The organism is Devosia sp. XGJD_8, from assembly GCF_046614475.1.
Lineage (GTDB): Bacteria > Pseudomonadota > Alphaproteobacteria > Rhizobiales > Devosiaceae > Devosia.
The window spans coordinates 621,636-1,069,382 of record NZ_JBKJHF010000001.1 but is presented as its reverse complement, the minus strand read 5'-3'; the positions used below and the strand labels follow the sequence as shown (position 1 = coordinate 1,069,382).

The window sequence follows — 447,747 nt, the reverse complement described above, 5'->3', positions numbered from 1 at the left end:
GTGAAAATAGAAGTTCACCGTATCGAGGCGGAAGCCGTCGACGCCCCGCTCCAGCCAGAAGCGCATATCGCCCAGCAGGGCCTCCTGCACGTCCGGATTGTGGAAGTTGAGGTCGGGCTGGGAGACCAGGAAATTGTGCAGGTAATACTGCATGCGCCGGCTGTCCCACTGCCAGGCCGAGCCACCGAAAATGGAGAGCCAGTTATTGGGCGGCGTGCCATCGGGCTTGGGATCGGCCCAGACATACCAATCGGCGCGAGCATTGGTGCGGTTCTGGCGGGATTCGGCGAACCAGGCATGCTTGTCGGACGAGTGGGAGATTACCTGGTCGATGATGACCTTGAGCCCCAGCGAGTGGGCCTTCTGCACCAGGCGGTCGAAATCCTCGAGCGTGCCGAAGCTGGGATCGATGCCGCGATAGTCGGATACGTCGTAGCCGAAATCCTTCATCGGCGAGGTGAAGACCGGCGACAGCCAGATGGCGTCGACGCCCAGGTCGGCGACATAATCGAGACGGCTGGTAATGCCCACCAGATCGCCGATGCCGTCGCCGTTCTGGTCCTGGAAGGAGCGCGGATAGATCTGGTAGATCACCGCGCCGCGCCACCAATCCTTGTCGATGGCGTGCTCCTCGGCAATCCTGGGCTCGGTCATCAGCGTAATGGCGGTCATGGGTGCTTCCCTCGTGGGCTGACCGCCACTTAACCTCGCGACTATGATCGAGGCAAGGCAGCCTCAGCGCGTATTGTGCAGCATGCCCTGGAAGGCGCGATAGCTGGATTTGGGCGTGCGCTGCTGGGTTTCGTAGTCGACATGCACGATGCCGAAACGCTTGTTGTAGCCCTCGGCCCATTCGTAATTGTCGAGCAGCGACCAGGCAAAATAGCCGCGCACATCGGCGCCCGCGGCGCGGGCGGACAGCACGGCCTTGAGGTGATCCTCGTAATATTTCACGCGGCGCGGATCATCGCTCCCCTCGACCTCTGCCATGCCGTTCTCGGTCACGTAGAGCGGCAGACTGGTGTAGTCGCTGGAGACGCGGACCAGCAGGTCGCTGAGGCCCTTGGGGTAGATTTCCCAGCCGATATCGGTCTTTTCCAGCGGTCCCTTGACCTGTTCGATCGGATTGCCGGGGGTCTCGGAGGACTTGTAGATGCCACGCGTGTAGTAGTTGATGCCCAGCCAGTCGAGCGGACGGGAAACGACGGCCATGTCGTCCCGATAGCCGGCGGGCAGATGCTCACCGAGCCAGTTGGTGACCACCTCGGGATATTGGCCCTTGAGCACGCCGCCCAGATACCAGCGGTTGAACAGGGCATCGCCCATATCCATTGCCGCAAGATCTTCCGGCTTGTCGGACGCGGCTTCGGACTTTTCCAGATTGAGCACGATGCCGAGGTTCTTCGCGCCATTGGCGCGCAGCGCATCGATGGCCGTGCCGTGGGCAAACAGCACGTGGTGCATGGCACGCGCGGCAGCGCGCATGTCGCGGTAGCCGGGGGCATGAATGCCCAGATAGTGGCTGAGGAAGGCGACGCACCATGGCTCGTTGATAGTGGCGGTGGCGGTGAGACGGTCCCCGAATTTCTGCGCAATCAGCGCCGCGTAGTCGCCGAACCAGCCGGCGATGTCGCGGTTCATCCAGCCGCCCCTGTCCTGCAGGGCCGAGGGCAGGTCCCAGTGATAGAGCGTCGCATAGGGCTTGATGCCGCGTTCGAGCATGCCGTCGACGAGGCGGTCGTAGAAGTCGATGCCCGCCTGATTGACGGCGCCGGTGCCCTCGGGGATCAGCCGCGGCCAGGCGAAGGAAAAGCGATAGCCGTCAAAGCCGCCGTCGCGGATCAGATCGAGGTCCTGCGGCCAGAGCTCGTAGTGGTTGCAGGCCCTAATGCCCGTATCGCCATTGTGGACATTGCCGGGGGTGGCCGAAAAACTGTCCCAGATGGACGGGCCGCGGCCATCGCGCTGGCCACCCTCGATCTGGTAGGCGGCAGTGGCCACGCCAAAGGTGAAATCCGGACCGAAGTCCTTGCGGTCGATCGAGAACATGGAGGCTCCTCTGGCCGGCATTTGCCGTGTTTAGGCAAGCCAGATAGCCGATGATCGGGGTTTATGCAATCGATTGCAGAGAGGGGTTGGCGCGGCTCAGCGGTACCACTTGTCGGCCGCGGCCTTGGCCTTGGCGTCGGCTGCCACGCGACTCTGGATGATCCGCGCCATCAGCTGGGACTGATCTGCGCTGTTCTGTGCCGCGGCGTTGGCGAGCGTGTAGCGCAGGGTGTCGGACTTGGCCAGGGTGTTCTGGGCAGCGGCCCGCCGGGCCTCCGATCGGGCTTCGGCCAATGCCGCAGCGTCCGCGCGCTTGGCGCGCTGGAGCATGATCGAGTCGTAGGCGCTGACTTTTTGAATGATGGCCATGGGTGCGATAGTGCGGCCCGGGGCTTAACAGGTCATTAACGCGGCGGTGGTGCGCCCTGCGCCAGGATGGTTCGGGCTATGGCGCGATAGGCCGCGGCTTCGGGGCCCTCCGGTGCAGCGACCATGGGCGGCGTGCCGGCGTCGGACCCCTCGCGGATTGACATGACCAGTGGAATGGCGCCGAGGAAGGGGATGCCGAGGTCGGCAGCGGCACGCTCGGCGCCTCCGGAACCGAAGATGTCGTAGCGCGTACCGGTATCGGGCGCGATGAAGTAGCTCATGTTTTCGACGAGACCGAGGATCGGCACACCGAAGCGGGGCAGCATGTCGATGGCCTTCTTCGCATCGATCAGCGCCAGGTCCTGCGGGGTGGAGACGATCACCACGCCGTAGATCTCGGCCTGCTGGAACAGGGAGATGTGGATGTCGCCGGTGCCGGGCGGCAGGTCGATGACAAGGCAATCGAGCTCGCCCCAGGCGGTTTCGCGCAGCAGCTGGCGCAGGGCCGAAGTGGCCATCGGGCCGCGCCAGACCACGGCCTGATCCTTGACCAGCATGGAGCCGATCGACATGGCCTTGAGCCCGAAGGCCTCGTGCGGGGAAAAGATCCCGTCGTCGCGAATGGCTGGCTGGCCCTCGAGGCCGAGCAGTTTGGGAATGGAGGGACCATAGAGGTCGGCATCGAGGATGCCGATGCGAAGTCCCTCGGCCTGCAGCGCCAGGGCGATATTGACGGCGGTGGTGGACTTGCCGACGCCGCCCTTGCCGGAGCCGACCGCGATGATGCGCGCGATGCCGGGCACGGGCGTCTTGCCGGCGGGTACCGGCTTGCCATGGGAAAAGGTGGGGCCGGCCTTGGGCGGCGCCTTGCCGCCGGTGAGCGAGACCATGACCTTGCGTGTGCCGGCGATCTTCTGTGCAACCGCGGCGGCCTCTTCGCGCGCCGGGCCAAAGGCGGCCTCCATGCCGGGGGCCACCGCGATGGCGAAGGCGACGGCGCCGGAGGTGACGATGATGTCTGAGAGGCCGGCATAGGTCGCCAGATCGCCGCCGCCGGGGATTTCGACGGCAGCTAGCGCGGACCTGATGGATGCGGCGAGTTCGGTATCGGCCATGGGAACCTCGTTACGCCGGGTGCCTCCCCTCTCCCCTTGAGGGAGAGGGTGGATCGGCCGCAGGCCGCGACGGGTGAGGGGTTTATGGCCGCCGCTGCCATTCGAGCACAGCTCTCCTGGCCTTCTCGTCTCAAATCGCTCCACCGGAGCGATTTGCCCTGCCGGACTTCTCGAAGCCCCTCATCCGCCCTTACGGGGCACCTTCTCCCTCAAAGGGAGAAGGAAAAGAACGAAAGACTACAGGATCGACTGACCCGTTGCCTTCCAGTCCTTGAGGAAGCCGTCGATGCCCGAATTGGTCAGCGGGTGGTTGGCCAGCTTGCGGATCACGTCGGGCGGGATGGTGGCGACATCGGCCCCGGCCAGCGCGACCTGGGTCACGTGGTTGGGCGAACGGATCGAGGCGGCCAGGATCTCGGTTTCGAAGGCGTAGTTGTCGTAGATCTGGCGGATATTCTCGATCAGCTCGACGCCATCGAGGTTGATGTCATCGAGACGGCCGAGGAAGGGCGAAATGTAGGTCGCGCCGACCTTGGCCGCGAGCAGCGCCTGGTTGGCCGAGAAGCAGAGCGTGACATTGGTCTTGATGCCGCGATCCTTGAAGGTCTTGGTCGCCTTGAGGCCGGCAAGGGTCAGCGGCAGCTTGACCACGACGTTCTCGGCCAGTGCGGCCAGCACGGTGCCCTCGGCGATCATGCCGTCATATTCGAGCGAAGCGACTTCGGCGGAAACCGGGCCGGGAACGATCGAGCAGATCTCCTTGACGACTTCCTTGAAGTCGCGGCCGGACTTGGCGATCAGAGACGGATTGGTGGTCACGCCATCGAGGAGACCCGTTTCGTAGAGTTCCTTGATGTCCTTGATTTCTGCAGTATCGACGAAGAACTTCATGGTTCCCTCCTGAAAATGTGTTCTGCCGTGGCCGGTTAGCCAAGGTGTAGCACGGCAAGACCTTGCCGCAAGCCGAATTGAAGTGGCGCTATTTGATTGCCGCGAGCATCGCTTCGGCCAGGTCGCCGACGCGATCTTCGGGGATGCCGGCGACATTGATGCGACTGTCACCAATCATATAGATGCCGTTGTTGGCCTTAAGATGTTCAACGACCGAATTTTCGAGGCCCAGCAGCGAAAACATGCCGCGATGGGCGGCGATGAAGTCGAAATCCTTGGAATTCGACCGCTGCCTGATGGCTTCGCTCAGCTTTTCGCGCAGGCGGATCATGCGGCCGCGCATGGCATTGAGCTCGGCTTCCCACTCGGCGCGCAGCTCGGCATCCTCAAGGATGGTGCGGATGATCTCGGCGCCATGATCGGGCGGCTGGCTATAGGCCCCGCGGATGATGTTGAGCAGCTGCGACTGGGCGATATCGGCCTGGGCAGCGTCGCGGGCGATGAGGATGGCGGCGCCGACGCGTTCGCGATAGAGGCCGAAATTCTTGCTGCCGGAAAAGGCGATCAGCGCTTCGGGCACCGAAGAGATGACCTTGCGGGTGCCGTAGGCATCTTCCACCAGGCCATCGCCGAAGCCGAGATAGGCCAGGTCGATGAAAGGCAGCGCGCCGGTACGAGCAAGGCTCGCGGCAACCTGGTCCCACTGCTCGGGCGTCAGGTTGGCGCCGGTCGGGTTGTGGCAGCAGCCATGCAGCAACACGACGTCGTCCTTGCCCAGCTTGTCGAGCGCAGCCAGCATCTCGGCAAACTTCACGCCGCGCGTTTCAGTATCGAAATAGGGATAGGTCTTGACCACGAGGCCGGAATTTTCGGCGATCGGGTTGTGGTTGGGCCAGGTCGGATCGGAGACCCAGACGGTGGCGCCGGGCCGCGCGCGGTTGACCAGCTGCATCAGCACCCAGAGCGAGCCGGTGCCGCCCGGGGCTTGGGCGATGCGGACGCGGGAGCGGTCGACACTATCGCCCAAAGCCAGGTCGAGCACGGCGGCGCCATAACCCTTGTTGCCGGCGATGCCGAGGTAAGTCTTGGTCTTGCCTGCCGCAAGGATCTTCTGCTCGGCCTTCTTGACCGATGTCATGATGGGGGTGGTGCCCTGCTCGTCCTTGTAGACGCCGACGCCGAGGTCGATCTTGGTGGGACGCGGATCAGCCGCGTATTCGCCCATGAGCGCCAGGATCTTGTCGCCGGGGGCCTTGGTCAGGGTCTCGAACATGTCTGGGGTCGTTCCGGTGGGAGGCGGGGTTGTTATAGGCGGCGGCGGATTTTTTGCAATCTCTGTGAGGACCTCACCTGAGGCCTCCGTCAGTCTCGTTTGAGCCCGGCTTTGTCCAGTTCCACCAGCAATTGCGGAATGATCTCAAACAGATCGCCGATCAGCGCCACGTCGGCCAGTTTGACCAGTGGGGCTTCGGGATCGGCATTGATGGCAACGATCTTCTTGGCGCCCTGGATGCCGGCGAGGTGCTGGAGGGCGCCGGAAATGCCGATGGCGATGTAGAGATCGGGGGCGATGATCTTGCCGGTCTGGCCAACCTGCCAGTCATTGGGGGCGTAGCCGGCATCCACCGCCGCGCGGGTGGCGCCGATGGCGGCACCGAGCTTCTTGGCAAGCTGTTCGATGAGCTGGAAGTTCTCGGCGGATCCGAGCGCCACGCCGCCACCGACGACAATCTGGGCCGTCGCAAGATCGGGTGTGTCGCTTTCGGTGCGGTGCGCGGCAATCAGCCGGGCTACGGAAGCCGCCGTATTTTCGATGAGTTCGATGGGCGCGTCATTGCCGCCGGCGGCGGCGCGGAAGGCCGAGGCGCGGATGGTGAGGACATGCCGGGCCTGGCCATCGCTGACGGTCTGGACGGCATTGCCGGCATAGATGGGGCGCTCGAAGCGGGTGGGACCGAGGATTTTGACGACGTCGGTGACGGGCATCAGGTCGAGTTTGGCGGCGACACGCGGCATGCGATCCTTGCCCACACTGCCGGCCGACTGGACGATAAAGTGGTAGGGCTCGGCCAGCGCGGCGATGAGAGATGCGTCCGCGTCGGATGACGAGGCGCCGTTGGCCACCAGCACCCGGGTCACACCGGCAATCCTGGCAGCCTCGGCCGCGACGGCATCGATGTCCTGGCCGATGACCAGCAGATCGATGGGACCCAGCTCGCTGACCGCGTGAATGACGCGGGCGGTGGCTGGCGAAAGGGCGCCGAGATCGTGATCGGCAACAACCAGGACGCTCATCACAGGGCCTCCATCTGCGACACTTCAGTGGCGATATAGGCGGCCAGTTCGGTCGCCGATGCCACGCTCCTTCCCGCTGCACGCTCGGCCGGCGGGGAGACCTTCTCGATGGTGAGACGCGGCGTCAGGTCGACGCCGAATTCGGCCACGGGGCGGACGGCGAGGGGCTTGCTGCGCGCCTTCATCACCATGGGCAGAGCCGCATTGCGCGGGGTGTTGAGGCGCAGGTCGGCGGTGACGATAGCCGGGAGCGGAATGGCGATGGTCTCGCGGCCGGAATCGATCTCGCGGGTGACTTCGATCCCCTGCCCGACCACCTTGATCTCCGAGGCAAAGGTCGCCTGCGGGCGATCGGTCAGCGCGGCCAGCATCTGGCCGACGTGGTTGCTGTCGTCATCGACGGCCTGCTTGCCGAGCAGGACGATGTCGGGATTTTCCTCGGCGACCACCTTGGCCAGCAGCTTGGCGATGGCAAGGGTTTCGAGCTCCGCATCGGTCTCGATCAGAATGCCGCGATGGGCGCCCATGGCGAGGGCGGTGAGGATGACGTCGTTGGATGCCTTGGGACCGATGGAGACGATGACGATCTCGTCGCCATGGCCGGCCTCGGACAGCTGCACGGCCGCCTCGACGGCATGCTTGCAGAAGGGGTTCATCGACATGCGGACCCCACTGGTCTCGACGCCAGTGCCATCGGGACGAACCCGGATGCGAACGTTGTGATCGACGACGCGCTTGATGGCGACCAGGATTTTCATGGGCAGCTCCGGCAAGGTGCCGGTGTCATTACAAAATTGGCCAGCACGGGCAAGCCGCGCGGGGGGAAATTTGGGCTAGCGGCGGGAGGATTGTTGGAAAAGGGTGCTGGCGCCTTCACATCTCCCTCAAGGGAAGAGGGGAAGACGACAAATCCATGCTAGTGTTGACGCAGCCGATTGGGACAGCGACACTGACCCAGAATTGACCGCTTCGGACCAGATATGCCCGTCATCAACCGCATTGCCGAGTTTCACCAGGAGATCGCCGGCTGGCGACAGGATTTTCACGCGCATCCGGAGATCCTCTACGAGGTGGAGCGGACGGCCGGGGTGGTGGAGCAGAAGCTGCGGGAGTTCGGCTGCGACGAGGTAGTGACCGGGATCGGGCGCACGGGCGTCGTCGGCATCATCCACGGGCGGACCAACACGAGCGGACGGACCATCGGGCTGCGGGCCGATATGGATGCGCTGCCGGTCACCGAAAAGACCGGCAAGGACTATGCCTCGACCGTACCGGGCAAGATGCATGCCTGCGGGCATGACGGGCACACAGCCATGCTGCTGGGGGCCGCGAAATATCTCGCCGAAACGCGTAATTTTGACGGCCGCATCGCGCTGATCTTCCAGCCGGCGGAAGAGGGCGGCGCCGGCGGCAAGGCCATGCTGAATGATGGCCTGGTCGAGCGCTTCGCCATCGACGAATTCTACGGCATGCACAACTGGCCGGGCATGCCGGCCGGGCATTTCGGTATTCGCGCCGGCGGCATCATGGCGGCCACAGACCGCTTCTATATCGACATTGTGGGCAAGGGCGGCCATGCGGCACGGCCGCAAACTACGATCGACCCGATCATGGTGGCGGCCAACATGATCGTGGCGCTGCAGTCCATCGTATCGCGCAATGTGGACCCGCTGGCCAATGCCGTGCTGTCGGTGACCATGGTGGAGGCCGGCGAGGCAGACAATGTGATTTCCCAGACCGCCAAGATCACCGGGACGGTGCGGACGCTTGACCTTGCCGTGCAGGACCAGATCGAGCAGCGGCTGGCCGAGTTCGTGCCGCAGTTTGCCGCCAGCTTTGGCGCCCAGGCGACGGTGCGCTATGCAAGGGGTTATCCGGTGACGGTCAATTCGCCGGAGCAGACCGAGTTTGCGGCCCAGGTTGCCGGCGACGTGGTCGGACCCGGCCACGTCGACACCGACGCCCCGCCCTCGATGGGCGGAGAGGATTTTTCCTTCATGCTGGAAGAGCGCCCCGGCGCCTATATTTTCCTCGGCAATGGCGACAGCTCCGAGCTCCATACCGATACTTATGATTTCAATGACGAGGTGATCCCCGTTGGCGTGACCTATTGGGTGCGGCTGGCGGAAACGGCATTGCCGGTGGAGTGACACCGCGCCACGACCCGTGGTTCGACAGGCTCACCATGAGGTCTACTGATGACCTCGATTTTTGAGTAGACCTCATCCTGAGCCTGCCGAAGGACGAGGTCGTGGCGAGAGATTTGATGACCGACGCCGCCCCATCCGTGTTTTCAAAACTCCTCCCCACTCTCCTCACCCTGGTCCTCTCCGCCACTGGTGGGTGGATCGCCACGCTGCTGGCCGTGCCGGCAAGCTGGATGGTGGGCGGGGTGCTGGCGGTGACGGCGGGGGCAATGATGGGGTTTCCGATCGCCATGCCGGACCGGCTGCGCGATCTGGCATTCCTGCTGATCGGCATGTCGATGGGCGCCAGCGTGGCGCCGGACAGCCTGCAGCTGATCGCCAGTTGGCCGGTCAGCATCGCGGCGCTTGCCATTGAACTCGTGCTGATCATCGCCGCGACCGGCTGGATGCTGGCGCGGTTCTTCAAGCTGGATACCGGGACCGCCTATCTCAGCTCGTTTCCCGGCCATCTGTCATTCGTGATGGGCATTGCCTCGGCCGGCGTGGGCGATGCGCGGCAGATCGTCATCATCCAGGTGATCCGCATCCTGATGCTGACCATCTGCGTGCCGATCGGCACCCTGTTCCTGCCCATCGACCACTTCGCCCCACCCGTGGCGACGGAATTTCTTGGCCTGTGGCAGTTGCTGGCGCTGGCGGCGGGTTGCCTTGCGGTAGGGCTGGTCTTCATCAAGCTCAAGGTGCCGGCTGGTCTGGTGCTGGGGTCAATGGCGGCGGCCACGCTGGCCAAGCTGGGCGGGCTCTATGTGGAAGCCATGCCGGTGCCGCTGACGACGATCACGTTCATCCTGACCGGGGCGCTGATCGGCTCGCGCTTTGCCGGAATTTCACGCGCGGAGTTTGCCACCGCCGCCAAAGGCGGTTTGATTGCCACCTCCATGACGGTGGGGATCGTGACGGTGATCGCCTATGGCGTGAGCCTGCTGGTGGACATGCCATTTGGCCAGATCTGGCTGGGGCTGGCGCCGGGCGCACTGGAAGGCATGGGCGCGCTGGGCATTGCGCTCGGCTATGATACGGCATTCATAGCCGCCCATCACGTCATCCGGCTCTTGTTGTTGAGCTTTGCGATTCCCATTGTTGTAGTGCTGATCCGCAGGCGCGGGCTCGCCACAATTGGGCGCCAAGGATAGAATCGAACTAGGAGATTTTGCATGAAAAAGTCCATTGCCCTGGGCCTGGCCCTGTCGGCCCTGCTGGCCGCACCCACGCTTGCCGCCCCGCTCTGCACCGGGACCTTCAGCCTGTCGCGCGAGTGGTACAGCGAGGCCGACATCAACGAATACAATCAGGACATGCTGCGCTCGAAGGGCGTCAATGTTGTCCGCACCGAGATCTGGGGCGGCTGCATCCGCGCCTTCGTGCTCCAGCCTGATGGCAGCGAGCAGATGGAATTCTACGAGCCGACCAACTTCCGCCGCGTGGAGTAGAGCGGCTAGCCGGTGAAGCTCACCCGAAGCGCCTTGCCTGCGGGCAGGCGCAGGAAGGCATAGCCATTGGCGCCGAGCTTGATTGCGTTGCCCGCCAGCGCTGCATTGGTGGAGACATGCTCCAGCTCGGCACCGCTGGGCACGCCACCCAGCGTGATGGTGTGGTCGTCGGCTGAAAGGTTGAAGATGCAGAGCATGGCGTCTTCGCCCTCACCGCGCCGGAAGGCCAGAATGGGCTCGGCGGTCTTGTAGAAGGTGATATCGCCGGTCTGCAGCATGGGCTGGCTTTTGCGCCAGGCCAGGATGGTTCGGTAGAAGGCCAGGGTGGAATTGGCGTCAGCATTCTGGCTGGCGACATTGAGTATCGACTGGGCGGGCTTGACCGGCAGCCAGGGTTTTCCGGTGGTAAATCCATTGGGGGCTTCGCCCTCGTCCCAGGGCATGGGGGTGCGGCAACCATCGCGGCCCTTGTCCTCGGGCCAGAAGCGGATACCCCGCGGGTCGGTCAATTCCTCGAACAGCAGGTCGGTTTCGGGCAGGCCCAGTTCCTCGCCCTGATAGAGGCAGACCGAACCCTTGAGCGAGAGCACAAGGGCGGCGGCCTGGCGGGCGAGGTCGCCGGCCGAGCGGCTGTGCTTGGCCCAGCGCGTGACATGGCGCGGCACGTCGTGGTTGGAAAAGCTCCAGCAGGGCCAGCCATCGGGACCGGCCTTGAAGAACTGCTCGATACACTTGCGGAAATGGGCGGCGGTGAAGTCATTACCCAGGAAGTCGAAGCCGTAGCACATATGCAGCGTATCGCCGCCGGAGGTGTATTCGGCCATCAGCTGCACGGATTTGTGGCTGTCGCCGACTTCACCCACCGAGGTGGCGCCGGGGAATTCGTCGAGCAGCGCGCGCACCCGCTTGAGGAAAGCCAGGTTTTCCGGCTGGCTCTTGGAGAATTTGTGCTCCTGCATGTCATAGGGATTGACCGCATAGGCCAGGTGCTCGTTCTTGAGCTTGTTGGCCGGATTGGAGCGCAGCTTCTTGTCGTGGAAGTAGTAATTGACGGTGTCGAGGCGGAAGCCGTCGATGCCGCGCTCGAGCCAGAAGCGCATGATGTCGAGCACGGCCTGCTGCACGTCGGGATTGTGGAAGTTGAGATCGGGCTGGCTGGCGAGGAAATTGTGCAGATAATACTGCCCGCGGGTGGGGTTCCATTCCCAGGCGCGACCCCCGAAGACGGCGGGCCAGTTGTTGGGCGGCGAACCATCGGGCAGCGGATCGGCCCAGACATACCAGTCGGCCTTGGCATTGGTGCGGTTGAGGCGCGACTCGGCGAACCAGGGATGCTGGTCCGAGGTATGGCTCACGACCTGGTCCATGATGACCTTGAGGCCGCGGGCATGGGCCTGGGCGACGAGGCTGTCAAAATCCTGCAGTGAGCCGAACAGGCGATCGACCTCGCGATAATCGGAAACGTCGTAGCCCATGTCGTCCTGGGGCGACTGGGTGATCGGGGACAGCCAGATGCAGTCCACCCCGAGGCCGGCAATGTGGTCGAGCCGCCGGATGATGCCGGGCAGATCGCCCACGCCATCACCATTGCTGTCCTGAAACGAGCGCGGATAGACCTGATAGATTACTCCGCCGCGCCACCATTCAGTCATTGCCGTCTCCACTGTTGCCGCCGGACGCTATCGGGTCCGGGCATGGAAGGGAATCCGCGGCGATGCAGGAAAGGCATGCGCGCTGTCGAATTCGGTCGAGTCCGCTCGTCGTGTGGGCAACAGGCAACAGGAGGACATCCATGACACATCTATTGCGTGCGGCGGACCGGCCCCCAAGCGCGAGCCGAACGATCCGGTTCGAAGGCGCCGCCTACGGGACCGGTATCTCGTTTTTCGCGGTGGACAACGAACCAGGGCAAGGGCCGGGCCTGCATGTTCACCCCTACCCCGAGACCTGGATCGTCAATTCGGGCCGGGCGCGGATCGTGGCGGGCGACGAGACCTACGAGGTCGGGCCGAACGACATCGCCGTCGTGCCAGGCGGGGTGCCGCACAAGTTCACCAATATCGGCGATGGCCGGCTGGTGATCTTCTGCGTGCACGCGGCCGGAACGATGGTCCAGGAGGACTTGGAGTAGCTACTTGGCCGCCAGAAGGATTGGGTCAACCTCGATGAGACGAAGCCCCGTCACCATGTCGGCTGTGCCAAGCTTGTATTTGAGGAAGTGCGGCGTCTGGATGTGAGTCTGATAGGCGGCCTGGGAAGCATAGACTTCCAGGATGCGAATGTTATGCGGCGCATCCCTGTGCGCCACGGCATGGAGCATGAGAACGCCTGGCTCACGCTCGACCGAGGCAGCGATTTCCTCAGCGAGCAATAGGTTATAGGCATCCAGCTGATCTGGATGGACCTCTATCTCCGCGATGCGGACCATGCGCTCGTCGCCCATCACACCACCGCGCTGATCAGCGGCTCGCCAGCGAAGTGGGCTTCCAGATTGGCCACCAGGAGGGCACCCATGGCGTCGCGGGTCTGTACCGTGGCGCTGCCCTGGTGGGGGCTGAGGACCACGTTGTCGAGAGCGAGGAAGCCAGAGGGGACCTGCGGTTCCTTTTCGAAGACGTCGAGCGCGGCGCCACCGAGGCCGCCGCTCTGCAGCAGTTCCAGCATGGCGGGTTCATCGACCAGGGTCCCGCGGGCAACGTTGACGAGCATGCCCTTGGGACCAAGTGCTTCGAGCACTTCTCGCGAGACGATGCGTTCGGTGCCCTTGCCACCGGGCGCGATGATCACCAGCCAGTCGCTGTCGCGGGCCATGTCGACCAGGTTGTCGTAGTAGATATGCGGCTCGGTGGGCTGGCGCTTGCGGCCGTAATAGACGACGCGCATCTTCATGGCCTGGGCGCGGGTGGCGATTTCCTTGCCAATGCGGCCAAGGCCGAGAATGCCGACGGTCTTGCCGGTGAGTTCGGAAAACAGCGGCATGTTGCCGGCAGGCCATTTGCCCTGGCGGACATATTGGTCGGCCTGCGGGATGCGGCGCGCCAGGGCGATCATCAGGCCGATGGTGAGTTCGGCCACGGCGTCGTTGAGCACATTGGGCGTGTTGGTGACGCGGATATTTCGGGCCTTGGCGGCCTTGGTGTCGATATTGTCGTAGCCGACGCCGAAGCTGGCGATGATTTCGAGATTGGGCAGCGCATCCATCAGATCGGCCTGAACGCCCGAGCCGGCATGGGCACGGATGCGGGCGCCATTGGCGGCGAGCCAAGCCTTTGGGTCGGCCTGTTCGTGCAGCTTGTGGACCGTATAGCGCTCGGCCAGGGCCGCTTCGCAGCTCGCCAACAGCTTGCCGGTTTGAAGAATTTCGATGGCCATGGGGAACTCGCGGGACGGAATGGGGTTGGCCACAGATAGCGTCCTCTACCATTCAAGTCGACCCGCATCCGCCATTCGGGCATGTCCGCATGAGCTTCCTGCCAAAAATCGCTCCCCCGGAGCGATTTTGCCCTCGGGGCAGGCTCGAAGCTGGACGGGGGCTCACAAATGTGTAGCAATGTGAAGGCGATGGGACGAGCCGTATTACCATTCGGAGCATAATGGGCGACACAACGCCGTTTGACGAAATGTACAATGCGGACGGTAGCGTCCGTGAACCTTATCGGGCTCTGGCCCAGTGGCTCGAGGAGCAGCCGGACAAGGCGCTGACGCTGATGCAGTCGGATGCCGAAGCCATCTTCCGCAAGCTCGGCATCACCTTCGCCGTCTATGGCTCGGAGGAAGGCACCGAGAAGGTCATTCCCTTCGACGTCATTCCCCGCATCATCGCGGCGCAGGAATGGCGCAAGCTCGCCAAGGGCATCGAACAGCGGGTCAAGGCGCTCAACGCCTTCCTCTACGACATCTATCACCGCCAGGAGATCCTCAAGGCCGGGCGGATTCCGGAAAAGCTGATCCTGCAGAATTCGGCCTTCTGCCCCGAAATGATGGGGCTGGAGCCGGCCAAGGGGGTCTATGCCCACATCATCGGCGTGGACATCGTCCGGGTCGGAGCCGACGAATTCTACGTGCTGGAAGACAATCTGCGCACGCCCTCGGGGGTCAGCTACATGCTGGAGGACCGCGAGGCGATGATGATGCTGGCGCCGGACCTGTTCCAGCGCACCAAGGTCGCGCCGGTCGAGAACTATCCGGAAAACCTGCGACGGACGCTCGAAAGCGTGTCGCCTGCGGGCGCCGGCAGTTCGCCCAATATCGTCGTGCTGACGCCGGGCATCTATAACTCGGCCTATTTCGAGCATTCGTTCCTGGCCGACCAGATGGGCGCGACGCTGTGCGAGGGGCCCGATCTCTTCGTCGATGGCGGCAAGGTCTATATGCGGACCACGACCGGGCCGAAACGGGTCGACGTGATCTACCGGCGCATCGACGACGACTATCTCGATCCGCTGACCTTCCGCCCCGATTCCATGCTGGGCGTGCCGGGCCTGTTCAACGCCTACCGCGCCGGCAATGTGACCCTGGTCAACGCACCGGGCACCGGCATTGCCGACGACAAGGCGGTCTATACGTATGTGCCGGAAATCGTCGAATTCTATCTCGGCGAAAAGGCCCTGCTGCAGAATGTGCCGACCTATAACTGCACCAACGACGAGGAGCGCAACTGGGTTCTGGCCAATATTGCCGACCTGGTGGTCAAGGAAGTGCACGGCTCGGGCGGCTACGGCATGATGGTGGGGCCGACCTCGAACAAGGCCATGCACAACGAATTCCGCAAGAAGATCGAGGCGCGGCCGGACAATTACATCGTGCAGCCGACGCTGGCCCTCTCAACCTGCCCCACCTACGTTAATGCCGGCATCGCGCCGCGCCACGTGGACCTGCGTCCCTATGTGCTGGTGGGCGACGAGGTGCGCATCACGCCCGGCGGGCTGACGCGCGTCGCGCTCAAGAAAGGCTCGCTGGTGGTCAATTCGAGCCAGGGCGGCGGCACGAAGGATACGTGGGTGCTGGAAGATTGAGTATGCTCGGACGCACCGCACAAAACCTCTACTGGCTCAGCCGCTATGTCGAGCGGGCCGAGAACATGGCCCGGCTGCTCGAAGTGGGCTACCGCATGAGCCTGACCAGCCGCCGCGAAGGCGGCTCGTCGGAACACCTGATCTCGATGATGCAGGCCGCCGAGGTGGACGAGGACTTCGCCAAGAAGGACCGGCCGGCCGATGTCGACACGGTCGCCCACTTCATGATGTTCGACCCGACCAATCCCAGCTCGGTCTATACGTGCCTGCAGGCTGCGCGCACCAATGCGCGAACGGTGCGCACCGCCATTACCAGCGACATGTGGGAAACGCTCAACAGCGCCTGGCTCGAATTCAGCCAGATCAGGCCGCGCGACGTGCGCGGGGCCAAGCTGCTGGAGCTGCTGGAATGGGTCAAGCATCTCAGCCACGAATTCCGCGGGGCGCTGCTGGGCACCATCTTGCGGGACGATGGCTTTGCCTTCCTGCAGGCGGGCAATTTCGTCGAGCGGGCCGACAATACGGCGCGTATCCTCGACATGAAATATTACGTGCTGCTGCCGCGCGCCAAGATGGTGGGCGGCGATCTCGACATCCAGCAATGGACGCTGATTCTGCGCGCCGCTTCGGCCCATCGCAGCTACCGGCACGTCTATCATGACCGGTACAAGGCGCATAACATCGCCGACTTCCTGATCCTGCGTCCGGAAATGCCGCGCTCGCTGATCTACTGCGCCCGGTTCATCGAGAGCCAGGTGGAGACGCTGGCCCAGTTCTACGGCAAGAAGCAGGTCTGCGACGATGCTGCCCAGCAATTGCGGGCCATGGTCGAAGGCACGACAATGGACACGATCTTCGCGCATGGCCTGCACGAATTCCTGACCGAGTTCATGGCGCGGAACAACCGCGTCTCCGACAGCCTGTCGGAGAGCTACAACTTCTACTGAGCCCCGGAAGAGTAACGGTCCATGCGCATTGCCATTCACCACCAGATGAGCGTCACGCCGCCCACGGGCTCGGCGCATGCCGTGCTGCAACTGCTGATGACGCCGCTCAGCGGGCCGACACAGAAGGTCGAGAGCTGGAGCCTCGACATGGCGGGGATCGGCGAGGCCGGCCGCTTTACCGACGCCTTCGGCAATAGTGCGCATCTGGTCAACCAGAACAAGCCGGAAGGCGCGTTGCTGATCACCGCCAAGGGCGTTGTCGAAACGACGGACCGGCATGGCGTGCTGGGGCGGGTGGGCGGCGAGCCGGTGCCCGCGCTCTACAAGCGCATGACGGCGCTGACCCGGGCGTCGGTGACGCTCTATGGCAAGTATCGCGGCAGCAAGGACAGCCGGATCGACATCCTGCATGCGCTGATGGCGCGGGTGGGCGAGACGCTGGGCATGGCCGAAACGGCGGACACCCAGACGCAGATGGCGGCCGATGGGTCACAGTCGCAAAGCCAGAGCCAGGGTGGCGGCGTGGTTCCCGCCCTGCCCCCGGCCAGCGACTATGCGCATGCCTTTATCGGGGCGGCCCGGGGCCTGGACATTCCGGCACGCTATGTCACGGGCTATCTGGTGGATGCCGAGGACGGCCAGGCCGCGTTCCATGCCTGGGCGGAAGCCTATGACGAGGCGCTGGGCTGGATCGGTTTTGACCCCCTGCTGCAACTGTGCCCGACCGACCGGCATGTGCGGCTTGCCGCAGGATTGGACGCGCATGGCGCGCAGCCCGTGCGCATGGTGCCGGCCGGCGATGGGGTGACGACCGTGGCAATCAGCGCGACAGAGGCTCGATAAGCGCGGGCCATTCGGCGAGGAAGGCGTCCCGTGCACGCAGGCCACCGCTCACCGACTGGCGGGTTTTATCCTGGTCCAGCCGCACGAAGACGAGCGCCTCTTCGCCCTTGCGGGCCAGACCGACATACCAGCCCCAGCCGCGTGCCCTGTCGAAGCTGCCATCCGCCCGCCGGGGGAAGGCAGAGCCGGTCTTGCCGATCACCTGCCAGCCGTCCGACGTCTGACGCTGCTGCATGATCGACATGGTCGTCTCGATCGCGTGCGGAGACACGGGCAACCGGCCAGTGACAAAACGGAACATGAAGGTGAGCTGCTGGCGCGGGGTGAGCTTTAGCGACGAACTTATCCAACTCCGCTCCAGGCCGTTATCGGCCCCGGGGTCGCCGGAGAAATCGGCATTGCCGTAGCCGAAGTCACGGGCATAGTCGCCCAGCGTTCCGGCGCCTAGCTCCCTGGCGACGACCTGCGAATACCAAACGACGGAATATTCCATCCAGCGCTGCGGATCAGTGACCTGCCGCCAGGCAGGCCCACCCCAATCGGCATAGCCTTCGACAAATGGCAGGGCAGGATGGTGCGCATCGGTCAGGAGGCCCGAGTCAAAGCCCATGAGGGCGAGCGGAACCTTGAAGGTGGAAGCGGGCGTGGTCGGCGTATCGCAGCCCGGGCCGGACTCGATCAGCACCGAACCGGTATGCGCATCGGCAATCAGGGTGCAGAGGGTCGCGGCCTGCGCAGGCGGGCAAGCAAGGCATGCGAAAAGGATGGTCAGAAGACGCAGCATGGACAGCCCATATGACGACAACGCCAGGTCCTTGGCCGACCGCAGCGGCTATTTCATGGTCTTGGTGGGGGTGACCTTGCTATTCTGCTTGGTGACCAGCAGCTGGTTGAGGCGCATGCGATCGGCGTCGACCACTTCGAATGTATAGCCGCCGGCCTCGACCCGGTCGCCCTTGCGGGCGGCGCGGCGCAGGCGGTGGACGATGAAGCCACCAATGGTTTCATAGGCGCCTTCGGTCTGCAGATGCTTGATGCCCAGCGCCTGGGCGACCTCGACCAGCGGGGTGACGCCATCGATGAGGTAGCTATTGTCCTCGCGGCGCAGGATGGGCTTTTCCTCGAAGGGATTGACCAGGCCCTGAACCAGGGCAGCCATCAGATCCTTGAAGGTGACGATGCCCACGACATAGGCATATTCGCTGACCACCAGGGCAAAGCCGGTATTCTGGGCCTGGAACTCGGCCATGACCTCCCAGACATTGAGGGAGTCCGGCACCGAGAGCACGTCGCGGCGCGTTTCGGCAAAATCGAAGGAACTCGAATGCTCGAAGGCGGCGGCCAGGGCATCCTCGGCGCGGACGCAGCCGATGACATTGTCCAGCCCGCCATCGCACAGAGGATAGCGCGAAAACGGGGACTGGTGCACCTTTTCGCGCTGCACCTCGACCGGGTCGCGGATGTCGAGATAGACGATATCGTCGCGCACCGTCATCACCGAGGTAACGCTGCGCAATTCGAGCGCCAGCACATTCTTGATCAGTTGGTGCTCGTTCTTCATCAGCGCGCCCGAGGCTTCGCCGCCGGCCAGGATCATGCGGAAATCCTCGCTGGTCACTTCGTCATTGCGATCGGGCTTGAGGCGCAGCAGCGCAATCAGCCAGTCGGACAAGGTGCTGAACACCCAGACCAGGGGCTTGAGCACGCGCACCTGGATTTCGAGAAAGCCGCCTACGAACAGCGCCGCGCGCTCGGGCATCATCATGGCAATGCGCTTGGGAGTGAGGTCGGCGAGGAGAATGAACAGCGTCGTCACGACGACGAAGGACAGCAGGCCGCCAACGGCGACGGCGGTTTCGAGCGGCATGACGCGCGCCAGCACCGTGGCGAAATGGGGCGTGAGGAATTCGGAGCCGACGATACCGGCCAGGATGGAGACGGCATTGGTGCTGATCTGCAGGGCGGTGATGACGCTGCCGGCGCTGGCCCGCAGCTTGATGAAGCGCAGGGCGCGGACGTCACCCTGCTCGGCCAGGGCGCGAATGCGGATTTCCCGCGCCGCGGCAAAGGCGATTTCCGCCAGGGCGATCAGGATGCCGATCGAGATCAGCAGGGCGAGCAGCAGCAGTCCGAGCAATGCGTTCATGGGCACTCTATAGACCGCAAAGGCGGCGCCGACCTATAGGGTCAGAATATAAAGCCAGCCCGAAATGGTGACGGCCGAGGCGATCGTGGCGATCAGGATGGTATTGGCGGCGACGCTGACGCTGCGATTGTAGTAGGTGGCGAAGACATAGACATTGACGCCGGCCGGCATGGCAGAGAGCAAGATGCCGTAGCGGGCGATGTCCATGGGCACGCGCAACACCCAGATCATCAGCACATAGGCGATGGCGGGGTGAACGATCAGCTTGATGGCTGAAGCCACCAGCGCCTGCTTCCAGTTGTCGGAAAGCTTGAATTCGTTGAGAGCGCCGCCAATGCCGAACAGCGCCGCGGGGACCACGGCGGAGCTCATCATCACAAGGAAGGCCTCGGCGGGCTCGATCAGCTGCAGGCCGGAGAAATAACCGATCATGCCGGCGGCAATGCCCCAGATCAGCGGATTGGACGCCACGCGCCGTACGGCAACGACCAGGGTCTTGCCGAGCGGAGCGCCATCCCGGCGCATGAGCTCCATGGTGACCATGCCGACGGTCAGCAGGATGGCGCCATGCACGCCGATGATGGACAGCGTGACCGGCAGGGCATCGGCCCCATAGGCGCGCTGCATGATGGGCAGGCCGATCAGCACGGTATTGGTGAAGGTGCCGGAAAAGCCGACCGAAACCGCCTCGCCCGGCGTGTTGCCGAACAGCTTGAGCGCAATGACGATGCCGATGGCAAAGCAGATGAGCGCGCCCAGGTAGAATGGCCCGAGAATGGCCGGATTGAACGCGGCGCTGAAATCGCTGGTGACGAGCGAATAGAACAGCAGGCAGGGCGTCGCGAAATTGTTCACGAAGGCGATCAGGCTCTTGATGCCCTCGGCAGGATAGAGCCGGAATCGCACGGCGCCATAGCCGAGCGCCATCAGCGCGAAGACAGGTGCGATAACCGTGAGGATGGCGAGCATGGCCGGGGCTTCCGTGGCCGGAGAGACCCCCTGCCTAGCCGCCGGATGCGGCGGGGTCAATGTCCATCTTGTATGGTAGATTGGACGTGAGGTACGCCGTCAGCAAACGAAACTCTTTTGCTTCCAAAACGAAATCAAACCGCGTACAAACGAAAGCAGCAACAGGGGGCCCTGACATGGCTGGCAGCGACAGCGTCGACATTTTCGTCATTGGCGGCGGGATCAACGGCGCCAGCGTGGCGCGTGACGCCGTGGGCCGCGGCTATACGGTTGCGCTGGCGGAGATGAACGACCTGGCCTCGGGCACGTCATCGGCCGCCACCAAGCTGGTGCATGGCGGGTTGCGCTACCTCGAGCATTATGAATTCCGCCTGGTGCAGGAAGCGCTGTCGGAGCGCGAAGTGCTGTGGGCGGAGGCGCCCCATATCATCAAGCCGCTGCGGTTCGTGCTGCCGCATCACAAGGGGCTGCGGCCCGCCATGGTGCTGCGGGCGGGCTTGGCCATGTATGACTATATGGGCGGGCGCCGGCTGTTGCCGCCCACCAAGACGCTGGACCTGACCCGGCACGAGACGGGCAAGCCGCTCAAGCCGGGCTATCGGCTGGGCTTTGAATATTCCGACTGCTGGGTCGATGACGCGCGCTTTGTGGTGCTCAATGCCCGCGACGCAGCGGACAAGGGCGCGGCCATCCATGTGCGCACAAGGGTGACGAGCGTCCGTCGGGACCAGAATGGCTGGATGGTGGAGCTTGATGGCGAAGCGGGCCGGCAGAGCGTGCGGGCCAGGCTCGTGGTCAATGCAGCCGGTCCCTGGGTGGACGATGTCATCACCGGCGCGATGGGCAAGAATGGCGCGCATAACGTACGCCTGGTCAAGGGCAGTCATATCGTGGTGCGCAAGCTCTATGACCACGACCGCTGTTACATCTTACAGAATGCGGACGGGCGCATCATCTTCGCCATTCCCTATGAGGACGACTTCACCCTGATCGGCACGACCGACGAGGACTATACCGGCGACCCCAAGGACGTGAAGATTTCCGACGGGGAGACCGACTACCTGCTCAGCGCCGCGAGCGAGTATTTCGCCAGCCCGGTGACGCGCGACCAGATCCACTGGACCTATTCGGGCGTGCGCCCACTATTCGATGATGGCGCCAGCGCGGCGCAGGAGGCAACGCGCGACTATGTGCTCAAGGTGGATGGCGATGCCGCAACGGGCGCGGCCATCAATGTCTTTGGCGGCAAGCTGACCACATCGCGCCGGCTGGCGGAATCGGTGCTCCAGAAGATCGAGGAACTGCTCGGCAAGAAGGGTGCGCCCTGGACCAAGACGAGCCGGCTGCCCGGTGGGGAGTTCGAGCCGCTGGCCTTCGACGCCGAACTGCGCCGGCTCGGCATGGAGCATGCCGGCATGCCGCAGAGCCTGCTGCGGCGGCTGATGCGGCTCTATGGGACGAAATCGCGCACAGTGCTGGGCGACGCGAAGGTCGTCGACGATCTGGGCCAGAATTTCGGAGCCGAGCTCTATGCGGCCGAGGTCGATTACCTGGTTGCCAATGAATGGGCGCGGACGGCACAAGATGTGCTGTGGCGGCGCACCAAGCTCGGGCTGCGCGTGAGCACGGAAGAAGCCGCAAGGCTCGAGGATTACCTGGCCCAACGCGGCTGAACCGGAGGGGACGCATGAGCGGTTACATTCTGGCCATCGACCAGGGCACGACGTCGAGCCGGGCCATTGTGTTCGGCAAGGACCGGACCATTGCCGGGCTGGGGCAGAAGGAATTCACCCAGATCTTCCCTCAGGATGGCTGGGTCGAGCACGACCCCGAGGAAATCTGGGAGTCTGTTGTCTGGGCGGTCAAGACCGCGCTCAAGGATGCCAAGGTCGAGGCCAAGGATATTGCCGCGATCGGCATTACCAATCAGCGCGAGACCACGCTGATCTGGGACCGGGTCACGGGCAAGGCCATCCACAATGCCATCGTCTGGCAGGACCGGCGCACGGCGGCCTATTGCGCCAAGCTGAAAAAGGCGGGACACGAGAAGCTGGTGACCCGCAAGACCGGGCTGTTGCTCGATCCCTATTTCAGCGGCACCAAGGTTAGGTGGCTGCTCGACAATGTGAAGGGCGCGCGCAAGCGGGCCGAAAAGGGCGAACTGGCCTTCGGCACGGTGGACAGCTTCCTGATCTGGCGGCTGACCGGTGGCAAGGTGCATGCGACGGACGCGACCAATGCGGGCCGGACCCTGCTGTTCGACATTGCGAAGAATAGCTGGGACAAGGGACTGCTCGCGCTGTTCGACGTTCCGGCTGCGCTGTTGCCGGAGGTCAAGGACTGCGCCGACGATTTCGGGGTGACCGACCCGGCCTTGTTCGGAGCGCCAATCCCCATCCTGGGGGTAGCAGGTGACCAGCATGCAGCAAGCATAGGGCAAGCATGCTTCAAGCCAGGGATGCTGAAATCCACCTATGGGACGGGGTGTTTTGCCCTGCTGAATACCGGTTCGGACATGGTGCGATCACGCAACCGGCTGCTGACCACCATCGCCTATCGGCTCGATGGCAAGACCACCTATGCCCTTGAAGGTTCTATCTTTATTGCCGGCGCCGCCGTGCAGTGGATCCGCGACGGACTGAAGCTGGTCAAGCATGCCAGCGAGACCGGCCCCCTGGCGCGCACCGCCGATCCCAGCCAGCACGTCTACATGGTCCCCGCCTTCGTCGGCCTCGGCGCCCCCTGGTGGGATGCCGAGGCGCGGGGCGCAATCTATGGTCTGACGCGCAATTCGGGGCCGGCCGAGATCGCGCGGGCAGCGCTGGAGGCGGTCTGCTACCAGACCCGCGACCTGCTCGATGCCATGCGCAAGGACTGGAAAGGCGGCGGCGACACCGTGCTTCGCGTGGACGGCGGCATGGTGGCGTCAGACTGGACCATGCAATTCCTGGCCGACATTCTCGATGCGCCAGTGGATCGGCCGGTGATCCTCGAGACGACGGCGCTGGGGGCGGCATGGCTGGCAGGTTCGAAGGCCGGGATGTGGCCGGGCATGAAGGATTTTGCCGAGAGCTGGGCGCGCGATGCGCAATTCAAACCCAGGATGGAGGCCGCCGAGCGGAAGACCAAGATCAAGGGCTGGGACATAGCGGTGCGACGGACGCTGACGCAATGAGCCAGAGAAAGCGCTAGACCATCCACGCCTCGAAGCTACCGCCGGCAATCATAGCCCAATAGAGCTTGCCGCCCGGCCCGCGCGCCGCAGCGAGGCCGAATTCGGTAAACTTGTGATTAAGCAACGTGCCGCGGTGGCCGGACGAGGCCATCCAGCCCTCGATGGCGCCCTGCAGGCTGGTATAACCCTTGGCGACGTTTTCGCCCACGGCGCCGAGGTAACCTGCTGCAGTGACCCGCTCGCGCAGGGTGACGCCGAGATCATGACTCAACGTGTTCTTCTGCGCCATGAGACGCGCCTGCGAGCGGGCGGCAGCTTCGAGGAGGTCATTGTAGCGCCAGGGCGGAGCACCATTGGCCCGGCGCACGGCATTGATGGCTGTCAGGATTTCTTCGTCACTGAGCGTTTCCGGCGTACTGGCCGCCGATTTCGGCAGGACAGGAATGGTCGCGGAACAGGCGGCAAGCGTGGCGGTCGCGGCCAGCAGGATGAAGCCGCGACGGGTCGTGGTGTTCAGCATCAGTGGGTCCATGAAGGTTTCAGCCCTGATCATAGGCACTGAGCAGATGGGGCAGCACGGCCAGATCGGTGGTGATGGGACTGCCGGCCGCCAGATCCCAACAGGCGCTCAGCGCCGAATGGGCCGCAGCATAACCCAAAACTCGCTTGCGATTGAAGCCCAGCCGGGTTTCGAAGGCATCTGCCAAGGCATTGATGCGTTTCGGACTTGCGGCGAGCTGGATCGCGCCATGCGGATTGCGAAACACATTGGCGACTTCATAGAGCGGATCGCCAATCAGGCCCTTGGGATCGATGGCCAGCCAGCCGCGATCGGATGACAGGATATTGTCGTGGTGCAAATCGCCATGCAGCGGCAATTGCGCGCTCGGCCGGTCAAACAGCTTCAGTGCTATGCCGCTGGAACGGGCATAGAGGTCGCGCGCCGTATGCGGCCAGGCGCGCACATTGGTGTCGAACAGGGCCTGGAAGCGCTGGCGCAAGGGCTGCAGGTCATCGGGTGCGCCATCGCGGGGGCGATGGAGATTGGCGACGGTGGTGCAGATGGCAATGGTCGCCTCGTCGTCGTGACCGGCCCGCGCAGCATCGCCCAAGGTGCCGCCATCGAGCCATTCCATGAAGATGGTATTGCCGTGAATGTCGAAGATGGTTGCCGCGCCCTCCCCGCCATACCACTGCATCAGCCTTGCGCCCCGGCCCTCTTCTTCGGCGGCGAGGGGTTTCAATATCTTGATGGCACCGTAGTTGCGGCCATTCTGTTCGACGCGGAAAATCCAGCTACGCGGCGACTCGGCCACCGGCGTCGACTTGGTCAGGGACCAACGGATCATGGCGCGGCTGAGCGCGGTTTCGACAGGCGACTGATTCATGATGGCATTAGAGCAGAAGGCGCGGGCGGATTCGACCAGTAGCCGCATATGGCCGGTAAACTTGCTGAAATCGAGGCGGTAACCTGCCGGTAAGGCTGACAGTTGGCGGAATGGCAACCCTAACGGCAGGAAGGGCTGGCCGGGCAAGGCTTCGTTACCCTTGCGGGCGCAGCATGTCCGGACGCGAAACGAGGACCTGCAGGGGAGGACCTTACGATGACGCATCAACCTTTTGACGACCGGCGCGAACCGGCGCGGCTTTCCGACATCATCGCCGCCGACGAGGCGCATCCGACTTTCGGCCGCCAAGTGATGAACGGACTCGGGGGCCTGCTTGTCTTGATGATCACCGGTGTGGTGGTCGTGCTGCTAGTGCTGTGGAAGTCACCCTGAGCGCGTTCTGCCCCTCCCACGACAGGAGAGGGGCGAAGCGCGTCTACTTGATCTTGTAGGCGTCCTTGGCCGCCTGGTAGCTGAGGTGCCTGGCGATATCGCGGGCAGTCGACCTGGTGATGCGGTTCTCGCCCACCCAGCGACCGAGAAAGCCGCAAACCTCGCGCCGCCAGACGTCATGGCGGGCGGGAATGGATAGCAGGGCGCGGGTATCGTCGTTGAAGCCGGCAAGGTTGTAGAAGCCGGCAGTCTCCACAACCTGATCAAGATAGCGGCGGATGCCCTGCGGGCTGTCATGGAACCACCAGGGCGGGCCGATCATCAGGCTGGGCCAGTAGCCGGCCATGGGTGCCAGTTCGCGGGCATAGGTGGTTTCGTCGAGAACGAACATGATGAGGCGCAGGTTCGGCTCGTTCCCACAGCGGGATAGCAGGGCCTTTAGGCCATTCACATAATCGGTGGAGCCGGGAATGTCGGCGCCCAGATCCGTGCCGCGCTCGGCAAAGAGCAGCGGGTCGGTGTTGCGGCGCGACCCGGCATGCAGCTGCATCACCATGCCGTCTTCGACCGACAATAGCGCCATTTCGGTCATCATCTGGGCGCGGAACAGCTCGGCGTCGGCGGCGTCGTGCCTGCCGGCCAGCACCTTGTCGAGCAGAGCCTGCTTTTCGGGGGCGGACAGGTCGGCTGTGTTGGCGGTGGGGACGCCATGATCGGTGGCGACGGCGCCGAAGCGACGGAAGTATTCGCGCCGGTTCCGGTGGGCATTGATCAGGCCCGACCAGGTCGTGATGTTCTCGCCGGTGATCTCACCGAATTTCTGCAGGTTTTCGACAATTGCAGGACGGCTGGGGTCGGTGACGTCGTCGGGCCGATAGGTGGTGCGCACACGGCCGATGGTGCCATTGGCCTCCATTTTCTGGTGATGGACCAGCGGATCGAGCGCGAATTCGGTGGTGGCAATGACTTCCACCCGAGCGCTGTCGAGCAGGGCGTGGGGCAGCAGCGCCGGCGTGGCCAGAGCCGCGTCTATCGTGTCGTAGATGGCATCGGCCGTGGCGGTGGACAACTCGTCCTTGATGCCGAAGGCCCAATCGAGTGAATGGTCGATCCAGGTCTTGGACGGGGTGCCGGCGAAGAGATGGTAATTGGCTGCGAACAGGCGCCAGGCCGCCCTGCCCTCGGCGACGGGCTTGCCATCCTTGCGCGGCACGCCCAGGTCGTCATAGCTCAGGCCACGGCTGCGGAGCATGCGCAGAACGTAATGGTCCGGCGTGAGGAACAAAGCTGCCGGATCGGAGAAACGAGCGTTGTTAGCAAACCATGCCGGGTCGGTATGTCCATGCGGGCAAATCAGCGGCAGGTCAGCGACCTCGGGATAGAGTTCGCGCGCGATAGACTGGGCTGGCTCGGAAGCAGGGAACAGGCGGTCTGGGTGAAGGTGGGTCATGGATGGGTTTTGCCATGATCCGCGTGGTAGATCAATCATCTTCCATACAAGATAGCGTCGCGTTGGATTTTATGTAAATTAACCGCGATTGACGGATCGCATTTCGCCGAACCTGCACCCGGGACTAGTCTCGTCGGGAGGGCGAGAAACAGCGCAGAGCGGCTGCCCAGGGTTACATCCGGTTTGGTGCCGGCAAACCGAGGGGACGTTGAAAATGGCGCATCTCGATACGCACGAATCCGCAGACATCCTGAGGGCGGCACGTCGCCGCGCCCGTCAGTCGGGCTATCTGCAGCACGTCCAGCTCATGTTGCTTGCTGCGGGCCTCGCGGCTTTCGGCATCGTGGCGGTGGCTGCCGCAATGATGAGCACTCTCCTTTAGACACAGGGCCCTCCAGACCTTAGTGTGACGCCGGGGAGAACACCGGCCGCCTATGCGAATCCTGCTCGTTGAAGACAATGAAGATCTGGGCGAGGCGATCGAGAAGCGCCTGCGCAGCGCCGGCCATTCGGTGGAATGGGTGCGCGACGGCAATGACGTGGTTTCGGCTGCCGAGGGCGACGATTTCGACGCGGTGGCGCTCGACCTGATGCTGCCCAACCGCGATGGCATCGGACTGATCGCCGACCTGCGCAAGCGCAAGTTCAACGCGCCGATCCTGGTCATCACCGCGCGCTCGGAAATCGACGACAAGGTCAGCCTGCTCGACCTTGGCGCTGACGACTACCTGGTCAAGCCGTTCGACCTGCGCGAACTCGAGGCGCGGTTGCGAGCCCTGATCCGCCGAACCGGCGGGCAGACGACAAGCACTCTGGGCGTAGGCAATCTCGAGATGGACCTGGCCGGGCTCAATGCCAGTGTCGCGGGAAAATCGCTCGAACTGGGGCGCCGCGAGTTCCGGCTGCTCGAAATCCTCGTCACCAATGCCGGAAAGGTCGTGCCCAAGGAGCGGCTGATGAACCAGCTGTTCAATTTCGACGAGGCCGTGTCGGTCAACGCGCTGGAGTTGCATATCTCGCGCCTCCGAAAGAAGCTGGAAGCCGCCAATATCGAAATCGGCACGGTGCGCGGGGTGGGCTACGTCGTGCGGGCGCCGCATGCCCACTAAGTCCTTTTCCATCCAGCGACGCATTGTGACGCTGGCACTGGCCCTGCTACTGACGGCGGCAGTGGTGCTGATCGTGTTCATCCGCGACTATGCTGAGCGGGCATCCGACCGGGCCTTCGACCGGTTACTGGCCGCTTCTGCACTAACCATAGCCGGCGCCGTGCAGGTTGAGGATGACACGGTGATCGTGGAGTTGCCCTTTGCCTCATTCGGCATGTTTTCGGGCCAGGACAGGGTGTTTTACGCGGTGGAGGACCCGAGCGGGCGCGCCGTTACCGGCTACGAGGATCTGTCCGCAGACCTGCCGGAGATGAACTCGGCGGGACCGGTCTTCATCGATACTTCCTATCGTGGGGAACTGGTGCGGGTGGCCAGCGTGGGACGGCTCACGTCATCGGGCAGCGACACCGACTGGGTGACCATCCATGTGGCGGAAACGCAGAACGAGCGCGAGGCATTGTCGGCCGAAATCCTGGGCAATGCCATCGTGCCGGTCGTGGCGCTGACGCTGCTGGGCGTGGCGCTGGTGTGGTTCGGGATCGGGCGCATGTTTGCGCCGCTTTATCAGCTGGAGCGCGAGTTGCGGGCCCGCGCGCCAGATGATCTGTCGCCGCTGGACGTCCCGGTGCCGGTCGAGGTGAGCCACCTGGTCTCGGCGCTTAATGCTTTCATGGCACGCCTGGGCAGTGCAATGGACCGGGTGACGGGCCTCGTCGCAGAGGCAGCCCATGAGGTACGGACGCCCCTCGCCTCGCTGCGGGCGCAGGCGGAGGTGGCGATGGACGAGCAGGACCCCGAGGCGCTGCGGCGGCGGGTCGGACGCATCCACCAGGGCGCCATCCAGGCCAGCCAGTTGGTGAGCCAGTTGTTGATGGAAGCCACCATCTCGCACCGCCTGGAGAACCAGGAGACCGACACGACCGCCTTTGGCGCGGTGGTGGAGGACGTGCGCCAGCGACTTGATCCGGACCAGGCCCGCCGGCTCGTGGTAGACTTGGCCGAAGCGGTGGCCGCCGCACCAATCCGCGGCGACCGCGTGGCGCTGCGTGAAATGGTGCGCAATGTCGTGGACAATGCGCTGGTCTATTCGGATGGGCTGGTCGAAATCGGCGGGCACGTCGGCGAGGGTATGATGACGATGTCGGTCAGCGATCGGGGACCGGGCATTGCCGATGCGGAGAAGCCTCTGGTGCTGGAGCGGTTCAAGCGCGGCGCCGCCAGCGGCAGCAAGGTCGGGTCGGGGCTGGGGCTATCCATCGTCAAGCGCGTGGCGGAGGCGCATCGCGGAGCGTTGCGTCTGGCCGACCGGCCGGACGGGGGCCTCGTGGTCGAGATCGACCTGCCGCTGGTGGGCCGCACGCGCCAGGTGGAGCAGCTGCGCAAGGCGCTGGGGAGCCTTTCGGCGGTGGTACTGTGCCTGCTGCTGATGGCGCCTCAAGATGCGCAAGCAGCATCCTCAACCTATCCGGCGCCCGATGGCAGTACAGGGACGGTGCTGACTATTGTCGGCACCACGGATACGCCACTGTTCGCCGATTTCGTGACGGGGTTCCAAGCGGTGCGGCCTGACGTCACCGTGGAATATGATGAGCAGGACTCCCTGCCCATGTATGAGAACTTCCTGTCCGGCGCGATGGCGCCGCCGGACCTGTTGATCAGTTCGGCGGCGGACCTGCAGATCAAGCTGGCCAATGACGGCCACGCCATGGCCTATGACAGCCCATGGCTCGGCGGGCTGCCGGACTGGGCCCATTGGCGCAACGAGGTGTTCGGTTTCACGTTCGAGCCGGCAGTCATCATCTACAACCCCGACCGCATCACTGCCGCGGAGGTGCCGCGCACTCACCTGACCCTGGCGGAGATGCTGGAAACGCAGAGTGAGCGGTTCAGGGGCGCCATTGCGACCTATGACATTGCTGAAAGCGGCGTTGGTTACCTGCTGGCCTCGCAGGACCAGTTGATCTCGTCCAATTTCTGGCGGCTTGCGGCAGCGTTCGGGCGCGTGGATGCGCGGTTCAGTGGGTCGAGTCCCGCCATTCTCAACGGGGTCGCCGATGGCTCCCTCGCATTGGGGTACAATGTGTTGGGCTCCTATGCCTTTGCGCGCAAGGCGGCGGGCGCCAATATCGAAATCGTCGTGCCGGACGACTATGTATTGGTGCTCACGCGCGCCATGCTGATCCCCCGCGAGGCGCCCTACCCCGATCTGGCCCGGGCGTTTGTGGACTTTGCCCTGTCGCCAGTTGGACAGGCCATCGCGGCGGGCCCGACGGCGCTCGGGTCTGTCGTGACCGGCGCCAAGGGAGACTGGACCAGCGAGGCCATTGCGGCGCGTGGGCGCGGCGTGATCCAGCCCATTCCGCTGGGGCCAGCCCTGCTGGTGTCGCTCGATCAGCAGCGGCGCAAGCGCTTTCTCGACAGCTGGGGCGAGATCGCCTCGCCTAAGCCATGAGAGCCATGCACTGATCGCATGATTAGGACTTTGGTCTCACAGTTTTGGGCGATATTGATCGTTTATGTGACGATGCGCCGCCCACCTGCACAGAGCGCATGGCTGGATTGTGGTATCGGGCCTAGTAGAAGTGCAGCAATGAGCCCATCTACCAACTCATGAAAGCGACCCGGCAATTCGGTTGGGTCTTGAGAGGAACTGGCAAATGAGCACCCCCCGCAAATCCCTGTTTGCGACCCTTAGCACCTTCGTCGAAGTGTTCGGCAGCGCTGCTGCCGTCTCGAACGCGGTGGAGGGCGGGCGCGCTCCTCAGGCCAAGCACCTCCGGACCCTGGGCATCGATCCTGGCGCTTTCCGTTCGATCGGCAAGCTCTAAGTCTCCCTGGCGCAGCGCTCCCCTCCCTGGGCGCAGCGCTGAGCGGTCGATCTGGCGTGAGAAAGCCCGGATGCCCTGAATGGGCGTCCGGGCTTTTACTTTGTCTGCGCGGTTTAGAGGTTCAATCCTCGTCGCTGGCCAGCTGCCCCAGGACCTGGCCCTTGCCGCGCAGGCGGAACCAGAGCGGAACCAGCACCGCTGCCGCGGCCAGGACATAGAGCGTGATGGCGATCGGCGACTGGAACAGCACGAGAGGATCGCCCTGGCTGATGGCGAGGGCGCGGCGCAATTGCTGTTCGGCCATGGGCCCGAGGATCAGGCCGACCACGACGGGCGCAATGGGATAGCCGAAGCGGCGCAGCAGGTAACCCAATATGCCGAAGGCGAGCAGCAGCATCAGCTCGAACGAGAACCGGACACCGAAGAGGTTTCCCGACATCGCGCCGTTTGCCCCGAGCGTGCCCAGAGTAGCGAAGACCAGGATGCCGCCATAGAGCCAAGGCTTGGGAATGGTCAGCAGCTTCACCCAGAGGCCGATCAGCGGCAGGTTGAGCACGATCAGCATGAAGTTGGCGACGAGAAGGCTGGCAATCAGCGCCCAGACGAGGCTCGCATTGTTGACGAAGAGCAGCGGGCCAGGCTGCAGGCCGAATTGCTGGAAGCCAGCCAGCATGATTGCTGCGGTCGCGGTAGTGGGCAGGCCCAGCGTCAGCAGCGGCACCAGAGTGCCGGCGGCCGAGGCGTTGTTAGCAGCCTCGGGACCCGCCACGCCTTCAATGGCGCCATGGCCGAATTCCTCGGGCTTCTTGGCGAAGGTCTTTTCGGTGCTGTAGGAGAGGAAGCTGGCCACATCGGCGCCGCCGGCCGGCATGGCGCCGATCGGAAAGCCCACGGCGGTGCCGCGCAGCCAGGGCAACCAGGACCGCTTCCAATCCTCCTTCGTCATCCAGACCGAACCTTTGACGGACAGGACCTCATCCTTCACCTGGTTGCGGTCGGCGGCCATTTTGAGGGTTTCGCCGATGGCGAAAAGCGCCACGGCCAGCGTGGTGACCTCAATACCGTCGAGCAGATCCGGGATGGCGAAGGACATGCGGGCCTGGCCGGTCTGCAGGTCGATACCGATAATGCCCAGGCCAAGGCCGATGAACAGCGCCGTGAGCCCGCGCAGCGCGCTGTCGCCGAACGCCGCCGACACGGTGATGAAGGCCAGGACCATCAGTGCGAAATATTCCGCCGGACCGAAGGCCAGGGCGAACTTGACCACCCAGGGGGCGACAAAGGCCAGCGCCAGCGTGGCGATGAGACCGGCAACGAAGGAGCCGATTGCCGCCGTGGCAAGCGCGGGACCACCGCGGCCCTTGCGGGCCATCTTGTTGCCTTCGAGGGCCGTGACGATCGAGGCGCTTTCACCGGGCGTATTGAGCAGGATCGAGGTGGTCGAGCCGCCATACATGCCGCCATAGTAGATGCCGGCGAACATGATGAGCGAGCCAGCTGGATCGAGCTTGTAGGTGACAGGCAGCAGCAGCGCGACCGTCAGGGCCGGGCCGATGCCGGGCAGCACGCCAACGGCCGTACCGAGGGTGACGCCGATCAGGGCGTAGAGGAGGTTCTGCCACTGCATTGCAGCGACGAGGCCCTGGGCGAGAAGTCCGAAAGTATCCATGGCGGCAGCTTCCGATCAGGGAATCAGGCGTTCGAGAGGACCGGAGGGCAGCGAGAGCTGCAGGCCCTTGGCGAAGGCAAACCAGACGAGGAAGGCAAACACCGCCCCGATGGGAATGGTCTGCCACAGCGGACCACGGCCGAAGGCCTTGGCCGTGAAGGCGAACAATACGCCCGTCGCAATGGAAAAGCCGGCAGTGGACAGCAGCAGGAGCTGGGCTATCAAGCCACCCACGATCCACATGATGGGACGGATGTTGTCATCCTCGCGCGCCGGAAAACCATGGCGCAGCGCCGAGACGACCGTACCGAGGGAGAGCAGGATGAGCCCTCCCGCGATGATATAGGGGAAGACCGTGGGGCCAACGCGCGCTTGGATGGGTGGTACGCGCATCTGGCTGGTCTGCCAGATGATGATGGCGGCGATGGCGGCGAGTATGGCCGCTATGACAAGCGCCGCCCCATCGGGGCGGCGCGAGAGATTGGGTTCGCCAGTGCTCACTGCACCAGCCCGATGTCTTTCAGGATGGCAGCAGTCGCCTCGGTGTCGGCGGCAAGCTGGGCAGTGAACTCGTCACCGGCGAGATAGGTGTTGACCCAGCCCTTGGTTTCGAGCGTTGCCTGCCAGGCGGCCGAGTTCACCATCTTCTCGATATCGGCGGTGATGGCGGCCTTCTGCTCGTCGGTGATGCCGGGAGCGGCAGCAACCATGCGCCAGTTCTGCAGCGCCATGTCGACGCCGGCTTCCTGCAGGGTCGGGGCATCGACACCGGGGATGCGGGTGTCGCTGGACACGGCCAGCAGGCGGAGTTCGCCGGCAGCGATCTGGCCGGAGAATTCGGAATAGCCCGAAATGCCAACGGTGACCTGGCCGCCGAGCAGAGCAGCAAGTGCCTCGCCACCGCCCGAATAGGCGATGTAGTTGACGGTGGTGGGGTCGACGCCCACGGTCTTGGCAATGAGGCCAGCCGTGATGTGGTCGGCGCCGCCGGCAGAACCGCCAGCCCAGGCAACCGAGCCCGGATCAGCCTTGAGCTTGGCAATCAGGTCATCCATGGTCTGCAGCTCGGAAGCAGCGGGAACCACGATGACCACGGCCTCGCCGGTGAGGCGGGCGATCGGGGTGACCTGGTCAAGGGTAACGGGCGAAGCATTGGTGAGAATGGCGCCCACCATCACATAGCCACCCACGATCAGCGCGTCGGGGTTTCCGGCAGACTGATTGACGAACTGGGCCAGGCCTATGGTGCCACCGGCGCCGGGAACGTTGGTGACCTGCACATTGCCCGAAATGCCCTCGGCCTGCAGGGCCTCCTGCATGGAGCGGGCAGTCTGGTCCCAACCGCCGCCAGGGGCAGCGGGGGCCATGATGGTGTAGTCAGCAGCAAAAGCGGGAACAGCCATAGCGCCGGAAATCAGCGCGGCCAAAAGCAGCTTGTTCATAAGTCCTCCCATGTCATATCCGGAACGTCTCTGCGTTCGTGAGCTGGGACAATAGGGCCTGTCCCTGTCACCGTCCTGTCACCACGGCGCGCGCGCCGTGCGACTTTGGTTCAGTTGGATATTTCGGCACCAGAGTGCGCCAGCATGGCCACAATTGCAACGGCAACGGCGCGTCGCGTCAGGCCGAGTAGCGCTCCAGCACGGGGTCATCGGTCGTCTGCGCAAACAGGGTAAGCAGCTGGGTCGTATCCTCGAACGAACAGGCCCGAGAGAAGAGATAGCCCTGCCCCATCGTGCAGCCCAGTTCGCAAAGCATGCTGGCCTGTGCCGTGGTCTCGATGCCCTCGGCCACAAGACGCATATCCAGCTTGCGCGCAATATCGATGAGCGAGCCGACAACGACATCGCTGGCCCGGTCGATGCCCAGCCGGGCCACGAAGGAACGGTCGATCTTGATGATGTCGACCGGAAAGCTGAGCAGATGGGTGAGCGAGGCAAAGCCGGTACCGAAATCGTCGAGGGCGACGCGCAGGCCGCGCTGGCGCAAGGCACTGACGGCCTTTGGCACCATCTGGTCGCCGCCGGCCATATAGACCGATTCATTGACCTCGAGAATCAGGTGCTTGAGCGGCACGCCGGCGCGACCGAAGGTATCGACGATGCGCGACTCCAGATCGCCGCGCTGGAAATCGCCCGTGGTGACATTGATGCCGACATGCTGGAAAGGAATGCCCATATCGAGCCAGTGACGGATGTCAGCCGCAATCCGGGTCAGCATCTGGCCGGTCAGCTGCCAGGCGATGCGCGGATCGGCCAGGGCAGCGTGGAATTCCCCGGCCGAGGCGATGCGGCCATCCGGCAGGCGCATCCGGGCCAGGGCCTCAATCCCCACGACTTCGGCGGTATCAAGCCGCACGATGGGCTGATAGTGCGGAAGGATGCGGCCCTCGCCCATGGCCTGGTCGACATTGCGCACCATGGTGGCCCGTTCCAGCATGGAGGTGCGCAGGCCCGGCACGAAGCGTACGTAACCGCCGCGGCGGGTTTCCTTGGCGTGATAGAGGGCGAAATCGGCATTCTGGCTCAGCGAGGCTTCGTCGACGCCATCGGGCCCGTACAGGGCGCCGCCAATGGTGATATGGGGGTCGATGGTCTGGTCACCCACCTCGATCAGCCCGCGTACCGCGCCCAGCATCCGCGTCGCGGCATCCTTGAGTGCGTCATCGGAATGACAATCGGCCACCAGCACGGCAAACTCGTCGCCGCCGAGGCGGCAGGCAGTCAATCCGGTGTGGCAGCCCGCTATGCGCTCGGCCACGGTGCGGATCAACATGTCGCCAAAGACGTGTCCGACCGTATCGTTGACCAGCTTGAGATGGTCGATATCGACCAGAAGCAGGCCGAACGGCTCATCCATGTGAATGGCACGGCTCAGCAGTTCGTTGAAATGGCCCCGGTTGGGCAGGCCGGTTAGCGCATCGAAATAGGCCAGGCGATGGTTGCGCTGGTTGGCCTGGTCGTGCGCGATGGCGATGGTGCAGAGATGCACACAGGTCTGCACGATGCTGTGCTCCAGGGCATCGGGCCCCCGGTTGGTGCGATAGTAGAAGGCAAAAGTCGCGACAACCTTGCCGACATGATCGCAAATGGGACTAGACCAGCAGGCACGCAGGCCGAGCGGTTCGGTGAGCGCGCGGTAGCCGTCCCAGAGGGGATCGGTGGCAATATCGGTGACGATGACTGCTTCGTTGCGAAATGCCGCGGTGCCGCAGGAGCCGACACCGGGACCGATGGCGACCCCTTCCAGGGCGCTCGAATAGCTCAGTGGCAGGCTTGGCGCAGCCAGGGGATGCAGGATGCCCTCAGCATCGACTGTCAGTATGGAACAGATGGCGCCGGGCGCCAGAGCCTGGGCGCGGCGGCACAGAAGATCGGCAACCACCACCAGCGGTTCGCCACAGGCAACCGCTTCCAGCACATCCGTCTGGAGCTGCAATAGCAGAGCGCTATCCGTGACCATCAAACCACCTCACACCCTGTGGCAGCATAGTGCGAGCACGTGAAGCCGGCGTTCCGAAGATCGCTGGAATTGCCGCTGACGCGGCAATGCCTCGTTAAGGCAAAGGACCGTCCGGCAGACGGATTCGTATGGGGAAAAATGGTGCCCGGGACCGGAATCGAACCAGTGACACGCGGATTTTCAATCCGCTGCTCTACCAACTGAGCTACCCGGGCAATGGGGCGGAAAGGTCCGCCCGGCGACAAGCCACGGGCCTTATAGGTGATGGGTTTTGCCCGTGCAAGCGGGAAAAGGGCATGTGGAAAAGGAGTTTGCAGCAGGCAGCTGACGGACGGCTATACGCGCAAGATAAAACAGGCGCCCTCACCCGGCGCGGCGCGCCGACCTCTCCCCCAGAGGGAGAGGTGAAGGCTAGATATTATCGTCTTCGTCGTAGTCGGGGATAACATTGTCGCCGTCACCGGTTTCCGGCTCGTCGTCGCGCGCGGGGATGACGTAGCTGCCGGTCAGCCAGCGGTTGAGGTCGACATCGGCACAGCGCTTGGAGCAGAAGGGCTTGAAGGCCTCGACGCTCGGCTTGCCGCAGATCGGGCATTTCCGTTCGGCGGCCATCAGACGCCCGACAGGGTGGACTGATTGAGCCAGTTGAAATGCACCGGATAGCCCTCGCCGGCGAGAAGCTGGGCGGTTTCCATCAGCGGCAGGCCGACCACGCCGGTATAGGAGCCGGACAGCTTGACCACGAAGGCGCCGGCAATGCCCTGGATGGCGTAGCCGCCGGCCTTGTCGCGCCATTCGGCACTGGCCAGATAGGCTTCCATCTCGCGGGTGGAGAGGCGCTTGAAGCGGATGCGGGTCTCGACCAGGCGCTGGCGCTTGGCGCCGGAGGGCGTCAGCACGGTCAGCGCGGTATAGACGCGGTGGGCGCGACCGGAGAGCAGGCGGAGGCATTCGGACGCCTCTTCCATGGTCTCGGCCTTGGGCAGGATGCGCCGGCCCACCGCAACCACCGTATCGGCGGCAAGCACCAGCGCACCACTGCCGAAGCCGGCGGAGCGCGCCTTGTGCTGGGCGGTCAGCGCCTTGAGATCGGCCAGGCGGATGGCCAGCTTGCGCGGCAGTTCGCCCTTTTCGGGCGTCTCATCGACATGGGCCGGCACCAGATGTTCGGGCTCGATGCCGATCTGGTTGAGCAGAGCGAGCCGGCGCGGCGAGGCGGAGGCCAGGATCAGGTCCGGACGGCTGGCCATCTCTGGAGCCCTATTTGAAACGGTAGGTGATGCGGCCCTTGGTCAGGTCATATGGCGTCATTTCGCACAGGACCTTGTCGCCAGCCAGGACGCGGATGCGATTCTTGCGCATGCGGCCGGCGGTGTGAGCAATGATCTCGTGCTCGTTCTCCAACTTGACGCGGAACGTCGCATTGGGAAGCAATTCAGTCACCACGCCCGGAAATTCGAGCACTTCTTCCTTCGCCATACTGTCTCCTGAAGGACCCATGGGGCATTGATTTGCCGGCCGGGGGTCGGAAATTGGCCGGAACCTACTTCAATTCAATGGATTTGTGAACCACCGGAAACCAGCGGCTCAAGGCGCTCGCGCACCCGCTTCCTGAGGCTGTCGCGCAACTCGCGATAAGCGCTCAGCACGACCTCGCGGCTGCCCTCCACCAGGGACGGATCGGCCACCTGCCAGGATTCGACGGCACCGGCCTCCAGACCCTTGCGGGCCACGGCTTCCAGGGCGTCGTCGGAAAGGGTGATGACCAGATCGAAGCGGTTGGCAACGAGCTCGTCCAGGATATGGGGCGTGTGCACGCTCATATCAATACCGATCTCTTCCATCACCTCATGCACGAACTGGTCGGCCTTGCCGCCATTGACCCCGACCGAGCGGGCAATGATGCGGCCGGGAAAGGCCTGGCGGGCCAGAGCCGCGGCGATGGGCGAGCGCACCGAATTCATCGAGCAGACGAAAAGCACGGTGGGAAGCTCGCTCTTGCTCTCGTCGATGCGGCTTGCATAGGGCTGGACGGCGCAGATCAGCGTGAAGAGGCGCCGGGCGGTGTTGAGATCGATGATCAGCTTGTTTTCGAGCCGGGTGCGCAGCAGTTCAGCCGCTTCGTTGTGCATGCCGCGGCGGGCCATGTCGACGGTTTCGATCTGGAACGGCTGGGCGGAGCGGATGGCTTCGTAATAGGCGTCGCGGATGCGGAAATAGTCGCGGATGAGTCGGCGGAACGGGGTCAGCGACAGGTAATGCGCGGCAATGGGCTGGAAGGTCTCGGGATGCCGCACGTCGAGCACGATGGAATTGCCGACGATGGACATATGCAGCGCGAAGGGCCCCTTGGCGGCGACGCGGGCCGGACGGAAGCTGTTGTCCTCGAGCAGGTCATAGATGGCGATGCGCCATTCATGCACCTCGTCGGGATTGATCGAGGTGATGGTATTGGGGTCGAGCGTGACGGTGACCAGGCGATCGGTGTCGGTGGGCTTGGCCTGGCTTTCCATCGAAATGCTCAACGGTTGAGCCTTATGGAAATCGAGCGGCCATGGCCGTCGAGGGCTTCGATTTCGGCAAGCGTCACCGCAGCCTCGCTGAGCGCAGCAAGTGAGGAGGGATCGCAGCCGAGGATGGACGTGCGCTTCATGAAATCGAGCACGCCGAGGCCGGAGGCGAAGCGGGCCGAGCGGGCGGTGGGCAGCACGTGGTTGGAGCCGCCGACATAGTCGCCGATGGCTTCGGGCGTGTGGTGTCCGAGGAAGATTGCGCCGGCATGGCGGATGGCACCCAGCAGCGACTGCGGATCGTCGATGGCCAGTTCGACATGCTCGGAAGCGATGCGATTGGCCAGCGTCGCGGCCTCGGCGAGCGAGGCGACGGTGATGACGGCGCCGAATTCATCCCAGCCCTGGCGGGCGATATCCTGCTTGGGGAGCATGGAAAGCTGGCGATCGACCTCGGCCTCCACGGCGTCGGCGAGGCGAGGCTCGGTGGTGACCAGGATGGACTGGGCCCCGGAGCCATGCTCGGCCTGGGCGATGAGATCGGCGGCGACCCAGGCAGGATTGGCCGAACCGTCGGCGATGACGAGCACTTCCGACGGCCCGGCGATCATGTCGATGCCGACCTGGCCGAAGACCTGGCGCTTGGCCGCGGCGACATAGGCATTGCCGGGACCCATGATCTTGTCGACCCGGGGGATGGTGGCGGTGCCATAGGCGAGCGCGGCCACGGCCTGGGCGCCGCCGATGCGGTAGATCTCGGTGACGCCGGCGATCTGGGCGGCGAGCAGGATGGCGGAACTGATCTGGCCGTTGGGCGTGGGCACGACCATGGCGATGCGCTCGACCCCGGCGACCTTGGCGGGCACGGCATTCATCAGCACGGAAGATGGATAGGAGGCGAGGCCCCCCGGCACATAGATGCCGGCGGCATCGACCGGAGTCCAGCGCGTGCCCAGGGTCACGCCCAGATGATCGGTATAGATGTGATCAACCGGCTTCTGCTTTTCGTGGTGGGCGCGAATGCGGTCATGCGCCGTCTGCAGCGCCGAGCGCACCTCGTCGGTGACGCGTGCGGCGGCTGCGTCGATCTCGGCCTCGGTGATGCGCAGGGTCTGAGCGGTGACGCCCGAGCGATCGAACTTGTTGGTCAATTCGACCAGAGCGACGTCGCCACGCGCCCGGACATCGGCAATGATGCCGGCGACCGTGTCGTTCACGTCCTGGCTGGACTCGCGCTTGCCAGCGAGCAGATCCTGGAATCGCTGCTCGAAATCGGAGTCGGCGCTATCGAGGCGGATGGGCATGGATATCCTAGTCCAGAGCGTGGGCGGGCTTGGCGGAGGCTGCCCAGGTGGCGCCCAGGTCGGAGAGCCTGGCCTCGAGGCATTCGACGCCGAGGCGCACGGTGCCGCCACCGGCAAAGCTCAGCTCGACAATGCCGGCCGGCCCATCGATGGGCTTGAAGGTGATGGCCAGCAATTCGAGCACGCCTTCGGGGGCAGATGGATCGAAGCCGTTGGTGACGACGGACTGCACGGCATCGAAATGCAGCGCCGCGCGCTTGCGCACGCCCTTGTCGCGGCGACCCTGGCCGGATTCCCAATCGAAGCGGTTCATCAGCAGCGCGAAGCGGCGATCGCCGCGCGCATAGCCCATATCGGCGACGCGCACGACGGCGTCCTGCACATGGGTAGAGATGACTTCGAGGTCTTCGGTATCAAGCGCGAGAAGTTTCAGGTCGGTCATAGCTGGTCGGCCCTTGGCAATGGAATGACCGTATCTGGTCAACCCAACCCCGATCTACAAGCTTGGCGGCATGGGGGCAATGCGGGCGGGGAGAAAAGGACGTGCGCAAGCGCCGCCTGGATCGCGGTTATCGAGAGAGACGGGCCCCGAGGCGGATGCCGCCTCTGGAAATATAAAAATGAGACGACATTCGCCTCGGGGCGCCGGTTTTTGGAACAGTCCCGGTTATCGCGCAGCATGATCGCTCGCCATGCTGCGGCCGGATCTCGAACCTGCGCGAGAGGCAAAACCCACGCCCGGCCCACCCCGCCACTGTTCGCCTGCAGGCCGCCCATGCGGAGTGATGGACCTATTCTAGTCGAGCCGGCTGGCGCGGGGACAAGTTGGGGATGAAGCTCGAAATCTCCAGCAAACTCGGTCGTCACCCTCAGGCTTGACCTGAGGGGACTGCACTTTACCGACGCTCGGCAAGTGAAGAGCCCTCGGGTCGAGCCCGAGGGTGACGATCTGTGGGTGGGCGAGACAGTGCGCCGAACGAGGCTTCGCCTCCACATCCGTTCAGCAGAGCGCAGCACCCCTTAAGCTGCGCTCTGCTGAACGCGTCGGGGGCCACTCTCCCGCAAGGGGAGAGGGGGAGCTGCGGTGGGTGGACCGGGCATCATGCCCCGGCACGACTCGATGCCCCTCCTCCAACCCACGCAGTACAGTCTTGCAACTGACTGACTGGTCAGTTATTAATGGGACAGAGTGGAGCTGCGTGATGTCCGATATGTCCAAGAAATTCCGGCGACGGGCCGAGGCGCGACCGGATGAGGTGCTGGATGCGGCGCTGGCAGTGTTCGTAGAGAAGGGGTTCGCGGCTGCCCGGGTGGAGGACGTGGCCAGGCGCGCCGGCGTCTCCAAGGGAACGGTCTATCTCTATTTCCCATCCAAGGAAGCGCTGATCGAGGGGATCGTGCGGCGGGCGGTGGCGCCGATTGCGTTGCGGGCGCTGCCGGACCTCGAGACATTCGACGGCGATCCGCGCATGCCGATCACCATGCTTATGATGATCCTGGTCGAGCAACTGGGCCAGCCCGACAAGATCGCCGTGCCCAAGCTGATCCTGCGCGAGGTGATGAGCTTTCCCGCCATCGCAACCTTCTATCGCCAGGAGGTGCTCGACAAGGTCATTCCCGCCTTGACCGGGCTGATCCGGCGCGGGGTGGAGACGGGCAAGCTGCGGCCCGTCGACCCCGAGCTGACCGTGCGCTCGATCATCGGACCGCTGCTGGCCCATATGGCGCTGGGCGAACTCTTCGGCATCAAGCCCGAGGGCGAGGGACTGTCGCTCGACCGGCTGGTCGCCAACCATCTGGATATCCTGTTTCACGGCCTCAGCGCCGCGCCAGAGGAGGCCAGGCCATGAACGAGTTTTTTGCCGGCATGCTGGGGGCGATCCTGTCCATGCTGCCGGGCGGGGCTGCCGAGGATGCGGGGTATCCGGGGTATCTCGAGGCCGACTATGTCTATGTCGCGCCGGTGAGTGCCGGGCGCATATCCGGGATCGCCATAGAAGAGGGGCAGACCGTTGCGGCCGGGGAGCTGCTGTTTGCGCTCGAGGATGGCCAGCATCAGGCGCTGCTGGAGGCGGCCGAGGCGCGGGTGGCATCGGCGCGGGCAACGCTGGAAAACCTCGTGACCGGCAGCCGCACACAGGAGATCGACGTGATCCGCGCCTCCCTGGGCAAGGCGCAATCGGACCTGGCACTGGCGGAGGCGAACCTGGTCCGCAGCGAGAAGCTGCTAGCGGCGGGCGCCGTGCCGGCGGTACGCGTCGAGCAGGACCGGGCAGCGCTGGCCGCGGCGCAGGCGCAGGTGCAGCAGCTGACCGCGCAGGTGGGCGTGGCGGAACTGCCGGCGCGCAATGCCCAGCAGGTCGCGGCGGAGGCAAACCTGACCGCAGCGGAGGCCGACGCCAGGCGGGCGGCACTCGACCTGGGGGACCGGCGCATGCTGGCGCCGACGGCCGGCGTGGTGGACCGGCTGTTCTATTCCGCCGGCGAAATGGCGGCGGCGGGCGCGCCGGTCGTGTCGATCATGCCCGCCGTGGCGCTCAAGGCGCGGTTCTTCGTGCCGGAGCCGGAGCGGGCGGCATTGGCGGTGGGCGCGACAGTGGCGGTAAGCTGCGATGGCTGCACCGCGATGACGGCGCGGATCACCTATCTGGCGCGGGAGCCGCAGACCACGCCGCCGGTGATCTATTCGCGGGAGGAAAGAGGGCGGCTGGTCTATCTGGTGGAGGCGGAGCTGGATGCGTCCGGCACGCTGCAGCCGGGGCAACCGGTGACGGTGACGCGGTGAACGGGCAGCAGGCCATCGACGTGCGCGGGCTGACCAAGAGCTTTGGCGACAAGCTGGTGGTGGACCACTTCGATATTTCCGTGCCGCGTGGCGCCATCTACGGGTTTCTGGGACCGAACGGCTCGGGCAAGACCACGACGATCCGCATGCTGTGCGGACTGCTGTTGCCCGATGCGGGCGAAGGCACGTGCCTGGGGTTCGACGTGCGCAGGCAGGCGCAGTCGATCAAGACCCAGGTCGGCTACATGACGCAGAAGTTCAGCCTCTACGAAGACCTTTCCATCCGCGAAAATCTCGATTTCGTGGCGCGCATGTATGGCGTGAGGGACCGAAAGACGCGGGTGAGTTCGGCGCTGGCCGATCTCGGGCTCGCCGACCGGGCGGGACAATTGGCCGGCACGCTTTCGGGCGGGTGGAAACAGCGGCTGGCACTGGCGGCCTGCCTGATCCACGACCCGCAACTGCTGCTGCTCGACGAGCCGACAGCGGGCGTCGATCCCAAGGCGCGGCGCGACTTCTGGGACGAGATCCGGCGGCTGAGCAAAGCCGGCGTCACCGTGCTGGTTTCGACCCATTATATGGACGAGGCCGTACAGTGCGATTTCATCACCTATATCGCCTATGGCAAGAAGCTGATCGACGGGCCATCGGCTGACATTCCAGGAATGGTCGGACTGACAACGTGGCGGGCCGAAGGGCCGGAGCTGGCGACACTGGAAGCCGAGATCGCGGGCCAGCCGGGGGTGGCGCAGATTGCCCGGTTCGGCTCGACGCTGCATGTGTCGGGGGTCGATGCGGCGGCGCTGGAAGCAACGGTGCGCCGTTTCGAGGCGCGCGGTATCCATCGCTGGAGCCTGCAGCCGGCGGGACTGGAAGAAGCCTTCATCTACCTGATGACGGGGGCGCGGGACAATTTCTCGCGCGATGCGGCATGAGGCTGTTCTCGTTTTCCCGCTTCCTGGCCGTGCTGATGAAGGAATTCATCCAGATGCGGCGCGACCGCGTCACCTTTGCCATGATGATCGGCCTGCCCATCGTGCAGCTGATGCTGTTCGGCTTTGCCATCAATGCCGATCCGCGCAACCTGCCGACGCTGGTGGAGCTCAACGATGACGGGCCAATCGTGCGGTCGGTGCTGGCCGGGATGGAGACCTCGGGCTATTTCGACTTTCGCGGCGTGGTGCATGGCCCTGACGCCGGCGAAGATGCCCTGCGACAGGGGACGGCCAATTTCGTCGTGGTCATCCCCGCCGATTTCGAACGCGATGTGGTGCGGGGCCTGCGGCCGGACATTCTGGTGGCGGCGGATGCGGCGGACCCGTCGGCGGTGGGCGGGGCGGCGGCGGCGCTGAGCGGGATCGTGGCCGGGGCGATGGCGCAGACGCTGACCGGGCCGCTGGCGGCGGCGGGGCCCTCCCCTGCCCCGTTCGGCGTCATCGTGCACCGGGCCTATAATCCAGAGGGGCGGACCTCAACCAATATCGTGCCGGGCCTCCTGGCCATCATCCTCTCCATGACTATGGTGATGATCACGGCCGTCGCCATCGTCAAGGAACGCGAGCGCGGCACGATGGAGATGCTGATCGCCACGCCGGTGCGGCCATTCGAGGTCATGCTGGGCAAGATCCTGCCCTATGTGCTGGTGGGCTATGTGCAGACCGCGGTGTTCCTGGTGGCGGCGTTCGTCGTGTTCGGCGTGCCGTTCGAGGGCACGTTCACGGCCTTCTTTATCGGCTTCAACCTGTTCATCCTGGGCAATCTGGCGCTGGGCTTCCTGATCTCGACCCTGGCGCGCAACCAGATGCAGGCGATGCAGCTGAGCTTTTTCACCATCCTGCCGTCGATCCTGCTGTCGGGCTTCATGTTCCCGTTTGCCGGCATGCCGGGCTGGGCGCAGGGCCTGGGCATGGCGGTGCCCGCGACGCATTTCATCGCCCTGGTGCGCATGGTGATGCTGAAGGGGGCCGATAGCGGCGATCTGGGCGCGAAATTCACCGCGCTCGGGGTGATCGTGCTCGTCATCTCGCTGGCGGCGATGCTGCGGTACCGGCAGACGCTGGATTAGGTGGGGGATCGCAGAAGAACCCCACCTATCCTCCCCCTGAAGAAGGGGGAGGGACCGATCCAGTTTGTGGCGCGATCCAGCCAAAGCCACCGAGAGATCCCTCCCCCTTGTTCAGGGGGAGGTTAGGTGGGGTGTCTAGCCGGCGACGCGTTCGATCTCTGCGCCGCAGCGGCTCAGCTTGTCTTCGAGACGCTCGAAACCGCGATCGAGGTGATAGATGCGGTTGACGATGGTCTCGCCCTTGGCGGCAAGGCCGGCAATGACCAGCGACACCGAGGCGCGCAGGTCGGTGGCCATGACCTGGGCACCCTTGAGCTGGGGCTTGCCGCGCACGGTGGCCATCTGGCCATCGACCGTGATGTCGGCGCCGAAGCGGACCAGTTCGGCCACATGCATGTAGCGGTTTTCGAAGATGGTCTCGCGGATATGGCTGGTGCCAGAGCTCATGGTCATCAGGGCCATGAACTGGGCCTGCAGATCGGTGGGGAAGCCGGGGAACGGATCGGTCTCGACGTCGACAGACTGAATGCCATTGCCATTGCGATGGACGCGCAGGCCACGGGGCTCGACAGTGAGGTCGACACCGGTCATGGCCAGGATATCGAGGGCGGACTGCAGATGCTCGGGCCGCGCGCCCTTGAGCAGCACATTGCCCCCGGTCATGGCGGCCGCCATGGCAAAGGTGCCGGTCTCGATGCGGTCGGGAATGACGTCGACCGTGGCGCCATGCAGGCGCTCCACACCCTCGATGGTGAGGGTGCGCGTGCCGATGCCGGAAATCTTTGCGCCCATTGCTACGAGGCATTCGGCGACATTGGTGATTTCGGGTTCCTGGGCCGCGTTTTCGAGCACCGTGGTGCCGCGGGCCAGGCTTGCCGCCATCAGCAGCGTGTGGGTGGCGCCGACCGAAACCTTGGGGAACCTGATATGGGCGCCGACGAGGCCACCCTTGGGGGCCTTGGCGACGACATAGCCATCATCGATATCAATCTCGGCGCCCAGTTCCTTGAGGCCATAGAGGAAGAGATCGACCGGGCGGGTGCCGATGGCGCAGCCGCCGGGCAGCGAGACGCGGGCCTCATGGCAGCGGGCCAGCAGCGGGCCGATGACCCAGAAGCTGGCGCGCATCTTGGACACCAGCTCATAAGGCGCGGTGGTGTCGACAATATCGGCGGCCAGGAAGGTCATGCGCTGGCCCACGCCCTCCTCCTCGCCGCGGCGGCGGCCATGCACGGCAATGTCGACGCCGTGGTTTTCGAGGATGCGCTCGAGCTGCTTGACGTCGGCGAGGCGCGGCACATTCTGCAGCACCAGCGGCTCATCGGTGAGCAGGGAGGCGATCATCAGCGGCAGGGCGGCATTCTTGGCGCCCGAAATCGGGATCTCGCCGTTGAGTTCATTGCCGCCGATCAAACGGATACGGTCCATAGTCTTGTCCTATATGGCGGGCGTAACGCCCTTGCTACCTGGGAATGGAGGTAGGCCAAGTCCTAGTTGCCACGTAAGCCAGACTCGCCGTTCTCAGAAATGGCTGGAGACCCTGGGGAGGCCGCCAGTAGTACAGTATCATCGCCTGAAACTGGTTTACGGTTTATTGACCGTATCGGTTCCAGGGGCTGGCTGGGGCTCAGGGGCCTGACGCTCCGAATCGGCGCGTGCCTTGGCCTGACCCTTCCGGCGCTTGAGGTTCTCGCGGAGCTTTGCGGCCAATCTTTGCTCACGCAGCGCAGCTTGTTCGGTTTTGCTCATGGTGCGAGAAGAATCGTGTTTGCCTCCAAGCCGGTGATAGGCGTTTTTTAGCCTTGCGTCGAGCCAGACCCTATGGCAGTAGAGCCCCCGTCGCGCCGGGCATCCCGGCCGCGCACGAAAACATAGCGGACGCGCTCCCCCAGCCTAGAAGTGGTTTGCCACTTTCTTGCCGAGCGCTCCAGATGCTGCCGTAGCTCAGTGGTAGAGCACCCCCTTGGTAAGGGGGAGGCCGACAGTTCAATCCTGTCCGGCAGCACCATTCCATCTCTTTGATGGCATTAAACAATTTGGATTTTCTGGACTTTTCGAGGTCGCCTTTGGTACTCAAGGGTGGTTCTCATGGTCTTGTCTATGCCTTCCCCATACAAGCATCCCAGCACTGGCGTTTACTGGCTCAAGCAGCGCGTCCCAGCTCGACTGTTGGCTGTTGCCAAAGGCAAATCGGTCACCGTCACGGTGGATGGAATGCCCTGCACAGTGAAACTGGGCGACTACATCAAGGTATCGCTGCGTACCAAGACCATTGCAGAGGCCAAGCAACGGGCCAATGAAGCTGAGGCTGAATTCAACCGCATCTGGCTAAGTTTTGAGAACGGTCCCGTAAAACTTACCCTTAAGCAGATCACCGCTCTGGCCGGGGAGATGTACCACGCTATCTCGGCGGCATTGGAAGACGACCCCGGAGAAGCCGCCCTATGGGCACAGAGAAGGCGCGAGCGGGCAGAAGTGGGCGCAAAGCTCAAGGTATCGCCAGCAGCAGCCCTAATGATCAGACCACCCTCTCTAGAGGCGCGCCTTGGCTCGTGGGTCGACGGGGCGCTGAAGCAACATCACTTGACGGTAACTCCCGAGACCTACCAGCGGCTACTGGTGGAGTTTGACCGGGCAGTTGGCGATGTAGCCACCTTGTTAGAACGCCGCAGCAGGGGCGACTACTCCCCAGACGCTGTCGCACAGCGGTTTCCGCCAGTGGAGATTGAGCAACGGGTAGCCGCGCCAAAGGCAGCAAAGGCGGTCGGTGGCGACGACCCCACCACGCTGACGGGATTGCTTGCGCACAAGCAACGAACTCAGTCCAAGAAGGATGACACTTTCGATAAGTACCGCGGATGTTTGAAAAACTTTATCGCCTTCGTTGGACACGAGGAGGTCGGGCGCATCACGAAGGATGACGTACGGCGGTGGCGAGATGCGTTGATCAAGCGGGGTTTGGCCAAGAAGACAATAAATGACCAGTACCTCACTAGCCTTAAGGTCGCCTTGAACCACGGAGTGAAGGAATTTGACCTTCCCACAAACGTGGCGGCAAACATACGGGACGAAAGAGACGCCCCTGCCCCTACCGGCTCGAAGGGATACAGTGCTGAGCAGGCCAAAACCATTCTTCAGGCTACGTTCCGAGGTTCTTCAAAGAACCTCGAAATCCCTTACCAACGAGCCCTTTTCTGGGTGCCTTGGATTTGCGCCTACACCGGACTACGGGTGACCGAGGTTACGCAGTTTCGCGGCAGACACCTACGTGAAGAGAACGGCATTCCATATCTGCTGATCACACCTGACGACGGCAGTACGAAGGGGAAAAATGCTTGGACAACCGGCATCCACGCTCACCTCATCGAACTAGGCTTGCTGGACATGTTCAGGGCAATTGGCGATGGCCCCGCATTTTACACCCCCTATCCTGAGGGAACGGACCTGAAATCTTTGTCTAACCACAGGGCAAAGAGCGCAGGCGACAAGATCGCCGATTGGGTTACAGACGAGTTAGGCATTGCTGCGCCAGGCGACAGGCCGAGCCATGCTTGGCGTCACGCATTCACTACGCTGAGCCGTACTTACAAAATGGACAAGGAGGCCCGCGATTACATGTTGGGGAGCCGGTCCCAGACAGATGCGCGTGAAGGCTATGGCGACTGGTCACCCGAAGTTGTGGATGCCGAAATCAACAAGCTGCCTCGCTTTGACGTGGAAGCCAGCGACTGGAGGCCGTCGCTTGAGTTGGTCCCCCCAAGGCCGCTGAAAAGCGATTTGCCGCCTCGTCGGCCTCTGAGAGTGCGAAAGTTACGAGCGAAGAGCGCTTAGGCGGCGCGCTTTGATCAAATAACCACCTGCTGGCCTTCGGAGGTTTGTGGGGCTAAGTCGCCGGCCTCACGATTACCCCCACCATAAGGAACAATTACCACCACCATAGGCCGGGAGGCCGTGGGGAGACCAGAGAGGGAGAATGACCATGACCACCATGACCATCCATCCTCCTCAGTCCCCTCGGAGAGAACCCCAAGAGCCATGAAGCTGAAGTGCAACTGAAATGGCTCGAGCAGGAAGTGGTGTCTCTTGGTTGTCCCCCGTGGCCATCACAACCCTCTTGACTACACCTCGGAGTGCCTCCTTGGGCGGTGCTGAGAGGACCGGGATGTTTCTGGGAAAAAATCTGAGGGGTCAAATAGAATAACGGTTCCTGGCCCTTCCCCCCGGTGGGGGGCATCAGCGCCCGGTGATGTCGGTCGTCTATGACCTGGCACAATTTAGAAGTCTCGAGACACTCTAACCAGCTCAGCCCGTACGCTCCCATCATACCGTGCGGGGAAGACGTGAGAGAAGATGTGGAGAGCACATATGCCGGTCTGCACCGCGCTGCGGAGAATGCCGTCCAACAGTGGTCCGTCCCCACTGAGCAGCGAGTACTGCAGCTCTCCACCACCCCTCAGTGACCCGGCCACCATGTTCGTAAGCACAGCCTGTTCATTGGGGTGGGCACCGAAGTCAATTGCCCGTTCATAAAGCTGACCATAGTCGCTCGCTACTTTTGGGTCTTTGGCTTTAATCGCCGCCCGGACCAAACCTTGCTTGAAGAGATCTCTAACCTCCTGAGCGGCTGATTTGGTCTCGCTTCGCCTCAGCCAGACCTCTGCTAGCTTCTCATCTCCATGCACATACATGGCGTAGGCAGCGCTCTCTAGGCAGGAGCGCATTACCGCAAAGGCATCAGTTGGGGATGCCAGTCCTAGCGTCACCATCGACCTGTACGCGCTGAAGCAGCGCATGAAGAGCAAGGCGGGGACCAATTCCTTCATGCGAGATAGGCTGAGCCCTCGCTGCACCTTCAGAAATATTTGGTCCACCTCATCTAGGCGCCTGCAGATGATGTTCTTGTTGGCGAAGGTGGCTAGGGCGTTGCTCCAGCTGTCCTCAATGAAACTGAATAACTCAGCCTCTTCCCAACCAGGGGGTCTGCCCTTGTTCAGATTGTTGACCATAACGCGCTCCCCCCTAGCGTTGTCTCCGAAGTGCCCGTCCGCGGCAATCCAAGTAGGATTTTACAGGCACAACGACCGTTGACGTTTGATAATTCGCTTAATATGGTCGGGCTCATCGAGGGATTGAGCCATGAAGAAGTACGTAATCTACACTCGTGTTAGCACGGACGAGCAGGGCAAGAGCGGTCTGGGTCTTGCGGCTCAAGAGCGCGACATCGAGCTGTTCCTGACCAGTTTCTCCAAGATGCCCTACGAGGTCATCGGCAGATTTCAGGACGTGCTATCGGGTCGCTCCGATGATCGCCCACAGCTTACTCGGGCGCTGAAGCTGGCGCGATCTACTGGTGCCGAGCTGCTGGTTGCCAAGCTCGACCGCCTGAGCCGCAAGGTGTCGTTTATAGCTGCTTTGATGGATGACAAGGCTGTCAGGCTCCGGGTGGCCTCAATGCCCTTCGCTGACAAGTTCCAACTGCATATCTACGCGGCGCTGGCGGAACAGGAGCGAACCTTCATCTCAGAACGGACTAAGGCAGCACTGAAGGTGGCCAAGGCCAACGGCAAGCATCTTGGTGGCCTCAGGGACAAGACCATGAAGAGGAACGCTGCCGTGCAGGCGAAGGCCAACAGTGAAGCAGAGAAGGTGATGAAGGTAATCGGGCCGTTACGTCAGTCGGGGGCAACCCTCGCCAGCATCGCTGCCACGCTGAACGAGACGGGCATCCCGACCTCAAGGGGGGGGACTTGGACACCTACCCAGGTTTCGCGGGTGTTGGAGCGGGCTGCTTGAGGCGGGTATATAAGGCATTTTCGTCGGAGGGCATACGGCGGGTGCCGGAGAAATTGTGTTGCGGCGCATATGTCCAGACGCTGCCCCTCACTCCAGCGGTGGCTCGGGAACTTCTATGAAAACGCCCCTGCTATCCATCTCTACAGTAATCCCGTGGAGCAAAAGGCCGTCAGATGCCCGCGGGACGTATAAGCTGACGCGGGCTGCCACTCTGATTTCGCGTCCGCCCTCGTTCACAGGCCAAGTCAGCACCCATGCTTTTGACCATGCGGGAACGGTTTCTGAGCCTACACGCTGACGAAGCAGGCCGATAAAGGCGTCAATGTTATCTCGCGGTAACCCCATGGCTGAGAACCAACCATGCAATTGGGCAGGCTGATGGACCTGATACTCCCATTCAGTCCAAATGCCTCCGCCCTCCACGTAGTCGATTGAGCTAACTTTCGCCATCGACGGGGCGTTGGTGGCCGCGCTGATCTCAGGGGTTGCGACCACTTCAGGCGCTGGGACTGCTTGCACTGGCGCGGAGGCGTCCGCGACTGCTCTCCGATTTATTCCCAGGCTCTGAGCGTCATCACTTGTGTAAATCTTCATGGATTGAGGAGGAGTGCGGAGCATTTCCAGAAGTACGCGATCTGGCACTCCGAAGGTGGATAGATTGTCCAGTATGTCCGCGACAGCCACCTGCGTAGAGTAGTCGTCTGGAATGGTTCCGGAAACTTGGTGAACCCCTAGTTCCCCAAGAACTACCCGCTCGTCGCCCGCGAAGAAGATGAAAGCGCAAGCCGAATAGCAGCCATCTGCTTCAGGTACATACGTCTTGAAGCCAAGGAGGGCCACCTCCTGAGCTATCAATAGGGCTGCTGTTACGTCTCCACCATTACTGGCCAGCGCCAGAGTTTCAACGGTTGGGTATTCTCGCATGAGACGGCGGAAGTCCAGAGGTGCGTTCTGGTCGATCGTCCCCACCAAAACCGCTGTGGTTGGGTTTACGGTATCAATCAGAAAAGGGCCGAAGTTCTCAACCTCCGCCAAGGCAGTAGACGCGGATAACAGCAAAGCGGCTGATGTGACCAATGACTTTCGGACGAGCATAACGGTTCTCCACGGACGTCAGCGTACCATAAAGCAGGAGCAAGGCTCTCTTCATAAGCCAACCGCCAGCTGGTCCTGTCCTGTCCTGTTTCGAGGGGCGGGACTTGGACTAAGTGTCGAGGGTGCTTGGACCGAGCTGGTTGTGACGAACGAAAATAGATGTCTAGGCTTCTCTTGGCGGGCGGGGACAGCAGCCACAATAATATGTTTTTCTTGTCCGCTCATTGATCGTAGATCAATGGCCTGCGGGGAGATTACGCCCGTAACCTCTCCACAGAAACTGTTGCCCTCTGCAGGCAAGCGGTGTCACTGTGTCGGTCTTCTAGGGGCGCGCGACCGGTGAGTGAGGAGCATCCAATGCTCCCGTTCGACCCTATCCAAGTTGGCGAAAAGGCTGGCAGAGGAGGCGCCTGAGGGCTTTGCGACAGTCTAGGCTGAGGGGGTTCCGGGTTGTTCTGTGAGCGTTCTGAGTGGGGCTGTCTATTGTTTTTCGTCGTGAATGGGAGGCGCGGACTTGTCGGATGAGGGTGAAGCAACGTTCGTGTCTGGGGCCCGCCTGGACCACCTCTACACCTATCACTTCAAGAATGGTGAGGGGAAATACTTCAACATCCTCACCACGGAAGAGGGAGACACCGCACTGGAGTATGAGGAGCCGGACCACATCCGAAACCGCCTCAAACTCACCCTCACCTTCATCAAACAGAGTTCGAGGATAAAAGAGGTCACCCTGAAGCGTTTTAAGTTCCACAAGAATGAGGGCTGGGTGGAGCAACCTCACGGCCCTGGGGAACCCTTTAAACTCACTCACTTCTCCTTTGAAAAGCTGGCCCAGCTCCTTGCGATGCTCTCCGAATTGGATTTGGCCAACATTAATGAGCGCCGGGTTCAGCTCATGGAAGGGCAAGGCGCGGGCATCAGCGCGGAGGTCGGCAAGACCCTTCGTACCCTTCTCATCCAGCCTGATGGTCAGAGGATTGTGGAGGAGCTGGTCAAGAGCGGCCTTATCACGTCCCATGACATCGTCAACCTTGGCTACCGAAAGCAGCAGCTCGCACTCTTCGAGAGGCTGCTACGCTCGCCTAGCGCAGTTGAGGACTACGCCCGATCCAACGAGGTGCGGTTGGACCAGCCCGAAAAAGCTTGGCAGCACTTCTTCAAGCAGAACGAATGGATTTTCGGCTATGGCCTAGACTACCGCTTCCTTGGCATTCTCCAGGATGAGGCGGAAGTTGGGACGCCGGACCTCAGCGGAGCTAATTCCCCCACCACAGACTTCCTTGCTGCGAGCAAACACTTCACAATGCTAGTGGAGTTGAAACTCCCGGGCACCATATTGTTCAGCTCTAGGCGGAACAGGTCTGGAGCGTGGAAGCTGTCCACCGACCTCTATGATGCGGTGTCCCAAATCCTGGAACAGAAGGCGAGTTGGCAGGTGCGTAGCGCGATGTCAGCAGTGACCCGCGATGGCAATCACATCCATCAATTGACGGCTGACCCCAAGGCGCTGTTGATCATCGGTGACGACGCGGCGTTTAAGGCGACTACCGAGCGGGAGACGCAGCTCAAACTGCGAACCTTCGAGCTGTTCCGCAGAGACACGCGCAACGTAGAAATTGTGACATTCTCAGAGCTTTACGAGCGAGCCAGCTTTATCGTGGCGAAAGCCGATGCACAGTGATCAAGGGCTATCAGGAACGCCTTGGCCGTAGGTCGCAAGCCCACGGCGATTGCAAAGCACTCCAACGTGGCTCGATCTGCCGTCTACCGAGTGATGGGTGAAGAGCGGTCGTAGCATTTGGGAGCGGGCTATGAACCGATCCTTATAAGGAAGGTGTCTATTGTTTCTATCGCGGGAGGCGCTCTGAGACGCCCAACCACTGATAGCTACACCGGCCTTGTCCTTAAAGAAGCTTTGTCCCTATGCAATACGCCTTCAATATCGGCCAGCCGCACAAATTCCCCCAGCAGCGCAGTTGGAAAAATGCTGTGACCGCCCCCGAGGGAGCCTGTGGCCATCTGAACTAGTCCTGTACGGAGGCATGCGGTGCCGTAAGCGTCAGACGTCTTGGTGTCCATTCCCTCCGATGCTTCCAGCGCCTCTTGCGCTATAGCCCATGCGCCGAGCTTGTTCACACCGGGGCCTTTAAAGACGGTCCACTCCCGAAATAGCGTGGCAAGCACTATGATTTCTTCCCGCCGCAGGCTGGCGATTAGGTCGGCCCATCGCAAAAACTGGTCAGCATAGAGGTCGCCCCCCCGCGCCTGCCCTGACGCGGTAGCAGCCATCAGCCGTAAGTTGAGCCTCGCGGTCCCCTCAACTGCTGACCGCATGTACCGAAAGGTGACCGCCGCCACATCTTCTGCAGGCACATCATCAAGTGTTCTTGTCCCTCTCGAAAGCTCATCGGTCAAAATGTCCCTCGCGGCAGCGACACGCTGACTAAGAAGGTTTCGCCAAGCCACACTCCCAACAGCTCCTGTGGTTCCAGCAATCGGCAGGCCGTACGAGCTCATCACGTCTACGAAGACGGCATTGATTATGTCGAAAACCACTTGAACCCTTTACAATCGGAGAAGCCGATGGCCTCTTGTTGAATGTCGTCTTTGGGGCCACCACACTGAACTAAATCGCGGAAAATCTATAGAACGACCAGGTAATGTTTTATGCCTTGCTGGCATCGCATCTGTATAAAAATGCGCAGCCAAACCAATTGAGGGTACATTTGTGGTTCATATTCTCTCTGGCCAGCGAAGGTCCGAGTTTCTTTCGGGTAGCTGTATCGCTCGGTTTGAAATGTGCATGACGGACGATTTGAGCAAACCCACGCTCTACATCAAATCAAACATAATAGATCTATATTTTGTGTCGGAGAGTAGCTCAGCTTCGTTAGACCTTATCCCAACTGAAAGTGGGAATATTGTTTATGTGATTGGAATTGACGAAAAGGCGGACTTTCCATTTTATCTGTTCTCTGCTGTTGAGATAATGAGCGAAAAGACTGCGTTGTCGCTGGTTCTTTCGGGGGCAGAGTTCGACATTATCCTCTTCAATGATTATGCTTTGGAAATTGCGCGGACCACCGGACGATACAATGGCAAGGGCGAGGCGGGCGAACTGCTAACAAGCTTTGTGCCTCAGGGCCCTGACTATGCCGGGACTTCATTAGACGAAATCACACAAGCCGTATCTAAGTTCAGCGATGATCGGACCACCGGCTTCTCACCAAACGTCATCTTTTCGGAATTCCAGAGTGACGCGCGATCTAGTGTGATTTCGGGTCTTGGCAATGTGATGCATGTGGCGGGCTTTAGCGGTGCTACGGAAGTGCATGAGATGCTTCCACAGATTGTTGGCGATCATACATTGCTGCACTTTGTGCATTCGCCGGAAGTCGCGATATCCGAGAGTAACAAACGAGAGTTCGCTGATGCCATTATTGTTGGAGATGGCGCAGCACTATCCATCCAAGCGAAGTGCTTCGACTTCGACGGGGAGGTGCCTCCAACCAGCCGAGCGAACGCCGAGAAGCGTATGAGGAAGAATGTAACAAAAGCAATTTCTCAAACAAGGGGCTCCTCAAGGATGGTCCGAGAGGGTAGGGCGTTGTTCGCGAAAGAAGTGCCACTCAAGATATCCAATGACGCCGCATTCATGTTTTGCATCTTTGTCCCATGTCTTGATCTGATCTATGGAGAGTTGAACGACGAATTGGCTGAATTAGGTGAGCAGCTGAGTTTGTATGGGCAGCACCTTGTGGTTCTTGATCCCATGCAGTTTTTAAGGACGCTGCAGGCCGCTGGCCCCGTCTCTGAGAGTCTAGGAACCACCCCAGAAGAGACGTTCTTTCATCTTCTTGGACGGAATAGCCAACAGGCGGCATCAGAGAGAAATTACACCCGTCCCATCCTATACCGTTGGTGAATTCGTATAGTATAGTTCAAATTCTTCCACTATAGAAGTAGTGGCGCGAAAACCGGGGAATACATGAAGGTCGATCTACCGAGCTGGTCTGTACGCAATCCACTGGGAACTATAGCGCTGTTTATCAGCTTGATCTATGGCGTTTGCGCCCTTCTACTTGGCGCTTCTATCAGTTCCCTAGAACCGCAAAATCAGACCATTCTAGTTCTCTTCATCGCGCTGTTCCCGGTTTTGATTCTGGGGGTATTCGCGTGGCTTGTATCAGTTCATCACAAGAAGCTTTACGGCCCAGGTGACTATCGCACAGACGAGAGCTTCCTACAGGCGGCCCAGTCAAGCTCGCCAGAGCAAGTCGGTAGCAAGCTCCAAGAAGAAATTGCCGTTGAAATGGATGGCGCTCTGGTTGAGCTTCCGCCAGGAGGCCAGCCGGAAATCAACGACCCGGCTGTCGTAGAGCCGTCGGGAGCTGCGCCCAGCCCCTCCCCGGCCGAAGAAAAATCGCCAAGTGTCGAAGTCCGGCGAACAAATGCTGACTTGGTTAGGCGGGCATACTTCGCGGAGAGCCTTGCGCTTCAGGAGTTGCAGCGGAAGTACGATGCAACAATCAAGCGGAATGTAAGCTTCTCAACACCTTCAGGATCACTGCGGTTAGACGGCATTATCTCTACTCAGAGTGGCGAGCTAGGGGTCGAAATCACTCTGTTGCGGTCAGGCATGTCAATCAATGCCAGACTACGCAAGACCGCAGATTACATTCGCCGGGTGCAAACCTTGCTTCCCTCGATGCGTATGCTTGTCGTCTTGATGACTGATGATGAAGGTCTCAGCTCGGATCGCGCATTGTTTGCCGCACGTACGGCTATGGGCGAGCTGTCAAACGTGGAATTCGTTGTCTTCGACCTGTTCGATCTAAGCCGGAAGTACGGACTTACGCTTGACGTTCAGAGTGAGACCGGATCGACGCAGAATGGTTGACCATCGCTACAACGGTTTCAGGTGCGCTCACTAAGTAGGCGCAGTGGCCAACTCAAGTCCAAGGGAGGTTGTTGACGCAGGTACTCGCTATTGGTACTCAGACTGCATCTAGCGGCCTCTGAAGCCCCAGGAAATCTGGCGTTTATGCTGGTCGATGGCAGAGTTCAATCCTGTCCGGCAGCACCAGTTTTCTTCATTGATTTCCAGAACGGTGTGATTGCAAGCGCGCGTGATGCACGCGGTGTGTCTGCTGGTCGTTTCCGGAACCCTTCCAGGTGTGTTCGACCTTGCCCCTGAGCGGATCAGCCGCCGAAGGCCAAGGGCACGTCGAAGGTCCAGTTGGAACGGTTGGCCTGGGGCGGGATGGGCGGGAATGGTGCGGCGCGGGTGACGGTGGTGAGGCCGGCCTGGTCGACGGCCGCATTGCCAGAGGATCGGCCGATGCTGATGCCCGAGACCTGGCCATTGGCCAGCACGGTGAACCGCACCACGACCTCGCCCCGGGAGCTGCTATTGCTGCGCAGCGCGCGACGCAGCCGGCCCAGCACTTCGCTGGGATAGCGGGCAACTTCGGCATCGCCGCCATTGCCGGCGCCGGCCTGCTGTGCGGCGCCGCCTGCCGCAGCTATCGCATCAGCATTGCTGGCGCCGCCATTGCCGGACTGGCTGGGCTGCGGTGCGGGGACGCGTGGCTTGGGCTGGGCCGGTGCCGGGGCGGGGCTGGAATGGGTTGGCTGGCTCGGCCGTTGGAAGCTGAGTGTTTTCGGCACCGGTGCGGTCTTGAGGTCCGCGCTGCTGACCGGCGCAAGGGTCGGGGCGGGCGTTGCTGCGACTGCCTGGCTTGTCTGGGCGCTGAGGGCGGTTGAGCTCAGTTCGGCGAGCTCAACGGTCGGGTTAGCCATGAGGGGCTCAGGCGCGTCAGGTTCGACGGGATCGACCGGGCCCGGTTCGACGGGGTCACTCCGCAGGGGCTGCTGGGCGGCCGGCTGCACGGGCGCAACCGTCTCCGGTTCGAGCGATTCGATCGGTGCTGCGCGTGCGGCAGATCCGGAGGAGACCAGATTGACCGTTGAATGGCTTTGTACCAGTTCGGTGGCATTGGCCGAGACGTTCGAGAGGGTGACGATGCTGACGCTCACCGCCTCCGCGGCAGGCGCGTCGTCCGGCTCGGACCAGGCAAAGCCGATGAGCGCCAGGCCGATTACGGCGGCATGCACCAGCGCCGAGCCAGGGAGAGCCCACTGCATTACTCGGCCTGCTTGCGTTCGGTGATCAGCCCGATCTGGCCGTAGCCGGCCGCGGAGAGCGCGCCCATGACCTCCATGATGGCGCCATAGGCGGCTGTCGCGTCGCCGCGCACATAGAGCCGCTCATCGGTTCCGTCGACGGCCAGGGCCGCGACGGCCGGTACGAGCGTTAGGAGTGTCACCGGTTCGCTGTCGATGGAAATGGCGCCGTCCGGCGTCACCGTCACGGTGATGGGCTTGCGCTCCAGCGGCATGGCCTGCGCCTGGGTCTGCGGCAGGTCGACCGGCACGCCCATGGTCATGAGCGGCGCGGCAACCATGAACACAACGAGCAGGACCAGCATCACGTCCACCATCGGCGTCACGTTGATGTCGCTGATCGCCGCATTGCGGGCACGGCCGCGCCGCCTGCCGCCCTTGGCTCCGCCCGCCGACATGCCCATCAAAGGGTTTTCCCGGCGTCCAGCTGCCGCGACAGCAGCGCCACGAGCCTGTCCGCGAAGGCTTCCAGCCGCCCGATCAGCTCGCCGGCATCGGCATTGAGCTTGTTGTAGGCGATCACCGCGGGAATGGCCGCCAGAAGACCCAGCGCCGTGGCCAGCAGGGCCTCGGCAATGCCGGGCGCCACCACGGCGAGGCTGGTATTTTCGGCAGAGGCAATGGCGGTGAAGGCATTCATGATGCCCCAGACGGTGCCGAACAGGCCGACAAAGGGTCCGGCGCTGCCGATGGTGGCGAGGAAGGCCAGCCGCTTTTCCAGTTCGGCGCTTTGCTCGGTGACCGCCAGGTCGAGCGCGATCTCGAGCCGGCTCTGCAGGCCACCTGCCGTTGCCGCGTGCTGGGCATGGCTCTTGTCCCATTCTTCCATCGCGGCGAGGAAGACTGCCGAAAGGCCGCTGGCATCCTTACCCGCATAGTCGCTGCGCAGCTCGGCAAGCGGCCGACCGGAGGCGAAGGCGCGGTCGAAGGCGGCCATGTCGCGGCGGGCCCTGGCATAGGTCGAGATGCGGTTGGCGATGATGGCCCAGCACCAGACCGAGGCCAGCAGCAGCCCCAGCATGACCGACTTGACCACCCAGTCCGCCTGCATGAAGAGGGCGATCATGGAGAAGCTGTGTTCCTGGACCGCCATGCTAGACTCCGAAATCGACGTCGAGACGTGTGCTGGTCTCAAGCGCGTCAAGACAGATGGTGGGCGGGGTGATGGCGCCCTCGCAGGCGGTAATGTCATTGACCAGCAGGCGGCCGAGGCCGTCGCATTGCAGGCCGGCGAGCTCGAACTGCAGCACCTTGGTCTTGTCCGCGCTCAGGTCCTTGAAATCGAGGGTGACGATGCGATCGATGGTCCCGGCTGCATCGAACAAGGCCAGCTCAACGGCGGCGCGATCCAGCTGGCCGCCCAGGCGGTTGGTGGCGAGGAAGGTCACCCGGCATCCTGCCTCGGCAGGCTGGAGGGCATTGAGTTCGAGCACCAGGGACGCGGGGGCAGAGGCCGGCGCCTGGGCAAGAGCGGGTGAACAGAGCAGGAGCGCCAGGGTCGCGGCGAAGGGGCGTAGGGGCATCAGGCAACCTTGATGTTGAGATCGGACGCATGCCTGCGGCCGACGGATTGGGGCAGGACAAATGGCCGGCCGGCCGGCGGCGCCACGCCGACGCGCAGGGGACAGTCGAACACTTCGGAGATCAGCTGGTCTGTCAGCACTGTGCCGGGCGCGCCGAACCCCGCCACGCGCCCGTCGCGCAGGGCCAGGATGGTATCGGCATACATCGCCGCCAGGTTGAGATCGTGCAGGATGGCGATGACCCCGCCGCCGGCATCGGCATAGCGGCGGGCGACATCCATGATCATCAGCTGGTGCTTGACGTCGAGGCTGGACACCGGCTCGTCGAGAAAGAGGTAGCGCGGCACGCCATCGAGCACCGGGATCCACACCTGGCAGAGCACGCGGGCCAGTTGCACGCGCTGCTGTTCGCCGCCCGAGATCTCGCCATAATAGCGCCCGCCAAAGCCGGCGAGGTCAACCGCGGCCAGGGCCATGTCGGGCAGTTGCCGGACCATGCCAAGCGGCAGGCCGGACCGTCCGGCCGTCAACCCCAGCGCAACGACTTCGCGCACGGTGAAGGGGAATGGCAGACTGCTGGCCTGGGGCAAGACTGCCCGCCATGTCGCGGCCTGCACCGGACTGATCGAAGCCAGGTCGTGGCCATTGAGGCTGACCGTTCCGTCATAGGCATAGTCCCGGCAGAGCGCCTTCATCAGCGTCGACTTGCCCGAGCCATTGGGCCCGATGACCGCCGTCACGGCACCTGGCGGCGCTGAAAAGGAGACGTCGTGCAGGATCTGGCGATGGCCCAGGCTGACGGAAAGCGCATGCACATCAATCATGACGTCACCAGGCGAAGGCCGCGCGCTTGCGCAGCAGGATCCAGAGGAAGAAGGGTCCGCCGAAAGCGGCGGTGATGATGCCGATCGGCAGCTCGGCCGGGGCAACGATCAGCCGGCTCACCGCGTCGGCCAGCAGCAGGAAGGACGCTCCCAGGAGGGCCGTGGCCGGCAGCAGGTAGCGATGGTCGGGGCCGATCACCAGACGCAGCAGGTGCGGCACGACGATGCCGACAAAGCCAATGCCGCCGCTCACCGCCACCGATGCGCCGGTCGCGCCGGCAACGGCCAGGATGGTGAGAAGCTTGAAGCGTTGCACCGGTACGCCAAGGTGGGCCGCTGTGGCTTCGCCCAGCGTCAGCGCATTGAGCCCCTTGCTGAGGAAAGCCGCGGCGATGAGCGAGATGGTGATGATGGGACCCGAGGCCGCGATCTTGGTCCAGTTGGCGCCCGAGAGCGAGCCCAGACCCCAGAACGTCAGGTCGCGCAACTGGCTGTCGGTGGCGACATAGACCAGGACGCCGGTGATCGCGCCGGCCAGTGCGGCGATGGCGATGCCGGCCAGCAGCATGGTGGCAATCGCGGTTTGCCCGCTGCGGGTGGCGACGCGATAGAGGATGAAGGTGGTCGCAAGGCCGCCGAGGAAGGAGGCGATCTGCAGGGCGTAAATGCCCAGGAAGGCGGTGAGCGGGGCGAGCATGGTGGTGCCCAGCACGATGATGCTGACCGCGCCCAGCCCGGCGCCCGCCGAAACGCCAACCAGACCCGGATCGGCCAGCGGATTGCGGAACAGGCCCTGCATGAGCAGGCCCGAAACCGCCAAAGCCGCGCCGACCATGGCCCCGAGCACCATGCGCGGCAAGCGGATATTGTAGATGACGGCGTGATCGCGCAGCACCTGCTCGGCGTGGTCCGGCACAAGGCCGAACCATCCGCCGATAATGGTCCAGGCCGAGGCGCCGGAAGCGCCGGTGGTCATGGACAGGAGCATCATCGCCAGCAGCAGGATGGCAAGAAGGAGGATGGCGACGCGGCCAAGCGCGCTGCGGTCGCCATCAGGGCGATCCGCTGTCAGGCTGGTCCGGGACATGGTCATTGCATTCGCCATCCCAGGCTCCTTACGGCGCGCCGTAGAGGAGGTTGAACAGCTCGCCTGCCGCAGCGGCCGTGCGCGGACCGAAGCCGAGCAGATAGCCGCCATCGAGGCGATGGAAGGCCCCGTTCTTGCCGGCCGGCGTGAGCGCAATAGCGGGGTTGGCCTTGAGTTCGGCGTCGCTGGCGGCGTGGTCGCCGCCGCGGTCCATCATCAGGATGACGTCGGGCGCGGCGTCGATAATCGCTTCCTCGGTCAGCGCCTTGTAGCCGGAATATTCGTCGATGGCGTTGACCCCGCCGGCCAGCGCGATGATGCCATCGGCGGCCGTATCGCTGCCCGACGCCTGGATCTTGCCGCCCTCGGCCGACAGGATGAAGAGGATGCGCTTGGGTTCGGTCACCGTCTGCCGGCGCGCGGCAAGGTCAGAAAATTGCTGCTCGGTGTCCTGGGCAAGGGCCTCGGCCTTGTCGTCGGCACCCAGCGCCTGGCCGACCGCGCGGATCTTGAGCAGGACGCCGTCTGCCGAATAGCTCTCCGGCACGGTCTGATATTCAACGCCAGCCTGGCTCAGCACGTCGAGTGCTTCGGGCGGGCCACTGCCCTCGATCACCAGCAGGGCGGACGGGCTGACGGACAAGACGCCTTCGGGCGCCAGCTGGCGCATATAGCCGACATCGGGAAGGGCAAGGGCCGCCTCGGGATAGAGGGCCGTCTGGTCGCGGGCAACCAGCCTGCCCTCTTCGCCAAGGGCGAAGATGATCTCGGTGAGGGAGCCGCCGATGGAGACAAGGCGCGAGGTATCGGCAAATTCATGCAGTTCCTGGGCTGCGACATTGGGCAGGCCAAGGCCGAGAGCCAGGACAGCGGCGCCGATGAAGCGGAAAGACGAAAGGGTGTTCATGTCAGGCCTCATGCGGCGTTGGACTGGTTATGCAGGGGCAATTGCTCGACGGCAGTGCGCCAGCCGGCGCGCTCGTCGGAGCCTTCCTGGCGTTTGCCGAAGAACTGGATGATCAGCTCGCGATTGCCGTCATAGACCTCCACCGAGGTGACGTGCCCGTCGCTGGTCGGCTTGCGCACGGCCCAGACCGAGGCGATGTGATCTAGCCGCAGATGGAGGTGGAAGGTGTCGTCCATCACGTTGAGCCAGGGGCCCATCGGCTTGATGTTGGTGACCGGACCGGCATGGATCTGGATGCAGCCGTGATTGCCGACAAAGGCCATGATCGGCAGGTCAGTCCCCGCGACGGCGGCGAACATCTGTTCCACGGCCTTGGCGTCGAGCTGCCAGGCCAGGTCCTCGCCGACCATCTCGATCGCGGTGAGGCGATGCAGATTGAGCTTCCTGAGCATGCCGAAGAACTGATGCGTATCCGTCAGGGCCTGCCAGCGCTCGCGCAATGCAGCGACGCCGGCCGGCTCGCCCGGTTCGGCAACGGGTGGCTGGGGCGTCACAGTGATGGCGTCGACCTGCTCGGGATGGCGCAGATTGGTGACCAGCACCGACCAGGCCTCAAGATTGGTGGCGGGGCGGGCATGCACCTTGTGCACCGCATGGCCCTGGGCGTCGAAGAACTGCAGCGAGCGCCGCACCGCACCATCCTCGCCGGGCTTTTCCACGGCAAAGCCAAAGGCCCATTTTGAGGGGAAGATGCGCAGGTCGACCTGCTCGCCCAGCACCATCGATGCCATGGGGCCGATCACCACCTTCTCATAGGGGCCGATCTTTTCGTGCACCGCACTCTCGTTGCGGGTCAGCGCCATCACTTCGCCAACCGCCGTCAGACCATTGAGCAAGATGTCGAGATCGGGCTTGAGCCGGATGGCGCTGCGCCCGACTTCGGCGGCGACCAGTTCGCCCTCGGAAATGGCATGGATACGGGCGAAATCCCGCTCGCGCATTTCGGGATGCAGAGCCCGCAGGCTTCGGATTTCGGCAGGAGTCTTGGCAGCGTTGACGGTCAATTTCGAACCTATTTGGTCAGGATGAGCTTGTCTTGGCGGGTGATTCTGAGGCGGTACTGCACGCCGTTGTGCCGGATGAAAACCTCGCTCTGGCCATCGAACAGTTCGTCGCTGCCGATGGTTCTGGGCTGGCCATTCTCGCGATCGCCAGCTGGCGGCTCTGCGGCGGCTTGCATAAATAGTCCTTTTATATCAATTGCGTAGCGCCATTCCGGATCACAGCCGGGCGACACCATAAAACTTGACTTTCTTAGCCATGTTATTTACTCGACGCAATAGGTGATCGAAAGAGTCATATTAAAAGACGCGATCACGGCAAGCCAGCTCCCCGCCAGCCAGCCTTCAAGAAACCGACAACTGGAGTTTGACATGGGGCTGGTACGATCGCGTGCCGCGGCACTGCTGTGCGGCGTGGCGCTGGGGATGATTGGTGTGCAGGGGGCTGCCGCGCAATCGAATGCGAATTTGACCAATGTGACGCTGCTGGAGCGTCTGGTAATCGGGGCCGGTGCCGCCAAGGTGGCGCTCAATACGCCACAGGCCGTGACCGTGGTCGACCAGGCGGACATTGACCAGAAGCAGGCCAGTTCAACGGGCGAGATCTTCGAGGATACTCCCGGCGTCACCATGATCGGCTCCGAGCGCACGCTCGGCGAGTCGTTCAATATCCGCGGCATCGGCTCGGCCGAAACCTCGGGCGACGAAGCGCGCATCATCATCACGGTCGATGGCGCCAAGAAATTCTACGAGCAGTACCGCATGGGTTCATTCTTCTCGGACCCCGAACTCTACAAACAGGTTGAAGTCCTGCGCGGTCCGGCATCCTCGACGCTGTACGGCTCGGGGGCCTTTGGCGGCGTCATCAACTTCACCACCAAGGATGCCTCCGACTTCATCCAGGACGGGCAGACGGGTGCCCTGCGGGTCAAGGGGAGCTACAGCTCCAATGGCAATGGGGCGCTGGTCTCGGCCATTCTGGCGCATCGTATCAACGAGACATTCGAAGTGCTTGCGACCGGCAATTTCCGCCGCTCGGCCCTGCAGGATCTGGCTGCCGGCGGCACCCTGCCCGGCTCGGAATTTGCGGCATGGTCGGGCCTTGTCAAAGGCACCATGCATCTGGATGCCGAGCAGGTGGTTCGCCTGTCCTACCAGCGCTGGAATACCGACCAGGACAAGCAGGACTATGCCCAGACAGGCACGATTCCGCTGAACAATCCGCAGAATTTCGGCCAGATCGACCGCGCCGTGGACGATCAGACCGTCGTGCTGAGCTATGAGAACCCGGCTTCGGATAACGAGATGCTCGACCTCAAGGTCCAGCTCTCCTATTCCGACACCAGCGTGCAGCAGCGCAACCCGACCAGCCCGTTCCTGGGCAGCATCGGCGCCGCCGATTACGGCTACCAGACCGTGCAGCTCAACGCGGCCAATACCTCTGAATTCTCGGGCGACAACTGGGTCAACTACCTGACCTATGGCGTGCAGGCGAGCAACCAGAACCGCGTTGCGGCGCCGGTCGGCGGCGGCGTTATCACCACCCACCCGGAAGGCACATCCACCAATGTCGGCGGGTTCGCGCAGAGCGAGCATACGATCGACGAGCGGTTCACGGTCATTGCCGGCGCGCGCGTCGACTATTCCTATCTCAACCCGAGCCAGTCACTGGCCACCACGACGCCGAATGGGCAGGCAGCCTTCTCGCCCAAGCTCGCCGCGCTCTACAAGTTCAACGACAATTTCAACGTCTTTGGCTCCGTGGCGCATACCGAGCGCCTGCCGACGCTGGACGAAATGTTCCAGTATTCGGGGACCCGCTCGGCCAACCTGAGCCTGCGGAAGGAAGCCTCGGACAATTACGAAGTTGGGTTCGGCCTGCAGAGCTATGACCTGCTCACCGCCGGTGATCGCGCCGGGTTCAAGGCCACGGGCTTCTACAACAACATCACCGACGGCATCCGCTCGAACCCGGTCACGGCCAATGCGCCCTATTTCGTCAATATCGCGGGCATGCGGCTTTGGGGGCTGGAACTCGAGGGCTCCTATGAGTCCGACCATGTGTTCGGGCGTCTCGCCTATACGCTGACACGCGGCGAATATAGCCAGACCTTCCTGGGTGCGGGCGGGTCGGCCGCCACCAATGCCAGCAATACGCGCCTGGCTGGCGATCCCCTCGACTCCCTGCCGCAGGACAAGGTCGTCCTGACCCTGGGAGGCCGCCTGCCCGAGCATGACTTCGAATATGGCACCAAGGTCACCCTGGCGGCCAACCCGATCGTCGCTGCGGCCACGGTTCCCGCCACGCCCATGCCGGGCGGCTGGGCCTCGGTCGACGTCTTTGCCAGCTGGAAGCCGCAGTCCGGCGCGTTCAAGGGGACCGAGGCGCAGTTCTCCATCGAGAACATTTTCAACGCCGACTACCGCGAGAACCTCTCGATGGACCGCTCGAAGGGCCGCACCTTCAAGCTGACCCTGGCCAAGCAGTTCGACTACTAGGAGCAAACCTGCCGGCAGCCCCACGGGCTGCCGGCCCGTATGGTGTCGTCATCGGCGGCACGGAGGACCAGCACTCGGCACGACACACCTATCCCGGAAGACGCGCGACGCCTGAGGCAATCTGGAAGGGGTAGGAATGGGTGGTCTTGTCCCAGATGATGGGTTTGCCGGTGGCCTTGTGCCGCGCGAAGATAGCCGCGGCGCGCAGGGTGGCGAAGAAGTTCAACAGGTTCGACACGATCATGCGAGGCCCGGCCATGAGCCCCTGCCAGATGCCGTAAATCCGGGTGGTGAAGAGGGTGCGTTGCACCAGCCGGTTGCCGAGCAGAATGAGATTTACCCAGAGCAGCGTGCGGTACAGGTCGGACCCGAGCAGGGCATAGGGCGGCCGCTCGGCCTGGGGCAGGAACTGGAAGAGGCCATGGCCGACAAGCAGGCTGAACATGGCAAAATAGGCCAGGATCGCGGCGGGAGCAGTGATCAGCCCCTTGCGATCGCGCAGGAAGAAGTATTTGGCGCCGAGATTTCCCTCCCAGCCGTGCTGCGTCCAGCCCTGGAAGGCGATGCCCAATAGCCAGCGCGCCCGCTGCCGATAGGCCGCGCGGAAATCCTCGGGGAAGAACTCGCGGGTGGCGACCGGCATGCTGCGCCGGGTGATTTCGGGCATGCCGTCCGGCCCCACTGCCTCGACGACCAGGGATATGGGGAGGCGCACGAAGATTTCCCGCATGCCCATCTTGGCCAGCCGGAAGGCGATGTCGTAATCCTCGGTCAGGCTGGTGGTGGAAAAGACTTCGCCGGCCCGCTCCTGGCGCAGGGCGTCAATGGCGCGATGGGAAAAGCAGGCGGAGACGCCGGCGCAGGGCACCACGCCGGTCATGCTTTCGCGCACGACCAGGTCCTTGGAGTGCCATTCTGCGAACTCGTCCATATAGGTGCCGGCCACGAGCTCGTGCAAGCCGCGCGGGAACGAAAAGACCGGCAACTGGATCAGGTCCATGCGGTCGAGCAGGTAGTTGAAAAGCTTGAGCTCGTAGGGGTGGATCACGTCCTCGCTGTCATGCAGCGCGATGCCGAGAAAGGGCGTTCCGATCCGGCGTTCATGGGCGAGGATGTCGGCCAGTACCACGTTGAGGCAATCGGCCTTGCTGGTGGGCCCATCGCGCGGCACGACCGACATCGAGACATTGGGGAAGCGCGCCATCGCCGAACGGACTTCGGCAATGGTCTCGGCATCGTTGCGGTAGACACCGACGAAGAAGTGGTAGTTCGAATAGCGGATCAGCGTGTTGGAGGTGGTGAGCATGGCCAGGATGACCTCGCTCTCCTTCCAGGCCGGCACCATGATGGCGATGGGGCGCTCCAGCTTGGCATCGAGCGTTTCGGCCTTGAGGCGCGGAAAGCGCGCGTGGATCCAGAACCAGCGGTAGAAGCTCCTCAGCCAATACCAGAGGTCGATCAACAGGTCGTCGAGGCTGGTGAGCAGGATCAGCACCGTGAGCCCCACCGCCAGCATTTCGACGACGCCCTGATACGTGGCCAGGGCCAGCAGCAGATCGGTCATCTGGAGGCCTGGTCATCGAAAAAGCGCTTGAGCAGCGCCCGCGCCAGCACCACCAGGGCGATCACCATCATCCCGACCAGGCTCCAGAACACGCCGTCTATGCGCAGCACATCGACAAGGCCGCGCGAGACATCGCGGGCGCGCTGGAGAATGGAGGGACCGCTATCGGTGGGCGAATCCTGCCAGATGACGCCTTCCGGACCGACGAGCGCTGCGCCGCCATTGCCCAGGAAAATGCCCGCCGGATCCGGCAAGGGCTGGCCTTCGAGCACGCGGATATCGAGCCGCTGCCGGTCGGCGTTGGCGAGGAGGCTGGCCAGGGGCTGGTCGGTCGACAGCGTCAGCTCAGGCTGGCCCATGGGCAGGACGAGGCCGTCGACGCCTGCAGCAGCGATGGAGAGGACCGGGCCGGTTGGCGTGGCCGCTTCGCCAAACGCCACGTCGACGGGGGCCGCGCCGACGCCGAGTCCGCTCAGCACACGCGACGCCAGGGTCAGGTAGGCAAGCCCGCCCTCATCGCTTGCCGCCTCGGGCAGAACCAGTGTGCCACCCTGGCGCAATGCTCCGGCCACGACGGCAAAGCCACCGCTGGCGCGACCGTCATAGTCGATGCCGGTGCCGGCCAGCAGTTGCACGGCCTGGCCGGGATTGGGGCCGGGGCAATAGCCCTCGGCCTGGGCCCGATCCACCGTCACATCCAGCCGGTTGGACAGCCGCAGCAGTTCGCCCGGCAGCGTGGCGGTCAGGGTATTTTCCCCGATCTTTGCCCGGCTCGCCGTGATCAGCTGGCCATTGAGATAAAGGGTGATCACCGGATTGGCGTCGGACCAGTCCGGGGCCACCGTCAGGCGAAGCCGGACCTGGCTGGCACGGCGGCCAGTGCCGTCGAGCATGGGAAAATCGAGACCCAGCGCACCGGTCTGCACGACGCGCAGCGGCCCTGGCAGGGTGGGAAAGGCCCAGAAGCCATCGGCGCCGGCGCTGGGCGGAGCGACCGCGCTGGTCGCCTGCAGCGCCTCGCCGGACAAGGCCGCAGGCACAGCCTGCCAAAGCCGGGCGAAAGCAACGATATCGGCATTTTCCGGCACGAGGATGCGCAGCCGGCCAGGCTCGTGTGCAAGCCGGATCGCCCCGTCAGCGCTCGGCGCCGTCAGGGACAGGCCCACCGTGGCGTCGGACGCCTCGGTGAAGCTGGCGCGATAGCCCCCGCTGGCGAGCAGGGCCCCGAGTTTCAGCACCGCCGCGCTTGCGTCCGGCGTCAGCGGCGAAGCCACCTCAACCTCCGCCAGCCCGGGCAGCAGCGCCAGCGCATCGCGCAGGGTGGTGACCGCTGCAAGATCGATGTCATAGGCAATGGTGGTTTCCGGCAGGACCTGCAGCGTGTCGGCCGGATCGAAATGGTCGGCGCAGAATTCGGCATGGGCAATCAGATCGGCCCGAAAGCGCAGGTCGAGCGCCGGCGCCTGAAATGATCCGCCCTGATTGACCATGGTGTCCAGCTGCAGGATCTGCGCACGCGGATCCTCATCGAGCCGCAGGGCATCGACTGGCTGGCCATTGACCATGATGACGACGCTACCGCGCTGCAGGTTCGGCGCCACCAGCTGTGCCTTCATGCCAATGCGCAGATTGGTGATGGCTGTCCCGGTCGGGAGCGGCAGATAGAGGCTCGACGCCTGGCGCCCGGACAGCAGGAAGCCCTCGGCAAAGCCGCGCTCCGCCAGCGTCGTCTCCACGGTGACGGTCTCGGCGATTGCCGGGCCGACCATGACGAGCAACGCCAGGACAGGCAACAGGGACTTACGCATGGATGTACTCCTGGCGCTACGGGGTAGCGCCTAACGATCTTTTACGGGAACGACGCGCTGGCGGATCGCCGCGACAATTCGTTCTGCCGCTGTTCCGTCCCCATAGGGAAAAACCGGCCTTGCCATAGCCGCATAGGCGACCGGATTTGTGGCAAGTTTCCCGATGGCCTGCAGGATACGGCTCCGGTCCGTGCCCACCAGCTCGACAGCGCCGCTGGCTATGGCCTCGGGCCGCTCGGTAACATCGCGCAATACCAGGACCGGCTTGCCAAGGGCCGGCGCCTCCTCCTGTAGCCCGCCGCTATCGGTGACGACTATCCAGCTGGCCTGCATGGCTGCCACCAGCTGTGGGTAGGCCAGCGGCTGGGTCAAAACGATGCGCTCATGCCCACCAAGCAGCCGATGCGCCAATGCCAGGGTGTTGGGGTTGGGATGGACCGGAAAGTAGAGGCCGATATCGGGATATTGCTCGACAACGGCGCGGAGGGCGGCGAAGGCCTCCTCCATCTGCGAACCAAAGCTCTCGCGGCGATGCGCCGTCACCAGGATGGGGCGCGGCACATCGAGAAAATCGGCCGGAAGCCGAGGCTTCTGCGCCGCGGTGGCGAGCAGGGCATCGATGACCGTATTGCCCGAGAGCAGGATATCGGCATCGGATATGCCCTCGGCCAGCAAGTTCTGCGCTGCTCCCTGCGTCGGCGCGCAGTGAAGGCGGGCGCCAAGCGCCGCCACGCGACGGTTGAATTCCTCGGGAAAGGGAGCGCGCAGGTCGCCCGTGCGCAGCCCGGCCTCCACATGCACGAAGGGCAGCTTCCGATAGAAGGACACGAGGGAGGCCGCCATTACCGTGGTCGTATCGCCCTGGGCGATGACGCAGGCGGGGTCGAGGCCCTCCAGCAGCGCATCGAGGCGATCCATGGCCTGGGACGCGACTTCGAGGATCGAGCCCCGATTGCGGTCGATGGCGATGTGATGGTCCGCCACGAGGCCGAAATCGGCCATGGCCCGGTCAAGCAGTTCGGCATGCTGGCCGATGCTGACGATGAATGGCCTTGCCCAGTCGCTTTCCCCCAGGCGCGCGATCACCGCGGCCATCTTGATGACTTCTGGCCGCGTGCCGACGACGCAGATGCAGATTGCCCTGTCGGTCATCATCGCCCGGCCCTCCGCGCCATGAGGAGGAAGGCCAGCACAATGCCGACGACCATGCCCACCACCGCGCCGGCGGCGCCGCCAAAATAGGCGCCGGCCAGGCTCAGCAGCGTGGTCGCAACAAAACTGGCAAGGAGCGCCAAAATGGCCAGAAGCATGATTGATTGGTCCGTTCGCTTCGCTGTTCGGACATGGATTGGTCGCCAAAACCATCAACCCCAACCGAGCAAACGCCCGGGACGGGGGAAAGTCTTGGGGCAAAACGCCCTGCGATTAACAATGTCTTGCTGGGTCCGCTAAAATGCCGGCTCGCGTTTCAAAGCCGACGAAGCTTTTGCGCGTCATGGTCGCTCCGATCAAGCGAGGCGATCATGGCTGTGGAACACATTTGCGTATCGACGCTGCAGCCGACCGCCGACTCGGCGCCGGTTGTCCTGTGCAAGGGCCGCGTGCTTTCCACGGCCGAAATATTGGGACTTGCCGCCGAGCCACCGCAGGCCCGCCGCGCCCTGCCCCTGGTACTCTCCGCCTGGATCGGCCTGCTGCTGGTCGTTTCCGACCCCCTGGCGGGCATCGCAACGCTGTTTGCCGCACCCTTGCTGCTGGCCTATATCAACCGGCGCCAGCAGGCCTGAACGGCCTGCCCCCTAGCGTTCGGCCGACTGGCGGGTCCGGGCGAGTTCGATCAGGCCGCGAACCTGCTTGGAGAGTTGCGGACCGGTGAGCTGGTCCACGGCATAACCTTCGCCACGCACGACCTTCTTGATTTCGCCAAAGCTGGCGAACCGGCCTGATTTGGCCAGTTCGAATGTGCGTTCAAGGGCGGTCTTATTCTGATCCATCTCGGCTTCCGTCGTCGGGTAATGCTTTGCGGAGAACCCTAGGCGCGGGCTTTCGACTTCCTGACCGGCTTGGCGGACACATCCGGCTTGCGGCCCAGTCCGTTGGACTTGGCGAGTGCGGACCGCGTTGCCGCGTAGTTCGGCGCGACCATCGGGTAGTCCTTGGGCAGGCCCCAACGGGCGCGGTACTCATCGGGCGTCATGCCCAGAACGCTCAAATGCCGTTTCAGCGACTTGAACTTCTTGCCGTCTTCCAGGCAGACAATGTAGTCCGGGGTCACTGACTTCCTGATCGACACGGCCGGGGTCAACTCCTCGACCACGGCGGCGACGCCGTTGGCAGAGAGGGACTGCAGCGCCCGATGCGTATCGGCGATCAGGGCGGGCAGGTCGGCGGGCGAAATGGGGTTGCTGGAGACATAGGCGGAGACGATTTCGGTGACCTGTGCGAGCAGGTCGGCGTCCAGTGCGTCGCGTTCAGCAGGGCTCGTCATTGTCAGGTTTTCCTCTCAGAACTCTTTGGCGGTTCTGTCATGTCTCGGGATCTACTGAATAGCTTGACGCGGCCTGCTTAGCTAGGGCTGCTCCGCAAAAGGAAAGACCGGCGTCCCCGAGGGGGGCGCCGGCTGGCAGTATCACTTGGTGATGAAATGCCGGGGAGCTGACTAGATCCAGTAGGGCGCGACACCGTAGTGGTCGTAGACGCGACGACCGTTCTCTGCCGTCCAGTAATCCTCGTCGTGCTCGTAGTCGTACTTCGGAGCGCCTTCCAGCTGCTCCTTGGTGACGTCGACACGGTAGCCGCCCAGGCTCTCGTCGTAGTTGAGCTTGGACCAGGGCAGCGGGTAGTGGTCTTCACCGATGCCGAGGAAGCCGCCAAAGCTCAGCACGGCATAGGAAACCTTGCCGCTGCGCTTTTCGACCAGAAGGCGTTCGACCGAACCGATATGCTCGCCGCGCGGGTCATAAACCTTGGTGCCTTCGACCTTATCGGAGGCGATGAGGTCGTGGGTTTCCTTGACGTCGGCATCGCGGTTGCGAATGTCATCGTAAGCCATTTCGAACTCCTCTGTGGTTGCGTGTGACAGGTCAACGTGCCCGCGGCGCCTGCGGTTCCGGCTGAAAAAAATGTGATCGGACCGTGGTGCGAGACGGGGGAACGGAACCCCGCGGCTTGGCAAAGCATTGGTTTGTCGGGGGTCACCAGACCCATTGAAGGAGACGCGAGATGATCTTTGACAGCCTCCGCGACCGCATGGGCGGCAATGACAAAATCACTCCCATGGCCATCGCTCACAACAGCCTGTTTACCGCCCGGGAAAAGCTCGACCTGCTGCACCAGCTCAAGTCGGACGTGACTGGGGCGAGCCAGGAAGGCAAGGACCTCGGTTTTGATGCCGAAGAGATCGACCTCGCCATCGCCGAAGTGCGCCAGGGCGTGCAGGATGGCGTGGGCGGGGACACCGTGATCAAGGGAGACTTCTGATGGCTACCGCCCCCAAGCAACCGCAGCCCACCGTGGCCAGCGTGGATCACCTGGTCGACGAAAACGGCTCACGCATCGACGTGCCGGATGGTTCGGCGATCAAGGTGGCAGGCGAGCATGAAGCCACAGTGGCCGCGACGGGACCAACCAATTGGTGGCTCTATGGCGTGCTCGGCCTCGCCATAGTCATCGCACTGCTGTTTCTCATGCAGATGTTCAATGGCGCACCGGGTAGCGATGTCCAACCGGGAACGCCCTCTGCCGAGCCGGTGGTGGAACCGGTGGCTCCGACGTCCTGACAAACAAAGCGCGGCCCTCGAGCCGCGCTTTTCGATTCTGACGACAGCGAGGATCAGCCGTTGATGGGCGCGATCTGGATTTCGACGCGGCGGTTCTGGGCGCGGCCGGCTTCGGTGGCGTTGCTGGCGATGGGGGAGGTCTCACCTTTGCCTTCGATATAGAAGCGGCGCTGGTCGATGCCCTGGTTGGCCAGGATGGTCGCAACCGAAACGGCGCGGCGCTGGCTGAGGCTCAGGTTATAGGCATCGTCGCCCTGGCTGTCGGTGTGGCCATAGACATCGACGATGGACTTGTCGAACTTCTTCAGCACGAGCGCCACCGAGACCAGGGTCTGGTTGAAGGCCGGCTGCACCGTCGACTGGTCGGTGGCGAAGGTGATGTTGGACGGCATGTTGAGGATGATGTTCTGGCCGACGCGGGTGACCGAGACGCCGGTGCCCTGCAACTGGGCGCGCAGTTCGGCTTCCTGCTGGTCCATATAGGAGCCGATGGCCGCGCCGGTGAGGCCGCCGACACCAGCGCCGATCAACGCGCCGACGCGCGGATCGCCACCCACGGCAGCGCCAACCAGGGCACCGGCAACGGCGCCGCCGCCCGTGCCGATCAGCGCACCGCCGGCAGTATTGGAGAGCTGGGACTGGCCCGTATAAGGATTGGTGGTGGTGCAGGCGGTGAGCGCCAGGGTCGCGGCGAGCGCAACCAGAATCTTCGACTTCATTATTATCCCCCTGAAGGATTCGGAAAGTGGCCTGTGGTGACCACTGAATACGGCAGGATGGTGGTGAAGCAAAGAGCCTGAACGCCAGATGAACGTGCCAAGCAACCGATCAGGTACTGGCCCAGCCGCCATCGACGAGGAATTGCTGGGCCGAGATCATGGCGCTGTCTTCAGCGGCCAGGAACAGAGCCATGCGGGCGACGTCGTCGGGATAGACATGGCTGGCGAGCGCCTGGGCGTCGACGATCTGCTGGAGCGTCGTCTCATCGAGCCAGAGCGCCAGCTGGCGCTCGGTCAGGATGGCGCCGGGCACCAGCGAATTGACGCGAATGCCCGACCGGCCCAGTTCACGGGCCATGGCGCGGGTCAGCCCGTGCATCGCCGCCTTGGCGGTCTCGTAGACCGGCAGGGACGGCGTCAGGATCATCCAGCTGATTGAGCCGGTATTGATGATGGAGCCACGCCTGGCCCGGACCATGCCTGGGGCGACGGCCTGGATGGCGAAGAAGGCGTGGCGCAGATTGACCGCCATCCGGTCGTCCCAATAGGCGGGCGTGACCTCGCTCCAGTCATGGCGCTGGTCATGCGCGGCGTTGTTGACCAGCACCAGAGCATCGCCATGTGCCTCGGCAAAGCCGGCAATGGCGGCCTGGTAGGCCTCGATGTCGGTGATATCGCAAGGGGTGAACCGCACGGTGTGGCCGGCAGCGGTCAGTTCCCCGGCGAGCTTATCGCCCGCAGCAACGGCGATGTCGACAAAGCCGACCCTGGCGCCCTGGGCGGCGAAATTGCGCACCAGGCTTTCGCCAATGCCCGAAGCGCCGCCGGAGATGATCACCGGCGTGCCGGCGAGACTGGGATAGCGAGCAAACTCTGTCATGGACCCTCCGTGATGGGTGGTAGCGCAGGCGCGACTGCCCGACAAGCGGGTGGTCCCTGCCCGTGCCGGAGCTGCATTTGCGGCTTCAGGGCGACTGAAGCATTGGCAGAAGGGGCCCGACACTTTAGAATGAGTCTCAAGTTGCCGGGCCTGCGCCTTGCGCCAAAGTGTCCTGGCAGCATGCCGGCGCGCGTCGAATTGACCTATGTCAATGACATGAGCGCCTACCTAGTTATGGCTTGTTGCCGAGCGGTTCGCCCGGGGGCGGCGAGGCAAGAAGGACGTTTCCGATGGATTATCGCGGCATATTCGAAGATGCAGTCGATACGTTGCGCGCGGAAAAGCGCTATCGCGTCTTTGCCGATCTTGAGCGCATTGCAGGGCAATTCCCGCGCGCCATCTATCGCGACGATTCCGACAACCAGCGCGAACTGACCATCTGGTGCTCCAATGACTATCTGGGCATGGGCCAGCACCCCAAGGTGATCGGCGCCATGCAGGAGACGGCCGGCAAGCTCGGCGTCGGCTCGGGCGGCACGCGCAATATTTCAGGCACCAACCGGCCGCTGGTCGAGCTGGAGCGGTCGCTGGCCGACCTGCACCGCAAGGAAGCGGCGCTGGTCTTCACCTCGGGCTTCGTTTCCAACGAGGCGGCCATTGCCACCATTGCGCGCCTGCTGCCCGACTGCATCATCTTCTCGGACCAGCTCAACCACGCCTCCATGATCCAGGGCGTGCGCCAGTCCGGCATGCAGAAGCAGATCTTCCGCCATAACGATGTGGCGCATTTGCGCGAATTGCTGGCGGCCACCGACCGCAAGCGGCCCAAGCTGATCTGCTTTGAATCGGTCTATTCGATGGATGGCGACGTGGCCCCCATCAAGGAAATCTGCGACCTGGCCGAGGAATTCGGCGCGCTGACCTATATCGATGAAGTTCATGCGGTGGGCATGTATGGCCCGCGCGGCGGCGGCATTGCCGAGCGCGACGGCCTGATGGACCGGATCGACATTGTCGAAGGCACGCTGGCCAAGGGCTTTGGGACGATGGGCGGCTATATCGCCGCCAACAAGGCGATCGTGGATGCGGTGCGCTCCTACGCTCCAGAATTCATCTTCACCACCTCCCTGCCCCCGGCGCTTTGCGCGGCGGCCCGCGCCTCGATCGAGCACCTCAAGGACTCGACGCATGAACGCGTGATGCACCAGCGCCAGGCGCGCCTGACGAAGGCGATCCTGGCCGATGCCGGCCTGCCGGTCATGGAGACCGATACCCATATCGTGCCGCTGATCGTAGGCGACGCGCGCCAGTGCAAGGCGGCCAGCGACATGCTGCTCGAAAAGCACAACATCTACATCCAGCCGATCAACTACCCGACCGTGCCCAAGGGCACCGAGCGCCTGCGCATCACGCCGACGCCGCTGCATACCGACGAGATGATCTTTGCACTGCGCCACGCACTGGTCAGCGTCTGGACGAGCCTCGAGCTGCCGCGCGAGGCGGCCGACGCCAAGATCACCGCCAGCAAGCTGACGAGCGGCGATCTGACCCTGCCCACCACCGGGGGTTGATCAAAGTCAAAGTGCGCCGCCCTTTTGGGGCGCATGGTCTGCTGGCAGTGTCAGGAGGCTCCCATGACGATCTTGATCGTTTACGACAGCGTTTTCGGCAATACCGCGACGCTGGCCAAGGCGATGGCCAGCGAACTTGAAACCACCCATAGCGTGCGTCTGGCCGCCGTGGGTACGGCGACCAACGTCAGCCTGGACGGCGTCGACCTGCTGATTGTCGGTTCTCCAACGCGCGGCTTCCGCCCCACCCCCAACATGCAGAACTTCCTCGACGGTTACGCCGATGCCACGTTGGGCCCGCTGGCCGCGGCGGCCTTCGATACGCGCCTTGATCTCGAGACCATCCACCCGGCACCGCTGCGCTGGGTCGTCGAAGTGGGCGGCTATGCCAGCGACGTGCTGCAGCGCATGCTGGCCGCCAAGGGATGTGTACTGGCTGGCGAACCCGCCGGCTTCCTCGTCGGCGGGACCGAAGGTCCGCTCAGGGACGGAGAGGTGGAGCGCGCACGGGCATGGGCGCGCTCGCTGGTCAAGGCCGGCTAGGAAAACCAATGGTTCCGCGTTCGGCTCGGCCTCCCGACATTTCGAGATAGGACAGGCACATGATCGTCAGCTGGCGGCGAATTGCGACCTGCTGGGACGCCGGCAGATTGCGTTCAAAGACGTTTCGGACCGTCCCGAAGATCACCGACAGCAGTGTGACGTTGACCAGATCAAGATTAGCATAGACCGCGTCGGGGGCACTTTTCAGCATGGCGATGGTTGCCGCGTCCATGCGCCTGGCGAAGGCCTCGATCAGGGCTTCGTTGTCGAGTTCGACAGCGGACCGGTAGAGCGCGCGCGTCACGTCGCTGCGCTCGGTCTTGGCCTCCCAATAGGCGGTGACCAGCGCCTCAACCATGGCTTTCGTCGGGGCTCCATGTTGGGCCTGGCAGGCCGCTTCCACGCGCTCAGCCACCAAATCGAGATACCGCTCGTTCAGCGCATAGAGCAGCGCCTGCTTGTGCGGAAAATACTGGTACATGGTGCCCACCGATACGCCGGCGCGCTCGGCCACGCGCGTTGTCGTCAGCCGATGGATCCCCTCCCGCAGCAAAACCTGAATGGTCGCTTCGAAAATCGCCTCGACCGTCGTGGCGGACCGTGCCTGGCGCGGCTTCTTGCGGGCGGTCAGGTGCCTGGGCGGCGTCGCGTCCATATGCGAATCCCGAAAACGAATGATCCTTCATATATTGAAAGCATCAATTCGGCGAATATCCGAGGAAAATCAATGACGGATTTGAAGAAGGTCGCGCTTGTCACCGGGGCAAACAAAGGCATCGGCTTGGAAATTGCCCGCCAATTGGCCGAGGCCGACATTGCGGTGATAATGGGTGCGCGAAACCTGCAACGCGGCCGGCATGCCGCCCGCGATCTGGAACAGGCCGGGCTGGCCGTCGAGGCGATCGAAATCGACCTCACCAATGAGGCGACCATAGCTGCGGCAGTTGAAACGATAGCCGCCAAGTATGGCCGGCTCGACATTCTCGTGAACAATGCCGGGATCGTGGATGCCGAAGATGGTCCGCCTTCCCTTGGCTCAACCGCTGCAGCGCGCAGGCAAATGGAAACCAACTTCCTCGGCACCCTGGCCGTGACGCAGGCCATGCTGCCCTTGCTGCGCCGCTCGACGACGGGTCGCATCGTGAACCTTGCAACTACCTTGGGCTCGCTTGCGATCAATGGCGACCCGACCTCGCCTTACTACGAGGCCCGGCTGATCGGATACAATGCGTCCAAAGCCGCGCTCAACATGCTGACAGTCCAGCTGGCGGCGGAACTCAGGGACACGCCCATCGTCGTGAACTCGGTGGCTCCGGGCTATGTCCAGACCGACCTGACAGGCGGCAACGGCTTCATGACGCCGGCCGAAGGGGCACGCCTTCCGGTCGCCTATGCCCTGCTCGGCCCCGATGCCATTTCCGGCAGCTTTGTCGAGCCGCAGGGCAAGGTCCCCTGGTAGACTTCACCACCATGCGGGTAGAAGCAGCATCTGCCCGCATGGTCCGCTTCAGGCGAACTTGCCGTAACCTCAAAGACGGGATGGCGATCCTGCTCCCGTACAAGTGCCGCCGGAACAGACTGGTGCCAGTTCACGTGCGGCGCAGGGACTAGATGGTCAGGCCGAAGGCAATTGAGGTTCCGCTCGAGCGCGCACTGTCAATCAGCCGCCTGGCTGCTCGATGCCGTCCGGAAGCCCGCTGAAGACCTCGAGGATCACGCCCAATTCGCGCTCAGTGTCGAGGTATTGGACCTCGACCTCACTGAAGGTGCCGCTCAGGATCGGGGTCCTGCCGCGTTTGAGCTGATCATCGACCACCCTATGATAGTCCGGCGTTGCCACCGCGATATGATGCACGCCGCCGACGCCGCCACGACGGCCCAGGAACTGGCCGAAAAGATCGTCGTCCCGGACGGGCTGTATCAGTTCCCACATCACGCTCCCCACCATGGTGACCGCAATCTTGGACTTCCATTCAAGCGGCTGGCCATGCAGGCGAACGTTCTCGGTGTTTTCGGACCCCACCTCCATCACCTGCCACCCGCCGATGCCGTAGATGTCTTCGTAGCTGCGGACGGCCGCCTCCACGTCGGGCACAACGATGCCGATCTGCATGGTCTTATTGAAAGCGGCGGTCTTCTTGCGTGAGGGCATTGGCGGATTCCAGTTCGAGATAACTTGCACAATGCAAGCATGTTTACTTGCGACCTGCAAGCGAAAATGCTAGTGACCCTACATGACTGATGGACCATCACCCCGCCGCTCAACCTGCCCGATCAATGCTGCGCTCGAAGTGCTCGGCGACCGCTGGTCGCTGCTGATTGTGCGCGATATGCTGTTCGGGGGCGCCCGGACCTACAAGGACTTCCTCGCCTCGCAGGAGAGGATTGCCACAAATGTGCTGGCCAACCGCCTGACCAAGCTCCAGGGGGTCGGCATCATCGTCGGCGAGCGCGACCCACAGGACGGCCGCAGCATGCTTTACCGCCTGACGGCCAAAGGGGTGGACCTGGTGCCCGTCCTGATGGAGCTCAGCACATGGGGCACGCGGCATGAGGATGGTCAGCCCCCGAACGGCCTTCTCGACGCCTGGAGAACAGACCGCGAAGGCTTCATGAAGAACATCAGGATTGCGGCCACAGGCAACTGAAACGACCGCGCGCTGCTGTGGGATGGCCGCCTTCAGGCCGGCCCCAAGCGGGTTGAAACACCTGCGGCCCGGCCGTTCCTCACCCGGTCAGCACGATCCGCATCAGGTCCGCCGTATTGCGCGCCCCCAGCTTTCTCCATGACGCGGGCGCGGTGGACTTCGATGGTGCGGGGGGAAATACCGAGTTCGCGGCCGGCTTCCTTGTTGGACTGGCCATTGGTGATCAGCTCGAGCACCTGCCGCTCGCGCGGGGTGAGCTGGGCGAAGCCGCGCACTTCGACGGGACGGCGCCCGCCCTGCACCGGCCGCAGATGGATATCGAGCCGCAGCGCGTCGCGGATCACCGTCAGCAGGTGCTCGGTGTCGATCGGCTTGGTGATGACGTCCGACGCGCCCAGCTTCATGGCGGTGACCGTGGCGGCGACCTGCAGGGTTTCGGCGAGCATGAAAACGGGCGTGCCGGTGCGCATGGCTTTGACGCTGCGCAGCAGCGCCAGACCGCTCTCATCGCCCAAGGCGAGGTTGATGAGGACGACATCGGGCCGTCGCCGTTGCAGATTGACGATGAAATGTTCCGCGTTCAGCGAGAAGGACGTCTGGAAGCCCTCGAGGCGGAACAGCACGCTCAGGGCCTCGCAGGTGGCTGGGTCCCCATCCACGATGTGGATCAGCCGGCCTCGATTGAGAAAGGAATGATAGTAGATCTCGTCGCTCATATTGCCCCCGTCCAGCTGGCAAGTTTCGCTTACGTCGCACCCTTTCGCCTGACGAACCCGCACCCCCTCGCAGTGCTGCCGATGGCAGCCTCGCCAGCGACGCCCCCAGGTGAATCGCCAAGGTAGTTTGCGATAAGTGTTCTTGCCGTCCGATAAGGAATATACGTAGGATGAACTACCTAGGTAATAGGGATATTTACCTAGGTATTCTATGTCAACGGATTTTTATCCTGCGACCCATGCGGCCGCGCGGGCGGTCAGCGCGGGTTGGCGCGCAGGGCGTCGCGGATTTCGGTGAGCAGCACTTCTTCCTTGCTGGGGGCAGGCGTCTGGGCGACGGGTTCCTTGGCGGCCTCGCGCTTGAGCGAGTTGATGCCCTTGACCACCATGAACAGCACGAAGGCGATGATGGTGAACTTGACCACGGCATTGATGAAGAGGCCGACATTGAGCGTGGAGACGCCCGCTTCCTTGGCGGCGGCCACCGAGGGCACAGCCACATTGTCGGGGTTGGACAGGACAACGAACAGGTTCGAGAAGTCCACGCCGCCGATGATCAGGCCGATCAGGGGCATGAAGATATCATCGACGATCGAGGACACGATCGCGCCGAAGGCGGCGCCGATAATCACGCCGATGGCGAGATCGATCATGTTGCCCTTGATGGCGAAGTCCCGAAATTCCTTGAACATTGCGTATCCCTCCAGCTTGGCGCCAGCCCATTGCCCCGACGCATAGAGCAAAAGACTCCCTCAGTCGGCAGACAAATGCAATGGGCCCAGAGTAGGTCTTGCGCAGCTTTCATGGCGGGCCGATAGTCCCGCCGCGCCCAGAGATGCAGGACCGCAGAAAATGCCCGCCCACGAGACCGCGGCTGCCACCAGCCTCAGGCATGCGATCGACTACATTCCGCAAGGCATTGCGGTGTTCGATGCCGCGCTGCGCCTCGTGACCTCGAACAGCCGCTATAACACTCTGCTGGTGCTGCCCGACGAACTGGTGAAGCCGGGCACGCCGCTCTTCGACATCGCACTGTTTCTGGGAGACCGTGGCGACTTTGGCAGCGGCGATGCGGCGCGGCTGGCGATCGAACGAATCAACCTGCTGACAGCTTCGCCGACCACCGTGACGCAGCGGCTGGGCAATGCCGGCCAGACCCTGGAATTCCACTCGAGCCGCCTGCCCAATGGCGGCCTCGTCATCAGCTTTTCCGATGTCACCGCCCGGGTGCGCGCCGAGCGCGAACTGGAGCTGGTGAACCAGTCGCTGGAGGAGCGGGTGGCGGAGCGGACGTCGGCGCTGACCCGGGTCAATGCCGAGCTTGAAAGCGCGCGTGCCAAGGCGGATGCAGCCAATCACGACAAGACGCGGTTCCTCGCGGCCGCCAGCCACGACCTGCTGCAGCCGCTCAATGCGGCGAGGCTCTATACGTCCACGCTGATCGAGCGGGCCAAATCGACCGGACTGGCGGACCTCGCCAATTCCATCGAGGCGTCGCTGACAGCCGTGGAAGACATTATGGGCGCCCTGCTCGATATTTCGCGCATCGACAGCGGCGCGCTCAAGCCTGTGCCGGCGCCGGTGGCGGGGCGGGACATCCTCAAGAAGATCGAGGTGGAATTCGGCCCCATGGCACGCGAGCGCAGCATCTCGCTGCGCATCGTGGCGACCGATGCGACGGTGATGGTGGACCGCTCGCTGGTGGGGCGCATCGTGCAGAACCTGGTCTCCAACGCGATCAAATATACCCAGCCGGGGGGCAAGGTGCTGGTCGGCTTCCGGCGGCGGGGCGGCCGCATGCGGCTCGACGTGATCGACACCGGGATCGGCTTCAACAAGGACCAGCACCGGCTGCTGTTTGCCGAATTTTCGCGGCTGGAACGCGGCGCACGCATGGCGCAGGGGCTGGGGCTGGGGCTTTCCATCGTGCAGCGCCTCGTGACGGCGCTGGGGCTGGTGCTTGAACTCGACAGCAGAGAAGGGCGCGGCTCGCGCTTTTCGCTGTTCCTGCCGGCAACGCGCACCATCAAGGCCGTGCCCGAAGCCAATCCGGCGCCGGCCGAAACCAGCTTCGGCACGCAGGGCCTCAAGATCCTCTGCGTAGACAATGAGGCGGCCATCCTCGAGGCGATGGAGGGGCTGCTGCGCCATTGGGGATGCGATGTGCGCAGCGCGCTCTCGCTCAAGCAGATCGACCGCGAAAGGCTGCTGGAAGGCTGGTATCCGGACCTAGTACTGATGGACTATCACCTCGACCAGACCTCGGGCCTCGATGCCATCGAATGGCTCCGGCACAATGTGGGCGGGCACCTGCCGGCGGCGCTGGTGACGGCGGACCGCAGCCCGGCGGTGCGGGCCCTGGCCGAGGAGCGCGGCATTGCCGTGGTCACCAAGCCGGTCAAGCCGGCGGCACTGCGCGCGGCGATCAGCGGGCTGGCCAACCAGAGCCGCAGCCCAGCCAAGCGCGCCGGCTAGGCCAGGAAACGTCATTTGAACGCGCGGCGATGTCGAATCCGCCCCTTCCCGTTCGATGAGAGTCCGGTACAACCAAAACCGGAGGATCCGACATGAAATATCTCTGCCTCGTCTGCTTCGACAGCACCCTGCCCGACACGCTGCCACCCGGCGAATGGGCGCAACTGGTCAAGGATTCGGCGGAATACGACCTGGAGCTGCAGCGGCGGGGCCATTTCATCACGGCCGAGGCGCTGATGTCGCCCACCAGCGCCACAACGGTGCGGATGCGCCAGGGCAAGATGAGCGCTACCGACGGGCCTTTCGCCGAGCTCAAGGAACAGGTGGCCGGCTTCATCCTGATCGAGGCGGCGGACCTCAACGAGGCCATGCGCATCGGCGCCAATATCCCGCTGGCCCGGATCGGCTGCGTGGAAGTGCGGCCGGTGATGAGCATCCAAGGTTGAACGAAGCGGGTCGGGCCATCGAGGCGGTCTATCGCGCCGAGGCGCCGCGCGTGCTGGCCACGCTCATTCGCCTGCTGGGTGGGTTCGACCGCGCCGAGGAGGCGCTGCACGATGCCTGGCTCGCCGCGCTCGCCAGCTGGCCAGAGCGGGGGATACCAACCAATCCGCGGGCCTGGCTGGTCTCGGCGGGGCGCTTCAAGGCCATTGACCGCATCCGGCGCGACGCCCGTTTCGATCGGGCTGCCGACCAGCTGGCCCAGCAGATCGAACTGGAGGCCCTGCCTGATGACTCGGATGTCCCGGCCATTGCCGATGACCAGCTGCGACTGGTCTTCACCTGCTGCCACCCGGCGCTGTCGCCGGATGCGCAGGTGGCGCTGACGCTGCGCGAGATCTGTGGGCTGACGACCGAGGAGATCGCCGCGGCCTATCTCACCAGCCCGGTGACGATCGCGCAGCGCATCGTGCGGGCCAAGGCCAAGATCCGCGATGCGGGCATCCCCTATGTGGTGCCGGGGCCTGATGAACTTGCCGAGCGCATCGAGGCGGTGCTGCAGGTGATCTATCTCGTCTTCAACGAGGGGTACCTGGCCAGTTCGGGCGCCTGCGCGCTGCGCACCGACCTCTGTGCGGAAGCCATCCGGCTGGCGCGCCTGCTCGGCACGCTGATCGAGGAGCCCGAGGTGACGGGGCTTCTGGCCCTGATGCTGCTGCATGACGCGCGGCGCGCGGCGCGCGTGGTCGGCGGGGAGATCGTGCCGCTCGACGAGCAGGACCGCGCGCTGTGGAACCAGGCCCAGATCGCCGAGGGCCAGGCCCTGGTGCGCCAGGTGCTGGGCGGGCGGTTCAGTCTTTACTCGATCCAGGCGGCGATCGCGGCGGCCCATGGCAGCGCGGGCAGCGACTGGCCGCTGATCGTGACCTTCTATGACATGCTGATGCGGGTCGACCCGTCACCGATCGTCGAACTCAATCGCGCCGTGGCTATTGCCATGCGCGATGGGGCTGAGGCGGGGCTGAAACTGGTGGATGGGCTCGAACCGGCCTTGGGCGACTATCGCCTCTGGCATGCCGCCCGGGCCGACCTGCTGCGCCGTCTGGACCGGACCGCAGAGGCGCGCTCGGCCTATGAGGCGGCCCTGGCGCTGACCACGCAGCCGGCAGAGCAACGGTTCATTGCGCGAAGGCTGCGGGAATTGACCGCCCCGGGCTAGGCCGCTGCAGTGAAAAGGCCGGCCCGGCGCCGTTCCAGCGCCCACCAGTAGATGGCGCCGCGCGCCACGAACCAGCAATGCAGGGCCGCCCACAGACCCCAATTGCCCAGCAAGGGCTGCAGTGCCAGCGCAGCAGCAAGAAACACCACAAGCGACGCGACCATGCCATTGCGCATTGTGGTGTTCAGCGTGGTGCCGATCAGGATGCCGTCATAGACGAAGGCGGGCATGAAGGTGACGGTGCAGAGCGCGGCAATCGGCAGATAGGTCATGGCATAGGCCTGCACCTCGGCATTGGTCGTCATCAGCCCGATGACGAAGGGGCCCGCGGCATACCAGGCCAGCCCCAGCGTCACCGTCAGGATCAGCCCCCAGAAGAAGCTCAGCCCATAGGCCTGGTCGAAGGCCGGCCGCCAGTTGGCGCCCACCGCCTTGCCCGTCAACTGCTCGGCCGCCTGGGCGATGCCATCGAGAAAGAAGGCTACGGTCATCAGCAGGGTGAGCAACACGGCATTGGCCGCAAGAGCCACCTCGCCCATGCGCGAGCCTTGGGCGGCGAACCAGGCATAGGCGCCCATCAGCGCGATGGAGCGGATCATCAGGTCGCGGCTGAGCCCGAACATGCGGCGGAGCGCCGTGGCGTCGCGCAGTTCGCCGGGGGCAATCCTGCCCAGCACGGCCTTGAGCCCGCCATAGTGGCGCAGCAGCAGGGCGAGGCCCACCATGGCGGCGACGATCTGGCCCAGCACGGTGCCGGCCGCGGCGCCGGCCACGCCCCAGCCCAGCAGATAGACGAAGGCGATGCTGGCGGCGATGTTGATGCCGTGCAGCAGAAGCTGCAGCGCCATGCCGGTAGTGGCCGCGGCGCGGCCATAGAACCAGCCCAGCAGGGCATAGTTGATCAGCGAAAACGGCGCCGACCAGATGCGCATGAAGAAATAGTCCGCCAGCGCGGCCGCGGCGCCCGAGCCGGGCGCCAGCAATGTCGTCGCCAGCCAGAGCATGGGCCAGGCCAGGGCGATCATCACCGCGCCAATGCCGACGCCCAGCAGGATGGCCCGGACGACATGCAGCAGGCCATCGCGCGGGTCCCTGGCGCCGACCGACTGGGCGACCAGCCCGGCCGTGCCGATGCGCAGGAAATAGGCCAGCGAGAAGATAATGTCGAAGACCAGCGCGCCCAGCACCAGCCCACCCAGGAGGCCCGCATCGCCGAGCCGGCCGATGACGGTGATATCGACAATGCCCACCAGCGGTTCGGTGATGAAGGCGAGCGAGGCAGGCAGCGCTATCTTCCACACATCGGCATGACGCACGGTGAAAGGATGCTGGGGGCGGGGCTGGGCGGACATGGGGACTCAGGTCGGAGTAGTTACGGGACCCTAATCCAGCCGGCGATCGCGGGGAAAGTGGGAATTCGCCTACGCCCCTTCGGGGCACCTTGTCCCTCAAGGGGAGAAGGAAGAGGCTACCCCGCCACATCCATCTCGATCACCATATCGGCGCGATCCTGCGACTGGGAGACCAGATCGTAATTGGGCAGGTCGTTGCGCTCGATATGGGCGCGGTTGCGCTCTTCGGTGAAGAGCCCCTCCTCCCCATGGCGCCGCAGCAGGCGCACCTTGACGATGTCGCGCGGCACGTCGATGAACACGGCGTAGTCCAGCGCCGCCTTGACCCCGGCCCATGGGCCTTCGGTGAGCAGCAGGTAATTGCCCTCGACGATCAGGATGCGCACCTCGGGCTGCACGGTAAAGGCGTGCTCGACGGTATCCTCGATCTTGCGGGAATAGAGGGGGCCGCTGACCGGCTCCTTCGCCGCCTTGAGGTGATGGAGGAAGCTGAGGAACTCGGCGCCCTCGAAGGTATGCGGGGCGCCCTTGTAGTCGACCTGGCCCATGGCTTCGAGCTTGGCATGCTTCATATGGAAGCCATCCATGGGCACCAGCGCGGCGCTGCCGGGATGGGTGGCGTTGAGCATGGTCACCAGTTCGGCAGCCAGGGTCGATTTTCCGGTGCCCGGGCCACCGGCCAGGCCGATGGCAATCCGGTGCCCCTGCGCATCGCTGACCATGTCCAGAATATGCGGGACGAGCCGCGACAGGGCCTGGGACGGGGTGAGACGAAGGCGTTCGGGCGCCATCAGCGGCTCTTGGAAAGGCGCAGCACTAGCCATACCGGCACGACGATGGCGGCACCGGTGAGGATATAGCCGCCGATATTGCGGAAGAGACCCGCGCCGTCGCGCAGCGCTTCGCGCACCAGGTCGATGGCGCCCCGCACCACGCCCTCCACATTGACGCCGAAGACGCTCATGGAAAAGCCGACCAGCAGCGACACGAAGGCCAGCTTGATCAGGACATTGACCGGATGGCCGCCGAAGAAGCGCTCGACGGGGGAACGCGGCGTCTCGGTCTGGGGTTGATCGCTCATGGCAGGTCGCCCTGTTTGTGGTGGTTGGGGGATCATATAGGGTGGAATGTGATTTGCAGAAGGTGTGAGTTGGCAAGTTTGTGGTCGTTCCGAACCCCCACCCGGCCTCCCCCTGACAGGGGGAGGAGCTGCATCGAGGCATTGGCACGATCAGGTGCGTCGCACCGGACGGGTTCCTCCCCCTGTCAGGGGGAGGTTAGGTGGGGGTGCCGTTGACTACGCCCCTCCCCGCCATCATCACCGACTGGTTTGCCCGCAAGGGCTGGGCGCCGCGGCAGCACCAGCTCGACGTACTGGAGAGCTGGCAGGCGGGCGCCTCGGCGCTGCTGATCGCCCCGACCGGCGCCGGCAAGACGCTGGCGGGGTTCCTGCCGACGCTGACCGACCTGGTGGACGGCAAGTTCGCCGGCCTCCACACCCTCTATATCTCCCCGCTCAAGGCGCTGGCGGTGGACGTGCAGCGCAATCTCAATGCGCCCATCCTGGAGATGGGCCTCAAGATCACGGCCGAGACGCGGACCGGCGATACGCCGGCAAGCAAGCGGGCCCGGCAGCGGGCCAAGCCGCCGCATATCCTTTTGACCACGCCGGAACAGCTCTGCCTTCTCATCAGCCATCCGCATGCCGAGCTGTTCTTCGGCTCGCTCCGCCGCATCGTCCTCGACGAACTGCATGCGCTGGTGACCTCCAAGCGCGGGGAATTGCTGTCCCTGGCCCTGGCGCGGATTGCCCTTCTGGCGCCGGAGGTGCAGATCACGGCGCTGAGTGCCACCGTGGCGCGGCCGGACCTGCTGCGCGACTGGATCGCCCAGCCGGTGCCGAAGCGGGCGACGCATCTGCTCACCGCGTCGGGCGGCGCACCGCCCGTGCTGGCGATCCTCGAGACCGAAGAGCGCCTGCCCTGGGCCGGGCATTCGGCCAATTATGCGCATCGCGAGCTCTACGAGACCATCAAGCGACACAAGACGACGCTGCTCTTCGTCAATACGCGCAGCCAGGCCGAAATGCTGTTCCAGGGGCTGTGGGCGGTCAACGACGACATGCTGCCCATTGCCCTGCATCACGGCTCGCTCTCTGTGGAACAGAGGCGCAAGGTGGAGGGCGCCATGGTGGCGGGCAGTCTCAAGGCCGTGGTCTGCACCTCGACGCTCGACCTGGGTATCGACTGGGGCGATGTGGACCTCGTGGTGCAGGTGGGCGCACCCAAGGGGTCCTCGCGCATGCTGCAGCGCATCGGCCGCGCCAATCACCGGCTCGACGAGCCGTCCAAGGCGCTGCTGGTGCCGTCCAACCGCTTCGAAGTGCTCGAATGCGAGGCGGCGCTGGAGGCCGTGGCGGAAAGCCATCAGGACAGCGAGGATCCGGTCTCGGGCGGCTATGACGTGCTGGCCCAGCATATCCTGGGCATGGCCTGTGCGGCGCCGTTTGCGGCCGACGATCTCTATGACGAGGTTCGCCACGCCTGGCCCTATCGCGACCTGCCCCGGAGCCAGTTCGACCGGGTGCTCGAATTCGTCGCGACCGGCGGCTATGCGCTCAAGGCCTATGAGCGCTATGCGCGGCTCAAGCCAACCGAGGATGGCAAGTGGCGCGTGGCCAATCCGCAGGTGGCGCAACAATACCGGCTCAATATCGGCACCATCATCGAGGAGCCGATGGTACGGGTGCGGCTGATCCGCTCGCGCGGGCTCAAGAAGGGGCAGAGCAACAGCCCGGTGGGCGCCGGCGGCCGGGTGCTGGGCGAGATGGAAGAGTATTTCTTCGGCACGCTGCTGGTGGGCGACACTTTCATGTTCGGCGGCGAGATCGTGGCCTTCGAAGGCATGCGCGACAACGAGGCCTTCGTCTCCCGGGCGCAGGCGACCAATCCCAAGATCCCCTCCTATATGGGTGGCAAGTTTCCGCTATCGACCTATCTGGCCGAGCGGGTGCGCAAGATGCTGGATACGCCGGCCAGCTGGAGCGTTCTGCCCGACCAGGTCAGTGACTGGCTGCGCCTGCAGCGCGATATCTCGGTGCTGCCCGGGCGCGATAGCCTCCTGGTCGAGACCTTTCCCCGCGGCGCGCAGAACTACCTGGTCTGCTATCCATTCGAAGGCCGGCTGGCGCACCAGACGCTGGGCATGCTGCTCACCCGGCGGCTGGAGCGGGCACGAGCCCGGCCGCTCGGCTTCGTGGCCTCCGAATATGCCCTGGCCATCTGGGGCCTGGGTGACCTGTCGGCGCTGATCCGCACCGGGCGGCTATCGCTGGACGAGCTGTTCTCGGAGGACATGCTGGGCGACGATCTTGAAGCCTGGCTCGATGAATCGGCGCTGATGAAGCGCACCTTTCGCAACTGCGCCATCATTGCCGGGCTGATCGAGCGGCGCCATCCGGGCAAGGAAAAGACCGGACGGCAGATCACCATGAGTTCAGACCTGATCTATGACGTGCTCTACCAGCACGAGCCGGACCACATCCTGATCCAGGCGACACGGCGCGATGCGGCGCGGGGCCTCCTCGATATCGAGCGGCTGGGCGACATGCTGCGCCGTATTCGCGGCCATGTGGTGCACAAGCCGCTGTCGCGCATCTCGCCGCTGGCCGTGCCGGTCATGCTCGATATCGGCAGGGAACCCATTTTCGGAGAAGGCCGCGAATCGGCTATGGCTGATGCTGCAGATGAACTGATGCGCGAGGCCATGAGCGGTCCCGCGGGGTAGATCGCTCCGGTAGGCAAAGTTGAGCCAAGTCCTATATCAAGCCGAGATCACGGAGACGCCGATCTTGCGCTTTGCCGGCCAGAATTTCGAACCCCTGCCCTCCGGCGCGCTCTATTGGCACGCCCAGCAGACGCTGCTGGTCGCCGATCTGCACCTGGAAAAGATGAGCAGCTTTGCCCGGCGCGGGCAGATGCTGCCGCCCTATGACACGGGCATGACCCTGGCCCGGCTGGAAGCCGATATCCGCCGGACCGGCGCGCAGCGGCTGGTATCGCTGGGCGACAGCTTCCACCGCGACGAGGGCACGACGACGCTGAGCGAGGTGGATCGGGCGCGGCTCGACAACATGACCGGACTTGCCGAATGGCTCTGGCTTTCGGGCAATCACGACCCGCGGCCCCATGCGCTGGGCGGGCAATGCCTGAGCCAGGTCGAGCTGGGCGGGCTGATGCTGACCCACGAGCCGCAGCGTGGCGTGACGGGTCTCGTGGCGGGACACCTCCACCCGGCGGCGCATATCCATATCGAGGGGCGCTCGACGCGGCGGCCGTGCTTCGTGCATGACAACCGGCTGCTCATCCTGCCGGCCTATGGCGCCTCGACGGGGTCGATCAATATCCTGTCGCCGGCCTTCTTCGGGCTGTTCCACTGGCCGGGGCTGGAAGTGACCATGCTGGGCAAGGACCGCACCTATCCGGTCAGTCCAAAGCGGCTGGTGCGCGGCTAGCGCTTGAAGATCACGCCGCCGAGCCAGCCGGTGAACAGCGCCAGGATGACGCAGACCAGGCCGTAGAGCAGCGGCTGCTGCACGGCCGAGAGCGCCAGGAAGCGCTCGAAGCCGATCTTGCGCACGGCAAAACCCTCGGACTTGCGGGCGATGATTTCGCCATTCTGGAAGACATAGGTCAGGGCCAGATAGGGCCCGGGCGGGGCGTTGCTGGGCAGGGTCAGGCGCGCCGAATAGAAATTGTCGGCAAGGAAGCTGACACCATTCTCCTGCACGCCGAACAGGCCTTCCTCGGTCATCAGACGCACCAGCTGGCGGCCGAAGATGGCGCTCTTCCACCAGTCGCTGCTATTGGCCACCAGGGTATGCGCCTCGGGCAGGATATAATTGGTGGTCAGCGTGGTGATATCGGTGATGTCGGCCAGCCGCCCACTCGAGAGCACATGGAAATAGCTCGGGAAGTTGGAGAACTCGACCTGCCCGGTATTGATCCAGACGCCGAAATTGTTGGTCTTCTGCCGCGCAACGCGGTTCTGGGTCGGCCCCAGCACGACAACGACGACGTGGAATGGCCCGGTGACGAATTTTTCCTCGGCGCCGGCATCGGGGACGATGGAGCCGAAGAAGTTCATCCGCTCGCCGTCAAAGCTCGAGGTGATCTCGATGGTCTCGTTGGAGACCTGCGAGATCAGCCGCGCGCCGTGGGCCGGGACCAGCAAAGTGCAGGCAAGAAGCAAGCAAAGGGCAAGAAATCTCACTGGCTGCCCCCCAACACGGCCATGGTGAAGGGGTCGGCGGGTGTCAGCACCAGCGACAGGCCGAAGCGGATTGCCACGGCCAGAACCAGCAGCGCCAAGAGGCCCCGCAACTGCTCGCCGCGCAGATATTTGCCAGCCGAGGCGCCGAACTGGGCGCCGGCCGTGCCACCCACCATGAGGCAGAAGGCGAGCAGGATATCGACGCTCTGGCTCTGGACGGCATGCAGCACGGTTGTCGCCGCCATCATCGCCACCACCTGCGCCAGCGAGGTGCCGATGACGACATTGCCGGGCACACGCAGCAGATAGACCAGTGCCGGCACCATGATAAAGCCGCCGCCAATACCCAGTAGCGAGCCCACAAAGCCGATGAACAGACCAATGATCAGCACCGGCAGGACGCTGATATAGAGCCGCGACTTCTTGAACCGGACCCGCATGGGCAGGCCGTGAATCCAGTTGTGCTGATTGGGCAGGCGCTCGCGCACCACGATGCCCTTGCGCTGCTTGAGAATGGAGCGGGTGGACTCGATCAGCATCAGCACGCCGACGAAGCCGAGCAGCACGAGAAAGCCAAGGGAAATGACCAGATCGAGCTGGCCGGCATCGCGCAGCAGGGCAAAGGCGGCGACGCCGCCAAAGGCACCGATGACGCCCGACAGCACGAGATAGAGCGCCAGATGCAGGTCGATGGCGCCGCGTCGATAATGCGCAAGGGCGCCGGAGGTGGAGGCGGCCACGACCTGACCGGTGACGGATGCCACGGCCACGGGTGCAGGAACGCCGGAAAAGATCAGCAATGGCGTCAGCAGGAAGCCGCCACCAACGCCGAACAATCCGGACAGAAAGCCGACCGCCCCTCCGATCCCCACGAGAAAGAAGAGGTTCACCGACATTTCAGCGATCGGCAGATAGACCTGCAAGACCGGATCCGTTCAAGAAAACACTTTAGACCGCACGAGCTTACAGGATCGTACGTCAACAATAGGTCAAAGGCTCCCGCCCGAAGGCGGGAACCTTGATAATTGGGCTTTAGGACCGCGCCCCAGCGGTGTCAAACGACAGTTTGGTGTCAGACCGGCTGGCTGCCGAGGACAGCCAGGAGGCGTGGATTGATGGCGCCGCTCTCGGTCATGCCGGTGCTGCGCTCGAAGGCCTTGATGGCTTCGGCCGTCTTGGGACCGGCCAGGCCGTCGGGCACGCCCACATCGAAACCGAGCTTGGTGAGGGCCATCTGCACCTTGGCCACGACATCCTTGGTGGTGATGACCTCACCCGGGTCGAAAGTGGTGGACCATGTGCCCAGCGGGGCGAAATTGGCGGCCAGGTCGAGCGGTTCGGCTTTCCACGCCGCGATTTCATCGGCAATGCGTCCGACGGCCTCGGCGCTCAGCGACTTGGCAATGTCGTCGCGGGCTTCGCTGGCATCGGCATCGCCATTGCGGGCAGCGAGGGAGAACCACTTGTAGGACTGCTCGAAATCCTGCTGCACGCCCAGGCCGCGGGCATAGAGCATGCCGAGGTTGAACTGGCTGTCGGTCATGCCGCGCGCGGCAGCCTGTGCGAACCACTCGGCCGCCGTCTCGAACTCCTGCTCGCCGAGCAGGCCACCGGCATAGAGCGCTGCCAGGTTATGCATGGCCATGCGGTTGCCGGCCTCGGCGCCGCGCTGGTACCAGAGCTTGGCGATCTCGATGTCCTTGTCGACGCCCTGTCCGGCTTCATAGAGATTGCCCAGGCGATACTGGGCCGGCACGAAGCCCTGGGCGGCCGAGCGTTCATACCACTTTGCAGCTTCGACATAGTCCTGGGGGACAGCGCGCCCCTCGGTGAAGATAGCGCCGATTTCGAACTGGGCGCGCGGGTCACCATTGGCGGCTGCCTGGCGCAGCTCCAGCGGGCCGATGGTTTCGGCCGGCATTTCAAAGGTTTCGGCACTGCCCGCCTCGGCGACGGGAATGCTGCCGGTGGTTTCCGGCGCCGTCTCGGTGGGGAGATCGAGCGGCACGGCTTCTGTCGGGGTCGCCGATGTTGCCAGGAGGGTCCGGGGCATTGGCGTCGTGGCGACCGGCTTGGTGAAGCTCATGGCCTCGCCCGGATTGATCGAGCCGGTGGCAGTGCTGTCGATCATGTCGATGACGCGCGGCTCGGGCCGCACGAAGGACACATCGTCGGACGTGGCATCCATGACGGGCTCGACCGGCGCCGGCTGCGGGGCGTCGGTTTCCATGCGCTGGATAACCAGGTTGAGCGCCAGCATGGAGACAGCCACAAGCGTCGCCGCCAGCAGGAGCGGACGGCGATGGCGGGTCAGAAAGCTCTGCTGCGGGGCGGCGGCTTCCTCATTCTCCGGTCCGAAAACCGGCGCCACGGCGGGCGCTTCGGACTTGGCGGGCTTCTTTTCCTTGACCGGCTTGGCCGGTTTTTCCGGCTTGCCCTTGGCGACCGGTGCCGCTGCCGTCTCGTCGGCAGGCGCCACGGCGGGCTGGCTGGGCATGACGCGGGCAAGAGCCCGGCCGATCAGCGAGTTGCTGCCGGCGGCAGCAGGTGCCGAAGCATCCTGGCGCGCGCGCTGGGCCCGGCGTGCGGCAGCAACGAATGTGCTGGTGCCGTTCTGGCTGGGAGGCGCCTCGGGCACTGGCGGCGCGACAGGTGCCGTTGGCACGAAGGGATCAGGCCCGGTCTTGGCAAAGCTCGACTGTGGCGGGGGCGGACGCTCGGCGGTACCCGGATCAAAGACCGGACGCGAGGGCGCCCTGGATTCGACAGCGGCCGGCGTGGCCTGAATACTGGCCTTGGCGTCGAGCGCAGCCCGAACCGGGCCACTGTCCTTGAAGCCGGGATCAATCAGCGGCGCATCATCCACCGGATTGACCGGCATGCGATCGCTCTTGGCCGGGGAGCGTGGTCCGGAGAGAGCCGTCAGCATGGCATCAAACCGGCTGCGCTCTTCGTCGGAGGTTTCTTCGGCTGGTGCCGATGCAGCAATGGCGGCGGTGGAGCGGGCCGGGGCTACCGGGTCGGCAGCGCTATTGCGACCCGCCAAGGCGGCTTCGAGCCGTGTCAGGCGTTCGGCGGTGTCCTTGCCGGCGGTGTTGAACAGGGCGGCCATGCGCTTTTCGAGTGCGCCGAGGCTTTCGTCGCTGATGTCGCCACCGGCCCGCGCTGGCGGGGTCGACTTGGCGACGGCTTTCGACGTCCGCTCGGCCACCATGGCGGCAAGCGCCTCGTAATCCGGTGTCTTGCCGGCCGACTTGATCAGGCCGGTCAGCCGGTCTTCGATGCTCTTGAGGCTATCGGGACCGAACATGGCTACCGGCGCCGGCGCCTTGCGGGTCACCGCATCGCTGGTGCGCTCGGCAACCAGGGTCGCCATGGCTTCCAGATCAGCGGGGTCCGACTGGGTGGAATAGAGCTTGGCCAGGCCGTTGAGCTGGGCGCCGGCCTCATCCATGCGCTGCATGAGCTGCTTGAGCTGGTTCTCGACCTGGACGGTGTCGCCCGGCGCCATGCGGTCGGACAGCGCCTCGATCTGGCTCTCGATGCGCAGGAAGCGCGGCTCCATGCCGGCCATGACCGCATCGCGCAGTGCTGCAATATCCTGCTTGAGGCCGGCCACATCGCCATTGGATGCGTCGAGGCTGCCAATGCGCGACGACAAGGCGTCGACCTTGGCCACCAGCGTATCGGGCGCCGCCTCGCGGTCGCGCATCATCCGGGTAAAGGCCGCCATTTCCGAGGTCAGGCGCTCGAACTCACCCGACGACAGGGTGACGTTCTTTTCGATGGAGTCGATGCGGTCATAGACGTTGCGAACGCTCTTTTCGATGGCGTGCATGGCCGGAGCCAGCCCGTCGCCCTTCCGGGCGTCACGCGAAATCTCGCGCTCCATCTGCTCGGCCTGCAGTTCGGCCAGCTTGCCGACAGTGGTCGACACATCGTCAAGACGCTGGTTGATCGCAGAAAGGTCCACCCTGGAGCCCTCCTCGATCAGGACGGCAAGCGCGCCGATCTGGGACTCCAGCCGCTTGACCTGCCCGGTTTCGCCCACGGCGCCGGCCAGCAGTTCAACCACATGGGTCAGCTGCTCGACCTGGCTGGCAACCTCGTTGACGCTGCCATTGCTGGCGCGCTGGGAGCGCAGTTCTTCTTCGAGATGCCCCAGCCGGCCCGACAGGCCGCTGACCAGGGAGCTCAGCTGGCGGAATTCGGGCATGTCACGCGGGCGGCGGCCGAGCGCGGCGGCCGGCGCCGAGACTTGGCGGGCGCGGATTTCGGCGATGGCGCTGCTCAGCGGGTCCTGTTCATCGTCCAGCGCAGCTTCGTCGCGCTCGCTGAAGCGGTCCACCGCCCGCTTGACGGTGCGCAGCGCCTCGCGGCGACGCACGGCGGGCTCGGGGCCCACGACCTGGTCGCGCAGGTTGCGAACGCGGCGGGTAATGCCGGTCAGTTCCGGTTCGGATTGCTCGACGCGGGAATAGCGCCCCTCGACCTGATCGAGCAGGGCGACGAGTTCACCCCGCAGGGCCTGCCACTCACCCGGCTGCGGCTCGTCGGCCGGGTCGGACATATCCGGGTTTGCGTAGGCGCGGGCCATTGTCAGTCCCTGTCATAAAAGGCGGACCCCTCGCGATTCAACACGAAGGTATGACGGTTACTCTTGGGAAAACATGGTAAAGAACCCGTTAAGTATTGCCGCAATATGCAAGAGCAAAGGGCCCGCTGACCTGATTGTGTGGGCATGAGGCGGTCGAATCGGGGGCTCACGTTCCCGGGACCGCGCCACGAGGAGCCGCACGTCACATGACCCGCCGCCGCATCATCATCGTCGACGATCATCCGCTGTTCCGCGCGGCCCTGCGACAGACACTGGCGGGCGGAGACGCCACGGTGAGCGTCGAGGAAGCAGGCGATCTCGCCAGCCTCAGCGCGGCTCTCGACGCGGACCGGGACTGTGACCTGGTCCTGCTCGATCTCAACATGCCCGGCGTCAGGGGCTTTTCGGGGCTGCTGCTGCTGCGCGCGCAATATCCCGATATCCCGGTGATGATCATCTCGGCCGTCGAGGACAGTACCGTGGTGCGCCGGGCGTTCGAGCTGGGCGCGGCCGGCTACCTTCACAAATCGGTGGGCCCGACGGAAATCCGCCGCGCCATCGAGATGGTGCTTTCCGGAGAGGTCTTCGTGCCCGAGGGCACGACGCTGGGCGGCGACGATGACCATACCGCGCTGATGCGGCGCCTGTCGACGCTGACGCCACAGCAGGTCCGCGTGCTGATGATGCTCAGCGACGGGCTGATGAACAAGCAGATCGCCTATGAGCTCTCGATTTCCGAGGCGACAGTGAAGGCCCATGTCTCGGCCATCCTGCAGAAGCTCGATGTCGACAGCCGCACCCAGGCGGTTATCGCGGCGGCGCGCATCGAGGATGGCCAGTTCGAGGCGCTGTTCTCGACCGGCGCGGAAAAGTCCTAGCCGATCTTGCCGTGTCCCGCGGCCCAGTCGTCGGTGTCCTGGCCCACCAGTTGCGCGATATTGGTCTTGCCCTGGGCGCGTACGGCGGCGACCAGCCCCCGCTTGAGGCGATCGAGCAGGTCGAGCCCGCCGAACACCATGGCCGAATAGAGCTGGATGGCGTTGGCGCCCGCCTGGATCTTGGCCAGCGCCGTTTGCGGTGAGTGGATGCCGCCGACGCCGATGATGGGCAGGGCCCCGACGCGCTGGCGCATCTGCGCTAAGCGCTGCGTTGAAAGGTCGAACAGCGGCTTGCCCGACAGGCCGCCGGTTTCGTCTGCGTTTTCGAGGCCGGCGACCGCATCGCGGGTGATCGTCGTGTTGGAGATGATCAGGCCATCGAGATCGGTGGACAGCACGACAGCGGCAATGGTGTCGAGCGCGGCCTCATCGAGATCGGGCGCGATCTTGAGGAAGACGGGCACCCGCGTCTTGGCCTTGGCGCGGCCGGCCAGGACCTCGCCCAGCAGGCGGCGCAGGGCCTCGTCGGCCTGAAGATTGCGCAGGCCCGGCGTATTGGGCGAGGAGACATTGACCGTCAGATAATCGGCCAGGTCGGCAAAGCGGTTGACCCCCAGCACGTAGTCGGCGACGAAGTCCGAACTGTCCTTGTTGGCACCGATATTGACCCCGAGGGCCGCCGGCACGCGTTGCCCCTTCAGCCGGTCAAAGACGGCGTCATGCCCCTCATTGTTGAAACCCATGCGGTTGATGACGCCCTCTGCCGCAGCGATGCGGAACAGGCGGGGCTTTGGATTGCCGACCTGCGGACGCGGGGTCACGGTGCCGATCTCGACCATGCCGAAGCCCATGAGCGCCAGTGGCCGCGCCACTTCGGCATTCTTGTCAAAGCCGGCAGCCATGCCGATCGGATTGGCAAGCTCCAGGCCGCAGAGCGTGGTCCGCAATTCTGCCCCGTCGGCGTGGGACTGCTCGGGGGCCAGGCCCAGGCGAAGGGCAGCGATGGTCGCGCCATGGGCGGTTTCGGGGTCCATCTTGAGCAGGGCTTCGCGCGTGAGGCCCGACAGCGCCGGGATACGCAGCAGCGGAGAGAGCGCGGAGAAGATCATCGGACGGCCTCGGGCAGGGTACAGGCGCCATCGGCGGCAACGCTGAGCGGCGCCTCCCAGGCGATGGCGGCGATCGGGAGCGGCCCGCCATAGAGGTGGGGAAAGAGCGCACCACCGCGAGACGGCTCCCACACCAGCCGTTCGCCCAGATCGGCACAGCGCACGGCAAGCAGCACCAGTCCATCCTGGCCGGCGAAATGCAGCCGGAGCGTCTCGCGCAGCTGTTCGGCGGTGGAGAAATGCATATAGCCATCGAGTGCGTCGATCGGCATGCCGGCAAACTGCCCGACGCCGCGGGCGGGACCGAAGGCGGCTTCGGTGGCGATCTTGTAGACAAATTGCGGGTTGCTCATGCGCGCGAACCTAATGGCGCCGCGACGGCGCTGCAACAGGCCTTGCGGCAGATATGCACGCAGCAGAAGGCCGGCATTTGCCTAGATGCAGGCGGATGCCAGGAGGGTCGGGCCGAAGGTAACGGCGGTGGCGGCCAGGGCCGCGATGGTGGCCCCGATGCCGATGCGGTCAAACGACGTCGCAGCAGCGCCGCGCCGGCGCAGCAAAGCTAGCTGAACCAGCAGTGCGCCAGCCAGGGCAGCAAGAGACATAACGTAGCCGACCACGAGCGCGGTCCGGTGTGCAGCGGGCGCCCAGCCGAAGTAGCAGCCCAGATACTGCATGGCATAGAGCAGGATGAAGGCCAGCGCCCACAGCGTGAAGCCGGCCAGCAATGGCCACAGGTGGCGGATCATGCGGCGCCGCCCGATCTGGCGAGGAGCACCATCAGGGCCCAGGCCGGCAGCAGTGCCAGCGCGGCATAGTCGGTCCATAGCACCGAGAGGCGCAGGTCCGTCGCCCGGACCGCCGATACAAAGCCCTCGCGCCAGCGCCATGCGGCATGCGCCATGATCAGCATGGCGATGCCGGCGTGGATGGCACAGTAGGCGTAGAGCGCAAAGCGCAAGGCCAGGTTGGCATGCGTGGTGGCATCGCCCAGCAGGACCATGCCGGTCACGCAGGCCAGCGCGGTAAGGCCAGCCAGCGCCGCGCCGCCAAGCAGCCATCGATAGGGAGAGTCGCCCGCCTGATTGAGCCGGCGCGCCCGGCGCGCCAGAACGCTGGCGCCGAAGGCCGTGGCGAGGCCGATGGCCGGGAGCCAGTTGGTCGCCGGTGCCGGGCCGTCCCAGCCTGGGGCGACGACGGCCAGGTAGAGCGCGCCGAACAGGAGCGACGCATAAAGGGTCGCGTCGGCCGCGACGGCGGCCCGCGATGCCCACCAGGTGACATTGTCCTCCACCTCGCCATCGGCGGGCACGGCTTCACCCTGCCCGATGTCGATCGGTCCCATATTGCGCCTTGCGCCGAGCGCGCGCGGCCAGAGCAGGAACAGGGCGATGACCCCGACGGCCGCGGGGGGCACGATCCAATAGATCTTGAACAGCAGGCCGAGAAAGAACACACCCGTGGCCAGCGCGGTCCAGAGCGGCAGGAAGGATCGCTGCGGCAGGATGATGACCTGGTCGGGCATTCCGGTCATCATGTCGACGCCCAGCGTTTCCTGGCGGTCGGCGCGGGCAAAGCCGAGATAACCCTCGCCCGCCGCTAGGGACCGCGCCAGGACATCGGGATCGAGCTGGTCGGCACGCTGGGTGACGGCGGGAAGCGCCGCGAAATTATAATCGGGCGGCGGGGTAGGCATGGCCCATTCCAGGGTGCTGGCGCGCCATGGATTTTGGGCGCCACGGCGGCCAAAGCGGAACTGCATGATGATGTCGACCAGGACCAGGGCAAAGCCCATGGTCATCAGGAAGCCGCCGACCGAGGACAGGAGATTGAGCCAGTCCCAGCCCCAGTTGGAGGGATAGGTGGAAATGCGGCGCGGCATGCCCATCAGCCCCGTCAGGTGCATCAGGAAGAAGGTCAGGTTGAAACCGATGAGGATCAGCCAGAAGGCGGGGATCGAGAGGCGATAGACGCTGGTTCGCCCGGTGAAATGGGGAAGCCAATAATAGAGCGCCGCCAGCATGGGAAAAACGAAGCCCCCTACCAGGACATAGTGCAGATGGGCCACCACGAAGTAGCTGTCATGCGCCTGCGTGTTGAACGGCACCATGGCCAGCATGACGCCGGTCAGCCCGCCGCAGACAAAGACGATGAAGAAGCCGATGACATAGAGCATCGGCACGTCGAACTTCGTCCGGCCGGAGGCGAGCGTGCCGATCCAGGCGAAGATCTGCACGGCAGTGGGTATGGCCACCAGCGCGCTTGCGGCGGAGAAGAAGGCCAGCGCCAGGTGGGGAATGCCCACGGTGAACATGTGATGCACCCAGAGGCCGAAGCTGAGGAAGGCCATGGCCACGATGGCGATGATGATGGCGTTGTAGGCGATCAACGGGCGCCGCGCGAATGTGGGAATGATCGTCGAGAGCACCCCGGCGGCGGGCAGGAAGATGATGTAGACCTCGGGGTGACCGAACAGCCAGAACAGGTGCTGCCAGAGCAGCGGATCGCCGCCGCGCGTCGGGTCGAAATAGGGGAGATCGAAGGCCCGCTCCATTTCGAGCAGGATCGAACCCAGGATCAAGGGCGGGAAGCCGATGAGCATCATGGTGGCGGTAACCAGCATGTACCAGCCGAAGATCGGCATGCGGGTCAGCGACATGCCGGGCGCGCGCATCTTGAGGATGGTGACGATGATCTCGACCGCCGCGGTGATGGCGGAAATCTCGACAAAGGTGATGCCGAGCAGCCAGACATCGGCATTGATGCCGGGCGTATAGGTACCCGACGAGAGGGGCGTATACATGAACCAGCCGGCATTGGGCGCATAGCCCAGCAGCATGGCCACGATCAGGATCATGCCGCCGAAGAGGTAGCACCAGAAGCCGTAGGCCGTCATGCGCGGGAAGGCCAGATCGCGCGCGCCCAGCATCTTGGGCAGCATATAGATGGCGAGGCCCTCGAACATCGGTATGGCAAAGAGGAACATCATCACCGTGCCATGCATGGTGAAGATCTGGTTGTAGAGTTCGGGCCCGATGAAGGCGCTGCCGGATGTGGCCAATTGCGCGCGGATCAGCATGGCCAGCACGCCGCCGATGGTGAAGAACACCAGAGCCAGCATCATGAAGCGCTTGCCCAGGATCGTATGGTTCACGGCGGACAGACGCCCCCAACCGGGGGGCGTTGCCCAGATCCTGGTCAGGGCCTTGTGCAGGGCGACGGGCGAAATTGGATCCTGACTCACTGTACGCCTCCGATGGCGGTGGCGTAGTCGGCGGGGCTGTGGGCCTCGACCACAAAGCCCATGGTTTCGTGCCCTTCTCCGCAATATTCGGCGCAGATGCCCCGGTAGACGCCGGGCTCATCGGCCTGCAGGCGGATGACATTGGTGTGGCCGGGAATGGCGTCGATCTTGCCGCCGAGGCGTGGCACCCAGAAGGCGTGGATGACGTCGGCGGCGGTTACGACGATGTCGACGGGCTCGCCGGCGGGGAGGTGAAGGGTTTCGGTTGTCGGGGCGCCCGGGGTTTCGGGATAGCTGAACTGCCATTGCCAGCGGCTGGCATGGGCTTCGATCCGCATGGGCTGCACGCCGCCCGGCTTGGGCAGCAATTGCTCGCCCAGCAGCAGCGCCGCGATCAGCAAGGCGATCAGGATCGGCACCGGCATGATGAGACCACCGCCGATGATCCAGTGAATCGGCTTGATCGAGGCAATCATGGCCGGGCGCAGAAAGCTCAGGGCCAACAGGGCCATGACCAGGGCGAAGAGGACCAGCGCGCCCCAGAACATCACCCACCACAGGGTGGCAATATCGGCAGCGGCGGGGCCGGCGGGATCGAGCGTCGACAAGGGACTTGCGCAACCTGCGAGCGCCAGCGGCGTTGCTGCCAAAGCAGCAAAACGCAGGATACGGGGGCAGACTTGGCCAAGATGGACACCGAAGAAACCGAAATCGCGGCGGAAGAGGCCCCGCCCGAGGCCACCAGCGACCATCCCAATCCCGGCATCCGCGCCGTTGCGGACCAGGATATCGGCTCGGCCATCGCTGTTGCGGGTCACCCCATTCACGCCATGCTGGTGCATTTCCCCATCGCGCTGGTGATCTGCACGCTGGGTATCGACGGCATATACTGGCTGACCGGCGATCCGTTCTGGTTGCGGGTCGGACTGTGGTCGACGGGCTTCGCCTTTGCCTTTGGCGTGCTCGCCTCGATAGCCGGTACCGCCGAGCTGCTCGCCGTGCCGGGCATAAGGGTGCGCGTGGCGAGCTGGAACCACGCCATCGCCGCCATGACCCTGCTGGCTGTCGCCGGCGCCAACTGGGGCCTGCGGCTCAATTATCCCGATGCCGTGCTGCCGCACGGATTGCTGCTGTCGCTGCTCGCGGCCGTGCTGACGGCGCTGGCGGGTTGGCATGGTGGCAAGCTGGTTTTCGATCACGGGGTGGGCCTCATCATCTCGACCAAGCACTGAAGCCCAGCATTTCGCCGAGGGCGCCGGGCGCAAAGAACGCCGCGATCCAGGTGGCGGCGTGCCATTCGGGCTTGCCGAGCACCATCACCAGGATGGCGGCGATGACGCCCGTGGTCAGCCCCGTCACCGCAACGAAGCGCCACCAGGGATAGGCCTGCCCCGGCTCGAACAGCCGCAGGATAACGAGGCCGCTCATGACATGGATGATGACCATGGCGGCGACCAGGGCGAGCTTGACGGAAAACCAGGGTTCGAAGGTTGCCTGCAAGAAAATCAGCAGCATGCCTGAAGCAATCGCCAGGAAAGCTGCCGGCGAAACCAGGCTGACATAGAAGAAGCGGGTGAAATTATGCAGGCGATGGAGCGCGTTGCCGCCCAGCCGGCGCCGCTGCAGATAGAGAAACGGCAGGCACAAGAGACCCCCGGACCAGGCCGCTATGGCGATAATGTGAAGGAATTTGAGGAGGATAACGCTCACGCCCGGCGCGCCTCGCTGTGCCGCAGCCAGGCCGAGAGGCGCAGGACGGCCACAAGCAGGTAGGGCAGGCTTGCCGGTACCCACATGATGAGCCCGGCCAATTGCTGATCGGTATGGGCGTCGAGGCCGAAGGGTAGTGTGGTGGTAAAATGGGGCCAGTAGAGCGGCTGACCCGAAAACACCAGCAGCGCACCGAGCAGGCCCATCTGCACCGTGACCGCGACGAGAGCCGCGATGGCACGTGCCGGAGACGCGAGCAGGACGGCACCCCAGAACAGCGTGGCGCTCAGCAGTAGGCTGGCCTGCATAACCCAATAGATTGGGGTGCTGGTCAGAGCCAGGGCGTAGGCATCCAGCGCGTGCCAGAGCCAGAAGACGACGGTATGCAACAGCAGCAAGGGCGTCAGCAGGCGGCTCAGCACTGCCGCATTGGCTGCAGTCATGCGGCCCACCAGAGCCCAGGCCAGCAAGGGCGCTGCGACCGCCACCAGCAGGACATGATGCACCACCCGGGCGGAGAACAGCGCAACTGTCAGCGCGCAGAGCGGGCTGATGAAAATGACCGCCAATACCGCCATCCCGGCAAGGAAGCTGGCGCGATCGCGCGCCGATCGTGGCTGGGCAAGGAGAAATAGGCCCATGCCGACCACCATGGCGACCATGAGCAATGGATCGAGATTCCACCGCCCCCAGAGATCATCCGGAAGCGGCGGCGGGCCGCAATAGCTCATGATAGGCAGTGACGCTGGCATATGGATCCTGACGCTGGAACCGGACTAAGGCGTGTCGCCTGCAGGCAAGGCATAGGCGATGAAGTAATCGCCGATAGGGGTCTCCATGAAGTCATGCCCACCAGCATTGATGACGACGATCTGCCGACCCTCGGCTTCATAGGTCATGGGCGTGGCCTGGCCACCGGCTGGGAGTGTCACCTGCCAGACTTCCTCGCCGGTCTCGATATCGATGGCGCGGAAGATGTCGTCGGTGGCGGCACCGATGAAGAACAGGCCCGAGGCGGTGATTACGCCACCACCATTATTGGGCGTGCCGATATCGACTGGCAGCATGGAGGGAATGCCGAAAGGTCCATTCTTGCGGGCGGACCCGAAGGGACGATCCCACAGCACTTCACGGGTGTTGAGATCGATGGCGGCAATCCCGCCATAGGGCGGCTGCTTGCAGAGCAGGCCGGTAAAGGGCACGCGCCAGCCGGCATTCACACGGATGCCATAGGGCGAGAGGGCCTGCGGGCTGATGCTGCCATGCGAGCCGCCACCGGCATCCGGATCGTAGTTCGGATCGGTGATCGGCAGGATGCCGAGTTCGTCCACTTCCTCGCGCGGCACGAGCTGGTTGTAATTGGGCATGTTGTTGTAGTTGGCGATCATGATGCCTTTTTCGGGATCGATCGCCACGCCGCCCCAATCGGTCCCGCCATTATATCCTGGGAACTGGATCCAGGGCTGGTCGACGGTGGGCGGCGTGTAGACGCCGTCATAGCTTGCCTGGCGGAACTGAATGCGGCACCACAACTGGTCGAGCGGCGTTGCGCCCCACATATCCGCCTCGGTCAGGTCGGGCTTGAGCAGGTTGGGGAAGTCGGTGACGTAAGGCTGGGTGGGCGACAGGCGCTCCGGCTCGACGCCGCCCTGGGGCGCAGGACGTTCTTCGATATTGACCAATGGCTCACCGGTCTCGCGGTTGAGGATGTAGAACTGAGCCTGCTTGGACGGCATGACAATGGCCGGCACGGGACCGTCTGCTGTTGGAAAATCCACCAGTGTCCCCTGCCCGCCCAGATCATAGTCCCAGATATCGTAGTGCACGGTCTGATAGTGCCAAGCGACCTCGCCCGTCTCGACATCAAGGGCGACGATGGCTGTGGAATAGGTATTCTCCGCCTCGGAGCGGTCGCCGCCCCAATAATCGACTGCGGAGTTGCCCATGGGCAGGTAGACCATGCCGAGTTCATCATCGCCAGAAGCAATGGTCCAGACGTTGGGCGTGCCGGGTGTGTAGATCTCGCCTTCCGGCGGCAGGCCGGTTTCACCCGGGCGGCCCATGTCCCAGGCCCATTCAAGCTCACCGGTGACGACGTTAAAGCCGCGGATGACACCCGAGGGCGCCTCGCGGGTCTGGCCGTCGCTGACCTGGCTGCCCACGACGAGCACGTCGCGCACCAGGGTAGGTGGCGATGTCGGCGCATAAAAGCCCGGGGCGGTATCGCCGATGCCCTCGAGCAGGTTGACGATGCCGGCATTGCCGAAATCGGCGCAAGGCTGACCGGTTTCGGTATCGAGCGCGATCATGCGGGCGTCGTGGGTCAGGTTGACCACCCGGCTGGCGCAAAGGTCGGTTGCCGCAGCCGTGGTGTCTTCGAAATAGACCAGGCCGCGGCAGGAGGCATTGTAGCCAATCGCATCGACGGGGGTCTGCGGATCATAGGTCCAGAATTCTGCGCCTGTCGCTGCATCAAGCGCGCTGATCTTGTTGAGCGCCGAGCACAGATACAGGCGGTCACCGACCTTGACGGGGGTGTTCTGGTTGCCGAAGGGCTCGTCGTTTTCCGGCAGGTCTCCGGTACGGAATTCCCAGATCTGCTCGAGCTGCCCGACATTCTCGGGCGTGATTTCGTTCAGCGGCGAATAGCGCGTGGCGGCATGGTCGCCACCATAGGCGGGCCAGTCAGCGCCGGTTTCGAGCGTGGCATAGTTGACCGGCGCTGGTGTGGGGATAACCGGCGTGGCCGTATCCTCCGCGGGCACGACCGGCGCAGGTGACTCGACTGCCGCAGGAGGCGCAACATCTGCTGCAGGAGGCGCAACTTCCTGCGCAAAGATTGTCTGGTCACGCACCGAGGTCAGCACCATGACCGAAGCGCCGACGGCCAGAACACCGACCGCGGCAGCCGCGAAAGCACCGCGCGAAACGCCGAAACGCCCTCGCAAAGCGGGAATTGTGGCAAGCACGAGCAACAGAATGATCGTCGGCGCGACAAGGCGCGGCACCTGTGCCCAGGCATTGAGCCCGGATTCCCACAGCGCCCATATCAGGGTGCCGATGAAAGTGGCCAGGTAGACCCACACGCCGGTAATGGAGTGGCGAAACAGGAAATAGGCCGAAACCAGGAGACCAATCCCGGCAAGGGCATAATACCAGGAGCCGCCAAGGGAAATCAGCCACAGCCCACCTCCCAGGATCGGCAGACCAAAGATTGCCATGACAATCGCCACGGCAATGGTGGCCCAATAGCCAAATCCACGGTGCGAGTTGGGCATGCGGGGGCTCCTGACGTTTCGGGGGACAATGATTCCTAACGCCAAGGTTTCGCCATGGTTCCGGCGAGCAGAAATCGGATGCCCAGGCCAGGGATGGCGGCTCTTTACAAGGCGAAAGAGCAGCGCTAGTACTAGGACTTAATTCCGGCAATAAGATATATTTCCTGCATCAGGACTGCTGCCATGCTGTCACACAGAGCCATCTGGGACGGGATCGACGCTCTCGCGCGTCGCCATGGCCACTCGGTTTCCGCACTGGCCAAGCTTGCTGGCCTCGACGCGACCGCATTCAACGTGTCCAAGCGCATCAGCAAGGATGGCCGCGAGCGCTGGCCCTCGACCGAAAGCATCTCCAAGATACTGGAGGCAACCGGGGAGAGCTTTGATTCCTTCCTCACCGGCAGCGGCGCCTTCCTGCAGGTCAATGACAACCTGCCCAACCGCACCGTGCCGCTGCTTGGCCTCGCCCAGGCGGGTACGGGTGGATTCTTCGACAGCGCGGGGTTTCCGGCGGGCCAGGGCTGGGACGAGATCGACCTGCCCTCGCCCGGCGAGGGGGGCATCTATGCCCTCGAGGTGCAGGGCGATTCTATGGAACCGCTCTATCGCGAGGGCGATCGCATCGTCGTCTCGCCCACCGAGCAGGTACGCCGCGGTGACCGCGTGGTGGTGAAGTCACGCGAGGGCGAGGTCATGGCCAAGATCCTGTTCCGCCAGACGGGCAAGCAGATCGAGCTGCATTCGCTCAACCCGGCCTATGCGCCGCGCATCTTCGATCTGGCGGATATCGAGTGGATCGCGCGGATCATCTGGGCCAGCCAGTGACCGTCATCGCCCGCGCCACTCTCGCTGACGCGGAGACCTGGGCAATGCTGCGCCAGGCACTGTGGCCCTCTGGCGGAGATACCGGCACACACGCGGACGACATTGCTCGCCTGCTGGCCGATCCCGGTGACACTGTGAACCTGATCGCCCGCGACGAGGCAGGCGATGCCGTCGGCTTTGCCGAGGCAAGCCTGCGGCACGATTATGTAAACGGCACCGAGAGCTCGCCGGTGGCATTTCTCGAAGGCATCTATGTTGAGCCGGCATTTCGCCGAACCGGCGTGGCTCGGCAACTGGTCCAAGCCGTGGAGGACTGGGCGAAACTGGCAGGCTGCAGCGAGTTGGCGTCCGACACGGACATTGCCAACGTCGCCAGCCAGCACCTGCATAACGCGCTCGGCTTCAGCGAAACCCAGCGCGTGGTCTATTTCCGCAAGCTGCTCGGCGGCTAGGCCTGAGCCAGCATCTTGCCCGCCAAGGCATCGGCGATGAGCTGGCGAGTGTTGTCGATGCCGTAGAGCGCGGCAAAGGAGCCGAAGCGAGGGCCGCGCTCCTGACCGATCAAAACCTGATAGAGCATCTGGAAGAACTCACCAGAAACACCCGGGCCACCCGTGGGGCTTTTTTTCGTGAGATCCTGGTAGCGCTCGATATTGCGTGCCACGTCGAGCGCCGCGTTCTGAATGGTTTCGTTGTCCGCGTCTGCCGGAAGCTTGGCGAAAGACGCCGACAGGGCCTCGAGTGCGGCGCGTTCGACATCGTCGGGAGCCCGATAGCTCTTCTTCACGAAATCGCGGAAGTAGCGCATGGCATAGCCGACCAGAGCGTCCAGGTGCGGATGAGTCTTGGCCGATACGCCAGGCGCATAGGCAGAGATATAGCCCCACATGACTTCGGGGGTCTCGGGATTGGATGCCGTGGCCAGATTCAGCAGCAGTGCGAATGTGACCGGCATATCGACCTTGGGCACATTGCCATAGTGGACATGGAAGGCCGGGTTTTCGAGGCGCCCGGCGACGTCCTGCCTCTCATAGGCGGCGACATGGGCGGCATATTCATCTACGGCACGTGGAATGACATCGAAGTGCAGGCGCTTGGCGACGCGCGGCTTCTGGAACATGTACAGGCCAAGGCTTTCCGTGGGCGCATAGGTCAGCCACTCATCGATGGTCAGGCCATTACCCTTGGACTTGGAGATCTTCTGGCCCTCGGAGTCGAGGAACAGCTCATAGACATAGTGCTCGGGCGCCTTGCCGCCGAGAATTTCGCAGATGCGGTCATAGATCGGCGCATTGGTCTGATGGTCCTTGCCGAACATTTCGAAATCGACGCCCAGTGCCGCCCAGCGCATGCCAAAATCTGGCTTCCACTGCATCTTCACGTGGCCACCGGTCACCGGCACGGTGGTGTCGCGACCATCCTCGTCCTCGAAGGTGACCATGCCGTTGACGGCATCGACTTCCTTCATCGGCACGTAGAGGACGCGGCCGGAAATCGGAGAGATCGGCAGGAAGGGCGAATAGGTTGCCTGACGCTCGGCGCCCAGCGTCGGCAGCATGACCTTCATGATGTCGTCATAGCGCTCGGCAGCACGGCGCAGGACGGCGTCGAACTTGCCGGAGCGATAGTATTCGGTGGCGCTGGCGAATTCGTAGTCGAAGCCGAACGTGTCGAGGAAGCGGCGCAGCATGGCGTTGTTGTGGTCGCCGAAACTGTTGAATTCATTGGTCCACGGGTCGGGCACCGAGGTCAGCGGCTTCTGCAGATGCGGCTCCATGGCCTCCTTGGAGGGCACGTTGTCGGGAATCTTGCGCATGCCGTCGAGATCGTCGGAGAAGCAGATCAGCCGGGTGGGTATCTGGTCGCGTGTCAGCAGGCGGAAGGCAGTGCGCACCATGGTGGTGCGAGCCACTTCGCCAAACGTGCCGATGTGAGGCAGGCCAGATGGGCCGTAGCCGGTCTCGAACAGGGCCTCGCCCTTGCCCGATTTCTCGATGCGCGCGACCAGTTTGCGGGCCTCCTCAAACGGCCAGGCACGGGCAGTCTGGGATGCGTCGAAAAACGCGGGGTCGAGAACGGGCAACGGGGCGGGCGACAAGGTGTGGCCTTTCAGGATGGAGGAGTGCCGGGCTGTGTTGCATCCAAAGGCGCCTGCGTCAACGTGGGCGTGCGCAGCAGCGCAATGTCGCAGGCGCTTGCCAACGCATCGCGGGGCGCCTAGCTATCGATGCAAAGCCAGACCGGGAAAGCCTGATGCCCAATACCGCTCATGACGCTCTCATCCATCTGATGATCGTTGCCGCCTCGTCCGACAGTGCCATGACGGAAAAGGAACTGGTGCGCATCCAGTCGCTGATCGGCCGGTTGCCAGTGTTCGAGGGCTTTGACAAGAACCGGCTGGCCGCTGTCGCCAATGCCTGCGCCGACAAGCTCAACGGCCCTGGCGGCCTTGACCAGGTGATGGATGATGCCATCGCCGTCTTGCCCAAGAAGCTGCAGGATACCGCCTATGCGGTCGCCGTGGAGATCGCCTCGGTCGATCTCTATCTCGAGCAGGAGGAACTGCGATTCCTCGAAATGCTGCGCGACAAGCTCGATCTCGACCGGCTGACCACGGCTGCAATCGAGGCGGCTGCGCGGGCCCGCCACCGGCGCATGCCGGCCTAGTAGAAGCCGACGGGGAACCAGCGCAGGTAGAGTTCGTCCAGCGCGCCATTGTCCTGCAGCTTGATCAGCGCCCAATCGATGGCGTGACGTACCGCGTCATTGCCGGCGGGGACGGCAACAGCCAGCCCTTCGCCGAAAAGCTGCGGACGGAAATAGGGTTCGCCGGCAAAGCCGCAGCAGTTCAGGTTCTCGTTGAGCCAGAACGAGGCGCGCATGGCGTCGCCGAAAAACACCTCGGCATTGCCCTCCCGCAGCGCCACGAGCGCGTCAATTTCGCTGTCAAAGCGCCGGATCGTCGCTTCGGGAAGATAGCGGGTGAGGAAGGTCTCGTGCGTGCTGCCGCTCCGGACGGCGACGCTTCGACCGGCCAGAGCATTGGCGTCGAAGCTGGCGATATCGGCGGCGCGGGCCACAAACCTGCCCGGCAGCGCCAGGTAGGTCGAGGAAAAATCAAACTGCGCGCCCGCTTCCTCGGACATGGCAAGGCCGGCAATCAGCGCATCGCCCTGATTGTCGGCCAAAGCGCTGGCGGCCTGTTCCCAGGGCCAGGCCTGGATAGTGCAGGCGACATTGACCTCGGCGCAGATGCGTTTGGCCAGATCGACATTGAAGCCGATCAGCTCGCCACCGGTATCCCGGAAGTTGAAGGGCGGAAAATCGGCCGTGGTGAGGAAGCGAATGGCCGGCACCGGACTTAGGCTGGGCGGGATTTCACGGGCCGTTGGGTCCGTATGGTGGGGCAGCGATTGCGCGGCGGCGGGCATGGCGAGGAGAGCAAGGGCGAGGGCGATGAGTGAGCGGCCCCACCCCCTCCCGGCCTCCCCCATCGAGGGGGAGGTGTGGTTCAGCATTCGTGGCACGATCCAGCCAAACGCACGAAGCCGCACCTCCCCCTTGATGGGGGAGGCTGGGAGGGGGTGCGTCACGGGTAGGATGTGCATCGCCGGCCTAAACCTGATCCAAGCCATACATCAGGTCGGCAATCAGATCGTCGCTGGCTTCAAGGCCAACCGACAGCCGCAGCAGGCCGGGGGTGACGCCCGTCTCCAGCCGCACATCTTCGGTCAGGCGCTGATGGGTGGTGGTGCGCGGATGGGTGATGATGGACTTGGCGTCGCCCAGATTGTTGGAGATGAGGATCACGGCCAGCGAGTCCGACAGTGTGAACGCCGCCTCCTGCCCGCCCTTGACTTCAAACGCCAGCAGGGTCGAACCGCGGACCATCTGTGCCTTGGCCAGGTCATATTGCGGGTGGCTCGGGTGATGCGGATAGATCACCTTTTCCACCTTGGGATGACCAGCCAGGGCGTCGGCCACCTTGGCGGCGCTGTCCGTCATCTGGCGTACGCGCAGCGGCAGCGTTTCGAGCCCCTTGACCAGGACCCAGGCGTTGAAGGCACTGAGCGTTGCGCCGGTCTGGCGCAGGAAGGTGTGGACGTCGCCCTCGATCAGCGTCTTGCTGCCCAGGACGATGCCGCCCAGCACCCTGCCCTGCCCGTCGATATGCTTGGTGGCCGAATAGGTGACGAGGTCGGCGCCTAGCAGCAGCGGCTTCTGCCAGAGTGCTGTCGCGAAGACGTTGTCGACGATCAGCACGGCGCCATGGGCATGGGCGATATCAGCCACGGCCTTGATATCGACCAGCTCCAAGGTTGGATTGGTCGGCGTCTCGATGAAGACAACCTTGGTATTGGGCTGCATGGCCCGGGCGAAGTTCTCCGGGTCGCGGCCATCGACAAGCGTCGAGCTGACGCCCCAGCGCGGCATGAAGTCCTCGATGACGAAGCGACAGCCGCCGAACAGTGCACGGCTGGCCACGATATGGTCGCCGGCCCGTACCTGGCTCATGACCGCATTGGTCACCGCCGCCATGCCGGAGGCAAAGCCGCGTGCGGCTTCGGCGCCTTCGAGCAGCGCCATGCGGTTCTGGAACATGTCGACGGTGGGGTTGGCAAAGCGCGAGTAGTTGTGTGCCCCGGGGATCTCCCCCTTGAACAGCCGCTCGGCATGGTCCGAGGTCGGATAGCTGTAACCGGAGGACAGGAACAGCGCCTCGCTGGTCTCATTGAACTCCGAGCGCATCGAGCCGCCATGAACCAGCTGGGTATCGGGCGACCAGGCGGTCGGGTTGCTCAGGGGGTTGTTGGCCTTTGACATCGTCACGCTTTCAAACAAAAAACCGGCACGCATACAGGCGGCCGGTTCCCAAACGGTCTTTAGCAATTTGTTTTAAGTGGCTGCAAGCGACCGGCCAAATCACCACTGGGTTGTGATCTAAGGCCAATTGCCAGTTGGCGTCAATTGCCGGGGTTGCTAGGGAACTGCAGGGATAGGAAGCGCACAGCATGGACAAGCAACAGGACTGGCCGCAGGGCGTGTTTCCGGCACGGTTGATCGAGCTGCTGCACAAGCAGGGCGCGATCGGCACGGCGCGGCCGTTCGAGGCCGACCAGGTGCAGCCGGCCAGCCTCGACCTGCGGCTGGGCGATGTCGCCTTTCGCGTGCGCTCCAGCTTCCTGCCCGGCCCCAGCCATTCGGTGGCCGAGCGCATCGAGGCGCTCAAGCTGCACGAGATCGACCTGACCAAGGGCGCCGTGCTTGAGCGCGGCTGCGTTTACCTCGTGCCGCTGCAGGAAAGTCTCGACCTGCCGGACGCGGTCAGCGCCTCTGCCAATCCAAAGAGTTCAACGGGCCGGCTGGATGTCTTTACCCGCGTCATCGGCGACCGGGCGCGTGGCTTCGACCAGATGCCGGCCGGCTACAAGGGACCGCTTTACCTCGAGGTCAGCCCCCGCACCTTCCCCGTCCTGGTACGGACCGGTTCCCGCCTGTCGCAAATGCGCTTCCGCTGCGGTGACAACCGGCTGACAGTGGCCGAGCATCAGGAGCTGCATGCCAGCGACACACTGGTCTTTGACAATGACGTACCGGTTGGTGAAGGCGTCGCCCTCTCGATCGACCTCAAGGGCGCGGGCCGGAACGGGTTGATCGGCTTCCGCTCTCGCCGCCACACGGCGGTGGTGGACGTCGACAAGAAGGCCGCCCTCGATGTGCTGGATTTCTGGGACCCGCTGGTCAATCGCGGCCGCGAGGAACTGATCCTCGACCCCGACGAATTCTACATCCTTGTCAGCGACGAGGCGGTGCATGTGCCGCCAACGCACGCCGCCGAAATGGTGCCGTTCGATCCCCTCGTGGGCGAGTTCCGCGTCCACTATGCCGGCTTCTTCGATCCAGGCTTCGGACATTCGTCAGCCGGGGGTACGGGCAGCCGCGCGGTACTCGAGGTGCGCAGCCGGGAGGTGCCGTTCCTGCTCGGCCACGGCCAGACCATCGGCCGGCTCATCTATGAGCGGCTGGCGGAAAAGCCGGACCGTCTTTATGGCTCGGCGCTGGGGTCGAACTATCAGGCGCAGACCCTCAAGCTCTCCAAGCACTTCAAGCCCTATTCGGGTTAGTCCCCCTAGAAGAAGATGTCGTCGTCATCGGCCTCGGTTGCTGGCGCTTGCTGTGCTTGTGGCGGTTCGGCGAGGTCGCGCCCGAACATCTGCTCATGAATGCGCCGTTCGGCGTCCATCGTATAACGGGCCCTGTGGGCGGAGAGGGCGTCAACAATGGCGCCGGATGGCGCTGCCGTCGCGGGAGCAGGACATGCGGCCACCAGCTGCATTTCAAGGTCGCGCATGCTCTCGGAGATGGCCGCCTGGCTGGTGAAGGTCTCGGCCGCCACGCCAAGCAGCTCGATGACATGGGGACCATCGCGATTGAGCGTGCCTAGCGCATCGGCAAGCGCCTTGTCGACCCCCTGCAGCAGGACCAGCGAGGCACTCGCCTCCTGCTCGAGCTGGCCAACGCGGCCAGCCGTGTCGCCATTGGCGGCCGCACCGAAGGACTGGGCGAGCCCTGCCGCTTCGTGCAGGCCGGCCATGGCCGCCTCGGCGGCGGCCACCGTTTCGCCGGTCAGTTCGCGCAGCTGGCGGGCGATGACATTGAGCGCCGCACCGCGCGGCCCGAGTTGGGCACACTTGACGGCGGCGTTGAGGCTAACCAGGCGCATATTGGCCTCGATCTCCTGCACGGCCTCAACATGGCTCAGCAAGACGCCCACCGTGCCCAGCACAGCCGTTGCAACCTGCTCGAGCTTGCCGCGCTCGGCCTCACAATCGCGCAGCACCCGTGCCGCATGACGAACGGCCTCGCTTAGCGTCGCCAGCGACGAATCCCCGCCGTCGCCCTTGCCGTAGGTGGCACGGCTCTGCGTCATGATCGCCCCGGCATCGGCCGCCAGGTCGCGCAGCGCGGCGCCGGCCTCGGCAACATCGCCTTCAAAGGCGTCGGCAGCAGCGGATAGCTGCTTGACCTGCAATCCGCCGAACGCGGCGAGAGCCACGTTCTCTTCATCCGTGGAAAGGGCACCGCCGTCGATAAGATCGCACAGTGCGTCCAGGCCACTCTCGACATGCTCGATGCGTTGCCTTGTGGCATCGCCCACCTGCAGGGCCATGACAGCGCCGGCAATGCGGCCGACGATCTGGCGGGTCACACGACCGGTCTCGGATGCCCCGTCGACGGAGACCGCCCGCTGGCGCGCGAGATCTGCAAGCGCGGCATCCATGCCGGCGGCGAGCTCGCTCAGGGTATCCGCATGGGCATTCTCGAACTGGCCCCGCTGGCGCGCTGCGTGACCGACCTCGTCGGTCAGGCGGCGATAGGCGGTCGTGAAGGCCTGAATGGTCGAGGTAGCGGTTTCGGAAAGCTTGGCGATATCGGTGGTGAAGACGTCGAAATCGTCACCATCGCCCACCACGCTGGCGGCGACCACGCGCGCATTGATGGCGACGATGCCCATCATCTTGACGGTGCGGCGCAGCTCGGAAATCGGATGCTCGGCTGCTGCAACCACGGTAACGAGGCGTGCAAGGTCGGCCTGCTCGGTCGCAAACATGCTCGATATGGTCTTGGCCTGGTGGCCGACCTCGGCAAGGCGGGTGGAGGCCTCCTGGAGTTCCGGGCTCTGCAGCTCGGCTGGCAGGGCCTCGAAGACCTTGGTGACGCGGTTGAGCATGGCCGCACCCTCGGCAAGGCGAGCGCCCACGGCGAGGAAGGTGGATTCGATCTGCTCGCGCGGCGCGGCAAGCGCCTGGCAAAGGCCGCGCAGGGTCGTGGCGTCCGCCGTCGCTTGAGATTGCGCAATAGCCCGTGCCGTCATGTCATGGTTCCCGTGCGAAGCGCGGTGCGCCCGTAGGTTTCGATCTCGCTGGCCACGCGCGCGAGTGGCACCACCTTGGCGGCCGCGCCGCGCTGGATGGCTTCCTTGGGCATGCCAAAGACCACGCTGCTATCTTCGTCCTGGGCCAGGGTGTAGCTGCCGGCCTGCCGCATTTCGAGCAGACCGCGTGCGCCGTCATCGCCCATGCCAGTCAGGATGATGCCCATGGCGTTGCGGCCGGCCACCTGGGAGGCCGAGCGGAACAGCACGTCCACCGATGGCCGGTGCCGCGCCACATGGGGGCCGTCGACGATATTGACGGTGTAGCGGCTGCCGGTACGGTGCAGCACCATATGCTGGTTGCCGGGCGCGATGAGAACCCGACCGGCCTGTACGACATCCCCATCGGCGGCTTCCCTCACCTCGACGGCACAGATGCCGTTGAGGCGCCGCGCAAAGGCATTGGTGAACTTCTCCGGCATGTGCTGGACGATGACGATGCCTGGACTGCTGATCGACAGCTTTTCGAGCACTTCGCGCAGTGCCTCGGTGCCGCCGGTGGACGCGCCGATGCAGATGATCGGGTCGGTGTCGGGCTGCTTGGCGCGCACCGAGGCGGCACGCGCATCCGAATGGGGCGGAATGATTGCATCGGCGGTGAGCTTGGCTTCGATATTCATCGCCGGCGGTGGCGGCTTGTGCACGCCGCGGAACTTGGCATGCGCGGCAGCCTTGGCGGCATCGCAGATGCGCATGCGCGATTCCTGCAGGAACTGCGTCGTATCGACCCGCGGCTTGGCCACCACATCGACAGCGCCGGCCTCCAGCGCCTGCATCAGTGTTTCGGAGCCGGCCTCGGCAAGGCTCGAACAGATGACCACAGGGATCGGCCGCTGGCTCATGATCTTGCCCAGGAAGGTCAGGCCATCCATGCGGGGCAATTCGATGTCGAGGAACATGACATCGGGCACTTCCTGGCGGATGCGCTCGACCGCGACATAGGGGTCGGCTGCCGTCGCCATGACCTCGAGGTCCGGATCGGCGCCGATGATTTCGCTCAGCGTCATCCGGACCGATGCGCTGTCGTCGACGATGAGCACGCGGATCTTGCGGCGGGTGTCAGTCATGGCAGCACTTTCAGGGCTTCTGGAACACTGCGGGGGCCACCTGACGCATGGTCACCGCAGTGCCGATCATGGATTCGGAATGCCCAAGAATGAGATAACCGCCGGGGCGAAGATGCTCGACCAAGCGTATGATCACCTTTTCCTGGTCGGCCTTGTCGAAATAGATCAGCACGTTGCGCAGGAAGATGACGTCCACATCCCGATCGAAGGGATAGCTGGCATCCATGAGGTTGAGGCGCGCAAACTGCACGAGACGGCGCAGCTCGGGCACGATCCTGACCTCCGGCCGGGCGCCGGGCTTGCGCGCATGCATCAGGTAGCGCTGCTGCTTGGCCGGCGGCACGGGGGCGACCAGCTCGGTGGGATAGACGGCGCGCTCGCCCTGTTCGAGCACAGAGGTCGAAATATCAGTCCCCAGGATGGCAAAGCGGAAATCGTGGCGCTGCGCCACGAGGTCGGCCAGCACCATGGCCAGGGTATAGGCCTCGGCGCCTGTGGAACTGGCCGCGCTCCAGATCTTGAGCAGGGGCTGGCGCTCGGAGCGGCGCAGCTCAAGCAAGGCCGGCACCAGGCGCTGCTCGAGCACCTCGAAATGCTCGGGTTCGCGGAAGAAATCGGTCTTGTTGGTGGTGACGGCGTTGATGAGATGGGGCCGCTCGGCGCGCAGCCCGTCACCCTGGAACAGGTAGGCGCTATAGGCTTCGAGCCCGGACAGGCCAAGGGCGCGCACGCGCTTGCGCAGGCGGCCTTCGATCATCAGGCGCTTGGCGGGCGGCAGCTTGATGCCCACTTCGCCGCCGATCAGGTCGGCAATGCGCTTGAAATCACGCAGCGAGAGATGGTCATCGTCAACGGCCTCGACGCGCGCGACGGCCTGGCGGATGGATTGAGGCAAGGTCTGGTCTCCGGCCGGAAAGGGGCACGCGATCGGGAGTGATCGCGTGCCGGAGGTTGTCAGGCGGCCTGTGTCACCGTCTCGACATCGCCGAGCAGACGCTCGAGATCGAGGACGGTCACGAAGCTGCCATTGCGGCGGCCGAGGCCGGCAATGCAGCGACCGGACCAGGTTCCCCCGACCGCCGGTGGCGGGTCGAGTTCAGCCTCGTCGAGCACGGTCACCTCGAACACCCGGTCGGCCCGCAGGCCAAGCCGGTGATCGCCCTGCGGGCCGCTCAGGGCCAGCACGATGATCCTGGTATTCTCGGTATCGGCTGCCGCTGGCAGGCCGAGCGTCAGGCGCAGGTCCACCACGGGGATGCCCTGCCCGCGCACGTCGATCATGCCGAGCAGGGTGTCAGGCGCCTGGGGCAGCCGGGCGATCGGCCGCATGTCCAGAATTTCCTGCACCTTGTCGACGGGTGCTGCGAAGAGTTCCTCCGCAACACCCAACGTCACGTATTGGGCGCGTTCCGCCATGATCCCGCCTCAGGCCGCGCCGCGGCGGCTGAATTCGCCGTCGAGATCGTCGTGGCCGTCATCGAGATCGAGATCGAAACCGCCGCCGTTGCTGGACTTGGCGGCCCGGCGTGGTGCGATGTGGGGCGCGCTGGCCATGATCGCCTCACGCAGGTCCTTGCTGGATGCCTGAGACCGAGCCGGAGCGGCAACCTTGTCGGCGTGCTCCGCGCGGCCGTCGATGCGGAAGTAGCTGATCGCGGCCTGCAGCTGTTCGGCCTGGCTGGCCAGCTCTTCGGAGGTCGCCGACATTTCTTCGGCGGCCGAGGTGTTCTGCTGGGTCACCTTGTCGAGCTGCTGGATGGCCGTGTTGATCTGGGCGGCACCGGCATTCTGCTCGCGGCTGCCGGCGGAGATTTCTTCCACCAGTTCAGCCGTGCGCTGGATGTCGGGGACCAGCTTGCCGAGCATTTCGCCGGCCGACTGGGCTGCCTTGACGGTGGTGCCGGAGAGCGTCGAGATTTCGGCGGCGGCAGCCTGGCTGCGTTCGGCGAGCTTGCGCACTTCGGAAGCCACGACCGCAAAGCCCCGGCCATGTTCGCCGGCACGGGCGGCTTCCACCGCGGCGTTGAGGGCGAGCAGATCGGTCTGGCGGGCAATTTCCTGCACCACCATGATCTTTTCGGCAATCGTCTGCATGGCGGTGACGGCGTTGTTCACTGCTTCGCCGGAGGCGATGGCATCGGCCGCCGACTGACGGGCGATCTTTTCGGTCTGGCTGGCGTTGTCGGCACTCTGCTTGATGGTGGAGGCCATTTCTTCCATCGAGGCGGAAGCCTCTTCGGTCGAGGAAGCCTGCTCGGTGGCACCCTGGCTGAGCTGTTCGGCAGTGGCCGACATTTCCTGGCTGCCGGCCGCAACATTGCGGGTGGCCGAGGTCACTTCGCTCACCACTTCGCGCAACTTGCGGGTCATGCCGTTGAGTGCCTTGATCAGATCGCCGACCTCGTCGTCGCCCTTGACGTCCGCAGTGGCGCTGAGATTGCCGTCGGCAACTTCGTTGGCGAGGCGAACGGCGCTGGACAGAGCGCGGGAGATCGAGATGACGATCCAGACCGCGGCAACGAGAGCGATGAGGGCGGAGCCGATCAGGAGGCCGATCAGCAACAGCTTCGAGGTTTCGTAGAGGGCTTGCGCTTCGACGCTGGTTTGCGCCATGACGGCTTCATTGCGGTCGATCATGCCCTGGAGGATGGTATTGGCATCGCGGCGCAGCAAACTGGCTGTTTCCAGTTCCTGCATGGCGAAGAAGTCGCCATTCTCGACGCTGACGGCCACTGCCTTGTTCATGGCCGCGACCATGTTGTCATAGGCAGTCTTGGCAGCATTGAAGAGGCCCATATCGGCCACTGGCATGGCGCGTTGCATGTCGGGAATGCGAGCGGCATTGGCCTCGACACCGGCGAGATAGTCCGCGTGCCACGTTTCCTGCAGCGCCCGATCCTGGGACGCGGCCAACAGCACGTTCCGCTGCTGGCGGAACATGTCGGTGCCGGTGACGAACATGTCCGTCGCAGCCTGATATGCGGGGAATGCCGTGAGATCGCCAGCATCGACCTTTCGCTGCAGCGAGGCGCGGAGCGCCGCCATGGTTTCCTCAAATACGCCCAGGGTTCCGCTGCCTTCACTGCGGCTGATCGCCAGGGCGGTGGCATCGGAATTCTTCAGGGTGAGTTCGGTGGCGAGGTTCGTGGCAGTCCACAGTTCATCGAGCTTGGCGCTGAAAGCGGGGAGCTGCTCGCGGATCGTTGCATCCTGCACATTGGCGTCCAGTGCGGCGAGGCCGTTGACCAGCTCGTCATAGTCCTCGCGGATTGAAGCGATGTATTCGTCCTTGATCACAGGGTCGGTCGTGAGAATCTGGGCGCGAATACGCGAGCCGAGGCTTTCCAGGCTCGTCTGCATTTCGGCCGATGTCACCAGGTTTGCCGAGCGGACATTGACGATGGTTTCCAGCTCGGTGTTGAGCGAACCCAGGTTCTGCAGGGCAACGAACATGCTGCCTGCTGAAAGGGCCACGACGACGCCGAACACCGCCGCCAGTTTAGTCTTGATAGTAAGTCTCACGATGCAGACCTTTCTTCTGATGCTGCGGGGGACGCCGTTCTGGCACCCTGAGTTTCGAAAATTCGCCCCAGATCGGGGATGATGATGAAGCCGCCATTGCGCTTGCCGATGCCGCGAATGAATTCGGGCCGCCAGCGCATGCCCACCTTGGGGGCCTCTTCAATGGAGGCGGCCTCGATGTCGGTGACGTCGTGGACCTTGTCGGCGAGGATGCCGGCAATGGTCGGCTCGCCGTCGATGTCGATTTCCATCACGACGATGCGGGTATCCTGGTTGGGTTCGGGACGATCCATGCCGAACATGACGCGCAGGTCGGCCAGCGGCACGACGCGGCCGCGGACATTGATCAGCCCGCCCACGAATTCGGGGGCATTGGGCACTTCGGTGATCGGCACCAGGTCAAGAATTTCCCGCACGCTGCCCGCCTCGACGGCGAACAGTTCGTCCTGCAGGCGCAGAGTAAGGGCTTTCATGGGCGCGTGCTGAGTGGCGGTCATGCTGCCCTCCCCTGGTCGACATAGGATTGGCCGAAGGCGACCAGGTGGGTCGTGTCGAGAATGAGCGCCACCGTACCGTCACCGAGAATGGTCGCCCCGGAGAAGGACTTGATCGAGGAGTGCAGCTTGGAGAGCTGCTTGATGACCGTCTGGTTGTTGCCGATGATCTGATCGACCACGAGGCCCACCCGGCCCTCGCCGGATGAGACGATCACCACCTTCTGGTGCGGTTCGATCGGTGCCTTGGTGCCGAACACTTCGCGCAGGCGCAGGAAGGGTACGAGGCTGCCGCGGATATCGAGGAAGTTGCGGCCGCGGGCATTGGCCTCGACGCCTTCGGGCAGTTCGACGCATTCCTCCACCGCTGCCAGCGGGATGGTGTAGCGGCCATTGCCGACGCGCACGAGCATGCCGTCGATGATGGCAAGGGTCAGCGGCAGCCGCAGCGTCATGGTGGAGCCCTGCCCCGGCGTCGTCGCCACATCGATGCTGCCGCGCAGGCCATCAATGGTGCGCTTGACCACATCCATGCCGACGCCGCGGCCGGAGAGCGACGTCACTTCCTTGGCCGTGGAGAAGCCGGGGGCGAAGATCATCTGCCAGAGGTCCTGGTCGGCGATCTTGGTATCGGCGGCTAGCAGCCCGGCTTCCTCCGCCTTGGCGCGGATGCGCTCGGCATTGAGGCCGGCGCCGTCATCGCTGACCGAAATGGCCACTTCCGCTCCGGCATAGACGGCCGAAAGACGCACGGTGCCCTTGGCCGCCTTGCCGCTGGCAACACGCTTTTCGGCGACTTCCAGGCCATGGTCCACCGAATTGCGGATCAGGTGGACCAGCGGATCGGCGAGGCGCTCGATCATGGTCTTGTCGAGTTCGGTATCTTCACCGCTGGTGATGAATTCGATGTCCTTGCCGAGATCGCGCGACAGGTCATGCACCAGCCGGCGGAAGCGGCTGAACAGGGTGCCGATCGGCACCATGCGAATGCCCATCGTGGTATCGCGCAGGCCGGAGCTGAGCCGTTCGAGTTCCTCGGCTATAGTCTTGAGATTGCCGTCGCTGCTCATGGCGGCGATCTGGGTCAGCCGGGCCTGGGCGATGACCAGCTCGCCCACGCGATCCATGAGCTCATCGAGGCGCTCCGCGTCGACGCGCATGGACGAGGAGGCTGCGGCAACCGCCGGCACATCCTTGTCGTTTTCCTTTGCTGCCTTTGCGGCCTTGGCCGACTTGCGGGCGGGCGCGGGAGCCGCCGCCGCTTCCTGCGCAACCGAAGCCGCAGCGACTTCCGGCGCCGCGACAGGAGTTTCGATCACTGGCTCGGCAGCGTCCTCGGCCAGCGGCTCGACCGACAGTTCCATGCCGTCGCGCAGGAACAGGAAGACGTCGTCAATGGCCTCGCGCGGGTCATCGGCGACCAGATCGACCTGCCAGCCGATATAGGGCACCTCTGGATCGATGACATCGAGCGGCGGAATGGTGTCGGTCAGCGCCACCACCGTGCAGGGCCCGATGGCCCGGATCTCTTCGAGCAACAGCAGCGGATTGGTGCCATAGACCAGGGAGTCGCCCGGCAGGCGGAAACGGACGCGCCAGCGGCGCGAGCCCTCCGCTGCCGGTGCTGCGGCCGCTGCAGGTTCTGCTGGCGGGAAAGGCGCGGCGGCGGCAATCGCCGCGTGATCCGCGCCGGCAATGACCGCGTGCAGCGCATCGAGAATGGCGTCCCCGCCGGCAGGGAGCGCATCGGGCTGTTCGATCAGCTTGTGGATATGGTCCTTGGCGTCGAGCGCGACCGCGATCAGGGCCGGCGTGGCCGGGGTCTGGCCTTTGCGCACCTGGTCGAAGGCCGTCTCGAACTCATGCACGAAAGTGGCGACGGCGGTGAAGCCGAACATGGCGCCCGAGCCCTTGATGGTATGGAGGGCGCGGAAGGTGGAGTTGATCAGGTCATCATTGGCAGGGTTCTGCTCCAGATCGAGCAGGCCCAGCTCAAGCTGCTCGAGCAGTTCCCGCGCTTCCTGGCGGAAGGTTTCGGTGGGGTCGGGAAGACTCATGCACCTGTGACCTTCTTGATAACGGACAGCAGCTGCTCCTGCTTGAAGGGTTTGACGATCCAGCCGGTGGCGCCGGCTTCCTTGGCCTCGCGCTTGAGGTCTTCATCGGACTCGGTGGTCAGCAGGATGATCGGCACTCCCTTGCTGGAGGGGTGCTGACGATATTTGCGGATGAACTCGATGCCGTTCATCACGGGCATGTTCAGGTCGGTGATGACAGCATGCACGGTCTGCCCGGTGGCCTTGTCATAGCCGTCCGCACCGTTGATGGCTTCGATGACGTCGAGGCCGGCGGCCGACAGCGTCATCATCACCATCTGCCGGATGGAAGCGGAATCGTCGATGGTGAGGATGGTCTTGGTCATGCGGCCTTGCCCTTGGCTTGTCGTGTGGAGGGAATCCAGAAATCGCCGTCAGGCGTCAGCGGCCGGCCATCGGCATCAAGGCAACCGGTCGCAACGAGCAGCTCGCGCAGCGCGCCCACAGGCGGCGCGGCGAGAGTCAGCGACTTGCGGGATGCCGATGCCTGCTTTCGCGCGGCCAGCAGCAGCTGGATGGTGGTGATATCGGCGGTTTCGATCGCCTCGGTGGCAACCGCAACGCTATCGTGGCTGGCCAGGGCCTGGCGCAACTTGCCGGCGATATCCGGGGCGGCGCGCAGACCGGCATCGCCGGAAATTTGGATGATGTGGACGCTGTTGCTGGTCATGGCCATGACCGAGCCGGGAAAAACAAATGGCAATGCATAACGTTGACTACCGCTAGATGGGCTAGAACGCGGCCGGAAACGGAGTGTGTAAACAGTTTCCTAAGACGCGGTCGGACGCTTTTGTTAACTTATACTTCGCGCACCGTATTCCCATCCGATGCATTTCATAATCTAAACGAAGTTGATTAAAGCAGTATTACTGAGTTTGACTTCGTTTCGTTAACTATACATTTGTCACGACACTCAAGTATTTGATCGTGGTCACTGAATCTTTCTTGGGATCCCGCAAGCGACGCGGGAATCTAGATTCAACGATGCTGAGTCCTCGATTCGGCCACCCGAGTCGGAACGGAGTCATGATTCAAATAATACTTGAGAAAAGCCGCAGTATTCCAACCCCGACATCGCCAGACGGCGGCGCGATCTCTTGGCGCCTGTCTGCATCGGCCAGTATTGCGGCAGCCCAAGCGTGACGAGGCGACTGGGGCAACCATCGCGACGGTTTCGCGCTGATGAATGCTTACCAGCGGCAGCAGCCTGCCCATCGCCTCAGGCGAGGGCGGCTATTGCAGGAAGGGGTGGCAGGGGTGCTGGCTAGAGGGCAATCGCCCGTTCGGTCGCCGCGCCCATGATGTCCTCGATCTCGGGCCATTTGGCGCAGAACGCATCCACACAGGCGGGATCGAAATGGGTGCCGCTGCAGGCGACGATCTCGGCATAGGCCTTTTCGATGGGCCAAGCCTGCTTGTAGGGGCGCTCCGAGCAGAGCGCGTCAAAGACATCGGCGATGGCGACAACGCGCGCTTCCACCGGAATATCGGCGCCCGACAGCCGGTCGGGGTAACCCGCGCCGTCCCACCGTTCGTGATGGCTCTGGGCAATGAGCTCGGCGGTCCGGATCAGCTCCGAAGACCCGCCCTCGAGAATGCGCGCACCGATGGTCACGTGCTCGCGCATGATCTTGAATTCCTCCGGCGTCAGCTTGCCGGGCTTGCCCAGGATGGCGTCGGCGATGCCGATCTTGCCGATATCGTGCAGCGGAGCCGCCAGGTAAATGGTGCGGCAGCGTTCCGGGCTCAGCCCGATGCCGGCCGCAATGAGCTGGCTGATCTGGGCTACGCGGGAGACATGCCCGCCGGTGTCACCGTCACGATATTCAATGGCCCTTGCCAGCCGCCAGATGATCTCTTCCTCGCGCGCCAACAGATGGGCGGTGGCGCGTTCCACCTCGCGCGACAGCCAGCTGGCGCGATCGGCTAGCTCGACCTGGGCGGCGCGCAGGGTCAGCAGGTTGGCGACGCGCGCCTGCAATTCAGTCGGGTCGAAGGGCTTGTTGACGAAGTCGGTCGCGCCAGCGCGGATGGCCTCGATCCGGGTGTTCCGATCCATGTCCGAGGTGACCATGATGATGGGCACGAGGCGGTAGGAGTCACGGGCGCGGAGCGCGTTAGTGAACTGGACCCCGTCCATCTCCGGCATGATATGATCGACCAGCACCAAGTCATATTGCGTCTCGGCACTGCGTTCGAGCGCCTCGAACGGGTGCATGCAGCCATCGATCTCGGCATTGGTGGCGGCCTTGACGATCGAACCGATCATGGCAAGGCTCGATCGGCTATCGTCGACAATCAGCACGCGCATATCCGCCCCCGGATTTTGCGCAAGCTTAGTGCAGCAGCCGTTATGCGACTGTTAATTGCCACGGCTGCCATGGTCAGGGCGCCAAACGTCGCCGTCATCGAGCCGACTAGGCAAGCTCAAGGCAGCGGCGTAGGGTCAGTGCCAATGGCCTCGAAGGAGAGGACAATGGCGCAGATCAGCTCGAGATTATCGCAGCGCGCTTTGGCCGCCGACAAGTCCTTTGCAGCAGTTGCCGACTTCTACTTCAATTCGCGGTACGGCAAGCAGCGCGGGGACGGCGGCATCGCGGACTTTACCTTTGGCAATCCTCACGAAATGCCCCTGCGCGGCCTTGTCACTGCTTTGACACGCGCGGCGGAGCCCAAAGACAAGAATTGGTATGCCTACAAGTCCAGCGAACCGGAGCCGCAGGCATTCCTGGCGGAGCGGCTGAGCCTCGAACTCGGCCTGCCCTTCGAACCAGAGGATTTCGCCCTGACGGCGGGCGCCTTTGCTGCCATTTCGCTGGCTTTCCGTGTCCTCCTGGATGCAGGCGATGAGGCAATCTATTGTGAGCCCGCCTGGTTCTGCTACGAGCCGATGCTGCATCTGGCAGACGCAGTTCCGGTGAAGGTGGACCTGAAGGGCGATAGCTTTGACCTGGACATCGCGGCAATCGAGGCGGCGGTAACGCCCCGAACGCGCCTCGTCATTATCAATTCACCGCATAACCCCACGGGGCGGATCTACAGCGCCGAACTGCTCAAGGATTTGGCGGAGATGCTTGAGCGTCAGTCCTTGCGGATCAATCGACGCATATACCTGCTTTCCGATGAGCCTTACCGCAGGCTCCGCTTCGACAACGCCCCGTTTGTCAGCGCCGCGCAACTCTACCCATGGACCCTGATCGACTATAGCTATGGCAAGGTATTGCTCGCGCCTGGGCAACGGCTTGGATATCTGGCGATTTCGCCATTGATGCCAACCGCTGAACGCCATCAGTTGCGGGCGGTGATGTTCACAAGCCAGATGGCGCTTGGCTGGTGTTTTCCCAACGCGATCATGCAGCATGCGATCCGCGATCTTGAGGATCTCAGTATCGATCTTGCTGCGTTGCACAAACGAAGGAACGCCCTCGTGCAGGAGCTTCAGGGCTCCGGATGCCAGGTTACCAATCCAGAGGGCACGTTCTATCTCTGGGGCCGGTGGCCGGGAGATCCGGAACGACTGTGGAATGGCTTGGCGGACAAGAACGTCTTCGTCATGCCCGGCGCGATCCTCGGGGCGCCAGACTGCTTCCGCATCAGCCTGACGGCTTCCGATGCCATGGTGGAGAAAGCTCTGCCAGTCTTCCATGAGGTTCTGCGCTCGATGGTCTGACCCTATGGGCGGGAGCCGTGGTGCCGCACAAATCCGCCCCGGCTATGCCACGCGCACCGACCCGCCTTGACGCCCCGGCCGATTTCACGCATCTAGGGGCCGCAGGCGGGTGTAGCTCAATGGTAGAGCAGAAGCTTCCCAAGCTTACGACGAGGGTTCGATTCCCTTCACCCGCTCCAGCTCCCGATCAGCATAAATCATCAATGCTTCTGGCATAGCTTGTCTGCGCGTTCATCGCTCGGACAGGCAGAGTCATGCTGGCAGGACAGAGTGCAGGTAGCGATCGGAGCCTAGCGGCGCTGCTTGCCGCTCAAACGCTCAGTTCATTCAATCACAGCATGCTGCGGTCGGCACTGCTCACGCTCGTGTCATTTCGCGGGCTGACGGCGTTTGGCCTGACGCCCGAGGCCACGATCGCGGTCAGCACCCTGGCCATCGTGCTCCCCTATATTTTTCTCTCCCTACCTGCCGGCCGCATGGCCGACCGTTTCGCCAGGGCCAGCGTGGTCCGGGCCACAATGGCGCTGGATGTCCTGGTTCTGACCCTCGGCGCCGCAGCGCTCGGCATGGGCGATGGAGCCCTCTTGCTCGTGGCGCTGCTGCTCGGCGGGATCCAGGCAGCCCTGCTCGGACCAGCGAAATATGCCATCCTGCCCGATATCTCCAGGCCCGGCGCCCTCATCTCCAGCAATGGCTGGATGAGCGCCAGCAACACGCTGGCCATCCTGCTCGGCATGGTGCTGGGCAATCTGCTGGTGCTGGATGCTGCCGGGGTTCGTGCCCTGATCATTGGCGGCGTTGTTCTCGCAGCCATTGGCTGCGCACTGAGCCTGATGATCCGAGGCGAGGCGGCCAAGGACGCCGCGCTGCCGCTCGGCCCTGCCACCTTGCTGGCCGACTACCGGGCCCTGGCAGCCAGGCTGCGAGCGACACCCCTTATCATCTGGCCGATGATCGGCAGCTGCTGGTTCTGGTTCCAGGGGACGATCTGGACCGCCCTCATGCCGCTCTACGTGGCGCAGGCCGGCCAGCCGGCCCATCACGTGTCCTTCATGCTGCTGGCGTCGAGTGCCGGGGTGGCCCTGGGCGCGCTCTGTGCCAGCCGGCTGGTCAGCCGCTTCCAGCCTGGCGCGCTGTCACTGGTCCTGTTGCCGCTCATCGTCCTGCCTGGCCTCGATTTCTGGCTGATGGCCGTCACGCCGGGGGCGCAGGCCACGCCTCGCGCAGCTTTTGACCTCTTCGTACTGGCCATGGGGTCGGGCTTTTACCTGGTGCCACTCACGGCGGCCATCCAGCGGCTGACGCCGGTCCAGGAGCGGGCACGCTTCATCGGCATCAGTCATACGCTGAGCGGGCTTTCCATGTGTGCGGCAGGCCTGGTCATCCTGCTCTACCCGGCGATTGGCCTGTCGGTGACGGACATCTATGCCCTGGTCGCGCTGTCGACAGGTATCGTCGCCGCGCTTTCCCTGTTCCAGACGCTGGGCCCGTTCAGGCGCGCCTCCGTCGGCCAGCCGGCCCAATGAGGATGCTCTAGCCGCGGCGACCTTTGGCCGAGGGCATGAGGAAGGCGCAGGCGGCATCGATAACGGCCAGCTTGACCGCCTGGGCCTCGATCATCTCGCGGACGAAGCCCGCTGAGACCCACATGGCGTCCTGTCGCTCGGTCCAGCCCATGCTGCCCATGGCTTCAGCCTCGCGAAGCTTGCGGGCAAGGTGCGTGCGAGACAGCTTTATCCAGCCCGATATCTCGGCGATCGAACCGATCGAGGTGGCATAGCGCGTGCCGTCGGCGCTGATCTCGCCCAGGCTGGTGATCAGCCAGTCCATGATGACGCCGCCATTGTTGAGCCAGGTGAATAGCGAGAAAGTGCGCTGCGGCTCGCGGATGGCGGCATTGGTCAGCAGACCCGCGGCGATGCCGGTCTGCAAGCGTGCAAAAGCGTCTTCGGCGGCTCCATAGGCCGCAATCCGCGCGCCACCATCGAGACGATCGAGGGTGAGTAGGTGGATGGCGGCCCAGCTCTGGAACATCTGGAGCGCCTCGGCGGCAACCAGGATCGGCCTGGACCGACGGTCGGCAGGGTTGGTGGTGGAAACCGCGTAGCCGTAGTGCAGCATTTCCTTGATGAACGCGTCGGCGGTGTTGCGGCTGGCAATCCGGTGGGTAGCCACTTCATCGAGAAATCGCGACAGGGTCATGCTGGGCATGCCAGGTGCGCCCTCCCTCAGGCAGAGCGCGACGGCCGCATGGGCCAGCAGCCACCGCTGGTGGGTGGCAAATACCGATGAAAGTCTCGGATTGGTGTGAAATGCCTGCAGCAGTGCTGCGGACTGCTGCTGGATTATGGGCAGTATCAGCGGGTTACCGGCAATGTCTTCAGTCGTCAGGGCCATGAGCCGTTCAAATCTTCCGGGCGGAACACTGCTCCGCCGCGACCACAAAGGGCTGAGAAAAACAGACCTCAGCGCCAATACATAAATACCCCCAAATATAGTCAGGGTTGGGGACTGTGCATCAATCCTGCGGCACGACATTATACAAGCAGAGATTTCGATCGGCCTCCCCGAGAGAAACAAAACCAGTTAAAATTGCGTCAATATATGCAGATAATCAGTTTCTCTACCCAAGGCATTGCGCCGGAACAGCGCTTTGACCATTGGCGCGAAGTGCGCGCGAAGTCCTTGTTCGGCGTTACTCTGGACTTGCCGCCAGAGCGCCGCCGCGGTTTCAATGGTCTGTTCAGCGTGCGCGCAGTCGGCGGCGCTTTTGCTTCGGAGCTCCGGGCCTCAGCTTATGTGGTCCAGCGGAGCGAAGACGACATTGCCCGCGTTGCGGGCAACAGCCTCTGCATCAGCCATCAGATCAAGGGGCCGGGCATGCTGAGCCTTCCGGGAGACCGGGGCGACCACGTCAGCAATGACAACATGCTGATCGGCCATTCCGACCTGCCCTATTCAGCGATACCGGACACGGAAGACGACTTCCATTGCCGGATGCTGCGCATTCCGTTCAGCGATGACCTGACGCTTGGCCAGTCCGCACGGGGCATGTTTACCGCCAGGCTCCCCGACAGTTCGCGGTTCCTGCGGCCCCTTCGGGCACTGTTCGATGCATTGACGTCGGGGGGCGACAGGCTTGCCGATCCAGCCCGCGACGTCATCCATGTCGGCCGGCTTGCCATGGCGGCAAGGGGACAACTTGCCGCCGGAATGCCCGAAGTGCGGGCTGCGCTTCGTTCGGGTTTCCTGCGGGCCGCACTGCAGATCATGGAGCGGGAGAAGCGCCGGCCGGACCTGACGCCCGCCATGGTGGCGGCGGCGCTCGGCATTTCCCGGCGCCAGCTCTACGTACTGTTCGAGGTCAGCGACGCCTCGTTCGCCCGCGTCCTGGGGGGCCTGCGCATCGCGGAGGCGCGCCGGCTCCTGCTGGAGCGCCCGGATTTGTCAGTAACCCAGACTGCCTTCGCCTGCGGCTTCGATAGCCTGGCCACGTTCTATCGGATCTTCGGCAACACCTATGGCGTGACGCCCACTGAGCTTCGCTTGATGGAGCAAGGCCGGCATCCGCCGGCAACGGCACGATCCGCCGCGGCCTGAACGGCCCTGCCCCGCGCGCAGACTGCACGCAATGAGAAGACTCGCCACCTTTGGCGTCTGTACAACCCGCAAACGCTGGCCCGGCCGGCGACAGTAAATGTGTTGAGGTGTGATGGAAACGGATCAGGATATGGACGCAGACCGCAGCCAGGAAGCCCGGCCCGACCAGCATGAAGGAGGGGGGGAGAGTGCTGGCGCATCAGCCGACGCCTCCGCCGCTGAGGGCAAGCGCCAGCGCCTTTTTGGGCCCCATGCGGACGAGCCGGGCTATGTGCGCCCGCCCGTCTTCGGGCGCCGCGTCCGCATGGCGTCGCATGCAGCGATGCATCGGGGATGGCTGCGCGATCTCTACAACGAGCTGCGAGTGGTTTTTTCAGACCCCGTCTCGCCGCAGGAGGGTCCGCCGCTGGCGTTTCTCGATGCGGACAAGCCGGTCATCCAGCTCGGCGATGACGTCACCATCGGGGTCGATGACGCCAAGGGCACATTCGTCTTCCAGCGAACACAGGATATGCGATTGGTCGATACCATCACCACCTCGGACGGCGACCGGGTAACCGATTTCGTTGTCGCCTATCTGGCGCGTATCGAGGATGCGTCGCTCGGCGGACTGGCCCATGTCGAAAAGAGCGTCGGCCGAACCATCGAGGACGTCGAACGGGCGCTCATCCTCGCGACCTTGCGCCATTGCGGCGGGAATCGGACGCTGGCGGCCGGCATGCTCGGCATTTCGCGCCGCATGCTGCGCGCCAAGCTGCAATCGTACTGGGCGAGCCTGCTGACGGAGACCCGCCCACAGTAGCACCGGTATCGGTTGTGCTGTCGGCAGCGAGAGAAGAGCAAATGATCCTTGGAGACGTTCTGACGGCAGCCCGCCGCGTTGCGACGGGGCCGAGCCATGGCGAGCGGCCTGCATCAGGCACGTCTGCGCCGTCCAGAGATCTGGCGGCTGAGATGCGGGCGGGTCTGGGCAGGGGAGAGTTCTTCCTGGTCTTCCAGCCCCAGATCGACCTGCTCAGCCAGCAGATCACCGGCGTTGAAGCCCTGGTGCGCTGGCAACATCCCCGCAATCGCATCTTGCTGCCCAGCCAGTTCATCCCCGTCGCCGAGCAATCCGGCCTGATCGTGCCCCTTGGCAACCAGATGCTCCGTCTGGCGTGTCTCGAGGCGTCGCGGTGGCGATCCGGGCCGCTGGCTGGCGTCAAGATCTCGGTAAGCGGGTATCCCCTGCAGGTCCGGCACGAAGGCTTCATTCAGCACATTGCCAGCACGCTGCACCAGACCGCTCTTCCCACGGAGCGGCTCGTTATCCAGCTGCCCGAGGGCGCTATCGCCCATCCCGGGCACGCGAACTTCTCGGTCCTGAAGCGGCTTAGGCAACGGGGGGTCAAGCTGGCCATCACCGGCTTTGGAACCGGGTTTTCCTGCCTCGCCTATCTGCCGCAGGTGCCTGTCAGTTCGCTCAAGATCGACAGTTCCTTCCTCAGCGACATTCCCGGCAATACACGAAACGAAGCGGTCACGCGGACCATTGTCGAGCTGGGACGCACCTTGAAGTTGCGGCTGGTGGCCGAAGGCGTCGAAACCGAGGCGCAGGCCGATTTCCTGCGCGCCATCGGGTGCGACGCGGCACAGGGACCGCTCTATGCCCCGCCACAGACGGCGAGCAATCTCAGCGAATGGGTCCAGGCATGGCCGCGTGGCAAGGGGGCAGTTCCTCGCGCAGTCCAGCCAGGGTCGCAGCAGCCCCTGCCGGGCGCCTAGAGCTGTGGCAACGCCTTAAACACGCTGGCTTCATCGAGGGCGATGACCTGCTCCACCGCTGCCATTGCAGCCTCCGCATCGGCATCGCCAATGGCCGCCACCAGCCGCGACAGGGCTTCGTAGGAACTTCGCAAGTAGCTCGTGGCATCCGTGCTGGCGCATTGCCGCAGCGCCAAAGCGAGCGTCAGTTCAACGATGCCGGTCACCGAGCGCAACAGGGCATTTCCCGAGGTTTCGGCCACCGTGCGATGGATTTCGAGTGCAGCTATGCCGTGGTTCTCGAGATCTCCGGCAGCCGAATCCATCTGGTGCAGCCAGTATTTCATCACGCGGATGTTTTCCGCGGTCCTGCGCTGGGCGGCCAGCGCCGTGGCCCGCGCCTCCAGCGCGCGGCGCACATCGAACAGGCTCTCGTAGAAGCGCCGGTCGGGTTTGGCGTAGAAGTGCCAGGACAGCACCTGGGGATCAAAGAAGCTCCAGCGGCTGGTGGGCGAGACGCGCGTGCCGACCTTTGGCCGCGCCTCGACCAGGCCCTTGGCCTCCAGGGTCTTGAGCGCCTCGCGCAGCACGGTGCGCGACACGCCGTAGGTTTCCATCATCACGGCGTCGCTGGCCAGGATCGAGCCGACCGGGAACTTGCCCGTGACGATGGCATGGCCGATCTCGTTGATGACGAAGGTATGGAAATTCCGTGCAGCGGGTCGCCCGGAAAGCGAGCGAATAAGGCTGCCTGCTTCGATCATGCTAGAACCAGTCGACGTTCAGCTCAGGATGAGCCGGGGGCGGTGGGCTTTTGGGGCCGAACCGCGGCGTACCTTTGCATAGGCGAGGACCGGAGGCGCAGAAAACAGGCATTTGCAGGCCAACCTCAGGACAGTGTCGACTGGTTCTACGATTTTTCGGGCGATTCTTCGCCCGGCGCGGAGGCCGCAAATATGATGCGCTGCAGAACGATGAACAAGAACAGCAGCACGCCGATCACGATCTTGGTCCACCAGCTCGACAGCGTGCCGTCGAAGATGATGTAGGTCTGGACGAGGCCCAGCAGCATGACGCCGACAAAGGTGCCCAGCACGAAGCCATAGCCGCCGGTCAGCAGCGTGCCGCCGATGACAACGGCGCTGATGGCGTCGAGTTCGACACCGACCGCCGCCAGCGGATAGCCGGCCGAGGTGTAGAGCGAAAAGACGATTCCCGCCAAGGCCGCCAAGACGCTCGACAGCATATAGATCTGCACCGTGGTGCGCGCCACCGGCACGCCCATGAGCAGCGCCGAGACCGGATTGCCACCAAGGGCATAGACGTAGGAGCCGAAGCGGGTGCGGTGGGCAAGCAAGGCGCCCAGCAGGAAGACGGCGACCATCAGCAGGCCAATGGAGCTCAGCCGTCCCCCGCCCGGCAGGCGGATGATGAGCTCGGAGACGGTGCGGTAGAATTCGTGGTTGATCGGCACCGAATCCTGGGTGATCACCGAGGCGCCACCACGAGCCAGGAACATGCCGGCCAGCGTCACGATAAAGCTGGGCACCTGCAGATAGTGGATGGTCAGCCCCATGGCGGCACCAAAGAGGGCGGCCACGCCCAGGGCAATGGCGAATGCTGCCAGCGGATGGAAGCCAAGCCAAGAGATGAGCACCGCGACAAGCACGCCGGTAAAGCCGATCACCGCCCCGACCGAAAGGTCGATGCCGCCCGAGATGATGACGAAGGTCATGCCCACGGCGGCGATGCCGAGGAAGGCATTGTCGGTGAGGAAATTGCCCAGCACCCGGGTCGAGAGCATGCCGGGAAACTGCGCAACGCTCAGGGCATAGGCGATGAGGAAGATGACGGCGGTGGCCGCAAGCGGGCGAAGACTGCGTTTCATCGGGAGGCCGCCTGCTTGGGGTCGCGTTTGAAGAAGCCGAGGGCCGAGCCGACGAGCGGGGATTGCAGCATCAGGATCAGGATGATCATGCCGGCCTTGACGATGAGGTTGAATTCCGGCCGAAAGCCGGAAACCAGGATGCCGGTATTCATGGCCTGGATGATCAGCGCGCCGACCACGGCCAGGGGAATGGAAAACTTGCCGCCCAGCAGCGAGGTGCCGCCGATCACCACGGCCAGGATGGCATCGAGTTCGAGCCAGAGACCGGAATTGTTGGCGTCGGCGCCGCGGATGTCGGCTGCCACGACAATGCCCGCGATCGCGGCGCAGAAGCCGCTCAGCGCATAGACCAGCATCAGCAGCATGCGGCTATGGATGCCGGCGAGCGATGCCGCTGCCCGGTTGACGCCGATGGCCTGGATGAACAGCCCTATGGCGGTGCGCCGCACCAGCAAGGTCACCAGGATCATCAGCGCCAGCGCAATCACCGCCGCCATGGGAAAGCCCAGGAAAGAGCCGGTGCCGATGAAGATCAGCGCGGGATCGTTGAAGGTGACGATGGAGCCTTCGGTGATCAGCTGGGCAATGCCGCGCCCGGCCACCATCAGTACCAGAGTGGCGACGATGGGCTGGATATCGAGCACGGCGACCAGGAAGCCGTTCCACAGGCCGCAGAGCAGGCCGACGGACAGCGCGGCGACCACGGCGATGGGGGTAGGATACCCCGCTACCACCATGGTCGCCGCCACCGCGCCGCAAACTGCCATGATGGCGCCGACCGAAAGGTCGACGCCCTTGGTGGCGATGACCCCGGTCATGCCGATGGCCAGGATCGCCACCGGCGCGCCGCGATTGATCACGTCGATCAGGCTGCCGAACAGGCGGCCGTCCTGCCAGGAAACGCGGAAGAAATTGGGAAACAGCAGCCAGTTGATCAGCAGCACGGCGACCAGCGCCAGCAATTGCGGATTGGCGAGACGCTCGAGATGGAGCCGCTTCATGCGACGGCCTCGTCACTGTGGTTGGCGATCGCCTGGACGATCACGCCGGGGTTGATGTTCTTGCCGCGCAGTTCGGCGACCATTTCGCGGTCGCGCATCACCACGATGCGGGAGCTGTAGGCCACGACCTCGTCAAGCTCGGAGGAGATGACCAGCATGGCCATGCCCTCATCGCGCAGCCGGTTGATGGTGCGGACGATTTCGGCATGGGCGCCGACATCGATGCCGCGCGTTGGTTCATCAAGAATAAGGAAGGCGGGATCGGTGGCCAGCCAGCGCGACAGGATGACCTTCTGCTGATTGCCGCCCGAAAGCAGCTTGACCGGCATGTCGAGCGACGCGGCGCGGATATCCATGGCCTCGCCGAACTTGCCGGCGATCTCGAGCTGTTCGTCGCGATTGAGCGCCTTGAACCAGCCCAGCTTGCCCTGCAGGGCGATGACGATGTTCTCGCGTACCGACAGGTCGCCAAGGATGCCCTCCGCCTTGCGGTCTTCGGGGCAGAAGCCGAAGCCGTGCTTGATGGCGTCGGTGGTGCGGCGAATGGCGGTCGGCTTGCCATTGATGCTGACTGTGCCCTGGTCGGCCGGGTCGGCGCCGAACATGATGCGCGCCACCTCGGTGCGGCCCGAGCCGAGCAGGCCGGCGACACCGACGACTTCGCCCTTGTGGATGGTCAGGTCGAATGGCGCGACGCTGCGCTTGCGGCCAAAACCCTTGAATTCGAGCAGCACCTCGTCCGGCGTCTCGCTCGGCTCGACATCGGTGGCGCCGGAAAAGGCGATGTCCTTGCCCAGCATCAGGCGCACCACATCGGTGCGGCTGAGCGCATCGAGCGGGCGGGTATCGATCAACCTGCCATTGCGCAGCACGGTCACACGGTCGGAAATGGCAAAGACCTGATCGAGGAAATGGGTGATGAAGATGATGGCCAGGCCCCTGGCCTTGAGCCCGCGCACCACTTCGAACAGGCGCTCGACCTCGTTGCGATCCAGGCTTGCCGTGGGTTCGTCGAGGATCAGCACCTTGCCCGACAGCTGCACGGCCCGGGCGATGGCGACGATCTGCTGAACGGCGACCGAATGCATCCCCAGTTCGCTCGCCGGATCGATATGCAGGTCATAATTGGCCAGCAGCGTGCGGGCATCCGCCTCCATCTTGCGGAAGTCGACAAAGCCGAAGCGCAGGGGCTGGTGGCCCAGGAACAGGTTCTCGGCGACCGAACGGTTGGGCAGGAGGTTGACCTCCTGATAGACCGTGCCGATGCCAAAGGTCTGGGCGTGGAGGGGATTGTCGAGCGACACGGCAGCGTCATCGACATGGATGCTGCCGCCATCGGGCTGGTAGGCGCCGGTCAGTATCTTGATCAGGGTGGATTTGCCCGCGCCATTCTCGCCGAGCAGCGCGTGGACCTCGCCGGCCCGCAACCCGAAATCGACCTTGTCGAGAGCGACATGGTTGCCGAATATCTTCGTGACGCTGCGCGCTTCGAGCACGTATTGGCCGTCGGCCATGCCAGTCTCCCCCAAGTGCTCGCGCCGCCGTTCCGGCATTGTCGCGACAGATCGGTTCCGCCGGCGTACCGGCGGAACCATCATTGTTGTGCGATTAGTAGCCCAGACCCTTGCGGGTGTCATACTCGACCTGCGGATTGTCCGCAGGCGTATAGAGCTTGGACTCGGTGATGATGAACTTCTCGGGCGCGGTGCCGTCGGCGAGATAGGCCGAGAGGGCTTCGAAGGCCGGGCCGGCCATGTTGGGGGTCAGTTCAACCGTCGCATTGGCCTCACCGGCTGCCATGGCGGCGAAAATGTCCGGCACGGCGTCGATCGAGACCACCTTGATGTCGGTACCGGGCTTGAGGCCGGCATCCTTGATCGCCTGGATGGCGCCAACGGCCATGTCGTCATTGTGGGCATAGACTGCGCAGATGTCAGCGCCGCCGTTTTCGGCCTTGATGAAGCCTTCCATGACTTCCTTGCCCTTGGCGCGGGTGAAGTCACCGGTCTGGCTGCGGGCAAGGACGATATTGGCGTGGCCGGCAATCGCTTCCTCGAAGCCCTGCTTGCGGTTGATGGCGGGGGTGGAGCCGACGGTGCCCTGCAGTTCGACGACCTTGCAGTCGGCATCGCCCACTTCGGCAACCAGCCATTCACCGGCAACGCGGCCTTCCTTGACCTGGTCGGAAGCGACCGACGTCAGGTAGAGATCTTCGGGCGCATCGACGCCGCGGTCGAGCAGGATCACCGGAATTTCGGCTTCCTTGGCTTCGGTCAGCACGTCTTCCCAGCCAGTGGCAACCACGGGCGCTACCAGGATGGCGTCAACGCCCTGGGCGATGAAGCCGCGGATAGCCTTGATCTGGTTTTCCTGCTTCTGCTGGGCATCGGCAAACTTGAGGTCGATGCCAAGCGCTTCGGCCTGCTGCTTGGTCACCGAGGTCTCGGCGGCGCGCCAGCCGGATTCCGAACCAATCTGGCTGAAGCCGATGGTGAGACCCTTGAGATTGTCCTGGGCGATGCTGACCGAGGTCAAAGCAGTAGCGAGGCTTGCCGCGATGGCAAGCTTGGAAATGATGGTCACGATGTCCTCCCAAATGTGGTCGTCGCGGCGTGTTCACCTGCGGCGATGGGAGGACGCTATATAAAGTACTATTATATGTAAATAGGGAAAAGTATGACTAAAGCGGGTCGCGAAAAGACACGACAATCTCCTGAAAAATAAAACGTTTTTGGCCTAGCTGTTTCGGAGCGCCGTGCTGTTGCGAACCGCGACCCGCGGCTGCACCACGAAGTGCTCCGCCGTTTTTCGACCCGCGATACGCTCCAGCATGAGGCGCGCGGCATTGCGGCCGATCTCCCGCCCGGATTGATCAATGCTGGTGAGGTCGTTCTGCGTATAGGCGCAGGGCGGTGAATTGTCGTAGCCGATGACGCCAATGTCCTCCGGCACGCGCAGGCCGAGCGCGCGTACCGCACTCAGCACTTCAAGCGCGTAATAGTCGGCCCAGCCGAAAATGGCGTCGGGTGGATTGGGGCCTTCCAGCAGCATGCGTACCGTGGCCGTCACGTCGTCGATGTCGTCGGCAGCAGCGGCGATGCGGATGGCGCTGTCATCGAAACCGGCGGCGCGCATGCCGGAGACGAACCCCGCCTCGCGGCGCTGCGACACGTCGGCCTGCCCCAGGTCGGCCCGGCGCAGGGTGATCATGGCGGGGCGCTTGTAGCCCTGGGCGATCAGATGCTCGACCACAAGGGTGCCGCCGCGTTCGTCGTCGTTATTGGCCGAGTCGAACAGCGTCGCCTGCGGGGCATGATGGCCGATCACGGTAATGGCGGCCTGCCGCGCGGTCGCCTCGACCTCGGCATCCGTCATCCGCTGTCCGATCATGATCAGTCCGTCCATCTGGCGGTCGACCATGGCATGGACGATGGCTTTCTCCATGCTGGTGGAACCGTGGCCGATGCCGAAGAAGGGCACATATTGCGTGCCCGCCAGGCCGTCATCGATGCCGTCGATGACCTGGGGGAAGAACGGATTCTTCACGTCGGCGAGCAGCACGCCGATCGTATAGGTCTGGCCACGCATGGCGCGTGCCGCGGTGTGCGGGCGATAGTCCAGCTTGGCGATGGAGGCGCGGACCTTGGCTTCCATAACGTCGCTGACGCCATAGGCATCGCGCAACACCTTGGAAACGGCCGCGACAGAAACGCCTGCATCCTCAGCCACTTCGCGAATGGTAACGCGACCATTCCTGCCGCTTGATGCCGGTCTATCCATGGTCTGAACGCTCTCCTGCCGCCGGCAAAGGCCGGTTTTTCCGCCCCTTTTGCCGGGCATTTTCCCCTTATCACACCGACTGCAAAAATTTGCCATTGCCAAGCGTGCGATTTTGTAGAACGATAAACGTAGAACATTCTACAGACGGATGCGAGCACCAAGTTCGACACCCGCGGGACGAGTTGAGGAGATCGGCGTGAACGACGCAATGGCACCGTCTGCATCGGCGCAGGGCAATGTAACTTTGCGCAACTGGACGGCGCAGATGGTTCGGCCCCTGGCCGATCAGGGCGTCGGGACGCCGGCCAGTTTCGTCGCCAAGTCCTTCACGCTGGGCGCCGTGGGCGGCAGCGAAGTGCTCGATATCTCGGCCCTGGGCCTTTATCGCTGCTTCATCAACGGCAAGCGGGTCGGCAATGACCTGCTGACGCCGGGCTGGACCAGTTACGATGTGCGGCTGAGCTACCAGACCTATTCCGTTGGCGAGCTGCTGGTGGCGGGGGAGAACCGCATCGAGATCTGGCTGGCCGATGGCTGGCTGCGCTCGCAGATGATGTGGGGCAAGGCGCCGATCTTCAACACTTGGGGCAGCGAGATTGCCGCCATAGCCGAGCTGCGCAGCGCGCCAGGCGACAGGACGCCCGTGCTGGTGACCGATGCCAGCTGGCAGAGCGGCACCCTGCCCATCCGCAAGTCGGGCATCTATTTCGGCGAGATCTTCGACGCCCGCATCGTGCCCACCGTGTCAGCCGGCACGGCCGCCATCGCCTTCGACACGGCGCGCCTCATCGCGCATGAAACCACGCCGGTGCGTGAACTGTCGCCGCTGCCGGTGGTCAAGAGCTGGACCGATGCCGAAGGCTGTACGGTCTATGACTTCGGACAGAATATCGGCGGCTATGTCGCCTTCGACGTGCGCGGGGACGCCGGCGCAAAAGTGACGGTGGAGCATGCCGAAGTGCTCGACCAGGATGGCCAGTTCTACAATGGCAATTTCCGCACCGCCGAGGCGCGGCTGGAATACAGTCTGGCCGGCCATGGCACGGAACACTATCGGCCTTATTTCACCTTCCAGGGCTTCCGCTATGCCCGCGTCACCATCGATGGCGAGGCAAAGCTGGGCAGCATTGTCTCGGTGCCGATCAGCTCGGTGACCGAGGTCAAGGCCGGCTTCACGTCAGGCAATGCGCTGGTCAACCGGCTGGTGCTCAATACAATCTGGTCGCAGCGCGGCAACTTCATCGAAGTGCCCACCGATTGTCCGCAGCGCGACGAACGCCTGGGCTGGACCGGTGATGCGCAGGTCTTTGCCGGCACGGCGTGCTATTTCGCGGACACGCACAGCTTCTTCCAGAAGTGGATGCGCGACCTGATGGCCGACCAGCGCGCCGATGGCGCGGTGCCCCATGTCGTGCCCGACCCCACCAAGCTCAACCCGACGGATTACCCCGGCTTTTACGGCAGCACCGGCTGGGGCGACGCTGTCGCCATCGTGCCGTGGCAGCTCTACCTGCACTATGGCGACGCGGCCTTCCTCAAGGAAACGCTGCCTGCCATGGTCAGGTGGGTCGATTTCGTCTGGTCGATCAGCGATGGCCCGATCGTGTCGCCGCCGCGCGAATGGGGGGCCCGTGGCTTCTCCTTCGGCGACTGGCTGCAGCCGGGCGGCCCCTCCGCCAAGCCGCTGCCCACCATCGGCGACGACGCGGCCGCGACCATTTATCTCTTCATCACCGCCACGCTGGTCGCCCGCATCGCCCGCATTGTCGGCAATGCCGACGTCGCCTCGCGTCTCGAAACCATGGCCGCCAAGGTCAAGGCCGCCTTTGCCGATGAGTTCGTCACCGCCTCCGGTCGGCTCGCCTATGACGACCAGACCTCCTATGCGCTGGCCTTCCTGCACGACCTGATCCCGGCCGACAGACAGGAAGCGGCCAGGCGCTATTTCAAGGCCACCATCGCGCGCGCCGATGGCCGCATCGGCACCGGCTTTATCGGTACACCCGCCTTGCTGCCGGCGCTGGTCAAGATTGGTGAAATCGGTCTGGCGACAGATGTGTTCCTGCAGGAGGAAGTCCCCGGCTGGCTCTACCAGGTCAAGATGGGTGCCACGACCATCTGGGAGCGCTGGGACGCCATCCAGCCGGACGGCTCGATCTACAATCCGCAGATGAATTCCTACAATCACTACGCCTATGGCGCGGTGTGCCAGTGGCTGCTCGAGGGCGTGGCCGGATTCCGGCCGGACGAGACCGATCCGGGCTTTGTCACCGTGGTGTTCGAGCCGATGATCATCGCCGAACTGTCCCCCGTCAAGGCGCATCACGACAGCCCCAGGGGCCTGATCCGCGCCGAGTGGACGGTGGATGGCGACAAGGTCAGCTACATGGTCGAGGTTCCGGCCGGCGCGCGCGGCCTGCTGCGACTGTCGCCCGACTATCGCAACGTCCAGGTGGATGGCGAAGCCTGGGACGGCAAGGGCGACCGACCCCTCGCCGCCGGCCAGCACGCCATTGCCTTCACCTACACCCCGAAGCCGCGGCCAACGCGGACCGGGCTGAGCATCAACGCCCGCACGCCCTGAGCCAACAGGCGGCAGCACGAACTGCCCGCATGGTGCGGGCATAATGGGAGAGACAGACCAATGACCAAGACTTCACGCAGGACCGCGCTGGCCGGCTTGTCCGCCGGGCTCATGCTGGTAACGGCCCTCAGCGGCAGCGCCTTTGCGCAGAGCATCAACCTCACCTACCTCATCCCGAGTGGCGCCGACGGCGTGGCCGTGGCCGAGGAACTGGTCAAGAGCTTTGAAGCCGCCAATCCCGATATCAATATCGACATCGAAACCCGTCCCGGCGGTTCCGAAGGCGACAATCTCGTCAAGACGCGCCTCGCCACCGGCTCGATGGCCGACATTTTCCGCTACAATTCGGGCTCGCTATTCCAGGCCATCAATCCCCAGCAGTTCCTGGTCGATCTGACCAATGAACCCTGGCAGGCCGACGTGCAGGCCTCGTTCAAGCAGGTGGTGACGGCGCCGGACGGCACCGTGCGCGGCGCGCCGATGGGCGCTGCCATGGGCGGCGGCATCTATTACAACCGCGCCATCTATGAAGAACTCGGGCTCACCGTCCCCACGACCTGGGCCGAATTCATGGCCAATAACGAAAAGATCAAGGCCGCAGGCAAGGTCGCCGTGATCCAGACCTATGCCGACACCTGGACCAGCCAGCTCTTCGTGCTGGCGGACTATTACAATGTCAGCGCCAAGGACCCCAACTTCGCCAGCCGCTATACGGCCAACGAAGCCAAGTTCGCCACCGAGCCGGCTGCCCTGCGCGGCTTTGAAAAGCTGCAGGAAACCTTCGAGGCCGGCTACTTCAACGAGGATTTCGGCGCCGCCAAATATGACGACGGCATCCGCATGGTCGCCGCCGGCGAAGGTGCCCACTATCCGATGCTGACCTTTGCCACCACGGCCATCGCCGCGGCCTATCCCGACATGATCGGCAATGTCGGCTTCTTCGCCCAGCCGGGTGACGAGGCAGGCATGAACGGGCTTACGGTATGGATGCCCGATGGCATCTATATTCCCCAGACCACGTCCAATCTCGACGCCGCCAAGAAGTTCGTTGCCTTCGTCGCCAGCGTCGAGGGCTGCGAGGCGCAGACCCGTGCGGGCGGCGCGTCCGGGCCATACCTGGTCAATGGCTGCACCCTGCCCGATGACGTTCCCCCGGCCGTGAGCGACATGCTGCCCTACTTCGCCGAAGGCGGGCAGAATGGTCCGGCGCTCGAATTCCTCTCGCCCATCAAGGGGCCGGCGCTCGAGCAGATCACCGTGGAAGTGGGCTCCGGCATCCGCCCGGCAGCCGATGGCGCGGCACTCTACGACGAGGACGTGCGCAAGCAGGCCCAGCAGCTCGGCCTTCCCGGCTGGTAAACCCTTGCACATGAGGCGGTTCCGGGTGCCTGGTCTCACCCGGAGCCGCCGTTCCTGAGGAGTCGCCCATGTCAGTCATGACGCAAACCGGTACGGCCGGTGCCGGTGCCGCCGCCCCCGTGCCGGTGCTGAAGCGACCCTCGCCCTATCCGGGCTGGTTCTTCCTGCCGGCCGCCATCATCTATGGCCTGCTGTTCCTGCTGCCCACCGTGGCTTCGCTTTATTTCAGCCTCACCCGCTGGACGCTGTTCAACTCTACCTTCATCGGACTCGACAATTTCGCCCAGTTCCTGCGCGAACCGTTCCTGATCAAGGGGCTGATCAATACCGTCATCTATGCCGTGGTCACCTCGGGGCTCAAGGTCGTGCTTGGCCTGCTGCTGGCCGTGCTGCTCACCAGCCAGATCGCCGCCCGCGGCTATCTGCGTTCGGTGGTGTTCTTCCCCGTGCTGGTGTCCACCGTCGGCGTCGGCATCACCTTTACCGTGCTGATGCACCCCACCAATGGCATGATCAACGAAGGCCTAGCCATGCTGGGCATCAAGGGTCCGGGCTGGCTGACCAATCCGAGCCTGGCGCTCTATTCGGTGGCGCTGGTCGATGTGTGGAAGGGCGTTGGGCTCGCCACCGTCATCTACATTGCCGGCATCGTCGCCATCCCCAAGGACTATTACGAAGCCGCCCGCATCGATGGGGCGACCAAGCTGCAGAACTTCTTCTACGTCACCCTGCCCTTGTGCCGGCCGGCCACCGTCACGGTCATCATCCTGAGCTTCATCGGAGGCCTGCGGACCTTCGATCTGATCTGGGCGATGACGCGGGGCGGACCGGGCTTTGCCTCAGACACCGTCGCCTCGGTGATCTACAAGCAGTATCAGGCGGGCTTTTACGGCCTCAGCACGGCCGGCAATGTGGTACTATTCGCGCTCATCGCCGTCCTGGTCGTGCCGCTCACCATGCTGCTCAACCGCCGGGAGGGACACGAATGAGCCTCGTCCGCAAATACGGGCTGAGCGTCCTCGCCATCCTCGTCTCCTCCGTGGTGTTCCTCATTCCCTTCGCCTTCATCATCATGATGGCGTTCAAGGATCGGACGCAGGCCCAGCTGCTCGACTTCTCCTGGCCGCAGGGATTTCACCTCTGGACCAACATCGTCGAGGTGGTGACCACCCGCAACTGGATGCTGCTCACCGCCTTCATAAACTCGTCCATCCTCACCGTGGCGAGCGTCACGCTGCTGGTGATCTTCGCGGCCATGGTCGGCTTCGTGCTGCAGCGGCGCAAGACGCGGTTCAATGGCCTGATCGAGTTCTTCATCCTGGCCGGCCTGATGATCCCGCCGGCCGTCGTCCCCACCATCTGGCTGCTGCAAGGCATCGGCCTCTTCGGCAAGCTGCATGGCCTGATCCTGGTCGAGGTGGCCTATGGGCTGCCCTTCTCTATCCTGCTCTATCGCGCCTTTATCGCCACCATTCCCCGCGAACTGGACGAGGCGGCCATCATCGACGGCGCGCGGCCGTTCGATGTGTTCTTCCGGGTCATCCTGCCACTGCTCTGGCCGGTGACCGTCACCAATATCGTGGTGCAGTCGGTTGCCATCTTCAATGACTTCACCAACCCGCTCTACTATCTGCCGGGCAATGCCAATGCGACGGTGCAGCTGACGCTCTACAATTTCCAGAGCCAGTTCAACACGTCCTACAACCTGCTCTTCACCAATATCGCGCTCATCACCATTCCGCCGCTGGTCGTCTTCCTGTTCTTCAACCGGCAGATCGTGGCGGGGATGACCGCTGGCGCCGTCAAAGGATAACCCGCATGGCCGGACTGGAACTGAAATCGCTCCACAAGAGCTACGGCAATGTCGAGGTGATCAAGGGCGTCGACCTCACGGTCGAGCACGGCGAATTCGTCGTCTTCGTCGGTCCCTCGGGCTGCGGCAAGTCCACCCTGCTGCGCATGATTGCCGGGCTCGAGGATATTACCGGAGGCGAGCTCTGGATCGGGGATGTGCTCTGCAACGGGGTCGAACCGCGCGACCGCGGCATCGCCATGGTGTTCCAGAACTACGCGCTCTATCCGCACATGACCGTCTACGACAATGTCGGCTTCGGGCTGAAGCTGGCCAAGACGCCCAAGGATGTGCGCGACGCCAAGATCCGCGAGGCCGCGCGCATCCTGCAGATGGAACACCTGCTCGAGCGCAAACCGAGCCAGCTGTCCGGCGGCCAGCGCCAGCGCGTGGCCATCGGCCGGGCCATCGTGCGCAAGCCGGAGGTCTTCCTGTTCGACGAACCGCTGAGCAATCTCGACGCCGCCTTGCGGGTGGAAACCCGCATGGAAATCGCCAAGCTCCACCACGATCTGGGCGCGACCATGATCTATGTGACCCACGATCAGGTCGAGGCCATGACGCTGGCCGACAAGATCGTGGTGCTCAATGCCGGCGTGGTGCAGCAGGTCGGCGCGCCGATCGAGCTCTACCAGCGCCCGGCCAATCTCTTCGTCGCCGGCTTCATCGGCTCGCCCAAGATGAACTTTGTCAATGTCACCGTGGAAGCGGTCAGCGCGGGCCGCGTGGCCGTGGCAGGCAAGGATATGGCCTCGATCGCCATCCCAGCGCGCACCGATGGCCTCAAGCCCGGGGACACGGTGACCCTGGGCATTCGCCCGCATGATCTCAGCGAAGAGAGCGGCGGCGCCATTGTCGGCCGGGTGGCGCTGGTCGAGCGGCTCGGCAACGAGACCATCATCAGCATGCAGTTGCCGTCCGGGGCGTCGTGGCTCGTGGTGCTCGATGGTGACCACAATCTCAGTATCGGCCAGAATCTGGCGCTGAGCTTTGAGCCCGATCGGGCCGTCATCTTCGATGCGGACGGCACCGCCCGGCATCCCGACCTGGACTGACCGCATAGGTCCTGTGACATTGCCAGAGCTTGCGCTGGCGGGCCGCCAATGCTTTACGGACGCGTTCGCCGCGCCTCCCGCCCGGCATTGTCCGCAGGATCGCGCAGCGCATGATACGTCTCGAAAGCATCGGCAAGCAAAACGGCAAGCAGATTGTCTTCATCGACGCATCGGCCACGCTGCTCAAGGGCGAGAAGATTGGTCTGGTCGGTCCCAATGGCGCCGGCAAGACCACCCTGTTCCGCATGATCACCGGCGAAGAGCAGCCCGATGAGGGCCAGGTCTCGGTCGATCGCGGCACCACGATCGGCTATTTCAGCCAGGATGTCGGCGAGATGGCCGGCCGCAGCGTCGTCGCCGAAGTCATGGACGGGGCCGGCCCGGTTTCGGCGCTGATCACCGAGATGCGCGCGCTGGAAGCCGATATGGGCGATCCGGACAAGGCCGACGCGATGGATGCCATCATCGAGCGCTATGGCGAGGTGCAGCACCAGTTCGAAGAGCTCGACGGCTATTCGCTGGATGGCCGCGCCCGCGAGGTGCTGGACGGCCTGGGCTTTTCCCAGGAGATGATGGATGGCGATGTCGGTGCGCTGTCGGGTGGCTGGAAGATGCGCGTGGCCCTGGCCCGCATCCTGCTCATGCGCCCCGACGCGCTGCTGCTCGACGAGCCGAGCAACCATCTCGATCTCGAAAGCCTGATCTGGCTGGAAGCGTTCCTGCAGAACTATTCCGGCGCCCTGTTCATGACCAGCCACGACCGCGAGTTCATGAACCGCATCTGCACCAAGATCGTCGAGATCGACGCCGGTTCGCTGACCACCTATTCGGGCAATTACGAATTCTACCAGAGCCAGCGCGCCATTGCCGAAAAGAACCAGCAGGCCCAGTTCGAGCGCCAGCAGGCCATGCTCGCCAAGGAGCTGGACTTCATCGCCCGCTTCAAGGCCCGCGCGTCGCACGCCGCGCAGGTCCAGAGCCGGGTGAAGAAGCTCGACAAGATCGACCGGGTCGAGCCGCCCAAGCGCCGCCAGACCGTCGATTTCGAATTCCGCCCCGCGCCGCGTTCGGGCGAGGATGTCGCCCTGCTCAAGGGCGTCTCCAAGAGCTATGGCAGCCGCTCCATCTATGACGGGCTGGACTTCCATGTCCGCCGCAAGGAGCGCTGGTGCATCATGGGCGTCAACGGTGCCGGCAAGTCTACCCTGCTCAAGCTGGTGACCGGCACGGCCGATCCTGACACCGGCACGGTGTCACGCGGACCCTCGGTCAAGATGGCCTATTTCGCCCAGCACGCCATGGATGTGCTCGAGGGCGACCTGACGGTGTTCCAGCAGCTGGAAAGCTCCTTCCCGCAAGCCGGGCAGGCGCCGTTGCGCGCCCTGGCCGGCGCCTTCGGCTTTTCCGGCGACGAGATCGAAAAGAAGTGTCGTGTCCTCTCGGGTGGCGAGAAGGCGCGCCTCGTCATGGCGATGATGCTGTTCGATCCGCCGAACTTCCTCGTGCTCGACGAGCCGACCAACCATCTCGACATCGCCACCAAGGAAATGCTGATCACCGCCCTCAGCCAGTATGAGGGCACCATGCTGTTCGTCAGCCATGATCGCCATTTCCTCGCCGCGCTCTCCAACCGCGTGCTGGAGCTGACCCCGGACGGCGTGCGCACCTATGGTGGCGGCTATACGGAATATGTGCAGAGCACCGGCCAGGAAGCGCCCGGCCTGCGCAGCTAACCGGTCAGTCCATGCGACCGCCGCCTTGCGGCCCGTGGCTGGTGCGGCGACTTGAACCAGTAGAAGGGACGCAGGACGAGTTCGCGCACGGCGCGGACCGTGGCAAAGCCGATCAACATCCAATAAAGCGGCAGCCAGAACTGCTGGGGCGCCAGTTCCAGCAGGCGCAGGCGGTAGAGGCCGAGGGCGGTCAGGGCCAGTGTGCTGCCATAGCCGAGCCCCAGCACGGCCAGGTAGAACACCGTGCCCGTCGAGCCATCGACAAGCTCGGCGCCCAGCAATGCCCGCACCAGCACCGACAGCAGGAAGGCGCAGTGCAGGATGGGCGCGACGATCATCCCCAGCACCAGCATTTCGAAGGCGAGGAAAGCCGGCAGTCCCATTTCCTTCAGCAGTCGCCCGGGATTGCGGTTGTGCACGATGAAGGTCTGCATCCAGCCTTTCATCCAGCGCGTCCTCTGCCCGAGCCATGGCAACAGGCGGGTGGGCGCTGCCTCGCGGGTTTGCGACGGCAGGACCGCGACCCGCAGCCGGCGCCGCGCCAGCCTGATGCCCAGATCGGCATCCTCGGTGACGTTAAAGGCGTCCCAGCCGCCCAGTTCACGCAGGGCGCGCAGGCGGAAGTGGTTGGAGGTGCCGCCCAGGGGAATGGGCAGGCGCCAGCGGGCCAGCGCGGGCAGCAAGACGCAGAACAGCCCCGCATATTCGCCGGCAAACTGCGCCGTCAGCCAGTTGTGCCTGCCATTGTCGATGACGAGATGGGCCTGCAGGCAGACGATATCGGGCGCGTCCCGGAAGCGCACCGCGGCCTGCCAGAGCTGGTTGCGGTCGGGAATGTCCTCGGCGTCGAACACCACGACATGCTGTCCCCAGCAGAGCGGCAGCGCGAAATCGAGCGCCTTGGGCTTGGTATGGGGCATGGCGTCGGGCACCGGCACCAGCGAGAAGCGCGGATCGCCCAGGCGCTGTTCCACGGCGGCGATCGTGCCGGACGAGCGGGCTTCGACCACGAATTTGATGTCCAGTCGCTCCGCCGGATAGTCGAGGGCCTCCATTGCGGCAAACAGCTGCGGCACCATGGCCGCCTCGTTGCGCAGCGGGATCAGCACCGAATAGACCGGCAGCTCCTCGTCGGGCGGGCGGTCAAGCTTCGGCTCCGGCGGCAGCGGCTCGAGCACGGCCGCCAGCCGGAGCGCCGCGGGCACGACCAGAACGATCAGAACCACTGGCAGCAGCAGCAATTGGGCAAAATGCGGCGCGGCCAGCACCATGCCCAGCAGCAGCACCAGCGCGACGGCAAAGCCGTAGCGGGCGAGGCCCGTCAGCTCCAGTTGCGCCGAGGCATAGGGCCAGCGCCGCGCCAGGTTCTGTCGCGCCGCATCGATCAGCGCCGGCGACGCGACGGCCGTCAGATGGTCGCGCAGCGCCTGTTCGGGCACGAGGCAGATCAGGTGCGACAGGCGTGGCGTGGTCGCCAGCCGGTGCTTGAGGCGGATGATGCCGCCAAAGTCGGGGGCGGCGAACGCCACTTCCCTATCCAGCAGCGCTACCCTGAAGATGCGGATCTCGGCCAGGGCTTCGAGGCGGGCAGGTTCGGCGCTGCCGACAAGGCCCCGGGGCACGCGATCGAAATAGCCATATCCTGCCCAGCGGGCGGCGCGCTTCATGATGGTGGCGGGCCTGAGGCCCAGGGCCGTGGCGCAATAGAGCAGAACATCCACTTCGCGCTCGAGCGCTTTCTCCAGCACCTCCCGGGCCATCGTTCCGTCCGGATCGTCCCTGGCCAATATCGCCTTGATCAGGTCCAGGGCATCCGACATGGGGCCGTGCCGTGCTCAGTATCGCGACGGAAGAGGCAGTGCCGGCCCCGTGCGGCCGGTGGGCGCCAGGTCGAGCAGGCCCAGCGCCGGCTGGCCGGTGCTGCGCCGGACATTGGCCAGGGCCTCTTCGCTGACCTCGATCCAGGCCGCCACCGTGGGCTTGCCATCGATGATGGCCGGCGCGCCAAGCGGGGTGATGCGCCAGCCCAGGCTGACGCCATGCTCCAGCATGTAGATGGTGGAGACGAAGGTGATGAAGGCATAGCCCTCGAGCAGGGCATATTCCATCACCGCGCAGAAAAGGGCTGCAGACTCCGGTGCGCGCCGCCTGCCCTCACGTCGATCGGGTCGCACATAGAAGCGATTCCAATCAGCCCCAAGCGAGGGAGAGGCGGGGAGATTACCTTGCACAAGTCCGGCAAAGACTGTCTGCAGCAAGTTCGGTTTTTCGAGTGGGGTGAAGCGGGATCCGCCGACCAGCTCATCGCCATCGGTGAGCAGCAGGTGGGTCGCGTCGTCCGTATCGAAGTCATCGACATCGCGCTGGTCGGGACGACGGATCGCCTCCCACCCTTGCATGTCGACGAAAATGGTATGTCTCAGGCGGTAGTTTCGCTCCAGCAGGTCAATAGAACAGCGCTCGACCGGCGCGCGGACGACGTGCACCTTCATCGCTGCCCCCAGCCGCTTGATGACGCCGCGCAATAAGGCACGTCCCTCAAGCAGGGCGATATTGGTAAAAATCACAATGAACCTGTCGTCGCCTCCTCCGTGGAGAATGCGGGGGCAACCAGGCGGGACGGGCCTCTAGAGCGAAATCAGCTTGTGGCGGATCGCCTCGACGACGGTATGGACGCGGTTGTTGGTACCCAGCCGTTTCTGGGCATTCTCGCAGTGCTGGTTCACCGTGCGCTGGCTGAGGCCGGTAATGTCGGCGATCTCCGAAGCGGTCTTGCCCGCCGCCACCCATTTGAGCACCTCGCCCTCGCGGCTGGTGATGGCGCGCTTGATGGAGCGGTCGCTGCGGCTGCTGTTGAGAAAGCGCAGCTGCCCATGCGCATAGAGCGCCAGCATGTGCAGTTCCAGCCGAGCCTTGTCGTCGATCTGCGTAGCGTCCCCCACCAGGGATACGACGCCCTGCATGCCCCCCTCCATGTGGATGGGGACGCAGAACCCATCGGCCATGCCGAAATCGCGCGCCTCGTCCATCACCCGGCGCGCCGGCAGGTCGGCCTCGTGGTCATAGGGCGCCTCGGACCAGTCGAATGGCAGGGTGGTCGAGAAGCAGCGCCTCGCCACGGGATCGAGATGGACATAGCCCAGGCCCGTATAGCGCTCGTACCACTCGTCTGACCAACCAGACAGCAGCACGAACGGGCGCACATCCATGCCACGGTCCGGCAGCCCCGAGATGATGAAGCTCTCGAAGCCATAATTGCCAATGGCCCTATACATGATCTCGCATATGCCAGAGCTGTCCTGCTGCTCCTGAAGCTTTGCGATTGTCGTCATAAGGTCGGCGTTCACCTGCATCCCCCCGCCCGGATCCTTACAATACTGTAAGTATTGGGCGTGTTTGCTTGGATATGCAAGTGGACCCGTAAAGGATTGAGCGCAATGAAAAACGGCCACCCGTCAGGTGGCCGTCATCATCATTGTCTGCGCGGGCAGTTCAGTGCTTTGGGTCGAACTGGTGCGGGTTGAAGTGGTAGGCTGTCGAGCAGAACTCGCAGACCACTTCGATCTCCCCATCCACCGCCATTTCCTCGCGGTCCTCGGCGGTGAAGCTGGTAGCCAGCATGTCCTCGATGCGCTCGGCCGAGCAGGAGCAGCGCTCCACCATGGGCAGGGGCGTGAACACGCGGACGCCGGTCTCGTGGTAGAGCCGGAACAGCAGCCGCTCGGAGCTCAGATCGGGGTCGGCCAGCTCCAGGTCATCGATGGTGGACATCAGCGAGCGCGCCTCGTTCCAGCCGTCGGCCTCCTCGAAATCGGGGTCCGCCGTCTCCGGATTGTCGAAATTGCCATCGCCGGGCAGGTCGGGCATGTGCGACATGCCGTGCTCGGGCAGGTGCTGGATCAGCACGCCGCCGGCCCGCCAGTGCGGACGATGGTCACCCTTCTTGGTGAACTCGGCCACGGCCATGCGCACCTGGGTGGGGATCTGCTCGGACTGCATGAAATAGGTATGCGCCACCTCTTCCAGCGAATGGCCGTCCAGCCCGACAATGCCCTGGTAGCGTTCAGTATGCGGCCCCTGGTCGATGGTCATGGCCAGGTGCCCCTTGCCGAGCAGTTCGCCAGGGCGGGTGCGGCCCTCTTCGGCCGCCTTGACCAGCGCGTCATGGTCGAAGCGCGCATAGCCGCGCAGCCCGTCCGGCGCGTCGAAATCGACCACCAGCAGGTTGACCGGACCATCGGTCTGGGTCTGCATGATGAAGCGTCCCTCGAATTTGAGGGAGGAACCGATCAGGGCGGCCAGCACCACGGCCTCGCCCAGCAGCCGTGCGACCGGGGCGGGATAGTTGTGGCGGGTCAAGATGGTGTCGAGCGCTTCACCCAGCCTTACGCTGCGGCCGCGGGTATCGAGCTTTTCGAGCGTGAACGGCACGACGGAATCGTCGCCGCTTTCCGGCCGGTCGAGCCCGAAGGCGCTCATCAGGTTCTCGGTCATGGTCGTCGTATCCGTCGTCATTGTGGTCACGTGACTTTCAGGTCGGCTCGGCCAGACACGGAAATACCAGCAGACCTCATCCTGAGCCTGTCGAAGGACGAGGGCGTGGCACTATGGCGACACGACCCTCGTGGTTCGACAGGCTCACCATGAGGTCTACTCATGAATCCGGTCAATGTCCGGGGCTAATTTACCTCTGCCCCGAAGGCCCAGCACAGGATGGCTTTTTGGGCGTGCAGGCGGTTTTCGGCCTCGTCCCACACAACCGACTGCGGACCGTCGATCACCTCGTCGGTCACCTCATCGCCGCGATGGGCGGGCAGGTCATGCATGAACAGGGCGTTCTTGTCCGCCAAGGCCATCAAATTGGTGTTGACCTGGTAGGGTTTCAAGACCCGGCGGCGTTCGGCGATGTCGACGTCGCCCATCGACACCCAGGTGTCGGTGATGACGAGGTCGGCGCCTTCGACGGCCTCGCGCGGATCTTGTATCAGCTTGACGAAGTCCCCTGCCCGCTTGATGTCGTCCATCAGGTCCTTTTCCGGGCTATATTCCTCGGGCGTGGCGATGGTCAGGTGGCATTCGAACAGCTCGGCCGCATTCACCCAGGAATGCAGCACATTGTTGCTGTCGCCGACCCAGGCGACCTTGGCGCCCTTGATGTTGCCGCGATGCTCTTCGAAGGTCATGAGGTCAGCCATGATCTGGCAGGGATGGGCGCGCCGGGTCAGCCCGTTGATCACCGGGACGGTGGCGGCCTCGGCCAGGTCGAGCAGGTCGGCATGGCTGAGGATGCGGATCATGATGGCATCGACATAGCGGCTGAGCACGCGGGCCGTATCGGCCAGGGTCTCTTCCCGGCTCAGCTGCATTTCCTGCCCGGACAGCATGATGGTCTCGCCGCCCAGCTGGCGCATGCCGACATCGAAGCTGACGCGCGTGCGGGTCGACTGGCGCTCGAAGATCATGGCCAGGACCTTGTCCTTGAGCGGCTGGGGCCGATCGCCCTGCTTGAGGCGGGACTTGAGCGAGCCGGCGGCATCGAGCATGCCGCGCAGTTCGGGGTAGGTGAAATCGTCGATGGAAAGAAAATGCCGTGGGGTGCCGGTCGAGGTCATGGGCCGGGTTCCTTTGTGACGCTATGAGTGTTCAAGGCATGCGGGTCGTCGCCCTCCCCCATCAGAGAGGAGGAAACAGACCGCGTCGTCGCCGACCAAAGTAGCGGACACTCAAGTCCATCTCAGCCAACCGCCGGAACCGACGCCGTCTCGGCTTCGATGGCGTCAAAGGCGGCGGCCAGCTTGTCCATGGCCTCCTCGATCTCGGCCTCGGTGACGATCAGCGGCGGGATCAGCCGCAGCACATTGTCCCCGGCCCCGATGGCCAGCATGCGGTGGTCGTCGCGCAGCCGGGCGACGAAGTCGCGCACCGGCGGGGTGATCTTGATGCCGGCGAGCAGGCCCTTGCCACGCAGTTCCAGCACATAGTCCGGATAGCGCTGCGCCAGCTGCTGCAGGTGCCAGGCCAGTTTCTGGCCCATCTGGTTGACATGGTCGATGAAGCCCGGCGCCAGGATTCGGTCAAGCACGGCATTGCCGACGGCGGAAGCCAGCGGATTGCCGCCATAGGTCGAGCCATGCGTGCCGGGCACCATGGACGCCGCCACATCGCCCTTGGCCAGGCACGCCCCGAGCGGGAAGCCGCCCCCAATGGCCTTGGCCACCGCGACGATGTCGGGCGTGATGCCGCTCCATTCAAAGGCAAAGAAGCGTCCGGTCCGGCCATAGCCGCACTGCACTTCGTCGAGCACCAGCAGCATGCCGTGCTCGTCGCACAGCTGGCGGAGCCCCTGCATGAATTCGGGGGTCATGGCGGTCACGCCGCCCTCGCCCTGCACGGTCTCGATCAGGATGGCGCAGGTCTGCGGCCCGATCAGCGCCTTGACGGCATCGAGATCGCCCGGCGCGGTATGCTTGAAGCCCGGCATCGGGGGCCCGAAGCCCTCGAGATAGCTCGGATTGCCGCCGGCCGCGATGGTGCCCAGGGTGCGGCCATGGAACGAGCCAAAAAAGGCGATGATCTCGTAGCGATCGACTTCGCCCTTTGCCCAGAAATAGTGCCGCGCCGTCTTGATGGCGCATTCCAGCGCCTCGGCGCCCGAATTGGTGAAGAAGACCGAATCCGCGAAGGTGGCGTCCACCAGCCGCTGGCCCAGCCGTTCCTGCTCGGGAATGGTGAAGACATTGGAGGTATGCCAAACCTTGTCGGCGGCGCTCTTGAGCGCGCTGACGATATGGGCGTCGCCATGGCCGAGGGCGTTGACCGCGATGCCGGAATGGAAATCGAGATAATCTCGGCCATGCTGGTCATACAGGCGCATGCCCTCGCCCCGCTCAAAAGCGAGCTCGGAGCGGGCATAGGTGCCGTATAGCGCAGACATGGTCATTTCCTTCTTTGCATGGGTTGAAACAGCGGCTCGTGGCAGGCGTGACAATAGCGCCACAAAAACCAAAAACGCGCTCGTTGCGCAGCGCGTTTCCGCGTCAGAGTTAGGCCATTTTTGTCAGATAAGTCAATGATTGTGCCCCAAGTGCCTGATTTGACTCAGGGATCGTTAGGACAATTTTAACTGGTGATTTCACGGGGAAACTCTTCCCCGACTCTTGATCCGGATTCCTCCGATGGCGTAAACTCAACGTCATTGGGAACACGATATCTCGTGTGGCGGACCCACTCAACATACGACGCCTAGCGTTTGGTGGCTGCAATATTCATTTGGCAGCGCAATGAAGGATTCTGTTTTGACGATGGTTTCAGGAGCACAACCGGCGGGCTGGACTGATGAGCGCGTCGAGACTTTGAAGAAGCTCTGGATGGAAGGTCTCAGTGCCAGCCAGATCGCCGGCGAGCTCGGCGAAGGGGTTACCCGCAATGCCGTGATCGGCAAGGTGCACCGGCTCAAGCTGTCGGCCCGCGCCAAGCCAACCAATTCCACGCCGCGCGCCCGTCCGGCAGCGCGGCCGGCACCCCGCCGCGTCGCCAGCCCTTCGGCCGGCATGTCGAACATGAGCAGCAATGTGGGCAAGCCGCGTCCTGCCATGTCGCGGCCGCAGTCGATGGGCGCGACGGCACTGGCGCATAATCCGGATATGGAAACCCAGCTCTATGTGGCCCCCGCCGTGGCCGAGCTGTTCATTCCCGAGGACAAGCGCCTCAGCCTGCTGCAGCTCACCGAAGCCACCTGCAAGTGGCCGATCGGCGATCCGCTCCACAAGGATTTCTACTTCTGCGGCCAGCACAGCCTCGAAAGTGGCCCCTATTGCGAGTTCCACTCGCGCCGGGCGTATCACCAGGTCGACAAGAAGCGCCGCTGAGGCCAAATTCACGGAATGACAATGGGGCGCCCGCGAGGCGCCCTTTTTGTTTGGATCCAGAGGCAGTTACCGACCGAGCGCCGCTCTGCATCGCCGAACGGCCCCTCTCCCCTTGTCTCAGTCGCCCACGAGTGGAGCGAAACCTCCCCTTGATGGGGAGGCAGGAGGGGGTGCCAGAGCCCCGATATCCGGGCTACCCCCCGTGATCCCCAAAGGAGGGCGCGTGTCGACCGCGAAATCCTGCCCAGTCCGGTGTCATCCCATGATCAGGGTGGGTGTGACGACCGGATTTGCAGGGGTTTTTGGCTCCCACACAAACTTATCCCCCTCCGCCTGGCCTGCTGCATAATCACCTCATCTACCCGCCAGAGCGCGATCATGACGAGTGATGAGCGGGCTAGACTGCCGGGGAGCATGGGTCGCCAGGCTCCCGCATGTATGCTGACCACCGGCCTCGCGCCGTCCCGCAGGGCAAGGCCATGCGAGCTCCGCTCGAATGGCACGAACCCAGAGCGGGAACGGAAGCGATAAAATCCGAAAGGGCGGCCGCTCGATGCGTGTGTGAAAAATCCCGGCGTGATGGCGAGGCGTCTGTCTCACTATCCAAACTAACCTTCGAGGCAGTCGCCTCGCCATCACGGCTCACTCGGTGAGCAGAGCGAACCCACACGACAACCGCGGTGCAGGCGGCGCTTTGGCACGTCCCTAGGGCAGGAACACATCCACCCGCAGGCCTTCGCCTGGCTTGCTCTTGATGGAGAGCTGGCCGCGATGGCGCGTGACGATGTGCTTGACGATGGCCAGTCCGAGGCCCGTGCCCTTCTTCTTGCGGCTGGCATCGGCGTCGATGCGGTAGAAGCGCTCGGTCAGCCGCGGCACATGCTCGGGCTCGACGCCGGGGCCGTGATCGATCACCGTTACCAGATGCGGCAGGCCCGGGCGGCCCGAAGGCGCCAGGCTCACCTCGACGAACTTGCCGCCGGCGCCATATTTGATGGCATTGTCCATGAGATTTTCGAACACTTCATAGAGCTGGCCGCGATCGCCCATCGTCGTGCTCGGGCCCTCGAACAGGCTCAGCCGGATCTCGACGTCTGCCGCCTTGGCCTGCATCATCAGGCCCTCGCGGACCTCGCGGAGCAAGGCGGCCAGGTCGATGCTGCCGGTAGGGCGCACATGCTGGTGCATCTCGATGCGGGACAGGCTCAGCAGGTCGTCGATCAGCTTGCTCATGCGCTCGGCCTGCCCGCGCATGATGCCGAGAAACTTCTCCCGTGCCGCGGCATCCTTGGCGGCCGGTCCCAGCAGCGTATCGATGAAGCCCAGCAGGGAGGCCAGCGGGGTGCGCAATTCGTGGCTGGCATTGGCGATGAAGTCGGATCGCAGCGCGTCGACCCGCTTGAGCTCGGTCAGGCTCTGGAAGGTGACAACGAGCTGGCGGTTCTCGTCCTCAAGCCAGTCCCGGCCCGGCCGGCGCAGGGGGGAGACCACGACCTTGTCCCAGGTCTCGGAGGGCACCGTCTCGTGCAGCTCGATGCTGCGCACGCTGCCCCCGCGCATGGCGGCATCGATGGCCCCCACCAGCTGCGGATTGCGCAGCGAGAAGGTGATGGGATTGCCCGCAACCACGGCTGGGAACTGCCGGCCCGCTGCCGCATTGGCATGCAGCACCACGGAGCGGCGATCCAGCACGAGGCAGGGATCAGCCAGCGCATCGGCAAAGGCGAAGACCGCGTCAGGGTCGGCCGACACCTGGGGCTGCGGCAGCTCGACGGTCCGGGTCACCGTTATCCGTCCGGCGGGCAGCATGGCGACGCCGGCCACCACGACAGCAAAACTGACAAGGGCCGCAACGATGCCGATCTCGCCGAACAGCACCAGGGCCGCGAAGACACCCGCTATTCCGGCCAGCAGGCCGCCTTGCGCCACGACGCGGGCGCGCGCCACGGTCAGCGGCGACATGGGCTCGTGGAACTGGGGCTCGTCCATGTTTTGTTTCTGAGAATCAGTCAGTTGCAGCGCCTCTTGCGCGCAAGGGCGCCTTCATAGCACGGTGAACATGACAACGGAGCGACACGCAATGACCGATCCTCTCGACGGCTTCGACCTCGAAAATCCCGAACTGCCCAAGGCGGTCAAGAAGCACGCCATGACCTCCGGGGGTTATCCTTACGAGGATAAGCTGGATAAGGACATCTATGAAACCCGGATGTATCAGCTGCAGCTGCAGCTGGTGCTGCTGCAGGCGCATCTGGCCACGTCGGGCGAGCGCGTCATGATCGTATTCGAAGGGCGCGATGCCGCCGGCAAGGGCGGCACCATCAAGACCTATCTGGAAAATCTCAATCCGCGCTACAACCTGATCGCCGCCCTGCCCAAGCCGAACGACCGCGAACGCACGCAATGGTATTTCCAGCGCTATGTCGACTGGCTGCCGGCGGCCGGGGAAACCGTGCTGTTCGACCGCTCCTGGTATAACCGGGCCGGCGTCGAGCCGGTCATGGGCTTTTCCACGCCCGAACAGACCGAGCATTTTCTCGAGGAAGCGCCCGAGTTTGAGAAGCGCATCACCAATGACGGCATCCACCTGTACAAGTTCTGGCTGTCGATCGGGCGCGAAATGCAGCTCAAGCGCTTCCATGACCGGCGGCACGATCCGCTGAAGATCTGGAAGCTGTCGCCGATCGATCTCGAAGCGCTGGCGCGCTGGGATGCCTATACGGCGGCGCGCGACGAAATGCTCAGGCGCACCGACTGCGTCCATGCTCCCTGGACAGTGGTCCGCACCAATGACAAGCGCCGCGGCCGCATCAACCTGATCCAGTCGGTGCTGCATCGCATGGATTTCCCCGGCAAGGATGTTGGGGCGATCGGCGAAATCGACCGCAACATCACCCTCAGCGCCCAGGCATTCCTCAAACTGGACAAGACGGACTGAGCGCCTACTTGCCCTCGATCGAGCCCATGCGCTTGCTGGCTGTCGGCCAGCTCAGCTCGGTCGTCCGCGCAATGACGGCCTCGACCAGGGTGAAGAGCGAGCCATTGGCGTCCCAGGTACGGCCCATCTCGGTGCGGCAGGGCAGGACCAGCTTGGCAAAGCGCGCCACCGGGCTCATCCACTCGTCGGTGATGAGCACGATCTGGGCCCGCCGCGCCGTCAGTTCGGTCGCTACATCCAGGAGGCTGGCATCATATCGGCGCACGTCGAAGATGATGGCCAGGTCACCCGGCCTGACATCGATCAGTTGGTCCGCCCGTGTCGCCGGCCGGCCGTCGAGCCGGCGCACGCCCTGGCGGATCAGCCGCAGGTGGGCCTCCATATAGCCGGCGAGGAAATCGGTAAAGCGGCCGCCGGCGAGATAGCAGCTGCCCTTGTTTTCGGCGAGCCGGGCGCAGACTGCCTCGAATTCGGAGGCCGGGATGAGCGCGGCGGAACTGCGGAGATTGTCCACTTCCTGGGTCACGAAGCGATCGAGAAAATTGCTGTCCCCCCGCTCCTGCGCGGCGCCAGAATGGCTGCGTTGCAGGGGCGATTTGGAGCGTTCCTCCAGTTCCTCGCGCAGGGCGCGCTGGAAGTCGGGATAGGATTTGTAGCCGAGCTGGGAAACGAAGCGCAGCACGGTGGCCGAGCTGGCTCCCGCCTGCTGGGCGAATTCGGCGACGGGCGCCAGGCCCAACGTCGGATAGGAGCCAAGCAGCCCGCGCGCCGCGCGTTTCTCGGCTGCCGTCAGCCGGTGAATCGCTTCATGGATGCGCCCCGCAACCGACTTTCCCTCCATGCGCCCCTCTGATTTCAGGAATTCAGGATTGACAGTTCTTCTAAGTATGAAACTACTGATACAGAAGTTAATCGACAATGCGTAGGGCTAAGTGGACGTTAGCGGGCAAAAAGCGGTGCTGGTTTCCAATGCGCGGGGGCGTTCGCCCTTCGTCATCGTCTGCGACCACGCCAGCAACCGCATTCCCGCAAAATATGGCGATCTGGGCCTGACGCCCAGCCAGCGGTTGACCCACATCGCCTGGGACCCCGGCGCGCTCGCCGTCAGCCATGCGCTCTCGGATCTGCTCGATGCGCCCCTGGTACAATCGACGGTGTCGCGCCTCATCATAGACTGCAATCGCGAGCTCGATGCCCCCGACCTGATCTGGACGCTGTCGGAATCCACGCATATCGCGGCCAACGAAAACCTCGATCCAGCCGAACGGCAATACCGGATCGACCATTTTCACCGCCCCTATCACGCCTCGATCGAGACCCTGCTGGAAGCCCGGCGACATGCGGGTCGCGAGACCATCCTGGTCTGCATGCACTCCTTCACGCCGGTCTATAACGGCGTCGCCCGGCCCTGGCCGATCGGGCTGATCCATGGCGTTGACACGGGCTATACCAAGGCGCTGTTCGACGCGCTCAAAGCCGAGGACCCGAGCCTCAATGTGGGCTGGAACGAGCCCTATGCCGCCCTGAATGGCGTGACGCTGACGCTGGAAAAGCATGGCGACGGGCGGGGGCTCGATGCCACCATGATCGAAATCCGCAACGACGAAATTCTCGAACCCGCCGGGGTGACCCTATGGTCGACCCGGCTGGCCCGTTGCCTCGAAGCGGCGCGCCAGGCGCGCAAAGGGGCAATGGCAGTCTAGATCTATTCGTGGGCTCATTTTCAGGGGGACGTGACTATGGCTGAGACGAGAAAGGTCGGCAGTGTCGCATATGCGACACGCGACCAGAACTACTTCGCAAAGCGCGGGCTGATCCGGCACGCCAATGTCTGGCATTTGTGGGCGCTGGGGGTCGGCGCCGTCATCTCGGGACATTTCTCCGGCTGGAATGGCGGGCTGCTGCAGGGCGGCTGGGGCGGGATGTTCATCGCCACCGTCATTATCGGCATCATGTATCTGGGCCTGACCTTCGCCATCGCCGAGATGAGCCCGGCCTTGCCCCATACCGGCGCCGCCTATTCCTTCGCCCGCACCGCCATGGGGCCATGGGGCGGGTTCCTGACGGGTCTGGCCGAGAATGTCGAATATGTGCTCACCCCGGCGGTGATCGTCTTCTTCATCGGCTCCTATCTCACCGGCATTTTCGAGACGCCGGACAGCTTCCAGCCGGTCTGGTGGGTGCTGGCCTATATCGCCTTTGTCGGGCTCAATGTCTGGGGCGTGGCGCTCAGCTTCCGCGTGACGCTGATCGTGACCCTGCTGGCGCTGGCGTGCCTGCTGGTGTTCTGGGTCTCGGCCATTCCCAACATGGATTTCTCGCGCTGGGCGCTCAATATCGGTGAAGGCGGCGTCGAACTGGCCGAAGGCAATGGCCCCTTCCTGCCCAACGGCATCATGGGCGTCTTCTTCGCCCTGCCCTTCGCCGTCTGGCTGTTCCTTGCCATCGAGCAACTGCCGCTGGCGGCTGAGGAATCCATGGATCCCAAGCGTGACATGCCGCGCGGCATCATCGCCGGCTTCCTGACGCTGGTGGTTTCGGCGCTGGCCATCCTGACACTCAACCCATCGGTGGTCGGCATCGGCTCCTTCGCGCTGGGTTCGTCCGGCGAGCCGCTGCTGGATGGCTTCCGGGCCATCTATGGCGATGGCATTGCCAAGGGCCTGGCGCTGGTGGCGGTGCTGGGGCTGATCGCCTCGTTCCACACCATCATCTTCGCCCAGGGGCGGCAGATCTTCTCGCTGAGCCGTGCCGGCTATTTCCCGACCTTCCTGTCGGTGACCCATGACACGCGCAAGACCCCGCATGTCGCCATGGTCGCCGGTGCCCTCCTGGGCCTGGCCGTCATCATGTCGGTCTGGTTCCTGGCCGGCGAGGAAAACCGGGGCTCGGTGATCGGGTTCACCCTGCTCAACATGGCCGTGTTCGGCGCCATGCTCAGCTACATCATGCAGGGCCTAAGCTTCATCCTGCTGCGGCAGAACCAGCCGAATATGGAGCGGCCTTTCCGCAATCCGTTCGGCATTCCCGGCGCGGCCCTCACGGTTATCATCGCCGCTATCACCATCTACTTCCAGGTGACGGGCGACGCTGCCTATCGTGCCGGGATCATCGGCGTGGCGATCTGGTTTGCGGTGTTCATCGCCTACTTCGCCATCGTCGGCCGGCACAAGCTGATCCTGTCGCCCGAGGAAGAGTTCGCGCTCGAGCACAAGGCGTAATGCGCATCGGGGTCGCGCTCAGGCGCGGCCCCACCGGTCTGAACAAGGAGCCGCCGCAATGTCCTATACCCTTGCCGAACTGCGCAAAGACGTCGCTGCGGGCAGCATCGACACCGTGCTTGTCGCCTTTCCCGACATGCAGGGGCGGATGATCGGCAAGCGCTTGCAGGCGGAATACTTCCTTGAGACCGCCAATGACGAGACGCATGGCTGCGACTATCTGCTGGCCGACGATATCGACATGGAGCCGGTGCCCGGCTACGAGGCGGCCAATTGGGGCAAGGGCTATGGCGATTTCGTCATGAAGCCCGATCTGAAAACGCTGATGAAGGCCACCTGGCTCGAGGGTACGGCGATCGTGCTCTGCGATCTGTCCGATCACCACCACCACGAGCCCATTCCGCACAGCCCGCGCGCCATTCTCAAGGGGCAGATCGAACGCCTCGCCGCCATGGGCTACACGGCCAATGCCGCGACAGAGCTCGAATTCTATCTGTTCGACGACGATTACCGCACGATCAGTCAGAAGGGCTACCGCACCGCCCAGACGGCGGGTGACTACATCCAGGACTACAATATCTTCCAGACCACCAAGGAAGAGGGCGTAATGCGCGCCCTGCGCAAACACCTCCAGGCCTCCGGCATTCCCGTGGAATCCTCAAAGGGCGAATGGGGCCCGGGCCAGGAAGAGATCAACGTCAAATATGCCGATGCGCTTACCATGGCCGACCGCCATGTGGTGCTCAAGAATGCCACCAAGGAAATCGCCTGGGCGCAGGGCAAGGCCGTGACCTTCATGGCCAAGTGGGACTATACTCTCGCCGGGTCCTCCAGCCACATCCACATGTCGCTGGCCGACAAGGCCGGCAAGCCGCTTTTCGTTGATGCCGGGGACGAGCGGGGCATGAGCGAGCTCATGAAGCAGTTCATGGCCGGGCAGCTCGCCTATGCCCGCGACATCACCTATTTCCTGGCGCCCTATATCAACAGCTACAAGCGCTTCCAGGCCGGCACCTTCGCCCCCACCAAGGCAATCTGGTCGCCGGATAACCGCACCGCCGGCTTCCGCCTCTGCGGCGAGCATTCCAAGTCCATCCGTGTCGAGTGCCGCATGGGCGGCGCCGACCTCAACCCCTATCTGGCCATTGCGGCTTTGATCGCCGCCGGCATCAAAGGCATCGAGGACAAGCTCGACCTGGAACCGGCTTTTGTCGGCGACGCCTATATCAGCGAACAGCTGCGCGAGATCCCAAAGACACTGCGCGATGCCACCGACTGGCTTCGGCGCTCGACCATGCTCAAGGCTGCCTTCGGCGAGCAGGTCATCAGCCACTATGTACATACGGCAGAGTGGGAGCAGTTCGAATATGACCGGCGCGTCACCGACTGGGAGCTCAAGCGCGGCTTCGAGCGGAGCTAAGTCTCCTTGTCGCCACAGAAGGCTACACATACTCGATGTCACCCTGGCCTAGAGGCCGGGATGACATCGTGGGTTGCACGAGTTCGGAACACATGACTGACACTGTAAAAATCATCTCCCCCATCGACGGCAGCGTCTATGCCGAGCGTCCGCTCGCCAGCGCGACCGAAATCGACTCCGCTGTCGTCAGGGCCAAGGCCGCCCGGCGCGCCTGGGGCGAGGTCACCATTCCCGAGCGGCAGAAGATTCTCAGCCATTTCGTGGATGCCCTGCTGCTGATGAATGACGAGATCGTGCCCGAGCTGGCTTGGCAGATGGGCCGTCCCATCCGCTTTGGCGGCGAGAAGCGCGGCGTGGAAGAACGCAGCCGCTACATGATCGCGCTGGCCGCCGAGGCGCTGGCGCCATCGATCAAGCCCGAAAAAGACGGCTTCACCCGCTACATCACCCGAGAGCCGCTGGGCACGGTGATGGTGATCGCGCCGTGGAACTACCCCTTCCTCACCGCGGTCAATTCCATCGTGCCGGGGTTGATGGCCGGCAACGCCATCATGCTCAAGCATGCCAGCCAGACCCTGCTGGCCGGCGAGCGTTTTGCCATGGCCGCAGAAAGCGCCGGATTGCCGGCAGGCCTGTTCCAGAACCTCGTGCTTGGTCACGCCGATACCGAAAAGCTCATCGCTTCGGGCGCCATCGACCACATCAATTTCACCGGCTCGGTCGAGGGTGGCCGCCGCATCGAGAAGGCCGCCGCCGGCACCTTTGCCACGCTCGGCCTTGAACTGGGCGGCAAGGACCCCGCCTATGTCCGCGCGGATGCCAATCTGGACAATGCGGTCGAGAACCTTGTCGATGGCTCGTTCTTCAATTCGGGCCAAAGCTGCTGCGGCGTCGAGCGCATCTACGTGCACGAGACCGTCTACGACACCTTCGTCAACCGCTTCATCGAAAACGCCAAGGGCTGGACGCTGGGCAACCCGCTCGATTCGAATACCATTGTCGGCCCCATGGCGCGCGGCAATTTCGCCGATCATGTGCGCCAGCAGACCGAAGAAGCCCTGCGCGGCGGCGCCACACGCCACCTCAATACCAGGCACGATCTCGACAAGCCCGGGTCGCCCTATCTGGCGCCCGAGGTGCTGACCAACGTCAACCACCAGATGAGCGTCATGCGCGAGGAGAGCTTTGGCCCGGTTGTCGGCATCATGAAGGTGGCCGACGACGCCGAGGCCATCACGCTGATGAATGACAGCCCCTATGGTCTCACCGCCTCGATCTGGACCGAAGACCTGGATGCAGCTGCCAAGCTGGGCGCCAGCATCGAGACCGGCACGGTCTTTGCCAATCGCTGCGACTATCTCGATCCGGCTCTGGTCTGGACCGGGGTCAAGGACACCGGCAAGGGCGGCGCATTGAGCGAGATCGGCTATGCCAACCTGACACAGCCCAAGAGCTATCACCTGAAGCGGGTATGACCTCATGACCAAAGCCAACTGGAATTACCCAACTGCGATCAAGTTCGGTCCCGGCCGCATCGCCGAACTCCCCGAGGCGCTGAAGGCCGCCGGCATTGCGCGGCCGCTGCTGGTCACCGATGCCGGGCTGGTCAACCTGCCAGTCACGCAGAAGACCATCCAGATCCTCAAGGATGCTGGCATCCCCGTCGGCGTCTTTGCCGATGTGAAGCCCAATCCCGTTTCGGCCAATGTGGAGGCCGGCATCAAGGTGCTGCGCGAGGGCGGCCATGACGGCGTCATCGCCTTTGGCGGCGGCTCGGGGCTCGATGTCGGCAAGGTCATTGCCTTCATGGCCGGACAGACCCGCCCGATGTGGGATTTTGAGGATATCGGCGACTGGTGGACCCGCGCCGATCCCAAGGGCATTTTCCCCATCGTCGCCGTTCCGACCACGGCCGGCACCGGCTCGGAAGTCGGCCGCGCCGGCGTCATCACTGATGAAACGACCCATACCAAGAAGGTCATCTTCCACCCGCTGATGATGCCCAAGGTGGTGATCGCCGACCCTGAACTGACCGTCGGCATGCCCAGGTTAATCACTGTCGGCACCGGCATGGATGCGCTGGCCCATTGCCTCGAAGCCTATTGCGCCCCGGGCTATCACCCGCTGGCCGACGGCATCGCCGTCGAAGGCATCCGCCTCGTCTTCGAAAACCTGCCCAAGGTCTATGCCGACCCCAACGACGTGGACGCCCGCGGCCACATGATGAGCGCCGCCGCCATGGGCGCCACCGCCTTCCAAAAGGGCCTCGGCGCCATCCATGCGCTCAGCCATCCGGTCGGCGCGCTCTATGACACCCACCACGGCATGACCAATGCCGTGTTCATGCCCTATGTGCTCGCAGTCAACCACGCGGCCATCGAAGCCCGCATCGCGCGCCTCGCTGCCTATCTGGGCCTGGCCCCCAGCTTCGAGGCCTTCCAGCACGCCGTCCTCGCCTTGCGCCTCCGCCTCGACGTGCCGCACACGCTGGCGGAGTTCAAGGTGGATGGGACCAGGCGCGAGCTGATCGGCGACATGGCGATCGTCGATCCCACCGCAGGTGGCAATCCGCTCGAACTTACCAAGGCCCGCGCATTGGAGATCTTTGACAGGGCGATGGAAGGGCGGGTTTAGAACCCAGAGTGCTCAGTCTACACCCTCCCCTTGCAGGGGGTGTAGACTGCAGGCTCAGCCCACCACCTCCGCCACCGTTTCCTTCACGCCGACCTCGAAGAGGCTGTCGAGATGGGTCGCCACCGTCTCGCCAAAAGCCTGGTTTTCGGCCAAATCGGTTCCGAAGACTTCCGTAAGCCCGGCCAGCCCGACATAGAGCGCCTCAGCATCATCGCCGGCATCGGCGGCAATCGCCATCATGCGCATGGCCAGCGGATCGCGGACATCGATGGTCTCGCCCTTTTCGTCGATCCCCGTGACGTAGCGCATCCACGCCGCCACGCCGAGCCCGAGGCGTTCGAACGGCTCGCCCGCCTTGAGCCGGTCGCGGATGGTGCCGAGCAGGCGCTGCGGCAGTTTCTGGCTGCCATCCATGGCGATCTGCCAGGTGCGATGCTGCAGCGCCGGATTGCGGAAGCGGTCGAGCAGCTGGTCGCGATAGGCGCCAAGGTCGACGCCCGGCATATCCAGAGTCGGCATGGCCTCCTCGGTCATCAAGCCGTGGATCAGCTTGACGAAATCGGGATCGCCCATGACGTCGGAGATGAACTCATAGCCGGCCAGGTAGCCCAGATAGGCCATGGTCGAATGGCTGCCATTGAGCATGCGCAGCTTCATGCGCTCGAAAGGCTCGACATCCTCGACCAGTTGCGCTCCCGCCTTTTCAAAGGCCGGACGTCCCTCGGGGAAGTGGTCCTCGATGACCCATTGGGTAAACGGCTCGGTCATGATCGGCCAGGCATCCTCCGCGCCGATCAGCCCGGCGACCATTGCCCGGTCGGCGTCGGTGGTCGAGGGAACGATGCGATCCACCATGGTGCCGGGGAAGGCAACCTGGGCGACCCACTCGCCGAGGGCTGCGTCGCGCAGGGCGGCGAATTTGGTGACGATGCGCTTCACCGTCGCGCCATTGGACGGGAGATTATCGCAGCTCATCACCGCGAATGGCGCAATGCCCGCCGCCATGCGCCGGGCCAGCGCCTCGACCAGCATGCCCGGGGCCGATTTCGGCGCGGCGTGATTGGCCAGGTCATGGACGATATCGGGGTGGCGCTGGTCCAGCTCACCCGTCGCCGGATCATGGCAATAGCCCTTTTCGGTGACGGTCAGCGAGACGATGCGGATCTGGGGGCTCGCCATCAGCGCCAGCAGGTCCTCGCGCTCGGTATTGGCATCGAGCACCTTTAGGATCGAACCGATGATGCGCGGATGCGTCCCTGCTGCGTCGCGGATGGCAACGGTATAGAGCCCATCCTGGGGCTCCAGCGCTTCCTTGGTATCAGGCCGGCGCAGGCTGGCGCCGACAATGCCCCAGGCAGGATTGTCCTTGAGCAGATCGTCGACATAGACCGCCATATGCGCCCGGTGAAAGGCGCCGATCCCCAGATGCACGATACCGGGGGTGACCTTGCTGCGATCATAGTCGGGCACGCGCACCCCGGCTGGGGCATTGGCGAGGATGGCGGCGCTGAGGCGCGTCATGGACGTCTCCGGGGTAAAATCAGCTGCACCATAGTGCCTTCTCATCTTGTATGGAAGATACTGGCTTGCGGGTTCTTGGGCTTTACCGGCATAAGCCTCAGGCACGCAAGGGAGGAGCAGGGTTTGGCACAGCAGCGCTTCGTCAGCATCGGGGAATGCATGATCGAAATGAGCGGTGGTGAAGATCGCCAATACCGCCTCGGTTATGCCGGCGATACCCTCAACACCGCCTGGTATATGCGCGCCTTGCTCGGCAAGGACTGGTCGGTGGACTATTTCACAGGCCTAGGTGAGGACAAGTATTCCGCCGATATCCGCGCCTTCCTCGACAGCAATGATATCGGCACCGGTCATATCCGCACCGTGTCCGGCCGGCGCCCGGGCCTTTACCTGATCCACCAGGAAAAGGGCGACCGCCACTTCACCTATTGGCGCGATACCTCCGCCGCCAAGCTGCTCGCCGATGACAAGGAGGCAATGGCCAAGGCGCTCGACGGCGCCAGCATGGTCTATTTCTCCGGCATCACCCTCGCCATCCTGGCGCCGCGCGCGCGTGGCCGCCTGCTCGGCGCTATCGTCAAGGCGCGCGATGCGGGCGCCCGGATAGTCTTCGACACCAATATCCGCCCTGCCCTCTGGACCAGCCCGCGTGTCATGACCGCCGTGCTGACGGCCGCCGCCACCATGTGCGATGTCGTCTTGCCCACCCATGGCGACGAAGCATCCCTGTTTGGCGACAAGTCGGTCGAGGACACGGCCGATAGGTATCTGGAGCTGGGTGTCGAGGAGGTGGTGGTCAAGGACGGCGCAGGCGAAGCGCTGATCGCCACCGCCAGCGAACGCGTCCGCGTTGCGCCGAAACCGGGCGCCACGGTGGTCGACGCCACCGGTGCGGGCGACAGCTTCAATGGCGCTTACCTCTCCGCCCGGCTGGCCGGCAAGTCACTGCGGGAGGCGGCCGAGGACGCGCATCGCGTGGCCGCGGTCGTCATCGGGCAGAAGGGCGCGCTGGTCGACCCCAAGCTGGTGCAGTAGGCACGCCACCTGCCCATCGTGGAGTGTCAGAAGCCACGGTTTCCGGCCTCTTCCATATAGGCGACCTCCGCCGCTGTGCTGTCCCGTCCCAGTGCCTTGTTGCGGAACGGATAGCGGCCGAAGCGCATGATGCAGTCGTGATGCTTGGCGGCAAAGTCGAGGCCCTTCTCGTCGCCCAGCGCCTTGTGCAGGCGCATGGACTCGGCCTGGATGACCCGGGACTCCGAATGCATGAATGGCAGCAGGATGAACATCCGCTCATCGGTAGACATCGCCAGGTCGAGCCCCTGTGCGATCATCTCCTGCGCCAGCACCAGGGCCATTCTGTCCTGGGCAAAGGCCAGGGGCGAACCGCGATGCAGTTGCCTGGAGAACTGGTCGAGCACGATGATCTCGGCGAGGCGTCCTTTCGGCGTGGCTCGCCATTGCCACGCCTCGCCCTGGGCGACGCGCAGATGCGTCTCGGCGAACTGTTCCGCAAGTTCAGCGTCGAACTCGGCCTTGCCCCCGAACCAGTCGTCCCTGCCATGTTCAACGAACCAGAACCGGATGACGTCTTCGGCTGTGCGCATGTGGCTTCTCCTAGATCGTGATGATCGCCTTGATCAGACCGCTTCGGTTATGCGCCCATATCGGCAGGTTGACCGGAACATCTTCAAAGCTCGTCGCATGAGTGGCCAGGCGGTCGGTTGGTACGCTGCCATTGCGGATTGACGCCATGACATGGTCGAAATCCTCTCGCGTCGCATTGCGTGACGCGCGGATGGTGAGCTCGCGCCGGTGAATTTCGGGGTCTTCCCAAGAGAGGGTGCCCTTGACCACGCCGACCAGGGTCAGCGACCCGCCATTGCGGCAATAGCCGACGGCCTGGTTCATCGCAGGGATGGCGCCTGTAGCGTCGAACACCGCGTCGAACCCGGTGCCCATCGCGGCCTTGAAGGCGGCGCCAACGCGCTCGTCCAGTGTCGCAGCGCCAAAACCGAAGCTGCGCGCGGAGGCTAGCTTGTCGGCTGCAGCATCGAGAATGGTCACCTCCGCACCCGCGATGCGGGCGAAGAAGGCGACGCCAAGCCCGATGGGTCCGCCGCCGACAACCAGCACGCGCCAGCCGGGCTTGAGCTCGGTGCGCCGCACGGCATGGGCGCCGATGGCGAGGAATTCCACCATGGCCGCGTCGCGCAGGCTCAGGCCCTCGGCCTTGTAGAGATTGGCTTCGGGCATGACGAGCTCTTCGGTCATGCCACCATCGCCATGCACGCCGATCACGGTCAGCGTCTCGCAACAGTTGGTCTTTCCCTCGCGGCAGGCAGGGCACTGATAGCAGGGCAGATAGGGGTTGATGACCACGGGGTCGCCGTCCGCAAGCCCAGCGGCACCATTGGCGTCGAGCACCACGCCACTCAGTTCGTGGCCCATGATGCGGGGATATTTCAGGAAGGGGTGCTTGCCTTCGTAGATGTGATAATCGGTGCCGCAAATGCCGATATGGCGGATACCGACGCGGACCCAGCCCGCCTTCAGGTCAGGCCGCTCGACCTCGAGCAGCCGCAATTCGCCGGGTGTCTCACAACGTATGGCGCGCATGCGAAAGTCCTCCCTCTATCACAGCGGGAGGACTAACATGTTAGCTTCCGGTTAGGAAGGCACCCGTCTCATGACCATGAGACGGGCAAGCTTACTTCAGCAAGACCCTGATGCGGTTGCCGAACGGGTCTTCGGTTTCGATACCACCGTCGACCGGCGAGACCGGTGCCTTGGCGGTAGCCAGCCGTAGCTTGACGCCCTCGAGTGTAGCCGCGTCGGGCACGACAATGGTGAACCAGCGCAGGCCGGCTGCGCCTGCCGAGGATAGCCCGGCATTGGGGCCGGACCAGATGTTGAAGGCGATCGTATGCGGCATGTAGTCGAGCCCCACATCGCCCATGCCGAAGGAATGGATCATCAGGAAGCCGGCAAAGCCGATGACGTCGCGATAGAAATCCATCGCCGGTCCCAGGTCGTTCACATGCACATGCACGTGGCCGATGCGGGTTCCGGCCGGCATGCGTGCAGCCAGAACCGGGTTTGGCCCCAGTTCTGCCAGCAGCCCATCAAGGTCGATCGGGTCGCGGCCCGAATGCGGCTTGCCCTCGGCGGTCACCGCATAGGTCTGGCCGTTGTCGGGGTCGCCCAGCGTGCCGCGCCAGGGCGTTTCGAAGGTGATCTCGATGCCGTTGCCGTCAAGGTCCCAGAGATAGATCGCTTCGCTCACCAGGTGATCGGTCGGCGAGATCCGGACATTGCGCTGCAGAGCGCGCACGGCCATCTGCGCCAGGTCGACGCGGTTGGGCACATGGATGGCGACGTGATAGAGCCCGATGGTCCGCGGCACGACCGGACGCACCGCGCCGGTTTCGAGCACGATCAGCGGCTTGCCGCCAGCCCCCAGCGTCACTTCGTTGCCGGCTTCGGCGATGAGTTCGAGGCCCACGACATCCTGCCAGATGGCCAGTGCCTTGGCCCGGTCGGTGACGGCAATATGGGCCGGCCCCAGCGCCGTGTTCAGCGGTAGGATGGGCTTGGACTTAACATTGGTCTGCACGGATGCATCGATCATGGCGAGGCTCCTGAATTTGGTGTTGGTCAGCATATAGGCCCGGCGGGGTCGTGCGACCATCGGCACTGCGGCGAAGGCATTGTTCGCCAAAGCCGGGGCAATGACTCAGTGCATGGTCGCGGTTGACGCATATGAGCCATGCGACATGCCCCGGGAGCGGGCAGTTTCACCCAAACTTAAGCAGTTTCGCAGATGAGTGTTGCACTGTCTGAAGGCTGATCGGCCAGGACACCACTCGGGCATCAGGGTCGCACTGCCATGAATTTTCGCAATATTCCAATCCTGCAAAAGCTGGTTCTCACGGTGCTGCTGATGGGTGTGGTCGCCACCGCCATCGCCGCCATCGGCTGGCGCGAGCTGGGTTCGCTGCGCGATGTCATGGACCGGGTTGGCGCCAAGGAAGTGGCGGCGCGCGAAGCCATGGATATGCGCATGGACGTGATCGCCATCAGCCGCATGACCTACCAGCTGGTGCTGAACCCGGCCGGCGTCGCGGACTTCGTGACCCAGGCCGACCGGCGCATGTCCGAGATGAAGGGGCGCTTCCCAATCATCGAAGCTGCCGCCGATGAAACCGAACTGGGCCAGCTCGAAGCCGTCAAGCCGGTGATGGACGCCTATTTCGGCAAGATCAACGATATGCTGAAGGTCGCCGCAGCTCAGCCCTTCGATCAGGCCGCGCTTGATGCCGCCCTGGCCGAGGCCCTCGCCGCCCAGTTGGTCGTCACCGATACGATCAAGCTCTACAGCACCTATTCGGGCGAGCTGATGGCCAGCATGCGCGACGCCGCTGAAACCTCGGCCTTCAACGCCATGCTGACCCTGGCCATCTCGGCCGGCGCCGGTATTGTCGTCGGGCTGGGTGTCAGCCTGCTCGTGGGCCGCCGCACCATCGTCAATCCGGTGCGCGACCTCACCCACACTATGATCGAACTGGCAGATGGCAAGCTCGACGTCACCATCTCCAACTCCGATGCCAAGGACGAGATCGGCGCCATGGCCCGGGCTGTCGAGGTGTTCCGCCAGAACGGCAAGCGCGTCGCCGCGCTCAATGCCGAGGAAGCCGCGCGCAATCTCTCCATCGTCGAGCGCGCCGACATGATGGCCCTGCTGCAGGCCGAGCTCGGCTCGGTGATGCGGGCCGCCAGCGCCGGCGACTTCGCCCAGCGCGTGCCCACCGATTTCAGCGACGATGAGCTCAACGGCCTCGCCGCCAGCGTCAATGGCCTGGTCGAAACGGTCGACCGGGGCCTGGCCGAAACCGGCACCGTACTTTCCGCCATCGCCAATACCGACCTGACGCAGCGTGTGACCGGCCAGTATCAGGGGGCCTTCGGCGCTCTCCAGGACAATACAAATGCGGTGGCGGAAAAGCTGGCCGACATTGTCGCCCAGCTCAAGGGCACCTCGCGGTCGCTGAAGACGGCCACCAGCGAAATCCTGGCCGGGGCCAACGATCTGTCCGAGCGCACCACCCGCCAGGCTGCCACCATCGAGGAAACCTCGGCCGCCATGGAGCAGCTGGCCGGCACGGTGCTCGAAAATGCCAAGCGCGCGCAGGATGCCAATGGCAATGCGACCCGCGTCACGGCAACGGCCGAAATGAGCGGCGAGGTCATGGCCCAGGCGACCGGCGCCATGGAGCGCATCACCACCTCCTCGTCCAAGATTTCCAACATCATCGGCCTCATCGACGACATCGCCTTCCAGACCAACCTCCTGGCGCTCAACGCCTCCGTTGAAGCGGCCCGCGCGGGCGATGCCGGCAAGGGCTTTGCGGTGGTGGCCGTGGAAGTGCGGCGCCTGGCGCAGTCGGCAGCCAGCGCTTCCGCCGACGTCAAGGTGCTGATCGAACAGAGCGCCAAGGAAGTCAGCGACGGCAGCCGCCTCGTCGCCGACGCCGCCGAACGCATCAACGGCATGCTCGAAGGCGTCCGCTCCAGCTCGACGCTGATGGAAGGCATTTCCCGTGACAGCCAGGAGCAGTCCACCGGCATTACCGAGGTCAGCATCGCCGTCCGCCAGATGGACGAGATGACCCAGCACAATGCGGCGCTGGTCGAAGAAATGAACGCCGCCATCGAGCAGACCGAGAACCAGGCGACCCAGCTCGACGCCATTGTCGACATCTTCAAGGTGAGCGACGCCGGCCCGGTCCGGCGCAGCATGGCCCGCGCGGCCTGATATCACTGCACCAGAATGCAAGACGCCGGGGCTCACACCCCGGCGTTTTCGTTTCAGGCCACCAGCCCCTTGGTCAGCTCCAGCGCCTGGCGCTCGAACAGCCGGCGATAGATGCCGCCGTTGAGGCGGATGAGCGCCTCATGCGTGCCCTCTTCGACGATCCGGCCCTTGTCGAACACCAAGAGGCGATCGAGGGCGCGAACGGTCGAGAGCCGGTGCGCGATGACCAGCGTGGTGCGGCCCACCATGAGCCGTTCCATGGCCTGCTGGATCTGCACCTCGCTTTCGCTGTCGAGGCTCGACGTCGCCTCGTCCAGGATCAACACCCGCGCATCGGCAAGGAACGCCCGGGCGATGGCGACACGCTGGCGCTCGCCACCCGACAGCTTCACCCCGCGCTCGCCGACCAGGGTTTCGTAGCCCTTGGGCAGGTCGAGGATGAAGTCATGCGCATTGGCCTGTTGGGCCGCCAGCTCGATCTCGGCGCGTGTGGCGTCGGGGCGGGCATAGGCGATGTTCTCGGCCAGCGTGCGGTGGAACAGGATGGGCTCCTGCTGCACGATGGCGATCTGCCCGCGCAGGCTGGCCTGTTTCACCTCGGCGATGTTCTGCCCGTCGATGCGGATGGCGCCATCCTTCACGTCGTAGAGACGCTGGATCAGCTTGACGAACGTCGTCTTGCCCGAGCCTGAATGGCCGACCAGCCCGACGCGCTCGCCCGGCGCGATATGCACCGAGAAGTCGCGATAGAGTGGCGTCGGATGGGCGCCATACTGGAAGGTCACATGGTCGAAAGCGATCTCGCCCTTGCCGATGGCAATGGCCTTCGCGCCCGGCTTGTCGTCGATGCCCAGCGGCGTCCGGTCGAGCGCCACCAGCTCTTCCATGTCGTTGACCGCGCGCTGCAGGTTGCGGATGTGCTGACCCACGTCCCGCAGATAGCCCTGCAGCACGAAGAACATGGCGAGCACGAAGGTGATATCGCCCGGCGTCGCCAGGCCGCGCTGCCACATCAGCAGGCCCGTACCCAGGATGCCGGCCTGCATGGTGACCATCATGAAGCCCTGGATGGTGCCGCTCAGCGTGCCGCGCTTCCAGGTGCGGCGGGTGCGGATGTCCCATTTGCCCAGCACATGGCGCAGCCGCTGCTCTTCCCGGTCCTCGGCGCCGAAGGCCTTGACCACGGAGTTGCAGCTCACCGCATCCGCCAGAGCGCCGCCAAGCCGGGTGTCCCAGGCGTTGGCAAGGCTGGCTGCCGGCGAGACGAAGCCCATGGACAGAGCCACCGTGACGCCGATGTAGATCACCGAGCCGAGGCCCACGACGAGACCCATGACCGGCCAGTAGGAGCCCAGGATGACCGTGGCGCCGACCAGCATGACGATGGATGGCAACAGCGCGATCAGCAGCACGTCGTTGAGCGAGTCGAGCGCCCACATGCCCCGGGTGATCTTGCGCACCGTGGAGCCGGCAAAGCTGTTGGCATGCCAGTCGGTCGAGAAGCGCTGCACCCGGTGAAAGCCGTTATTGACGATGTCGGCCATCATCCGCAGCGTCAGCCGGATAATGCCCTGGAAGATGAACCAGCGCAGCACGACGCTGGCAAGGCCAAGCCCCACCACGATGGCAAAGGCGCGCAAAGCCGCATCGGCGCCAGAAGCGGTGCCGCCGGCAATGGCGTCGACGATCTGGCCGGAAAAGACCGGCACCATGACCTCGGCCAGAGTGCTGGTGATGACCAGGACGCAGATCAGCGCGATCAGACCCGGACGGCCCGACCAGTGACGGAAGGTGAAGCCGAGCACGTTGCGATAAGCATCGGCGCGGAAGTCGAGTTTCTTGCGACTCATAATGGCAGCCCGGTCCCGTTCTCCGGCGACCGGCCCTCAAAAGCAGGGAATGAAAGGCACAGCCGGAACGGGAGACGAAATGATCCCGTCAGATCAATTGGGCTGTGATGAGAAAAACCGCGAGCGGCGGGCCTCTACGGCGGGCCGCGGATGGCAACGACCTAACGTCGATTGTCGCCGAGGGGGAGTTCGAAGAATGTCACTGCCATACAACGCCTCCCTGGTTCGAGATCTGAAGCGGTAGACGTTTTGTAGCGAAACGGTTCGGGCTTGCCAACGGGGTAATTTGCAACGTCCCAATAGGTGATGCGGAAATGCAACGATGCGATGCTGAGAGGCTCTGTCGCCCTGCGCAGCCTCAGGCCGGCGAAAACACGGTCACGGCGCTTGGTCGAATGACAAAATGCGCCGGCGTCTGGGTCACGATATCGCCGTCCGTATTGATGGCCATCGGCTCCTTCGTCCGGATATCGAACTCCGTGCTCTTGGCGGTGCGGACCTCGTCCCACGCCCCGTGTTCGCCCCGGCGGAAGGCGCCCAGCATCAGCCCGAACTTCCAGACATTCTTGAGTTCCAGGCTGTAGAGATCGAGATGCCCATCCTCGATGGTGGCATCGGCATGGATCACCGTGCCGCCACCATAGTGCACACCGTTGCCCACTGCGATCTGCAGCGTCTTGACGCTGGCCCTGCCCGTGTCGCTGATGATCTCGGCCCGGAAGGGCTGCGCCTTCAGCAACACCTTGAGCGCAGCCAGAGCATAGCCCAGTTTGCCCCAGCGCCGCTTGGCCTCCGGCGTCAGGCCCCTGGCCAGGTCGACGGAGAGGCCCAGGCTCGCGACGTTGAAAAAGGGATGCCCGTTGACCTCGCCGAGGTCCACCCGGCTGGTATGACCGGCCAGGATGACATCCGCGGCCTTGAGCAGATCGTCGGGAATGGCCAGCGTCCTGGCCAGGTCATTGGCCGTTCCCATCGGCATGATGCCCATGGGAAGGCCGGTTTCCAGCACACCCTTGGCAGCGGAGTTGATTGTGCCGTCGCCGCCGCAGACGATGACCAGGTCCGCCTCGTGGCGGCGCCGGGCGATATCCGCCGATACCTCATCGGGCGAATTGAACCGCTCGATCACCGCATCAATCCCGCCCGCGTGCAACCGCGCGACGACGGGATCAAGCGCTGCGGTGCCCCGGCGCGAGTTCGGATTGACGAGCATCAGTGCACGGCGGCGGGTGGGCAGGGCTGACATGGAGATCCGGCGTTTGTGGCCTCCCGAGATGGCCTGCCCCAGCCAATGACGCAAGCCCCAGCCGGATTACCATTTGGTCAGGTATGGTCGGCCTTGCGGTAAACCTCGATGCCCCGCGTTGCCATTTGCGCATAGGCCAGGCCGGCCATGAATACCCCGAACAGCGACAAGACGGCAATGATGACCAGATGCAGGTTGGCAGCCATTTCTCAGCTCCTGTGATGACTGCCGGAGCATTGCCACGCTGGGCAAATTCACCCTTGATTCAGGTCAAGATATTTTCCGATTTGGCCGGGTGGCGCTCGCCTCATGCCGGGTCTAGGGTTCACCCAACCGATTCAGAACAGAGGCATTCGCCCCAATGACTATCGATCCCGTCAAGCTCGACAAGCTCGCCCAGGTTGCCATCAAGGTGGGCTTGCAGCTCGCCGAGGGCCAGGACCTGATCATGACCGCGCCGATGACGGCGGCGCCCCTGGTCCGCCGCATCACCGAGCATGCCTACAAGGCCGGCGCGGGTCTCGTCACCACCATCTATTCCGACGAGGAAGCCACCCTCGCCCGCTACAAGCATGCCAATAGCGCCAGTTTCGACAAGGCCGCCGGCTGGCTCTATTCGGGCATGGCCGAAGCATTCAAGAACAATGCGGCGCGCCTCGCCATTGCCGGGGACAATCCGATGATGCTGGCCGGCCAGGACCCCGACAAGGTGACCCGCGCCATGCGGGCCAATTCGGCCGCCTACAAGCCGGCGCTCCAGCTCATCACCGGCTTCGATATCAACTGGAACATCGTCTCCTATCCAAGCGCCGCCTGGGCCAAGCTGGTCTTTCCCGATGACAGCGAGGAAGAAGCCGTCACCAAGCTGGCCGACGCCATCTTCAAGGCGTCCCGCGTCGATCAGGACGATCCCATCGCCGCCTGGGCGGAGCACAATGCCAATCTCAAGAAGCGCTGGACCTGGCTCAACGGCAAGTCCTTTGCCTCCCTCAAATATACCGGTCCGGGCACGGATCTGACCGTCGGTCTTGCTGATGGCCACCGCTGGAAAGGCGGCGCCTCGGAAGCCAAGAATGGCATTACCTGCAATCCCAACATCCCAACCGAGGAAGTCTTCACCACGCCGCACAAGCTGCGCGTCGAAGGCTATGTCGCCGGCACCAAGCCGCTCAGCCACAATGGCGCGCTAATCGAGGACATGCAGGCGCGTTTCGAAGGCGGCCGGCTTGTCGAGTTCAAGGCCTCCAAGAACCAGGACCTGTTCAACAAGGTGCTCGATACCGACGAAGGTGGCCGCCGCCTCGGCGAAGTGGCGCTGGTGCCCCATTCCTCGCCCATCTCGGCGTCAGGCATCCTGTTCTTCAACACGCTCTACGACGAAAACGCCTCCTGCCATATCGCGCAGGGTCAGTGCTATTCGGATTGCTTCGTGGGCGGCAAGGATCTCAGCCAGGCGCAGATTTCCGCGCAGGGCGGCAATACATCCAACATCCACATCGACTGGATGATCGGCTCGGACAAGATCGACATTGACGGCGTGCATGCCGATGGCAGCACCGAGCCGGTGATGCGCGGCGGCGAGTGGGCGAACTGAGCACCATGACCATGATCAATTCGCTCAGCGATCTCGCCGATGCCTTCAATGCCGGCCACGATGGCGGCCCACTTATCGACAGCGTGCCGGACAGCCTGACTCCTGCGGATATGGCTGCCGTCTATGCGCTGCAGGACACGGTGATCAGCCGGCTCGGCCCGGTTGGCGGCTGGAAGATCATGGCCGGCGGCCAGGGGGAACCCGTCTGCGCGCCGATCCCGGCCAACCGCTATTTCGACAATGGCGCCAGCATCGATTCCACGCGCTATCGCTTCGTCTTTCCGGAGGTCGAAGTGGCGGTGAAGCTTGGGCAGGACCTGCCTGCGGATGCCGACGCCGCCGCGGTTGAAGCGGCCATTGCGAGCCTGCATCCGGTGCTCGAGATGATCGGCAGCCCCTTTGTCGACCGCGACGCCATCCATGCCAATGTCAAGCTGGGCGACCTGCAGAGCAACGGCGCCGTCGTGGTCGGGCCGGCCTTCGACCCGGGCATCAAGGCCGAACTGGCCACCCTGCCGGTGAGCCTGCTGTTCGACGGTGTCGAGGCCAAGACCACGTCCACCGGCGCCAGCTGGACGGCCATCGTCGACGCCGTCATCTGGCTCGCCCGCCACGCCACCACCCGCGGCCTGCCGCTCAAGGCCGGCCAGGTGATCATCACCGGGTCGCGCGTCCTCGCCCCGCATGGCAAGGCCTCCAGCATCGAAGGCAGGATGGGCGACTGGGGCAGTGTCACCGCCCGGATGACGTATTGAGCGTTACCCCCCGCCTAACCTTCCCCTGACAGGGGAGGTGGTGGGGGGCGCTACCCCCGAAATTCATTCGCCGCGATCGACTCCGGCTTCATCTGGATCGAGAACCCCGGCTGCCGAGGCGGCATATAGGCTGCGTTGCGGATCTCGCAGGGCTCAAGGAAGTGTTCGTGCAGGTGGTCGACATATTCGATCACCCGGCCCTGCTTGGTGCCCGATACGACCAGATAGTCGATCATGCTGAGATGCTGCACATATTCGCAGAGGCCGACGCCGCCGGCATGCGGCCAGACCGGCAGGCCATACTTGGCCGCCATCAGCAGCACGCTCAGCACTTCGTTGAGGCCGCCGATCCGGCAGGCATCGATCTGGACGATGTCGATCGCCCCATCCTTGATGAACTGCTTGAACAGGATCCGGTTCTGGCACATCTCGCCGGTCGCCACCTTGACCGGGGCGATGGACTGGCGGATCGCCCGGTGGCCCGAGACGTCATCGGGGCTGGTCGGCTCCTCAATGAAATAGGGGTTGAAGCGGCTCAGCGCCTTGACCCAGTCGATGGCCTGGTCGACCTCCCAGACCTGGTTGGCGTCTATCATCAGGAACCGGTCGGGCCCCATGATCGTGCGGACAATCTCGAGCCGGCGGATGTCATCATCGAGGTCGCGGCCGACCTTCATCTTGATGTGCTGGAAACCCTGCGCCACCGCCTCGCTGGCAAGCCGCGTCAGCTTCTCGTTGGAATAGCCCAGCCACCCCGCCGAGGTGGTGTAGCACTGGTAGCCCTCGGCCCGGAGCGTGGCCATACGATCGGCTTTGCCTGCCTCAGCCTTGCGGAAAATGGCCAGCGCCTCGTCGGGCGTGATGGCGTCGGTGAGGTAGCGGAAATCGATGATGGAGACGAGCTGCTCGGGCGTCATGTCGGCGACGAACTGCCAGACCGGCTTGCCAGCGATCTTGGCCAGCAGGTCCCAGACGGCATTGACCACGGCCCCGGTCGCCAGATGCATGGCGCCCTTGTCCGGGCCGATCCAGCGCAGCTGGCTGTCGCCGGTCACATGCCGCCAGAAGCGGCCGGGATTTTCGGCGATCCAGTCCAGCTCGAGCCCGAGGACGCGGCTCTCCAGCGCGCGAATGGCCGCCACGACAACCTCGTTGCCGCGCCCGATAGTGAAGGTCAGCCCATGTCCCTCATGCGCCCCGTCGGTGCCCAGGATCACATAGGCGGCCGAGTAGTCGGGGTCCGGATTCATCGCGTCGGATCCATCGAGCGAGGCCGAGGTGGGAAAGCGCAGGTCGTGGGTCGAAAGGGAGGTGATCTTGGTCATGAAGATTCCGGAAGGTCAGGCCGTCCAGCCGCCGTCGATGATGTGGATTTGACCCGTCGTATAGGTCGCGCCGGCGAGATAGACGGCGAGGTCCGCCACTTCCTCGGGCCGGGCAATGCGGCCGATCGGCTGGCGCGCGATGAAGGCCTTTTTCGCCGCTTCGAAATCGCCCGTGGCGTGCCAGCGCTCATGCAGGCTTGGACTGTCCACCGTGCCGGGGCAGATCGCGTTCACCCGGATGCCCTGCGTGGTATAGTCGCCGGCAATGGACTTGGTGAGGCCGATCACCGCCGCCTTGGAGATGGTATAGGCCGCCCGGTTCGGCACGCCTTTGATCGAAGAGGCCACCGTCGCCATGTTGATGATGGCGCCGTCCCGGCGCTCCAGCATCTGCGGCAGCACGGCCTGAACCGTGCGGATCTGCGCCTTCACATTGAGGTCCAGCGCGAAGTCGAGATCCTGGTCGCTCATCTCCAGCACAGTGCCGTTATGGACCACGCCGGCGCAGTTGAAGAGCACGTCGATACGGCCGATCTCGGCCACGGCCTGCCTGACCGCCTCGGCCGAGAGCACGTCGAGCAGCCGCGTGGTGACGCCGGCCACGCCATCCAGTTCGGCCAGCTTGGCCGCGTTGATGTCAGTGGCGATCACTGTGCAGCCGGCAGCGACAAAGGCGTCGACCGAGGCCCGGCCGATGCCCTGGGCGGCGGCGGTGATGAGGACGATTTTACCGGTGAGATCGGCCATGGTTCTGCTTCCTACTGGATGGTGGACCGGCTGCCCTCGACCGCCAGGCGATCGATCGCAGCAAAGTCCCATTCAATGCCCAAGCCCGGCGCGTCGGAGGGGCGGGCACGGCCCTGTTCCATGCGCATGCGCTCGGTGGTGAGCTCATCGAGCTGGGGGATATACTCCACCCAGCGCGCATTGGGCACTGCGGCGCAGAGGCTGACATGCAGTTCCATGAGGAAATGCGGGCAGACCGCCACGTTGAAAGCCTCGGCCATATGCGCCACCTTGAGCCAGGGCGTGATGCCGCCGATGCGGCCGACATCCACCTGGATGACGCTGGCGGCATGGCGCTGCAGGTATTCCCGGAAATGGCTGACCGAATAGAGGCTCTCGCCCACCGCAATGGGCAGGCTGGTATGCTGGCTCAGCCGTTCGTGCCCGGAAATATCGTCGGCCGGCAGCGGCTCCTCGAGCCAGCCGATATCGAGCGGCTCATAGGCGCGGGCGCGGCGGATGGCTTCGTCCACGGCAAAGGCCTGGTTGGCGTCGGTGAAGATCTCGAAGCCCGGGCCGACCGCCTCGCGGACCGCGGCGATGCGCGCGACGTCCTCATGGATGGGCCGCCCCACCTTGAGCTTGCAGCCGCCGAAGCCCTCTTGCTTGGCCCGCAACGCATCCTCGACCAGCGCAGACTGTTCCAGATGCAGCCAGCCGCCTTCGGTGGTGTAGAGCGGCACATCCTTCTGCGCGCCGCCGGCCAGCCTGTGCAGCGGCAGGCCGAGCTTGCGGCATTTGAGATCCCATAGTGCCGTATCGATCGCCGCCATGGCGATGGCCGTGATGGCGCCGACCGTGGTCGCGTGCGTCAGGAACAGCAGGTCGCGCCAGATGGCTTCGATATCATAGGCATCGCGCCCGATGACGGCCGGTGCCAGCGTGCGCTGCAGCAGCGCCATGACCGAATGCCCACCCGTGCCGATCGTATAGCTGTAGCCGGTGCCGACCACACCATCGGCATCGGTGATGCGCACGATCGGCGTTTCCTGGCTGACAAAGCTCTGGATCGCATCGACCCGCTTCACCTTGGGCTTGAGGTCGACCATGAGGAGGTCGACGCGGACTATGCGGGCCATGACAATGCCCCCTCATCCGCCCTTCGGGCACCTTCTCCCACAAGGGGAGAAGGGGGATCCGGTAGCTGGGCAAGAGTGGAGCTCCCCTTCTCCCCCCGTGGGAGAAGGTGGCGCGTAGCGCCGGATGAGGGGGTCTTTCGCAGAAGCACGATATTCATGCCCGCACACTCCGCCCGGACGCCTTGTCGAATACATGCAGCCGCGTCAGGTCGAGGGTGAAGTCCAGCTCTTCCCCCGGATGCACGACGCGCGGATTGAGCATCTTGCCCTGCACATCCATGCCGCCCAGCGAAACATAGAGAATGGTCTCGGTGCCCAGCGGCTCGGCAATGGCCACGACGCGACGCAGTGTCAGTGCGCCGGCATCGCCATGCAGCGAATGACCCTTGGGGGCAAAGCTCTCCGGACGGAAGCCGAGCACGATCTGCTGTCCCTCGCGGACATTGCAGCCGGCGGGCAAGGGAACTTCCACGCCATCGTCCAGCACCGCCTTGTAGCCCGTCACGCTGGCATCGAGCAGGTTCATTGGCGGCGAGCCGATGAAGCCGGCGACGAAGACATTGACGGGGTGCTCGAACACCTCGCTGGGCGTGCCGATCTGCTCGATATTGCCATCGCGCATGATGACGATACGGTCGGCCAGGGTCATGGCCTCGACCTGGTCGTGGGTGACGTAGATCACCGTGGTCTGCACCCGCTGGTGCAGCTTCTTGATCTCGACGCGCATCTGTCCGCGCAGCTTGGCGTCAAGGTTGGAGAGCGGTTCGTCGAACAGGAATACATCGGGGTTGCGCACGATGGCGCGGCCCATGGCGACACGCTGGCGCTGGCCGCCCGAGAGGTTGGCCGGCAGGCGGTCCATATAGGGGCCCAGACCCAGGATCTCGGCCGCCTCGTCGACGCGCGTCTTGATCTCGGTCTCGGGCATATTGGCGATCTTGAGCCCGAAGCCGAGATTGTCGCGGACCGTCATATGCGGATAGAGCGCGTAGCTCTGGAACACCATGGAGATGTTGCGGGCCCGTGGCGGCAGGTCGTTGACCACCCGGTCACCAATTGAAATCGTGCCACCGGTGATCTCCTCCAGTCCGGCGATCATGCGCAGGGTGGTGGACTTGCCGCAGCCCGAGGGGCCGACCAGCACGACGAATTCGTTATGGGCGATCTCGAGGTCGATGCCGTGCACCGTCTCCAGCTTGCCGTAGCTCTTGCTGACTTTTTCGAGGCGTACCTGTGCCATCGGATCTTCCTATTTGACGCCGCCGAAGGTGAGACCGGCAATCAGGTGCTTTTGCACGATGAAGGTCAAAACCAGCGCGGGGATGATGATGAGCACCGCCATGGCGCTCATGCCGGTCCAGTCCACGGTGAACTGGGCGGTAAAATCCATGAGCCCAACCGGCATGGTCTTGCTCGCCGTGGTGCGGGTGAGCTGGCTGGCCAGCGCATATTCGTTCCAGCTGGTGAGGAAGGCGAAGATCGCCGCCGAGGCCAGCCCCGAGCGGGCCAGCGGGAATTCGATCTTCCAGAAGGCCTGCCAGGGCGTGCAGCCATCGATCTGGGCAGCTTCGCTCAGATCGACGGGGATCTGCCGGAAAAAGCCATCGGTCAGCCAGATGGTGAAGGGGATGTTGATGGCCATATAGACCACGATCAGCCCGAAGCTCGTGTCGATGATCCCCAGCCGCGCCCAGATGATGAAGAGCGGCAGGCTCAGCGCCACGCCAGGCACGGTGCGGCTCAGCATGAAGGCCAGGAACAGGGTGGCCTTGCCCTTGAAGCGGTAGCGGGCAAAGGCATAGCCACCCGCCATGCCGATGACGACGGCAACCAGCGTCGAAGTGATCGAGATCACCAGCGAGTTGACGAAATACTGTGCCACCGGCAGGCCCTGCTGCGCCGAGCTCAGCCCGAACAGACGGGCGAAATTGTCCAGCGTCGGGTTCTGCGGGATCCACACTGCCGGCCGCGCCAGCACTTCGATATTGGGCCGGAACGCCGTCAGCACGACCCATAGGCCCGGCACGCAGAGGATGGCCATGGCGACGAAGACGCCAAAGCGGATCAGCCAACGCTGCCAGGGTTTCTCGATGCTCAGCCGGCTCATTGTGCGCCTCCCATGAAGGTGCGCGCCGCGGTGAGCTTGCGGTAGAAATAGAAGGTGAAGACGATCGAGAGGATGATCGACACATAGCCCATGGCATTGGCCGCGCCCATCTGGCTGTTCTGGTAGCCGGTGCGCGTCATCAGCGTCCAGATCAGCTCGGTGCGGCCGGCCGGGCCGCCATTGGTCATGATGCGGATCATGTCATAGGCGCGAGCCACATCGAGGCTGCGGATGGTCATGGCGATGTAGACGAAGGGCATGAGGAAGGGCAGCGTGATGTGGCGGAAGACCTGCCAGGGGTTGCAACCATCGACCTTTGCCGCCTCGATCGGCTCCTTTGGCAGGGCCATGAGGCCTGCGAGCAGCAGGATGGCGAAGATCGATGTCGACATCCAGACTTCGGCAAACATGATGGAGAAATTGGCCAGGGTGCCATCCACCAGCCAGGGAATGGGCTGGGTGATCAGACCCAGGTCGAACAGGGCATTGTTCACCAGCCCGATCGAGTCATTGAAGATATACTTGAACTGGAAGCCGACGAGGATCGGCGAGAACATCATGGGAAACATCATGATGGTCCTCAAAGCCCGCTGCCCGTAGGTGATCTTGTTGACCAAGAGGGCAAGGCCCAGCCCCAGCATCATCTCGACGTTGAGCGTGATGGTGACGAAGAGGAAGGTGCGGCCGAAGGCCCACCAGAACTCATCATTGCCAAGCAGTCGCTGATAATTGCGCAGCCCGACAAAGTTGTAGAGCGTGTCCGGCCGGGTCAGGTTGTAGCTGGTGAAGCTGGTCCAGAACGAGACGAGCAGCGGCAGGAGCACCACCGCAAGGATGACGATCATGGCCGGCATGAGCAGCAGATAGGGCACGGCGCGCGGCGAGCGGAAAGAGGCGGTGATGCCTTCGCTCAGCGTTGGCCGCTGCAGAACTTGGACGTCGGTAGCCACTAAGGACCCCCACCCTTGATCCCTCCCCGCAAGGGGGAGGGAGTCGACTGAAACTATCCTGCCCGGATCACGCAAGCCAATGCTCTTGCCCTCCCTCCGTCTTGTGGGGAGGGTGGCCCCCGAAGGGGGTCGGGTGGGGGTGCCGCCGCATCACCTGCGGCGGCGGCGGTGTGCCTAAAGGATGCCCGCATCCTCAAGGATCACGCGGGCATCGTCGGCCGCCTGGTCCAGGGCTTCCTGCGGGGTCTTTTCACCCACGATCGCGGCCTGCAGCTGCGGCCAGAGCACGTTCGACACCTCGATCCACTGCGGGATCAATGGCGGCGTGCGGGCATCGGCAAGGCTGGCTTCCCAGATCGGGAACATCTCGGCCAGCGCGGTCTTGCCGTTCTCGTTGAAGTATTGCACGACCTCGCCGAAGGTGGCCGAACGGGTCGGCAGATTGCCGGCCTGGGCTTCCATCATGGCGCTTTCGTCATTGGTCAGGAACACGGCGAGCGAAACAGCGGCTTCCTTGTTGTCGCAGGCTTCCGTCACCGAGAAGGAATGCGAGCCGGACCAGCCGCCGCGCACGCCGGCCGAGCCGACTGGGGACACGGCAAAGCCGAGCACGTCCGAGATCTTGGACGCGGCGGGATCGCTGTAGAAGCCGGCAAAGCCGGGCCAGTCGAGATCGACGGCCAGCTGGCCCGCCGCCATGGCCTGGCCGATATCGTCCCAGGTATAGTTGACAGTGCCGGCCGGCACGGCGCCGGCATCATAGATGTCCTTGAACCACTGCAGGGCCGCCACGCCTTCGGGGGAATTGAAGATCGGGTTCCAGTTCTCGTCGAACAGGTCGCCGCCATTGGCGCGCAGGATTTCCATGAAGCGGCCAGACATGCCTTCGTCCTTGCCGGCAAACGCGGTGCCGTAGAGGTTCGGGGGATCGGCAAAGAATATGATCTGCTGCTTGAGCTCGTCAAAGGTCTTGGGCGGAGCCAGGTCGGTACCGAACTCGGCCTTGTAGGCCTCCATCTTGGCCGGATCCTCATAGAGGTCCTTGCGATAATAGAGATTGGACACGTCGGTGACGCGCGGCAGCTGCACGAGGCGCCCATCGACCATGGCGGAGGCCAGGGTCCCCGGCACGTATTTGGCCAGTTCCTCACCCGGGATCATGCTGGTCAGGTCGATATAGAGGTCGCCATACTGTGGGGCGAAGCTGGTGTGGTTCGAACCAAGACACCAGGTGATCTGGCCAGTGGCGATATCCTGCTTGATCTCGCGATCGAGATCGAAGTGGTTCTTGGACGAGACGATCTCGACCTTGGCACCGGTCAGCGCCTCCCATTCGGGAATGCGGGTATAGAGCTTCTCGTACTGCGTGCCGCCGATCAGCTTCACCTGCAGGGTGTAACCAGGGAACGAGCCGTAATCGAATTCCTGTGCCGCGACCGAACCCACCAGGGCAGTCAACGCGCAAGAGGCCAGGAGCGCCCTGGCCAAAAACTTGGTTGCCATTTTTTCCTCCACGGACTTTTCGGAGCAGCCCCGTTTGGAGCTTGATCATCCATATGTGAAAAGTCTATTCGTAGGTAAGCATAAACCTGAATGGCTCGTCAACCGGGGTGGTGGGGTTGGGATGGTGCAAGCATGCTGGTGGCGGGGTGGGGTTGGTGGGGTGGTTGGAAAACTGCAGGAAAAGCGCATGAAAACTGCAAGCATGCTGCTAGCGTAGGGCGCGCATGCTGGTGATTGCTGCGAGGGGAATGACGGTGACGATGGAAGAGGACGATCGCTATCGCGCGCCGGCGCTGGACAAGGGGCTCGACATTATCGAGCTCCTGGCATCCACGGCGGACGGGCTGAGCCAGGCGGAAATCGCCAAGGCGCTGGACCGCACGCCCAACGAAATCTACCGCATGCTCGATCGGCTGGTGCGCCGCAACTATGTCCGCCGCACCCCGGAAGACCGCTACGAAATCACCCTCAAGCTGTTCGAACTGGGCCATGCCAGGCCGCCCATGCACCGCATGATCAGCCAGGCCATGCCGGTGCTGCGCAACTTCGCGCTCAAGGCCGAACAGGCAGTGCATCTGGTGGTGCAGGACCGCAATATCCTGGTGGTGATCGCCCAGGTCGATGGCCCCGGCTACTGGAATGTCTCGATCCGCGTCGGCAGCCGCATCAGCCTCGTCAATACTGGCTCGGGCCATGTTTTCCTGGCCTTTGCCAGCCCCGAGGAGCGGCTGCTGATGCTCGAGGAGCAGGATATGGGGAGCCCGGAAAAGATGCCCAAGGGCCTCGAGGCCCGCCTCGAAGGCGTGCGCGAGCAGGGCTATGAAATGATGCCGAGCGCCCAGGTTTCGGGGGTTTCCAACCTCTCGGTGCCGATCTTCGGGCCACTCGGCTCGGTCATCGCCGTGCTCACCTGCCCTTATACCCAGCGCCTCGACAAGCTTGACGCCCCCAATATGCCGAGCGTGCTCAGGCTGTTGCAGCGGGCCGGCCAGGAAATTTCACAGCGCTCGCCAGAAGGCGCCTGACCACCGGAGGAAAGCCGCATGCGCATTCTCGATACCCATCTGCACCTGATCTATCCGGACAGGTTTTCCTATCCCTGGCTCTCGAGCTATCCGACCCTCAACCGGCCCTGGCACATTGCCGACTATTTCGCCGAGGCGGTGCCGCTGGGGATCGAATCGGCGCTGCATATGGAGGTCGATACCGCCGAGGCGGACATGCTGGCCGAGAGCGAATTCGTCCTCACCCTGCCCCGCATTGCCGGCGCCATCGCCGCCTGTCGCCCGGAAAACATGGCTTTTGTCGACCAGATCGAACGGCTGAGCGAGCATGCCCATATCAAGGGCGTGCGCCGGATCCTGCACCAGGCGCCGGATGATCTCAGCCAGTCGGACCTGTTTGTCGAGAATATCCGCCACCTGCCCGATTACGACCTGAGCTTTGACCTCTGCGTGCGCGCCGACCAGTTGCCAATCGGCCAGATGCTGGTCGAACGCGCGCCGGACGTGACCTTCATCCTCGACCATTGCGGGGTGCCCGATGTGACCGGGGCGGGCCTTGATCCGTGGCGCGACAATATCCGCCGCATCGCCAAACTGCCCAATCTCAACGCCAAGATTTCCGGCATCGTCGCCTATTCCGGCCCCGATTGGACCGTCGAAACCATCCGGCCCTATATCGAACACCTGATCGAATGCTTCGGCTGGGACCGCGTGGTGTGGGGGAGCGATCATCCGGTGGTGACACTGACGGGCAGCCTGACCCGCTGGGTCGAGGCGACGCACGCGATCATCAGCGGCGCCAGCGAAGATGAGAAGGCGCGGCTACTGCATCGCAATGCGGAGCGGATTTACAAGGTTTGACAGAGATTTAGAGAGGCACCCCCACCTAGCCTCCCCCTGAAGGGGGAGGAACCTGGCCGGTGTTTTGGGCAAGATCGAGCCCCACACTGGATCGGCCCCTCCCCTGTCAGGGGGAGGATGGGTGGGGGTAACGAACCAGGGAGTACCTGCCATGCAACGATACGGTGCCGTGATCGGCCTCAAGCCCGAGCAGATTGCCGAATACAAGCGCGTCCATGCCGCCGTCTGGCCGGATGTGCTGCGGCAGATCAAGGCGAGCAATATTGCCAACTACTCGATCTTCCTGCGCGAGCCGGAGAACCTGCTGTTTGCCTATTACGAATATACCGGCAGCGACCACGATGCCGACATGGCCCGCATGGCCGCCGATCCGCGCACGCAGGAATGGTGGGCGGTCTGCATGCCCATGCAATCGCCCCTCGCCACCCGTAAGGACGGCGAATGGTGGGCTGGCACGGAAGAAGTTTTCCACCTCGACTAGGCTGACAGCAGAGGGGCGGATGCTGCAAGCCTGCTGACGGAATGCTGCAAGCATGCTGGCGGTTTGCCTGCTTTCGGTCACAAGCCTGACCGGTGAATGAACGGCGCGCCGTTGGATTTTCAACGCCTTGCCGACGGCGCCCCTTGCCTCAATCGCTCGTCTGTGAAAAGATTATTCACATAAGAATGACGCGAATGCGGTGTGATGGAGGAAGGCAGCGTGCCCCTAGAGGTGAGCAGTTTGCGGCAAAGCTGGCCGCAGCCGGCCAGGCCGCGCCCGATCGTCATCATCGGGGCGGGCGGCATCGTCAATGACGCCCATCTGCCCGCCTATCGGCTGGCCGGCTTTCCGGTGGCGGGCGTATTCGACATCGATGCGGACAAGGCGCGTTCCCTGGCGGCCAAATGGGACATTCCCGCCTTCGTCACGCTCGAAGAAGCGATTGCCACTCCTGGCGCCGTCTATGATCTTGCCCTGCCGCCGGCGGCGCATCTGAGCGTGCTGCCGACGCTGCCGGATGGCGCCGCGGTGCTGCTGCAGAAGCCGATGGGCCGGGACCTGGGCGAAGCCAGCGCGATTCTCAAGCTGTGCCGCGAGAAGAAGCTGGTGGCGGCGGTGAATTTCCAGCTGCGCTTTTCGGCCATGATGCTCGCCGTCGGCGATGCGCTGGAGCGGGGGTGGCTGGGCAAGCTGATCGATACCGAGGTGCACCTGAACCTCGTGACGCCCTGGCATCTCTTTCCCTTTCTCAAGGGCATGCCGCGCGTCGAGATCGCGGTGCATTCCATCCACTATCTCGACCTGATCCGGGCCTTTCTCGGCAATCCGACCGGGGTGCATGCCCGCACGATGGGGCATCCTGCAACCTACCTGGCCCAGACGCGCACCAGCGCCCTGATCGATTTCGACGATGGCGTGCGCACGACGCTGTCGATCAACCACAATCACGATTTCGGCCGGCAGTTCCAGGATGCCAGCTTCCGCTTCGAGGGCAGCGACGGCGCTGCCATGGTCAAGCTCGGGCTGCTGCTCAACTATCCCGAAGGCGAGCCCGATGAGCTGTGGATCGCCAAGAAGGGTGAGCCCTGGCAGCAGGTCGCACTCACGGGCAGCTGGTTTCCGCATGCCTTCATCGGGACGATGAGCAACCTGCAGCGCTTTGCGGCGGGCGAGGACACAGTGCTGGTAACCTCGGTGGAGGACGCCTGGCACACGATGGCACTGGTCGAGGCGGCGTTCGTGTCGGCGAACCGGCCCGCAACGTCGCTGGAGAGGAAGCCATGAACCGGTTCATCGCGGCTCCCACCACCCCACCCTCGATCCCTCCCCATCAAGGGGAGGGAGGCGCCAGCTCAACGGCCCATGTTCATCGTCTCCCTCTCCCTTGTGGGGAGGGATCAAGGGTGGGGGACGGCTGGCCCGGATGCGGGCTGCAATCTGATCCATTCGGGCCAAACGACACCCCCTCCCAGCCTCCCCCATCAAGGGGGAGGTGCAGGCCAGTGGTGGGGAAGACATCATGAGCACAATCGGTACATCTTCGACCAATCCCAAGACCATGCCGGAGGACCATGCCGCGATCCCGGTGTGGAACAGCGAGAACTGGTTCTATGAGGATTGGGAAGTGGGGCACAGGATCCGCTCGCTGCGCCGCACCATTTCGGAAGGCGAGAGCATGGCCTTCAATGCGCTGGTGACCGACATGCACCCCTACGTGGCCGACGAGATCTTCGCGGCCACCGAAGGGCAGTTCGGCAAGAGGCTGGTGGCCGGGGCCTTCGTCTTTTCGGCGGGGCTGGGGCTGGTGGCCACGAACTGCATCAATGCGTTCAGCTATGGCTATGACAAGCTGCGCTTCATCAAGCCGACCTTTATCGGCGACACGATCTACACCATCCGCACCAATCTCGAGAAACGCCCGAAATACGAGAAGCTCGGACTGTGCCGGGCGTCCTATGAAGTGTTCAAGGGCGAAGGCGAGCTGGTGCTGTATTGCGAGCATATCCAGACGGTGAAGTATCGCCGGCCGGACGATTTTGCGGAGCTCATCGATGCACGGTGAACTGCGCCACAGCCTCCTCCCTGTGGAGCGAGACGGGGTGGGGATCGGCCTGCGTCCAGCAGATTCCCACGAGCCCCACCCCGGACTGTTCCGCGGCGGACGGGTGGACAGAAGCAACTCCTGCCACGGAGCGATCCCCGCGGAAGCGGAGACCTCCGTTTCCTCCATAACACAAACAGAGGTTCCCGCTATCGCGGGAATGACCCGGTGGGTTCATGACTGACAATAGCACTCCCCTGCTCGACGGCCTCGTCGTCGTCGACCTGTGCCAGTTTCTCTCGGGGCCCTATGCCAGCCTGCGGCTGCAGGACCTGGGGGCGCGGGTGATCAAGATCGAGCGGCCGGATGGCGGAGACCTCAGCCGCAGGCTCTATCTCAGCGATACCGAGATCGGCGGGGATTCAACGATCTTCCACGCCATCAACCGATCCAAGGAAAGCCTGGCGCTCGACCTCAAGAATCCGGATGACGTGGCCGCCCTGCGCAAGCTTTTGACCAAGGCGGACGTGGTGCTGCAGAATTTTCGCCCCGGGGTAATCGAACGGCTGGGGCTGGACTACGAGGCGGTCAAGGCGATCAATTCGGGCATCGTCTATGCCTCGATCACCGGCTATGGCAGCGAGGGCCCCTGGGTCGACCGGCCGGGCCAGGACCTCTTGGCACAGGCCCGCTCGGGCGTGATGTGGCTCAATGGCGACCATGACCAGGGGCCGGTGCCGTTTGGCCTCGCCATTGCCGACATGCTGGCCGGCGCCGCCATTGCACAGGGCGTGCTGGCGGCCCTGGTGCGGCGCGGCCTCTCCGGCCAGGGCGCGCATATCGAAACAAGCCTGCTCGAAGTGCTGGTGGACTTCCAGTTCGAAGTGCTGACCACCCATCTCAATGACGGCAGGCGCGTGCCCAAGCGCAGTGAATTCCGCTCGGCGCATGCCTATCTCTCGGCGCCCTATGGGGTCTATCCGACGGCTGATGGCTATATCGCCATTGCGATGACGCCGCTGCCCAGGCTGGAAAGCCTGCTCGGGCTGGCGGAACTGGCGCAGTTCGCCGACCCCAAGAGCTGGTTTGCCCAGCGCGACGCGATCAAGCGCATCCTTGCCGAGAAGCTGGCGAGCCAGCCGACCGCGCATTGGCTGGCCATACTCGAGCCGGCCGATATCTGGTGTGCCAAGGTGCTGGACTGGGCCGAACTGATGGCCAGCGAGGGCTTCCGCGCGCTGGACATGCTGCAGACCGTGACGCGCGAGGACAATGTTTCGATCACCACCACCCGCTCCCCATTGCGGGTGAACGGGGTGCGCGCCCGTACCCAGCGGGCGGCGCCGCTGGTGGGCGAGCAGAGCGCGAAGATCCGCGCGGAGTTCGGACTTTGACTGTCGGTCCTTTGATTTTCGTGCGGTCGAACCGCCAGACCGGAGGCCACCTTGGCTGACCGCATTCATTTGAAGGGCATGACGTGGCGGCATCCGCGGGGCTATGACCCGATGGTGGCCACCTCGGCGCGCTGGCTGGCCGAAACCGGTGTCACCATCGCGTGGGACCAGAGGAGCCTGCAGGATTTCGAGACCTTTCCGGTCGAGGAACTGGCCCGGGAATATGACCTGATCGTCATCGATCACCCCCATGTCGGCCAGATCACCAAGGAGGGGTGCCTGGCGCCGCTCGATGTGGCCGGGCGGATGGCCGAGCGCGGCGAGATGGCTGCGCACAGCGTAGGCCAGTCCTATCCAAGCTATTTCTATGCCGGGCACCAATGGGCCTTTCCCATCGACGCGGCGGCGCAGGTGCAGGTCTATCGCCCGGACCTCCTGCCCGAGCCGGTCAGCACATGGGCGGAGGCTGCGGCATTGGCGCAGGCGGGCCGCGTCATCCTGCCGATGCGGGCGCCGCATTCACTGATGAGCTTTTTTACGCTGGCGGCGAATCTCGGCACGCCCTGCAGCCATGACGGACCCGAGCTGATCGGCATGGCGGCGGGCGTGCGCGTGATCGAGACACTGCGGCAGGTGAGCACGCATATCGACAAAGAGCAGTTCGAGATGGACCCGATTGCTGCCTCGGAGCTGATGGCCAGCACCGAACGGTTTGCGCTGATGCCGCTCGGCTATGGCTATCTCAGCTATGCCCTGGCGGGCTTTCGGCCCCGGCGGCTGAAATTTGCCGATATTCCGGCCGCAGGCACACGAGGGCCGGTGGGCTCGGCGATTGGCGGCACGGGGATTGCGGTCTCGGCCTTTTCAGCCAATCGCGACGCGGCCATCGACTATGCCTATTGGGTGGCGAGCGCCGAGATCCAGAAGACGCTCTATGCCGAGGCGGGCGGGCAGGTCGGGCACGGACTGGCCTGGGAGGACGACGTCGTCAATGCGCCGGTCGACGGGTTCTATCGCGATACGCGGGCAACGCTCGAGGGCGGGTGGCTCAGGCCGCGCCATGACGGCTACATGGATTTCCAGGATGCCGCCGCGCAACGGCTCAACCAGGGCTTGCTGGCCAGCGAGGATGCCGGCCGGATCGTGACGGAACTCAACGCCCTGTTCAAGGAGAGCTTCTGATGGAGCGACCACGCCATTTCGAGGATTATGTGCTGGGCGAGGTGCGCAAGACCTATGGCCGCACCATAACCGAGACCGACTTCGTGGTGCATGCCGGCCATACCGGGGATTTCTTCCCGCACCACATGGATGCCGAGGCGATGAAGGACAGCCCCTGGGGGCAGCGCATCGCCCATGGCACGATGACCTTTGCCATCGGCATTGGCCTGACCGCCAGCGAGATCAATCCGCTGGCCTTTTCCTATGGCTATGAACGGCTGCGCTTTCCCAAGCCGGTGTTCATCGGCGACACGATCCATACCGAGCTGACCATTACCGGGCTCGAGCCGGACGCCAAAAGGAGCGACCACGGGCGGATCACCGAGCAGGTGCGCGTGCTGAACCAGCGCGGCGAAACCGTGCTCGCCTGCGACCATATCTACCTGGCGCAACGGCGAAGCCAGCCGGTTTGAGCGATAATACCGGTTGAATCCAACCCCTTGGCATGGAAGGCTCGCCAGCAAAATGGAGAGCCTCATCATGGCCCAGATCGCCGCCGACCGTATCGCCGTTTCCACCTGGTCACTGCACCGCCTGCTCGGCATGACCTATCCGCATGACCTGACGACCAATGAGATCGGGCCGATGCAGGAGACCTATGGCGAGGGCGAGGAATCGCTGCTGGGCCTGCCCTCCGTGCTGGCCAATCACGGTTACCACCGGCTCGAAATCGTATCGTTCCACCTGCGCAGCCGCGACCCGATCTATCTGGCCGAACTGCGCGACCAGCTCAAGATTGCCAATGTGCGGCTGCAGACGCTGCTGATCGATGCCGGCGATATCAGCCATCCCGAGCATGGCGCGCGCGACCAGAAGTGGATCGCCGGCTGGATCGAGATCGCCAACGAGCTGGGGGCGGAAAATGCCCGTATCATCGCCGGCAAGCAGAAGCCGACGCGCGATGCGCTCGACCGCTCGGTCAAGGCGCTGACGGCGCTGGCGGACGGCAATGCGGGGTCGCCGGTGCGGCTGGTGACCGAGAACTGGTTCGACCTGCTGGCCGAGCCGGCACATGTGCATTTCCTGCTCGACAAGCTGGATGGGCGGATCGGGCTGCTGGGCGATTTCGGCAACTGGGGCGGGCCGAACAAGTATAGCGATCTCAAGTCGATCTTCGGGCGGGCCGAGCTGTGCCATGCCAAGGCCAGCTTCATCGATGGGGACCTCGACGAAGCCGATTACGGCGCCTGCGTCAGGCTGGCCGAGGAGGCCGGCTACAAGGGGCCCTATACGCTGATCTTCGACAGCGAGATTCCGGGGGAATGGCACGGGCTGGCCACCGAGCGCGATTTCATCACGGCGCTGGATGTATGAGGCGATCTAAGCCAGATCTTAAGGGAGTGTGACATAGGCTGGGCCGATGCCCACTCGCACGCCAAAATCGCTGGCCGCGCCGCTGGTCCGCTTCGAGCGGATCGGCTCGATGCTGGCGCGCATCGTGGACAATGCGGCCGTCGGCATGCTGGTCAGCGACATGGAGGGAAGGCTGCTCTATGCCAACCGCGCGCTGGGGGCCATGCTGGGGCACAGCGCCGAGGCGGGGCTGGGCATTCTCGACCTGGTGCATGAGGAAGACCGGCCCACGGCGCCGCTGCGCCTGATGCGGCTGATGCGGGGCGAGGCGGACGAATATCGCGGCGAGTGCCGCTTCCGCCATGCCGATGGGCAGCCGCTCTGGGTGATGGTCGCCGCCTCGGTCTTGCGCGACGAGCGGAGCGGGGAGCGGAAATACCTCGTCGTCCAGGTCACCAATATCGAGCTGCAGAAGAAGGCCGAGGAGGCGCTGGCCTATTCGGAGAGCCGGTGGAACTTTGCGCTGGAAAGCGCGCGCCAGGGCGTGTGGGACCACGATATCCGCACCGACAGCATGTTTTATTCGCGCATGTGGCGCATCATGCGCGGCATTCCGCCGGACGAAGAGGTGGATGGCGACCAGCAGAAATGGATGGCCCGTATCCATCCCGATGACCTGCAGCATGTGATGGACAATGTCGAGCGGCAGGACATGGGCGCGGCGGATTTCGACGCGCTGGAATATCGCGAGCGGACGCGGGACGGCAGCTACATCTGGATCCTGAGCCGCGGCAAGCCGGTGGAATGGGACGACGAGGGCAATCCGGTGCGCACGCTGGGCACCGATACGGACATTACCCGGCTCAAGACCATCGAGCAGGAACTGGCGGCGGAGAAGGAACGCCTGCGGGTCACGCTCGACTCCATTGCGGACGGCATGATCTCGACCGACGAGGCCGGCCGGGTCGTGCTGATGAATCCGGCAGCGGAACTCTTGACCGGCTACCGCTCGGGCGAGGCAATCGGCCAGCCGGTGGAGGCCATTTTCGCGGTGCGCGACGGGACCACGAACGAGCGGCAGGACTGTCCGGTCGCCGCCAGTATCGCCCGGGGCATGCCGGTCCAGCTCGATGACGACGTTATCCTGGTGGCCAAGAGCGGCTCCGAGCGCGACATTCGCTGTACGGCAGCGCCGGTGCGCAGCACGGCGGGCAGGGTCAGCGGCGCTGTGCTGGTGTTCCAGGACGTGACGCAGAGCCGGGCCATGCAGCGTGAGCTGGCGCATTCGGCCACACATGACGACCTGACGGGCCTGCCCAACCGCCCCGCCTTCGAGCGGGCGCTGAACTCGGCCATCGCGGCCGCGCGCCATGGCCGGCACCATTGCCTGCTCTATATCGACCTCGACCGCTTCAAGCCGGTCAACGACAATGCCGGACACGCCGCGGGCGACGCGCTGCTCAAGCAGGTGGCGCAGACCATTCGCGGCTCCTGCCGCAGCCATGACGTGGCCGCGCGGATCGGGGGCGACGAATTTGCCGTGCTGCTGGCGGACTGCCCCGTCGAGGGCGGGCAGCGCATTGCCGACAAGATCGTGCGCGCCATCGCGGCATTGGCCTTCAGCTGGGCGGGCCGCACCTATCATATCGGCGCCAGCATCGGGATGACCGTGGTCACCGAGGTGCCTGCCTCGCCGCTGGGCTTCATGGGCGAGGCCGACGCGGCCTGCTATGCCGCCAAGGCGCGCGGGCGCGGGATAGCCGTGGCATTCGGGGATATCTGAGGCCCCCCACCCAGCCTCCCCCTGGGAGGGGGAGGGGCCGTTCGGTGCGTGGGCGACATTGCGGCCCGGCGGGTTACTCCAGCGGCTTGAGGTCGGCCAGGAGGGTCGGGAGCAGCTCGGTCACGGTGGGGTGGATGTGCATGGTGTGCATCATGGTGGTGTAGGGCGTGCCGGCGGCCATGAGCTGCAGCAGGGACTGGACGACCTCGTCTCCGCCTATGCCCAGGATGGCGGCGCCAAGGATCTGCCTGCTCTCGGCATCGACCAGGACTTTCATCAGGCCCTGGGTCTCGCCGCGCTCCTTGGCGCGACTGACCCGGGACATGGGCATGATGGCCATCAGGGCCTTGCGGCCTGACTTGCGGACTTCGGTTTCTCTCATGCCGATGCGGCCCAAGGGCGGATCGATGAAGAGGCCATAGACCGGCACGCGGCCATGGATGGAGCGCTTGCCGCCATCGACGACATTGTCGGCGACAATCTCGAAATCATTGTAGGAGGTGTGGGTGAAGGCGCCGCGGCCATTGATGTCGCCCATGGCCCAGATGCCCTTGACCTTGGTGCGCAGGTGATCATCGACCGGGATATAGCCGCGCTCATCGGTTGCGATGCCGGCGGCGGCGAGGTTGAGGTCGGCCGTATTGGGCTTGCGGCCCATGGCCAGCAGGAGATGGCTGCCTTCCACCGAGGCACGGCGTTCGCCCGATTTGAGCGAGAGCAGCACGCCATGGCCGGCGCGGGCGACGGCCTCGATCGTGGTGTTGAAGAGGAAGGTCACGCCTTCGGCCTCGAGGATGGACCGGATGGCGGCGGAGATATCGGCATCCTCGCGCGAGGCGGGACGGGCGCCGCGCTCGATGACGGTGACCTTGGCGCCGAAGCGGGCATACATCTGGGCGAATTCGAGCCCGATATAGCTGGCGCCGGCAATGATCAGATGCCCCGGCAGGGTATCGAGGTTCATCATCGAGGTATTGGTGAGGTAGCTGACCTCATTCAGCCCCGGCCAGTCCGGCACGCTGGCGGCGGCGCCGCTATTGATGAAGATCTGCGGCGCGGTGAGTACCCGCTTGCCGACGCTGACCTCGCTGGGCGAGACGAAACTGCCCGAACCCTTGATATATTCGAGCGTCTTGAGGCCGCCCAGCCATTCGGTGAGGCTCTTGACCGAGGCGCCCACCACGGCATCCTTGCGGGCCTTGACCGCCTTCATGTCGACGGTGACGGGCCCCTTGACCACGACACCGAAGGCGCCGGCCTGGCGCGCTGCCCAGGCGGCGCGTGCGCTGGCCACCAGCGTCTTGGTGGGCGTGCAGCCATCGTTGACGCAGGTCCCGCCCAGATGCTCGCGCTCGATCAGCGCGACCTTCCTGCCCGCCCCGGCAAGCCTGGCGGCGAGGAAAGGCCCGGATTGGCCGGCCCCGATAATGATGGCATCGAATTTCTCTGACATGGTTTTGCACCCCCAAATCGCCGCCAAGTTTATGGCGGGGCCGGTGATGGCGCCAGTGGATTGGCTTATGCCCACAGGCGATCGCCACCGGCTGGTTAACGCCCATGCCGGCCGGATGGTCACATGACGGCGCAACACAATTGACTCCGTGCCCCTCCCCGCTATGGTCCGCTCCGCATTCACCCAAGGAAATCTTCCATGTCCTACGCCGATCTCGCCAAGACCATCGATTACGCCTTCGAGGCCCGCGCCGAGATCCGCTTCGACACAAAAGGTCCGGTGCGCGAGGCCGTGGAAGAGGCGCTGCGCCTGCTCGACACGGGCGAAGCGCGCGTGGCCGAGAAGATCGACGGCGCCTGGCAGGTCAACCAGTGGCTCAAGAAGGCCGTGCTGCTCAATTTCCGGCTCAACGACAACCACCTGATCGAAGGCGCACCGGGCGGTTCGCACTATTGGGACAAGGTGGCGACCAAGTTCGAGGGCTGGAGCGAGAACACATTCCGCGAAGCCGGCTTCCGCGCCGTTCCGGGCGCCGTGGTGCGCAGCCCGGCCTTTATCGGGCGCAACGTCGTCTTGATGCCCAGCTTCGTCAATGTGGGCGCCTATGTCGACGAGGGCACAATGGTGGACACTTGGGTCACCGTCGGCTCCTGCGCGCAGATCGGCAAGAATGTGCATATTTCGGGCGGCGTGGGCATTGGCGGCGTGCTTGAGCCGCTGCAGGCCGGCCCGGTGATCATCGAGGACAACTGCTTTATCGGCGCGCGCTCGGAAGTGGTCGAGGGCGTGGTGGTGGGCGAAGGCTCGGTGATCTCGATGGGCGTGTTCATCGGGGCATCGACCAAGATCGTCGACCGCAATACCGGGGAAATCCATATCGGCAAGGTGCCGCCCTATTCGGTGGTCGTGTCGGGCTCCCTCCCCGGCAAGCCGCTGCCGAACGGCAATCCTGGCCCGAACCTCTACTGCGCCGTGATCGTCAAGACCGTGGACGCGCAGACGCGCAGCAAGACGGGCATCAACGACCTGCTGCGCGACTGAGCCGGACTGGCGGGAAACCCGCGAGTCACCTAAGGTATCGGCGTGCCGGATGGGTCCCGGCACGTTTGATTTCCGAGGGGGAAAATCATGGACAAACTCAAAGTACTCTACACCACCACCGACGGGCGCCTGTCGCGCAAGGAGTGGTGGATCGGCGTCGTCGGCCTGATCATTGCCAGCATCGTGCTCAGCATCATCCTGGGGATGGTGGGGCTGGGCGGCGCATCGGGCTGGGGGCAGCTGATCGCCTATGTGATCCTGTTCTATCCGGGCTGGTGCATCGGCATCAAACGCCGGCAGGACCGCGACAACAATGCCACCGACTTCAAGGTACTGATGGGGCTGTCGGGCCTGCTGACACTGCTGCAGGCCTTCGGCATCGGCATCACCATGACCGACATGGGCAATGGCATCGTGATGCCGACGCCCGACATGTGGATGTCGGTGCTCTATCTGCTGCTGGGCATATTCGGCATCTACATGCTGGTGCAGCTCGGCTTCCTGCGGGGCACGCCGGGCCCCAACAGCTATGGGCCCGATCCGCTGGGCTATGCCGCTGCATGATCGACAAGGACGGGATTGCTCGTGACCAATGAACGACCGGACGATCCCGTCCGACTGCTCAAGCGCCTCATTGCCTGCGCTTCGGTGACACCCGAGCAGGCGGGGGCCCTGGACCTGCTCGATGGCGCGCTGAGCGCCATCGGCTTCACGGTGACGCGGCTGCGCTTCGAGGGCGACGGCTCATATCCGGTGGACAACCTCTTCGCCATTCGCGGCACGGCTGGCCGCCGGCTGCTGTTTGCCGGGCATACGGACGTGGTGCCGCCGGGCGAGCTGGCCAACTGGACGGCCGATCCCTTCATGCCGCGCGAAGCCGACGGCAAGCTTTACGGGCGCGGCGCTGCCGACATGAAATCGGGCATTGCGGCCTTCGTTGCCGCGGCCGCCACTATTCCGGCCGAGGCCGGCACGGTGATGCTGGCCATTACCAATGACGAGGAAGCCGACGCCATCAACGGCACCGACAAGCTGATGGCCTGGGCACAGGAACAGCAGCACCATTTCGACTTTGCCATTGTGGGGGAGCCGAGTTCGGCGAGCCTTTTGGGCGACAGCATCAAGATCGGGCGGCGCGGTTCGCTGTCGGGTACCATCACGGTGACCGGATCACAGGGGCATGTGGCCTATCCCGAAAAGGCCAACAACCCCCTGCCCGCGCTGGCGCGGATCGTGACGGCGCTGGACAGCCAGATCGATACCGGCACCGAGCATTTTCCGGCGAGCAATCTCGAAGTCACCTCGATCGATGTCGGCAATGCCATTTCCAATGTCATTCCGGCTTCCGGGACGATCCGCTTCAATATCCGCTACAATGATCTGTGGACGCCCGAGACGCTGGCCGACTGGGTGCGCAAGCGCATTGCCGGCGTGGACGCGGGCGACGCCCGGGTGGACTTCGCGGTTGCCGGAGCGCCATCGCGCTCCTTCCTGTCGCCGCTGAGCGGGGATGTCGACACGCTGGCCGACGCCATTGCCGCGACCACCGGCCGCCGGCCGGGGCTGTCGACCGGGGGCGGCACGTCGGATGCGCGCTTCATCGCGCAATATGGGCCGGTGGTGGAATGTGGCCTCGTGGGTTCCAGCATGCACAAGGCGGATGAGCATATTGCCATTGCCGACCTGATCGGGCTGACCGAGATCTATCGCGGCTTCATGGTGCGGTTCTTCGGAGAAAAAGCATGAAGCTCTGGGCCGCGCTATCCAATGCCATTGCCGGCTGGATGATGATCCTGCGCGGGGAGAACGACTGGCGGCAACGGTTTTCGCTAACGACGCCCGGGCTGACCACCGCGCTGATCGTCTTCGTCTTCGCAGCGTTCCTGGCAGTCGCCGTGGCATCGATGAGCATCGGCATGCCCAGCCTTGGCGGCGTGCTCACCGCCATGTTCGTGCTGGCACTGCCGGTGACCTCGCTGGTGGTGACCCTGCTGGGCACGCGCCTGATGCTCAAGAGCAGCGAGCCGGTCTATGACATGTTGGTGCCCGGCATCTATGCCGCCACGGCCTTCCTCATCATCGAAGGGCTGCTGGCGATGATCGGCGGACCGGTCGTGCTGCTGAGCTGGCTGGGACTGGCCTATCTGCTGTTTGCGCTGGCGCGTGCTGCAAGCGGCTGGACGATCGGCGTTTCAGCCGGTTTTGCAGTTTTGACGGTCGTGCTGCTTGTCGCGATGCGCGTAGCGCTCTACATGCTGAGCACGCAAGCCGGTTCACCCCTTTAAGCATCGAGACCAGCCATTGGCCCAACCGACCACGACTTTCCTCGATGAACTGGTGGCCGCTGCACGCGGGTGCTTTGCCCTCGTCATCGGCAACCGGCAGGCCTCCACCTATTTCGATTTCCGCCAGACCGGGCTTGTCGGCTCATTCATTGCGCTGGTGATCGGGCTGGCCGTGCAGGCCTTCGGCCCGCAGCTGCTGGGAAACCCGGCGCCGTCCGGCGTGGCCAGCACGGTGGTGATCCTGGGCGCGCTGGTGGTCGGCATCCAGTTCGGCGTCGCCTATGTGGTGCTGCGCCAGTTCGGCCGCAGCGACGGCTTCGTGCCCTTCGTGGTGGTGCAGAACTGGGCGACCATGTTCCAGGGCATAATCGCCGTGGCGATGATCGCGATCTTCGGCGAGCCCATTGCCATGGAGCCGGGCGGGGAAATGGCCCAACTCACGACGGGCAGCATTCCCTTCGTGGCGCTGGGCATTGCGGCCTTTGCGATTTCCATCAATATCGCCCGCCTGATACTGACGCTGCGCCCGCTGCATGTCGCGCTGTTCGTCATTGCCCAGCTGACCACGGCCTTCGTGATGCAGCCGCTATTGGGCGCGCTGCTCTGAGCCTCTGCTAATAATCGACACGCGTCAGATAGAGACCGGCTGACGGGGCCATGGCGCCGCAGCGCCGGCGATCGCGTGCATCGAGCGCGGCGCGGAACTCGGCCGGGCTCCACTTGCCCTCACCCACCATCTTGAGCGAGCCCACCATGGAGCGCACCTGATGATGCAGGAAGCTGCGAGCGCTGGCCGTGATAACGATATGATCAAGCTCGCGCCGCACCGCGAAGGCGTCGAGCGTGCGCAGGGGCGACTTGGCCTGGCATTCGGCCGAGCGGAAGGTGGTGAAATCATGCGTGCCCAGGATCAGCCCGGCGGCATGGTCCATGGCATCGGCATCGAGCGGCATGGGCAGGTGCCAGACATGATTGCGCTCGATGACCGGCGGCGCGCGGCGATTGAGGATGCGATATTCGTAGTGGCGCGCCCTGGCGGAGAAGCGCGCCTCGAAGCTGTCGTCCACTGCGTCGGCGGCGATGATGGCGACCGGCTGGGGGCGCAGGTGATAATTCAGCGCCTCGCGGATGCGGAACGGGTCCCAGCTCTTGCCCAGGTCGAAATGGGCGACCTGGCCGAGGGCATGCACGCCCGCATCGGTGCGGCCGGCGGCCTGGGTGGTGACGGTTTCGCCCGACATGGCGGCGATGGCCTCCTCGAGCGCCTGCTGCACGCTGGGGCGATCGGGCTGGCGCTGCCAGCCGGAGAAGGGGGTTCCGTCATATTCGATGGTGAGGCGGTAGCGCGGCATCTAGCGCACGGTCGGCGGCAAGGCCCCTGCCCCGCGCAGGAAGGTGGCGGCGTCCATGGCGCCCTTGCCCTCGCGCTGCAGCTGGGTGAGGCGGATGGCGCCGGAGCCGCAGGCGATGGTGAGGCCATCGAGCAGGGTGCCGGGCGCGCCGGAGCCCTGAGCCAGGGTGGAGCGCAGGGCCTTGATGCGGACGGGCTTGCCGGCCAGCTCGAGCTCGAACCAGGCGCCGGGGAAAGGCGCGAGGCCGCGGATGTGGTTATGCACTTCGGCGGCGGGGCGGGACCAATCGATGCGGGCCTCGGCCTTTTCGATCTTCTTGGCGTAGATGGCGCCGGTTTCGGGCTGGGGCGTGAAATCGAGGCTGCCGCGTTCGAGGGCGGCGAGGGCGCGGCCCATGAGGTCGGCGCCGGTGCGCATCATGGTGTCGTGCAGCTCGCCCGCCGTCATGTCCGGGCCGATGGGCATGACCTCGCCGATGGCGACGGGGCCGGTATCGAGGCCCTCGTCCATCTGCATGACCATGACGCCGGTCTGGGTGTCGCCGGCCATGATGGCGCGCTGGATGGGGGCGGCGCCGCGCCAGCGTGGCAGCAGGGACCCATGCAGGTTGAGGCAGCCGAGGGTCGGCGCCTCGAGGATGGGCCTGGGCAGGAGCAGGCCATAGGCGACGACGATGGCGACGTCGGCCTGGTGGCTGGCAAAGACGATCTGCTCGGCCTCGCCCTTGAGCGAGCGCGGGGTGAAGACCGGAATGCCGAAGCCTTCGGCCGCCAGGTGGACGGGCGACTTGCGCTCCTCCTGGCCGCGGCCGGCGGGCTTGGGCGCACGGGTATAGACCGCGACGACCTCATGGCCGGACGAGACGATCTCGGTCAGCGTCGGGACGGAAAAATCGGGCGTGCCCATGAAGACGACGCGCATTGGCAGGGCTCTCTTCTTCCTAGGTCTCTGGAATTCGTGCCATTCGGCCATAGGCCTCCTGGCCTAGTCGCCTCAAATCGCTCCACCGGAGCGATTTGCCCTGTGGGACGGCGCCTAGCCCGCCGCCCGCTTGGCGGCCTTGTCGAATTTCTTGATGACGCGGTCGCGCTTGAGGCGGCTCAGATAGTCGATATAGAGCACGCCATCGAGGTGATCGAGCTCGTGCTGGATGCAGACGGCGAGCTTGCCTTCGGCCTGCCGGACCACTTCATTGCCATCGAGATCGGTGTATTTCACGGTGACCTCGTTGGGGCGCTCGACCTCGTAATAGAGCTCGGGGATGGAGAGGCACCCTTCTTCGGTGACCTGCATCTGCTCGCCGAAATGGGTGATCTCGGGATTGACCAGCACCATGGGCTCGGGGGTCTCGCCCTCGGGGGCCAGGTCCATCACCACGATGCGCTTCATCACGCCGATCTGGGGCGCGGCCAGGCCGATGCCGGGGGCATCATACATGGTGTCGAGCATGTCCTTGGCCAGCGCCTTGATCTCGTCGTCGATCTCGATGATGGGATCGGTGACGGCTCGCAGGCGCGCATCGGGAATGACAAGAATGGGGCGGATGGCCATGGGTAGAGGTCCGGCGGAAAGGGATTTGCCTTTCGATATGGTATTTGTCGCGCTGCGGTCAACTCTTGTGGCCCCTGCACAAGAGAACATTCTGCGAACAGACGAATCGCGGTAAGAAACGCGGATGGATAATGTGCTCTTTGTCATCGGCGATTTCCCCGTAACGCAGGCCATGGCGCTGATCGGCGGCGTGACGCTGGCCGCCCTGCTGCTGGTGGTGGTGACGATCGCCGTGATGCGCGCCAGTGCCAACCGCGCGGCCGAGGCCGGGGCGCAGCTGGTGGCGCAGCTGCGCGAGGGCTTTGTTGCCCAGCTGGGCGAGCGCGACCGGCGCATCCAGGAGCTGGACCACCAGGTGCGCGTCGAGCGGGAGCGCGGCAGCGAGCAGGTGGAGCGGCTGCAGGAAAGGAATTCCGAGCTATTGGCCGAGGTTTCGGCCTTGCGGGCGCGGATGGCCGAACAGGTGGCGCAGGCCCAGGCCAGCGAGGCGCGGTTCCTCGCCGCCCGGCAGCAGATGACCGACGAGTTCAAGGCCATTGCCGGGGACGTGCTGAAGAACCAGAGCGAGACCTTCACCAAGCAGAACCGCGAGCAGGTCGATACGCTGCTCAAGCCGCTGCAGGAGAAGATCGGCGAATTTCACGTCGGGCTGATCAAGGACCGGGCGACGATGGGCGAACAGATCCGCGCGCTGCTGGAAAGCAATGTGCAGATCACCACCGAGGCCAATAACCTGACGCGGGCGCTGAAGGGCAATTCGCAGACGCAGGGCGCCTGGGGCGAGATGATCCTCTCGACCATCCTCGAACGAAGCGGCCTGCGCGAGGGCGACCAATATGTGACGCAGCAGAGCCATGCCGGCGAAGCTGGCGCGCGCCTGCGCACGGATGTCGAAGTGCTGATGCCCAATGACGACCGGCTGGTGATCGATTCCAAGGTCTCGTTGACGGCTTTCGAGGCCTATACCAATTGCGAGGACGAGACACGGGCTGTGCACCTGCAGGCCCATGTTACCTCGGTCAGGGCCCATATCCGCACGCTGGGCGAGAAGGCCTATCAGCGGCATGCGCGCAGCAGCCTCGACTATGTGATGATGTTCGTGCCGATCGAGGCGGCGCTGGCCACGGCGATGCAGGCCGATGCCAAGCTTTTCGAATATGGCATGAGCCAGGGCGTGATGTTGACCACGCCGACGACGCTGATGACCGTGCTGCGCACGGTGCGCAACGTCTGGGATATCGAAAAGCGCCATCGCAATGCCGACGAAATCGCCGAGCGGGCGGGCGCGCTCTACGAAAAGGTCGCCGGCTTCCTCGCCAGCATGGACAAGCTCGACGGGCAGCTTGACAAGGCGCGGCAGAGCTTTGACGAGGCCAAGGGGCAGCTATCGAGCGGCCGGGGCAATGTGCTGCGGCAGGTGGAAATGCTGCGCGAGCTTGGCGCCAAGACCAATCGCAGCCTGCCCTCGGGCTGGGATGGCGGCAGCGATGAGATGCCCACTTTGCGCATTGTGGGCAAGGATGAACCGGGCGACCTCGCCTAGGGACGTTCACGTTCGAGGCCCTGGATCGAACCAGTTGGCTGCCGCCGCGTTGATCCCGTGCTCATCCAGCAAGGGAGGCGAGAATGGCGCAGCATCACGACCACCGTGGCACAATGGTGCCGCAGGATACCAATTTCGACAATGCCGACCAGCCGGGCATTGCCCAGCCCTATACCCAGAGCGAAGTCGAAGAACTGCTCTATGGCGATGACCGCCCGGCCAGCGAGCGCCTGGCGCGCCTGCGCGAACTGCGGGACGAAAGCGCCATCCGCGAAAGCGGAGACTGGGGCGGGCAGGATCCGGCCGCCATGCTGGACGAACTCGACCGCGCCATCGACGAGCTCAGCGCGATGATTGCCAATGGCGATGACGGGGAGGCCTATGCGGGCCTGGCCACCAATTTCGACAATGACCCGGCCGACCGGCTCGATGCCCTGTCGCCCGACGACGAGGACGGGCGCCACGCCATCGAGGGCGATGACGAGGTGCTGGACGAGGAAGACGAGGCGGCCCTGCTGGAGGAGCCGCAATGGGATGGCGGCGACGAGTTCCGCACCGACAAGGACTTCCACTAGCGATTTCAATTTGACGTTATGCCCATGGGCGCGCCACGCGGCGCGCCCTATCGTCCTCAGCCTGAAGCGGAGGAAACGATAGATGACGGAGCATAATGGCGACGACCGTCCGGCGATCACGCAGGACATGATCAACCTCTTTGACGAATATACCCACCTCTCGCTCGACCGCCGGGCCTTCATGGACAATCTGGCGAAGCTCGCCGGTTCCATGACAGCGGCCACGGCCGCAGCAGCGCTGATGGCCTCCAATGTGCAGGCGCAGGGGCTGACGTCCGAGACGGACGCCAATCTCACTATTTCCGACGTGACCTATCCAGGCGCCCAGGGCGAGATGAAGGGATACCTCGTCGTCCCCGCGAGTGGCGGACCGCATGGCGCCGTGATCGTGGTGCACGAGAACCGGGGCCTCAATGCCCATATCAAGGATGTTGCCCGGCGTGTCGCGCTGGAGGGCTTCGTGGCGCTGGCGCCAGACTTTCTCTCCGACGCCGGCGGAACACCAGCCGATGAAGAAGCGGCGCGGGCAATGTTCGGGGACCTGTCGGCAGCCGATGTTGCCGCCAATGGCGTGGCCACCATCGCCTATCTCCAGTCCCTGCCCAATGTGACCGGCAAGGTGGGCGCCATGGGCTTTTGCTGGGGTGGCGGCACGGTCAACAACCTGGCGGTGGCATCGCCCGACCTGGCGGCGGCCGTGGCCTATTATGGCGGCCAGCCTGCAGCGGAGGGCGTGCCCCAGATCCGGGCCCGGCTGATGCTGCATTATGCCGGGCTGGACGACCGGATCAATGCCGGCATTCCCGCATTCGAAGACGCGCTGAAGGCGGCAGGCACAGACTACCAACTCTTCATGTATGACGGGGTGAACCACGCCTTCAACAACGAGACCAGTGCGGCCCGCTATGACAAGGCGGCGGCAGACCTGGCCTGGTCGCGCACCATCGCGCTGTTCCGGGAAACGCTGTCCGGCTAGATCTCGGTACGGGCCCTGAGGGCCTGGCTGAGGGTGCCTTCGTCGAGATAATCGAGCTCGCCGCCCACGGGGACGCCGTGGGCGAGACGGGTGACCTTGGCGCCGGAACCGGCCAGGCGGTCAGTAATGTAATGGGCGGTTGTCTGCCCCTCCACGGTGGCGTTGACGGCCAGCACCACTTCCTTGAACTGGGGCGCACGCGCCAGCAGGGAATCGACGGAAATATCGTCGGGGCCGACGCCATCGAGCGGCGAGAGGACGCCGCCCAGGACATGGTATTTGACGGGGCCGACGCCGGCACGCTCGAGCGCCCAGAGATCGGCAACGTCTTCCACCACGATGAGCATGCCGCTGTCGCGGCGCGGGTCGGCGCAGATGGAACAGGGGCTCATGGTGTCGATATTGCCGCAGACCTCGCAGGTGCGGACGGCCACGACAGCGCGGTCGAGCGCTGCCGAGAGCGGGATCATCAGCTGATCCTTCTTCTTGACCAGGTGCAGCACGGCGCGGCGAGCCGAACGTGGTCCAAGTCCCGGCAGGCGCGCCAGGAGCTGGATCAGCTGTTCAATTTCCGGTCCGCCGGAGGCCATGTTTCTTCTTCTCAATGAATGGCCATTCGAGCACAGCTCTCATGGCCTTCTCACCTCAAATCGCTCCGCCGGAGCGATTTGTCCGGGACGGTTCGAAGCTAGAACGGGAACTTCATGCCCGGCGGGATGGGGAGCCCAGCCGTGACTTCGGCCATCTTCTTCTGCATTTCGGCTTCGGACTTGGCCTTGGCGTCGGCATGCGCGGCGATGATCAGGTCTTCGAGGACCTCGACATCGTCTTCCTTGAACAGGGACGGGTCGATCTTGACGCCCTTGAGGTCGCCCTTGCCGCTGAGCGACACGGTGACCATGCCGCCGCCGGAGCGGCCTTCGACCACGAGATTGGCAAGCTCGGCCTGCATGGCCTCCATCTTGCCCTTCATCTCGCCTGCGGCCTTCATCATACCCATGATGTCTTTCATTCGTCGTCCTCTTCGGGTGGGGGCGGGGGCGCCTCGGGCAGCGCGGCAGTGGCGTCGTCGCGCACCGTCACATTGACCACCTTGGCGCCAGGAAATGTTTCGAGAATGGCCTTCACCAGCGGGTCTTCGTGCGCCGCCTGCTGAGCGGCCTGCTGACGCTGCGCCGCTTCCTGGCGCATGGTCATGCCCTCGGGCGGCTTGCTGGAGACGGTGATCAGCCAGCGCTGGCCCGTCCAGAGCTGGAGGCGCGCGGACAGGGTGGCGATCATGCCCGGATCGGCGCCATCGGCAAGAGCGACCTCGATACGGCCCTGCTCGAAGGAAATCGGCCGCATCTGCCCCTCAAGGGCCAGCTTGACCAGAACGTCGCGCTTGGCGGCGGCCAGGGCAATGAGTTCCTTGTAGCTGGCGACCGTGGCGAGGGCCGACTGCGGCTGGGGCGTGGATGGCTGGGCGGCGACTGCCTCGGTCATCACCGGCCGGGGCGCTTCGACGCGCATGGCTGAGGCGCCACCACCACCATTGGATGGCCCGCGCGCGATCGGCGCGCTGGGCGGCAGGCCGGGCGCCGGAGCAGGCTGGTTGGACAGCCGGGCGATCAGGTCATCAGGGCTGGGCAGGTCGGCGGCATAGGCCAGGCGGATCAGCGCCATTTCGGCGGCCTGCAGGCCATTATTGGCGCGGGCGACCTCATCATGGCCCTTGAACAGGATCTGCCAGGCGCGGGTAAGCGCGCGCATGGGCAATTTGCCGGCCAGCTCGGCGCCGCGCCGGCGTTCGTCGGGCGTCAGCGAGACGTCCTCGGCAGCGGCAGGGACAACCTTGATGCGGGTCACCAGATGGGTGAAATCGGCCAGGTCGGCAACCAGGGTCTGCGGGTCGGCCCCCATGTCATAGAGGGCGCGCATGGTTTCGATGGCCGGGCCGATCTGGCCGCCCATCAGTTCCTCGAAGAGATCGATGATGCGGGCGCGATCGCCGAGGCCCAGCATGGCCTTGACCGTGGCGGCGGTGACCGTGCCATTGCCATGGGCGATGGCCTGATCGAGCAGGGAGAGGTTGTCTCGGGCAGAGCCTTCACCGGCGCGGACAATCATGGCCAGCGCCTCGGGCTCGAAGGAAATGCCTTCCTGCCCCAGGATGGATTCGAGATAGGCCGTCATGATCTCGGGCGTGATGCGACGCAGGTCGAAGCGCATGCAGCGGCTCAGGATCGTCACCGGCACCTTACGGATCTCGGTGGTGGCGAAGATGAACTTCACATAGGGCGGCGGCTCTTCGAGCGTCTTGAGCAGCCCGTTGAAGGCGGCCGTCGAGAGCATGTGCACTTCGTCGATGACATAGACTTTGTAGGGCGCCGAGGAGGGCGCGTATTTCACCGAGTCGATGATCTCGCGGATATCGTTGATGCCGGTATTGCTGGCGGCATCCATCTCGATGACGTCGACATGACGACCCTCGATTATGGCGCGGCAATGCTCGCCCTCGACGCTCAGATCAAGCGTGGGATGGGGGCCGGAGGCATCTTCATAGTTGAAGGCGCGGGCGAGGATGCGGGCGGTGGTGGTCTTGCCTACGCCGCGCACGCCCGTGAGGATAAAGGCGTGGTGGATGCGGTTCTGCGCGAAGGCATTGCCCAGCGTCTGCACCATGGCATCCTGGCCGACCAGGGTGGTGAAATCGCGCGGCCGGTATTTGCGGGCGAGGACGAGATAGGGCGAGGTCGGTGCGTCAGCCATCGAGCCCTTCTGTCGCTTGCGTGGTGGGGAATCTGCCTGAGATCATGTTCCGACCTTAAGGCAATGGCGCCCATCCGCAAAAGCCTCAAGCCGTCTCGCGGAGTGTCGAATGCCAACTGTGAACAGATTAAGTAGGAGGCTGGCAACGACCCGTGAAGGTCTCGTTGGGGCTGCTTCCTTCCGGACCTGACCCGGTTGGCGAGGAACACGTCCGCGCCAACCTCCCGAAGCGCTATATGCGAAGAAAATGGGGCGAGCGCAAGGCCTCAGGGGGCAAACTCGTCGGCATAGGCCACCCAGCCGCGGACGGCGAAGCCGAGATAGAACAGGCTTACATCGGAAAACCCCGCCTGGCGAAGCAGGGCCTCATCCTCCTCGGGTGATACGAAGGAGAGCTTTTCGATCATGGCCTGGCGCGAGGGCTCCAGCTGGGCCGGTGAGGTGCCGTCGGGCGAGCCATAGGCGATATGGCGGCCGATCCACAGGGATCGTTCGGGTTCGGTCCGGGGCACGCTGATATGGGCGGCGACAAAGGGGGCGCCGGGCCGGAGGCGGCGGCGAATCTGGCTCAGGGTGTCGAGGCGCTGGTCGCGCGGCACGAAATGCAGCGTCAGCAGGCAGGTGGCGGCATCGAAGGGGCCATCGGGGGCGATGTCGATATAGCCCTCATGGAGCGAAATGCGGTCGAGATGGGCAGAGGCGGTTTCCCTGGCCAGAGCCAGCATGGCGGGGGATGGGTCGACGCCATCGAAGGTCCAGCCGGCATGGGCATCGGCGAGGGCCCGGAGCTCGAGGCCGCCACCGGCGCCCAGCACCAGGACCCGGCCTTGCGGCGGCATGCGTTCGGCCAGCAGCAGCGCGGTCATGCGGAGGAGGCCTGCATAGCCGGGGACCTTGCGCGGCGTGCCTTCGGCATAGGAAGCGGCAGCCTGTTCGGTGAAGACGGATGACATGCGGGAGACCTTTTCGCAGTTATTGTAACTTACAATGTTACATGAGTGTTCCCCGGTCAAGCTGCATCCCCGCCCCCGCGTAAACCATAAGTCCAAATCGGGCCGGACGGCCGGCACTGGCCGCGTTAAGGTTTCGTCAACCATAGGCGGGAGGTTGCCATGCGTGTTCCATCCATCGGACTGCCGCTCGACGAACGCCGGATCGTGCGCGAAGGCTACCGGCTGGCGGAGCGGATGCTGGCGGGCTACGAAGACCCGCCGGGGCCGGTCGCGATTATCGGCAAGTGGCTGGCGCAGCTGCGCGTGATGGTGCTGGCGCGACTGAGCGCCTAGCGTTCCGGCAGGTGCGGCCGTGGAGGATGCACCAGTGTCACCAGCACCACCGAGATCAGCATCAGCAGGTACCAGGAGCCGAGCTTGCTCCAGCTGACCATGGACCAGCCATCGGCCTGATCGGGATAGATCCAGGCGCGCGACCAGGTGCCGATATTCTCGGCAATCCAGATGAACAGCGCGACCAGCAGGAAGGCCAGCAGCATCGGCATGCGGTGGCGGAAGCGGAACACCCGGTAGTGCATGATGGCGGGCCAATAGAGCAGCGCAACGCCGGCAAAGAGCAGCCAGCGGAAGTCCATGATGAAATGGTGGCTGAAGAAATTGACATAGATGGCCAGGGCCAGCAGCGCCGTCATCCAGACCGGGGGATAGCGGCTGAAGGTGATGTCGAAAATGCGCTGGATGCGGGCCATGTAGGAGCCGACACAGGCATACATGAAGCCGGAAAACAGCGGCACGCCGCCCAGACGGAAGATCGCTTCTTCGGGATAGATCCATGAGCCGGCGGCGGTCTTGAACAGTTCCATGCCGGTGCCGACGAGGTGGAAGATCAGGATGACCTTGGCCTCGCTGAGCGTTTCCAGACGGAAGGCCAGCATGGCGGCCTGGATGAGCAGGGCGGCGATGAACCAGGCATCGTAGCGGGCAAGGCCAAGATCGGGCCACCAAAGGCCGGTCAGCAGAATCATGGCCAGCATCAGCCCGCCAAACAGGCATGCCCAGGCCTGTTTGAGGCCGAAGACCACGAACTCGACCAGGCCGTCGGCAAGACGTCCGCGCGGCAGGCGTTGCAGCACCAGATGCGCCAGCGCATCGATGCGCGCCTCCAAACTCGTGAACTGGTTCAAGCGCCCCGCCCTTGCTCCGCCGGCCCGGTGTGGTTATGCCCTGTTGAAAATCTCCGAATTGTGGCGGCCCCGCCGCTTCGGAGCCGACCATCGGAGAAGCCGGCATATGGCCAGACGTCGCCCCACATCGTTGCGCACCTCGGTTGAGGATGTCGCCGCCTCCAAACGGGCGCCGCAGACGCCGCAGACCCAGTCCGCAGCGTTCCGGCTGGCCTTTGCCGACGACGAGTTCATGACCTCGGAAGATACCCGCGGCATCAGGTTCCAGCTCGAATATCTCAAGCCCGAATTCCGCCTGCGCGAGCGCGGCATCAATTCGACCGTGGTGCTGTTCGGCGGCGCGCGCATTCCGGCACCGGGGCAACCCGCCTGGGCGGCGAAGAACGAAGTGCAGAAGAAGAACCTCGAAGCGGCGTCGCACTATTATGATGAAGCGCGGCGCTTCGCCCAGCTTGCCTCATTCACCTCCAAGGCACTCGACTTCAAGGACTATGTGGTGGTGACCGGGGGCGGGCCGGGCGTGATGGAGGCGGGCAATCGTGGCGCGGCCGATGTGGGCGCACCCTCGATCGGGCTCAATATCGTCTTGCCGCATGAGCAGGCGCCCAATCTCTATGTGACGCCGGAGCTCAGCTTCAACTTTCACTATTTCGCTACCCGCAAGATCCACTTCCTGATGCGGGCCAAGGCGGTGGCGGTATTTCCGGGCGGCTTCGGCACGCTTGACGAGTTCTTCGAGACGCTGACCCTGATCCAGACCGGGCGCATGGATCGCGTACCGCTGCTGCTGTTCGGGGCGGCGTTCTGGAGCAAGGTGATCAATTTCGAGGCGCTGGCCGAGGCCGGCACCATCGCCCCGGACGACACCAAGCTGTTCCACGTGGTCGATACCGCCCAGCAGGGCTGGGACGTGATACGGCAGTTCTACAACCTGCCTGCCGTCGATGAAGTGCTGCGGGGGGACTGAGTCCCTCGCCCTGCCCTAGCTGTTATCGGCGGCGGGATAGACGCCCAGCACGCGGAAATAGTCGGTGAAGAAGCCGAGTTCCTCGAAGGCATGCTGCACGCCGATGTCGGAGGGATGGCCCTCGATGTCGGCATAGAACTGGGTGGCCGTGAAGGCGCCGCCGACCATGTAGCTTTCCAGCTTGGTCATGTTGATGCCGTTGGTGGCAAAGCCGCCCATGGCCTTGTAGAGCGCGGCCGGAACGTTGCGCACGCGGAAGACAAAGGTGGTCTTGACCTTGCCATTGCCGGCCGGTGCTTCCTTCTGGTCGCGCGAGAGCACGAGGAAGCGCGTCGTATTGTGCGCAGCATCCTCAATGTTGGAGGCGAGCACGGTCAGGCCATAGATTTCGGCGGCGAACCTGGAAGCAATAGCGGCCACCGACTTGTCGGCCTTCTGCGCCACTTCGCGGGCCGAGCCGGCCGTATCGACCGCATTGATGGTGCGGAAGCCGTGATCGGCGATGAACTTGCGGCACTGGCCCAGGGCAACCGACAGCGACTGGACCGCCTTGATGTCGTCCAGGGTAGCGCCGGGCACGCCCAGCAGGTTCATCTCGACGCGCAGGAAGGTCTCGCCAATGATGTAGAGACCGCTTTCGGGCAGCAGGTGGTGGATGTCGGTGATGCGCCCATAGAGCGAGTTTTCGACCGGCACGACGGCGAAATCGGCGCGGCCGGACTGCACGGCATTGATGGTCTCCTCGAAGGTGACGCAGCCGATCGCCTCTTCGCCGGGGAAGAAATTGGTGGCGGCGGCATGGCTGAAGGCGCCGGGTTCACCCTGGAAAGCGATCTTCTTGGTCATCGAGGAGGTCCGTGTCTGGTAGGCGAGAGGCTTTTGAACCCGGCGGGATGCGGAGTCAATTCAACCGCTCCAATGAGCAACGCACTGGCGGCGGCGGCAGTGCCATTCGAGCAAAGCTCTCATGGCCTTCTCGCCTAAAATTGCCCCACCGGAGCAATTTTGCCCTGCGGGCCGGCTCGAAGTGTCGCAGGACCGCTTTGCACGGTTGCGCAGCGCGGGCCTTTGCGACTATCTTCCGCGCGCGCCGAGCCCCTCGTTGAGGCGATTTTCCCTTGGGATATCGAAAGTTGGGCCGCGTTCGACTATCGTCCACAGGGGATGGACTGGCAGAGAGACCAAATGGATTCGTTCGAGCTTAACAAGATCATGGGCGCCGTGCTGGGCACGCTGTTGTTCGTTATGGGCGCCGGCTTTGTCGCTGAAGCCATCTACCATCCCATTGAAGGCCGCGGCCCGGGCTATGCCCTGCCGGAGCCCGAAGTTGCCGAGGGCGGCGAAGCGGTCGAAGCTGCGCCGGAAGTGCCGCTGGGCGTGCTGCTGGCCAGTGCTAGCGCCGAGCGCGGCGCTGCGGCGGCCCGCAAGTGCCAGTCGTGCCACAATTTCGGCGAGGGCGAACCCAACAAGCAGGGACCGGGCCTCTATGACGTCGTGGGTCGCCTCGAGGGCAGCCACGAGGGCTTTGCCTATTCGGATGCCCTCATGGCCCACAATGCCGCCGGGGATGTCTGGAGCTACGAGAATCTCAACGCCTTCCTGATCAAGCCGAGCGACTATGCGCCCGGCACCAAGATGAACTTCGCCGGTATCCGCACCGCCGAAGAGCGCGCCGACATCCTGGCCTATCTGCAGACGCTGTCGGCCAGCCCGGTGCCGTTCCCGGCCGCCGACGTGGCCCCGACCGAACCTGTCGCCGGCGCCGAGCCGTCCGAGGCCGCACCGACCGATGCTGCCGCAACGCCGCAGCCCGACGCGACCGCGCCGGCCGATCCGGCTGCTGCCAGCCCCAATGATGCCGCCGAGTCGGCTGCTCCTGCCGAGGTCGTGGACACCCCGACCACCACGCAGAGCGAAAGCCCGGTCCAGGGTACGGCAACCGGCAGCGGCTCGCCCGCTGGCACGAGCAGCGAGAACCCGACCGAGCCAGCGCCGCCGGGGCAGTAGGTCCGGCTGGTTCCTGCAATTATTCAGGCCGCGCCCGTCAAACGGCGCGGCTTTTTTCTGGGAGGTTCGCATGCTGCTGTTGCATTTGTCCGACGTCAACGAGGCGAGCTGGGCCGAAAAGCTCGCGGCAGCGCTGGCGCCCTACCCGGTGGTGCGGCGCGGCGACGATTTCGACCCGGCCGATGTGCGCTATGTGTTTGTCTGGAAGCCCAAGCCGGATGCCTTCGAGGGGCTGACGGGGCTCAAGGCCATGCTGTCGCTTGGCGCCGGGGTGGACGCGCTGCTCAAGCATCCCAGCCTGCCGGACGTGCCGATCGTGCGGTTTGTCGATGCCGATCTCAGCCAGCGCATGAGTGACTATGTGGTGGCCCATGTCACCATGCATCACCGTCTCTATACGCGCTTCCGTGCCGACCAGAAGGCGCGGCGCTGGACCCAGCTCTATCCGCCCGCCGCATCGGAAACCAGCGTCGGGATCATGGGCATGGGCGTGTTGGGGCAGGATGCGGTGAGCCGCCTCAAGCCGCTGGGCTTTGCCCTGCGCAGCTGGAGCCGGACGCCAAAGGCGATCGAGGGCGTCGAGGGGTTCGCCGGAGACGAGCAGTTCGACACATTCCTGGCTGGCACCGACATTCTGGTGAACCTGCTGCCGCTGACGCCGGAGACGACCGGCATTCTCAACTATGACACCTTTGGCAAGCTGCGGCGCGGCCAGCTGGATGGCGGGCCGGTCATCGTCAACGCAGCGCGGGGCGGGCATCAGCGCGAGGCCGATATCGCGCGGGCGCTGGCGGACGGGACGCTGGGCGCGGCAAGTCTTGATGTGTTCGAGACCGAGCCACTGCCCGCCAGCAGCCCGCTCTGGGACATCGAGAACTGCTACATCACGCCCCATATCGCGGCGATCTCCAACGAAAAGTCGGGCGTGAGCTATTTCTCCCAGATCATCCGCGAGCATGAGGCGGGCAAGCCGCTGGTCAATGTGGTGGATCGCGGCAGGGGATATTGAGGGGAGCTTATGCGGCTCCTGCATTGCCCGCCGGAAGGTCCCCTCACCGGGCGATGCGCGCCGACCTCTCCCAAGGGAGAGGAAAAAGGTCACAGCTCCAGCGACCAGTATTGACCGTTGAGATCGACGCCGAAGGAATGGTGCGGTTCTTCCCGCTCCAAGGTGAAGCCAGCGCCCTGATAGATGCGGCGGGCCGAGACGAGGCAATCCTGGGTCCACAGGATGACGCGCTGGTAGCCTGACGCGCGCGAGAAGCGGACGGCTTCCTCGACAAGGCGCTTGCCGATGCCCATGCCGCGAAAGGCCGGCTCGACATAGAGCATGCGGAGCTGGGCCGTGCTGGCTGCGTCCTCGGCTGCGGGGATGATATAGACGGAGCCGGCGATCTCGCCCCCCTGCTCTGCCACCCATAGCGACTTGGGCGGATTGGCCGGCGCGGCCTCGTAGTCGCTATAGAGGCGCGCGATCAGCGCCTCGAATTCGCCGTTCCAGCCCTGTTCGAGATGGTAGAGCAGGCCCTGGCGATGGATCAGCCAGCCGAGCTCGCCGATGCGGTGGGGGCGCAGGATCAGCGGCTCGTCACCCGGCTCGCCCAACAGCGCCTCGATACGCCGCATGGCCCCGACGAGATCGCGCCGCCCGAACTCGTCCAGCGGTTCAAGCAGGCTGGTTGCAGCAGCGGCATCACTCATTTCGTTGAAGCGGCGGAAAAGTTCGTCGCCTTCGGGCGTCAGGGCCAGCGGGACCAGACGTTTGTCGCCGCTGCGCGGCAGCGTGGCGACAATGCCCTGATCCATCAGCCGCCAGACCAGGCGGCTCATCTGGCCGCGATCCATCTCAAGCGCATGGGCGATGAGCGCGGCGGTGGAGCTGCCATGCCTGCCAAGCTCGTAGATCACGCGCGCCTCGGCCAGGCTATAGGGGCTTTCATGCATGCCCTCTTCGAGCAGGCCGATGACCTTGGTGTAGAAGCGATTGAAGGCGCGAACCTGCGCAATATCGGCGGGGCTGACAGGCATGGACCGGCTCCGATTGATCGTTGACACAATCAACCGGTTAGTTGTCAGAGTCAACTATGCCGGGTAACGCCGCTTCAGCACACCATAGATGGCGCGAATGCCCTGATCGGTGCCGCCATGGCTGCGACCGGGCCGCGCTTCGGGTGCCCAGCCATAGATATCGAGATGGGCCCAGGTCGTGGCCTCGCTGACGAAGCGGCGCAGGAACAGGGCGGCTGTCACCGAGCCGGCGAAGCCCCCGCTGCCGGCGTTGTTCACATCGGCAATCTTGGAATTCATCATGGCGTCATAGGGCGACCACAGCGGCATCTGCCACAGCGGATCGTCGGATGCGGCACCCTTGTCCATCAGCTCACGCGCCAGGGCATCGTCCGTTGAATAGAGCGGGGGCAGATCGGGGCCCAGCGCGACACGGGCTGCGCCTGTGAGGGTCGCCAGATCGATCAGCAGATCGGGATGTTCCTCATCGGCCAGCGCCAGCGCATCGGCCAGGATCAGGCGGCCCTCGGCATCGGTATTGCCAATCTCGACGGTGATGCCCTTGCGCGACTTGAGCACGTCACCGGGGCGGAAAGCCGCGCCGGCAATGGCGTTTTCGACCACCGGGATCAGCACGCGCAGCCGAACGCGCAGCCTGGCCGAGACGATGGCATGAGCCAGGCCGAGCACATTGGCGGCGCCGCCCATATCCTTCTTCATGATCAGCATGCCGGCCGGATTCTTGATGTCGAGCCCGCCGGTATCGAAGGTGACGCCCTTGCCGACCAGCGTCACCTTGGGATCGCGCGCATTGCCCCAGGAGAGATCGATGAGACGCGGCGCCTGGGTGCTGGCGCGGCCGACGGCGTGGATCATGGGGAAGTTGGCGCGCAGCAATTCATCGCCGGCAATGACCTTGATCTTCATCTTGCGTGCCGCGGCAAAGCCACGGATCTCGGCTTCGAAAGCGTCGGGCCCGAGATCGTTGGGCGGCGTGTTGATCAGGTCGCGCGCCAGGACGGCTGCCTCGACCAGCCGATCGACCTCGGCCGCGTCGGCGCGGCCCGGGCCGGCCAGCTCGGGGGCAGGCTTGCCCTCGCGGTAGCGATCATAGCGATAGGCGCCGAGGCGGAAGCCGATTGCGGCCAGCGTCGGATCGCCATAGGCGCCTTCCAGCCGGTAGCGGCCCGCGGCCAGGGCCGCGCCGGCAAGGCCGGTGACCAGGGCGGGCCGATTGGCCGGCTTGCCCAGACCGAAGAGATAGGCCGCCAGGCCGCCATCCGCCTCGGGCAGCGCCAAGAGGCGCCCGCGCTGGCCGGTAAAGCCATTGGCTGCGGCCCAGGCGCCGTGCATGGGCGGCAGCTCGGCGGCCGCAAGGCTCCCCTCTTCGACGCAGATGACGGGGATGATGGAAGCCTTGGCCATGACGAACTCCAGGGTGTGCTGACCGCTCTTGTAGCGGGCCGGGCCGGGGGCGGCAACGCTGCCAATCGGGCCACTTTAACGGGGCGTTAGGGTTAATGACCTATTGAAATAAGGAGGGTGCCGCCGGGCCCGAGGAGTTGCACGTGACGTCGCTGGACCGCTTTTTCAGACCAATGCGGATGCTGCTGCTGGCCGGCGTGGCCGTGGTGGCGCTCGGCGCCTGTGCCTCCAATCGCGGCATGTCGGCGACCGACTATTCCGGCCTGCCCGCGGGACAGAGCCACCAGACTCTCGCCGAGCTGACCGCCCGGTACAAGGCCAACCCCAAGGACAAGGGCGTCGCCATCCACTACGCCGCCGCCCTGCGCGCAGTGGGCCAGAGCAAGCAGGCCGTGGCGGTTCTGGAAATCAGCGTCAGCCACTACCCGCAGGATGCCGATATTGCCGTCGCCTATGCCAAGGCGCTGACCGCCGACGGCCGGTTCGAGCAATCGCTGCAGGTGCTGGACAATGTCATCCGGCCCGAAGCGCCGGACTGGAATGCCCTCCTCGTCAAGGGCGCGACGCTCGACCAGCTCGGCCGCAACCAGGAAGCGCGGGCGCTCTATGCCCAGGCACTGGTCTATGCCCCGGGCGAGGCCTCGATCGAGGCCAATATCGGCCTCTCCTATGCCATGACCAACGAATTGCCCGCCGCCGAACAGCATCTGCGCCGGGCCGTGCAGATGCGCGGCGCCACCAGCCGCGTGCGCCAGAACCTGGCTCTGGTCATTGGCCTGCAGGGCCGGTTCGAGGAATGCCGCGCCATCTACGCCGCCGAACTGCCCCCCGAACAGGTCGAAAGCAACATGGCCTATGTGCGGGCGCTGCTGACCCAGCAGAACCGCTGGGACATGATCGAAAAGAGCTGAGCGTTCCTTCGCCGGTAGAAGCAAAAATCCCCGCGCGAGCGGGGATTTTGCGTTTCTGCAGGTGCCTTTGGGCGTGATCAGCCGGCGCCGCCATTGGCCATGACGCTGCCGACCGGGCCGCTGAAGACCTTGATCATGGCGGGGGACAGGATGACGATGAACAGCACGGGCAGGAAGAACAGGATCAGCGGCACGGTGAGCTTGGGCGGCAGGGACGCGGCTTTCTTCTCGGCCTCCATCATGCGCTGCTCGCGGCCTTCCTCGGCCATGACGCGCAGCGCCTGGCCGACAGAGGTGCCGTAGCGGTCGGCCTGGATCAGGGCCGTCATTACCGACTTGACGCCATCGAGACCGGTGCGGCGGCCCAGATTGTCATAGGCGCGGCCGCGATCTTCGAGGAAGGCGAGTTCGGCCGTGGTCAGGGTCAGTTCCTCGGCCAGTTCGGGGCTCTGCTGGCCGATTTCCCGCGCGACGCGCTTGAAGGCATGCTCCATCGACATGCCGGATTCCACGCAGAGCAGCATCAGGTCGAGGCAATCGGGCCAGGCGCGCCGGATCGAGGCCTGCCGCTTGGTGGTGGTGTTCTTGAGCAACACATTGGGCAGGTAAGCCCCAACCAGCGCGGCACCGATGGCATAGGTGAGGTTGAGATAAAGCGGGCGGCCACCGGGGGCCAGCACCAGCACATAGAAGGTCACCAGCAGGAAGATGGCGATCGGCGCGGCCATGCGCATGAAGAGGAATGTGGTCAGGTGCCCCTGCCCGCGAAAGCCGGCCATGGCGAGCTTGTCGACGGTGGCATCATCCTGGAACGCCTTCTTGAGATCGAAGCGGTCCACCACGGTCTTCATATAGGTCTTGGTTTCGCTGGCGCGCCTGATGCCGCGGCTCTCGGAGCCGCCATTGCCGCGCAAGCGTGCCATTTCCTCGGCGCGCATCTTCTCGCGTTCCAGCGCAACGCGCTTGATGCGATCGCGCATCTCGGACTTGACGATGAAGCTGGAGCCGAAGGTGAAAACGACGGCGGCGGCCGAGACGGCGGCCAGCACGGAGATGAGGAATTCCCGCTGGGTCAGAAGCGCGACGAAGTCCATGCTGGCTCCTCCCGGTCAGTAGTTGAACTGGATCATGCGGTTCATCACGAAGATGCCCGCCACCAGCATGATGATCCCCACGCCCAGCCAGATCTGCCCGATAGGGGTGAAGAAGAGCGGGCCCAGATAGGCCGGGGACACCAGGCTCACCAGCGTGCCCACCACGAAGGGGAGCGAGCCGATGATGCCGGCGGAGGCCTTGGCCTCGGCCGACATGGCCTTGATCTTCTGCTTCATCTTCTTGCGGTTGCGCAGCACCTTGGCGAGGTTGCTCAGGGCTTCGCTGAGATTGCCGCCGGCCTGCTGCTGCACGGTGATGACGACGACGAAGAAATTGACCTCGGGCAGCGGCACGCGATCGAGCAGCACGCCCACCGCCTCGGTCATCGACATGCCGAAGGCCTGCTGGTCGAGCACGCGGCCGAATTCGGACTTCACCGGCTCCTTGGCATCCTTGGCCACGACGCGGATGGAATCGTTGAGCGGCAGACCGGTCTTGACGCCACGCACGATGGCTTCGACGGCGTTGGGCAACTCGTCGAGAAAGCGGTCCTGATATTTCTTGCGCTTGCGGCTGACATACATGCGCGGCAGCAGGTATCCCGCCGCCACGGCAAAGACCGGCGCGAGATAGATCGGCACCTGGACCAGCACGAGGATGACGAACACCACGATGCCGAAAATGATGCTGTTGCGGATGAAGACGGCCGGCTTGATGGTCATGCCGGCCTGAAACAGCAGCTGCGGCAGGGAGACGCGCTTCTTGGCGTTGAGCGCATCGGTCTGCGACTTGAGCGCCTGCTGCACGCTCTTGCGACGCTCCTCGCGGCTGCGGGCAGCATCGACCTCGAGCCGGTTGACGCGGATGTCGCCCTGCAGCGCCTTGCGGCGCTTGTCGGCCCGACCGCTACCCATGGCCGAAGGCACGAGGGCAAAGCCCGCGGCACCGACGGTGATCATGGCCAGGATGACGAGAAGGATCGTGGTCATTTACGAATCCAGCAGCTGGTGCTGCTCGGTATTGGACTTTTCGAGCGCTTCGACGAGGTTGGCTTCTTCGTTGAAATAACGGGCGCGCTCGGCAAATTGCGGCTTGGTGATGCCGGTGGAGCGGTGCTTGCCCATCAGCATGCCGTTGGCGTCTTCGCCCATGATGTCATAGACGAAGATGTCCTGGGTCACGATGACATCGCCTTCCATGCCGAGGATCTCGGTAATGTGGGTGATGCGGCGCGAGCCGTCGCGCAGGCGGGCGGCCTGCACCACGACGTCGATCGACGAGGTGATCATTTCGCGGATGGTGCGGCTGGGCAGCGAATAGCCGCCCATGGTGATCATGGATTCAAGACGCGACAGCGCCTCGCGCGGGCTGTTGGCGTGGAGCGTGCCCATGGATCCGTCGTGGCCCGTATTCATGGCCTGGAGCAGGTCGAAGCTTTCCGGGCCGCGGACTTCGCCGACGATGATGCGTTCGGGGCGCATGCGCAGGCAGTTCTTGATGAGATCGCGCATGGTGATCTCGCCCTCGCCCTCGAGGTTGGGCGGGCGGGTTTCGAGACGGACCACATGCGGCTGCTGCAGCTGCAATTCGGCCGAGTCCTCGCAGGTGATGACGCGCTCGTCCTTCTCGATGAAGGCGGTCAGGCAGTTGAGCAGCGTCGTCTTGCCCGAACCGGTACCGCCCGAGATCAGCACATTGGCGCGGACACGGCCCAGGATGCGCAGCACTTCGGCGCCTTCGGGCGAAATGGAATTGTATTTGACCAGCTGCTGGAGGGTCAGCTTGTCCTTCTTGAACTTGCGGATGGTGAGCGCGGCGCCATCGATGGCCAGCGGCGGGGCGATGACATTGACGCGGGAGCCGTCGGGCAGGCGGGCGTCGCAGATGGGCGAGCTTTCATCGACGCGGCGGCCGACCTGGCTGACGATGCGCTGGCAGACATTCATGAGGTGGGCATCGTCGCGGAAGCGCACATTGGTGAGGCGCACCTTGCCGGCGACTTCGATGTAGCATTTCTGCGACCCGTTCACCATGATGTCGGCAATGTCGTCGCGGGCCAGCAGCGGCTCGAGCGGACCATAGCCCAGCACGTCGTTGCAGATGTCCTCGAGCAGGTCTTCCTGCTCGGAGATGGACATGATGATCGACTTGAGCGCGATGATTTCGGCGACGATGTCGCGGATTTCCTCGCGCGCTGCGTCCTGATCCATGGTCGCGAGCTGGCTGAGGTCGATGGAATCGATCAGCGCGTTGAAAATGGCCGATTTGGTGTGAAAGTATTCCTTGTCACGCGCCGCGTCGGCAGGGGCGCGGACATCGACCACGTCCTCATTGCGGATACGGGAGGCCATGCCGTCGCTGTCGCTGGCGCGGCGGGCCTGCGCGGGCGGCTCGGCGCGCGCAACGCTGGGAACCGGACGCGCGACTTCGCCGACGCCCGGAGTGTTGCCGCCAAAAGATACGCGCTTGCCAAACATTGTCGTCCTACCGTTCTAGAGGGCGCGACGTTCCAACCGGAACGGCCCTCAGGCCCGCTTCTTGAGGAACGAGGGCAGTTTCATCAGGCCCGATGACCTGCCCCCGGCATGTGTCGCCTGGCGCCCGGTCACATGCAGGCTGACCGCGCGATAGACATCGTTGATCTTGTGGTTGGCAGCGACCTCGGCGATCATCTGCCCGTTGTTGGCGGCGGTGCCGAAGAGGGCCGCATCGAAGGGCACCTGGCCGAGCAGCTGGCATTCGACCGAGCTGGCAAATTCGGCGGCGTCGATTTCGGGCCGGCGCGGCATGCCCACCTTGTTGAGGACGAGGCACGGCGCCGTTTCGGTGGGCCGCAGCGCACGGATCGTATCGGCCAGGTTCTTGGCATTGCGCAGATTGGCGAGATCAGGCTCGGCCACGATCACCACTTCGTCCACGGTCGCCAGCGTGTGCCGGATCCAGGCATTCCAGCCATGGGGAATGTCCAGCACGACCATGGGCATGGTGTTCTGGCAGAGCTCGAGTATCTGCTCGAACTCGCGCTCTTCGAAGTCATACGTGCGGTCGAGCGTGACGGGCGCGGTCAGCAGGTTGATATGGGTTGCCGCCTTGCTCATCAGGCGGTCGAGCATGGTCTGGTCGACCTTCTGGTTGGCCGAGAGAGCGTCGGCCAGGCCATGGGGCGGATCCTGATTGAAATTGAGGCCCACCGTGCCGAAGGCGAGGTCCATGTCGAGGATCAGGCTATCCTGGCGCAGCATGGTGGCGATGGCCCAGGCGACATTATGCGCGACAGTCGATCCGCCGGCGCCACCCTTGGCCGAGACAAAGCCGATGGTGCGCCCGATGGGGGCCGAATTTTCCGAGGCGAAGAGATCAGTGATGGCGCTGACGATCTGCTGGGCGGTGGCCGGCAGGACCACATATTCGGAAATGCCGGAACGGATCAGCTCGCGATAGAGCAGCACATCGTTGACATGGCCGAGCACGACAACGCGGGTCGAGGCATCGCAGACTTCGGCGAGGCGCTCGAGCGCCGCGGGGATTTCCTCGGGCGCCAGCGTGGTCTCGACGATGATGAGATTGGGCGTGGGATTGGACTTGTAGGTCTCCACGGCGCCATCGATGCCGCCATTGTGGGTGGTGAGGGCCACCTTGGACATGCGGCGATCGTGAATGGCGCTTTCCACCAGCTGGGCGGTCTGGGAATGCTCGCAGAAGGCCTGGATGGTGATGCGCGGAATCAGGCGCGCGCCGGCGGCGATCTCGGCTGCCGGCTCTTCGGCCTTGCTGGGTTCCGATGACAGGAAACTCATGACACAAACTCTCCTTGACGCCCGACCTCAGTCGAGGACGAAGCCAACCGAACCACTGAAGCTGCCGCGCATCTCGCCGGTCTGGCCGACGCCATACATGTTCTCCAGCCGGCCGAGGAATATGCCCTCGGCATCGCTGGCCACGGTGGTGCGATCGGTCGGCACCGGGATGGAATTGGCCGGGCTGGGGCCAACCAGATAGGGGGTGACGAGGATCACCAGCTCGGTCTGGTCGGTGCGATAGTCGCGCGAGCGGAACAGTGCGCCCAGGATTGGGATATCCCCAAGCCAGGGGAACTGGTCGATCTGCGTGCTGGTGCGCTCCTCAAGCAGGCCACCGATGGACAGCGTCGTGCCACTGGGCAGTTCGACAGAGGTGCTGGCCTCGCGCTTGGTGATCGACATATCGGCCTGCGGTTCGGAGACCGAGGTTTCGACCTTCAGCCCAATGCTGCCATTGGACTTGACCACCGGCGTGAAGGCCAGCTCCACGCCATAGGGCTTGAACTCGATCTTGCGGACCAGGCCGCCGGTATCGTCTTCGTCGAAGGTGACATAGGGCATTTCGCCGCCTGCCAGGAACGTCGCGGCTTCGCCCGAAATGGCGGTCAGCGTGGGCTGGGCAAGCACGCGCAGTGCACCATTCTGTTCCAGCGCCCGGATGGCGGCGTTGACATTGGCGGCATTGTTGCTGAAGCCGGCATTGGCCCCATGGGGGATTTCGCCATCCTTCATGATGTTGGTGAAGTTCAACAGGTTGGTCGTGCCCACATTGAAGGCGGCGGCCAGATTGATGCCGAACTGCTTGGCGATCGAGCGCTTCACTTCCGACACGGTGACCTGCAGCATGACTTGCTGGGCGCCCGAGACGTCGAGAATGTTGGCCACATTATCCGCGCCACCCGCAAACTGCACGGCAACCTGGGTGGCGCGCTCGCGATCTTCACCCGAAAGCACATTGCCCGTCAGCACGACGCGGTTGACCTCGCCCAGCGTTACTGACTCTACCCGGATATTGGAGCCTGGAATGATGCGCGCCAGCGCGATCTGCAGGGCGTTGCCAACCTGGGAAGGCTCCTCGATGACCTTGACATCAAGCACGGCAATGGTGCGGCCACTATCGTCGAGGAAGAAGATGTTGGTGTCGCCGCCGGTAATGCCCTGGATGATGGCCCGGGTGCGAGTGCGCATGATGGCTGCGGCGACACCTGGCTGGCTTACAATCACCTCTGCGGCGCCCGCCGGCAGATCGATGAGCGCAGTCTTGTTGATTTCGACCTCGAACTTGCGCGTGGCGCCGTAGGCTGCCGGGGAGATCGAGATATGCGTTTCCTGGGCCGTTGCCGTGCCGATGGCGGGCACGGCGAAGAGGCCGAGGAGGAGCAGCGGGGCAGCCAGGACGGCGGCGCGGCGGCGGAGCGTGGGAAGGAACTGGTTCATGATCATCTCCGCCCTAACGGGGCACCGCCTGGGGATCGATTGCGACAGGAGGCTGTGTCTGCTCGCTCGGCGCCTGCGGCTCGGGAAGCACTGCGGGGACCACCGCGCCCATCTGCGGCGCTGCGAGGCTGACCGTGTTGCCGGTCATGACGGACTGTTCCTTGCCGAAGCGGATGAGCCGCACGGTCTGGTTTGAACTGGGGGTATCGGCAACGGTGCCGCGCTTGAAATCGACCACCGAGCGCAGGGTGAGGCTCAGCTGCCCCATGGTGGAGGCATTGATGAGGGTTTCGGCCTGGCCCGGGTCGAGCTCGAGCGTGGCAATGGTGGAGCTGTCGAACACGGTGGGCGTGGGCGCGGGGCTATTGGGGTCTTCCTGTCCGCCCGTCGTGCCCATCTCACCCAGCCGGTGGCCGATGGCGAGGACACGCACATTGGAGAGGATGGCCTCGGACTGCTGGCCCGCTTCCGTCTGGGTGGTCAGCAGGACATCGACATGATCATTGGGGACGATGAAGCCGCCGGCGCTCGAGCTGGGTGTGACACCCACCGAAACGCCGCGCATGCCCTCGGCCAGCACGGCCGAGAGATAGCCCTGATCGGTGCGGACAAGCTTGGCCTCGCGGATCGGCTCGCCGGGGAAGAACTCGAAGCGGGCAATGGAATCGGTCAATTGCGTGGGCGCGTCGGGCATAGCTGAGATGGTGACATATTCGGGGCGCACGGCGCCCTGCGGCCAATCCTGCCATTCCAGCACGACCGGGCTCAGCCGCTCACCCATGCCGATGGGCGCCTTGGCCACCAGGATCTGGGTCTTTTCCTCCTGCACGACCTCAGTGGTCACCACCTGCTGCGGCGCAGGGCTGCCGCCGCGCGTCACCAGAAAGGCCGCCAGTCCGCCGGCGACAAGCGCCACAAGCAACAGGATGATACGCGCCGGCTTCATGACTCACTCCGGTTGTACGCGGGCGCAACGGGCCCAATTCCAACAGGGTGAACTGTGACCGCAAAGGGTCAAAGTTTGGTTAACCGGAGCTTTTCGAATGCGGTTAACAATATGTGAACTTTGGACTTTTGCCCGAGCAGAGAACAAACGTGCTCAAGCCGACGCCAGGGTCGGGCGGAACTTGCGCGTTTCTTGGCCATGACTGATCAGGCGGTGAGGCGCTCGAATATGGTCGAGTTGGTGTAGGTGAGCAGGCCCGCCAGGGCCAGGGCGATGCCATAGGGCACGCCGGATTTGCGGTCATGCAGCCGCTCGAGCCAGCGGAAGCGGGCAAGGAATGGAGTGAGCGGCACGTTGCGCAAGGCAAGGATGAGCAGGGTGAGCACGCCACCCAGCAGGGCCGCATAGACGAGGTAGGGCAGAGTCAGCCCGAAGCCGAGCCAGAGCGTGGTCGCGGCAGCCAGTTTGGCGTCGCCGCCGCCGATCCAGCGCAGGGCGAAGAGCACGAAGCCGACGGCCAGCACGACAAGGGCGCAGGTCACATGCATGGCAAATTGCTGCAGCGGCAGGTTGATGGAAATGGCCACGACACAGAAGCCGACGACCAGCAGCAGGACCAGCTTGTTGGAAATGCGCATGGTCAGCAGGTCGGAGGATGCCGCAAATGCCATGCCGAGCGGAAACAGAAGCATTGCAAGTGTGGACATGATGGATCTCCCGCCGGCGCAACCGGTGCGCTGAGATTGCCCAGCGGCGGTTAAGAAAGCTCAAATAAAAAGGGGGGAGTGCGAGCACTCCCCCCTTCGATCTGCACGTCGAAATTCTATCAGGTCGGAACGGTCACGTTCAGGCGGCCAGCGATGCCGTTGAACAGCGCACCGAGGTTGGTACCGAGAGCAGATGCGGCAAGGATGATGCCGACGGAGATCAGAGCGGCGATGAGGCCGTATTCAATTGCGGTCGCGCCAGACTCGTCCTGCGCGAAACGTGCGAAGATGTTCATTCCCAGGCTCCATTTTTCTACGTCACCAAGTGACGCCATCGTTCGACACGTCACACATCGAACAGTGACCGAGGCTAGAGGGGAGTCCTTGAGATTGCGTTAATCGAAAGACCTCATCCGGCGTAACGCAGATCCGATTTCCTTATGTTAATCAGAGGGTTAACGAGATACATGGCATTTTATCCAAGTCATCCCGAACCCGATATACTGCAAGGCAGGCAGTCATTGCTACCGACGTCGTGAGATGCGGGCATCACGTCCGCAAGATACTGCTATATATTCGGGGCATACTTGCAGAATAGCGCTGTGACCGCATGCACAGCGTTTGCCAATTATAAACCATTCGCGCGGAAAATGGCGGTGTCGAGTATCAGTACCGCCGGAACCGCCATGCGCCCCATGTTTGCCGCCGTCTTCGCATTCAGCCTGTCGCTGGCATCAAGCCTCGCCCCCGCCCCGGTCGTGGCGCAGGACGGCGCGCCGATCAATGTCAATGTCAACATGGCCCGCATCCTGCGCATCAATGCATCGGCTGCGACCGTGATTGTCGGCAATCCCGGCATTGCGGACGTCACCATCCAGGATCCGCAGACGCTGATCCTGACCGGCAAGAGCTTTGGCCAGACCAACCTCATCGTGCTCGACAGCGCCGGTAACCCGATCGCCGATACGCTGATCGAAGTGGTGCAGATGCAGGCCGGCGTAGTGACGGTCTATCAGGGGCAGGCGCGCACCAGCCTTGCCTGCGCCCCGGTCTGCCAGTCCGTCATCATGATGGGCGACGATCCCGCCTTCTCGTCGCAGGCGGTGGCCTCGTCCCAGCTGGTACAGCAGCTCGCCAACTGACGTTGACCATCGGTTAACCCTAGCCGCAAGCGCCCGGCGCAGCGGCCCGGATACTAACCATCGGTTAGCCACGCGGGTCTAGGTTCGCTTCGTTGCAACCAGGCGTGGATAATGGCGACCAATCTTGTCTCGCTGATCGGACGAGCCTTGCTGCCCAAGCGGCGGCGCGGCTTCGCGCGCGACGAGCGCGGTGTCACCGCCGTTGAATTCGGTCTGCTGGCCGTTCCCTTCTTCTCCATTGTCGGCGCCATCCTCGAGACCTCGATCGTCTTCCTGTCGGGCCAGATCCTCGAAAGCGCCGTGCATGATGTGAGCCGGCTGATCCGCACCGGCCAGGCCCAGGCCGCCAATGTCACCGAGGCCAGCTTCAAGGCAACCATCTGCGGCCGGCTGTACGGGCTCTTCGCGGACTGCGAGGAAGAGCTGTTCGTCGAGGTGCAGGTGCTCAACAACTTCAATGCGACCAGCATCACGCCGCCCGTCGACTGGACTGCCGACGAGGAAGAGAATTGGACGCGCACGCCAGTTTATGCGCCAGGCCAGGGGTCGAACATTGTCCTGGTGCAGGTCTACTACAAATGGCCTGTGGTTCTGGGCCTGGGCGACGTCTCCATGGCGAACCTGCCCGGGAATAAAAGGCTGCTCGGCGCAGCCGCGGTTTTCCGCAACGAGCCCTTTTCATGAGAATGGCCTGGCACGGTCTGGTACAGCGCCTGCGGCTGTTGCGGGTGGGCGAAGCAGGGACGGCGGCCGTCGAGTTCGCCCTGATCCTGCCGATCATGCTGCTGGTCTATATCGGCTCTGTGGAGGCCAGCGCGGTGATTTCGATGGATCGCCGCGTGCAATCGGTGGCGGGTACGCTGGGTGACCTCGTTGCCCGGGCCGACACCAATATCTCCGCGGCCACGCTGACCGACTATTTCCGCGCCGCCGGCGGGATCATGACACCCTACCCGGCCGATGGGCTGGGCCAGGTGGTGACACAGCTGGACGTGGATGACGACGGCACCGCGACCGTCGTCTGGTCCCGGCAATATGTGGACGGGACCTATGGCGTGGGGACCGACTACCTGCCGGGGGATACCTATGAGTTGGCAGAGGCCATGCAGACCATAGCGGCAGGGAACTTCCTCATCGTGGCGGAGGCGACGAACACGTACCTGCCGATGTATGGCTTTGCCTTCGACCAGCCGATCCGCCTCTATCGCGAGAACTTCTTCATGCCCCGCTTCGGCGGCAGCATCTCCGTGAACTAGGCCTTTCCCGGCTTACGGCAGCAGCCTCTCCCGCTTGCGCGGCTCACGGACGCATGCCACAAGCCAGCAACCTTTCACTCTCCGGCGGTAGACGATGAACGATACGCTTGTCCCTGTGTTCGACCTTGGCGGCGTGTTCGTCGACTGGAACCCGATGTACCTGTTCCGCAAGCTCTTCGAGAGCGAGGAGGACGCACAGTGGTTCCAGGACGAAATCTGCACGCTGGCCTGGAATCTCGAATTCGACGCTGGCGAGATCTATTCCGAGGGTGTCGCCAAGCTGATCACCCGCTTCCCCAAATACTGGCGCGAAATCCAGGCCTATGACCTGCGCTGGAAGGAAACGCTGGGCGGCTTCATCGAGGGCACGATCGACATTCACAACGAGCTGATCGAGCAGGACATCCCGACCTTTGCCATCACCAACTTCTCCTGGGAGAAGTGGGTGAGCTGCCTGCCTGAATGGCCCTTCCTCGAAAAGTTCGATGGGGTGATCGTTTCAGGGCTCGAGGGGCTGGTGAAGCCGGATCCGCGACTCTATCGGGTGTTCTGCGAACGCTATGGCATTGCCGCCGAGAACTGCGTCTTCATCGATGACAGCGAGCAGAATATCGTGGCGGCCCGCAAGTTCGGCATGCATGGCATCCACTTCCAGGATCCGGTGATGCTGCGCAAGGAACTGATCGCACTGGGGCTTCCGCTCAAGGCGAAGTAAGCCCCGGCCCAATACGATCGTCACCCTCCGGCTTGACCCGGGGGTCTGCCGCCTAGCGGAAGCGCCCGCCCTTCTGGATGACTTCGATCTTGTAGCCGTCCGGGTCGGTGGCGAAGAAGAAGCGGGCGACCAGCACCTCGCCGTTCCTGAAGTCGACCAGCTGGCCCGCGGTAAAGCCTTCGGCGGTCAACCGGGCATGCTCGGCATCGACGTCGTCGACCACGACGGCGAGGTGGCCATAGCCGTTGCCCAGCTCATATGGCTCGGCGCGTCCCTTGTTGATGGTCAGCTCCAACTCAAAGCCGACCTCGTCGCCGGCCAGGTAGACGAGGGTAAAAGTCTCGAAGTCGAGGCGATCAACGACCGAAAGGCCAAAGGCCTTCTGATAGAAGCCGACGGAACGGGCTTCGTCGACGACGCGGATCATTGTGTGAACAAGTTTCGCCATTCGCGTGGGCCTTTACCTGGTGCCGTACATGCGGTCGCCCGCATCGCCGAGGCCGGGGACGATGTAGCCCTTCTCGTTGAGGTGGCTGTCGATCGAGGCGGTGAAGACCGGCACGTCGGGATGGGCGGCGGTAAAGTTGGCGATGCCTTCGGGCGCCGCCAGCAGGCAGAGGAAGCGGATATTGTTGGCGCCGCGCTCCTTGAGCTTCTCGATCGCCGCCGTGGCCGAGTTACCGGTGGCCAGCATCGGGTCGACCACGATGATCAGGCGATCCTCGAGGTTGGACGGCGCCTTGAAGTAGTATTCAACCGGCTCCAGCGTTTCGTGATCGCGATAGATGCCGATATGGGCGACGCGCGCGGCGGGGACCAGGTCGAGCATGCCGTCGAGCAGGCCATTGCCGGCGCGCAGGATGGACGCAAAGACCAGCTTCTTGCCTTTGATGGCGGGGCTGTCCATCTGCGACATCGGTGTCTCGATCGGGATCATTTCCAGCTCGAGATCGCGGGTCACCTCGTAGCACATCAGATGCGCAATCTCGCGCAGCAGGCGGCGGAAACCGGCGATGGAGGTCTCCCTGTTGCGCATGATGGTCAGCTTGTGCTGGATCAGCGGGTGATCGATGACCGTGACATTGCCGACCTTGGTGCTCATGGGAACCGCCTGACGCGTTAGAGAAAACTCTTGCCGTGGCGGCCGGGCGCGAGGCCGAGCCAGTGGGCAATACTCTCACCTATATCAGCGAAGGTGGGGCGAATGCCAATCTCGCCTTGTGACAGGCTTGGGGAAAAGACCAGGATCGGCACCTGTTCGCGCGTGTGATCGCTGCCCGGCCAGGTTGGATCATTGCCATGGTCGGCCGTCAGCACCAGAAGATCGTCGTGCCGCAGCTTGGCGATGAGTTCGGGCAGCCGGGAATCAAAATATTCGAGCGCAGCGGCATAGCCGGGCACGTCACGGCGGTGGCCATATTCGCTGTCGAAATCGACGAAGTTGGTCATGACGAAGGCGTTGTCGGCGGCCATTTCCATGGCATCCAGCGTCTTGTCGAAGAGCTGGGCGAGGCCGGTGCCCTTGATCTTGTGGGTCACGCCGTGACCGGCATAGATGTCGGAAATCTTGCCGATGGCATAGACTTGGTTGCCGGCCTGCTTGTTGCGATCGAGCAGGGTCGGCTCGGGCGGCGAGATGGCAAAGTCGCGCCGATTGCCGGTGCGCTTGAAGCTGGCGACATCCTCGCCCACGAAGGGGCGGGCGATGACGCGGCCGATCATCAGCGGCGAGGTCAGTTCGAAGGCGATCTGGCAGATCTCGTAGAGGCGCTCGAGCCCGAAATGGCTCTCATGCGCGGCAATCTGGAAGACGCTATCGATCGAGGTGTAGCAGATTGGCTTGCCGGTGCGGATGCTCTCCTCGCCCAGTTCGGCGATGATGGTGGTGCCCGAGGCATGCTTGTCGCCCAGGATGCCGGGGAGCTTGGCGCGCTTGATGAATTCGGCAATCAGGTCGGGCGGAAAGGTCGGCTCGGTCTGGGGGAAATAGCCCCATTCGAAGGGCACCGGTACGCCGGCGATTTCCCAATGGCCGGATGGGGTATCCTTGCCCTTGCTGACTTCGCGGCCGACGCCAAAGCGCCCGCCCTTTGCCGTGGCCGAGAGACCGGGCGGCAGGGTGCCGGTCGAGAGCTGGATGGCGGCGCCGATGCCCAGGGCATCGAGATTGGGGACGTTGAGCAAGCCCGAACGCAAGCCATCGCGGTCTGCCTTGCCGGCCGCTGCGTGCTCGGCGATATGGCCGAAGGTATTGGAGCCGACATCGCCATAGGCGTCAGCGTCCGGCGCGCCGCCAATGCCGACGCTGTCGAGAATGCAGAGTATGGCACGGGGCATGGGATGGTCCTCAGGCGGTCGGGTCAATGGTATCGGCGATAAGCGGAAAGGCCGGACCGGCGTCACCAAGGCGATAGGCCGCCTTGAGGCGGGCTTCCGCGTCGGCTGCCGAGGCCTCGTCGCGGGCATGGATGCGGGCTATCGGGGTCTGGCCATCGACCTGGGCACCGATGCCGCGCAGGTGATCAAAGCCGACGGTGTGATCGATGGTGTCGGTAGGCGTGGCCCGACCGCCGCCAAGCGCCACCACCGCCATGCCGACGCCGCGCGTATCGATCGCGGCGACGGTGCCTTGGCCGATGGCAAAGACGTCGCGGACGATCGGGGCGGGCGCCAGATAGGCGTCGACGCGCTCGACAAAATCTCCAGGCCCGCCCAGGGCGTGCACCATGGTGGAAAACCGTTCGGTGGCGCGGCCGCTATCGAGCGCGGCGACGGCGAGCATGCGGCCGGCGTCACGCGTCGTGGCCTTGCCCGTCATGAACACCAGTTCGGCACAAAGCGACAGCGTCACCTCGCGCACGCGCCAGTCCTGATGGGCGCCGGTGAGGAAATCGACGGCGTTGCGGACTTCCAGGCCATTGCCGGCGGCACTGGCCAGCGGCTCGTTCATGTCGGTGATCAGCGCCGCGGTCTTGAGGCCGGCGCCATTGGCCACTTCGACGAGGCTTTTCGCCAGATCGCGCGACTTTTCCAGCGTCGGCATGAAGGCGCCCGAGCCGGTCTTGACGTCGAGGATCAGCGCGCCGAGCCCGGCGGCCAGCTTCTTGGAGAGGATCGAGGCGGTGATCAGCGAAATGGATTCCACCGTGCCGGTCACGTCGCGGATGGCGTAGAGCGTCTTGTCGGCGGGCGCGAGATCGGCGGTCTGGCCGATGATGGCGCAGCCGGCCTGGCGAACGACCTGGCGGAACAGCGCATTGTCGGGGCTGGTCTGGTAGCCGGGTATGGCATCGAACTTGTCCAGCGTGCCGCCGGTATGGCCAAGGCCGCGGCCGGAAATCATCGGCACATAGATGCCGATGGCGGCCAGGATCGGCGCCAGCATCAGGCTGACATTGTCGCCGACGCCGCCGGTGGAATGCTTGTCCGCCACGGGGCCATCGAGATCGGACCAATCGAGCACGGTGCCGCTATCGCGCATGGCCACGGTCAGCGCCACGCGCTCGGGCATGGTCATGTCCTGGAAATAGACCGCCATGGCGAAGGCGGCTGCCTGGGCATGGGAGACGGTGCCCTTGGCAAAGCCGGCGATGAACTGGGCGATGTCGTCCGCGGCCAGCGTTTCGCCATTGCGCTTCTTGAGGATGACTTCTTGGGGGAGGAAGACCATTGATTGGCTCTCTTGTTTGGGGATACCCCCACCTAACCTCCCCCTGTCATGGGGAGGGACAGATTGAGTTTGGGGCACGATCGCACCTCACCCACCGCGCGGATTCCTCCCCCTTTTCAGGGGGAGGTTAGGTGGGGGTTCGCCGAGCTTACGCCCCGTAGGGAATCCACACATTCTTGACCTGGGTGGCCTTGCCGAGGAAATAGTCCCCTTCGAAGCGCCGGTCGGACAGGTCGTAGTTGAGCCCCCGGCTGGTCCAGGTCTGCTTGAGATTGGTGATGGAGGCTTTCTCCACCATGGTCGAGGCATCGGCGCTGCCGGCGAACCACAGGGCATCGACGCCGTCGTGTTCGGCCAGCGTTTTGGCCAGCGAGACACTGTCGCCGGTGACGATGTTGATGACGCCCGATGGCACGTCCGAAGTTTCGATCACCTGGTAGAGGTCGGTAACCGAGAGCGGGGACGTGCCGGAGGGCACGAGAACGACCGTATTACCCATGGCCAGTGCCGGGGCAATCAGCGCGACTGAACCCAGCAGCGGCAGGGCGGCGGGGGCAACCACGCCCATGACGCCGAGCGGTTCGACCATAGCGGCGGCTACGGCGCGCAGGGGCGGATTGTGCACCGCGCCATCATATTTGTCGGCCCAGCCGGCAAAGGCGAAGAGACGCTCCACGGCGAGCGCAACCTCCCCTGCCCCGTCATCACCGGTCTGCGCCTTGATGCGGGCAGCGAATTCGGCGCGGCGATAGTCGAGGTTTTCGGCGAGGAAGTAGAGAATCTGGGCGCGGGTATGCGCGGCCGTGGTGGACCAGGCCAGGGCCCCGCGCGCCGCTTCCACGGCGTTGCGGATATCCTTGCGATTGCCGTCGCCAACCTCGCCGACCAGCTTGCCGGCGGGGTCACGCACGGGGCGGGAATAGCCGCTGTCGGGGCGGGCCTGCTTGCCGCCGATATACATCTTGGCGGTCTGATCGAGATGGGTGGCGTCGAGCGGATTGTCATCCTTGGCGGGTGCGGCCTTGGCGACGGGCGCTGCCTTGAGCGTCTTCTCCCAGCCCGGCTTGAGATAGGCGCCCATGCCCTCCCGGCCGCCTTCACGGCCGAAGCCACTTTCCTTGTAGCCGCCGAAACCGACTGCAGCGTCGAAATTGTTGGTGCCGTTGATCCAGACCACGCCGGCCTTGAGCTTGGGGGCGATGTCGAGGGCGAGATTGATATTCTCGCTCCAGACGGTGGCAGCCAGGCCGTATTTGGTATTGTTGGCCAGGGCCACGGCTTCTTCCGGCGTGCGGAAGCTCATGGCGACCAGGACGGGCCCGAAGATCTCCTCGGCCACCAGGGTATTGGCGGGCGAGACATTGGTGACCAGGGTGGGTTTGAGGAAGCAGCCGCCGCCCGGCAGATCGCCGTCGGGTTCATAAATGATGGCGCCTTCCTTGGTGCCGCGCTTCATCAGGTCGCGAATGCGTTCCACCTGCACCTGGGCAACCAGCGCGCCGATATCGATGGACTTGTCGAGCGGATCGCCGACGCGAAGCGTGGACATGCGCTTCTTGAGCTTGGTGATGAAGCGGGTCTCGATGCTCTCCTGCACGAGCAGCCGCGAGCCGGCGCAGCAGACCTGGCCCTGGTTGAACCAGATGGCATCGACCAGGCCCTCGATGGCGCTGTCGATGTCGGCGTCTTCGAAGACGATGTAGGGGCTCTTGCCACCCAGCTCGAGGCTTAGCCCCTTGCCGGTGCCGGCGGTGGCAGCGCGGATGATCTTGCCGACTTCGGTCGAGCCGGTGAAGGCGATCTTGTCGATATCGGGATGGTTGACGATGGCAGCGCCGGTATCCCCCTCGCCGGTGACGATATTGACCACGCCCTTGGGCAGGCCGGCACGATCGCAGATCTCGGCGAAGAGCAGCGCGGTCAGCGAGGTGAATTCGGCGGGCTTCAGGACCACGGTGTTGCCGGCGGCCAAAGCGGGCGCGATCTTCCAGGCCAGCATCAGCAGCGGGAAGTTCCAAGGGATGATCTGGCCGCAGACGCCGTAAGGGACGGCATCGGGGAATTCGCGGGAGAGGTGCTGGGCCCAGCCGGCGTGATGGTAGAAATGGCGGGCGACGAGCGGGATATCGACATCTCGGCTTTCGCGGATCGGCTTGCCGTTATCGAGGGTTTCGAGCACGGCGAAGAGCCGGCTGTGCTTCTGGATGGCGCGGGCGATAGCATAGAGATACTTGCCGCGCTCATAGCCGGAGAGTGTGCTCCAGGGCTTGAAGGCGGCCCGGGCGGCCGCCACTGCCGCATTCACATCCTCGGCCGTGCCGTCGGTGACCTGGGCCAGACTTTCGCCATTGGCCGGGTTCCTGGAGGCGAAGGTCTTGCCGGGCTTGGTCCATTCGCCATCGATGAAATGGCCGAACTTGCGGCCATGGCTGTCGAGCCAGGCCATGGCCTGTTCGGGGCCCTCGGGGGCCGGGCCGTAATCGAGGGTCTGGAAGATTTGCGCGATCTTGTTCATGTCATTCTCCTCGGTGCGGCGTTACGCACCCCCCTCATCCCCCCTTCGGGCACCTTCTCCCACGAGGGGAGAAGGCAACGGAGCCGAGAGTCTTCAGTCGGAACCCCTTCTCCCCTCGTGGGAGAAGGTGGCGCGTAGCGCCGGATGAGGGGGCCAGAAGCCCACCTCCGAAACTCACACCATCGGCTGGCGATAGTCCGCCGCGTAGTGCCCGGTCAGGCCGTGTTCCAGCTGCCGTTCGATATCGGTCAGCAGGGAGCTCGCCCCGAAGCGGAACAGGTGGGGCTGCAGCCAGTGGGTGCCCAGCTCTTCCTTCATCAGCGCCATATAGTTGAGCGCGTCCTTGGTGTGGGCGATGCCGCCGGCAGGCTTGTAGCCGATCTCGATGCCGGTCTCTTCGGCGAACCAGCGGATCATGCGGATCATGGTCAGCGAGGTGACGAGGTTGGCATTGACCTTTTCCTTGCCGGTCGAGGTCTTGATGAAGTCGGCGCCGGCCATCATGCAGACCAGGCTCGCCTTGGCGATGTTGGACTGGGTGGCCAGCTCGCCCGTGCCCAGGATGGTCTTGATATGGGCGTCGCCGCAGGCCTTGCGGAAGGCCTTGATCTGGTCGTAGAGCGCCTGCCAGTCGCCGCGCAGCACCATGCCGCGCTCGATGACGATGTCGATTTCCTTGGCCCCGTCGGCCACCGACATCTCGATTTCCCGCAGCTTGGTCTCGATGGGCGCGAGGCCATGCGGGAAGGCGGTGGAGACGGCAGCGACCGGAATGCCGGTGCCTTCGAGCGCGTTGACCGCGGTCTTGACGAAGCTGTGGTAGACGCAGACCGCGCCGGGCAGGATGCGGAGGTTGCCGACTTCGAGCTTGTCGAGAATATCCTGGCGCAGCGGGTGCCGCGCCTTGGCGCAGAGGCGTTCGACGCGCCCCTCGGTATCGTCGGAATTGAGCGTGGTCAGGTCGATCAGCGTGATGGCCTTGAGCAGCCAGGCGAGCTGATAGTCCTTCTTGACGGTGCGGCGGGCACCGATCGAGCCGGCGCGGCGCTCCAGCGCCGAGCGGTTCATGCGCACGCGTTCGACCCAGTCGAGATCGAGCGGGAAACCGGGATTGCGCCTATGGGGCGTGTGGGTCTCTTTGTTGTCTACGACACGTAGGTTCATAGCTCCTCCACCAGCGCGGGAATGAGCCTTTTCAGCTTCTCCGCGCCCTGTACGGCCATGGTTTTGGTATGCTCATGGCTGATGTTTTCGGTCGAAAGGCCCGCGCCCATATTGGTGATGGACGAGCAGGCCCAGACCTTCATCCCCAGGAAACGCCCCAGGATGACTTCCGGTGCCGTCGACATGCCGACGGCATTGGCACCCAGACGGATTGCCATCTGGATTTCGGCAATGGTTTCGAAGCTGGGCCCCGAATACCAGAGATAGATGCCCTCCCCGAGCCGGATATCCATGCGCTCGGCCAGGCCCTGCGCCTTGGCGCGCAGGTCCGGGGCATAGCAGTTGACCATGTTGACAAAGCGCCGGTCGGTGGGCTCGCCGATCAGCGGGTTCATGCCGGCATAGTTGATGTGATCGGAAATCAGCATCAGATCGCCGGGGCGGAAACGCTCGTCAAGCGAGCCGGCCGAATTGGTCAGCAGCAGGGTCGAGGCGCCGAGTTCGGCCATGGCTTCGAGGGCCGCGCGCATGGCGGCGGCATTGCCGTGTTCGTAATAGTGCTCGCGGCCAGTGAGGATGGCGATGCGCTTGCCGCCCATGCTGCCGATCAGCAGGTCCCGGCCATGGCCGGAGACGCCGCCGCCGGGAAAACCCTTCAGCTCGGAATAGGGAATGGTGACCTTGTCAGCCAGCAGCTCCCCGATGGCCGAAAGTCCCGAGCCGAGCACAAGGGCAGCGGCGATGGGCTCCTTGCCGGCAATCTTCTGGATGGTTTTGGCTGCCTTGCTCATTTGGGCAGATACTCCGGGCCGAAGCTATGCGGCAGCAATTGATCGAGCGTGCAGATGAGGGGCTCGCCATCGACGCCGTGGGAAATGACTTCCACCGTGAGATCGGCGAATTCGCGGATGCGCTGGCGGCAGCCGCCGCAGGGCGTGACCGGGGCCGCGCCGGGGCCGGTTACATAGATGCGGGTAATGCGCTTGGCCCCACCGGCAATCATGGCGGCGATGGCAGAGGCCTCGGCGCAATTGCCCTGGGGATAGGCGGCATTCTCGATATTGCAGCCCGAATAGATCTTGCCGTCATCGGCCAGGATCGCGGCTCCCACCGAGAAGCGGGAATAAGGCGCATAGGCCTTGGCGCGAATGGCTTCGGCGGCCTTGAACAAGGCCTGGTCGGTCGGTGTCTTGGTCATACGGTCCTTGCGCCAGCGTCGCCGCTAGCGCTCCTTGGTATAGGGCACGCCGCCGGCCTTGGGGCCCACGGCCTTGCCGATGAAACCGGCGAGCAGAACGACGGTCAGCACATAGGGCAGCGCCTGGATGGCCTGGACCGGGATCTGCACGCCGAGAATGTCGGTATTCTGCAGCCGGATTTGCAGCGCATCGAGGAAGCCGAACAGCAGGCAGGTCAGCATGGCCGGCACCGGCTTCCACTTGGCAAAGATCAGTGCGGCCAGCGCAATGAAGCCCTTGCCGGCTGTCATGTTGTTGCCGAAGCCCGAGCCCTGCGCGATGGAGAAGAAGGCGCCTGCCAGCCCGCAGAGCAGGCCGGTGATCAGCACAGCCTGGTAGCGCAGCCGGGTGACCGAGATGCCCGCCGTGTCCACAGCCTTGGGGTTTTCACCCACCGCGCGAAGCCGCAGGCCGAAGCGGGTGCGGTACAGCACGAACCAGGTCACCGGCACGGCGAGGAAGGCCACATAGACCAGCAGATTATGCCCGGAGATGAGGTCGGCATAGATGGGGCCGATGATCGGAACGCCCGACAGTTCGTTGGCGAAGGGCAGCGTCAGGTTCTGGAAACGGCCGCCGGGAGCCAGCTGTGGGGTGCGGCCGCCCTGGGCAAACCACTGGATGCCCAGGAAGGTGGTCAGGCCCGCGGCCAGCATGTTGATGGCGACACCGGCGATGAGCTGGTTGCCCTTGAGGGTAATGGCAGCGGCACCCTGCACCGCGGCGGTGGTGATGGAGACCGCGACACCGGCCAGCAGGCCAAGCCAGACATTGCCCGTTACGGCTGCAACAGCGGCGGCGCCAAAGGCAGCGGCCAGCATCTTGCCCTCGAGGCCGATATCGAACACGCCGGCCCGCTCGGAATAGAGGCCGGCGAGGCAGGCCAGCAGCAGGGGTGTCGAAAGCCGGAGGGTAGCGTCAAGGGTCGATAGAATGAGCGCGAGATCCATGGCTCAGCTCTCCGACTTGGCGACGTTGCGCGCTTCCGCCTCGGCCTTCTGGGCCGGGGAGAACAGCATGAAGGCGCGCTGCAGACCGGGACGGAACATGCCCTCCATGGCGCCGGTGAAGAGGATGACCAGGGCCTGGATGACGACGACCATTTCCTTGGAGAGACCAGGGATCACATATTGCAGCTCGTTGCCGCCCTGATAGAGCGCGCCGAACAGCAATGCGGCAAACAGGATGCCGATGGGATGGTTACGACCCATGAGGGCCACGGCGATGCCCACAAAGCCGGCATCGGCGACATAATCGAGCACCAGCCGGTACTGAACGCCCACGATCTGGTTGACGGCCACCATGCCGGCCAGGGCGCCCGACAGGGTCATCACGATCATGATGGTGCGCGAATTCGAAATGCCGGCATAGGTGGTGGCGGTCGGATTGTGGCCCAGCGCACGCATGGTGTAGCCGAAGCGGGTGTGCCAGACGAGCACATAGACACCCACCAGGCACAGCAGCGCCAGCAGCAGGGTGAAGTTCACGTCGGTATTGCGGAACCACGGGATGAAGGTGCCCAGCTTGGGCATGCGGCCCGCCGGGTCGATCATGGCCGATTCAGGCGCCAAAACGCCCGCGGGCTTGAGCACGTTGACCACCATGTAGACCATGATCGCCGCGGCGATGAAGTTGAACATGATGGTGGTGATGACGACGTGGCTGCCCCGCTTGGCCTGCAGCCAGCCGGGGATGAAGGCCCAGAAGCCGCCCACGGCGGCGCCGGCCAGGATGGCGATCGGGAAGGTGACCCACCAGGGCAGGAACTGCAGCGGCAGCGCCACGAGGATCACGCCGAGGCCGGCAATATAGGCCTGGCCATTGCCGCCGATATTGAACAGCCCGGCATGGGCGGCCACGGCCACGGCAAGTCCGGTGAAGATGAAGTTGGTCGAGTAGTAGAGCGTATAGCCGATATTGTAGCCGCTGCCGAAGGCACCGCCGACAATGGCTTCGAGCGCGGCCAGCGGATTCTGGCCGATGGCCAGCACGACCAGGCCGGAGATCACGAAGGCCAGGACCAGGTTGATGATCGGCAGGAGCAGGATGTCCGCCCAGCGCGGCAGGGGTCGCAAAGCGCTCATTTGGTCTTTCCTTCGGCCACTGCCGGCGCCGCGGCCGTCTTGTCGCTGATGCCGGCCATCATCAGGCCGAGCTCGCCCTCGGTGGCGGTGGCCGGATCGGCCTCGCCGACGATGTGGCCGTCGAACATCACGAGGATGCGGTCGGCCAGCGAGCGGATTTCATCGAGTTCCACCGAGACGAGCAGGATGGCCTTGCCCGCGTCGCGCATCTTGATGATCTGGTTATGGATGAATTCGATGGCGCCGATATCGACGCCACGGGTCGGCTGCCCGACGATCAGCACGTCGGGATTGCTCGACATTTCACGGGCCAGCACGATCTTCTGCTGGTTGCCACCGGAGAAGTTGGCGGTCTTGAGCCGCTCATTGGCCGGACGGATGTCGAACTGCTCGATGCGTTGACGCGCGATGGCGCGCGCCGCGTCGATGTCGAGGATCCAGCCCTTGCCGTAGGCGTCGTCGCCCTGGTAGCCGAGAATGGCGTTTTCCCACTCCTCGAAGGCGGTGACCAGGCCCATGCGCTGGCGGTCTTCGGGGACATGGGCCAGTCCGGCCTCGCGCGCCCGATGGGCGCCGTCATCGCCTTCCAGCGACAGCGGGTGGCCCTTGAGACGGACGGTGCCGCTCGACTGGTCGCGCATGCCCGAAACCGATTCCAGCAATTCGCTCTGCCCATTGCCGGCGACGCCGGCAATGCCGACGATCTCACCGCTGCGGACGGTGAAGCTCACATCCTTGACGCGGGTAATGCCCAGGTCGTCCTTGACGACGAGGTTCTCGACCGACAGGAACACTTCGCCCGGCGTGGCCGGGCCCTTCTCGACGCGCAGCAGCACGCGGCGGCCGACCATGAGTTCGGCGATCTCGCCCGGATTGGTGTCGGCGGTCTTGAGGGTGGCGACCATTTCGCCCTGGCGCATGACCGACACATAGTCGGTAATGGCCATGATCTCGCGCAGCTTGTGGGTGATCAGGATGATGGTCTTGCCCTGGTCGCGCAGCTCGTTGAGCACGCGGAACAGGTCGTCGGCCTCGGATGGGGTCAACACCCCGGTGGGCTCATCGAGGATCAACACCTCGGCGCCGCGATAGAGGGCTTTGAGAATTTCGACGCGCTGCTGGGTGCCGACGGACACATCCTCGATGATGGCATCGGGATCGACGTCGAGCCGGTATTCCTTGGCGAGGCGCACCAGTTCCTTGCGCGCACGGGTGAGGCTCGGGCCCAGCAGGGCATTGTCCTCGACGCCCAGGACGACGTTTTCGAGGATGGAGAAATTGTCGACCAGCATGAAATGCTGATGCACCATGCCGATGCCGAGTGCCAGGGCGTGGCGGGAATCGGTGATGGCATGGGGGGTGCCGTCGACGCGGATTTCGCCCGAGTCGGCGGTGTAGAAGCCATAAAGGATCGACATCAGCGTCGACTTGCCGGCGCCGTTTTCGCCGACAATGCCATGCACGCTGCCGCGGCGAATGGCGAGGTCGATATCCTTGTTGGCGTGGACCGGGCCAAAGCTCTTGTTGATCTTGATGAGCTCGATGGCGAATTCGGAAGCAGCAGCGGCCCCGGAGGGCCGCTGCGCAGAACTGTTACCCGTATGGGTGTCGGATGCCACGATAGAACTCAGACGCCCGGGCAGGTGGAATCGACGGTGTAATCGTGCACCGTGATCGCGCCGGACTGGATCTGTGCGCTCAGCTCGTCGACCTTGGCCTTGGTGTCGGCATCGACCAGCGCTTCGTTGTGCTCGTCCAGCGCATAGCCAACGCCGTCCTCGGCGAGACCGAGCACCGAGATGCCGGGCTTGAAGGTCGCGTCATCGCCAGCTTCCTTGAAGGCAACGGTGACAGCGACGTCAACGCGCTTGAGCATCGAGGTCAGCACCGAACCGGGATGGAGGTAGTTCTGGTTGCTGTCCACGCCGATGGAGAACTTGCCAGCGTCGGCAGCGGCCTGCAGCACGCCGAGGCCCGAGCCGCCAGCAGCGGCAAAGACCACGTCGGCGCCTGCGTCAAACTGCGCCTTGGTGAGTTCGCCGGCGGTGACCGGGTCGTTCCAGGCGGCCGGGGTGGTGCCGGTGTAGTTTTCGATCAGCTTGATGTCCGGGTTGGCAGCCTTGGCGCCCTGGGCATAGCCGCAATAGAATTTGTGGATGATCGGCACGTCCATGCCGCCCACGAAACCGACCGTGCCGGTTTCCGACTTCAGCGCCGCCAGGGCGCCGACGAGGAAGGAGCCGGTATGCTCGTCGAAGATGATCGACTGAACGTTGGGCTGGTCGACAACGGCGTCGATGACGACGAAGTTGGTGTCAGGGAATTCGGCCGCGACGGTGCCGAGAGCGGTGCCCCAGGAGAAGCCGGCCATCACGATGGGATTGGCACCCTGGCTGGCAAAGCGGCGGAGCGCCTGTTCGCGCTGGGCGTCGTTCTGCAGTTCAAGGTCGATATAGGTGCCGCCGGTCTCGGCCTTCCAGGCCTCGGCGCCGTTATAGGCCGCTTCGTTGAAGGACTTGTCGAACTTGCCGCCGAGATCATAGATGATCGCGGGGTCAGCGAAGGCAGCACCGGTCAGAACCGCGCTCAGCGCGACGCCGCCTGCGATGGCCTTGGTGATGGTTGAAAATTTCATTGAGTACGTCTCCCTGTCTCGCACTGGAGCGTTGGCGCTTGACGCCAACGGACAATCTCCGTGCGCTAACAAGGGATACAATCGTGCAAACGAAGCGCCTGCAAGAGGGAATCGCGGAAATTTTTCCGAATGGTCAAATTTTGGCCGGCATGCTTACCGGCGCGCCAGCCCCTGCCCGCGGCAAGGGCAGAGCTCACCAGTGGGCGAGGATGCCTTCGAATATCTGCCCCAGGTCGGCATCGGCATAGAGCACGGCCAGGATGGCCAGCGAAGCAATGGCAAAGAGGGCGACGGTGTCACGGGTGCGGCTGGTCATCGGTATTTGTTTCAAACTGGAGGAGTGGCGGTGACACTCTCCTAACCCAGGACCGGGCCGCCGATTGTGATGCTTTGAGGGCAGATGGCGGCGTGGTTAAGCCGGGGTTAAGGCTCGACCGGGTCGACACCGAGCGGCGTCACCTTTGCCCCCATGGCGGCGCCGAACCGCTCGAAGAAGCCGTCGATGACCTTCTGGGCCGAATTGCCGATAATGGCCTTGCCCAGCTTCATGACCTGGCCCGACGCGCCACCATTGGCGGCAAAGACCAGCATGGTGTCGTCACCGCTATCGGACAGCACGATATCGGCCGAACCCTCCGCCATGCCCAACAGGCCGCCCTTGCCCCGGCCCGCCAGGGTATAGCGCTCGGCCGGGACGATGTCGGAGAGAGCAAGCTCGCCCTTGAAGACGGGATGGACCACGCCGAGATTGACCTTGATCTCGAGGTCGAGCGTGGTTTCGCCGGACCAGGCGATCTTGTGGCAGCCCGGGATGGCGGCCTTGAGCGCCTCGGTATCGTTGAGCGCGGCCCAGACGGCGACGCGCGGCGCGGCGATGATGTAGCGGCCACCAAAATCCATCAGCAGACACCCCGTCCGCGCCGGCGTGGCACCGCCGTATTACCGCCTTGTTGCCACTTGAAAGAAAGCCCTGCCATTACTGTGCCATCCCGCTCTTTACGTGCGGCTTTTTCGCACCAATATGGTCTAAATAGTTGCCCCGGCACCGTGATGCAATTGTCATGGGACCGGGCAGCAGCGATCTATAGCGCGAGTAAGCGCATTCCGCCGGTTCGGCATCTGATTACGGGGAGCGAATGAATGGCCAATGAAGTGAGCACAGCACCGGCAACCGCAACGACGAGCGTTGTCGCCGAAAAGCCGCTGCAGTACCTGGACAAGGCCGTCAATGCGATCCGCGACCTGGGCATCTGGCCCGAACAGCAGGGCGAGCAGCCGATCACCGGCCTGCTCAGCCAGATCACCGAGCTCGACGAAACCCGGGTGGTGCTGATCGGCCGGACGCTGAGCCAGGCCAGCGCCTTCAACGAAGTGGTGCGCGAGCAGATCGCCGCCATGAAGATCGGCGAGCGCTACGAAGACATCACCAAGGGCTTTGACTCCATCCGCGACGATGCCAAGGGCATGGTCGACCAGCTGGCCGACAACAAGCTCGACATGCTCGAGCGCGCCAGCAATGTCTGGATGAAGGTCAGCCGCGGCGATATTGCCACCCGCTTCAACAAGATCCGCGACATCTACCTGTCGGTTTCGGCCGACACCAAGGACCAGATCGATCGCGAGCATACCATTCTCGAGGCCTATCGCGATTTCCGCGGCGCGCTGAAGCAGGCCGAAGTGATGGCGCTCGAAGTGCTGCACACGGCCGAGCAGCGCCTCGAAGCCAAGAAGAATACGCTCAATGCCGCATCGACCGCCGTGTCGGGTTATGCCGGCAGCGTCCCGGCGGACCGGGCGCGCCTCGAAATGGATCGCGACGAGAAGCTGCGCGAGATGCAGAACGAGGAAAAGCGCTACCAGATCGCCAAGGATCTCTCGGACAACCTGACCATTTCCTACAATACGTCGGAAGTGGTGATGGCGCGCCTGATGCAGACGACCAATGCCAAGGAGCGGGTCTATCAGCAGTCGATCTCGTTCTTCTCGACCAACGAGACGGTGCTGACCGCCCTTTCCGCGTCGTTTACCGGCATGTTCGGCCTGCACGAATCCACCGAAACGCTCAATGCCATGAAGGAAGGGATGAGCAAGAGCCTCGAAACCCTGTCCGAAATCGGCGACCGCGTGACCGAAGAAGCCGTCCGCGCCGGCTACGGCCCGACCGTACGTGCCGATGCGGTCAAGAAGCTGGTGGATTCGGTGGTCAACTTCCAGGAGAAGAGCCGCACCATCATCAACGAGATGCGCATCGCCTCGACCAAGAATTCGGCCGAGATCCGCGATGCCGTGGAAGATGGCAAGCGGCGCCTGGCAGCCCTGGCTGCCGACGGCAACGCCTTGCTGCTCGAAACCAGGAACTGAGGACGCCGTAACCACGGGTGAACGCCAACAATGAGTGACGTGACAGCGAAGCCCGCTGCGCCCCTGGATGAAGTCATGCTGGCGATGGACGTGGTCGACACGCTCCGCCACCGGCAGGACCTGGCCGTGCGTGAGCTGGGCACGGATGCAAAGGAAAAGCAGCTGCTCGACAAGCTGCGCGACATCTATCACCACCAGGGCATCGAGGTTCCCGACCATATCCTGCGCGAAGGCGTCGCGGCGCTGCAGGAAAGCCGCTTCGTCTATGATCCGCCCAAGCCGGGTTTCGGCACGAGTCTGGCCAGGCTCTATGTGACCCGCAAGAGCTGGGGCAAGCCGGTGGGTGCCGTGCTGGCCGCCGTGCTGCTGCTGGGCGTGGGCTATTTCGGCGTCTGGCAGCCCTATCAGCACGGCCAGGCCGAACAGGCGCGGATCGAGCTGGCGGAAGGCCTGCCGGCCCAGATGGACGCGCTCTACCAGACCATATTCGAGGAAACCAAGGTGCAGCAGGCCGTGGCCGATGCCGAGGCGCTGCGCAGCCGGGGCAAGACCTTTGCCGCCGAAGGCAATCGCGAAGGCGCCGAGCAGGTGGTGGCAGACCTGACCGCCCTGCGCGACCAGCTGCGCCAGGAATATACGCTGCGCGTGGTCAACCGGTCGGGCGTGCAGTCGGGCTTCTGGACCATTCCCGAGATCAATACGGCGGCGACCAATTACTACATCGTGGTCGAGGCACTCGACAGTGAAGGCAATGTGCTGAGCCTGCCCGTCCTCAATGAGGAAAATGGGGAAGTCGAGGTGGTCAGCCACTGGGGCGTGCGCGTGCCCGAGAATGTCTATGACGGCGTGGCCGCGGACAAGCTTGACGACGGCATCATCCAGATCAATGAAGTCGGCCGGAAATCGGATGGCTTCCTTGAGGTCGAATATAACCTGCCGGTCCTCGGCGGCGCAGTGACGCGGTGGTAGAGCAATGAGCATCCGCGGACCCGAAGCCCTGGCCAGCCTCGACGAGGCCATGCGCGACATCCGTCGCGAGGAAGAGGAAATCTCCAAGCGCCTCGCACGCTCGGCCGAAAAGCTGGGCAAGATTCGCGAGAATGAGACAGAGCTGTTTCGCCAGCTGGCGCAGCTGCGGCTCGATCCTGCGGTGCAGGGCGAACTGGACGGCGCCTTGTCTTCCGCCGAAACCCGGGCGCGCGAGCAGCTCAAGGCCCATGCCAAGAATCTGGGCAAGGCCGAGAAGGACGTCGCGGAAAGCGATGCCTTGCTGACCCGGCTGACGGGTGAGCGGGCCGCCGCGCTCAAGGTCTATGAGGGGCACCAGGCCGAGCTCAAGGCGCTGGGCAGCCGGCTGGGAGCGTCGATCGCGCGCGATCCGGTCTTTGCCGCCAAGCGGCAGCAGGCGAGCGAACTGGCAGAGATTGCCGGCCAGTCCATGCGCAAGACCGAACAGGCCGAGCGGGACCGCGAGGAAAAGGGCAAGCCCTACCGCGACGATGCGCTGTTCATGTATCTGTGGGAGGCCGGCTATGGCACGGCCAGCTACCGGGCCAACAACCTGATCCGCTATTTGGACGGACTGGTCGCCAATCTCGTCAGCTTCCACAAGACGCGGCCCAACTTCGCCATGCTGAACGAAATTCCGCTGCGGCTGCGCGAGCATGCCGAGCGGCAGATCGAAAATGCCCGGCAGGCCGAGGCCGAGGTCGATGCGCTGGAGACGGCGGCCATCGACAATGCCGGCGGCAAGCCGATCCGCGAGGCCATGGAGGCGGCGCAAAAGCAGATCGACGCGTTCGACGCGGAGATCGTGGCGGCCGAAGACCAGCGCGACGAGGCCGCCAAGGCACTGGGCCTATTGTCCCAGGGCGGCGACTCCGCCTTCGAAGATGCGCTGGCCGGTTTGGCAAAGGCGCTCGGCCGTGAAGATATCCAGACGCTGCTGGCCGAGGCGCGCCGCACCCGCACCGGGCAGGACGACACCATCGTCGCCCAGATCGACGACGCACGGGCCCGCGCCAAGGAAGAAGAAAACGAAACGCGCGAGCAGAACGACCGGCTCAAGACGCTGGCGGCCCGCCGGCGTGAACTGGAAGATATCCAGTGGGAGTTCAAGAAGCAGCGGTTCGATGATCCCCGCTCGAGCTTCCGCGACGACAAGCTGGTGGGCGATGTGCTCAACGACTTCCTGCGCGGCGGCATTTCGGCGGCCTCCTATTGGGAGCAGTGGCGGCGCAGCCAGAACTGGACCGCGGGGACCTCGGACTGGGGCGGCGGCGTGGGCCTGCCCAATAACGGACGGCAGCGCTCCAACTCGCCCTGGCCCGAAGGCGGCGGCAGCACGATGAACTGGCCCGATTCCAGTTTTGGCGGCGGCAGCAAGCCCAAGAGCAAGGGCGGCTTTGGTGGCGGCTGGGGCGGCGGTTCTGGCAGCGGCGGCGGCTTTTCCCGCCCGCGCACCGGCTCGGTCGGCACGCGCAAGCATGGCGGCTTCAAGACCGGCGGCGGGTTCTAGCCTGGTCTCAGTGGGCGGGCGGCTGCGCCATCAATTCCCAGACATTGCCTTCGCTATCCTCGAAATAGGCTGAGTAGCCCCATTCCGATTGCGTGCCCTCGGTGATGATGGCGCCACCGGCGATCAGCACCTTGCGCAGGATATCGTCCACTTCGGCCGGGCTGGCGGCCTGGTGGCTCAGCACGAAGCCGGGCGTGCCGGCGATGGCGACGTCCTTGCCCGCTGTCTGGGCGATCTGCTCGCGCGGGAACAGCACGAAGGAAAAATCATCGTCGAAGAAGAAGGCGACATGGTCCTCCCCTGCCCCGATCTGCTCCTCGGCAATGTCGAACAGGGCGCGATAGAAGGCAAAGGCCCGCTCCAGGTCGTCGACGCCGATGGTGATGATGGAGATCGATGGCTTCACGGGGCTCTTCCTCTTTTGTCGCAACCTAGCGACGAAGCGGCCGGAGGTCATCCCCTCCGGCCGCGCAATCGTGGGGTCAGTGCGCATGCTCGGCAGTGGGCGCGTCGGCGGCCGTCGCCTCGACCGGCAGCAGCACCTCGACCGAACCGGCCTTTTCGAAGGTCAGCGTCACGGCGACGGTCTCCCCTTCGACAAAGGCCTGCTTGAGGCCCATGAACATGATGTGGAAGCCGCCAGGCGCCAGCACCACAGTTTCCCCGGCCGGGATTTCCAGCCCGTCGACGAGCTGGCGCATCTTCATGACATCGCCGTCCATCGCCATTTCGTGGATCTGGGTATCGCCGGCAACGGTGGAGGTGGCCGAGATCAGGCGGTCGGCTTCGGTGCCGGTATTCTCGATGGTCAAGAAGCCTCCGCCCACCGGGGCACCGGGCAGGGTGGCGCGGGTAAAGGGCAGCGAGATGTTGATGGGGCCCAGATGGACAACGCCATTGTGGGCAAAGGCGGGGGTGGCGACGAGAATGGCGGCCGCGAGGGCGGCGCGAAGCAGACGGAGCATGATGGAATTCCGGTTTTTGAAAGGTCTGGATGGCCATGTGGCCGGGAGGTTCAGACCTGAACCGGAGGGGCGCGTGGTCCGCTGGGGGAAGCGAGCAGAGCCGGCATGAAGGCCGGCAGGGTGAGCAGGACCGGCACGGCCAGCGCGACACGGTCGAGGCCGGCCGACAGGACCGCCGGCGTCGGCAGCACGAACTCGGTCTTTGCCACGCCCGTCGCCGGGCACTTGCTGACCGTGGCGTCGGTGTCGCCATCCATGGCGCCGGCGGGCGTACAGAGCACCCAGCCGGTATCCAGCGCGGTATAGCCCAGCGCTTCGAAGGCGCGCTGGCTGGCGCGTGCCTCGTGGATCGGCGCCAGCACCGTCAGCAGATAGATGGCCAGCACGGCCAGGGCCGTCCCGATCTCTCTGCTCATGGTGCGCATTGTGGGCATGGCGCAATCCTTAGGCGTGATCGCGGCGCTGCTCAATGGCCGTTTTGTCGCGGATGTTTGATCGGCGTCAAGGAATCAGCTGCTGGGCACATAGGTCTCGCTGCACAGCGCGATGAAGCTCTTCATCGCCGCCGAGAGCGGGCTGGTCCTGCGGCGGGCCACCAGCAACTGGCGCAGGGCCCAGGGCTCGGCCAGCGGCGCACAGACCAGGTCGGTGCCCGCCAGCAGGTGCAGGCTGGTCGAGCGCAGGAAGCCGATGCCAAAGCCGGCTTCCACCATGCGCACCAGCGCCGGAAAGCTCTCGACCCGCACCGTCTCGACCAGCGGCTTGCCGGCCTTGCGGGCCGCCTCGCCCACGAGGCGGTCGAGCGAGCCGGCCTGGTGGATGCCGACGATCGGATGCTCGATGACGCTGGCAAAGTCGATGTCCCTGCGCGGATCGAGCCGGGTGGCCAGGGCATGGTCGGGCGGCGCCAGCACCCAGACGCGATCATCCTCGAAGGCCTTGATCTCGAAGCGGGTGAAATCATAATTGTCCGAGACGATGGCGATATCGGCCCTGCCCTCGTCCAGCGCCAGCAGCGCCTTGGCCGCCCCCATTTCCTGGATATCGAGCGCGATACCGGCATGCTTGGCCGAATAGCGCGCGAGCAGTTCCGGCAGGCGCCCGGTCAGCGCCGAACTGGTACAGGCCAGCCGCAGGCTGCCGCGCAGGCCGCTGCCGAAATCGGCCATGACGGCGTCAAGATCGGCGATGGCGCGCAGCACGGTGCGGCACCCCTCGGCATAGGCTTCGCCGGCACTGGTCAGCTTCACGCCCTGGGCCGAGCGATCGAACAGCACGACGCCGAGCCGGCTTTCGAGATCGGAAACGCGCCGGCTGACGGCGGAGGAGGCTATACCCTCCCGCTCGGCGGCGCGGCCGATCGAGCCGGTCTCGGCCAATAGCAGAATGAGGCGCGCCGTGACGCTGTCGAAGGGTGCCATGTCCTCTCCCGGGATCATCGGCACCATAGCAATCAAAAGCCGAATGCCAAGGAAATGCCGCGCGCCAGATAGTAAAATCCGATGGCGGTGACGATGAGCCGCGTCCAGGCCTTGAAATTGGCATCGGTCAGGCGCTGCAGCACCCAGTGGCCGGCACTTGTGCCCAGTATGGCGAAGGGCGCCGCCAGCGCGATGATGCCCCAGTCGAGCGCGGTGAGCATCAAAGTGGCATGCCAATAGAAGGCGATCTTGCCGGCATGGTTGACCACCTGGGCCGCCGCCTTGGTGGCAATGATGGTGCGCCGGTCCATTGGCGTGCGGATGAAGAACATGTCGATGGTGGGTCCGGCCGCCCCGACCGCCAGGTTGATGCCGCCGCCGAGCAGGCCGCAGATGAAGGCGTGATGGGGCTTGCTGGCATCGAGCGACAGCCAGGACTGGGGAATCCACAGCAGCACCGGCATCACGCCGAGCACGATGCAGACCGTCGCCAGGTCGGGCGTATAGCGCAGGATGAAAAGGATGATGCCGGCCGTCACCAGCCCCAGCGTCATGATGGCCAGCACGCGCCAATCGATATAGGCGCGTGACATCCAGGCGCGCGAGCCATTGGCGATGAGCTGGATGGCGCCCTGCACGGCGATGGCGGTGCCGACCGGCAGGATCAGCAGCAGGATGCCGAGCAGGACAAGCCCGCCGGCCATGCCGAAAATGCCCGATAGCATGGAGGTACAGAACACCGCCAGCAGCAGGACGGCGGCAAGCCAGAGACTCATGCGTGTTTCCCCAAATCAACCGTTGATGCGCCGGGAGGGACCGCAGCGCTAGGCCGGATTGAGCATGGGGGCTTGCTCTCTTCACCCCTCCCTGGGGGAGCGGTGAAGGGGCCTATTCCAGCAGCGCGGGGAAATAGTCGCTCGCGGTGGGCGCCAGCAGCTGGGGAATGTCGGCGAGGCTGACCGTCAGCAGGTCCTCGGTGCAGGCGTGAATGACATGGGGCAGGCCTTCGAGCGTGAAGACGACCTTGTCGCCCGGGGCAAAGCGCAGGCCCAGATTGGTGGTGATCAGCTCGTCCATGTCGCATTCCCCGGCAAAGCCGGCTTCGCCGGGGGCATAATTGGCCAGCACATAGTCGATGAGGTTCTGGCCGGCGGCCCAGGTGTAGAGCTCGGGCGCCTCCAGCGCGGCCGCCTGATCGACCACCGCCTCGTAGTCGCCGATCCTGGCCGTGGCCACCCAGTCCTTGAACACCTTGCCCAAGGCCAGTTCCTGGCCGGTCCGGACGTCTATGTTGAAGCTGTTGAAGTGGTTGTCGGGATGGGCGCCGCCGCACCAGGTGCTGCCGGATTCGGTCCAGCCGAGCACGGTCGGCGACAGATAGGCCAGCGCGATATTTTCGCCATCGAAATCACCCAGCGAGCCACCATCCATGCTGATGCCGTAGCTGGAATAGCTGAACCCCGCATAGGCGGTGTTGAGGCAGGAAAAGGCGGCCAGGTTGATGGTGGCGTGGCGTTCGGCGAGGGCTCGGTTGACAGTCTCCGGCGAACTGCCATCGGCAAGGGCCACGATACGCGGAAAGGCAAAGACTGTGCGCGGATCGCTGACAAAGCGGAAGCTCGAGCCATCGAGCTGCTGCACCGGGCCTTCGGTCAGCGCCACATCCATCTTGGCGAAATCATAGGGAAAGGCTGTCGCCGTAAAGGGCGCGTCATTGGCATAGATCTGCATGAAGGCACTGTCGGCCAGGCCCATCGGGCTGGCTTCAGTGCCGGCCGGCAGGGTGCGGTGACCGATTTCGGTCAGGGTGACATCGAGTGTCTTGCCGGGCTTGTCCGCGGGTGCCCAGCTGCCACTCAGCCGGCTGCCATCGGCGGAGATATCGAGCGACCACAGCCCGCCGATCGGGGGCTCGGTGACGGCGCCATCGGCATCGAAGATGCAGGTTGTTTCGCTGCAGGGCGCTTCCTCGGCCAGCTCGATCCTGTCGATGCCATCCCGATTGTGCAGCGGAATGTCGCCGCCCACCCGCAGATAGCTATAGCGCCCCGTCATCATGCCTTCCGCCGGATCGGTCAGCTCGACAATGATGTCGCTGCGCCCCAGCGTGCCCTTGTAGGTGATGGCGTCGAGGGCCAGTACGGGCGTGGTGGTGAACAGGATGGCGGCAAGAACGGCCAAACGCATGAATGTGGTCTCCCCTTTGCGCCTGATCTAGCAGGCCGTGCTGAACACGTGCTGAACGGGAAACTACCCCCACCCACCCTCCCCCTGGAAGGGGGAGGAGCTGCGCGGCGGTGGGGCACGATCGAGCCACAAACACGATCTGTCCCTCCCCCTCCCAGGGGGAGGTTAGGTGGGGGTTCGCCTGTTGCTCACGTGCTCGCGGCGCGAGCATTGGCCTGGGCCACCAGCTCGTCGGGGATATCGTCGAAGCTGGCATAGTTCATGTTGTAGAGCTTGGCGTAGAGGCCGTTCTTTTCCATCAGCTGGTCGTGATTGCCGGTCTCGATCAACTCGCCATTCTGCAGCACGATGATGCGGTCGGCGCCGCGGATGGTGGCCAGCCGGTGGGCAATCACCATGCCGGTACGGCCCTTGAGCAGGGTCAGCAGCGCCTTCTGGATCTGCCGCTCGGTATAGGAGTCGATATTGGCCGTGGCCTCGTCGAGCACGAGGATCTTGGCGTCGGCCACCAGCGCCCGGGCAAAGCTCAGCAATTGCCGCTGCCCCAGCGACAGGTTGGAGCCGCGCTGTTCGAGAATGCTGTCATAGCCCTCGGGCAGGCGGGTGATGAAATCATGCGCGCCCACCGCCTTGGCCGCGGCGATGACGTCGTCGAGCGTGGCCGAGGTCTTGTTGTAGCGGATATTGTCGAAGACGCTGCCGGTGAAGAGGAACGGCTCCTGCAGCACCATGGCGACCTGCTCGCCCAGCGATTCCTGGGTCACGTCGCGCACGTCGTGGCCACCCACCAGCACTGCGCCGGAGCTCACCTCGTAGAAGCGATGGACCAGCGACATGGCCGAGGTCTTGCCCGAGCCGGTCGGGCCGACGAGGGCAACCGTCTCGCCCGGATTGACCTTGAAGCTGACATTTTTGAGCACCGGGCGGTCAGCGGCATAGCCGAAAACCACATCCTTGAACTCGACCGAGCCATCCATGTCGCGGGTCAGGGTCACGGCGTCGGGCTTGTCGTTGATCGAGGTCGGCACGTCGAGCACTTCGGTGATGCGGCGGCCCGAGGTCATGGCGCGCTGCATGATCGAATATTGCATGGTCAGCGAGCGGATGGGGTCGAAGAAGCGCTGGATATAGAAGATGAACGCCACGATGACGCCGATCTCGAGGCTCCCATTGAGCACCAGCGAGCCGCCGACCACGACCACGATGGCCATGGCGACGCCGGTGAGGCTGTCGACGATCGGCACCATGACCTGGGCGAAGCGCGAGCCGGTGAGCTGGGTCTGGAGATTGTTGAAGGCCTTGTCGTCATAGAGGTCGAAGTTGACCTTCTGGCGATCGAGGTTCTGCACGGTGCGCACGCCATTGATGCCCTCGGCCATGGCGCCGGCGGTGATCGAATTGGTCTCATGCGCCGCCCAGAAGGCGCGCTTGGCCGGCGGCAGCCAGAAAATGCGCACGATGAACAGGATGGGCATGGTGGAAAGCGTCAGCAGGCCCAGCCGGAAATCGAGCGTCAGCAGGACCACGACAATGCCGACCAGCAGCACCATGTCGCCGACCGACAGCACCGAGGTCTCGAGGAATTCCTGCATCGAATTGACGTCGCCCTGCAGCCGGCTCATCAGGCGGCCGACTTCGGTCTTGTCCATGAAGCTCAGCGATACGCGCTGCAGCTGGTTGAACATGGCGCGCCGCATGTCGAACAGCACATTCTCGGCCACCTGCCCGACCTGGCTTTCCTGGATCCAGGAGGCGGCGTAGTTGATGACAACCGCCACTGCAAAGGCACCGACGGCCCAGGCCAGGTTGGTCGAATTGCCGCCCTGGGTCATGCCGCTATCGATGGCGCGGCCGATGATCAGGGGAATGGCGAGCTGGGTGGCGGTGAAGACCAGCACGGCCAGCACCGACAGATAGATGCGCAGGCGATAGGGGCGCACGAAGGCCCAGATGCGCCGCACGGTCCTGGGGTCATAGGCCTTGCCGAAGATCTCCTCTTCGATGCGATGCGACCCCACGCTGGCGCGGGGCGGGCGCTGGCCCGGAAAGGCGGCAACTTCGCGGTCTTCTTCGTCGACGGCGCTCATTGGGCGGCGCTCCCGATCTCGATGTCGATATCCTCGGTGGGGCGGGTCTGCAGGTCGTAGAGCGCGCGATAGCGGCCGCCCAGCGCCAGCAATTCCTCGTGGCTGCCCTGCTCGATGATCTTGCCCTCTTCGAGGAAGAGGATGGTATCGGCATGCAGCAGCGAGCTCAGCCGGTGGCTGATGACCAGGGTCACGCGATTGCTGGCATAGCGGCGGATGGCGCTGCGGATACGGTGTTCGGTACCCGCATCGATGGCAGCGGTGGAATCATCGAACACCATGACGGCGGGCTTGAGCACGAGGCTGCGCGCAATCGACAGGCGCTGGCGCTGGCCGCCCGACAGCGATACGCCGCGCTCGCCCACCACCGTGTCATAACCGGCCGGCAGGCCCATGATGTAATTGTGCAGCTGGGCGCTTTCGGCGGCCTTTTCGATCTTGGTTTCCTTGGACCAGGGATCGCCATAGGCGATGTTGTTCTCGATCGTGGTGGTGAAGAGGAAACTGTCCTGCTGCACCACGCCGACGGCCCGGCGCAGTGACTGCAGGCTGACCTTGCTGACATCCTGGCCATCGATGGTGATGCGGCCGCCGCTGACGTCGTAGAAGCGCGGGATCAGGTGGGCGAGCGTCGACTTGCCGCTGCCTGGGGCGCCGACAATGCCGATGGTCTGGCCGGCTTTGGCCTCGAAGCTGACGCCATCGAGCGTCGGATGGGTGGCGCCGGGATAGGTGAAGTGGACGTCTTCAAAACGCAGGGTGCCCTCGCTCACCTTGAGGTCGGGCACGCCGGGCGCATCGGCGATGGCCAAGGGTTCATCGAGAAAGGCGAAGAAGCGTTCGCCGCAGGTGGAGGCGCGGGCAAAGGAATTGACCATGAGGCCAAGCTGGCGCACCGGCATCTGCAGGATGGTCATGAAGGTGAGAAAGCTGGCCAGCGTGCCCACGCTCATCTCGCCGGCGATGACCTTGTTGCCGCCCACCCAGAGCACCAGCCCCATGGCGGCGAAGAAGGAAAAGGTCATCGCGCTGGTATTGCGCACGCGGATATTGACGCGATCATGCGCCAGGGCCAGGGCATCCTTTGATGCCGCGTCGAACTTGGCCAGCTCGAAATCCTGCCCCGAAAAGGCGCGGACGACGCGGATGCCGCCGAGGTTTTCTTCCATCACCCGGGTCAGGGCCGAGAGCTTCTGCTGCAGCGTTACCCAGGTTGCGCGCAGGGTCAGCTGCGCCACCGAGGAGCGCCAGGCGACGAAGGGCACGAAGCTCAGCGCGAGGAGGCCCAGCACGAGATCGGTGGTGAGCAGCATATAGGCGCCGACCCCGATCAGCACCGAGAGCAGCACCATGCGCACTTGGCCGGTGGCAAAGAACATGCGCACGCCGTCGAGATCGAGCAGGCCCATGGTGATCAGGTCGCCGGTATGGACCTTGTCATGGTAGGAATAGGAGAGGCGCTGCACCTTGTCGTAGAAGGCCAGCCGCAGCTCATAGCCGACATGGTGGCCCACCGATTCCGAATAGTAGTTCTGGATCAGGGTGAAAAAGCCGCGCGCCACCGAGACGCCCAGCAGGGTCATGGCGCTCCAGAACAAAGCCTGTTCGGCACCGGCGGCACCGGCCTGCAGAATGCCCTGGGCCTGGTCGACCGAATAGCCGAGCAGCCGCGGAATCAGCAATTGCAGCACCGAGGCGATGATGGTCGCGCCGATGGCGGCGGCGGCCTGCCAGGGGTGACGAAGCGATAAAAGGGTGATCCGCAGCAGCGGTCCCTGGCCCTTTCCGGCCTGGGCGGCGGCCACATGCGCCTGTGCGTCGCCGCGTGAATGGACGCGGCCAGCCTTATCGGTGGTCAAGGAAGTATCCAGACTTCAATAAATGTGTGGGTCCGAGCGGGCGAGGAGCCAACCGTGGCCCGGGCTCGGACAAATCAAACTCGCGCGACTAATCAACGCCCGTTCGCCCTACCATTCAAGGTTGAATCTGAGCAAAAAACGCAAAGAATAACGTTCTTATGACGCCCCGGCGCTACTGCGGCGCGTTGAGCTCGGGATAGATCACGGCCGAACATTGCCGGTTCTGCGCATCGAGCAGGGCCTGCTCGCCCGCCGTCACCATGCCGGTTTCAATGGCGTTCCAGAGCCCGTTGGTCTCGACGCCTTCCAGCCCGCATTGGCAATAGGTGGTGCAAAGACCCGGTGCCGTGCCACCCGCCTCGCAGGTCGACTGGCACGAGCGCAGGAAATCGGCGCTGCGCATGGCGACCTGCGGCTGGAACACGAGCGAGGCGGGATAGACCAGGCCCAAGAGGATCGGCTGGTGCACCAGATAGATCAAAAGGCTCCAACGCCCGAGCCAGGCGAGGACGCGCGGCAGCCTCCCGGTCGGCGCGATGGCGGCCAGGCGCGGCGCCCAGGCCGAGGCCAGCACCAGGCGCGTGGCGATCACACCCAGTAGCACGACGCCGAACCAGGGGAAGACCGGCACGAGATCATTGGTCGGCGGCGGCACCTGCCAGAAGCCGATCCAGGACCAGGCCTTCTCGTTGAACAGTGCATCGGAATAGACCAGCGGCAGCGCGATGACCACGGCGGCGACCCCGATGGACAGCCAGAGCGGGGTGCGCACAAAGGCCAGGCCCATCAGGCTGAACAGGGCAATGGCATGCAGCACGCCGAAATAGACAAAGCTCTGCGGGAAGGCGAAGTACGTCGCGACGGTGATGGCCACGGCGCCAAGGACGACAAAGACCCAGCGTTTCCAGAAGCTGCGCCAGCGTATGGCCTGGCCATGCCCCAGCACCAGCCCGACGCCGACCAGGAACAAGAAAACCGCCAGTATGCTGCGCGCAATCAGCACCCATGCCGGGTCATAGCCCACATCCGCCGCGATGAAGCGGAAGTAGCTGAGGTCCCAGCACAGGTGATAGGCCACCATGGCAATGATGGCGACGCCGCGGGCGATGTCGACAATGGCAAAGCGCGGACGACCCACGGTTTCACTCATCGCAATCCCCCTCATCCGCCCTTCGGGCACCTTCTCCCACGAGGAGAGAAGGGGGTTCGGTGGATGGCCAAAGAGTGGAACTCCCCCTCTCCCCTCGTGGGAGAGGGTGGATCGGCCGCAGGCCGAGACGGGTGAGGGGGCACGTCATCACCCCGCCACCCTCGCCACCACGGCGAGGAAATCCTCGCCATAGCGATCCAGCTTGGCCTGGCCCACGCCGGGCAGGTTGAGCATGTCATGCGGGTGCCGTGGTACTGCGAGTGCCATGGCGCGCAGGGTGGCGTCGTGGAAGATCACATAGGGCGGCACGCCCTGGGCCTTGGCGATGCGCGTGCGCTCCTCGCGCAGGGCCTCGAACAGCGGCAGGGCATGGGGCGGAATGCTGGCGGCGCGCTCGAGCTGGCGGCGGACCTCGACGGTCTTTTTGGGCCGGTCCTTGCGCAGTGTCACAATGCGCTCGCGCTTGAACACGGCGCGGGCGCCCTCGCCCAGGGTCAGCGCGCCATGATTGGCATGGTCGACCACGATCAGCCCCGCAGCGGTCAATTGCCGGATCACCGATTGCCAGACCTTGGCATCGAGATCGGCCCCCTGCCCGAACACGGCCTGGTTCTGGTGCCCGAAGCGCTCGACCTTTTCGGTGGCCTTGCCCATCAGCACGTCGATGACATGGGCGGCGCCAAAGCGCATGCCGGTGCGATAGATCGCCGCCAGCGCCTTGATGGCCGCTTCCGTGCCGTCCCATGATTCAACGGGCGACCGGCAGGTATCGCAGTTGCCGCAATTGCCGGGATGGGCCTCGCCGAAATGGTTGAGGATGGCCTTGCGCCGGCACTCGGCGGTCTCGCAGACGCCGAGCAGCGCGTTGAGCTTGCCGTGTTCGACCCGCTTGATCTCGTCGGGCGCATTGCCCTCGTCGATCATGCGCCGGCGCTGCACCACATCGGCCATACCATAGCTCATCCAGGCATCGGCGGGCTGGCCGTCGCGCCCGGCGCGGCCGGTCTCCTGGTAATAGGCCTCGATCGAAGCCGGCAGGTCCATATGCGCCACATAGCGCACGTCGGGCTTGTCGATGCCCATGCCGAAGGCCACCGTCGCCACCATGCAGATGTTTTCCTCCTTGAGGAAAGCATCCTGGTTGGCATTGCGCCGTTCGGCCGTAAGGCCGGCATGATAGGGCAGAGCCGGAATGCCCTTGCCGCTCAGCCACTCGGCGGTGTCCTCCACCTTGGCGCGGCTCAGGCAATAGACGATGCCTGAGCTGCCCTTGTGGGCCGCGAGAAAGGCCAGCAATTGCTCGCGTGCCTTGTCCCGCTCGACGATGGAATAGGAAATATTGGGCCGGTCGAAGCTGGTGGTGAAGACCACCGCAGCGTCCAGCCCCAGCCGCTCGATGATGTCGTCGCGCGTGGTCGGATCGGCCGTCGCGGTCAGCGCGATGCGCGGCACGCCGGGAAAGAGTTCGGTGAGCTTGCTGAGCTCGCGATATTCGGGGCGGAAATCGTGGCCCCACTGGCTCACGCAATGGGCCTCGTCGATGGCAAAGAGCGCGATATCGATGCCCGAGAGCATATTGGCAAAGCCGGGCGTCGCCACCCGCTCGGGCGCCACATAGAGCAGGTCCAGCTCGCCCCGCCGCAACTGGCCGCGCACTTCGGCGGACTCTTCGGCCGTCAGCGATGAGTTCAGCGCAGCCGCCGCGACACCGGCCTGGCGGAGGGCCTCGACCTGGTCGCGCATCAAGGCGATCAGCGGCGAGATGACAATGCCGACGCCTGGCCGGCAGATGGCCGGTATCTGGTAGCACATGGATTTGCCGGCGCCGGTGGGGAACAGCACCACCGCATCGCCGCCGCCAACCAGGTGATCGACGACCTCGGCCTGCTGGCCGCGGAAGCTCTTGTGGCCGAAAACGTCGCGCAGCACCGCAAGCGGATCGCGCGGCATGGCCGGCGCGCCGCTGCTGAACAGATTCCATGCCGATTCAAGCGTGCTCACCCCGCCCTTGGATCACAGGGGCGGGGTGAGCCGCAAGGCGGCACAAATCACGTGTCGGCGCTATCCACCGACGATCTCGCCGCCATTGGGGTGCAGGACCTGTCCCGAAAGGTAGGAGCTTTCGTCACAGGCGAGGAACAGGTGGCAGGTGGCCACTTCATTGGGCTGGCCGGCTCGCTTCATCGGCTGGGTCGAACCGAATTCGGCAACCTTTTCGGCGTCGAATGTCGCCGGAATGAGGGGCGTCCAGATCGGGCCCGGCGCCACGGCATTCACGCGAATTCCCTTGTCGGCCAGGTTGGCTGACAGCGCCCGCGTGAAGGCGACAATGGCGCCCTTGGTGGAGGAATAGTCGAGCAGCGTGGGCGAGCCGCGATAGGCGGTAACCGATGTCGTGTTGACGATCGAGGCGCCCTTGCCCAGATGCGGCATGGCCGCCTGCGTCAGGTAGAAATAGCCAAAGAGGTTGGTCTGGAAGGTCTGCTGGAGCTGTTCGGCGGAGATGTCGGTGATCTCCTCCTGCGGATGCTGCTCGGCCGCGTTGTTGACCAGCACGTCGAGCTTGCCGAACTGCTCGATGACCTTGCCCACGACATTGTCGCAGAACGCCTTCTCGCCGATATCGCCGCGGATCAGCAGCGCTTCGCGGCCCTCCGCCTTGACGGCATCGGCGGTGATCTTGGCGTCCTCGGTCTCCTCGAGATAGACCAGCGCCACCTCCGCACCCTCGCGGGCAAACAGCACGGCGCAGGCCCGGCCGATGCCGCTGTCGCCACCGGTTATGATGGCGACCTTGCCGTCCAGCCTGCCATTGCCAGGAAATTTCGGCATGTATTCCGGCTTGGGATGCATCTCGGTTTCCCGGCCCGGCTGATGGTCCTGCTCTTGGGGTGGATTGATCTTCTTGGCGGCGGACTCGGCCATCTTGCGGCTCCTCATGCACGTGGTTGTCTGGCGCTGGTTGCCAGAGAGCAAAGGGTGAGGCCGGAACGGGTGGGATAAGGGCTCGGCTGCCATTTCGTTGGCCGGACGGGAAACCGGAAAAACCTGTCCGTTCCCTATGCCACCATGTCCGGTTGACGCATCCCGGCCTCGTGTAGAGCCAATCGCTGGGGGGAGGGATTGGTTCCTTCACCTTTCTTCGCCTCCCCATGAAAGGGCGACGTCAGCGCAAGGGCTTGCTCAGAAAAGGCGAGCCGCGCCGCACGAAGCGCCAGGGAGTCTCGGCACCCTTGGTGATGCCAATGCGCGGGCCAGTCGCGATGTCGTGGCTTGCCTCCGCCGGCAGCAGCTCGAACGGCGGCGCATCGAGCGCCAGGCCGTTCTGGCCGATATCGATGCCCAGCGCCTGGCACAGCTTGCCGGGGCCCGAACACAGCTGGCGCTCGGCGACGCCGCCGCGGCGCTCATGCATGAGCTCGACGCCGTGCATGGGCTCCAGCGCCCGGATCAGCACGGCACTGCCGGGCTGGCAGACAAAGTTGAGGCACCAGTGAATGCCGTAGATCTTGTAGACATAGGCATGGCCGGGCGGCCCGAACATGGCCTGGTTACGCAGGGTAGGCCCGTTGAAGCTGTGCGAGGCGGGATCGGCCTCGTCATAAGCCTCGACCTCGACCAGCGGGCCACCGGCACCATTGACGAGCAGGGTCACGCCGATGAGATCACGCGCGACATAGGCGACGGGGCGGTTGAAGAAGGCGGGAGGAATGGTTGTCATTTGTCCATGCCCCGCCCCTGGAGGGCTCGATATCCAGAAACGAGAGTGGAGCGGCACCTCCCCCTTGATGGGGGAGGCTGGGAGGGGGTGCCGGTTGGCCCGAATATCGGGGCCAAACCACCCCCACCCTTAATCCCTCCCCACAAGGGGGAGGGTGTCGACTGAGCTATCGTGGACACGTCAGTTCCCTACATCACGAGGGCCTGAGCCACAGCCGCCAAACCAACCGCGTCACGTCAATCCACCCGGCCCCGCGCATCCACCGTCACCGTTTCCACCACTGCATCCTTGCTGATCAGCGTCACCCTGTCGAACAGGTTGCTGACCACGCAGGCATGGTTGGGAATGATGCGGAGCTTGTCGCCGATCCTGGGCTTGCTGGCGCAATTGCTGAGATCAATCGTGCCATGCTCCTCGCTCAATCCCACGATCACCGCTTCGGGATAGGCCTCGATCAGCCCGAAGCCGGTCAGGCCCAGCGTGTCGCTGGTCAGCGCCTTGGAGCCGGCGTCGATGATGGCGCGGTTCGCGGTGGGGCGGCTCACCACCGTGGCCAGTACGGTCAGCGCGCAATCGTCGAAGGTGCCGACGCCCTTGGCCACCTGGTAGCGGTCCATATAGATATAGGTGCCCGGCCGATGCTCGGTGGCGGCGGTCACCTCATGGGCGCGCCAGATATCGGGCGTGCCGCCATTGGAGACGATCTCGGGCACAAGGCCCGCCGATGTCAGTGCCAGCTTGGCGGCCGCCAGCCAGGCGGCATTGGCCTCGACCTGGCCGGCAGCCGGATAGGTCATCAGCCCGCCAAAGCGCAGGCCCGGCGACTTGGCGATTTTCTCGGCCAGCGCCCAGGCCTGGGCCGGCGTCTGTACACCGCAGCGGCCCATGCCGGTATCGCATTCCACCAGCACAGTCAGGGGCACCGGCGCGGTGGCGAAGGTGGCGGAAAGGCCGTCGACGGTTTCGGGACTGTCGGCGGTGACGCTGATATGCACGCGCTCATGCAGCGCCTTCAGGCGGGCCAGCTTGGCGGCGCCGATGATATTGTAGGGCAGGAAGATTTCGGAAATGCCGGCATCGGCGAAGACTTCCGCCTCGCCCAGCTTCTGCACCGTGATGCCGACGGCGCCCAACTCCATGGCGCGCCTGGCGAAGCGCGGCAGCTTGTGGGTCTTGATATGCGGGCGCAGCTTGAGGCCATGCTTGTCGGCATAGGCCTGCACGCGCTGCAGATTGGCTTCGACACGATCGATGTCGATCAGCACGGCAGGCGTATCGAGTGCGGCGATATCGGTCATTTGGCCCTCAGCACGTCGTCGACAAAGCGCAGATTGCCGGCGGTCAGCCCCGCATCGACCGGCAATACAGTACCGGTAATACCCGAGGATGCATCGGAACAATAGAAGACGGCTGCATTGGCCACCTCGGATGGCAGCACCATGCGGCCGAGCGGATAGTGCGGCAGCACGTTGTCGAGCAGGGTCGGATCGGCTTCCAGCCGATGATCCCAGGCCGGGGTGCGCACCGAGCCGGGGCAGATGACATTGGCCCGCACCCCCTGCCCGCCGCGTTCCACGGCGATGGCCTTGGCATAGGCGACGAGCCCCGCCTTGGCCGCCGAATAGGCCGGATTGCCATAGTGGCCCAGCGCATTGACCGAGGAGATGAAGACCAGGCTCCCCTTGCCGCGCCGGGCCATGGCGGCGACGATGGGGTCGGTCATGGCATAGGCGCCGGAGAGGTTGATGGCGAGTTCGGAGGCCCAGACCTCGTCGTCGAGATGATCGAGGATTTCCGCCCGGGTGAAGCCGGCATTGGAGACCACCGCATCGGGCGCGCCGAACGCCGCCAGGTGCCGCTCGACGGCCGCCCTCGTGCCCTTGGGGTCGGCCTGGTCGAAGAGGATTTTTCCTGTCAGATCAAGGCCTTCAAGCATTCCGGGCTCGCGGTCGGCACCGATGACTGCGGCCCCCGCCTCGCGAAAACTCCGCACCAGCGACTGGCCGATGCCGCCACCGGCGCCGGAGATGAGCACGGTCTTGCCGTCGAGGCGGAAGGGCGAGGTCATGTCAGGGATCCTTGTAGGCGACGCATTCGATTTCGACCTTGCAGTCGACCATCATGTGGCTCTGGACGGCGGCGCGGGCGGGTGGGTTGTCGCCGAAGTAGCTCTTGTAGACGGCGTTGAAGCTCCAGAAGTCACGGGGGTCGTCGAGCCAGACGCCGCAGCGGACGACATGCTCGAGGCCATAGCCCGCCTCTTCGAGAATTGCGATGAGATTTCTTATGGTTAGGTGGGTCTGGTCGACGATGCCGCCATTGATGATCTCGCCATCCTTCATGGCGACCTGGCCCGACACGAAGAGGAAACCACCGGCCTCGACGGCGCGGGCGAAGGGCAGGTTCTGGCCACCAGCACCGGATTTCTCCGCTCCGTAACGCTTGATCGGCATTGGCATACTCCTGTGGTGATTTTGAAAGCCAGTTTCGTCAATTGGCACTTTACCGTGCCCAAAACGCCTTTTCGTCAGCAAATTGCGGTCGGAAATGTAAATTTCTTACGTGATCGACCGACCAAGCCTATGCTAGCCTGATCAGGCTGCGCTTGCAGCATGCTGCCGCTTTTCGTGTCATTTGCTGCGAGATTTCTCGTGCGTGTCTTTACCGCTGCCCTCGCCACCGAGACCAATACCTTTTCGCCCATCGCCATCGACAAGCGCGCCTTCGAGGCGTCGCTCTATGCCAAGCCCGGCGAGCACCCCGCGACGCCGACACTCTGCACCGCGCCGATCACGGTCGGCCGCGAGGTCTGTGCGCAGGAGGGCTGGACGCTGATCGAGGGCAGTGCGAGCTGGGCCGATCCGGCGGGCCTGGTCGCCCGCACCACGTTCGAGGAATTGCGCGACGAAATCCTCGACCAGCTGCGCGCGGCGCTGCCGGTCGACGGGGTGGTGCTGGGCCTCCATGGCGCGATGGTGGCGCAAGGCTATGACGACCCCGAGGGGGATTTCCTGTCGCGCGTCCGCGACATCGTCGGGCCGGATGTGTTGGTCTGTGCCGAGCTCGACCCGCATAGCCACCTCACCGCCCGGCGCGTGGCGGCGGCCGACTTCTTCGTGGTGTTCAAGGAATTTCCCCATACCGACTTCGTCGACCGGGCGCGGGACCTGTGGGCCATCGCTGTGCGGACGCTGAAACAGGAGATCACCCCGGTCATGTCGGTATTCGACTGCCGGATGATCGATGTGTTCCCCACCTCCAAGCAGCCGATGCGGGGCTTTGTCGACAAGCTCTATGCCCTCGAAAAGTCCGAGCCGGGCCTGCTGTCGCTATCGGTCATCCACGGCTTCATGGCCGGAGACGTGCCGGAAATGGGCACCAGGGTGATCGCCGTCACCGATGGCGACGCCGCAAAGGGCGCGGCTTTGGCCGAGACGCTGGGGCGCGAGCTCTTTGCCATGCGCGGCACCTTCATGGTCAGCCAGGTGGACGAGACGGTCGCGGTCGATGCCGCCCTTGCCGCGCCGCGGGGGCCGGTCGTAATCGCCGATGTCTGGGACAATCCCGGCGGCGGCACGGCGGGCGATGCCACGGTGATCCTGGCCGAACTGATCGCGCGCGGCGTGACCGATGTCGCGGTCGGCACGATCTGGGATCCGATCGCGGTGCAGATCTGTTTCGCGGCCGGCGAAGGGGCGGAGATTCCGCTGCGCTTCGGCGCCAAATCGGCGCCCTTCACGGGCAATCCCATCGACAAGCGCGTGACAGTCCAGCGCCTCGTCCGCAATGCCGAAATGCGCTTCGGCGACAGCTTCGCTCCCTTTGGCGATGCGGCATGGATCAGCTTTGACGGGATCGACGTGATCCTCAACTCGACCCGGGCGCAGAGCTTTGATCCGTCGCTGTTTTCGGCCATGGGGATCGACCCGAAATCGCGGAAAATCCTGCTTATCAAGTCGACCAACCACTTCTACGACAGCTTTTCCAGGATTGCCTCCGAGATCGTCTATTGCTCGGCGGGCAAGCCCTATCCGAACCGGCCGGCCGAGACCGACTACCGCAAGGCGCGGCGGGATATCTGGCCGATGGTGGAGGATCCCTGGGGCTAGAACAGGCTGACCTTTTCGCCGGCGCGCAGGCGGTCGGCGATGGCCTTGCATTCCGGGGCGAGTTCGGCGTAATTGGCCTCAATGCAGGCCTGCATGGCCTCGCCATAGGCCACCCCGTCACACCAGATTTCGGCATCGTCGCCGCATGATTGCGACAGCTCCCAGACGGAGACGGCCATGGCCTGCCCGGTGGTGAGCAGCATGATGGTGGCGAGGTAGAGGCTTTTGCGCATGTCGATTTTCCGAGCGGCTCCGGGCCGCTGGATGACTACGCATGGCGGAGTGAATTGGCTCACCCCGCGCCGAGTTTGCGGCGCCTTCGTGCCATGCGGGCTCAACACCCCCACCTAACCTCCCCCTGAAGGGGGAGGGACAGATCGTGTTCGTGGCTGATCTTGCCCCACCGCCGGGCAGCTCCTCCCCCTTCCAGGGGGAGGCTGGGTGGGGGTCTTCTTACTCCGCAGCCCAATTCCCATACATGATGGGCATGGTGCCCACGAGCGCCTTGAAGCGGTCCCAGCTCTTGCGCTCGGGCAAGGTCCAGCCGGCTTCGGCAATGGCCGAGAGGCGCGGGAAGACCAGGCGATCGAAGATGGCGCGGTCGGTCATGCTCTCGCTCCAGATGCAGGCCTGGATGCCGAGCAGGTGCTTGAGGCCCTGTTCGGAGAAGCCGGCGCGGGCCTCGAATTCGTAGGTTTCCTGCGGGCCGGACCAGCCGGCCCAGCCGGCGCCGGGCTCGGCCCAGGCGACGCCATTGGCCATGTCGAGATAATAGCGCTGGCCGGGGGAGACGACGATGTCATAGCCCCGCTCGGCCAAAGCGGCGTTGATCTCGACATTGCGCCAGCCGATGACGAAGGCCTTGTCCTTGTCGACGGCATCGCCATGCGCGGCCTCTTCCCAGCCGCCGGTAATGGCGCCCTTGGACGCAATGTAATCATGCACGCGGCGGATGAAGGCGGCCTGGATCAGCGCGGTGGGCGAGCCCTCGATCTCGTCGGCGCCGTGATGGTTGCCGAGCTGGTTATACTGCGCCTCGTGCTTCTTGCGCATTTCCGGGCCGGAGAGCTTTTCGATCATGTCGAGCGCCAGCGGCGAGCCGGACCAGGCCGCCAGCGGCACTTCATCGGCGCCGAGATGGAAGATGCCGGCGGGGAACAGCTCGAGCACTTCGTCGACAATGGTCTCGACGAATTTGTAGACCGGCTCATAGGCCGGGTTGAGGCTGTTGTTGGGGAAGCCCTGGACCGACTGGTATTCCCCGGTCTCGGCCGGATCGCGCAGTTCCGGCAGGGCCTGCAGGGCCGCATAGAAGTGGCCGGGCATGTCGATCTCGGGGATCACGGCGACGGCGAGGCTATCGGCCAAGGCGACGATCTGGCGGATGACGGGCTTGGAATAGTAACCCCCGGTCGGCTGCGGGCCGGAGCCGAGCAGCGGCGGCAGGGCCTTGCCATGACCGCGCCAGGCGCCGACCTCGGTCAGGGCGGGATAGGCGTCGATCTCGACGCGCCAGGCCTCATCCTCGCTCAGGTGCCAGTGGAACTTGTTGAGCTTGTTCCAGGCCATGAGCTTGATCAGCCGGCTGACTTCGGCGCCGGTATAGAACTGGCGCGCCACATCGAGATGGCAGCCGCGATAGGCAAAGCCCGGCTCGTCGGCAATGGTGCCGCCGGTGGGGAAAACGAAGGTCTGCGGATGCTGTTTGGCGCCGCGCAGGATGTGGCCCAGCGTCACGAGACCATAGAACATGCCCTGCCGGGTCGTGGCCTCGACAATGGCTGCGTCCTCGGCGAAATGAACCTCATAGGCTTCGGCACCGAGGCCATCCTTGTAGCGGATGGTGACCGGCATGCCGGCCTCGGAGGCGGGGCGAACAATGGCCTCGACAGCAAAGAGATCATCGACCAGGCCGGCAAAGGCCGCGGCGGCGCGGCCCGCATCGGTGCCCTCGGGCTTGAGGTCGAGGCCGGGCGGGGCAATGCGGGCGCCGGTGGTGGCGACCGATTTGGGCCAGGGAATGATCGATACGGCGACCGGCGCCTTGGCCGGAACCGGGAATTTGGCCGCGCCCTTGAGCAGGGGCGAATTGTGCCCCTTGGCCTGGGTCGGGGTGGTGGCCAGCGTCACGATGGTACCGTCGGCCAGCACGACATAGGCGGCATTGGCGCCGTCGCTCCAGTGGCGCAGGCCATAGGACAGGCCGCGGGCGGTGGACGTCCAGGTCTCGCCCGGCTGCAGCACGAAGCCGTCGGGCGGCGCGATCAGCGTGTGGTTGGAGAGGCGCTTGAGCAGCTTGCCGTTTTCGAGCGTCGCATGCGGATCGATGCGGGCCGGTCCGGAAAAGCCGAGCTGGAAACCGCTGACCGGGGCATCGCCCGTATTGGTCAGCTCGATGCCATAGCCAAGCGGGGCGTCATCCTTGGCAGGAGTCCAGGTGGTGACGAGGGAGAAGGACGTGGTCATGAAAGCTCCGGCAAAGACAAGTTGTGAGTGGCATACCCCCACCTAACCTCCCCCTGGTGGGGGGGGAGGAACTGATCGCGTGTTGGGCGAGATCACGCGCCAACCACAATGCTGTCCCTCCCCCTTCTTCAGGGGGAGGCTAGGTGGGGGTCTTTTCGAGTACGCGGAACATCAATCCCCCAAGGGCTGGGCGTCGTCGCCGTCGCGGTTGACGACGAGCTGGTGCTTGATGCGGCGCATGGAGGCCACGGCGGAGGGGCCGAGGCGGGTAGCCACCGTCTGGGCGAGGACGTCGACGGTCGCGAGAAAGGCGTAGCGGCCCGGGGTCGGCCGCAGGATGTCGGTGTTCTCGTGCCAGTTGACCGGCAGCAGGATGTCGGACTGCGCCGAGACCATGGAGGCCGAGCGGGTGATGACGATGCGCGTCAGGCCATATTCCCCCGCCACGGTCAGCGTCTTGGCGAGCTGGGCATTGTTGCCCGAGAGCGAGAAGGCGACGATGACGGTGCCCGGCGGGGCGGCGGCGGCCCGCATCATCTGCAGCTGATGATCGTCGGTGGAGGCGACCTTGAGACCGAGGCGGAACAGCCGGGTTTCGATTTCCCCCGCCATCATGGAGGAGGCGCCGCCCGAGCCGAAGGCCAGCACGAAGCTCGATTTGACGAGGCTTTCGGCGGCCCGCTCGACGGCGGCGAAATCGAGATGGTCGAAGGTCTCGTAGATGATGGACTGGATGCCGTTGACGACGCCCTGGGCGATCTCGTGGACGCTGGACGGACCGGTGGCGGGTGCGAAATAGCGCTGGCCGACGAAGCGCGACTGCGCCAGCCGCACCTTGAAATCGGCATAGCTGTCACAGCCCAGGCGCCGGCAGAAGCGGGTGACGGTGGGCGGGGAAACCTCGGCATGGGAGGCCAGGTCGACAATGCTCATCTTGAGCACGCTGTCGACATCGGCCAGCACGATTTCAGTCAGAGCGCGTTCGGAACGGGTAAACTCGTTCTTCTCGGTCTGCAGCAGCCCGACGATGTCCAGCATGGCCCCTCCTCAGGCGGTCCTACGGCGCTAGTAGACCGCCAGACCGGCCTGGTCAAAGAGGTGGACCTGCTCGGTGGCGAAGCCGATCTTGAGCGGGGTGCCCTCGGGAACGTCCGGATCGCCCTCGAAGAGGCCGATGAAGTTCTCGCCGCCCGGCAGGGTGGCATAGGTCACGGTGTGGATGCCCAGATGCTCGACGATATTGGGCGTGACGGTGAGAGCGAAATCGCCCTCGCCCAGGCGCAGGTGCTCGGGGCGGATGCCGACGGTGACCGATTGCCCGGCAACGGACCGCGACTGCCGCGGCAGCGCGATCGTGCCCAGGGCGCCCAGATCCACCGTGACGGTGGTGCCATCGGCAGCCGTCACCTTGCCACCGATGAAGTTCATCTTGGGCGAACCGATGAAGCCGGCAACGAAGAGATTGTCGGGACGGTGATAGAGATCGAGGGGGGAACCGACCTGGGAAATGGTGCCGGCATCGAGCACCACGATCTTGTCGGCCATGGTCATGGCCTCGACCTGGTCATGGGTGACGTAGATCATGGTGGAGCCCAGGCGCTTGTGCAGCTCCATGAGCTCGATGCGCATTTCCGAGCGCAAGGCGGCGTCGAGATTGGACAGCGGCTCGTCGAAGAGGAAAATCTTGGGCTGGCGCACGATGGCGCGGCCGATGGCGACGCGCTGACGCTGGCCGCCGGAGAGCTGGCCGGGGCGGTGCTGCAGGCGGGACTCAAGCTGGAGCACCTTGGCGGCAGCGCCGACGCGCTCGTCGACCTGGGCCTGGGGCAGCCGCTCGACGCGCAGCGGGAAGGCAATGTTTTCGTAGACGCTCATATGGGGATAGAGCGCGTAGGACTGGAAGACCATGGCGATGCCGCGCTGGACGGGAGGCAGGTCGTTGACGACCCTGCCGCCGATCTCGATCTCGCCGCTGCTGACATCCTCGAGGCCGGCAATCATGCGGAGCAGGGTGGACTTGCCGCAGCCGGAGGGGCCGACAAAGACCACGAATTCACCCTCGGTCACCTCCAGGTCGATGCCCTTGATGATGCGGGCTTCGTTGAAGCTCTTTTCGAGGTGCTTGAGGCTGAGCTGAGACATGGCGGTTCTCTCCGGGCGGCGGGACCAATCCCGCGGGCGGGGTCAAGGGGCGCCGCCGCCCTGGTGCGGGCGGCGGCGAGGTCGGAGGACGACCTTACTTGTACTGCTCGAGTTCGCCGGCAGCCTTGGTGAGGGCTTCCTGCGGCTCGGCGGCGCCGGTCACGACGGACTGGACCATTTCGATCATCACGTTCTGCAGGCCGATATAGTCGGTCAGCAGCGGCTCGGGACCACCGAATTCGATACCGTCGAGGAAGGGCTTCCAGTACGGGGTTTCGGCAACCAGCTCATCGGAGTGGATCGGACGGAGCGGGGTCAGGCCCTGGGCCATTTCAGCATCCCACTGGCGTTCGCCATCGGTGATGAACTTGGCAAGGCTGGTGGCCTGCTCTTCAACGCCGGTGCCCTTGAAGATGGCCAGCGAGTCGGTGATCAGCAGCGTGCCGGGACCCTTGGCATCGGGGCCGAGCGGAAGCGGGGCGACACCCCAGTTCATGCCGGCTTCTTCAGCGCGCAGGGCAGCACCGACGCTGGCTTCGATCATGGCAACGCCACCGTCGAGCCAGATGGCGCGGACTTCGTTCTGCTCATAGGCGGTCGGGCCTTCTTCGGAATAGGGCACGATGTCCTTGAGAGCCGTGAGGGCGGCCAGAACCTGCGGGCTGTCCATGACGATATTGCCATCGGCATCGATGATCAGGCCGTCATTGGTGTAAACCCAATGGAGGAACTGGTGCATGGTGTTGTCGAAGGTCTTGGCGACAAGGCCATAGCCGGCCGCATCGGTGTTCTCGGTGATCTGCTTGGCGAAAGCGATCTTTTCTTCCCAGGTGGCGGGGGGAACTTCGGGGTCGAGGCCAGCGGCTTCGAACAGGTCCTTGTTCCAGAACAGCGCCTTGGTCGAGAAAGCCACCGGCACGCCCCACTGGGTGCCGTCGAAGGTGACGGTCTCGGGGACGAAGTTGTAATAGGACGCCTTTTCCTCGTCGGTCATCGGCACGGGAACGATCAGGTCGTTCTGGGCGAACTGCTTGAGGGTGCGCGAGCCGACATAGGCCAGCGAGACCGGCGTGCCGGCAGCGGCGAGCGTGGTCACCTTGTCCTGGCACTGGCCCCAGCCGACGACTTCGGGAGCGACCTTGAAGCCGGGATTGGCGGCTTCCCATTCGGCAAAGTATTCCGCATAGCCGGCGGTCAGCTCGTCACCGCAGTTGATGAAGGTGATTTCCTTGACGTCCTGGGCCAGGGCGGCCGGCGCTGCGCTGGCCAGGGCCAGCAGCGACACGGCAAAAAGTCCGGTAGTTTTTATCACGTTTAGTCTCCCTTGGTGTGCGACCCGATCGGGTGCGCTTCTCCGGGCTGGGGCTGGCTGGCCCCGTGCCCAAAATCCTACTGCTTGATTGCCCCGGCCGTGAGCCCGGCCACGAGGTAACGTTGCAGGAATACGATGACGACCATGACCGGCAGCACGCCCACGAAACTGGCGGCCATCAGCTCGTTCCAGATCACCTCCTGCTTGCCGAAGAAGGCGAAGAGCCCGATCGGCAGCGGCATGAATTCGGATTTGGAATTGAAGGTCAGGGCGAAGATGAACTGCTGCGCATAGGCGCCAATGAAGGTCATGATGGCGACCACGACAATGCCCGGCATGGCCAGCGGCAGGATGACCCGGCGCAGGGTATAGAGGCGGGATGCGCCATCGACCCAGGCGGCCTCGTCGAGTTCCTTGGGGATGCGGATCATATAGGTGCGCAGAAGCCAGATGGACGAGGGAATGAGGAAGGCGGCGCCGGGGACGATCATGGCCCAATAGGTGTTGAGCAGGCCCAGGCTCCGCATCAGGCGGAACAGCGGGATGAGCAGCACGGCGCCCGAGAACATGTTGACCGCGAGGAACCCGCCCAGCATGAGGCCGGCGCCATTGAACTGGAAGCGGGCGAAGGCATAGGCGGCGGGGACCACGACGATGACTACGACAATGGTCACGATCGAGGAGATGAAGAAGGAATTGAAGATATAGAGGCCCAGCAGGGGCACGCTGTCCCACATGCGGAAATAGGCGTCGAAGGAGCCATTGCTGGGCCAGAAGCTGTAGGGCGTCGAGAACAGCAGTGCGAGCGGCTTGAGCGAAACGAGGAAGCCTTCGATGAAGGGCGCCAGCACGAAGAACAGGAACACGGCCAGCCCGGCATAAAGGCCGAGCGCCTCGTACCAGCGATAGCGGTCGATCATCGGCTTGGTGCTGCGCAGCTTGAACTTGGGCCGGACGATGGCCGGGCTGTCAACGGCTGCCACTTCGGTGGTGCGGGCGACGTCGCTCATTTGGCTTCTCCCTGCGAAAGTTTGCGCACGGCGCGGAAGTAAACGATGCAGAAGATCGAGACGAAGATGCAGATGACCACGGCGCGGGCGGCGCCTTCGCCATATTTGCGGCTGCCCATGGCGGTCTTGTAGGTGTCGATGATCATCGTGGTGGTGGAGCCCGAGGGCCCGCCCTGGGTCAGGATCCAGATGATGTCGAAAGAATTGAAGGTGGCGATGAGCGAGAGCAGGCTCATGGTCAGCACCGCCGGGATCATCAGCGGCAGGGTGATGCGGCGGAAGCGGTAGAAGCGCCCTGCCCCGTCGGTCCAGGCGGCCTCGTGCAGGTCGCGCGGAATGGACTGCATGGCGGCCAGGAAATAGATGGTGACCATGGGCACGCCGATCCACACGTCGGTGACGATGGTGGCCCAGAAGGCGGTGTCGCCATAGGCCAGCCAGGCGACCGGGCGATCTATGACGCCAAAATTCTGCAACAGGCCGGAAATCATCCCGAACTGGCCGTTATACATCCAGCCCCACATGAAGATGCCGATGGCCATGGGCACGACCCAGGGCGGCATGATCAGGATGCGGAACAGCGTCTGGCCGGGAATGGCGGCATTGAGCAGCACGGCGCCGCACATGCCGATCACCATCTTCATGCCGACCGAGAGCATGGTCCAGATGAAGGTGCGGATGATCACCTCGGTGAAATTGCCGGCGGTAAAGATGCGCAGGTAGTTGGCCCAGCCGACGAAATCGTAGTCGGGGCGCAGTGAGGCATTGGTGAAGGAGAGGATGAAGGTGTCGACCAGCGGATAGGCGACGATGATCAGGATATAGATCAATGCCGGGGCCAGCAGGGCCAGGGCGAACATTACGGCGCTACGGCTGCTGGTCATGGGCCTATCCCTCAGTTCGCTCGCCCGAGGGCGGCGTCGAATTGCTGCCAGATCGGGGTCATGTCGATGACGGATCGGGTCCGCATGGCCTGATCCATGGTGAGGGCCAGAAGGCCCGCCTCGAGAGCGTCGGTCACCGATACGGGGAGCGGCACGCCTTCGAGCATATGCTTGAGAATATCCTCGGCCATCTGCTCGTCAGCGCCATAGTGCTGGCTGAGGCCGCTAGTCTTGTAGGTGGTGTCGACCAGGCGATCGGAGGTGCGGCTGTCGGTGACGCGCAGGAAATTGCGGATGAAGTCACCCTCGGCCATGCCCTTGGCGCCCATCACGGCAAAGCGGCGGAAATCGTCGGGGACATTGAGATTGGTGTGAAAGCTCAGCGCGGCGCCGTTTTCGTACTGCACCATCGCCGTCTGGAAATCGATGATGTCGCCGTCGCTGTCGAAGACCTTGTCGCTGCCCATCCAGCCGGCCGGCTTGCGATGGTAGACTTCCATGTCGTTGATGCCGAGATTTTGCGGCGCATTGGCCGGCACGAAGGTGCGTCGGCCGCCAAAGCTCGACACATATTGCGGCCGGCAGCCCATGACCCCGTTATAGAGATCGAGGTCGTGGCAGCACTTTTCCAGCATGAAGCTGCCCGAATAGCGCTCGTAGCGGCGCCAGTCGCGCATGAAGAAGGCGCCGTGATAGGGCGGGATATGCTCGGAGGCCTCGATGGAGGTGACGTCGCCGAGCAGGCCATCGGCCTGGGCCTGCCGCAGGTCAACATAGAGCGGGGCATAGCGCAGCACGAGGCCCACCATGACATTGTCGGAGCCATACTGGGCGATGAGCCGGGCCAGTTCCATGGTCTCGTCGACCGTGGTCACCACCGGCTTTTCGGTGAAGATCTTCTTGCCGCGTTCCAGACCAATGCGGATGTGCTCGAGATGGAGATGGTTGGGCGAGCCCACCATCAGCAGATCGAGCTCCTCGCTGTCGAGCATGGCCTCGAGCGAGCCGTAGGACTTGCCGACCGATACGCCGTGCTCGGTGGCATAGGGCAGGCCGGCGGGAGCGGGATCGACATAGCCGGCAATCGTGAAGTCGGGCCTGGCCAGGGAGAAGACCCGAGCCAGATATCCCAGACGATAACCAAGGCCGATAATGCCGACGCGCATGCTGTCCATACCCTGCTGAAGATCGCCAATCTCTTTCGGATTGGTCGGGAATTCTGTAAACGATTTTCAAGACTAGGATCGTTCCGAAAGCAATGTCAACACGAATCCGGCTCACATTCAATACCAATTTAAACCACCCGCCGACTTTGCCCAAAGCAGCGCCATTTTGCCGAATATCTGGGCGTTTGTATCGTGTTCGATGCCAGCTCGGGTGTGGACAAACTCTCCGGAAACGGGCAGCATGTTCAGATTGGTATTCATCTGGGCTCCACTGGTTGGTTTCATCCAGATGTCACCAATGAAAATATGAAACACAATTGGCGCAGGGCCGATAGCGGCGCCGCGCCGCCGCCCTGCGAACCGCGAGAGCCCTGATGAGCAGCACCAATCCCTTCCCCAACGATCCCGACCGCAGCGCCATCTGGACCATGCTGGTGGAGCGCGACATCGCCGCCTTCGTCGCCGCCGACTGGTCGATGGTCGACGGCGATTTCGTCAAGGAGGGGTTCCTGGGCATCAATGGCAAGAAGTCGGGCAATCCCGATGACTGGCGCATCAGCTTTCCCACGCTCGAGGCCTATCGTGACGACTGGATCCGCCAGGCGCAGGAAAGCCGGAAACTGGTCTATGCCGAAGACGTGCTGACCGGCATCCACCGCGCCACCAGCCTCACCGAGATCGAGATCAATGGCGACATCGCCATCGCACATAAGAAGTTCGACGGTTCGATCGCGCTGGCCGATGGCGGCAAGGACGTCCTCAACTGGCAGACGCTCTACTTCTGCCGCAAGGTCGATGGGGTGTGGAAGCTGACCGGCTTTGCAGGATATCTGCCCTATCCGATGGCGAAGTGAGTGGAGCTTATCCCCTCTCCCTCAGAGGGAGAGGGACGACCTGACGCGTTCAGCGGAAGGTCAGGGTCAGGGGTGCCGCGCCACCCCATGCTTTGAGCGTTCGGATAGCGCGGCACCCCTCATCCGCCCTTCGGGCACCTTCTCCCTCAAGGGGAGAAGGGAACGACTGAAGCAACCGAGACCAGACGAATGTCCATGTTCACTCCCCAGCGCCTGACCATGCTGATCTTCTTCCTGCAGCCGATTGCCTTCGGGTCGTGGCTGCCGCGCATTCCCGAGGTGCAGCAGGCCCTTGGGCTGGGGCCGGCCGGGCTGGCGCTGGCCTTGCTCGGCCTGCCCTGCGGGACCTTGCTGACCCTGCCCTTTGCCGGGCCGCTGGTGGGGCGGATCGGGCCGCGCACGGCGATCCTGGTCGGCATGGTGCTCTATTCCATCGCCACCAGCCTCCCGGCCCTGGCGCCCAGTCCGGCGCTGCTCTTCGTGGCGTTGATGCTGGCAGGGTCGTCGCTGTCCTTCGTCGAACTCGGCCTCAACGTGCAGGCGGACCTGGTGGAGAAAGCCACCGGCGCGACGATCATGACGACGTCGCATGGCTTCTGGTCGGTGGGCATCATGGTGGGGAGCCTCCTCGGCTCGGGGCTCGCGGCGCTGCAGCTTGACGCGCGCTGGGCCATTGCACTGGTTGCCGGTGCGGTGCTGCCGCTGGCCCTGCTGGTGGCCAATCGCCTGCCGGTGATTGCTGCCGAAGCGCCGCGCGGGCAAGAGCAGCGCTCGGTCTGGGCCCTGCCGAGCTGGGCGCTGCTGGGCATCTGCTTTTTCGTCTTCGGCATCACCATGACCGAGGGCGCCATGGCCGACTGGTCGGCGATCTTCCTGCGCGATGCGCTGGGGGCGGAAGGCGGCGTGGTGGGTCTTGGCTATGCCGTCTTTGCCTTCATGGTCGCGGCGGGCCGCTTTGGCGGCGACAGCCTCAAGCGGCGCTTCGGCGCCGTAACGACCGCGCGCATCTGCGGGAGCCTGGCGCTGGCCGGGGCGGCCCTGCTCTATATCGCCCCCAATACGGCGGTGGCGCTTGTGGGCTTCGGCATTATCGGGCTCGGGGTATCGGTGGGCTTTCCGCTGGCGGTGACCGCCGCTGCCAGCCTCACCGACCGCACGGCCTCGGCCAATGTCGCCATTCTCAGTTTCGTTGCCCTGCTGGGCTTTCTCGTGGGCCCGCCGGTCATCGGCTTTGTCGCCGAACATGCCGATATGCGGCTCGCCATTGCCTGCCTCGTGCCGGTGCTGCTGGTCAGCCTGATGCTGACCGGACGGCTGGCGACCGCAAAGCCACGCTGTTCCGCCAATCCTGAAGCCGAAATTCCCGGAGTGCTCTGATGCGCATCGCTGTTGCCGGGCTGCATACTGAATGCAGCACCTATAATCCCGTCCTCGCCCGCGAGGCCGATTTCCGCGTGCTGCGCGGGCCGAGCATGCTCAAGGATGCCTATTTTGATTTCCTGACGCATTTCCCGGCCGAGTTCATCACCGTGCTGCATGCCCGCGCCATTGCCGGCGGGCCAGTGGAGGGCGCGCTCTATGCGCGCTGGAAGGCGGAGATCCTCGATGGCATCCGCGCCGCCTTGCCGCTCGGTGGGGTTTACCTCGCCATGCACGGGGCCATGTTCGTCGAGGGCCTGTTCGATGCGGAAGGCGATTTCATCGCCGCGGTGCGCGACCTGGTCGGCCCGGACGTGCTGATCGCCGCCAGCTATGACCTGCATGGCAATGTCAGCCAGCAGATCATCGACAGCCTCGACATCTTTTCCACCTATCGCACGGCGCCCCATATCGACGTGCCGGATACGATGCGCCGCGCCGTGACCATGCTGGTGCGGGCGCTGACCACCGGGCAACGCCCGGTGGTGGCCTGGGCGCCGGTGCCGGTACTGCTGCCGGGCGAGCGGACCAGTACGCAGGACGAACCGGCGCGGACATTCTATACCCAGCTGAGCCGTGTCGAAGACCCGACCGGCATCTGGGATGCCTCGTTCCAGGTGGGCTATGTCTGGGCCGACGAGCCCCGTTCTACCGCCTGCGCCGTCATCACCGGCACCGACCGCGCGGCGATGACCGAGGCGGGGCGGCATCTGGCGCAGAACTACTGGGATATCCGCGAGGGCTTCGTCTTTGGCACAAAGACCGGCTCGATCGCGGACTGCGTCAACTGGGCGAGGACGGCCGGGAGCGGGCCGGCCGTGCTGGCGGAATCGGGGGACAATCCGACCGGCGGCGGCGTGGGTGACCGGGCCGAAGTGCTGGCAGAGCTGATGGCGCGCGACGCGCAGGGCGTGGTGTTTGCCGGCATTGCCGACAAGCCGGCGACGGACGCAGCATATGCGGCAGGCGTCGGCCAGTCGATCGATATCAGCATTGGCGCGACGCTCGATCCGTCGAGCAAGCCGGTGCAGGCCACGGCCGAAGTGGTGTTCCTACTCGAAACCGAAGATGCGCGGCTGCGCGAGGCCGTGGTGCGCATCGGCGGCATTGATCTGGTGCTGACGGCGCGGCGCCGGCCGTTCCACAATATCGCCGACTTCACCCGGCTCGGGCTCGATCCGCGCAAGGCGAAGATCGTCGTGGTCAAGTCGGGCTATCTGTCGCCCGACCTGGGTCCCATCGCCAATCCAAGCCTGATGGCGCTGTCGCCGGGCGTGGTCGACCAGTTCGTCGAGCGGCTCGAGCGCAGGCACAAGTCGATCCCGCAATTTCCGTTCGACAAGGACTTCGCCTTCACGCCCGAAGTGCGCTGGAGCAAGCGGGCGGGGTAGTTCGCCTCGGATCATCCGAGCCGAGCTTCTGCGGCCCGCCACTTGGGCATATCCCTCGAGGCCTTCTCGCCTAAAATCGCTCCACCGGAGGGATTTTGCCTCCGGCCGGTTCGAAGTAACCAAACGCAGCCCTCTGCGTTCGGCAATGAACCAAGCATCGGAGAGCAGAATGGAATTTGCAGGCAAGGTGGCGCTGGTGACTGGCGCGGGATCGGGCATTGGCAAGGCGACGGCATTGCGACTGGCGGCGGGCGGCGCAAGCATCGTGGCGATCAGCCGGACGCTCAAGGAGGTCGAGCAGACACGCGACGAGATCATCGCCGCAGGCGGCAAGGCGCTGGCGCTGGATGCCGATGTGGCCGACGAGGCGGAAATGCGCCACGTCATCGAGCAGACCATGGCCGATTATGGCCGGCTCGATATCGTCGTCGCCAATGCCGGCATCAACGGCATGTGGGCGCCGATCGACGAATTGACCCCCGATGAATGGGACACGACCATGCAGGTCAACCTGCGTGGCACCTATATGACGCTCCATCTCAGCGTGCCGCATCTGCGCAAGGCGGGCGGCGCGATCATCATCGTCTCCTCGATCAATGGCAACCGCACCTTCACCACGGCCGGCGCCACCGCCTATTCGGCGACCAAGGCGGCGCAGGTGGCCATGGCGCAGCAATTGGCGCTGGAACTGGGCAAGCATGGCATCAGGGTCAATGCGGTCTGCCCCGGCGCCATCGACACCGAGATTTCGGACAATACCAAGAAGCGCAATGTGGACTCCGTGCGCGTACCGGTCCAATGGCCGGAGGGCGACATTCCGATCACCGGCGGCAAGCCGGGCAGCAGCGCGGACGTTGCCGACGTCATCGCCTTCCTCGCCTCCGATGCCGCCCGGCATGTGACGGGCGTGCCCATCTATATCGATGGCGGGCAGTCGCTGCTGCGCTAGCCGGTGATCTCCAGCACGACCCGGAAGGCGACGGTACCCTCCCACCACATGGGGAAATTGGTGCCCCATTTGTTGTTGTAGAGGTTGAAGCGCAGGCCGGCGCGGTAGTCGGGAATGGCGGGCTGGAACGGGATGAAGGGCGCTGCGGCCGGCGCCACGAGCGCCGCGTCGAGCGGAGTCGCGGTGAGCTGGCTGTCGCCCAGCTTTGCGCGCACGGCCGCGACGGCCTGCAGCTGGCCGCCCCCGCGCCGGACGATGTTGTCGCCATCATGCCAGAGGCCCAGCTTGTGCAATTGCCAGGCCTCGGCGCCGGCCGGGGTGAGGGTCAGGAAGCCGGCCTCGGGCATGCGGTTGGCGGGCTTGTCGCGCAGCACCAGGGTGAGCTGGACGCGCTGTGCATCAAGTCCGGTTATGGCCAGTTCCGCCCGCGCGGGGGCGCCGAGCTGGTCGCGGGCGATGGTTGGCAGTGCGCCGATGGCGATGCGGCCGGCGGGGTCGATGCCGAGATGGCTTGGGGTGAAGGCCTCGGTCCGGGCGGTGCGGGCCTGGGCCAGTCCCGGCTTGTCGTGGTCGAGAATCGCCCATTCGTCGCGGTGCTGCAGGTAGCTGTCGAGATGGCGCTGCAGTTCGGTCCAGTCATAGCTCTCATGCCGGTAGCCGAGCAGCGACCCGGTGGCGCCGTCAATGGTCTGGCCGCCGGGCGCGGTGAGGCGGACGATGTCGCCGCTGGCGGCGTCGAGTTCGGCGGTCCAGCCATTGTCGCGCAGGGTCGTGCCGGGCATGGGCGCGGCCGGGGCGGCCGGGGTGAGTTCGGCCAGCGCGGCGTCCGCCGCCTGGCGGTCGGCGGGGGCCAGGGCTTCGAGCGCGGTCGAGATATAGAACCGCTGTTCGGCCCAGGACTGTTCGGCATAGGCAAAGCGATAGTCGCTGCGGCGGGCGGCCTCGAAATCGGGGCGGTCCCAGGCGGTCTCGTCGCGCAGATAGGTCTTGATGTCGACGCCCCAGGTGTGTTCGGCCACCATGGTGAGGCCGCGCCCGAAGGCCTGGCGCTCCGGCGTCAGCCTATCCAAGCCGTCATAGAGCCGCTGCAGGGCGCGGAAACGGGCCAGCTTGAGCGGGTCGCTGGCAGTGCCGTGGATCCAGCTGTCGCCGATCTCCTGGCTCACCACCGGAAACTGCGCACGGCGCGCCCACATTTCGGCGCCGAAGGCATCGAGGGTCGAGGCGACGATGTCGGCCCTGGGCTGGGCATGGCGCAGCGCCCGCAAGGCTTCGACGGTCTGGCCGACGCTCTGGGGGCCGATATTGTCGTTGGTATGGGCAAAGCTCAGGCCCAGGTCGGGGCCGGCGGGAAAGTCGGTCGCACCATAGGAGGCCTGGTACATGACGACGAGTTCGGAGCCGTCCGGCGCCTGCCAGCGGAAGATGGGCGGCACATCGGGGACCGGGCTGGCGGTATTGACGCCCAGATGCAGGAAGCGGATGCCGGCCTCGGCCATGAGCGGCACCATGCCCAGGGTGTGGCCGGGCACGTCCGTCATCTTGGCGGCGATGGTGGTCTTGCCGAAGCGCCGGTCGAGCTCCTGCGCATAGCTCAGGCCGGCGCGGAATAATGCAGGCGACAGCAGCTCGGTATGGGTGGTGAAGGGCAGCGCGTGCCAGGCGATCAACCCGCGTTCGATGGCCCGCTCCAGCCGCGAGACGCGCGCGGCATCCTGGCTGTTGAGATGGTCCCAGATCAGCCAGGCGCCGGTGGTCCAGATGAAGGCGGGACGGTCCGGGTTCTCGGCAAAGAAATGCTCGCCCGTGGCGATGGCCTGGGGGATGAACTGGTCATGATATTGCCGGCGCACCCGCGCCGCATGGTCGGTGAAGCCGATGTCGAGATGTGTCTTGAAGACCAGGTGAATGCGCTTGTCGGTCATGGAAGGTCCGGTCAGCCCACCGTGCCGCGCACGACGAGCCTGGTTTGCAGGGTTTCCTGCAGCGCGGGCGCAGCGGGATTGTTGAGCCGCCGCAGGATCAGCCGGACCAGGGCGCGCACGCGCTCCTCGAGGTCGAACTTGACGGTGGTGAGGTTGTAGCTTTTCCAGTGCGACTGGGCGATGTCGTCGAAGCCGACGACCTTGACGTCCTCGGGGACGCGCAGGCCCAACTCGTGCCGCAGCGCGTCGAGCACGCCGAAGGCGCCGACGTCGTTGGCGGCAAAGATGGCATCCGCCCCCTGCCCGATGCGGAACAGGTCCAGCGTGGCGGCATAGGCCATGTCATAGCTGTAGTCGCTGGGGGCGATGACCGGCGGCGGCAGGCCGCGCTCGGCCATTACCGTGCGCAGCATCTGCTCGCGGGCGGTATTGGCGCGTGACTTGCCCAGGCCCGAAACATAGGCGATGCGCTGCGCGCCATAGCCCTGCAACAGCGCCACCGCCTGCTCGATGCCGGCGCGCTGCAGCACGTTGAGCCGGTCATGCAGCGGCCCGGCTTCCGCGTCGTCGGTTTCCCCGGGATAGGGATAGTGCACATAGATCGGCACGGCCCGATCGAGAAAGCGCGCCAGCGTCGTCGGCTTGACGTTCTCGACGAAGGCGATCACCGAATCCGGATTGAAGCCGCGCATATAGGCGAGCAGCTTTTCGTCCATGCTGTAGTCGGTGCGCGTCTTGAACAGCAGGGTGGCGAAACCCTCGTTCTGCAAGGCCGTGGTCAGGGCGTCGATTTCCTGGCTTTCCCAGTGGCTGCAGACATCGGGCACGATGACACCCACGAGGTGCGATCGACCGCTGACCAAAGCGCGGGCAGCGCGGTCGGGGGTGTAATTCAGCTCCTGGGCGATGCGCAGGATGAGGTCGCGCTTTTCGGGCTTGAGCGAGGTGTGGGGGTTGAAGGCGCGCGATACCGCCACGCGCGAGACATTGGCGCGCCGGGCCACCATCTCCGCGGTGGCGCGTCCGCGGGTCATGCCGCTGTCATCGCTCAACTGCCCCTCCCGTCACCGCTGCGTGTGAAATCGTGTTCAAATCTCTGACCCCGAGCCAGCAAACTGTCAAGCCGCCGCTTTGGCCAAACTGTCCACCAAATCCGCCGATTTGTCATAGAAACGTTGCAGAAGGCTGGCAAAGCTGGCGCGCATTTTCAGTGCAGACCGTCCGTCGCGAATTCTCCGCATTGACGGAAAGTGAAAACGTGTTCATTCTTTGATGGCTACTCCCCGCCCGGGGAGGCCAAAGCCGGCTACCGGAGAATTCGGAGCCATACCATGGGAGGAATTTTGCGATGAGCAATCGTCTGCGCAGCCTTGCGCTCAGCCTGATCGGCGCCACGGCCTTTGTCGGCCCCGCTTTCGCCGTCGACCTGGACATTACCTGCCGCTGCGTCATCGGCGGGGTCAATAGCGGCACGGCCGAGTGGATCGAGAACAGCGTCATCCCGGCTTTCGAAGCCGCCAATCCCGACATCAACGTCAATCTCAACCAGTTCGGCGGCGAAGACGCCCAGCTCACCCAGCAGCTGGCGCTCGACTTCTCCACTGGCGCCGGTCCCGACGTCACCGCCTTTGACGGCTTCCTGATCCCCAGCTTCGTGGAAGGCGGGCTGCTCAAGCCGCTCGACGAAGTTGCCGGCCCCGAAGTCAATGACTGGTCCGGCTGGGCCGCGCTGTCGGATGGCTCCAAGGCCCTGATGCAGTATCAGGACAAGTATTATGGCATCCCGCTGGGCACCGACGTGCGCATGATCCATACGCGCAAGGATATCCTGGCCGAAGCCGGCATCGACGCCGACACCTGGCAGCCCACCTCGTGGGAAGAGATTCTCGATGCCGCCCGCGCCATCAAGAAGATCAAGCCGGACAGCTTCCCGATCCAGCTCAATGCCGGCGTCGCCATGGGCGAAGCCACCACCATGCAAGGCTATTGGCTGGCGCTGCTGGGCACGGGCGAGACCGTCATGGACGAGAACGGCAAGTATATCGTCTCGAGCCAGGGCATTCTCGACACGCTCAACCTCTACAAGACCATCTATGTCGACGAGCAGCTTGGCGACCAGCGCGCGCAGCTGCTGGCCGATGGCCGCAACCGCTCCTTCGCCAATTTCCGCGATGGCGTGACGGCCCTGCTGTTCGAGGGTGACTATTTCTATCGTTCGGTGACGCCGGAAGGCTCCGAATTCGCCGTGGCCAACCGCGACGAAGTCATGGGCTGGGCCAAGGTGCCGGCCAAGCAGCCCGGCGCCGGCATTCGCGGCCAGGATTTCGTCACCATTTCGGGCGGCACGGGCTTCGTGCTCAATCCGGCGACCGATGCACCCAAGGAAGCCTGGGCCCTGCTCTCGTTCATGAACGAGCCCGAGATGCAGAATGCCTTCCAGGCGATCCAGCCGCGCATCACCGCCCGCACGGATATCGAAATCCCCAACAGCCCGTTCCTGACCGAAACCAGCCAGACCCTTCTGCCGCTGACCACCGCCCGTCCCAATGACGAGAATTACAATGTCGTCTCGGCGGAAATCCAGCGCATGACGGAAGCCGTGGTTTCGGGCGAGCTGTCGCCGGAAGAGGCCATGGCCCAGTACAAGGCCTCGGTCATCGGCATTGTCGGCGAAGAGAACACCGTCAGCCTGCTGTAACGTCCCAGTCCTGCGCCGGCGCCCCCGGGTGCCGGCGCATCCTTTCACCACCGGCCGGGCAGAAGGCCCCTCCGACTCTCTCCCCGAGGGAGCGGTGGGAGTGCTGGCCTCGACCGTCCTTCACCTCTCCCTCTGGGGGAGAGGTCGGCGCGCAGCGCCGGGTGAGGGGGCCTTGCCGCAAGGGGGGCAGATTGCGCTCATTGAGGGTTAGAAGAACACCATGACGACCGAGCCCATCATCGAGACCAAACCCAAGCGCAGGGTCAAGAATTTTGCCCTCCTGTCCAACCGGGCGGGCGCAATGTTTCTGACGCCGGCGGGCCTGTTGGTCTCGGTCTTCGTCATCGTGCCCTTCTTCTGGGTCATTTTCGTTTCCTTCACCAACCGGACGCTGCTGGGCAGTACGGCGCTCAATCCCGAATTTGTCGGGCTGGCCAATTATTTCGCGCTGTTCGATGGCTCCAATTTCTTCCAGCGCGGGCAGTTCGGCTTCTCGCTGATCCTGACCACGCAATTCGTGCTGGCTTCGGCCCTGCTCGGCCAGGCCCTGCTGGGGCTGTTGCTGGCCTGGCTGATCCAGACCGTGCCGCCCGCCGTCAAGCGGCTGACCGAGACCTTTGTCATCGCCGCCTGGATCCTGCCCGAAGTGGTGATCGGCTTTGCCTGGTTCGCCTTTCTCGATCGCGACCAGGGAACGCTCAATGCCCTGCTCGGCACAGTGGGCCTGCCGCCAGGCGATTTCCTGCTGCAGCAACCGTTCTGGGTCATCGTGGTGTTCAACACCTGGCGCGGCGCGGCCTTCTCGATGATGCTGTTCAGTTCGGCCTTTTCGTCGATCCCGCCCAGCTATTTCCAGGCCGCCGACGTGGCCGGCGCCTCGTCATGGCAGAAGTTCAAGGATATCGGCCTGCCGCTGATCCGCGGGCATATCGTCACCGACCTCATCCTGATCACCATGTGGACGTTCAACACCTTCACGCCCTTCCTGCTCACCAATGGCGGGCCGAGCTACCGCACGGAACTGGTGTCGATCTACAATTACCGCGTCGCCTTCAACGACTTCCAGTTCGGCAAGGGTGCGGCCGTGGGCGTCATCATGATGCTGATCAACCTCGCCTTTGCGCTGATCTATCTCAGCATCGGCCGCAAGAAAAAGGTGCGATGACCATGAAGCTCACCCTGCCCGCCTTCATCGGCCGCATCGCCTTCTCGGCCCTGGCCGCGCTGATCGGCGCCGCCTTCGCCCTGCCGCTGCTGTGGTTCCTGTTCGCCCCGTTCAATGCGCGGGCAGAGCTGGGGCTGGCCATTCCCGACCCGTGGACGCTGTCCAATTTCGTCACCGTCTTCGGCAACAGCTTTGCCGTGCAGGCGCTGTGGAACAGCCTCATCCAGTCGGTGGGCGGGGTGATCCTGGTCGGTGCCGCGGCAACGCTGGCGGCCTATGCGCTGTCGCGCTCGTCGCTGCCGGGCAAGGGCGCTGTCACCTATATCCTGCTGCTGTTTTCCTCGGTCGTGTCGGGGTCGGCGGCCATGGTGCCGATCTTTCTCATCGTCTCCGCCGCCGGGCTGATCGACACCCATCTTGCGGTCATCCTGACCTTTGCCGGCGGGCTGCTGCCCACCGCCATGTTCATCCTGCGCGACTTCATCGATTCCATCCCCAAATCCTACGAGGAAAGCGCCATGGTCGCCGGCGCCTCGCCCGTCCAGGCCTTCTTCGACGTGGCCCTGCCGGTGATCCGGCCCGGCATCGTCGTCGTGGTGGTCTGGGGTTTCGTCAACATCTGGGGGAGCTTTCTCATCCCCTTCATCCTCTTGCGCAGCGACGACCAGATGCCGGCATCGGTGGCCATCTACTCCTTCTATTCGGAGGCGGGCACGCCCATCGTGACCCTCTTGGCCGCCTATTCGCTCATCTACTCGCTTCCCGTCATCGCCCTTTATCTCTTCGTCAGCTGGAAGTTCGGCTTCCGGTTCTTTGGCGGCATCAAGGCCTAATCCAGTCATGGCATCAGTCGAATTCAGCAACGTCACCAAGATCTTCGGCAACTTCAACGCCGTGTCGGATGTGAGTTTTTCCATTGGCGATGGCGAGTTCGTCTGCCTGCTCGGCCCCTCGGGCTGCGGCAAGACCACGAGCCTGCGCATGATAGCGGGGCTCGAAACGCCGACCTCGGGCAAGGTGCTGATCGGTGGCGAGGACGTGACCCACTACCATCCCAAGGATCGCCAGATTTCCATGGTGTTCCAGGATTATGCGCTCTATCCGCATATGAACCTGGCCGACAATATTGCCTATCCGCTCAAGGTGCGCGGCAAGTCGGTGACCGAGCGGCACGGCCGCGCCAAGGAAGTCGCCGACGTGCTCAAGATCGGCCATCTCCTCGACCGCCTGCCCAGCCAGATTTCGGGCGGACAGCAGCAGCGCACCTCGCTGGCGCGGGCCCTGGTCTATCCGAGCCAGGTCTATCTCTTCGACGAGCCGCTCTCCAATCTCGACGCCAAGCTGCGGCTCGAAGCGCGCGGCTTTCTCAACCACCTGCAGCGCGACATGGGCATGACGGCCGTCTATGTGACCCATGACCAGGCGGAGGCCATGGCGCTGGCCACCCGCATCGCGGTGATGGACCAGGGCAAGATCGTGCAATATGCCTCGCCCATAGAAATCTATCGCCGGCCGGCCACCACCTTCGTCGCCAGTTTCGTCGGCAACCCGCCGATGAACCTGGTGCCGGTCGAGGCCGTGCAGGGCGATGGGCAGCTGCGCCCGTCCGCCGATGGGCTGGTGCTGGGGGGCCTTGCCATGTCGTCGGGCATCGGCACGGCGCTGGGCGCCGGCAAGTCACTGACGCTGGGCATACGGCCCGAGCATCTGGCGATTGCCGAGCCGGGCGCCGCCAACACCATTTCGGGCAAGCTCTTCGCCAATGAGAATATGGGCCCTGAAAGCCTCGTCACCATCGAGCGCCCCGACGGTTCGCGCGTCACCGCCCGCATCTTCACCGATGACCATATCGCGCTGGACCAGGCGGTGACGCTGAGCTTTTCGAGCGAGCATGTGCATCTGTTCGACGGCGCGGGGAACCGCATTCCGGCCGATGGGGAAACGCCCCTTTCGTCCCTCTCCCCTTGAGGGAGAGGGTGGATCGCGCGAAGCGCGAGACGGGTGAGGGGTGCCGGCCTCACAGACAGCACTCGGATGGGAAGGCACCCCTCATCCGCCCCTGCGGGGCACCTTCTCCCTCAAGGGGAGAAGGAAGAAAGGGCAAATCCACCAATGACCACCATAACCGCCCGCATCACCCGCGCCGACCAGGCCGCCAATCCCTATTTCTACGTGCCTTTCGACGTGCCCGAAGGCACGACGCGGATCGATGTCACCCTCGCCTACCCAAAGGCCGAGGACTGCGTCATTGACCTGGGCGCCTTTGATCCGCGCGACACGGGTTATCCGACCCGTGAGGGCTTTCGCGGCTGGAGCGGGGGGGCGCGCGACCGCTTCTTCATCGCCACCGACGATGCGACACCCGGCTATGTGCATGGCGTGATCCAGCCGGGACGCTGGACGGTGATCCTGGGGCTCTACAGGGTTCCCGAAGCGGGCACCGATGTCAGCGTCACCATCGCGCTCGATACGGCGCCGCGCGCACTGGAGCCGCAGCCGGAACGGCGCTTACCGGTGCGCCGGCAGGCAGGCTGGTATCGCGGCGACCTGCACTGCCACACCTTTCATTCCGACGCCAAGGGCTCGCCCGAATTGCTGCATGCGGCGGCACGGCAGGCCGGCCTCGATTTCCTCGCCATTGCCGACCACAACACCACCACGCAGCGCCGCTATTTCCACCCCCAGTCTTCGCCCGAACTGGTCTTCGTGCGCGCCATGGAGGTGACCACGGCCGAGGGGCACGCCAACGTCTATGGCGTGGATGACTGGATCGATTTCCGCATGACACGCCGGGCCGATGCCCACACGCTGGCGCGACTGGTGCATGAGAGGGGCGGGCTGCTCTCGATCAACCACGACAAGCCGCCGATTGCCTGGGAATATGAACTGCCCGAGGCGGATTGCCAGGAAGTCTGGCAGAGCACCTGGATGGCCTGGAACTGGATCGCGCTGGAGCGCTGGCAGCAGCGCCTCGTGTCGGGGCTGCGCCTGTCGGCCATTGGCGGCTCGGATTATCACCAGCCGGCGCAGCTGATGCCGGAGGGGCCGCTGGTGCTGGCGCGGCCGACCACAGTCTTGTGGCTGCCCGAACTCTCGGAAGACGCGATCCTTGCCGCCATGAAGGCCGGCCAGGGCTATGTCACCGAAAGCCCCACCGGCCCGGCGCTGGTGATGACAGTGGATGGCCAGCCCATGGGCTCGAGTGTCGCGGCACCGCGCCTGGCGCGCGTCGAGATCAGGGGCGCCAAGGGCGACCGGCTGGTCTGGATCGATGCCAGCGGCAATATCGGCACGGCGCTGATCGCGGCCGACGAATGGTCGCATGACTTCGCGCTTGGCCATGCCAAGGGCTTTATCCGCGCCGAAATCGTGGCCGAGGCCAGCCGTGAGCGGCTGGGAGCCGAATTCCTCGCCTTGATCGAAGGACGCGAGCTGCCCTGGCAGTTGCGGGGCGTCAACCTGGCCGACCAGGCGATCCGTCGCGCCCTCGGCAATCCCGTCTATATCGAGGGCTGAGCCATGCTGATCGCCAATGCGCCCTGCTCCTGGGGTGTCGCCTATCCCACCGGCAATGCCGTCACCTGGCAGCGCTATCTCGATGAAGTGGCCGAGGCCGGCTATCGCGGCACCGAGCTCGGTCCTTTCGGCTTCCTGCCCAAGGATCCGGCCGTGCTGCAGGATGAGCTGGCCAGGCGCGACCTGGTGATGATCGGGGCCACCCATGTCCACACCCTGGGCGACGCGACCTCCGGCCCCGTCCTGATGCAGACGCTGGGCGAGCTGGCGCCCCTGCTGGTATCGCTCGGCGCGCGGCACCTCGTAATCATGGATGAGAGCAATTTCTATCCCAGGGGCCAGGAAGGCGTGCTCGACGCCGCGGGCTGGGCCGGGCTGACGCGCATGGTGCGCGACGTCCAGGCTTTGGTCGAGGGCGAGCATGGGCTCAAGCTCAGCTTTCATCCCCATATCGGCACCGCCGTCGAGCGCGAAAGCCAGATCGACCGATTGCTGGACGAGACGGACATCGATCTCTGCTTCGACACCGGCCACCATGCCTTCTGGGACCAGGACCCGCTGGCCTATATGAAACGCGTCTTTCCCCGCATCGCCTATATGCATCTCAAGAATGTCGATGGCGCGGTGCGCCAGCGCGTGCTCGACGGGCAGCTTTCGATCGCGGAGTCCTATGGCGCGGGCGTCATGTGCCCCCTGCCCGATGGCGTGGTCGATATCAGGGCGGTCATGCAGCTGCTCGCCGATCGCGGCTTTAGCGGCCCGATCGTGGTCGAGCAGGACGTGGCGAAAAATGCCGCCGAAACGCCGCTGCAGCTGGCAGCCCGGAACCTCGCCTATATGCAGGTTATCGCCGGCTGATCCTGTTCATTCACCGGTCAGGGTCGCGGCGAAAACGTGGCGGCGAGGCCATCCAGGGACCAAGGTCTGATGGCGTCAGCGACCAACGTCCTCGGCAAACTGATGCATTGGTCTGAATAATGGCGGGACCTATGTGAATAGTGAGAGGAGGCCTTTCCAGTCTAGAAATAGTATTCATGATCTGGAATGACAGGATAGACCGATGAAACGCCCCTTTGTGGTCAGCACCGAGAATCCTGTCGAACAGCAGCCTGACGCCTCCGGCGCGGGCAGCCTCATGACCGAAAAATTCGGTCCACCCGCCCATATCCGCCGCTTTTCGCGCGGCGACACGATCTGGGAGCCGGGCCTGGCGGCTATTGTCGGCTATATTGTCAAGGGGACAGTAAAGCTCGTCACCTGCCTGCCAGACGGACGCACCAACATTGTCAGCATTATCGAAGCACCCGGCTTTATTGGTCGCATCTTCGGCGTAACCACCGAGTTTACAATCGAAGCCGCCACCGACGTCGTCGTCGCCTGCTTCGATCCTGCCACCTTCGAGGCCCGCCTCGCCGAAAGCCAGGAGCTGGAACACTTCATCCACATGCAAAACCTCTATCAACTCGACGAGGCGCATGAACGCATCATCGTCCTGGCCTGCCAGAGCATTGCCGAGCGCATGGCCACCTTCATGGCGCTGCGCCTCGTGACAGAGGAAGTGCGAGGGGGCGGAATGCGCGACGATGTGGTGCGTGTGCTGCTCAACCGGCGCGACTTCGCGGCCTATCTGGGGACGACAGTCGAGACCGTCAGCCGGACTATCCAGGCGCTGGTCCGGCGCGGGACGATCAGCATCATCGACAATGCCACATTCCGGGTCTTGCGGCGCAGCGACCTGTTCCGGGTCGCCCGGCAGGACGAACATGACCTGGTTGAAATGGTCCGCAGCCGCGGCCCCCATGCGCGCGAGCTTGTCGCCTATTCGCAGCCGGCCGTGCGGTCGGCGCCTCGCCGCGCTTCGCATGCCTTGCAGGTCGCGGCCGAGTAAAGCCCGGCCCCTGCAGCATGCATCTTCAAGTTTTCTGGTGCCAAGACCAAGCATGGGCACGGGTTGCAGCCCGCGACGCGTGCCCTCTTGTCGGAGCGGGCCTAACGCCGCGCTGCGGTCTCGCTATCCTGGTTCTGGCGGGCGGCGATGACGACTTCCACCCGGTTGCGCGCCTTGAGCTTGGCCATCAGCCCCGTCATGTAGTGCTTGACCGTCTTCTCGCTGATGCGCAATTCGGCAGCGATCTCGCGATTGGTGCGGGCCTGCATGAGATGGCCGACAATCTGCTGCTCGCGGACGTTGAGCTTGATCGCCTCGTTCAGGGCCTGCTTCCGGGCCCGGTCGCGCAGGCCATTCATCACCTGGCTGGCATATTCCCGGGTCACGAACATCTGGCCGGACATGACCATGTCGATCGCTTCGAACAGTTCCGAAGACGGACTGCCCTTGAGCACAAACCCGGTGGCGCCGGCATCGAGCGCCTTCAATGCAGAGTCGATACTGCAATAGGCGGTGAATACGACAACCTTGGTTTGCGGCGCGGTGGCCACGATCTGGGCAATGGTGCGAAACACGTCGCCCGGCATGCTCAGATCCATGACGATCACGTCGGGCGCGAGGGTCTTGACCAGCTCCATGCTGGCGTCGGCACAGTCGGCCTGACCGATGATCTTGTGACGGGCGCTGCTCGAGAACAGCGAGATCATGCCCGCGAGCAAGACAGGATGGTCGTCGGCCACTGCTAGGGTAATTAAGCTATTCTGGTTCATCAGCAAAATCGCCTTGGCGCCTGCCTGATTTCAATTCCCCGACTATACTTGGTAATTAACGAACGGTAAATTCCATTGTCAGGAAAATGAGGGTTGTGATTAACGCGCGGATGGAACAACGACGAATGGATATACAATAAAACATGACAGCACTGCTTACGCTTCCGGCCTATCCCGTCTATGTGGATTGAGCCCCCGCTCCCAGCCGGCATTCCCCAGGTGACTACCAAGGCAGTCTCCAAGTCCACCAGTGTGCGCCGGTGCAGGCCTATGCGTCAGGTCGAAAGGTCCGACGACCTGTGGGGATTAAAGTCGACGGCATTTCCAGACCTTCGGACGCCGAAAAACTGGACTTTCGACCAGTCTCTGCAGCCAGAACCGGAGAACAGCCCATTCCATTGGCCCGCCTGAGTATTTTCAGCCCCAGTTCTCCCCTGCGAGACGCAAATGGTGCGTTGCCCTTGGTCTGTTCGAATGATTAGCTGGCTGTACATAGGGAGGGCGCCAGAAAGCCTCCGCGGGCCGTGCGCTGGGACATCGGGATGATCGACTTGCTCGGTCGTCGGAAAGAATGGGAGCAGCGCTGGGACGGGCTTGGCCTGTCCCAGAAGTTTGTGGCCGCCGGCGCGGCCTTCACCGTCGCGGCGATGCTGCTGTGCGGCCTCATTACTACGACAGTGATGACCGATAACATCGTGCAGCGCCGTGGCGCGGCGATCGCTATCGGCACCAGCTATATCATTTCATCAGCCGTGCCAGACCTGGACCAGGGTGCACTGGATGATACGGCGCGCGAGCGGCTCGACGCGCTGATGGCCGATGAGGTCTTCGCCACCCAGTTCCCCTATCTGGACCTGTGGCTGCCCGATGGGACCATCATCTATTCCAACAGCCCCGGCGCTACGGGCCGCCAGATGGCCCTGCCCGCGCCGGTGAGCAAGGCCATGGCGGGTGACGTCGTGGTGGAATTCTCCGACATCGATTCACCCGACCATCTGCAGCGCGGCTTCGCAGACGACTTCGTCGAAGTCTATTTCCCGATCCGTGACAAGGAGACGGGCGAGGTTGCGGCCGTGGCCGAGCTGCGCGAAATTACCCGCCCGCTGGAAGAGGCATTGTGGACCCTGACCATTGCGACCTGGGCGACCGTGGCGGTCGTGTCCATTGTCGTAATGCTGGGCCTGTTCGGCATCGTTGCCGAGGGGAGCCGCACGATCGAGCGCCAGCAGCGCACCTTGTCCAAGCGCCTGAAACTGACGCATGCACGCTCTGCCCACCTGCGTCAGCTCAAGGAAGATGCGGTTCGCGCCTCGCGCAGCGTCACGGAACTGACCGATCTCCACCTGAGGACGGTTGGAACCGATCTTCATGACGGGCCGGCTCAGACGATCAGCTTTGCGATGCTGAAGCTGGAGCAGGTCCGTCGCGCGTCGAAGGCGGTGGAGCGCAGTTCGGCCGTCGCGGAAGTCGAGGATGCCCTGTCGGGTGCCCTCAGGGAAATTCGCGCCATTGCGATGGATTTCGTGCTGCCGGACATTGCCGATCTCAACCTGCTGCAAGTGATCGAGCACGCCGTGAGCCAGCATATGCGGCGCACGGGGCTCACCGTTTCCGTGGACACAAGGGTCGAACCGGTTCATGTTGAGCCCGAGGTCGCGATCTGCGTATTCCGCTTTATCCAGGAGGGCCTCAACAACGCCTTTCATCATGGCCTGCCCGAGGGGCAGACGGCAGTAGCCTCTTTGCAAGGGGGGGTGCTCAAGCTATCGATCAGCAACTATTACATTCCAGGCGAGCGCTCGACACACGCGAACCACCAGGGCCTCGGGCTCTACGGATTGCGGGCACGCGTGCAGAGCGTCGGCGGCAGCTTCACATTCGTGCAAGAAAACGGCCAGACACGACTGGAAATGTGGCTGCGCGGCGTCACCGCTGGTGGCCGAGATGACTACTGAACCGATCAGGGTTGTCGTCGTCGACGACCATCCCATGTTCCGTGCAGGGTTGATTCAGGCGATCACCACGGAAGGTGAGTTCACCGTTGTTGGCGAGGGGAGCAGTGCGGCCGAGGCCGTGGAGCTGGTGCGCAGCCTCCGGCCCAATGTGTTGCTGCTCGATTCCCGGATGTCTGACAGCGGCATCGAGCGGATCGGGGAAATCCTGGCCGTCTACCCCGAGCTCAGGATTGTCATGGTCACAGCCTCCGGCGACGAAGGCGACGTCGCCAGGGCGCTTGACGCCGGGGTATCGGGATATGTGCTCAAGGGCACGACGGCCACAGAGATGTGCAAGATCCTGCGGTCCATCGTGGCGGGGGAGAACTATATCGCGCCCGACCTGATGAAGGGGCTCTGGGGCGCACTCAAGACCAGGACCCGGCAGGCCGAAGACGACGCCAAACTCTCAAAGCGCGAGGCGGAAGTCCTGCAGCTGCTGGCGCGCGGGATGAACAACCGGGAAATCGGGTTGAAGCTGGACGTGACCGAGAAGACGGTGAAATTTCATCTCTCGAACGTCTTTGCCAAGCTGCATGTGCGCAACCGGGTCGAGGCCAGCATCATTGCCCGCCGGATCTGGCCGGAGCTGACCGGCAAGGACTAGGTCAGCAGGTTCCACATGGCGTAGCCGGTGATGAGAACCACCAGCCAAACGGCCAGTGCCAGCCCAAGGATAACCCAGCCGCGCGGCACCTGCCGGGGTGGCTCGGTTGTCAGGGGAAGGGCTTCCGTCGTCCTGGGCATTTCAGGGTCGCCGTCATGTTTGGTCATCTGGGTGCAGGCTAGATGGATCATCGGAGCGCTTCATCAGACCAAGGTCTGATGGTTATCCAGGCCAAGGCCGTGATGTGCGCTCCGAGCGTCAAGGGCCTCAACCTGCCTTGGCGGCGTTCTGACGCGCAGATTTCTGGGGTCTCGTGCGGGGCCGGACCAGCATCGCGATCGGCGGACGCGCATCGGCGGTTTCGGTATTGCTGGCCAGCTGGCGTTCGAGCTGGTGTGTGCGTTGCGCCAGCACTTCATACTGGGCGGCGATCAGGCTCTCGGCCAGCGTTGCCTTGCGCAGCTTCGCGGCCTGTTCCTGAATGACCCGAGCCCGGTTCGACGTAACGGCGCCTACCATCAGGCCGGCCAGCATCCAGCACAGGGCATCCGCCCAGACATAGCCAAAATAGGCCGCGTAGGACATGTCGATGGGACGGGCCGGCCAGCCATCGATATGGGACAGACCGATGGCCGCCAGCGCGGAAAGGATGCCGCCCAGTATCCCATACTGCGCGCTGAGCAGGACCACCGCGAACAGGAAGGGGTGGACCGGCCAGTCGGCAAAGGGGACGGCGCCGACATAGTCGAGCAGCGTCAGCCCGACCAGGAGCACGGCCCCCTCGGCAAGCGCCAGGCTATTGGACCGGCTGGGCAACAATTGCTGCGGGGAGGTCGGGCCGGAGAAGTGCCTGGAAACGAGAGAACTATCGTGATGCATGAAATCCTCGCATGAAAATGAGTGCCGCGATTATCCGGCAACAGCCGGATTGTTGACCACGAAGGTCAGTCGATTGAGCCCGCCCAGGGTGCGCCGCATGGCGGCATAGGCGAGCGTTCCGCTGACCATGGAGGCCACCACGTAGCCCATGCCCAGCAGGTCGGGATTGGTCAGCATGACGGCCGTCAACCCCGTATTGAGGGCGAAGAAGAGCACCTGCAGCCAGAGATAGGCCTTGCCGTACTGGACGAAGAGGATGACGCCGCAGCTGGCCTGGAACAGGAAGTGGAAGGCAGCTCCGACCAGGGCCAGACGCAGCACCGAAACGGCGTCGTAGGGCAGGCCCAGCAGGTTGGCGAGGAACGGCGCGGCAATGGCCAGGGCCGCGCTGATAGCCAGCTGCATCAGGAAAGCCGAGAATACCGCATCGACCGTGTCACGCATCAGCGTGCGGCGCTGCTCGTCAATCTGGCGCAAGGTGCCACCGGAATGCACGATGTCACGATAGTGGCGGTAGCTGTCGAAGAAGGTGGTCTCAAGCCACACGACGAAGACCGACATGACGGGCACGATGGAAATATAGGCCATGAACATCGGGCTGTCGTAGCGCGCCGCATAGAGCAGCCCCTCGCCCACGGACGTGGCTTCGCTGGACTGCCAGACGACCAGCTTGTCGGCCCAGACGGCCAGGGCGCTGCAGACACCCGCGACGATGAAGGTCGCCGAAGTCGGCCGGATCGTGGTCAGCGTCGACAGCAATTCGTGGAACGGCGTCAGGCGGCCTGGGAAGGTGCGCAGGATGAGGAAATTGAGAATGCAGAAGGCTATGCAGAGGCCGAGGCTGAAGCCGAGCAGCATGCCGCCCGGGCCGTGGCCGAGTGCCGCCGAGGCGCCGCCGAAGAAGATTGAGCAGGTCAGGCCCAGAGCGAAGGCCGACGTCACCGCCGGATACTGCTTGATGGCCGCGACAAAGGCCATGGCCAGCCAGAGATGGGACACCTGAACCACGCAGACCATGGCCGCCAGCCCCAAGGCGAGCGGCAGCTTGACAAGGCCAAAGAAGACGATGGCCCCACCCACGACTGCCAGGACGGTGGTGACGAAGAGCGCGGCCAGATAGATGCCCTGCACATCCTGGAACCGGCGCTGGAACAGGATGCGCGACACGCGCAGGGTCGCGTCGAGCGAAATGGGCGCCGTGATCACCAGCGACAAGGCGAAGCTGTAGATCACCAGCACGCCGAAGATCTTGAGATCGAGGGGCGAGAGGATGGGCTGGCCCAGATAATGCAGCAGGGCCAGGCCGACCATGATCACGATCCAGGGGCCCGATGAGATCAGGATGGCGTGGCCGCCGGCCAATGAGCGCGAGGCCAGGCTATCCTGGCTGCTCAGCTTCCTGAGCGCAAAACCTATCCCGGCCATTTATGCCACCACCTTGATCTGCGGCGCGAAATTGCGCGCATAGAGTGCACGATATGCGTCGGCCACGACCTCCGAACGGTACTGTTCGCGGACGCGGCGCTGCAGGCGATCGCCATAGGCGCGCAGGCGCTTGGGATCCTCGAGCAGCATGGCGATGGCCTGGGCAATCTCTTCGCTGGCGCCCACCGGGGCAACGACGCCGCCGGGGCCGATGGCGCTGTATTCGTTGGGTCGGCCTTCCAGGATTTCGCGGCAGGCGCCCACATCCGTAGCGACGCAGGGCACGCCGGCGGCGCCGGCCTCGAGAATGACGAGCGGCAGCGCCTCGCTGATGCTGGTCAGCACCAGAACGTCAATTCGCCCCAGATAGTCGGAAACCTTGACCGGCCCGGTGAAGGAGACGGTGTCGGCGAGTTGCCGCCGATTGACCTCGGCCACGCATTCCTGGGCATATTCGGGCTCCTCATCCATCGGGCCGATGACCAGGGCCTGCAGGTCGGGGAAGCGATCGCGCAGGCGTTCGGCCACGTCGATGAAGGTCTGCACATCCTTGATGGACGTCACCCGCCCGATAAAGGCGATGGTGGGCCGCTCATGCGCCTCCTGCTTGACCTGGCCGTAGCGCTCGATATCGACGCCATTGGGAATGACGCTCAGCTTTTCCGGCTCGGCCCCCAGCGCATACTGGAAGGTCTGGTTGGCTTCATAGAGGGCGGTGATCTCGGTGGCCGCGCCGTAGGCGAGGTGCGCGAAGCTCTCGAAGGCACGCGCCCAGAGCTCGCGGATGTCCTTGCGGTCATCGGACAGGTCGAGGCCGTTGTCGATGCTGTTGGCGATCCAGTCCGCCATCAGGATCTCGATGCGGCGTTCATTGGAATAAATGCCGTGCTCGGTGATGAGCGAGGCGCGGCCGGTTTCGATGGCGGCGCGCGCGCCGATCAGGCCGGCATAGCCGGTCGAGACCGCGTGGTAGATCCGCGCCTGCGGGAGCGGACAGGTCAGGACGCGGAAGAGGCCGCCGACCAGCGTGCGCCAGGCCCAGAAATAGCCCAGGAATGCCGCATGCGGCATGGAGCCATAATGGTGGCACATGGTCTGCCAGGCTTCGGGCGAGTTGAGTAGCGTGTCGAGGCACACCCGGTGCCGCCCGCTGCCAAGCAGGCCCATCAACTCGCGCAGGTCCCGGGGGCTGCCTTCATTGAGGATCTGCCCGAGCAGGGAGGCCATATGCTCGGGGGTGACCGAGGGCCAGGTTCGCGTCGTGCCGAGGTGGTTGTCGTCGAGCAGCACATGCTCGATCGAGACCAGATTGTCCGGGCGGGCGTAGCGGGGCTCGGTCTGCGGCGCGCTGGGCAGGATTGCCAGGACAGAGAAGGTCCGTTCGGGCTGCGAGCGAATGAGCCAGTCGATCCATGTGGACACGCCACCGGCGACATAGGGGTAGCATCCCTCGGCGATCAGGCAAACATCCGCCATGTTCTCGGGTCTGCTCGGAAGTTGAATGCTGTCGTCGCGCCACATGATGGATACTCCACTACTTCGGGATCAGATATTGCGCGGGGTGGCTGGCAAGCCGGAGAGGCCCGGGCCGGACAGACCCATCTTCCTGCGGCGGGCGCGGGCCCTGGTATAGGCAGCCACCGCGGCGGCCTGGACGCGGACGCGCTGATCGGCGCTGCGCAGGGCAAGGGCCAGGGCGACTTCGACGAACTTTTCGTCATCCTCGATGGCGAGATAGGCGAGCAGCGCCTGCTTCTCCTGCATCGTGCCCGAGCTGAGCAGCGCGTCATAAGGGCGGGGCAGGCGCGAGCGCTGCTGCACCAGGCGGCCATCGATGATCAGGTCAACCAGGGTGACTGCGGGAGCCTCCTTGGGCGCCATGGTGTTGTACCAGCTCTCCAGCGCATCGGCCTTGGGCCGCCAGGCCAGCTGCTCACCCAACAGGGCTGCCGCGCCGCCGATGGGACCGCCGGCAAAGGTCAGCAGGGTAAAGGTCTGCAGGGCGCCCGTTTCGATCTGCGAGCGCTCGAGCAGCAGGACCAGCACAGTGAGGGAGGCGATAATGCCGACATGGCCCAGTGCCAGGGTCTCCCAGCCGTGGCCGGTCGCGGCGTGGGCGATCAGCAAGACTTCAGCGATGATCGTGCCGATCTTCAAGAGAAGCATTGCCACGTCATTGCCGCTGCGCCCTAGGGCGAAATCGGAAACCGGGGCCTTTATGGTCATATGCTCGTTCATTTCTTGGCTCCCTAGCAGGCACCAGCCAATCTACTGGCCTTTCCCAGACGATATGGGGCGTGTTGAGCCACTGCATTGATGGTCATCAATGCTGCGCAGGCAGACTTGCTCTATCCATGCAGCAGCGCAGCTTGCCGATTGTCGGCACTGCTTTGGCGGAAAACATGCTCATCAGCGAACTCCTCACCCCCCGGGCCGCCCGCGCGCACATGTCGCCGCTCCTGAGTGCGTCCGCACTCCTGCACCTGGCGGTCGCCATGTCTGCCGGTCCGGCATTGGCAGCACCCCGCATGGGTATCGAGACCGTGCGCAGCTGGGGCTACCAGTTGCAGCAGGTCGATCCCGCGGCGATTGCGGCGACGCCTTATGATCTTGTGGTGATCGACTATGCGCGGGACGGAACGGCGGCAGGCGCGTTCGAGCCGGCCAGGGTGGCGCAGATGCAGCGCAAGCCGGACGGCCAGCGACGGATCGTGCTCGCCTATCTCAGCATCGGTGAAGCCGAGGACTACCGCTTCTATTGGCAGAGGGACTGGAGCGTGAGCCCGCCGGACTGGCTGGGTGCCGAAAACCCGGACTGGCCGGGCAATTATGCGGTCAATTACTGGGACGAGGCCTGGCAGGCGCTCATCCTGGGCGCCCCGGGGGCCTATCTCGATGCCATCATCGCCAGCGGCTTCGATGGCGTCTATCTCGACCGGATCGATGCTTTCGACGTTCCCGCCCCCGGGGTCTCCCGGGCGCAGCGCATGCAGCTGATGTCCGACTTCGTGGTCCGGATCGCCAGCTATGCGCGCCAGTACCGGCCCGGCTTCATCGTCGTGGGCCAGAATGGCGAGGAACTGCTGGACGAGCCGAACTATGCGTCGACAATTGACGCCGTCGCCAAGGAAGACCTGTTTTTCGGTCTCGCCGGCGACGGAAAAACCAACAGCAATGCCGAACTCCGCGCCAGCCTCCGCCCGCTGGTGCGCTTTCAGACAACCGGCAAGCCGGTCCTGCTGGTCGAGTATCTCGACACGCCCCAATCCATTGCGCTGGCGCGCCAGAAGGCCGCCGCTCTGGGCGCACCCCTCTTCATTGGCGACCGGGAGCTCGACGATGTCGACACACGCTGAAACCATGGTCCGAAATCCGGCTGCCCTGAGCCCGGCCACGACCGACAGGCCCGACCGGACGCTCGCGGCCATCGTGGTGCTGGCGGGGCTGGCCCTGGCCGGCACGCTCGCGCTACTGCCGAGCTCGGAGGAGAAGGCGGCGGGCCTGTTCGAAGAAGAGCGCTATGACGAGGCGATCACGCTGCTTGTCTCGCTGGAAGACCAGCGGGCGCTCAATGCCTATGAAGACTTCATGCTGTTCAAGCTCTACGTGCTCACCAAGCAGCCAGACATGGCCGCTGCCTTGCTGGAGCAGGAGGGCGAACTGCAGTTCGAGCGCATCTGGGCGCTGGAACAGCTGGCCGCGCTCTATCGCGAAGGTCGCGACTATGCCGGCGAAGCCACCGTGCTGCGTCGCCTCTATGACGCCAGCCCGAGCGATGCGGCCTTCCAGCGCCTGCGTGCGCTCTATCGCCTGACCGGCAATGTGGAAGGCGAAGCGTCGCTGCTGCAGGGCGCCATTGCCGCCGGACAGGCGGGAAGCCCCCATGCGGAGCGGCTCTCCTATCTGCAATCACTCCCGCAGGCGGGCGGCAGCTCGGCGCTGTGGACCGTAGCGTCGGGCGAGGTCACCAGCATCGAGGCGCCCGGAATCCGGATCGTCGCGGTGACGGACCTCGCTGCGCCCCAGACTTCCTCTGTCGAATAGGAACCCCAAATGGCCATCGCTCTGGACGGAACATTACTCGACTGGACCAATCTGGATCGGCTGGAAACCGCCGCCACCATTGTCGCCGGCTACGAGCTGTATGGCCGCCTGGAGGGCGACACATTCTACTTCGCGCTGCGCTCGGCGCAGCCGATCGGGCCCACATCCACGCTCTGGCTCAACACCGACGCCAATGTCGCGAGCGGCTATCAGGTCTGGGGCTTTGCCGCCGGAGCGGAGTTCAACGTCAACTTCGGAGCCGACGGGGTCCCACGGCTCTATAGCGGCGCCGACGGCCAGACGCTGGTCGGCGATCTGAGCTACGCCCTCAGCGCCGACAGCATGGTGCTTGAGATCGCCCTGCCCAAGGCACTGCTCGGCGCCAGCGTGTCGAGCGTCGGGATCATGGCGGACATCAACAACTCGGTGTTCCTGCCCTCCGACTACACCTTTGCCGCTTATACTATCGTGACGCCAGGGCCGTTCGACGGCCTGCTGACCGAATGGACCGCCGAGCAGCGCCTCGATACGCCGGAGACGGGCGTCGCCGGCTACGAGATGTATGGCAAGGTTATCGATGAGAGCTTCGTCTTCGGCCTGAGTAGCGCCGTGCCAATCGGGCCCAACACCACATTCTGGCTCAATACAGATGGCGACATCGCCACCGGCCACCAGATCTTCGGCTGGGCAGGCGGCGCCGAGTTCAACGTCAATATCGGGGCCGACGGCATTGCGCGGCTCTACAGCGGTGCCGATGGCGGCACCCTGGTGGGCGATATCGACTACAAGATCGCTCCCGGCGGGCTCAGCATGGAGTTTGCCGTTCCCAAGGCGCTGCTTGGCGCCTCGGTCAATTCGGTGGTGCTGCTGGCCGATATCAACAATAGCGTATTCCTGCCCCCCAGCTACGCGGCGGGGGGCTATGTGCTGACCGAGCCGGTGGTTGTCCCTCCGGGCCCATATGACGGCCTACTGACCGAATGGACGGCCGAGCAGCGCCTCGATACGCCGGAGACCAGGGTCACCGGCTATGCGCTTTATGGCAAGGTTGTCGACGACAGCTTCGTCTTCGGCCTTGGCAGCGCGGCGCCGATCGGCCCCAACACAACGTTCTGGCTCAATACCGACGGCAACGTTGCTACGGGCTATCAGATCTTCGGGTTTACCGGCGGCGCCGAATACAACGTCAATATCGGCGCTGACGGCGTGGCGCGGCTCTATAGCGGAGCGGCCGGCGAAACGCTGGTGGGCACAATAGACTATGCGATCGCCCCGGATGGGCTGAGCATGGAATTTGCCGTCCCCAGGGCCCTGCTGGGCGCCAGTGTCACCGCAGTGACGCTTCTGGCCGATGTGAATGACGGCGTCTTCCTGCCCCCCGCCTATGCCAATGGCGGCTATGTCCTGGTCGACCCGGCGTCGATACCGGTGGGGCCCTATGACGGGTTGCTGACCGAATGGACCCAGGAGCAGCGCCTCGACAATGCGACGAATGGCGTTGCGGGCTACGAACTCTATGGCACTCTGGACGGGGACAGTTTCGTCTTTGCGCTCAAGAGCGCGGTCGCCATCGGACAGGGCACAACCTTCTGGCTCGATACCGACACCAATGCCGCCACCGGGTACCAGATTTTTGGCTTCACCGGCGGCGCCGAGTTCAACGTCAATATCGGCGCCGACGGCGTGGCGCGGCTCCATAGCGGTGCCGATGGGCAGACGCTTGTCGGCGAAATCGATCATAAGGTCGCACCGGATGGCATGAGCATGGAATTTGCAGTGCCCCGCAGCCTCATCGGCGCCTCGGTGACGGCAATCACCCTGCTGGCGGATGTGAACAATTCCGTCTTCCTGCCATCCACCTATGCCAATGGCGGCTACACAATTGTGGATCCGGCGTCCGTTCCACCCAGCCAGTTTGACGGGCTGCTGACCGAGTGGACGGCGAGCCAGCGGCTCGAGACGCCCATGAACACCATCGATGGCTACGAATTCTATGGCCAGTATGCCGATGGCAGCTTCAATTTCGGCTTCAAGAGCGCCGTCGCCATCGGGCCAAACACCACGTTCTGGCTCAATACCGATGGCAATGCGGCCACCGGGACACAGGTGTTCGGCTTTGCCGGGGGCGCCGAATTCAACGTCAATATCGGGGCGGACGGCGTCGCGCGGCTCTATAGTGGCGGCGCTGGCCAGACCCTGGTCGGCACGATCGACTACATGCTGGCGCCCGATGGCATGAGCATCGAATTTGCTGTGCCCAAGGCACTGATCGGGGCTTCGGTCTCCAGCATCAGCATCCTGGCCGATGTGAATGATGGCGTCTTCCTGCCGTCCAACTACCAGCAGCCGGCCTATACGGTTTACGACCCGGCATCCCTGCCCGCGGCGACGGAAACCGGCAACAAGGTCGCCATCGTCTTCTCCCAGACGACAGCCAACAACTACTTCAGCCAGATGGCCTATTCGCAACTGGTGATGGCGGCGCAGAGCCAGGCCATGGCGGCCGGCATTCCATTCGACCTGATCGGGGAGAGCGACCTCACGGACCTCTCCAAGCTGGTCAACTATGACGCGATCATCTTCCCCTCGTTCCGCAATGTGCCGGCAGACTATGCGGCCATCCAGGACGTGCTGACCAAGCTGGTCTACCAGTATGACGTGTCACTGATCGCGGCTGGCGATTTCATGACCAATGACGCGGCCAATGCCAGCCTGCCCAACAATGCCTATGAGCGCATGCAGACCCTGTTCGGGATCAACCGCACCGGGGGCGCTTCGGGCACGGTCGAAATCCAGGCGACCGATGCCGGTCATGCGATGACCGAAGGCTATGCCAACGGTTCGACCATCCATACCTATACCAATGCGGCCACATCGTATTTCTCCGCGGCCAATCCGAATGCAGCTTCGGTTAGCGTCATCGCCGAACAGGTGGTCAATGGCGTCACCACCGGCGCGGTGCTCGGCACGGTGACCGGCGGCCGCAATGTGCATTTCGCCACCGACGCCCTGCTGGGCGACGTGAACCTGCTGGGCCAGGCCATCGACTGGGTCAACGAGGAAGCCGGCGGCCCGACCGTATCGCTGCACATGACGCGCAATACGTCGCTGTTCGCGTCGCGCAACGACATGGACCAGTCTCAGGAAACCTACGATGTGGACGGCGGCATCTACGACGCCATGCTGCCCATCCTGCAGCAGTGGAAGACCGACTACAATTTCGTCGGCTCCTACTACATTAATGTGGGGCTCTATTCGCCCGACCAGGAAACCAACTGGTTGATCTCCAACCAGTATTACCAGGCCATGCTGGCCATGGGCAACGAGATCGGCTCGCATTCCTACAGCCACCCGTCCGACACAAACCTGCTGCTGCCCGATGTGGTGACGCAGGAACTGCTCGACCAGCGCATCGCGCAATATGCGCAGCTGCTCGACAATCCGGCGGCCTGCTTCTGCCCCTATTGCGCGCGGTATGATGCCGATCAGGCCGTGATCGACGCGCTGGCGCAGATGAGCGTGGGGCAGATCAATGCCACCCTGCAGGCGGCGCTGACCTCGACCAATCCCGGCGGGCTCGACCCGGTGTCCAAGGCCATTCTGGAGGCTTCGTACCGGTTCCAGTTCGAAACCTCGCGTCACGCCATCGAGGATGGCATCGGATCGCCCGTGGTGGGCGCCGCCGTGCCCGGCATGCCGGAAAACCTGGAGACGGCGCGCGCCATCATCCAGTTCTACGATTACCTGAGCGGCGGCGCTTCCATGCTCGGCGCCGGCTATCCGGGCGCCATCGGCTATCTGTCGCCCAGTGACACGGGCGGGGTCTATATTGCCCCCAACATGTCGTTCGACTTCACCCTGATGGGGTGGCTGGGGCTCAATGTCGAGCAGGCCGAGGCCAAATGGGCCGCCGAATGGGCTCAGCTCAATGCCAATTCGGACATGCCCATCGTGGTCTGGCCCTGGCATGACTATGGTGTCACCGCCTGGCCGCTCGATGCCGGCCAGTCCTCGCCCTATACCGAGGCGATGTTCACCAATTTCATCGCCACCGCCCATGCGGCAGGCACGGAATTCGTGACGCTGGCCGACCTGGCCGCGCGCATCAAGGCCTTCGAACGCACCGATTTCGGCTTCAGCGTGAATGGTGACGTCATCACCATGCACGCCGCGCCACAGACCGGCCAGCTGGGGACCTTTGCCTTCAACCTGGATGACCTGGGCGGCAAGACCATCAGCTCGGTCACCAACTGGTACGCCTATGACGCGGACAGCGTCTTCCTTGATGCCGATGGCGGCAGCTTCGAGGTGCAGCTCGGCACCAGCGCGGCGGATGTGACGCATATCACCTCGATCGGATCCCGCGCCCAGCTGCTGACGCTGAGCGGCAATGGCACCGAACTCGATTTCACCATTGCGGGCGAAGGCCGGGTCGTCATCGACGTCAAGCAGTCTGCAGGCATGTCCTATCAGGTGACCGGCGCCACCATCGTGAGCCAGGTCGGCGACCTGTTGACGCTGGATCTGGGCGGCATCGGCACCCATGTGGTGGCGCTGCGGCAGGTGGGGACCAATCTGGCGCCCACCGACATCGTGCTGAGCAACCAGGTCGCCGTGCCGGAAAACACGACGGACCGGTTCAAGGTGGCCGACCTTCTCGTGATCGACCCGGACACCGATCCGCTGCTGCGCAACAATGTGGTGAGCGTCTCGGATCCGCGCTTCGAGATCGATACGACGACGGGCGCGCTCTATCTCAAGGCTGGCCAGGTGCTGGATTTCGAGGCCACGCCCGAGATCGTGCTCTCGCTCACGGCGGCAGATGGGACGGTAAGCTATTCCAAGTCGGTCACGCTGGCGCTGGGCGATGTCAACGAGGCACCCAGCGATATCGTCGTCACCAATCAGGTGGGCGTGGCAGAAAACAACCTGCTGCGCACCAAGGTCGCGGACCTGGCTGTACTCGATCCCGACCTGGCGCCCGCCTTCCGCAACAATGCGGTGACTGTCTCCGATGCCCGCTTCGAGATCGACGCGCCCACCGGCGCGCTTTACCTCAAGGCAGGCCAGGCGCTCGACTATGAGGCCGGTTCGACCATCGCCATGACGCTGACGGCGAGTGACGGGACGCTCAACGTCGCCAAGACACTGACGCTCAGCGTGCTCAATGCCAACGACCTGCCGACGGGCGCACCAACCATAACCGGCGCGGCCATCGAGAATGTCATCCTCAGTGCCAGCGCGGCGCTGGTCAGCGATCCGGATGGGCTGGGGAGCTTCTCGTACCAGTGGCAGCGCGGCAGCGGCTCTGTCTTCACCAACATTGCCGGGGCGACGGCGGCGACCTATCGGCTGGTGCAGGCCGATGCCGACCAGCTCGTGCGCGTCGTGGTGAGCTATGTGGATGGCGGCGGCACGACCGAAACGGTTGTCTCGACGGCCACCAGCCAGGTGGTCGATGTGCTGGCGACGACGACCCTGACGCCGCTCATGGCCAATACGTCGCGCATGATCACGGCTGCCGAGCTTGTCGGCTCGGGGCTTAGCGGTGATTTCAGCATCACCACGCTGACGGCGTCCATCGGCACGCTGGCGGCAGATGGCGCCGGCCAGTGGACCTATACGCCCCCGGCCAACAACCAATCGGCCGTTACCTTCGCCTATACTGCCACAGCGGGCAGCAAGCTGGCACAGGGCAGCTCCACCATGGACCTGTTGCCATCCAATGTGATCATGGGGACGGCGGGCGCAGACAATCTGACCTCCCGCAGCACCGCCAACACCTATCAGGGGCTGGCTGGCAACGACACGATATCGGCCGGTGGCGGCAATGACGTCATCTATGGCGGTGAGGGCAGCGACACAGCCCTGGGCGGGGGTGGCGCAGACATCTTCATGGCCACCCTGAACGATGGCAATGACAGCTATACCGGCAATGCCGGCGTCGATACCTATGATCTCTCGCTCACCACTGCGGGCGCCACAGTCAACCTGACCGCCGGCACCGCCACGAGCAGCCAGACCGGCTCGGACACGCTCAACACCATCGAGAATGTCATCGGCAGCACGGGCAATGACGTCATCACCGGCTCATCGGGCGCCAATGTGCTCAATGGCGGCGATGGCGATGACATCCTCCAGGGATTGGCGGGTGCCGACACCCTGCTCGGCGGCGCGGGCAATGACCGCATCACCGGTGGCGCCGGGCGTGATGTGATGACCGGCGGGCCTGGCGACGATACTTTCTACTTCAACCTGGTGTCCGAGATGGGCAGGACCACTACCAGCCGCGATGTCATCACCGACTTCACTCCCGGCGAGGATGTCATGAATTTTGCTGCCATCGACGCCAACACGCTGCTGCCAGGTGACAATGCCTTCACCTTCCTGGCGACGCAGGGCGCGGCCTTTACCGGGGCGCGTGGGCAGCTGCGCTGGCTGCAGGAGGACCCTGCCGGAACTGCCAGCGACAAGACCATCGTGATGGGGGACATCAACGGGGATCGTGTCGCCGATTTCCATGTGGAACTTACCGGGCTGATCACGCTCACCAATGATGATTTCATCCTTTGACTCCCCGCCGGTAGCGCACACGCTGCCATGGCGCAAATGCCCTGCCTCGGCAGGGCATTTGTCTGTGCGCAGGTCCTCTTGCATTGACTGCCATCAATGCCGGTGACCGGCGTCTGCCCTAGCCTCATCGGAGAACAGTCGGGAGACTCATCATGTGCGGCATCGTGGGAATTGCGGGGCGGGAACAGGTTGTCGATCGGCTGATCGGCGCCCTGGCGCGGCTTGAATATCGGGGCTATGACAGCGCCGGAATCGCCACGCTGGACCATGGTGAAATCCAGCGCCGCCGCGCGCCCGGCAAGCTGGTCAACCTCACCGAGAAGCTGACCCTTTCCCCCTTGATGGGCGTGACCGGGATCGGCCACACCCGCTGGGCGACCCATGGCGCGCCGACCGAGCTCAATGCCCACCCCCATGCCACGCCGCGCGTCGCGGTGGTCCATAACGGCATCATCGAGAACTATCGCTCATTGCTGGTGGAGCTGGCAGCCGATGGCTACCTGCCCGTCACCCAGACCGACAGCGAGGTGGTGGCGATGATGGCGACGCGCTGGCTCGACCTGGGCCTGTCGCCGGTGGCCGCCGTGCAGGCTACCGTCAGCCGGCTGGAGGGCGCCTTTGCCCTGCTGTTCCTGTTCCATGGCGAAGAGGGCCTGATCGTGGCGGCACGCCAGGGTTCGCCCCTGGCGATCGGCCATGGCGATGGGGAGATGTTCCTGGGTTCGGACGCCCTGGCGCTCTCGCTGTTCACCGACAAGGTGACCTATCTCGACGATGGCGACTGGGCCGTGGTGACGCCGCAAAAGGCCTCGATCCGCACGCGCGATGGCATGGTGGCCAGCCGCATGCTGCATCACAGCAACGCTTCCTCCAGCATCGTGGAGAAAGGCCCCTATCGCCATTTCATGGCCAAGGAAATCCATGAGCAACCCGACGCCGTCTCGCGCGTCATCGGACAGTTCATCGATCGGGCTACCGACACGCTCGCCGTGCACCAGCCGCTGGCCTTTGACTTTGCCAAGCTCAGCCGCATGACGGTCTCGGCCTGCGGCACCGCCTATCTGGCAGGTGCGGTGGGGCGGTACTGGTTCGAGCGCCATGCCCGGCTGCCGGTCGATATCGACGTGGGGTCCGAGTTCCGCTACCGGCAGCCGCCGCTGCAGCCGGACGGGCTGGCCCTCTTCATCTCGCAATCGGGCGAGACCGCCGACACCCTTGCCGCCTTGCGCTATTGCGCTGCCAATGGGCAGCACATAGCCAGCGTGGTCAATGTCGCGGAATCGACCATTGCGCGCGAATCCGGATCGGTCTTCCCCCTGCTCTGCGGCCCCGAGATCGGCGTCGCGTCGACCAAGGCGCTGACTGCGCAGCTGGCGACCCTGGCGTGCCTGGCCGTGGTCGCCGGGCGGGCGCGTGGAGCGCTCGACGATGCCGCCCTGGCCGAACTGGTCGGCGCGCTGGTGTCGCTGCCCGGGGCGCTGGCCAAGGCCCTGATGGTCGAGGAGGATATCGCCGAGATCGCCCGAGGCCTCAGCAAGGCCAGCGATGTGCTGTTCCTTGGTCGCGGCTCGCTCTATCCGATCGCGCTGGAAGGCGCGCTCAAGCTCAAGGAAATCTCCTATATCCACGCCGAGGGCTATGCCGCCGGCGAACTCAAGCACGGCCCCATCGCGCTAGTCGACGAGACTGTGCCCGTGGTGGTGATCGCGCCGTCGGACGAGCTGACCGAGAAAACCATCTCCAACATGCAGGAAGTGTGTGCCCGCGGCGGGCGGATCATCCTCATCACCGACGCGCAGGGCGCGGCCACGCATGGGGCGATGGCGCAGCAGACGATCATCATGCCACAGGTGCATCCCTTCGTGGCGCCGATCATTGCCGCGGTTGCCGTCCAGCTCCTGGCCTATCACGCGGCCGTGCATCTGGGGGCCGATGTCGACCAGCCCCGCAACCTGGCGAAGTCGGTTACGGTGGAGTAGCCGCGACGGCCCGGCATCGGTTGGTTCGCTAGGTGCGCTGGCCCACGAGCATGCGGGACCAGACCACCAGGCCGGCATCGAGCGTCACGACGACGGCACGACAGTTCTCGTAGAGAGCGGGTGTGCGGTAGATCAGGCTTTCGGCCTGCATGATTGCCGACGGCACGGAGGGGGCCGAGAAGCTCGTCGAGTGGCGAACGACTCCAAGTGGCTCCGTATCGGTCCCACCGGAACCGGCTTCGAGCTTAAAAAATGTCATTCCAAGTCCCAGTGCGCACCCCATCGTGACCTTATGGCCTGGGTCGGGCGATGCCCAAACACGCCTGCGTCATCGATAGACCACGTCTGTGGCGCAGGCGATAGCCCGCCGGCCGCGTCATACCATGGCCGCATTGGCGCCCGCCTTCGCGCAGGCCATTATATCGACGGAACGGGCAGGCACGGACAACGGGTCTTGATGGCAGGTGGCGCGACGGATACCACGTGCCCTGCCGAAACGTGGTCAGGCCAGACCACCCAGCCGGTGCTCGGAACTGTTGCCAGGGGTCAAGCCCCTGGGCGCACCAAATCAGGGAATCTTATGTCTGTTCAGACTGGCACCAAGCGACTGACGACACGTGACATCCAGGCATTGAAGCAACGCGGCGAGAAGATCGCCATGCTCACAGCCTATGACCATGTCACGGCGAGCCTGCTCGACCAGTCGGGGATCGATATCCTGCTTGTGGGCGACAGCCTGGGCAATGTCGTGCTGGGATATGAAACCACCCTCCCCGTGACCCTTGCCGACATGATCCGTCACGCGGCCGCGGTGCAAAGGGGTAGCACAAGGGCAATCGTGGTCTGCGACCTGCCTTTCGGCACGGCGACCGACCCCGAAACGGCGTTGCGCAGCGCGGTTGCGGTGCTGCAGGAAACCGGCTGCCAGGCCGTCAAGATCGAAGGCGGCGCTGCGGCCGTGCCCACTGTTGCCAGGCTGGTGGGACAGGGCATTGCCGTGATGGCCCATATCGGGCTGACGCCGCAGGCGGTGCACCAGCTCGGTGGCTATTATCGGCACGGCAAGACCGATGCCGAGGCGCGCATCCTGATCGAAGCGGCACAGGCCCTGCAGGCGGCGGGGGCCTTTGCCATTGTGCTGGAAATGGTCGTGCCCGAACTGGCCACCGAGATCACCGGGCTCCTCGACATCCCGACGATCGGGATCGGTTCGGGCCCCGGTTGCGCGGGACAGGTGCTGGTGATCAACGACCTTATCGGCCTCGGCATCCAGCCGGCACCGAGCTTTGCCAAGCCCAAGGCGGACGTCGCCGCGATTGTCCGCGACGCTGTGACCGCCTATATCGCCGATGTCAAAAGCCCTTCCGAGGAGCCACCCCTTGTCTGAACACTGGTTGCTGCTCGACATCGGCAATACCCATACCGTTGCCGGCATCTTTCGCGCGGAAGGCGGGCCGGTCGCCGAGATGCGCTTTCGCACCGATCCGCATTGCACCGCCGACGAGTATCGCATGCTGCTGCGGCAATTGTTTCAGGACCCGCTGGGCCGCAGCGTCTGGGACGTGGTGGATCGGGTGATCCTTTCCACAGTGGTGCCGGCGCTGGAGCGCGTGGTGGCCCAGGCCTGCGGCGACCTCTCCTGCCTCTTCGTCAATGCCGGCCTGGCGCGCGATTTTGAACTGGACCTGCCGCACCCAGAACAGCTGGGCGCGGACCGGCTGTGCAATGTCGCCGGTGCGCTGCAGCGAGCGGCAGCGCCGCTGCTGATCGTCGATGCGGGCACGGCGACCACCTTTTGCCTCGTGGACCCCGTGCGCGGCTATATAGGGGGAGCGATCGTTCCGGGTCTCGAAACCAGCTGGCGGGCGCTGCAGGGTCGTGCGGCCAAGCTCTTTGCCGTCGAGCTGATCCGTCCGGACAATGCCGTGGGCAACACCACCGAAACGCAAATCCAGAGTGGCGTGCTGCAGGGCTATGAGGCGCTGATCGAGGGCATGGCCGACCGGCTGCTGCGGGATGCGGGCTTTGCCCAGGCGACCCTGGTGGCGACGGGCGGCTGCTCGCGCCTGATCCGGCTCTCCGAGCGTTTCCGCCTTGAGCCCGACCTCACGCTTCTGGGTCTCTTCCGCTATGGACAGCTCAATGACAAGTAACATCCTCATCGCCGTGACGGGCAGCATCTCGGCCTACAAGATGGCCGATGTGGTGTCGGAGCTGACCAAGCGGGGCCATCAGGTGCAGTGCGTGCTGACGGCCAGTGCGCAGCAATTCGTCACCCCGCTGGTGCTGGAAACGCTGAGTGGCCGGCCGGTCAAATCGGACCTGTTCGGGGCAGACATTTCGGGCACCGAGCATATCGACCTGGCGCGATGGGCCGACATCGTGGTCGTCGCTCCAGCCACAGCCAATGTGCTGGCCAAGCTCGCACTGGGCTTGGCCGACGACCTGCTGACCACCATTGCCCTGGCGACGACGGCGCCGCTGCTGATCGCGCCGGCAATGAACACTGTGATGTGGGAGCATCCCGCTACCCAGGGGCATCTGGAGACACTGCGGCAACGCGGCGCCGCCATTGTGGATCCAGCCGCGGGGACACTGGCCTGCGGCGAGGTCGGCGTGGGAAAACTGGCGCCGGTGCCGGGCATTGTCGCGGCAATCGAAGCCGGCCTGGTCCAGCCAAGCAGCGACCTGGCCGATCTCACCGTCCTGATCACCGCCGGCCCGACCACCAGCCCGATCGACGCGGTCCGCTACATTACCAACCATTCGACGGGCCGCATGGGCGCGGCCATGGCCGAGGAAGCCATGCGGCGGGGCGCCCGGGTGCGCTATGTGCTCGGCGTGGACAAGGGCGTGGTCCGCCCCGTGGCGCCGAGGGGCACAGCCGAGCGCCTGACGCTGGTCGAGGTGCGCACGGCCGAGGAGATGGCCGAAGCGGCGCTGGCCTTCCTGCCGGAAGTGGGCGGCGTGATCGCCACCGCGGCGGTGCTGGACTATCGTATGGCAGCGCCCTCCGCCAGCAAGCTCAAGCGCGCCGCCGCGGACACGGTGCTGGATATGGTGCCGTCGGTCGACGTGCTCGGTGCCTTGCGGCAGGCCGCGACCAGGCAGTGGTTTTTCGGCTTTGCTGCGGAAACGGACAACATCGAGGCCAATGCCAGCAGCAAGCTCGAGAGCAAGAAGCTCGACTATCTGTTCGCCAATCCGGTGGCCCGAACCGGGGAGACGACATCGACGGGGTTTTCCGTCCCAACCAATGGCGGCATCCTGCTTCGGGCCGGAAGAGACGCCGTGTCGCTGCCGGTGATGAGCAAGACTGACCTCGCGAAGCGCCTTTGGGACCTGATCGCATGACCATCATTTTGCGGACCATTGCCGAGCTGCGCGCCTGGCGGGACCAGGTGCCGCCGGACCAGAAGGTCGCGCTCGTGCCGACCATGGGCGCGCTGCATGCCGGCCATATGAGCCTGATGGGCCTGGCGCGGGACCGCGCCGAGGTGAGCATTGCCAGCATTTTCGTCAATCCGCTGCAGTTCGGGCCGAGCGAGGACCTCAGCAAATATCCGCGCCCGGTCGAAGCTGACATTGCCCTCCTGGAGGGCGCTGGGATCGACGCAGTCTTCCTGCCGCCTGTGGCCGAGCTTTATCCCGAGGATGCATCCACCTTTGTGGTCGAGGAGAGCGTGTCGCTACCGCTCTGCGGCGCCGTTCGGCCCGGCCATTTCCGCGGCGTCGCCACCGTGGTGTTGAAGCTGTTCAACATCGTGACCCCGGATATTGCCGTCTTCGGGCAGAAGGACGCGCAGCAATGCGTGGTGATCGAGCGCATGGTGCGCGATCTCAACCTGCGGATCGATATTGTCCGCGGCCCTATCGTGCGGGAGCCGGACGGCCTGGCGCTGAGCTCGCGCAATATCTACCTCGATGCGGCGGACCGCCGGGCAGCGCCGGCCATTTTCGCCAGCCTCGAAGCCGCGCGCCTTGCCTTTGAGGCCGGCGAGAGAAACGCCGAAACGCTGGCAGGTATCGGGCGGGCGGTGCTGGCTGCCGAGCCGTGGCTCAAGCTGCAATACTGGGAGGTCCGCCATCCGGAGAGCCTTGCTGCCATAGAGACGATCGGGCCAGCCGGCGCGCTATTCGCTGTTGCGGCGCATCTGGGCACCACACGGCTCATCGACAACTACCTGGCGCGACCTGCAGAATAGGCGGCGAGGGGAAGGCCCGGGAGGGATCGTGATGCGGATCGCCATCCAGACATTGGGCACGCGCGGCGACGTCCAGCCCTATATCGCCTTGGCAATAGGCCTCGTCCGCCGAGGCCACGACGTGCAGATCGCGGCTCCCGTGCAGTTCGAGAGCTTGGTCGGGGCGCATGCCATACCGTTTATCGGCCTTCCCGGCGAGTTCCTCGCCCTGATGGACACCGAAGAGGGCAAGGCTGCTATCGGCGGCGGCCAGGGCTTCAGTGCAGGTCTCAAGCTGCTTAAATATATGCGGCCATTGATGGATCAGCTGCTTGAAGCGGAGACGGCCGCAGTCAGGTCATTCGGCCCCGACCTGATCCTGCATCACCCAAAGTCCCTTGCCGCCCCGCATCTGGCGACGGCGCTCGGGGTGCCCGGCATCCTTGCGTCACCCCTGCCCGGCTTCACGCCAACATCGGCGTTTCCGAGCCCTCTCCTGCCCTTCAATTCCCTGGGCCCCCTCAACAAGGTCAGTCACCTGCTGGCCACCAGGGGAGGCGAGCTGCTGTTTGCCAAGGAGCTGCGCGCGTGGCGACATCGGACGCTCGGCCTGCGGGCGCGTCCCAACAATCCGGTCGGGACGCTCTATGCCTATAGCCCCGAGGTCATCCCGGTCCCGAACGACTGGGGCGATGACGTCCTGGTCTCGGGCTATTGGTTCCTTGATGGCGAAGACTGGGCGCCCGATGCCGCGCTCGCCGAATTCCTCGCTTCTGGCGACAAGCCGATCTATGTCGGATTTGGCAGCGTGCCCGGCATCGACCCCGAGGCGATGACGGCACTGGTCGCCGAAGCCCTGGCCAGGACCGGCAAGCGCGGACTGCTGGCGACCGGCGGCGGAGCGCTCGGCGGCCAGGCCCTGCCGGCACATATGCACCGCATTGCCGCGGCGCCGCATGACCGCCTGCTGCCGCTGGTCGCCGCGGCAATCCACCATGGCGGCGCCGGCACCACGGGTGCCGCGCTGCGCGCCGGCCTGCCGACGACAATCGTTCCGTTCTTTGGCGACCAGCCGTTTTGGGGGCGGCGGATCGAACAGCTTGGCGTGGGGCCGCGTCCGCTGGACCGCAAGAGCCTGTCGGCCGACGCGCTTGCGGATGCCATCAGGGCAATGGACGCGCCAGAGATGCGAAGACGTGCGGGTGAGCTCGGTGCAGCGATCCGTCAGGAAAATGGCATAGAAGCCGCCATCCGCTTCATTGAGGCCCGGGCTGGCGCGGCCAAGCAGCCCTAGCGGCTATTCGGCGACTATCTTCCTGGTGACAACAGGCGGCGGCGGGCCGACCGAGGCACGCTCGACCAGGGGACATTCGAGCTTGGTGATGGGATAGCGCTTGGATTCGCTGGGATCGGCCGCGAGCTGTTCCACGGCCCACATGCCCATGGCCCGGTGCGGCAGGATGGAGGTGGTCAGGGGTGGATTGATGTGGCGGGCGATTTCCTCATCGTCGTAACCGACGACGGAGATGTCCTCGGGGATGGACAGGCCGGCCTCCTTGAGCGCCTCGTAGCAGCCGATGGCTGTGCGGTCATTCTGGCAGAAAATGGCGGTGGGCCGGTTCGGCAGGGCCAGCAACTGCACTGTGGCCCGGTAGCCAGCCCCAGCGGACCAGTCGCCCTCCACCACCAGTTCGGGGTCGAAGGGGATATCGGCCGTGGCCAGCGCGCGACGATAGCCCTTGAGCCGGTGCTGCGCCGCCTCCATCCATGGCTCGCCCGTGATGGTGGCGATGCGGCGGTGGCCGTGGTCGATGAGATGGCGGGTCGACATCTGGCCGCCCGCGATCTCGCTGGGCACCACGGCCGGAAAGGCATGATCGGCGGTGTAGCAGTTGAGCAGCACAACCGGGATGTCCAGCTCGGACAGATAGGCCGGCGCCACGATCTCGCGGGTGAAGATGGCCATGTAGATCAGGGCCGATACGCCGGGGCCCGTCAGCGCCCGGAGCGTCCTCGGCTCCATTTCGGCGTCGCACAGGGTCTGCGCCACGAGCACGACATTGCCGGCATTCCAGGAGGCCTGGCGCACGCCTTCGATCGCCACGACGGCCTCGGGGCTGGTGGCCAGCTGGTCAACCGCAAAGCCGATAATGCCGTCTATCGGTTGAACCCGGGCCGCCGGGCCGGCAGCACGGACGGGAAAAGTGGGCGAAACATAGCCCAAAGTGCGCGCGGCCTCGATGACGCGGTCCCGTGTCTGCTGCGACAGTTTCATGCCGGCCGTGCGATTGAGGACGAAGGATACGGTGGCCTGCGAGCAACCTGCGGCCTTGGCAACATCGGTCATCGTAACGCGCCGGCGCTGTTCCTTGCCGCCATTGCGGGTGCTGTTCGCCGAAGCCCTGCCAGCCATGTTCTACGCGTCTTTCAATCAAGTCTTCTTTTTGCGCGCCAATTGCTGCGGGCCATCAGCAGATTCGCGCCAGGAACAGCATGTGGGTGCAATGGGTTGCACGCAAGGGGTGAGTGGTGGACGCATCGAAACGCGTCCACCTGTCGCGGGAGGAAATCAGGGAGCGCAGATGCCCGGATCTTCCAGCGTGCACAGGTCGAGACCGGTGAACTTGGGATCCTCCACCGTGCCGCCATCGATCAGTTCGATCAGGATGTCGGGCGCCTCATTGCCCATCTGGTAGGGCCGCTGTCCGATCTGGAAATGGCTCCGGCCTTCGTTGAAGGCCTGAACCTGCGGCGGCAGGGTGTCGCCGGCAATGATGATGAGGTCCTTGCTCTTGAGACGATCCATGACCTGGTCGGTATTCTGCGCATAGGCCTGCGGGCCGAACTGCGCCCAGCCGCCCACCAGAATGAAGGCCGTCAGGTCCGGATTGGCGGTGAAGACGTCAGCCATCTGCTGATTGGCCGTCGGAATGTCGTCATTGGTGAAGACCGGGCAGCCATCGATTTCCGTCCAGCCATTGGTATCGGCAAGGCGCTCGATGCCCTTGCTGCCGGCAATGGTGTCGCGGAAGCCGGCGGCGCGTTCGTTGATATTGGCCGCAGCCACATTGCCCAGCTGCAGGCAGACCGTGCCCCCTTCCGGCTTGAGCTTCATCAGCTCATTGGCCATGCCGACACCCATGTCGTAGTTGTTGGTGCCGAAGTAGGTCTTGCGCAGGTCCGCATCGGCCGGCAGCAGATCGGCATCCACGGTGATGATCGGCATGGCCGGCGCCGCGCTGCGCAGCATATTGGCCATGGCCGGAGCATTGGACGGCGAGATGGCAATGCCGGCCACGCCGCGGCTGATCAGATCCTGCACGATCTGGACTTCGCCAGCCTCATCCGAGCTCAGGGCCGGCCCGGTATAGAGGCATTCATATTCGCTATCGGGGTTGGCTGCGTTCCAGTCGGCACAGCCCTGCCCCATGACCGTGAAGAACGGGTTGTCCAACCCCTTCACCACGACGGCCAGGATCTTCTTGTCCTGGGCATAGGCGCTGCCGGAAAGCGCCCCAACGATGGCAAGTCCGGCCAAGGCAAGCATAGTCTTCTTCATAGTGTCCTCCCTATGTGACTTTGTCCGTTATCGGACCCCGGTTGGTTCAGCCGACGTACCAGACCTTGCGCGGATCATCCGCGGCCCTTTGGTAGGCGTAGGCTGCATCAACAAGACCTATGGCGTCGTAGGCTGGCTCCCAGTGCAGCGCGTGACGCGCCTTGCTGTTGTCGAGCCAGTTGGAATGGAAAGGCGTTTCGATCCGCACGCTCTGCAGGCCGCGGCTGCGCGCCAGGTGGGCGGCGACGAGGCCATAATCGAGCGGCCGGTTCATCGCGATGTTGAACAATTGCTGATGCGCGGCCGGATTGCCCAGCGCCGCCAGCATGGCCTCGACTAGATCGGTGACGTGGATGAAGCTGCGCTTCAGCGGCTGGCCCGTGGCGTCAAGCAGCAGCGGAATCTTGCCTTCCCGCGCATGGGCGGCCTGCTGGTCGGCCGGTATCACATCGCTCCAGGCCGGCCCGCCGAACTGGTCATCGCCAAAGCTCAGCACATGGCGGAAGTCGTCCTTTTCCATGATCCAGGGCGCGCGCAGACAGCAGCCGTTGATGCCGTACTGGATGTAATACTGCTCGAGCATCACCTCCTCGAGCACCTTGGACAGGGCATAGACACCCGGATAGGGCCGCCGGGGCGAGGCCTCCGTGATCGGCGCATCATAGGCGACCGAGATGTGGCCGACCGTGCAGTCGCCCCCGATCAGCATGAACTGCTCGGCCGTCGCGCTGGTTCGAAACGCCTCGAGGAGCCAGAACATGCCCTTGACCGAAACGTCCATCGCCTGCTGGGGGTCCTCCTTGACCGTGGCCATGTGGATGACGTGGGTCACCCCGGCCATGGCCGCCTCGACTGTGGCGCGGTCGGCGATCGAGCCCTTGACGCTCTCCACCCGTTCGTGGGGCGCGAGCGACCGGTTGTGACAAAGGGCGCGAATACGGGCCGCCGCCCAGCGCGGCTCCGCCAGAATGCGTTGCAGCAGGACCTGGCCGACCTTCCCGGTTGCCCCGGTAACAAGCAAAAGCATATCGCCCCTCCACCAACTAATACTAATTAGCGAAATCGTGCGCCGTCAACGTGGAAAAGCCGGACCCAGAGGCCGGCGAAAGCGTCAGCAGTGCTGACGGAATGCAAGATTTCCCGGCCTTTCAGCCTGACGCCCTCCAATGCCGGGCATTGACGATGCCCGGCCCGACTGCCAATATATTGATTACTAATAGAATGCAGGCAAACCTGCAGCGATCACGAGGAGGCGCGCCGCATGGCGGTTCTGGAACTTGAGGGCATTTCCAAACACTATGGTGCGATCACCGCGCTGACCGACATCTCGCTGACGCTGGGGGCCGGCGAGGTTGTGGGGCTGGTCGGCGACAATGGCGCGGGCAAGACCACGCTGGTCAAGATCATCGCCGGCAACTTCCATCCCAGCGAAGGCCAGATCCGCCTCAACGGTCAGGTCGTCGAACTGCACGGCCCCAAGGATGCGCGTTCCAAGGGGATCGAGATCGTCTATCAGGACCTGGCACTGGCCGACAATCTGACGGCAGCGGCCAATATCTTCCTGGGGCGCGAACTGACTTCGGTCGCCAAGACTCCGGCCCATGCGGAACTCCCCTGGTACAGGCGCCGCAAGTGGTGGCAGTTCCTGGTTCCGGAAATTCTCGACTACCAGGCAATGTATCGGCGCTCTGCCGAACTGTTCGCCGAGCTGAAATCGGAGACGCGCCCACGCGATCTGGTGCGGCGCATGTCAGGCGGCCAGCGGCAGGCTGTCGCCATCGCCCGCACCCGCCTGTCCAATCCGCGTATCGTGCTGATGGACGAGCCGACCGCCGCCATCAGTGTGCGGCAGGTGGCGGAGGTGCTCAACCTGATCCGCCGCCTGCGCGAGCAGGGCATGGCGGTCATCCTCATCAGCCACCGCATCCCCGACATCTTCGCGGTCTGCGACCGGCTTTTGGTGCTGCGTCGCGGCCAGATGGTGGCCGACAAGCGCGTCGCCGACAGCTCGCCGCAAGAGGTGACCGGGCTGATCACCGGCGCCATCGAGCGCGCGTAGAGGACCCGCCCATGAGTGCCGATATCTCCCTGCAGAAGGCCATCGATCAGCAGACCCATACCAGCTTCCTGTCCTGGCTGGTCAGCCGGCAAATCTTCTGGGTCCTGCTCGCCGCGGTGCTGGCGGTCATCGCCATGTCGCTGATGACCAAGACCTTTGCCACGCCCAACAACCTCTTCAACGTCACCCGGAACTTCGCCTTTGTCGCCATTGTCGCGATCGGCATGACGGCCGTGATCATCACCGGCGGGATCGACCTGTCGGTGGGGTCGACGGTGCTCATCTCGGCCATGACGACGACTGTCATCATGCATGCCGGATTTCCCATAACGCTCGCCTTTCCGGCCGCGATTGGCGCCTCGCTGCTGGTCGGCGCCATCAACGGCTCACTGATTGCCCTGGCGGGCATGCCGCCCTTTGTGGTGACATTAGGCATGATGTCGATTGCGCGCAGCATCGGCATGGTGATGTCCAACAATGCGCTGATCTATGAGTTCGGCCCGGACCAAGCGATCCTGTTCGCCATTGGCGGCGGCTCGGTGAACCTGCTCGGACTACCCATTCCAAACCCGGTGCTGGTCATGATTGCGCTGGGCATGGTGACGGCCTTCATGCTGCGCTGGATGCGCTGGGGCCGCTACCTCTACGCCATTGGCGGCAACGAACGCGCCGCGATCCTGACTGGTGTGCCGGTCAAGGCCGTCAAGGTCTCGGTCTACATGTTCGCCTCGTTCTGCGCCGGCATTACCGGTTTTCTCGAAGCGGGCTGGCTGGGATCGGTCACCACAGGTCTCGGCACCGGCATGGAGCTGACGGTGATCGCGGCCACCGTGATCGGCGGCGCCAACCTGGCCGGCGGCAGCGGCACGGCGCTCGGCGCGATCGTGGGCGCGGCACTCATCGAGATCATCCGCAACAGCCTCACCCTTCTGGGCATCAGCACGTTCTGGCAGGGCACCTTTGTGGGCGGATTCATTGTGCTGGCGGTCGCCTTTGACCGGCTGCGCAACAAGGATATCGGGGAATAACAGGAGACCTGAAATCAGGCTTCCTATTTACTAATATTTATAAATTGGCATATCATCGATTTTGACCAGGCTCGCAGTCACCGGGAGGAGGTGGCTGCAGAAAAGGCCGGGTTGAATGCTGATCGTGAGCAAGGCTGTGCAGACCGCACGGCGAGGGAGGACGGACTATGAGACGGACTATGACTTTTGCTGCCGTACTGGCAGCTGGTTTGACGCTGGGCGTTGCCGCGCAGGCCCAGGACAAGCAGCAGCTCGCCTTTGTGGTGAATGCCGCATCGGACTTCTGGAAACTGGCCGAGGCGGGGGTCAACAAGGCCCAGGAAGAGCTGCCCAATTACGAGGTGCAGTTCCGCTACCCGGCACAAGGCACCGCAGCGCTGCAGAATGCGCTGATGGACGACCTCGTCGCTGGCGGCACCGACGCGATCATGATCTCGTCGGCCGATCCGGCCAATTCGATCGATGCGTTCAACCGCATCGCCGCCCAGGTGCCCCTGTTCACCACCGACAGCGATGCGCCGCAGAGCGACCGGATCGCCTATCTGGGATCGTCCAACACGCTGGCCGGCGTGCAGGCTGGCGAAGAGATGGTCAAGGCCCTGCCCGATGGCGGCAAATGCATGGGCTTTGTGGGCTTCCTGGGCGCCGACAACGCCAAGGAGCGCATTGCGGGCTTCAAGCAGGCCATTGAAGGCCACAATATCGAGCTGGTCGACGTCCGTGGCGACGACGTGGACTTTGCCCGGGCCCGCACCAATGTCGATGATGTGCTCGTCGCCAATCCGGATATCACCTGCATGGTGGGGTTCTATTCCTATAACCCGCCCAAGATCTATGAGGCGCTGCAGGCGGCCGGCAAGCTCGGCCAGATCACCGTGGTTGCCTTCGACGAGGACCCCGTCACGCTTGGCGCGGTGCGCGAGGGAAGCTTTGCCGCGACCGTGGTGCAGCAGCCCTATGAGTGGGGCTACCAGGGCATGAAGCTGATGGCGGCCTATCTGGAAGGCGACAAGTCCGGCGTGCCGGAGGACGGCATCATCATCGTGCCGACCAAGGTGGTGAATGCCGAGAATGTCGATGCGTTCGAGGCGGACCTCAAGGCCAAGATCGGCGGCTGAGCCGTCCATCGAACCACCGGCGGCGTGGCCTTGGTGCCGCGCCGCCGCGTCATTAGCCTCGGACCTGTCCATGACCCTGAGCCATCCTGCTACCGGCGCCCCTGCCCCGGCTGCTGCCCATGCGGCCGAGCCATTCCTGCGGCTCAGCAAGGTGCGCAAATCCTATCCCGGCGTGCTGGCCCTCGACGGGCTCGACCTTGAGGTGCGGCCGGGCGAAGTCATCGGCCTGGTTGGTGAAAACGGCGCCGGCAAGTCGACGCTGATGAAGATACTGGGCGGCATCACCGCACCCGATAGCGGCAGTATCGAAGTGGATGGCCGGCCCTATGCGGCGCTGACGGTGGGCGGTTCGCTGCGTGCCGGCATCGCCTTCGTGCATCAGGAACTCAATCTGTTCGACAATCTCGATGTGGCAGCCAATGTGTTTATCGGCCGCGAACCGCGCCGCTTCGGCCTGCTCAACCTGGTCGATACCGCGCGGCAGCGCGCAGCCGTGCAGCCGCTGCTCGACCAGCTCGGCGCCAATTTCTCGCCGGATACGCCGGTTTCGAGGCTGTCGCTGGCGCAGCAGCAACTTGTGGAGATCGCCAAGGCCCTGTCGCAGGATGCGCGGCTGGTGATCCTGGATGAACCGACCTCCAGCCTTCCCATTGCCGAGACGGACCGGCTGCTGGCCGTCATCGACCGGTTGCGGGCCCAGGGCATAGCCGTGATCTTCGTGTCGCACCGGCTTGGGGAAATCGAGCGCGCCTGCGATCGCGTGGTGGTGCTGCGCGACGGGCGGCTGGTCGGCAAGCTGGCCAGGAGTGAGATCAGCCACGATCGACTGGTCAAACTGATGATCGGGCGCCAGCTCAAGGTCGCCTATGCCCCGCCCAAGGCCGAGCGTGGGCCGATCGTGCTGGCGGCACGGGACCTGCGCACGGCGGCCTATCCGCAGCGTGCGGTCAGTCTCGACCTGCATGCTGGCGAGATCCTGGGGCTGGCGGGGCTGGTGGGTTCGGGCCGTACCGAGCTGGCCCGCGCGCTGTTCGGCATCGACCCGATCTATGGCGGCACGCTGGTACGCGACGGCGAACCCATCCGCATTTCGGGGGCCAATGACGCGGTCAGGCACGGCATCTTCCTCGTACCCGAGGACCGCAAGGGCAGCGGCATCCTGCTCGACCTGTCGGTAGCCCAGAATATCAGCCTGCCCAATCTGGCTGCCTACGCCGTTGGCACACTGGTGTCGGCGGAGCGCGAAGGGCGCCGCGCCGAGCAGAGCCGAACCGAACTGGCGATCAAGGCACCGACCGTCGCTACCCGCACGGGCTCGCTGTCGGGCGGCAACCAGCAGAAGGTCGTGCTGGCCAAATGGCTCGCCATGGCGCCACGCGTCATCATTTTCGATGAGCCGACGCGCGGCATCGATATCGGCGCCAAGTCAGAGATCTACCGCCTGATGCGGGCTTTGGCCGATTCCGGGGTCGCCGTGCTGATGATCTCAAGCGACATGGAAGAAGTGATCGGCGTCTCCGACCGGATAGCCGTGATGCACGAGGGAGGGATTTCCGGCATGCTGGAGCGCCATCAATTCAGTGAAGAAAACGTACTGCTGCTGGCCGTGGGCGAGGCTTTTGGCACGCGGAGGCCGCTGCCATGAGCAAGAAGGACCTTGGCCTTCTGGTATTGATCCTGGTGGTGGCGGCGGGCGTCTACCTGCGCAATCCGCTGTTCCTGTCGCCCAACAATATCTCCAACACGGCCAACCTGATCGGCCTGTTCGGCCTGTTTTCCATCGCGCAGGGCTTTGTCATCATCACCGGCGGCATCGATCTGTCGTCCGGCTCGATGATTGCGCTGCTGGGCGTGCTCTTTGTCGATCTTGTGGGCAACAAGGGCGTGCCCTGGCCGATCGCCCTGCTGATCGTGCTCCTTCTGGGCATCCTGCTGGGGCTGGCCCATGCCGTGCTGATCACCCGGCTCAAGATGCCGCCATTCGTGGTGACGCTGTGTGGCCTCTTGATCTATCGCGGGGTGGCGCGCGGCTATACCGGCGACGCGACCGCCGGCTTTCCCTTTGGCAGCACCTATCCAGGGCTCGATTTCTTCACCGCCCGTGTCTATGGCGTGCCCACCTCGATCCTGGTGCTGATCGTGGTGGCCGTCGTGGCCTGGGTGGTCCTGCACCGCTCGGTCTTCGGCCGCTATCTGTTCGCGGTGGGCAAGAATGAGGAAGCAGCACGGTTTTCGGGCATAAGGACCGATCTGGTCATCGGGGCCGCCTATGTGATCTGCGCGGCGCTGACCGCGCTCTCGGCCGTGTTCTTTGCCATGTATACACGATCGGTTTCGCCATCCTCGCAAGCCAATTTCTATGAGCTCTACGCCATTGCGGCGGCCGTGCTGGGCGGCTTTTCCCTGCGCGGCGGCGAGGGGTCGATCATCGGCGTGGTGCTGGGCGCCATCCTGCTGCAGATCCTGCAGAACCTAGTCAACCTGCTCGGCATCCCCTCCTCGCTCAATTTCGCGGTGATGGGCACGGTGATCCTGATCGGCGTGCTGGTCGACCAGCAATTAAGCGTCTATCGCGCCCACCGCCGGCTCGTGGAAGCGGCGCGCGAGGCTGCCGACTAGCGCATGAAAAAGGGCGGCACACCGGCCGCCCTTTTGCTTGGGAGGCGTCTTGGTTACGTCATTCACCACGGTAGGTCTGGTGGCAGGTCCCGCATGCCTGGCCGATCTGTTCGACGGCAGCCATATAGGCCGCATTGTCCCCGGCCGTTGCGGCATCGAGCGCGGTCTGGGCGGCGGCGGCGCCGCTCTCGGCAATCGCGGTGAAGGCCTCGAAGTCTTCCCAGATGGCGGGCAGTGCGCGGCTCTTGTCGACAATCGAGCCTTCGGGAAACAGGCTGGGGATGGTCTGGAAATTGGAGACCATGGTGGTCATGGCTGCGATGGCGGGTTCACCGGTCAGCTCGGCGGCGCCGCGCATGGTCGCACCATTGGATTTCATCAATTCAACGCGTGCCGCGTAGGCCTCCTCAGCGCTCATCGGCGCCGCGGCGTCCTGCGCGATGGCAAGGCCGGCGCCGAGCGCGGCAAGGCTGCAGATTACCAGCGAAACTGTCTTCAGGCCCATGACATCCTCCTCTTCATTTCCCGTTCAGGGATGTGTCGCAAAAACGCACTTTCCGCGTCAAAATGACGCGGCAATGAAGGCAAAGTCATGACCGACCTCCGGCATCACGCGATGCGACCGAGCCAGAGCACGGACAACCCGGCCGCCAGCAGGGCGAGCAGCGCCCCAAGGCCGGCAAAGATGAAGGCAATTTCGGTAAGCTTTTTCTCCGCGACAAGCCGCGTGGAGAGCGATGAATAGACCTCCGCCAAAGCCTCCGACGACTGCGCCTCGAAATATTCTGCATCGGTTGTATCAGCGATGGTCTGGAGGGTCGTGGCGTCAAGCATGGCCCGCATGGAGCGGCCACCGAAATCCACCACGTCGCCAGAGGTCGAGCCGAAGCCGACGGTATAGACCCGCACGCCATAATCGGCCGCGAGGCGGCCTGCGGCCACCGGATCGGGACCGGTGGTCGTCGCGCCATCGGTCAGCAGGATGACCACGGCGCTCTGGTAGGAACCCGGCTCGACCGGCACATGGGTGGAGGCCTCCGGCCCGGGGTCATCAAGGGAGCGACCTTGCGGGCTCAGCGCGCCAGCACGGCTGCGCGCCCCGAGCTGATCGCGGGGATCAGCATTGTCGCCAAGATCGAAGGTCTCGTCGGGAAAGATGGTGGCCAGCGCGGTGAGGACGCCGGCGCCCACGGCCGTGCCCCGGCGCAGGTCGAAACCGTTGATCGCGGCGGTCAGAAGCTCTCGGTCCAGGGTTGGCGCCTGCATCAGCATGGCCGCCGAAGCGAAGGCTACGATGCCAATTTCGACGTCGGCGGGTTGCTGGGCGATAAAGGTCTTGGCGGCCTCCTGTGCCGCAACGATGCGTGACGGCGCGACATCGCCTGCCCGCATGGAGCCTGAAACATCCATCGCCAGGATGACCGTCGCGCGGGAGCTTGCCAGGGTGATGACAGCTGCGGGCCGGGCAACGGCGGCGATGAGGACGCCAATGGCCAGCAGCAGCAAGGCCGGCGGCAGGTGTCGACGCCAGCCGATGCCCCGGCCGAGAGCCTGACGGACCAGCGGCAGGTTGGCATAGCGCAGCGACAGGCGCTTCCTCCGCCGCTGCATCCACAGATAGGCCAGCACCAGTGCAGGCAGGATCAGCAGCAGCCAGAGCATCTCGATCCATAGAAAGGTCATGCTGGTACTCCCGGAGAGGTGCCGCCCGCGCTCGCCTTGCGCATGCCGGAAAACCGCAGGATGGCGTCGAGCAGGTCGTCGTCGGTGGACAGTTCCAGCGCGTCGACCCCGGCCTGAGAAAACTCCCCGATGACCTCTTCCCTCCATTGCCCGGCGAGGGATGCAAAGCGCTGCCGGAAGCCTGCGTCGGTGGTGTCGACAAAGACCTGATCACCCGTTTCAGCGTCCTCGAAGGCCAGCAGTCCGATATCGGGCAGCGCCAGTTCGAGCGGATCGACCAAGCGCACGGCGACCGTCTCATGCCGCCGGCTCAACATCGATAGCGGACCTTGCCAGCCCGGCTGCGACACGAAATCGGACACGACAAAAACTACCGAACGTCGCTTGAGTGCTGCGCCGGCGTGCCGGAAGAATGAGCCGAGGTCTGTCGAGGGCGCCCGCAGGCGCCGCGGATGGGCGAGGATCTTATCCATGACATGCATCACATGGCGGCGACCGCCACGTGCGGGAATGCGGTGCTCATCGACGCCATCGAAGAGGATGGCCCCGACCTTGTTGCCATGATGGGTGAAGAGGCGCGACATCACGCCGACAAACTCGGTCAGGACCTGCCGCTTGTCCTTTTCCCCGGAGCCGAAATCCACCGAAGGGCTGAGATCGAGCAGGAACCAGGCGGTGACATCCCGATCTTCGTTGTAGATGCGCACATGGGGCACCTGGGTGCGCGCGGTGACGTTCCAGTCGATATGACGCACATCGTCATGGGCCTGGTATTCGCGCAGGTCGGCAAAATCGAGCCCGCTGCCGCGGAACAGGGTGCGGTAATCCCCTTGCAGGAGGCCGTCCAGTCGGCGGACCACCGTCCATTCCAGCCGCCGCAGCAGCGCCTCAGCCTGCCGTGGCGACGCGGACATGGGCTTGCAGGGGTTGTTCCGGTGCCGGGACGGCGCGGAGGATCTGGCTGATGATGTGGTCGGCTCCGAGAGATTCCGAGAGGGCTTCGTAGGATAGCGAGATGCGGTGGCGCATGACGTCGGGAGCGACATCGATCACGTCCTGCGGCAGCACGTAGTCACGTCCGCGCAGGAACGCCAGAGCGCGCCCGGCCTCGATCATGTTGATGCTGGCACGCGGGCTCGCGCCATAGGTGATCAGGCGCGGCAGGTCTTTCAGGCCGACCAGGTCTGGATTGCGCGTGGCGGCGACCAGGCGCACGGCAAACTGGATCAGCGTGGGATCGACATAGAGCTCGCGCGACCGCGCCTGGAGACTGACAAGCTGCTCGGTCGTTGCCACCCGCGCCACAGCCTGCATTACGCCGGTAACGCGCGAGACGATGACGAACTCTTCCTCCTCGGATGGGTAGCCGACCAGCACCTTCATCATGAAGCGATCGACCTGCGCCTCCGGAAGCGGATAGGTGCCCTCGGTTTCGATCGGGTTCTGGGTCGCCATCACCACGAACGGGTCGGGCACGCGATGGCTTTCCCCGGCAATGGTGACCTGGCGTTCCTGCATCACCTCGAGCAGCGCGCTTTGCACTTTTGCGGGTGCGCGGTTGATCTCGTCAGCCAGCAGCAGGTTGCAGAAGACTGGCCCCAGGGCCGTGGTGAATTCGCCGGTCTTCTGGTTGTAGATGCGTGTGCCCACCAGGTCGGACGGGACCAGGTCGGGCGTGAACTGGATGCGCTTGAACGACCCCTGTACGGCATGGGCCAGCGTATTGACGGTCAGCGTCTTGGCCAGGCCTGGCACGCCTTCAACCAGCAGGTGGCCCTTGGCCAGCAGCGCGATCAGGACCCGTTCAAGGAAATGGTCCTGCCCGACGACCACCTTCTTCACCTCATAGAGCACCTGCTCCATGAGCGAGGCGACGGCGGGGGCGTCTGATGGGTCGGCCATGATCCTGTTCCATTCTGCTGGGGCTAGAGGGGAGACTCTTCGACGGCGCCGCCGGCTTCCTCCATCGTCACGGCAAAGGCGATGCCGGCGAAGGTGCGGAGACCGGAAGGATTGAGAATGGCGGTGACGATGCCCACGACCTCGCCGTCTGCATTGACCAGCGGACCGCCGGAATTGCCGGGATTGGCGGCGGCATCGAACTGGATGAGATTGCGCATGGTGGCCTCGCCCTCGCGCTCCAGCACGCGGAGCAGGCCGGAGACGACGCCGGCCGACGCCGAGGGACCGATACCGAAGGGAAAGCCGACGGCCACCACCTCGTCGCCCGGTCGCAGGCTGCCGCTGGCGCCAAGTGTTGCCGGCAGCAGGTCATCGGGCAGGATGCTTGGCCGGATGATGGCCAGATCGAGATCGGGCCTGGCACCCACGATCACCGCATCGGCTTCGGTGCCGTCGAAGAACTGCACCCGCAGCTTCCGCGCCGCGCGCGCCACATGCAGGTTGGTGAGAATGGTGCCACTGTCATCGATGACGACGCCGGTACCCACCGCCGTGAACCGTTCATGAAAATCTTCTTCGAGCGCACCGGATTCGGGCAGTTCGACGGCCGGAGGTTGGCCATCACCAGGAGCGGAATCGGGCGTTTTGGCCTCGGGGTCATAACCGCTAACCCGCACGACCGACGGAATGACCGCGGCATAGGCAAGGGATGCAACCGAAGGGGGGCGCCCACGCTCATCGAGGGCGAAATTGACAGCTTCGTTGATCTCGAACTGGGTCAGGTTCTGGGCGGGCGCACTGAAGAGCTGAAAGAGCCCAACCAGTGTCAGGGTGATGGCTACGGATGCGGCGACCAGCATCTTGCCCTGGTGGCTGCCGTAGAGCGCATGCCAACGCTCCCGCAGGGACGGCACAGCCGCTGCCGCTGCCACAACCGGGGCAAGCGGCCAGCCGACCGCGGCCGGCTGTGCGTCCGTCTTTGGCCGCACCGTGGTTGAACCGCTATAGACTGGACGCCGCTTCACACTGGGGCCCTCTCCTTGCTGAACGCGGCGTGCCATGCCGTGTCCCGCAGATGTCAGTGGAGCCGGCCTCGAACTCCGGCTTGCCCTGGTCTGGCACTTGCTCATAACGCGGCCGGAACTGCCGCCTGGTACGCCGGCATACCTGTTGCCGGCGCGGCGGCCGTGCCGCGTGGGCAAGTGGCGCGCGCCGTGGGCGCCGCCCTGAGGAAACTGGATTTTGGCACACTGGCGGGCGACTTGGGAGTGTTACAACCAACCGTGATAGGTGGAGATAGATGTTTCATCTCAATAGCTTATCCAGGGTAGACTCTTGATCCGCAGGGAAACTGTGGGCGTTTTCACGGCATGGCGACCGCGTTCGATCAGCCTGCATCGAGAGCGCACCGGCGGGTCGCTGTGCGAGGCGCCTGATGGTCGACGGCGACCCCAAAAATATGATAAGGGCTGTCTTGTTTGTTTGAAGTGCAACGGGTAGAGCACGACCCGTCCGCCATTCTTCAACGCCCAGGAACTCCATTCATGCATGTCGCAAGGTCCATATGCGCTCTTTCGGGCCTCATGATCGCCGTTGCCCTGTCGGCCCTTCCGGCCGGCGCAGCCCCCACCACATACCCCCTGACCCTCAACAATTGCGGCGTCGACGTCACCTTCGAGAAGGCACCTGAGCGCGCGATCGCCCTGGGTCAGAACAGTGCCGAGATCATGCTGCTGCTGGGCCTTGAAGGCCGTATGGCGGGCACCGCATTCTGGCCGAGCCAGGTTCTGCCCGAGCTCGCCGCGGCCAATGAACAGGTCAAGCTGCTGACCGTGGAATCGCCGAGCCTCGAGGCCATTCTCGCCGAGCGCCCCGATTTCGTCGCCGCCCAGTTGCTCAACCTGCTGGGACCGGAGAGCAAGATCGCCAAGCGCGAGGACTTCGCCAATCTGGGCATTCCCAGCTATGTCTCCCCCGGCGTCTGTGCCACCAGTCACGATGCTGGCGACGTGCATGGCGCGCGCGCCAGCCTGTGGAACATGGACCTGCTCTACCAGGAGATCGACGAGCTTTCGCAGATCTTCGACGTGGCCGATCGGGGCCAGCAGGTGATTGCCGAGTTCAAGGCGCGCGAGGCGGCGTTGCGGGAGCGCGTCGGCGGCGAGAGCCAGGACCTGTCCTTTGTCTTCTGGTTCTCGAGCCCCTCGCCTGCCGACGACGCCTATCTCGGCGGCAAGAACGGCGCCTCCGGCTTCATCGCGGACCTGCTGGGCGGCCACAATGTGATGCAGACCGAGGTGGAATGGCCGACGGTGAGCTGGGAAGGCATCATTGCCACCAATCCCGGCGTCATCGTCATCGCCGATCTCGACCGCAATCGCTGGGAACTCGACAAGCCCGAAGCCAAGATCGAATTCCTCAAGACTGACCCGGCCGTCAGCCAGCTCGAGGCGGTCAGGAACGGCCGCATCGTCATCATGGATGGCCAGGCCATGAACCCGACCATCCGCACCATCTATGGCGCCGAGCAGGTTGCCGACCAGCTGGAAGCGCTCGGTCTCTTCAAGTGACGGGACTGCAACGACATTTTGGGGAACAGGCCGGCCTCGGCCTGTTCCTTTTGCTTTCGGCCATCCTGCTTCTGCTCGCCATCGGCGCCGGCACGGGCATTGGCGAAATGGCCATTCCACTCGATACGACCTTTTTTGCCGTCACCAATCGGCTGGGCTGGTCGGCCGTGGCCGTCGATCCGATCCACCAAAGCGTCATCTGGGACTACCGGCTGAGCCGCTCGCTTGTTGCTGCCTGTTGTGGCGCCGGTCTCGCGCTCTGCGGCGCGATCCTGCAGTCGCTGCTCCGCAATGCCCTGGCCGAACCCTATGTGCTGGGCGTGTCAGCCGGCGCCTCGACAGGCGCGGTCAGCATCATCGTCCTGGGGCTTGGCGCCGGTTCGATCACGATCTCGGCCGGCGCCTTTGTCGGGGCTTTCGCATCCTTTGCCTTTGTCGCCCTGCTGTCCAATGGCGCCCGCGGCGGTGCGGGCAAGACCATTCTGGCCGGGGTTGCCGCCTCCCAGCTCTTCAATGCGCTCACCTCCTATATCGTCAGCACCTCGGCCAATGCCCAGCAGGCGCGCGATGTCATGTTCTGGCTGCTCGGCAGCTTTGGCGGCGTGCGCTGGCCTGAATTCCAGCTGGTGCTTGTCGTCGTCCTGATCGGCTTCGGCGTCTGCTTCTATTTTGCGCGGGCGCTCGATGCCTTCGCCTTTGGCGATGATGCCGCCGCTTCGCTGGGCATTCCCGTAGGCGTGGTCCGCCTCATCCTGTTTGGCGTGACGGCCTTGATGACGGCCACCATCGTTTCCATCGTCGGCTCGATCGGATTTGTCGGCCTCGTCGTGCCCCATGCCGCACGCTTCATTGTCGGCCCGTCACATGCCCGGCTGCTGCCCACCTGCGTGGTTGCCGGCGGCATATTCATGGTGCTGGCCGATATCGTCTCGCGCGTGGTCCTGCCGCAGCAGGTGCTGCCCATCGGCGTGGTGACGGCGCTGGTCGGCGTGCCGTTCTTCTCCATCATCCTCTACCGGACGCAGCGCGCCCAATGACCATCGCGGCAGAAAACCTCACCTGGAAAGTCGGCAGCACGGTCATTGTCGACAATGTCTCGCTCAAGGCGGAGCCGGGCAAGATGCTCGGCCTGCTCGGCCCCAATGGATCGGGCAAGTCATCGCTCTTGCGCCTCCTGGCGGGCCTGCGCCGCGCCCATGCCGGCCGGGTGACGCTCGACGGTATCGATCTGCGGCAGATCAAGCGGAGTGCCATGGCCCGGCGTGTCGCGCTGGTGGAGCAACATTCCTCGACCGAGTCCAACGTGAAGGTACGCGATGTGGTCAAGCTGGGCCGCATCCCGCACCTGCCGCCATTCGGCGGCTGGAACCGTGCCGACGACGAGGCCGTCGATGCAGCCCTCGGACGTGTCGGGATGACCGAGCGGCGGGATCAATATTGGCAGAGCCTGTCGGGCGGTGAGCGCCAGCGCGTCCACATCGCCCGGGCCCTGGCGCAGACGCCTGTTGAGATGCTGCTCGACGAGCCGACCAACCATCTCGATATCCAGCACCAGATCGAGCTGCTGCGTCTGGTTTCGGCGCTCTCGCTCACCAGCATCGTCGCCATGCATGACCTCAACCACGCCGCCATGTTCTGCGACCACGTCGTCGTCATGCAACAGGGCCGCATAGTGGCCTATGGCACGCCCGTGGAGGTCCTGACCGAGAAACTGCTGCGAGAGGTGTTCCGTGTCGCGGCGCGGGTCGAGCCGTCACCCCATCATGGCAGGCCCCACATCCACTATCTGCTTTAAGCGCGGGCGGCCTGCGCCACGCCTCAACTCGCTGCCGGATAGGCGAATGGCAGGGACGGACCTGTCGGCTCGTCAACCAGGAAAGTAGACTCGACCAGCTTGATCAAATCGGCCGCCGACCACATGACCTGCCGAATGGAGACGCGATTGTCTGCCGAGGCGATCGCCGCTCTAGCGCCTAGTCCGATGGGCAGGATGGCGTGCCCGCTCTGACCGGCGGCGACGAGCGCCGAGGTAATATCCTTGCGCTGGTCGCCGACATACCAGACCACATCCGAGCGGGTTATCGGGCGGCCGATCGAACCGAGCGCCGCAAGGATTGGCTCGGCAGATGGCTTGCCCTGCCGGACGTCCTCCCGAAAGATGCAGGTCGAGAAGTACTGCCGCAGGTCGAACGCATCCAGCACGTCCTGCCCATAGCCCTTGCCCAGGCCATTGCTCACCATGCCCATGGGGATGCCGTTGGCGCGAAGCAGGTCGAGCACGGATCGCATAGCCTCGCAGGGCTGCAGCATGGCCTCGACCGATTTGCGGCGCAGTCTGTGCATGGTCCGATGGACGACGAGCGAAGATGAATTCTGCCGTGTCGCCAACTGGCTTCGCCGCATCAGGCGAAAGCGCGCAGCCAGTCGCCCGCTGCCGTGCGAAAGATCATCCAGGAACTCCAGCATCTGGAGCACTCGAGGATTCGTGTGATGGACCAGAGTTCCGTCCAGATCGAACAGAACAATGGTCGGACGCGCTGGATTCTGCCCCAGAACCTGCCCTCCAAGCACTTGCGATAGCGGACCGTCGATTACTTTAGCCCCGCTGGCAACCAAAAAATCGGTGAACGATGGCGCTGCTCGCCCCAAGCTGCTTCACAGAAGCCTTCAGGGCCAGCTGCCGGTCAGCGGGTCAGTCGGCAATTCCGGCCCTGCGGATGGAGCCACGCAGAACTGTCGGCATGGGCAGCATGGTGCCGGTAGTCGCTTGCGGATCCAGCAGGCGTTGCACGGCTGCGCGTCCCATCGCCTCGTGCGGCAGCGCTATCGTCGTCAGGCCGGGCCGCAGGTAGGACGCCAATTCGTCATTGTCGAATGACACCAGGGCGACATCGTCTGGAATGGCAAGCGCGGCCTCGGCCAGGGCCTGGTAGGCACCAAAGGCCAGCCGGTCGTTGAGGCACAGAATGGCGCCGGGCTTCTGCCTTTTCAGAAGGGCGCGGGTCAGTTCGTAGCCCTGATCCGGCTCCCAGTTCCAGCAGCTGAGCTCGGCGATGAATGCCAGCCCGCGGGCGGCCATCTCGTCGCGTATGCCGGCAAAGCGGCGCGAGATGCTCTCGGAGCGAAACAGGCCCGCTTCTTCCTCGGCATTGTGCCCGAGAAGCACGACGTCTTCCGTGTTCCCCGCTTCTGCCAGCAGCCGCACGGCTTCACGCCCGCCTTCATACTCGTCCGGCAGGACGGAGACAGGAAAGCGTGCACTGGTGCCGTTGAGCATGACGACCGGAATTGAAATGGCGATGTCGGGAACAAAGACCTCGCGGGCGCGCATCGCCGCGAAGATCAACCCGTCGACCTGGCGGTCGAGAGCGGCCTCCACGGCCTCGATCTCGCGCGCCGGTTCCCCGCCCGTTTCCAGCACCAGCATGACATGCTTGGCTTCCTCGGCCGCAGCAAGAGCGCCCCGGATCAGCCCGCTGGCGAAGCGGGTCGTTGCCACATAGTCGGAGATGAAGGCGATCGAGCGGGACTTGTCAGTCCGCAGGGAACGGGCCGCGACATTGGGCCGATAGCCCAGGCTGGCCGCTGCTGCGTGAACCTTGGCATGGGCATCGGCAGAAAGGCGCGTGTCCGGACGGCCTGTCAGGATCATGGACGCAGCCGTGGTTGATAGACCCGCAAGGCGGGCCACATCGGCCAATGTTACGCGCTTCTTCTGCAAGCGTTGCTGCCCCCTCGTCCCGTCCCTGCTGACGCCAGCATCAATTCTGGATAGCCACGCGGCGACCGCTTGACAACCGGCGAGCAGAGCGGCATTTGCTAAATGGTTTTAGCAGGGGATGTGGATGGGTTTCAACCTACCTGAGCACTGGGTCTGGGATTTTTGGCTGGCAGACGATGGCGAACGTCACCACCTGTTCTACCTGCATGCGCCCAAATCCCTTGGCAATCCAGATCTGCGGCACCGCAATGCCCGCATTGGACATGCCACATCCACTGACCTGCGCGAGTGGACCGACCACGGACTTGCCTTCGACGCCGGCGCGTCCGGCAGCTTCGACGGCTCGGCGACCTGGACCGGCAGTGTTGTCCGTGACCGCAATGGCCTGTGGCGCATGTTCTATACGGGGTCGCGGTTCCTGTCCCCCGACACGGCCGCCAATATCGAAACCATCGGTGTCGCAATATCGGCCGATCTGTTCACCTGGACCAAGCAGCCGGGACCGATCTGCGTTGCCGATCCGCAATGGTACGAGACGCTGGGCACATCGTCGTGGCCCGAAGAGGCGTGGCGCGATCCCTGGGTGTTCTGGAAGCAGGCCGACCAGCTCTGGCACATGCTGATTACGGCCCGCGGCAAGGATGGCACCGAGCCCGATCGCGGCGTCATGGCCCATGCAACCTCCCCCGACCTGAAGGAATGGACGGCAGGCGCGCCCCTGAGCGAGACGGGTTCGGGCTTTGCCCATCTCGAAGTGTTCCAGGTGGTCAAGGTCGATGGCCGCAACCACCTCGTCTTCTGCTGCGATACAGCCAAGTTGACAGGCACGCGGAACGGACAGGTTGGCGGCGTATGGAGCCTGCCGGTGGGAGACATGCCTGGCCCGGTCGATTTCCGGCAGGCCAGGTTGCTGGTGGATGAACGCCTCTATGCCGGCCGCATTGCCTCCGACCGGGATGGCGCGCCGTATCTGCTGGCATTCAACAATGTCAGCAATGCCGGCGTGTTCATGGGCGGCATCAGCGACCCCATGCGCGTGGTGACCGGCGAGGACGGCTATCTGGCCCTGGAGGCGGGACAATGAGCATTGCCATGAACGGAACGGTTGCCCCTGGCTTCGAGCCGGTCGTCCAGGCCTTCGAGCAGGCCTTCGAAGGTCATCCGGCCATGGGCGCGGGGCTCCACGTGGTCAAGGATGGGGAGAGCGTGATCAACCTCTGGGCCGGCGTCGCCGATGCGCGCACCGGTCGCCCCTGGACCGAGCAGACACCGTCAGTAGTCTTCTCCTGCACCAAGGGTCTTGTCTCGATCATGGCAGCCCGCCTGGTCCAGGAAGGCCGCCTTGACTATGACGCGCCGGTCGCCGGCTACTGGCCCGAGTTCGCCGCTGCCGGAAAGGGCCAGGTCACGGTCGGTCAGGCATTGGCCCATCAGGCCGGGCTGTCGGCACCGCGCGCCGATCTGACCGAGGACGATATCGTTGACTGGGACCGCGTCGTGACAGCATTGGCCGAGCAGGAACCGCTCTGGCCGCTGGGAACAGGCTATGCCTACCACGCCCTCACCCATGGCTGGGTAGTTGGCGAAATCATACGCCGGGTGACAGGCCAGTCGGTCGGCAGCTATTTCCGCGGTCTCATTGCCGATCCCCTGGGCGTCAATGCCTGGATCGGCCTGCCTGCCGATCGGGCTGACGAGGCAGCACACCTGCAGGTCAGCGACCCTTTGTCAGCCCTTTGGGCAGAGGAGGCGGCCAAGCCCGCTCCCAACTGGCCCTACAAGGCCATGACCCTGGGTACGGCCCTGCCCGCAGACCTCGTCTCAGCAGATGAGGGCTTCAACAAGCAGCGCATTCGCGCGGCCGAAATTCCCGGCGCCGGAGGCATTGCCACGGCCGAGGCGCTGGCGACCATATGGTCTGCCACGGTCACTCCGACCCGTGGCGTCAGGCTCATCGATGACGGGGTCATTGCGCGGGCCACGCGCACGCAGAGCCAGGGCGTTTCGGTATTCGGCGGCGCCCCCCCCTATTCCCGCTGGGGCTATGGCTTCCAGCTTGATTCCGCGGCGCGGCGCTATCTCGCCGAGGGCAATTTCGGACATGACGGCGCGGGGGGGCAGGTTGGCTTTGCCGATCCCGAGCGCCGGATCGGTTTCGGCTTCGTCACCAACTGGATGATGGGACCGGAAGACCAGCGTGCCACGCAGATTCTCGACGCGCTGCGGCCGCTGGTATAATCGCCGCGCAGGCGGATGCGGGAGATATTGACAGCTCTTGGCGTCCATGCGCTAAATCCATTTAGCAGGCGGAAACATCCGCTGCAGATCTGACCTGGAGGAGGTTTTCGTGAGAACCCATTCTCGCCGTGCACTTCGTATCGCGCTGACCCTGTCCACCACCGCGGCCATTGCGGGCACGGCTCTCGCCGCGCCAAGCTGCGGTACCGACCCGGTGGTCCTCAATTCCTATTTCGAAACCGGCTTTCCGCTGCCAAGCCGGCTGGCCGAAGAGTTCACCAAGCAGTTCCCCAATGTCACATTCGATATTCGGGAAGACCAGTTCGCCAACATGATGGAGAATTCCCCGCGCATCCTGTCGGAAGACAATGCGCCGGACCTGGTTCGCCTGCCGTCACTGACGGACCTGGTGGCAAATGACCTGCTGCTCAACCTCGACAGCTACTTCACCGAATTCGGCTGGGACAAGTTTCCCGCCGGCCAGCTGGTGCAGCTGCGTGTGGAAGAAGGCGGCCGCCCGCGCGGCACCGGCTCGCTCTATGCCATGGGCCTCAACTATTCGATGACCGGCGTGTTCTATAACAAGGAACTGGCCGCCCAGCTCGGCATGACCGAGCCGCCGAAGACCCTGGCCGAACTCGACGCCCTGTTGGCCAAGGCCAAGGAAGCGGGCATCCAGCCGATCATGCAGTGGAACAAGGGCACCGCTGGCCTTGCCTTCCCCCTGCAGAACCTGATGGGCGCCTATGGCGCACCCGAGCCGATCAATGACTGGATCTTCCAGAAGGACGGCGCCACCATCAACACGCCGGAAAACCTGGAAGCCGCCGAACATCTCGATGGCTGGATCAAGGCGGGCTACTTCCCGTCCGACGCCAATGCGATCGAGTATTTCCAGATGATGAGCCGCTTCATTGGCGGTGAGGGCCTGTTCATGTTCAACGGCGACTGGGAATCGGGCAATCTCGATACCATTGCCGCCGACAAGTTCGGCTTCTTCATCATGCCGAGCGAAGAGGATGGCGGCCGCCATGCCACCATGTCCGCGCCGCTGACCTTCGGCATTTCCGCCAAGGCGGCCAATGCCGACTGCGCCGCCTTTTTCCTCGATTGGGTCGCGACCAATGAAGAGGCCCGCAAGATCAACGTCGCCGTGGGTGGCTCAAACCCGGGCGGCCCGACCGACCTGGCCATGCCGGCCGTTACCCCTGGCTCGGTGACCGAGGCGTCGCTGGCTGCCGGCCAGACGCTGGCCGAGGACAATGGCGCGATGGACTTCATCGCCAATGCCACGGGCGCTATCTTTGCCGCCGGCTGGACGCCGGAACTGCAGAAGATGGTTGGCGGCCAGCAGACCGCTGCCGGGCTCCTGGAAGCCGTGCAGGAAGAGTACGAGACCCAGCTCTCCCGTTGATCGGGGCTGAGCGAAGACAGGCCGGAATGAACCATGACTGAAACCGTGACGTCCGTTCCGGGCGCTCCTGACCAGACCAAGCGGCTCCCCCCATCGCGGGGGAGCCGCAAGGCCACCATGACAGCCGTGCTGTTCATTGCGCCGGCGGCAATCGCCTACGCCGCCTTCGTGCTCGTGCCGCTGGCCATGAGCTTTTACTATTCCTTCCTGCGCTGGGACGGCATTGGCGAGGCCCGCTTTCACGGCCTGACCAATTACATCACCGTCCTGACCGACAGCGATCTGCTGCAGATCATCGGCAATGCGTTCCAGCTTGTGCTGTATTTCACCATCATCCCCGTCGGTCTGGGCCTCGCCGTTGCCTCGGCCATTCGCGGGCAGATGGCCGGCCGCTTCGGCACGGTCACCCGCACGGTGCTGTTCCTGCCCCAGGTCATTCCGCTGGTGGCCGCCGGCATCGCATGGAGCTGGATGTTTGCCTCCACCGGTCTCGTCAACCAGACGCTCAAGACCATCGGCCTTTCGAGCTGGGCGCGCGGCTGGCTGGGCGATTTCGTCTGGGCGCTGCCGGCCGTCGGCGTCATCGGCGCCTGGGTGCTGCTGGGTCTTTGCACCATGCTGCTGGTCACCGGCATCACCAAGATCGATGCCAGCCTCTATGAGGCGGCCCGCCTCGACGGTGCGCGGCCCTGGCATGAATTCCGCTACATCACCCTGCCCGGCCTGCGCCAGGAGATCGGCGTCTGCATCACCGTGACCGTCATCGCGGCGCTGGCGAGCTTTGACATCGTCTATATCTCGACCCAGGGCGGCCCCGGCATCACCACGACCGTGCCGGGCCTTGAAATCTATCGCCTGGCCTTTGCGCATCGACAGGTGGGGCTGGCCTCGGCGCTCGCCATCGTCCTCATGGTTCTCGTGCTGATTTCCATCGCCCCGGTCCAGTGGTTCACGCGGGACAAGAAATGAACACTCCCGCTCCCAACACACTGGTCGCCCGCGGCCTGATCATCGTCCTGATGCTCGTCACGCTGCTGCCGTTTCTCAGCATGTTCTCGGCGGCTTTGGCGCCGCAGGGCACCTATCCCAATGGCCTGCAATGGCCGGCCGATCCGCAATGGGGCAATTTTGCCCGGGCCTTCGAAGTCGCCAAGATGGATCAGCTGCTGCTGTCCAGCACGCTTATCGTGCTGGGCGTGGTGCCCGTCGCGGTGCTGATCGCCACCATGGCCGGCTATGGCCTCGCCAAGCTGACGACCAAGAAATACAAGTGGCTCTACCTGGTCTTCGTCTTCGGCCTGACGCTGCCCTTCGAGGCCGTCATTACGCCGCTCTACTACGAGGTCCGGGCGCTGGGGCTGCTCAATACGCGCTTTGCAATCATCCTGCCGCTGATCGGGCTCTACATGCCCTTTGGCGTCTACTGGATGCGCGCGCATTTCCTCAATGTGCCGCATGACCTCACCGAGGCTGCCCAGCTCGACGGCGCGACGCGCTGGAAGGAATTCCTGCTGGTGCAGGTGCCGCTGGCGCGTCCGGCCATCATGTCGCTGACCATCCTGCTCTTCCTGTGGACCTGGAACCAGTTCCTGCTGCCGGTCGTGCTGGTGCAGGACCCGATGCAGCGCACAATGGCGGGTGCTCTGGGCGCCTTCCAGGGCCAGTGGGGCACCGATATTCCGCTGCTCTGCGCCGGCTCGCTGCTCATCCTCACGCCAACCGTCGTGCTCTTTCTCATCTTCCAGCGCCAGTTCGTCGCCGCCCTGATGCAGGGCGCGGTCAAGGGCTAACCCGGAGACTTTCCATGGCAGGGCTTACCCTCCGATCCGTCTACAAGAATTATGGCGATGTCCCCGTCATCAAGGGCGTCGACCTTGACATCCAGCACGGCGAGTTCGTGGTTTTCGTCGGTCCTTCCGGCTGCGGAAAATCGACGCTGCTGCGCATGATCGCGGGGCTCGAGGACATAACCGGCGGCGAAGTCCGCATCGGCGATCGGGTGGTCAACGATGTGGAGCCGCGCGACCGTGGCGTCGCCATGGTTTTCCAGTCCTACGCGCTCTATCCGCATATGAGCGTCTACGACAATGTGGGCTTTGGCCTCAAACTGGCCAACACGCCCAAGGATGTGCGCGACCGCAAGATCCGCGAAGCGGCAAAGGTGCTGCAGATGGAGCATCTGCTCGGGCGCAAGCCGGCCCAGCTGTCCGGCGGGCAGCGCCAGCGTGTCGCCATCGGCCGCGCCATCGTGCGCCAGCCGGATGTGTTCCTGTTCGATGAGCCGCTGTCCAACCTCGATGCCGCCCTGCGCGTCGACATGCGCATGGAACTGGCGCGCCTCCATCACGACCTCGATGCCACCATGATCTACGTCACCCACGACCAGGTCGAAGCCATGACGCTGGCCGACAAGATCGTGGTGCTCAATGGTGGCATCGTGCAGCAGGTGGGCTCCCCGCTCGAACTCTACAATGCGCCTGCCAACCTGTTCGTCGCCGGCTTCATCGGCTCGCCCAAGATGAACCTGCTGACGGGGCAATTCGACATGGTCGACAACCAGCTGCAGGTCGTTGCCGATGGCGTGTCCTTCCGGCTTCCCAAAGCCCCCGGCACCCTCGCCAGGGGCGGTGCCGTCACCCTGGGCATCCGACCCCACGAATTCGCGCTGGATGCTGCAGGCCCGGTCAAGGGAATCGTTCAGCTGGTCGAGCAGCTTGGCAACGAAACGGTCGTGCGTGTTCGTCTCGACAATGCCAGCGAGATTACCGCGGTGCTCCCCGGGCAGGAAACGCTCAAGGTAGGCTCGACCGTGTCGCTCGGTTTCGACCCGGGCCACGTCCACCTTTTTGGCGCGGACGGCAATCGCATCAGCCCATAGCCAGGCCAGCGGCCTGGCTTTCCCGTCAGGCCGGCGCCTTGCGCAGGATCTTGTCCATCGCCTTGCCCTTGGCCAGCTCGTCCACCAGTTTGTCGAGATAGCGGATTTCGCGCATCGTGCCGTCTTCAAGGTCCTGCACGCGCACGCCGCAGACCACACCCGTGATCAATGATCGGGATGGATTCATGCCAGGCGCCTCGGCGAAGAAGTCCTCGAAACTGGTCTGTTTGGCCAGTTCCTGGTCCAGCGTCTCCTGGCTGTGACCGGTCAGCCAACGGATGATCTCGTCGACCTCGGCCCTGGTGCGCCCCTTCTTCTCCGCCTTGGCCACATAGTGTGGATAGACGCTCGCCACGCTGACCGAGAAGATACGATGCCTGTTCTCCATGCGTCCTCCCCGCGTGATGCCGCATCCAAAGATGCCATGATCGGGGAAAGCTTGAAAGCGCAAGGTAACCGGCAAATCTGCCGGGCAGCGGCTAGCGGCCTCGGCGAATAAAGTCGGCGGCGCGCTCGGCAATCATGATGACCGGCGAATTGGTGTTGCCGGAAACGATGGTGGGCATGATGGACGCGTCCACGATCCGGATGCCGGCAAGCCCATGTACGCGCAACTGGCTGTCCACCACCGCCATGGAATCCGATCCCATCTTGCAGGTGCCCACCGGATGGAAAATCGTGGTGGCGATATCGCCGGCCTTGGCCGCCAGTTCCGCATCGCTGGCAAATTGTGGTCCGGGCAGCATTTCCTCGGGTTCATAGCGGGCGATGGCCTTGGTCCGCATCAGGCTGCGCGCGTGGCGGATGGAATTGGCTGCAACGTGCCGGTCCGCGTCGGTCGAGAGGTAGTTGGGCCGGATCAAGGGGGCCGCGCTTGGGTCCGGCGTCGCCAGATGGATGGTGCCGCGGCTCTCCGGGCGCAGGTTGCAGACCGAGACCGTCACGGCGTCGAACCTGTGCAGCGGTTCGCCCAGGCGGTCGGTGGAGAGCGGCTGGACGTGATATTCGAGGTCGGGCGTGGCCATGCGCGGATCGGACCGGGCAAAGATGCCAAGCTGGCTGGGCGCCATGGAGAGCGGACCGCTGCGTCGCAGCGCATATTCGAGCCCCATGCCGGCGCGCGTCATAAGGTTATGGTAGCGCGTGTTGAGCGTGCGGGCATTGCGCACCTTGAACACGGTGCGGATCTGCAGGTGGTCCTGCAGGTTCTCGCCCACGCCATCAAGCTGATGCCGAACGGGGATGCCCAGTGAACCCAATAGGTCGGGGCGGCCGATGCCGGAGAGTTCGAGCAGCTTGGGGGAATTGACGGCCCCGGCGGCCAGGATCACTTCGCGACCGGCGCGGGCAGTCCGGCGCTGGCCACCCTGCTGGAAGACGACCCCGGTGACCTTGCTGCCCTCGAGCATCAGGCTTTCGGCCTCCGCTCCTGTCAGCACGCGCAGGTTGGGGCGGCCCAGGGCGGGGCGAAGGAAGGCCTTGGAGGTGTTCCAGCGCACCCCACCGCGCTGGTTGACCTCGAAATAGCCCGAGCCGAAATTGTCGCCGCCATTGAAATCGGCGACGCGCGGAATGCCCAGTTCTTCGGCGGCGGCCTGGAAGGCATCGAGAATCGGCCAGGAGAGGCGCTGTTTTTCCACCCTCCACTCGCCGCCGGCATGATGACCCTTTGACGGTCCGGCATGGTGATCCTCGGACTTGAGGAAGAATGGCAGGACATCATCCCAGCCCCAGCCGACATTGCCCTGCTGGCGCCAGCCATCATAGTCGGCGGCCTGGCCGCGCATATAGATCATGCCGTTGATCGAGGAGCATCCACCCAGCACCTTGCCACGCGGATAGGGCAAGGCGCGGCCGTTGAGCCCGGGCTCCGGCTCGGTCTTCATCATCCAGTCGGTGCGCGGATTGCCCATGCAATAGAGATAGCCGATCGGGATATCGACCCAGTGGTAGCGGTCGCTGCCGCCCGCCTCGAGCAGCAGCACGCTGTGCCTGGGGTCCTGGCTCAGCCGATTGGCCAGCACGCAACCGGCCGAGCCGGCGCCGACGATGATGAAGTCATATTGGCCGTCGTCAGCAGTCATGGCTGGCCCAGTTTTGCCCAGACGGGCGTCATGGCCCGTACCAGTTCGGTATAGGTTTGCCGGCGCGCGGCATAGTGCGGACTGGCATGTGATTGCGGGACGTAGTGGCGCGCCGGTGCCGTCATGGCCCGCGTGCCTGAAGCATAATCGGCGAACAGCCCGACGCCGGTTCCTGCCGCGATGGCTGCGCCCAGCGCCCCGGTTTCGCGACTGCGCGACACGTTGACCGGCACTTCCAGCACATCGGCAAAGATCTGCGGCCAGACCGAGCTGCGCGATCCGCCGCCCGAAAGGGTCGCCGAGGAAATCTCGGCCCCGGCCTGCCGCAGCACGTCGAGATGGCGGGCATGCTCGAACACTACGCCTTCGAAGAGAGCACGCAGCATGTGCGCCCGGCCGTGCCAGCCGCCGATGCCGTAGAAGCCGGCTCGCGCCCGCCCATCCTGTTGCGCACCATAGAGGAACGGATGGTAGATCGGCATATCCTCAGAGGCATCGACAGAGGCGACCAGATCGCTGGCGAGGCCAAAGCGATCCCCCGGCGCGTCACCCATGAACTGATGCACGAGCCATTCGAGATTGGCCGCCGAGGTGGCGCTCGATTCAATCGCCAGCCAGCGGGTCCGGTCGAAACTCGATTGCATGAAGACCGGGGGCTGGTCGATCGGCTGGTCCAGCACCACCTGGTTGATGCTCCAGCTGCCGGCAATGATAGATGCCTGACCGGTTGCCGCGACGCCCGAGCCCAAGGCACTTGCAACCACGTCGAACAGTCCGGCGATGACGGGCGTTCCGGCCACGAGCCCGGTCGCAGCCGCCACTTCGGGGGTGACATGCCCGGCAATGTCGGCGCTTTCGAGCAGTTCGGGCAGCATGGGCATAGCGTCGGCCAGACCGTAAAGCGCCATCAGATCGGCGTCATAGTGGCGGCCCGGAACCGAGATCAGGCCGCAGCCGGACATGTCGGTGGTCTCGCTGACCCGCGCGCCAGTCAATTTCCCGACAACGAAATCCTTGCAGAGCAGCACAGTGCCGATCTGGTTATAGAGGTCAGGACGGTGCCGCTTGACCCAGGCGAGCAGCGTCGGCGTCTGGGCCGACCATGGACCCTGGCGGCAGATTGGATAGGTGCGGGCGCCCAGGTTCGCTGCCGCCCATTCGCCGACGAGGTCCACGGCTCGCGTATCGAGCGACTGGATGCCGATGAGCGGCTGGCCGGCACGGTCCAGCGCGTAAAGCCCATTGCCATGCCCGGCGCATCCGATGGCGCGGATATGGGCAGCATCGATGCCGGCCTTGGCGATGCAGGCCGAAATCACGGTGACGGCGTTGGCCCAGAGTTCATCCAGGTCGCGTTCGACATGGCCGGGTGCGGGCTGGCTCGCATGGCCATCCTGCGCCACGACGGCCAGTTCGCGTCCATCGGCAGCATCGAACAGGGCGGCCTTGATGACGGTATTGCCCGCATCCAGGCCCAGCAGATAATCGGGCATATCCTATCCTCGCTCGTAGATGGACCAGGCATCGGCGCCGCTGGCGCCGTCGTGGATCAGTGCCATCAGGCCCCGCACCACGGCGCCGGGATTGGCGTGCTGGTAGATGTTGCGGCCATAGACCATGCCCATGGCGCCCTGCCCCATCAGCGCCGCCGACTTGTCGAACACGGCACGCAGGTCCTCCTTGCCCCCGCCGCGCACCAGCACCGGGCAGCGCGCGGCCTCGACGACCCGGTGGAAGTCCCCCGGATCGGTCGTGGGGTCGGCCTTGACGATATCGGCGCCCATTTCGCGGGCGAGCCGGGTAAGCGTCACGATCTTCTCGGCATCGCCATCGACCATGTAGCCGCCACGGTCGGAATTGGGCAGCATGACCAGCGGCTCGATCATCAGCGGCATGCCATAGCGGTCGCAATCGGCCCGCACACGGGCGATGTTGCTGACGCATTGCCGGAACAGGTCCGGCTCGTCGGGCAGCATGAAGAGGTTCACCACGACGCAGGCAGCATCCATCTGCAACGCCCCGATCAGCGGATCGGCCTCGTTCTGCAGCACAGCCCACATGGAGCGGTGACGCTGGCGGTTATAGGGATTGCCCATGTCGATGCGCATGACCAGGGCGGGCTTGTCCTTGCCGGGTCGCGACTGCAACAGGTCGGCCTGGCCGAAGTTCATCTGGATGGCATCTGGCCGGGCCTCGACCAGGGCATCAACCACGCCGGGCATGTCTTCCAGCCCATCGAGAAAACTCGGCTCGTTGCAAACACCGTGATCGATGGCGACGTCGAGGCACTTGCCCTGGCCAAAGAGGCGGTTGAAGCGGAATTTCTGGCTCATGCAGTTGTCCTCTGGTCACGGCGGGAAAGGGTTTCGGCGCTGAGCCCGTGGCGGCTGGCCAGCAGATCGAGGAAGGCCTGCCTCTCGGCATTCGTGCGCTCGCTCGTCCAGCCCCTGGCCCCCGAGAGCAGATCGAGGCAACGGGTGATGACCGCCAGCGACAGTGCGCCGGTAATGGCAATGGTGGTGCGGCGGATCAGCAGGTCGGCCAGCGTTTCGACCTGTTCATGGGCAATGAGATGGCTGAGTTCAGCCGCCGAATGGCCCGCAATATCCGCGTCGGGGCCGAAGCCTTCAGCCAGGTCAGCGGCACTGGTGCCATAGCGCTCCAGCAGCACGGCAATGCGCGGTTTCGGCAGGCCGGTGCCCGCGGCAAGATCGGCAATCCAGCGCGCCGGGTCCGTCGGATAGTCGCGGCCGCCGCCGATGGGCAGCGCTGCCGTGTCGATGGTGCGGGCGACATCCAGCCGCTCCATGGCCGTGTCGGCAGCCAGGGCGCCGAAGGAGCGGAAGGTGGTCCACTTGCCACCGATCATGCAGAGCACCGGCGGCTTACCTTCGATCATCTCGCAGAAATGGTCGCGCGGAATGCGCCCGGTCACCGCCGCAGCGCTGGCCGGGAGCGGGCGCACGCCGGCAAAGCGGAAGACGATGTCCCCCGGCGCTATGACAATGCCGGGAAATATCTGGGCGAGCGAGGCGAGGATATAGTCCTGCTCGGACGGACTGGCGATGGCCGCGTCGGGATCGTCGATGCGCATGTCAGTGGAGCCGACCAGCACCTTGCCAAGATAGGGAAAGGCGATGCAGATGCGCCCGTCCTCGTTCTCGTAGTAGATCATCTGCCCATCCAGCGCCCGGTAGAGCGCGGCATTGTCGACGATGAGGTGCGAGCCCATCGTCCCGCCGATCAGACGTGGGGCATCCGTGCCGATGGCAGCATTGGTGAGGTCGATCCAGCCACCAGTGGCATTGATGACGAGGCTTGGCCGAACCGAAATCTCGCTGCCGCCAATGCCGTCGCGCAGCAACAGCCCTGAGCCATTCGAGGCCACCGACATATGATTGAGCGCCAGTCCGCCGGCCGCGACCCCCTCGGAGAGCATTTCGAGTGCCAGCCGTTCGGGGCGGCTGACCCAGGCATCGTAGTAGGTCGCCGAGGCCCGGGCGCCGGGATTCAGGTCGGGAAACAGCGTCCGGGTCCTGGCGCGGCCGTGAAAGGCGTGCGGCGGCAATGCCCGGCGGCCGGCGGTGAAGAGATCATAGAGCGACAGGCCCAGCTTGATCAGCACGGCGCCGCGCCGACCCTGCCGGCGGGAGAGCCGCAGGAAGCGCAGGGCGCCGCTGGTCAGGCCGGAAAACACGCCGAAAATCGGCACCGTGGTGGGCAAGGGGCGGACGTAGTGCGGCGCGTTGGCCAGCAAGAGGTCGCGCTCGAGCAGGCTTTCGCGCACCAGCTTGAACTCGCCGTTTTCGAGGTAGCGCAGGCCGCCATGCACCATGCGCGACAGCGCGCCGCTGGCGCCCGAGCAGTAGTCGGCCTTGTCGGCCAGCACGACATTGACGCCATTGAGCGCCAGTTCGCGGAACACCGAAATGCCGTTGATTCCGCCGCCAATGACCAGCACGTCGGGCTCGGGCCGGGCCTTGATCTGGTCTATGATGGCCTGGCGGATCATGGAATGGCGGCGAGATGGGTGGCGCGGGCGGCGTCGATCCGGGCAAGGTCGGCGGCGTCGAGGCGGAGGCAGGCGGCGCGGGCATTGTCGAGCGCCTGGGCGGGGTCGCGGGCGCCGCAGAGGGCGAAGGTGATGCCCGGCTGGGCCAGCGTCCAGGCGATCACCAGCTGGGCGACACTGGCCTGATACCGGTCAGCAAGCGGCAAGATTGCCGCGGCAAAGCTGGCAGCATGCTGGCGGTTCTCTTGCGAGAATCTCGGATCGGCGGCGCGCTGGTCGTCGCCCTCGAATTTGCGGGTGGCGGAGACCTTGCCCGTCAGCAGGCCGAGCGCCAGCGACGAGTAGCTCAGCGTCGAAACACCGGCGGGTTGGGTCAGGGGTAGCAGCGTTTGCTCGATGCCCCGGTCGAGCATGGAATAGCGCTCCTGGATGGCGTCGAGCGGACCGGCGGCGAGGTAGGCGGCCAGGTCATCGGGGGTGACATTGCTGGCGCCGATGGCGCGGATCTTGCCCTGCTGCTTGAGGCGCAGCAGCGCATCCATCGTTTCGGCGATGGGGGTGGTCGGATCCTGCCAATGGGTGATGTAGAGGTCGATATGGTCGGTGCCGAGGCGCTTGAGGCTCTGCTCGACCTCGAGGGCAATGCCGTCGGCGCCGAGATAGCGATGGACCGGCGTGCCATCCTCCTCAAAGAAGCGATTGCCCTTGCCGCTCTGCCAGTTGAGGCCGCATTTGGTGGCGATCACCACCTTGTCGCGCTTGCCGGCAATGGCGCGGCCCACCAGTTCCTCGCTGCGGCCAAGGCCATAGGCGGGGGCGGTATCGATGAGAGAGATGCCGGCATCGATCGAGGCCTCGATGGCCCGGATGGAGGCGGCCTCGTCGGTGCCGCCCCACATCCAGCCGCCGATGGCCCAGGTGCCCAGCCCGACGGCCGAGGCCCTTATGCCGGAGCGGCCGATGTGGCGCGTCAGAACCTCAGGCGACATGCTGCTTGCTTTCCATGGCGGTCAGCACCGCCGCGGCGGTGACCTCGTCGATGACAAGGGATTTGAGGAAGCGGCCATTGAGGGCGGCCTGGATGGGCAGCACCTTCTCGGTGCCGGCGGCGACCCCGATAACCTGCGGGCAGCGCAGCAGTTCGGCCGGATCGAGCGCCACCAGCCGCGAATTGAGCTCGAAATCGGCGACGCTGCCATCGGCATGGATGAGGTGGGCCATCATCTCGCCGCTGACGCCCTCCTTGAACAGCGCATCGCGGTCGGCGGCCGAGATGGGATGGAGGTCATAATAGCTCGAGCCGGGCGTGCGGATGGAGCCGATGCCCACCAGCGCGACGGAGGCCTGGCGGGCCAGGTCGAACACGTCGCGGATCGAGGCCATGTCCATCAGCATATCGCGCTGCTCGCGGCTCTCGGCAAAGAGTGGCGCATGGACCAGCATGGTCTTGCCGCCAAGCCGGTCGGCCAGTTGCGTGGCCAGGTGATTGACGTCGGTATAGAACTTGCCCTGCACGCCGCCAGTGAGCGGCACGACGGTGACGTCGAAGGCGCGTTCGGGCTGCAGGTTGTCGACGATGGCGCTGACCGCCTTGCCGCCGGTGATGGCGATGACGTCGCCGTCGCGCAGGGTTTCGAGCAGCTGGTTGGCGGCGGCGCGCCCCACCTGCTGCAGGGTGGATTCGGCGCTGCCCGGCACGGTGGGGGTCACCACGGCACTGACCAGCCGCGCGATATCCATCAGGCGCTGCTCGAGTTCGACCAGGCGCTGGAACGGGCTTTCGATATCGATCCGCACCATGCCGAGCTTGCGGCCCTGGGTGATCAGCCGGTTGACCTTGGAGGTCGACAGGTTGAGCTGGCTGGCAATGGCCTGCTGGGTCAGCCCGTCCATGAAATGCAGCACCAGCACGGTATAGATCTGGCGAATGGCTTCGAAGTCTTCTTTTTTGTCGGTCATGATACTACCCACAGCTGTTCCGGTTGCCCGACTCTAGCCGCGTCTCTTGTTGAGGTAATGGTCGATGGTGACGGCGGTGAGCAGGATCGAGCCGCGGATGATGTCCTGCCAGTAGACCGAGACATCGAGCAAGGCGAGCGAGCTGGAGACGACAGACAGCAGGATGGTGCCGAGGATGGCGCCGAAGATCGTGCCCGTGCCGCCCGACAGGCTTGCCCCGCCGATCACCGCCGCGGCTATGACATTGAGCTCCATGCCCATGCCGAAGGTCGGCTGGGCCGAGCCGAAGCGGGCCATGTAGATGATGCCGGCAATGCCGCAGAGCGCCGAGCACAAGGTGGTGGTGGCAAAGACCACCTGCCTGGTCTGGATGCCCGAATAAGCCGCCGCCTTGGGGTTGGAGCCGGTATAGAACACCTTGCGGAACAGGGTGGTGCGCCGCAGCATGAAGTCAAAGGCGACCACGACGACGACGAAGATCACCAAGACGATGGGGATGACGCCGATCGAGCCCTGGCCGATGAACTTGAAGCTCTCGGGCAGTTCATAGAGGCCCAGCGGCCGTCCGCCGGTGCCCAGCAGGCACAGGCCGCGCGCGATCACCATCACGGCCAGCGAGACGATGAAATGGTGCAGCCCCACCCTGGTGACGAAGAAGCCCATGATGGCGCCGATCGCCGTGCAGGCGGCAATGGCGATGGCTGAAGCCAGCCAGGGGTCCATGCCGTTGAGAAACAGCAGGCCCGCGATCACCATGGCCAGCGCCGTGACCGAGCCGACCGACAGGTCGATGCCGCCCGAAATCAGCAGGATGGTCATGCCCACCACGACGATGCCTTCGACGGCAAAGGCCATGGCCATGGCCCGCATATTGGTCCAGGTCAGGAAATAGGGCGAGGCGAAGGACATGGCGATGAACAAGGCCAGGATGATCAGGATCAGCCCGGTCTCGCGCATGCGCAGGGCCTTGCCGGCGACGCTCAGCGGTCCGGCGCTGCCGCGCTGCCCGGTCTGGGACGACAGCGCTGCGGCTGCCAGGGGTCTTTCCATCATCATGCCACCTGCTGCTGTTCGTTGCCGACGGAGGCCAGATAGATGATCCGGTCCTCGGTCATGTCGTCCCCGGCCACTTCGCCGGCTATTCGCCCCTCGCGGATAACAAGCACCCGGTCGCAGACCCCGATGAGCTCGGGGAGCTCGGAGGAAATGACGACCACGCCGACGCCCCTGTTGGCGAGGTCGCGGATGATGCGGTGGATTTCGGCCTTGGCGCCGACATCGACGCCGCGGGTCGGCTCATCGAGAAAGATCACCTTGGGATCGACCGAGAGCAGCTTGGCGATTGCCACCTTCTGCTGGTTGCCACCCGAAAGGGCGGAGACCGGCTGGCCGATACTGCCATATTTGAGGTTGAGCCGGGCTCCCAGCCGCTGGGCCTGGGCAGCTTCGCGCCCGTCATCGATGATGCCGGCGGCGCCGGCGACCTGCCGCAACCGCAGGGCGGACACATTGGAGGCGATGGACATGTCGAGGAAGAGGCCATCGCCCTTGCGATCCTCGGAGAGATAGACCAGCCCCTCGGCAATACTGTCGCCATAGTGGCGCAACGCCAGCGGGCGTCCCATCAGGCTCACCGCGCCGGTGACTTCGCCCTCGAGGCGGCAGATGCCCTTGACGATCTCGCTGCGGCCGGCCCCGATCAACCCAGCCAAGCCCACGATCTCCCCCTTGCGCAGTGCAAAGGAAATGTCGCGGAAGCGGCTGGCCTCAGTCAGGCCCCGCACATCGAGGATGATTTCGTCGGAGCGATCTTCCAGGCGCTGCTTGGCCGGATAGAGTTCATCGATCACGCGCCCGACCATGGCGCTGACCACGGCGTCCGGCGAGGTTTCGGCTACGTCCATGGTCGTGATGTATTGCCCGTCGCGGAATACCGTCACCCGGTCGCAATTGGCAAAGATCTCGGCCATGCGGTGGGTGATGTAGATGATCGAAATGCCCTGCGCGGCGAGCTTGTGCATGATTTCGAACAGGACCTTGGCCTCGCGCTCGGTGAGCGCGGCGGTGGGTTCATCGAGGATCAGCACCCGGCAATCGAGGGTCATTGCCTTGGCGATCTCGACCAGCTGCTGCTGGGAAATCGACAGGGTGCGGACCAGGGCGGCCGGATCGATATCGCCGAGGCGGCGCAGGATATCGGCAGCCCTGGCCTGCAGCGCGGCATAGTTCATCAGCGGCGCGCGGCTGGAATTGGTGGTGGCCATGAAGATATTCTCGGCCACGGTGACATCGGGGCACAGGGCAATCTCCTGGTGCACGAAGCCGATGCCCAGCTTCTGCGCCATGGCGGGAGACTTGATGGAGACCGGCTGGCCATCGAGCTCGATCGTGCCGCTATCGGGCGCGAGGATGCCGTCGATGACATTCATCAGCGTCGACTTGCCGGCGCCGTTCTCCCCGGCCAGGGCGTGGATCTCGCCGCGGCGCAGTTCGAACTCGACTCCGCGCAGGGCCCGGATCGGGCCGAAGGACTTGCTGAGGCCGGTGATCCTGAGAATGGGGTGCTGTGCCGCGTCCGCCGACATGTCCGCTGACCTTGTTCTATTGGAGGTGGGAACCGCGCCGCCCGGAGGCGACGCGGCTGGGTGCAGCCGGGATCAGGTGGGATCGCGGCCTTCCATGTAGACATTGAGGTCAAAGGAGTCGGCATTGTCCTTGGTGATGACGGCAAAGCCGTTATCGACGAAGGGCACCTGCATCGGGTTGTAGCCCGAGACCTTGTAGTCATTGAACGGGTCGAACAGTTCGGGATGGGCGCCCATGAAGGTGACCATGAAGCCCATGAAACCCTGCACGCCCTGATTGGGATTGAGCGCCATGTGGATATTGCCGGCCCGGATATGTTCGAGCGTGGTCGGCGTCACGTCGGCATGCATGATCAGCACATCGGCATTGGCTTCGAGCACCGCCGTGACGGCGCCCTCGGCCGAACCGGCTTCGGGGATCCACAAGGCGGCCAGTTCGGGATTGGCCTGCAGGATGGATGCCGTCGCGCGATAGGCCGCGTTGCTGTCCTGGTTGGTGGCCTGGCGGCCGACCAGCTTCATATTGGGATAGTTGGCTTCCATATAGTCGATCAGCGCGGTGACGCGCAGGTCGTGGTTGGACTGGCCCGGATTTTCCAGCACGGCATATTCGGCCGCGTCGCCGACCTGGGCGACGATTTCCTCGGCAGCGAACTTGGCCTCGGCCAGATTATCCGAGGTGATGTAGGCGGTGCGCCTGGAATTGGGGCTGTCGGCGGCAAAGGTGGTGACCGAGACGCCGCTGTCGATGGCCCGGTTGATCGGCTCGATGAAGGGGTCCGACTGCATGGGATGCAGCAGAACACCGGCCGGGCTCTTCACCAGGTCCTGCTCGAACGAGGCGATCTGCTTGGTGATGTCATAGTCCGGCGTGCCCGAGAATACGGTCTCGCAGCCCATGGCCTCGGCCGCCTGCTTGAAGCCCTGGTAGACGGGCACCCAATAGGGATGCGCCGACACCATGACATTCATGATATAGGTCTCGCCCGGCGCGCATTTGAACCCCTCCTGCGCGACGGCGCCGCCGGGCATCAGAGCAAGGCTCATCAGCACCGTGGCTGCGGCACCGGTCAATCCGATGGTCTTCATACGTCTCCTCCTCTATCCCTCCGCGCCCGGGCCGACCCTGCGGTTCATGTCCCGGTACGCAAGAAATTTCACATTGCGAATTTTCTCGCAATAGTTGGATAGAAGCAGGGCAAAGACGGAGAGTCAACAGATCTGCAAGAAATTTGTGACGATGAAATTTATCTCACGCCTAAGCTGAAAGCCAGGCCTATCGGATGGCTGCCTGCGCGGCGGCAGGATACCGGCGGGCACAAGGCCGCGGCGAAGCGCATAGCCGAAATGGACTAGCAGCGTGACCACAATGGCCCCGCATCGGATGCCGAGAGGCAAGAACTGGAGAAATGGCGCGCCCTAAGAGATTCGAACTCCTGACCCCCAGATTCGTAGTCTGGTGCTCTATCCAGCTGAGCTAAGGGCGCGCACTGCCGAGTGATCGGCGGTTCAGGCGGAGGCACAAGTGCTCTTCGGCCTGAAGCGGGGCAACCCATACATGGGCGATCCGGGCTTGGCAAGCGCGCAGGTGACAGTTTTTCGTCAATGCGCACCGGCTAGGCGCGGATGCGCAGACTGGCGGGGAGAATGAGGTCGAAACGGGTACCGGCCGGCTGGTCGGCCAGCACCAGCCGGCCGCCATGGGCTTCGGTGATTTCGCGGGCGATGGCGAGGCCCAGGCCCGTGCCGCCGGCTCGGGCCGATCCCTCGAAGGCGACAAAGAGGTTGTCACGCGCGCGGGGCGGCAGACCGGGGCCGTTGTCGGCGACAGAGAGGATGATGCTCTCACCCTCCTCGCTCATGCTGACCGAGACCTGTGGCGCGGCAATGGCCGGGGCCGCTTCCAGCGCCTCGCGGGCATTCTTGAGCAGGTTGAGAAATACCCGCCCCATCTGGGCGGCGTCGACATTGAGCACCAGCGTCTCGGAAACCTGATCGGCAAAGACAATGCTGGGATGGCCGACCAGGCGCGCCTCGAAGGCCGCATCCTCGAGCAGCGCCCGCATCGACACCGGCGCCAGCACCGGCAGCGCGGCGGTCTCGCGGCCATAATCGAGCACGGACTGGGCAAAGCCGATGGCCTTGTCCAGCGTCGTGACAAGGCGCGGCGCCAGGCGCTGCACCTTGGGATCGTCCAGCGTCGCCACCTGGTCGGAAAGCAGCTGCGCCGAGGTCAGCGTGTTGCGCAGGTCATGATTGATCTTGGCGACGGCCAGACCCAGATCGGCCAGGTGGCGGCGCTGGCGCAGCATGGAGAAGAGGTCCGATTCCATCGCCGCCAGTTCGCGCTCGACAATGCCGATCTCGTCGCGCCGCGCCGAGGGGACGATGACGAGGCTGGCATTTTCCGGCGCCTGGCGGAAGGCGAGGATATTCTGGGTCAGGCGGCGGACGGGATAGATGAAGAGATAGCTGGCCAGGAGATAGAGCGCGACTGCGGTAATGGCGGCAATGGCCAGCGAGACGACGCCGATCTGGCGGGAATAGGCCAGCATGTCCTGTCGCAGCGGGCGCTCGGACATCAGCAGCTCGACAAGGCTCTCGTCGAGATCGCCTTCCCCCACGATGCGCAGGGTGCGGCCGGGGCCGGCAAACAGGGTATCCATGGCACCCATGATCAGCGACATCAGATCGCGCTGGCGCATGTCGGCCGTGACGACGACATCGGGGGTGACCGGATTGGCCAGCTCGATCAGCTGGCTCTGGCCCTCGCGGCGATAGACGATGGCATAGGCGCCCGCCGAGGTCAGCAGGCGGTCGGTCAGGTTGCGGGGCAGCGCCATGACGTCGGGCACGGCATCGAGCACGCGGGCCGCCACGACGCCGACGCGCAGGCGGTCGTCGATCCAGCTGGCGCGGAAATTGGCGAGGGAGGGCAGATAGACCACGATCTCGACCAGAAGTATCACCGCGATGATGGTGGCGATGAGCTTGATCGAGAGGCCGGAGAACCGGCTGGGCAGGACGCTGCGTTCGGCTGTCATGTCAATTCATTATAGGCAAAGCCACCGGTTGCGTAAGCCCCCGGCGCGGCCTTCACGGCCGCAATCGCGCGAGCATGGGCAGGCGCTGCGCCCAGCTGCGCGGGGGGTGAAGGGCGATGAACTGGTCGGCCAGACCGGCCAGCGTCGCCAGAAGGCTCGGCTCGGGCAGCGCGAGCCGGTCCAGTTCGGCAAGATTGAGGCCGCGGGCCATGGCCAGCGCCAGGATGGCGATGGTTTCGCCGCCCCCCGGCCCCACCGCGCCCGCGCCCAGGATGGTGCCATGGCCGTCGACAACCAGCTTGACCACGCCCCGGGCGAGGCCAGTGGCAAGGGCCGTGTCATTTTCGGCAAGGTTGGCGCGCAACACGGTCTGGCCGAGTCGCAGGTCCCGATCCGAATCGAGCAGGCCGACCTGCGCCAGCGCCGGCTGGGTCTGCACCAGGCGCGGCACGTGGAGCGGGTCGAGCTGGCCCTTGCCTTGTCCGAGCAGGCGATCGACGAAGAGAGCGGCCTGCCGAACGCCGATATGGGGTTCGGCTTCCCCGGCGGCGCCGCCAATGGCGCTGATACGGGAGTTCGAAGTCTGCCCGTTGGGGCCGAGCAGCAGGCGATCGGGACGCGGGCGGTCGCGGCGGAGCCTGGCCGGGTCGAGCAGGCCGGGATCGAGATCAGGCACGCGGCCCATGGCGACCAGGATATGGGAGACGTCGAGGCTCTCGTCGCCCGCCCCGGCCAGCATGATGCCGGTGCCTTGGCTGCGCGGCTGGATGGCGCTTACTTCCGCCGTGTCGAGAATGACGACACCCTCCTCGCGCAGTTCGCGCAGCAGGATGGCGACCAGCTCGCTGTCAAAGCCCGGCAACAGGCCGCCCTGCGGCACCAGCGTCACGGCGGAGCCCAGCCGCCGATAGGCCTGGGCCAGTTGCAGAGCCGCCGGCGTGCCGCCGATGACGATGAGATGGCTGAGCTTGCGGATATTGTCGGCAATGCTGTCGGGGGTGAAATAGGCTACCTGGTCGAGACCGGGCAGCGCGGGAATCACGGGCTTTGCACCAGTGGCCAGCGCGAAGTGGCGGGCGCGGACGGCGGTCTCGCCGCAGCGCAGGGTCTGGCGGTCGGTAAAGGCGGCGGCCCCTGCGAGGACGGTAATGCCCAGCCCGGCGAGGCGCTCATCGGCGTCGCGGGGGCTGGCGGCGTCGGCAATGGCCGCGGCGCGTTCGCCTATGGTGCGGAAACTGGGCTTGGGCTCGGCATTGTCGAGGCCGAGCTGGCCGGCGGTGCGGATGGCCTGGGCGCGCTCGGCGCTGGCGGCAAAGGCGGCGCGGCGCAGGCTGCCCGCGGCTGTGTCGCCAGCCTCCTCGCTGGAGCGGCGCACCAGAACCACATCGAGGCCGCGCTGGCGGGCCCGGATGGCCAGGCCGATGCCGAGTGCGCCGGCGCCAATGACGCAAAGGTCAGGTTTGAGAGTGTCTGCCATACCGCCAACGGCCAGATGGAATGCTTGCTGGCGACTTATGCGGTGATACTGTCGCGAAAACAACGGGGGATGGCGCGCAAGGAAGTGGGTGCGGGCGCGTTGACTTGGGGATGAGTTTTCCCTATAGACCCCACCAACCCGCACATGGGGCGTGCAACGCTTCCCTTGTGTCTGAAATTCCTGCTTGTGCAGAGCCAAACTAGAGGAACCGTGCCCGGCGCGGTTTGATGTCATGAAGCGTACATACCAGCCGTCCCAGCTCGTGCGTGCCCGCCGTCACGGTTTCCGTGCCCGTATGGCCACCAAGGACGGTCGCGCGATCATCAACAAGCGCCGCCGCGACGGCCGCAAGAAGCTCACGGCCTAAGGCGCCGTGGCCGGATGACGGCCATCGGGCACAGGCCTGACGCGCTGCGTCGGCTGATCAAGCGTTCCCAGTTTCAACGGGCTGCCCGGGGCAATCGCGCCGGGCGCTCTGCGTTTGGGCTGCAGGCGATCGCGTCCGAGGACGCGCAGCCGGGTGTCGGCTTCACCGTCACCAAGAAAACCGGCAATTCTCCCGAACGCAACCGCATAAAACGCCGCCTTCGCGCGGCTGTGACAGCATGCGCGCGTGACTTTGCTCCTCACCATGACTATGTGCTGGTCGGACGAAGGGAAGCGCTGAGCGAACCCTTCGCCAAGCTGGTTGCCGATCTGGGCGCGCTGATCGTGCGCGTCCACGCTCCCAGATCGACAGACCAGCGACACTCTTCCGGCCGCGGCCCACGGAAACCCAGACAATGACCGACAATCGCAATGTGATCATCGCCATCGTGCTCAGCATGGTCGTGCTGTTTGGCTGGCAGTTCTTCGTCGCCGGCCCGCAGCTGGAACGCGCCCAGCAGCAGGCCCAGATTGCCGCCGAACAGGCGCAGAGCGAGGCCGCCCTGGCAACGCCCGCCGCCACGGTCAGCGCCGATGGCACCGCGGCGCCCGCCGCCGATGGCAGCGCGGTCTATGCCGACCGGGCGGCCGCCATTGCCGCCACGCAGCGCGTTGCCATCGACACGACCGACCTGCATGGCTCGATCAATCTCACCGGTGCGCGGCTCGACGACCTCGAGCTCAAGCAGTATCGCGAGACGGTCGATCCCGATTCCCCGATCATTACGCTGCTGACCCCGGCCGGCGCCCCCGGCGCGTATTTTGCCGAGCAGGGCTGGGTGCCCGCCGCCGGCGCCTCGATTGCCGTGCCCAACGGGCAGACCGTCTGGACGCCGGAAGGCGACGCCACCACGCTGACCGAGGCGACCCCAGTCACCCTGCGCTGGGACAATGGCGCGGGCCTCGTGTTCCGCCGCACCTTCGCGGTCGACGAGCACTACCTGTTCACCGTCACCCAGACGGTCGAGAATACCGGCGCAGGCGATGTGGCCCTGTTCCCTTATGCCCGCGTTGCCCGCCACGGCACGCCCCAGGTCGCCAATTTCTTCATCCAGCATGAAGGCCCGCATGGCGTGCTGGGCAGCAACAACATGATCTCGAAGAAATACAGCGACCTGCAGAACGACCAGCAGGTCCGCTTCGACAACACCACGGGCTGGCTGGGCATTTCCGACAAATACTGGGCCACCGCCGTGCTGCCCGTGCCCAGTGCCACCATCAATGCGCTGTTCTCGTGGAAGAATACCGGCAGCTATGACGACTACCAGACGAGCTTCGTGGAAACGACGCCAGTGGTGGTCGCACCCGGCGCGACGGCGACCCACGAGAGCTATCTGTTTGCCGGCGCCAAGGAAGAGGCCGTCATCGCCTCCTACCAGCAGCAATATGGCTTTGACCGCCTCGACCTGCTGATCGACTGGGGCTGGCTCTTCTTCATCACCAAGCCGATGTACTACCTGCTGACCTTCCTCAACGGCATTATCGGCAATTTCGGCGTCGCCGTGCTGGCCGTGACCGTTATCGTCAAGGCGCTGTTCTTCCCGCTGGCCAGCCGCTCCTATGCCTCGATGGCCGCCATGCGTCGCGTGCAGCCGGAGATGAAGGCCATCCAGGAGCGCTTCAAGGAAGACCGCCCGGCCCAGCAGCAGGCGATGATGGAGCTCTACAAGAAGGAGAAGATCAATCCGCTGTCCGGATGCTGGCCCATCCTGATCCAGATCCCGGTCTTCTTCGCGCTCTATACCGTCATCTTCATCAGCCTCGACATGCGCCATGCGCCGTTCTTCGGCTGGATCCAGGATCTGGCCGCGCCTGATCCGACCAATATCTTCACCCTGTTCGGCCTGATCCCGTGGGATCCAACCGTCCTGCCCATCATCGGCAGCTTCCTGCATCTGGGCATCTGGCCGGTCATCATGGGCATCACCATGTGGGTGCAGATGAAGCTCAATCCGCCGCCGCCCGATCCGACCCAGGCGATGATCTTCAACTGGATGCCGGTGATCTTCACCTTCATGCTGGGCACGTTCCCGGCGGGCCTGGTGATCTACTGGGCCTGGAACAATACCCTGTCGGTGACCCAGCAGTGGTTCATCATGAAGCGCCATGGCGCCGAGGTGAATCTGCTGGGCAATATCCTCGACAGCTTCAAGCGCAAGCCCAAGGCTGCCGAGCCGACCAAGTCCTGATCGCCACAAACGATCAATCATGCTACTGCCCGCCGGACACCTCCGGCGGGCTTACTATTTGTCTGGTCGCGCTTCCGAACCGGAAAACCGGTGACCACTTTTCCCGGAAGCGCTCAATTCGAAGCGAGCACAAGCATGACCGACATCGATTACGCACCTGATATGATCGAACGTGGCCGCCTGCTGTTCGCGCGGCCGTTCCTCTTCATCAAGGGCTGCGTGCGCATCGCCGACCTGCCCCCGATGGACAAGGTCGAGATCGCCTTTGCCGGGCGCTCCAATGTGGGCAAGTCGAGCCTGATCAACGCCCTTTGTGGCACCTCGGCGCTGGCACGGACGTCCAACACGCCCGGCCGCACGCAGGAGCTCAACATCTTCGAGAGCCAGAGCGAAGACCTGCGCATTGTCGACATGCCCGGCTATGGCTATGCCAAGGCGCCGGAAGACAAGGTGCGCGCCTGGACCAAGCTGATCCACCAGTATCTCACCGGCCGAGCCACCCTGCGCCGGGTCTATGTGCTGGTCGATGGCCGCCATGGTCCCAAGGACAATGACCTGACGGTGATGAACGAGCTCGACAAGTCGGCGGTGAGCTACCAGGTGGTGCTCACCAAGGCGGACAAGCCGCTCGCCAAGGATCTCGAAAAGGTCATCGCCGCGACCAGGGCCGCCATCGCCAAGCGCCCGGCGGCGCATCCCCATGTCATCCTGACCTCGTCGCACAAGGGCGACGGGCTGCGGGAATTGCGGACCGAAATCGCGATGCTGCTCGAGAGCTGAGTTTTCTTGCCTCTCCCTTTGGGGCGAGGTGCAGTGCCTAGCGCGTCGTGCAGGCCACCCAGCGGCGCAGGATATCGGGCAGCGCCGCGGATTTTTCCTGGAGGTCGGCCGCGTCCCTGAAGGTCAGGACGCCGCGGTCCGGCGCGGCCCAGGCGATCAGCTTTGCCGGATCTTCGAAACGAAAGAAGTCGTCGGCGCCGGCCTTGGCGCCGCGATGCAGGATCAGCTGCAGCCGGTCCCCGGGATGGAGCCGCATGGTGATGCGGTCATCCTCGCCAGGCCCGAAGCTGGGTGCATTCCACTTGATACGCTCGACCAGCCCGGGAACGGCATCCAGGATCAGCCGGCGTAGGGCCTCGATCTCGGGCTTGCGGGCATGCTGGAGACCATCAAGATACGAATCGACCGCTGAAATCTGCTCAGCCACGACCCCCACGTCACCGCCCCTTGAAGAACTGCCCGATATAGCCCGCAAGGTCGGCGCTCTGGGACGGCGTGGCAATGGAGGAGACGGCAGTTTCCACCACATTGTCCGGCGCCTTGCCACGCCGCAGCTCGGCCAGGGCAATGGTGTAGTCGTCGGTGAATTCGGGATGCGGCTGCACGCTCATCGCCGCGCCATTGCGATAGGCCAGGCCCGCATTGGGCGTGAAATCGGACCTGAGGATCACCTGCGCCTCGGCCGGCGGCACGATGACCTGGTCCTGATGCGAACAGGCCACGGCCAGCGTACCCGGCGCGCTGCGCATGAAGTCGGGCCGGGCGGCAACGCCATAGCGGTGCCGGCCAAGCCCCCAGCCCTTTTCCGACTTGCGAACGTCCCCGCCCAGCGCATCGGCCATGATCTGGTGCCCGAAGCAGACGCCCAGCATGGGCGTGTTGCTGCCATAGGCCTTGCGGATGAAGGCGCGCAGCGGATCGAGCCAGGGCAGGTCGTCATAGACGCCGGCAGCCGAGCCGGTGATGACAATGCCATCCAGCTGGCCGGGATCAGGAAAGGGCGCGCCGTCCGAGACCGGCACCATGTCATAGGAAAAGCCCTGCCCCGTGGCATCGAACATGGCCTCGAACATCTTGCGATAGGGGCCGAACCGGCCGCGCAACGGCGCCGGCACTTCGCCGGTCTGGATGATGGTGAGTTTCATGAGGACAACACAAGGTGGGAGGTCGATACGCCCCTATACCCTACCCCGTCGTTCCCGCGAAAGCATGATTGTCGCGCGGGGGAGAGGTCGTCCCCTTGGGAGGCCCTCTCCGGGAACCGTGCGAGGGGAAGGCCCCCTCACCCGGCGCTGCGCGCCGACCTCTCCCCCGAAGGGAGAGGCAAGTACCGCTTGCGTCGGGCTGTTACGCCGCCGCGAACTTCAGCGCCACGCCATTGATGCAATAGCGCAGGCCGGTGGGCTGGGGGCCGTCTTCGAAGACGTGGCCCTGATGGCCACCGCAATTGGAGCAGTGGACTTCGGTGCGCTGCATGAACAGCGTGTTGTCGACCGAGGTGCCCAGGGCACCATCGATGAAGGTGTAGAAGCTCGGCCAGCCGGTACCGCTGTCATATTTGGTTTCGGAGGCAAAGAGCGGCTGGTCGCAGCCGGCGCAGAGGAAGGTGCCGGCGCGCTTTTCGTCATTGAGCGGGGAGGTGAACGGGCGCTCGGTGCCCTCGTGCCGCAGCACGTCATAGGCGGCAGGGTCGAGCCTGGCCTTCCACTCTTCGTCGGTCAGCTTGAAGGGAAAATCGCCTTCGGCAGCCTCTACCGACGCCATGGGACGCAGCAGGCCAAAGGTTGCGAGTGCGGCGATGGCCGAGCCACCCAGGAGCACGTTGCGACGGTCGATTGCCATGTGGTCTTCCTTTCAGAAGTTGCCCCGCGCCCGGGACCGCAGGAGGGAAATGCGGGCGGCGGCGCGGGGCGGATTTGACGGCCAGTGTAGATCCTCGGGCAAGGCAATGGCACGTCAAGTTATGGTGAGAGGTCGCAGGGCGCGACCCCTCTCAAAGGCGCCATTCGAAGCGGCGCCCCGTTTGGTTACATGGCCGACTTGGGGGTCAGCACGGCATCGATCACGTGGATGACGCCGTTGGACTGGATCACGTCGGCAATTGTGACGTTGGCAACGGTGCCATTCTCGTCGGTCACGGTGACCTTGCCGTCAGCGGCCTTGAGGGTCAGCTTGCAACCACCCACGGTGTCCACGACATGCTCGCCGCCATCAGCTTCAACCATGCCGACGATGTCGGTGGAGAGTGCCTTGGCCGGGATCACGTGGCAGGCCAGGATGGTGGAGAGCATTTCCTTGTTCTCGGGCAGCAGCAGCGTGTCGACCGTGCCGGCCGGCAGCGCGTCAAACGCGGCATTGACCGGAGCGAGCACGGTGAACGGGCCTTCGCCCGACAGGGTCTCGACGAGGCCAGCAGCCTGGACAGCGGCAACCAGGGTGGTGTGGTCGGCAGAGTTCACGGCGTTTTCGACAATGTTCTTGTCGGCAAACATGGCAGCGCCGCCAACTTCAGGATTGTCCTGGGCCATTGCGCCACCGATCGAGGCGACGGTCAGCATGGCGGCAACGGAGAGAGCGCGAAGAGAGAGATTCATTGGATAGTTCCTTCCTGTGTTTCTTTCCCATTGTTCGGCTGGGACATGCGAAGGAACGGCAGCTTTCCGGCAAAGTTTCAGATTGTTTCGCATCGGCCGAAAATAATCGACGGGCGCATGAGAAAATTGGATTTTTTTAGATTTTTCATAGACTTAATGAACAGCGCCGCAGACCTTGCCTGGTCTGCGGCGCTGCTTTTGGCGTCTGCGTTTTTATTTCTTTTTTGGTGATCCAGACGAACTAGATCTTCGTAACGGCGCCCTTGGCGACGATGGGGCCATGCGGGTTGCCATCGGGCGAGCCGCCGGCCTGTTCCAGCGTGATGGCAAGGACCGAGCCCTCGCCCCAGCCCGCCATGACTTCGGGCGAGATGGTCACCGCGCTGCGCTCGTTGACCGGAATGACGCCCATGGAAATGGGGGCATTGTCGCCCTGAATGGCCCAGAGCTCGAAATCCTTGTCCGGCACGGCTTCGCCCGACAGCGCGGTCAGCCGCACATTGCCGCTGCCATCATAGAGCGCAACGAATTTGACATTGCTGCCCTCTTCTTCCAGCGCGGCGACGAGCTGGGTGGTCAGCGCGCCGACATCGGGCGCGGGCTGCATGAGATTGAAGCCAACCGCGGCCACGGCCACGGCGAGGGCACCGGCGGCGATGCCGCGCCACACCATCAGGCTGTTCCAGAGCGACTGCACCGGCCGCGGCTTGACGAGATCGCCAAAGGCACGGGCCTCGATGGCGGCATAGATATGGCTGGGAACCGGGGTCTCTTCATATTCGCTGTTGAGCGCGGCAAAGCGGTTCACCCAGAAGTCGCGCTCGGCGCGCAGGGCCTGGTCGTTCTCGATCAGCCGGCCGACGCGCTCATGCTCGGCAGCCGAAAGCAGGCCAAGCACATATTCGGCGACGAGCGCATTGCGTCCGGCATAGTCGCTACTGCTGTCGTCGCTCATGCTCATGCCGAAAGACAGTCCTTCAATCTGATCAGGCTGCGGCGCAGCCAGGTTCGCATCGTATTCAACGGCACGGCGTGACGGCTGGCCAGTTCCTCGTAGCTATAGCCATCGAGATAGGCGCCGCGCACGGCATCGGCACGATCGGGTTCGAGCGTGCCCAGGCAGTGCTCGATGCGGCCCCGTTCCTGGCTGTCCTCGGTCGCCCGTTCGGGGGTCGGACCGCTGTCAGGGATTTCCAGCGCCACATCAATATCGTCCGCAGGCGGCCGGCGGGCCCTCAGTATATCCAGCGAATGGTTGCGCGCCACGGCCACCAGCCAGCTGATCGGGCTGGTATTGCCGGCAACATAGCGATCGGCGCGCTGCCAGATCTTCACATAGACTTCCTGAATGGCTTCCTCGGCTTCCGAGCGGTCCTTCAAGATACGCAGCGTTACCCCGAAGAGTTTCGCGCTGGTCCGCTCGTAGAGAATGCGGAAGGCGGCCCGGTCGCGCAAGGCACAGCGCGCAATCAGGTCGGCAATGTCTGCGGACGGCGTCTGCATGACGGACATGGCTATCGGTGATCTCCTCGGCGCCAGCTGCTCGCCCTTGCCCGGTGCGATACATGGCTGGTCCACAACGCAGCATAAAGCAAATTGGATCAGTGCGTTTGCCCAGAACCGCCTTTTCCTTTGCGCATTGATGCTCTAGACCCGTTGCGGTCTCAGTGCCGCCTTGCCAACAGAATGGGTCCGTCCATGACAGATCAGACTTCATCGAACGACCGGTTCAGCCACGATGCCGGCATCCTCGCGCAGGCGCTGCCCTATATGCAGCGCTACGAGGGCAAGACCGTCGTGGTCAAATATGGCGGCCATGCCATGGGCGATCTCAAGCTCGGCCAAGCCTTTGCGCGCGACATCGCGCTGCTCAAGCAGTCCAAGGTCAATCCGATCGTGGTGCATGGCGGCGGGCCACAGATCGCGCTGATGCTCAAGAATCTCGGCATCGAATCCAAGTTCGAGGGCGGGCTGCGCGTCACCGATGCGCGGACGATGGAAATCGTCGAGATGGTGCTGGCGGGCTCCATCAACAAGGAAATCGTCGCGCTGATCAATGCCGAGGGCGAATGGGCCATTGGCCTCTGCGGCAAGGACGGCAACATGGTCTTTGCCAAAAAGGCCGTGAAGATGGTCAAGGACCCGACCTCCAATATCGAGAAAGCGCTCGACCTGGGCTTTGTCGGCGAGCCGGTGGAAGTTGATCGCACCCTGCTCGACCTGCTGGCCCGCTCGGAGATGATCCCGGTCATCGCCCCGGTTGCCCCGGGCCGGGACGGCAATACCTACAATATCAATGCCGACACCTTTGCCGGCGCCATTGCCGGCTCGCTCGGCGCCAAGCGCCTGCTGTTCCTCACCGACGTGCCCGGCGTGCTGGACCGCGACGGCAAGCTCATTCCCGAGCTCAGCGTGCGCGAGGCCAAGGAGCTGATTGCCGACGGCACCATTTCGGGCGGCATGATCCCCAAGGTGGAGACCTGTCTCGAAGCGCTGGAAAACGGCGTCGAGGGCGTGGTCATCCTCAATGGCAAGATGCCGCATGTCGTGCTGGTCGAGCTCTTCACCGAGTTCGGCGCCGGCACGCTCATCGTTCGCTAACCATGGGCCGCACTCCCGTCGATTTGACGGGGGTGTGGCGCATTTGGCATAGCCCGATGCGGACAAGTCGTGGCAAATTTTAGACAGTAATTTCCGGGGGTTTAGCATGCGTTCCAAGATCACACTGGCGGCGAGCCTGGTCGCCGCTACCTTTGGCCTCCCCGCCGTGGCGCAGGCGCAGTCCATGGTGGCGCCGGTCGTCACCAGCGGCATGTACCAGCCGAGCTATTCGGCTTGGGACGGCTTCTACCTGGGTGCGCAGGGCAGCCTGATCGGCATGAAGAGCCATGAAACCAACACGGTGATCGCCACGCCGCCGGCCACCGAGCAGCTGCTGGGCGATATCGGCGGCAGCGCCGGTGTCTTTGCCGGCTATCGCTATCAGCTCAATGACTGGCTGGTGCTGGGCGTCGATGCTGAAGTCAACAATGTCGCCACCCAGTTCGAGTATAACGGCCTCAACTATGGCGCGCTGAAGTGGGATGCCGCGGTGCGCGCCACGCTCGGCTACCCAGTGGCCAGCAACGTGCTGGCCTATGGCACGGTGGGTTATTCCTGGGGCCGGTTCGACATGTCGCCTGCCCTTGGCGCCGGCTCGGAATTCACCGCCGGCGGCTTCCAGCTCGGCTTGGGCGTCGACATGATGGTCACCCAGAACCTGATGGCGCGCCTCAACGCGACCTGGACCCATTATGGCGTCAACACGGTGCCCGGCCCGGCGGGCCGCACCAGCGAGCCGAGCAATTCGGTGGTGCGCGCGGGTCTGGCCTGGAAGTTCTAGGCTCCAGCCAATCGGAATCAAAAAGGCCGCCCCACCGGGCGGCCTTTGCTTTTGGGCGGAGGCTAGGCCTCGACCAGGGTGGGCTGCACCGGGACGGCGCGGCCCGGACCATGCCCGCCGGGGCGCTTGAACAGGGGCGCCATCAGCAGCACGAGGCCGAAACTGCCCACCACATACCAGAGCGCCAGGCTCGAGGCGCCGGCAAAGGCGGCATGCTGGCTGGCGCCGGTGGCGAAGGCCCCGCCCAGGTTGCTGAAGAAGATCTCGCCAATAAAGGCCACGCCGAGCGCGCCGCCCACCTGCTGGAAGGCCTGCAGCGCCCCCGAGCCCGAGCCCGCATCGCGCGGCGGCACATTGGCCAGCACCAGCTGGAACAGCGAGGAAAAGCCCAGGCCGAGGCCGATACCGGCAATCAGCAGCGGCAGCAGGAAGGCCAGGCTGTCAATGCTGTCGCTCACCCCGGCAATGTAGAAATGCAGCCAGCCGATGCCGATGACCAGCAAAGCGCCAGAGGTGGCAAGGCGCGCACGCAGGTAGCGGGCGCCGAAGCGTCCGGCGATGACCGAGGCGATGAGCACGCCGACCGAGAAGGGCGTATTGGTCAGCCCCGATTGCAGCGGGGTGAAGTCGAAACCGCCCTGCAGCAGCAGCGAGATCACCATGAACATGCCCGGAATGCCCGAGGCGAAGACGGTGATGACGAAGGCGCCGAACATGAACTGGCGATTGGTGATCAGGTCGAAGTTCAGCAATTGCGGGGCGCCGATGGCGGCACGGCGCCGCGTCCAGAGCACAAAGGCCACCAGCAGGCCGAGGCCGGCTGCCATCATGGCGAAGGCCCAAAGCGGCCAGCCATAGGCGCGGCCCTCGATGATGGGGAAGACCACCGCCAATATGCCCAGGCCGAAGAGGCCGATGCCGACATAGTCGTTGCGGAGGGCGCCATGGCCGGGCAGGCGCGGAATGAGGAACCAGCCGGCGATGATGGCGGCAATGCCGATGGGAATGTTGACGAGGAAGATGGGCTGCCAGTCCATGCCGAAGAGATTTGCGGAGATCAGCACGCCGCCCAGGATCGGGCCGCAGACCGAGGCGAGGCCGGCGGACAGGCCGAACAGCGAAAAGGCCTGACCCCGCTCATGGGGCGGGAAGGTCACCGTGGCGATGGCCAGCACCTGCGGCGTCATCATGGCCCCGGCCAGCCCCTGGATGACGCGGGCGATGATGAGGAATTCGATATTAGGCGCCAGCCCGCACAGGGCGGAGGCGGCGGTAAAGCCGGCCACGCCCCACAGAAAGAGCCTGGTGCGGCCCAGGATGTCGCCGAGACGGCCAAAGGGCAGCAGGCCAAGCGCGAAGGCCAGGATATAGGCGGCAACCACCCATTCGATCTGGCTGTCGGTGGCGCCCAGGCCGTCGCGCATCGAAGGCAGCGCCACATTGACGATGGTCACGTCGATCAGGTTCATGAAATTGGCAATGAGCAGGACGAACAGCGCCAGCCAGCGGCGCGGATCGGGAGCGGCCGGCGCTCCGGCAGTATGGGTGTCAGCGGACATCGGACATTCCTTGCGATGAATTTGTTTGAATAACGAAGGCGCGTTCCAGCTCGGCCGTGACGGCGGCAAGCGAAACGCGAAACTGGGTCCATTGCCGGCGGCAATCGGAGAGCGCGGCCGTGGTGATGAGCGCCGCAGCCGTCGGATCGAGGTCGGCGCGGAACGAGCCATCGGCGGTGCCGAGGCGGAAGATGTCGGCAAACTGGTGCCGCCAGAAATCATACATGGGCGCCACGATCACCCCGATCGCCGGGTCGCGGCGGCCGCGCTCGATCATTTCGGTGAGCACGACGATGAGTTCGGGATTGTCTTCCATGGTCTCGCGGAAATCCTCGAACTCCATGCGCAACTGCTCGAGGGCGGTCTTGCCGACGCGCGAGCGCCGCTCCGACTGCGCCCGGAAATCGCTGCGCAGGCTCTCCGCCACCAAAGCCACCAGCGCCTCCTTGGAGGGCACATGATAATGCAGCGTCGCGATATTGATGCCGACACGCGCGGCAATGTCGCGCATGCGCAGACCTTCGAGGCCCTTCTCGATGATGATGGCCCGCGCCGCCGCGGCAATGGCCAGCCGTCGGTCATCGCCGCTTTCACGCTTGGAGCTATGGGAAAGGTCGGAAATCATGCGCGTATCCAGGAGACAATGGCAGACCCTATAGCTCAAGATCCTTCTTCAATCAATCGTTTGATTGAGTGCTGTCGGTTGTGGGGAGAGTGACACACCTGGCGGCAGGACCAGGCATCTCAGGATGGATCCCGGCGCAAGGGCGCGATGACATCGAAGTTGTAGAGGCATGGCGCCCCATCCACCGCGCAACCCCATGCTTGGACGGGTGCGGAGGGCAGTTCAGCGGATGAGACTGGGTCGCGCCCGCGAGTGGAGCGAAACCTCCCCCTTGATGGGGGAGGTAGGAGGGGGTGACGGTTGGTCCCGATATCCGGGCCAAACACACCCCCACCCTTGATCCCTCCCCGCAAGGGGGAGGGTGTCGACTGCACCATCAAGCACCCAATTATCCCCCTCCCCAAAACCTGTGGCACAATCCTCCCCATCACTCCGCATGGGCGGCCTGCAGGCGAACAGTGGCGGGGTGAGCCGGGCGCGGGCTTTGCCTCTCGCGCAGGTTCGAGATCCGGCCGCAGCATGGCGAGCGATCATGCGGCGCGATAACCGGGACTGTTCCAAAAACCGGCGCCCCGAGGCGGCTGTCGTCTCGTTTTTAAATTTCCAGAGGCGGCATCCGCCTCGGGGTCCGTCCATTTGTGAAAACCGCGCTCCAGGCGGCGCTTCCGCACGCCCGATTGACAAAACCGTGCGCCGGGCATCCAACACCCCCAGCAATCGGAGTGCCTGCCCATGCTGGACTATGTCCGCCGCATCCTCACCTCGTCGGTCTATGAAGTGGCCGAGGAGACCCCGCTCGACCGGATGGAGCTGCTGTCCGCCCGGCTGGGGCGGGAGGTGCTGCTCAAGCGCGAGGACATGCAGCCGGTCTTCTCCTTCAAGATCCGCGGCGCCCATAACCGCATCGCGCAGCTCGACGCCGCCGAACGCGCCCGCGGCGTCATCTGCGCCTCGGCGGGCAATCACGCACAGGGCGTGGCGCTGTCGGCCACGCGGCTGGGCATCCGTGCCGTCATCGTCATGCCCACCACGACGCCGGTCATCAAGATCAATGCGGTGCGCCGGCTGGGGGGCGAGGTCGTGCTGTTCGGCGACGGCTTCGACGCCGCCCGCGCGCATGCCGCCGAGCTCGCGGCCAAGCATGGCTATGTCGTGGTGCATCCCTTCGATGACCCCGATGTCATCGCCGGCCAGGGCACGATCGGCATGGAGCTGCTGCGCCAGCATCCGGGCGAAGTCGGCGCCATCTATATACCGGTCGGCGGGGGCGGCCTCGCCGCCGGCATCGCCGCCTTCGTCAAGTTCCTGCGCCCCGATATCAGGGTCATCGGCGTCGAGCCCGAAGAGGCCGCCAGCATGAAGGCGGCCATTGCCGCCGGCCATCCGGTGGCGCTCGACCAGGTTGGGCTGTTCGCCGATGGCGTCGCGGTACGCCAGGTGGGCACCGAGACCTTCCGGCTGTGCCGCGAGCTGCTCGATGACATCGTTACCGTCACGGCCGACGAGATCTGCGCCGCCATCAAGGACATTTTCGATGACATGCGGGCCATTGCCGAACCGGCCGGGGCGCTGGCGCTGGCCGGGCTGCGCCGGCAGGTGGAGCGGGGCGAGGCGCCGGCGGGCGCGCTGATCGCCATCAATTCGGGCGCCAATGTCAATTTCGACCGGCTGCGCTATGTGGCCGAGCGCGCCGAGATCGGCGAGCGGGCCGAGGCGCTCCTCAGCGTCGAAATCCCCGAGCGACCGGGCAGCTACCGCGCCTTCATCCGCCTGCTCGGGCAGCGCGCCATCACGGAGTTCAACTATCGCTTCGCCCACGGCGCCACCGCCAAGATCTTCGTCGGCATCAAGCTGACGCAGGGCGATACGGAAAAGCACGAGATCATCGCCATGCTGGAAAAGCATGGCCTGGGCGTCACCGACATGACCGACAACGAGGTGGCCAAGCTGCATGTCCGCCACATGGTGGGCGGCCGGGTCAACGACCTGCGCGACGAAGTGGTCTATCGCTTCCAGTTTCCCGAACGACCCGGCGCCCTGCTCAAGTTTCTCGAAGGGCTCAATGACGAGTGGAACATTTCGCTGTTCCACTATCGCAATCATGGTGCCGACTATGGCCGCGTGCTGGTGGGGGTGCAGGTGCCGGCGGCGACGCATGCCGACTTCATCGCCCATATCGAGGCCGTGGGCTTTCCCTACTGGGACGAGACGAACAACCCCGCCTATCGCCAGTTCCTTGACCACGAGCGGAGCTGAACGGGTCATTCATTGGGGATACATCGTTATGACGCAATAAACCGACAATAGAAATGCTGGGCCGATTTGTGACCAGAATCTATTGCAATTCAACGCTCAGCGGGCCATCTGCCATCATATGGCGCTGGTTCTACTGTCGAATGCGCCCACCCCGACAAAACAAACCAGAACAAGTGCCGGAGATGACAATGAGGACAATCCAGACCGCCCGCCTGCTGCTGCTCAGCGGCGTTGCGACCACCGCCCTGATGGGCCCTGCCATGGCGCTGGAGGCCCAGGCCTTCGTCGATCGCGTGGCGGAAGTCTACAAGACCATCGGCTATGATTTCAGCTTCGGCGCGGCCACCCTCGATGGCGACACCATCACGGTCGATGGCGTGACGGTCGGCTTCGAGCCCGAAGCGGGCGTTGAGCCGATGACCTTCGACACGGAAATCACTTTCAGCGGCGTCGTGGAAGGCGCTGACGGCAGCTACACCGCCCACTCGGTGACCATTCCCGATATCGACACCGAATTTGCCAGTGCGCCCGAGCCAGTGGGCCACCTGACCCTGAGCGATATCAGCGCCGAAGGCCTCTACCTACCCGCCGGCGAGACCATCCCTGCCGTGGCGCTGCTGCAGCTGGTGCAGTCGATCAGCACCGGTCCGCTGTCCGTCACCCGCGACGGGGTGGAAGTCATCTCCGTCGATGCGATGGAAGCCACCACCACCTTCAACCCAGCCCAGGGCAGCGCTGACCTGGCCGACCTCAGCTCGACCCTGGCCATCAGCGGCATCTGGCTCGACCTCTCCACGGTCGGCGAGGAAGACGCGACCGCCGGCGCCGTGATCGAGTCGCTCGGACTCACCACGGTCAGCGGCGACATTACCCAGGACATGACCTGGTCGATGGCCGATGGCCATCTTGTGCTCAACGAGTTCCTGTTCGACTTCGCCGATCTGGGTGCGCTCAACCTCACCACCGATCTCACCGGTCTCACGCCGGACGTGCTCGACCAGATCTATGCCATGCAGGCCGCAATGGGCGATGGCGGCGAGATGACCGAAGAGCAGGCGCAGGCCCAGATGATGAGTGGCATGGCGCTGATGCAGGGCGTCAATATCGTGGGCACCTCGGTGCGCTATGACGATGCCTCGCTGGCCGGCAAGCTGCTGGACTTCTTTGCCGCCCAGTCCGGCGCCGATCGCGCCACGTTCGTCGAAGGCCTCAAGGCCAGCCTGCCGAGCATGATCGCCGAGTCGGGCGTGCCGGCCCTGGCCGACCTGATCGTGCCCCCGGTCTCGACCTTCCTTGACGATCCGCAGAGCCTTGAAGTCAAGGTGGCGCCGGCGTCGCCCACCTCGCTGCTGGTGCTGATGGCCGCTGCCGCCAATCCGGCGGGCCTGATCACCGCCCTGGGCCTGGCCGTCGAAGCCAATAGCCCGGCCGAATAGCCATCCGGGAGCGGCGTTCGCGCCGCTCCCGCAGACTTTATATGAAACATTCAGCATTTGAGCGCATAGTGGGCCGACCATGAATGACATGTCGTCCCCGCCTGTCCGCAGCCTCAGCCACGTTACCGATTGGGTGTTCGATCTCGACAACACCCTTTACCCGCGCAGCTGCAACCTGTTCGCCCAGATCGATATCCGCATCACCAATTACGTGATGGACCTGACCCGGCTCGATTTCGAGGCGGCGCGTGCCCTGCAGAAGACTTATTACCGGGACTTCGGCACCACGCTGAACGGGTTGATGAGCCAGCACGAGGTCGATCCGGACCATTTCCTCAATACGGTCCATGCCATCGACTATTCCCCGGTCGATGCGCATCCCGACCTGGTCGAGGCCATCCGCGCCCTGCCCGGCCGCAAGTTCATCCTGACCAATGGCGATACCGGCCATGCCCGCGCCGTGATGAAACGGCTGGGCTGTGACGACATCTTCGAGCATGTGCACGACATCCGCGCCATGACCTATGTGCCCAAGCCGCATCGCCAAGCCTATGACGGCTTCTTTGCCCTTCACGGCATCGATCCGACCCGGGCCATCATGTTCGACGATCTGGAAAAGAACCTCGTCGTGCCGCATGCCGTCGGCATGTCGACGGTGCAGGTCGTGGCCGATGAAGGCTTCGTGCATGAACAGGTCGACGCCTGGGAGCTCGACCGGACCGCCGGGCCGCATGTGCATCACATCACGGACGACCTCGCCAGGTTCCTGCGCGAACTGCCCTGACTACATATTGTTGAGATGCAGGATATTGCCGTCCGGATCCTTGAACCAGACGGCCTTGAACCCGTCGGCGCTGTGGATGCCGTCCGCATAGTCGAGGCCCAACTCGGGATAGTGCTCGAAACTTATCCCCTTGCCCGCAAGATTGGCGACAATGGCCTCGATCCGGTCGCCAACACCCCAGACGACCGCATTGGCCTTGTTGGTGCCGGCGAGGTTGGAAACATAGACTACGAGCGTGGTCTTGCCGGTTTTGAAGGAGAGCACAGCGTCGTCGCCCTGGGTCAGTTCGAGCCCGAGCTTGTTCTGGTAGAAATCCCTGGCGCGGGAGAGGTCCTTGACCGCCACGATAGCGGCTGAATCGATGTCGGTGAGCATGGCCATGTCCTTGCTGCCTTTCATTGGATACGAACGCGATGGTTCGCGTCATGGTTCAAGGACGGTCGGGGCCCGGCTTTACAGACAGCGTCCCAGCCAGTATTAACGCTAACTCCATCGGCGATTGCCGATGCAGCAAGGCGGCCAGCGCCGCAGTACATTCAGGGATAGTCACATGGAATATCGTCGCTTGGGCAAATCTGGCCTCAAGGTCAGCGAACTGTCGCTTGGAAGCTGGGTCACCTTCTCCAAGCAGGTGGACGAGAAGGAAGCCATGGCGCTGATGGGCCTGGCCTATGACGAGGGCGTCAACTTCTTCGACAATGCCGAAGGCTACGAGGCCGGCGAATCCGAGGCCCTGATGGGCGCGGCGCTCAACAAGCTGGGCTGGAGCCGCGATTCCTATTCGGTTTCGTCCAAGGTGTTCTGGGGCGGCAGCAAGCCGACGCAGAAGGGCCTCAGCCGCAAGCATGTCACCGAGGCCGCCCATGCCGCGCTCAAGCGCCTGCAGGTGGATTATCTCGACCTCTATTTCTGCCACCGCCCGGACATCGATACCCCGATCGAGGAAACCGTCTGGGCGATGCATAACCTGATCACCCAGGGCAAGGTGCTCTATTGGGGCACGTCGGAATGGACCGCCCAGCAGCTCACCGAGGCCTGGGGTTTTGCCCGCGCCAACAGCCTGATCGGCCCGGCCATGGAGCAGCCGCAATACAACCTCTTCGTGCGCGAAAAGGTCGAGCACGACTACCTGCCGCTCTATGAGCTGATGGGCCTGGGCACCACGATCTGGTCGCCGCTCGCCTCGGGCGCGCTAACCGGCAAATACAATGACGGCATTCCCGCCGACAGCCGCATGAACCTGCCGGGCTATGAATGGCTCAAGAAGGAATGGACCAGCGAGGAGGGCAAGGCCAAGCTCGACAAGATCAAGCAGCTGGCGGCGCTGGGCAAGGAGATCGGCCTGCCGGTCCACCATCTGGCCTTGTTGTGGTGCCTGCACAACCCGCATGTCTCCACCGTCATCCTGGGCGCCTCCAAGAAGGCCCAGCTCGAGGACAATCTCTCGGCCCTCAAGTCCAAGGCCAAGCTCACTCCCGATGTGATCGAGAAGATCGAAGCCATCATGGGCAACAAGCCCAAGGCATTCGAGCGGTATTGAGACGCTGACTTTGCAGTCGACACCCTCCCCCTTGCGGGGAGGGATCGAGGGTGGGGGGTGTTTGGCCCGGATATTTGGGGCTCTCCCCTCACCCCCTCCCAACCTCCCCCTTGAAGGGGGAGGTGCCGCGCAGTGGGTACGGAGGCATTGTGCCTCTATCGCGCTACGCATGAGCGCAAATCTATTCCCCGCCCCTCCGGCTCCGGTTACAATCGCCGCATGACCGACCTTCCCGGGCGCCGCCCGCCACCGACGCCCGACGCCGCTCCCACCTTTCGCCAGCGCCTCGACAACCTCCGCCATCTGGGGCGGCTGGTCGCGCAGATCTGGCGCACCAGCAAGCCGCTGACCGCCGCCAGCATCGGCTTGCGGCTCGTATCCTCGCTGCAGCCGATCGCCATGCTCTATGTGGGCAAGCTGATCATCGACGAGGTCGTGCGCCTCACCGGCATCACCCCGCCCGGCCCGGATTTCGCCGACTGGTGGAGCAGCGGCGTCCTCTCCACCGTCTTGGTGCTGCTGGCCATCGAGCTGGGCCTGGTCATCGTTTCGGACCTCCTGGCCCGCGCCACCGGGCTGGTCGATTCGGTGCTCTCCGAACTCCATTCCAATACCGTCAGTGTCGAGCTCATGGCCCATGCCGCCCGGCTCGATCTGATGCATTTCGAATCCGCCGAATATCAGGACCGGCTGGAGCGGGCCCGCCGGCAGGCCGCTGGCCGCAATGCATTGCTGAGCCAGATGTTCGGCCAGGCGCAGGACATGATCACGGTCGTCACCCTGGCGGCCGGGCTCTTCGTCTATGCACCCTGGCTGATCCTCCTGCTGCCGCTGTCCTTCGTGCCCGCCATCTGGGGCGAGACACGGTTCAATACGCTGGCCTATTTCATGAGCCGCTGGCGCACACCCGAGCGGCGGGAGCTCGAATATATCCGCTATATCGGCGCCAGCGCCGAGACGGCCAAGGAGCTCAAGCTGTTCGGCCTGGGCGATTTCCTCATCGCCCGCTTCAAGACCCTGGCGCACACCATCTATCTCGAGAACCGCAGCCTCTCGACCCAGCGGGCGGCCTGGGGCGCGGTGTTCTCGTCGATCTCGACCCTCACCTATTATGGTGCCTATGGCTTCATCGTCTGGCGCACCATCAGCGGCGCCTTCTCCATCGGCGACCTGGCCTTTCTCTCGGGGTCCTTCCTCCGCCTCAATGGCCTGTTCCAGAAGATCCTGCTCGGCTTTACCCAGATCGCAGGGCAATCGATGTATCTCGACGACCTGTTCAGCTTCTTCGAGATCGAACCGACCATCCTGTCGCCGGCCAATCCCAAGCCGTTCCCGCAGCCGATCCGGCAGGGCATCGTCTTCGACAATGTGGGCTTCCGCTATCCGGACACCGAGGGCTGGGCCATCCGCCATCTCAGCTTCACCCTGCAGGCCGGGGAGACGTTGGCGCTCGTGGGCGAGAACGGGGCCGGCAAGACCACGATCGTCAAGCTGCTGGCCCGGCTTTACGATCCGGACGAGGGCCGCATCACCATTGACGGCATCGACCTCAAGGAACTCAGCGTCGCCGATATCCACGCCCATATCGGCGTGATCTTCCAGGATTTCATTCGCTACAGCCTGACGGCGCGCGAGAATATCGGTGTTGGTCGCATTGCCGACCAGGACGACATGGCGCGGATCGAAGAAGCCGCGGCGCTCAGCCTTGCCGATGCGGTCATCGCCAAGCTGCCGCAGGGCTATGACCAGCAGCTGGGGCGCCTGTTCAAGAAGGGGCGTGACCTCTCCGGCGGCGAGTGGCAGAAGGTCGCCATCGCCCGCGCCTATATGCGCGACGCGGACCTCATCATCCTCGACGAGCCCACGGCAGCGCTCGATGCCAAGGCGGAAGCCGAGGTGTTCAGCCGCTTCAAGAGCCTTGCCGCCGGCAAGACCGCCGTCATCATCTCGCACCGTTTCTCGACTGTCCGCATGGCGGACCGCATCCTGGTGCTGGAGAACGGGGCGATCCTCGAATCAGGGTCGCATGAGCACCTGCTGTCCCTGCGCGGACGCTATGCCGAACTGTTCGAATTGCAGGCGGCGGGGTATCGGTGATCCTCAAGCACCGAGGCTGACAATCACCCTACCCCGCACCTCGCCGGCCAGGATCGCCACCGCCGCCTCCGGCAGTTCCTCCAGCTTGATCTCGCGCACAAGCCCGGCATAGGCGGGCAGATCAAATGTCGCGGCGATGCGCTGCCAGGCCGCGACCCGCCGGGCATAGGGCTGCATGACGCTGTCGATGCCAAAGAGACTTATCCCCCGCAGGATGAACGGCAGTACACTGGTCTCGAGCGCAATGCCGCCGGCATTGCCCAGACTTGCAACCGCGCCGCCATATTTGACCTGCTTGAGCAATTTTCCCAGCACCTTGCCGCCGACACTATCGATGGCGCCATCCCAGCGCGCCGATTCCAGCGGCTTGTCGGGCTGGGCCAGGAAGTCATTGCGGTCGATGATGCTGGCGGCACCCAGCGCCTTGAGCGCCTCGCCATGCTGAGGTCGTCCCGAAAGTGCCGCGACCTGGTAGCCGAGCCGGGCCAGCATGGCGGTGGCGATCGAACCCACGCCGCCGGCCGCGCCGGTCACCAGCACCTCGCCTGCCGCGGGCGTCAGGCCCGCCGCTTCCAGCCGGTCGATGGCCAGCATGGCGGTGAGCCCTGCCGTCCCCACCACCATGGCGTCATGTGTGCTGAGCCCCTTGGGCAGCGGCACCAGCCAGTCGGCATTGACACGCGCCCGTTCGGCATAGCCACCCCAATGGGTTTCGCCGACACGCCAGCCGGTAAGCACCACGGCCTGCCCCACCGCGTAGCGCGAATCGGCGCTGTCGCGCACCGTGCCGGCAAAATCGATACCGCCGACATGGGGATAGGCCCGCACGAGGCCGCCGCCGCCGGTCAGGCAGAGCCCGTCCTTGTAGTTGAGCCCGGCCCACTCGATGTCGACAGTGACATTACCCTCCGGCAGGCGGATATCGTCCAGCTCCTGCACGGACGATGTAACCCTGCCCTCGGCGTCCCTGTCGGTGATCAGTGCGCGGAAACTCATGTTCTGTTCCTCCCTTTTGCACCCAGCTTGGCACGATGCGTCAGGCGGAGCCACCCTCTGGCGTCCTGCGGCAAAGCGCCTTACCTGTTGAGCCAGCAAGCCTCGACGAGTACCCGCATTGACCCCACCCAGCGACGCGCAGATCACCATCATCGCGGAGACCTATCGCCTGCTGGGCGATCCGACGAGGCTGCGCGTGCTGCTGGCCTGCCTGCCCGCCCCCATCGCGGTGGGCGACATTGCCAAGGCGGTCAATGCCTCGCCCTCGCTGGTCAGCCATCACCTGCGCCTCCTGCGCGCTGCGCGGCTGGTGCGCGGCACGCGCCGCAACCGGCAGGTCTTCTACGAAGCCGCCGACGATCACATTACCCACATGCTGGCCGACATGATCGAACACGCCATGGAAGACGGCAGCAAGGACAGCGACACCTGAGCGCAGGATACCCGTCGCAATTGACTTGTTCCAAACATATGAACATGTATTCATATGTCGCAGCATGAGCGGAGCGGATCAATGGGTGTGGAAAGCAAGGAACTGGGCGTCATGGGCCGCGGGCATGACCATGCCGGACATGAGCACGGCGACGACGATGCGGATCACGATCGCGCCACGCACAATCACGACAGCCACGACCATGATCATTCCGAACATGATCATGCAGGCCATAGCCACACGCCAACCGTCAGCGCGGGCAATGAACGTGTCGTGCTGATCGGCTTTCTGCTCACGGCCGGCTTCATGGTTGCCGAGGTCATCGCCGGGCTGCTGTCGGGCTCGCTGGCGCTGATCGCCGATGCCGGGCACATGCTTACGGATGCGGCGGCACTGCTCCTGGCCTGGGCCGCCTTCCGCTTCGGCCGTCGTGCCTCCGACGGCAAGCGCACCTTTGGCTATATGCGGCTCGAAGTGGTTGCGGGGCTGATCAATGCGGTGACGCTCTTCGCCCTGGTCGCCTGGATCATCTACGAGGCGATTCAGCGTTTCATGACGCCACATGCGGTGTTGGCCGGGCCGATGTTCGTCGTCGCCGTGCTCGGCCTCGTCGTCAATATCGTGGTGTTCCTTGTGCTGGCGCGCGGCGACAAGGAGCATGTCAACATTCGCGGCGCCATGGTGCATGTGCTGGGCGACCTACTCGGCTCGGTCGCTGCGATCGCCGCGGCCGTCACCATCTGGCTGACCGGCTGGATGCCGATCGACCCCATCCTCAGCGTCCTGGTCAGCCTTCTTGTCCTGCGCAGCGCCTGGCAGCTGTTCCGCAATTCCCTGCATATCCTGATGGAGGGCACGCCGGGCAATGTGGTGATCGAGGATCTGAGCAAGGCCCTGGTCACGCAGGTGCCTGGGCTCGAGGCGGTTCGCCATGTCCATGTCTGGTCGATCACCTCGGGCAAGCCGGTGGCGACCCTGGAAATCGTGCTGGCCGAGGGCGCCAATGCGGCGATGGTGACACGGGCCGTCAAGCAGACCCTGAAGACCGACTATGGCATTACCCATTCGACGGTCGAGATCGTCTGGGGCAAGGGTGGCGCCAGCTGTGCGCTGACGCCCGATGCCGTGCCCTAGCCCTTCACCGCACCGCCGGTCAGCCCGGATATGATGTAGCGCTGCGCCAGGAGGAAAAAGCCCACGGCGGGAATGATGGTGAGGGTCAGATAGGCGAGGATCTTGGGCCAGTCGGAGCCATACTGACCCTGGAACTGCATGATGCCGAGCGGCCAGGTGTAGTTCGTATCGGTATTGAGCACGATCAGCGGCAACAGGAAGCTGTTCCAGCTGCCGACGAAGGCGAACACACCCACCGTCGCGATGATGGGCAGGCTGAGCGGCAGGGTGATGTACCAATAGATCTTGAGGTAGCCGCAATTGTCCATGCGCGCGGCGTCGATCAGTTCATGCGGCAGGCGTTTGAAGAAGCTGTGAAACAGGACGATGGAAAAAGCGAGGCTGAAGGCCACCTGCGCGATGATGATGCCGAGGTGACTGTCCAGCAGGCCGAGATCGCGCAGCTTGATGAACAGCGGCAGGATGGCCGTGGAAGCCGGGAAGAGCAGCCCCAGCATGAAGAAGCTCATGAGGAACTTGGAGCCGAAGAAGCGGATATGGGCCAGGGCAAAGGCCGCCATGGACGCAATCAGCACCGAGAGGGCAACGGTGGAGAGGGCAATGATCAGCGAGTTCCACAGCGAGCGGAACAGGGCCGTCCCGAAGATGATGCCGGTGAAGTTGGCCGGATCCCAGCTTGCCGGCAGCCCGAACGGATTGGTGCGCAGCTCGCCGATGGATTTGAACCCGCCGAGCACGGTCGTATAGAACGGCACGATGATGAAGGCCGCGACCAGGGCCAGGGTAAGCCACTGGAAGGGCGATATTTCGGGGCGGCGGCGCCGCTTGCGATTGGCCGTCACGTCGCTCATCAGTCGACCTCCCTCGAAAACAGCAGTCGGCGATAGACCACGGTGATGACCACGCAGGCGATGAACAGCATGACGCTGACCGCTCCACCAAAGCCGAGCTTCATGCGCAGGATTCCGAACTGGTAGAGGAAGGTCACAATGGTGTGGCTGGAATTGTTGGGACCGCCATTGGAGAGCGGGATGACGAGATCGAACAGCTGAAGCGCGCCGATGATCGAGAAGAAGACCGAGATGACGATCGACCCCCAGATCATCGGCAGCTTGATGTGCCGCACGATCTGCCACTTCTTGACCCCGTCCAGCCGAGCGGCCTCGATCACTTCACTCGGAATGGACTGCAGGCCGGCGATATAGATCATCATATGGAAGCCGAAATATTTCCACACGATCACCAGCATGATGGCCGGCATGACCCAGACCTTGTCGCCCAGCACATGCGGCAGCGAGGTGCCGAGGGCATCGCCCACTGTGGGCACGAGGCCGTAATTGCCGTCATAGACGAATTTCCAGATCAGCCCGGCGGCAATCTCGGCCAGCATATAGGGCAGGAAGAACAGGGTCCGGATAGCGTTGACGCCCCAGCTCTTTTCCACCAGCGCCAGGCTCACCCACATGGCGAGCGGCAACTGGATGGCCAGGGACACGGCGATAACGATCAGGCTGTTGCGCACTGCGGTGCCAAAGTGGCGGTGCGTCAGCACATCCTCGTAATTCTTGAGGCCGACGAAATCGGTCATCGGACCGTAGCCGGTCCAGTCGAAGAAGGAAAAGCTGGCCGCATCGACCATGGGCAGCACAACGAGCACCACGAACAGGATCAGCGCCGGCGGAAGGAACAGCAGCAGCGGCACGAGGCTCTTGCGGTCCATGTAGCGGCGCGCCCGGCGCGGCGGGGCAACGGCAGCAGGCGAGGTCGTTATCGTGGTCATGGGCAATTCCTTCGGCAGGAATCCCGGCGGACGCATGGGAGCGCATCCGCCGGGGGCACGGGCAAAAGCCTAGCGGATATCGGCAGCAGCCTCTTCCACCAGTTCGGCGGCCTCTTCGGCCGTCAGCGCATTGCCCGCAAGTTCGGCCGAGATGTCATTGACCACGCCACCGACCTGCGGCCCGAGTTCCTGATCGAAGAAGATCGCATGCCAATGGGCATTGTTGATCGACTGGGCGATCTGGACCTTGAAGGGGTTGGTCATGTTGTCGGCAGCACCCTTGGCGATCGGGATGAAGAAGCCGGCATTGCCGAAGCGCGACGCTACTTCGGCAGAGGTGTACCATTCGACGAAGTCCACGGCCGCATCGGGGGCGTTCTTGTGGAACAGCCAGCCATTGATGCCGCCCAGCGTATCGGTCGGATCGCCGGCACCGCCTTCAATGGTCGGGAAGGGCAGGATGCCGAGCTGGTCGTCGGGAATGCCCGCCTTGGAGGCCGAATTGTCCTTCATGGCGCCGTAGTCCCAATCGCCCATCAGGTGCATGGCGGCCTTGCCATCGCCGAAGTAGCCGGACGCATCGCCATAGGCGGCAGCAAGGAAGCCTTCCTGGAAGGGCTCGAGCGCGGCCAGTTCGAGGAACATTTCGCCTGCCTTGACGAAGGGCTCGGCGGCAAAGCCGCCATTCTCGCCCTTGCGCGCGGCGTCGAACGCGTCCTGGCCGGCCAGGCGGACGACGAGCTTGGACCACCAGAAGTGGGCGGGCCACTTGTCCTTGGCGCCAACGGCGAGCGGCGTGATGCCGGCATCCTTGAAGGTCTGAACGGCAGCGAGGAACCCTTCCCAGGTCTCCAGGCTCGCCGGATCGACACCGGCCTGCTCGAACAGGGCCTTGTTGTACCAGAGCACGACTTCACTGACCTGCTGGGCAAGGCCATAGACGTGGCCGTCGCGGGTGAAGGCAGACATGCCACCAGCACCAATGGCCTCGGCAACGGCGGGGTCGACCAGGTCTTCGACCGGCCGCAACACGCCGGCGGCCGCCTGTTCGGTCAAGACGCCACCGCCCCAGGAATAGAAGATGTCCGGTGCAGCGTCGGACTGCAGCAGGGTGGTCAGCTTGGCCTTGAAGGCCTCGTTTTCCAGGAACTGCATATTGATGGTGATGCCCGGATTGGCAGCCTCATATTCCGCCACAGCCGCTTCCATAAGCGCGACTTCTTCGGGAATCGAGGCGATGTGCATCCAGTCGACGGTTTCTTGGGCTGCGGCCGGCAAAATGGCGGCAACGCTGAGCATTGCGGCAAGCGCAAGCTTCTTCATGGGCTTCCTCCTCATGTCCTCACACCAACCTTCGAGACGCCTCTGGCGGGCTCTTCCCGGCTGCGGCAGGCAAACACGACCTCCGCGCATTCCCTGCTTGATACTTTCTACGCATTCCGTAAAAGATAGGCAAGAGGTACGTGCCTCACTCAATGGTCAGCGATGCTGTCCAAATCTGAAACGGCCTTTAATCGTTCCTTTTCAGGACTTTAGAGGATCTGGAGGGCATTGACAGAAAGACAGCGGCGAGAACCGCCTTGCCTTTTAGTTCCGATGACTCACAAAATGCAGCGCGGCGCGTCGATCACGCCGCCCGGGCGTCAGGGGGCACAGACCACCGACGCCGTGACTACCGGAGGAGAGCAGATTATGGCCGAACTGAAACTGCGCGGAATCAACAAGAGCTTTGGCATCGTGCCGGTGCTGCACAGCATCGACCTCGATATCGAGGACGGGGCCTTCGTGGTGTTTGTCGGCCCGTCGGGCTGTGGCAAGTCCACACTGTTGCGCACCATTTCGGGTCTGGAAGAGCCGACCTCCGGCCAGGTCGTGATCGGCGGGGAGGACGTGACCGATTTCGACCCGGCCGAGCGTGGCGTTGCCATGGTGTTCCAGAGCTATGCCCTCTATCCGCATATGACGGTGGAGCAGAATCTCGGCTTCGGCCTGCGTATGGGCGGCATGCCACGCGACCAGGTTGCCGCCCGGGTGGCCGAGGCCGCGCGGATTCTCGAACTCGATGCACTGCTCGATCGCAAGCCGCGACAGCTTTCGGGCGGACAGCGACAGCGCGTCGCCATCGGCCGGGCCATCGTGCGCCAGCCCAAAGCCTTCCTGTTCGACGAACCGCTGTCGAACCTTGATGCCGAACTGCGCGTGCAGATGCGCATCGAGATCGCCAAGCTGCACCAGGAGCTCGGCGCTACCATGGTCTATGTGACGCATGACCAGGTGGAGGCCATGACGCTGGCCGACAAGATCGTGGTGCTGCGTGCTGGAAGGATCGAACAGCAGGGCAGCCCGATCGAGCTCTATGACGATCCAGACAATATCTTCGTGGCCGGTTTCATCGGCTCGCCGCGCATGAACTTTCTTGCGGCGACCGTGGTCGCGACGGACGGCCAGAGCGCCACGCTGCAGCCCAACGATTTCGACGGCAGCCCCGTTGTGGTGCGGACCCGCGGCAGTTCAGCGAAGGTGGGAGATGTCGTGACCCTGGGTATCCGTCCCGAGCATTTCATCGAGGAGGGTGGCACGGCATTGTCGGCTACCGCACAGGTGGTCGAGCAACTCGGGGGCGTGTCCTATGTCTATGCGACTGGCCGCGGGGAGTCGAAGATCACCATCCAGCAGAAAGGCCATTCGCGCATTCCGGCTGGAGCTCAGGTAACCATCGGTCTCGACCCTGCGGCGTGCCTTGCCTTCGACGCGGCGGGGTTGCGGCTCTAGGAACTTGCCGAGGCAGGAAAATCGATCTGGTCTACCAGCAGCCTGGCCAGGCGCAGGCTTGCGCCAGTGGCAATGACGATCCTGGGGAATGTGAGCCATTCAAGGGTCCAGGCGGCGCCAGAGCGCTCGTTTTCGTGGACCATTGACTGGTGCAGTGTGCCGACAAGACCAGCATTGTGGCGAGCCAGGGCGACAAGGACTTCCGCATTCACTGGGTTGGACTTGTGCGCCATGGAGGATGAGCCGCCGCCGCCCGCAATGGCTATTGCGCCAATCTCGTTCTGCGCCAGGATCGCCACATCGGCGCCCAGCTTGCCCAACGTGCCGCTGAGCAGGGACAGCAGCGAGGCAAAGCCGATCAGCTGATCACGCGCGGAATGCCAGGGCTCGGCAAGGCCGAGATCGAGCTGCTTGGCCAGTGCGCGGGCAACGGCATCGCCGTGGCTGCCGAAGCTGCTACGGTCCCCGATCGGGCCGCCCAACTGCACGACCAGCAGGCTGGGCCGAATGGCGCGGAGTTCGGCCAGGGTACGCCGGAGGGGCGCGACCCAGGTCGCCAGCTTGGCGGCGACGGTATAGGGCAAAGCGCGCTGCATGCGCGTATGAGCCATCATCACTTGCGCGCCGTGCCGCCCGTTGAGGCCATCGAGCGCATCGAGCAGGCTGGTCAGGCGGTCTGTGAGCACCGGGATCACCGCAGCCAGTTGCAGCATCAGCGCGGTGTCGATGATGTCCTGGCTGGTGGCGCCCTTGTGGACGGCCTCAGCGTGCGGCGCGGCAACGCGGCGACGGAGTTGGGCGACGAGCGCTGGTATGACCACGCCGTCTCGCGCCATGCCCGCGGCCAGATCAGCCCAATCGGGGGTGAAGCCGGCAAGGCCGGTCTCGATCGCAGTCGCCGCGTCGGCGGCGATCATGCCCGCTTCCGCTTCGGCCCTGGCCAGCGCCTGCTCGACGTGCACCATTGCGGCGATCTGGGCTGGATCGCCGAGCAGGGTCTCGATCTCTTCATCGCCGGCAAGGGCGTCGAGCAAAGTGCGGTGTGGACTCATATAAGCAGACTAGACGCGCTCAAGGGCGATGGCGATGCCCTGCCCCACGCCGATACACATGGTCGCGAGCGCGCGCCGCTGACCCGACTGCGCCAATTCCAGGGCCGCCGTGCCGGTGATGCGGGCGCCGCTCATGCCCAGCGGATGGCCCAGGGCGATGGCGCCGCCATTGGGATTCACGTGTGCAGCGTCTTCCGCAATCCCCAGGTCACGCAGCACGGCAATGCCCTGGCTGGCGAAGGCCTCGTTGAGTTCGATGACGTCGAAGTCAGCCGGGCTCAGACCCAGCCGAGCGCAAAGCTTCTTGCTCGCCGGGGCCGGCCCCATGCCCATGATACGCGGCGGCACGCCGGCCGTAGCGCCGCCCAGAATGCGGGCGATGGGGGTCAAGCCGTGTTTCCGGGCCGCTGCCTCGCTGGCGATGATCAGCGCTGCGGCCCCGTCATTGACGCCCGAGGCATTGCCGGCGGTGACGGTGCCATTAGGGAACAGGGCCCGCAGCTTGCCCAGCGTCTCCAGCGTGGTGCCGGCGCGCGGGTGCTCGTCCTTGTCGACGATGATGGGCTCCCCCTTCTTCTGGGGAATGCTGACTGGCACGATCTCCCGGGCGAGCCGGCCGTTCTGCTGGGCAGCCACAGCCTTGTCCTGGCTGCGCACGGCAAAGGCGTCCTGTGCCTCGCGCGATACGCCGAATTCCTGGGCGACGTTCTCTCCCGTTTCGGGCATGGAATCGACGCCGTGCAGCGCCTTCATCTGCGGATTGACGAAGCGCCAACCGATGGTTGTGTCGTAGATCTCGGCATTACGCGAAAAGGCGGTCTCGGCCTTGGGCAGCACGAAAGGCGCCCGCGACATGGATTCGGTGCCGCCCGCGATAACGAGATCGGCTTCGCCCGACCTGACGGCGCGGGCGGCTGCGATGACCGCATCCATGCCCGAGCCGCAAAGCCGGTTGATCGTGGTGCCAGTCACCGAAACAGGCAGGCCTGCCAGCAGCAGGCTCATGCGGGCGACATTGCGATTGTCCTCGCCGGCCTGGTTGGCATTGCCGAAGATGACGTCATCGACGGCCAGCCAGTCTACTCCGGCATGGCGCTCCATCAGTGCCTTGAGCGGAATAGCGCCGAGATCGTCGGGACGTACGGCGGAAAGGGCGCCGCCGAAGCGGCCGATTGGCGTGCGGAGATAGGCGCAGATGAAGGCTTCGGCCATGTCAGAGCTCCGGTACGATGAGGTCGGCGATCGGGCCATCGACAACCAGTTCGGCGCCGGTGACTGCCTGCAGGTCATCCAGGCTCATGCCTGGCAGTTTCTCGCGCAGCACGAAGCGCTGATTCTCGATGTCGATGACGGCGAGGCTGGTGTAGACGCGGGTGACACAGCCAACGCCGGTGAGCGGCAGGCTGCACTGCTTGACCAGCTTGGGCTTGCCATCCTTGGTGACGTGGTCGGTGATCACCGCGACGCGCTTGGCGCCGTGCACCAGGTCCATCGCGCCGCCCACTGCGGGGATACCCCTGGGGCCGGTGCTCCAATTGGCCAAGTCGCCATTCTCGGCCACTTCGTAGGCGCCCAGGATTGCCACATCGAGATGACCGCCGCGCACCATGGCGAAGCTGTCGGCGTGATGGAAGAAGGCGGCACCGGGCTTCAGCGTCACGGCCTTCTTGCCGGCATTGATCAGGTCCCAGTCTTCTTCACCGGCCGGCGGAGCCTCGCCGAAATTGAGAATGCCGTTCTCGGTATGGAAGATGGCCTGGCGTCCGGGCGGCTGGAACTTGGCCACCATTTCCGGGAAGCCTATGCCGAGATTGACATAGGCTTCATCGGCGATGTCCTGCGCAGCGCGCCAGGCGATCTGGGCGTTGGTGAGCTTGTCGGTCATGAATAGGCCACTCCGGCGCGCATCAGCGCCTCTTCCTGTTGGGCATCGGCGACTTCCACAATACGGTCGACGAAGAGGCCCGGGGTGATGACCTGTTCGGGATCGATCTCGCCTGGCTCGACGATCCGCGTCGCCTGTACGATGGTAAGGCCGGCTGCTGCCGCCATCAGGGGTAAGAAATTGCGACCCGCCTTGCGATAGGTGAGGTTGCCCTGCCGGTCGGCGAGTTCGGCCTTGATGATCGCCACGTCCGCCTTGAGCCAACGCTCCTGCACATACATGCGACCGTCGAACTCCCCGGTTGGCTTGCCTTTGGCCAGGTCAGTTCCATAGCTGGTCGGCGTGTAGAAAGCCGGAATGCCGGCGCCGCCGGCGCGGATGCGCTCGGCGAGCGTGCCTTGCGGCACCAGTTCGAGCTCGATTTCGCCGGCGAGATATTTTTCCGTGAAGGCGCGCGGATCAGCCGAGCGGGGAAACGAGCAGATCATCTTGGCGACCATGCCGACATCGATCATGGCCGCAATGCCAATGCGCCCATTGCCGGCATTGTTGTTGATGATGGTCAGATTGCCCGGACTGCCGGTGGCACGAAACCGATCGATGAGGACGTGAAGAAGTTCGATGGGCGCGCCGGAGCCCCCAAAGCCTCCCACCATCACCGTCATGCCATCGGCGACGTCCTCAACCGCGCTGGCAAGATCAGCGACAGACTTGTCCATCTTCGGGTCTCCATGGGCAGGGCGGAACGTCCTGCGCTTGAGCCTGATTTATGCGCCCGAGGCCGGATGTCGCAACGCATTTTGTGCGTATTACGATATTTGTTCGAATGTCGCACATTCATACCTGACCGCGGTGCCTTCGCGCCGCGAGCTTGTAGGACGAATGCAGCCGGGAAGCTGTCTAGATGTCGAAGAACACGGTTTCCTTCTCGCCCTGCAGATGGATCTCCAGCACGTAACGTGGCACCGCGCCATCTTCGCGGCGTGCGATCAGGGTTGTGCGGCGGCGCGGATCGGCGATCTTGTTGAGGACAAAATCGTTCGCATTGGCCTCCGTCTCGTCCTCGAAATAGAGCCGCGTCTGCAGCCCGATATTGATGCCGCGCGCGACGATCCACAGCGCCACATGGGGCGCCATCGGCTTGCCGTCCGGTCCGGCTACACTGCCCGGCTTGATCGTTTCGAAGCTGAATATGCCCTCGCCATTGGTGGGCTGGCGGCCCCAACCGGTGAAGGCCGGTGCGGAACTGGCGTTTGGCCCCATCGGCGCGGCGTAACTGCCGGCGGCATCGGCCTGCCAGCATTCGACCACAGCGTCGGTCACGGGGGAGCCGGCGCCATCGAGAATGCGTCCGCTGACAACGATGCGCTCGCCCTGTGTCTGGGGCGTCAGCATGCTTGTGCCGGGGTCGGCGTCGTAGATACCCTTGATGTCGCAGAAATTCGGCGTCAGTCCGATATGCACGTAGGGCCCCGCGGTCTGCGAGGGGGTCTCCTTGAGGGTTGGCACAGGGTGCAACATCAGTTTCCCTCCAGCTTGTTTTCGAACATGGTCGAACGCCGACCGCGCAGCACGATATCGAAGCGATAGGCCAAGGCATCCATCGGCGTCGTATTGTGCCGGTCCAGCCGGGCCACCAATTGGTCGATGGCCGCCTTGTCGGCGATGCTGCCGACGATCGGGCACTGCCAGATCATCGGGTCGCCTTCGAAGTACATCTGGGTAATAAGCCGCTGCGCGAAGGCATGGCCGAAGATCGAGAAGTGGATATGGGCCGGCCGCCAGTCATTGCCGCCATTGGGCCAAGGATAGGCGCCCGGCTTGACGGTGCGGAAGGAATAGAAGCCATTCTCGTCGGTGACGGCCCGACCGCAGCCGCCAAAATTGGGGTCGAGCGGCGCGAGATAGGCTTCGCGCTTGTGTCGATAGCGCCCGCCGGCATTGGCCTGCCAGAATTCCACCAGCGTATTGGGCACTGGGCGAGCGTTTTCATCCAGCACCTGGCCGTAGACGATCAGACGCTGGCCAATGGCCTCTCTGCCATCCTGGCTGTAGTTGCGAATCAGGTCGTTATCGAGGGGATTGATGCTGGAATGGCCAAAGGTCGGCCCCGTCAGTTCCGAGGCCGTCGGGCCGAGTGACAGCAGGGCATGGCGGGGTGCGCGGAAGGTCGTGCTCTTGTAGCCCGGCGTATTGGCGGGCGGGTGCCAGGCGCGGTCGCGGGGGTAAAGCGCACCATCAGCGCCGGGTAGGATGATGCCGCTCATTTGCTGTCCTCGCGTTTTGCCAGTTCTTCCTTGGCAACCTTGAATGCCCGGTTCGCTGCGGGCACACCGGCATAGACCGCAACATGCAGCAGCGCCTCCTTGATGTCGTCGGGCGAGCAACCAGTATTGGCTGTCGCACGGACATGCATGGCGACCTCCTCGTCGTGGCCGAGGGCCGCCAACAGGGCGATCGTCAGCATCGAGCGCTCGCGCTTGCTGAGCCCGGGACGCGACCATACCGAGCCCCAGGCACCTTCGGTAATGAAGGTCTGGAAGTCGTCGTCCAAAGCCGTGATGCGTGCCGTGGCGCGATCGACATGGCTGTCGCCAAGCACGGAGCGCCGCGTCGTCATGCCCCGTTCGAAAAGTTCTGCGTTAGCCATGGCCAACCTCGCTCAAAAATCGCGTCATCAGTGCCGCCAATGCCTGGGGTTGCTCAATCGAAGGAATATGTCCGGAGCCCGCAATGACCTCGAAATGTGCGCCGGGAATGCGGGCCGCCGCATCGCGCACCAGGTCGACGGGCGTCGACAGATCCTGGTCGCCAACAACGACGAGCGTGGGCACGGCGATGGCGTCAATCGCATCGCGCAGGTCGGCATCGCGCAGGGCTGCGCAAGTGCCGGCATAGCCCTGGACAGGCATGCGCTCGAACATGTTCTGCCAGCCAGCCAGCTCGTCCGCTCGGTCGCGACGGAATGCTTCGGTGAACCAGCGAACCATAACGGCTCCGGCAATCGAGGCCATGCCATCGCGGCGCACGGCTTCCATCCTGCCATTCCACATGGCGTCGTCGCCAACTTTGGGTGCAGTGTCGCAGAGGATCAGCCCGGCCAGCCGTTCCGGGTAGCGGAGCGCAAAGCTCTGTCCGATGAGCCCACCGACCGAGATGCCCGCCAGTGCCAGTCGATCCATGCCGAGATGGTCAAACAGGCCGGCAAGATCGTCGACATGATCGTCAATCGTATAGTCGCCCCCGGGCGCGTCGCTGAGACCGTGGCCGCGCTTGTCGTAGGACAGGATGCGATAGCGCCCCTCCAACAGGGCAATCACCGCGTCCCAGATACGTGCGTCGGTGCCCAGGGAGTTGGACAGCGCCAGCACGGGCGCGCCAACAGGTCCCTGCAGGCGATAGTGCAGCAGTACGTCGTTGATCCGGGCAAAAGCCATTATTCCCCTCGCTTCGGGAGGATTAAAGGCGGTGACGGGGAGCAAGTAAAATGATTAGTTCGGACCAGAGGATAACCCCCGGATTATAGTTCGATCGGCTACTGGACGATTTTCGGGCGGAATGCGGCCAACCCATAACTGGAGGCACTGAGAACATGGCGAAGCGTGCCATCGATCCGCGTATCAAACTGCGCCATCTGAGCTGCTTTCTGGAGGTGGCGCGTCTCAAAAGCGTGGTCAATGCCGCAGACGCACTCAATATCAGCCAGCCCGCCGCCTCCAAGACCATTCATGAGCTGGAAGAGCTGCTGGGCGCTCCACTGTTCGACCGGAGCCGACGCAGTCTGTTTCTGACGCCTTTCGGGGAGGTGTTCTATCGCTATGCGGGTACAAGCCTTGCAGCGCTGCGACAGGGGATTGATGCCGCTCGCGGCTCGCATGAGGCGACAGTGGTCAAGGTGGGAGCCCTGCCGACAGTGTCGGCGCGCATCCTGCCCGGCGCGGTCCGCCAATTCACCAGCGACGATCCCGGTGCCCGCACGCGCATCATAACGGGCCCGAACGCCTACCTGCTGTCCCTGCTTCGCACGGGCGATGTCGACCTGGTGATCGGTCGCATGGCAGAGCCCGAGGCCATGCTCGGCTTTTCCTTCGAACACCTCTACTCCGAACGCGTCGTCATGGTGGTGCGTCCCGACCATCCACTACTGGCAGAACGCCAGTTCAACCTGGGCATGATCGAGCCTTACCAGACGTTGATGCCGACGCCGGACTCGGTGATCCGCAGGCTGGTGGACCGCATGCTCCTGTCCCATGGCGTGACCAATCTGCGCGACGAAGTGGAGACCGTCTCCAACGCCTTCGGACGCTCCTATATCCGGCAGACCGACGCCGTCTGGCTGATTTCGGAGGGCGTGGTGGCAGAGGATATCGCCGATGGTCGTCTGGCGCTGCTGCCCGTCGATACGGACGAAACGGTGGGACCGGTGGGCCTGACCACCCGCACCGACACGACACAGACGCTGGCGGCGCTGAGCCTGATGCAGGCTGCCCGTGACGTCGCCGCGCGCCTGCGCTGACCCGCCTCAGTAGCGCGTGTGGTCGAGGTCGGAAATGTCGATATCCGGCTTCGCACCCGATACGAGATCGGCAATGATCCGTGCCGAGCCGCAGGCCATGGTCCAGCCCAGCGTCCCGTGTCCGCTGTTGATGAAAAGGTTGCTCAGCCTGGAGGCGCCAATGATCGGCGTGCCGTCGGGCGTCATTGGACGCAGGCCGGTCCAGTAGCTGGCGCTTTTGGTGTCGCCCGCGCCGGGAAAGAGCTCGTTCACGCAATGGGCCAGCGTCGCTCGCCGGCGCGGTGGCAGGTCGCTGTTATAGCCGGACAATTCCGCCATGCCCCCGACGCGAATGCGGTCGCCCAGCCGGGTTACCGCGATCTTGTAGGTCTCATCGAGCACGGTGGAAACCGGCGCCACGCTGCCGTCGCTGATCGGCGCGGTGATCGAGTAACCCTTGACCGGATAGATCGGCAGATCAATGCCGACCTGCCGGGCCAGCAGCGGACTGAAACTGCCGAGCGCCAGCACGTAGCGATCGCCCGTGATGGTGCCAGCGCTGGTGCGCAGCCCGGTCACTACGTCACCCGAAACATCAAAACCTTCGATGCTTGTACCGTAGCGGAACACCACTCCCAGATCGGCAGCCATGGCCGCCAGGCGGGTGGTGAAGATGTGGCAGTCACCAGTTTCGTCACCGGGCAGGCGCAGCCCGCCTGCGATATTGGCCTCAGATCCGGCCAGGCCCGGTTCGGCGGCAATGCAGCCGGCCCGATCCAGCGCCTCATAGGTCACGCCATATTGCTCGAGCACCTCGATGTCCTTGTGGGCGCCGTCCACCTGCTTTTGCGTACGAAACAGCTGCAGCGTTCCCTGGCTACGCTCGTCATAGGCGATGCCCGTTTCGGCACGGAGGGCCTTGAGCACATCCCGGCTGTATTCGGCAACGCGAACCATCCGCGCCTTGTTGATAGCGTAGCGCGATGCTGTGCAATTGGTCAGCATCTGCAGCACCCAGCGGACCAGATAAGGATCCGGCAGCGGACGCACGATCAGCGGGGGATGCCGCATCATCAGCCATTTGACGGCTTTTTGCGGAATGCCCGGCCCGGCCCAGGGCGACGCATAGCCGGGTGAGATTTCGCCGGCATTGGCAAAGCTGGTTTCCAGCGCCACGCCCGGCTGCCGCTCGATCACCTCCACCTCATGGCCTGCCTTTGCCAGGTAGTAGGCCGAGGTGACGCCAATGACACCGCCGCCAAGGATGATGATCTTCATGCTGCTGCCTCCGGCTGGCTGACATGCTGGCGGCGGGACGGTCGGGCCGGTCCCGGCGAACCGTGATGAGGTCCGGTAAACATGCCCGTGTCGCCGCCTGCGCTCAATCAGACGACCATATCGAACAATCGGCGGAATTTTCTCTCCATTTTTGCACGAAAATTGCTATGAGAACGTCCTGTCGCAATAATATTTCAAGTTTCGGAACGAAGCTGCATGCACCTCGATGCGATCGATACGAAGTTGCTGGCTCTGTTGCGCAGTGACGGCCGCATGAGCAATGCAAAGCTCGCCCAATCGGTGGGGTTGTCGCCCTCCGCCTGCCTGCGCCGGTTGCATGCCCTGGAGGAAAGCGGGGTCATTCGCGGCTATGCTGCCATCATAGCGACGGACAGCAGCGAGCCCGCCACTGTCGTCATCGTGCAAATTTCACTGGAGCGGCAGACCGACGACCTGCTGCGGAGCTTCGAGGCCGCCGTAAGGCGATGCCCCGAGGTCCGTGAATGCTACCTGATGGGTGGGATGACCGACTATCTGCTGCGGCTGGAAGCCAAGAGCATGGCTGACTATGAGCGACTGCACACCGAGGTGCTGTCCCGCCTGCCCGGGGTCTCCCGCATTCAATCCAGCTTTGCGATCCGCAATGTCATGGCCCATGCCGTACCGACCAAGGCGCGTCGATAGGCAAATAGGGGCTTGCCAGACAGATCCCGATCTATATGTTCGCAGCCATCCACAGGGGTGCTCCGTATTGCCGGGGCTGAGACGCGGGCGACATGCCTTCAAACCCTATTAGCTGATCTGGGTAATACCAGCGGAGCGAGGCGGGCGATGTTTTCTGGCGCACAGATTTCCCTTTACCCAATGACCGGCGATTTCGTCGGCGTCATCACGGGCGCATTGGGCGCGCTCGACCCCTACCGAAACCAGCTGCGGATCGAGACCGACGACATCTCGACGCTCCTGGTGGGCCCACCCGATACCCTGTTCCCGGCCATGCGCGACCTGTTTGTGGCAGCGGCGGGTGGGGGTGCACATTGCGTGCTCTCGGCCACCATCTCCCGCGGGTGTCCCGGCGAGCCGGACGATGCGATCTGCGCTTCGGTTCGCTTCGATGGACCGCGAGAGAACCTGGAGCAACGCAAGGCAGAGTCGCTGGCATCCGTTGCGGCGGCCATCAATACCGGGACGCCGATTGCGGCGCAGTTCTCGCTCTATGTGATGGGCACCGACGATCACATGGACGAAATTTACGGCTGTATCGACTTTCTCAAGCAGTCCGGCGTGTTCGACCGCGCCAAGAACTTCTGCACAAGGCTGGCAGGCGACGCCGCACCAGTGTTCGCCGCACTCGAAGCGGCCTTCTGCCAGTTCGGACCCCCGGCCGGCCATGTCACCATCGACCTGACGGTATCCGCGAACAGCCCGACGCCGCGCTAGGCCGCGTCTGTCTCCGTCTTTCGCAGGTACCGACATGTCCATCGTCAAATTATCCATGCGGCTTGTCACGTCCGCACTGTTGCGAGCCGCTCCGGCCGCGCTGGCGCTCGGCGCAGTGGTGCTGGCCTGGGAAGTCTATGCACTGTTCTCCGGTATCTCACCGACGACGCTGCCCGCGCCGTCTCGGGTTGTAACGCAGGCCTGGGAACACCGGCTGGCGCTGCTCGACAATATGTTGCCAACTCTGGCCGCGACGACCCTTGGCTTTGTCTATTCGCTACTGGCGGCCTTCGCCTTCTCCGTGCTGGTGGACTTCATCCCACCCATTCGGCGGGGCCTGTTCCCGGTGTTGATCATCAGCCAGACACTGCCGCTGGTCGCCATTGCCCCGCTGGTCGTGCTCTGGTTCGGTTTCGGACTGGGGCCCAAAATCGGGCTGGTCGCGCTGGTCACGTTCTTCCCGATGCTGGTGGCGCTGGTTCAGGGCTATGCGGCTACCGACCGGGATATCGAAGCGCTGCTGGCTTCGATGGGGGCGGGGCGGCTGCGCGTTTTCCTGCTGGCGCGACTGCCCTCCTCCCTGCCCTATTTCTTTGCCGGCATCCGTATCTCGATCACCTATGCGGTGGTCGGGGCGATCTTCGCCGAATATGCCGGCGCAGCCAAAGGGCTGGGGATCTACATCCTCAACGCCAAGAACAATTTCCGGCCGGATCTGGTGTTGGCTGCCGTCTTGGTGAGTTCTGCCCTGACGTTGATGCTGTTCGGCATCGTCGTGCTGGTCCAGCGCCTCGTCATGCCGTGGGATCGCCTCGAGAGGCGTTCGCCATGACCGGGTACAGGCTGCAGCTCCGCAATCTACGCAAACGCTTCGGTGACCTGGACGTGCTGGGAGACATTTCGCTGACGGTACGCCGGGGCGAGTTCGTTTCGCTTCTCGGACCGTCCGGCGCCGGTAAGTCGACGCTCTTCAAAATCCTGACTGGCGCAACCGAAGCCGATGCCGGAACGATCCGCTTCAACGGCCAGCCGCTGACGACGCGACCCAGCCCCTTTGCCTTCATGCCGCAGCATGATGCGCTGATGCCGTGGCGGCGGGTCCTCGACAACACGACGCTAGGCCTGGAGGTGCAGGGACTGGCACGCGCCGCTGCCCGCAAACGCGTCCAGCCACTCTTCGCCGAGTTCGGCCTTGCGGGGTTTGAACAGCACTATCCGGCGCAGTTGTCGGGCGGCATGCGCCAGCGCGCAGCCCTGCTCAGGACCGTGGTGCAGCAGCGCGAAATGCTGCTGCTTGACGAGCCGTTCGGCGCTCTCGACGCGCTGACCCGCGCCAGCATGCAGTGCTGGCTGCAAGCGATGTGGCAGCAGCACAGCTGGACGGCCCTGCTCATCACCCATGACGTGCGTGAGGCCGTGTTCCTGTCCGACCGCATCTATGTGCTGACGGGCAGGCCCGCCCGGATGCTCACCGAAATCGCGGTGCCCCTGCCCCGCCCTCGCACCGACCTGACATCGCCCGAGGCCAGCGCCATCGAGGCGCGCCTGCTGGACACCCTGCTCAACCAACGCCCGGACTGAAGGACCAAAACACATGCTCAACCGCCGCCTATTCATCGCCGCCGCCGTCGCTGGCGCACTTCTCACCCCAAGCTTTGCCCAGTCCGACACGGTGACGATCGCGCTGGACTGGACACCGAATACCAATCACATCGGTCTCTATGTGGCAGAGGCCCAGGGGTTCTTTGCCGAAGCAGGCCTCACCGTCGAAATCCTGCCCTATAGCGATACGTCGGCCAGTACGCTGGTCGCCAACCGCGTGGCAGATTTCGGCATTCTGGGGTCGCTGAGCCTGTTCCTGCAGCGGACCGCGGGGGGGGACCTCGTGGCCACTTATGCCCTAGTGCAGACCGAGACCGGCCGGCTGGTCTTCAACGCGGACCGCAGCGACATTCAGACTCCGCGGGACCTCGACGGCCTCACCTATGGCGGTTTCGGCAGCGCCTGGGAAAATGCGCTAATCGAGACCATCATCCGCCACGATGGCGGCACTGGTCAGTTCGAGACAGTTACGCTGGGTACCTCGGCTTATGAGGCGCTCGCCAATGGCGCGGTCGATTTCACTCTTGAGGTCTACACCTGGGAAGGCGTCAAGGCCGAACTGGATGGCGTGCCGCAGCGAGCCTTCCGCTATGCCGACTATGGGGTGCCGGACCAGCACACCAATTTCATCGGTTCGAGCCAGGCCTATCTCGATGCCAATCCCGAAACCGCCAGCGCCTTCATCCAGGCCGTGCAACGCGGTTATGCCTTCGCCGTCGCCAATCCTGATGAGGCAACCGACATCTTGATGGCCGCCAACAGTGACAGCCTTACGGACCGCGCCTTTGTCCGCGCGTCGCTGCAGGCGCTGATCGACGGTCACTACCTTCGGGGCAGCGATGGCGCTGTCGGAACGATCCAGGCAGAGAAGATCGAAGCGATCGGCGACTATCTGATGGCGGCCGAAATTCTGCGTGATGGCGACGGCAAGGTGCTGGCCGAGCGTCCAGACTTTTCCAGCTACTACTCCAATCAGTACCTGTCGGAAACAGGCGCCACCGCGCATTAGGCGAGCCTTTGCGCCAATCTCGGGCATGTTTGCTCAATGCTCAATATTGATGCAGCCTGAACGCTTATGGTGCAAGGCGGTGACGTCACATCGCCCTGCCAGGAATCCGTAACCCATTGCCCCCACATCAGAAACGCAAGCTTTTCGCTTTGGCACGTTTCATGCATCACCGGAACCATAGGCGCTGACATCCAGCGCTGACCGGCACCCAATGGCGGGCGCCATCAGGCAAAGCTGCCAATCGACAGACGTTTCGGACTTGCGCCGGAGCTGCACTGTCGATTGGCAGCTTTTTTGTTTTCCCTGCGAGCAGGAGACGGCGGATTGACCGAAAAACTTGTCATCATCGGCAATGGCATGGCGCCCGGGCGCATGCTGGAGCATTTGTTCGAGGCCGCGCCGGGGCGCTACGCCGTCACCATCTTCAATGCCGAGCCACGGGTAAACTACAACCGGCTCATGCTTTCCCCGGTGCTGTCGGGTGAAAAGACCTATGAAGAGATCATCACCCATGGCGACGACTGGTATGCGGAGAACGGCGTTACCCTGCACAAGTCTTCGCCGGTCACGCTGATCGACCGGGAGGCGAGGAAGGTCATCTCCACCAACGGCATTGTCGCCGACTACGACAAGCTGGTGATCGCCACGGGCTCCTCCCCGTTCATTCCGCCGGTTCCCGGCCATCAATTGCCGGGCGTGGTGACGTACCGCGACCTTGATGACGTCGACAAGATGCTGGCCGTTGGACCCGGAGCCCGGGTCGTTGTCATTGGCGGCGGACTCTTGGGTCTTGAGGCCGCCGCCGGCCTCAAGATGCGCGGCATGGACGTCACGGTGCTGCATCTGATGCCAACGCTGATGGAGCGCCAGCTTGACCCAGCGGCAGGCTACCTGCTGGAAAAGGCGTTCAAGGATCGCGGCGTCACGGTGATCACCAAGGCCAATACCAAGCAGGTCTTGGGCACAGACAGGGTCGAAGGTGTCGAGCTCAATGACGGCATGATCATCCCGTGTGAAATGGTGGTGATGGCAGTGGGCATTCGTCCCTCCTCTGGTCTGGCCAAGGCCAGCGGCCTGGCCGTCAATCGCGGCATCGTGGTGGACGACCAGATGCGCACCGACGATCCGCACATCTTCGCGCTTGGCGAATGCGCCGAGCATCGCGGTACCTGCTACGGGCTGGTCGCGCCGCTTTACGAGATGGGCCAGGTGCTGGCCCACACGCTGGCTGACCAGGAGGCGAGCTACCAAGGCTCTGTCACCTCGACCAAGCTCAAGGTCACCGGCATCGACCTGTTCTCGGCCGGCGATTTCGGCGAGGGCGAGGACCGCGAGGAGATCGTGCTGCGCGACGCCACGGCTGGAGTCTACAAGCGCCTCGTGCTCAAGGACGACCGCATCATCGGCGCCGTGCTCTATGGCGAAACCGCCGACGGCCCGTGGTTCTTCGACATGCTCAAGCGGGGCGTCGACACGCGGGAGCTGCGCGATACACTGATCTTCGGCCAGGCCTATCAGGGGGGCACCCCCCTGGACCCTATGGCGGCCGTTGCAGCCTTGCCCGATGAGGAAGAGATCTGTGGCTGTAACGGCGTATGCAAAGGCAAGATCACCGGCGCTATCACCGGCAAGGGACTGACCAGTCTCGATGGCGTACGCGCCCACACCAAGGCTTCGGCGTCGTGCGGCTCCTGCACCCACCTTGTGGAACAATTGCTCCACGCCACGCTGGGCGATGCCTATAATCCGGCCGCCGTGCAGCCGATGTGTCCCTGCACCGAATATGGCCACGACGACGTGCGCCGCCTCATCATAGCCAAGGGGCTCAAGTCCATTCCTGCCGTGATGCAGGAGCTGGAGTGGAAGACCTCCTGTGGCTGTGCCAAGTGCCGACCGGCGCTCAACTACTATCTCGTCGCCGACTGGCCGGGCGAATACGAGGATGACGGGCAGAGTCGCTTCATCAACGAGCGCGTGCACGCCAATATCCAGAAGGACGGGACCTATTCTGTCGTGCCACGCATGTGGGGCGGGATGACCAATCCCAAGGAACTACGCGCCATTGCCGATGTTGCCGACAAGTTCGCCATTCCCGCCGTCAAGGTAACCGGCGGCCAGCGCATCGATCTGCTTGGCGTCAAGAAGGAAGACCTTCCAGCCGTCTGGGCCGATCTCAATGCCGCCGGCATGGTCTCGGGCGCGGCCTATGCCAAGGGTTTGCGTACGGTCAAGACCTGCGTCGGCTCGGACTGGTGCCGCTTCGGCACCCAGGATTCCACCGGCCTCGGCATCCGCATCGAGAAGTTCATGTGGGGCGCCTGGACTCCGGCCAAGCTCAAGCTGGCCGTGTCGGGCTGCCCGCGCAACTGCGCCGAGGCCACCTGCAAGGATATCGGCGTGATCTGCGTCGACAGTGGCTACGACATCCACTTCGCTGGCGCCGCCGGCCTCGACATCAAGGGCACGGAACTGCTCTGCCATGCCGACAGCGAGGACGAGGCGCTGGAGATCATCGTGGCGCTGACCCAGCTCTATCGCGAGCAGGGCCGATATCTTGAGCGCATCTACAAGTGGGCCAAGCGCGTCGGCACGCCCTCGATCAAGGCCAATGTCGTCGATGACCTGGCCAAACGCCGGCACTATTTCGAGCGCTTCGTCTATTCGCAAACCTTCGCCCAGGTCGACCCCTGGGAAGAGCGTGTCAACGGCAAGGACGCCCATGAATTCGCCGCCATGGCCGAATTCGGCATGCCGGTCGCAGCAGAATAGGCAAGGTAGGGTGGCATGACCGAGTGGATCGAGATCGGCAGCATTGACGCCATCCCTCGCCGCGGATCGCGCTGCGTGAATACGCTGGCGGGGCGGATTGCGGTGTTTCGCACCCAGGACGACCAGATCTTTGCCATCGAGAACCGTTGTCCGCACAGGCAGGGGCCGCTGAGCGAAGGCATCGTGCATGGCGCCTCGGTCACCTGCCCGCTGCACAATTGGGTATTCGACCTGGCCACCGGCCAGGCGCTCGGCGCCGACGAGGGACAGGTGAAGACCTATCCCATCGACATTGTCGAAAGACGCATCTTCATGGCCGCTGAACGCGTCATGGTCGCGGCGGAATAGCGGAGGAGGCAGGCTGAAACCTGCCCCCGGCAACGTCTAGCTGCCGATTGCCTTGAGGGGCTCAGTTCCCGACGTGGGGACGGCAGGGTCCCGTCTGGCGAGCCGCGCAGCCGCGATGGCGAGCATCGCCTGATGCTGGCTGAGATGTACCCCACCGGAGAGGTGCGCGAGGAAGTCGGTACCGGCGAGACGATCCATGACTGGGCCCTTGACCTCGGACAGATGCAGACGGACTCCCAGATCGCTCAGCTGATGCTGGATCGCCTCGAGGCTTTCGAGAGCCGACATGTCGATGGCATTGACCGCCGAACACATCAGGACAACGTCCTTGAGCTCCGGGTTCTCAGCGGCCTGGTTGATGACCAGATCCTGCAGGTAGCGCGCATTGGCGAAATAGAGGCTTTCGTCCACCCGGATAGAGAGCACATCGGGCGTGGTGTCCACCTGGTGACGCTTGACGTTCCGATAGTGCTCGGTGCCGGGCACCTGACCCACAATGGCTGCGTGGGGCTGCGACGAGCGATAGAGGAAGATCAGGATAGAGGCCCCTACCCCTAAGGAAATGCCCACTTCGACACCCAGCAGGAGCGTCCCCAGCAGCGTGATGGCGACGGCCGCAAAATCAGCCTTGGAGTAGTTCCAGGCGCGTTTGAGGATCGAAAAATCGACGAGCGTCAACACAGCTAGGACGATCGTGGCGGCCAGCGTCGCCTTGGGCAGGATGGCAAGGAACGGTGTGAGCAGCAGGGTCGCACCGGCAATGCCGATCGCGGTGAAGGCTCCAGCAGCCGGCGTCGCAGCGCCGGCATCGAAATTCACCACCGAGCGGGCAAAGCCACCGGTGACCGGATAGCCACCGCCAATGGCTGCCGCGACGTTGGAGGCGCCCAGACCGATGAGTTCCTGGTTGGGGTCGATGCGCTCGCGGCGCTTGGCAGCCAGCGTCTGCGCCACGGAAATGGATTCGACAAAGCCAACAACCGAAATGATTAGCGCTGGCAGCAGCAGCGCCTGGATGGTGTCGAGGTTGAAGCTCGGCAGCGCCAGCATAGGCAGGCCCTGAGGCACCTGGCCCACCAGGGCCACACCCTTGTTGCCGAGGTCGAACAGCGCAGACCACGCCATGGTCAGAAAGACCACAAAGACCGGACCAGCCCGCACAATGATGTTGGCGACGCCCTTGGGTAGGCCAAAGCGGTTGAGCCAGTTCTTGAGGTCGAGGCGGATCCACAGCAACAGCGCCAGAGCCACCGCGCCTACGGCGACGGTATTGAGGTTGATGGCACCAAGATTTTCCACGATCGACATCACCAGCTGCGGCAGCGCATGGCCCTCGGTCTTGATGCCGAGAAGCCCGCCCACCTGGCTGGTGGCAATGATGATGCCCGAGGCGGTGATGAAGCCTGAGATGACCGGATGCGACAGGAAGTTTGCGATGAAGCCGAGCCTGAACAGACCCATTACCGTCAGCATGACGCCCGATAGAAGAGCGAGCAGGATGGCGGCGCTGGCATAGTCGGCCGTGCCTTCTGCCGCCAGGCGGCCGACCGCGGCGGCGGTCATCAGGGAGACCACCGCCACCGGCCCGACAGCGAGTGCCGAAGAGGTGCCGAAGATGGCATAGGCCACGAGCGGCAAGACGGAGGCGTAAAGACCCACTTCCGGCGGCAGCCCAGCCAGCAGTGCATAGGCCAGTGACTGGGGGATCAACATGATCGTGACAATCACGGCGGCGACCAGATCGCTGGTCAGGGTTGCGCGATTGTAACGCCTCCCCCAGTCAAGGATCGGGAAGTAGGTCTTGAGCTTCATCGGACTTATTTCGACAGAGTTGCGTAGAGGCTGCCGGCGCGGGCGCCGGAGCGGCAATAGCCAAGCATCGGCTTGGGCAGGTCCTTCCAGGCGTCGTGGAAGCGGATGATCTGCCCCTCGCCCAACGGACCTGACACCGGAATGTGCACGATCTTGAGACCGGCGGCTTCGGCAGCTTTGGCCACTTCGGCAAAGGCGGGCTGGCCGGCCTCTTCCTGGTCGGGACGGGCGCAGACGATCGACTTGTAGCCGGCGTCGACGACGGCCTTCATCTGGTCGGGCCGGATCTGGCCGGTGGCGGAGAAATCAGGGGCAATCTTGTTGATATTCATGGGTCTTGCTTTCGGGTCGGAATTGGAAAAGGGCCACATGGTCAGAGGCCGTTCACGGGGACTTTGAGGAAGGTCTTGCCGTCCTCGTCCTTTGGCGGGAGTTGTCCGGCGCGCATGTTGACCTGCAGCGACGGGATGATGAGCTTGGGCATGGCGAGCGTGGCGTCCCGCGCTTCGCGCATCTGCACGAAGGTGTCTTCGTCGGTGCCCTTGCCGACATGAATGTTGTGCGCGATCTCGTCAGCCACCGTGGTCTCCCACTGGATGTCACGGCCATTCGGACCATAATCGTGGCACATGAAGAGGCGCATGGCGCCCGGCAGGGACAGGACACGCTGGATAGAGCGATAGAGCGTGCGGGCATCCCCGCCCGGGAAATCAGCACGAGCCGAGCCGCCATCCGGCATGAACAGCGTGTCGCCGACAAAGGCGGCATCGCCCACTACATGCGTCATGCAGGCAGGGGTGTGTCCCGGCGTGTGCATGGCGTAAACGGTCATGGCGCCAATCTGGTAGCTGTCACCGTCCTTGAACAGGCGGTCGAACTGGCTGCCGTCGCGCTGGAACTCGGTGCCTTCGTTGAACACCTTGCCAAAGGTGTCCTGGACGGTCCGGATGTTCTCGCCGATGCCCAGCTTGCCACCCAGCTTGGCCTGGATATAGGGCGCCGCTGACAGGTGGTCGGCATGGACATGGGTCTCGATCAACCATTCCAGCTTGAGGCCACGCTCGCGGATATGGGCAATCATGGCATCGGCATGTTCGTAGCTGATGTGGCCGGAGGCGTAGTCGAAGTCCATGACCGAGTCATAGATGGCACAGGACGGCGAGGACGGATCCTTGACGATGTAGCTGATGGTGTTGGTTGCCGGGTCGAAAAAGGCGGTGACGTCCGGCTTCACGGACAGGTCCGGGGTAAAAGGCAGAGCGGTCATGGTGATCTCCTTCACGCTGGTTGGGTGATGCGCGCTTCGAGCGCGAGGCGGATGGTGCGGGCTGCGGCGATCCCCGCCAGCATGGCGCCGACGAAAATCCAGGCAGACGGTTCGCCGAGGCCCAGGGCTGGCACAGCGCCGCCGGGGCAGAACCCTGAAATGCCCCAGCCTATGCCGAAGGCCGCGGAACCGGCAAGCAAGGGCAGGTCGAGCTTACGGCCGGTCGGCAGGTGAAACCTGGCTTCCAGCACCGGCTCTGGCCGGCGCAAGACAAAGCGGTAGCCGATGGCCGAAACCACGAGGGCGCCCGCCATCACCAGAGCCAGAGATGGGTCCCAAGTGCCGGCAATGTCGAAGAAGTTCAAAACCTTGGCCGGATTGCCCATGCCGGAAATGGCAATGCCGGTGCCGAAAACGAGACCGATGAGGCCGGCAACAATAGTACGCAACATTAGAATCCCCCCAGCACGTGGCGGACGACAAAGACCGTGGCGGTTGCCGTGGCCATGAAAGTGGCAGTCGCGGCGATCGAGCGCGGCGACAGGCGGGCAATGCCGCAAACGCCATGGCCGGACGTGCAACCGGAGCCGAAATAGACGCCTCCACCCACGATAAGGCCACCAATGATGATCCACGGTGTGGGCACCGGGCTGTCGAAGGGGATGGTCTGCCCCGACAGGGTCAGAACCAGGGCCGGAGCGGCAATGGCACCGGCGACGAAAGCCGCCCGCCAGGCCCAATCGCTGGACATGGGCGGCATCAGGCCGGTCAGGATGCCGGTCATGCCGGCGATGCGGCCATGGAAGGCCATGAGAAGTACGGCGGAGAGACCGATCAGCGCGCCGCCAAACAGCGACGCGAGAGGGGTGAATTCAGTCATCGACTAGGAACCTTACAGGTGGAGAGACCAAGAATGGCGTAGAGGGGACAGAAGCGGACCAGGGCAGTCCCGATCAGCACGACGCCAACAACCAGCGACGCCCAGAACCAGAGCGGGTTGGCGAATAGGGCAATCCCGGGAAGCAGTGGCAACAGGACAAGCACGGCGCCGATGACGAGACGGGCGATACGATCCGGCGTTCCGACATTGAATTTCATGACAGCCTCCTTGAAAGCGGTGGGATTTCGATGGACATTGACTATGCGTCCAGCTGTATATAAGAACATTCTAATATGATCAAGATGGAAATCGAAAAAATGGAGGCGAATGCCGAACAGGCAACGCGCCTCCTGACCGCAATGGCAAATTCCAAGCGGCTGCTGATCCTGTGCAACCTGCTGGATCGCGAGATGAATGTGACGGAGCTGGGCGAGAAGGTCGGGTTGGCGCAGTCGCCGCTTTCGCAGCATCTCTCCAAGCTGCGCGCCTGGGATTTCGTCAAAACTCGGCGCGACGGCCAGCAGATCCGCTATAGTCTCGCCTCCGACGAGGTGAGGCGCGTGCTTGCCACGCTCTATTCAATCTATTGCGAGGACTAGAGCCATAGCCGGGAAAGTGAGCTGCGCGCCCACTGTCCCGGTGGAAGGCGCAGTTATACCGGCTCGCTCGCCTTTTCCCGCGTGTGCCAGGCGCCATCGCGCCATTCGCGCACCGTGATGGTGATGCGGTCCGGGGTGATATCGATCAGATTGTAGGCATTGGCCTCGCCGCGCAGCCTCGTGGAAATCGCCGAAGAGGCCTGGGCCACAAGAATGGGCGCCACAGTGGATTTGCTGAGCCCGATGGGTTCGCCCTCGCGCTCGGCCGCCTTACTCTCATGCTTGCGCACATAGGACAGGTGGAAATGCCCCGAAAGGACCAGCCGTACGCCCAGTTCAGCAAAAGTGGAGAGCGCCTCGTCGGCGCGCTTCACGCGCTTGGTCTTTTGCAGCATGGGCTGCGTGGGAAATAGCAGGGGGTGATGCGCCACGATTACCCGAACGGCATCGGGAGAGGCCTGCGAAAAGCGCTGCTCGAGATCCTCGAGCTGGCTACGGGAGATCGTACCATGACCCCAGTTCCACTCCAGCCTCGCCCGACGCGACGTCCGCATGCCGACCAGCACAACGCCGTCCATTTCAAGAAATGGCTCTAGGTCGTCATCAATGTAGCGTCGGTAGAGACCGTAGGGGTTGAAGAAGCGTCGGAAGATGTTGACCGCCGGAACGTCGTGGTTGCCCGGAACCGCGAAGACCGGGGCGTGGAGCTTGTCGAGAAACTCTCGCGCCTGCTCGAACTCTTCCTTGGTGCCAATCTGGGTGAAGTCCCCGCTGGCCACCACCAGGTCGGGCTCTTGCGCATTGATGTCGTCCGCGAAGCCGGCAGCGACTGCCGGATCGTGATGGCCGAAATGCAGGTCCGAGACGTGCAGTATCTTCATGCGGCCTCAACAGGAGTGGCAGTGTTGGCAGGCACGATCACCGACAGCGCCTTGGGCCGAATGGCAAAGACAAGCGGCGTGTGCATGGTTTCGACTTCACCATCAAACATCACCTTGATCAAATCCTTGCGCGTGTCGATGGTGACGGCGTTGACACTTTCAACACTCAGCGCCTCGTCATCGCGCCAGCGGCCGAGCAACATCTCTACGGTCAGACGGATAAAATCGCGCGCCGTGAAGTGACGAAGGACATAGAGGGTCAGGGTGCCCTGATCGAGCTTCTGGCGCGAGAAAAACTGGCCGACCCCCTCATCATAGGCATTGCTCGCGACGGCCAGCGCCTGCACCCGCTCGACCCGCCGTTCGCCTGAACTTGGCTCGATGACCACGGCGATCCGCTTGCTGCGCGCAATACGCCGGAAGAAATAGCGCAGGAATCCGATCTTGGCCGCGATGTCATACCGCCCCCGGATATGTTCACGCCCGGCGGCAACACCGGGGATCATGCCGATGACAACCTTGTGCAGGAAGATTCGGCCATTGACCTCGCCGACATCGATACGGTGCATTTCGCCCGTTGCCAACGCGGCTACCGCCCCCGCCAAGTCCAGAGGAACACTGAGGTCTTTTGCCAGCGCGTTGACTGTGCCCAGCGGCAGGATGGCCAGGCTCTTGTCTCCGCCGACCAATGCGGCGGCCAGCGCAGTAATCGTGCCGTCCCCACCCGCCGCGACGACCGTAGGTGCCGGGCTGGCAATGGCGTCTGCAATGCGATCTGCCAGGGGCTGTTCGCTGCGCGCATCGACCACGGCTCGCAGGCCATTGGCCTCAAACAATTCAGCGACCGCCTCGGCGGTTACGCCTGCTGCATTGGCCGTTCCAGCATTTGCATTGAGAATGACGTAGAAAGACGGATCTGCCATGTTCGATTGTTCCACCTGCTGCTGCAGCGGAACGTGCACGCGGACCGGACGTTGCGTGTAAAAGCAAGGAAAACGGCAATGCTACACAAACTTGTGCGGTCCAAGCACTACCATCGCATCTACGGCTTCGTGACGGCGGAAGGCCCCCTGCTCGCGGCAATTGCGATTATCAGCGGGCTGGTCCTGGCCTTCCTCCAGATTGCAGATGAGATGGTGGAAGGCGAAATGGAGGCCTTCGATCAGTCGATCCTGATGCTGTTCCGCGACCCCAACAATGTCGACCAGGTGATCGGACCGGCATGGGTGCACGAAATGGTGCGGGATATAACGGCGCTGGGAAGTTTCTCGCTGCTGGGGCTGATTGTCGTAGCCGTCTGCAGCTATCTGCTGCTCGCGCGCATGCGTTCTGCCGCGCTGCTGGTGGCCATATCCGTCCTGGGCGGCACCATTCTCAGCACCGTGTTGAAGATGGGTTACGCTAGGCCCCGGCCAGATCTTACCGTCATGTCCGAGCAGTTCACGGCCAGCTTTCCGAGCGGTCACGCCATGCTGTCGGCCGTAACCTTCCTCACGCTGGGCGCCCTGCTCGCGCGTTTTGCCCCGACACGGCCGCTGCAGATCTTGAGCATTTCAGGCGCCATCGTGCTGACCATCCTGGTCGGCGCCAGCCGCCTCTATATGGGCGTGCACTATCCCAGTGACGTGCTGGCTGGCTGGTGCCTGGGCGCTGCCTGGGCCTTGCTCTGTAGCACGGTCGGTGCGGTGCTGCAGCGCAGGGGGTCAGTCGAAAAGCCCAAGGACGAGGCTGAACCGGCATAGGTCGCCGGACTGACGGACCAAGATCAAAGCGCTAGTCGAGCCTCAAGGCGGCCCGGCTCGCCCGCTCGCGCTGCGATGTTGAACCCAAGTTCACGACAGAGTTCGACCATGCGAGTGTTTTCGTTCAGCACTATGCCGGTCAGTTCGACAAGACCACGCGCCCTGGCATAGTCGATCAGATGGTGCAGCATGGCCCGGCCCAGCCCCATGCCCTGAAGGTCACTGCGGACGAGCAGGCCGAATTCGGCGCGCTTGCCATCGGGCTCGGCGGCGTAGCGGACGATGCCGGCCAGCTCACCTTCGGGTCGCGACAAGGCTACGAAAGCAATGTCGAGGTCGTAGTCCAGCTGCGTCAGACGGATCAGCGTCTCCGAGGAAATTTCGGTGGTCGGCACCAGAAAGCGCAGCCGCAAATCCTCGGCGGTGACGCTTTCCAGGAAGCGCGGATAGAGTTCCACATCGAGCGGACGGATAGGGCGAATGTCGAATGTCCCGCTGCCAACCTCCAGCTGCGTGCTCCACTGAACCGGATAGGGGCGGATCGACAGCGCCGGATTGGGGGCTGCAATATCCAGGCGCTGCAGATCCAATTCTATGCGGGCATCGAGCGCGATGACCCCATCGGCGTCGGCGAGCAACGGATTGATGTCGATTGCCACGATCTGGGGGAAGTCGATGAGCAGTTGCGAGATCGCCTTGAGTGCCAGCACGATGGCGCTCCTGTCCGCGGCCGGCTGGTTGCGATAGCCCGCCAGCAGGGCGCTGATGCGGGTGCGATCGATCATGTCATCAGCCAGCACGTCGTCGACCGGCAGGATCTCCATGGTCGTGTCGCGAACGACTTCGACCGATACCCCACCCGCGCCGAACATCAGCACGGGACCGAAGACAGGATCCGTGGTTACCCCGATCAGCAACTCCGTTGCCGTTGGCCGGATGATCATCTGCTGCACGGCGAAGCCATCCAGTTCGGCGGCCACGCCCTTTGCCGCAAGCCGATCGAGGATTGCCTGCGCGGCAGCGCGCGCGCCATGGGCGCTATCGAGGTCCAGCACCACGCCGCCAAAATCGGATTTATGCGTCAAGGTGGCCGACATCATCTTGACCGCAACCCGGGCGCTACCCTTCAGCAAATCGGCTGCCGCGGCTTCCACAGCCTCGACGTCAGCGACTGTCAGCGTCCGAGGCACCGCAATGCCATAGGCGCTCAGCACGTCCTTTGCCTCGGGCTCCGTCAGCATTGTGCGCCTGTCGCCTGCTGCGCCCGCGAGCACAGCGGCGGCCCTCGGCCGATCGACGTGAAGAGTTTCATGGGTGGCCGGGACGCGTTGGAGGCGCGCGGTCAGCCGCCGCCATCGCGTCAGGATGCTGACCGCATCGGCAGCCTTGGCCGGCGTGTCCACGCTGGCAATGCCTGCACTGTTGAGAAGACGTCTCGCCTCCGCGGCCGCAAACTGGCCAAGCCAGGTGGCAAGCACCGGCTTGCCGCTGATCAGCCCATTCTGGACCACGTCAGCAAGCCCCTGGGCCGCGGCGGACGGCGAGGCAAGCGCGGTTGGGCAATTCATGGCCAGGACAACGTCGACGCCGGGGTCTTCAGCCACGAGGCGCATGGCGGCAAGGTAACGTTCGGGCGGCGCGTCGCCGATAATGTCCACCGGATTGGCATGCGACCAGTTGGTTGGCAGCACTTGATCGAGTGCAGCCAGCGTTTGCAGGGATAGCTCGGCCAGCTCGCATCCGCGGTCGATCAAGTGGTCGACTGCGAGCACGCCTGCGCCCCCGCCATTGGTGACGATGGCGACCCGGCCGCGTTCCAGAGGCTTGAAACGCGCGGTGATCTCAGCCGCGGAGAACAGATCCTCGAGATCATTGACCCTGATAATGCCAGCGCGCCGCATTGCGGCGTCGACCACGGCATCGGCCCCCGCGAGCGCGCCTGTATGCGTCTGCGCCGCCCTGGCAGCCTCTTCGTGCCGCCCTGGCTTGATAGCGATGACCGGCTTCAGCCGGACCGCAGCACGCGCCGCAGACATGAACTTGCGGGCGTTGGGAATGGATTCGAGATACATCAGGATCGCCGACGTCTTGTGATCTGCAGCCATCATGTTGAGGCAATCGCCAACGTCGACATCGGCCATATCGCCCAGCGAGATGATCTGGGAGAATCCGATCCCTTCGGACTCAGCCCAATCGATGATCGAGGATACGATCGCCCCCGATTGCGAGAGCAGTGCCAGCGAGCCCGCACGCGCGGGGATGTGAGTGAAGCTTGCATTGAGCCCAACAAGCGGCGCCAGCAGGCCGATCGTATTGGGCCCGATTATCCGCACGCCATGACGGCCGGCAGCTTCCAGCATGCGCTGGCGCAACTGGTCCTCACTGCCCACCCCTGCGGTGATGACGACGACCGCCCTGCCCCCGAACTGGCCGATCTCTTCGATCAGCGCCGGTATGGTCTGGGCGGGCGTGGCTATGACGCAGAGATCGGGAACCTCCGGCAGGTCGGCCACGCGCGAAACGCAGTCGCGCCCGGCCAGATCCCGGTATTTGGGATTGACCGGAAATATCTTGCCCTCAAATCCACCCGAGACGATGTTTGACAGGACGAGCGCCCCCAACGAGCCAGGGCGTTGCGAGGCACCGATCAAGGCGACGCTGCGCGGCGCAAATGCACGATCGAGGTGACGGATGGTCATACGGTGTCCTGGTCTTGGGGCGGTAGTGGGCGCGCCTAGTTGGAGAACAGGCGGCTTACCCCATGCGTGGCCAACAGGTCCCGGGTCATGCCACCCAGCAACCATTCCCGGAGCCGGCTATGGCCATAGGCGCCACTGACGACGAGGTCGGCGCCTTCAGTCATCACAGCCTGCAGAATGGTCTGGGCAACGCCACCAATGTCGGGAAGCACATCGCCATGTGCCTTGACGTCATGGGATTGGAGCCAGGCGACAGCGTCGAGCATGCTGGCGCGCTCGGTCGCCAGATTACCTTCGTCCACCACAACAAGGCTTACGTCGTCAGCTGCCTTGAGCAGGGGCAGGGCATCCATGACGGCCCGGCGGGCCTCCTTGGTGTCTTTCCAGGCAACGACGATCTTGCTTGCCTTGAGTTTGCGCGTGCCAGCGGCCGCGACGAGAACCGGGCGACCGGCTCCGAGCAGCACCGCGTCGACGTCGACTGCACGGCCGATCTGCGGCTTTTGGTCGGTCGCTCCCACGATGATCAGATCCACTGTCCGGGCTACTTCGATGATAGCGGCATCCGGACGCTGTATCGTTCCGACCCAATGGTGTTTTACACCGGGGGGAACGAGCGTTGCAAAGCTTGCCTCGGCAGCTGCCAGGGACGCCTCGATCTCGGCATGTTGCTCCGCGTAGACCGATGCGGCCACTGCACCGCCATCCATCCCCATCACGACGAGCGGCGGCTCGGCCGCAGCTACCCCGGTGAGTGAGGCGTGATGGCGTCGGGCGAGGTCGCTTGCCAGAGCGACCAGGTCCGGATCGACAGAGTCGATGGTGAGCACGACGGCGATGTTGCGGATTTCCATCTCAAGCCTCCGGGTACGTCACCAGATCATAGCGCGGTCTGCGGCAATCTCTTTGCGCGAGATCAAGAATTCGGGGCGGCAGACATGCTTGAAAGGAGGGGACAAGCGGCCAAGCCGCCCACTCGCCGCCTGAGGAGAGGCTCGATGGAACGCATCAAGATCACGCAACACACGTCACTTGGCGCCTTCTGGTTCGCCGGCTGGCTGTTCAGCATAGGCTACCTGCACCTCAATTTCTGGATGGGCCTGCTGGGCCTGTTCGTCTGGCCCTATTTCATCGGCGTGCACCTGGCCCCGCCCTTGAGCTGAGAGGCGCGAACCTTGTGGGCCACCACACTCTAAAGGGATCACCAATGACCAAAGCAAAGCTCTACCGCATCGAGCTCGCGCGGGAACCGGGCCATCCCGAAGGGGACCGGAACCACAGCTATCGTCTCTTCCTGCCGTTGACGGCTGATGGCCATATCGACGCCGCCGGCTTCCGCGATATGCCTGACTGGTGCCGGGTGGTGCGGAACCGTCCGGGAGAAGACGAGGCCCGTGGTCGCATCCAGCGTGGCCCCGGTGGCCGCTGGCTCTTCGACTATTCCGATGCCAGCACGCAGGACGACGAGGTTGGTTTCCGGCTGTCCGAAGAGCGTTTCGTGCCAGGCGAATATGTGTCGATCCGCGAGGACGACGGCAAGACACACGTCTTCCGCATCGTTTCGGTGCGAGAGGACTGACTGGAGGCAGGATGCTCGAATATTCGATCAGTGCAGAGCGTGCGGATGCTGCTGGCAGCAGCGCCATGGTCAGGCAGGCCGTCGTTACGCTGGACACTTCCCTGGCGGGACGGACGGACGCATTCAATCCGGCAGAAATGCTGCTGGCAGCGTTGGCGGCCTGCATTATCAAAAGCGCCGAGCGGGCGCTGCCCCTGCTCGGCTTCGACATGCGCGGCATGCATGTTCATCTGCACGCCATCCGGCAGGATGCGCCGCCCCAGATCACTTCCATTGACTACCTGGTGACGGTCGATACCGACGAGAGCGATCGCCGCCTCGACCTGCTGCACAAAAATATCCGCAAGTACGGCACGATCTCCAACACGCTGGCGCTGGCGGTTGCACTGGACGGGCGGATCGTCCGGAAGATCGAATAGCGCGGCTGACGTGGCGCCGCTTCCCGTTATTTGAGGCTTCGGGGAGAGGGGACGGTCAAGCCTCGCACCTCCAGCTCGCGCTTGATGGTTGCTGGCATTTCGCGACATCCGCAGTTGGCGGCATGCACGATGTGCCAGTTCAAGCGCTCCTCCAGCTTGGCATTTCTGGGCAGTTTATGCGTGGCATGCCACTCACTGTTGATCGCCATCACATCCTCCAGTTTGCTAGTGAGACATCAGGATCGGGAGCCGTGGCGCAGGCAGGATAGTCCGCGTGGCTCCGCCCAGAACAAGTTCCTGCAGCCGGTTCCTGCCGTATGCGCCCATCACCAGCAGGGCTGCGTCGTGGCTAACGGCAACCGCCTGCAGGGTCTCGCCGATTTGGGCGCTGCCGCGCTCCCTTTGCAGGTGCTTGCTGCGTATGCCGTGATGCTCGAGAAATGCCTGTATGCCGGCAACGCCAGCCGGATCGATTACCTTGTCATCGCCAATCGTCACGACCGACACCAGGTCCGCGCGTTCGAGAATCGGCATGGCATCGCGCAGCGCTCTCGATGCAGCCCGACTGCCGTCCCAGGCCACGACGACATTCAACGGCGTTGCCCGCTGTTCGGCGACCGGCACCACTGCCGATCCTTCCGGTACAATGACGACCGGACCACCGGAGTCAAAGATCAGCGCTTCGGTCTCGGCGCGTCGCTGCGGATCTCCACCGTCAGCCACCGTGACAGTCAAATCGTGGTAGCGCGCGAGCGGTACCAGACTGTCCGAGAACGCCTCCGGCCGGCACCTTGCTGCATCAACCTTCAACGCGACACCGAGGCTCGCAGCCCGCTCGCCTATCCAGGCGGCAATATCCTCGCCCCGATCCCTGCTGCGTCGCTCGGCTTCGGCTGCCATCTTGGAGACGCCCAGCAGTGCCTCGCCCAGAGCACTGTGGAGTGGCGCAATATCCACCTCCTGAATCAAGACTGTCATCCTCGCGTCCAGCCGGGCGGCCAGGCCGAGGGCGTGTCCAAGGCCAACCTTGGTTGTCGCATCAGGGTAGGTCGCGATCGGCAGCAGAATGTCCATTCTCACCTCCTCAGACAGCGCACGTCGAAGCGTCGCAACGGACGGACGGGGTCTCTCCAAGTTCGACTATGACAGGCACGCCGGCCGACACATTGATCCGCATCAAGGGCCGAGGCGATCCCGGCAGACAGCTTCTGGGACATGCCGAAGGACGCGGCTGAACGGTATGCGAGGTTGCCCGTTAACGGGTTTTTTCGCCGGTCGGGCTTATTCCTAGGATTGCGCAGCGTAAGCAGCCAGTGGAGCCAGTCGACCGTGTGGTATGCCCTCATCGCAAATCTTGCCGTGGTGGGACTTCTGCTCTCGGCTTTCGCCCATGGCGAACCGCTCCTGCTCATGCTTGGGCCGCGCATCCGTGCAGCTGCATTGGGCGGCGTGATGGGTCTCGGCGCCATCGCCTCGATAATGCTCTCCGTGGAATTGCCGGATGGCACGGTTTTCGACCTTCGGGCCACGCTTATTGGCGTCTCGAGCCTGCTCGGGGGCCCTATTGCCGGCTTGGTCACGGCTGCACTCGTGGCGGCGCATCAGCTGCTGATGAGTGGAGGTGGTGCAACGGCAGACCTGGTGGGTATCGCCGTTGCGACAGGCCTGGGGCTCCTGGGCTACCGACTGCTTGGAGGGCGCCCGCCCTCCCTCCTCGTGACGATGCTCTTTGTCGTGTTGGGCACACCGTTGGCGCTGCTTGGCTTTGCCGCAACCAAGGCACAGGGCATTGACCCGGTGCTCAGTCAGGGGGCTCTGGCGTCGCTGATACTGAGCATTGCCGCGACCTTTGTTGCCCTTCAGGTGCTGGTATTCAGCCATCAGCGGGCGGAGGAGACCATGCTGTTCATGGCCGCCGCTGATCTCGCTCCTGATTTCGCCTATGTGAAAAATCCCCGCGGACGCTTTCTGCTCGCCAATCAGGCATTCGCCTCGCTTTACGGCATTGCGCAGGCACGCCAGCTGCGCGGCAAGACCGATTTCGATATTGCGCCACCGGAGCGTGCGGAGGCCCTCTTCACGGAAGAGCAGCAGGTGCTGCAGAGCGGCCAGCCGATACTGGAGCGCGAGGAGTTGCAGGTAGATGAGCAGGGGAACGAAAGATGGTTCACTGCAACGAAAACGCCACTCTACAATAGCCGAGGCGATGCGCTGGGCCTGATCGCGGTGATGCGGGACATTACCTGGAAGAAGGAAAGCGACAGGGAGTTGCTGGCCAGCCGGGATCAGCTGGCTTTCGTCCTGACCGAAATGTCGGATGGCCTGGCACTGTTCGACAGCGAGGGGCGGATTATCTACTGCAACGAGCAGTATCAATCGATGTTTCCAATCACCGGCAGACTGCGTGTCCCTGGCGCATTCCTGCCTGATATCCTGCGCGCCGCTGTCAAGCATGGCGAACAGCCCTACATCCCGCAGGACGATGTAGACCAGTGGGTGGACACTGTAGTGTCGGCACTGCGCACTGGCCGCGACGAGGAGGTCCATCTGTTCGACGGCCGGTGGCTGCATATTCGGACCAAGCCACATGCCGGTGGCAACGCGACGGTGGTGGTCTCGGATATGACCCTGATCAAGCGGGCCGAAACGGAATTGCGGGGCCTTACGAACGAGCTGAAACTGCAGGCGACAACCGACGCCCTTACGGGATTGGCAAACCGTCGGGCCATCGACGAATGTCTGGCCATAGAGCTTGCCCGCACGAAGCGAAGCGGACAGCCGCTGAGCCTGGTGATGATCGATATCGATCACTTCAAGGCCTTCAATGACATTTACGGCCACCCCGCTGGTGATGCCTGTCTGCGAAGCGTTGCCAATGCGCTCGAGCAGACCGAACGGCGAGCCGGTGACTTTGTCGGCAGGTATGGGGGCGAAGAATTCTGCGCCATCCTGCCGGACACGGATGAGGATGGCGCCTATTTCTTTGCCGAAAGGCTCCGCAAGGCGGTGCGCGAACTGGGGCAAAGGCACGAGGGAAGCGAGAAGGGCGTGATAACGATCAGTGTCGGCGTCGCGACCTATGCTGCCGAGGAAGCCGACCGAACCGATGTCAGACTTATCGCGCGTGCGGACGAGGCGCTCTACGTCGCCAAGGGTGCGGGCCGCGACCGGGTCAACGGATGGACCAGCGGCCGGTCGGCACGCTGGCCTGGCGCACAAGCCACGTAACCGGCGCGCTTTTTTGACCTGAATCAATGGCCGGGTCGCCTGGCGATATAGGGTGATGGGCAAGGGGCTTGACCCTCTCCCAACTGCTCTACCAAACCGCGAGGCGACGATGACATTGCAGGCCCTGGTTCCTCTGTTGACCTATCCAGACGCTCCAAATGCCGAATTCGGCGCGCTCGTCGCCAATGCTGCGCAGTATTTGGGAGCCGAGATTCACGCCCTCGTCTTGGAGCCCGACTTCCGCGCACCCGCCAATGCAGTGGCGCGAGCGGTCATCGATGTGCCGGGGATGCTCAAGGGTATCAAGGATGCCTGCCATATCCGGGGACAGGAAATGTCTCACGCCATGGTGCATGCGGCCAGTGGGGCCAATGTCGCCATCCGCACCGGCCGCATTGAGGCCATTCCCGAACGTTTCGGCGAAGCGGCAGCCGGTCAGGCCCGCTATCATGATCTGACAATGTTCGGCTGGAATGGGGGCAATGAAGCAGTCCGCGGCGCTGTTGAAGCCGTGATCTTCGGATCGGGCCGGCCAGTCCTGTTGCTGCCGGAACGCCATGAATCGCCAGACTATACGACCGTCTTTGTGGCATGGGATGGGAGCCGCGTGGCGGCCCGCGCGGTCGCGGATGCGGAGCCCTTCCTGAGCAAGGCCGCGCGGGTCGTCGTAGCCACGGTGACGGACGAGAAGCAGATTGCGGAACAGCAGCCGGCCGAGCGCCTCGTCGACCATCTGAAGCGGCGGGGGATCAAGGCTGAAGCCCGGGCCGTCTCGAGCAATGGCCGACCGATTGGCCAGACGCTGCAGGATGAAGCGCTGGCAGACAAGGCCGGACTGCTGGTCCTGGGCGGCTATGGCCACTCGCGATTGCGCGACTTTGTGCTCGGCGGGGCGACCAAAGGCGTCCTGGACGACCTGCGGGTGCCGGTCCTGCTGTCCCACTGAGATGGCGGCACCCGCGCCGCATGCCGAGGCTGCCGATGCCTGCCTAGACGAGCTCAAATCCGCGCGCGAAGGTCTATCCGCCACCGAGGCGGCGCGGCGCCTGGCCGAGTACGGTCCGAACCAGGTGCCCGAAGCTGCGCTCCGCATGCCTCTCCAGCGCTTCCTGGCGCAGTTCCACAACATGCTGATCTACGTCCTGATGGCGGCGGCCGTGGTGACGAGCGCCTTGCAGCACTGGGTAGACACCGGCGTGATTCTGGCAGTCGTGCTGGCCAATGCCCTGATCGGCTTTGTCCAGGAGGGCAAGGCCGAGGCGGCAATGGCCGCAATCCGGCAGATGCTGGCGCCGCGAGCTGCCGTGCTGCGCGACGGCCAGCGCATGACGGTGGATGGCATACATCTCGTGCCCGGCGACATCGTGTTGCTGGAGGCAGGCGACAAGGTGCCGGCCGACCTGCGGGTCATCGAGGCGCGCGGACTGGCGGCGCAGGAGGCCATGCTCACTGGTGAATCGCTGCCAGTTGAAAAGGCCGTCGACCCCGTCGCTGTCGACGCGGGCATAGGCGATCGCAGTTCCATGCTTTGGTCGGGCACACTGGTCACGCAGGGCACGGCGCGTGGGGTTGTGGTGGCTACCGGCCAGGCAACCGAGATCGGGCGCATCGGCGCGCTTCTGGGCGGGGTCGAGCAATTGACCACGCCCCTGGTGGCGCAGATGGACCACTTCTCGCGCTGGCTTTCGCTTCTGATCCTGCTCGCCTCCGCCATCCTGCTCGTCTACGGTTATTTCGTCAGCCACCACGACTTTTCCGAGCTGTTCATGATCGTGGTCGGGGTCGCCGTGTCGGCGATCCCGGAGGGTCTACCTGCGGTGATGACGATCACGCTGGCCATCGGTGTGCAGGCCATGGCGCGGCGGCAGGCCATCGTCCGCCGCCTGCCCGCTATCGAGGCCATCGGGTCGGTCTCAGTCATCTGCACCGACAAGACAGGTACGCTGACCCGAAACGAAATGGTGGTCGCCGCTGCCGAGACCCCCGAGGGCGTGTTCGAGATTGCGGGCCGAGGCTATGCCCCGGATGGCGCGATCACCCCCTCTGGCGATCTTGCTCGCCTCGCCCGGGCGGCCAGCCTCTGCAACGATGCCGCGCTGCATTGCCGGGACGGCGAGTGGGCCGTCGAGGGCGACCCTATGGAGGGCGCGCTGCTGGCCTTTGCGCGCAAGGCAGGCAGCGGTGAAGCCGGACAACGGCGCGACGCCATCCCCTTCGACAGCCGCCACCGCTTCATGGCCGTATTGACCGAAACAGCGGATGGTCGCGTGACCCTCGTCAAGGGTGCGCCGGAGCGGGTCTTGCGGATGTGCGGGGATATCGACCTGCAGCATTGGCACGACCGGGCCGAGGCCATGGCCCGACGCGGCCTTCGCGTGCTTGCCTTTGCGGAGCGCGCCGAGGAGGGCGATCGGATCGACGTCTCCACCGTCGACGGCAGCCTGACCTGGCTTGGCCTTGTGGGCCTCATCGACCCGCCCCGACCGGAGGCTGTGGCCGCGGTGGCGGAGTGCCGCGCAGCCGGTATCCGGGTCAAGATGATTACCGGGGACCATGCAGGCACCGCCGCCGCGATTGGCGCACAGATCGGCCTGCAAAACTCCAATCGGGTGCTGACGGGCTTGGATCTCGACAAGCTCGACGACGCACAACTCGCACTCGAGGTGGCGGGGACCGACATCTTTGCCCGCACGAGCCCCGAACACAAGCTGCGGCTTGTCACTGCCCTGCAGGCCAATGGCCTGTCCGTCGCAATGACCGGCGACGGTGTCAATGATGCGCCGGCACTGAAGCGTGCGGATGCGGGAATTGCGATGGGGCTCAAGGGATCGGAAGCCGCCAAGGAAGCGGCCGATCTGGTGCTTGCTGACGACAATTTCGCCACCATTGCCGCTGCGGTGCGCGAGGGACGGACGGTCTATGACAATCTCAAGAAGGTCATCAGCTGGACCCTGCCCACCAATGCGGGCGAGTCGATGACGATCGTCCTGGCCCTGATCGTCGGCCTGTCGCTACCGGTGACAGCCGTGCAAATTCTCTGGGTCAACCTCATCACCGGCATTACGCTTGGCATCGCGCTGGCCTTTGAACCGACGGAGGCCGGCACCATGACCCGTCCGCCCCGTCCCCGCAACGCCCCCATCCTGACGGGCGAGCTTGTCTGGCATGTCGTGCTGGTGGCGCTGCTGTTCGTCGCCGCCGTCTTCGGCATCTTCACCTATGCCATCGACAAGGGACACTCCATCGCACTGGCGCAGACCATGGCAATGAACACACTGGTGGTGCTCGAGATTTTCCACCTGTTCTTCATTCGCAACATCTATGGCACCTCGCTGACATGGCGCGCGGTGCGGGGCACGACAATGGTCTGGACGGTGGTCATCGCTGTCACCGCAGCGCAGTTTGCGGTGACTTACTTTCCACCGCTACAGACCATCCTCGGGACAGAGCCAGTGTCCCTCATGGATGGGTTGCTGATCGTTGCCACCGGCGCGGTCTTCTTCGCCCTGCTTGAGATCGAAAAGCAGATAAGGTTGGGTTTTCAGACGCGAAGCCTAGCGCCGACACGGCAGGGCGGATAGGCACAGCCGCGCCCTGCCCCCGTTGGTGTCATGCGGTTCGGCTATGCCTTGGGCGGATTGAACTTTCGCCAGGCCTGATACTCATCATTCGCATCGGGATGGAGAGGATAGTAGCGCTGGAGCGGGGCACCCTCCATCAGCTTCATGCGCGAAAACTCTTCCCACTCGGCATGCTTCTGGCCATCCTCGAGGACCTGTTCGGCCATGGAGACCGGCACCACCACAGCGCCGTCATCATCGGCGACGATGATGTCACCCGGCACGACGGTCACACCACCGCAGGCAATCGTTACATTGACCGCGTTGGGGTAGATGTCGGTCTGCACGTGGTAGTTTGGCGACCACCCCTTGAGCCACAGTGCCAGATCCAGCTTCTCAACATTGGGCCGATCGCGCATCACGCCATCGATGATGATGCCGGCGCCGCCGCGACCCTTGAAATAGGTCGACATCATGTCGCCGAAAATGCCCGACCGCATGTCGCCCCGTGCATCGACCACCACCACGTCGCCGTCCTGCACATGATAGAGCACATGACGGTGCAACTGGGTCTCGGGGTCGGAATACTCGCCCTCGCTGAACAGGTCCGGCCGCTGCGGCAGACACTGGAGCGTCAAGGCGGGCCCACAGATCGACTTGCCCTTGGTCTGGGGCAGGATCCCGGTCATGTGCGGATTGCGAAAGCCCATATGGCCGAGCGTGCCGGCGATGGTCGCCGCGCCGAGGCCTTTGAGCCCCTCGATCAGGTGCTTGGGCGGCCGCTTGATGTCGGCAGTCATGGTCATCGTGTTTCCTTCCCTTCGATCCTCAGTCTACCAGTTGGTGACCGAGCCATCATTGCGCCGCAGATGCGGCGCCTCCCAGAATGTGAAGCTCTGCTTGGCGAGAAGCGCTTCATTGACTTCAATACCAAGACCCGGGGCGTCGCTGACCGGGTAGGCAGCGCCTTCCAGTTGCGGCTGTACTGGAAAGAAGTCGCTGTTGTCGAAGCCGAGGGCCCGCTCGGGGGCACGCGTTTCGAGCCAGGCGAAATTGGGCACCGCCGCAGCGAAATGCACTGTCGCTGCCGTGCAGACGGGCCCGAGCGGATTATGCGGCATCAGGTCGACGTAATGTGCCTCGCTCCAGCCCGCCACTTTCATGGCCTCGGTCAGCCCCCCGACATTGCAGACGTCGAGCCGGTTGAACTGATGAATGCCGCGTTCGATGTAGGGCAGGAACTGCCACTTGCTGGAGAATTCCTCGCCGATCGCGAGGGGAATATCGGTCATGGTGCGGAGCGACTCATAGGCTTCCGGCGTCTCATCGCGGATGGGCTCTTCAAGGAAGTCTAGCACGCCACGGTCAAGCTTGCTGCAAAAGCTCGCCGCCTCGGCGACCGAGAGGCGGTGATGGTAGTCGATGCCCAGCACCACCTCGCTGCCCAGCTCTGCGCGGGCTTTGTTGAGGATCCTCGCCGTAGCGGCAATGGACTGGCGTGGCTCGAAGATGTCGCGACTGTCCTGCCCGATGGGAAAGAAGCGGATGGCGTCAAAGCCCATTTCCCTCAGTTCATGCGCCCGATCCACAGCGCCCTCGCCGGCGCTGTCGCCGGTCGAGGCAAAGGCGGGAACAACATTGCGCTGCTTGCCGCCCAGCAGTTCGTAAACCGGCACGCCGAGGGCCTTGCCCTTGATATCGTGCAGCGCAATATCGATGGCTGAAATCGCCGCCTGCAGGACGCGTCCGCCCTCGAAATACTGGCTGCGATACATCTCCTGCCAGATCCGGCCGATCTGCATGGCATCCTGGCCGATGAGAAATTCACGGTAATGCTCGATGGCGCCGGCGACCGCCTTCTCCCGGCCCGTAAGCCCGCTTTCGCCCCAGCCGAAAATGCCCTGGTCGGTTTCTATCTTGAGCAGGAACTGGTTCCGTATGCCCACCCGAACCGGGTAGGGCTTGATGGCGGTGATCTTGAGCTTGAGCGACATAGGTGGTCTCGGATGTAGGGCTATACGGCGCGCAGGGCCATCTCGGTTTCGCCGTCGAACAGGTGGATCCGGTCCTGGTCGAACTCCAGCCAGACCATCTCGTCTGGCGCGACCTGCGCGGTTGGCGGCAGGCTGATGTTGAGAATGGCACCGGCCAGGAAGGCCTGCACGAAGGTAATGTCGCCCGTCGGCTCGACCGTATAGACGCGGGCCGGCACCGCGCCGTCGACGGCGGACTTGTGCAGCTTGATGGTGGAGTGCCGGGCCCCCAGCACGATCTTGTGCGAACTGGCGGCAGCGACCTTGCGGGCATTGGCGTCGGACAGGGGCAGGACCCAGCCTTCGGAGCTTGTCAGCGATGTCCTGCCATCGGCCGTGGTCGCTTGCAGCGGCACCAGGCTCATTGCCGGGCTGCCGATGAAGCTGGCGACGAACATGTTGACCGGATTTGCGAAGACGTTGGCAGGCGTATCGTATTGCTGCAGCAATCCACCATTCATCACAGCCATCTTGTCGGCCATGGTCACCGCTTCGAGCTGGTCATGGGTCACGTAGATGATGGTGGCGTTGAGGTCCTGGTGGAAGCGCTTGATCTCGCTGCGCATCTGCACGCGCAGCTTCGCGTCCAGGTTCGACAGCGGTTCGTCCATCAGGAACACGGCGGGGTCCCGCACCAGGGCGCGGCCCAGCGCCACGCGCTGCTGCTGGCCGCCGGACAGCTCGCGCGGCTTGCGCTCGAGCAGGTGGGTGATGTCGAGCACCTTGGCAGCGTCCTTGACCTTGGTCTCGATCTCGGACCTGGGGAGCTTCCGCATCTGCAGCGGGAAGGCGAGGTTCTGGAACACCGTCTTGTTGGGATAGAGCGCATAGTTCTGGAACACCATGGCGATGTCCCGGTCCTTGGGGTCGAGATCATTGACGATGCGGTTGCCAATAGTGATGTCGCCCGAAGTGATCGGGATCAGCCCTGCCACCAGGTTGAGCGTCGTTGTCTTGCCGCAGCCCGATGGGCCGACCAGGGCGACGAACTCCCCATCGTTGACCGTCAGCGAGACATCCTTTGCAGCATAGATCGAGCCGTAGGTTTTGACGAGATCCTTGAGAACCACCTGGGCCATGGATGCAACCTTCTAGTGTTTGACGGCGCCTTCGGTGAGGGCACGCACGAAGTATTTCTGAAGCAGGAGGAAGAGCACGACGACCGGCACGCTCATCATGAAGCTGGCCGCCATCAGGCCCGGGAAATCCGTGGTGTTCTCCGAAAAGAAGCGCTGGATGCCGACGGGCAGGGTGAGTTGCTCGTTCTTGGTGAGGAAGGTGGCGGCGTAGATGTATTCGTTCCAGGCACCGATGAAGGAATAGATCGCCGTGGCGATGATCCCGGGGACCGATAGCGGCATGACGATGTACAGGAAGGCCTGGAAGCGCGTGGCGCCGTCGATGCGCGCCGCCTGTTCGAGCTGGTAGGGGATGTTGTCGTAGAACCCCTTGAGCAGCCAGATGGCCAGTGGCAGGCCGAAGGTCAGGTAGGTCAGGATCAGCGATCCATGCGTGTTCACCAGGCCCAGCCAGCGCATCAGGATAAACAGCGGCACCAGAAAGATCACCGCGGGAAACATGTTACGCAGCAGCACGGCAAAGAACAGGAACTTGCGACCCGGGAAGCGGAAGCGGGAGAAGGCGTAGGCGGCAGGAACCGCGACGGCCACCGCAAGAATGGTCGTGATGACGGATACGGACAGGCTGTTCCAGAAGAAGCGCAGGAAGTCCTGCCCGACGCTGTTCTGCGGATCGAGCAGCTTCTGGTAGCTCGCCAGCGTCGGCTCGTTGGGCCACCATTGCGGCGGGAACTGCATGGCGGCAAAGCCCGACTTGATCGAGGTCAGGAGCATCCAGACCATCGGCAGGGCGGTGTAGAGCAGCATGAAAACGAGGAAGATGCGGCCGCCCCAGCGCCAGCCGTCTATGCGCCTGCGGCTTCGCGGCGCCTCCGTTGCCGAAGTGGACGTCACGGGCCTTCCTCCTTCTTCTCATTGCCGCTCAGGGCGCGCACATAGAAGTAGCCCAGCGACATCACGATGATGAACAGCAGCACCGAATAGGCGGCCGCCACGCCCCAGCGCTGGCGGCCGAAGGCAAGCTCGTAGATATGCGTGATCCAGATATGGGAGGCATTGGACGGTCCGCCGCCGGTGGTGATCCACGGCACGATGAACGAATTGAAATTGGCGACGGCCAGCAGAAGGATGGTGACCGTGGACACTCCGCTCAGATGCGGGAAGGTGACATGCCAGAAGCGCTGCCAGGCGGAAGCGCCATCGACCTTGGCGGCGCGCAGCAGCTGTTCGGGCACGGTCTGCAGCCCGGCCATGATCATGATCATGGCGAAGGGAAATTCGCGCCAGATATTGACCACGATCAGCGAGGGCAAGACCGTGTGGACATTGTCGATGAAATTGGGCTGACGGTCGGTTAAACCGAGCTGCACGAGCACCTGGCCGATGATGCCGAAATCGGAGTGGTACATCCACTTCCAGATGTAGGACGCGGCAACCGCGCTGATGACCCAGGGAATGATGAGTATGGCGCGCAGCACGGCGCGGCCGGCAAAGTCGCGGTGCAGCGCCAGGGCGGCAGCATAGCCGAGCACAAAGGCGATCAGCGTCGAGGCAACGGTCCAGATGATCGTATTGAGCGTGACCTTCCAGAACACCTCGCTGGACAGGATGGCGGTGTAGTTTTCCACACCGACAAAGATTTTGTCCTTGAGCTGCAGCCCGGGCGGCGTTTTGAAGAAGGACAGGTCGATCGTGTAGTACACGGGATAGGCGATGACGATCAGCATCACCACGATCGCGGGCAGCACATAGAGATAGTCGGCGCGGCTGGTCCACATCTGCCGCAGCACACTCGGGCGCGGAGGAAGAGCCTTGCGAGGAGCGCCGGCATGGCCTGCGTGGATGGTCATTGAGGTGCTCTTTCCTGGCAGGAAGGGAAGACCGGCGGCTGTGGACCGCCGGTCGTGTTTTGGCTGGGGCGGCTCTTTACAGGCCGCCGCCTTCCGTCAGGTCCCGAACCTTCTGCGCCGCATCCGCAGCCGCTTCATCCACTGTCATCGCGCCGGTCAGGACGTTCTGCAGCATGTCGGGGATAATGATGTTCATGATCTCGGGCGTTTCCGGAAGCGTCGGGAACGGGATGCCATAGGGCAGCATGGCGGTCGTGACATCGAGGAACTTGATGGAGTCGAGACGCTCCTTCATCCACACGGTCTTGAAGCCGTTGAGGTTGCCGGGGTTCGAGCCGGCATAGGCCATCTTGAGCGACCATTCCGGGCTGGTCCAGAAGCAGACCATGGCCTTGGCAGCGGCCTCGTCCACTTCGCCACCCTCGACATATTCGGGGTTCAGGATGTGGATGTTGGAGCCACCGAACACCACGGCACGCTTGCCGTCCGGACCGGTCGGGATCAGGCCATAGCGCATGTTGTCGATGACCGTCTGGGCCTTTTCCTGGTCCGTGCCCGTGGCCTTGGCCTGCAGATCGAGCATCACGTTATAGTCGGATGGATGGCTGATCATCATGGCGAGCTGGCCGGCCAGGAACAGGGGCTGGTTGTCGGCCTGCTGGTTGGTCAGGGCGGACACCGGAACCGACTGGTCGCGGACATACATGTCGTAGGAGGCCTGAAGAGCCTGCTTGCTTGCGTCGCTGTCGAGCCGGATTTCCTCGTAGGTCGGGCTCGGATCGGCTTCGTCGAACACGCCACCGCCATAGCCCCAGAGCTGCGGCATGAAGCGATAGGGCGTATTGCCGGCATTCTTGCGGGCGACTAGGCCATAGCCGGAAATGCCGAGCGTATCGTGGATCTGCTTGGAATAGGCGACGACGTCATCCCAGGTTGCGGGAGGCGCTTCCGGATCAAGTCCGGCACGCTCGAAGATGTCGGCATTCCAGATCAGCGCCATCGTCTCGTTGTTGGTCGGGATGCCATAGGCCTTGCCTTCCCACATCACCGACTTCATGGCGCCTGGCCAGAAGTCCTCGGTCTTCCAACCGACATCTTCAGGGCTCAGTTCCTGTAGGTAACCCTTGGAGGCAAACTCGACGCCGCCCAGGATCTGCAAACGCACCACCATCGGACCGGCATTGCCGAGCAGCGCGGTGCGGAACTTGTCAAGCAGGTCGTTGTAGGTAAGCGCCTGCTCCTCAAGTTCGATATTGGGGTAGGTCGTCCGGAACGCCTCGAAAAATTCCTTGTAATACTGACGCAGCAGGTCGGGGTCGCCCTCGAACACGCCCTGATACCAGAAGGTCAGCTTGCCCTCGTAGTCGAGGGGGGTGACTGCTCCACACTGCTCGGCAGTGTTGTATTCCTCAGTGCCCGCGATCGACCGCACATATTCCGGCGACCACTGGCTGAGATCGACGCTTTGACCGAGCGCCGAAGTGTTCAGCATCGACACCGCAAGCGCAGAGACCACTGCGCCATGCGTAAGCGCACGGCCCAACCGATAATTCCTCATCTAGTCCTCCTGTCATCCTGACCGCGTCTACGCGCAGCAGGTCCCTTCCCGGCGGCATACATCGGGCTTTGCCTCTTATGTATTTTCCGCCATGCCATTACCGTTGCAGAAGCCATATTGCGTGTCAACACGGAAGGATCGTACATTGTTTGCAAGCGTCTATGTATGATAGGCACGGAAAGGCTGGCGGTTTTGGGAGCGCGATTTGGCGAGCACCAGTGAGTTCAGGATTTCACCCCCTGCGGGAATGGAGGAGGTCGACGTCTCCAGCCAGCGCGCGGTTTCGCTCTATGAGACCATTCGCGAGGACATTCTTTCAGGGCGTCTGAAGCCGAACGAGAGGCTGGTGGTTGCCGATCTCGCCGAACGGCTGGGCACGTCCACCAATCCGATCCGTGAAGCGCTGCAGATGCTCCGCGGCGAGGGCTTTGTGATGTTTTCGCCCAATCGCGGCGCCCGCGTCCGGCCGATCGACCACGACTTCGTGCGCAATATCTACGAGATCAGCGCGCTGATAGAGCCGGCGCTCACCCGCTGGTTCGTCGGCATGGCCACCGATGAGGACATTGCCGAGCTCGAGCGCCTGCAGCGCCTGATCGAGGAGAACAATTTCGTCGATGCCGTGCTGCATAGCGGTCTCGACGTGCAGTTCCACACCGTCGTCTACCAGCGCCACTACAACCGCCACGCCGCCGAGATCTGGTGGAAGCACCGCCAGGTGCTGCGGTCGGTCACACAGCGCTTCAGCTACACGCTGGCCCGGCGCACGCAGGTCCTCCGCGAGCATCGCGAACTCATCGAACTGGTGAAGGCGGGAGAGGCGGACAAGGCGGCCGAGTGTGTCGCCCGTCACGTCGAGAGCTCAGGCCGGCACATCCTCGAACAGATGCGCGCCTACGACGCCGCGCGAGCAGAATAGACCCCGCGGACGCCAACCCTCACTGAAAAGGCAACACAGCATGAAGATTACCAGCGTCAGGCCGTGGCTGATCAAATCCAGCGCATCCTACTGGGGCGAGTTCCTGTTCGTGGAAGTTACGACCGATGAGGGCGTCTCGGGCTGGGGGGAAATCACCACCACCACCTTCGTCGCCAATCGCGCGCTCTGCGTCATGCTCAAGCAGATCAGCAAGATCGTCGAAGGCGACGACCCCGCCCATATCGAGCGCATCTGGCACAAGATATTCCGCAACTTCACCTATATGGGCAGCCGCGGCGCCGCAGTGGAATGCGTGAGCGCCATCGATATCGCCCTGTGGGATATTCGCGGCAAGGTGCTGGGCAAGCCGATCTACGAATTGCTCGGGGGTCCGGTCCGCGACGAGATCCTGCTCTACACCCACCCCGACCAGCGCAAGTTCACCAGCAATGAGGGGGTGGTGCAGGAGATTCGCGACATCATTGCATCGGGGCACACTGCGCTGAAATTCGATCCGTTTCCGCAGCAGGGCGCCATTGGCAGCGACGGCTATGCGCGGGAGCAGTCCGAGGGCTATCTCGACGGCTCCATGAACCGCAGGGACGAGCGCGAGGCGGCCGAGCTCACCGCCCTGATCCGCCAGACCGCGGGTCCGGATGTCGACATCCTGATCGACGCGCATGGCCGCTTCGATGTGCCCACCGCCATCCGGCTCTGCCGCAGCCTGGAAGAGGCGGGCAGCATCGACTGGTTCGAGGAGCCGGTGCCGCCCGAGAGCATCAATGCGCTCAGGCAGGTGCGCGACAAGGTGAGTGCGGCCATCTCATGGGGCGAACGCGGCCACACCAAATGGGACTTCGTGCCGATCCTCGAAGGTCGGCTGGCCGACTACATCATGCCGGACGTCACCTGGACCGGGGGCATTACCGAGCTCAAGAAGATATCGGCCCTCTGCGAGGCCTATTATATCCCCGTCTCGCCGCATGACGCGGCCGGACCGATCAATGTCGTCGCCGGGGCTCAGGTGATGATGACGGTTCCCAATTTCTACCGGCTGGAAACGTCAGAGTGGAACCTGAGCAAGTACGATCACCTGATCGACAAACCGCTCGACAATTCCGGTGGCAGCCTCAAGCTCAACAAGGCGCCTGGCCTGGGTATCGAAATGAACCGGGATTATCTCGAAGCCAATTTGCTGGATCTCGGCTGACGAAAAAGCGGTGGCGGAACAACACGCCTCAACAAGGGAGGACGGCATGGACCTGCATGGGGTCGGCGAGACAATCGAGAACAATATCCGCACGGCATCGCGACCGAGCGAGCTGCGCATTACCGACCTGCGTGTCGCCGAGATCGTCGGCGCGCCCTTCACCTCGGCGCTCATCAAGATCTACACCAATCAGGGCATTGTGGGCTTTGGCGAAGTCCGTGACGGCGCCAGCGCCACCTATGCGCTGATGCTGAAGAGCCGCCTGCTGGGCGAAAATCCCTGCGATATCGACCGGCTGTTCCGCCGCATCAAGCAGTTCGGTGGTCATGGCCGGCAGGGTGGCGGCGTCTCGGCCATCGAGATCGCGCTGTGGGATCTGGCGGGCAAGGCCTATGGCGTACCCATCTACCAGATGCTGGGCGGCAGGTTTCGCGACAAGGTCCGGGTCTATTGCGATACAGACGCCGAAAAGCCCAGTGGCACGGAGACGGGCAAGCGGCTCAAGGCCCGCATGGATCTCGGTTTCACCTTCCTCAAGATGGACCTCGGCCTCATGCAGATTGCCGATGTGCCCGGCGCGGTTGTCGCGCCGGCAGGGTCCCTGGAGGGGTATCGCATCCACCCCAACCGGGATGCGGTCAAGACCATGGAAGACCGCCGCGCCCGCAATGCCGTCTACGACACGCATAATGTCCGCCACCCCTTTAGCGGGCTGCACTTCACCGACAAGGGCCTCGACCTGCTCGAGCAATATATTGCCGAAGTGCGGGAGGTCATCGGCTACGAGGTGCCCCTCGCCATCGACCATGTCGGGCACATCTCGCTGCAGAACGGCATCAGGCTGGCGCGGCGCATCGAAAAATATGTCCCGGCCTGGCTCGAGGATGTCGTCCCCTGGCAATACACCGAGCAATATCGGGAGCTCCAGCAAGCGACCACCGTGCCGATCTGCACGGGCGAGGACATCTATCTCAAGGAAGGCTTCGAGCCCCTCCTCAAGTCCGGCATCTCGGTCATTCATCCTGACCTGCTGACCTCGGGCGGCATTCTCGAAACCAAGAAGATCGGCGATGCCGCGCAGGAGCACGGGGTGGCCATGGCCATCCACATGGCCGAAAGCCCGATCGCCGCGATGGCGGCGGCCCATGTCGCCGTCGCCACCGAGAATTTCATGGCGCTCGAATATCACAGTGTTGAGGTCGATTGGTGGGACGACATCGTCACCGGCCTGCCCAAGCCCCTGGTGCAGGATGGCTTCATCACGGTGCCGGACAAGCCGGGCCTGGGGATCGATGACATCGTCGACGACGTGATCAGCCAGCATCTGCAACCCGGAGTCACCGGCATCTGGCAGCCGACCGACCACTGGGATGACGAGTACTCCTGGGACCGCACCTGGAGCTGAGCAGCGCGGACCGGGCCAGAATACAAGCATGATTTAGGAAGAGCGATGATCTACGAGCTGAGAATCTATGATTGCCTGCCCGGCAGGCTGCCGGCGCTGCTGAAGCGATTCAACGACCACACGCTGGCTCTGTGGGAGCGCCACGGCATTCGCCAGGCCGGCTTTTTCACGACGGTCATAGGGGAAAACAGCAACCGCCTCACCTATTTCCTGGCCTGGGAATCCCTTGCCGAGCGGGAGGCCAAGTGGGCGGCCTTCATTGCCGATCCGGCCTGGCTCAAGGCGCGCGACGATTCCGAGCGCGATGGCCAGATCATTGCCAATGTCAGCAGCCAGCTGCTGGCGCCGACCGCCTTCTCGTCGGTGAAATAGGGTATTTCGATGAAGATCACCGATCTGCGCTGCGCCGTCATTGGCAAGCATCCGATTGTGCGCATTGTCACCGACGAGGGCCTTTACGGGCTGGGTGAGGTGGAGTTCACCAAGACCTACCTCAAGCCGTGGATTCTGCATTTCCGCGACGCGCTGATCGGCGAAGACCCGACCGATGTCGAGCGCTGCATGCTCAAGATCCGCCAGCGTGGATCGTTCAAGCCTTACGGTGCCGCCGTGTCGGCCATCGAGCATGCGCTGTGGGACATTGCCGGCAAGGCGGCCAATGTGCCTGCCTACAAGCTGCTGGGCGGCAAGGTGCGCGACAAGGTGCGGGTTTATAATGGCTCGATCCGCCGCAAGCGCAGCGGCGACCGGCCGGAGGATTATGCTGCGGACGTCAAATGGATGATGGAGCAGCCGCAGAACTTCTTCATGGTCAAGCAGGGCATCAGCTTCCACTCCAACATGAAGGACACCATCGACGACTTCCACTATGGCGTGCGGCAGAACAATGCCGGCTATCACGGCGCCATGGACCAGGGGCAGATCTCCGAGCGCGGCTTCAACCACATGCTCGACTGCGTCGCGGCGATGAAGGAAGTGCTGGGCGACAAGGTGAGCCTGGCGCTCGATTGCGGCCCCGGCTGGTTCCTCAACGACGCCATCCGCTTTGCCCGCGCGGTCGAGAAATATGATCTCATGTGGCTCGAGGACATGCTGACGGGCGACTATGTCCCCTGGGTCAATCCGCAGGCCTATCGGGAGCTCACCACCTCGACCTCAACCCCGATCCATACCGGCGAGCAGATCTATCTGCGCCACAATTTCAAGGAACTGATCGAGACCCAGGCGGTGCGCGTCATCGGACCCGATCCTGCCGATATCGGCGGCATTGCCGAGCTCAAATGGGTCGCCGAACACGCCTATATGCATTCCATCATGATGGCGCCGCATGGCACGGCCAATGGATTGTTCGGCCTGGGTGCCCTCATCAATGTCTGCGCAACCCTGCCCGCCAACTACATCGCCTTCGAATATCCCAGCGCCTCCGACCCCTGGTGGGAAGATATCGTGATCGGCCTGCCGGACCAGATCGTCACTGACAGCCATGTTGACCTGCTGCCCGCGCCCGGCCTCGGACTGGACATCGACCCGGAGGGCGCCAGGAAATACCTGCTCGAAGAGGATGCGGGCTTCTTCGATCCCTGAGCGATCGACAATGGGACGAAGGCAATTCAGGCGCGGTAGGCGTCGATAATCTCCGACCCTGTCGCAAACCACACGCCAGGAGTGGCGGCTGCCGCTTCCAGGAACTTGCGGATATACTTGGCGCGAAACGGTTGTCCGGAGACGTTGGCCTGCAGGCCGAGTGTCATGACGGACCCATTGCCGTCGGCAAGAAGGCCCTCGAGGTGGTCGGTGATTGCCTGTTCGTATTCCCACGGCGTGTGGCTCTGCGCCTGTATGACTGCCGCGTCGGAGGTTTCCACGCTATAGGGCAGTGCCGAAAGCCGCCCCGTCGGGACGATGAAATCATAGGGCTGGTCGTCATTGCCCCAGTCGAGGGTGTGGTCGTATCGGTTTGGAAGTTACGGAGATCGCAACTGAGCCTTACTGGAATGACCTGGATCTGCGAAAAATCAGAGAGTAGCCTCGCGCCCAGACCGGCTTCCCGAGCCGGAGGCGTATCAGAAGCGGAATTGCTCAGCCAGAACCCGTTCCTCCAGACTTGTTCCCGGATCGAACAGCAACGTGACACCGCGGGAGCGATCCTCTCGGACCGTCACTTCAAGTACATTCTTGAACTCGACATTGTCGGCAACGGCGCTGACCGGTCGCTTTGCCGCTTCGCGGGTAATGAATTTGACGACGGCGCGATTGGACAGAATGGCGCCGCGCCAGCGACGGGGGCGGAACGGTGAGATCGGCGTGAGGGCAAGCAATTGCGCCTCTATCGGCAGGATCGGACCGTGCGCCGAGAGATTGTAGGCTGTGGAACCGGCAGGGGTGGAGATCAAGGCACCATCGCAGATGAGCTCGTCGAGCCGCGTCTCACCGTCCACAACGATCTGAAGCTTGGCTGCCTGGTAGGTCGTGCGAAACAGTGAAACTTCGTTCAATGCCAGAGCCCTCCGCAGCTGGCCTGATGTATCAAGCACATCCATCGAGAGTGGATAGATCCGGGTACGCTGGACGGAGGCCAGCCTCTGGTCCAGGTCGTCCTCCGAAAAAACATTCATTAGGAAGCCGACGGACCCGAAATTCATACCATAAACGGGCAGACCCGCCTGCATAACGCGATGGAGCGTCTGCAGCATGAGGCCATCCCCTCCGAGGGCAACCACGACATTGGCCGCTTCCATGGCGTAGTCACCATAGCGCAATCTGAGGCGCGAAGCGGCGTCATCGGCCTCCACTGATCCATTGGTAACAATGCAAATGCGCGGGCTCTCATCACTACGGCTCATTGGAATTCACCTGAAGTTCACGGCCCAACGCGTGCCTTGGCTTCGCGATCCGTGTATGCCGCGGGCCGGTGAACCGCTGCTCGATTAGAGGGGCATCGGCGCCGGGGGCACCTGTTGTTATCCAATCGTCGCTGGCAAATCGTCGGCCGGTTTCCAACCGAGTAATGACCTGCTCGGCGCCGGTGGCCAGGTAGTGCTGGCGAATGGTTCGTTCACACTCTGTTTCATCATGTCCGCTGGCTTCGGAAATCTCTCGTATTGTCGCTCCGGCCCTATATGACAGTGTAATGAAGGTGCCGCGAAGATCGTGAAATGTCACCCCAGAGACGCCCGCCTGGGCAACGGCTTTGCGCCACGCGCATCTAAAGCCGCGCCGCCAAGGCTCTCCCTTCAATGTGGTTAGAATCATCCCCGGGTCAGACCCCCAGTCTAGAGGGCTGGAAAGCTGGGATTGGCCGCGTTGCTCAGATTTTATTTCTGACAGTACCCGCTGTAGTTCTGAAGATACCAGGATCTTGACGCGTCGTCCGGACGAACCGCGAGCAGACTTGCGCTGCTCAAGCCGTAGGTATTTGCCGTCATAGCAGTCCCAAGTCAGCGACAACAGGTCCGCCTGGCGCTGGCCGGTCCACACCGCGACCAGCAGAACACGCGCCAGATGTCTTGGCGCTGTGGCCAGAAATGCTGCGATCTGTGCATCGGTCCAGATGACGTCTCGTCGCGTCTTGGTGTGAATGCGGCCAATTCCTGTTACGGGATTGCGACCTATGTACTCTTCATCCAGAGCAAAATTCAGCAGCATGCGGAACACACCGATCGTGGCGTCTGCCGTTCTCGGTCGCGAGGCCAAGACTTCGTCGCGCCATTGCCTGATGGCTGTTCGCGCCCCGCGTTCCTCAAGGGCGTGAATAGGCAGATTGCCAAACTTCATCTCTATTCGGTGCAGATACAGCCTATATGAGGCTTGCGTCGTAGACTTCAGGTCGAAAAACGAGTTGGACCCAAGGTATAGCGCAATCAGATCGGAGACCGTATTTATGGATTCGATTCTTGAGGCGGGGCTTTCCCACGCGCCGTGCGGTAGTTTGGGCTGTCGTTTGCGGGCAATGGCATCGAACCACCCGCTCGGTTTGGCGTTGCGAGAAATCTGCGCGGCACGGGCCGCGACTTGATTGCGGAGGCGGTCGGTCCACGACACATTGGATTTCATCCGTCCTCCGAGGGTCCCTGAAACTGGAGGACTAGGTTTCACCTACGGCCCAGGACGTCAAGGCTGGCTGCTTCAACCTCAAGGCTTATCGTTGATGCTTCGTATCCAGACCTTCTCCCCGGTCCAAGGGTCGTCCACAGCGGGACCGCGCGGAGGAAGGACCACGCCTAAGATTCCTTGCAATCCAACACGAATTTCAGTAAGTTATTGATCTGCTTTAAGATTTCTGGTGCCGGCAGCAGGGTTCGAACCCGCGACCCCCTGATTACAAATCAGGTGCTCTACCAACTGAGCTATACCGGCGACGGGACGCATCTAGCATCACCCGCGCTTGCCTGCAACCGCGCCATTACACCGTCTAGCTTGAGTTGACCTGTCGTGCCGCATCGCGGTTCCGCACTACGGTCCGTCACTTTGCAGGCCAACCAGCTCATGGCCGAAACCAACGACATACGCGGATCTCCCATGGTAGAGTGCGACGTCTTCGGGTTGCGAAATCAATGCTGGGTATTTTTCGACGCCGTTCCCCTATCCCGCGACTATCGAGGCCTCGTCTCAGGGCCGACGATGTTGCAGTAGTCTACGCGATTGGCGACATCCACGGGTGTTATGATCTGCTGCTTGAGTTGATCGAGCGGATACGCCAGGACGCCAAACACATCACTGGAAGGCGTATCCTGGTGACGCTGGGCGACTATGTCGACCGCGGACCCAGGTCTGCGGAGGTACTTAACTGGCTTTGTGGGCCCGCCCCCGAAGGTTTCGATAGGATTAGCCTTGCGGGCAACCACGAGGCTATGATGTTGGAATTCCTTGCCAGTCCCAGTCCCAGCTCACCATGGCTGGATTTTGGCGGCATGGATACCCTCGACTCCTATGGAGTGGATGTCCCGCGCTTTGTCCGTGCCAGACGACAGGAGCGCCTCGCCATACTGAAGGCCAGCATACCAGTGGCACATGTCAACCTTCTGACAAACCTGCCCTCGCTACTGGAGCTGGCCGAGGTTGTTTTCGTGCATGCTGGCTTGCGGCCCGGCTTTGAACTATCCGAGCAAGTAGACGAAGACCTTCTTTGGATTCGGGAGCCCTTTCTCAGCGGCCCCGCAGATCGGGGTCCTCTGGTGGTGCACGGTCACACCCCGGCCGCCGCACCGGTCGTGACAGGCAGACGAATCTGTGTGGATACGGGCGCCTTTGCTACCGGCGTGCTCACGGCGGTGCGCTTAACGGCTCAGGAGGGGCCTTGCTTCATCGACACCGCCGGGCGCCTTGCGCCCTAGTGAGCGGAGGCAGGGGATCGCAACACGACCTATGCCGGCGAGGGCGCCACCCGGCATGGACTGTCCGGGGCAATCTTGACCATCACTCTAGGTACATTCGGACAGTGCTAGATTTGCTTCGATGAAATCGACGCGGTCAAGTCTGTCGAGAGCCGCAATGATATTGAACCCGAATACTGGGATCGTCCGTTATACCCATGAAGAAAGTAACCTGTTCCTAACCACAATTGGGTTTTCGACCTTGCACACAAGGCATGCGGTGAATTTGGTGATGCGCGGACGGTATGATGACCGAGATGGAAACCGATCCCTACACACACCGGCGCGCACTCAATCCACTGGTTTGGTTGTCGCTCGTTTTTGGTGTTGCGGTGCTAATTGCAGCCGCGGTCGGAACACACTGGGCAGTTGACCAAGTAGACCGCCGCGCCGTCACTGCGGAGCGTCGCACAATCGCTGCGGCACTGGCTTTGGAACGGGAAAGCGTTGTTGCGGGAGAGCTCCGTTCAATCTGGCAAGAGGCACGCCGGAACCAGGACGAGCCCGGATCCGCAGCAGTTCTCGCCGACGTCGTGCGGGAAACATACGATCTTGCTCGTGTCTACATCCTCGCGCTGGATGGTGGCGTCGTTCGCGCCGCAGAAGGATCGCTCCTCAAGGAGGAGGTGATTGACGCCAATGACAGGGCTGCCGTGCAATTGCTGGTCGGACAGTTCGGGCAAATGGAAGGAGCGGATGAAGGCCCTGGCTTTTCCACCAGAGAGGCAAATCACACTCGCCTGGCGGACACCGTACGGCTTGAGGATGGACAACTGGCTTTTGTGGGCATTCGTCGGATTGGCCCAGACGGTGGTGGCGTTGATGAGGCCTCCGCAACCAGTTTCCATCTCGTATCAATCAAGCCAATTTCGCCCCAGCTGCTTGCCTCCGTGGCCGATCATTTCGAACTTGAGGGGCTGCACATTGCCGCGCCGCGGCCGGACCACGCGACCCTGCCGATCCTTAACAATGCTGGAAGGGTGATCGGCTTCGTTGCGTGGCAGCCGAACCGTCCTGCCGTTTCGCTTTTGTGGGAGGCGGCCCCTGCGGGGGTGAGCTTCCTCTTCCTCGCAGCGACGGGTCTCGCTTTCCTTCTGGCATGGGTGCGTCGGACCACTGTCCAATTGGCAGCAACGCAGACGAAGACGACGTACCTGGCCTTGCATGATCCGCTGACGGGCGCAGCCAATCGTGTGCTCTTCGAAAAACGGCTTTTGGAGGCAATGGCATACCCCTATCTGGCAAGAACGACGGTTGCCCTGGTCGCGATCGATTTGGACGGCTTCAAGGATGTAAACGATACCTATGGCCACGCGGCAGGCGACCAAATCATCAAGCAAGTGGCCACGCGCCTGGCGTTTGCGTTGCCTGAAGAGGCGACCCTCGCCCGATTGGGAGGAGATGAATTCGCTCTGGTGCAGCCCGGAGTTTTGAATGAGGGACAGGCGAAATGGATCTGCCAGAATCTCATGCGCGTTTTCGACACCCCTTTCGTGCTGACCGACGCGTCCATTGAGATCACGGCCAGTTTCGGCGTCGCACTCGAGGAAGGAAATGCTGTCTCCGCCACGGAGATGCGGCGGCGTGCAGATGTTGCCCTCTACGCGTCGAAGGCAGCAGGACGCAACCAGCTCAAAGTTTACGATCCCGCAATGGACAAATCGCGGCGCGAGAAACGGACCCTTGAAGTTGAGCTCCGGAATGCGTTGCTGACTGGCCAAGGTCTGTTCCTCCTCTACCAGCCCATCTTCGAGGCGGGTAGCAACGCCGTCGCTGGCGCGGAGGCGCTGGTTCGCTGGGACCACCCCGAACGTGGCAACCTGGCGCCTGACATGTTTATCGGCATGGCAGAGGAAACAGGCCTGATCAACCAGCTCGGCACCTGGGTTCTAGAAGAAGCAGCCCGCTTCGTCGTCACCTCAGAAGTGCCCTGGGTGGCGGTGAATGTCTCACCGCTACAGTTCCGAAATCCAGATTTCGCCGACAGCGTGCTCCGTATCTTGTCCACCCGGGGCCTACCCGCAGAGCGACTCCAGCTGGAAATCACCGAGGGGGTGTTGCTGCAGAATTCACGAGCCATCCAGGCGATGCTTGCGCAACTGCGGACTGCAGGCATCCGAATCGCGCTTGATGACTTCGGCACCGGATACTCGTCGATCGGCCACTTGCGGGCGCACAGTCTGGACAAGCTGAAAATCGACCAGTCGTTCACGAGGTCCATCGTTCGCGATCCCGCGACGCTCAGCATCGTACGGTCCGTGATCGATCTGGCACGGGCACTCGACATGAGCGTAACTGCCGAAGGGGTCGAGGAAGAAGCGCAACGCAGATTGCTCAAAGATTTGGGCTGTACCGAGTTGCAGGGTTTCCTGCTGTCCAGACCCCTCACGGCGCAACGCCTCTTGGGCCTGCTGGCGGAACGGCGATCTGTGGCGTAGTCAAGCCAACGATCAGAGCGATCCTGGCGCTATGCGCCAGCCTTATCCGCTCTCAATCGCGGTGTTGTCGCGGCAGATCAAACTTGCAGCGCACGCTCACCTAGCGGCTTGCCGATAGCGCTGAATTTTCTAGGGCGCCTCCTGCTCGGGCGATTGTACGCAAGTGCTGCGGGAACACTGCACGGTCGACACACAGGGTACGGATCCAGGGAAATCGTGACACGTTATTGCCACCGCAGGGATCGCGCGCGTAGTGGCTGCCACATCCGGGACTTGCCAGACCCTGCGGTGTCGCCAAGGATAGGTCATGATGCCCACTGTCCGCATACTGCTGATGGCCTGGCTGGTGCTGCTCCAGGCGCTTGCCTGCACCTCCATAGCTTTCGCTGAGGAGCCAGACGCCAAGCGCTGCTACGATTTGGCAGGACAGGATATCTGCATCTCAGAACGGAGCTTTCGCGCGGATATATGCACCGCTATCAAGGCTTACGCCTCCCATTGGAACCTGCCGGCAGGCTACTTGGCCCGACTCATCTGGCAGGAAAGCCGGTTCGATCCGGCTGCCTTGAGTCCCGCCGGTGCGCAGGGAATAGCTCAGTTCATGCCGACAACTGCCAGCCTGCGCGGCCTGCGCGATCCGTTCGACCCTGCCGAGGCCATGGCCCGGTCGGCCGAATATCTGCGCTTCTTGGAACAGAAATTTGGCAATCTCGGCCTCGCCGCTGCGGCATACAATGGCGGTGAGGGGCGGACCGGCCGCTATATCGCCAGTGGCGGCGGAACGCTTCCAGCCGAGACGCGCAACTATGTCCAGATTGTCACGGGCCATTCCGTCGAACAGTGGCTCGCCGGGACGGTGGGCGAGGTCGACTTTGCCTTAGCCGGAGGCACCGACTTTGTGGCTGCCTGTATCGACATGGCCCGGTCTGTACGCGTTCCCAATCTCACCATCAGTCCGGCGCAATGGCAGCCTTGGGGTGTGCTAATCGCACAGAATAGCTCGGCCGAGCTCGCCCGATCGAGGTTTGCCGCGGCCCAGACAGCGCACAAGACAATCCTGGGCACCGAGCAGCTGATGCTCATTGGCGTCCGCAATCCCAGCTTTGGAAATCGCCTGCGCTTTTCGGCCATGGTGGGTCGGCAAAGCCGGCAGGCGGCGCAAGCATTGTGCGAGCGCCTCCTGGCTGCGGGGGGCAAGTGCATTGTGCTCAAGAACGCGCCGTAAGGTGGCCGCCGCCGGCGCTCCCATTGCGGGGGCGGCAGCCTGGTTTGTCCATAGCTGCAGCTGCGTTGCGGGTGCCGGCCGATTCGCCCATTGCGGCGCAGCCTGAAGGCCGGCCAAGTCCGATCCAAGAGCCGGGAGCGGAAGCTGTCATCGGTCATTCTGCGCTCGGCCCCGCAGCTTATCGCGCCATGTCCGCTTGGCCTGATCAGTCACTCAGAAGCGGCCGAGGCAGGAGCGGGCCAGCGGCGGCGGGTGAAACGCGATCAATGCCCTTGGCCGATGCGCTGCCTGAGCGGTGAGGACACAGCATTCAGAGATAGACCGCGTTGAGGCATCGCGACTGAATGGGCAGCCCGCCCAGGTGGATCGTGCCGGTCGCCCGAACGGGGCGGCGTGACTTGCTCGGACGCTGATCCAGCCACCGCCTCGTCGCCCTGGCGCGGCCGCAGGACCCTCTGCCGGCGGTCAGACCAGACTAGCTACACCACCACTCCACCCCATCGGGCCAGCGGCGCGCGAGCCCCTCCTCGATCATGGTGTCGCCCACGTCGCGGCCCGCGATTCTAATCGTCGCGAGAGTCCGCTCGCCGGTATTGTCGAGCCCGAAAGTATCGACGATGAATGGGTTGGTGTTCAGCAGTTCGAGTAGCCGGCGGCTTGCCTGCTTCGCCAGTTTGACCTCGGCATGTCCCCCGCAAATACCGTCATGTGGTTCAGGCGTGTCAAAGGACGCCAGCCGCAGGTTCCGGCCATCGAGCCAGATCGTATCCCCGTCGACGACGCAGTTGTAGCGGTCGCGGCCACACATTGAAAAGCTCTGCCGCCGGACGTCGGTTTCCGCCGAGGCAGAGGTCACGTCAGGGGAAGACCCCGGCCCAGGTGGGAATGGGTCAAGCGCCACCCAGCCCAGAGCAGACGCTGCCAACAGGGCCATCAAGGCCAGCAGCGGGGTGACGACATCACGCCGAGGTGGACGTTGTCGCTTGCGACGGGGATCAAAGCGCACGACGCTCAAGGCTCTCTCACGAGGGCACGATGCTGTCGGTCAACGGCGCGGCGCTGGTCGCACGGCGTAGGGGCATGGCTGGGAGCGTCTCCGTTATGACCGGGGCCGGTGAACTTGGCTTCGCAATGCTCAACTAGTGCTGCAAAGCGTGGTTTGTCCCGGGCCGGGAAAGTGATTTCGAAGGCCGAGAAAGTCTTGTGATCGAGCGGGAACAACACCTTCGTGTAGAAGATCGTATCCTGGCCTTCTCCGTGATCATAGTAGCCAGAAGGACAAACCAAGAGGCCTCTCCAGCTCTACAAATCGTGGTGCTGATCTGCGTGTCCGCAGCGAGACGGGCCTCGAAGGCGTCGCGGGTCATGCCGTCCGCCGGGCCCCCATAAAATCTTACGCTGGCGGATCCGTCTATTTCCCCGAAGGCGATCCCAGGGGTTTCTTCCGGTTGGAGGACCTCGAACCTGCCCACAGGCAGTTCCGCCGAGAAACCATAGACCGATCCAGACGACGTCCGCCTATTTCCCCCAGCAAATTCATGAGGCCGAAGTTCGGCAGCGCTTTCAATCCCACCATGAAGAACCAAGGAGCCGCGCGCGATATCATTGTGGCCGACCGGTCGCCAGCCCCGCGAAGGCGACCGGCCTGGAACCTGCTCATGCCTGCGAGACGCTGAGGTCAAACTGACGGCTACCGTTTCAGGTGACCGGACCATGCAGAATGCTATCCTCGTGTCAGCTCTGCGCGAACTTATTCCCATATCGGCGGGCTGCATTATCCTGCTGCGCACCAGAGGGAGACAAGCATGCGACTTGATCGGGAAGGCAGACGAACTATGGCTCAGTTTCTGAACGGGCTGGCCGTGGCCACCCTCAGCCTTGGAGCGCTTGCGCCGATGGTAGCGGGGACAGCAACAGTTGCGGCGAGCGCGGTCGCATTCATCATTGCCACGGCATTGCACGCGACCGCTCTGGCGCTGACCCAAAGACGATAGATGCCGAATTTGACGCCCTATGGATTTTTGGCACGGACTAAGATGGAAACATATAAAAACAAAGGGGAGGCGGTCATGCCGTGGATCGCAGGCTAAGCCAGTGGTCCTGCTGTGCAACTGGCAAGAGCTCGGCCGCATTGGTGTAACGGAGGTGATCCAAATGAGCAGTAGCCACTATGTGGTGTCGGAACGGTCAGAGTCAGTGTGGCAGTTCAGTCATAAGGGGGAAATTGCCGGTCCTTACGCCTCGCGTGAGGCAGCGGTTGAAGCGGCCATATCCGAAGCGAAAGCATCTCTCGATGCCGACTGTGAAGTCTTGGTCCGCGACGCCAGTCTCAAGACAGTAACGGTTTGGCAACAGAGACCGTCGCCACAGAGCTGAGATTAGCGCACACTTCTCCCTGAACCCTCTACCTGGCCGTCGCTGGGGGAACTCGGGCGCCCTTCTTGACGTGCCGGCTGGCACGTTATGGCTGTAACCCGGGGTCAAGAGGCCTAGACGCGTCACGGTCTCTGCGAATATCCCAGCGCCTAGCACCGAGGTTTCTGACAGTCAGAGCCAGTTGCGGTCTCCCCCGCCCCGTCGGCAACCAGAAATCAGCACGGCTACTAGACGCTCCATTTCTGGCCCCTCCGGCGGACTCGAGAGTTCCCGAAAAGTAGTCGGTCGGCATTGTACATAGGGCCTAAAACGCCTGACGATCGTATGGTCCCGTCGGCTCTTGGTTAAGCCGTTCCGCACGGCTCTGTTGTGGCACCTCCTTAGCCGGGCTTGGGAAGGCAGCTCCGCGACGGGCAGCGTCCCCAAGCAATGCAATTGGAAGTCGAACACAGCGCGAAGCGCGGCACGGTCAACGACGATAGCTTCGACGAAGTACGCAGATCAGCCCGCCATTTGCCATAACGCCACGGCCGAATGACAACCTGACTGCGGTCGATTCCCGAAAATCCAAGCTAGGACGTCGGTTTCAAGGTGGCCGAAGTACCCACGATTACGGAGGCCGGGTCGGAGTCCCCGATCCGGGATCTGACCGGCAGGTGTGGGGAGGCAAAGCCTCCCCACAGTGTTAGGCTTTCGTGGTGTTTGCCTGGTCCACGTCGACCGTGTCCGACATGCCATCACGTGCTTGCTGATACAGCTCGCCAACTTTCGCCGTAGCTGATTCATATAGATCGGCTGCTTTTTCCTTGCCGTCCTCGTAAATCTCGGATGCATGATCGCCGATCTTGCCTTTTACAGTATCGGCCGCTTCGCCAAGCAGTGCATCCTCCTGCGCCGTGTGGGGTAGCGCCGAACCCAGTGCCGCCCCTAAGGCGAAGGCTAGCGCGCCGCCGACCAAGGGTTGATCGCGGAACTGGTGAACTAGCGTCTGACTGAGATCATCCATCTGGTGGCGCACAGCGTCAGTCGCCTGACCGGCTCGATTCCGACCTGCCCCGGCTCCGGAGCGCACGGCGTCGCGGGCGTCATGCAGCTTTTCCCGCGCTTTTTTCCAGCTATGAGACGCCCACCCGGATGCTGCGTCCAATATATTGCCGGCTTCGTCGCGGAAATGCTTCACCTCTTCGCCTGCGGCGTTTGTGAAACCCTTGTATCGGTGGCCTGCCTCATCAACGAAGTGCCCCGCGCGATTGCCGCTCGCATCGGACAATGCCCTGAACTTTTTGCCGGCGTCGTCCGCAAACTCGCTGTAGCTAAAGCCGCGTTCGTCGGTCACCTTGCCCAAACGTTGCAGGCTTTCTCCGGTGATGATCGTCACCGGATATTCATCGTCGAAATCATCACTGTCGCTGCTTGAGTAGCCGCGCTGCTGGTTGATGCTGTCGTCCCAGTGCCGGTCCGAACGGATGGTGCTTGCGTCAGCCGCACGACTTTCTGGTCCGGCAGGCTTGGCCATTAGCCAGGCAAGACTAACGCCGAGGAGTGCAACGGGAAGGGGGTTTGCCGTCACATTACGTTGCAGGCTCGCCACGAACTCGCCACCGCCCCCCTTTGTATAAGCCAGCAGCTCATCGACCAACTGGCCCGGTGAAAGCTTTTCCTGGATCTGGTCGATAGTGGTTTCAACCCTACTGCGTTGCACTTCGACTTCGCGCTGCAACTGCTCTGACGTCTTGTGTTCGCTGTCGTATGTCATTTACAGCCGCTCCTTTACGATATCGGCGTCGCGGCCCAAAGAGGCGGCCGTCCGGTTCATGTTGAGATTGCTCGCCTTGAGCGCGTTAAGACCCTTCGAGATGGTCATCCAGCCCGCGATGCCGACAATGCCGGTTACAAGGAAAGCGGCGACTGCATTGGCGAGCGTGGGGTCAAAGCCTTGACCCTCGAGGAACGCCGCCAGGAGCATCACGACGGCGCTGAGGAAGACGCCCAAGGCTCCGAGTGCCAGAACGCCCCCGATGACGATTGAGCTTACGCCCGCCATCGTTTCGGAGATCTTCTCCGTGGCCTCGGCCTTGGCAAGTTGCACTTCCTTGCGAAACAGGGTGGAGATGTCAGAAGCGAGCCCACCCAGTAATTCGGCCAATGGCCGACTTTCATTGGTGCCAGACATCACAGGCCTCCTGAGCGGACGCTGTTCGGCTGGACAGCGCTGTTTTTCGGGACGTCCGGCCGATCGTTGCCCGACGAGTGACTGGCTGTCGGCGATCCTGTTGAGGACCTGTTTTCGCGGCGATGGGCGGAGGCCAGAGCAAAGCGACTTGCTACGAACCCTGCAAGGGCAGCAGCACCGAGAAATGCAACGGGCTGCTTGCGACCGAAGTCCTGGGCCATGCCCATGAGATCATCGACATCGCGCTCTTCGACGGTCTTGCCGAAGCTGGATAGACCAGAGGCCAACTCGCGCGCATAACGCCCGACGGCCGCTTGATCGGATCCCTCGAGTTCATCGGCCACCTTGGTGATCGCCGCGGCGACACCGTTGATTTGGCTAGCAGCAAGGTTCTTCTGGTCCGAAGCGAACGACTTCACGCTTTCCGTGGCCTCTTCCACCTTGGCTCCAGCTTCATGCTGAAGGTCGCGCACATCGTCCGCCGCGCGGTGCTTTACGGCTTCCAGATCATGGGTGACCTTCTCCGCAACTTGTCGGGTATCCTCGGTCGCCTGCGCCACCAGCTGCGGCGGTGCCCCGCTGCCAGTCTTTGAGGTTTCGGGATTATCAGTGCTCATCTGCAAACTCCTCGTGCAAAGGCGGCCGAGATGAAGCCGCGTTGCAGCATCAATGGCGGCAAGCACGACTGGGTTCCAAAAAACATATAGAAATCAAATACTTAGATAGACCGCAAAGAATCATCGGCATCAGATGATACCGTTGCCAAGCTCGCGCGGACTATGTTCAGCAACGTCCGCGGGCGGCCTGTGTTCCGGCATATACCCCCAGGATCACAGCCACGTGTCCTGGCTGGCCGGCGCCCCCGGAACGGCGGGCTTCACCTGTCCTATCAGCCTGACACCCGAGTGCTGGAGCATTTGCGCCCGGACCAGACCTCACCGTGTTGGCGAGCGACCCCGTATCGCGTTCGCTCGTGCAGTGGGAGCAACACTTCCATCGCTGGCGGACGGGAGCATGTTCTGGGCCGCATCCCTCACACGTCTGTGCTCCGTTGGTGAGAGGTCTTGCAGAACCGCGGCAATGCGCGGCGCGGTGATCGCTACCTTCCAGTAGCGAGCAAAGTCTGGAACAGTGCGGGTGACGGAGAACTCTCGTTGCGCAATGTGGACCAAGCCGGCAGAGGTCCAGGGTTGTTCCAGGTTGCGGACATCGGCCACCTCGGGATGTGGAGGGTCCGGAACCTGCAAGCCAATGGATCGCATCGCCTCGTGGATGGCGTGGTAAGGGAAACCACCGCCGGCGAGGTCCCAGGCATAACCCGCGACGGTGCCGCCTGTTCTGGCGACGCGGGCCATTTCCGCAACGCCGCTAGTGGGATCAGACATGAAGTGCACGACGAGGGCGGCAGTGACCATATCGATGCTGCTATCCGCAAACTCCAGCCGCATCGCACTGGCTGGGGCAAACAGCACCTTCGCACTCAGGGGCCGTGATCGTGCAAAATCGAGCTGGGCTCCGATGAGTCTATGCCGACGACCGATTTGGGGGCAGTTCGTTCGACTATCAAGCTCGTGAAAGCACCACTGCCGCATCCGACATCCAGCCAGTCCAGGCCCGGGTATGGGCTCAGCCAATCAAGGAAGAGCTTTCCGACATCTCGGCTCCAGGCCCCCATCATAATGTCGTAACTGGCGCCGTCATTGAACCTGACACTGGAGTCTGCCACGTTGCCTCCTGTATAGGCGTGCCGCGCAGCGGCATGCCCTATGGCGCCCACCGGCGAAGGGCGCTTCGCCAAGTGCGCGCCCCAAGACCCCGCAGAGTTGTTCACGAAAATGACGGGTTAGTGTTCGACAGCCCTGCATCTGTCGAATGCACCAAGCCCAAGCCCGGGCGTGCATCGCCTATCCCTCAGCGATCAGATCTCGCACTTTTCGGGCGAAGGCATCCATCGCGAACGGCTTGGTGAGGAGGTGCATACCGCGCTCGAGATGGCCGTGGTTGAGCACCGCATTTTCTGCATAGCCTGTGATGAACAACACCTTCAGATCCGGCCGTGTAACCCGGGCCGCATCTGCCACCTGGCGCCCATTGGTGCCCCCTGGGAGGCCAACATCGGTGACCAGCAAGTCAATCGCCCGTTGCGACGCAAGCACCTTGAGGGCCGTCGCGCCCTCTGCAGCCTCGATGACCGTGTAGCCGAGGTCCGTAAGGGCCTCTGCGGCAATCATGCGAACCAAGGGCTCGTCGTCTACGAGCAGTATCGTCTCTCGACCGGTTGATTGTGGCGCTTCGGCTGCCTGCTCCAACAAGGGTATACTGGCATCACCTGCGTGTCGTGGCAGATAGATGCATACCGATGTCCCCTTGCCCAGCTCAGAATATATTCGGACCGCCCCCCCGGACTGGCCGGCAAAACCGTAAACCATGGAGAGACCAAGTCCCGTCCCTTGACCAATTGGTTTGGTGGTGAAGAATGGATCGAAGGCGCGCTCAATCACCTCTGGGGCCATGCCGGTTCCGGTATCGCTCACGCAGAGCGATACGTATTGTCCAGGTGCAAGCGCTTGTAAGCGGGCTGCGTGCTCGTCCATCCATCGGTTCGATGTCTCGATAGTCAGGGTGCCACCATCAGGCATGGCGTCACGGGCATTGATGCAGAGGTTGAGCAGCGCGTTCTCGAGCTGTCCTCCATCGACTAGTGTGGTCCACAAGTCTACGGCACTCGAGGTTTCGACATGAATTTCGGGGCCCATGCTCCGGTGCACCAAGTCCAGCATGTCCTTGATTAGTGCATTTACGTCAGTGGGTTTGGGGTCGAGCGTCTGTCTGCGGGAAAACGCCAGCAACCGCTGGGTCAGGCCAGCGGCTCGCTTGGCGGCTCCTGCAGCTCCGGTTATGTAGCGATCAAGATCGGAAACTCGTCCTTGGGCCAACCGAATGGACATCATTTGCAGACTGCCGCTGATGCCGGCGATGATGTTGTTGAAGTCGTGCGCCAAACCGCCAGTAAGCTGACCAACTGCCTCCATCTTCTGCGACTGCCGCAAGGCGTCTTGCGCTGCACTCAGTTCTGCTTCTCTGGCTTTCATCCCGCTGAGATCGCGCCCGACAGCTATGAAATTCCGGCCGTCAGGTTCTGGAGCCACGGTCCATTCGATGGGCTTCCAACCGCCGGCCTTGGTCGCGATGCGGTTCTCAAATCGCGTGGGCGCGCCAGTCTCACCCATGCCCGCCAACGCCGCCAAGGTTGGCCCCATGTCCTCATCATGCATGAATGTGGCATAGGGTCGACTGAGCAATTCGTCTTCTGACCAACCCAGCACTTTGGTCCAGCTGGGGCTCACCGCCGACATCATGCCCTGCAAGTTAGCGCGGGCAAACATGTCTTGTGACAGCATCCATAACCGATCGCGCTCTGCAGTTCGCGCAGCAAGTTCGGCCTCTCTCTCAACTTCGTCCGTTATATCGCGACCCGTGCAGTAGACGAGCCCGCCTTCGGGCACCCCCACCCAAGAGATCCAGCGGTAGCTGCCATTCTTGCAACGGTAGCGATTGGGAAACTTGATGGCTGGCTGACCGACCTGCGTCAGCGCGAAGCCCTTCCGTGAGGCTTCGAGGTCGTCGGGGTGCAGGAATTCCCATATCGGGGTACGACTAACCTCATCTTCCGACCATCCAAGTACGGTCTGCCAGGCCGGATTGGAGGTCTTGAAATAGCCGTCGGAAGTCAGCGCTCCCATCAAATCCGGACTGACCTGCCAAGTCAGGCCGCGGGCCTGCGTTCGCTCTACAACCCGTCGCTCGAGCTCCACATTGAGGGCGCGCAGCCGTGCTTCACTCTCGCGCAACTCGGCAATTGCGCCAACCCGCTCGATATGCGCCCAGGAGCGTGAGGTTACTTCACCGAGAAGGTTCAACTCTTCCGGGGTCCAGAGGCGGGGTTGCCGATCGTGGATTGCCATGAGGGCTGTCAGCCTGCCGTCCTTGACCAAGGGCATGCAGATGGTAGCCGCAATGCCAATATTCTGAAATGCCGCCGCCTCGTGAGGCGCCAGTTCCTGCTGGTTGTCGTTGATGATGAGCGGCTTTCCCGCGCCAAGCCGGGTTACTGCGAGCGTGCCGAAATCGGCCAAGCTGTAGTGGCCCACGATGCTGCTCGATCCGGGCGCGGCCCAGTCACCACGAATGGTGAAGCCGTCCTCATCCTCGTCCATATCGGCGTAGGCACAGTTGGCAAGGTCTAGGTGCTGGCCCAGCAACCGAGTTGTCACCTCCATAACATCATCGGCGTTTGCCAGCGGCGCCGTTTCTTCTGCCAGCCGATGCAAGAACCTCAGCCTGGCTTCGCTGACCGCCAGGGCCGCGTGGGCGGCCTCCCGCTCCGTCAAAGACGCTCGCAGAGCTTCCTCAGCAAGCGTACGCTGGGTTACATCGTTGCCCTGTACAAAGATGCCCGTAACTTGACCATGATCGTCTCGAATGGGCTCGTAGATAAAATCTAGGCGGAAATCGCGGACCGCTTCACCGGGCAGAGGCTGCAGCCTTACCGGTATCGCGTCTGCCAGAAAACGCTCGCCCGACGTATAGACCGCTTCCAGCAATTCGAAGATGCCTTGCCCCTCCAAATCATGGAAAACGTCGCGCACCGGACGACCCACATAGTCGCGCCGACTGAAGAGTTCAGCATAGGCTTCATTGACGAACTCGAACACCAGGTCCGGGCCCGTCAGGATGGCGATGAAACCTGGGGCCTTTTCAAAGAGGCGCTGCTGGCGTTCTTTCTGCGCCTGCATTCGAAACTCGCTGAGGACTTGGGCCGTCGTTTCCGTGCAGACACAGAACATGCCTCCTATATGACCATCATCGTCTCGAAGGGGGGAATAGGAGAAGGTGAACCATGTATTCTCAGCGATCCCATTGCGACTTACGACAAGTGGCAGGTTCTCGAAATAACTTGCCCTTCCATCGAGCGCCGCCTCGATCGAAGGGGAAATATCGGACCAAATTTCTGGCCACACTTCGATGAACCTGCGGCCCATGGCTTTGGGATGCTTGGCACCTAAGATCTGGGCATAGGCGTCGTTGTAGATCAAACCAAGCCCGTCGCCCCAGGCAGCAAACATCGGAAATTTAGAGCCCAGCATCAGGCCCACGACGGCGCGAAGCGATTGGGGCCATATTTCCGGGTTGCCTAACGGTGACGCGGACCAGTCGTTGCCACGCATAACGGACGCCACTCCTGCGTCGCTTTCGAGGAAATGCAGTTGCGCACCAGCAGTCTTTTCAACCGTCATTTCGCAGTCACCTTCGTTACGTGCAGCTAACGAATGCATCGCACTTTCGTTCACCTCCCAACAGCAAGCCGCGGCCCAATGGGAGGTTCGCCTGCCAAGGTTACCCAGGCAGAGCCGACCCAAGGCATTTGCCTGCGGACAATCGATCCGCGCATTTCTCACGAACGGGCACCACACGCGCTTTCGACAGATCGCTCCACCAACCGGTGGTATCGGCATCCGCGCAATCGATGGCGACGGTGGGGGGCTCAAGGACAGGAGTGATCAGATCATCTTCTACTACCGCGCCGACGTGCACAGCTGGCCTGGGATCAACTGATCCAGTATTTCGTACCCGACGCTGACTTCACCGATGATCGATCCGAGTTCGGCCGGCTGTTGTGCGAAAACTGTGACGGGCGGGGCGCCACATCATCTTGCAGCCGCCCGAGGATACAACAGGCATGGGCGGGGGCCGCGGTTATGACCACGGACCGGGCCTGTCCATCGAGGATGCCCACGGCAGCATCCACGCGAGGGCGAGCGCAAACGCCGGGGCATAATGACCAAGGATGAACTGAACGCGGAGAGCCGCCCGGCACTGGAAGTCGCAAGACGGGCGGAGCGGCGAGGGGAGCATTTCATCGGCCCGCCAAATTCATGGGCGGATCGAGCGGGGCCGGAGGCTTTAGTCCCTCTTCTTGCCGCCACCATTCCCGTGGCCGCCGGCGTTGCCATTCTCCCCGCTGTGACCATTGTTGCTGTTGCCTCCGGCACTACCATGACCGTGGTTGCCGCTGCTATTACCATTGTTGCCGCCAGCGTTCCCGTTCCCCGCGTTTGCGCTGTTGCCTTTGCCGCTTCCGCTGTCGCCATTGCCATCGGCATTCGCGCTGGCGTTGCTGGAACTGCCCCCGCTGCCGTTACCGCGGTTGGCTTCGCCATCGCTGGACGTGCTCATGCCCTGGGATCCACCGCCCTGAGCTTCGATCACTTGGCCGGCAGAGTTGCGGATGAGCGGAAGCTCTGCATCACCCGTGGCGGAGACGGTAAAGCTACCGGTGGGATCGACACTGGCGCTCTGACCGGGTGTGATGTCCACGCTGGTCCCAGACTTTGGGTCCGCGACGTTCACCTGCCCCCTATCGACGGAGACACTTCCCCCGGTACTCCCGCTGCGAACGACGAACTGGGTCCCCTTCACGATAGAAGCCATATGGGGTGTCACGACTGCGAAATGGTTCACGTCTCGCCTCTCCGCCTCTACGGCGACCTGGCCGTAGTGCTGGTGGACATTCGTGAACTGCTGGCCGTCCCTGTCGAGAATCTGAATCATGGTGTGCCCGGCCAGGTCGATCGTTTCGGCGCCCCTCGTGAACTGGACCCGTCCATTGCCCAGCGTCTTGATGTATCGATCATCCGAGACGACGTCGCCACGCTGAAGCGGCACCCACTGGCCGTCCTCAAGTGCAAGTACCGACCCACGCAGCCTTTCGGCGACCCAGTCGTCGGCCAGGGTCGGCTGCGCGGTAGCCAGGCTGAGGCCTGCCGCAGCGATGAAGGAGAAGTGTTGAAGGATATTCATCGCAATCGACGGATGCACCCGCCCCCCTTTTTGTTGGGAGAGAGGGTGCCTTTCACGAGTTAATCAAATGTTGCGGCGCCCATCGTTCGGGCGGTCATGTGCCTTTTGTCCTTGCGGCCACTTAACTGAACCCATGCAATTGTATCGGTGCGATATGGCCAGGACCGTCTCCATCGCTAGTGCAGGTGTATCGGTGGCGACCAGACAACGGGCGCTATATCGTGCGGCATTGGGACGGCTGCCCTGGCGTAAACAGCTCGTCGCGCAGGCTATAAAGGGCGCGTTCCGCCTCGCGCGTGACGAGCCCGCATACGACACCCCAGGCTATGCGCGTACTGGCCTATCGCGCAGCGCCGTGCCAAGATATGGAATGCTCACAAAGACTTCGGTCGCCCTATTGCTCGAGGACGAGCCCCTCATCGCTCTGGACCTGGAGCAGATGCTCGAAGAAGCAGGCTTCGACGTGAGCATCGTTATGACCTGCGCGGATGCGAGCGCGTGGCTCGAAATCCATCGACCCGATATCGTCATAGTCGATATCGAGCTGCGTGACGGTCGTCCGGACCATTTCGTTGAGCGCTTGGTGCACGACGACGTTCCCTTCATCGTCCACTCTGGCGACCACCCCGATCAGCACGCGGGCACGCCCTTCGCGCAGGGTCTCTGGATCAGCAAGCCAGCGGAACCGGATGAGCTGACAGGTGCTGCCCGAGCGTTGCTTGCTGCGCGGTAGTCAGGCGCGAACAATCCCACCACGGTAAAGGACCATGGGGCTGCGATTGCAATCCTGCAACGCGGTCCGCCTCCTGGCGCTCCGGCCCACCGACAAATGTTCATTCACCAGGCGAATCCGCCGCCAAAGTCCCCAAGCTAAGCGTGAAGGCGCATCCTACGGTTGGAGTTTTGCTCGACCGCCCTACGGCTGTTGCCCTCCGACTTTATGGCATCCTTGACAGCGGCCTTCGATTTTCCCGTCTTGCCGGCCTCGTATCTGATTTCGTGATCCTGACCACCCGCGACTTTCGCCCGATCCTGTTTCGTATTCGGCATGATGTCCTCCATAAGATCGTAAGGACCGTTCAACGCCTGACGGAATCGAAGGTTCACACCTAGACTGGTGTCTCCGAGCTTAGCACGCGGTCTAACGGGCAGTTGAGGGTGTATTCCAGCCCTCCTTTATGGAAATTCAGTTCCACCGTGCCAGAGGTTTCCGCCGCGAGCACCCGCTTGACCATAATTGTTCCGAACCCGGCGCGATCTGGATCCTGCACGCGCGGGCCGTTACGTTCGCTCCAGATCAACCTGAACCGATCCACCTCGATTGACCAGGAAACATGGACTGTGCCCTCGGCGACGCTCAGGGCGCCGTACTTGACCGCGTTAGTGGCCAGCTCATAAAGCGCCATTGCCAGAGCCAGACCGACTTTCGGAGAAACCCTCATGGTCGGTCCTGCCAACACAATGCGTTCCACATTCTCGCCAACGAACGGCTTGAGTGATGTGGCGGCGATATCGGCAATCTCGCCCGCTTCACCCTCGCGCGCCAACAAGGCGGTATTGGCTCGCACGATAGCGCCGATGCGACCCTCGAAAGACCTGATCTCGGGGAGATCGGTGCCGATGAAGGTCTGCTTGGCAATGACCTGAATGACAGCCAGAAGGTTCTTGACCCGGTGCTGGACCTCTCTCGCATTGAGGTCGCGCTGCTCTTCTGCCAGCGCCTGACCTCTTTCTCGATCGTCAAGTTCGTCAAACAATAGATCGATGGAGCTGCCGATGCGCCCGAACTCGGTGCCGTCGTCCGCATAGCCAGTCCGGGCGCTCTTGTCGCCGGAGCGTCTTGCCGACACGGCTCTACTCAGGCCGTCCACGGGTTGCTCCACCCACCATCTGCCAACGAGCCAGGCAAGCAGGACCGCAAGGGTCGCGCCCAGACACGCCACCAGCGTATTCACCAGCGCCGTGCGATCGAGCGGGGCCAGGACCTGGCTCTCTTCCATCCCGAAGAACACCGCGATCGGGGGAGCACCGGTCACAGGTCGATAGCCCACGATCAGCATAGCGTTGTCCGGTCCCGGCGCCCGAGCAGTGGCGGGCTCGCTGCCCTGAGCCAGCGCTGCGAGGGCAGCGGGGAGGCTGTCTCCCGGCTTTAGATCCCCTGCGGGAAATCGCATGAGCACGGTGCCGTTGAGGTCCGCCACGATTGCCGCTCCAGGCGTTCCTGTCATGGCTGCGCCCACCAGACGTTCCAGCTCGGTCAATATGACGTTGAGATAGATGTAGCTGGTGCCCTCCCCGGACAGGTTCGGGATCGCCATTGCCATGGGCAGAGCCGCGCCCTCAGGAGTGGCCGTGTAGGTGCCGACCTGCAGTCCACCCGTTGCTGCAGCGCCCATCAACTTGCCGACCCCGGTCGCCACATCGGGCAGTGCAGAGGAGCCTGAATGGCAAAAGATCGCGCCCTCCGTATTGGCGATCGCCAGATCCACCAAAGAAGGAACGTCCTGTCGAATGCCGGCCAGATACTGCTCGCAGCCATCGCGCTCCTGTAGTTCGCTGGAGTGGCGCATTCCGATCATCAGCGTTGCTGCGCCGGTCATTCCGCGGATCACTTCACCCAGCACTATTTCGGTCATGCGCAGGGAATTTGCCTCAGCGTCCGCTATGCTCTGCGAGCGGGTGTTGAACTGATCGATCACTATGATCGCGAAGGCCGGCAGCAGGCCCAGGACAGCCAAAATCAGCAAGCGGCGGCGAAGGTTGAGCTGCGTTTTTCGCCGATGCGCCAAGGAAGATACTCCGCAAACTCGGGTTGAGCTCGCGTTGAGATACAGGTTTGCACGGCCGCGTGCTACAATAGGTTGGATCTTGTTTGGCTCACG

At 63.9% G+C, this 447,747-nt stretch carries 419 protein-coding genes, 5 tRNA genes, 1 other RNA gene, 2 pseudogenes and 2 riboswitches (1 of these 429 cut by a window edge); of the genes and pseudogenes, 172 read left to right on the top strand and 255 right to left on the bottom strand.

Going from position 1 to position 447,747, the window contains the following annotated elements; genetic code table 11:
* The 8 genes from ACLI1C_RS04980 to ACLI1C_RS04945 form a co-directional block, all read right to left on the bottom strand.
* On the bottom strand, window positions 1-672 hold the 5' portion of the coding sequence (locus ACLI1C_RS04980; protein WP_411395753.1) for an alpha-glucosidase family protein. It extends 999 nt beyond the left edge of the window; the window shows 672 of its 1,671 coding nt (coding positions 1-672); it begins with the start codon at window positions 670-672; its stop codon lies off the left edge, out of view.
* Window positions 673-735: 63 nt separating this feature from the next.
* Complete coding sequence (locus tag ACLI1C_RS04975) at window positions 736-2,049, bottom strand: GH1 family beta-glucosidase (protein WP_411395752.1); 1,314 nt, start codon at window positions 2,047-2,049, stop codon at window positions 736-738.
* Window positions 2,050-2,145: 96 nt separating this feature from the next.
* Window positions 2,146-2,418, bottom strand: a complete 273-nt coding sequence (locus tag ACLI1C_RS04970; RefSeq protein WP_411395751.1) for a hypothetical protein — start codon at window positions 2,416-2,418, stop codon at window positions 2,146-2,148.
* Window positions 2,419-2,453: 35 nt separating this feature from the next.
* Window positions 2,454-3,533, bottom strand: coding sequence for an Mrp/NBP35 family ATP-binding protein (locus ACLI1C_RS04965; protein ID WP_411395750.1), 1,080 nt, complete (start codon window positions 3,531-3,533; stop codon window positions 2,454-2,456).
* A gap of 237 nt (window positions 3,534-3,770) precedes the next feature.
* Window positions 3,771-4,424, bottom strand: coding sequence for a fructose-6-phosphate aldolase (gene fsa, locus ACLI1C_RS04960; protein ID WP_411395749.1), 654 nt, complete (start codon window positions 4,422-4,424; stop codon window positions 3,771-3,773).
* An 88-nt stretch (window positions 4,425-4,512) separates the two neighbouring features.
* Window positions 4,513-5,697: an aromatic amino acid transaminase gene (locus ACLI1C_RS04955; protein WP_411395748.1), complete on the bottom strand. Its 1,185-nt coding sequence runs from the start codon at window positions 5,695-5,697 to the stop codon at window positions 4,513-4,515.
* A gap of 89 nt (window positions 5,698-5,786) precedes the next feature.
* Window positions 5,787-6,719 (bottom strand): electron transfer flavoprotein subunit alpha/FixB family protein, encoded by a 933-nt coding sequence (locus tag ACLI1C_RS04950; protein WP_411395746.1) that lies wholly within the window; start codon window positions 6,717-6,719, stop codon window positions 5,787-5,789.
* Window positions 6,719-7,477, bottom strand: coding sequence for an electron transfer flavoprotein subunit beta/FixA family protein (locus ACLI1C_RS04945; protein WP_411395745.1), 759 nt, complete (start codon window positions 7,475-7,477; stop codon window positions 6,719-6,721). The genes ACLI1C_RS04950 and ACLI1C_RS04945 overlap by 1 nt, the downstream gene beginning before the upstream one ends.
* Window positions 7,478-7,699: 222 nt before the next feature.
* Between ACLI1C_RS04945 and ACLI1C_RS04940 the strand changes: the two genes are divergently transcribed.
* The 3 genes from ACLI1C_RS04940 (at window position 7,700) to ACLI1C_RS04930 (ending at window position 10,356) form a co-directional block, all read left to right on the top strand.
* Window positions 7,700-8,869 (top strand): M20 aminoacylase family protein, encoded by a 1,170-nt coding sequence (locus tag ACLI1C_RS04940; protein WP_411395744.1) that lies wholly within the window; start codon window positions 7,700-7,702, stop codon window positions 8,867-8,869.
* 116 nt (window positions 8,870-8,985) lie between these two features.
* Window positions 8,986-10,059, top strand: coding sequence for an AbrB family transcriptional regulator (locus ACLI1C_RS04935; protein ID WP_411395743.1), 1,074 nt, complete (start codon window positions 8,986-8,988; stop codon window positions 10,057-10,059).
* A 21-nt stretch (window positions 10,060-10,080) separates the two neighbouring features.
* Window positions 10,081-10,356, top strand: coding sequence for a hypothetical protein (locus tag ACLI1C_RS04930; protein WP_411395742.1), 276 nt, complete (start codon window positions 10,081-10,083; stop codon window positions 10,354-10,356).
* A 5-nt stretch (window positions 10,357-10,361) separates the two neighbouring features.
* Here ACLI1C_RS04930 and ACLI1C_RS04925 read toward each other — a convergent pair whose 3' ends face one another.
* Window positions 10,362-12,008, bottom strand: a complete 1,647-nt coding sequence (locus tag ACLI1C_RS04925; RefSeq protein WP_411395741.1) for an alpha-glucosidase — start codon at window positions 12,006-12,008, stop codon at window positions 10,362-10,364.
* A 140-nt stretch (window positions 12,009-12,148) separates the two neighbouring features.
* On the opposite strand from ACLI1C_RS04925, the gene ACLI1C_RS04920 reads away from it, so the two are divergent.
* Window positions 12,149-12,487, top strand: a complete 339-nt coding sequence (locus ACLI1C_RS04920) for a cupin domain-containing protein (RefSeq protein ID WP_411395740.1) — start codon at window positions 12,149-12,151, stop codon at window positions 12,485-12,487.
* Here ACLI1C_RS04920 and ACLI1C_RS04915 read toward each other — a convergent pair whose 3' ends face one another.
* Together ACLI1C_RS04915 and ACLI1C_RS04910 are read right to left on the bottom strand one after the other, a co-directional pair.
* Entirely contained in the window at window positions 12,488-12,799 is a 312-nt protein-coding gene (locus ACLI1C_RS04915; protein WP_411395739.1) for a putative quinol monooxygenase, read from the bottom strand.
* Window positions 12,799-13,728: a 2-hydroxyacid dehydrogenase gene (locus ACLI1C_RS04910; protein ID WP_411395738.1), complete on the bottom strand. Its 930-nt coding sequence runs from the start codon at window positions 13,726-13,728 to the stop codon at window positions 12,799-12,801. The genes ACLI1C_RS04915 and ACLI1C_RS04910 overlap by 1 nt, the downstream gene beginning before the upstream one ends.
* A gap of 221 nt (window positions 13,729-13,949) precedes the next feature.
* On the opposite strand from ACLI1C_RS04910, the gene ACLI1C_RS04905 reads away from it, so the two are divergent.
* The 3 genes from ACLI1C_RS04905 to ACLI1C_RS04895 are packed head-to-tail and all read left to right on the top strand — an operon-like array spanning window position 13,950 to window position 17,161.
* Window positions 13,950-15,371: a circularly permuted type 2 ATP-grasp protein gene (locus ACLI1C_RS04905; protein WP_411395737.1), complete on the top strand. Its 1,422-nt coding sequence runs from the start codon at window positions 13,950-13,952 to the stop codon at window positions 15,369-15,371.
* Window positions 15,372-15,373: 2 nt separating this feature from the next.
* Window positions 15,374-16,318 (top strand): alpha-E domain-containing protein, encoded by a 945-nt coding sequence (locus tag ACLI1C_RS04900; protein ID WP_411395736.1) that lies wholly within the window; start codon window positions 15,374-15,376, stop codon window positions 16,316-16,318.
* A 21-nt stretch (window positions 16,319-16,339) separates the two neighbouring features.
* Window positions 16,340-17,161: a transglutaminase family protein gene (locus ACLI1C_RS04895; RefSeq protein ID WP_411395735.1), complete on the top strand. Its 822-nt coding sequence runs from the start codon at window positions 16,340-16,342 to the stop codon at window positions 17,159-17,161.
* On the opposite strand, the gene blaOXA is transcribed toward ACLI1C_RS04895, so the two are convergent.
* From blaOXA to ACLI1C_RS04880, 3 genes are read right to left on the bottom strand one after another with little or no spacing between them, the layout of a single operon-like run.
* Window positions 17,139-17,945 carry a class D beta-lactamase gene (gene blaOXA / locus ACLI1C_RS04890; RefSeq protein ID WP_411395734.1) on the bottom strand — a complete coding sequence of 269 codons (807 nt, stop codon included), beginning with the start codon at window positions 17,943-17,945 and terminating at the stop codon, window positions 17,139-17,141. The genes ACLI1C_RS04895 and blaOXA overlap by 23 nt on opposite strands.
* 48 nt (window positions 17,946-17,993) lie before the next feature.
* The gene (locus ACLI1C_RS04885; protein WP_411395733.1) at window positions 17,994-19,307 is read right to left on the bottom strand and encodes a hemolysin family protein; all 1,314 of its coding nucleotides are present in this window, start codon (window positions 19,305-19,307) and stop codon (window positions 17,994-17,996) included.
* A 33-nt stretch (window positions 19,308-19,340) separates the two neighbouring features.
* The gene (locus tag ACLI1C_RS04880) at window positions 19,341-20,276 is read right to left on the bottom strand and encodes an AEC family transporter (RefSeq protein ID WP_411395732.1); all 936 of its coding nucleotides are present in this window, start codon (window positions 20,274-20,276) and stop codon (window positions 19,341-19,343) included.
* A gap of 176 nt (window positions 20,277-20,452) precedes the next feature.
* Between ACLI1C_RS04880 and glpD the strand changes: the two genes are divergently transcribed.
* Entirely contained in the window at window positions 20,453-21,949 is a 1,497-nt protein-coding gene (glpD, locus tag ACLI1C_RS04875) for a glycerol-3-phosphate dehydrogenase (protein ID WP_411395731.1), read from the top strand.
* Window positions 21,950-21,963: 14 nt separating this feature from the next.
* Complete coding sequence (gene glpK / locus ACLI1C_RS04870) at window positions 21,964-23,451, top strand: glycerol kinase GlpK (protein ID WP_411395730.1); 1,488 nt, start codon at window positions 21,964-21,966, stop codon at window positions 23,449-23,451.
* Between the two features lie 13 nt (window positions 23,452-23,464).
* Here glpK and ACLI1C_RS04865 read toward each other — a convergent pair whose 3' ends face one another.
* A complete protein-coding gene (locus ACLI1C_RS04865) occupies window positions 23,465-23,983 on the bottom strand; it encodes a CAP domain-containing protein (RefSeq protein WP_411395728.1) in 519 nt (172 codons plus the stop codon).
* Between the two features lie 7 nt (window positions 23,984-23,990).
* Window positions 23,991-24,839: an aminoglycoside phosphotransferase family protein gene (locus tag ACLI1C_RS04860; RefSeq protein ID WP_411395727.1), complete on the bottom strand. Its 849-nt coding sequence runs from the start codon at window positions 24,837-24,839 to the stop codon at window positions 23,991-23,993.
* Window positions 24,840-25,055: 216 nt separating this feature from the next.
* Here ACLI1C_RS04860 and ACLI1C_RS04855 point away from each other — a divergent pair, with 216 nt between their 5' ends.
* Window positions 25,056-25,232: a hypothetical protein gene (locus ACLI1C_RS04855; RefSeq protein ID WP_411395725.1), complete on the top strand. Its 177-nt coding sequence runs from the start codon at window positions 25,056-25,058 to the stop codon at window positions 25,230-25,232.
* A gap of 43 nt (window positions 25,233-25,275) precedes the next feature.
* On the opposite strand, the gene uxaC is transcribed toward ACLI1C_RS04855, so the two are convergent.
* Window positions 25,276-26,682: a glucuronate isomerase gene (gene uxaC, locus ACLI1C_RS04850; RefSeq protein WP_411395724.1), complete on the bottom strand. Its 1,407-nt coding sequence runs from the start codon at window positions 26,680-26,682 to the stop codon at window positions 25,276-25,278.
* Between the two features lie 214 nt (window positions 26,683-26,896).
* Here uxaC and ACLI1C_RS04845 point away from each other — a divergent pair, with 214 nt between their 5' ends.
* The 4 genes from ACLI1C_RS04845 (at window position 26,897) to ACLI1C_RS04830 (ending at window position 30,619) form a co-directional block, all read left to right on the top strand.
* Complete coding sequence (locus tag ACLI1C_RS04845) at window positions 26,897-27,064, top strand: hypothetical protein (protein WP_411395723.1); 168 nt, start codon at window positions 26,897-26,899, stop codon at window positions 27,062-27,064.
* 52 nt (window positions 27,065-27,116) lie between these two features.
* On the top strand, window positions 27,117-27,791 hold the full coding sequence (locus ACLI1C_RS04840; protein ID WP_411395722.1) for a response regulator transcription factor: 675 nt from the start codon (window positions 27,117-27,119) through the stop codon (window positions 27,789-27,791).
* Window positions 27,781-30,243, top strand: coding sequence for an extracellular solute-binding protein (locus ACLI1C_RS04835; RefSeq protein ID WP_411395721.1), 2,463 nt, complete (start codon window positions 27,781-27,783; stop codon window positions 30,241-30,243). The genes ACLI1C_RS04840 and ACLI1C_RS04835 overlap by 11 nt, the downstream gene beginning before the upstream one ends.
* 205 nt (window positions 30,244-30,448) lie before the next feature.
* The gene (locus tag ACLI1C_RS04830; protein ID WP_332689282.1) at window positions 30,449-30,619 is read left to right on the top strand and encodes a hypothetical protein; all 171 of its coding nucleotides are present in this window, start codon (window positions 30,449-30,451) and stop codon (window positions 30,617-30,619) included.
* A gap of 121 nt (window positions 30,620-30,740) precedes the next feature.
* Here ACLI1C_RS04830 and ACLI1C_RS04825 read toward each other — a convergent pair whose 3' ends face one another.
* The 12 genes and pseudogenes from ACLI1C_RS04825 to ACLI1C_RS04770 all read right to left on the bottom strand — a co-directional run bounded on the left by ACLI1C_RS04825 (window position 30,741) and on the right by ACLI1C_RS04770 (window position 40,006).
* The gene (locus ACLI1C_RS04825) at window positions 30,741-32,288 is read right to left on the bottom strand and encodes a tripartite tricarboxylate transporter permease (RefSeq protein WP_411395720.1); all 1,548 of its coding nucleotides are present in this window, start codon (window positions 32,286-32,288) and stop codon (window positions 30,741-30,743) included.
* 15 nt (window positions 32,289-32,303) lie between these two features.
* Window positions 32,304-32,789, bottom strand: coding sequence for a tripartite tricarboxylate transporter TctB family protein (locus tag ACLI1C_RS04820; protein ID WP_411395718.1), 486 nt, complete (start codon window positions 32,787-32,789; stop codon window positions 32,304-32,306).
* Entirely contained in the window at window positions 32,786-33,730 is a 945-nt protein-coding gene (locus tag ACLI1C_RS04815) for a Bug family tripartite tricarboxylate transporter substrate binding protein (RefSeq protein WP_411395717.1), read from the bottom strand. Before ACLI1C_RS04815 ends, ACLI1C_RS04820 begins: the two co-directional genes overlap by 4 nt.
* Before the next feature lie 178 nt (window positions 33,731-33,908).
* Window positions 33,909-35,750, bottom strand: a complete 1,842-nt coding sequence (locus ACLI1C_RS04810; RefSeq protein WP_411395715.1) for a putative bifunctional diguanylate cyclase/phosphodiesterase — start codon at window positions 35,748-35,750, stop codon at window positions 33,909-33,911.
* Between the two features lie 139 nt (window positions 35,751-35,889).
* Window positions 35,890-35,965, bottom strand: a tRNA-Phe gene (locus ACLI1C_RS04805).
* Window positions 35,966-36,161: 196 nt separating this feature from the next.
* On the bottom strand, window positions 36,162-36,362 hold the full coding sequence (gene yacG, locus ACLI1C_RS04800; protein WP_411395714.1) for a DNA gyrase inhibitor YacG: 201 nt from the start codon (window positions 36,360-36,362) through the stop codon (window positions 36,162-36,164).
* The gene (locus tag ACLI1C_RS04795; protein ID WP_332689264.1) at window positions 36,362-37,000 is read right to left on the bottom strand and encodes a Maf-like protein; all 639 of its coding nucleotides are present in this window, start codon (window positions 36,998-37,000) and stop codon (window positions 36,362-36,364) included. Before ACLI1C_RS04795 ends, yacG begins: the two co-directional genes overlap by 1 nt.
* Before the next feature lie 10 nt (window positions 37,001-37,010).
* A complete protein-coding gene (gene infA / locus ACLI1C_RS04790) occupies window positions 37,011-37,229 on the bottom strand; it encodes a translation initiation factor IF-1 (RefSeq protein WP_035082742.1) in 219 nt (72 codons plus the stop codon).
* Between the two features lie 74 nt (window positions 37,230-37,303).
* Window positions 37,304-37,732, bottom strand: a complete 429-nt coding sequence (locus ACLI1C_RS04785; RefSeq protein ID WP_411398224.1) for a hypothetical protein — start codon at window positions 37,730-37,732, stop codon at window positions 37,304-37,306.
* A 57-nt stretch (window positions 37,733-37,789) separates the two neighbouring features.
* A pseudogene (locus ACLI1C_RS04780) lies at window positions 37,790-38,263 on the bottom strand (UPF0262 family protein); the annotation flags it as partial.
* An 8-nt stretch (window positions 38,264-38,271) separates the two neighbouring features.
* Window positions 38,272-39,564: a histidinol dehydrogenase gene (gene hisD, locus ACLI1C_RS04775; protein ID WP_411395713.1), complete on the bottom strand. Its 1,293-nt coding sequence runs from the start codon at window positions 39,562-39,564 to the stop codon at window positions 38,272-38,274.
* 7 nt (window positions 39,565-39,571) lie between these two features.
* Window positions 39,572-40,006, bottom strand: a complete 435-nt coding sequence (locus tag ACLI1C_RS04770) for a DUF2948 family protein (RefSeq protein ID WP_411395712.1) — start codon at window positions 40,004-40,006, stop codon at window positions 39,572-39,574.
* Between the two features lie 760 nt (window positions 40,007-40,766).
* On the opposite strand from ACLI1C_RS04770, the gene ACLI1C_RS04765 reads away from it, so the two are divergent.
* The 4 genes from ACLI1C_RS04765 to ACLI1C_RS04750 are packed head-to-tail and all read left to right on the top strand — an operon-like array spanning window position 40,767 to window position 44,414.
* The gene (locus ACLI1C_RS04765; RefSeq protein ID WP_411395711.1) at window positions 40,767-41,414 is read left to right on the top strand and encodes a TetR family transcriptional regulator; all 648 of its coding nucleotides are present in this window, start codon (window positions 40,767-40,769) and stop codon (window positions 41,412-41,414) included.
* Window positions 41,411-42,349, top strand: a complete 939-nt coding sequence (locus tag ACLI1C_RS04760; protein WP_411395710.1) for an HlyD family secretion protein — start codon at window positions 41,411-41,413, stop codon at window positions 42,347-42,349. The genes ACLI1C_RS04765 and ACLI1C_RS04760 overlap by 4 nt, the downstream gene beginning before the upstream one ends.
* Window positions 42,346-43,284, top strand: coding sequence for an ABC transporter ATP-binding protein (locus ACLI1C_RS04755; RefSeq protein WP_411395709.1), 939 nt, complete (start codon window positions 42,346-42,348; stop codon window positions 43,282-43,284). Before ACLI1C_RS04760 ends, ACLI1C_RS04755 begins: the two co-directional genes overlap by 4 nt.
* Window positions 43,281-44,414, top strand: coding sequence for an ABC transporter permease (locus ACLI1C_RS04750; protein WP_411395708.1), 1,134 nt, complete (start codon window positions 43,281-43,283; stop codon window positions 44,412-44,414). Before ACLI1C_RS04755 ends, ACLI1C_RS04750 begins: the two co-directional genes overlap by 4 nt.
* Before the next feature lie 135 nt (window positions 44,415-44,549).
* On the opposite strand, the gene murA is transcribed toward ACLI1C_RS04750, so the two are convergent.
* A complete protein-coding gene (gene murA, locus ACLI1C_RS04745; protein WP_411395707.1) occupies window positions 44,550-45,842 on the bottom strand; it encodes a UDP-N-acetylglucosamine 1-carboxyvinyltransferase in 1,293 nt (430 codons plus the stop codon).
* A 505-nt stretch (window positions 45,843-46,347) separates the two neighbouring features.
* Here murA and ACLI1C_RS04740 point away from each other — a divergent pair.
* Both ACLI1C_RS04740 and ACLI1C_RS04735 read left to right on the top strand, forming a co-directional pair.
* A tRNA-Thr gene (locus tag ACLI1C_RS04740) sits at window positions 46,348-46,422 on the top strand.
* An 80-nt stretch (window positions 46,423-46,502) separates the two neighbouring features.
* Complete coding sequence (locus ACLI1C_RS04735) at window positions 46,503-48,245, top strand: integrase (RefSeq protein ID WP_411395706.1); 1,743 nt, start codon at window positions 46,503-46,505, stop codon at window positions 48,243-48,245.
* Window positions 48,246-48,688: 443 nt separating this feature from the next.
* Here ACLI1C_RS04735 and ACLI1C_RS04730 read toward each other — a convergent pair whose 3' ends face one another.
* Window positions 48,689-49,420, bottom strand: coding sequence for a hypothetical protein (locus ACLI1C_RS04730; RefSeq protein WP_411395705.1), 732 nt, complete (start codon window positions 49,418-49,420; stop codon window positions 48,689-48,691).
* Window positions 49,421-49,550: 130 nt separating this feature from the next.
* On the opposite strand from ACLI1C_RS04730, the gene ACLI1C_RS04725 reads away from it, so the two are divergent.
* Window positions 49,551-50,207: a recombinase family protein gene (locus ACLI1C_RS04725; protein ID WP_411395704.1), complete on the top strand. Its 657-nt coding sequence runs from the start codon at window positions 49,551-49,553 to the stop codon at window positions 50,205-50,207.
* Window positions 50,208-50,294: 87 nt separating this feature from the next.
* On the opposite strand, the gene ACLI1C_RS04720 is transcribed toward ACLI1C_RS04725, so the two are convergent.
* Window positions 50,295-51,302, bottom strand: coding sequence for a hypothetical protein (locus tag ACLI1C_RS04720; protein WP_411395703.1), 1,008 nt, complete (start codon window positions 51,300-51,302; stop codon window positions 50,295-50,297).
* A 514-nt stretch (window positions 51,303-51,816) separates the two neighbouring features.
* On the opposite strand from ACLI1C_RS04720, the gene ACLI1C_RS04715 reads away from it, so the two are divergent.
* A complete protein-coding gene (locus ACLI1C_RS04715; protein WP_411395701.1) occupies window positions 51,817-52,983 on the top strand; it encodes a Shedu immune nuclease family protein in 1,167 nt (388 codons plus the stop codon).
* Window positions 52,984-53,189: 206 nt separating this feature from the next.
* Here ACLI1C_RS04715 and ACLI1C_RS04710 read toward each other — a convergent pair whose 3' ends face one another.
* Window positions 53,190-53,717, bottom strand: coding sequence for a hypothetical protein (locus ACLI1C_RS04710; RefSeq protein WP_411395699.1), 528 nt, complete (start codon window positions 53,715-53,717; stop codon window positions 53,190-53,192).
* Window positions 53,718-54,105: 388 nt separating this feature from the next.
* Between ACLI1C_RS04710 and ACLI1C_RS04705 the strand changes: the two genes are divergently transcribed.
* Together ACLI1C_RS04705 and ACLI1C_RS04700 are read left to right on the top strand one after the other, a co-directional pair.
* Window positions 54,106-55,227 carry a hypothetical protein gene (locus ACLI1C_RS04705; RefSeq protein WP_411395698.1) on the top strand — a complete coding sequence of 374 codons (1,122 nt, stop codon included), beginning with the start codon at window positions 54,106-54,108 and terminating at the stop codon, window positions 55,225-55,227.
* 63 nt (window positions 55,228-55,290) lie between these two features.
* Entirely contained in the window at window positions 55,291-56,202 is a 912-nt protein-coding gene (locus ACLI1C_RS04700) for a hypothetical protein (protein WP_411395697.1), read from the top strand.
* Between the two features lie 302 nt (window positions 56,203-56,504).
* On the opposite strand, the gene ACLI1C_RS04695 is transcribed toward ACLI1C_RS04700, so the two are convergent.
* The 9 genes from ACLI1C_RS04695 to hemP are packed head-to-tail and all read right to left on the bottom strand — an operon-like array spanning window position 56,505 to window position 63,129.
* Window positions 56,505-57,449, bottom strand: coding sequence for a TonB family protein (locus ACLI1C_RS04695; protein WP_411395696.1), 945 nt, complete (start codon window positions 57,447-57,449; stop codon window positions 56,505-56,507).
* Window positions 57,449-57,892 (bottom strand): biopolymer transporter ExbD, encoded by a 444-nt coding sequence (locus tag ACLI1C_RS04690; protein ID WP_411395695.1) that lies wholly within the window; start codon window positions 57,890-57,892, stop codon window positions 57,449-57,451. Before ACLI1C_RS04690 ends, ACLI1C_RS04695 begins: the two co-directional genes overlap by 1 nt.
* Window positions 57,892-58,596: a protein TolQ gene (tolQ, locus tag ACLI1C_RS04685; RefSeq protein ID WP_411398223.1), complete on the bottom strand. Its 705-nt coding sequence runs from the start codon at window positions 58,594-58,596 to the stop codon at window positions 57,892-57,894. Before tolQ ends, ACLI1C_RS04690 begins: the two co-directional genes overlap by 1 nt.
* Window positions 58,583-59,011: a hypothetical protein gene (locus tag ACLI1C_RS04680; RefSeq protein ID WP_411395694.1), complete on the bottom strand. Its 429-nt coding sequence runs from the start codon at window positions 59,009-59,011 to the stop codon at window positions 58,583-58,585. The genes tolQ and ACLI1C_RS04680 overlap by 14 nt, the downstream gene beginning before the upstream one ends.
* Entirely contained in the window at window positions 59,011-59,835 is an 825-nt protein-coding gene (locus ACLI1C_RS04675) for a heme ABC transporter ATP-binding protein (protein ID WP_411395693.1), read from the bottom strand. Before ACLI1C_RS04675 ends, ACLI1C_RS04680 begins: the two co-directional genes overlap by 1 nt.
* Before the next feature lie 4 nt (window positions 59,836-59,839).
* Complete coding sequence (locus tag ACLI1C_RS04670; protein WP_411395691.1) at window positions 59,840-60,940, bottom strand: FecCD family ABC transporter permease; 1,101 nt, start codon at window positions 60,938-60,940, stop codon at window positions 59,840-59,842.
* Window positions 60,941-60,950: 10 nt separating this feature from the next.
* Window positions 60,951-61,829, bottom strand: coding sequence for a hemin ABC transporter substrate-binding protein (locus tag ACLI1C_RS04665; RefSeq protein ID WP_411395690.1), 879 nt, complete (start codon window positions 61,827-61,829; stop codon window positions 60,951-60,953).
* An 8-nt stretch (window positions 61,830-61,837) separates the two neighbouring features.
* Complete coding sequence (locus tag ACLI1C_RS04660) at window positions 61,838-62,893, bottom strand: hemin-degrading factor (RefSeq protein ID WP_411395689.1); 1,056 nt, start codon at window positions 62,891-62,893, stop codon at window positions 61,838-61,840.
* 8 nt (window positions 62,894-62,901) lie between these two features.
* On the bottom strand, window positions 62,902-63,129 hold the full coding sequence (gene hemP, locus ACLI1C_RS04655) for a hemin uptake protein HemP (protein ID WP_411395688.1): 228 nt from the start codon (window positions 63,127-63,129) through the stop codon (window positions 62,902-62,904).
* Between the two features lie 133 nt (window positions 63,130-63,262).
* Between hemP and ACLI1C_RS04650 the strand changes: the two genes are divergently transcribed.
* Window positions 63,263-65,389: a TonB-dependent receptor domain-containing protein gene (locus tag ACLI1C_RS04650; RefSeq protein ID WP_411395687.1), complete on the top strand. Its 2,127-nt coding sequence runs from the start codon at window positions 63,263-63,265 to the stop codon at window positions 65,387-65,389.
* Between the two features lie 88 nt (window positions 65,390-65,477).
* Here the strand turns inward: ACLI1C_RS04650 and ACLI1C_RS04645 are convergent, their stop codons facing one another.
* Genes ACLI1C_RS04645 through ACLI1C_RS04630 form a run of 4 tightly spaced genes read right to left on the bottom strand, consistent with a single transcriptional unit; the run spans window position 65,478 to window position 70,071 of the window.
* The gene (locus ACLI1C_RS04645) at window positions 65,478-66,953 is read right to left on the bottom strand and encodes a glycosyl transferase family protein (RefSeq protein ID WP_411395686.1); all 1,476 of its coding nucleotides are present in this window, start codon (window positions 66,951-66,953) and stop codon (window positions 65,478-65,480) included.
* Window positions 66,950-68,761, bottom strand: coding sequence for a hypothetical protein (locus ACLI1C_RS04640; protein ID WP_411395685.1), 1,812 nt, complete (start codon window positions 68,759-68,761; stop codon window positions 66,950-66,952). The genes ACLI1C_RS04645 and ACLI1C_RS04640 overlap by 4 nt, the downstream gene beginning before the upstream one ends.
* 30 nt (window positions 68,762-68,791) lie before the next feature.
* Window positions 68,792-69,916: a non-hydrolyzing UDP-N-acetylglucosamine 2-epimerase gene (gene wecB, locus ACLI1C_RS04635; protein WP_411395684.1), complete on the bottom strand. Its 1,125-nt coding sequence runs from the start codon at window positions 69,914-69,916 to the stop codon at window positions 68,792-68,794.
* The gene (locus tag ACLI1C_RS04630; RefSeq protein ID WP_411395683.1) at window positions 69,913-70,071 is read right to left on the bottom strand and encodes a hypothetical protein; all 159 of its coding nucleotides are present in this window, start codon (window positions 70,069-70,071) and stop codon (window positions 69,913-69,915) included. Before ACLI1C_RS04630 ends, wecB begins: the two co-directional genes overlap by 4 nt.
* A gap of 213 nt (window positions 70,072-70,284) precedes the next feature.
* Between ACLI1C_RS04630 and ACLI1C_RS04625 the strand changes: the two genes are divergently transcribed.
* Window positions 70,285-70,548, top strand: coding sequence for a hypothetical protein (locus ACLI1C_RS04625; RefSeq protein ID WP_411395682.1), 264 nt, complete (start codon window positions 70,285-70,287; stop codon window positions 70,546-70,548).
* 12 nt (window positions 70,549-70,560) lie between these two features.
* Here ACLI1C_RS04625 and ACLI1C_RS04620 read toward each other — a convergent pair whose 3' ends face one another.
* The 3 genes from ACLI1C_RS04620 to ACLI1C_RS04610 all read right to left on the bottom strand — a co-directional run bounded on the left by ACLI1C_RS04620 (window position 70,561) and on the right by ACLI1C_RS04610 (window position 71,813).
* The gene (locus tag ACLI1C_RS04620; protein ID WP_411395681.1) at window positions 70,561-70,755 is read right to left on the bottom strand and encodes a hypothetical protein; all 195 of its coding nucleotides are present in this window, start codon (window positions 70,753-70,755) and stop codon (window positions 70,561-70,563) included.
* Window positions 70,756-70,793: 38 nt separating this feature from the next.
* Window positions 70,794-71,249: a MucR family transcriptional regulator gene (locus tag ACLI1C_RS04615; RefSeq protein ID WP_411395680.1), complete on the bottom strand. Its 456-nt coding sequence runs from the start codon at window positions 71,247-71,249 to the stop codon at window positions 70,794-70,796.
* 171 nt (window positions 71,250-71,420) lie between these two features.
* Window positions 71,421-71,813, bottom strand: coding sequence for a PRC-barrel domain-containing protein (locus ACLI1C_RS04610; protein WP_411395679.1), 393 nt, complete (start codon window positions 71,811-71,813; stop codon window positions 71,421-71,423).
* A gap of 170 nt (window positions 71,814-71,983) precedes the next feature.
* Between ACLI1C_RS04610 and ACLI1C_RS04605 the strand changes: the two genes are divergently transcribed.
* Both ACLI1C_RS04605 and ACLI1C_RS04600 read left to right on the top strand, forming a co-directional pair.
* Window positions 71,984-72,241: a hypothetical protein gene (locus ACLI1C_RS04605; RefSeq protein ID WP_411395678.1), complete on the top strand. Its 258-nt coding sequence runs from the start codon at window positions 71,984-71,986 to the stop codon at window positions 72,239-72,241.
* Complete coding sequence (locus tag ACLI1C_RS04600; protein WP_411395677.1) at window positions 72,241-72,540, top strand: hypothetical protein; 300 nt, start codon at window positions 72,241-72,243, stop codon at window positions 72,538-72,540. Before ACLI1C_RS04605 ends, ACLI1C_RS04600 begins: the two co-directional genes overlap by 1 nt.
* 53 nt (window positions 72,541-72,593) lie before the next feature.
* Here ACLI1C_RS04600 and ACLI1C_RS04595 read toward each other — a convergent pair whose 3' ends face one another.
* Window positions 72,594-73,262, bottom strand: a complete 669-nt coding sequence (locus ACLI1C_RS04595; protein ID WP_411398221.1) for an OmpA family protein — start codon at window positions 73,260-73,262, stop codon at window positions 72,594-72,596.
* 106 nt (window positions 73,263-73,368) lie between these two features.
* Window positions 73,369-74,139 (bottom strand): SDR family NAD(P)-dependent oxidoreductase, encoded by a 771-nt coding sequence (locus ACLI1C_RS04590; protein WP_411395676.1) that lies wholly within the window; start codon window positions 74,137-74,139, stop codon window positions 73,369-73,371.
* A 290-nt stretch (window positions 74,140-74,429) separates the two neighbouring features.
* Between ACLI1C_RS04590 and hemA the strand changes: the two genes are divergently transcribed.
* Together hemA and ACLI1C_RS04580 are read left to right on the top strand one after the other, a co-directional pair.
* Entirely contained in the window at window positions 74,430-75,710 is a 1,281-nt protein-coding gene (gene hemA / locus ACLI1C_RS04585; protein ID WP_411395675.1) for a 5-aminolevulinate synthase, read from the top strand.
* Window positions 75,711-75,773: 63 nt separating this feature from the next.
* A complete protein-coding gene (locus ACLI1C_RS04580; protein ID WP_411395674.1) occupies window positions 75,774-76,253 on the top strand; it encodes a flavodoxin family protein in 480 nt (159 codons plus the stop codon).
* On the opposite strand, the gene ACLI1C_RS04575 is transcribed toward ACLI1C_RS04580, so the two are convergent.
* Window positions 76,240-76,908 carry a TetR/AcrR family transcriptional regulator gene (locus ACLI1C_RS04575; protein WP_411395673.1) on the bottom strand — a complete coding sequence of 223 codons (669 nt, stop codon included), beginning with the start codon at window positions 76,906-76,908 and terminating at the stop codon, window positions 76,240-76,242. The two genes, ACLI1C_RS04580 and ACLI1C_RS04575, sit on opposite strands and share 14 nt — an antisense overlap.
* Here ACLI1C_RS04575 and ACLI1C_RS04570 point away from each other — a divergent pair, their 5' ends adjacent.
* Window positions 76,909-77,712 (top strand): SDR family oxidoreductase, encoded by an 804-nt coding sequence (locus ACLI1C_RS04570; RefSeq protein ID WP_411395672.1) that lies wholly within the window; start codon window positions 76,909-76,911, stop codon window positions 77,710-77,712.
* A 201-nt stretch (window positions 77,713-77,913) separates the two neighbouring features.
* Here ACLI1C_RS04570 and ACLI1C_RS04565 read toward each other — a convergent pair whose 3' ends face one another.
* A complete protein-coding gene (locus tag ACLI1C_RS04565) occupies window positions 77,914-78,405 on the bottom strand; it encodes a VOC family protein (RefSeq protein ID WP_411395670.1) in 492 nt (163 codons plus the stop codon).
* Between the two features lie 139 nt (window positions 78,406-78,544).
* On the opposite strand from ACLI1C_RS04565, the gene ACLI1C_RS04560 reads away from it, so the two are divergent.
* Window positions 78,545-78,901 carry a winged helix-turn-helix transcriptional regulator gene (locus tag ACLI1C_RS04560; RefSeq protein WP_411395669.1) on the top strand — a complete coding sequence of 119 codons (357 nt, stop codon included), beginning with the start codon at window positions 78,545-78,547 and terminating at the stop codon, window positions 78,899-78,901.
* Window positions 78,902-78,933: 32 nt separating this feature from the next.
* Here the strand turns inward: ACLI1C_RS04560 and ACLI1C_RS04555 are convergent, their stop codons facing one another.
* Together ACLI1C_RS04555 and mscL are read right to left on the bottom strand one after the other, a co-directional pair.
* Window positions 78,934-79,617 (bottom strand): response regulator transcription factor, encoded by a 684-nt coding sequence (locus ACLI1C_RS04555; RefSeq protein WP_411395667.1) that lies wholly within the window; start codon window positions 79,615-79,617, stop codon window positions 78,934-78,936.
* A 257-nt stretch (window positions 79,618-79,874) separates the two neighbouring features.
* Window positions 79,875-80,309: a large conductance mechanosensitive channel protein MscL gene (gene mscL / locus ACLI1C_RS04550; RefSeq protein ID WP_411395666.1), complete on the bottom strand. Its 435-nt coding sequence runs from the start codon at window positions 80,307-80,309 to the stop codon at window positions 79,875-79,877.
* Window positions 80,310-80,469: 160 nt separating this feature from the next.
* Here mscL and ACLI1C_RS04545 point away from each other — a divergent pair, with 160 nt between their 5' ends.
* The 3 genes from ACLI1C_RS04545 (at window position 80,470) to ACLI1C_RS04535 (ending at window position 83,752) form a co-directional block, all read left to right on the top strand.
* The gene (locus ACLI1C_RS04545; RefSeq protein WP_411395665.1) at window positions 80,470-82,092 is read left to right on the top strand and encodes a hybrid sensor histidine kinase/response regulator; all 1,623 of its coding nucleotides are present in this window, start codon (window positions 80,470-80,472) and stop codon (window positions 82,090-82,092) included.
* A 92-nt stretch (window positions 82,093-82,184) separates the two neighbouring features.
* The gene (locus ACLI1C_RS04540; protein WP_411395664.1) at window positions 82,185-82,538 is read left to right on the top strand and encodes a YciI family protein; all 354 of its coding nucleotides are present in this window, start codon (window positions 82,185-82,187) and stop codon (window positions 82,536-82,538) included.
* Window positions 82,535-83,752, top strand: coding sequence for an RNA polymerase sigma factor (locus ACLI1C_RS04535; protein ID WP_411395663.1), 1,218 nt, complete (start codon window positions 82,535-82,537; stop codon window positions 83,750-83,752). Before ACLI1C_RS04540 ends, ACLI1C_RS04535 begins: the two co-directional genes overlap by 4 nt.
* Here the strand turns inward: ACLI1C_RS04535 and ACLI1C_RS04530 are convergent.
* The 3 genes from ACLI1C_RS04530 to ACLI1C_RS04520 form a co-directional block, all read right to left on the bottom strand.
* Complete coding sequence (locus tag ACLI1C_RS04530) at window positions 83,749-85,104, bottom strand: MATE family efflux transporter (protein ID WP_411395662.1); 1,356 nt, start codon at window positions 85,102-85,104, stop codon at window positions 83,749-83,751. The genes ACLI1C_RS04535 and ACLI1C_RS04530 overlap by 4 nt on opposite strands.
* Before the next feature lie 116 nt (window positions 85,105-85,220).
* Window positions 85,221-85,895, bottom strand: coding sequence for a nucleoside/nucleotide kinase family protein (locus tag ACLI1C_RS04525; protein WP_411395661.1), 675 nt, complete (start codon window positions 85,893-85,895; stop codon window positions 85,221-85,223).
* On the bottom strand, window positions 85,895-86,185 hold the full coding sequence (locus ACLI1C_RS04520; protein WP_411395660.1) for a DUF6460 domain-containing protein: 291 nt from the start codon (window positions 86,183-86,185) through the stop codon (window positions 85,895-85,897). Before ACLI1C_RS04520 ends, ACLI1C_RS04525 begins: the two co-directional genes overlap by 1 nt.
* A gap of 206 nt (window positions 86,186-86,391) precedes the next feature.
* Between ACLI1C_RS04520 and ACLI1C_RS04515 the strand changes: the two genes are divergently transcribed.
* Entirely contained in the window at window positions 86,392-88,890 is a 2,499-nt protein-coding gene (locus ACLI1C_RS04515) for a ligase-associated DNA damage response DEXH box helicase (RefSeq protein ID WP_411395659.1), read from the top strand.
* 19 nt (window positions 88,891-88,909) lie between these two features.
* A complete protein-coding gene (gene pdeM / locus ACLI1C_RS04510) occupies window positions 88,910-89,617 on the top strand; it encodes a ligase-associated DNA damage response endonuclease PdeM (RefSeq protein ID WP_411395658.1) in 708 nt (235 codons plus the stop codon).
* Here pdeM and ACLI1C_RS04505 read toward each other — a convergent pair.
* From ACLI1C_RS04505 to ACLI1C_RS04495, 3 genes are all read right to left on the bottom strand, one after another.
* Window positions 89,614-90,336, bottom strand: a complete 723-nt coding sequence (locus ACLI1C_RS04505) for a TIGR02186 family protein (RefSeq protein WP_411395657.1) — start codon at window positions 90,334-90,336, stop codon at window positions 89,614-89,616. The two genes, pdeM and ACLI1C_RS04505, sit on opposite strands and share 4 nt — an antisense overlap.
* A gap of 35 nt (window positions 90,337-90,371) precedes the next feature.
* On the bottom strand, window positions 90,372-91,298 hold the full coding sequence (locus ACLI1C_RS04500; protein WP_411395656.1) for a sulfite exporter TauE/SafE family protein: 927 nt from the start codon (window positions 91,296-91,298) through the stop codon (window positions 90,372-90,374).
* 149 nt (window positions 91,299-91,447) lie between these two features.
* Complete coding sequence (locus ACLI1C_RS04495; RefSeq protein WP_411395655.1) at window positions 91,448-94,972, bottom strand: peptidoglycan-binding protein; 3,525 nt, start codon at window positions 94,970-94,972, stop codon at window positions 91,448-91,450.
* A gap of 206 nt (window positions 94,973-95,178) precedes the next feature.
* On the opposite strand from ACLI1C_RS04495, the gene ACLI1C_RS04490 reads away from it, so the two are divergent.
* On the top strand, window positions 95,179-95,850 hold the full coding sequence (locus ACLI1C_RS04490; RefSeq protein WP_411395653.1) for a response regulator: 672 nt from the start codon (window positions 95,179-95,181) through the stop codon (window positions 95,848-95,850).
* On the opposite strand, the gene ACLI1C_RS04485 is transcribed toward ACLI1C_RS04490, so the two are convergent.
* The 5 genes from ACLI1C_RS04485 to coxB all read right to left on the bottom strand — a co-directional run bounded on the left by ACLI1C_RS04485 (window position 95,847) and on the right by coxB (window position 100,811).
* Complete coding sequence (locus ACLI1C_RS04485) at window positions 95,847-96,959, bottom strand: quinone-dependent dihydroorotate dehydrogenase (RefSeq protein WP_411395652.1); 1,113 nt, start codon at window positions 96,957-96,959, stop codon at window positions 95,847-95,849. The two genes, ACLI1C_RS04490 and ACLI1C_RS04485, sit on opposite strands and share 4 nt — an antisense overlap.
* Window positions 96,956-97,312, bottom strand: coding sequence for a DUF952 domain-containing protein (locus ACLI1C_RS04480; RefSeq protein WP_411395651.1), 357 nt, complete (start codon window positions 97,310-97,312; stop codon window positions 96,956-96,958). The genes ACLI1C_RS04485 and ACLI1C_RS04480 overlap by 4 nt, the downstream gene beginning before the upstream one ends.
* An 81-nt stretch (window positions 97,313-97,393) precedes the next feature.
* Complete coding sequence (locus ACLI1C_RS04475) at window positions 97,394-97,708, bottom strand: hypothetical protein (RefSeq protein WP_411395650.1); 315 nt, start codon at window positions 97,706-97,708, stop codon at window positions 97,394-97,396.
* Window positions 97,705-100,203 carry a cytochrome c oxidase subunit I gene (gene ctaD / locus ACLI1C_RS04470; protein WP_411395649.1) on the bottom strand — a complete coding sequence of 833 codons (2,499 nt, stop codon included), beginning with the start codon at window positions 100,201-100,203 and terminating at the stop codon, window positions 97,705-97,707. The genes ACLI1C_RS04475 and ctaD overlap by 4 nt, the downstream gene beginning before the upstream one ends.
* Complete coding sequence (coxB, locus tag ACLI1C_RS04465; RefSeq protein WP_411395648.1) at window positions 100,200-100,811, bottom strand: cytochrome c oxidase subunit II; 612 nt, start codon at window positions 100,809-100,811, stop codon at window positions 100,200-100,202. Before coxB ends, ctaD begins: the two co-directional genes overlap by 4 nt.
* Window positions 100,812-100,892: 81 nt before the next feature.
* Here coxB and ACLI1C_RS04460 point away from each other — a divergent pair, with 81 nt between their 5' ends.
* Window positions 100,893-101,435, top strand: coding sequence for a DUF2231 domain-containing protein (locus tag ACLI1C_RS04460; RefSeq protein WP_411398219.1), 543 nt, complete (start codon window positions 100,893-100,895; stop codon window positions 101,433-101,435).
* Here the strand turns inward: ACLI1C_RS04460 and ACLI1C_RS04455 are convergent.
* Genes ACLI1C_RS04455 through ACLI1C_RS04445 form a run of 3 tightly spaced genes read right to left on the bottom strand, consistent with a single transcriptional unit; the run spans window position 101,416 to window position 105,191 of the window.
* On the bottom strand, window positions 101,416-101,913 hold the full coding sequence (locus ACLI1C_RS04455; RefSeq protein ID WP_411395647.1) for a CopD family protein: 498 nt from the start codon (window positions 101,911-101,913) through the stop codon (window positions 101,416-101,418). The two genes, ACLI1C_RS04460 and ACLI1C_RS04455, sit on opposite strands and share 20 nt — an antisense overlap.
* Complete coding sequence (locus ACLI1C_RS04450) at window positions 101,910-102,665, bottom strand: cytochrome c oxidase assembly protein (RefSeq protein ID WP_411395646.1); 756 nt, start codon at window positions 102,663-102,665, stop codon at window positions 101,910-101,912. Before ACLI1C_RS04450 ends, ACLI1C_RS04455 begins: the two co-directional genes overlap by 4 nt.
* Before the next feature lie 24 nt (window positions 102,666-102,689).
* Complete coding sequence (locus ACLI1C_RS04445; RefSeq protein ID WP_411395645.1) at window positions 102,690-105,191, bottom strand: membrane-bound PQQ-dependent dehydrogenase, glucose/quinate/shikimate family; 2,502 nt, start codon at window positions 105,189-105,191, stop codon at window positions 102,690-102,692.
* Window positions 105,192-105,374: 183 nt separating this feature from the next.
* On the opposite strand from ACLI1C_RS04445, the gene ACLI1C_RS04440 reads away from it, so the two are divergent.
* Entirely contained in the window at window positions 105,375-106,016 is a 642-nt protein-coding gene (locus tag ACLI1C_RS04440; protein ID WP_411395644.1) for a helix-turn-helix transcriptional regulator, read from the top strand.
* Between the two features lie 5 nt (window positions 106,017-106,021).
* The gene (gene aac(6'), locus ACLI1C_RS04435; RefSeq protein WP_411398218.1) at window positions 106,022-106,468 is read left to right on the top strand and encodes an aminoglycoside 6'-N-acetyltransferase; all 447 of its coding nucleotides are present in this window, start codon (window positions 106,022-106,024) and stop codon (window positions 106,466-106,468) included.
* Here the strand turns inward: aac(6') and ACLI1C_RS04430 are convergent.
* Complete coding sequence (locus tag ACLI1C_RS04430) at window positions 106,465-108,114, bottom strand: lysine--tRNA ligase (protein WP_411395643.1); 1,650 nt, start codon at window positions 108,112-108,114, stop codon at window positions 106,465-106,467. The two genes, aac(6') and ACLI1C_RS04430, sit on opposite strands and share 4 nt — an antisense overlap.
* A gap of 155 nt (window positions 108,115-108,269) precedes the next feature.
* Between ACLI1C_RS04430 and ACLI1C_RS04425 the strand changes: the two genes are divergently transcribed.
* A complete protein-coding gene (locus ACLI1C_RS04425) occupies window positions 108,270-108,683 on the top strand; it encodes a tellurite resistance TerB family protein (RefSeq protein WP_411395642.1) in 414 nt (137 codons plus the stop codon).
* Here the strand turns inward: ACLI1C_RS04425 and ACLI1C_RS04420 are convergent.
* Both ACLI1C_RS04420 and metZ read right to left on the bottom strand, forming a co-directional pair.
* On the bottom strand, window positions 108,680-109,534 hold the full coding sequence (locus ACLI1C_RS04420) for a transporter substrate-binding domain-containing protein (RefSeq protein WP_411395641.1): 855 nt from the start codon (window positions 109,532-109,534) through the stop codon (window positions 108,680-108,682). The two genes, ACLI1C_RS04425 and ACLI1C_RS04420, sit on opposite strands and share 4 nt — an antisense overlap.
* Before the next feature lie 97 nt (window positions 109,535-109,631).
* Window positions 109,632-110,840, bottom strand: a complete 1,209-nt coding sequence (metZ, locus tag ACLI1C_RS04415; RefSeq protein WP_411395640.1) for an O-succinylhomoserine sulfhydrylase — start codon at window positions 110,838-110,840, stop codon at window positions 109,632-109,634.
* A gap of 40 nt (window positions 110,841-110,880) precedes the next feature.
* Window positions 110,881-110,956, bottom strand: a riboswitch (SAM riboswitch).
* 72 nt (window positions 110,957-111,028) lie between these two features.
* Between metZ and ACLI1C_RS04410 the strand changes: the two genes are divergently transcribed.
* The gene (locus ACLI1C_RS04410) at window positions 111,029-112,141 is read left to right on the top strand and encodes a 2'-deoxycytidine 5'-triphosphate deaminase (RefSeq protein WP_411395639.1); all 1,113 of its coding nucleotides are present in this window, start codon (window positions 111,029-111,031) and stop codon (window positions 112,139-112,141) included.
* Window positions 112,142-112,146: 5 nt separating this feature from the next.
* Here the strand turns inward: ACLI1C_RS04410 and ACLI1C_RS04405 are convergent, their stop codons facing one another.
* The 10 genes from ACLI1C_RS04405 to ACLI1C_RS04360 all read right to left on the bottom strand — a co-directional run bounded on the left by ACLI1C_RS04405 (window position 112,147) and on the right by ACLI1C_RS04360 (window position 123,442).
* Entirely contained in the window at window positions 112,147-113,892 is a 1,746-nt protein-coding gene (locus tag ACLI1C_RS04405) for a hypothetical protein (RefSeq protein WP_411395638.1), read from the bottom strand.
* The gene (locus ACLI1C_RS04400; protein ID WP_411395637.1) at window positions 113,889-115,019 is read right to left on the bottom strand and encodes a protein-glutamate methylesterase/protein-glutamine glutaminase; all 1,131 of its coding nucleotides are present in this window, start codon (window positions 115,017-115,019) and stop codon (window positions 113,889-113,891) included. The genes ACLI1C_RS04405 and ACLI1C_RS04400 overlap by 4 nt, the downstream gene beginning before the upstream one ends.
* Before the next feature lie 10 nt (window positions 115,020-115,029).
* The gene (locus ACLI1C_RS04395) at window positions 115,030-115,914 is read right to left on the bottom strand and encodes a CheR family methyltransferase (protein ID WP_411395636.1); all 885 of its coding nucleotides are present in this window, start codon (window positions 115,912-115,914) and stop codon (window positions 115,030-115,032) included.
* A 59-nt stretch (window positions 115,915-115,973) separates the two neighbouring features.
* The gene (locus ACLI1C_RS04390; RefSeq protein ID WP_411395635.1) at window positions 115,974-116,435 is read right to left on the bottom strand and encodes a chemotaxis protein CheW; all 462 of its coding nucleotides are present in this window, start codon (window positions 116,433-116,435) and stop codon (window positions 115,974-115,976) included.
* Window positions 116,436-116,444: 9 nt separating this feature from the next.
* A complete protein-coding gene (locus ACLI1C_RS04385; RefSeq protein ID WP_411395634.1) occupies window positions 116,445-118,541 on the bottom strand; it encodes a methyl-accepting chemotaxis protein in 2,097 nt (698 codons plus the stop codon).
* Entirely contained in the window at window positions 118,538-119,038 is a 501-nt protein-coding gene (locus ACLI1C_RS04380) for a chemotaxis protein CheW (RefSeq protein WP_411395633.1), read from the bottom strand. The genes ACLI1C_RS04385 and ACLI1C_RS04380 overlap by 4 nt, the downstream gene beginning before the upstream one ends.
* Entirely contained in the window at window positions 119,035-121,092 is a 2,058-nt protein-coding gene (locus tag ACLI1C_RS04375; protein ID WP_411395632.1) for a chemotaxis protein CheA, read from the bottom strand. Before ACLI1C_RS04375 ends, ACLI1C_RS04380 begins: the two co-directional genes overlap by 4 nt.
* Window positions 121,089-121,457: a response regulator gene (locus ACLI1C_RS04370; RefSeq protein ID WP_411395631.1), complete on the bottom strand. Its 369-nt coding sequence runs from the start codon at window positions 121,455-121,457 to the stop codon at window positions 121,089-121,091. The genes ACLI1C_RS04375 and ACLI1C_RS04370 overlap by 4 nt, the downstream gene beginning before the upstream one ends.
* Window positions 121,454-121,801 (bottom strand): STAS domain-containing protein, encoded by a 348-nt coding sequence (locus tag ACLI1C_RS04365; RefSeq protein ID WP_411395630.1) that lies wholly within the window; start codon window positions 121,799-121,801, stop codon window positions 121,454-121,456. Before ACLI1C_RS04365 ends, ACLI1C_RS04370 begins: the two co-directional genes overlap by 4 nt.
* Before the next feature lie 594 nt (window positions 121,802-122,395).
* Complete coding sequence (locus tag ACLI1C_RS04360; RefSeq protein ID WP_411395629.1) at window positions 122,396-123,442, bottom strand: HD-GYP domain-containing protein; 1,047 nt, start codon at window positions 123,440-123,442, stop codon at window positions 122,396-122,398.
* A 165-nt stretch (window positions 123,443-123,607) separates the two neighbouring features.
* On the opposite strand from ACLI1C_RS04360, the gene ACLI1C_RS04355 reads away from it, so the two are divergent.
* The 3 genes from ACLI1C_RS04355 (at window position 123,608) to ACLI1C_RS04345 (ending at window position 126,327) form a co-directional block, all read left to right on the top strand.
* Window positions 123,608-124,801 carry an aminotransferase class I/II-fold pyridoxal phosphate-dependent enzyme gene (locus ACLI1C_RS04355; protein ID WP_411395628.1) on the top strand — a complete coding sequence of 398 codons (1,194 nt, stop codon included), beginning with the start codon at window positions 123,608-123,610 and terminating at the stop codon, window positions 124,799-124,801.
* Between the two features lie 105 nt (window positions 124,802-124,906).
* Window positions 124,907-124,980: transfer RNA gene (locus ACLI1C_RS04350), tRNA-Gly, on the top strand.
* Window positions 124,981-125,055: 75 nt separating this feature from the next.
* Window positions 125,056-126,327 (top strand): MFS transporter, encoded by a 1,272-nt coding sequence (locus tag ACLI1C_RS04345; RefSeq protein ID WP_411395627.1) that lies wholly within the window; start codon window positions 125,056-125,058, stop codon window positions 126,325-126,327.
* A gap of 7 nt (window positions 126,328-126,334) precedes the next feature.
* Here ACLI1C_RS04345 and ACLI1C_RS04340 read toward each other — a convergent pair whose 3' ends face one another.
* On the bottom strand, window positions 126,335-127,012 hold the full coding sequence (locus ACLI1C_RS04340; RefSeq protein WP_411395626.1) for a hypothetical protein: 678 nt from the start codon (window positions 127,010-127,012) through the stop codon (window positions 126,335-126,337).
* Window positions 127,013-127,108: 96 nt separating this feature from the next.
* On the opposite strand from ACLI1C_RS04340, the gene ACLI1C_RS04335 reads away from it, so the two are divergent.
* The 3 genes from ACLI1C_RS04335 to ACLI1C_RS04325 all read left to right on the top strand — a co-directional run bounded on the left by ACLI1C_RS04335 (window position 127,109) and on the right by ACLI1C_RS04325 (window position 130,165).
* Window positions 127,109-128,401: an AraC family transcriptional regulator gene (locus ACLI1C_RS04335; RefSeq protein ID WP_411395625.1), complete on the top strand. Its 1,293-nt coding sequence runs from the start codon at window positions 127,109-127,111 to the stop codon at window positions 128,399-128,401.
* Between the two features lie 130 nt (window positions 128,402-128,531).
* A complete protein-coding gene (locus ACLI1C_RS04330) occupies window positions 128,532-129,203 on the top strand; it encodes a helix-turn-helix domain-containing protein (RefSeq protein WP_411395623.1) in 672 nt (223 codons plus the stop codon).
* 41 nt (window positions 129,204-129,244) lie between these two features.
* Window positions 129,245-130,165, top strand: coding sequence for an EAL domain-containing protein (locus ACLI1C_RS04325; RefSeq protein ID WP_411395622.1), 921 nt, complete (start codon window positions 129,245-129,247; stop codon window positions 130,163-130,165).
* Here the strand turns inward: ACLI1C_RS04325 and ACLI1C_RS04320 are convergent.
* The 6 genes from ACLI1C_RS04320 to ACLI1C_RS04295 all read right to left on the bottom strand — a co-directional run bounded on the left by ACLI1C_RS04320 (window position 130,162) and on the right by ACLI1C_RS04295 (window position 136,813).
* Window positions 130,162-130,908, bottom strand: a complete 747-nt coding sequence (locus ACLI1C_RS04320) for a FadR/GntR family transcriptional regulator (RefSeq protein WP_411395621.1) — start codon at window positions 130,906-130,908, stop codon at window positions 130,162-130,164. The two genes, ACLI1C_RS04325 and ACLI1C_RS04320, sit on opposite strands and share 4 nt — an antisense overlap.
* A 146-nt stretch (window positions 130,909-131,054) precedes the next feature.
* Window positions 131,055-132,032 carry a galactofuranose ABC transporter, permease protein YjfF gene (gene yjfF, locus ACLI1C_RS04315; RefSeq protein WP_411395620.1) on the bottom strand — a complete coding sequence of 326 codons (978 nt, stop codon included), beginning with the start codon at window positions 132,030-132,032 and terminating at the stop codon, window positions 131,055-131,057.
* The gene (locus tag ACLI1C_RS04310) at window positions 132,029-133,033 is read right to left on the bottom strand and encodes an ABC transporter permease (RefSeq protein ID WP_411395619.1); all 1,005 of its coding nucleotides are present in this window, start codon (window positions 133,031-133,033) and stop codon (window positions 132,029-132,031) included. Before ACLI1C_RS04310 ends, yjfF begins: the two co-directional genes overlap by 4 nt.
* Entirely contained in the window at window positions 133,030-134,547 is a 1,518-nt protein-coding gene (locus ACLI1C_RS04305) for a sugar ABC transporter ATP-binding protein (RefSeq protein WP_411395618.1), read from the bottom strand. The genes ACLI1C_RS04310 and ACLI1C_RS04305 overlap by 4 nt, the downstream gene beginning before the upstream one ends.
* 94 nt (window positions 134,548-134,641) lie before the next feature.
* Window positions 134,642-135,616: a galactofuranose ABC transporter, galactofuranose-binding protein YtfQ gene (ytfQ, locus tag ACLI1C_RS04300; RefSeq protein WP_411395617.1), complete on the bottom strand. Its 975-nt coding sequence runs from the start codon at window positions 135,614-135,616 to the stop codon at window positions 134,642-134,644.
* Between the two features lie 153 nt (window positions 135,617-135,769).
* Window positions 135,770-136,813, bottom strand: a complete 1,044-nt coding sequence (locus ACLI1C_RS04295; protein WP_411395616.1) for a LacI family DNA-binding transcriptional regulator — start codon at window positions 136,811-136,813, stop codon at window positions 135,770-135,772.
* 208 nt (window positions 136,814-137,021) lie between these two features.
* Between ACLI1C_RS04295 and ACLI1C_RS04290 the strand changes: the two genes are divergently transcribed.
* The 6 genes from ACLI1C_RS04290 to ACLI1C_RS04265 all read left to right on the top strand — a co-directional run bounded on the left by ACLI1C_RS04290 (window position 137,022) and on the right by ACLI1C_RS04265 (window position 145,396).
* Window positions 137,022-139,397, top strand: a complete 2,376-nt coding sequence (locus ACLI1C_RS04290; RefSeq protein ID WP_411398217.1) for a family 78 glycoside hydrolase catalytic domain — start codon at window positions 137,022-137,024, stop codon at window positions 139,395-139,397.
* A 60-nt stretch (window positions 139,398-139,457) separates the two neighbouring features.
* Window positions 139,458-140,756 carry an ABC transporter substrate-binding protein gene (locus ACLI1C_RS04285; RefSeq protein WP_411395615.1) on the top strand — a complete coding sequence of 433 codons (1,299 nt, stop codon included), beginning with the start codon at window positions 139,458-139,460 and terminating at the stop codon, window positions 140,754-140,756.
* A 77-nt stretch (window positions 140,757-140,833) separates the two neighbouring features.
* Window positions 140,834-141,745 (top strand): carbohydrate ABC transporter permease, encoded by a 912-nt coding sequence (locus tag ACLI1C_RS04280; protein ID WP_411398216.1) that lies wholly within the window; start codon window positions 140,834-140,836, stop codon window positions 141,743-141,745.
* On the top strand, window positions 141,742-142,569 hold the full coding sequence (locus tag ACLI1C_RS04275; protein WP_411395614.1) for a carbohydrate ABC transporter permease: 828 nt from the start codon (window positions 141,742-141,744) through the stop codon (window positions 142,567-142,569). The genes ACLI1C_RS04280 and ACLI1C_RS04275 overlap by 4 nt, the downstream gene beginning before the upstream one ends.
* 5 nt (window positions 142,570-142,574) lie before the next feature.
* On the top strand, window positions 142,575-143,663 hold the full coding sequence (locus tag ACLI1C_RS04270) for an ABC transporter ATP-binding protein (protein WP_411395613.1): 1,089 nt from the start codon (window positions 142,575-142,577) through the stop codon (window positions 143,661-143,663).
* Window positions 143,664-143,773: 110 nt separating this feature from the next.
* The gene (locus ACLI1C_RS04265) at window positions 143,774-145,396 is read left to right on the top strand and encodes an ABC-F family ATP-binding cassette domain-containing protein (protein ID WP_411395612.1); all 1,623 of its coding nucleotides are present in this window, start codon (window positions 143,774-143,776) and stop codon (window positions 145,394-145,396) included.
* Here the strand turns inward: ACLI1C_RS04265 and ACLI1C_RS04260 are convergent.
* The 6 genes from ACLI1C_RS04260 to ACLI1C_RS04235 form a co-directional block, all read right to left on the bottom strand.
* Entirely contained in the window at window positions 145,393-147,216 is a 1,824-nt protein-coding gene (locus ACLI1C_RS04260; RefSeq protein ID WP_411395611.1) for a glycosyltransferase family 2 protein, read from the bottom strand. The two genes, ACLI1C_RS04265 and ACLI1C_RS04260, sit on opposite strands and share 4 nt — an antisense overlap.
* Window positions 147,217-147,231: 15 nt before the next feature.
* Window positions 147,232-147,963 carry an acyl-homoserine-lactone synthase gene (locus tag ACLI1C_RS04255; protein ID WP_411395610.1) on the bottom strand — a complete coding sequence of 244 codons (732 nt, stop codon included), beginning with the start codon at window positions 147,961-147,963 and terminating at the stop codon, window positions 147,232-147,234.
* A 60-nt stretch (window positions 147,964-148,023) separates the two neighbouring features.
* The gene (locus ACLI1C_RS04250) at window positions 148,024-148,728 is read right to left on the bottom strand and encodes a helix-turn-helix transcriptional regulator (RefSeq protein ID WP_411395609.1); all 705 of its coding nucleotides are present in this window, start codon (window positions 148,726-148,728) and stop codon (window positions 148,024-148,026) included.
* 160 nt (window positions 148,729-148,888) lie between these two features.
* A complete protein-coding gene (locus tag ACLI1C_RS04245; protein WP_411395608.1) occupies window positions 148,889-149,920 on the bottom strand; it encodes an Hsp33 family molecular chaperone in 1,032 nt (343 codons plus the stop codon).
* 155 nt (window positions 149,921-150,075) lie between these two features.
* Window positions 150,076-151,008: an ornithine carbamoyltransferase gene (gene argF / locus ACLI1C_RS04240; protein ID WP_411395607.1), complete on the bottom strand. Its 933-nt coding sequence runs from the start codon at window positions 151,006-151,008 to the stop codon at window positions 150,076-150,078.
* 122 nt (window positions 151,009-151,130) lie between these two features.
* Entirely contained in the window at window positions 151,131-152,336 is a 1,206-nt protein-coding gene (locus ACLI1C_RS04235) for an aspartate aminotransferase family protein (RefSeq protein WP_411395606.1), read from the bottom strand.
* A gap of 361 nt (window positions 152,337-152,697) precedes the next feature.
* Here ACLI1C_RS04235 and ACLI1C_RS04230 point away from each other — a divergent pair, with 361 nt between their 5' ends.
* Window positions 152,698-153,264 (top strand): GcrA family cell cycle regulator, encoded by a 567-nt coding sequence (locus tag ACLI1C_RS04230; RefSeq protein ID WP_411398215.1) that lies wholly within the window; start codon window positions 152,698-152,700, stop codon window positions 153,262-153,264.
* A 705-nt stretch (window positions 153,265-153,969) separates the two neighbouring features.
* On the opposite strand, the gene ACLI1C_RS04225 is transcribed toward ACLI1C_RS04230, so the two are convergent.
* Window positions 153,970-155,253 (bottom strand): ATP-binding protein, encoded by a 1,284-nt coding sequence (locus tag ACLI1C_RS04225; RefSeq protein ID WP_411395605.1) that lies wholly within the window; start codon window positions 155,251-155,253, stop codon window positions 153,970-153,972.
* Between the two features lie 91 nt (window positions 155,254-155,344).
* Here ACLI1C_RS04225 and ppk2 point away from each other — a divergent pair, with 91 nt between their 5' ends.
* Window positions 155,345-156,202, top strand: a complete 858-nt coding sequence (gene ppk2 / locus ACLI1C_RS04220; protein ID WP_411395604.1) for a polyphosphate kinase 2 — start codon at window positions 155,345-155,347, stop codon at window positions 156,200-156,202.
* A 4-nt stretch (window positions 156,203-156,206) separates the two neighbouring features.
* Here the strand turns inward: ppk2 and ACLI1C_RS04215 are convergent, their stop codons facing one another.
* A complete protein-coding gene (locus ACLI1C_RS04215; RefSeq protein WP_411395603.1) occupies window positions 156,207-157,043 on the bottom strand; it encodes a MurR/RpiR family transcriptional regulator in 837 nt (278 codons plus the stop codon).
* A 115-nt stretch (window positions 157,044-157,158) separates the two neighbouring features.
* Here ACLI1C_RS04215 and ACLI1C_RS04210 point away from each other — a divergent pair, with 115 nt between their 5' ends.
* The 5 genes from ACLI1C_RS04210 (at window position 157,159) to ACLI1C_RS04190 (ending at window position 163,477) form a co-directional block, all read left to right on the top strand.
* The gene (locus ACLI1C_RS04210; protein ID WP_411395602.1) at window positions 157,159-157,905 is read left to right on the top strand and encodes an N-formylglutamate amidohydrolase; all 747 of its coding nucleotides are present in this window, start codon (window positions 157,159-157,161) and stop codon (window positions 157,903-157,905) included.
* A 36-nt stretch (window positions 157,906-157,941) separates the two neighbouring features.
* Window positions 157,942-159,423, top strand: coding sequence for an amino acid permease (locus tag ACLI1C_RS04205; protein WP_411395600.1), 1,482 nt, complete (start codon window positions 157,942-157,944; stop codon window positions 159,421-159,423).
* Between the two features lie 58 nt (window positions 159,424-159,481).
* Window positions 159,482-160,843, top strand: a complete 1,362-nt coding sequence (locus tag ACLI1C_RS04200) for a glutamine synthetase family protein (RefSeq protein ID WP_411395599.1) — start codon at window positions 159,482-159,484, stop codon at window positions 160,841-160,843.
* A 92-nt stretch (window positions 160,844-160,935) separates the two neighbouring features.
* On the top strand, window positions 160,936-162,318 hold the full coding sequence (locus ACLI1C_RS04195) for an aldehyde dehydrogenase family protein (protein WP_411395598.1): 1,383 nt from the start codon (window positions 160,936-160,938) through the stop codon (window positions 162,316-162,318).
* A 4-nt stretch (window positions 162,319-162,322) separates the two neighbouring features.
* Window positions 162,323-163,477, top strand: a complete 1,155-nt coding sequence (locus ACLI1C_RS04190) for an iron-containing alcohol dehydrogenase (protein WP_411395597.1) — start codon at window positions 162,323-162,325, stop codon at window positions 163,475-163,477.
* A gap of 54 nt (window positions 163,478-163,531) precedes the next feature.
* Here ACLI1C_RS04190 and ACLI1C_RS04185 read toward each other — a convergent pair whose 3' ends face one another.
* Complete coding sequence (locus tag ACLI1C_RS04185; protein ID WP_411395596.1) at window positions 163,532-164,998, bottom strand: mannitol dehydrogenase family protein; 1,467 nt, start codon at window positions 164,996-164,998, stop codon at window positions 163,532-163,534.
* Window positions 164,999-165,121: 123 nt separating this feature from the next.
* Here ACLI1C_RS04185 and ACLI1C_RS04180 point away from each other — a divergent pair, with 123 nt between their 5' ends.
* Window positions 165,122-166,033 carry a sugar kinase gene (locus tag ACLI1C_RS04180; RefSeq protein ID WP_411395595.1) on the top strand — a complete coding sequence of 304 codons (912 nt, stop codon included), beginning with the start codon at window positions 165,122-165,124 and terminating at the stop codon, window positions 166,031-166,033.
* Between the two features lie 26 nt (window positions 166,034-166,059).
* Here ACLI1C_RS04180 and ACLI1C_RS04175 read toward each other — a convergent pair whose 3' ends face one another.
* From ACLI1C_RS04175 to ACLI1C_RS04165, 3 genes are all read right to left on the bottom strand, one after another.
* Window positions 166,060-166,605 (bottom strand): DUF924 family protein, encoded by a 546-nt coding sequence (locus ACLI1C_RS04175; protein ID WP_411395594.1) that lies wholly within the window; start codon window positions 166,603-166,605, stop codon window positions 166,060-166,062.
* A gap of 10 nt (window positions 166,606-166,615) precedes the next feature.
* A complete protein-coding gene (locus tag ACLI1C_RS04170) occupies window positions 166,616-167,617 on the bottom strand; it encodes a zinc-binding alcohol dehydrogenase family protein (RefSeq protein WP_411395593.1) in 1,002 nt (333 codons plus the stop codon).
* A 91-nt stretch (window positions 167,618-167,708) separates the two neighbouring features.
* Window positions 167,709-168,629 (bottom strand): VOC family protein, encoded by a 921-nt coding sequence (locus tag ACLI1C_RS04165; protein ID WP_411395592.1) that lies wholly within the window; start codon window positions 168,627-168,629, stop codon window positions 167,709-167,711.
* 258 nt (window positions 168,630-168,887) lie between these two features.
* On the opposite strand from ACLI1C_RS04165, the gene ACLI1C_RS04160 reads away from it, so the two are divergent.
* The gene (locus tag ACLI1C_RS04160; RefSeq protein WP_411395590.1) at window positions 168,888-170,813 is read left to right on the top strand and encodes a methyl-accepting chemotaxis protein; all 1,926 of its coding nucleotides are present in this window, start codon (window positions 168,888-168,890) and stop codon (window positions 170,811-170,813) included.
* A gap of 53 nt (window positions 170,814-170,866) precedes the next feature.
* Here ACLI1C_RS04160 and ACLI1C_RS04155 read toward each other — a convergent pair whose 3' ends face one another.
* From ACLI1C_RS04155 to ACLI1C_RS04145, 3 genes are all read right to left on the bottom strand, one after another.
* Window positions 170,867-172,663: an ABC transporter ATP-binding protein gene (locus ACLI1C_RS04155; RefSeq protein WP_411395589.1), complete on the bottom strand. Its 1,797-nt coding sequence runs from the start codon at window positions 172,661-172,663 to the stop codon at window positions 170,867-170,869.
* Window positions 172,664-173,021: 358 nt separating this feature from the next.
* Window positions 173,022-173,909, bottom strand: coding sequence for a lipid kinase (locus ACLI1C_RS04150; protein WP_411395588.1), 888 nt, complete (start codon window positions 173,907-173,909; stop codon window positions 173,022-173,024).
* Window positions 173,910-173,986: 77 nt separating this feature from the next.
* A complete protein-coding gene (locus ACLI1C_RS04145; protein WP_411395587.1) occupies window positions 173,987-174,115 on the bottom strand; it encodes a hypothetical protein in 129 nt (42 codons plus the stop codon).
* Between the two features lie 155 nt (window positions 174,116-174,270).
* On the opposite strand from ACLI1C_RS04145, the gene ACLI1C_RS04140 reads away from it, so the two are divergent.
* Both ACLI1C_RS04140 and ACLI1C_RS04135 read left to right on the top strand, forming a co-directional pair.
* The gene (locus tag ACLI1C_RS04140) at window positions 174,271-175,503 is read left to right on the top strand and encodes an aminopeptidase (RefSeq protein ID WP_411395586.1); all 1,233 of its coding nucleotides are present in this window, start codon (window positions 174,271-174,273) and stop codon (window positions 175,501-175,503) included.
* A gap of 5 nt (window positions 175,504-175,508) precedes the next feature.
* Window positions 175,509-176,258: a fumarylacetoacetate hydrolase family protein gene (locus tag ACLI1C_RS04135; RefSeq protein ID WP_411395585.1), complete on the top strand. Its 750-nt coding sequence runs from the start codon at window positions 175,509-175,511 to the stop codon at window positions 176,256-176,258.
* A gap of 50 nt (window positions 176,259-176,308) precedes the next feature.
* Here ACLI1C_RS04135 and ACLI1C_RS04130 read toward each other — a convergent pair whose 3' ends face one another.
* From ACLI1C_RS04130 to ACLI1C_RS04100, 7 genes are all read right to left on the bottom strand, one after another.
* Window positions 176,309-177,583 (bottom strand): L-fuconate dehydratase, encoded by a 1,275-nt coding sequence (locus ACLI1C_RS04130; RefSeq protein WP_411395584.1) that lies wholly within the window; start codon window positions 177,581-177,583, stop codon window positions 176,309-176,311.
* A 15-nt stretch (window positions 177,584-177,598) separates the two neighbouring features.
* Entirely contained in the window at window positions 177,599-178,330 is a 732-nt protein-coding gene (locus tag ACLI1C_RS04125) for an SDR family oxidoreductase (protein ID WP_411395583.1), read from the bottom strand.
* Between the two features lie 11 nt (window positions 178,331-178,341).
* Window positions 178,342-179,448, bottom strand: coding sequence for a mandelate racemase/muconate lactonizing enzyme family protein (locus tag ACLI1C_RS04120; RefSeq protein WP_411395582.1), 1,107 nt, complete (start codon window positions 179,446-179,448; stop codon window positions 178,342-178,344).
* 154 nt (window positions 179,449-179,602) lie between these two features.
* Window positions 179,603-180,688: an ABC transporter ATP-binding protein gene (locus ACLI1C_RS04115; RefSeq protein WP_411395581.1), complete on the bottom strand. Its 1,086-nt coding sequence runs from the start codon at window positions 180,686-180,688 to the stop codon at window positions 179,603-179,605.
* 9 nt (window positions 180,689-180,697) lie between these two features.
* Window positions 180,698-181,555 (bottom strand): carbohydrate ABC transporter permease, encoded by an 858-nt coding sequence (locus ACLI1C_RS04110; protein ID WP_411395580.1) that lies wholly within the window; start codon window positions 181,553-181,555, stop codon window positions 180,698-180,700.
* Window positions 181,552-182,409: a carbohydrate ABC transporter permease gene (locus ACLI1C_RS04105; RefSeq protein ID WP_411398214.1), complete on the bottom strand. Its 858-nt coding sequence runs from the start codon at window positions 182,407-182,409 to the stop codon at window positions 181,552-181,554. The genes ACLI1C_RS04110 and ACLI1C_RS04105 overlap by 4 nt, the downstream gene beginning before the upstream one ends.
* A gap of 270 nt (window positions 182,410-182,679) precedes the next feature.
* Window positions 182,680-184,008, bottom strand: coding sequence for an ABC transporter substrate-binding protein (locus tag ACLI1C_RS04100; RefSeq protein WP_411395579.1), 1,329 nt, complete (start codon window positions 184,006-184,008; stop codon window positions 182,680-182,682).
* 248 nt (window positions 184,009-184,256) lie between these two features.
* Here ACLI1C_RS04100 and ACLI1C_RS04095 point away from each other — a divergent pair, with 248 nt between their 5' ends.
* The 10 genes from ACLI1C_RS04095 to ACLI1C_RS04050 all read left to right on the top strand — a co-directional run bounded on the left by ACLI1C_RS04095 (window position 184,257) and on the right by ACLI1C_RS04050 (window position 194,086).
* A complete protein-coding gene (locus ACLI1C_RS04095; RefSeq protein ID WP_411398213.1) occupies window positions 184,257-185,033 on the top strand; it encodes an IclR family transcriptional regulator in 777 nt (258 codons plus the stop codon).
* An 18-nt stretch (window positions 185,034-185,051) separates the two neighbouring features.
* The gene (locus ACLI1C_RS04090) at window positions 185,052-185,873 is read left to right on the top strand and encodes an amidohydrolase family protein (protein WP_411395578.1); all 822 of its coding nucleotides are present in this window, start codon (window positions 185,052-185,054) and stop codon (window positions 185,871-185,873) included.
* A 151-nt stretch (window positions 185,874-186,024) separates the two neighbouring features.
* Complete coding sequence (locus ACLI1C_RS04085) at window positions 186,025-186,354, top strand: L-rhamnose mutarotase (protein ID WP_411395577.1); 330 nt, start codon at window positions 186,025-186,027, stop codon at window positions 186,352-186,354.
* Window positions 186,355-186,558: 204 nt separating this feature from the next.
* A complete protein-coding gene (locus ACLI1C_RS04080) occupies window positions 186,559-187,638 on the top strand; it encodes a Gfo/Idh/MocA family protein (RefSeq protein WP_411398212.1) in 1,080 nt (359 codons plus the stop codon).
* Window positions 187,639-187,873: 235 nt separating this feature from the next.
* A complete protein-coding gene (locus tag ACLI1C_RS04075) occupies window positions 187,874-188,416 on the top strand; it encodes a MaoC family dehydratase (RefSeq protein WP_411395576.1) in 543 nt (180 codons plus the stop codon).
* 215 nt (window positions 188,417-188,631) lie between these two features.
* Window positions 188,632-189,789 carry a CaiB/BaiF CoA transferase family protein gene (locus ACLI1C_RS04070; RefSeq protein ID WP_411395575.1) on the top strand — a complete coding sequence of 386 codons (1,158 nt, stop codon included), beginning with the start codon at window positions 188,632-188,634 and terminating at the stop codon, window positions 189,787-189,789.
* 78 nt (window positions 189,790-189,867) lie between these two features.
* A complete protein-coding gene (locus ACLI1C_RS04065) occupies window positions 189,868-190,971 on the top strand; it encodes an extracellular solute-binding protein (RefSeq protein WP_411398211.1) in 1,104 nt (367 codons plus the stop codon).
* Entirely contained in the window at window positions 190,971-191,423 is a 453-nt protein-coding gene (locus ACLI1C_RS04060; RefSeq protein WP_411395574.1) for a MaoC/PaaZ C-terminal domain-containing protein, read from the top strand. Before ACLI1C_RS04065 ends, ACLI1C_RS04060 begins: the two co-directional genes overlap by 1 nt.
* 67 nt (window positions 191,424-191,490) lie before the next feature.
* Window positions 191,491-192,324: a sugar phosphate isomerase/epimerase family protein gene (locus ACLI1C_RS04055; RefSeq protein ID WP_411395573.1), complete on the top strand. Its 834-nt coding sequence runs from the start codon at window positions 191,491-191,493 to the stop codon at window positions 192,322-192,324.
* A gap of 46 nt (window positions 192,325-192,370) precedes the next feature.
* Window positions 192,371-194,086 (top strand): PAS domain S-box protein, encoded by a 1,716-nt coding sequence (locus ACLI1C_RS04050; RefSeq protein ID WP_411395572.1) that lies wholly within the window; start codon window positions 192,371-192,373, stop codon window positions 194,084-194,086.
* Window positions 194,087-194,159: 73 nt separating this feature from the next.
* On the opposite strand, the gene ACLI1C_RS04045 is transcribed toward ACLI1C_RS04050, so the two are convergent.
* Window positions 194,160-195,539 (bottom strand): FAD-containing oxidoreductase, encoded by a 1,380-nt coding sequence (locus ACLI1C_RS04045; RefSeq protein ID WP_411395571.1) that lies wholly within the window; start codon window positions 195,537-195,539, stop codon window positions 194,160-194,162.
* A 198-nt stretch (window positions 195,540-195,737) separates the two neighbouring features.
* Between ACLI1C_RS04045 and dapD the strand changes: the two genes are divergently transcribed.
* From dapD to ACLI1C_RS04020, 5 genes are all read left to right on the top strand, one after another.
* Window positions 195,738-196,580 (top strand): 2,3,4,5-tetrahydropyridine-2,6-dicarboxylate N-succinyltransferase, encoded by an 843-nt coding sequence (gene dapD, locus ACLI1C_RS04040; RefSeq protein WP_411395570.1) that lies wholly within the window; start codon window positions 195,738-195,740, stop codon window positions 196,578-196,580.
* A gap of 87 nt (window positions 196,581-196,667) precedes the next feature.
* Window positions 196,668-197,144, top strand: coding sequence for a DUF805 domain-containing protein (locus tag ACLI1C_RS04035; protein ID WP_411395569.1), 477 nt, complete (start codon window positions 196,668-196,670; stop codon window positions 197,142-197,144).
* Between the two features lie 21 nt (window positions 197,145-197,165).
* Window positions 197,166-198,326 carry a succinyl-diaminopimelate desuccinylase gene (gene dapE, locus ACLI1C_RS04030; RefSeq protein ID WP_411395568.1) on the top strand — a complete coding sequence of 387 codons (1,161 nt, stop codon included), beginning with the start codon at window positions 197,166-197,168 and terminating at the stop codon, window positions 198,324-198,326.
* A complete protein-coding gene (locus tag ACLI1C_RS04025; protein ID WP_411395567.1) occupies window positions 198,323-198,865 on the top strand; it encodes a hypothetical protein in 543 nt (180 codons plus the stop codon). Before dapE ends, ACLI1C_RS04025 begins: the two co-directional genes overlap by 4 nt.
* A gap of 16 nt (window positions 198,866-198,881) precedes the next feature.
* Entirely contained in the window at window positions 198,882-199,472 is a 591-nt protein-coding gene (locus ACLI1C_RS04020; protein WP_411395566.1) for a hypothetical protein, read from the top strand.
* A 7-nt stretch (window positions 199,473-199,479) separates the two neighbouring features.
* Here ACLI1C_RS04020 and truA read toward each other — a convergent pair whose 3' ends face one another.
* From truA to def, 3 genes are all read right to left on the bottom strand, one after another.
* Window positions 199,480-200,217 carry a tRNA pseudouridine(38-40) synthase TruA gene (gene truA / locus ACLI1C_RS04015; protein ID WP_411395565.1) on the bottom strand — a complete coding sequence of 246 codons (738 nt, stop codon included), beginning with the start codon at window positions 200,215-200,217 and terminating at the stop codon, window positions 199,480-199,482.
* Complete coding sequence (fmt, locus tag ACLI1C_RS04010; protein ID WP_411395564.1) at window positions 200,218-201,138, bottom strand: methionyl-tRNA formyltransferase; 921 nt, start codon at window positions 201,136-201,138, stop codon at window positions 200,218-200,220. It lies immediately after the preceding gene.
* 114 nt (window positions 201,139-201,252) lie between these two features.
* The gene (gene def / locus ACLI1C_RS04005) at window positions 201,253-201,768 is read right to left on the bottom strand and encodes a peptide deformylase (RefSeq protein WP_411395563.1); all 516 of its coding nucleotides are present in this window, start codon (window positions 201,766-201,768) and stop codon (window positions 201,253-201,255) included.
* 124 nt (window positions 201,769-201,892) lie between these two features.
* Between def and rmuC the strand changes: the two genes are divergently transcribed.
* The 3 genes from rmuC (at window position 201,893) to ACLI1C_RS03990 (ending at window position 204,862) form a co-directional block, all read left to right on the top strand.
* Window positions 201,893-203,311, top strand: coding sequence for a DNA recombination protein RmuC (rmuC, locus tag ACLI1C_RS04000; RefSeq protein ID WP_411395562.1), 1,419 nt, complete (start codon window positions 201,893-201,895; stop codon window positions 203,309-203,311).
* 83 nt (window positions 203,312-203,394) lie between these two features.
* On the top strand, window positions 203,395-203,886 hold the full coding sequence (locus ACLI1C_RS03995; RefSeq protein ID WP_411395561.1) for a hypothetical protein: 492 nt from the start codon (window positions 203,395-203,397) through the stop codon (window positions 203,884-203,886).
* 82 nt (window positions 203,887-203,968) lie between these two features.
* Window positions 203,969-204,862: a dienelactone hydrolase family protein gene (locus ACLI1C_RS03990; protein ID WP_411395560.1), complete on the top strand. Its 894-nt coding sequence runs from the start codon at window positions 203,969-203,971 to the stop codon at window positions 204,860-204,862.
* Here ACLI1C_RS03990 and recR read toward each other — a convergent pair.
* The 5 genes and pseudogenes from recR to ACLI1C_RS03965 all read right to left on the bottom strand — a co-directional run bounded on the left by recR (window position 204,859) and on the right by ACLI1C_RS03965 (window position 208,566).
* The gene (recR, locus tag ACLI1C_RS03985; RefSeq protein WP_411395559.1) at window positions 204,859-205,452 is read right to left on the bottom strand and encodes a recombination mediator RecR; all 594 of its coding nucleotides are present in this window, start codon (window positions 205,450-205,452) and stop codon (window positions 204,859-204,861) included. The genes ACLI1C_RS03990 and recR overlap by 4 nt on opposite strands.
* 98 nt (window positions 205,453-205,550) lie before the next feature.
* On the bottom strand, window positions 205,551-205,874 hold the full coding sequence (locus ACLI1C_RS03980) for a YbaB/EbfC family nucleoid-associated protein (protein WP_411395558.1): 324 nt from the start codon (window positions 205,872-205,874) through the stop codon (window positions 205,551-205,553).
* Window positions 205,871-207,622: pseudogene (locus ACLI1C_RS03975) on the bottom strand (DNA polymerase III subunit gamma/tau); the annotation flags it as partial. The pseudogene ACLI1C_RS03975 and the gene ACLI1C_RS03980, both read right to left, overlap by 4 nt.
* Before the next feature lie 121 nt (window positions 207,623-207,743).
* Window positions 207,744-207,839: signal recognition particle sRNA small type (ffs, locus tag ACLI1C_RS03970), an RNA gene on the bottom strand.
* 40 nt (window positions 207,840-207,879) lie between these two features.
* Window positions 207,880-208,566 (bottom strand): class I SAM-dependent methyltransferase, encoded by a 687-nt coding sequence (locus ACLI1C_RS03965; protein ID WP_411395557.1) that lies wholly within the window; start codon window positions 208,564-208,566, stop codon window positions 207,880-207,882.
* A 159-nt stretch (window positions 208,567-208,725) separates the two neighbouring features.
* Here ACLI1C_RS03965 and ACLI1C_RS03960 point away from each other — a divergent pair, with 159 nt between their 5' ends.
* Complete coding sequence (locus ACLI1C_RS03960) at window positions 208,726-208,899, top strand: hypothetical protein (RefSeq protein ID WP_411395556.1); 174 nt, start codon at window positions 208,726-208,728, stop codon at window positions 208,897-208,899.
* Here ACLI1C_RS03960 and ACLI1C_RS03955 read toward each other — a convergent pair.
* Window positions 208,896-209,750: a DUF817 domain-containing protein gene (locus ACLI1C_RS03955; protein WP_411395555.1), complete on the bottom strand. Its 855-nt coding sequence runs from the start codon at window positions 209,748-209,750 to the stop codon at window positions 208,896-208,898. The two genes, ACLI1C_RS03960 and ACLI1C_RS03955, sit on opposite strands and share 4 nt — an antisense overlap.
* Before the next feature lie 106 nt (window positions 209,751-209,856).
* Between ACLI1C_RS03955 and ACLI1C_RS03950 the strand changes: the two genes are divergently transcribed.
* Window positions 209,857-210,717 carry an LOG family protein gene (locus ACLI1C_RS03950; protein ID WP_411395554.1) on the top strand — a complete coding sequence of 287 codons (861 nt, stop codon included), beginning with the start codon at window positions 209,857-209,859 and terminating at the stop codon, window positions 210,715-210,717.
* 15 nt (window positions 210,718-210,732) lie between these two features.
* On the opposite strand, the gene ACLI1C_RS03945 is transcribed toward ACLI1C_RS03950, so the two are convergent.
* A complete protein-coding gene (locus tag ACLI1C_RS03945) occupies window positions 210,733-211,563 on the bottom strand; it encodes a prephenate dehydratase (RefSeq protein WP_411395553.1) in 831 nt (276 codons plus the stop codon).
* Window positions 211,564-211,902: 339 nt separating this feature from the next.
* Between ACLI1C_RS03945 and ACLI1C_RS03940 the strand changes: the two genes are divergently transcribed.
* Entirely contained in the window at window positions 211,903-212,724 is an 822-nt protein-coding gene (locus ACLI1C_RS03940) for a c-type cytochrome (RefSeq protein WP_411395552.1), read from the top strand.
* Between the two features lie 70 nt (window positions 212,725-212,794).
* Entirely contained in the window at window positions 212,795-213,733 is a 939-nt protein-coding gene (locus ACLI1C_RS03935) for a 2-hydroxyacid dehydrogenase (protein ID WP_411395551.1), read from the top strand.
* An 89-nt stretch (window positions 213,734-213,822) separates the two neighbouring features.
* Here the strand turns inward: ACLI1C_RS03935 and ACLI1C_RS03930 are convergent, their stop codons facing one another.
* Together ACLI1C_RS03930 and ACLI1C_RS03925 are read right to left on the bottom strand one after the other, a co-directional pair.
* Window positions 213,823-214,752, bottom strand: coding sequence for a GNAT family N-acetyltransferase (locus tag ACLI1C_RS03930; protein WP_411395550.1), 930 nt, complete (start codon window positions 214,750-214,752; stop codon window positions 213,823-213,825).
* Window positions 214,753-214,806: 54 nt separating this feature from the next.
* Entirely contained in the window at window positions 214,807-216,156 is a 1,350-nt protein-coding gene (locus tag ACLI1C_RS03925; RefSeq protein WP_411395549.1) for a leucyl aminopeptidase family protein, read from the bottom strand.
* A gap of 143 nt (window positions 216,157-216,299) precedes the next feature.
* On the opposite strand from ACLI1C_RS03925, the gene ACLI1C_RS03920 reads away from it, so the two are divergent.
* Window positions 216,300-217,067: a tetratricopeptide repeat protein gene (locus ACLI1C_RS03920; protein WP_411395548.1), complete on the top strand. Its 768-nt coding sequence runs from the start codon at window positions 216,300-216,302 to the stop codon at window positions 217,065-217,067.
* Between the two features lie 77 nt (window positions 217,068-217,144).
* Here the strand turns inward: ACLI1C_RS03920 and ACLI1C_RS03915 are convergent, their stop codons facing one another.
* From ACLI1C_RS03915 to ACLI1C_RS03880, 8 genes are all read right to left on the bottom strand, one after another.
* Window positions 217,145-218,161 (bottom strand): type II secretion system F family protein, encoded by a 1,017-nt coding sequence (locus tag ACLI1C_RS03915; RefSeq protein WP_411395547.1) that lies wholly within the window; start codon window positions 218,159-218,161, stop codon window positions 217,145-217,147.
* 15 nt (window positions 218,162-218,176) lie between these two features.
* A complete protein-coding gene (locus ACLI1C_RS03910) occupies window positions 218,177-219,151 on the bottom strand; it encodes a type II secretion system F family protein (RefSeq protein ID WP_411395545.1) in 975 nt (324 codons plus the stop codon).
* Complete coding sequence (locus ACLI1C_RS03905) at window positions 219,152-220,639, bottom strand: CpaF family protein (protein ID WP_411395544.1); 1,488 nt, start codon at window positions 220,637-220,639, stop codon at window positions 219,152-219,154.
* A gap of 48 nt (window positions 220,640-220,687) precedes the next feature.
* Window positions 220,688-221,959: a CpaE family protein gene (locus tag ACLI1C_RS03900; RefSeq protein ID WP_411395543.1), complete on the bottom strand. Its 1,272-nt coding sequence runs from the start codon at window positions 221,957-221,959 to the stop codon at window positions 220,688-220,690.
* A 27-nt stretch (window positions 221,960-221,986) separates the two neighbouring features.
* Window positions 221,987-223,399 carry a type II and III secretion system protein family protein gene (locus tag ACLI1C_RS03895; RefSeq protein WP_411395541.1) on the bottom strand — a complete coding sequence of 471 codons (1,413 nt, stop codon included), beginning with the start codon at window positions 223,397-223,399 and terminating at the stop codon, window positions 221,987-221,989.
* A 13-nt stretch (window positions 223,400-223,412) separates the two neighbouring features.
* Window positions 223,413-224,345 carry a Flp pilus assembly protein CpaB gene (gene cpaB / locus ACLI1C_RS03890; RefSeq protein WP_411395540.1) on the bottom strand — a complete coding sequence of 311 codons (933 nt, stop codon included), beginning with the start codon at window positions 224,343-224,345 and terminating at the stop codon, window positions 223,413-223,415.
* Window positions 224,346-224,551: 206 nt separating this feature from the next.
* Window positions 224,552-225,052 (bottom strand): prepilin peptidase, encoded by a 501-nt coding sequence (locus ACLI1C_RS03885; protein WP_411395539.1) that lies wholly within the window; start codon window positions 225,050-225,052, stop codon window positions 224,552-224,554.
* Between the two features lie 119 nt (window positions 225,053-225,171).
* Window positions 225,172-225,348 (bottom strand): Flp family type IVb pilin, encoded by a 177-nt coding sequence (locus ACLI1C_RS03880; RefSeq protein ID WP_411395538.1) that lies wholly within the window; start codon window positions 225,346-225,348, stop codon window positions 225,172-225,174.
* Between the two features lie 360 nt (window positions 225,349-225,708).
* Here ACLI1C_RS03880 and ACLI1C_RS03875 point away from each other — a divergent pair, with 360 nt between their 5' ends.
* The 4 genes from ACLI1C_RS03875 (at window position 225,709) to ACLI1C_RS03860 (ending at window position 228,165) form a co-directional block, all read left to right on the top strand.
* Window positions 225,709-226,194: a pilus assembly protein N-terminal domain-containing protein gene (locus ACLI1C_RS03875; RefSeq protein WP_411395537.1), complete on the top strand. Its 486-nt coding sequence runs from the start codon at window positions 225,709-225,711 to the stop codon at window positions 226,192-226,194.
* Between the two features lie 111 nt (window positions 226,195-226,305).
* Window positions 226,306-226,878 (top strand): TadE/TadG family type IV pilus assembly protein, encoded by a 573-nt coding sequence (locus ACLI1C_RS03870; RefSeq protein WP_411395536.1) that lies wholly within the window; start codon window positions 226,306-226,308, stop codon window positions 226,876-226,878.
* Window positions 226,875-227,450: a TadE/TadG family type IV pilus assembly protein gene (locus ACLI1C_RS03865; RefSeq protein ID WP_411395535.1), complete on the top strand. Its 576-nt coding sequence runs from the start codon at window positions 226,875-226,877 to the stop codon at window positions 227,448-227,450. Before ACLI1C_RS03870 ends, ACLI1C_RS03865 begins: the two co-directional genes overlap by 4 nt.
* Before the next feature lie 94 nt (window positions 227,451-227,544).
* Window positions 227,545-228,165 (top strand): HAD family hydrolase, encoded by a 621-nt coding sequence (locus tag ACLI1C_RS03860; RefSeq protein ID WP_411395534.1) that lies wholly within the window; start codon window positions 227,545-227,547, stop codon window positions 228,163-228,165.
* A 52-nt stretch (window positions 228,166-228,217) separates the two neighbouring features.
* On the opposite strand, the gene ACLI1C_RS03855 is transcribed toward ACLI1C_RS03860, so the two are convergent.
* The 14 genes from ACLI1C_RS03855 to ACLI1C_RS03790 all read right to left on the bottom strand — a co-directional run bounded on the left by ACLI1C_RS03855 (window position 228,218) and on the right by ACLI1C_RS03790 (window position 242,371).
* Window positions 228,218-228,613: a VOC family protein gene (locus tag ACLI1C_RS03855; protein WP_411395533.1), complete on the bottom strand. Its 396-nt coding sequence runs from the start codon at window positions 228,611-228,613 to the stop codon at window positions 228,218-228,220.
* A gap of 12 nt (window positions 228,614-228,625) precedes the next feature.
* The gene (gene upp, locus ACLI1C_RS03850) at window positions 228,626-229,267 is read right to left on the bottom strand and encodes a uracil phosphoribosyltransferase (protein WP_411395532.1); all 642 of its coding nucleotides are present in this window, start codon (window positions 229,265-229,267) and stop codon (window positions 228,626-228,628) included.
* Between the two features lie 17 nt (window positions 229,268-229,284).
* Window positions 229,285-230,502: a phosphopentomutase gene (locus ACLI1C_RS03845; protein ID WP_411395531.1), complete on the bottom strand. Its 1,218-nt coding sequence runs from the start codon at window positions 230,500-230,502 to the stop codon at window positions 229,285-229,287.
* Window positions 230,503-230,512: 10 nt separating this feature from the next.
* Window positions 230,513-231,835 (bottom strand): thymidine phosphorylase, encoded by a 1,323-nt coding sequence (deoA, locus tag ACLI1C_RS03840; RefSeq protein ID WP_411395530.1) that lies wholly within the window; start codon window positions 231,833-231,835, stop codon window positions 230,513-230,515.
* Window positions 231,836-231,983: 148 nt separating this feature from the next.
* A complete protein-coding gene (locus ACLI1C_RS03835) occupies window positions 231,984-234,350 on the bottom strand; it encodes an aldehyde dehydrogenase family protein (protein ID WP_411395529.1) in 2,367 nt (788 codons plus the stop codon).
* A gap of 174 nt (window positions 234,351-234,524) precedes the next feature.
* The gene (gene deoC / locus ACLI1C_RS03830; RefSeq protein WP_411395528.1) at window positions 234,525-235,514 is read right to left on the bottom strand and encodes a deoxyribose-phosphate aldolase; all 990 of its coding nucleotides are present in this window, start codon (window positions 235,512-235,514) and stop codon (window positions 234,525-234,527) included.
* Window positions 235,511-236,305 carry a purine-nucleoside phosphorylase gene (locus ACLI1C_RS03825; protein ID WP_411395527.1) on the bottom strand — a complete coding sequence of 265 codons (795 nt, stop codon included), beginning with the start codon at window positions 236,303-236,305 and terminating at the stop codon, window positions 235,511-235,513. Before ACLI1C_RS03825 ends, deoC begins: the two co-directional genes overlap by 4 nt.
* On the bottom strand, window positions 236,302-236,712 hold the full coding sequence (locus ACLI1C_RS03820; protein WP_411395526.1) for a cytidine deaminase: 411 nt from the start codon (window positions 236,710-236,712) through the stop codon (window positions 236,302-236,304). Before ACLI1C_RS03820 ends, ACLI1C_RS03825 begins: the two co-directional genes overlap by 4 nt.
* Before the next feature lie 24 nt (window positions 236,713-236,736).
* On the bottom strand, window positions 236,737-237,702 hold the full coding sequence (locus ACLI1C_RS03815; RefSeq protein WP_411395525.1) for an ABC transporter permease: 966 nt from the start codon (window positions 237,700-237,702) through the stop codon (window positions 236,737-236,739).
* A 3-nt stretch (window positions 237,703-237,705) separates the two neighbouring features.
* Entirely contained in the window at window positions 237,706-238,836 is a 1,131-nt protein-coding gene (locus ACLI1C_RS03810; protein ID WP_411395524.1) for an ABC transporter permease, read from the bottom strand.
* Window positions 238,833-240,380, bottom strand: a complete 1,548-nt coding sequence (locus ACLI1C_RS03805) for an ABC transporter ATP-binding protein (protein ID WP_411398210.1) — start codon at window positions 240,378-240,380, stop codon at window positions 238,833-238,835. Before ACLI1C_RS03805 ends, ACLI1C_RS03810 begins: the two co-directional genes overlap by 4 nt.
* Window positions 240,381-240,463: 83 nt before the next feature.
* Window positions 240,464-241,456 (bottom strand): BMP family lipoprotein, encoded by a 993-nt coding sequence (locus ACLI1C_RS03800; RefSeq protein WP_411398209.1) that lies wholly within the window; start codon window positions 241,454-241,456, stop codon window positions 240,464-240,466.
* Window positions 241,457-241,664: 208 nt separating this feature from the next.
* Complete coding sequence (locus ACLI1C_RS03795) at window positions 241,665-241,787, bottom strand: hypothetical protein (RefSeq protein ID WP_411395523.1); 123 nt, start codon at window positions 241,785-241,787, stop codon at window positions 241,665-241,667.
* A gap of 107 nt (window positions 241,788-241,894) precedes the next feature.
* A complete protein-coding gene (locus tag ACLI1C_RS03790; RefSeq protein WP_411395522.1) occupies window positions 241,895-242,371 on the bottom strand; it encodes a CoxG family protein in 477 nt (158 codons plus the stop codon).
* A gap of 240 nt (window positions 242,372-242,611) precedes the next feature.
* Here ACLI1C_RS03790 and ACLI1C_RS03785 point away from each other — a divergent pair, with 240 nt between their 5' ends.
* Genes ACLI1C_RS03785 through ACLI1C_RS03775 form a run of 3 tightly spaced genes read left to right on the top strand, consistent with a single transcriptional unit; the run spans window position 242,612 to window position 246,350 of the window.
* Complete coding sequence (locus tag ACLI1C_RS03785) at window positions 242,612-243,832, top strand: cell surface protein (RefSeq protein WP_411395521.1); 1,221 nt, start codon at window positions 242,612-242,614, stop codon at window positions 243,830-243,832.
* Window positions 243,833-243,862: 30 nt separating this feature from the next.
* Complete coding sequence (locus ACLI1C_RS03780; protein ID WP_411395520.1) at window positions 243,863-244,801, top strand: DUF6384 family protein; 939 nt, start codon at window positions 243,863-243,865, stop codon at window positions 244,799-244,801.
* 4 nt (window positions 244,802-244,805) lie between these two features.
* Entirely contained in the window at window positions 244,806-246,350 is a 1,545-nt protein-coding gene (locus ACLI1C_RS03775) for a hypothetical protein (RefSeq protein ID WP_411395519.1), read from the top strand.
* Between the two features lie 7 nt (window positions 246,351-246,357).
* Here ACLI1C_RS03775 and ACLI1C_RS03770 read toward each other — a convergent pair whose 3' ends face one another.
* The 15 genes from ACLI1C_RS03770 to ACLI1C_RS03700 form a co-directional block, all read right to left on the bottom strand.
* Window positions 246,358-246,756 carry a VOC family protein gene (locus ACLI1C_RS03770; RefSeq protein ID WP_411395518.1) on the bottom strand — a complete coding sequence of 133 codons (399 nt, stop codon included), beginning with the start codon at window positions 246,754-246,756 and terminating at the stop codon, window positions 246,358-246,360.
* 76 nt (window positions 246,757-246,832) lie between these two features.
* The gene (locus ACLI1C_RS03765; RefSeq protein ID WP_411395517.1) at window positions 246,833-247,315 is read right to left on the bottom strand and encodes a copper chaperone PCu(A)C; all 483 of its coding nucleotides are present in this window, start codon (window positions 247,313-247,315) and stop codon (window positions 246,833-246,835) included.
* Window positions 247,316-247,365: 50 nt separating this feature from the next.
* Window positions 247,366-247,749 (bottom strand): hypothetical protein, encoded by a 384-nt coding sequence (locus tag ACLI1C_RS03760; protein ID WP_411395516.1) that lies wholly within the window; start codon window positions 247,747-247,749, stop codon window positions 247,366-247,368.
* A 75-nt stretch (window positions 247,750-247,824) separates the two neighbouring features.
* A complete protein-coding gene (locus tag ACLI1C_RS03755) occupies window positions 247,825-248,736 on the bottom strand; it encodes a LysR family transcriptional regulator (protein WP_411395515.1) in 912 nt (303 codons plus the stop codon).
* Between the two features lie 32 nt (window positions 248,737-248,768).
* A complete protein-coding gene (locus tag ACLI1C_RS03750; RefSeq protein ID WP_411395514.1) occupies window positions 248,769-249,512 on the bottom strand; it encodes a TSUP family transporter in 744 nt (247 codons plus the stop codon).
* A 112-nt stretch (window positions 249,513-249,624) separates the two neighbouring features.
* Window positions 249,625-250,923, bottom strand: coding sequence for a hypothetical protein (locus tag ACLI1C_RS03745; protein WP_411395513.1), 1,299 nt, complete (start codon window positions 250,921-250,923; stop codon window positions 249,625-249,627).
* Between the two features lie 188 nt (window positions 250,924-251,111).
* Window positions 251,112-253,010, bottom strand: coding sequence for an ABC transporter ATP-binding protein (locus ACLI1C_RS03740; protein WP_411395512.1), 1,899 nt, complete (start codon window positions 253,008-253,010; stop codon window positions 251,112-251,114).
* The gene (locus ACLI1C_RS03735) at window positions 253,007-254,815 is read right to left on the bottom strand and encodes an ABC transporter ATP-binding protein (RefSeq protein WP_411398208.1); all 1,809 of its coding nucleotides are present in this window, start codon (window positions 254,813-254,815) and stop codon (window positions 253,007-253,009) included. Before ACLI1C_RS03735 ends, ACLI1C_RS03740 begins: the two co-directional genes overlap by 4 nt.
* A gap of 226 nt (window positions 254,816-255,041) precedes the next feature.
* On the bottom strand, window positions 255,042-256,019 hold the full coding sequence (locus ACLI1C_RS03730) for a DUF1624 domain-containing protein (protein ID WP_411395511.1): 978 nt from the start codon (window positions 256,017-256,019) through the stop codon (window positions 255,042-255,044).
* Between the two features lie 147 nt (window positions 256,020-256,166).
* The gene (recQ, locus tag ACLI1C_RS03725; RefSeq protein ID WP_411398207.1) at window positions 256,167-257,969 is read right to left on the bottom strand and encodes a DNA helicase RecQ; all 1,803 of its coding nucleotides are present in this window, start codon (window positions 257,967-257,969) and stop codon (window positions 256,167-256,169) included.
* 111 nt (window positions 257,970-258,080) lie between these two features.
* Window positions 258,081-258,944 carry an SDR family oxidoreductase gene (locus tag ACLI1C_RS03720; RefSeq protein WP_411395510.1) on the bottom strand — a complete coding sequence of 288 codons (864 nt, stop codon included), beginning with the start codon at window positions 258,942-258,944 and terminating at the stop codon, window positions 258,081-258,083.
* A gap of 241 nt (window positions 258,945-259,185) precedes the next feature.
* Window positions 259,186-259,740, bottom strand: a complete 555-nt coding sequence (locus ACLI1C_RS03715; RefSeq protein WP_411395509.1) for a DNA-3-methyladenine glycosylase — start codon at window positions 259,738-259,740, stop codon at window positions 259,186-259,188.
* Between the two features lie 236 nt (window positions 259,741-259,976).
* Window positions 259,977-261,038 (bottom strand): D-TA family PLP-dependent enzyme, encoded by a 1,062-nt coding sequence (locus ACLI1C_RS03710; protein ID WP_411395508.1) that lies wholly within the window; start codon window positions 261,036-261,038, stop codon window positions 259,977-259,979.
* A complete protein-coding gene (locus ACLI1C_RS03705; protein ID WP_411395507.1) occupies window positions 261,035-261,808 on the bottom strand; it encodes an SDR family oxidoreductase in 774 nt (257 codons plus the stop codon). Before ACLI1C_RS03705 ends, ACLI1C_RS03710 begins: the two co-directional genes overlap by 4 nt.
* Window position 261,809: 1 nt before the next feature.
* The gene (locus ACLI1C_RS03700; RefSeq protein ID WP_411395506.1) at window positions 261,810-262,193 is read right to left on the bottom strand and encodes a RidA family protein; all 384 of its coding nucleotides are present in this window, start codon (window positions 262,191-262,193) and stop codon (window positions 261,810-261,812) included.
* A gap of 198 nt (window positions 262,194-262,391) precedes the next feature.
* Here ACLI1C_RS03700 and ACLI1C_RS03695 point away from each other — a divergent pair, with 198 nt between their 5' ends.
* Window positions 262,392-263,849 carry a M81 family metallopeptidase gene (locus ACLI1C_RS03695; protein WP_411395505.1) on the top strand — a complete coding sequence of 486 codons (1,458 nt, stop codon included), beginning with the start codon at window positions 262,392-262,394 and terminating at the stop codon, window positions 263,847-263,849.
* Here the strand turns inward: ACLI1C_RS03695 and ACLI1C_RS03690 are convergent.
* The 9 genes from ACLI1C_RS03690 to ACLI1C_RS03650 all read right to left on the bottom strand — a co-directional run bounded on the left by ACLI1C_RS03690 (window position 263,846) and on the right by ACLI1C_RS03650 (window position 273,090).
* A complete protein-coding gene (locus tag ACLI1C_RS03690; protein WP_411395504.1) occupies window positions 263,846-264,082 on the bottom strand; it encodes a hypothetical protein in 237 nt (78 codons plus the stop codon). The two genes, ACLI1C_RS03695 and ACLI1C_RS03690, sit on opposite strands and share 4 nt — an antisense overlap.
* 220 nt (window positions 264,083-264,302) lie before the next feature.
* A complete protein-coding gene (locus ACLI1C_RS03685) occupies window positions 264,303-266,315 on the bottom strand; it encodes a family 20 glycosylhydrolase (RefSeq protein WP_411395503.1) in 2,013 nt (670 codons plus the stop codon).
* Between the two features lie 171 nt (window positions 266,316-266,486).
* Window positions 266,487-267,353 (bottom strand): MurR/RpiR family transcriptional regulator, encoded by an 867-nt coding sequence (locus ACLI1C_RS03680; protein ID WP_411395502.1) that lies wholly within the window; start codon window positions 267,351-267,353, stop codon window positions 266,487-266,489.
* 27 nt (window positions 267,354-267,380) lie between these two features.
* Complete coding sequence (locus ACLI1C_RS03675) at window positions 267,381-268,457, bottom strand: ABC transporter ATP-binding protein (protein ID WP_411395501.1); 1,077 nt, start codon at window positions 268,455-268,457, stop codon at window positions 267,381-267,383.
* A 94-nt stretch (window positions 268,458-268,551) separates the two neighbouring features.
* Window positions 268,552-269,769: an ABC transporter substrate-binding protein gene (locus ACLI1C_RS03670; RefSeq protein ID WP_411395500.1), complete on the bottom strand. Its 1,218-nt coding sequence runs from the start codon at window positions 269,767-269,769 to the stop codon at window positions 268,552-268,554.
* 77 nt (window positions 269,770-269,846) lie between these two features.
* The gene (locus ACLI1C_RS03665; protein ID WP_411398206.1) at window positions 269,847-270,689 is read right to left on the bottom strand and encodes a carbohydrate ABC transporter permease; all 843 of its coding nucleotides are present in this window, start codon (window positions 270,687-270,689) and stop codon (window positions 269,847-269,849) included.
* An 86-nt stretch (window positions 270,690-270,775) separates the two neighbouring features.
* Window positions 270,776-271,663 carry a carbohydrate ABC transporter permease gene (locus ACLI1C_RS03660; protein WP_411395498.1) on the bottom strand — a complete coding sequence of 296 codons (888 nt, stop codon included), beginning with the start codon at window positions 271,661-271,663 and terminating at the stop codon, window positions 270,776-270,778.
* A gap of 11 nt (window positions 271,664-271,674) precedes the next feature.
* Window positions 271,675-272,829, bottom strand: coding sequence for a Gfo/Idh/MocA family protein (locus ACLI1C_RS03655; protein WP_411398205.1), 1,155 nt, complete (start codon window positions 272,827-272,829; stop codon window positions 271,675-271,677).
* A 117-nt stretch (window positions 272,830-272,946) separates the two neighbouring features.
* Window positions 272,947-273,090, bottom strand: a complete 144-nt coding sequence (locus tag ACLI1C_RS03650; protein ID WP_411395497.1) for a hypothetical protein — start codon at window positions 273,088-273,090, stop codon at window positions 272,947-272,949.
* A gap of 113 nt (window positions 273,091-273,203) precedes the next feature.
* On the opposite strand from ACLI1C_RS03650, the gene ACLI1C_RS03645 reads away from it, so the two are divergent.
* The 4 genes from ACLI1C_RS03645 to ACLI1C_RS03630 all read left to right on the top strand — a co-directional run bounded on the left by ACLI1C_RS03645 (window position 273,204) and on the right by ACLI1C_RS03630 (window position 277,442).
* A complete protein-coding gene (locus ACLI1C_RS03645) occupies window positions 273,204-273,683 on the top strand; it encodes a hypothetical protein (RefSeq protein ID WP_411395495.1) in 480 nt (159 codons plus the stop codon).
* Between the two features lie 189 nt (window positions 273,684-273,872).
* Window positions 273,873-275,060, top strand: a complete 1,188-nt coding sequence (locus ACLI1C_RS03640; RefSeq protein WP_411395494.1) for an MFS transporter — start codon at window positions 273,873-273,875, stop codon at window positions 275,058-275,060.
* Window positions 275,060-276,493: a M81 family metallopeptidase gene (locus ACLI1C_RS03635; protein WP_411395493.1), complete on the top strand. Its 1,434-nt coding sequence runs from the start codon at window positions 275,060-275,062 to the stop codon at window positions 276,491-276,493. The genes ACLI1C_RS03640 and ACLI1C_RS03635 overlap by 1 nt, the downstream gene beginning before the upstream one ends.
* Window positions 276,494-276,662: 169 nt before the next feature.
* Window positions 276,663-277,442, top strand: a complete 780-nt coding sequence (locus ACLI1C_RS03630; protein WP_411395492.1) for an SDR family oxidoreductase — start codon at window positions 276,663-276,665, stop codon at window positions 277,440-277,442.
* Here ACLI1C_RS03630 and ACLI1C_RS03625 read toward each other — a convergent pair.
* Together ACLI1C_RS03625 and ACLI1C_RS03620 are read right to left on the bottom strand one after the other, a co-directional pair.
* Window positions 277,439-279,367, bottom strand: coding sequence for a DUF5054 domain-containing protein (locus ACLI1C_RS03625; RefSeq protein ID WP_411395491.1), 1,929 nt, complete (start codon window positions 279,365-279,367; stop codon window positions 277,439-277,441). The genes ACLI1C_RS03630 and ACLI1C_RS03625 overlap by 4 nt on opposite strands.
* An 11-nt stretch (window positions 279,368-279,378) precedes the next feature.
* Window positions 279,379-280,419: a LacI family DNA-binding transcriptional regulator gene (locus tag ACLI1C_RS03620; protein WP_411395490.1), complete on the bottom strand. Its 1,041-nt coding sequence runs from the start codon at window positions 280,417-280,419 to the stop codon at window positions 279,379-279,381.
* A 296-nt stretch (window positions 280,420-280,715) separates the two neighbouring features.
* Between ACLI1C_RS03620 and ACLI1C_RS03615 the strand changes: the two genes are divergently transcribed.
* The 7 genes from ACLI1C_RS03615 to ACLI1C_RS03585 all read left to right on the top strand — a co-directional run bounded on the left by ACLI1C_RS03615 (window position 280,716) and on the right by ACLI1C_RS03585 (window position 288,634).
* Window positions 280,716-282,065, top strand: coding sequence for an extracellular solute-binding protein (locus ACLI1C_RS03615; protein ID WP_411395489.1), 1,350 nt, complete (start codon window positions 280,716-280,718; stop codon window positions 282,063-282,065).
* 220 nt (window positions 282,066-282,285) lie between these two features.
* Complete coding sequence (locus ACLI1C_RS03610; protein WP_411395488.1) at window positions 282,286-283,230, top strand: carbohydrate ABC transporter permease; 945 nt, start codon at window positions 282,286-282,288, stop codon at window positions 283,228-283,230.
* A gap of 2 nt (window positions 283,231-283,232) precedes the next feature.
* Entirely contained in the window at window positions 283,233-284,063 is an 831-nt protein-coding gene (locus tag ACLI1C_RS03605) for a carbohydrate ABC transporter permease (protein ID WP_316360401.1), read from the top strand.
* Between the two features lie 7 nt (window positions 284,064-284,070).
* The gene (locus tag ACLI1C_RS03600) at window positions 284,071-285,198 is read left to right on the top strand and encodes an ABC transporter ATP-binding protein (protein ID WP_411395487.1); all 1,128 of its coding nucleotides are present in this window, start codon (window positions 284,071-284,073) and stop codon (window positions 285,196-285,198) included.
* A 144-nt stretch (window positions 285,199-285,342) separates the two neighbouring features.
* Complete coding sequence (locus tag ACLI1C_RS03595; protein WP_411395486.1) at window positions 285,343-286,746, top strand: CehA/McbA family metallohydrolase; 1,404 nt, start codon at window positions 285,343-285,345, stop codon at window positions 286,744-286,746.
* 3 nt (window positions 286,747-286,749) lie between these two features.
* Window positions 286,750-287,604 carry a sugar phosphate isomerase/epimerase family protein gene (locus tag ACLI1C_RS03590; RefSeq protein WP_411395485.1) on the top strand — a complete coding sequence of 285 codons (855 nt, stop codon included), beginning with the start codon at window positions 286,750-286,752 and terminating at the stop codon, window positions 287,602-287,604.
* Window positions 287,605-287,806: 202 nt separating this feature from the next.
* On the top strand, window positions 287,807-288,634 hold the full coding sequence (locus ACLI1C_RS03585; protein WP_411395484.1) for a Crp/Fnr family transcriptional regulator: 828 nt from the start codon (window positions 287,807-287,809) through the stop codon (window positions 288,632-288,634).
* Window positions 288,635-288,735: 101 nt separating this feature from the next.
* Here ACLI1C_RS03585 and ACLI1C_RS03580 read toward each other — a convergent pair whose 3' ends face one another.
* A complete protein-coding gene (locus ACLI1C_RS03580; RefSeq protein ID WP_411395483.1) occupies window positions 288,736-289,404 on the bottom strand; it encodes a response regulator in 669 nt (222 codons plus the stop codon).
* A 542-nt stretch (window positions 289,405-289,946) separates the two neighbouring features.
* On the opposite strand from ACLI1C_RS03580, the gene ACLI1C_RS03575 reads away from it, so the two are divergent.
* Window positions 289,947-291,359 carry a sensor histidine kinase gene (locus ACLI1C_RS03575; RefSeq protein ID WP_411395482.1) on the top strand — a complete coding sequence of 471 codons (1,413 nt, stop codon included), beginning with the start codon at window positions 289,947-289,949 and terminating at the stop codon, window positions 291,357-291,359.
* On the top strand, window positions 291,349-292,005 hold the full coding sequence (locus tag ACLI1C_RS03570; RefSeq protein ID WP_411395481.1) for a response regulator: 657 nt from the start codon (window positions 291,349-291,351) through the stop codon (window positions 292,003-292,005). The genes ACLI1C_RS03575 and ACLI1C_RS03570 overlap by 11 nt, the downstream gene beginning before the upstream one ends.
* Here the strand turns inward: ACLI1C_RS03570 and ACLI1C_RS03565 are convergent.
* The 5 genes from ACLI1C_RS03565 to ACLI1C_RS03545 all read right to left on the bottom strand — a co-directional run bounded on the left by ACLI1C_RS03565 (window position 292,002) and on the right by ACLI1C_RS03545 (window position 296,547).
* The gene (locus ACLI1C_RS03565) at window positions 292,002-292,196 is read right to left on the bottom strand and encodes a hypothetical protein (protein ID WP_411395480.1); all 195 of its coding nucleotides are present in this window, start codon (window positions 292,194-292,196) and stop codon (window positions 292,002-292,004) included. The genes ACLI1C_RS03570 and ACLI1C_RS03565 overlap by 4 nt on opposite strands.
* Window positions 292,197-292,272: 76 nt before the next feature.
* Window positions 292,273-292,884: a hypothetical protein gene (locus ACLI1C_RS03560; protein ID WP_411395479.1), complete on the bottom strand. Its 612-nt coding sequence runs from the start codon at window positions 292,882-292,884 to the stop codon at window positions 292,273-292,275.
* A 30-nt stretch (window positions 292,885-292,914) separates the two neighbouring features.
* Window positions 292,915-294,309 (bottom strand): exopolysaccharide Pel transporter PelG, encoded by a 1,395-nt coding sequence (pelG, locus tag ACLI1C_RS03555; RefSeq protein WP_411395478.1) that lies wholly within the window; start codon window positions 294,307-294,309, stop codon window positions 292,915-292,917.
* Window positions 294,310-295,785: a GT4 family glycosyltransferase PelF gene (pelF, locus tag ACLI1C_RS03550; protein WP_411395477.1), complete on the bottom strand. Its 1,476-nt coding sequence runs from the start codon at window positions 295,783-295,785 to the stop codon at window positions 294,310-294,312.
* Between the two features lie 69 nt (window positions 295,786-295,854).
* The gene (locus tag ACLI1C_RS03545; protein WP_411395476.1) at window positions 295,855-296,547 is read right to left on the bottom strand and encodes a hypothetical protein; all 693 of its coding nucleotides are present in this window, start codon (window positions 296,545-296,547) and stop codon (window positions 295,855-295,857) included.
* A 164-nt stretch (window positions 296,548-296,711) separates the two neighbouring features.
* Between ACLI1C_RS03545 and ACLI1C_RS03540 the strand changes: the two genes are divergently transcribed.
* The 4 genes from ACLI1C_RS03540 (at window position 296,712) to glmS (ending at window position 306,905) form a co-directional block, all read left to right on the top strand.
* On the top strand, window positions 296,712-297,665 hold the full coding sequence (locus tag ACLI1C_RS03540) for an MJ1477/TM1410 family putative glycoside hydrolase (RefSeq protein WP_411395475.1): 954 nt from the start codon (window positions 296,712-296,714) through the stop codon (window positions 297,663-297,665).
* Window positions 297,649-298,353, top strand: a complete 705-nt coding sequence (locus ACLI1C_RS03535; protein WP_411395474.1) for a tetratricopeptide repeat protein — start codon at window positions 297,649-297,651, stop codon at window positions 298,351-298,353. Before ACLI1C_RS03540 ends, ACLI1C_RS03535 begins: the two co-directional genes overlap by 17 nt.
* Before the next feature lie 9 nt (window positions 298,354-298,362).
* Entirely contained in the window at window positions 298,363-304,926 is a 6,564-nt protein-coding gene (locus ACLI1C_RS03530; RefSeq protein ID WP_411395473.1) for a cadherin-like domain-containing protein, read from the top strand.
* A gap of 152 nt (window positions 304,927-305,078) precedes the next feature.
* The gene (gene glmS, locus ACLI1C_RS03525; protein WP_411395472.1) at window positions 305,079-306,905 is read left to right on the top strand and encodes a glutamine--fructose-6-phosphate transaminase (isomerizing); all 1,827 of its coding nucleotides are present in this window, start codon (window positions 305,079-305,081) and stop codon (window positions 306,903-306,905) included.
* Between the two features lie 28 nt (window positions 306,906-306,933).
* Here glmS and ACLI1C_RS03520 read toward each other — a convergent pair whose 3' ends face one another.
* Window positions 306,934-307,164, bottom strand: coding sequence for a hypothetical protein (locus tag ACLI1C_RS03520; protein WP_411395471.1), 231 nt, complete (start codon window positions 307,162-307,164; stop codon window positions 306,934-306,936).
* A gap of 321 nt (window positions 307,165-307,485) precedes the next feature.
* Here ACLI1C_RS03520 and panB point away from each other — a divergent pair, with 321 nt between their 5' ends.
* From panB to ACLI1C_RS03495, 5 genes are read left to right on the top strand one after another with little or no spacing between them, the layout of a single operon-like run.
* On the top strand, window positions 307,486-308,292 hold the full coding sequence (gene panB, locus ACLI1C_RS03515) for a 3-methyl-2-oxobutanoate hydroxymethyltransferase (RefSeq protein WP_411395470.1): 807 nt from the start codon (window positions 307,486-307,488) through the stop codon (window positions 308,290-308,292).
* Window positions 308,285-309,058, top strand: a complete 774-nt coding sequence (locus ACLI1C_RS03510) for a type III pantothenate kinase (protein ID WP_411395468.1) — start codon at window positions 308,285-308,287, stop codon at window positions 309,056-309,058. Before panB ends, ACLI1C_RS03510 begins: the two co-directional genes overlap by 8 nt.
* The gene (gene coaBC / locus ACLI1C_RS03505; protein WP_411395467.1) at window positions 309,048-310,259 is read left to right on the top strand and encodes a bifunctional phosphopantothenoylcysteine decarboxylase/phosphopantothenate--cysteine ligase CoaBC; all 1,212 of its coding nucleotides are present in this window, start codon (window positions 309,048-309,050) and stop codon (window positions 310,257-310,259) included. The genes ACLI1C_RS03510 and coaBC overlap by 11 nt, the downstream gene beginning before the upstream one ends.
* Entirely contained in the window at window positions 310,256-311,110 is an 855-nt protein-coding gene (gene panC, locus ACLI1C_RS03500) for a pantoate--beta-alanine ligase (RefSeq protein WP_411395466.1), read from the top strand. Before coaBC ends, panC begins: the two co-directional genes overlap by 4 nt.
* A gap of 31 nt (window positions 311,111-311,141) precedes the next feature.
* Window positions 311,142-312,383: a glycosyltransferase gene (locus ACLI1C_RS03495; protein ID WP_411395465.1), complete on the top strand. Its 1,242-nt coding sequence runs from the start codon at window positions 311,142-311,144 to the stop codon at window positions 312,381-312,383.
* Window positions 312,384-312,386: 3 nt separating this feature from the next.
* On the opposite strand, the gene ACLI1C_RS03490 is transcribed toward ACLI1C_RS03495, so the two are convergent.
* From ACLI1C_RS03490 to ACLI1C_RS03480, 3 genes are all read right to left on the bottom strand, one after another.
* Entirely contained in the window at window positions 312,387-313,502 is a 1,116-nt protein-coding gene (locus tag ACLI1C_RS03490) for a LacI family DNA-binding transcriptional regulator (RefSeq protein WP_411395464.1), read from the bottom strand.
* Window positions 313,503-313,658: 156 nt separating this feature from the next.
* Complete coding sequence (locus ACLI1C_RS03485; RefSeq protein ID WP_411395463.1) at window positions 313,659-314,648, bottom strand: substrate-binding domain-containing protein; 990 nt, start codon at window positions 314,646-314,648, stop codon at window positions 313,659-313,661.
* Between the two features lie 46 nt (window positions 314,649-314,694).
* Complete coding sequence (locus tag ACLI1C_RS03480) at window positions 314,695-315,675, bottom strand: NAD-dependent epimerase/dehydratase family protein (RefSeq protein WP_411395462.1); 981 nt, start codon at window positions 315,673-315,675, stop codon at window positions 314,695-314,697.
* Between the two features lie 234 nt (window positions 315,676-315,909).
* Here ACLI1C_RS03480 and ACLI1C_RS03475 point away from each other — a divergent pair, with 234 nt between their 5' ends.
* The 5 genes from ACLI1C_RS03475 (at window position 315,910) to ACLI1C_RS03455 (ending at window position 321,472) form a co-directional block, all read left to right on the top strand.
* Window positions 315,910-316,707 (top strand): ATP-binding cassette domain-containing protein, encoded by a 798-nt coding sequence (locus tag ACLI1C_RS03475; protein WP_411395461.1) that lies wholly within the window; start codon window positions 315,910-315,912, stop codon window positions 316,705-316,707.
* 11 nt (window positions 316,708-316,718) lie between these two features.
* The gene (locus ACLI1C_RS03470) at window positions 316,719-317,735 is read left to right on the top strand and encodes an ABC transporter permease (protein WP_411395460.1); all 1,017 of its coding nucleotides are present in this window, start codon (window positions 316,719-316,721) and stop codon (window positions 317,733-317,735) included.
* A 167-nt stretch (window positions 317,736-317,902) separates the two neighbouring features.
* Window positions 317,903-318,853, top strand: a complete 951-nt coding sequence (locus ACLI1C_RS03465) for a sugar-binding protein (RefSeq protein ID WP_411395459.1) — start codon at window positions 317,903-317,905, stop codon at window positions 318,851-318,853.
* A gap of 70 nt (window positions 318,854-318,923) precedes the next feature.
* On the top strand, window positions 318,924-320,498 hold the full coding sequence (locus ACLI1C_RS03460) for a sugar ABC transporter ATP-binding protein (protein ID WP_411395458.1): 1,575 nt from the start codon (window positions 318,924-318,926) through the stop codon (window positions 320,496-320,498).
* Window positions 320,495-321,472 carry an ABC transporter permease gene (locus ACLI1C_RS03455; RefSeq protein ID WP_411395457.1) on the top strand — a complete coding sequence of 326 codons (978 nt, stop codon included), beginning with the start codon at window positions 320,495-320,497 and terminating at the stop codon, window positions 321,470-321,472. Before ACLI1C_RS03460 ends, ACLI1C_RS03455 begins: the two co-directional genes overlap by 4 nt.
* Window positions 321,473-321,530: 58 nt before the next feature.
* Here ACLI1C_RS03455 and ACLI1C_RS03450 read toward each other — a convergent pair whose 3' ends face one another.
* The 5 genes from ACLI1C_RS03450 to ACLI1C_RS03430 form a co-directional block, all read right to left on the bottom strand.
* Window positions 321,531-321,977 (bottom strand): c-type cytochrome, encoded by a 447-nt coding sequence (locus ACLI1C_RS03450; protein ID WP_411395456.1) that lies wholly within the window; start codon window positions 321,975-321,977, stop codon window positions 321,531-321,533.
* 104 nt (window positions 321,978-322,081) lie between these two features.
* Window positions 322,082-323,155, bottom strand: coding sequence for a VWA domain-containing protein (locus tag ACLI1C_RS03445; RefSeq protein WP_411395455.1), 1,074 nt, complete (start codon window positions 323,153-323,155; stop codon window positions 322,082-322,084).
* The gene (locus tag ACLI1C_RS03440; RefSeq protein ID WP_411395454.1) at window positions 323,152-324,069 is read right to left on the bottom strand and encodes a DUF58 domain-containing protein; all 918 of its coding nucleotides are present in this window, start codon (window positions 324,067-324,069) and stop codon (window positions 323,152-323,154) included. The genes ACLI1C_RS03445 and ACLI1C_RS03440 overlap by 4 nt, the downstream gene beginning before the upstream one ends.
* A complete protein-coding gene (locus ACLI1C_RS03435) occupies window positions 324,044-325,018 on the bottom strand; it encodes an AAA family ATPase (protein ID WP_411398204.1) in 975 nt (324 codons plus the stop codon). Before ACLI1C_RS03435 ends, ACLI1C_RS03440 begins: the two co-directional genes overlap by 26 nt.
* A gap of 62 nt (window positions 325,019-325,080) precedes the next feature.
* Window positions 325,081-326,082 carry a S1C family serine protease gene (locus tag ACLI1C_RS03430; RefSeq protein WP_411395453.1) on the bottom strand — a complete coding sequence of 334 codons (1,002 nt, stop codon included), beginning with the start codon at window positions 326,080-326,082 and terminating at the stop codon, window positions 325,081-325,083.
* 519 nt (window positions 326,083-326,601) lie between these two features.
* Between ACLI1C_RS03430 and ACLI1C_RS03425 the strand changes: the two genes are divergently transcribed.
* The 3 genes from ACLI1C_RS03425 to ACLI1C_RS03415 are packed head-to-tail and all read left to right on the top strand — an operon-like array spanning window position 326,602 to window position 329,422.
* Complete coding sequence (locus ACLI1C_RS03425) at window positions 326,602-327,627, top strand: ABC transporter substrate-binding protein (protein WP_411395452.1); 1,026 nt, start codon at window positions 326,602-326,604, stop codon at window positions 327,625-327,627.
* Window positions 327,624-328,664: a FecCD family ABC transporter permease gene (locus ACLI1C_RS03420; protein ID WP_411395451.1), complete on the top strand. Its 1,041-nt coding sequence runs from the start codon at window positions 327,624-327,626 to the stop codon at window positions 328,662-328,664. Before ACLI1C_RS03425 ends, ACLI1C_RS03420 begins: the two co-directional genes overlap by 4 nt.
* On the top strand, window positions 328,661-329,422 hold the full coding sequence (locus tag ACLI1C_RS03415; RefSeq protein WP_411395450.1) for an ABC transporter ATP-binding protein: 762 nt from the start codon (window positions 328,661-328,663) through the stop codon (window positions 329,420-329,422). Before ACLI1C_RS03420 ends, ACLI1C_RS03415 begins: the two co-directional genes overlap by 4 nt.
* A gap of 23 nt (window positions 329,423-329,445) precedes the next feature.
* Here ACLI1C_RS03415 and ACLI1C_RS03410 read toward each other — a convergent pair whose 3' ends face one another.
* A complete protein-coding gene (locus ACLI1C_RS03410) occupies window positions 329,446-330,276 on the bottom strand; it encodes an HAD family hydrolase (protein WP_411395449.1) in 831 nt (276 codons plus the stop codon).
* Window positions 330,277-330,319: 43 nt separating this feature from the next.
* Window positions 330,320-331,318 (bottom strand): LacI family DNA-binding transcriptional regulator, encoded by a 999-nt coding sequence (locus ACLI1C_RS03405; protein WP_411398203.1) that lies wholly within the window; start codon window positions 331,316-331,318, stop codon window positions 330,320-330,322.
* A 154-nt stretch (window positions 331,319-331,472) separates the two neighbouring features.
* Here ACLI1C_RS03405 and ACLI1C_RS03400 point away from each other — a divergent pair, with 154 nt between their 5' ends.
* The 6 genes from ACLI1C_RS03400 (at window position 331,473) to ACLI1C_RS03375 (ending at window position 337,878) form a co-directional block, all read left to right on the top strand.
* Window positions 331,473-332,432: a hypothetical protein gene (locus ACLI1C_RS03400; RefSeq protein ID WP_411395448.1), complete on the top strand. Its 960-nt coding sequence runs from the start codon at window positions 331,473-331,475 to the stop codon at window positions 332,430-332,432.
* Window positions 332,429-333,586: a serine hydrolase domain-containing protein gene (locus ACLI1C_RS03395; protein ID WP_411395446.1), complete on the top strand. Its 1,158-nt coding sequence runs from the start codon at window positions 332,429-332,431 to the stop codon at window positions 333,584-333,586. The genes ACLI1C_RS03400 and ACLI1C_RS03395 overlap by 4 nt, the downstream gene beginning before the upstream one ends.
* Window positions 333,587-333,695: 109 nt before the next feature.
* Complete coding sequence (locus tag ACLI1C_RS03390) at window positions 333,696-335,000, top strand: ABC transporter substrate-binding protein (RefSeq protein ID WP_411395445.1); 1,305 nt, start codon at window positions 333,696-333,698, stop codon at window positions 334,998-335,000.
* Between the two features lie 33 nt (window positions 335,001-335,033).
* Complete coding sequence (locus ACLI1C_RS03385) at window positions 335,034-335,969, top strand: carbohydrate ABC transporter permease (protein ID WP_411395444.1); 936 nt, start codon at window positions 335,034-335,036, stop codon at window positions 335,967-335,969.
* Window positions 335,966-336,790: a carbohydrate ABC transporter permease gene (locus ACLI1C_RS03380; RefSeq protein WP_411395443.1), complete on the top strand. Its 825-nt coding sequence runs from the start codon at window positions 335,966-335,968 to the stop codon at window positions 336,788-336,790. Before ACLI1C_RS03385 ends, ACLI1C_RS03380 begins: the two co-directional genes overlap by 4 nt.
* Before the next feature lie 14 nt (window positions 336,791-336,804).
* A complete protein-coding gene (locus ACLI1C_RS03375) occupies window positions 336,805-337,878 on the top strand; it encodes an ABC transporter ATP-binding protein (RefSeq protein ID WP_411395442.1) in 1,074 nt (357 codons plus the stop codon).
* Between the two features lie 25 nt (window positions 337,879-337,903).
* Here the strand turns inward: ACLI1C_RS03375 and ACLI1C_RS03370 are convergent, their stop codons facing one another.
* The 13 genes from ACLI1C_RS03370 to ACLI1C_RS03310 form a co-directional block, all read right to left on the bottom strand.
* A complete protein-coding gene (locus tag ACLI1C_RS03370) occupies window positions 337,904-338,266 on the bottom strand; it encodes a DUF2200 domain-containing protein (protein WP_411395441.1) in 363 nt (120 codons plus the stop codon).
* A gap of 91 nt (window positions 338,267-338,357) precedes the next feature.
* Window positions 338,358-339,962, bottom strand: a complete 1,605-nt coding sequence (locus ACLI1C_RS03365) for a GMC family oxidoreductase (RefSeq protein WP_411395440.1) — start codon at window positions 339,960-339,962, stop codon at window positions 338,358-338,360.
* A complete protein-coding gene (locus ACLI1C_RS03360; RefSeq protein ID WP_411395439.1) occupies window positions 339,959-341,455 on the bottom strand; it encodes an FGGY-family carbohydrate kinase in 1,497 nt (498 codons plus the stop codon). The genes ACLI1C_RS03365 and ACLI1C_RS03360 overlap by 4 nt, the downstream gene beginning before the upstream one ends.
* A gap of 3 nt (window positions 341,456-341,458) precedes the next feature.
* Window positions 341,459-342,295 carry a class I fructose-bisphosphate aldolase gene (locus ACLI1C_RS03355; protein ID WP_411395438.1) on the bottom strand — a complete coding sequence of 279 codons (837 nt, stop codon included), beginning with the start codon at window positions 342,293-342,295 and terminating at the stop codon, window positions 341,459-341,461.
* The gene (locus ACLI1C_RS03350; RefSeq protein WP_411395437.1) at window positions 342,292-343,974 is read right to left on the bottom strand and encodes a glycerol-3-phosphate dehydrogenase/oxidase; all 1,683 of its coding nucleotides are present in this window, start codon (window positions 343,972-343,974) and stop codon (window positions 342,292-342,294) included. Before ACLI1C_RS03350 ends, ACLI1C_RS03355 begins: the two co-directional genes overlap by 4 nt.
* The gene (locus ACLI1C_RS03345; RefSeq protein ID WP_411395436.1) at window positions 343,971-344,963 is read right to left on the bottom strand and encodes an aldo/keto reductase; all 993 of its coding nucleotides are present in this window, start codon (window positions 344,961-344,963) and stop codon (window positions 343,971-343,973) included. Before ACLI1C_RS03345 ends, ACLI1C_RS03350 begins: the two co-directional genes overlap by 4 nt.
* Window positions 344,953-345,933 carry a sugar-binding transcriptional regulator gene (locus tag ACLI1C_RS03340; protein WP_411395435.1) on the bottom strand — a complete coding sequence of 327 codons (981 nt, stop codon included), beginning with the start codon at window positions 345,931-345,933 and terminating at the stop codon, window positions 344,953-344,955. The genes ACLI1C_RS03345 and ACLI1C_RS03340 overlap by 11 nt, the downstream gene beginning before the upstream one ends.
* Window positions 345,934-345,966: 33 nt before the next feature.
* Entirely contained in the window at window positions 345,967-346,890 is a 924-nt protein-coding gene (locus tag ACLI1C_RS03335; RefSeq protein ID WP_411398202.1) for an ABC transporter permease, read from the bottom strand.
* Between the two features lie 95 nt (window positions 346,891-346,985).
* Window positions 346,986-348,518: a sugar ABC transporter ATP-binding protein gene (locus ACLI1C_RS03330; protein ID WP_411395434.1), complete on the bottom strand. Its 1,533-nt coding sequence runs from the start codon at window positions 348,516-348,518 to the stop codon at window positions 346,986-346,988.
* Window positions 348,519-348,590: 72 nt separating this feature from the next.
* On the bottom strand, window positions 348,591-349,565 hold the full coding sequence (locus ACLI1C_RS03325) for a substrate-binding domain-containing protein (protein ID WP_411398200.1): 975 nt from the start codon (window positions 349,563-349,565) through the stop codon (window positions 348,591-348,593).
* Window positions 349,566-349,928: 363 nt separating this feature from the next.
* Window positions 349,929-350,005 (bottom strand) — tRNA-Arg (locus ACLI1C_RS03320).
* A 129-nt stretch (window positions 350,006-350,134) separates the two neighbouring features.
* On the bottom strand, window positions 350,135-351,562 hold the full coding sequence (locus tag ACLI1C_RS03315; protein WP_411395433.1) for an ATP-binding protein: 1,428 nt from the start codon (window positions 351,560-351,562) through the stop codon (window positions 350,135-350,137).
* 52 nt (window positions 351,563-351,614) lie between these two features.
* Complete coding sequence (locus tag ACLI1C_RS03310) at window positions 351,615-353,039, bottom strand: FAD-dependent oxidoreductase (RefSeq protein WP_411395432.1); 1,425 nt, start codon at window positions 353,037-353,039, stop codon at window positions 351,615-351,617.
* Window positions 353,040-353,271: 232 nt separating this feature from the next.
* Here ACLI1C_RS03310 and rpmH point away from each other — a divergent pair, with 232 nt between their 5' ends.
* The 4 genes from rpmH (at window position 353,272) to yihA (ending at window position 356,434) form a co-directional block, all read left to right on the top strand.
* Window positions 353,272-353,406, top strand: a complete 135-nt coding sequence (rpmH, locus tag ACLI1C_RS03305; RefSeq protein WP_046136922.1) for a 50S ribosomal protein L34 — start codon at window positions 353,272-353,274, stop codon at window positions 353,404-353,406.
* 14 nt (window positions 353,407-353,420) lie between these two features.
* Complete coding sequence (gene rnpA, locus ACLI1C_RS03300; RefSeq protein ID WP_411395431.1) at window positions 353,421-353,825, top strand: ribonuclease P protein component; 405 nt, start codon at window positions 353,421-353,423, stop codon at window positions 353,823-353,825.
* Window positions 353,822-355,654, top strand: coding sequence for a membrane protein insertase YidC (gene yidC / locus ACLI1C_RS03295; RefSeq protein ID WP_411395430.1), 1,833 nt, complete (start codon window positions 353,822-353,824; stop codon window positions 355,652-355,654). The genes rnpA and yidC overlap by 4 nt, the downstream gene beginning before the upstream one ends.
* A gap of 135 nt (window positions 355,655-355,789) precedes the next feature.
* Complete coding sequence (yihA, locus tag ACLI1C_RS03290; protein ID WP_411395429.1) at window positions 355,790-356,434, top strand: ribosome biogenesis GTP-binding protein YihA/YsxC; 645 nt, start codon at window positions 355,790-355,792, stop codon at window positions 356,432-356,434.
* Window positions 356,435-356,471: 37 nt separating this feature from the next.
* Here the strand turns inward: yihA and ACLI1C_RS03285 are convergent, their stop codons facing one another.
* From ACLI1C_RS03285 to ACLI1C_RS03260, 6 genes are all read right to left on the bottom strand, one after another.
* On the bottom strand, window positions 356,472-356,861 hold the full coding sequence (locus tag ACLI1C_RS03285; protein ID WP_411395428.1) for a DUF1801 domain-containing protein: 390 nt from the start codon (window positions 356,859-356,861) through the stop codon (window positions 356,472-356,474).
* A gap of 10 nt (window positions 356,862-356,871) precedes the next feature.
* Window positions 356,872-357,579 carry a type 1 glutamine amidotransferase gene (locus tag ACLI1C_RS03280; protein WP_411395427.1) on the bottom strand — a complete coding sequence of 236 codons (708 nt, stop codon included), beginning with the start codon at window positions 357,577-357,579 and terminating at the stop codon, window positions 356,872-356,874.
* A gap of 202 nt (window positions 357,580-357,781) precedes the next feature.
* Window positions 357,782-358,276 (bottom strand): peptide-methionine (R)-S-oxide reductase MsrB, encoded by a 495-nt coding sequence (msrB, locus tag ACLI1C_RS03275; protein ID WP_411395426.1) that lies wholly within the window; start codon window positions 358,274-358,276, stop codon window positions 357,782-357,784.
* A gap of 185 nt (window positions 358,277-358,461) precedes the next feature.
* Window positions 358,462-358,992 carry a fasciclin domain-containing protein gene (locus ACLI1C_RS03270; RefSeq protein ID WP_411398199.1) on the bottom strand — a complete coding sequence of 177 codons (531 nt, stop codon included), beginning with the start codon at window positions 358,990-358,992 and terminating at the stop codon, window positions 358,462-358,464.
* Window positions 358,993-359,269: 277 nt separating this feature from the next.
* Entirely contained in the window at window positions 359,270-359,989 is a 720-nt protein-coding gene (locus tag ACLI1C_RS03265; protein WP_411395425.1) for an anti-sigma factor domain-containing protein, read from the bottom strand.
* The gene (locus ACLI1C_RS03260) at window positions 359,986-360,540 is read right to left on the bottom strand and encodes a sigma-70 family RNA polymerase sigma factor (protein WP_411395424.1); all 555 of its coding nucleotides are present in this window, start codon (window positions 360,538-360,540) and stop codon (window positions 359,986-359,988) included. The genes ACLI1C_RS03265 and ACLI1C_RS03260 overlap by 4 nt, the downstream gene beginning before the upstream one ends.
* Window positions 360,541-360,726: 186 nt before the next feature.
* Here ACLI1C_RS03260 and argB point away from each other — a divergent pair, with 186 nt between their 5' ends.
* Together argB and ACLI1C_RS03250 are read left to right on the top strand one after the other, a co-directional pair.
* Window positions 360,727-361,629, top strand: a complete 903-nt coding sequence (argB, locus tag ACLI1C_RS03255; protein ID WP_411395423.1) for an acetylglutamate kinase — start codon at window positions 360,727-360,729, stop codon at window positions 361,627-361,629.
* A gap of 106 nt (window positions 361,630-361,735) precedes the next feature.
* The gene (locus ACLI1C_RS03250) at window positions 361,736-362,410 is read left to right on the top strand and encodes an outer membrane protein (protein ID WP_411395422.1); all 675 of its coding nucleotides are present in this window, start codon (window positions 361,736-361,738) and stop codon (window positions 362,408-362,410) included.
* Window positions 362,411-362,472: 62 nt separating this feature from the next.
* Here the strand turns inward: ACLI1C_RS03250 and ACLI1C_RS03245 are convergent, their stop codons facing one another.
* Together ACLI1C_RS03245 and ACLI1C_RS03240 are read right to left on the bottom strand one after the other, a co-directional pair.
* Window positions 362,473-363,969, bottom strand: a complete 1,497-nt coding sequence (locus ACLI1C_RS03245; protein WP_411395421.1) for a DHA2 family efflux MFS transporter permease subunit — start codon at window positions 363,967-363,969, stop codon at window positions 362,473-362,475.
* Window positions 363,959-364,594, bottom strand: coding sequence for a TetR/AcrR family transcriptional regulator (locus tag ACLI1C_RS03240; RefSeq protein ID WP_411395420.1), 636 nt, complete (start codon window positions 364,592-364,594; stop codon window positions 363,959-363,961). Before ACLI1C_RS03240 ends, ACLI1C_RS03245 begins: the two co-directional genes overlap by 11 nt.
* Before the next feature lie 732 nt (window positions 364,595-365,326).
* Here ACLI1C_RS03240 and ilvA point away from each other — a divergent pair.
* From ilvA to ACLI1C_RS03225, 3 genes are all read left to right on the top strand, one after another.
* Window positions 365,327-366,850, top strand: a complete 1,524-nt coding sequence (ilvA, locus tag ACLI1C_RS03235; RefSeq protein ID WP_411395419.1) for a threonine ammonia-lyase, biosynthetic — start codon at window positions 365,327-365,329, stop codon at window positions 366,848-366,850.
* Window positions 366,851-367,038: 188 nt separating this feature from the next.
* Window positions 367,039-368,286: a hypothetical protein gene (locus tag ACLI1C_RS03230; RefSeq protein WP_411395418.1), complete on the top strand. Its 1,248-nt coding sequence runs from the start codon at window positions 367,039-367,041 to the stop codon at window positions 368,284-368,286.
* Window positions 368,287-368,374: 88 nt separating this feature from the next.
* Complete coding sequence (locus ACLI1C_RS03225; RefSeq protein WP_411398197.1) at window positions 368,375-369,070, top strand: pyrimidine 5'-nucleotidase; 696 nt, start codon at window positions 368,375-368,377, stop codon at window positions 369,068-369,070.
* Here the strand turns inward: ACLI1C_RS03225 and ACLI1C_RS03220 are convergent, their stop codons facing one another.
* On the bottom strand, window positions 369,071-369,445 hold the full coding sequence (locus tag ACLI1C_RS03220) for a VOC family protein (RefSeq protein WP_411395417.1): 375 nt from the start codon (window positions 369,443-369,445) through the stop codon (window positions 369,071-369,073).
* Between the two features lie 175 nt (window positions 369,446-369,620).
* On the opposite strand from ACLI1C_RS03220, the gene ACLI1C_RS03215 reads away from it, so the two are divergent.
* The gene (locus ACLI1C_RS03215; RefSeq protein ID WP_411395416.1) at window positions 369,621-370,610 is read left to right on the top strand and encodes a potassium channel beta subunit family protein; all 990 of its coding nucleotides are present in this window, start codon (window positions 369,621-369,623) and stop codon (window positions 370,608-370,610) included.
* Window positions 370,611-370,829: 219 nt separating this feature from the next.
* Window positions 370,830-372,707 (top strand): ABC transporter ATP-binding protein, encoded by a 1,878-nt coding sequence (locus tag ACLI1C_RS03210; protein ID WP_411395415.1) that lies wholly within the window; start codon window positions 370,830-370,832, stop codon window positions 372,705-372,707.
* A gap of 3 nt (window positions 372,708-372,710) precedes the next feature.
* On the opposite strand, the gene ACLI1C_RS03205 is transcribed toward ACLI1C_RS03210, so the two are convergent.
* Complete coding sequence (locus ACLI1C_RS03205) at window positions 372,711-373,703, bottom strand: acryloyl-CoA reductase (protein WP_411395414.1); 993 nt, start codon at window positions 373,701-373,703, stop codon at window positions 372,711-372,713.
* Between the two features lie 118 nt (window positions 373,704-373,821).
* On the opposite strand from ACLI1C_RS03205, the gene ACLI1C_RS03200 reads away from it, so the two are divergent.
* Entirely contained in the window at window positions 373,822-374,136 is a 315-nt protein-coding gene (locus tag ACLI1C_RS03200) for an ArsR/SmtB family transcription factor (protein ID WP_411395413.1), read from the top strand.
* A gap of 81 nt (window positions 374,137-374,217) precedes the next feature.
* Window positions 374,218-375,270 (top strand): cation diffusion facilitator family transporter, encoded by a 1,053-nt coding sequence (locus ACLI1C_RS03195; RefSeq protein WP_411395412.1) that lies wholly within the window; start codon window positions 374,218-374,220, stop codon window positions 375,268-375,270.
* Here the strand turns inward: ACLI1C_RS03195 and ACLI1C_RS03190 are convergent.
* The 3 genes from ACLI1C_RS03190 to ACLI1C_RS03180 form a co-directional block, all read right to left on the bottom strand.
* On the bottom strand, window positions 375,267-376,121 hold the full coding sequence (locus tag ACLI1C_RS03190; protein ID WP_411395411.1) for a carbohydrate ABC transporter permease: 855 nt from the start codon (window positions 376,119-376,121) through the stop codon (window positions 375,267-375,269). The genes ACLI1C_RS03195 and ACLI1C_RS03190 overlap by 4 nt on opposite strands.
* Window positions 376,121-377,050 carry a carbohydrate ABC transporter permease gene (locus ACLI1C_RS03185; protein WP_411395410.1) on the bottom strand — a complete coding sequence of 310 codons (930 nt, stop codon included), beginning with the start codon at window positions 377,048-377,050 and terminating at the stop codon, window positions 376,121-376,123. Before ACLI1C_RS03185 ends, ACLI1C_RS03190 begins: the two co-directional genes overlap by 1 nt.
* Window positions 377,051-377,119: 69 nt before the next feature.
* On the bottom strand, window positions 377,120-378,373 hold the full coding sequence (locus ACLI1C_RS03180) for an ABC transporter substrate-binding protein (protein WP_411395409.1): 1,254 nt from the start codon (window positions 378,371-378,373) through the stop codon (window positions 377,120-377,122).
* Window positions 378,374-378,742: 369 nt separating this feature from the next.
* On the opposite strand from ACLI1C_RS03180, the gene ACLI1C_RS03175 reads away from it, so the two are divergent.
* Complete coding sequence (locus tag ACLI1C_RS03175; RefSeq protein WP_411395407.1) at window positions 378,743-379,822, top strand: ABC transporter ATP-binding protein; 1,080 nt, start codon at window positions 378,743-378,745, stop codon at window positions 379,820-379,822.
* On the opposite strand, the gene ACLI1C_RS03170 is transcribed toward ACLI1C_RS03175, so the two are convergent.
* The 8 genes from ACLI1C_RS03170 to pcaD all read right to left on the bottom strand — a co-directional run bounded on the left by ACLI1C_RS03170 (window position 379,819) and on the right by pcaD (window position 386,196).
* Window positions 379,819-380,874: a 3-carboxy-cis,cis-muconate cycloisomerase gene (locus ACLI1C_RS03170; RefSeq protein WP_411395405.1), complete on the bottom strand. Its 1,056-nt coding sequence runs from the start codon at window positions 380,872-380,874 to the stop codon at window positions 379,819-379,821. The two genes, ACLI1C_RS03175 and ACLI1C_RS03170, sit on opposite strands and share 4 nt — an antisense overlap.
* Window positions 380,875-380,883: 9 nt before the next feature.
* Window positions 380,884-382,086 (bottom strand): 3-oxoadipyl-CoA thiolase, encoded by a 1,203-nt coding sequence (gene pcaF, locus ACLI1C_RS03165; protein WP_411395404.1) that lies wholly within the window; start codon window positions 382,084-382,086, stop codon window positions 380,884-380,886.
* A 1-nt stretch (window position 382,087) separates the two neighbouring features.
* Window positions 382,088-382,759 (bottom strand): 3-oxoacid CoA-transferase subunit B, encoded by a 672-nt coding sequence (locus ACLI1C_RS03160; protein WP_411395403.1) that lies wholly within the window; start codon window positions 382,757-382,759, stop codon window positions 382,088-382,090.
* A complete protein-coding gene (locus ACLI1C_RS03155; protein WP_411395401.1) occupies window positions 382,756-383,478 on the bottom strand; it encodes a 3-oxoacid CoA-transferase subunit A in 723 nt (240 codons plus the stop codon). The genes ACLI1C_RS03160 and ACLI1C_RS03155 overlap by 4 nt, the downstream gene beginning before the upstream one ends.
* Before the next feature lie 181 nt (window positions 383,479-383,659).
* Window positions 383,660-384,280 carry a protocatechuate 3,4-dioxygenase subunit alpha gene (pcaG, locus tag ACLI1C_RS03150; protein WP_411395400.1) on the bottom strand — a complete coding sequence of 207 codons (621 nt, stop codon included), beginning with the start codon at window positions 384,278-384,280 and terminating at the stop codon, window positions 383,660-383,662.
* Window positions 384,280-385,026 (bottom strand): protocatechuate 3,4-dioxygenase subunit beta, encoded by a 747-nt coding sequence (gene pcaH / locus ACLI1C_RS03145; protein WP_411395399.1) that lies wholly within the window; start codon window positions 385,024-385,026, stop codon window positions 384,280-384,282. The genes pcaG and pcaH overlap by 1 nt, the downstream gene beginning before the upstream one ends.
* Complete coding sequence (pcaC, locus tag ACLI1C_RS03140) at window positions 385,023-385,409, bottom strand: 4-carboxymuconolactone decarboxylase (RefSeq protein WP_411395398.1); 387 nt, start codon at window positions 385,407-385,409, stop codon at window positions 385,023-385,025. Before pcaC ends, pcaH begins: the two co-directional genes overlap by 4 nt.
* Complete coding sequence (gene pcaD / locus ACLI1C_RS03135) at window positions 385,402-386,196, bottom strand: 3-oxoadipate enol-lactonase (RefSeq protein WP_411395397.1); 795 nt, start codon at window positions 386,194-386,196, stop codon at window positions 385,402-385,404. Before pcaD ends, pcaC begins: the two co-directional genes overlap by 8 nt.
* 155 nt (window positions 386,197-386,351) lie before the next feature.
* On the opposite strand from pcaD, the gene pcaQ reads away from it, so the two are divergent.
* On the top strand, window positions 386,352-387,275 hold the full coding sequence (gene pcaQ / locus ACLI1C_RS03130) for a pca operon transcription factor PcaQ (RefSeq protein ID WP_411395396.1): 924 nt from the start codon (window positions 386,352-386,354) through the stop codon (window positions 387,273-387,275).
* A gap of 6 nt (window positions 387,276-387,281) precedes the next feature.
* On the opposite strand, the gene ACLI1C_RS03125 is transcribed toward pcaQ, so the two are convergent.
* Entirely contained in the window at window positions 387,282-388,532 is a 1,251-nt protein-coding gene (locus tag ACLI1C_RS03125) for a D-amino acid dehydrogenase (protein ID WP_411395395.1), read from the bottom strand.
* 216 nt (window positions 388,533-388,748) lie between these two features.
* Here ACLI1C_RS03125 and ACLI1C_RS03120 point away from each other — a divergent pair, with 216 nt between their 5' ends.
* The 7 genes from ACLI1C_RS03120 (at window position 388,749) to nirD (ending at window position 395,700) form a co-directional block, all read left to right on the top strand.
* Window positions 388,749-389,216, top strand: coding sequence for an Lrp/AsnC family transcriptional regulator (locus ACLI1C_RS03120; protein WP_411395394.1), 468 nt, complete (start codon window positions 388,749-388,751; stop codon window positions 389,214-389,216).
* 43 nt (window positions 389,217-389,259) lie between these two features.
* Window positions 389,260-389,373, top strand: a riboswitch (TPP riboswitch).
* Entirely contained in the window at window positions 389,364-389,972 is a 609-nt protein-coding gene (locus tag ACLI1C_RS03115) for a YkoF family thiamine/hydroxymethylpyrimidine-binding protein (protein ID WP_411395393.1), read from the top strand. It overlaps the preceding riboswitch by 10 nt.
* A gap of 34 nt (window positions 389,973-390,006) precedes the next feature.
* Entirely contained in the window at window positions 390,007-390,804 is a 798-nt protein-coding gene (locus ACLI1C_RS03110; RefSeq protein WP_411395392.1) for an ABC transporter permease, read from the top strand.
* Window positions 390,801-391,553 (top strand): ABC transporter ATP-binding protein, encoded by a 753-nt coding sequence (locus ACLI1C_RS03105; RefSeq protein WP_411395391.1) that lies wholly within the window; start codon window positions 390,801-390,803, stop codon window positions 391,551-391,553. The genes ACLI1C_RS03110 and ACLI1C_RS03105 overlap by 4 nt, the downstream gene beginning before the upstream one ends.
* Window positions 391,554-391,566: 13 nt before the next feature.
* Entirely contained in the window at window positions 391,567-392,583 is a 1,017-nt protein-coding gene (locus ACLI1C_RS03100; RefSeq protein WP_411395390.1) for an ABC transporter substrate-binding protein, read from the top strand.
* A gap of 324 nt (window positions 392,584-392,907) precedes the next feature.
* A complete protein-coding gene (nirB, locus tag ACLI1C_RS03095) occupies window positions 392,908-395,352 on the top strand; it encodes a nitrite reductase large subunit NirB (protein WP_411395389.1) in 2,445 nt (814 codons plus the stop codon).
* Window positions 395,353-395,367: 15 nt separating this feature from the next.
* A complete protein-coding gene (nirD, locus tag ACLI1C_RS03090; protein ID WP_411395388.1) occupies window positions 395,368-395,700 on the top strand; it encodes a nitrite reductase small subunit NirD in 333 nt (110 codons plus the stop codon).
* 36 nt (window positions 395,701-395,736) lie between these two features.
* On the opposite strand, the gene ACLI1C_RS03085 is transcribed toward nirD, so the two are convergent.
* The 6 genes from ACLI1C_RS03085 to ACLI1C_RS03060 are packed head-to-tail and all read right to left on the bottom strand — an operon-like array spanning window position 395,737 to window position 399,877.
* Window positions 395,737-397,512 (bottom strand): SulP family inorganic anion transporter, encoded by a 1,776-nt coding sequence (locus ACLI1C_RS03085; RefSeq protein ID WP_411395387.1) that lies wholly within the window; start codon window positions 397,510-397,512, stop codon window positions 395,737-395,739.
* Between the two features lie 5 nt (window positions 397,513-397,517).
* Window positions 397,518-397,844 (bottom strand): beta-lactamase hydrolase domain-containing protein, encoded by a 327-nt coding sequence (locus tag ACLI1C_RS03080; protein WP_411395386.1) that lies wholly within the window; start codon window positions 397,842-397,844, stop codon window positions 397,518-397,520.
* Window positions 397,845-397,885: 41 nt separating this feature from the next.
* Window positions 397,886-398,779 carry an MBL fold metallo-hydrolase gene (locus ACLI1C_RS03075; RefSeq protein ID WP_411395385.1) on the bottom strand — a complete coding sequence of 298 codons (894 nt, stop codon included), beginning with the start codon at window positions 398,777-398,779 and terminating at the stop codon, window positions 397,886-397,888.
* A gap of 11 nt (window positions 398,780-398,790) precedes the next feature.
* Complete coding sequence (locus tag ACLI1C_RS03070; RefSeq protein ID WP_411395384.1) at window positions 398,791-399,231, bottom strand: DUF6691 family protein; 441 nt, start codon at window positions 399,229-399,231, stop codon at window positions 398,791-398,793.
* The gene (locus ACLI1C_RS03065; protein WP_411395383.1) at window positions 399,231-399,659 is read right to left on the bottom strand and encodes a YeeE/YedE family protein; all 429 of its coding nucleotides are present in this window, start codon (window positions 399,657-399,659) and stop codon (window positions 399,231-399,233) included. The genes ACLI1C_RS03070 and ACLI1C_RS03065 overlap by 1 nt, the downstream gene beginning before the upstream one ends.
* On the bottom strand, window positions 399,656-399,877 hold the full coding sequence (locus tag ACLI1C_RS03060; protein WP_411395382.1) for a DUF2892 domain-containing protein: 222 nt from the start codon (window positions 399,875-399,877) through the stop codon (window positions 399,656-399,658). Before ACLI1C_RS03060 ends, ACLI1C_RS03065 begins: the two co-directional genes overlap by 4 nt.
* A gap of 75 nt (window positions 399,878-399,952) precedes the next feature.
* Here ACLI1C_RS03060 and ACLI1C_RS03055 point away from each other — a divergent pair, with 75 nt between their 5' ends.
* Complete coding sequence (locus ACLI1C_RS03055; RefSeq protein WP_411395381.1) at window positions 399,953-400,258, top strand: ArsR/SmtB family transcription factor; 306 nt, start codon at window positions 399,953-399,955, stop codon at window positions 400,256-400,258.
* Between the two features lie 53 nt (window positions 400,259-400,311).
* On the opposite strand, the gene ACLI1C_RS03050 is transcribed toward ACLI1C_RS03055, so the two are convergent.
* A complete protein-coding gene (locus ACLI1C_RS03050) occupies window positions 400,312-401,139 on the bottom strand; it encodes a metallophosphoesterase family protein (protein WP_411395380.1) in 828 nt (275 codons plus the stop codon).
* On the bottom strand, window positions 401,136-402,062 hold the full coding sequence (locus ACLI1C_RS03045) for a diacylglycerol/lipid kinase family protein (RefSeq protein ID WP_411395379.1): 927 nt from the start codon (window positions 402,060-402,062) through the stop codon (window positions 401,136-401,138). The genes ACLI1C_RS03050 and ACLI1C_RS03045 overlap by 4 nt, the downstream gene beginning before the upstream one ends.
* A 78-nt stretch (window positions 402,063-402,140) precedes the next feature.
* On the opposite strand from ACLI1C_RS03045, the gene ACLI1C_RS03040 reads away from it, so the two are divergent.
* Entirely contained in the window at window positions 402,141-402,881 is a 741-nt protein-coding gene (locus ACLI1C_RS03040) for a phosphatase PAP2 family protein (protein WP_411395378.1), read from the top strand.
* A 23-nt stretch (window positions 402,882-402,904) separates the two neighbouring features.
* Here the strand turns inward: ACLI1C_RS03040 and ACLI1C_RS03035 are convergent, their stop codons facing one another.
* Window positions 402,905-405,580, bottom strand: a complete 2,676-nt coding sequence (locus tag ACLI1C_RS03035; protein ID WP_411395377.1) for a GNAT family N-acetyltransferase — start codon at window positions 405,578-405,580, stop codon at window positions 402,905-402,907.
* Between the two features lie 35 nt (window positions 405,581-405,615).
* Window positions 405,616-406,434 carry a universal stress protein gene (locus tag ACLI1C_RS03030; RefSeq protein ID WP_411395376.1) on the bottom strand — a complete coding sequence of 273 codons (819 nt, stop codon included), beginning with the start codon at window positions 406,432-406,434 and terminating at the stop codon, window positions 405,616-405,618.
* Window positions 406,435-406,578: 144 nt separating this feature from the next.
* On the opposite strand from ACLI1C_RS03030, the gene ACLI1C_RS03025 reads away from it, so the two are divergent.
* From ACLI1C_RS03025 to ACLI1C_RS03015, 3 genes are read left to right on the top strand one after another with little or no spacing between them, the layout of a single operon-like run.
* The gene (locus ACLI1C_RS03025) at window positions 406,579-406,743 is read left to right on the top strand and encodes a hypothetical protein (protein WP_411395375.1); all 165 of its coding nucleotides are present in this window, start codon (window positions 406,579-406,581) and stop codon (window positions 406,741-406,743) included.
* Between the two features lie 44 nt (window positions 406,744-406,787).
* Window positions 406,788-407,159: a hypothetical protein gene (locus ACLI1C_RS03020; protein ID WP_411395374.1), complete on the top strand. Its 372-nt coding sequence runs from the start codon at window positions 406,788-406,790 to the stop codon at window positions 407,157-407,159.
* An 11-nt stretch (window positions 407,160-407,170) separates the two neighbouring features.
* Window positions 407,171-407,578, top strand: coding sequence for an OsmC family protein (locus ACLI1C_RS03015; protein WP_411395373.1), 408 nt, complete (start codon window positions 407,171-407,173; stop codon window positions 407,576-407,578).
* 26 nt (window positions 407,579-407,604) lie between these two features.
* Here ACLI1C_RS03015 and ACLI1C_RS03010 read toward each other — a convergent pair whose 3' ends face one another.
* Window positions 407,605-407,787: a hypothetical protein gene (locus ACLI1C_RS03010; RefSeq protein WP_411395372.1), complete on the bottom strand. Its 183-nt coding sequence runs from the start codon at window positions 407,785-407,787 to the stop codon at window positions 407,605-407,607.
* Window positions 407,788-407,803: 16 nt separating this feature from the next.
* On the bottom strand, window positions 407,804-408,652 hold the full coding sequence (locus ACLI1C_RS03005; RefSeq protein ID WP_411395371.1) for a universal stress protein: 849 nt from the start codon (window positions 408,650-408,652) through the stop codon (window positions 407,804-407,806).
* Between the two features lie 255 nt (window positions 408,653-408,907).
* Between ACLI1C_RS03005 and ACLI1C_RS03000 the strand changes: the two genes are divergently transcribed.
* From ACLI1C_RS03000 to ACLI1C_RS02990, 3 genes are all read left to right on the top strand, one after another.
* Entirely contained in the window at window positions 408,908-410,806 is a 1,899-nt protein-coding gene (locus ACLI1C_RS03000; protein ID WP_411395370.1) for a diguanylate cyclase, read from the top strand.
* 109 nt (window positions 410,807-410,915) lie between these two features.
* Complete coding sequence (locus ACLI1C_RS02995) at window positions 410,916-411,752, top strand: universal stress protein (RefSeq protein WP_411395369.1); 837 nt, start codon at window positions 410,916-410,918, stop codon at window positions 411,750-411,752.
* 1 nt (window position 411,753) lies between these two features.
* Window positions 411,754-414,387, top strand: a complete 2,634-nt coding sequence (locus tag ACLI1C_RS02990) for a cation-transporting P-type ATPase (RefSeq protein WP_411395368.1) — start codon at window positions 411,754-411,756, stop codon at window positions 414,385-414,387.
* Window positions 414,388-414,428: 41 nt separating this feature from the next.
* Here the strand turns inward: ACLI1C_RS02990 and ACLI1C_RS02985 are convergent, their stop codons facing one another.
* The 6 genes from ACLI1C_RS02985 to ACLI1C_RS02960 all read right to left on the bottom strand — a co-directional run bounded on the left by ACLI1C_RS02985 (window position 414,429) and on the right by ACLI1C_RS02960 (window position 420,886).
* Window positions 414,429-415,172 (bottom strand): ribonuclease activity regulator RraA, encoded by a 744-nt coding sequence (locus ACLI1C_RS02985; protein ID WP_411395367.1) that lies wholly within the window; start codon window positions 415,170-415,172, stop codon window positions 414,429-414,431.
* A 27-nt stretch (window positions 415,173-415,199) separates the two neighbouring features.
* On the bottom strand, window positions 415,200-416,360 hold the full coding sequence (locus ACLI1C_RS02980; RefSeq protein WP_411395366.1) for a mandelate racemase/muconate lactonizing enzyme family protein: 1,161 nt from the start codon (window positions 416,358-416,360) through the stop codon (window positions 415,200-415,202).
* Window positions 416,361-416,380: 20 nt separating this feature from the next.
* Window positions 416,381-417,478 (bottom strand): ABC transporter ATP-binding protein, encoded by a 1,098-nt coding sequence (locus ACLI1C_RS02975; RefSeq protein ID WP_411395365.1) that lies wholly within the window; start codon window positions 417,476-417,478, stop codon window positions 416,381-416,383.
* A gap of 12 nt (window positions 417,479-417,490) precedes the next feature.
* Window positions 417,491-418,285 (bottom strand): carbohydrate ABC transporter permease, encoded by a 795-nt coding sequence (locus ACLI1C_RS02970; RefSeq protein ID WP_411398195.1) that lies wholly within the window; start codon window positions 418,283-418,285, stop codon window positions 417,491-417,493.
* Between the two features lie 83 nt (window positions 418,286-418,368).
* Window positions 418,369-419,328, bottom strand: coding sequence for a carbohydrate ABC transporter permease (locus tag ACLI1C_RS02965; RefSeq protein ID WP_411395364.1), 960 nt, complete (start codon window positions 419,326-419,328; stop codon window positions 418,369-418,371).
* 76 nt (window positions 419,329-419,404) lie between these two features.
* The gene (locus tag ACLI1C_RS02960) at window positions 419,405-420,886 is read right to left on the bottom strand and encodes an ABC transporter substrate-binding protein (RefSeq protein ID WP_411395363.1); all 1,482 of its coding nucleotides are present in this window, start codon (window positions 420,884-420,886) and stop codon (window positions 419,405-419,407) included.
* A 205-nt stretch (window positions 420,887-421,091) separates the two neighbouring features.
* Here ACLI1C_RS02960 and ACLI1C_RS02955 point away from each other — a divergent pair, with 205 nt between their 5' ends.
* Genes ACLI1C_RS02955 through ACLI1C_RS02935 form a run of 5 tightly spaced genes read left to right on the top strand, consistent with a single transcriptional unit; the run spans window position 421,092 to window position 426,004 of the window.
* Entirely contained in the window at window positions 421,092-421,805 is a 714-nt protein-coding gene (locus ACLI1C_RS02955; protein ID WP_411395362.1) for a GntR family transcriptional regulator, read from the top strand.
* Window positions 421,806-421,845: 40 nt separating this feature from the next.
* Window positions 421,846-423,015, top strand: coding sequence for a mandelate racemase/muconate lactonizing enzyme family protein (locus ACLI1C_RS02950; RefSeq protein ID WP_411395361.1), 1,170 nt, complete (start codon window positions 421,846-421,848; stop codon window positions 423,013-423,015).
* A 46-nt stretch (window positions 423,016-423,061) separates the two neighbouring features.
* The gene (locus tag ACLI1C_RS02945; RefSeq protein WP_411395360.1) at window positions 423,062-424,420 is read left to right on the top strand and encodes a mandelate racemase/muconate lactonizing enzyme family protein; all 1,359 of its coding nucleotides are present in this window, start codon (window positions 423,062-423,064) and stop codon (window positions 424,418-424,420) included.
* A 45-nt stretch (window positions 424,421-424,465) separates the two neighbouring features.
* On the top strand, window positions 424,466-424,792 hold the full coding sequence (locus tag ACLI1C_RS02940) for an NIPSNAP family protein (RefSeq protein ID WP_411395359.1): 327 nt from the start codon (window positions 424,466-424,468) through the stop codon (window positions 424,790-424,792).
* Window positions 424,793-424,801: 9 nt separating this feature from the next.
* Window positions 424,802-426,004, top strand: coding sequence for a mandelate racemase/muconate lactonizing enzyme family protein (locus ACLI1C_RS02935; RefSeq protein WP_411395358.1), 1,203 nt, complete (start codon window positions 424,802-424,804; stop codon window positions 426,002-426,004).
* Between the two features lie 26 nt (window positions 426,005-426,030).
* Here the strand turns inward: ACLI1C_RS02935 and ACLI1C_RS02930 are convergent, their stop codons facing one another.
* From ACLI1C_RS02930 to ACLI1C_RS02915, 4 genes are all read right to left on the bottom strand, one after another.
* The gene (locus ACLI1C_RS02930; protein WP_411395357.1) at window positions 426,031-426,285 is read right to left on the bottom strand and encodes a hypothetical protein; all 255 of its coding nucleotides are present in this window, start codon (window positions 426,283-426,285) and stop codon (window positions 426,031-426,033) included.
* Window positions 426,286-426,483: 198 nt separating this feature from the next.
* Window positions 426,484-427,263, bottom strand: coding sequence for an NAD kinase (locus ACLI1C_RS02925; RefSeq protein WP_411395356.1), 780 nt, complete (start codon window positions 427,261-427,263; stop codon window positions 426,484-426,486).
* On the bottom strand, window positions 427,253-428,473 hold the full coding sequence (locus ACLI1C_RS02920) for a tyrosine-type recombinase/integrase (protein ID WP_411395355.1): 1,221 nt from the start codon (window positions 428,471-428,473) through the stop codon (window positions 427,253-427,255). The genes ACLI1C_RS02925 and ACLI1C_RS02920 overlap by 11 nt, the downstream gene beginning before the upstream one ends.
* Before the next feature lie 227 nt (window positions 428,474-428,700).
* Window positions 428,701-428,776, bottom strand: a tRNA-Thr gene (locus tag ACLI1C_RS02915).
* Between the two features lie 197 nt (window positions 428,777-428,973).
* Between ACLI1C_RS02915 and ACLI1C_RS02910 the strand changes: the two genes are divergently transcribed.
* The 3 genes from ACLI1C_RS02910 to ACLI1C_RS02900 all read left to right on the top strand — a co-directional run bounded on the left by ACLI1C_RS02910 (window position 428,974) and on the right by ACLI1C_RS02900 (window position 433,455).
* Window positions 428,974-429,753: a metallophosphoesterase family protein gene (locus ACLI1C_RS02910; protein ID WP_411395354.1), complete on the top strand. Its 780-nt coding sequence runs from the start codon at window positions 428,974-428,976 to the stop codon at window positions 429,751-429,753.
* A gap of 287 nt (window positions 429,754-430,040) precedes the next feature.
* Complete coding sequence (locus tag ACLI1C_RS02905; protein WP_411395353.1) at window positions 430,041-432,230, top strand: putative bifunctional diguanylate cyclase/phosphodiesterase; 2,190 nt, start codon at window positions 430,041-430,043, stop codon at window positions 432,228-432,230.
* Between the two features lie 307 nt (window positions 432,231-432,537).
* Entirely contained in the window at window positions 432,538-433,455 is a 918-nt protein-coding gene (locus ACLI1C_RS02900) for a lytic transglycosylase domain-containing protein (RefSeq protein WP_411395352.1), read from the top strand.
* A 475-nt stretch (window positions 433,456-433,930) separates the two neighbouring features.
* On the opposite strand, the gene ACLI1C_RS02895 is transcribed toward ACLI1C_RS02900, so the two are convergent.
* The 7 genes from ACLI1C_RS02895 to ACLI1C_RS02865 all read right to left on the bottom strand — a co-directional run bounded on the left by ACLI1C_RS02895 (window position 433,931) and on the right by ACLI1C_RS02865 (window position 444,883).
* Window positions 433,931-434,461, bottom strand: a complete 531-nt coding sequence (locus ACLI1C_RS02895; protein WP_411398194.1) for a thermonuclease family protein — start codon at window positions 434,459-434,461, stop codon at window positions 433,931-433,933.
* 2,055 nt (window positions 434,462-436,516) lie between these two features.
* On the bottom strand, window positions 436,517-437,587 hold the full coding sequence (locus tag ACLI1C_RS02890) for a DUF3618 domain-containing protein (RefSeq protein ID WP_411395351.1): 1,071 nt from the start codon (window positions 437,585-437,587) through the stop codon (window positions 436,517-436,519).
* Window positions 437,588-438,004, bottom strand: a complete 417-nt coding sequence (locus tag ACLI1C_RS02885) for a phage holin family protein (protein WP_411395350.1) — start codon at window positions 438,002-438,004, stop codon at window positions 437,588-437,590.
* Window positions 438,004-438,621, bottom strand: a complete 618-nt coding sequence (locus ACLI1C_RS02880; protein WP_411395349.1) for a nutrient deprivation-induced protein — start codon at window positions 438,619-438,621, stop codon at window positions 438,004-438,006. Before ACLI1C_RS02880 ends, ACLI1C_RS02885 begins: the two co-directional genes overlap by 1 nt.
* 318 nt (window positions 438,622-438,939) lie before the next feature.
* Window positions 438,940-439,596 (bottom strand): class I SAM-dependent methyltransferase, encoded by a 657-nt coding sequence (locus ACLI1C_RS02875; protein WP_411395348.1) that lies wholly within the window; start codon window positions 439,594-439,596, stop codon window positions 438,940-438,942.
* 312 nt (window positions 439,597-439,908) lie between these two features.
* Complete coding sequence (locus ACLI1C_RS02870; protein WP_411395347.1) at window positions 439,909-443,301, bottom strand: PAS domain S-box protein; 3,393 nt, start codon at window positions 443,299-443,301, stop codon at window positions 439,909-439,911.
* 667 nt (window positions 443,302-443,968) lie between these two features.
* Window positions 443,969-444,883 carry a FecR domain-containing protein gene (locus ACLI1C_RS02865; protein ID WP_411395346.1) on the bottom strand — a complete coding sequence of 305 codons (915 nt, stop codon included), beginning with the start codon at window positions 444,881-444,883 and terminating at the stop codon, window positions 443,969-443,971.
* A gap of 352 nt (window positions 444,884-445,235) precedes the next feature.
* Here ACLI1C_RS02865 and ACLI1C_RS02860 point away from each other — a divergent pair, with 352 nt between their 5' ends.
* Window positions 445,236-445,598, top strand: coding sequence for a response regulator (locus tag ACLI1C_RS02860; RefSeq protein WP_411395345.1), 363 nt, complete (start codon window positions 445,236-445,238; stop codon window positions 445,596-445,598).
* Window positions 445,599-445,735: 137 nt separating this feature from the next.
* Here ACLI1C_RS02860 and ACLI1C_RS02855 read toward each other — a convergent pair whose 3' ends face one another.
* Together ACLI1C_RS02855 and ACLI1C_RS02850 are read right to left on the bottom strand one after the other, a co-directional pair.
* Window positions 445,736-445,915 (bottom strand): DUF3606 domain-containing protein, encoded by a 180-nt coding sequence (locus ACLI1C_RS02855; RefSeq protein WP_411395344.1) that lies wholly within the window; start codon window positions 445,913-445,915, stop codon window positions 445,736-445,738.
* Between the two features lie 59 nt (window positions 445,916-445,974).
* Window positions 445,975-447,654, bottom strand: a complete 1,680-nt coding sequence (locus ACLI1C_RS02850) for a sensor histidine kinase (RefSeq protein WP_411395343.1) — start codon at window positions 447,652-447,654, stop codon at window positions 445,975-445,977.
* Between the last annotated feature and the right edge of the window lie 93 nt (window positions 447,655-447,747).

What these genes read in the sequence shown, in the direction of transcription:
- ACLI1C_RS03895 (WP_411395541.1), bottom strand. Translation starts at nt 223,399, where the DNA reads ATGAACCAGTTCCTTCCCACGCTCCGCCGCCGCGCCGCCGTCCTGGCT.
- ACLI1C_RS03350 (WP_411395437.1), bottom strand. Translation starts at nt 343,974, where the DNA reads ATGATCCGCCAGGCCATCATAGACCAGATCAAGGCCCGGCCCGAGCCC.
- ACLI1C_RS03370 (WP_411395441.1), bottom strand. Translation starts at nt 338,266, where the DNA reads ATGGAGAACAGGCATCGTATCTTCTCGGTCAGCGTGGCGAGCGTCTAT.
- pcaG (WP_411395400.1), bottom strand. Translation starts at nt 384,280, where the DNA reads ATGTTGCACCCTGTGCCAACCCTCAAGGAGACCCCCTCGCAGACCGCG.
- ACLI1C_RS04185 (WP_411395596.1), bottom strand. Translation starts at nt 164,998, where the DNA reads ATGACGCGCCTCAGCGCCGCCATCCTCGCCAATGCCCCAGCCGGGGTG.
- ACLI1C_RS03730 (WP_411395511.1), bottom strand. Translation starts at nt 256,019, where the DNA reads ATGAGTGAAACCGTGGGTCGTCCGCGCTTTGCCATTGTCGACATCGCC.
- ACLI1C_RS04855 (WP_411395725.1), top strand. Translation starts at nt 25,056, where the DNA reads ATGACGCATCAACCTTTTGACGACCGGCGCGAACCGGCGCGGCTTTCC.
- ACLI1C_RS04750 (WP_411395708.1), top strand. Translation starts at nt 43,281, where the DNA reads ATGAGGCTGTTCTCGTTTTCCCGCTTCCTGGCCGTGCTGATGAAGGAA.
- ACLI1C_RS03545 (WP_411395476.1), bottom strand. Translation starts at nt 296,547, where the DNA reads ATGAACGAGCATATGACCATAAAGGCCCCGGTTTCCGATTTCGCCCTA.
- ACLI1C_RS03375 (WP_411395442.1), top strand. Translation starts at nt 336,805, where the DNA reads ATGGCAGGGCTTACCCTCCGATCCGTCTACAAGAATTATGGCGATGTC.
- ACLI1C_RS03860 (WP_411395534.1), top strand. Translation starts at nt 227,545, where the DNA reads ATGAACGATACGCTTGTCCCTGTGTTCGACCTTGGCGGCGTGTTCGTC.
- ACLI1C_RS03485 (WP_411395463.1), bottom strand. Translation starts at nt 314,648, where the DNA reads ATGAAGAAGACTATGCTTGCCTTGGCCGGACTTGCCATCGTTGGGGCG.
- ACLI1C_RS04810 (WP_411395715.1), bottom strand. Translation starts at nt 35,750, where the DNA reads ATGGTCACGGATAGCGCTCTGCTATTGCAGCTCCAGACGGATGTGCTG.
- ACLI1C_RS03940 (WP_411395552.1), top strand. Translation starts at nt 211,903, where the DNA reads ATGGATTCGTTCGAGCTTAACAAGATCATGGGCGCCGTGCTGGGCACG.
- ACLI1C_RS04160 (WP_411395590.1), top strand. Translation starts at nt 168,888, where the DNA reads ATGAATTTTCGCAATATTCCAATCCTGCAAAAGCTGGTTCTCACGGTG.
- ACLI1C_RS04625 (WP_411395682.1), top strand. Translation starts at nt 70,285, where the DNA reads ATGGCTGTGGAACACATTTGCGTATCGACGCTGCAGCCGACCGCCGAC.
- ACLI1C_RS04450 (WP_411395646.1), bottom strand. Translation starts at nt 102,665, where the DNA reads ATGCCAGCGTCACTGCCTATCATGAGCTATTGCGGCCCGCCGCCGCTT.
- ACLI1C_RS03615 (WP_411395489.1), top strand. Translation starts at nt 280,716, where the DNA reads ATGAGCAATCGTCTGCGCAGCCTTGCGCTCAGCCTGATCGGCGCCACG.
- ACLI1C_RS03015 (WP_411395373.1), top strand. Translation starts at nt 407,171, where the DNA reads ATGCTCGAATATTCGATCAGTGCAGAGCGTGCGGATGCTGCTGGCAGC.
- ACLI1C_RS03835 (WP_411395529.1), bottom strand. Translation starts at nt 234,350, where the DNA reads ATGAACAAGATCGCGCAAATCTTCCAGACCCTCGATTACGGCCCGGCC.
- ACLI1C_RS03700 (WP_411395506.1), bottom strand. Translation starts at nt 262,193, where the DNA reads ATGCCGATCAAGCGTTACGGAGCGGAGAAATCCGGTGCTGGTGGCCAG.
- ACLI1C_RS04320 (WP_411395621.1), bottom strand. Translation starts at nt 130,908, where the DNA reads ATGATCGAAGCAGGCAGCCTTATTCGCTCGCTTTCCGGGCGACCCGCT.
- ACLI1C_RS04265 (WP_411395612.1), top strand. Translation starts at nt 143,774, where the DNA reads ATGATACGTCTCGAAAGCATCGGCAAGCAAAACGGCAAGCAGATTGTC.
- ACLI1C_RS04825 (WP_411395720.1), bottom strand. Translation starts at nt 32,288, where the DNA reads ATGGATACTTTCGGACTTCTCGCCCAGGGCCTCGTCGCTGCAATGCAG.
- ACLI1C_RS03685 (WP_411395503.1), bottom strand. Translation starts at nt 266,315, where the DNA reads ATGACCACGTCCTTCTCCCTCGTCACCACCTGGACTCCTGCCAAGGAT.
- ACLI1C_RS04440 (WP_411395644.1), top strand. Translation starts at nt 105,375, where the DNA reads ATGCTGTCACACAGAGCCATCTGGGACGGGATCGACGCTCTCGCGCGT.
- ACLI1C_RS04520 (WP_411395660.1), bottom strand. Translation starts at nt 86,185, where the DNA reads ATGAGCGATCAACCCCAGACCGAGACGCCGCGTTCCCCCGTCGAGCGC.
- recQ (WP_411398207.1), bottom strand. Translation starts at nt 257,969, where the DNA reads ATGCCGCGCGATCCGCTTGCGGTGCTGCGCGACGTTTTCGGCCACAAG.
- ACLI1C_RS04965 (WP_411395750.1), bottom strand. Translation starts at nt 3,533, where the DNA reads ATGGCCGATACCGAACTCGCCGCATCCATCAGGTCCGCGCTAGCTGCC.
- ACLI1C_RS02970 (WP_411398195.1), bottom strand. Translation starts at nt 418,285, where the DNA reads ATGCTGCTCTACACCGCCCTGCCGATGGTCTGGATGCTCCTGACCTCG.
- ACLI1C_RS04025 (WP_411395567.1), top strand. Translation starts at nt 198,323, where the DNA reads ATGAAGCTCTGGGCCGCGCTATCCAATGCCATTGCCGGCTGGATGATG.
- ACLI1C_RS03365 (WP_411395440.1), bottom strand. Translation starts at nt 339,962, where the DNA reads ATGACTGCTGACGACGGCCAATATGACTTCATCATCGTCGGCGCCGGC.
- hisD (WP_411395713.1), bottom strand. Translation starts at nt 39,564, where the DNA reads ATGCCCATCCGCCTCGATAGCGCCGACTCCGATTTCGAGCAGCGATTC.
- ACLI1C_RS04610 (WP_411395679.1), bottom strand. Translation starts at nt 71,813, where the DNA reads ATGGCTTACGATGACATTCGCAACCGCGATGCCGACGTCAAGGAAACC.
- pcaC (WP_411395398.1), bottom strand. Translation starts at nt 385,409, where the DNA reads ATGGCTAACGCAGAACTTTTCGAACGGGGCATGACGACGCGGCGCTCC.
- glpD (WP_411395731.1), top strand. Translation starts at nt 20,453, where the DNA reads ATGGCTGGCAGCGACAGCGTCGACATTTTCGTCATTGGCGGCGGGATC.
- rnpA (WP_411395431.1), top strand. Translation starts at nt 353,421, where the DNA reads ATGACGGCCATCGGGCACAGGCCTGACGCGCTGCGTCGGCTGATCAAG.
- ACLI1C_RS03775 (WP_411395519.1), top strand. Translation starts at nt 244,806, where the DNA reads ATGAGCATCCGCGGACCCGAAGCCCTGGCCAGCCTCGACGAGGCCATG.
- ACLI1C_RS02855 (WP_411395344.1), bottom strand. Translation starts at nt 445,915, where the DNA reads ATGCCGAATACGAAACAGGATCGGGCGAAAGTCGCGGGTGGTCAGGAT.
- ACLI1C_RS03465 (WP_411395459.1), top strand. Translation starts at nt 317,903, where the DNA reads ATGAGACGGACTATGACTTTTGCTGCCGTACTGGCAGCTGGTTTGACG.
- ACLI1C_RS02950 (WP_411395361.1), top strand. Translation starts at nt 421,846, where the DNA reads ATGAAGATTACCAGCGTCAGGCCGTGGCTGATCAAATCCAGCGCATCC.
- recR (WP_411395559.1), bottom strand. Translation starts at nt 205,452, where the DNA reads ATGGCCTCCGGCGGACCGGAAATTGAACAGCTGATCCAGCTCCTGGCG.
- ACLI1C_RS04400 (WP_411395637.1), bottom strand. Translation starts at nt 115,019, where the DNA reads ATGACTGACACCCGCCGCAAGATCCGCGTGCTCATCGTCGACGACAGC.
- ACLI1C_RS04340 (WP_411395626.1), bottom strand. Translation starts at nt 127,012, where the DNA reads ATGCCCAGCATGACCCTGTCGCGATTTCTCGATGAAGTGGCTACCCAC.
- ACLI1C_RS03280 (WP_411395427.1), bottom strand. Translation starts at nt 357,579, where the DNA reads ATGAAACTCACCATCATCCAGACCGGCGAAGTGCCGGCGCCGTTGCGC.
- ACLI1C_RS03755 (WP_411395515.1), bottom strand. Translation starts at nt 248,736, where the DNA reads ATGGCACCCTTCGACAGCGTCACGGCGCGCCTCATTCTGCTATTGGCC.
- glmS (WP_411395472.1), top strand. Translation starts at nt 305,079, where the DNA reads ATGTGCGGCATCGTGGGAATTGCGGGGCGGGAACAGGTTGTCGATCGG.
- ACLI1C_RS03980 (WP_411395558.1), bottom strand. Translation starts at nt 205,874, where the DNA reads ATGAAAGACATCATGGGTATGATGAAGGCCGCAGGCGAGATGAAGGGC.
- ACLI1C_RS03170 (WP_411395405.1), bottom strand. Translation starts at nt 380,874, where the DNA reads ATGAGTCCACACCGCACTTTGCTCGACGCCCTTGCCGGCGATGAAGAG.
- ACLI1C_RS03425 (WP_411395452.1), top strand. Translation starts at nt 326,602, where the DNA reads ATGCATGTCGCAAGGTCCATATGCGCTCTTTCGGGCCTCATGATCGCC.
- ACLI1C_RS03385 (WP_411395444.1), top strand. Translation starts at nt 335,034, where the DNA reads ATGACTGAAACCGTGACGTCCGTTCCGGGCGCTCCTGACCAGACCAAG.
- ACLI1C_RS04970 (WP_411395751.1), bottom strand. Translation starts at nt 2,418, where the DNA reads ATGGCCATCATTCAAAAAGTCAGCGCCTACGACTCGATCATGCTCCAG.
- ACLI1C_RS03815 (WP_411395525.1), bottom strand. Translation starts at nt 237,702, where the DNA reads ATGGATCTCGCGCTCATTCTATCGACCCTTGACGCTACCCTCCGGCTT.
- ACLI1C_RS03575 (WP_411395482.1), top strand. Translation starts at nt 289,947, where the DNA reads ATGATCGACTTGCTCGGTCGTCGGAAAGAATGGGAGCAGCGCTGGGAC.
- ACLI1C_RS04570 (WP_411395672.1), top strand. Translation starts at nt 76,909, where the DNA reads ATGCGAATCCCGAAAACGAATGATCCTTCATATATTGAAAGCATCAAT.
- ACLI1C_RS03105 (WP_411395391.1), top strand. Translation starts at nt 390,801, where the DNA reads ATGACCGGGTACAGGCTGCAGCTCCGCAATCTACGCAAACGCTTCGGT.
- ACLI1C_RS04135 (WP_411395585.1), top strand. Translation starts at nt 175,509, where the DNA reads ATGACCATGATCAATTCGCTCAGCGATCTCGCCGATGCCTTCAATGCC.
- ACLI1C_RS04280 (WP_411398216.1), top strand. Translation starts at nt 140,834, where the DNA reads ATGACGCAAACCGGTACGGCCGGTGCCGGTGCCGCCGCCCCCGTGCCG.
- ACLI1C_RS03345 (WP_411395436.1), bottom strand. Translation starts at nt 344,963, where the DNA reads ATGTCGCCTGAGGTTCTGACGCGCCACATCGGCCGCTCCGGCATAAGG.
- ACLI1C_RS03645 (WP_411395495.1), top strand. Translation starts at nt 273,204, where the DNA reads ATGAGCAGCACCAATCCCTTCCCCAACGATCCCGACCGCAGCGCCATC.
- ACLI1C_RS04425 (WP_411395642.1), top strand. Translation starts at nt 108,270, where the DNA reads ATGCCCAATACCGCTCATGACGCTCTCATCCATCTGATGATCGTTGCC.
- ACLI1C_RS03785 (WP_411395521.1), top strand. Translation starts at nt 242,612, where the DNA reads ATGGCCAATGAAGTGAGCACAGCACCGGCAACCGCAACGACGAGCGTT.
- ACLI1C_RS03925 (WP_411395549.1), bottom strand. Translation starts at nt 216,156, where the DNA reads ATGGCCAAGGCTTCCATCATCCCCGTCATCTGCGTCGAAGAGGGGAGC.
- ACLI1C_RS04945 (WP_411395745.1), bottom strand. Translation starts at nt 7,477, where the DNA reads ATGAAAATCCTGGTCGCCATCAAGCGCGTCGTCGATCACAACGTTCGC.
- ACLI1C_RS04075 (WP_411395576.1), top strand. Translation starts at nt 187,874, where the DNA reads ATGAGCACAATCGGTACATCTTCGACCAATCCCAAGACCATGCCGGAG.
- ACLI1C_RS03950 (WP_411395554.1), top strand. Translation starts at nt 209,857, where the DNA reads ATGGCCAGACGTCGCCCCACATCGTTGCGCACCTCGGTTGAGGATGTC.
- ACLI1C_RS02985 (WP_411395367.1), bottom strand. Translation starts at nt 415,172, where the DNA reads ATGACCATGACTGCCGACATCAAGCGGCCGCCCAAGCACCTGATCGAG.
- ACLI1C_RS03005 (WP_411395371.1), bottom strand. Translation starts at nt 408,652, where the DNA reads ATGGACATTCTGCTGCCGATCGCGACCTACCCTGATGCGACAACCAAG.
- nirD (WP_411395388.1), top strand. Translation starts at nt 395,368, where the DNA reads ATGACCGAGTGGATCGAGATCGGCAGCATTGACGCCATCCCTCGCCGC.
- ACLI1C_RS03060 (WP_411395382.1), bottom strand. Translation starts at nt 399,877, where the DNA reads ATGAAATTCAATGTCGGAACGCCGGATCGTATCGCCCGTCTCGTCATC.
- ACLI1C_RS04845 (WP_411395723.1), top strand. Translation starts at nt 26,897, where the DNA reads ATGGCGCATCTCGATACGCACGAATCCGCAGACATCCTGAGGGCGGCA.
- yidC (WP_411395430.1), top strand. Translation starts at nt 353,822, where the DNA reads ATGACCGACAATCGCAATGTGATCATCGCCATCGTGCTCAGCATGGTC.
- ACLI1C_RS03585 (WP_411395484.1), top strand. Translation starts at nt 287,807, where the DNA reads ATGAAACGCCCCTTTGTGGTCAGCACCGAGAATCCTGTCGAACAGCAG.
- ACLI1C_RS03655 (WP_411398205.1), bottom strand. Translation starts at nt 272,829, where the DNA reads ATGCGCGTCGGCATTATCGGCCTTGGTTATCGTCTGGGATATCTGGCT.
- ACLI1C_RS03870 (WP_411395536.1), top strand. Translation starts at nt 226,306, where the DNA reads ATGGCGACCAATCTTGTCTCGCTGATCGGACGAGCCTTGCTGCCCAAG.
- ACLI1C_RS03855 (WP_411395533.1), bottom strand. Translation starts at nt 228,613, where the DNA reads ATGGCGAAACTTGTTCACACAATGATCCGCGTCGTCGACGAAGCCCGT.
- ACLI1C_RS03590 (WP_411395485.1), top strand. Translation starts at nt 286,750, where the DNA reads ATGCTGATCGCCAATGCGCCCTGCTCCTGGGGTGTCGCCTATCCCACC.
- ACLI1C_RS04910 (WP_411395738.1), bottom strand. Translation starts at nt 13,728, where the DNA reads ATGGCCATCGAAATTCTTCAAACCGGCAAGCTGTTGGCGAGCTGCGAA.
- ACLI1C_RS02905 (WP_411395353.1), top strand. Translation starts at nt 430,041, where the DNA reads ATGACCGAGATGGAAACCGATCCCTACACACACCGGCGCGCACTCAAT.
- cpaB (WP_411395540.1), bottom strand. Translation starts at nt 224,345, where the DNA reads ATGAAGCCGGCGCGTATCATCCTGTTGCTTGTGGCGCTTGTCGCCGGC.
- ACLI1C_RS03715 (WP_411395509.1), bottom strand. Translation starts at nt 259,740, where the DNA reads ATGACAACCATTCCTCCCGCCTTCTTCAACCGCCCCGTCGCCTATGTC.
- ACLI1C_RS03310 (WP_411395432.1), bottom strand. Translation starts at nt 353,039, where the DNA reads ATGGCAGACACTCTCAAACCTGACCTTTGCGTCATTGGCGCCGGCGCA.
- ACLI1C_RS04840 (WP_411395722.1), top strand. Translation starts at nt 27,117, where the DNA reads ATGCGAATCCTGCTCGTTGAAGACAATGAAGATCTGGGCGAGGCGATC.
- ACLI1C_RS03650 (WP_411395497.1), bottom strand. Translation starts at nt 273,090, where the DNA reads ATGAATACCAATCTGAACATGCTGCCCGTTTCCGGAGAGTTTGTCCAC.
- ACLI1C_RS03335 (WP_411398202.1), bottom strand. Translation starts at nt 346,890, where the DNA reads ATGCGCGAGACCGGGCTGATCCTGATCATCCTGGCCTTGTTCATCGCC.
- ACLI1C_RS03570 (WP_411395481.1), top strand. Translation starts at nt 291,349, where the DNA reads ATGACTACTGAACCGATCAGGGTTGTCGTCGTCGACGACCATCCCATG.
- ACLI1C_RS04235 (WP_411395606.1), bottom strand. Translation starts at nt 152,336, where the DNA reads ATGACCATGTCTGCGCTATACGGCACCTATGCCCGCTCCGAGCTCGCT.
- ACLI1C_RS03745 (WP_411395513.1), bottom strand. Translation starts at nt 250,923, where the DNA reads ATGCGTTTGGCCGTTCTTGCCGCCATCCTGTTCACCACCACGCCCGTA.
- ACLI1C_RS04370 (WP_411395631.1), bottom strand. Translation starts at nt 121,457, where the DNA reads ATGACCAAGACCATCCTCACCATCGACGATTCCGCTTCCATCCGGCAG.
- ACLI1C_RS04665 (WP_411395690.1), bottom strand. Translation starts at nt 61,829, where the DNA reads ATGAACACCCTTTCGTCTTTCCGCTTCATCGGCGCCGCTGTCCTGGCT.
- def (WP_411395563.1), bottom strand. Translation starts at nt 201,768, where the DNA reads ATGGCCATCCGCCCCATTCTTGTCATTCCCGATGCGCGCCTGCGAGCC.
- msrB (WP_411395426.1), bottom strand. Translation starts at nt 358,276, where the DNA reads ATGGCAATCGACCGTCGCAACGTGCTCCTGGGTGGCTCGGCCATCGCC.
- pelG (WP_411395478.1), bottom strand. Translation starts at nt 294,309, where the DNA reads ATGGCCGGGATAGGTTTTGCGCTCAGGAAGCTGAGCAGCCAGGATAGC.
- ACLI1C_RS04105 (WP_411398214.1), bottom strand. Translation starts at nt 182,409, where the DNA reads ATGCCGGCCATGATCGTCATCCTTGCGGTGGTGCTCCTGCCGCTGCTC.
- ACLI1C_RS02885 (WP_411395350.1), bottom strand. Translation starts at nt 438,004, where the DNA reads ATGTCTGGCACCAATGAAAGTCGGCCATTGGCCGAATTACTGGGTGGG.
- pcaD (WP_411395397.1), bottom strand. Translation starts at nt 386,196, where the DNA reads ATGGCTTTTGCCCGGATCAACGACGTACTGCTGCACTATCGCCTGCAG.
- ACLI1C_RS02995 (WP_411395369.1), top strand. Translation starts at nt 410,916, where the DNA reads ATGACATTGCAGGCCCTGGTTCCTCTGTTGACCTATCCAGACGCTCCA.
- ACLI1C_RS04295 (WP_411395616.1), bottom strand. Translation starts at nt 136,813, where the DNA reads ATGGATAGACCGGCATCAAGCGGCAGGAATGGTCGCGTTACCATTCGC.
- ACLI1C_RS04110 (WP_411395580.1), bottom strand. Translation starts at nt 181,555, where the DNA reads ATGAGCCGGCTGAGCATCGAGAAACCCTGGCAGCGTTGGCTGATCCGC.
- ACLI1C_RS03180 (WP_411395409.1), bottom strand. Translation starts at nt 378,373, where the DNA reads ATGAAGAAGCTTGCGCTTGCCGCAATGCTCAGCGTTGCCGCCATTTTG.
- ACLI1C_RS04460 (WP_411398219.1), top strand. Translation starts at nt 100,893, where the DNA reads ATGGACACCGAAGAAACCGAAATCGCGGCGGAAGAGGCCCCGCCCGAG.
- ACLI1C_RS04065 (WP_411398211.1), top strand. Translation starts at nt 189,868, where the DNA reads ATGACGTGGCGGCATCCGCGGGGCTATGACCCGATGGTGGCCACCTCG.
- ACLI1C_RS03820 (WP_411395526.1), bottom strand. Translation starts at nt 236,712, where the DNA reads ATGACCAAGACACCGACCGACCAGGCCTTGTTCAAGGCCGCCGAAGCC.
- ACLI1C_RS04205 (WP_411395600.1), top strand. Translation starts at nt 157,942, where the DNA reads ATGGCTGAGACGAGAAAGGTCGGCAGTGTCGCATATGCGACACGCGAC.
- ACLI1C_RS04975 (WP_411395752.1), bottom strand. Translation starts at nt 2,049, where the DNA reads ATGTTCTCGATCGACCGCAAGGACTTCGGTCCGGATTTCACCTTTGGC.
- ACLI1C_RS04900 (WP_411395736.1), top strand. Translation starts at nt 15,374, where the DNA reads ATGCTCGGACGCACCGCACAAAACCTCTACTGGCTCAGCCGCTATGTC.
- ACLI1C_RS04880 (WP_411395732.1), bottom strand. Translation starts at nt 20,276, where the DNA reads ATGCTCGCCATCCTCACGGTTATCGCACCTGTCTTCGCGCTGATGGCG.
- deoC (WP_411395528.1), bottom strand. Translation starts at nt 235,514, where the DNA reads ATGAACCTACGTGTCGTAGACAACAAAGAGACCCACACGCCCCATAGG.
- ACLI1C_RS04620 (WP_411395681.1), bottom strand. Translation starts at nt 70,755, where the DNA reads ATGGATCAGAATAAGACCGCCCTTGAACGCACATTCGAACTGGCCAAA.
- ACLI1C_RS03665 (WP_411398206.1), bottom strand. Translation starts at nt 270,689, where the DNA reads ATGATCGACCGCTATCGCTGGTACGAGGCGCTCGGCCTTTATGCCGGG.
- ACLI1C_RS03490 (WP_411395464.1), bottom strand. Translation starts at nt 313,502, where the DNA reads ATGGCTGGCAGGGCTTCGGCGAACAGCACCCGCAATGGCGGCAAGGAA.
- ACLI1C_RS02875 (WP_411395348.1), bottom strand. Translation starts at nt 439,596, where the DNA reads ATGCGGCAGTGGTGCTTTCACGAGCTTGATAGTCGAACGAACTGCCCC.
- ACLI1C_RS03195 (WP_411395412.1), top strand. Translation starts at nt 374,218, where the DNA reads ATGGGTGTGGAAAGCAAGGAACTGGGCGTCATGGGCCGCGGGCATGAC.
- ACLI1C_RS03120 (WP_411395394.1), top strand. Translation starts at nt 388,749, where the DNA reads ATGCACCTCGATGCGATCGATACGAAGTTGCTGGCTCTGTTGCGCAGT.
- ACLI1C_RS03065 (WP_411395383.1), bottom strand. Translation starts at nt 399,659, where the DNA reads ATGACTGAATTCACCCCTCTCGCGTCGCTGTTTGGCGGCGCGCTGATC.
- ACLI1C_RS04380 (WP_411395633.1), bottom strand. Translation starts at nt 119,038, where the DNA reads ATGACCGCCACTCAGCACGCGCCCATGAAAGCCCTTACTCTGCGCCTG.
- ACLI1C_RS03250 (WP_411395422.1), top strand. Translation starts at nt 361,736, where the DNA reads ATGCGTTCCAAGATCACACTGGCGGCGAGCCTGGTCGCCGCTACCTTT.
- ACLI1C_RS04725 (WP_411395704.1), top strand. Translation starts at nt 49,551, where the DNA reads ATGAAGAAGTACGTAATCTACACTCGTGTTAGCACGGACGAGCAGGGC.
- ACLI1C_RS04645 (WP_411395686.1), bottom strand. Translation starts at nt 66,953, where the DNA reads ATGACCGATCTGCTGCTGGCCCTGGCCACGTATCAGGGCGTCGTCGAA.
- pcaH (WP_411395399.1), bottom strand. Translation starts at nt 385,026, where the DNA reads ATGAGCGGCATCATCCTACCCGGCGCTGATGGTGCGCTTTACCCCCGC.
- glpK (WP_411395730.1), top strand. Translation starts at nt 21,964, where the DNA reads ATGAGCGGTTACATTCTGGCCATCGACCAGGGCACGACGTCGAGCCGG.
- ACLI1C_RS03070 (WP_411395384.1), bottom strand. Translation starts at nt 399,231, where the DNA reads ATGTTGCGTACTATTGTTGCCGGCCTCATCGGTCTCGTTTTCGGCACC.
- ACLI1C_RS02925 (WP_411395356.1), bottom strand. Translation starts at nt 427,263, where the DNA reads ATGAGCCGTAGTGATGAGAGCCCGCGCATTTGCATTGTTACCAATGGA.
- ACLI1C_RS03865 (WP_411395535.1), top strand. Translation starts at nt 226,875, where the DNA reads ATGAGAATGGCCTGGCACGGTCTGGTACAGCGCCTGCGGCTGTTGCGG.
- ACLI1C_RS03595 (WP_411395486.1), top strand. Translation starts at nt 285,343, where the DNA reads ATGACCACCATAACCGCCCGCATCACCCGCGCCGACCAGGCCGCCAAT.
- ACLI1C_RS03380 (WP_411395443.1), top strand. Translation starts at nt 335,966, where the DNA reads ATGAACACTCCCGCTCCCAACACACTGGTCGCCCGCGGCCTGATCATC.
- argB (WP_411395423.1), top strand. Translation starts at nt 360,727, where the DNA reads ATGACAGATCAGACTTCATCGAACGACCGGTTCAGCCACGATGCCGGC.
- ACLI1C_RS04640 (WP_411395685.1), bottom strand. Translation starts at nt 68,761, where the DNA reads ATGCGTAAGTCCCTGTTGCCTGTCCTGGCGTTGCTCGTCATGGTCGGC.
- ACLI1C_RS04695 (WP_411395696.1), bottom strand. Translation starts at nt 57,449, where the DNA reads ATGCAGTGGGCTCTCCCTGGCTCGGCGCTGGTGCATGCCGCCGTAATC.
- ACLI1C_RS02945 (WP_411395360.1), top strand. Translation starts at nt 423,062, where the DNA reads ATGGACCTGCATGGGGTCGGCGAGACAATCGAGAACAATATCCGCACG.
- yihA (WP_411395429.1), top strand. Translation starts at nt 355,790, where the DNA reads ATGACCGACATCGATTACGCACCTGATATGATCGAACGTGGCCGCCTG.
- murA (WP_411395707.1), bottom strand. Translation starts at nt 45,842, where the DNA reads ATGGACCGTATCCGTTTGATCGGCGGCAATGAACTCAACGGCGAGATC.
- ACLI1C_RS04605 (WP_411395678.1), top strand. Translation starts at nt 71,984, where the DNA reads ATGATCTTTGACAGCCTCCGCGACCGCATGGGCGGCAATGACAAAATC.
- ACLI1C_RS03415 (WP_411395450.1), top strand. Translation starts at nt 328,661, where the DNA reads ATGACCATCGCGGCAGAAAACCTCACCTGGAAAGTCGGCAGCACGGTC.
- ACLI1C_RS02940 (WP_411395359.1), top strand. Translation starts at nt 424,466, where the DNA reads ATGATCTACGAGCTGAGAATCTATGATTGCCTGCCCGGCAGGCTGCCG.
- ACLI1C_RS04600 (WP_411395677.1), top strand. Translation starts at nt 72,241, where the DNA reads ATGGCTACCGCCCCCAAGCAACCGCAGCCCACCGTGGCCAGCGTGGAT.
- ACLI1C_RS03115 (WP_411395393.1), top strand. Translation starts at nt 389,364, where the DNA reads ATGTTTTCTGGCGCACAGATTTCCCTTTACCCAATGACCGGCGATTTC.
- ACLI1C_RS04285 (WP_411395615.1), top strand. Translation starts at nt 139,458, where the DNA reads ATGACCAAGACTTCACGCAGGACCGCGCTGGCCGGCTTGTCCGCCGGG.
- ACLI1C_RS04115 (WP_411395581.1), bottom strand. Translation starts at nt 180,688, where the DNA reads ATGGCACAGGTACGCCTCGAAAAAGTCAGCAAGAGCTACGGCAAGCTG.
- ACLI1C_RS04555 (WP_411395667.1), bottom strand. Translation starts at nt 79,617, where the DNA reads ATGAGCGACGAGATCTACTATCATTCCTTTCTCAATCGAGGCCGGCTG.
- ACLI1C_RS03185 (WP_411395410.1), bottom strand. Translation starts at nt 377,050, where the DNA reads ATGACCACGATAACGACCTCGCCTGCTGCCGTTGCCCCGCCGCGCCGG.
- ACLI1C_RS03260 (WP_411395424.1), bottom strand. Translation starts at nt 360,540, where the DNA reads ATGTCCGTCATGCAGACGCCGTCCGCAGACATTGCCGACCTGATTGCG.
- ACLI1C_RS04670 (WP_411395691.1), bottom strand. Translation starts at nt 60,940, where the DNA reads ATGGCGAATGCAATGACCATGTCCCGGACCAGCCTGACAGCGGATCGC.
- ACLI1C_RS03630 (WP_411395492.1), top strand. Translation starts at nt 276,663, where the DNA reads ATGGAATTTGCAGGCAAGGTGGCGCTGGTGACTGGCGCGGGATCGGGC.
- upp (WP_411395532.1), bottom strand. Translation starts at nt 229,267, where the DNA reads ATGAGCACCAAGGTCGGCAATGTCACGGTCATCGATCACCCGCTGATC.
- ACLI1C_RS04275 (WP_411395614.1), top strand. Translation starts at nt 141,742, where the DNA reads ATGAGCCTCGTCCGCAAATACGGGCTGAGCGTCCTCGCCATCCTCGTC.
- ACLI1C_RS03395 (WP_411395446.1), top strand. Translation starts at nt 332,429, where the DNA reads ATGAGCATTGCCATGAACGGAACGGTTGCCCCTGGCTTCGAGCCGGTC.
- ACLI1C_RS03110 (WP_411395392.1), top strand. Translation starts at nt 390,007, where the DNA reads ATGTCCATCGTCAAATTATCCATGCGGCTTGTCACGTCCGCACTGTTG.
- ACLI1C_RS02990 (WP_411395368.1), top strand. Translation starts at nt 411,754, where the DNA reads ATGGCGGCACCCGCGCCGCATGCCGAGGCTGCCGATGCCTGCCTAGAC.
- ACLI1C_RS03450 (WP_411395456.1), bottom strand. Translation starts at nt 321,977, where the DNA reads ATGGGCCTGAAGACAGTTTCGCTGGTAATCTGCAGCCTTGCCGCGCTC.
- ACLI1C_RS03400 (WP_411395448.1), top strand. Translation starts at nt 331,473, where the DNA reads ATGGGTTTCAACCTACCTGAGCACTGGGTCTGGGATTTTTGGCTGGCA.
- ACLI1C_RS03440 (WP_411395454.1), bottom strand. Translation starts at nt 324,069, where the DNA reads ATGTCCGCGTCGCCACGGCAGGCTGAGGCGCTGCTGCGGCGGCTGGAA.
- ACLI1C_RS02980 (WP_411395366.1), bottom strand. Translation starts at nt 416,360, where the DNA reads ATGTCGCTCAAGCTCAAGATCACCGCCATCAAGCCCTACCCGGTTCGG.
- ACLI1C_RS03900 (WP_411395543.1), bottom strand. Translation starts at nt 221,959, where the DNA reads ATGAGTTTCCTGTCATCGGAACCCAGCAAGGCCGAAGAGCCGGCAGCC.
- ACLI1C_RS04475 (WP_411395650.1), bottom strand. Translation starts at nt 97,708, where the DNA reads ATGATCCGCCACCTGTGGCCATTGCTGGCCGGCTTCACGCTGTGGGCG.
- ACLI1C_RS03760 (WP_411395516.1), bottom strand. Translation starts at nt 247,749, where the DNA reads ATGCCCACAATGCGCACCATGAGCAGAGAGATCGGGACGGCCCTGGCC.
- ACLI1C_RS04575 (WP_411395673.1), bottom strand. Translation starts at nt 76,908, where the DNA reads ATGGACGCGACGCCGCCCAGGCACCTGACCGCCCGCAAGAAGCCGCGC.
- ACLI1C_RS03190 (WP_411395411.1), bottom strand. Translation starts at nt 376,121, where the DNA reads ATGAGCGACGTGACGGCCAATCGCAAGCGGCGCCGCCGCCCCGAAATA.
- ACLI1C_RS04915 (WP_411395739.1), bottom strand. Translation starts at nt 12,799, where the DNA reads ATGGGCGACGAGCGCATGGTCCGCATCGCGGAGATAGAGGTCCATCCA.
- ppk2 (WP_411395604.1), top strand. Translation starts at nt 155,345, where the DNA reads ATGACCGATCCTCTCGACGGCTTCGACCTCGAAAATCCCGAACTGCCC.
- ACLI1C_RS04305 (WP_411395618.1), bottom strand. Translation starts at nt 134,547, where the DNA reads ATGGCCGACGGCCAATACGTGCTCGAAGCGCGCAGCGTCACGAAGATA.
- ACLI1C_RS03020 (WP_411395374.1), top strand. Translation starts at nt 406,788, where the DNA reads ATGACCAAAGCAAAGCTCTACCGCATCGAGCTCGCGCGGGAACCGGGC.
- ACLI1C_RS03030 (WP_411395376.1), bottom strand. Translation starts at nt 406,434, where the DNA reads ATGGAAATCCGCAACATCGCCGTCGTGCTCACCATCGACTCTGTCGAT.
- ACLI1C_RS03325 (WP_411398200.1), bottom strand. Translation starts at nt 349,565, where the DNA reads ATGAGCCTTGCTCTGATGCCCGGCGGCGCCGTCGCGCAGGAGGGGTTC.
- ACLI1C_RS03930 (WP_411395550.1), bottom strand. Translation starts at nt 214,752, where the DNA reads ATGCCTGTCAGCCCCGCCGATATTGCGCAGGTTCGCGCCTTCAATCGC.
- ACLI1C_RS04615 (WP_411395680.1), bottom strand. Translation starts at nt 71,249, where the DNA reads ATGACGAGCCCTGCTGAACGCGACGCACTGGACGCCGACCTGCTCGCA.
- hemP (WP_411395688.1), bottom strand. Translation starts at nt 63,129, where the DNA reads ATGGTGTCGCCCGGCTGTGATCCGGAATGGCGCTACGCAATTGATATA.
- ACLI1C_RS04830 (WP_332689282.1), top strand. Translation starts at nt 30,449, where the DNA reads ATGAGCACCCCCCGCAAATCCCTGTTTGCGACCCTTAGCACCTTCGTC.
- ACLI1C_RS04060 (WP_411395574.1), top strand. Translation starts at nt 190,971, where the DNA reads ATGGAGCGACCACGCCATTTCGAGGATTATGTGCTGGGCGAGGTGCGC.
- ACLI1C_RS04630 (WP_411395683.1), bottom strand. Translation starts at nt 70,071, where the DNA reads ATGCTTCTGGCCATTTTGGCGCTCCTTGCCAGTTTTGTTGCGACCACG.
- ACLI1C_RS04650 (WP_411395687.1), top strand. Translation starts at nt 63,263, where the DNA reads ATGGGGCTGGTACGATCGCGTGCCGCGGCACTGCTGTGCGGCGTGGCG.
- ACLI1C_RS04445 (WP_411395645.1), bottom strand. Translation starts at nt 105,191, where the DNA reads ATGCCCAACTCGCACCGTGGATTTGGCTATTGGGCCACCATTGCCGTG.
- ACLI1C_RS03765 (WP_411395517.1), bottom strand. Translation starts at nt 247,315, where the DNA reads ATGCTCCGTCTGCTTCGCGCCGCCCTCGCGGCCGCCATTCTCGTCGCC.
- ACLI1C_RS04345 (WP_411395627.1), top strand. Translation starts at nt 125,056, where the DNA reads ATGCTGGCAGGACAGAGTGCAGGTAGCGATCGGAGCCTAGCGGCGCTG.
- ACLI1C_RS03205 (WP_411395414.1), bottom strand. Translation starts at nt 373,703, where the DNA reads ATGAGTTTCCGCGCACTGATCACCGACAGGGACGCCGAGGGCAGGGTT.
- coaBC (WP_411395467.1), top strand. Translation starts at nt 309,048, where the DNA reads ATGACAAGTAACATCCTCATCGCCGTGACGGGCAGCATCTCGGCCTAC.
- ACLI1C_RS03075 (WP_411395385.1), bottom strand. Translation starts at nt 398,779, where the DNA reads ATGACCGCTCTGCCTTTTACCCCGGACCTGTCCGTGAAGCCGGACGTC.
- ACLI1C_RS04215 (WP_411395603.1), bottom strand. Translation starts at nt 157,043, where the DNA reads ATGGAGGGAAAGTCGGTTGCGGGGCGCATCCATGAAGCGATTCACCGG.
- ACLI1C_RS04930 (WP_411395742.1), top strand. Translation starts at nt 10,081, where the DNA reads ATGAAAAAGTCCATTGCCCTGGGCCTGGCCCTGTCGGCCCTGCTGGCC.
- ACLI1C_RS02910 (WP_411395354.1), top strand. Translation starts at nt 428,974, where the DNA reads ATGCTGGGTATTTTTCGACGCCGTTCCCCTATCCCGCGACTATCGAGG.
- ACLI1C_RS03220 (WP_411395417.1), bottom strand. Translation starts at nt 369,445, where the DNA reads ATGCTCACCGACATCGATTCAGCCGCTATCGTGGCGGTCAAGGACCTC.
- ACLI1C_RS04720 (WP_411395703.1), bottom strand. Translation starts at nt 51,302, where the DNA reads ATGCTCGTCCGAAAGTCATTGGTCACATCAGCCGCTTTGCTGTTATCC.
- ACLI1C_RS04885 (WP_411395733.1), bottom strand. Translation starts at nt 19,307, where the DNA reads ATGAACGCATTGCTCGGACTGCTGCTGCTCGCCCTGCTGATCTCGATC.
- ACLI1C_RS03635 (WP_411395493.1), top strand. Translation starts at nt 275,060, where the DNA reads ATGCGCATCGCTGTTGCCGGGCTGCATACTGAATGCAGCACCTATAAT.
- ACLI1C_RS03660 (WP_411395498.1), bottom strand. Translation starts at nt 271,663, where the DNA reads ATGACCAGCAGCCGTAGCGCCGTAATGTTCGCCCTGGCCCTGCTGGCC.
- yacG (WP_411395714.1), bottom strand. Translation starts at nt 36,362, where the DNA reads ATGGCCGCCGAACGGAAATGCCCGATCTGCGGCAAGCCGAGCGTCGAG.
- ACLI1C_RS02860 (WP_411395345.1), top strand. Translation starts at nt 445,236, where the DNA reads ATGCTCACAAAGACTTCGGTCGCCCTATTGCTCGAGGACGAGCCCCTC.
- ACLI1C_RS04860 (WP_411395727.1), bottom strand. Translation starts at nt 24,839, where the DNA reads ATGAATCAGTCGCCTGTCGAAACCGCGCTCAGCCGCGCCATGATCCGT.
- ACLI1C_RS03125 (WP_411395395.1), bottom strand. Translation starts at nt 388,532, where the DNA reads ATGAAGATCATCATCCTTGGCGGCGGTGTCATTGGCGTCACCTCGGCC.
- ACLI1C_RS03045 (WP_411395379.1), bottom strand. Translation starts at nt 402,062, where the DNA reads ATGGCAGATCCGTCTTTCTACGTCATTCTCAATGCAAATGCTGGAACG.
- ACLI1C_RS03055 (WP_411395381.1), top strand. Translation starts at nt 399,953, where the DNA reads ATGATCAAGATGGAAATCGAAAAAATGGAGGCGAATGCCGAACAGGCA.
- ACLI1C_RS03100 (WP_411395390.1), top strand. Translation starts at nt 391,567, where the DNA reads ATGCTCAACCGCCGCCTATTCATCGCCGCCGCCGTCGCTGGCGCACTT.
- ACLI1C_RS04770 (WP_411395712.1), bottom strand. Translation starts at nt 40,006, where the DNA reads ATGACCGACCTGAAACTTCTCGCGCTTGATACCGAAGACCTCGAAGTC.
- ACLI1C_RS03330 (WP_411395434.1), bottom strand. Translation starts at nt 348,518, where the DNA reads ATGTCGGCGGACGCGGCACAGCACCCCATTCTCAGGATCACCGGCCTC.
- ACLI1C_RS03990 (WP_411395560.1), top strand. Translation starts at nt 203,969, where the DNA reads ATGACGGAGCATAATGGCGACGACCGTCCGGCGATCACGCAGGACATG.
- ACLI1C_RS03675 (WP_411395501.1), bottom strand. Translation starts at nt 268,457, where the DNA reads ATGTCTCAGCTCAGCCTCAAGCACCTCGAAAAGAGCTTCAACGAAGCC.
- ACLI1C_RS04355 (WP_411395628.1), top strand. Translation starts at nt 123,608, where the DNA reads ATGGCGCAGATCAGCTCGAGATTATCGCAGCGCGCTTTGGCCGCCGAC.
- ACLI1C_RS03720 (WP_411395510.1), bottom strand. Translation starts at nt 258,944, where the DNA reads ATGGCCGAGTCCGCCGCCAAGAAGATCAATCCACCCCAAGAGCAGGAC.
- ACLI1C_RS04095 (WP_411398213.1), top strand. Translation starts at nt 184,257, where the DNA reads ATGACGGTGACGATGGAAGAGGACGATCGCTATCGCGCGCCGGCGCTG.
- ACLI1C_RS03245 (WP_411395421.1), bottom strand. Translation starts at nt 363,969, where the DNA reads ATGTCCGCTGACACCCATACTGCCGGAGCGCCGGCCGCTCCCGATCCG.
- ACLI1C_RS04690 (WP_411395695.1), bottom strand. Translation starts at nt 57,892, where the DNA reads ATGGGCATGTCGGCGGGCGGAGCCAAGGGCGGCAGGCGGCGCGGCCGT.
- ACLI1C_RS04100 (WP_411395579.1), bottom strand. Translation starts at nt 184,008, where the DNA reads ATGGCAACCAAGTTTTTGGCCAGGGCGCTCCTGGCCTCTTGCGCGTTG.
- ACLI1C_RS02920 (WP_411395355.1), bottom strand. Translation starts at nt 428,473, where the DNA reads ATGAAATCCAATGTGTCGTGGACCGACCGCCTCCGCAATCAAGTCGCG.
- blaOXA (WP_411395734.1), bottom strand. Translation starts at nt 17,945, where the DNA reads ATGCTGCGTCTTCTGACCATCCTTTTCGCATGCCTTGCTTGCCCGCCT.
- ACLI1C_RS03680 (WP_411395502.1), bottom strand. Translation starts at nt 267,353, where the DNA reads ATGCTGGACATCGTCGGGCTGCTGCAGACCGAGAAGAACGAGTTTACC.
- ACLI1C_RS04940 (WP_411395744.1), top strand. Translation starts at nt 7,700, where the DNA reads ATGCCCGTCATCAACCGCATTGCCGAGTTTCACCAGGAGATCGCCGGC.
- ACLI1C_RS04225 (WP_411395605.1), bottom strand. Translation starts at nt 155,253, where the DNA reads ATGGACGAGCCCCAGTTCCACGAGCCCATGTCGCCGCTGACCGTGGCG.
- ACLI1C_RS04935 (WP_411395743.1), top strand. Translation starts at nt 8,986, where the DNA reads ATGACCGACGCCGCCCCATCCGTGTTTTCAAAACTCCTCCCCACTCTC.
- ACLI1C_RS04680 (WP_411395694.1), bottom strand. Translation starts at nt 59,011, where the DNA reads ATGCCCCTACGCCCCTTCGCCGCGACCCTGGCGCTCCTGCTCTGTTCA.
- ACLI1C_RS03445 (WP_411395455.1), bottom strand. Translation starts at nt 323,155, where the DNA reads ATGACCTTTCTATGGATCGAGATGCTCTGGCTGCTGCTGATCCTGCCT.
- uxaC (WP_411395724.1), bottom strand. Translation starts at nt 26,682, where the DNA reads ATGACCCACCTTCACCCAGACCGCCTGTTCCCTGCTTCCGAGCCAGCC.
- ACLI1C_RS04195 (WP_411395598.1), top strand. Translation starts at nt 160,936, where the DNA reads ATGACTGACACTGTAAAAATCATCTCCCCCATCGACGGCAGCGTCTAT.
- ACLI1C_RS03240 (WP_411395420.1), bottom strand. Translation starts at nt 364,594, where the DNA reads ATGATTTCCGACCTTTCCCATAGCTCCAAGCGTGAAAGCGGCGATGAC.
- ACLI1C_RS04895 (WP_411395735.1), top strand. Translation starts at nt 16,340, where the DNA reads ATGCGCATTGCCATTCACCACCAGATGAGCGTCACGCCGCCCACGGGC.
- ACLI1C_RS04270 (WP_411395613.1), top strand. Translation starts at nt 142,575, where the DNA reads ATGGCCGGACTGGAACTGAAATCGCTCCACAAGAGCTACGGCAATGTC.
- ACLI1C_RS03915 (WP_411395547.1), bottom strand. Translation starts at nt 218,161, where the DNA reads ATGGACTTCGTCGCGCTTCTGACCCAGCGGGAATTCCTCATCTCCGTG.
- ACLI1C_RS03215 (WP_411395416.1), top strand. Translation starts at nt 369,621, where the DNA reads ATGGAATATCGTCGCTTGGGCAAATCTGGCCTCAAGGTCAGCGAACTG.
- ACLI1C_RS04525 (WP_411395661.1), bottom strand. Translation starts at nt 85,895, where the DNA reads ATGGCGCCCGAACGCCTTCGTCTCACCCCGTCCCAGGCCCTGTCGCGG.
- ACLI1C_RS04360 (WP_411395629.1), bottom strand. Translation starts at nt 123,442, where the DNA reads ATGCGCGTGCTGATTGTCGACGATAGCCGATCGAGCCTTGCCATGATC.
- ACLI1C_RS02965 (WP_411395364.1), bottom strand. Translation starts at nt 419,328, where the DNA reads ATGACCATCCACGCAGGCCATGCCGGCGCTCCTCGCAAGGCTCTTCCT.
- ACLI1C_RS04170 (WP_411395593.1), bottom strand. Translation starts at nt 167,617, where the DNA reads ATGCGCGCCATACGTTGTGAGACACCCGGCGAATTGCGGCTGCTCGAG.
- ACLI1C_RS04925 (WP_411395741.1), bottom strand. Translation starts at nt 12,008, where the DNA reads ATGACTGAATGGTGGCGCGGCGGAGTAATCTATCAGGTCTATCCGCGC.
- ACLI1C_RS04495 (WP_411395655.1), bottom strand. Translation starts at nt 94,972, where the DNA reads ATGGCCCGCGCCTACGCAAACCCGGATATGTCCGACCCGGCCGACGAG.
- ACLI1C_RS04865 (WP_411395728.1), bottom strand. Translation starts at nt 23,983, where the DNA reads ATGGACCCACTGATGCTGAACACCACGACCCGTCGCGGCTTCATCCTG.
- ACLI1C_RS03340 (WP_411395435.1), bottom strand. Translation starts at nt 345,933, where the DNA reads ATGACCGACAAAAAAGAAGACTTCGAAGCCATTCGCCAGATCTATACC.
- ACLI1C_RS04480 (WP_411395651.1), bottom strand. Translation starts at nt 97,312, where the DNA reads ATGAGCAACCCGCAATTTGTCTACAAGATCGCCACCGAAGCCGCCTTC.
- ACLI1C_RS02880 (WP_411395349.1), bottom strand. Translation starts at nt 438,621, where the DNA reads ATGAGCACTGATAATCCCGAAACCTCAAAGACTGGCAGCGGGGCACCG.
- ACLI1C_RS04490 (WP_411395653.1), top strand. Translation starts at nt 95,179, where the DNA reads ATGACCCGCCGCCGCATCATCATCGTCGACGATCATCCGCTGTTCCGC.
- ACLI1C_RS03910 (WP_411395545.1), bottom strand. Translation starts at nt 219,151, where the DNA reads ATGACCACGATCCTTCTCGTCATCCTGGCCATGATCACCGTCGGTGCC.
- panC (WP_411395466.1), top strand. Translation starts at nt 310,256, where the DNA reads ATGACCATCATTTTGCGGACCATTGCCGAGCTGCGCGCCTGGCGGGAC.
- ACLI1C_RS03035 (WP_411395377.1), bottom strand. Translation starts at nt 405,580, where the DNA reads ATGACCATCCGTCACCTCGATCGTGCATTTGCGCCGCGCAGCGTCGCC.
- ACLI1C_RS04290 (WP_411398217.1), top strand. Translation starts at nt 137,022, where the DNA reads ATGGCACCGTCTGCATCGGCGCAGGGCAATGTAACTTTGCGCAACTGG.
- ACLI1C_RS04150 (WP_411395588.1), bottom strand. Translation starts at nt 173,909, where the DNA reads ATGTCAGCCCTGCCCACCCGCCGCCGTGCACTGATGCTCGTCAATCCG.
- ACLI1C_RS04950 (WP_411395746.1), bottom strand. Translation starts at nt 6,719, where the DNA reads ATGAGCGTCCTGGTTGTTGCCGATCACGATCTCGGCGCCCTTTCGCCA.
- ACLI1C_RS04050 (WP_411395572.1), top strand. Translation starts at nt 192,371, where the DNA reads ATGCCCACTCGCACGCCAAAATCGCTGGCCGCGCCGCTGGTCCGCTTC.
- ACLI1C_RS03605 (WP_316360401.1), top strand. Translation starts at nt 283,233, where the DNA reads ATGAAGCTCACCCTGCCCGCCTTCATCGGCCGCATCGCCTTCTCGGCC.
- ACLI1C_RS04540 (WP_411395664.1), top strand. Translation starts at nt 82,185, where the DNA reads ATGAAATATCTCTGCCTCGTCTGCTTCGACAGCACCCTGCCCGACACG.
- wecB (WP_411395684.1), bottom strand. Translation starts at nt 69,916, where the DNA reads ATGATGACCGACAGGGCAATCTGCATCTGCGTCGTCGGCACGCGGCCA.
- ACLI1C_RS02870 (WP_411395347.1), bottom strand. Translation starts at nt 443,301, where the DNA reads ATGACGGTTGAAAAGACTGCTGGTGCGCAACTGCATTTCCTCGAAAGC.
- ACLI1C_RS04760 (WP_411395710.1), top strand. Translation starts at nt 41,411, where the DNA reads ATGAACGAGTTTTTTGCCGGCATGCTGGGGGCGATCCTGTCCATGCTG.
- ACLI1C_RS04260 (WP_411395611.1), bottom strand. Translation starts at nt 147,216, where the DNA reads ATGTCGGATGCCCTGGACCTGATCAAGGCGATATTGGCCAGGGACGAT.
- ACLI1C_RS03880 (WP_411395538.1), bottom strand. Translation starts at nt 225,348, where the DNA reads ATGAACATCTTCGCACGTTTCGCGCAGGACGAGTCTGGCGCGACCGCA.
- ACLI1C_RS04140 (WP_411395586.1), top strand. Translation starts at nt 174,271, where the DNA reads ATGACTATCGATCCCGTCAAGCTCGACAAGCTCGCCCAGGTTGCCATC.
- truA (WP_411395565.1), bottom strand. Translation starts at nt 200,217, where the DNA reads ATGCCGCGCTACCGCCTCACCATCGAATATGACGGAACCCCCTTCTCC.
- ACLI1C_RS04545 (WP_411395665.1), top strand. Translation starts at nt 80,470, where the DNA reads ATGCCCGCCCACGAGACCGCGGCTGCCACCAGCCTCAGGCATGCGATC.
- ACLI1C_RS03610 (WP_411395488.1), top strand. Translation starts at nt 282,286, where the DNA reads ATGACGACCGAGCCCATCATCGAGACCAAACCCAAGCGCAGGGTCAAG.
- pelF (WP_411395477.1), bottom strand. Translation starts at nt 295,785, where the DNA reads ATGGCGGATGTTTGCCTGATCGCCGAGGGATGCTACCCCTATGTCGCC.
- ACLI1C_RS03210 (WP_411395415.1), top strand. Translation starts at nt 370,830, where the DNA reads ATGACCGACCTTCCCGGGCGCCGCCCGCCACCGACGCCCGACGCCGCT.
- ACLI1C_RS04375 (WP_411395632.1), bottom strand. Translation starts at nt 121,092, where the DNA reads ATGAGTCTTCCCGACCCCACCGAAACCTTCCGCCAGGAAGCGCGGGAA.
- ACLI1C_RS03480 (WP_411395462.1), bottom strand. Translation starts at nt 315,675, where the DNA reads ATGCTTTTGCTTGTTACCGGGGCAACCGGGAAGGTCGGCCAGGTCCTG.
- ACLI1C_RS03810 (WP_411395524.1), bottom strand. Translation starts at nt 238,836, where the DNA reads ATGAGCGCTTTGCGACCCCTGCCGCGCTGGGCGGACATCCTGCTCCTG.
- ACLI1C_RS03355 (WP_411395438.1), bottom strand. Translation starts at nt 342,295, where the DNA reads ATGAGCCAGAAATTCCGCTTCAACCGCCTCTTTGGCCAGGGCAAGTGC.
- ACLI1C_RS03885 (WP_411395539.1), bottom strand. Translation starts at nt 225,052, where the DNA reads ATGTCCACACTTGCAATGCTTCTGTTTCCGCTCGGCATGGCATTTGCG.
- ACLI1C_RS04700 (WP_411395697.1), top strand. Translation starts at nt 55,291, where the DNA reads ATGAAGGTCGATCTACCGAGCTGGTCTGTACGCAATCCACTGGGAACT.
- ACLI1C_RS03360 (WP_411395439.1), bottom strand. Translation starts at nt 341,455, where the DNA reads ATGCCCGATTATCTGCTGGGCCTGGATGCGGGCAATACCGTCATCAAG.
- ACLI1C_RS03960 (WP_411395556.1), top strand. Translation starts at nt 208,726, where the DNA reads ATGCGTGTTCCATCCATCGGACTGCCGCTCGACGAACGCCGGATCGTG.
- ACLI1C_RS03790 (WP_411395522.1), bottom strand. Translation starts at nt 242,371, where the DNA reads ATGGATTTTGGTGGCCGCTACATCATCGCCGCGCCGCGCGTCGCCGTC.
- ACLI1C_RS03160 (WP_411395403.1), bottom strand. Translation starts at nt 382,759, where the DNA reads ATGACCGACAAGCTCACCAACGCCCAGATCGCCTGGCGCGCTGCGCAG.
- ACLI1C_RS04485 (WP_411395652.1), bottom strand. Translation starts at nt 96,959, where the DNA reads ATGATCTTCTCCGCGCTCTCTCCGCTGCTGCGTATCCCGGCGCTGTCG.
- ACLI1C_RS03495 (WP_411395465.1), top strand. Translation starts at nt 311,142, where the DNA reads ATGCGGATCGCCATCCAGACATTGGGCACGCGCGGCGACGTCCAGCCC.
- ACLI1C_RS03175 (WP_411395407.1), top strand. Translation starts at nt 378,743, where the DNA reads ATGGCCGAACTGAAACTGCGCGGAATCAACAAGAGCTTTGGCATCGTG.
- hemA (WP_411395675.1), top strand. Translation starts at nt 74,430, where the DNA reads ATGGATTATCGCGGCATATTCGAAGATGCAGTCGATACGTTGCGCGCG.
- ACLI1C_RS03795 (WP_411395523.1), bottom strand. Translation starts at nt 241,787, where the DNA reads ATGACCAGCCGCACCCGTGACACCGTCGCCCTCTTTGCCATTGCTTCG.
- ACLI1C_RS03230 (WP_411395418.1), top strand. Translation starts at nt 367,039, where the DNA reads ATGAGGACAATCCAGACCGCCCGCCTGCTGCTGCTCAGCGGCGTTGCG.
- mscL (WP_411395666.1), bottom strand. Translation starts at nt 80,309, where the DNA reads ATGTTCAAGGAATTTCGGGACTTCGCCATCAAGGGCAACATGATCGAT.
- ACLI1C_RS04250 (WP_411395609.1), bottom strand. Translation starts at nt 148,728, where the DNA reads ATGACGACAATCGCAAAGCTTCAGGAGCAGCAGGACAGCTCTGGCATA.
- ACLI1C_RS03740 (WP_411395512.1), bottom strand. Translation starts at nt 253,010, where the DNA reads ATGAGCGCCGTCGACGAAGAAGACCGCGAAGTTGCCGCCTTTCCGGGC.
- fsa (WP_411395749.1), bottom strand. Translation starts at nt 4,424, where the DNA reads ATGAAGTTCTTCGTCGATACTGCAGAAATCAAGGACATCAAGGAACTC.
- ACLI1C_RS03475 (WP_411395461.1), top strand. Translation starts at nt 315,910, where the DNA reads ATGGCGGTTCTGGAACTTGAGGGCATTTCCAAACACTATGGTGCGATC.
- ACLI1C_RS03995 (WP_411395561.1), top strand. Translation starts at nt 203,395, where the DNA reads ATGGCGCAGCATCACGACCACCGTGGCACAATGGTGCCGCAGGATACC.
- ACLI1C_RS03050 (WP_411395380.1), bottom strand. Translation starts at nt 401,139, where the DNA reads ATGAAGATACTGCACGTCTCGGACCTGCATTTCGGCCATCACGATCCG.
- ACLI1C_RS03040 (WP_411395378.1), top strand. Translation starts at nt 402,141, where the DNA reads ATGCTACACAAACTTGTGCGGTCCAAGCACTACCATCGCATCTACGGC.
- ACLI1C_RS04420 (WP_411395641.1), bottom strand. Translation starts at nt 109,534, where the DNA reads ATGCTGAACCACACCTCCCCCTCGATGGGGGAGGCCGGGAGGGGGTGG.
- ACLI1C_RS04230 (WP_411398215.1), top strand. Translation starts at nt 152,698, where the DNA reads ATGGTTTCAGGAGCACAACCGGCGGGCTGGACTGATGAGCGCGTCGAG.
- ACLI1C_RS04045 (WP_411395571.1), bottom strand. Translation starts at nt 195,539, where the DNA reads ATGTCAGAGAAATTCGATGCCATCATTATCGGGGCCGGCCAATCCGGG.
- ACLI1C_RS03535 (WP_411395474.1), top strand. Translation starts at nt 297,649, where the DNA reads ATGTCGACACACGCTGAAACCATGGTCCGAAATCCGGCTGCCCTGAGC.
- ACLI1C_RS04070 (WP_411395575.1), top strand. Translation starts at nt 188,632, where the DNA reads ATGACTGACAATAGCACTCCCCTGCTCGACGGCCTCGTCGTCGTCGAC.
- ACLI1C_RS04765 (WP_411395711.1), top strand. Translation starts at nt 40,767, where the DNA reads ATGTCCGATATGTCCAAGAAATTCCGGCGACGGGCCGAGGCGCGACCG.
- ACLI1C_RS02960 (WP_411395363.1), bottom strand. Translation starts at nt 420,886, where the DNA reads ATGAGGAATTATCGGTTGGGCCGTGCGCTTACGCATGGCGCAGTGGTC.
- ACLI1C_RS04365 (WP_411395630.1), bottom strand. Translation starts at nt 121,801, where the DNA reads ATGACCAGCAACAGCGTCCACATCATCCAAATTTCCGGCGATGCCGGT.
- ACLI1C_RS02975 (WP_411395365.1), bottom strand. Translation starts at nt 417,478, where the DNA reads ATGGCCCAGGTGGTTCTCAAGGATCTCGTCAAAACCTACGGCTCGATC.
- fmt (WP_411395564.1), bottom strand. Translation starts at nt 201,138, where the DNA reads ATGCGCGTCGTCTTCATGGGCACGCCCGATTTTTCCGTCCCGACGCTG.
- ACLI1C_RS03705 (WP_411395507.1), bottom strand. Translation starts at nt 261,808, where the DNA reads ATGACCTCGCCCTTCCGCCTCGACGGCAAGACCGTGCTCATCTCCGGC.
- ACLI1C_RS04580 (WP_411395674.1), top strand. Translation starts at nt 75,774, where the DNA reads ATGACGATCTTGATCGTTTACGACAGCGTTTTCGGCAATACCGCGACG.
- ACLI1C_RS03225 (WP_411398197.1), top strand. Translation starts at nt 368,375, where the DNA reads ATGTCGTCCCCGCCTGTCCGCAGCCTCAGCCACGTTACCGATTGGGTG.
- dapD (WP_411395570.1), top strand. Translation starts at nt 195,738, where the DNA reads ATGTCCTACGCCGATCTCGCCAAGACCATCGATTACGCCTTCGAGGCC.
- ACLI1C_RS03080 (WP_411395386.1), bottom strand. Translation starts at nt 397,844, where the DNA reads ATGAATATCAACAAGATTGCCCCTGATTTCTCCGCCACCGGCCAGATC.
- ACLI1C_RS04405 (WP_411395638.1), bottom strand. Translation starts at nt 113,892, where the DNA reads ATGACGGCACGGGCTATTGCGCAATCTCAAGCGACGGCGGACGCCACG.
- ACLI1C_RS04035 (WP_411395569.1), top strand. Translation starts at nt 196,668, where the DNA reads ATGGACAAACTCAAAGTACTCTACACCACCACCGACGGGCGCCTGTCG.
- ACLI1C_RS04125 (WP_411395583.1), bottom strand. Translation starts at nt 178,330, where the DNA reads ATGGCCGATCTCACCGGTAAAATCGTCCTCATCACCGCCGCCGCCCAG.
- ACLI1C_RS04085 (WP_411395577.1), top strand. Translation starts at nt 186,025, where the DNA reads ATGCAACGATACGGTGCCGTGATCGGCCTCAAGCCCGAGCAGATTGCC.
- ACLI1C_RS03905 (WP_411395544.1), bottom strand. Translation starts at nt 220,639, where the DNA reads ATGTTTGGCAAGCGCGTATCTTTTGGCGGCAACACTCCGGGCGTCGGC.
- ACLI1C_RS03625 (WP_411395491.1), bottom strand. Translation starts at nt 279,367, where the DNA reads ATGACCGACAAGCGCATTCACCTGGTCTTCAAGACACATCTCGACATC.
- ACLI1C_RS03710 (WP_411395508.1), bottom strand. Translation starts at nt 261,038, where the DNA reads ATGACCGATATCGCCGCACTCGATACGCCTGCCGTGCTGATCGACATC.
- infA (WP_035082742.1), bottom strand. Translation starts at nt 37,229, where the DNA reads ATGGCGAAGGAAGAAGTGCTCGAATTTCCGGGCGTGGTGACTGAATTG.
- ACLI1C_RS04155 (WP_411395589.1), bottom strand. Translation starts at nt 172,663, where the DNA reads ATGAGTCGCAAGAAACTCGACTTCCGCGCCGATGCTTATCGCAACGTG.
- ACLI1C_RS03780 (WP_411395520.1), top strand. Translation starts at nt 243,863, where the DNA reads ATGAGTGACGTGACAGCGAAGCCCGCTGCGCCCCTGGATGAAGTCATG.
- ACLI1C_RS03965 (WP_411395557.1), bottom strand. Translation starts at nt 208,566, where the DNA reads ATGTCATCCGTCTTCACCGAACAGGCTGCCGCTTCCTATGCCGAAGGC.
- ACLI1C_RS04920 (WP_411395740.1), top strand. Translation starts at nt 12,149, where the DNA reads ATGACACATCTATTGCGTGCGGCGGACCGGCCCCCAAGCGCGAGCCGA.
- ACLI1C_RS03935 (WP_411395551.1), top strand. Translation starts at nt 212,795, where the DNA reads ATGCTGCTGTTGCATTTGTCCGACGTCAACGAGGCGAGCTGGGCCGAA.
- ilvA (WP_411395419.1), top strand. Translation starts at nt 365,327, where the DNA reads ATGCTGGACTATGTCCGCCGCATCCTCACCTCGTCGGTCTATGAAGTG.
- panB (WP_411395470.1), top strand. Translation starts at nt 307,486, where the DNA reads ATGTCTGTTCAGACTGGCACCAAGCGACTGACGACACGTGACATCCAG.
- ACLI1C_RS03520 (WP_411395471.1), bottom strand. Translation starts at nt 307,164, where the DNA reads ATGACATTTTTTAAGCTCGAAGCCGGTTCCGGTGGGACCGATACGGAG.
- ACLI1C_RS04390 (WP_411395635.1), bottom strand. Translation starts at nt 116,435, where the DNA reads ATGGCGGAACGCGCCCAATACGTGACGTTGGGTGTTGCGGAGGAACTC.
- ACLI1C_RS03845 (WP_411395531.1), bottom strand. Translation starts at nt 230,502, where the DNA reads ATGCCCCGTGCCATACTCTGCATTCTCGACAGCGTCGGCATTGGCGGC.
- ACLI1C_RS04190 (WP_411395597.1), top strand. Translation starts at nt 162,323, where the DNA reads ATGACCAAAGCCAACTGGAATTACCCAACTGCGATCAAGTTCGGTCCC.
- ACLI1C_RS04130 (WP_411395584.1), bottom strand. Translation starts at nt 177,583, where the DNA reads ATGACCAAGATCACCTCCCTTTCGACCCACGACCTGCGCTTTCCCACC.
- ACLI1C_RS03825 (WP_411395527.1), bottom strand. Translation starts at nt 236,305, where the DNA reads ATGAGCAAGGCAGCCAAAACCATCCAGAAGATTGCCGGCAAGGAGCCC.
- ACLI1C_RS02935 (WP_411395358.1), top strand. Translation starts at nt 424,802, where the DNA reads ATGAAGATCACCGATCTGCGCTGCGCCGTCATTGGCAAGCATCCGATT.
- pcaF (WP_411395404.1), bottom strand. Translation starts at nt 382,086, where the DNA reads ATGGCCGAAGCCTTCATCTGCGCCTATCTCCGCACGCCAATCGGCCGC.
- ACLI1C_RS04675 (WP_411395693.1), bottom strand. Translation starts at nt 59,835, where the DNA reads ATGATTGATGTGCATGCGCTTTCCGTCAGCCTGGGCCATCGCCAGATC.
- ACLI1C_RS03470 (WP_411395460.1), top strand. Translation starts at nt 316,719, where the DNA reads ATGAGTGCCGATATCTCCCTGCAGAAGGCCATCGATCAGCAGACCCAT.
- ACLI1C_RS04080 (WP_411398212.1), top strand. Translation starts at nt 186,559, where the DNA reads ATGGAGGAAGGCAGCGTGCCCCTAGAGGTGAGCAGTTTGCGGCAAAGC.
- ACLI1C_RS04905 (WP_411395737.1), top strand. Translation starts at nt 13,950, where the DNA reads ATGGGCGACACAACGCCGTTTGACGAAATGTACAATGCGGACGGTAGC.
- ACLI1C_RS02890 (WP_411395351.1), bottom strand. Translation starts at nt 437,587, where the DNA reads ATGACATACGACAGCGAACACAAGACGTCAGAGCAGTTGCAGCGCGAA.
- ACLI1C_RS04565 (WP_411395670.1), bottom strand. Translation starts at nt 78,405, where the DNA reads ATGCCCTCACGCAAGAAGACCGCCGCTTTCAATAAGACCATGCAGATC.
- ACLI1C_RS04590 (WP_411395676.1), bottom strand. Translation starts at nt 74,139, where the DNA reads ATGACAGAGTTTGCTCGCTATCCCAGTCTCGCCGGCACGCCGGTGATC.
- ACLI1C_RS03580 (WP_411395483.1), bottom strand. Translation starts at nt 289,404, where the DNA reads ATGAACCAGAATAGCTTAATTACCCTAGCAGTGGCCGACGACCATCCT.
- rpmH (WP_046136922.1), top strand. Translation starts at nt 353,272, where the DNA reads ATGAAGCGTACATACCAGCCGTCCCAGCTCGTGCGTGCCCGCCGTCAC.
- ACLI1C_RS04955 (WP_411395748.1), bottom strand. Translation starts at nt 5,697, where the DNA reads ATGTTCGAGACCCTGACCAAGGCCCCCGGCGACAAGATCCTGGCGCTC.
- rmuC (WP_411395562.1), top strand. Translation starts at nt 201,893, where the DNA reads ATGGATAATGTGCTCTTTGTCATCGGCGATTTCCCCGTAACGCAGGCC.
- ACLI1C_RS02900 (WP_411395352.1), top strand. Translation starts at nt 432,538, where the DNA reads ATGATGCCCACTGTCCGCATACTGCTGATGGCCTGGCTGGTGCTGCTC.
- ACLI1C_RS04330 (WP_411395623.1), top strand. Translation starts at nt 128,532, where the DNA reads ATGGACGCAGACCGCAGCCAGGAAGCCCGGCCCGACCAGCATGAAGGA.
- ACLI1C_RS03265 (WP_411395425.1), bottom strand. Translation starts at nt 359,989, where the DNA reads ATGAGCATGAGCGACGACAGCAGTAGCGACTATGCCGGACGCAATGCG.
- ACLI1C_RS03640 (WP_411395494.1), top strand. Translation starts at nt 273,873, where the DNA reads ATGTCCATGTTCACTCCCCAGCGCCTGACCATGCTGATCTTCTTCCTG.
- ACLI1C_RS04735 (WP_411395706.1), top strand. Translation starts at nt 46,503, where the DNA reads ATGGTCTTGTCTATGCCTTCCCCATACAAGCATCCCAGCACTGGCGTT.
- ACLI1C_RS04200 (WP_411395599.1), top strand. Translation starts at nt 159,482, where the DNA reads ATGTCCTATACCCTTGCCGAACTGCGCAAAGACGTCGCTGCGGGCAGC.
- ACLI1C_RS04145 (WP_411395587.1), bottom strand. Translation starts at nt 174,115, where the DNA reads ATGGCTGCCAACCTGCATCTGGTCATCATTGCCGTCTTGTCGCTGTTC.
- ACLI1C_RS04310 (WP_411395619.1), bottom strand. Translation starts at nt 133,033, where the DNA reads ATGAAGCGGCTCCATCTCGAGCGTCTCGCCAATCCGCAATTGCTGGCG.
- ACLI1C_RS03600 (WP_411395487.1), top strand. Translation starts at nt 284,071, where the DNA reads ATGGCATCAGTCGAATTCAGCAACGTCACCAAGATCTTCGGCAACTTC.
- ACLI1C_RS03565 (WP_411395480.1), bottom strand. Translation starts at nt 292,196, where the DNA reads ATGATCCATCTAGCCTGCACCCAGATGACCAAACATGACGGCGACCCT.
- ACLI1C_RS04730 (WP_411395705.1), bottom strand. Translation starts at nt 49,420, where the DNA reads ATGGTCAACAATCTGAACAAGGGCAGACCCCCTGGTTGGGAAGAGGCT.
- ACLI1C_RS03270 (WP_411398199.1), bottom strand. Translation starts at nt 358,992, where the DNA reads ATGCTGACCGTCGCCTCGATCGGTGGCGCAATGGCCCAGGACAATCCT.
- ACLI1C_RS03560 (WP_411395479.1), bottom strand. Translation starts at nt 292,884, where the DNA reads ATGCATCACGATAGTTCTCTCGTTTCCAGGCACTTCTCCGGCCCGACC.
- ACLI1C_RS04120 (WP_411395582.1), bottom strand. Translation starts at nt 179,448, where the DNA reads ATGGCCCGCATAGTCCGCGTCGACCTCCTCATGGTCGACCTCAAGCCC.
- pcaQ (WP_411395396.1), top strand. Translation starts at nt 386,352, where the DNA reads ATGGCGAAGCGTGCCATCGATCCGCGTATCAAACTGCGCCATCTGAGC.
- ACLI1C_RS03435 (WP_411398204.1), bottom strand. Translation starts at nt 325,018, where the DNA reads ATGGAGCAGGTGCTCTATGAGGTGAAGAAGGTGGTCGTCGGGCAGGAC.
- ACLI1C_RS03460 (WP_411395458.1), top strand. Translation starts at nt 318,924, where the DNA reads ATGACCCTGAGCCATCCTGCTACCGGCGCCCCTGCCCCGGCTGCTGCC.
- ACLI1C_RS04090 (WP_411395578.1), top strand. Translation starts at nt 185,052, where the DNA reads ATGCGCATTCTCGATACCCATCTGCACCTGATCTATCCGGACAGGTTT.
- ACLI1C_RS04705 (WP_411395698.1), top strand. Translation starts at nt 54,106, where the DNA reads ATGACGGACGATTTGAGCAAACCCACGCTCTACATCAAATCAAACATA.
- ACLI1C_RS03155 (WP_411395401.1), bottom strand. Translation starts at nt 383,478, where the DNA reads ATGGACAAGTCTGTCGCTGATCTTGCCAGCGCGGTTGAGGACGTCGCC.
- ACLI1C_RS04165 (WP_411395592.1), bottom strand. Translation starts at nt 168,629, where the DNA reads ATGATCGATGCATCCGTGCAGACCAATGTTAAGTCCAAGCCCATCCTA.
- ACLI1C_RS03455 (WP_411395457.1), top strand. Translation starts at nt 320,495, where the DNA reads ATGAGCAAGAAGGACCTTGGCCTTCTGGTATTGATCCTGGTGGTGGCG.
- ACLI1C_RS04815 (WP_411395717.1), bottom strand. Translation starts at nt 33,730, where the DNA reads ATGAACAAGCTGCTTTTGGCCGCGCTGATTTCCGGCGCTATGGCTGTT.
- ACLI1C_RS03690 (WP_411395504.1), bottom strand. Translation starts at nt 264,082, where the DNA reads ATGCGCAAAAGCCTCTACCTCGCCACCATCATGCTGCTCACCACCGGG.
- ACLI1C_RS03085 (WP_411395387.1), bottom strand. Translation starts at nt 397,512, where the DNA reads ATGAAGCTCAAGACCTACTTCCCGATCCTTGACTGGGGGAGGCGTTAC.
- ACLI1C_RS04795 (WP_332689264.1), bottom strand. Translation starts at nt 37,000, where the DNA reads ATGGCCAGCCGTCCGGACCTGATCCTGGCCTCCGCCTCGCCGCGCCGG.
- deoA (WP_411395530.1), bottom strand. Translation starts at nt 231,835, where the DNA reads ATGGTCTTCCTCCCCCAAGAAGTCATCCTCAAGAAGCGCAATGGCGAA.
- ACLI1C_RS04325 (WP_411395622.1), top strand. Translation starts at nt 129,245, where the DNA reads ATGATCCTTGGAGACGTTCTGACGGCAGCCCGCCGCGTTGCGACGGGG.
- ACLI1C_RS03540 (WP_411395475.1), top strand. Translation starts at nt 296,712, where the DNA reads ATGCTCATCAGCGAACTCCTCACCCCCCGGGCCGCCCGCGCGCACATG.
- ACLI1C_RS04175 (WP_411395594.1), bottom strand. Translation starts at nt 166,605, where the DNA reads ATGCGCACAGCCGAAGACGTCATCCGGTTCTGGTTCGTTGAACATGGC.
- ACLI1C_RS04410 (WP_411395639.1), top strand. Translation starts at nt 111,029, where the DNA reads ATGGACAAGCAACAGGACTGGCCGCAGGGCGTGTTTCCGGCACGGTTG.
- argF (WP_411395607.1), bottom strand. Translation starts at nt 151,008, where the DNA reads ATGACCTCGACCGGCACCCCACGGCATTTTCTTTCCATCGACGATTTC.
- ACLI1C_RS03315 (WP_411395433.1), bottom strand. Translation starts at nt 351,562, where the DNA reads ATGACAGCCGAACGCAGCGTCCTGCCCAGCCGGTTCTCCGGCCTCTCG.
- ACLI1C_RS03010 (WP_411395372.1), bottom strand. Translation starts at nt 407,787, where the DNA reads ATGGCGATCAACAGTGAGTGGCATGCCACGCATAAACTGCCCAGAAAT.
- ACLI1C_RS04530 (WP_411395662.1), bottom strand. Translation starts at nt 85,104, where the DNA reads ATGTCCGCCCAGCCCCGCCCCCAGCATCCTTTCACCGTGCGTCATGCC.
- ACLI1C_RS03530 (WP_411395473.1), top strand. Translation starts at nt 298,363, where the DNA reads ATGGCCATCGCTCTGGACGGAACATTACTCGACTGGACCAATCTGGAT.
- ACLI1C_RS03025 (WP_411395375.1), top strand. Translation starts at nt 406,579, where the DNA reads ATGGAACGCATCAAGATCACGCAACACACGTCACTTGGCGCCTTCTGG.
- metZ (WP_411395640.1), bottom strand. Translation starts at nt 110,840, where the DNA reads ATGTCAAAGGCCAACAACCCCCTGAGCAACCCGACCGCCTGGTCGCCC.
- yjfF (WP_411395620.1), bottom strand. Translation starts at nt 132,032, where the DNA reads ATGAAACGCAGTCTTCGCCCGCTTGCGGCCACCGCCGTCATCTTCCTC.
- ACLI1C_RS04055 (WP_411395573.1), top strand. Translation starts at nt 191,491, where the DNA reads ATGGCCCAGATCGCCGCCGACCGTATCGCCGTTTCCACCTGGTCACTG.
- ACLI1C_RS03750 (WP_411395514.1), bottom strand. Translation starts at nt 249,512, where the DNA reads ATGAGTCTCTGGCTTGCCGCCGTCCTGCTGCTGGCGGTGTTCTGTACC.
- ACLI1C_RS03945 (WP_411395553.1), bottom strand. Translation starts at nt 211,563, where the DNA reads ATGACCAAGAAGATCGCTTTCCAGGGTGAACCCGGCGCCTTCAGCCAT.
- ACLI1C_RS04835 (WP_411395721.1), top strand. Translation starts at nt 27,781, where the DNA reads ATGCCCACTAAGTCCTTTTCCATCCAGCGACGCATTGTGACGCTGGCA.